Annotated in this window: 429 protein-coding genes, 3 tRNA genes, 2 other RNA genes and 3 riboswitches (2 of these 437 only partly in view); of the genes, 235 read left to right on the top strand and 199 right to left on the bottom strand. The window is 61.4% G+C overall.

All coding sequences use genetic code 11. The features are described from left to right. Positions 1-654, top strand: the 3' portion of a protein-coding gene (locus LG281_RS15580) for an alpha/beta fold hydrolase (RefSeq protein ID WP_404402282.1). It extends 321 nt beyond the left edge of the window; only the last 654 of its 975 coding nucleotides appear in the window; its start codon lies beyond the left edge, outside the window; its stop codon occupies positions 652-654. A 2-nt stretch (positions 655-656) separates the two neighbouring features. On the opposite strand, the gene hisN is transcribed toward LG281_RS15580, so the two are convergent. Together hisN and LG281_RS15590 are read right to left on the bottom strand one after the other, a co-directional pair. Then, on the bottom strand, positions 657-1,472 hold the full coding sequence (gene hisN / locus LG281_RS15585; RefSeq protein ID WP_404402284.1) for a histidinol-phosphatase: 816 nt from the start codon (positions 1,470-1,472) through the stop codon (positions 657-659). A gap of 326 nt (positions 1,473-1,798) precedes the next feature. After that, a complete protein-coding gene (locus LG281_RS15590; protein WP_404402286.1) occupies positions 1,799-2,680 on the bottom strand; it encodes an N-formylglutamate amidohydrolase in 882 nt (293 codons plus the stop codon). Between the two features lie 217 nt (positions 2,681-2,897). On the opposite strand from LG281_RS15590, the gene cpdR reads away from it, so the two are divergent. The 3 genes from cpdR to LG281_RS15605 all read left to right on the top strand — a co-directional run bounded on the left by cpdR (position 2,898) and on the right by LG281_RS15605 (position 3,567). Beyond that, positions 2,898-3,257, top strand: coding sequence for a cell cycle two-component system response regulator CpdR (gene cpdR, locus LG281_RS15595; protein ID WP_304622653.1), 360 nt, complete (start codon positions 2,898-2,900; stop codon positions 3,255-3,257). Positions 3,258-3,361: 104 nt separating this feature from the next. Beyond that, positions 3,362-3,436 (top strand) — tRNA-Val (locus LG281_RS15600). 56 nt (positions 3,437-3,492) lie between these two features. Continuing rightward, a tRNA-Val gene (locus tag LG281_RS15605) sits at positions 3,493-3,567 on the top strand. A 5-nt stretch (positions 3,568-3,572) separates the two neighbouring features. On the opposite strand, the gene LG281_RS15610 is transcribed toward LG281_RS15605, so the two are convergent. Continuing rightward, on the bottom strand, positions 3,573-4,208 hold the full coding sequence (locus LG281_RS15610; RefSeq protein ID WP_404402288.1) for a hypothetical protein: 636 nt from the start codon (positions 4,206-4,208) through the stop codon (positions 3,573-3,575). Between the two features lie 117 nt (positions 4,209-4,325). Here LG281_RS15610 and LG281_RS15615 point away from each other — a divergent pair, with 117 nt between their 5' ends. Together LG281_RS15615 and LG281_RS15620 are read left to right on the top strand one after the other, a co-directional pair. Further along, the gene (locus LG281_RS15615; protein ID WP_404406788.1) at positions 4,326-5,822 is read left to right on the top strand and encodes an aldehyde dehydrogenase family protein; all 1,497 of its coding nucleotides are present in this window, start codon (positions 4,326-4,328) and stop codon (positions 5,820-5,822) included. A 151-nt stretch (positions 5,823-5,973) separates the two neighbouring features. Next, positions 5,974-8,187 carry an EAL domain-containing protein gene (locus LG281_RS15620; RefSeq protein WP_404402290.1) on the top strand — a complete coding sequence of 738 codons (2,214 nt, stop codon included), beginning with the start codon at positions 5,974-5,976 and terminating at the stop codon, positions 8,185-8,187. Between the two features lie 3 nt (positions 8,188-8,190). Here LG281_RS15620 and LG281_RS15625 read toward each other — a convergent pair whose 3' ends face one another. Beyond that, positions 8,191-8,589, bottom strand: coding sequence for a MerR family DNA-binding transcriptional regulator (locus tag LG281_RS15625; protein ID WP_404402292.1), 399 nt, complete (start codon positions 8,587-8,589; stop codon positions 8,191-8,193). A gap of 13 nt (positions 8,590-8,602) precedes the next feature. Beyond that, positions 8,603-10,312, bottom strand: a complete 1,710-nt coding sequence (locus LG281_RS15630) for an AMP-binding protein (protein ID WP_404402294.1) — start codon at positions 10,310-10,312, stop codon at positions 8,603-8,605. Positions 10,313-10,662: 350 nt separating this feature from the next. Between LG281_RS15630 and LG281_RS15635 the strand changes: the two genes are divergently transcribed. The 8 genes from LG281_RS15635 to LG281_RS15670 all read left to right on the top strand — a co-directional run bounded on the left by LG281_RS15635 (position 10,663) and on the right by LG281_RS15670 (position 22,156). Then, complete coding sequence (locus LG281_RS15635; protein WP_404402296.1) at positions 10,663-13,146, top strand: acyl-CoA dehydrogenase; 2,484 nt, start codon at positions 10,663-10,665, stop codon at positions 13,144-13,146. A 62-nt stretch (positions 13,147-13,208) separates the two neighbouring features. After that, a complete protein-coding gene (locus LG281_RS15640) occupies positions 13,209-15,185 on the top strand; it encodes a 3-hydroxyacyl-CoA dehydrogenase NAD-binding domain-containing protein (RefSeq protein WP_404402298.1) in 1,977 nt (658 codons plus the stop codon). Between the two features lies 1 nt (position 15,186). Further along, positions 15,187-16,467: an acetyl-CoA C-acetyltransferase gene (locus LG281_RS15645; protein WP_404402300.1), complete on the top strand. Its 1,281-nt coding sequence runs from the start codon at positions 15,187-15,189 to the stop codon at positions 16,465-16,467. A 169-nt stretch (positions 16,468-16,636) separates the two neighbouring features. Beyond that, entirely contained in the window at positions 16,637-18,229 is a 1,593-nt protein-coding gene (locus tag LG281_RS15650) for a peptide ABC transporter substrate-binding protein (RefSeq protein WP_404402302.1), read from the top strand. Positions 18,230-18,331: 102 nt separating this feature from the next. Then, the gene (locus tag LG281_RS15655; RefSeq protein WP_404402304.1) at positions 18,332-19,255 is read left to right on the top strand and encodes an ABC transporter permease subunit; all 924 of its coding nucleotides are present in this window, start codon (positions 18,332-18,334) and stop codon (positions 19,253-19,255) included. Beyond that, a complete protein-coding gene (locus LG281_RS15660; RefSeq protein WP_404402306.1) occupies positions 19,255-20,175 on the top strand; it encodes an ABC transporter permease in 921 nt (306 codons plus the stop codon). The genes LG281_RS15655 and LG281_RS15660 overlap by 1 nt, the downstream gene beginning before the upstream one ends. 2 nt (positions 20,176-20,177) lie before the next feature. Next, positions 20,178-21,167, top strand: coding sequence for an ABC transporter ATP-binding protein (locus LG281_RS15665; RefSeq protein ID WP_404402308.1), 990 nt, complete (start codon positions 20,178-20,180; stop codon positions 21,165-21,167). Then, positions 21,167-22,156, top strand: coding sequence for an ABC transporter ATP-binding protein (locus tag LG281_RS15670; protein WP_404402310.1), 990 nt, complete (start codon positions 21,167-21,169; stop codon positions 22,154-22,156). The genes LG281_RS15665 and LG281_RS15670 overlap by 1 nt, the downstream gene beginning before the upstream one ends. Before the next feature lie 10 nt (positions 22,157-22,166). Here the strand turns inward: LG281_RS15670 and LG281_RS15675 are convergent, their stop codons facing one another. Beyond that, on the bottom strand, positions 22,167-22,634 hold the full coding sequence (locus LG281_RS15675; protein ID WP_404402312.1) for a response regulator: 468 nt from the start codon (positions 22,632-22,634) through the stop codon (positions 22,167-22,169). A gap of 258 nt (positions 22,635-22,892) precedes the next feature. Here LG281_RS15675 and ykgO point away from each other — a divergent pair, with 258 nt between their 5' ends. Next, the gene (ykgO, locus tag LG281_RS15680) at positions 22,893-23,018 is read left to right on the top strand and encodes a type B 50S ribosomal protein L36 (protein WP_231804201.1); all 126 of its coding nucleotides are present in this window, start codon (positions 22,893-22,895) and stop codon (positions 23,016-23,018) included. 183 nt (positions 23,019-23,201) lie between these two features. On the opposite strand, the gene pyk is transcribed toward ykgO, so the two are convergent. Both pyk and LG281_RS15690 read right to left on the bottom strand, forming a co-directional pair. Further along, positions 23,202-24,638 (bottom strand): pyruvate kinase, encoded by a 1,437-nt coding sequence (gene pyk / locus LG281_RS15685; RefSeq protein ID WP_404402315.1) that lies wholly within the window; start codon positions 24,636-24,638, stop codon positions 23,202-23,204. After that, positions 24,635-25,108, bottom strand: coding sequence for a DUF1036 domain-containing protein (locus LG281_RS15690; RefSeq protein ID WP_404402316.1), 474 nt, complete (start codon positions 25,106-25,108; stop codon positions 24,635-24,637). The genes pyk and LG281_RS15690 overlap by 4 nt, the downstream gene beginning before the upstream one ends. A 209-nt stretch (positions 25,109-25,317) precedes the next feature. Between LG281_RS15690 and LG281_RS15695 the strand changes: the two genes are divergently transcribed. Further along, positions 25,318-25,602: a DUF2312 domain-containing protein gene (locus LG281_RS15695; RefSeq protein WP_404406790.1), complete on the top strand. Its 285-nt coding sequence runs from the start codon at positions 25,318-25,320 to the stop codon at positions 25,600-25,602. A 233-nt stretch (positions 25,603-25,835) separates the two neighbouring features. Further along, positions 25,836-26,987: a hypothetical protein gene (locus LG281_RS15700; RefSeq protein WP_404402318.1), complete on the top strand. Its 1,152-nt coding sequence runs from the start codon at positions 25,836-25,838 to the stop codon at positions 26,985-26,987. Positions 26,988-26,995: 8 nt separating this feature from the next. Here LG281_RS15700 and LG281_RS15705 read toward each other — a convergent pair whose 3' ends face one another. The 5 genes from LG281_RS15705 to LG281_RS15725 all read right to left on the bottom strand — a co-directional run bounded on the left by LG281_RS15705 (position 26,996) and on the right by LG281_RS15725 (position 35,457). Further along, entirely contained in the window at positions 26,996-27,880 is an 885-nt protein-coding gene (locus LG281_RS15705; RefSeq protein ID WP_404402320.1) for an alpha/beta hydrolase family protein, read from the bottom strand. 83 nt (positions 27,881-27,963) lie between these two features. Continuing rightward, positions 27,964-29,904 carry a 1-deoxy-D-xylulose-5-phosphate synthase gene (gene dxs / locus LG281_RS15710; protein WP_404402322.1) on the bottom strand — a complete coding sequence of 647 codons (1,941 nt, stop codon included), beginning with the start codon at positions 29,902-29,904 and terminating at the stop codon, positions 27,964-27,966. A gap of 289 nt (positions 29,905-30,193) precedes the next feature. Beyond that, complete coding sequence (locus tag LG281_RS15715) at positions 30,194-31,921, bottom strand: DUF882 domain-containing protein (RefSeq protein ID WP_404402324.1); 1,728 nt, start codon at positions 31,919-31,921, stop codon at positions 30,194-30,196. Between the two features lie 208 nt (positions 31,922-32,129). Beyond that, positions 32,130-33,788: a murein L,D-transpeptidase gene (locus tag LG281_RS15720; RefSeq protein WP_404402326.1), complete on the bottom strand. Its 1,659-nt coding sequence runs from the start codon at positions 33,786-33,788 to the stop codon at positions 32,130-32,132. Positions 33,789-33,969: 181 nt separating this feature from the next. Further along, positions 33,970-35,457, bottom strand: a complete 1,488-nt coding sequence (locus tag LG281_RS15725) for a sigma-54-dependent transcriptional regulator (RefSeq protein WP_404402328.1) — start codon at positions 35,455-35,457, stop codon at positions 33,970-33,972. Between the two features lie 203 nt (positions 35,458-35,660). Between LG281_RS15725 and LG281_RS15730 the strand changes: the two genes are divergently transcribed. The 8 genes from LG281_RS15730 (at position 35,661) to LG281_RS15765 (ending at position 43,060) form a co-directional block, all read left to right on the top strand. Next, entirely contained in the window at positions 35,661-37,475 is a 1,815-nt protein-coding gene (locus tag LG281_RS15730) for a M3 family oligoendopeptidase (protein ID WP_404402330.1), read from the top strand. A 23-nt stretch (positions 37,476-37,498) separates the two neighbouring features. Next, entirely contained in the window at positions 37,499-37,672 is a 174-nt protein-coding gene (locus LG281_RS15735; protein WP_404402332.1) for an aa3-type cytochrome c oxidase subunit IV, read from the top strand. Positions 37,673-37,795: 123 nt separating this feature from the next. Beyond that, on the top strand, positions 37,796-39,229 hold the full coding sequence (locus LG281_RS15740) for a Re/Si-specific NAD(P)(+) transhydrogenase subunit alpha (RefSeq protein ID WP_404402334.1): 1,434 nt from the start codon (positions 37,796-37,798) through the stop codon (positions 39,227-39,229). Further along, on the top strand, positions 39,229-39,531 hold the full coding sequence (locus LG281_RS15745) for a proton-translocating transhydrogenase family protein (RefSeq protein WP_231804681.1): 303 nt from the start codon (positions 39,229-39,231) through the stop codon (positions 39,529-39,531). The genes LG281_RS15740 and LG281_RS15745 overlap by 1 nt, the downstream gene beginning before the upstream one ends. Before the next feature lie 6 nt (positions 39,532-39,537). Then, positions 39,538-40,944: an NAD(P)(+) transhydrogenase (Re/Si-specific) subunit beta gene (locus LG281_RS15750; RefSeq protein WP_404402336.1), complete on the top strand. Its 1,407-nt coding sequence runs from the start codon at positions 39,538-39,540 to the stop codon at positions 40,942-40,944. Positions 40,945-41,073: 129 nt separating this feature from the next. Beyond that, positions 41,074-41,724, top strand: a complete 651-nt coding sequence (locus LG281_RS15755) for a DsbA family oxidoreductase (protein WP_404402338.1) — start codon at positions 41,074-41,076, stop codon at positions 41,722-41,724. Next, positions 41,721-42,203: a hypothetical protein gene (locus LG281_RS15760; protein ID WP_404402340.1), complete on the top strand. Its 483-nt coding sequence runs from the start codon at positions 41,721-41,723 to the stop codon at positions 42,201-42,203. The genes LG281_RS15755 and LG281_RS15760 overlap by 4 nt, the downstream gene beginning before the upstream one ends. Positions 42,204-42,262: 59 nt before the next feature. Further along, positions 42,263-43,060, top strand: coding sequence for an alpha/beta hydrolase (locus LG281_RS15765; protein ID WP_404402342.1), 798 nt, complete (start codon positions 42,263-42,265; stop codon positions 43,058-43,060). A gap of 163 nt (positions 43,061-43,223) precedes the next feature. Here LG281_RS15765 and rpsU read toward each other — a convergent pair whose 3' ends face one another. The 4 genes from rpsU to LG281_RS15785 form a co-directional block, all read right to left on the bottom strand. Then, a complete protein-coding gene (gene rpsU / locus LG281_RS15770; protein ID WP_404406792.1) occupies positions 43,224-43,505 on the bottom strand; it encodes a 30S ribosomal protein S21 in 282 nt (93 codons plus the stop codon). Positions 43,506-43,598: 93 nt separating this feature from the next. Further along, positions 43,599-44,684, bottom strand: coding sequence for a 5-(carboxyamino)imidazole ribonucleotide synthase (locus LG281_RS15775; protein WP_404402344.1), 1,086 nt, complete (start codon positions 44,682-44,684; stop codon positions 43,599-43,601). Then, positions 44,677-45,141, bottom strand: a complete 465-nt coding sequence (gene purE, locus LG281_RS15780; protein ID WP_404406794.1) for a 5-(carboxyamino)imidazole ribonucleotide mutase — start codon at positions 45,139-45,141, stop codon at positions 44,677-44,679. Before purE ends, LG281_RS15775 begins: the two co-directional genes overlap by 8 nt. Before the next feature lie 114 nt (positions 45,142-45,255). Continuing rightward, positions 45,256-45,471, bottom strand: coding sequence for a YdcH family protein (locus LG281_RS15785; protein ID WP_404402346.1), 216 nt, complete (start codon positions 45,469-45,471; stop codon positions 45,256-45,258). Between the two features lie 144 nt (positions 45,472-45,615). Here LG281_RS15785 and LG281_RS15790 point away from each other — a divergent pair, with 144 nt between their 5' ends. Next, positions 45,616-45,795 carry a YdcH family protein gene (locus tag LG281_RS15790; protein ID WP_404402348.1) on the top strand — a complete coding sequence of 60 codons (180 nt, stop codon included), beginning with the start codon at positions 45,616-45,618 and terminating at the stop codon, positions 45,793-45,795. Between the two features lie 78 nt (positions 45,796-45,873). On the opposite strand, the gene LG281_RS15795 is transcribed toward LG281_RS15790, so the two are convergent. The 3 genes from LG281_RS15795 to LG281_RS15805 all read right to left on the bottom strand — a co-directional run bounded on the left by LG281_RS15795 (position 45,874) and on the right by LG281_RS15805 (position 48,623). After that, positions 45,874-46,632: a sulfite exporter TauE/SafE family protein gene (locus tag LG281_RS15795; RefSeq protein ID WP_404402350.1), complete on the bottom strand. Its 759-nt coding sequence runs from the start codon at positions 46,630-46,632 to the stop codon at positions 45,874-45,876. A 135-nt stretch (positions 46,633-46,767) separates the two neighbouring features. Beyond that, a complete protein-coding gene (locus LG281_RS15800) occupies positions 46,768-47,508 on the bottom strand; it encodes a DUF1013 domain-containing protein (RefSeq protein WP_404402352.1) in 741 nt (246 codons plus the stop codon). Between the two features lie 119 nt (positions 47,509-47,627). After that, the gene (locus LG281_RS15805; RefSeq protein ID WP_404402354.1) at positions 47,628-48,623 is read right to left on the bottom strand and encodes an NAD(P)H-quinone oxidoreductase; all 996 of its coding nucleotides are present in this window, start codon (positions 48,621-48,623) and stop codon (positions 47,628-47,630) included. 84 nt (positions 48,624-48,707) lie between these two features. On the opposite strand from LG281_RS15805, the gene LG281_RS15810 reads away from it, so the two are divergent. After that, the gene (locus LG281_RS15810) at positions 48,708-48,890 is read left to right on the top strand and encodes a DUF1192 domain-containing protein (RefSeq protein WP_404402356.1); all 183 of its coding nucleotides are present in this window, start codon (positions 48,708-48,710) and stop codon (positions 48,888-48,890) included. Between the two features lie 372 nt (positions 48,891-49,262). Then, positions 49,263-49,733, top strand: a complete 471-nt coding sequence (locus tag LG281_RS15815) for a DUF1465 family protein (RefSeq protein ID WP_404406796.1) — start codon at positions 49,263-49,265, stop codon at positions 49,731-49,733. 73 nt (positions 49,734-49,806) lie between these two features. Here LG281_RS15815 and rpmE read toward each other — a convergent pair whose 3' ends face one another. Beyond that, on the bottom strand, positions 49,807-50,031 hold the full coding sequence (gene rpmE, locus LG281_RS15820) for a 50S ribosomal protein L31 (RefSeq protein ID WP_231804147.1): 225 nt from the start codon (positions 50,029-50,031) through the stop codon (positions 49,807-49,809). 199 nt (positions 50,032-50,230) lie between these two features. On the opposite strand from rpmE, the gene LG281_RS15825 reads away from it, so the two are divergent. Continuing rightward, positions 50,231-52,069 carry an ABC transporter transmembrane domain-containing protein gene (locus LG281_RS15825; RefSeq protein ID WP_404402359.1) on the top strand — a complete coding sequence of 613 codons (1,839 nt, stop codon included), beginning with the start codon at positions 50,231-50,233 and terminating at the stop codon, positions 52,067-52,069. 19 nt (positions 52,070-52,088) lie between these two features. Here the strand turns inward: LG281_RS15825 and LG281_RS15830 are convergent, their stop codons facing one another. The 11 genes from LG281_RS15830 to tkt form a co-directional block, all read right to left on the bottom strand. Continuing rightward, complete coding sequence (locus tag LG281_RS15830; RefSeq protein ID WP_404402361.1) at positions 52,089-53,111, bottom strand: peptidoglycan -binding protein; 1,023 nt, start codon at positions 53,109-53,111, stop codon at positions 52,089-52,091. A gap of 12 nt (positions 53,112-53,123) precedes the next feature. Next, on the bottom strand, positions 53,124-54,125 hold the full coding sequence (locus LG281_RS15835) for a flagellar motor protein MotA (RefSeq protein WP_404402363.1): 1,002 nt from the start codon (positions 54,123-54,125) through the stop codon (positions 53,124-53,126). Between the two features lie 123 nt (positions 54,126-54,248). Next, positions 54,249-55,040 carry an inositol monophosphatase family protein gene (locus LG281_RS15840; RefSeq protein WP_404402365.1) on the bottom strand — a complete coding sequence of 264 codons (792 nt, stop codon included), beginning with the start codon at positions 55,038-55,040 and terminating at the stop codon, positions 54,249-54,251. Positions 55,041-55,078: 38 nt separating this feature from the next. After that, positions 55,079-55,642, bottom strand: a complete 564-nt coding sequence (gene efp, locus LG281_RS15845; RefSeq protein WP_404402367.1) for an elongation factor P — start codon at positions 55,640-55,642, stop codon at positions 55,079-55,081. Positions 55,643-55,791: 149 nt separating this feature from the next. After that, positions 55,792-56,832, bottom strand: a complete 1,041-nt coding sequence (locus LG281_RS15850) for a tetratricopeptide repeat protein (RefSeq protein ID WP_404402369.1) — start codon at positions 56,830-56,832, stop codon at positions 55,792-55,794. 247 nt (positions 56,833-57,079) lie between these two features. Continuing rightward, the gene (locus LG281_RS15855) at positions 57,080-57,670 is read right to left on the bottom strand and encodes a thiamine phosphate synthase (RefSeq protein ID WP_404402371.1); all 591 of its coding nucleotides are present in this window, start codon (positions 57,668-57,670) and stop codon (positions 57,080-57,082) included. A 106-nt stretch (positions 57,671-57,776) separates the two neighbouring features. Next, positions 57,777-58,799 carry a class I fructose-bisphosphate aldolase gene (locus LG281_RS15860; protein WP_404402373.1) on the bottom strand — a complete coding sequence of 341 codons (1,023 nt, stop codon included), beginning with the start codon at positions 58,797-58,799 and terminating at the stop codon, positions 57,777-57,779. A 123-nt stretch (positions 58,800-58,922) separates the two neighbouring features. Continuing rightward, positions 58,923-59,468 carry a GNAT family N-acetyltransferase gene (locus LG281_RS15865; protein WP_404402375.1) on the bottom strand — a complete coding sequence of 182 codons (546 nt, stop codon included), beginning with the start codon at positions 59,466-59,468 and terminating at the stop codon, positions 58,923-58,925. A 4-nt stretch (positions 59,469-59,472) separates the two neighbouring features. Then, positions 59,473-60,675 (bottom strand): phosphoglycerate kinase, encoded by a 1,203-nt coding sequence (locus tag LG281_RS15870; RefSeq protein WP_404402377.1) that lies wholly within the window; start codon positions 60,673-60,675, stop codon positions 59,473-59,475. A gap of 154 nt (positions 60,676-60,829) precedes the next feature. Next, complete coding sequence (gene gap / locus LG281_RS15875) at positions 60,830-61,837, bottom strand: type I glyceraldehyde-3-phosphate dehydrogenase (RefSeq protein ID WP_404402379.1); 1,008 nt, start codon at positions 61,835-61,837, stop codon at positions 60,830-60,832. Between the two features lie 49 nt (positions 61,838-61,886). Further along, complete coding sequence (gene tkt / locus LG281_RS15880; protein ID WP_404402381.1) at positions 61,887-63,866, bottom strand: transketolase; 1,980 nt, start codon at positions 63,864-63,866, stop codon at positions 61,887-61,889. A 208-nt stretch (positions 63,867-64,074) separates the two neighbouring features. On the opposite strand from tkt, the gene LG281_RS15885 reads away from it, so the two are divergent. The 4 genes from LG281_RS15885 (at position 64,075) to LG281_RS15900 (ending at position 66,303) form a co-directional block, all read left to right on the top strand. After that, positions 64,075-64,356, top strand: a complete 282-nt coding sequence (locus LG281_RS15885) for a DUF4164 family protein (protein ID WP_404402383.1) — start codon at positions 64,075-64,077, stop codon at positions 64,354-64,356. Between the two features lie 25 nt (positions 64,357-64,381). Continuing rightward, entirely contained in the window at positions 64,382-64,762 is a 381-nt protein-coding gene (locus LG281_RS15890) for a cell division protein ZapA (protein WP_404402385.1), read from the top strand. Further along, positions 64,759-65,298, top strand: coding sequence for an MOSC domain-containing protein (locus LG281_RS15895; RefSeq protein WP_404402387.1), 540 nt, complete (start codon positions 64,759-64,761; stop codon positions 65,296-65,298). The genes LG281_RS15890 and LG281_RS15895 overlap by 4 nt, the downstream gene beginning before the upstream one ends. Before the next feature lie 84 nt (positions 65,299-65,382). Then, the gene (locus tag LG281_RS15900; protein WP_404402389.1) at positions 65,383-66,303 is read left to right on the top strand and encodes a leucyl/phenylalanyl-tRNA--protein transferase; all 921 of its coding nucleotides are present in this window, start codon (positions 65,383-65,385) and stop codon (positions 66,301-66,303) included. Between the two features lie 17 nt (positions 66,304-66,320). Here LG281_RS15900 and LG281_RS15905 read toward each other — a convergent pair whose 3' ends face one another. The 4 genes from LG281_RS15905 to LG281_RS15920 all read right to left on the bottom strand — a co-directional run bounded on the left by LG281_RS15905 (position 66,321) and on the right by LG281_RS15920 (position 68,652). Beyond that, complete coding sequence (locus tag LG281_RS15905) at positions 66,321-66,797, bottom strand: GNAT family N-acetyltransferase (RefSeq protein ID WP_404402391.1); 477 nt, start codon at positions 66,795-66,797, stop codon at positions 66,321-66,323. 39 nt (positions 66,798-66,836) lie between these two features. Next, positions 66,837-67,253, bottom strand: coding sequence for a DUF1284 domain-containing protein (locus LG281_RS15910; protein ID WP_404402393.1), 417 nt, complete (start codon positions 67,251-67,253; stop codon positions 66,837-66,839). Then, positions 67,250-67,834, bottom strand: a complete 585-nt coding sequence (locus tag LG281_RS15915; RefSeq protein ID WP_404402396.1) for a biotin transporter BioY — start codon at positions 67,832-67,834, stop codon at positions 67,250-67,252. Before LG281_RS15915 ends, LG281_RS15910 begins: the two co-directional genes overlap by 4 nt. A gap of 149 nt (positions 67,835-67,983) precedes the next feature. Next, positions 67,984-68,652, bottom strand: coding sequence for a GntR family transcriptional regulator (locus tag LG281_RS15920; protein ID WP_404402398.1), 669 nt, complete (start codon positions 68,650-68,652; stop codon positions 67,984-67,986). 139 nt (positions 68,653-68,791) lie between these two features. Between LG281_RS15920 and LG281_RS15925 the strand changes: the two genes are divergently transcribed. After that, positions 68,792-69,559, top strand: coding sequence for a hypothetical protein (locus LG281_RS15925; RefSeq protein ID WP_404402400.1), 768 nt, complete (start codon positions 68,792-68,794; stop codon positions 69,557-69,559). Between the two features lie 12 nt (positions 69,560-69,571). Here LG281_RS15925 and LG281_RS15930 read toward each other — a convergent pair whose 3' ends face one another. After that, the gene (locus LG281_RS15930) at positions 69,572-70,177 is read right to left on the bottom strand and encodes a nucleotidyltransferase family protein (RefSeq protein WP_404402402.1); all 606 of its coding nucleotides are present in this window, start codon (positions 70,175-70,177) and stop codon (positions 69,572-69,574) included. A gap of 103 nt (positions 70,178-70,280) precedes the next feature. Between LG281_RS15930 and ssrS the strand changes: the two genes are divergently transcribed. The 4 genes from ssrS to LG281_RS15950 all read left to right on the top strand — a co-directional run bounded on the left by ssrS (position 70,281) and on the right by LG281_RS15950 (position 72,774). Beyond that, positions 70,281-70,440: non-coding RNA, 6S RNA (gene ssrS / locus LG281_RS15935), on the top strand. 99 nt (positions 70,441-70,539) lie between these two features. Beyond that, positions 70,540-71,118: a 5-formyltetrahydrofolate cyclo-ligase gene (locus LG281_RS15940; RefSeq protein ID WP_404402404.1), complete on the top strand. Its 579-nt coding sequence runs from the start codon at positions 70,540-70,542 to the stop codon at positions 71,116-71,118. Next, the gene (locus LG281_RS15945) at positions 71,115-71,939 is read left to right on the top strand and encodes a TIGR00282 family metallophosphoesterase (RefSeq protein WP_404402406.1); all 825 of its coding nucleotides are present in this window, start codon (positions 71,115-71,117) and stop codon (positions 71,937-71,939) included. The genes LG281_RS15940 and LG281_RS15945 overlap by 4 nt, the downstream gene beginning before the upstream one ends. Before the next feature lie 88 nt (positions 71,940-72,027). Continuing rightward, positions 72,028-72,774 carry a YebC/PmpR family DNA-binding transcriptional regulator gene (locus LG281_RS15950; RefSeq protein WP_404402408.1) on the top strand — a complete coding sequence of 249 codons (747 nt, stop codon included), beginning with the start codon at positions 72,028-72,030 and terminating at the stop codon, positions 72,772-72,774. Positions 72,775-72,827: 53 nt separating this feature from the next. Here the strand turns inward: LG281_RS15950 and LG281_RS15955 are convergent, their stop codons facing one another. Then, positions 72,828-73,595 (bottom strand): GGDEF domain-containing protein, encoded by a 768-nt coding sequence (locus LG281_RS15955; protein ID WP_404402410.1) that lies wholly within the window; start codon positions 73,593-73,595, stop codon positions 72,828-72,830. 228 nt (positions 73,596-73,823) lie between these two features. On the opposite strand from LG281_RS15955, the gene ruvC reads away from it, so the two are divergent. From ruvC to LG281_RS16045, 18 genes are all read left to right on the top strand, one after another. Continuing rightward, entirely contained in the window at positions 73,824-74,330 is a 507-nt protein-coding gene (gene ruvC, locus LG281_RS15960) for a crossover junction endodeoxyribonuclease RuvC (RefSeq protein WP_404402412.1), read from the top strand. Between the two features lie 258 nt (positions 74,331-74,588). Continuing rightward, entirely contained in the window at positions 74,589-75,206 is a 618-nt protein-coding gene (ruvA, locus tag LG281_RS15965; RefSeq protein WP_404402414.1) for a Holliday junction branch migration protein RuvA, read from the top strand. Between the two features lie 65 nt (positions 75,207-75,271). Continuing rightward, on the top strand, positions 75,272-75,532 hold the full coding sequence (locus LG281_RS15970) for an AbrB/MazE/SpoVT family DNA-binding domain-containing protein (RefSeq protein WP_404402416.1): 261 nt from the start codon (positions 75,272-75,274) through the stop codon (positions 75,530-75,532). Then, complete coding sequence (locus LG281_RS15975) at positions 75,529-75,927, top strand: PIN domain-containing protein (RefSeq protein ID WP_404402418.1); 399 nt, start codon at positions 75,529-75,531, stop codon at positions 75,925-75,927. Before LG281_RS15970 ends, LG281_RS15975 begins: the two co-directional genes overlap by 4 nt. Then, positions 75,924-76,970: a Holliday junction branch migration DNA helicase RuvB gene (gene ruvB, locus LG281_RS15980; protein ID WP_404402420.1), complete on the top strand. Its 1,047-nt coding sequence runs from the start codon at positions 75,924-75,926 to the stop codon at positions 76,968-76,970. The genes LG281_RS15975 and ruvB overlap by 4 nt, the downstream gene beginning before the upstream one ends. Further along, positions 76,967-77,392, top strand: a complete 426-nt coding sequence (locus tag LG281_RS15985; RefSeq protein WP_404402422.1) for a YbgC/FadM family acyl-CoA thioesterase — start codon at positions 76,967-76,969, stop codon at positions 77,390-77,392. Before ruvB ends, LG281_RS15985 begins: the two co-directional genes overlap by 4 nt. A 186-nt stretch (positions 77,393-77,578) precedes the next feature. Continuing rightward, positions 77,579-78,289 (top strand): protein TolQ, encoded by a 711-nt coding sequence (gene tolQ, locus LG281_RS15990; protein ID WP_404402424.1) that lies wholly within the window; start codon positions 77,579-77,581, stop codon positions 78,287-78,289. Continuing rightward, positions 78,289-78,744: a protein TolR gene (gene tolR / locus LG281_RS15995; protein ID WP_404402426.1), complete on the top strand. Its 456-nt coding sequence runs from the start codon at positions 78,289-78,291 to the stop codon at positions 78,742-78,744. Before tolQ ends, tolR begins: the two co-directional genes overlap by 1 nt. Before the next feature lie 5 nt (positions 78,745-78,749). Continuing rightward, positions 78,750-79,814: a hypothetical protein gene (locus tag LG281_RS16000; RefSeq protein WP_404402428.1), complete on the top strand. Its 1,065-nt coding sequence runs from the start codon at positions 78,750-78,752 to the stop codon at positions 79,812-79,814. 165 nt (positions 79,815-79,979) lie between these two features. Next, entirely contained in the window at positions 79,980-81,296 is a 1,317-nt protein-coding gene (gene tolB / locus LG281_RS16005) for a Tol-Pal system beta propeller repeat protein TolB (protein WP_404402430.1), read from the top strand. Positions 81,297-81,784: 488 nt separating this feature from the next. After that, positions 81,785-82,951, top strand: a complete 1,167-nt coding sequence (locus LG281_RS16010; RefSeq protein ID WP_404402432.1) for a winged helix-turn-helix domain-containing protein — start codon at positions 81,785-81,787, stop codon at positions 82,949-82,951. Between the two features lie 177 nt (positions 82,952-83,128). After that, positions 83,129-83,623: a peptidoglycan-associated lipoprotein Pal gene (gene pal, locus LG281_RS16015; protein ID WP_404402434.1), complete on the top strand. Its 495-nt coding sequence runs from the start codon at positions 83,129-83,131 to the stop codon at positions 83,621-83,623. A 156-nt stretch (positions 83,624-83,779) separates the two neighbouring features. After that, the gene (gene ybgF / locus LG281_RS16020) at positions 83,780-84,751 is read left to right on the top strand and encodes a tol-pal system protein YbgF (RefSeq protein WP_404402436.1); all 972 of its coding nucleotides are present in this window, start codon (positions 83,780-83,782) and stop codon (positions 84,749-84,751) included. Continuing rightward, positions 84,745-86,007 (top strand): tRNA lysidine(34) synthetase TilS, encoded by a 1,263-nt coding sequence (tilS, locus tag LG281_RS16025; protein WP_404402438.1) that lies wholly within the window; start codon positions 84,745-84,747, stop codon positions 86,005-86,007. The genes ybgF and tilS overlap by 7 nt, the downstream gene beginning before the upstream one ends. A 127-nt stretch (positions 86,008-86,134) precedes the next feature. After that, positions 86,135-88,072, top strand: coding sequence for an ATP-dependent zinc metalloprotease FtsH (gene ftsH, locus LG281_RS16030; protein ID WP_404402440.1), 1,938 nt, complete (start codon positions 86,135-86,137; stop codon positions 88,070-88,072). A gap of 736 nt (positions 88,073-88,808) precedes the next feature. Beyond that, positions 88,809-89,669, top strand: coding sequence for an SAM-dependent methyltransferase (locus tag LG281_RS16035; protein WP_404402442.1), 861 nt, complete (start codon positions 88,809-88,811; stop codon positions 89,667-89,669). Between the two features lie 199 nt (positions 89,670-89,868). Next, a complete protein-coding gene (glmM, locus tag LG281_RS16040; RefSeq protein ID WP_404402444.1) occupies positions 89,869-91,212 on the top strand; it encodes a phosphoglucosamine mutase in 1,344 nt (447 codons plus the stop codon). Positions 91,213-91,392: 180 nt separating this feature from the next. Continuing rightward, positions 91,393-92,166: an outer membrane protein gene (locus LG281_RS16045; protein WP_404402446.1), complete on the top strand. Its 774-nt coding sequence runs from the start codon at positions 91,393-91,395 to the stop codon at positions 92,164-92,166. A gap of 48 nt (positions 92,167-92,214) precedes the next feature. Here the strand turns inward: LG281_RS16045 and LG281_RS16050 are convergent, their stop codons facing one another. Both LG281_RS16050 and LG281_RS16055 read right to left on the bottom strand, forming a co-directional pair. Continuing rightward, positions 92,215-93,408, bottom strand: a complete 1,194-nt coding sequence (locus tag LG281_RS16050; protein ID WP_404402448.1) for a benzoate/H(+) symporter BenE family transporter — start codon at positions 93,406-93,408, stop codon at positions 92,215-92,217. A gap of 12 nt (positions 93,409-93,420) precedes the next feature. Next, positions 93,421-94,494: an A/G-specific adenine glycosylase gene (locus LG281_RS16055; protein WP_404402450.1), complete on the bottom strand. Its 1,074-nt coding sequence runs from the start codon at positions 94,492-94,494 to the stop codon at positions 93,421-93,423. A gap of 41 nt (positions 94,495-94,535) precedes the next feature. Here LG281_RS16055 and LG281_RS16060 point away from each other — a divergent pair, with 41 nt between their 5' ends. The 3 genes from LG281_RS16060 to LG281_RS16070 all read left to right on the top strand — a co-directional run bounded on the left by LG281_RS16060 (position 94,536) and on the right by LG281_RS16070 (position 99,355). Then, on the top strand, positions 94,536-95,042 hold the full coding sequence (locus LG281_RS16060; protein WP_404402452.1) for a DUF721 domain-containing protein: 507 nt from the start codon (positions 94,536-94,538) through the stop codon (positions 95,040-95,042). 107 nt (positions 95,043-95,149) lie between these two features. Continuing rightward, complete coding sequence (locus LG281_RS16065; protein WP_404402454.1) at positions 95,150-95,869, top strand: DsbA family protein; 720 nt, start codon at positions 95,150-95,152, stop codon at positions 95,867-95,869. Between the two features lie 27 nt (positions 95,870-95,896). Further along, entirely contained in the window at positions 95,897-99,355 is a 3,459-nt protein-coding gene (locus LG281_RS16070; RefSeq protein WP_404402456.1) for an AAA family ATPase, read from the top strand. Here the strand turns inward: LG281_RS16070 and LG281_RS16075 are convergent. Next, entirely contained in the window at positions 99,352-100,908 is a 1,557-nt protein-coding gene (locus LG281_RS16075) for a cation:proton antiporter (protein ID WP_404402458.1), read from the bottom strand. The two genes, LG281_RS16070 and LG281_RS16075, sit on opposite strands and share 4 nt — an antisense overlap. A gap of 177 nt (positions 100,909-101,085) precedes the next feature. Between LG281_RS16075 and LG281_RS16080 the strand changes: the two genes are divergently transcribed. The 5 genes from LG281_RS16080 (at position 101,086) to serA (ending at position 107,083) form a co-directional block, all read left to right on the top strand. Further along, positions 101,086-102,525: a TrkH family potassium uptake protein gene (locus LG281_RS16080; protein WP_404402460.1), complete on the top strand. Its 1,440-nt coding sequence runs from the start codon at positions 101,086-101,088 to the stop codon at positions 102,523-102,525. Between the two features lie 87 nt (positions 102,526-102,612). Beyond that, positions 102,613-102,780 (top strand): hypothetical protein, encoded by a 168-nt coding sequence (locus tag LG281_RS16085; RefSeq protein ID WP_404402462.1) that lies wholly within the window; start codon positions 102,613-102,615, stop codon positions 102,778-102,780. Between the two features lie 562 nt (positions 102,781-103,342). Further along, positions 103,343-104,020 carry an SDR family oxidoreductase gene (locus tag LG281_RS16090; RefSeq protein ID WP_404402464.1) on the top strand — a complete coding sequence of 226 codons (678 nt, stop codon included), beginning with the start codon at positions 103,343-103,345 and terminating at the stop codon, positions 104,018-104,020. A gap of 205 nt (positions 104,021-104,225) precedes the next feature. Beyond that, positions 104,226-105,413, top strand: a complete 1,188-nt coding sequence (locus LG281_RS16095) for a phosphoserine transaminase (protein WP_404402466.1) — start codon at positions 104,226-104,228, stop codon at positions 105,411-105,413. Between the two features lie 80 nt (positions 105,414-105,493). After that, entirely contained in the window at positions 105,494-107,083 is a 1,590-nt protein-coding gene (gene serA, locus LG281_RS16100; protein WP_404402468.1) for a phosphoglycerate dehydrogenase, read from the top strand. Positions 107,084-107,138: 55 nt separating this feature from the next. On the opposite strand, the gene LG281_RS16105 is transcribed toward serA, so the two are convergent. Continuing rightward, positions 107,139-108,116, bottom strand: a complete 978-nt coding sequence (locus tag LG281_RS16105; protein WP_404402470.1) for a DMT family transporter — start codon at positions 108,114-108,116, stop codon at positions 107,139-107,141. Positions 108,117-108,313: 197 nt separating this feature from the next. Between LG281_RS16105 and LG281_RS16110 the strand changes: the two genes are divergently transcribed. Both LG281_RS16110 and LG281_RS16115 read left to right on the top strand, forming a co-directional pair. After that, on the top strand, positions 108,314-109,603 hold the full coding sequence (locus tag LG281_RS16110; RefSeq protein WP_404402472.1) for an adenylosuccinate synthase: 1,290 nt from the start codon (positions 108,314-108,316) through the stop codon (positions 109,601-109,603). A 47-nt stretch (positions 109,604-109,650) separates the two neighbouring features. Further along, the gene (locus tag LG281_RS16115) at positions 109,651-112,068 is read left to right on the top strand and encodes a hypothetical protein (protein WP_404402474.1); all 2,418 of its coding nucleotides are present in this window, start codon (positions 109,651-109,653) and stop codon (positions 112,066-112,068) included. Between the two features lie 3 nt (positions 112,069-112,071). Here LG281_RS16115 and LG281_RS16120 read toward each other — a convergent pair whose 3' ends face one another. Genes LG281_RS16120 through thiB form a run of 3 tightly spaced genes read right to left on the bottom strand, consistent with a single transcriptional unit; the run spans position 112,072 to position 115,319 of the window. Continuing rightward, positions 112,072-112,704, bottom strand: coding sequence for an ATP-binding cassette domain-containing protein (locus LG281_RS16120; protein ID WP_404402476.1), 633 nt, complete (start codon positions 112,702-112,704; stop codon positions 112,072-112,074). Next, positions 112,691-114,346, bottom strand: coding sequence for a hypothetical protein (locus tag LG281_RS16125; protein ID WP_404402478.1), 1,656 nt, complete (start codon positions 114,344-114,346; stop codon positions 112,691-112,693). Before LG281_RS16125 ends, LG281_RS16120 begins: the two co-directional genes overlap by 14 nt. Further along, a complete protein-coding gene (thiB, locus tag LG281_RS16130) occupies positions 114,318-115,319 on the bottom strand; it encodes a thiamine ABC transporter substrate binding subunit (RefSeq protein ID WP_404402480.1) in 1,002 nt (333 codons plus the stop codon). Before thiB ends, LG281_RS16125 begins: the two co-directional genes overlap by 29 nt. Before the next feature lie 108 nt (positions 115,320-115,427). Continuing rightward, positions 115,428-115,526: riboswitch (TPP riboswitch) on the bottom strand. A 53-nt stretch (positions 115,527-115,579) separates the two neighbouring features. On the opposite strand from thiB, the gene LG281_RS16135 reads away from it, so the two are divergent. Further along, on the top strand, positions 115,580-116,230 hold the full coding sequence (locus LG281_RS16135; protein ID WP_404402482.1) for a thiamine diphosphokinase: 651 nt from the start codon (positions 115,580-115,582) through the stop codon (positions 116,228-116,230). Here LG281_RS16135 and LG281_RS16140 read toward each other — a convergent pair. From LG281_RS16140 to LG281_RS16160, 5 genes are all read right to left on the bottom strand, one after another. Then, positions 116,227-116,532, bottom strand: coding sequence for a zinc ribbon domain-containing protein YjdM (locus LG281_RS16140; protein WP_404402484.1), 306 nt, complete (start codon positions 116,530-116,532; stop codon positions 116,227-116,229). The genes LG281_RS16135 and LG281_RS16140 overlap by 4 nt on opposite strands. 97 nt (positions 116,533-116,629) lie before the next feature. After that, entirely contained in the window at positions 116,630-117,586 is a 957-nt protein-coding gene (locus tag LG281_RS16145) for a YHYH protein (protein WP_404402486.1), read from the bottom strand. A 109-nt stretch (positions 117,587-117,695) separates the two neighbouring features. Further along, complete coding sequence (locus tag LG281_RS16150) at positions 117,696-118,979, bottom strand: hemolysin family protein (RefSeq protein ID WP_404402488.1); 1,284 nt, start codon at positions 118,977-118,979, stop codon at positions 117,696-117,698. A gap of 59 nt (positions 118,980-119,038) precedes the next feature. Continuing rightward, positions 119,039-119,914 carry an RNA polymerase sigma factor RpoH gene (gene rpoH, locus LG281_RS16155; RefSeq protein ID WP_404402490.1) on the bottom strand — a complete coding sequence of 292 codons (876 nt, stop codon included), beginning with the start codon at positions 119,912-119,914 and terminating at the stop codon, positions 119,039-119,041. Between the two features lie 185 nt (positions 119,915-120,099). Beyond that, positions 120,100-121,104 carry an RluA family pseudouridine synthase gene (locus tag LG281_RS16160; RefSeq protein ID WP_404402492.1) on the bottom strand — a complete coding sequence of 335 codons (1,005 nt, stop codon included), beginning with the start codon at positions 121,102-121,104 and terminating at the stop codon, positions 120,100-120,102. Here LG281_RS16160 and LG281_RS16165 point away from each other — a divergent pair. Beyond that, positions 121,103-121,453 (top strand): DUF6476 family protein, encoded by a 351-nt coding sequence (locus LG281_RS16165; protein ID WP_404402494.1) that lies wholly within the window; start codon positions 121,103-121,105, stop codon positions 121,451-121,453. The genes LG281_RS16160 and LG281_RS16165 overlap by 2 nt on opposite strands. Positions 121,454-121,517: 64 nt before the next feature. Here the strand turns inward: LG281_RS16165 and LG281_RS16170 are convergent, their stop codons facing one another. Genes LG281_RS16170 through fliI form a run of 3 tightly spaced genes read right to left on the bottom strand, consistent with a single transcriptional unit; the run spans position 121,518 to position 123,642 of the window. Next, on the bottom strand, positions 121,518-121,862 hold the full coding sequence (locus tag LG281_RS16170; RefSeq protein WP_404402496.1) for an MmcQ/YjbR family DNA-binding protein: 345 nt from the start codon (positions 121,860-121,862) through the stop codon (positions 121,518-121,520). A 12-nt stretch (positions 121,863-121,874) separates the two neighbouring features. Then, positions 121,875-122,285, bottom strand: a complete 411-nt coding sequence (fliJ, locus tag LG281_RS16175) for a flagellar export protein FliJ (protein WP_404402498.1) — start codon at positions 122,283-122,285, stop codon at positions 121,875-121,877. 19 nt (positions 122,286-122,304) lie between these two features. Continuing rightward, positions 122,305-123,642, bottom strand: a complete 1,338-nt coding sequence (gene fliI, locus LG281_RS16180; RefSeq protein WP_404402500.1) for a flagellar protein export ATPase FliI — start codon at positions 123,640-123,642, stop codon at positions 122,305-122,307. 417 nt (positions 123,643-124,059) lie between these two features. On the opposite strand from fliI, the gene ctrA reads away from it, so the two are divergent. Further along, positions 124,060-124,761, top strand: coding sequence for a response regulator transcription factor CtrA (gene ctrA, locus LG281_RS16185; RefSeq protein ID WP_231804010.1), 702 nt, complete (start codon positions 124,060-124,062; stop codon positions 124,759-124,761). Positions 124,762-124,842: 81 nt separating this feature from the next. Here the strand turns inward: ctrA and LG281_RS16190 are convergent, their stop codons facing one another. Further along, positions 124,843-125,646: a DUF2189 domain-containing protein gene (locus tag LG281_RS16190; RefSeq protein WP_404402503.1), complete on the bottom strand. Its 804-nt coding sequence runs from the start codon at positions 125,644-125,646 to the stop codon at positions 124,843-124,845. Positions 125,647-125,961: 315 nt separating this feature from the next. On the opposite strand from LG281_RS16190, the gene LG281_RS16195 reads away from it, so the two are divergent. Beyond that, positions 125,962-126,477: a DUF2867 domain-containing protein gene (locus tag LG281_RS16195; protein WP_404402505.1), complete on the top strand. Its 516-nt coding sequence runs from the start codon at positions 125,962-125,964 to the stop codon at positions 126,475-126,477. Here LG281_RS16195 and LG281_RS16200 read toward each other — a convergent pair. The 3 genes from LG281_RS16200 to LG281_RS16210 all read right to left on the bottom strand — a co-directional run bounded on the left by LG281_RS16200 (position 126,474) and on the right by LG281_RS16210 (position 128,133). Beyond that, the gene (locus LG281_RS16200) at positions 126,474-126,833 is read right to left on the bottom strand and encodes a response regulator (protein ID WP_404402507.1); all 360 of its coding nucleotides are present in this window, start codon (positions 126,831-126,833) and stop codon (positions 126,474-126,476) included. The two genes, LG281_RS16195 and LG281_RS16200, sit on opposite strands and share 4 nt — an antisense overlap. Positions 126,834-126,938: 105 nt before the next feature. Further along, positions 126,939-127,598, bottom strand: a complete 660-nt coding sequence (chpT, locus tag LG281_RS16205) for a histidine phosphotransferase ChpT (protein ID WP_404402509.1) — start codon at positions 127,596-127,598, stop codon at positions 126,939-126,941. 109 nt (positions 127,599-127,707) lie between these two features. Beyond that, positions 127,708-128,133, bottom strand: coding sequence for a YHS domain-containing (seleno)protein (locus LG281_RS16210; RefSeq protein WP_404402511.1), 426 nt, complete (start codon positions 128,131-128,133; stop codon positions 127,708-127,710). Positions 128,134-128,378: 245 nt separating this feature from the next. On the opposite strand from LG281_RS16210, the gene LG281_RS16215 reads away from it, so the two are divergent. Both LG281_RS16215 and LG281_RS16220 read left to right on the top strand, forming a co-directional pair. After that, positions 128,379-128,960, top strand: coding sequence for a DUF1134 domain-containing protein (locus tag LG281_RS16215; RefSeq protein WP_404402513.1), 582 nt, complete (start codon positions 128,379-128,381; stop codon positions 128,958-128,960). Between the two features lie 177 nt (positions 128,961-129,137). Continuing rightward, entirely contained in the window at positions 129,138-130,292 is a 1,155-nt protein-coding gene (locus tag LG281_RS16220; protein WP_404402515.1) for a hypothetical protein, read from the top strand. 335 nt (positions 130,293-130,627) lie between these two features. Here the strand turns inward: LG281_RS16220 and LG281_RS16225 are convergent, their stop codons facing one another. Next, positions 130,628-131,284 (bottom strand): pyridoxamine 5'-phosphate oxidase family protein, encoded by a 657-nt coding sequence (locus LG281_RS16225; protein ID WP_404402517.1) that lies wholly within the window; start codon positions 131,282-131,284, stop codon positions 130,628-130,630. Positions 131,285-131,368: 84 nt separating this feature from the next. Here LG281_RS16225 and LG281_RS16230 point away from each other — a divergent pair, with 84 nt between their 5' ends. After that, on the top strand, positions 131,369-132,805 hold the full coding sequence (locus tag LG281_RS16230) for a PLP-dependent aminotransferase family protein (protein WP_404402519.1): 1,437 nt from the start codon (positions 131,369-131,371) through the stop codon (positions 132,803-132,805). Here LG281_RS16230 and LG281_RS16235 read toward each other — a convergent pair. The 5 genes from LG281_RS16235 to LG281_RS16255 form a co-directional block, all read right to left on the bottom strand. Then, positions 132,802-133,458: a DUF2461 domain-containing protein gene (locus LG281_RS16235; RefSeq protein WP_404402521.1), complete on the bottom strand. Its 657-nt coding sequence runs from the start codon at positions 133,456-133,458 to the stop codon at positions 132,802-132,804. The genes LG281_RS16230 and LG281_RS16235 overlap by 4 nt on opposite strands. A 2-nt stretch (positions 133,459-133,460) precedes the next feature. Further along, positions 133,461-133,802: a TfoX/Sxy family protein gene (locus LG281_RS16240; protein ID WP_404402523.1), complete on the bottom strand. Its 342-nt coding sequence runs from the start codon at positions 133,800-133,802 to the stop codon at positions 133,461-133,463. Between the two features lie 51 nt (positions 133,803-133,853). After that, a complete protein-coding gene (locus LG281_RS16245) occupies positions 133,854-134,231 on the bottom strand; it encodes a VOC family protein (RefSeq protein ID WP_404402525.1) in 378 nt (125 codons plus the stop codon). Positions 134,232-134,310: 79 nt separating this feature from the next. Beyond that, the gene (locus LG281_RS16250) at positions 134,311-135,564 is read right to left on the bottom strand and encodes an RNA polymerase sigma factor (RefSeq protein ID WP_404402527.1); all 1,254 of its coding nucleotides are present in this window, start codon (positions 135,562-135,564) and stop codon (positions 134,311-134,313) included. A gap of 3 nt (positions 135,565-135,567) precedes the next feature. Next, a complete protein-coding gene (locus tag LG281_RS16255) occupies positions 135,568-135,921 on the bottom strand; it encodes a YciI family protein (protein WP_404402529.1) in 354 nt (117 codons plus the stop codon). 272 nt (positions 135,922-136,193) lie between these two features. On the opposite strand from LG281_RS16255, the gene metH reads away from it, so the two are divergent. The 6 genes from metH (at position 136,194) to LG281_RS16285 (ending at position 144,142) form a co-directional block, all read left to right on the top strand. Then, positions 136,194-139,919, top strand: a complete 3,726-nt coding sequence (metH, locus tag LG281_RS16260) for a methionine synthase (RefSeq protein WP_404402531.1) — start codon at positions 136,194-136,196, stop codon at positions 139,917-139,919. A gap of 18 nt (positions 139,920-139,937) precedes the next feature. Beyond that, positions 139,938-140,150: a hypothetical protein gene (locus LG281_RS16265; RefSeq protein ID WP_404402533.1), complete on the top strand. Its 213-nt coding sequence runs from the start codon at positions 139,938-139,940 to the stop codon at positions 140,148-140,150. Between the two features lie 156 nt (positions 140,151-140,306). Beyond that, positions 140,307-141,170 (top strand): ABC transporter substrate-binding protein, encoded by an 864-nt coding sequence (locus tag LG281_RS16270; protein ID WP_404406798.1) that lies wholly within the window; start codon positions 140,307-140,309, stop codon positions 141,168-141,170. A 97-nt stretch (positions 141,171-141,267) separates the two neighbouring features. Continuing rightward, complete coding sequence (locus LG281_RS16275) at positions 141,268-142,461, top strand: ABC transporter permease (protein WP_404406800.1); 1,194 nt, start codon at positions 141,268-141,270, stop codon at positions 142,459-142,461. Beyond that, the gene (locus tag LG281_RS16280) at positions 142,458-143,393 is read left to right on the top strand and encodes an ABC transporter ATP-binding protein (RefSeq protein ID WP_404402535.1); all 936 of its coding nucleotides are present in this window, start codon (positions 142,458-142,460) and stop codon (positions 143,391-143,393) included. The genes LG281_RS16275 and LG281_RS16280 overlap by 4 nt, the downstream gene beginning before the upstream one ends. Beyond that, positions 143,390-144,142 carry an ABC transporter permease gene (locus LG281_RS16285; RefSeq protein WP_404402537.1) on the top strand — a complete coding sequence of 251 codons (753 nt, stop codon included), beginning with the start codon at positions 143,390-143,392 and terminating at the stop codon, positions 144,140-144,142. Before LG281_RS16280 ends, LG281_RS16285 begins: the two co-directional genes overlap by 4 nt. Positions 144,143-144,267: 125 nt before the next feature. On the opposite strand, the gene LG281_RS16290 is transcribed toward LG281_RS16285, so the two are convergent. The 8 genes from LG281_RS16290 to LG281_RS16325 all read right to left on the bottom strand — a co-directional run bounded on the left by LG281_RS16290 (position 144,268) and on the right by LG281_RS16325 (position 155,335). Next, positions 144,268-145,146: a transglutaminase N-terminal domain-containing protein gene (locus LG281_RS16290; protein ID WP_404402539.1), complete on the bottom strand. Its 879-nt coding sequence runs from the start codon at positions 145,144-145,146 to the stop codon at positions 144,268-144,270. An 11-nt stretch (positions 145,147-145,157) separates the two neighbouring features. After that, the gene (locus LG281_RS16295) at positions 145,158-147,569 is read right to left on the bottom strand and encodes a circularly permuted type 2 ATP-grasp protein (RefSeq protein WP_404402541.1); all 2,412 of its coding nucleotides are present in this window, start codon (positions 147,567-147,569) and stop codon (positions 145,158-145,160) included. Then, positions 147,570-150,908, bottom strand: coding sequence for a DUF2126 domain-containing protein (locus tag LG281_RS16300; protein WP_404402543.1), 3,339 nt, complete (start codon positions 150,906-150,908; stop codon positions 147,570-147,572). 68 nt (positions 150,909-150,976) lie between these two features. Continuing rightward, entirely contained in the window at positions 150,977-152,116 is a 1,140-nt protein-coding gene (locus tag LG281_RS16305) for a succinylglutamate desuccinylase/aspartoacylase family protein (protein ID WP_404402545.1), read from the bottom strand. Positions 152,117-152,118: 2 nt separating this feature from the next. Then, complete coding sequence (locus LG281_RS16310; RefSeq protein ID WP_404402547.1) at positions 152,119-152,877, bottom strand: ABC transporter permease; 759 nt, start codon at positions 152,875-152,877, stop codon at positions 152,119-152,121. A 3-nt stretch (positions 152,878-152,880) separates the two neighbouring features. Beyond that, positions 152,881-153,681, bottom strand: coding sequence for an ABC transporter permease (locus LG281_RS16315; protein ID WP_404402549.1), 801 nt, complete (start codon positions 153,679-153,681; stop codon positions 152,881-152,883). 63 nt (positions 153,682-153,744) lie between these two features. Then, a complete protein-coding gene (locus tag LG281_RS16320; protein ID WP_404402551.1) occupies positions 153,745-154,497 on the bottom strand; it encodes a transporter substrate-binding domain-containing protein in 753 nt (250 codons plus the stop codon). Between the two features lie 70 nt (positions 154,498-154,567). After that, positions 154,568-155,335 carry an ABC transporter ATP-binding protein gene (locus tag LG281_RS16325; protein WP_404402553.1) on the bottom strand — a complete coding sequence of 256 codons (768 nt, stop codon included), beginning with the start codon at positions 155,333-155,335 and terminating at the stop codon, positions 154,568-154,570. Positions 155,336-155,777: 442 nt separating this feature from the next. On the opposite strand from LG281_RS16325, the gene LG281_RS16330 reads away from it, so the two are divergent. Beyond that, the gene (locus LG281_RS16330) at positions 155,778-156,929 is read left to right on the top strand and encodes a diguanylate cyclase (RefSeq protein WP_404402555.1); all 1,152 of its coding nucleotides are present in this window, start codon (positions 155,778-155,780) and stop codon (positions 156,927-156,929) included. Here LG281_RS16330 and sseA read toward each other — a convergent pair. After that, the gene (gene sseA / locus LG281_RS16335; RefSeq protein ID WP_404402557.1) at positions 156,926-157,768 is read right to left on the bottom strand and encodes a 3-mercaptopyruvate sulfurtransferase; all 843 of its coding nucleotides are present in this window, start codon (positions 157,766-157,768) and stop codon (positions 156,926-156,928) included. The two genes, LG281_RS16330 and sseA, sit on opposite strands and share 4 nt — an antisense overlap. A 10-nt stretch (positions 157,769-157,778) precedes the next feature. Continuing rightward, the gene (locus LG281_RS16340; RefSeq protein ID WP_404402559.1) at positions 157,779-158,720 is read right to left on the bottom strand and encodes a nucleoside hydrolase; all 942 of its coding nucleotides are present in this window, start codon (positions 158,718-158,720) and stop codon (positions 157,779-157,781) included. A 231-nt stretch (positions 158,721-158,951) separates the two neighbouring features. Here LG281_RS16340 and rirA point away from each other — a divergent pair, with 231 nt between their 5' ends. The 6 genes from rirA to LG281_RS16370 all read left to right on the top strand — a co-directional run bounded on the left by rirA (position 158,952) and on the right by LG281_RS16370 (position 164,486). Then, a complete protein-coding gene (rirA, locus tag LG281_RS16345) occupies positions 158,952-159,410 on the top strand; it encodes an iron-responsive transcriptional regulator RirA (RefSeq protein ID WP_404402561.1) in 459 nt (152 codons plus the stop codon). Positions 159,411-159,705: 295 nt separating this feature from the next. Next, positions 159,706-160,731, top strand: coding sequence for a sodium:calcium antiporter (locus LG281_RS16350; RefSeq protein WP_404402563.1), 1,026 nt, complete (start codon positions 159,706-159,708; stop codon positions 160,729-160,731). A gap of 82 nt (positions 160,732-160,813) precedes the next feature. Then, entirely contained in the window at positions 160,814-162,160 is a 1,347-nt protein-coding gene (locus LG281_RS16355; RefSeq protein WP_404402565.1) for an NAD(P)-dependent oxidoreductase, read from the top strand. A 9-nt stretch (positions 162,161-162,169) separates the two neighbouring features. Then, on the top strand, positions 162,170-163,489 hold the full coding sequence (gene preA, locus LG281_RS16360; protein ID WP_404402567.1) for an NAD-dependent dihydropyrimidine dehydrogenase subunit PreA: 1,320 nt from the start codon (positions 162,170-162,172) through the stop codon (positions 163,487-163,489). A gap of 90 nt (positions 163,490-163,579) precedes the next feature. Then, complete coding sequence (locus LG281_RS16365; protein WP_404402569.1) at positions 163,580-164,008, top strand: DUF1353 domain-containing protein; 429 nt, start codon at positions 163,580-163,582, stop codon at positions 164,006-164,008. A 106-nt stretch (positions 164,009-164,114) separates the two neighbouring features. After that, positions 164,115-164,486 carry a DoxX family protein gene (locus LG281_RS16370; protein ID WP_404402571.1) on the top strand — a complete coding sequence of 124 codons (372 nt, stop codon included), beginning with the start codon at positions 164,115-164,117 and terminating at the stop codon, positions 164,484-164,486. Here the strand turns inward: LG281_RS16370 and LG281_RS16375 are convergent, their stop codons facing one another. After that, positions 164,487-165,125, bottom strand: a complete 639-nt coding sequence (locus LG281_RS16375) for a TetR family transcriptional regulator C-terminal domain-containing protein (RefSeq protein ID WP_404402573.1) — start codon at positions 165,123-165,125, stop codon at positions 164,487-164,489. A gap of 208 nt (positions 165,126-165,333) precedes the next feature. On the opposite strand from LG281_RS16375, the gene LG281_RS16380 reads away from it, so the two are divergent. The 10 genes from LG281_RS16380 (at position 165,334) to LG281_RS16425 (ending at position 176,833) form a co-directional block, all read left to right on the top strand. Then, positions 165,334-166,662, top strand: coding sequence for an aspartate aminotransferase family protein (locus LG281_RS16380; RefSeq protein ID WP_404402575.1), 1,329 nt, complete (start codon positions 165,334-165,336; stop codon positions 166,660-166,662). 2 nt (positions 166,663-166,664) lie between these two features. Further along, the gene (locus tag LG281_RS16385; protein WP_404402577.1) at positions 166,665-168,158 is read left to right on the top strand and encodes a CoA-acylating methylmalonate-semialdehyde dehydrogenase; all 1,494 of its coding nucleotides are present in this window, start codon (positions 166,665-166,667) and stop codon (positions 168,156-168,158) included. 30 nt (positions 168,159-168,188) lie between these two features. Continuing rightward, on the top strand, positions 168,189-169,439 hold the full coding sequence (locus LG281_RS16390) for a Zn-dependent hydrolase (RefSeq protein WP_404402579.1): 1,251 nt from the start codon (positions 168,189-168,191) through the stop codon (positions 169,437-169,439). A gap of 53 nt (positions 169,440-169,492) precedes the next feature. After that, a complete protein-coding gene (hydA, locus tag LG281_RS16395; RefSeq protein ID WP_404402581.1) occupies positions 169,493-170,944 on the top strand; it encodes a dihydropyrimidinase in 1,452 nt (483 codons plus the stop codon). 49 nt (positions 170,945-170,993) lie between these two features. Further along, complete coding sequence (locus LG281_RS16400) at positions 170,994-171,785, top strand: ABC transporter ATP-binding protein (RefSeq protein ID WP_404402583.1); 792 nt, start codon at positions 170,994-170,996, stop codon at positions 171,783-171,785. 4 nt (positions 171,786-171,789) lie between these two features. Continuing rightward, entirely contained in the window at positions 171,790-172,671 is an 882-nt protein-coding gene (locus LG281_RS16405; protein WP_404402585.1) for an ABC transporter permease, read from the top strand. Further along, positions 172,668-173,543 carry an ABC transporter permease gene (locus tag LG281_RS16410; RefSeq protein WP_404402587.1) on the top strand — a complete coding sequence of 292 codons (876 nt, stop codon included), beginning with the start codon at positions 172,668-172,670 and terminating at the stop codon, positions 173,541-173,543. The genes LG281_RS16405 and LG281_RS16410 overlap by 4 nt, the downstream gene beginning before the upstream one ends. An 84-nt stretch (positions 173,544-173,627) precedes the next feature. Beyond that, positions 173,628-174,620, top strand: a complete 993-nt coding sequence (locus LG281_RS16415; protein ID WP_404402589.1) for an ABC transporter substrate-binding protein — start codon at positions 173,628-173,630, stop codon at positions 174,618-174,620. A 271-nt stretch (positions 174,621-174,891) separates the two neighbouring features. Further along, positions 174,892-175,677, top strand: coding sequence for a ThuA domain-containing protein (locus LG281_RS16420; RefSeq protein WP_404402591.1), 786 nt, complete (start codon positions 174,892-174,894; stop codon positions 175,675-175,677). A 55-nt stretch (positions 175,678-175,732) separates the two neighbouring features. After that, positions 175,733-176,833, top strand: coding sequence for a Gfo/Idh/MocA family protein (locus LG281_RS16425; RefSeq protein ID WP_404402593.1), 1,101 nt, complete (start codon positions 175,733-175,735; stop codon positions 176,831-176,833). Positions 176,834-176,885: 52 nt separating this feature from the next. Here the strand turns inward: LG281_RS16425 and LG281_RS16430 are convergent, their stop codons facing one another. Next, positions 176,886-178,508: a bifunctional metallophosphatase/5'-nucleotidase gene (locus LG281_RS16430; protein ID WP_404402595.1), complete on the bottom strand. Its 1,623-nt coding sequence runs from the start codon at positions 178,506-178,508 to the stop codon at positions 176,886-176,888. Between the two features lie 266 nt (positions 178,509-178,774). Between LG281_RS16430 and LG281_RS16435 the strand changes: the two genes are divergently transcribed. The 3 genes from LG281_RS16435 to LG281_RS16445 all read left to right on the top strand — a co-directional run bounded on the left by LG281_RS16435 (position 178,775) and on the right by LG281_RS16445 (position 181,155). Further along, positions 178,775-179,416 carry a ThuA domain-containing protein gene (locus tag LG281_RS16435; protein ID WP_404402597.1) on the top strand — a complete coding sequence of 214 codons (642 nt, stop codon included), beginning with the start codon at positions 178,775-178,777 and terminating at the stop codon, positions 179,414-179,416. 96 nt (positions 179,417-179,512) lie between these two features. Continuing rightward, the gene (locus tag LG281_RS16440; RefSeq protein ID WP_404402599.1) at positions 179,513-180,370 is read left to right on the top strand and encodes a cytochrome b/b6 domain-containing protein; all 858 of its coding nucleotides are present in this window, start codon (positions 179,513-179,515) and stop codon (positions 180,368-180,370) included. Continuing rightward, positions 180,367-181,155 carry a molybdopterin-dependent oxidoreductase gene (locus LG281_RS16445; RefSeq protein ID WP_404402601.1) on the top strand — a complete coding sequence of 263 codons (789 nt, stop codon included), beginning with the start codon at positions 180,367-180,369 and terminating at the stop codon, positions 181,153-181,155. Before LG281_RS16440 ends, LG281_RS16445 begins: the two co-directional genes overlap by 4 nt. Here LG281_RS16445 and LG281_RS16450 read toward each other — a convergent pair. From LG281_RS16450 to LG281_RS16460, 3 genes are all read right to left on the bottom strand, one after another. Next, positions 181,152-181,652 (bottom strand): ureidoglycolate lyase, encoded by a 501-nt coding sequence (locus LG281_RS16450; protein ID WP_404402603.1) that lies wholly within the window; start codon positions 181,650-181,652, stop codon positions 181,152-181,154. The genes LG281_RS16445 and LG281_RS16450 overlap by 4 nt on opposite strands. Then, a complete protein-coding gene (locus tag LG281_RS16455) occupies positions 181,649-182,479 on the bottom strand; it encodes a bifunctional allantoicase/(S)-ureidoglycine aminohydrolase (RefSeq protein ID WP_404402605.1) in 831 nt (276 codons plus the stop codon). The genes LG281_RS16450 and LG281_RS16455 overlap by 4 nt, the downstream gene beginning before the upstream one ends. 464 nt (positions 182,480-182,943) lie before the next feature. Continuing rightward, positions 182,944-183,267 (bottom strand): ArsR/SmtB family transcription factor, encoded by a 324-nt coding sequence (locus tag LG281_RS16460; RefSeq protein WP_404402607.1) that lies wholly within the window; start codon positions 183,265-183,267, stop codon positions 182,944-182,946. Positions 183,268-183,316: 49 nt separating this feature from the next. Here LG281_RS16460 and LG281_RS16465 point away from each other — a divergent pair, with 49 nt between their 5' ends. Then, positions 183,317-183,757 (top strand): SRPBCC family protein, encoded by a 441-nt coding sequence (locus LG281_RS16465; protein WP_404402609.1) that lies wholly within the window; start codon positions 183,317-183,319, stop codon positions 183,755-183,757. 49 nt (positions 183,758-183,806) lie between these two features. Next, on the top strand, positions 183,807-184,268 hold the full coding sequence (locus tag LG281_RS16470) for an SRPBCC domain-containing protein (RefSeq protein ID WP_404402611.1): 462 nt from the start codon (positions 183,807-183,809) through the stop codon (positions 184,266-184,268). Positions 184,269-184,275: 7 nt separating this feature from the next. On the opposite strand, the gene puuE is transcribed toward LG281_RS16470, so the two are convergent. Beyond that, on the bottom strand, positions 184,276-185,694 hold the full coding sequence (gene puuE / locus LG281_RS16475; RefSeq protein ID WP_404402613.1) for an allantoinase PuuE: 1,419 nt from the start codon (positions 185,692-185,694) through the stop codon (positions 184,276-184,278). Positions 185,695-185,906: 212 nt separating this feature from the next. Between puuE and uraH the strand changes: the two genes are divergently transcribed. The 7 genes from uraH to LG281_RS16510 all read left to right on the top strand — a co-directional run bounded on the left by uraH (position 185,907) and on the right by LG281_RS16510 (position 196,540). Continuing rightward, the gene (uraH, locus tag LG281_RS16480; protein ID WP_404402615.1) at positions 185,907-186,251 is read left to right on the top strand and encodes a hydroxyisourate hydrolase; all 345 of its coding nucleotides are present in this window, start codon (positions 185,907-185,909) and stop codon (positions 186,249-186,251) included. Between the two features lie 270 nt (positions 186,252-186,521). Next, positions 186,522-187,991 carry a xanthine dehydrogenase small subunit gene (xdhA, locus tag LG281_RS16485; RefSeq protein WP_404402617.1) on the top strand — a complete coding sequence of 490 codons (1,470 nt, stop codon included), beginning with the start codon at positions 186,522-186,524 and terminating at the stop codon, positions 187,989-187,991. Between the two features lie 170 nt (positions 187,992-188,161). After that, entirely contained in the window at positions 188,162-190,501 is a 2,340-nt protein-coding gene (gene xdhB / locus LG281_RS16490; protein WP_404402619.1) for a xanthine dehydrogenase molybdopterin binding subunit, read from the top strand. Continuing rightward, positions 190,498-191,322 (top strand): xanthine dehydrogenase accessory protein XdhC, encoded by an 825-nt coding sequence (gene xdhC, locus LG281_RS16495; protein WP_404402621.1) that lies wholly within the window; start codon positions 190,498-190,500, stop codon positions 191,320-191,322. The genes xdhB and xdhC overlap by 4 nt, the downstream gene beginning before the upstream one ends. Positions 191,323-191,616: 294 nt before the next feature. Beyond that, entirely contained in the window at positions 191,617-192,846 is a 1,230-nt protein-coding gene (locus LG281_RS16500; protein WP_404402623.1) for a urate hydroxylase PuuD, read from the top strand. Beyond that, positions 192,843-194,156, top strand: coding sequence for a guanine deaminase (guaD, locus tag LG281_RS16505; protein ID WP_404402626.1), 1,314 nt, complete (start codon positions 192,843-192,845; stop codon positions 194,154-194,156). Before LG281_RS16500 ends, guaD begins: the two co-directional genes overlap by 4 nt. A 215-nt stretch (positions 194,157-194,371) precedes the next feature. Beyond that, positions 194,372-196,540 carry a malate synthase G gene (locus LG281_RS16510; protein ID WP_404402628.1) on the top strand — a complete coding sequence of 723 codons (2,169 nt, stop codon included), beginning with the start codon at positions 194,372-194,374 and terminating at the stop codon, positions 196,538-196,540. Between the two features lie 41 nt (positions 196,541-196,581). Here the strand turns inward: LG281_RS16510 and LG281_RS16515 are convergent, their stop codons facing one another. From LG281_RS16515 to LG281_RS16550, 8 genes are all read right to left on the bottom strand, one after another. Beyond that, positions 196,582-198,237, bottom strand: a complete 1,656-nt coding sequence (locus LG281_RS16515) for a tannase/feruloyl esterase family alpha/beta hydrolase (RefSeq protein ID WP_404402630.1) — start codon at positions 198,235-198,237, stop codon at positions 196,582-196,584. Positions 198,238-198,327: 90 nt separating this feature from the next. Further along, entirely contained in the window at positions 198,328-199,149 is an 822-nt protein-coding gene (locus LG281_RS16520) for a methyl-accepting chemotaxis protein (RefSeq protein WP_404402632.1), read from the bottom strand. Between the two features lie 160 nt (positions 199,150-199,309). Continuing rightward, positions 199,310-199,618, bottom strand: a complete 309-nt coding sequence (locus tag LG281_RS16525; protein WP_404402634.1) for a hypothetical protein — start codon at positions 199,616-199,618, stop codon at positions 199,310-199,312. Between the two features lie 30 nt (positions 199,619-199,648). Continuing rightward, complete coding sequence (ade, locus tag LG281_RS16530; protein ID WP_404402636.1) at positions 199,649-201,361, bottom strand: adenine deaminase; 1,713 nt, start codon at positions 201,359-201,361, stop codon at positions 199,649-199,651. 113 nt (positions 201,362-201,474) lie between these two features. Next, a complete protein-coding gene (locus LG281_RS16535) occupies positions 201,475-202,551 on the bottom strand; it encodes a BMP family ABC transporter substrate-binding protein (protein ID WP_404402638.1) in 1,077 nt (358 codons plus the stop codon). Positions 202,552-202,608: 57 nt separating this feature from the next. Then, the gene (locus LG281_RS16540) at positions 202,609-203,523 is read right to left on the bottom strand and encodes an ABC transporter permease (RefSeq protein ID WP_404402640.1); all 915 of its coding nucleotides are present in this window, start codon (positions 203,521-203,523) and stop codon (positions 202,609-202,611) included. Continuing rightward, entirely contained in the window at positions 203,520-204,611 is a 1,092-nt protein-coding gene (locus LG281_RS16545) for an ABC transporter permease (protein WP_404402642.1), read from the bottom strand. Before LG281_RS16545 ends, LG281_RS16540 begins: the two co-directional genes overlap by 4 nt. Then, positions 204,608-206,152, bottom strand: coding sequence for an ABC transporter ATP-binding protein (locus tag LG281_RS16550; protein ID WP_404406802.1), 1,545 nt, complete (start codon positions 206,150-206,152; stop codon positions 204,608-204,610). The genes LG281_RS16545 and LG281_RS16550 overlap by 4 nt, the downstream gene beginning before the upstream one ends. Positions 206,153-206,351: 199 nt before the next feature. On the opposite strand from LG281_RS16550, the gene LG281_RS16555 reads away from it, so the two are divergent. Together LG281_RS16555 and LG281_RS16560 are read left to right on the top strand one after the other, a co-directional pair. Continuing rightward, positions 206,352-206,663, top strand: a complete 312-nt coding sequence (locus LG281_RS16555; RefSeq protein WP_404402644.1) for a hypothetical protein — start codon at positions 206,352-206,354, stop codon at positions 206,661-206,663. 23 nt (positions 206,664-206,686) lie between these two features. Next, on the top strand, positions 206,687-207,232 hold the full coding sequence (locus LG281_RS16560; protein WP_404402646.1) for a GNAT family N-acetyltransferase: 546 nt from the start codon (positions 206,687-206,689) through the stop codon (positions 207,230-207,232). 24 nt (positions 207,233-207,256) lie between these two features. Here LG281_RS16560 and LG281_RS16565 read toward each other — a convergent pair whose 3' ends face one another. Next, the gene (locus LG281_RS16565; protein ID WP_404402648.1) at positions 207,257-208,279 is read right to left on the bottom strand and encodes a LacI family DNA-binding transcriptional regulator; all 1,023 of its coding nucleotides are present in this window, start codon (positions 208,277-208,279) and stop codon (positions 207,257-207,259) included. Between the two features lie 218 nt (positions 208,280-208,497). Here LG281_RS16565 and LG281_RS16570 point away from each other — a divergent pair, with 218 nt between their 5' ends. Genes LG281_RS16570 through LG281_RS16580 form a run of 3 tightly spaced genes read left to right on the top strand, consistent with a single transcriptional unit; the run spans position 208,498 to position 212,053 of the window. Next, entirely contained in the window at positions 208,498-210,039 is a 1,542-nt protein-coding gene (locus LG281_RS16570) for a sugar ABC transporter ATP-binding protein (RefSeq protein WP_404402650.1), read from the top strand. Continuing rightward, positions 210,020-211,054 (top strand): ABC transporter permease, encoded by a 1,035-nt coding sequence (locus LG281_RS16575; RefSeq protein WP_404402652.1) that lies wholly within the window; start codon positions 210,020-210,022, stop codon positions 211,052-211,054. Before LG281_RS16570 ends, LG281_RS16575 begins: the two co-directional genes overlap by 20 nt. A gap of 51 nt (positions 211,055-211,105) precedes the next feature. Beyond that, positions 211,106-212,053: a substrate-binding domain-containing protein gene (locus LG281_RS16580; protein ID WP_404402654.1), complete on the top strand. Its 948-nt coding sequence runs from the start codon at positions 211,106-211,108 to the stop codon at positions 212,051-212,053. A 60-nt stretch (positions 212,054-212,113) separates the two neighbouring features. Here LG281_RS16580 and LG281_RS16585 read toward each other — a convergent pair whose 3' ends face one another. The 4 genes from LG281_RS16585 to LG281_RS16600 form a co-directional block, all read right to left on the bottom strand. Beyond that, a complete protein-coding gene (locus LG281_RS16585; protein WP_404402656.1) occupies positions 212,114-213,625 on the bottom strand; it encodes a trehalose-6-phosphate synthase in 1,512 nt (503 codons plus the stop codon). Beyond that, complete coding sequence (otsB, locus tag LG281_RS16590; protein WP_404402658.1) at positions 213,618-214,439, bottom strand: trehalose-phosphatase; 822 nt, start codon at positions 214,437-214,439, stop codon at positions 213,618-213,620. The genes LG281_RS16585 and otsB overlap by 8 nt, the downstream gene beginning before the upstream one ends. Before the next feature lie 265 nt (positions 214,440-214,704). After that, positions 214,705-214,881 (bottom strand): hypothetical protein, encoded by a 177-nt coding sequence (locus LG281_RS16595; protein WP_404402660.1) that lies wholly within the window; start codon positions 214,879-214,881, stop codon positions 214,705-214,707. Positions 214,882-215,366: 485 nt separating this feature from the next. Continuing rightward, a complete protein-coding gene (locus LG281_RS16600) occupies positions 215,367-215,825 on the bottom strand; it encodes a hypothetical protein (RefSeq protein ID WP_404402662.1) in 459 nt (152 codons plus the stop codon). 267 nt (positions 215,826-216,092) lie between these two features. Here LG281_RS16600 and LG281_RS16605 point away from each other — a divergent pair, with 267 nt between their 5' ends. From LG281_RS16605 to LG281_RS16645, 9 genes are all read left to right on the top strand, one after another. Further along, positions 216,093-217,871: a hypothetical protein gene (locus LG281_RS16605; RefSeq protein WP_404402664.1), complete on the top strand. Its 1,779-nt coding sequence runs from the start codon at positions 216,093-216,095 to the stop codon at positions 217,869-217,871. Positions 217,872-217,955: 84 nt separating this feature from the next. After that, on the top strand, positions 217,956-218,945 hold the full coding sequence (locus tag LG281_RS16610; protein WP_404402666.1) for an MDR family oxidoreductase: 990 nt from the start codon (positions 217,956-217,958) through the stop codon (positions 218,943-218,945). Positions 218,946-219,111: 166 nt separating this feature from the next. Beyond that, entirely contained in the window at positions 219,112-220,644 is a 1,533-nt protein-coding gene (locus LG281_RS16615; protein WP_404402668.1) for an acyl-CoA carboxylase subunit beta, read from the top strand. A 15-nt stretch (positions 220,645-220,659) separates the two neighbouring features. Next, the gene (locus LG281_RS16620) at positions 220,660-221,130 is read left to right on the top strand and encodes an MAPEG family protein (protein ID WP_404402670.1); all 471 of its coding nucleotides are present in this window, start codon (positions 220,660-220,662) and stop codon (positions 221,128-221,130) included. A gap of 15 nt (positions 221,131-221,145) precedes the next feature. After that, positions 221,146-223,146, top strand: a complete 2,001-nt coding sequence (gene accC, locus LG281_RS16625) for an acetyl-CoA carboxylase biotin carboxylase subunit (RefSeq protein WP_404402672.1) — start codon at positions 221,146-221,148, stop codon at positions 223,144-223,146. Continuing rightward, on the top strand, positions 223,146-225,269 hold the full coding sequence (gene scpA / locus LG281_RS16630) for a methylmalonyl-CoA mutase (RefSeq protein WP_404402674.1): 2,124 nt from the start codon (positions 223,146-223,148) through the stop codon (positions 225,267-225,269). Before accC ends, scpA begins: the two co-directional genes overlap by 1 nt. Next, positions 225,266-225,679: a methylmalonyl-CoA epimerase gene (mce, locus tag LG281_RS16635; RefSeq protein ID WP_404402676.1), complete on the top strand. Its 414-nt coding sequence runs from the start codon at positions 225,266-225,268 to the stop codon at positions 225,677-225,679. The genes scpA and mce overlap by 4 nt, the downstream gene beginning before the upstream one ends. Positions 225,680-225,899: 220 nt before the next feature. Next, complete coding sequence (locus LG281_RS16640) at positions 225,900-227,015, top strand: glycosyltransferase family 4 protein (RefSeq protein WP_404402678.1); 1,116 nt, start codon at positions 225,900-225,902, stop codon at positions 227,013-227,015. 24 nt (positions 227,016-227,039) lie between these two features. Next, positions 227,040-227,321: a hypothetical protein gene (locus LG281_RS16645; RefSeq protein WP_404402680.1), complete on the top strand. Its 282-nt coding sequence runs from the start codon at positions 227,040-227,042 to the stop codon at positions 227,319-227,321. Between the two features lie 150 nt (positions 227,322-227,471). Here LG281_RS16645 and LG281_RS16650 read toward each other — a convergent pair whose 3' ends face one another. Genes LG281_RS16650 through LG281_RS16665 form a run of 4 tightly spaced genes read right to left on the bottom strand, consistent with a single transcriptional unit; the run spans position 227,472 to position 231,307 of the window. Further along, positions 227,472-227,798: a DMT family transporter gene (locus LG281_RS16650; RefSeq protein WP_404402682.1), complete on the bottom strand. Its 327-nt coding sequence runs from the start codon at positions 227,796-227,798 to the stop codon at positions 227,472-227,474. Then, positions 227,795-229,087 carry a UDP-N-acetylmuramoyl-L-alanine--D-glutamate ligase gene (gene murD / locus LG281_RS16655; RefSeq protein WP_404402684.1) on the bottom strand — a complete coding sequence of 431 codons (1,293 nt, stop codon included), beginning with the start codon at positions 229,085-229,087 and terminating at the stop codon, positions 227,795-227,797. The genes LG281_RS16650 and murD overlap by 4 nt, the downstream gene beginning before the upstream one ends. After that, complete coding sequence (locus tag LG281_RS16660; protein WP_404402686.1) at positions 229,077-230,408, bottom strand: hypothetical protein; 1,332 nt, start codon at positions 230,406-230,408, stop codon at positions 229,077-229,079. The genes murD and LG281_RS16660 overlap by 11 nt, the downstream gene beginning before the upstream one ends. A gap of 8 nt (positions 230,409-230,416) precedes the next feature. Continuing rightward, a complete protein-coding gene (locus tag LG281_RS16665) occupies positions 230,417-231,307 on the bottom strand; it encodes a metallophosphoesterase family protein (protein ID WP_404402688.1) in 891 nt (296 codons plus the stop codon). Positions 231,308-231,556: 249 nt separating this feature from the next. Between LG281_RS16665 and LG281_RS16670 the strand changes: the two genes are divergently transcribed. Next, positions 231,557-232,189 carry an NUDIX domain-containing protein gene (locus LG281_RS16670; RefSeq protein ID WP_404402690.1) on the top strand — a complete coding sequence of 211 codons (633 nt, stop codon included), beginning with the start codon at positions 231,557-231,559 and terminating at the stop codon, positions 232,187-232,189. A 3-nt stretch (positions 232,190-232,192) separates the two neighbouring features. Here LG281_RS16670 and LG281_RS16675 read toward each other — a convergent pair whose 3' ends face one another. Further along, complete coding sequence (locus LG281_RS16675; protein WP_404402692.1) at positions 232,193-233,152, bottom strand: glutathione S-transferase family protein; 960 nt, start codon at positions 233,150-233,152, stop codon at positions 232,193-232,195. Positions 233,153-233,421: 269 nt separating this feature from the next. Between LG281_RS16675 and LG281_RS16680 the strand changes: the two genes are divergently transcribed. From LG281_RS16680 to LG281_RS16690, 3 genes are read left to right on the top strand one after another with little or no spacing between them, the layout of a single operon-like run. Next, complete coding sequence (locus tag LG281_RS16680) at positions 233,422-233,967, top strand: GNAT family N-acetyltransferase (protein WP_404402694.1); 546 nt, start codon at positions 233,422-233,424, stop codon at positions 233,965-233,967. A 9-nt stretch (positions 233,968-233,976) separates the two neighbouring features. After that, positions 233,977-234,603, top strand: a complete 627-nt coding sequence (locus tag LG281_RS16685) for a CoA pyrophosphatase (RefSeq protein ID WP_404402696.1) — start codon at positions 233,977-233,979, stop codon at positions 234,601-234,603. After that, on the top strand, positions 234,600-235,817 hold the full coding sequence (locus tag LG281_RS16690; protein WP_404402698.1) for a CCA tRNA nucleotidyltransferase: 1,218 nt from the start codon (positions 234,600-234,602) through the stop codon (positions 235,815-235,817). Before LG281_RS16685 ends, LG281_RS16690 begins: the two co-directional genes overlap by 4 nt. Here LG281_RS16690 and LG281_RS16695 read toward each other — a convergent pair. From LG281_RS16695 to LG281_RS16705, 3 genes are all read right to left on the bottom strand, one after another. After that, on the bottom strand, positions 235,814-236,008 hold the full coding sequence (locus LG281_RS16695; protein WP_404402700.1) for a DUF1059 domain-containing protein: 195 nt from the start codon (positions 236,006-236,008) through the stop codon (positions 235,814-235,816). The two genes, LG281_RS16690 and LG281_RS16695, sit on opposite strands and share 4 nt — an antisense overlap. 76 nt (positions 236,009-236,084) lie before the next feature. Next, complete coding sequence (gene hemF / locus LG281_RS16700) at positions 236,085-236,972, bottom strand: oxygen-dependent coproporphyrinogen oxidase (protein ID WP_404402702.1); 888 nt, start codon at positions 236,970-236,972, stop codon at positions 236,085-236,087. Further along, positions 236,969-237,445, bottom strand: coding sequence for a tRNA (cytidine(34)-2'-O)-methyltransferase (locus tag LG281_RS16705; protein WP_404402704.1), 477 nt, complete (start codon positions 237,443-237,445; stop codon positions 236,969-236,971). Before LG281_RS16705 ends, hemF begins: the two co-directional genes overlap by 4 nt. A gap of 224 nt (positions 237,446-237,669) precedes the next feature. On the opposite strand from LG281_RS16705, the gene petA reads away from it, so the two are divergent. The 6 genes from petA (at position 237,670) to apt (ending at position 242,413) form a co-directional block, all read left to right on the top strand. Next, entirely contained in the window at positions 237,670-238,194 is a 525-nt protein-coding gene (gene petA / locus LG281_RS16710) for a ubiquinol-cytochrome c reductase iron-sulfur subunit (protein WP_404402706.1), read from the top strand. Positions 238,195-238,208: 14 nt separating this feature from the next. Continuing rightward, entirely contained in the window at positions 238,209-239,471 is a 1,263-nt protein-coding gene (locus tag LG281_RS16715; RefSeq protein WP_404402708.1) for a cytochrome bc complex cytochrome b subunit, read from the top strand. 19 nt (positions 239,472-239,490) lie between these two features. Beyond that, a complete protein-coding gene (locus LG281_RS16720) occupies positions 239,491-240,324 on the top strand; it encodes a cytochrome c1 (RefSeq protein ID WP_404402710.1) in 834 nt (277 codons plus the stop codon). Between the two features lie 130 nt (positions 240,325-240,454). Then, the gene (locus LG281_RS16725; protein ID WP_404402712.1) at positions 240,455-240,670 is read left to right on the top strand and encodes a hypothetical protein; all 216 of its coding nucleotides are present in this window, start codon (positions 240,455-240,457) and stop codon (positions 240,668-240,670) included. 3 nt (positions 240,671-240,673) lie between these two features. After that, positions 240,674-241,540, top strand: a complete 867-nt coding sequence (locus LG281_RS16730) for an S-methyl-5'-thioadenosine phosphorylase (RefSeq protein WP_404402714.1) — start codon at positions 240,674-240,676, stop codon at positions 241,538-241,540. Positions 241,541-241,879: 339 nt separating this feature from the next. Further along, on the top strand, positions 241,880-242,413 hold the full coding sequence (gene apt, locus LG281_RS16735) for an adenine phosphoribosyltransferase (RefSeq protein ID WP_404402716.1): 534 nt from the start codon (positions 241,880-241,882) through the stop codon (positions 242,411-242,413). Positions 242,414-242,478: 65 nt separating this feature from the next. Here the strand turns inward: apt and LG281_RS16740 are convergent, their stop codons facing one another. Together LG281_RS16740 and LG281_RS16745 are read right to left on the bottom strand one after the other, a co-directional pair. Further along, positions 242,479-242,943, bottom strand: a complete 465-nt coding sequence (locus tag LG281_RS16740) for a nuclear transport factor 2 family protein (protein WP_404402718.1) — start codon at positions 242,941-242,943, stop codon at positions 242,479-242,481. 13 nt (positions 242,944-242,956) lie between these two features. Then, on the bottom strand, positions 242,957-243,802 hold the full coding sequence (locus LG281_RS16745) for an SDR family oxidoreductase (RefSeq protein WP_404402720.1): 846 nt from the start codon (positions 243,800-243,802) through the stop codon (positions 242,957-242,959). 90 nt (positions 243,803-243,892) lie between these two features. Between LG281_RS16745 and LG281_RS16750 the strand changes: the two genes are divergently transcribed. Further along, positions 243,893-244,288 carry a winged helix-turn-helix transcriptional regulator gene (locus tag LG281_RS16750; protein ID WP_404402722.1) on the top strand — a complete coding sequence of 132 codons (396 nt, stop codon included), beginning with the start codon at positions 243,893-243,895 and terminating at the stop codon, positions 244,286-244,288. Positions 244,289-244,455: 167 nt separating this feature from the next. Here the strand turns inward: LG281_RS16750 and LG281_RS16755 are convergent, their stop codons facing one another. The 4 genes from LG281_RS16755 to LG281_RS16770 all read right to left on the bottom strand — a co-directional run bounded on the left by LG281_RS16755 (position 244,456) and on the right by LG281_RS16770 (position 246,581). Next, complete coding sequence (locus LG281_RS16755) at positions 244,456-244,809, bottom strand: DUF423 domain-containing protein (protein WP_404402724.1); 354 nt, start codon at positions 244,807-244,809, stop codon at positions 244,456-244,458. After that, the gene (locus tag LG281_RS16760) at positions 244,806-245,357 is read right to left on the bottom strand and encodes a MaoC/PaaZ C-terminal domain-containing protein (protein ID WP_404402726.1); all 552 of its coding nucleotides are present in this window, start codon (positions 245,355-245,357) and stop codon (positions 244,806-244,808) included. The genes LG281_RS16755 and LG281_RS16760 overlap by 4 nt, the downstream gene beginning before the upstream one ends. Beyond that, entirely contained in the window at positions 245,354-245,863 is a 510-nt protein-coding gene (locus LG281_RS16765; RefSeq protein ID WP_404402728.1) for a MaoC family dehydratase, read from the bottom strand. The genes LG281_RS16760 and LG281_RS16765 overlap by 4 nt, the downstream gene beginning before the upstream one ends. Before the next feature lie 61 nt (positions 245,864-245,924). Then, a complete protein-coding gene (locus LG281_RS16770) occupies positions 245,925-246,581 on the bottom strand; it encodes a hypothetical protein (RefSeq protein ID WP_404402731.1) in 657 nt (218 codons plus the stop codon). 155 nt (positions 246,582-246,736) lie between these two features. Between LG281_RS16770 and LG281_RS16775 the strand changes: the two genes are divergently transcribed. Continuing rightward, a complete protein-coding gene (locus LG281_RS16775; protein WP_404402733.1) occupies positions 246,737-246,928 on the top strand; it encodes a hypothetical protein in 192 nt (63 codons plus the stop codon). A 16-nt stretch (positions 246,929-246,944) separates the two neighbouring features. Here LG281_RS16775 and LG281_RS16780 read toward each other — a convergent pair whose 3' ends face one another. From LG281_RS16780 to lgt, 9 genes are all read right to left on the bottom strand, one after another. Then, positions 246,945-247,841: a PAS domain-containing protein gene (locus LG281_RS16780; RefSeq protein ID WP_404402736.1), complete on the bottom strand. Its 897-nt coding sequence runs from the start codon at positions 247,839-247,841 to the stop codon at positions 246,945-246,947. A gap of 257 nt (positions 247,842-248,098) precedes the next feature. Continuing rightward, entirely contained in the window at positions 248,099-249,196 is a 1,098-nt protein-coding gene (gene ychF / locus LG281_RS16785; RefSeq protein WP_404402738.1) for a redox-regulated ATPase YchF, read from the bottom strand. Positions 249,197-249,272: 76 nt separating this feature from the next. Then, positions 249,273-249,983, bottom strand: coding sequence for an aminoacyl-tRNA hydrolase (gene pth, locus LG281_RS16790; protein WP_404402740.1), 711 nt, complete (start codon positions 249,981-249,983; stop codon positions 249,273-249,275). 62 nt (positions 249,984-250,045) lie between these two features. Then, positions 250,046-250,684, bottom strand: coding sequence for a 50S ribosomal protein L25/general stress protein Ctc (locus tag LG281_RS16795; protein WP_404402742.1), 639 nt, complete (start codon positions 250,682-250,684; stop codon positions 250,046-250,048). A 110-nt stretch (positions 250,685-250,794) separates the two neighbouring features. Further along, positions 250,795-251,010 carry a hypothetical protein gene (locus tag LG281_RS16800; RefSeq protein ID WP_404402744.1) on the bottom strand — a complete coding sequence of 72 codons (216 nt, stop codon included), beginning with the start codon at positions 251,008-251,010 and terminating at the stop codon, positions 250,795-250,797. Positions 251,011-251,293: 283 nt separating this feature from the next. Continuing rightward, positions 251,294-252,226, bottom strand: a complete 933-nt coding sequence (locus LG281_RS16805; RefSeq protein ID WP_404402746.1) for a ribose-phosphate pyrophosphokinase — start codon at positions 252,224-252,226, stop codon at positions 251,294-251,296. Between the two features lie 330 nt (positions 252,227-252,556). Beyond that, positions 252,557-253,327 (bottom strand): peptidoglycan editing factor PgeF, encoded by a 771-nt coding sequence (gene pgeF / locus LG281_RS16810; RefSeq protein WP_404402748.1) that lies wholly within the window; start codon positions 253,325-253,327, stop codon positions 252,557-252,559. Positions 253,328-253,337: 10 nt separating this feature from the next. Continuing rightward, positions 253,338-254,423, bottom strand: a complete 1,086-nt coding sequence (locus tag LG281_RS16815) for a class I SAM-dependent methyltransferase (RefSeq protein WP_404402750.1) — start codon at positions 254,421-254,423, stop codon at positions 253,338-253,340. Next, positions 254,416-255,222, bottom strand: coding sequence for a prolipoprotein diacylglyceryl transferase (gene lgt, locus LG281_RS16820; RefSeq protein WP_404402752.1), 807 nt, complete (start codon positions 255,220-255,222; stop codon positions 254,416-254,418). The genes LG281_RS16815 and lgt overlap by 8 nt, the downstream gene beginning before the upstream one ends. Positions 255,223-255,347: 125 nt before the next feature. Here lgt and LG281_RS16825 point away from each other — a divergent pair, with 125 nt between their 5' ends. The 5 genes from LG281_RS16825 (at position 255,348) to LG281_RS16845 (ending at position 258,261) form a co-directional block, all read left to right on the top strand. After that, complete coding sequence (locus LG281_RS16825; RefSeq protein ID WP_404402754.1) at positions 255,348-255,599, top strand: accessory factor UbiK family protein; 252 nt, start codon at positions 255,348-255,350, stop codon at positions 255,597-255,599. 11 nt (positions 255,600-255,610) lie between these two features. Further along, positions 255,611-256,345 carry a metallophosphoesterase family protein gene (locus LG281_RS16830; RefSeq protein WP_404402756.1) on the top strand — a complete coding sequence of 245 codons (735 nt, stop codon included), beginning with the start codon at positions 255,611-255,613 and terminating at the stop codon, positions 256,343-256,345. A 268-nt stretch (positions 256,346-256,613) separates the two neighbouring features. After that, positions 256,614-257,114, top strand: coding sequence for a YbjN domain-containing protein (locus LG281_RS16835; RefSeq protein WP_404402758.1), 501 nt, complete (start codon positions 256,614-256,616; stop codon positions 257,112-257,114). Then, positions 257,111-257,926, top strand: coding sequence for a pyrroline-5-carboxylate reductase (gene proC, locus LG281_RS16840; protein ID WP_404402760.1), 816 nt, complete (start codon positions 257,111-257,113; stop codon positions 257,924-257,926). Before LG281_RS16835 ends, proC begins: the two co-directional genes overlap by 4 nt. Further along, a complete protein-coding gene (locus LG281_RS16845; RefSeq protein ID WP_404402762.1) occupies positions 257,923-258,261 on the top strand; it encodes a tRNA-binding protein in 339 nt (112 codons plus the stop codon). Before proC ends, LG281_RS16845 begins: the two co-directional genes overlap by 4 nt. A gap of 30 nt (positions 258,262-258,291) precedes the next feature. On the opposite strand, the gene LG281_RS16850 is transcribed toward LG281_RS16845, so the two are convergent. Both LG281_RS16850 and LG281_RS16855 read right to left on the bottom strand, forming a co-directional pair. Continuing rightward, the gene (locus LG281_RS16850; protein ID WP_404402764.1) at positions 258,292-259,119 is read right to left on the bottom strand and encodes an undecaprenyl-diphosphate phosphatase; all 828 of its coding nucleotides are present in this window, start codon (positions 259,117-259,119) and stop codon (positions 258,292-258,294) included. A 14-nt stretch (positions 259,120-259,133) separates the two neighbouring features. After that, on the bottom strand, positions 259,134-259,655 hold the full coding sequence (locus LG281_RS16855; RefSeq protein WP_404402767.1) for a MarR family winged helix-turn-helix transcriptional regulator: 522 nt from the start codon (positions 259,653-259,655) through the stop codon (positions 259,134-259,136). A 141-nt stretch (positions 259,656-259,796) separates the two neighbouring features. Here LG281_RS16855 and LG281_RS16860 point away from each other — a divergent pair, with 141 nt between their 5' ends. Beyond that, positions 259,797-260,687, top strand: coding sequence for a branched-chain amino acid aminotransferase (locus LG281_RS16860; protein WP_404402769.1), 891 nt, complete (start codon positions 259,797-259,799; stop codon positions 260,685-260,687). A gap of 51 nt (positions 260,688-260,738) precedes the next feature. Here LG281_RS16860 and LG281_RS16865 read toward each other — a convergent pair whose 3' ends face one another. The 7 genes from LG281_RS16865 to LG281_RS16895 form a co-directional block, all read right to left on the bottom strand. Then, a complete protein-coding gene (locus LG281_RS16865; RefSeq protein WP_404402771.1) occupies positions 260,739-261,185 on the bottom strand; it encodes a molybdenum cofactor biosynthesis protein MoaE in 447 nt (148 codons plus the stop codon). Between the two features lie 5 nt (positions 261,186-261,190). Beyond that, the gene (gene moaD, locus LG281_RS16870) at positions 261,191-261,442 is read right to left on the bottom strand and encodes a molybdopterin converting factor subunit 1 (RefSeq protein WP_404402773.1); all 252 of its coding nucleotides are present in this window, start codon (positions 261,440-261,442) and stop codon (positions 261,191-261,193) included. After that, complete coding sequence (gene pgsA / locus LG281_RS16875) at positions 261,439-262,020, bottom strand: CDP-diacylglycerol--glycerol-3-phosphate 3-phosphatidyltransferase (protein WP_404402775.1); 582 nt, start codon at positions 262,018-262,020, stop codon at positions 261,439-261,441. Before pgsA ends, moaD begins: the two co-directional genes overlap by 4 nt. Positions 262,021-262,036: 16 nt before the next feature. After that, positions 262,037-262,222, bottom strand: coding sequence for a hypothetical protein (locus tag LG281_RS16880; RefSeq protein WP_404402777.1), 186 nt, complete (start codon positions 262,220-262,222; stop codon positions 262,037-262,039). A 158-nt stretch (positions 262,223-262,380) separates the two neighbouring features. After that, a complete protein-coding gene (gene uvrC, locus LG281_RS16885) occupies positions 262,381-264,258 on the bottom strand; it encodes an excinuclease ABC subunit UvrC (RefSeq protein ID WP_404402779.1) in 1,878 nt (625 codons plus the stop codon). After that, complete coding sequence (locus LG281_RS16890; protein ID WP_404402781.1) at positions 264,255-265,013, bottom strand: SDR family oxidoreductase; 759 nt, start codon at positions 265,011-265,013, stop codon at positions 264,255-264,257. The genes uvrC and LG281_RS16890 overlap by 4 nt, the downstream gene beginning before the upstream one ends. Before the next feature lie 67 nt (positions 265,014-265,080). After that, positions 265,081-265,290 (bottom strand): hypothetical protein, encoded by a 210-nt coding sequence (locus tag LG281_RS16895; RefSeq protein WP_404402783.1) that lies wholly within the window; start codon positions 265,288-265,290, stop codon positions 265,081-265,083. A gap of 174 nt (positions 265,291-265,464) precedes the next feature. On the opposite strand from LG281_RS16895, the gene LG281_RS16900 reads away from it, so the two are divergent. Beyond that, entirely contained in the window at positions 265,465-265,908 is a 444-nt protein-coding gene (locus tag LG281_RS16900; protein WP_404402785.1) for a hypothetical protein, read from the top strand. On the opposite strand, the gene LG281_RS16905 is transcribed toward LG281_RS16900, so the two are convergent. From LG281_RS16905 to LG281_RS16915, 3 genes are all read right to left on the bottom strand, one after another. Continuing rightward, entirely contained in the window at positions 265,909-266,124 is a 216-nt protein-coding gene (locus LG281_RS16905) for a hypothetical protein (protein ID WP_404402787.1), read from the bottom strand. It abuts the gene before it with no gap. A gap of 136 nt (positions 266,125-266,260) precedes the next feature. Continuing rightward, on the bottom strand, positions 266,261-266,731 hold the full coding sequence (locus LG281_RS16910; protein ID WP_404402789.1) for an SH3 domain-containing protein: 471 nt from the start codon (positions 266,729-266,731) through the stop codon (positions 266,261-266,263). 648 nt (positions 266,732-267,379) lie between these two features. Then, on the bottom strand, positions 267,380-267,949 hold the full coding sequence (locus tag LG281_RS16915) for a hypothetical protein (protein ID WP_404402791.1): 570 nt from the start codon (positions 267,947-267,949) through the stop codon (positions 267,380-267,382). A 191-nt stretch (positions 267,950-268,140) separates the two neighbouring features. Here LG281_RS16915 and LG281_RS16920 point away from each other — a divergent pair, with 191 nt between their 5' ends. Continuing rightward, the gene (locus tag LG281_RS16920) at positions 268,141-270,318 is read left to right on the top strand and encodes a phage infection protein (protein ID WP_404402793.1); all 2,178 of its coding nucleotides are present in this window, start codon (positions 268,141-268,143) and stop codon (positions 270,316-270,318) included. Positions 270,319-270,369: 51 nt separating this feature from the next. On the opposite strand, the gene uvrB is transcribed toward LG281_RS16920, so the two are convergent. Then, positions 270,370-272,850, bottom strand: coding sequence for an excinuclease ABC subunit UvrB (uvrB, locus tag LG281_RS16925; RefSeq protein ID WP_404402795.1), 2,481 nt, complete (start codon positions 272,848-272,850; stop codon positions 270,370-270,372). A 165-nt stretch (positions 272,851-273,015) separates the two neighbouring features. Here uvrB and LG281_RS16930 point away from each other — a divergent pair, with 165 nt between their 5' ends. The 3 genes from LG281_RS16930 to LG281_RS16940 all read left to right on the top strand — a co-directional run bounded on the left by LG281_RS16930 (position 273,016) and on the right by LG281_RS16940 (position 275,633). Next, positions 273,016-273,243: a YrhK family protein gene (locus tag LG281_RS16930; protein ID WP_404402797.1), complete on the top strand. Its 228-nt coding sequence runs from the start codon at positions 273,016-273,018 to the stop codon at positions 273,241-273,243. A gap of 307 nt (positions 273,244-273,550) precedes the next feature. After that, positions 273,551-273,952, top strand: a complete 402-nt coding sequence (locus LG281_RS16935; protein ID WP_404406804.1) for a VOC family protein — start codon at positions 273,551-273,553, stop codon at positions 273,950-273,952. A 376-nt stretch (positions 273,953-274,328) separates the two neighbouring features. Further along, on the top strand, positions 274,329-275,633 hold the full coding sequence (locus tag LG281_RS16940) for a diguanylate cyclase (RefSeq protein ID WP_404402799.1): 1,305 nt from the start codon (positions 274,329-274,331) through the stop codon (positions 275,631-275,633). A 158-nt stretch (positions 275,634-275,791) separates the two neighbouring features. Here the strand turns inward: LG281_RS16940 and LG281_RS16945 are convergent, their stop codons facing one another. Then, a complete protein-coding gene (locus LG281_RS16945) occupies positions 275,792-276,415 on the bottom strand; it encodes an NADPH-dependent F420 reductase (RefSeq protein WP_404402801.1) in 624 nt (207 codons plus the stop codon). A gap of 105 nt (positions 276,416-276,520) precedes the next feature. On the opposite strand from LG281_RS16945, the gene LG281_RS16950 reads away from it, so the two are divergent. Continuing rightward, positions 276,521-277,411: a LysR family transcriptional regulator gene (locus tag LG281_RS16950; protein WP_404402803.1), complete on the top strand. Its 891-nt coding sequence runs from the start codon at positions 276,521-276,523 to the stop codon at positions 277,409-277,411. A gap of 42 nt (positions 277,412-277,453) precedes the next feature. Here LG281_RS16950 and LG281_RS16955 read toward each other — a convergent pair whose 3' ends face one another. Then, on the bottom strand, positions 277,454-278,641 hold the full coding sequence (locus LG281_RS16955; RefSeq protein ID WP_404402805.1) for an MFS transporter: 1,188 nt from the start codon (positions 278,639-278,641) through the stop codon (positions 277,454-277,456). Positions 278,642-279,025: 384 nt separating this feature from the next. Here LG281_RS16955 and LG281_RS16960 point away from each other — a divergent pair, with 384 nt between their 5' ends. Beyond that, positions 279,026-279,979, top strand: coding sequence for an AraC family transcriptional regulator (locus LG281_RS16960; RefSeq protein ID WP_404402807.1), 954 nt, complete (start codon positions 279,026-279,028; stop codon positions 279,977-279,979). A 25-nt stretch (positions 279,980-280,004) separates the two neighbouring features. Here LG281_RS16960 and LG281_RS16965 read toward each other — a convergent pair whose 3' ends face one another. Then, positions 280,005-281,087, bottom strand: coding sequence for a class I SAM-dependent methyltransferase (locus LG281_RS16965; protein WP_404402809.1), 1,083 nt, complete (start codon positions 281,085-281,087; stop codon positions 280,005-280,007). 105 nt (positions 281,088-281,192) lie between these two features. On the opposite strand from LG281_RS16965, the gene LG281_RS16970 reads away from it, so the two are divergent. After that, positions 281,193-282,230: a GlxA family transcriptional regulator gene (locus LG281_RS16970; protein WP_404402811.1), complete on the top strand. Its 1,038-nt coding sequence runs from the start codon at positions 281,193-281,195 to the stop codon at positions 282,228-282,230. A gap of 10 nt (positions 282,231-282,240) precedes the next feature. Here LG281_RS16970 and LG281_RS16975 read toward each other — a convergent pair whose 3' ends face one another. After that, positions 282,241-285,024, bottom strand: a complete 2,784-nt coding sequence (locus tag LG281_RS16975) for an EAL domain-containing protein (RefSeq protein ID WP_404402813.1) — start codon at positions 285,022-285,024, stop codon at positions 282,241-282,243. Between the two features lie 233 nt (positions 285,025-285,257). Continuing rightward, complete coding sequence (locus tag LG281_RS16980) at positions 285,258-286,121, bottom strand: FecR domain-containing protein (protein ID WP_404402815.1); 864 nt, start codon at positions 286,119-286,121, stop codon at positions 285,258-285,260. Between the two features lie 462 nt (positions 286,122-286,583). Here LG281_RS16980 and LG281_RS16985 point away from each other — a divergent pair, with 462 nt between their 5' ends. Continuing rightward, on the top strand, positions 286,584-287,138 hold the full coding sequence (locus LG281_RS16985) for a thioredoxin family protein (protein ID WP_404402817.1): 555 nt from the start codon (positions 286,584-286,586) through the stop codon (positions 287,136-287,138). Positions 287,139-287,144: 6 nt separating this feature from the next. On the opposite strand, the gene LG281_RS16990 is transcribed toward LG281_RS16985, so the two are convergent. Together LG281_RS16990 and LG281_RS16995 are read right to left on the bottom strand one after the other, a co-directional pair. After that, the gene (locus tag LG281_RS16990) at positions 287,145-287,267 is read right to left on the bottom strand and encodes a hypothetical protein (protein WP_404402819.1); all 123 of its coding nucleotides are present in this window, start codon (positions 287,265-287,267) and stop codon (positions 287,145-287,147) included. 245 nt (positions 287,268-287,512) lie between these two features. After that, the gene (locus tag LG281_RS16995; RefSeq protein WP_404402821.1) at positions 287,513-288,418 is read right to left on the bottom strand and encodes a LysR family transcriptional regulator; all 906 of its coding nucleotides are present in this window, start codon (positions 288,416-288,418) and stop codon (positions 287,513-287,515) included. 88 nt (positions 288,419-288,506) lie between these two features. On the opposite strand from LG281_RS16995, the gene LG281_RS17000 reads away from it, so the two are divergent. After that, positions 288,507-289,502, top strand: coding sequence for an NAD(P)-dependent alcohol dehydrogenase (locus tag LG281_RS17000; RefSeq protein WP_404402823.1), 996 nt, complete (start codon positions 288,507-288,509; stop codon positions 289,500-289,502). A gap of 93 nt (positions 289,503-289,595) precedes the next feature. On the opposite strand, the gene LG281_RS17005 is transcribed toward LG281_RS17000, so the two are convergent. Next, a complete protein-coding gene (locus LG281_RS17005) occupies positions 289,596-290,501 on the bottom strand; it encodes an aminoglycoside phosphotransferase family protein (protein ID WP_404402825.1) in 906 nt (301 codons plus the stop codon). Between the two features lie 101 nt (positions 290,502-290,602). Here LG281_RS17005 and LG281_RS17010 point away from each other — a divergent pair, with 101 nt between their 5' ends. Together LG281_RS17010 and LG281_RS17015 are read left to right on the top strand one after the other, a co-directional pair. Beyond that, the gene (locus tag LG281_RS17010; protein ID WP_404402827.1) at positions 290,603-291,049 is read left to right on the top strand and encodes an Rrf2 family transcriptional regulator; all 447 of its coding nucleotides are present in this window, start codon (positions 290,603-290,605) and stop codon (positions 291,047-291,049) included. A gap of 4 nt (positions 291,050-291,053) precedes the next feature. Further along, positions 291,054-291,950, top strand: coding sequence for an NAD(P)/FAD-dependent oxidoreductase (locus LG281_RS17015; RefSeq protein WP_404402829.1), 897 nt, complete (start codon positions 291,054-291,056; stop codon positions 291,948-291,950). A gap of 29 nt (positions 291,951-291,979) precedes the next feature. Here LG281_RS17015 and cueR read toward each other — a convergent pair whose 3' ends face one another. From cueR to LG281_RS17035, 4 genes are all read right to left on the bottom strand, one after another. Beyond that, complete coding sequence (gene cueR / locus LG281_RS17020; RefSeq protein WP_404402831.1) at positions 291,980-292,387, bottom strand: Cu(I)-responsive transcriptional regulator; 408 nt, start codon at positions 292,385-292,387, stop codon at positions 291,980-291,982. Positions 292,388-292,577: 190 nt separating this feature from the next. Then, the gene (locus tag LG281_RS17025; protein ID WP_404402833.1) at positions 292,578-292,850 is read right to left on the bottom strand and encodes a hypothetical protein; all 273 of its coding nucleotides are present in this window, start codon (positions 292,848-292,850) and stop codon (positions 292,578-292,580) included. Positions 292,851-293,046: 196 nt separating this feature from the next. Further along, positions 293,047-293,679: an SH3 domain-containing protein gene (locus LG281_RS17030; protein ID WP_404402835.1), complete on the bottom strand. Its 633-nt coding sequence runs from the start codon at positions 293,677-293,679 to the stop codon at positions 293,047-293,049. 205 nt (positions 293,680-293,884) lie between these two features. Further along, positions 293,885-294,322: a VOC family protein gene (locus LG281_RS17035; protein WP_404402837.1), complete on the bottom strand. Its 438-nt coding sequence runs from the start codon at positions 294,320-294,322 to the stop codon at positions 293,885-293,887. 143 nt (positions 294,323-294,465) lie between these two features. On the opposite strand from LG281_RS17035, the gene LG281_RS17040 reads away from it, so the two are divergent. Further along, positions 294,466-295,119 (top strand): MOSC domain-containing protein, encoded by a 654-nt coding sequence (locus LG281_RS17040; RefSeq protein ID WP_404402839.1) that lies wholly within the window; start codon positions 294,466-294,468, stop codon positions 295,117-295,119. A gap of 45 nt (positions 295,120-295,164) precedes the next feature. Here LG281_RS17040 and LG281_RS17045 read toward each other — a convergent pair whose 3' ends face one another. From LG281_RS17045 to LG281_RS17055, 3 genes are all read right to left on the bottom strand, one after another. Further along, the gene (locus LG281_RS17045) at positions 295,165-295,575 is read right to left on the bottom strand and encodes an acyl-CoA thioesterase (protein ID WP_404402841.1); all 411 of its coding nucleotides are present in this window, start codon (positions 295,573-295,575) and stop codon (positions 295,165-295,167) included. Beyond that, positions 295,576-296,169, bottom strand: a complete 594-nt coding sequence (locus tag LG281_RS17050) for a thymidine kinase (RefSeq protein WP_404402843.1) — start codon at positions 296,167-296,169, stop codon at positions 295,576-295,578. Between the two features lie 112 nt (positions 296,170-296,281). Then, entirely contained in the window at positions 296,282-296,860 is a 579-nt protein-coding gene (locus LG281_RS17055) for an alpha/beta hydrolase (RefSeq protein ID WP_404402845.1), read from the bottom strand. A 347-nt stretch (positions 296,861-297,207) separates the two neighbouring features. Between LG281_RS17055 and LG281_RS17060 the strand changes: the two genes are divergently transcribed. Next, positions 297,208-297,618, top strand: coding sequence for a hypothetical protein (locus LG281_RS17060; RefSeq protein WP_404402847.1), 411 nt, complete (start codon positions 297,208-297,210; stop codon positions 297,616-297,618). Here LG281_RS17060 and LG281_RS17065 read toward each other — a convergent pair. The 3 genes from LG281_RS17065 to LG281_RS17075 form a co-directional block, all read right to left on the bottom strand. Continuing rightward, entirely contained in the window at positions 297,608-298,528 is a 921-nt protein-coding gene (locus LG281_RS17065; RefSeq protein ID WP_404402849.1) for a DMT family transporter, read from the bottom strand. The two genes, LG281_RS17060 and LG281_RS17065, sit on opposite strands and share 11 nt — an antisense overlap. Then, positions 298,525-298,809 (bottom strand): hypothetical protein, encoded by a 285-nt coding sequence (locus LG281_RS17070; RefSeq protein WP_404402851.1) that lies wholly within the window; start codon positions 298,807-298,809, stop codon positions 298,525-298,527. The genes LG281_RS17065 and LG281_RS17070 overlap by 4 nt, the downstream gene beginning before the upstream one ends. A 64-nt stretch (positions 298,810-298,873) precedes the next feature. After that, positions 298,874-299,302, bottom strand: coding sequence for a CBS domain-containing protein (locus tag LG281_RS17075; RefSeq protein WP_404402853.1), 429 nt, complete (start codon positions 299,300-299,302; stop codon positions 298,874-298,876). A gap of 150 nt (positions 299,303-299,452) precedes the next feature. Between LG281_RS17075 and LG281_RS17080 the strand changes: the two genes are divergently transcribed. Then, on the top strand, positions 299,453-300,655 hold the full coding sequence (locus LG281_RS17080; protein WP_404406806.1) for a pyridoxal phosphate-dependent aminotransferase: 1,203 nt from the start codon (positions 299,453-299,455) through the stop codon (positions 300,653-300,655). A 116-nt stretch (positions 300,656-300,771) separates the two neighbouring features. Here the strand turns inward: LG281_RS17080 and LG281_RS17085 are convergent, their stop codons facing one another. The 3 genes from LG281_RS17085 to LG281_RS17095 all read right to left on the bottom strand — a co-directional run bounded on the left by LG281_RS17085 (position 300,772) and on the right by LG281_RS17095 (position 306,519). After that, on the bottom strand, positions 300,772-303,786 hold the full coding sequence (locus tag LG281_RS17085; protein ID WP_404402855.1) for an FG-GAP-like repeat-containing protein: 3,015 nt from the start codon (positions 303,784-303,786) through the stop codon (positions 300,772-300,774). 202 nt (positions 303,787-303,988) lie between these two features. Then, entirely contained in the window at positions 303,989-305,023 is a 1,035-nt protein-coding gene (locus LG281_RS17090) for an NAD(P)-dependent alcohol dehydrogenase (RefSeq protein ID WP_404402857.1), read from the bottom strand. A gap of 1,058 nt (positions 305,024-306,081) precedes the next feature. Next, the gene (locus tag LG281_RS17095) at positions 306,082-306,519 is read right to left on the bottom strand and encodes a helix-turn-helix domain-containing protein (RefSeq protein WP_404402859.1); all 438 of its coding nucleotides are present in this window, start codon (positions 306,517-306,519) and stop codon (positions 306,082-306,084) included. Positions 306,520-306,590: 71 nt separating this feature from the next. On the opposite strand from LG281_RS17095, the gene LG281_RS17100 reads away from it, so the two are divergent. Then, complete coding sequence (locus LG281_RS17100; protein ID WP_404402861.1) at positions 306,591-307,994, top strand: MFS transporter; 1,404 nt, start codon at positions 306,591-306,593, stop codon at positions 307,992-307,994. Between the two features lie 61 nt (positions 307,995-308,055). Here the strand turns inward: LG281_RS17100 and LG281_RS17105 are convergent, their stop codons facing one another. From LG281_RS17105 to LG281_RS17120, 4 genes are all read right to left on the bottom strand, one after another. Next, the gene (locus LG281_RS17105; protein ID WP_404402863.1) at positions 308,056-308,949 is read right to left on the bottom strand and encodes a LysR family transcriptional regulator; all 894 of its coding nucleotides are present in this window, start codon (positions 308,947-308,949) and stop codon (positions 308,056-308,058) included. Positions 308,950-309,165: 216 nt separating this feature from the next. Further along, positions 309,166-310,116: a thioredoxin-disulfide reductase gene (gene trxB, locus LG281_RS17110; protein WP_404402865.1), complete on the bottom strand. Its 951-nt coding sequence runs from the start codon at positions 310,114-310,116 to the stop codon at positions 309,166-309,168. Positions 310,117-310,275: 159 nt separating this feature from the next. Then, positions 310,276-310,749: a transcription elongation factor GreA gene (greA, locus tag LG281_RS17115; RefSeq protein WP_404402867.1), complete on the bottom strand. Its 474-nt coding sequence runs from the start codon at positions 310,747-310,749 to the stop codon at positions 310,276-310,278. Positions 310,750-311,404: 655 nt separating this feature from the next. Beyond that, positions 311,405-311,617, bottom strand: coding sequence for a cold-shock protein (locus tag LG281_RS17120; RefSeq protein WP_231803682.1), 213 nt, complete (start codon positions 311,615-311,617; stop codon positions 311,405-311,407). Between the two features lie 436 nt (positions 311,618-312,053). Between LG281_RS17120 and ltaE the strand changes: the two genes are divergently transcribed. Together ltaE and LG281_RS17130 are read left to right on the top strand one after the other, a co-directional pair. Then, positions 312,054-313,073: a low-specificity L-threonine aldolase gene (gene ltaE, locus LG281_RS17125; RefSeq protein ID WP_404402869.1), complete on the top strand. Its 1,020-nt coding sequence runs from the start codon at positions 312,054-312,056 to the stop codon at positions 313,071-313,073. Positions 313,074-313,315: 242 nt separating this feature from the next. Beyond that, entirely contained in the window at positions 313,316-314,302 is a 987-nt protein-coding gene (locus tag LG281_RS17130; RefSeq protein ID WP_404402871.1) for a class I SAM-dependent DNA methyltransferase, read from the top strand. A 37-nt stretch (positions 314,303-314,339) separates the two neighbouring features. On the opposite strand, the gene LG281_RS17135 is transcribed toward LG281_RS17130, so the two are convergent. Continuing rightward, on the bottom strand, positions 314,340-315,128 hold the full coding sequence (locus LG281_RS17135; RefSeq protein WP_404402873.1) for a phytanoyl-CoA dioxygenase: 789 nt from the start codon (positions 315,126-315,128) through the stop codon (positions 314,340-314,342). Positions 315,129-315,453: 325 nt separating this feature from the next. Between LG281_RS17135 and LG281_RS17140 the strand changes: the two genes are divergently transcribed. The 3 genes from LG281_RS17140 (at position 315,454) to LG281_RS17150 (ending at position 317,565) form a co-directional block, all read left to right on the top strand. Beyond that, positions 315,454-316,272 carry an SDR family NAD(P)-dependent oxidoreductase gene (locus tag LG281_RS17140; protein ID WP_404402875.1) on the top strand — a complete coding sequence of 273 codons (819 nt, stop codon included), beginning with the start codon at positions 315,454-315,456 and terminating at the stop codon, positions 316,270-316,272. A gap of 9 nt (positions 316,273-316,281) precedes the next feature. After that, a complete protein-coding gene (locus LG281_RS17145) occupies positions 316,282-316,857 on the top strand; it encodes a TetR/AcrR family transcriptional regulator (RefSeq protein ID WP_404402877.1) in 576 nt (191 codons plus the stop codon). Between the two features lie 87 nt (positions 316,858-316,944). Beyond that, complete coding sequence (locus LG281_RS17150) at positions 316,945-317,565, top strand: histidine phosphatase family protein (protein WP_404402879.1); 621 nt, start codon at positions 316,945-316,947, stop codon at positions 317,563-317,565. A 174-nt stretch (positions 317,566-317,739) separates the two neighbouring features. On the opposite strand, the gene carB is transcribed toward LG281_RS17150, so the two are convergent. Further along, a complete protein-coding gene (gene carB / locus LG281_RS17155) occupies positions 317,740-321,051 on the bottom strand; it encodes a carbamoyl-phosphate synthase large subunit (RefSeq protein WP_404402881.1) in 3,312 nt (1,103 codons plus the stop codon). Between the two features lie 298 nt (positions 321,052-321,349). Between carB and LG281_RS17160 the strand changes: the two genes are divergently transcribed. The 4 genes from LG281_RS17160 to LG281_RS17175 all read left to right on the top strand — a co-directional run bounded on the left by LG281_RS17160 (position 321,350) and on the right by LG281_RS17175 (position 323,763). Continuing rightward, positions 321,350-321,637, top strand: coding sequence for a hypothetical protein (locus LG281_RS17160; RefSeq protein WP_404402883.1), 288 nt, complete (start codon positions 321,350-321,352; stop codon positions 321,635-321,637). A gap of 55 nt (positions 321,638-321,692) precedes the next feature. After that, positions 321,693-321,908, top strand: coding sequence for a hypothetical protein (locus tag LG281_RS17165; protein ID WP_404402885.1), 216 nt, complete (start codon positions 321,693-321,695; stop codon positions 321,906-321,908). A gap of 138 nt (positions 321,909-322,046) precedes the next feature. Continuing rightward, complete coding sequence (locus LG281_RS17170) at positions 322,047-322,883, top strand: aldo/keto reductase (protein ID WP_404402887.1); 837 nt, start codon at positions 322,047-322,049, stop codon at positions 322,881-322,883. A 46-nt stretch (positions 322,884-322,929) separates the two neighbouring features. Further along, positions 322,930-323,763: an aldo/keto reductase gene (locus LG281_RS17175; protein WP_404402889.1), complete on the top strand. Its 834-nt coding sequence runs from the start codon at positions 322,930-322,932 to the stop codon at positions 323,761-323,763. An 11-nt stretch (positions 323,764-323,774) separates the two neighbouring features. On the opposite strand, the gene LG281_RS17180 is transcribed toward LG281_RS17175, so the two are convergent. Continuing rightward, positions 323,775-324,239, bottom strand: coding sequence for a GNAT family N-acetyltransferase (locus tag LG281_RS17180; protein ID WP_404402891.1), 465 nt, complete (start codon positions 324,237-324,239; stop codon positions 323,775-323,777). A 110-nt stretch (positions 324,240-324,349) separates the two neighbouring features. Here LG281_RS17180 and LG281_RS17185 point away from each other — a divergent pair, with 110 nt between their 5' ends. Continuing rightward, on the top strand, positions 324,350-325,210 hold the full coding sequence (locus LG281_RS17185) for a neutral zinc metallopeptidase (RefSeq protein WP_404402893.1): 861 nt from the start codon (positions 324,350-324,352) through the stop codon (positions 325,208-325,210). A gap of 69 nt (positions 325,211-325,279) precedes the next feature. Here the strand turns inward: LG281_RS17185 and LG281_RS17190 are convergent, their stop codons facing one another. Continuing rightward, a complete protein-coding gene (locus tag LG281_RS17190) occupies positions 325,280-326,914 on the bottom strand; it encodes an acyl-CoA dehydrogenase family protein (protein ID WP_404402895.1) in 1,635 nt (544 codons plus the stop codon). Positions 326,915-327,034: 120 nt separating this feature from the next. Between LG281_RS17190 and LG281_RS17195 the strand changes: the two genes are divergently transcribed. Further along, entirely contained in the window at positions 327,035-327,925 is an 891-nt protein-coding gene (locus LG281_RS17195; RefSeq protein WP_404402897.1) for an alpha/beta fold hydrolase, read from the top strand. Between the two features lie 55 nt (positions 327,926-327,980). On the opposite strand, the gene LG281_RS17200 is transcribed toward LG281_RS17195, so the two are convergent. Then, positions 327,981-329,969, bottom strand: a complete 1,989-nt coding sequence (locus tag LG281_RS17200; protein WP_404402899.1) for a bifunctional 2',3'-cyclic-nucleotide 2'-phosphodiesterase/3'-nucleotidase — start codon at positions 329,967-329,969, stop codon at positions 327,981-327,983. A gap of 301 nt (positions 329,970-330,270) precedes the next feature. On the opposite strand from LG281_RS17200, the gene LG281_RS17205 reads away from it, so the two are divergent. Next, positions 330,271-330,783: a cupin domain-containing protein gene (locus LG281_RS17205; protein ID WP_404402901.1), complete on the top strand. Its 513-nt coding sequence runs from the start codon at positions 330,271-330,273 to the stop codon at positions 330,781-330,783. 123 nt (positions 330,784-330,906) lie between these two features. On the opposite strand, the gene LG281_RS17210 is transcribed toward LG281_RS17205, so the two are convergent. Next, entirely contained in the window at positions 330,907-332,022 is a 1,116-nt protein-coding gene (locus tag LG281_RS17210) for a serine hydrolase domain-containing protein (protein WP_404402903.1), read from the bottom strand. Between the two features lie 150 nt (positions 332,023-332,172). Continuing rightward, positions 332,173-333,360: a glutamine-hydrolyzing carbamoyl-phosphate synthase small subunit gene (gene carA, locus LG281_RS17215; RefSeq protein ID WP_404402905.1), complete on the bottom strand. Its 1,188-nt coding sequence runs from the start codon at positions 333,358-333,360 to the stop codon at positions 332,173-332,175. Positions 333,361-333,640: 280 nt separating this feature from the next. Between carA and LG281_RS17220 the strand changes: the two genes are divergently transcribed. Beyond that, positions 333,641-334,093, top strand: coding sequence for a GatB/YqeY domain-containing protein (locus LG281_RS17220; RefSeq protein WP_404402907.1), 453 nt, complete (start codon positions 333,641-333,643; stop codon positions 334,091-334,093). A gap of 352 nt (positions 334,094-334,445) precedes the next feature. Then, positions 334,446-335,003 carry an HdeD family acid-resistance protein gene (locus LG281_RS17225; protein ID WP_404402909.1) on the top strand — a complete coding sequence of 186 codons (558 nt, stop codon included), beginning with the start codon at positions 334,446-334,448 and terminating at the stop codon, positions 335,001-335,003. 16 nt (positions 335,004-335,019) lie between these two features. Here the strand turns inward: LG281_RS17225 and LG281_RS17230 are convergent. Further along, positions 335,020-335,774, bottom strand: a protein-coding gene (locus tag LG281_RS17230; RefSeq protein WP_404400528.1) for an IS5 family transposase whose coding sequence is annotated in 2 segments (ribosomal slippage) — positions 335,020-335,441 and positions 335,441-335,774 — 756 coding nt in all. Because the reading frame shifts where the segments join, the coding sequence is not laid out codon by codon here. Positions 335,775-336,085: 311 nt separating this feature from the next. Here LG281_RS17230 and dnaG point away from each other — a divergent pair. The 3 genes from dnaG (at position 336,086) to LG281_RS17245 (ending at position 340,743) form a co-directional block, all read left to right on the top strand. Then, positions 336,086-338,002 (top strand): DNA primase, encoded by a 1,917-nt coding sequence (gene dnaG, locus LG281_RS17235; RefSeq protein WP_404402911.1) that lies wholly within the window; start codon positions 336,086-336,088, stop codon positions 338,000-338,002. A 210-nt stretch (positions 338,003-338,212) separates the two neighbouring features. Further along, a complete protein-coding gene (gene rpoD, locus LG281_RS17240) occupies positions 338,213-340,264 on the top strand; it encodes an RNA polymerase sigma factor RpoD (RefSeq protein ID WP_404402913.1) in 2,052 nt (683 codons plus the stop codon). A gap of 194 nt (positions 340,265-340,458) precedes the next feature. After that, complete coding sequence (locus LG281_RS17245) at positions 340,459-340,743, top strand: HlyU family transcriptional regulator (RefSeq protein WP_404402915.1); 285 nt, start codon at positions 340,459-340,461, stop codon at positions 340,741-340,743. Here LG281_RS17245 and LG281_RS17250 read toward each other — a convergent pair. Both LG281_RS17250 and LG281_RS17255 read right to left on the bottom strand, forming a co-directional pair. After that, positions 340,732-340,947 (bottom strand): hypothetical protein, encoded by a 216-nt coding sequence (locus tag LG281_RS17250; RefSeq protein ID WP_404402917.1) that lies wholly within the window; start codon positions 340,945-340,947, stop codon positions 340,732-340,734. The two genes, LG281_RS17245 and LG281_RS17250, sit on opposite strands and share 12 nt — an antisense overlap. A 74-nt stretch (positions 340,948-341,021) precedes the next feature. Then, complete coding sequence (locus LG281_RS17255; RefSeq protein WP_404402919.1) at positions 341,022-341,642, bottom strand: tellurite resistance TerB family protein; 621 nt, start codon at positions 341,640-341,642, stop codon at positions 341,022-341,024. Between the two features lie 129 nt (positions 341,643-341,771). Here LG281_RS17255 and LG281_RS17260 point away from each other — a divergent pair, with 129 nt between their 5' ends. Beyond that, the gene (locus LG281_RS17260; RefSeq protein WP_404402921.1) at positions 341,772-342,386 is read left to right on the top strand and encodes a GyrI-like domain-containing protein; all 615 of its coding nucleotides are present in this window, start codon (positions 341,772-341,774) and stop codon (positions 342,384-342,386) included. A gap of 32 nt (positions 342,387-342,418) precedes the next feature. Here the strand turns inward: LG281_RS17260 and LG281_RS17265 are convergent, their stop codons facing one another. Next, on the bottom strand, positions 342,419-344,620 hold the full coding sequence (locus tag LG281_RS17265; RefSeq protein WP_404402923.1) for an OmpA family protein: 2,202 nt from the start codon (positions 344,618-344,620) through the stop codon (positions 342,419-342,421). Positions 344,621-344,751: 131 nt separating this feature from the next. Then, positions 344,752-345,096 (bottom strand): hypothetical protein, encoded by a 345-nt coding sequence (locus tag LG281_RS17270; protein ID WP_404402925.1) that lies wholly within the window; start codon positions 345,094-345,096, stop codon positions 344,752-344,754. 245 nt (positions 345,097-345,341) lie between these two features. On the opposite strand from LG281_RS17270, the gene LG281_RS17275 reads away from it, so the two are divergent. The 3 genes from LG281_RS17275 (at position 345,342) to LG281_RS17285 (ending at position 347,227) form a co-directional block, all read left to right on the top strand. Beyond that, positions 345,342-345,764 (top strand): secondary thiamine-phosphate synthase enzyme YjbQ, encoded by a 423-nt coding sequence (locus tag LG281_RS17275; RefSeq protein WP_404402927.1) that lies wholly within the window; start codon positions 345,342-345,344, stop codon positions 345,762-345,764. A gap of 2 nt (positions 345,765-345,766) precedes the next feature. Beyond that, positions 345,767-346,222: an ankyrin repeat domain-containing protein gene (locus tag LG281_RS17280; protein ID WP_404402929.1), complete on the top strand. Its 456-nt coding sequence runs from the start codon at positions 345,767-345,769 to the stop codon at positions 346,220-346,222. Positions 346,223-346,399: 177 nt separating this feature from the next. Further along, positions 346,400-347,227 carry a sulfite exporter TauE/SafE family protein gene (locus LG281_RS17285; RefSeq protein ID WP_404402931.1) on the top strand — a complete coding sequence of 276 codons (828 nt, stop codon included), beginning with the start codon at positions 346,400-346,402 and terminating at the stop codon, positions 347,225-347,227. A 56-nt stretch (positions 347,228-347,283) separates the two neighbouring features. Here LG281_RS17285 and LG281_RS17290 read toward each other — a convergent pair whose 3' ends face one another. Continuing rightward, positions 347,284-348,000, bottom strand: coding sequence for an SIMPL domain-containing protein (locus LG281_RS17290; RefSeq protein ID WP_404402933.1), 717 nt, complete (start codon positions 347,998-348,000; stop codon positions 347,284-347,286). Between the two features lie 149 nt (positions 348,001-348,149). Between LG281_RS17290 and LG281_RS17295 the strand changes: the two genes are divergently transcribed. The 4 genes from LG281_RS17295 (at position 348,150) to LG281_RS17310 (ending at position 350,373) form a co-directional block, all read left to right on the top strand. Beyond that, positions 348,150-348,226 (top strand) — tRNA-Ile (locus LG281_RS17295). 138 nt (positions 348,227-348,364) lie between these two features. Next, positions 348,365-348,724, top strand: a complete 360-nt coding sequence (locus tag LG281_RS17300; protein WP_404402935.1) for a hypothetical protein — start codon at positions 348,365-348,367, stop codon at positions 348,722-348,724. Positions 348,725-348,787: 63 nt separating this feature from the next. Further along, entirely contained in the window at positions 348,788-349,768 is a 981-nt protein-coding gene (locus tag LG281_RS17305; RefSeq protein WP_404402937.1) for a copper chaperone PCu(A)C, read from the top strand. Then, entirely contained in the window at positions 349,765-350,373 is a 609-nt protein-coding gene (locus LG281_RS17310; RefSeq protein ID WP_404402939.1) for an SCO family protein, read from the top strand. Before LG281_RS17305 ends, LG281_RS17310 begins: the two co-directional genes overlap by 4 nt. 42 nt (positions 350,374-350,415) lie before the next feature. On the opposite strand, the gene metE is transcribed toward LG281_RS17310, so the two are convergent. Beyond that, positions 350,416-352,689 (bottom strand): 5-methyltetrahydropteroyltriglutamate--homocysteine S-methyltransferase, encoded by a 2,274-nt coding sequence (gene metE, locus LG281_RS17315; protein WP_404402941.1) that lies wholly within the window; start codon positions 352,687-352,689, stop codon positions 350,416-350,418. Between the two features lie 202 nt (positions 352,690-352,891). Further along, positions 352,892-353,076: riboswitch (cobalamin riboswitch) on the bottom strand. Positions 353,077-353,226: 150 nt separating this feature from the next. Further along, positions 353,227-353,428, top strand: a riboswitch (cobalamin riboswitch). 180 nt (positions 353,429-353,608) lie between these two features. On the opposite strand from metE, the gene LG281_RS17320 reads away from it, so the two are divergent. Further along, complete coding sequence (locus LG281_RS17320) at positions 353,609-356,392, top strand: ribonucleoside-diphosphate reductase subunit alpha (RefSeq protein WP_404406808.1); 2,784 nt, start codon at positions 353,609-353,611, stop codon at positions 356,390-356,392. A 25-nt stretch (positions 356,393-356,417) separates the two neighbouring features. Beyond that, positions 356,418-357,536 carry a ribonucleotide-diphosphate reductase subunit beta gene (locus LG281_RS17325; protein ID WP_404402943.1) on the top strand — a complete coding sequence of 373 codons (1,119 nt, stop codon included), beginning with the start codon at positions 356,418-356,420 and terminating at the stop codon, positions 357,534-357,536. Between the two features lie 29 nt (positions 357,537-357,565). Here the strand turns inward: LG281_RS17325 and LG281_RS17330 are convergent, their stop codons facing one another. The 4 genes from LG281_RS17330 to LG281_RS17345 are packed head-to-tail and all read right to left on the bottom strand — an operon-like array spanning position 357,566 to position 362,569. Next, positions 357,566-358,675: a DUF1513 domain-containing protein gene (locus LG281_RS17330; protein WP_404402945.1), complete on the bottom strand. Its 1,110-nt coding sequence runs from the start codon at positions 358,673-358,675 to the stop codon at positions 357,566-357,568. Continuing rightward, a complete protein-coding gene (locus LG281_RS17335; RefSeq protein ID WP_404402947.1) occupies positions 358,656-359,735 on the bottom strand; it encodes an imelysin family protein in 1,080 nt (359 codons plus the stop codon). Before LG281_RS17335 ends, LG281_RS17330 begins: the two co-directional genes overlap by 20 nt. Continuing rightward, positions 359,735-361,243 carry a di-heme oxidoredictase family protein gene (locus LG281_RS17340; protein ID WP_404402949.1) on the bottom strand — a complete coding sequence of 503 codons (1,509 nt, stop codon included), beginning with the start codon at positions 361,241-361,243 and terminating at the stop codon, positions 359,735-359,737. The genes LG281_RS17335 and LG281_RS17340 overlap by 1 nt, the downstream gene beginning before the upstream one ends. Positions 361,244-361,300: 57 nt before the next feature. Further along, positions 361,301-362,569: an imelysin family protein gene (locus LG281_RS17345; RefSeq protein ID WP_404402951.1), complete on the bottom strand. Its 1,269-nt coding sequence runs from the start codon at positions 362,567-362,569 to the stop codon at positions 361,301-361,303. 253 nt (positions 362,570-362,822) lie between these two features. On the opposite strand from LG281_RS17345, the gene purU reads away from it, so the two are divergent. Both purU and folD read left to right on the top strand, forming a co-directional pair. Further along, the gene (purU, locus tag LG281_RS17350) at positions 362,823-363,671 is read left to right on the top strand and encodes a formyltetrahydrofolate deformylase (RefSeq protein WP_404402953.1); all 849 of its coding nucleotides are present in this window, start codon (positions 362,823-362,825) and stop codon (positions 363,669-363,671) included. A gap of 29 nt (positions 363,672-363,700) precedes the next feature. Next, complete coding sequence (gene folD, locus LG281_RS17355; RefSeq protein ID WP_404402955.1) at positions 363,701-364,585, top strand: bifunctional methylenetetrahydrofolate dehydrogenase/methenyltetrahydrofolate cyclohydrolase FolD; 885 nt, start codon at positions 363,701-363,703, stop codon at positions 364,583-364,585. Positions 364,586-364,619: 34 nt separating this feature from the next. On the opposite strand, the gene iolB is transcribed toward folD, so the two are convergent. The 6 genes from iolB to LG281_RS17385 form a co-directional block, all read right to left on the bottom strand. After that, entirely contained in the window at positions 364,620-365,420 is an 801-nt protein-coding gene (gene iolB, locus LG281_RS17360) for a 5-deoxy-glucuronate isomerase (RefSeq protein WP_404402957.1), read from the bottom strand. Between the two features lie 11 nt (positions 365,421-365,431). Beyond that, a complete protein-coding gene (gene iolE, locus LG281_RS17365; RefSeq protein ID WP_404402959.1) occupies positions 365,432-366,325 on the bottom strand; it encodes a myo-inosose-2 dehydratase in 894 nt (297 codons plus the stop codon). Between the two features lie 32 nt (positions 366,326-366,357). After that, positions 366,358-368,214: a 3D-(3,5/4)-trihydroxycyclohexane-1,2-dione acylhydrolase (decyclizing) gene (iolD, locus tag LG281_RS17370; RefSeq protein ID WP_404402961.1), complete on the bottom strand. Its 1,857-nt coding sequence runs from the start codon at positions 368,212-368,214 to the stop codon at positions 366,358-366,360. A gap of 36 nt (positions 368,215-368,250) precedes the next feature. After that, positions 368,251-370,173, bottom strand: coding sequence for a 5-dehydro-2-deoxygluconokinase (iolC, locus tag LG281_RS17375; RefSeq protein ID WP_404402963.1), 1,923 nt, complete (start codon positions 370,171-370,173; stop codon positions 368,251-368,253). 111 nt (positions 370,174-370,284) lie between these two features. Further along, positions 370,285-371,163, bottom strand: a complete 879-nt coding sequence (locus LG281_RS17380) for a MurR/RpiR family transcriptional regulator (RefSeq protein WP_404402965.1) — start codon at positions 371,161-371,163, stop codon at positions 370,285-370,287. Further along, the gene (locus LG281_RS17385; RefSeq protein WP_404402967.1) at positions 371,160-372,068 is read right to left on the bottom strand and encodes a LysR family transcriptional regulator; all 909 of its coding nucleotides are present in this window, start codon (positions 372,066-372,068) and stop codon (positions 371,160-371,162) included. Before LG281_RS17385 ends, LG281_RS17380 begins: the two co-directional genes overlap by 4 nt. 108 nt (positions 372,069-372,176) lie before the next feature. On the opposite strand from LG281_RS17385, the gene LG281_RS17390 reads away from it, so the two are divergent. Continuing rightward, positions 372,177-373,673: a CoA-acylating methylmalonate-semialdehyde dehydrogenase gene (locus tag LG281_RS17390; RefSeq protein WP_404402969.1), complete on the top strand. Its 1,497-nt coding sequence runs from the start codon at positions 372,177-372,179 to the stop codon at positions 373,671-373,673. 155 nt (positions 373,674-373,828) lie between these two features. Here the strand turns inward: LG281_RS17390 and LG281_RS17395 are convergent, their stop codons facing one another. The 4 genes from LG281_RS17395 to LG281_RS17410 form a co-directional block, all read right to left on the bottom strand. Next, positions 373,829-374,950, bottom strand: coding sequence for a Gfo/Idh/MocA family protein (locus LG281_RS17395; RefSeq protein WP_404402971.1), 1,122 nt, complete (start codon positions 374,948-374,950; stop codon positions 373,829-373,831). A 133-nt stretch (positions 374,951-375,083) separates the two neighbouring features. Beyond that, positions 375,084-375,878, bottom strand: a complete 795-nt coding sequence (locus LG281_RS17400) for an ATP-binding cassette domain-containing protein (protein WP_404402973.1) — start codon at positions 375,876-375,878, stop codon at positions 375,084-375,086. After that, positions 375,875-376,948, bottom strand: coding sequence for an ABC transporter permease (locus LG281_RS17405; protein ID WP_404402975.1), 1,074 nt, complete (start codon positions 376,946-376,948; stop codon positions 375,875-375,877). The genes LG281_RS17400 and LG281_RS17405 overlap by 4 nt, the downstream gene beginning before the upstream one ends. Positions 376,949-377,029: 81 nt before the next feature. Then, positions 377,030-378,058: a sugar ABC transporter substrate-binding protein gene (locus LG281_RS17410; RefSeq protein WP_404402977.1), complete on the bottom strand. Its 1,029-nt coding sequence runs from the start codon at positions 378,056-378,058 to the stop codon at positions 377,030-377,032. Between the two features lie 305 nt (positions 378,059-378,363). Here LG281_RS17410 and LG281_RS17415 point away from each other — a divergent pair, with 305 nt between their 5' ends. Then, positions 378,364-379,611, top strand: coding sequence for an ROK family protein (locus LG281_RS17415; RefSeq protein WP_404402979.1), 1,248 nt, complete (start codon positions 378,364-378,366; stop codon positions 379,609-379,611). Here LG281_RS17415 and LG281_RS17420 read toward each other — a convergent pair. Beyond that, a complete protein-coding gene (locus LG281_RS17420) occupies positions 379,608-380,237 on the bottom strand; it encodes a nucleoside triphosphate hydrolase (RefSeq protein ID WP_404402981.1) in 630 nt (209 codons plus the stop codon). The two genes, LG281_RS17415 and LG281_RS17420, sit on opposite strands and share 4 nt — an antisense overlap. A gap of 212 nt (positions 380,238-380,449) precedes the next feature. Here LG281_RS17420 and LG281_RS17425 point away from each other — a divergent pair, with 212 nt between their 5' ends. Further along, positions 380,450-381,205, top strand: a complete 756-nt coding sequence (locus tag LG281_RS17425) for an endonuclease/exonuclease/phosphatase family protein (RefSeq protein WP_404402983.1) — start codon at positions 380,450-380,452, stop codon at positions 381,203-381,205. 47 nt (positions 381,206-381,252) lie between these two features. Here the strand turns inward: LG281_RS17425 and LG281_RS17430 are convergent, their stop codons facing one another. The 3 genes from LG281_RS17430 to LG281_RS17440 form a co-directional block, all read right to left on the bottom strand. Next, positions 381,253-382,485 (bottom strand): RNA polymerase sigma factor, encoded by a 1,233-nt coding sequence (locus LG281_RS17430; protein WP_404402985.1) that lies wholly within the window; start codon positions 382,483-382,485, stop codon positions 381,253-381,255. After that, positions 382,482-382,868, bottom strand: coding sequence for a YciI family protein (locus LG281_RS17435; protein ID WP_404402988.1), 387 nt, complete (start codon positions 382,866-382,868; stop codon positions 382,482-382,484). Before LG281_RS17435 ends, LG281_RS17430 begins: the two co-directional genes overlap by 4 nt. Positions 382,869-382,946: 78 nt before the next feature. Beyond that, entirely contained in the window at positions 382,947-383,471 is a 525-nt protein-coding gene (locus LG281_RS17440; RefSeq protein WP_404402990.1) for a TlpA family protein disulfide reductase, read from the bottom strand. A gap of 189 nt (positions 383,472-383,660) precedes the next feature. On the opposite strand from LG281_RS17440, the gene LG281_RS17445 reads away from it, so the two are divergent. The 3 genes from LG281_RS17445 to LG281_RS17455 all read left to right on the top strand — a co-directional run bounded on the left by LG281_RS17445 (position 383,661) and on the right by LG281_RS17455 (position 387,726). Then, positions 383,661-385,469, top strand: a complete 1,809-nt coding sequence (locus LG281_RS17445) for an ABC-F family ATP-binding cassette domain-containing protein (protein WP_404402992.1) — start codon at positions 383,661-383,663, stop codon at positions 385,467-385,469. Positions 385,470-385,785: 316 nt separating this feature from the next. Then, positions 385,786-386,454, top strand: coding sequence for a L,D-transpeptidase (locus LG281_RS17450; protein ID WP_404402994.1), 669 nt, complete (start codon positions 385,786-385,788; stop codon positions 386,452-386,454). A 66-nt stretch (positions 386,455-386,520) separates the two neighbouring features. Further along, on the top strand, positions 386,521-387,726 hold the full coding sequence (locus LG281_RS17455; protein ID WP_404402996.1) for an NAD(P)/FAD-dependent oxidoreductase: 1,206 nt from the start codon (positions 386,521-386,523) through the stop codon (positions 387,724-387,726). Here LG281_RS17455 and LG281_RS17460 read toward each other — a convergent pair. After that, on the bottom strand, positions 387,692-388,174 hold the full coding sequence (locus LG281_RS17460; RefSeq protein WP_404402998.1) for a DUF805 domain-containing protein: 483 nt from the start codon (positions 388,172-388,174) through the stop codon (positions 387,692-387,694). The two genes, LG281_RS17455 and LG281_RS17460, sit on opposite strands and share 35 nt — an antisense overlap. Before the next feature lie 638 nt (positions 388,175-388,812). Here LG281_RS17460 and LG281_RS17465 point away from each other — a divergent pair. Further along, complete coding sequence (locus LG281_RS17465) at positions 388,813-389,448, top strand: PRC-barrel domain-containing protein (RefSeq protein ID WP_404403000.1); 636 nt, start codon at positions 388,813-388,815, stop codon at positions 389,446-389,448. A gap of 154 nt (positions 389,449-389,602) precedes the next feature. Beyond that, on the top strand, positions 389,603-389,812 hold the full coding sequence (locus LG281_RS17470; protein ID WP_404403002.1) for a hypothetical protein: 210 nt from the start codon (positions 389,603-389,605) through the stop codon (positions 389,810-389,812). 28 nt (positions 389,813-389,840) lie between these two features. Here the strand turns inward: LG281_RS17470 and LG281_RS17475 are convergent, their stop codons facing one another. After that, positions 389,841-390,392: a sigma-70 family RNA polymerase sigma factor gene (locus LG281_RS17475; RefSeq protein ID WP_404403004.1), complete on the bottom strand. Its 552-nt coding sequence runs from the start codon at positions 390,390-390,392 to the stop codon at positions 389,841-389,843. A gap of 10 nt (positions 390,393-390,402) precedes the next feature. Continuing rightward, positions 390,403-390,609, bottom strand: coding sequence for a NepR family anti-sigma factor (locus LG281_RS17480; RefSeq protein WP_404403006.1), 207 nt, complete (start codon positions 390,607-390,609; stop codon positions 390,403-390,405). A gap of 161 nt (positions 390,610-390,770) precedes the next feature. Between LG281_RS17480 and LG281_RS17485 the strand changes: the two genes are divergently transcribed. The 9 genes from LG281_RS17485 to LG281_RS17525 all read left to right on the top strand — a co-directional run bounded on the left by LG281_RS17485 (position 390,771) and on the right by LG281_RS17525 (position 406,205). Beyond that, positions 390,771-391,568, top strand: coding sequence for a response regulator (locus tag LG281_RS17485; protein ID WP_404403008.1), 798 nt, complete (start codon positions 390,771-390,773; stop codon positions 391,566-391,568). Between the two features lie 74 nt (positions 391,569-391,642). Further along, positions 391,643-392,734, top strand: coding sequence for a sensor histidine kinase (locus LG281_RS17490; RefSeq protein ID WP_404403010.1), 1,092 nt, complete (start codon positions 391,643-391,645; stop codon positions 392,732-392,734). A 399-nt stretch (positions 392,735-393,133) separates the two neighbouring features. Continuing rightward, positions 393,134-395,593, top strand: a complete 2,460-nt coding sequence (locus tag LG281_RS17495) for a glycogen/starch/alpha-glucan phosphorylase (RefSeq protein WP_404403012.1) — start codon at positions 393,134-393,136, stop codon at positions 395,591-395,593. A 121-nt stretch (positions 395,594-395,714) separates the two neighbouring features. Continuing rightward, positions 395,715-397,940, top strand: a complete 2,226-nt coding sequence (gene glgB, locus LG281_RS17500; RefSeq protein ID WP_404403014.1) for a 1,4-alpha-glucan branching protein GlgB — start codon at positions 395,715-395,717, stop codon at positions 397,938-397,940. 84 nt (positions 397,941-398,024) lie between these two features. Then, positions 398,025-399,296, top strand: a complete 1,272-nt coding sequence (gene glgC, locus LG281_RS17505) for a glucose-1-phosphate adenylyltransferase (RefSeq protein ID WP_404403017.1) — start codon at positions 398,025-398,027, stop codon at positions 399,294-399,296. Beyond that, positions 399,296-400,729: a glycogen synthase GlgA gene (glgA, locus tag LG281_RS17510; protein WP_404406810.1), complete on the top strand. Its 1,434-nt coding sequence runs from the start codon at positions 399,296-399,298 to the stop codon at positions 400,727-400,729. Before glgC ends, glgA begins: the two co-directional genes overlap by 1 nt. 273 nt (positions 400,730-401,002) lie before the next feature. Then, positions 401,003-402,634, top strand: coding sequence for an alpha-D-glucose phosphate-specific phosphoglucomutase (locus tag LG281_RS17515; protein ID WP_404403019.1), 1,632 nt, complete (start codon positions 401,003-401,005; stop codon positions 402,632-402,634). Between the two features lie 291 nt (positions 402,635-402,925). Beyond that, positions 402,926-404,908, top strand: a complete 1,983-nt coding sequence (gene glgX, locus LG281_RS17520; protein WP_404403021.1) for a glycogen debranching protein GlgX — start codon at positions 402,926-402,928, stop codon at positions 404,906-404,908. Positions 404,909-405,374: 466 nt separating this feature from the next. Further along, entirely contained in the window at positions 405,375-406,205 is an 831-nt protein-coding gene (locus LG281_RS17525) for a hypothetical protein (protein WP_404403023.1), read from the top strand. 59 nt (positions 406,206-406,264) lie between these two features. On the opposite strand, the gene ald is transcribed toward LG281_RS17525, so the two are convergent. Next, the gene (gene ald, locus LG281_RS17530) at positions 406,265-407,383 is read right to left on the bottom strand and encodes an alanine dehydrogenase (RefSeq protein ID WP_404403025.1); all 1,119 of its coding nucleotides are present in this window, start codon (positions 407,381-407,383) and stop codon (positions 406,265-406,267) included. A 128-nt stretch (positions 407,384-407,511) separates the two neighbouring features. On the opposite strand from ald, the gene LG281_RS17535 reads away from it, so the two are divergent. Then, complete coding sequence (locus LG281_RS17535) at positions 407,512-407,976, top strand: Lrp/AsnC family transcriptional regulator (protein WP_404403027.1); 465 nt, start codon at positions 407,512-407,514, stop codon at positions 407,974-407,976. On the opposite strand, the gene LG281_RS17540 is transcribed toward LG281_RS17535, so the two are convergent. From LG281_RS17540 to LG281_RS17550, 3 genes are all read right to left on the bottom strand, one after another. Continuing rightward, on the bottom strand, positions 407,973-408,791 hold the full coding sequence (locus LG281_RS17540) for an ABC transporter permease (RefSeq protein ID WP_404403029.1): 819 nt from the start codon (positions 408,789-408,791) through the stop codon (positions 407,973-407,975). The two genes, LG281_RS17535 and LG281_RS17540, sit on opposite strands and share 4 nt — an antisense overlap. Next, complete coding sequence (locus LG281_RS17545; RefSeq protein ID WP_404406812.1) at positions 408,788-409,543, bottom strand: ABC transporter ATP-binding protein; 756 nt, start codon at positions 409,541-409,543, stop codon at positions 408,788-408,790. Before LG281_RS17545 ends, LG281_RS17540 begins: the two co-directional genes overlap by 4 nt. A 109-nt stretch (positions 409,544-409,652) precedes the next feature. Next, positions 409,653-410,681, bottom strand: a complete 1,029-nt coding sequence (locus LG281_RS17550; protein ID WP_404403031.1) for an ABC transporter substrate-binding protein — start codon at positions 410,679-410,681, stop codon at positions 409,653-409,655. A gap of 438 nt (positions 410,682-411,119) precedes the next feature. On the opposite strand from LG281_RS17550, the gene LG281_RS17555 reads away from it, so the two are divergent. Beyond that, positions 411,120-413,300, top strand: a complete 2,181-nt coding sequence (locus LG281_RS17555) for an FdhF/YdeP family oxidoreductase (protein ID WP_404403033.1) — start codon at positions 411,120-411,122, stop codon at positions 413,298-413,300. 5 nt (positions 413,301-413,305) lie between these two features. Here the strand turns inward: LG281_RS17555 and LG281_RS17560 are convergent, their stop codons facing one another. Continuing rightward, on the bottom strand, positions 413,306-414,601 hold the full coding sequence (locus tag LG281_RS17560) for an alginate lyase family protein (protein WP_404403035.1): 1,296 nt from the start codon (positions 414,599-414,601) through the stop codon (positions 413,306-413,308). A gap of 244 nt (positions 414,602-414,845) precedes the next feature. Then, entirely contained in the window at positions 414,846-415,754 is a 909-nt protein-coding gene (locus LG281_RS17565; RefSeq protein ID WP_404403037.1) for a TolB family protein, read from the bottom strand. A 168-nt stretch (positions 415,755-415,922) separates the two neighbouring features. Here LG281_RS17565 and ettA point away from each other — a divergent pair, with 168 nt between their 5' ends. The 3 genes from ettA (at position 415,923) to rarD (ending at position 419,562) form a co-directional block, all read left to right on the top strand. Continuing rightward, positions 415,923-417,578: an energy-dependent translational throttle protein EttA gene (gene ettA / locus LG281_RS17570; protein WP_404406814.1), complete on the top strand. Its 1,656-nt coding sequence runs from the start codon at positions 415,923-415,925 to the stop codon at positions 417,576-417,578. A 105-nt stretch (positions 417,579-417,683) separates the two neighbouring features. Then, entirely contained in the window at positions 417,684-418,517 is an 834-nt protein-coding gene (locus tag LG281_RS17575) for an alpha/beta fold hydrolase (RefSeq protein WP_404403039.1), read from the top strand. Between the two features lie 85 nt (positions 418,518-418,602). Further along, on the top strand, positions 418,603-419,562 hold the full coding sequence (gene rarD / locus LG281_RS17580; RefSeq protein ID WP_404403041.1) for an EamA family transporter RarD: 960 nt from the start codon (positions 418,603-418,605) through the stop codon (positions 419,560-419,562). On the opposite strand, the gene LG281_RS17585 is transcribed toward rarD, so the two are convergent. Further along, a complete protein-coding gene (locus LG281_RS17585) occupies positions 419,559-420,473 on the bottom strand; it encodes a hydrogen peroxide-inducible genes activator (protein WP_404403043.1) in 915 nt (304 codons plus the stop codon). The genes rarD and LG281_RS17585 overlap by 4 nt on opposite strands. A 150-nt stretch (positions 420,474-420,623) precedes the next feature. Between LG281_RS17585 and katA the strand changes: the two genes are divergently transcribed. Together katA and LG281_RS17595 are read left to right on the top strand one after the other, a co-directional pair. After that, entirely contained in the window at positions 420,624-422,093 is a 1,470-nt protein-coding gene (gene katA / locus LG281_RS17590; RefSeq protein ID WP_404403045.1) for a catalase KatA, read from the top strand. A gap of 172 nt (positions 422,094-422,265) precedes the next feature. After that, positions 422,266-423,384, top strand: coding sequence for a DUF2336 domain-containing protein (locus tag LG281_RS17595; protein WP_404403047.1), 1,119 nt, complete (start codon positions 422,266-422,268; stop codon positions 423,382-423,384). An 18-nt stretch (positions 423,385-423,402) separates the two neighbouring features. On the opposite strand, the gene LG281_RS17600 is transcribed toward LG281_RS17595, so the two are convergent. Continuing rightward, on the bottom strand, positions 423,403-423,723 hold the full coding sequence (locus tag LG281_RS17600) for an ArsR/SmtB family transcription factor (protein ID WP_404403049.1): 321 nt from the start codon (positions 423,721-423,723) through the stop codon (positions 423,403-423,405). A 247-nt stretch (positions 423,724-423,970) separates the two neighbouring features. Between LG281_RS17600 and LG281_RS17605 the strand changes: the two genes are divergently transcribed. The 21 genes from LG281_RS17605 (at position 423,971) to LG281_RS17705 (ending at position 446,613) form a co-directional block, all read left to right on the top strand. Beyond that, positions 423,971-424,930, top strand: coding sequence for an ArsR/SmtB family transcription factor (locus LG281_RS17605; RefSeq protein ID WP_404403051.1), 960 nt, complete (start codon positions 423,971-423,973; stop codon positions 424,928-424,930). Positions 424,931-424,932: 2 nt separating this feature from the next. Beyond that, positions 424,933-425,853, top strand: a complete 921-nt coding sequence (metF, locus tag LG281_RS17610) for a methylenetetrahydrofolate reductase [NAD(P)H] (RefSeq protein ID WP_404403053.1) — start codon at positions 424,933-424,935, stop codon at positions 425,851-425,853. Between the two features lie 101 nt (positions 425,854-425,954). After that, a complete protein-coding gene (locus tag LG281_RS17615) occupies positions 425,955-426,659 on the top strand; it encodes a hypothetical protein (RefSeq protein ID WP_404403055.1) in 705 nt (234 codons plus the stop codon). Positions 426,660-426,911: 252 nt separating this feature from the next. Then, on the top strand, positions 426,912-427,634 hold the full coding sequence (locus LG281_RS17620; RefSeq protein WP_404403057.1) for a TerB family tellurite resistance protein: 723 nt from the start codon (positions 426,912-426,914) through the stop codon (positions 427,632-427,634). Between the two features lie 67 nt (positions 427,635-427,701). Beyond that, positions 427,702-428,097, top strand: an RNA gene (rnpB, locus tag LG281_RS17625) — RNase P RNA component class A. Further along, positions 428,093-428,320 (top strand): hypothetical protein, encoded by a 228-nt coding sequence (locus tag LG281_RS17630; protein ID WP_404403059.1) that lies wholly within the window; start codon positions 428,093-428,095, stop codon positions 428,318-428,320. The genes rnpB and LG281_RS17630 overlap by 5 nt, the downstream gene beginning before the upstream one ends. 124 nt (positions 428,321-428,444) lie before the next feature. After that, positions 428,445-429,827: an MATE family efflux transporter gene (locus LG281_RS17635; protein ID WP_404403061.1), complete on the top strand. Its 1,383-nt coding sequence runs from the start codon at positions 428,445-428,447 to the stop codon at positions 429,825-429,827. 166 nt (positions 429,828-429,993) lie between these two features. Continuing rightward, positions 429,994-430,980: a 16S rRNA (cytosine(1402)-N(4))-methyltransferase RsmH gene (gene rsmH, locus LG281_RS17640; RefSeq protein WP_404403063.1), complete on the top strand. Its 987-nt coding sequence runs from the start codon at positions 429,994-429,996 to the stop codon at positions 430,978-430,980. Beyond that, positions 430,977-431,366, top strand: a complete 390-nt coding sequence (locus LG281_RS17645) for a hypothetical protein (protein ID WP_404403065.1) — start codon at positions 430,977-430,979, stop codon at positions 431,364-431,366. Before rsmH ends, LG281_RS17645 begins: the two co-directional genes overlap by 4 nt. Then, positions 431,363-433,075: a peptidoglycan D,D-transpeptidase FtsI family protein gene (locus LG281_RS17650; RefSeq protein ID WP_404403067.1), complete on the top strand. Its 1,713-nt coding sequence runs from the start codon at positions 431,363-431,365 to the stop codon at positions 433,073-433,075. Before LG281_RS17645 ends, LG281_RS17650 begins: the two co-directional genes overlap by 4 nt. A gap of 6 nt (positions 433,076-433,081) precedes the next feature. Next, positions 433,082-434,533, top strand: coding sequence for a UDP-N-acetylmuramoyl-L-alanyl-D-glutamate--2,6-diaminopimelate ligase (locus tag LG281_RS17655; protein WP_404403069.1), 1,452 nt, complete (start codon positions 433,082-433,084; stop codon positions 434,531-434,533). A 9-nt stretch (positions 434,534-434,542) separates the two neighbouring features. Further along, complete coding sequence (murF, locus tag LG281_RS17660; RefSeq protein WP_404403071.1) at positions 434,543-435,952, top strand: UDP-N-acetylmuramoyl-tripeptide--D-alanyl-D-alanine ligase; 1,410 nt, start codon at positions 434,543-434,545, stop codon at positions 435,950-435,952. A gap of 2 nt (positions 435,953-435,954) precedes the next feature. Then, positions 435,955-437,040 carry a phospho-N-acetylmuramoyl-pentapeptide-transferase gene (gene mraY, locus LG281_RS17665; RefSeq protein ID WP_404403073.1) on the top strand — a complete coding sequence of 362 codons (1,086 nt, stop codon included), beginning with the start codon at positions 435,955-435,957 and terminating at the stop codon, positions 437,038-437,040. Positions 437,041-437,504: 464 nt separating this feature from the next. Beyond that, positions 437,505-438,689: an FtsW/RodA/SpoVE family cell cycle protein gene (locus LG281_RS17670; RefSeq protein WP_404403075.1), complete on the top strand. Its 1,185-nt coding sequence runs from the start codon at positions 437,505-437,507 to the stop codon at positions 438,687-438,689. Positions 438,690-438,740: 51 nt separating this feature from the next. Then, positions 438,741-439,844, top strand: coding sequence for an undecaprenyldiphospho-muramoylpentapeptide beta-N-acetylglucosaminyltransferase (murG, locus tag LG281_RS17675; protein ID WP_404403077.1), 1,104 nt, complete (start codon positions 438,741-438,743; stop codon positions 439,842-439,844). A gap of 305 nt (positions 439,845-440,149) precedes the next feature. Next, the gene (gene murC, locus LG281_RS17680; protein WP_404403079.1) at positions 440,150-441,574 is read left to right on the top strand and encodes a UDP-N-acetylmuramate--L-alanine ligase; all 1,425 of its coding nucleotides are present in this window, start codon (positions 440,150-440,152) and stop codon (positions 441,572-441,574) included. Then, positions 441,571-442,560: a UDP-N-acetylmuramate dehydrogenase gene (murB, locus tag LG281_RS17685; RefSeq protein ID WP_404403081.1), complete on the top strand. Its 990-nt coding sequence runs from the start codon at positions 441,571-441,573 to the stop codon at positions 442,558-442,560. Before murC ends, murB begins: the two co-directional genes overlap by 4 nt. A 239-nt stretch (positions 442,561-442,799) precedes the next feature. Continuing rightward, entirely contained in the window at positions 442,800-443,720 is a 921-nt protein-coding gene (locus LG281_RS17690; protein WP_404403083.1) for a D-alanine--D-alanine ligase, read from the top strand. A 32-nt stretch (positions 443,721-443,752) separates the two neighbouring features. Next, positions 443,753-444,688 (top strand): cell division protein FtsQ/DivIB, encoded by a 936-nt coding sequence (locus tag LG281_RS17695; protein WP_404403085.1) that lies wholly within the window; start codon positions 443,753-443,755, stop codon positions 444,686-444,688. Beyond that, the gene (gene ftsA / locus LG281_RS17700; RefSeq protein WP_404403087.1) at positions 444,685-446,001 is read left to right on the top strand and encodes a cell division protein FtsA; all 1,317 of its coding nucleotides are present in this window, start codon (positions 444,685-444,687) and stop codon (positions 445,999-446,001) included. Before LG281_RS17695 ends, ftsA begins: the two co-directional genes overlap by 4 nt. A 105-nt stretch (positions 446,002-446,106) precedes the next feature. Continuing rightward, positions 446,107-446,613, top strand: a complete 507-nt coding sequence (locus tag LG281_RS17705) for a hypothetical protein (RefSeq protein WP_404403089.1) — start codon at positions 446,107-446,109, stop codon at positions 446,611-446,613. Between the two features lie 173 nt (positions 446,614-446,786). Here LG281_RS17705 and LG281_RS17710 read toward each other — a convergent pair whose 3' ends face one another. Further along, complete coding sequence (locus LG281_RS17710) at positions 446,787-448,019, bottom strand: MFS transporter (protein WP_404403091.1); 1,233 nt, start codon at positions 448,017-448,019, stop codon at positions 446,787-446,789. A 6-nt stretch (positions 448,020-448,025) separates the two neighbouring features. After that, on the bottom strand, positions 448,026-448,754 hold the full coding sequence (locus LG281_RS17715) for an MBL fold metallo-hydrolase (RefSeq protein ID WP_404403094.1): 729 nt from the start codon (positions 448,752-448,754) through the stop codon (positions 448,026-448,028). A gap of 78 nt (positions 448,755-448,832) precedes the next feature. Here LG281_RS17715 and LG281_RS17720 point away from each other — a divergent pair, with 78 nt between their 5' ends. After that, on the top strand, positions 448,833-449,507 hold the full coding sequence (locus LG281_RS17720) for an ArsR/SmtB family transcription factor (RefSeq protein ID WP_404403096.1): 675 nt from the start codon (positions 448,833-448,835) through the stop codon (positions 449,505-449,507). A gap of 144 nt (positions 449,508-449,651) precedes the next feature. Here LG281_RS17720 and LG281_RS17725 read toward each other — a convergent pair whose 3' ends face one another. After that, positions 449,652-450,131 (bottom strand): VOC family protein, encoded by a 480-nt coding sequence (locus LG281_RS17725; protein WP_404403098.1) that lies wholly within the window; start codon positions 450,129-450,131, stop codon positions 449,652-449,654. A 466-nt stretch (positions 450,132-450,597) separates the two neighbouring features. Here LG281_RS17725 and ftsZ point away from each other — a divergent pair, with 466 nt between their 5' ends. The 4 genes from ftsZ to recN form a co-directional block, all read left to right on the top strand. Further along, positions 450,598-452,262 carry a cell division protein FtsZ gene (ftsZ, locus tag LG281_RS17730; protein WP_404403100.1) on the top strand — a complete coding sequence of 555 codons (1,665 nt, stop codon included), beginning with the start codon at positions 450,598-450,600 and terminating at the stop codon, positions 452,260-452,262. Positions 452,263-452,669: 407 nt separating this feature from the next. Next, the gene (gene lpxC / locus LG281_RS17735; RefSeq protein WP_404403102.1) at positions 452,670-453,626 is read left to right on the top strand and encodes a UDP-3-O-acyl-N-acetylglucosamine deacetylase; all 957 of its coding nucleotides are present in this window, start codon (positions 452,670-452,672) and stop codon (positions 453,624-453,626) included. Positions 453,627-453,739: 113 nt separating this feature from the next. Then, on the top strand, positions 453,740-454,567 hold the full coding sequence (locus tag LG281_RS17740; protein WP_404403104.1) for an outer membrane protein assembly factor BamD: 828 nt from the start codon (positions 453,740-453,742) through the stop codon (positions 454,565-454,567). A gap of 683 nt (positions 454,568-455,250) precedes the next feature. Next, on the top strand, positions 455,251-456,179 hold the 5' portion of the coding sequence (gene recN, locus LG281_RS17745; protein ID WP_404403106.1) for a DNA repair protein RecN. It continues 745 nt past the right edge of the window; only the first 929 of its 1,674 coding nucleotides appear in the window; its start codon is at positions 455,251-455,253; the stop codon falls past the right edge of the window.

A 456,179-nucleotide genomic window follows, 5' to 3' on the forward strand; every position in this document is an offset into this window, starting at 1 on the left:
GACTATTGGACGGACCTGACGAGTTTCCATAGCCAAATTCTTCTGCCCGACTGTCCGCCACCCTATTTCCTCGTCGGACATTCGACCGGCGGGCTGGTGGCGTTGCTGGCAGCGGCGCGGGACCGAATCATGTTCGACAGGGCGTTCCTGTCATCGCCCATGATTGGGCTCGAAGGACTGCCCTTCGGGATGACATGGACGCGGCGAGTGCTCAACGTGGCGCGGTTTTTGGGCTTTGGGCGGATGCCGTTGGGGCGCAAGGAAGATCGGGCGATGAGTGCCGATACGTTTGAAGGGAACCCGCTGACCGGGGACCGGGCGCGGTATATGCGGGGTGTCGAGACGCTTGCTGTAGCGCCGGAGCTTGCTGTCGGTGCGCCGACGGTGTCCTGGATCGCGTCGGCACTGACCGCAATGGAAGAGGTCGATGCGTATGGCTTTCCCGCCAGCCTCAAGATACCCGTTTTTATTGCAGCAGCGGCATGCGACCGGGTGGTTTCGACGGCGGCGACGGAGATGCTGGGATTGCGGATGCGGACGGGGCATCATGTCGTGCTTCCCGGGGCACGGCATGAATTGTTCATGGAGACCGACGCGATCCGGGCGCAGCTTTTCGCGGCGTTCGATGCGTTTGTGACCGAGCAGAGCGCGTAGCGTCAGGCGAGCATGGCCTCGCGCAGGACTTCCATCGCTTCCTCGTGCAACTCCGGCGTTGCCGCCGCGATGCAGGTGCCGCCTTTTTCGGCGCGGCCGCCGTCCCAGGTGGTGACGATGCCGCCAGCGCCCTCCATGATGGGGACTAAGGGAGCGATGTCGACGTCTTTTAGACGGGCTTCTATGACAAGATCGATGTGGCCGGAGGCCAACAGGCAGTAGCCGTAGCAATCGAGCCCATAGCGCATCTGCAGTACACGTTCGTGGATGGCCTGCCAGCCCGCGGCATAGGGGCCGGTGAACATCTCGGGCGTTGTCGTGGTGGCACGGGCGGTCGCGAGGCTTTTCGCGGAGCTGGTCTTGAGCTGGATTTCGGTCTCGCCCCGTCGGTAGGTGGATGTGCCGTCGATACCGGTCCAGGTTTCACCGGTGAAGGGTTGTTCCATCATTCCGGCAATGGCGCGGCCGTCTTGGGTGAGACCGATCAGCGTGCCCCAAACGGGGACGCCGGAGATGAAGGCGCGGGTGCCGTCGATAGGGTCGATGATCCAGGTGAAGGCACTGCCGGTGGTCTTGTCCTCCCACTCCTCGCCGATGATGGCGTGATCGGGGAAGTGGCGGTGGATGACCTCGCGAATCGCGGTTTCGGCGCCGCGGTCGGCCTCCGTGACGGGGTCGAAGCCGGTGCTCAATTTGTTGTCCACAGACAATTGCGTACGGAAGTGGGAGAGCGTGAGCGCGCGGGCGGCGGCGGCGGCTTCCATCATGGTGGCCCGGATCGAATCGGGGCCCGGCGCTGCGTCGTGTGAAATTTTCATGAACTGCCAGACGGTTGAAAAAACGGGCTGAAACGAGTGGAATCCGGCGTGATTGCCTCAGAGGTAAACAAAAAGTTCACAAAAGTGATTCCTTTTTGCAACACGAGTCGCGGATTGCATACACATTCGTGCCAAGCGGCTTGCGCTTTTTACCAAAAAGGTTCAAGCACGATATTGCATGATGGTTTGGCAATTCGTCGAGTCTTCTCTCGAAGGTGAGAATTGCCAACGTTTCCTCCCTTGACTGGGGCCGCTCTGAGCGGCCCACTCTTTTTCCTATCAAAAGAATTGTCGTTTGGAATCCGATCGAATATTGGATCAGGCTCTTATTCCGCCGCGGCTTGCGTGCGGGCGACGGACGTATAGTCGAAGCCGGCCAGCGCGGAAACGAGGCTGGTGGCGAGCTTCTGCATGGGCGAGAAGCCCGAATGGCGTACAAGTGTCAGCTCGTGCATGTAGAGATGACGGCTGATCTCGATTTGCAGGCAGTGCATACCGTATTGCGGCCGGCCATAGGTGCGGGTGGTATGTCCGCCGGCATAGGGGCGGTTGCGGGCGACCTTCAGTCCGGCGCTTGAAAAGACGGTTTCAACGAGGTCCATGATCGCTGGGGCGCAGGTGGTGCCGTAGCGGTCTCCCAAGACGATGTCGGGGGCCGTGCGGTCGTTGCCCCGATGCAGGCGCGGCATGGAGTGGCAGTCGATCAGGACCGCGACGCCGAAGCGGTTCATGGTTTCGGTCAGTAGGCCTTGCAGGGTCTTGTGGTAGGGCCGGTAGATGCCCTCGATGCGCATCGCGGCGTCTTCGAGGGTCAAAAGTTCGCGATAGATGGGGCGGTTTTCCGAGACGATGCGCGCTATGGTGCCCAGTCCCGCGGCGATGCGCGGGGAGGTCGTGTTGAAATGCTCGGGGAGCTTGTCGCGGAACATGCGCGGGTCGAGCTCGTAGGGCTCGCGGTTGATATCGAGATAGGCGCGCGGGAAATGCGCGCGAAGCATGGGGATGCCCATATGCGGCGCGCGGGCGAAGAGCTCGTCGACATACGCGTCTTCGGACTGGCGGATTGTGGTCTCATCGAGCTTTGAAAGCGCGAGGAAGCGCGCCGGATAATCGCGGCCCGAATGCGAGGAGTTGAGAACGAGCGGCGCGATCTGGCGGCGGGGTCGGATGGTTTCGAAAGCCGGCCTATCGTGAAAATCGCTACGCACACCCAGTCCTTTTGGTTCGAATCCGTCCCGCACCCCTCGCTGGCAAGTTTGCCCGTTGGCCGGGGAATTGTCCACCATTACACGTGTGCGGGTAACCATCTGCAGTAACCAACGGAACGGTGAATCCCTATGCGGCCGATATTGTCTTGGGTATAGGTTCCGGCCAACATGCGAATCATCAGGGCGAACATCCCGAAGGGAAGCTCCAGTAATGACGATGCACCGGATCCTCTTGGCCGAAGACGACTCCGACATGCGGCGGTTTTTGACCCGCGCGCTCAAGAACGCAGGGTATGACGTGGTTGCCTTCGACAACGGGAAGTCGGCCTATGAGCGTTTGCGCGAGGAGCCGTTCACATTATTGTTGTCCGACATTGTGATGCCGGAGATGGACGGGATCGAACTGGCGCGGCGCGCGACGGAACTCGATCCCGATCTCAAGGTGATGTTCATCACCGGGTTCGCCGCGGTCGCGCTCAACCCCGACAGTGAAGCGCCCAAGGGGGCTTCTGTGCTCTCGAAACCCTTCCATCTGCGCGATCTGGTGGGCGAGGTCGAGCGGCTTCTCGCGGCTTGAACGCTGGACCGCTATTTTCGATTTTTGAGGCTTGACCGGGGCGCGTTTTTTGTGGTCTATCCCCGATCACCGCGCGGGTCCAACGGGCCGGCGTTCAAAGGAACGGGCGTGTAGCTCAGCGGGAGAGCACTACGTTGACATCGTAGGGGTCACTGGTTCAATCCCAGTCACGCCCACCATTCCTTTTCCGTTCCTTCGACCGCACTTTTCTTTATCCGTATCGGGTGCGGCAGGCGGGTGTGTAGCTCAGCGGGAGAGCACTGCCTTCACACGGCAGGGGTCACTGGTTCAATCCCAGTCACACCCACCATTTCTTCACTCCCTGGATACAGAAAAGCCTGTTCCTAAGAGCTCTCCGAAGCACGTCATCTCTAGAGTTGCGCTCCACCCGGACTCGTCGTGTCGCCAGAACCGCGTTTCGAGCAAGAACATCCGATCCAGTTCCCTGAGCGCTTCGATTTCCGTTACACCGGATATTGTACGTTGGAAACCGATGTGCCCGAAGAACTCTGCAAATTCGGAATATTCCATCCCGTTAACAAGGTTCCCCTCGAAAACAAGAGCTTCTGATCGCAACGATTGCGTCCATGAACGGCAATTCTCTTCCAAATCTGTCTGATCGCTATTGTCGAGTACGAGAACACGAGAGATGACGACGCGATTTCGGTCCCAGCTATAGTGAACGGCAATCTCCTCAAATCCATCGATATCCTGAAGGTAGTTCTCCAATCGCAATGCGCCGAAATCCATCATAGATGGCGTGTCATTCAAGAAGCGATTGGCGGTAGCATCCGGCCCTGCAACCGCCTCGCCCGCGAGCCACGCAGCAACAAAGATCGTAAATGCGATGGTTTTTCTCATAGTTCCCCCTTCATTTGGAGCAATAGATAACACCATGCGCTCTGCGGCTACCGCTTGCCAACCGTAGAGGGCAGCTAGAATAGTTGTCATCTTCGCTGATCCCTCCTTCACCAAACATCGTTTGGCCACGCGCTTCTGCTCGCATAGTCTCGTGATTCAATAAGCCGCAACAAAGCGGCGGGATGAACGATGCGAGGACATATCATCATGGCGCATGCCGATATTCTCAAAGCTGCTTTTCTGACCGAGGCCGAGCTTTCCGGGGGAACGCTCGCGGTTACGTCTCCGATCGATGGGGGGCATCTGGCGGATGTGAAGGTGCATTCGGCCGGAGAGGTCGAGGCGATGATCGGGAAGGCGAAGGCCGCCTTTGCGGATTGGCGTCGGGTGCCCGCGCCGCGGCGGGGGGAACTTATTCGGCTCTTTGGCGAGGAATTGCGGGCGGCCAAGGAGGCGCTCGGGGCGCTGGTGACGGTCGAGAACGGGAAAATCCTGCAGGAAGGCCTGGGCGAAGTTCAGGAGATGATCGATATCTGCGATCTCGCCGTGGGACAGTCGCGGCAGCTTTATGGGTTGACGATTGCGTCCGAGCGGCCGGGGCATGCGATGCGCGAGAGCTGGCATCCGCTCGGGGTGACCGGGGTTATTTCGGCGTTCAATTTCCCCGTCGCCGTGTTCGCGTGGAATTTCGCGCTTGCGACGGTGTGCGGGAACACAACGATTTGGAAGCCGTCGGAAAAGACCCCCCTGACCGCGCTGGCGGTGGAAAAGATCTTCCAAAAGGCGCTCGAGCGGTTCGGGGCGGATGCGCCCGAGGGGCTTCTGCAGGTCGCCGTCGGGGGCGCGGAGGTCGGGGAGGCGCTGACCGGATCGCAGGACGTGCCGCTGATTTCCGCGACCGGGTCGACGCGCATGGGACGGATTGTCGGGCCCAGGGTCGCCGAGCGCTTCGGCAAGGCGATCCTTGAGTTGGGTGGCAACAACGCCATGATCGTGGCGCCATCGGCGGATATCGAGAACGCGACGCGCGCAATCGTCTTTTCCGCGGTCGGAACGTGCGGTCAGCGTTGCACGAGTTTGCGGCGGCTGATCGTGCATGAGGATATTGCCGAGGACCTCGTTGGGCGGCTTAAAAAGGTCTATGCGGGGCTGCCGATCGGCAATCCGCTTGAAAAGGGCGTGCTGGTCGGGCCGCTGATCGATGTGCACGCATTCGAGATGATGGAAAAGGCGCTCGCGGCTGCCAGGGCGCAGGGCGGGACAGTGAGCGGTGGCGGCAAGGCCGACGGCGTTGACGGCGGGGTCTATGTGCATCCGGCGATTGTCGAGATGCCGGGGCAGACCGAGATCGTCAAGGCCGAGACCTTTGCGCCGATCCTTTATGTGATGACCTACAAGACGCTCGAAGAGGCGATTGCGCTGCATAACGATGTGCCGCAGGGGCTTTCAAGCTGCATCTTTTCGACGGACGTGCGCGAGACCGAGACGTTTCTTTCCGCCATCGGGTCCGATTGCGGGATCGCCAATGTCAATATCGGGCCTTCGGGCGCGGAAATCGGCGGAGCGTTCGGCGGGGAGAAGGAGACCGGCGGCGGGCGCGAGAGCGGATCGGATGCCTGGAAGGCCTATATGCGGCGGCAGACCAACACGGTCAATTACTCGTCCGAACTGCCGTTGGCACAGGGGATCAAGTTCGAAATCTAGCCGCTCCGGTCAAGCGGGCGTTAACCGCAATCCCAGTCTTTTGAACCTGCGCGCGCGGCGTCAGGACTCCCTTAAGTGTCACCTCGCAAGACTGGCATGAGGGCAAGTCCGTCATGCCGACTTGCAGGCAAAAAGACCGGGAACCGGGTGCATGCGCAAAACCCCAGCACGGGATTTCGGCGGCAGGAGCCGCTCGGAGGTGGCCGAATTTTTCGAAATGGCGATGGTGCGTACTGATCGCGCCATCCTGGTTTCCGACGTCAGACGCCATGTGCGCTTCGTCAATCCCGCCTTTACGCAACTTTTCGGCTATTCGATCGAGGACGTCAAAACCACCAATCCATGGGTGCTGCTTGCCGGTCCCAAAACCGAGGCACGCCTGCATGAGCGGGCCGAGCGCGGCACGTCCTCATTCTCGGACGATTTTCTGCTTCACACCAAAAGCGGTGCAACCGTTTGGGTGTCGGCCAAGATCGATGCGATCTACGACGAGGATGGCACGTTCCGGTATCTGATGGCGATGCTCACGGATATTACCGAGAGCAAGCGGCTTCAGCAGTTGCAACGCTCGGTGCTCGAAGGGATGGCGAGGGACGTGCCGCTCGAAACGCTGATGAATATGTTGTGTTCACAGGTCGAGGAGCTGGTGCCGGACGTCATCAGTTCGGTCATCGCGGTGGATGACGAGAAGCGTCTGCGTGTTCTGGCGGCGCCAAGCATGCCACCGCATATCGCACGGATTATCAACGGCGCAGCCGCAGGGCCGAATGCGGGGTCTTGTGGTACGGCCGCGTGGCGGGGGGAGCCGGTTACGGTGACCGACATCGCAACCGACCCGCTATGGGCCGATTATAAGGAGGCTTTCCTGCCGCTCGGGTATAAGGCGTGCTGGTCTTCACCCATGGTCATGCGCGACGGACGCGTTGCGGGGACGTTTGCTTTCTATTTCAAGGAAAAGCGCGAGCCATCCGAATGGCACCGGGCGATCGTTGAGACGTGCGTGCACCTGTGTTCCATGGCAATCGAACGCCATGACGCGCGCTCGCAGATCAACAAGCTCTCCTATTACGATACGCTGACGGGGCTGCCAAACCGGCAGCTGATGCGCGAGCGGATCGCACGGTCGCTTGCGGCGGACCCGCTCGGGCAGCACCGGTTTGCGTTTCTGTGCATCGATATCGACCGGTTCAAGGACATCAATGACAATTTCGGACACGAGGCTGGCGACATCGCGCTGTCGGAGGTGGGGCAGAGGTTGCTTGCGCTCGCCGGTAGCGCTGACATGGTGTGCCGGCTCGACGGCGACACATTCCTTCTCGTTCTCAACAACGCCAATGCAGAAGCGGCGAGCCGAACGGCGCGGGAGGTCATCGACAGGCTTTTGAAGCCGGTTTCAATTTCGGGGCACGCGGTGGCGCTTTCGTCGAGCGTCGGAATTGCGTTTTATCCCGAGGACGGTGGAGACGTCGACACGCTGCAAAAGAACTGGGACACGGCGATGCGCGAGGCCAAGGCGGCCGGGCGGGCGACCTATCAGTTCTTTTCTCCGGCAATGAACACGATGACACAGGACCGGCTGGTGCTGGGCAACGCGCTGCGCGCGGCACTGGCCGAGGACCGGTTGACGATGGCTTATCAGCCGCAGTTCGATGCGTCGGGCTCGCGGCTTTACGGGATCGAGGCGCTGGCGCGCTGGACGGATCCAGTGCACGGCACTGTTGGGCCCGACCGGTTCATCGCAATCGCTGAAGAGATCGGGGTGATCGAAACACTGGGGCGGTGGGCGCTCAGAACCGCCTGTGCGCAATTGGCCCGGTGGCGGAGCGAGGGGTTTGCGGTGCCGATGGTCTCGGTCAACATTTCCCCCTTACAGTTCCGCAATCCTACGTTCTCAGGGCAGGTCGCCGAATGCCTCGCCGAATTCGGGCTAGAACCGGGAGACCTGACGCTTGAGATTACCGAAGGCCTGATGCTCGACCGGACCCCTAGCGTGATGACCAACACCGAGAGTCTCACGGAAATGGGCGTTCATCTTTCAATGGACGATTTCGGTACGGGTTATTCGAGCCTTTCGTTCCTGGCGCGGCTGCCGGTCGACGAACTCAAGATCGACCGCGGGTTCATGGACCTGTTGGAGGACGACGCGAACGCCCAGGCGGTGGTGACCGCGGTGGTGCGCATCGGGCAAAGTCTCGGTATGGCGGTGGTCGCCGAAGGGATAGAGACCGACGCGCAGCGACGGTTCCTCGAGGCGCTGGGGTGTACGGTCCATCAAGGGTATCTTTATGCCAAGCCGATGGCTGGCGCGGCGCTTTCGAAATGGCTGGCCGCGCGCCCGGATTGCCGGCCGCGGAAGCGGGCTTAGCGGCTACTTCCCGCTCTTCAGCCGCTCATCGGCAAGCTCCCGGATTTCCGTAAGCTCGGCGATTGTCGTGTCGAGATCGGTGCGCTGCTGGCGTAAGGAAGCCAGCCGCTCATCGACTTTTTCGATGAGCAGTTGAACCTGTGCAGTGCGGGTTTCGTCGACGTCATAGAGGCTCAGATATTCGGAGATATCGCGCAGCGAGAACCCTAGGCGCTTGCCTCGCAGGATGAGGATCAGGCGAGCGCGGTCGCGGCGGCGGAAGACGCGGGTGCCGCCAACACGTTCCGGCTGCAGGAGGCCTTTGGATTCGTAGAACCGGATCGTGCGCGTGGAGATCGAGAACTCCTTGGCGAGATCGGCAATGGCGAACAGATCCCGCTTTTCCGCGTCCACGCGATTCATGCTTTTGGTCTCCCTATTGATGGTGTTTGTCATAGTCCGCGCGCAGGTCGTTCTTCGAGAGCTTGCCAACCATCGTCTTGGGGAGCTCGTCCCTGAAGATGATCTCGCGCGGCATCTCGATTTTCGACAAACGGTCCTTGAGGTACGCCATCAGAGTCTGTTCGTCCAGCGTGCTCCCTTCTTTGAGTTTGACGTAGGCAATCGGCGCCTCGCCACGATAGTCGTCCTTTACGCCGATGACCGAGGTTTCATCGACGGCGTTATGGGTATAAATCGCATCTTCGATGGAACGCGGATAGACGTTGAAGCCCGAGCACAGGATCAGGTCCTTGATGCGGTCAACGAGGAAGACGTAGCCGTCCTCATCGAGGTAGCCGACATCGGCGGTGCGCAAGAATCCGTCAGGCGTCATGACGGCGCGCGTCGCCTCCTCATTATCGAAATATCCCAGCATGACCTGCGGACCCTTGACGCAGAGCTCGCCGCGCTCGCCATAGGGCAGTACCTTGTCGGGATCGTCGAGGTCCCGAAATTGCAGGTCTGTGCCGGGCAAAGGGAGGCCGATCGAGCCGCGCTTTGAGGGCAAGCGCAGTGCGGCGCAGGTGACCACCGGGGAGGCTTCGGTCAGCCCATAACCCTCGGCCAGGATGGCGTCGGACTTTTTGGCAAAGGCGTCGCGGGTTGCGCTGTCGAGCGCCGCACCGCCGGAAATCGCGACCTCGAGCGGAGCGAGAACGTCCGGCGTAACTTCCGGCTTGACGGCGAGTGCGTGCAGGAGCGTGGGCACCGCGGGCAGCACGTTGGGTCGCGTGCGTTTCATGAGCGACATGAAATTCTTGAGGTCGAAGCGCGGGAGCATGACAACCTGGGCGCCCGAGCAGAGCGGTACGTTCATGCATACCGTCATTGCGAAGATATGGAAGAACGGCAGGATGGCAACGATCTTGGAGGGGGGGTAGAAAAGCCCGCACCCCCATTTGTCGATCTGATCCATATTGGCGGCAACGTTGGCGTGGCTGAGCATCGCACCTTTGGGAATGCCAGTCGTGCCGCCGGTATATTGCTGCACGGCGACGTCTTTGTGAGGATCGATGGCAGCGGGCTCGGGCTTGCGCCCAAGCGCTATGAGTTCGGCGAAGTCGATAACGCTGCCGGAGGCGCTCGATTTCTTTGGCGAAGCAAGGTCGCCGCGCTTGAAGAGCGAGAACAGAATACGCTTCAGCCCCGGCAGTGCATCCGGGAAATGGGCGACGACGAGCGTCTTGATGTGCCCTGCCTCGACCATTTTCCGGGCGTTTGAGAACGTAAGTTCGAGGTCGAGCGTGATCATGATCTCGGCACCGGCATTGCCAACGATATGACCGATCTCGGAAGAGGAGTAGAGCGGGTTACAGTTGACGACGGTTCCACCCACCAGAAGGACGGCATAATAGGAAATGACGTAGTTTGGGCAGTTCGGCATCAAGAGCGCGACCCGGTCGCCTTTTTTGACGCCGAGCTCGCTTTGCAGTGCTCCGGCGAATGCCTCGATCTGTCTCCAAAGGGAGGAAAAGCTGGTTGTCGCTCCCAGAAAGTCGATCGCGGTCGCATCCCCCATGCGAGCGCAGGATGCCTGTAATTGCATGTGCACCGGCTCGGTAGCGATCTCTACGTCCCATTTGATGTCTTCGGGGTAGGACTTCTCCCAAGGGCGGGGCAGGTCATGCGGTACAGCCTGGGTCATGTCGATGTTCTCCTCCGGGGCCTTTGGCCCATTTGGGGATCGATTTTCGCACAGCATGACGTAAGCGTCAATTAATTGACGAGCTGCCTTTATGGCGATTTGGCGCCATGAGGCGCCGCTTTGCTTCATGACGTTGCCTATTGAGCCCATTCATCCAAAATGGAAGCGGGACACTATGATGCAACGGATGGGTATGGCGCAGCGTTGCACTTCGGCCGGCGGTTTACAATTTGGCAATCATCTGATGTCGCATAGGGTAACAGGTTGACGTTAACGTCCTTAGGTGTATTCTGGCGGTATTAGCGGCGTGGGACGGCGCGCGCCGGCATAGCGATTGAGGAGACCTCATCATGGCCTGGATCCTTGTTGCACTGGGCGTTGCCCTGTTCTTCGTGCTTGCAATCCGGCAAGCAGCGCTTTGGCAATGGGCGTTGGCAGCGCTCGCGATCGGGGTTCTGGCGATGCTGCGGCCCGAAACCGGGCTGGCGTTTTCAAGCAACATCGCAGGCTGGGTGTTTGCGCTGCTGCCGGCGGTTGCCCTGGGACTTCTGGCTCTGCCACCGATACGGCGGTTTGTTCTGACCGGCCCCGCCTATGGGATGGTCAAGAAGATCCTGCCGAAGATTTCGCGCACGGAACAAGAAGCGCTCGATGCGGGGACTGTTGGGTGGGACGCTGAGATTTTCTCGGGACAGCCGGATTGGGACAAGCTTTTCGACATCCGCAAGCCGGTTCTGACCGAAGAGGAGCAGGCATTCCTCGACGGACCGTGCGAGGAAGTCTGCACGATGATCGACGACTGGGATACGCGCCACAACCGCATGGATATGCCCCCCGAGGTCTGGCAGTTCCTCAAGGACAAGGGGTTCCTCGGGATGCTCATCGGCAAGGAGCATGGCGGGCTAGGGTTTTCGGCGCAGGCGCAATCCCAGGTTGTTTCCAAGATTGCGTCACGCTCCATAGCGGCGGGAATTACCGTGATGGTGCCCAATTCGCTGGGGCCGGGCGAACTCCTGGAGAAATACGGCACGCCGGAGCAGCAGGAGAAATATCTGGGGCGGCTGGCGCGCGGGCAGGAAGTCCCGTGCTTTGCGCTGACCGGGCCGCATGCGGGGTCCGATGCCGCCGGGATGCGGGACGTAGGTGTGGTCTGCTACGGTACCTATGAGGGCAAGGAAGTGCTGGGCGTCCGGCTCTCGTGGGACAAGCGGTACATTACGCTCGCGCCGGTGGCGACGCTTCTGGGGTTGGCGTTCAACCTGCACGACCCGGACAATCACCTGGGCAAGGGCGAGGACGTGGGGATCACGCTGGCGCTCGTGCCGGCGGATTATCCCGGGGTCGAGATCGGGCGGCGGCATTTGCCGGCGCGCGCGGCCTTCATGAACGGGCCGACCTCGGGCAAGGATGTGTTCGTGCCGATGGATTTCCTCATCGGTGGCCCCGAATATGCCGGGCAGGGCTGGCGGATGCTGATGGAATGCCTCTCGACGGGGCGGGCGATTTCGCTGCCAGCAATCGGGACGGTTTCGATCAAGGGTGCGCTACGGACCACTTCGGCCTATGCGCGCATCCGGCGGCAGTTCGGCATTTCCATCGGGATGATGGAAGGCGTCGCTGAAGGAATGGCGCGGCTGGTCAAATCCGCCTACCAGTTCGAAGCGAGCCGGGCGATGACTGCGGCGATGGTCGACGATGGACAGAAGCCCGCAGTGATTTCCGCGGCGCTCAAATATCGCACGACCGATGAGATGCGGCACCGGGTGGACGACGCGATGGATATCCATGGCGGGCGCGCGGTGCAGGATGGGCCGTCGAACTATCTGTTCTCTGGTTATCAGACCATCCCGGTGGCGATCACCGTGGAGGGGGCGAACATCCTCACCCGGACGCTGATCACGTTCGCGCAAGGGGCGCTTCGCGCGCATCCTTACCTTCTCGCTGAAGTGCGTGCTGCACAAGATAGCGACAGGCAGCGTGGCCTCAAGGCGTTCGACAGGGCGTTTGCCGGCCATGTCGGGTTCATGCTGCGGAACAAGACCGCGACGTTCTTCCACAACGTCACGGGCGGCCGGTTTGCGTCTTCGCCGGTCCGGCACGAACTCAAGCGCTGGTATCGGCAGGTACACCGGTACGCGCAAAGCTTTGCGTTGGCTGCGGACTGGACGGTCATCTTTCTGGGTGGGGATCTCAAGCGCAAGCAGATGCTGTCGGGCCGGATGGCGGACGCCTTTTCCGAGCTGTACCTCTTGTCGACGGCCTTGAAGCGCTTTGAGGACGATGGGCGTATGCCGGAGGACATTGCGATTGTCGACGCAATTGCCCGCGACCGGATCGCCGGGATCGAGGAGGCGCTGGGCGGGGTGATCGACAATTTCCCCAACCCTCTGTTCCGGTTTGCGCTTTCGGTACTGATCTTCCCCTTCGGACGGCGTGCGCGGCCTTCGCGGGACCGGGAGAATTTCCGGCTGGCGCGGTCGGTGCTAGGGCAGTCGGCGCTTCGCGACCGGTTGACACGCGGGGTCTACGTCTCGTTCGACCCCGACGACCGGACGGGGCTTCTCGAAGATGCGCTCGCCAAGGTTGAAGCGGCTGCGGAGATCGAAAAGAAGTTCTTCCGCGCGCTCAAGAAAGGTGAGATCGACCGGCGGCTCGACCGCGATGCGATTGCGGATGCTGTCGAAAAGGGCATTCTGACGCCCGAGGAGGCCGAAATCATGCGGATTGCGGACGAAGCGACCGACCGCGTGATCCGGGTCGACGATTTCGACTTCGATGCGCTCGCGAGACCGCAAGCCGGTCATCAAACTGAAATCACAACGGCTGCCCAATAGGCAGCCGTTACGCCGCCCATTCCGGCGAGCCACAGCAAAAACAATTGATGGAGGATCGTGCCTTGGCGCAATCGGATAGCTCCAAATCGCCACCGGCTACCAAGCACTGGCACTTTGAAACCGATGTCGAAGGGATCGGGTGGCTGACGCTCGATGTCGAGGGCAATTCGGTCAATGTCCTGAGTCGCGAAGTGATCGCCGAGCTTGAGGAGATTGTTGGACATATCGAGGGGCTCGCCAGTTCCGGCGACATTGCCGGAGTGGCGCTGCTTTCGGGCAAGCCGGGCGGATTCGTCGCCGGGGCGGACATTTCCGAGTTCGACCAGATGAGCGATCCTGCGATCCTGCCCGAAGCGCTCAAGCGTACGCATGCGGTGTTCCAGCGGATCGAGGATTTGAAGGTGCCGTTCGTTACCGGGATCAATGGGTTCTGCGTAGGCGGCGGGCTGGAATTGGCGCTGGCGTGCCACTACCGGATCGCGGTGAACTCCGAAGCAACCAAGATTGGTTTCCCCGAGGTGAAGCTGGGGATTTTTCCAGGGTTCGGCGGGACGGGGCGTTCGATCCGGCAGGCTGGGCCTATCGATGCGATGCAATTGATGCTGACCGGGCGGAATTTGCGGGCGAGCCAAGCCAAAAGGATGAACCTCGTCGACAAGCTCGTACGGCATCCGGACAATCTGCGCTGGGAGGCGCGTAAGGCGATCTTGCAGAAGCGCAAGGCGTCCCCGGCACCGTTTTCTAAACGCGCCATGGCGATGGGGCCGTTGAAGGGCCGGGTCGCCGACAAGATGCGCGATGAGACGGCCAAGAAGGTCAACAAGAGCCATTATCCGGCACCGTTCACGCTGATCGATCTTTTCGAGAAACACGGGGACAATCCCAAGGCGATGATCAGGGCGGAAATCGATGCCTTTGTGCCGCTGATGGGCTCGGATACGGCGCAGAATTTGCGGCGCGTGTTTTTCCTCTCCGAAGCGCTCAAGAAGCAGGGCGCCAAGCCCAAGCCGCAGTTCTCGCGCGTGCATGTCGTGGGCGCGGGCGTGATGGGGGGCGATATCGCCGCCTGGTGCGCGCTGCGCGGGCTGGCGGTGACGCTGCAGGACATGGATATGGACCGGATCAAGCCGGCGCTCGATCGGGCCAAGACGCTCTTTAAGAAGCGGCTCAAGGCCAAGCAGGCGGTCGACGCGGCGATGAGCCGGCTGGAGGCGGATGTCGAGGGCAAGGGCATTCCGCGCTGCGATGTGCTGATCGAGGCGGTTGTCGAAAAGCTCGAGGTCAAGCGCGAGATTTTCGAGACAGCCGAGAAGCGCTTGAAGCCCGGCGCGATCATGGCGACGAATACCTCGTCCATCGAACTTGAGCGGATCGCCGAGGGGTTGGAGAACCCGGCGAGATTGATCGGGCTGCACTTCTTCAACCCGGTGGCGCAACTGCCGCTTGTCGAGGTGATTCAATCCAAGCTCAATGACGAGGCGTCGATCCGGGTGGGGTGCTCGTTCGTGCTCGCCATCGGCAAGAGCCCGGTGGTCGTCAAGTCCGCGCCTGGCTTCCTCGTCAATCGGGCGTTGATGCCCTATATGCTCGCCGCCGTCGAGCGGGTCGAGAAGGGGGAAAGCCCAGAGCAGCTCGATGCTGCAGCCGTGGCGTTCGGGATGCCGATGGGGCCGATTGAACTGATGGATACCGTCGGGCTCGACGTCGGCGCTTCGGTGGCGCGCGAGCTGGGGCAGGAGGTCTCCGAAGAGAGCCGGTTCGCCAGGCTCGTCGCCGAAGGCAAGCTCGGGCGCAAGACGGGGCAGGGCTTCTACCGCTGGGAGAACGGCAAGGCGCAGAAGGCGAAAGCGCCGCCGCACGGCAATCTCGCCGGGCTGGGACGCGATCTGGTCCAGCCGCTGGTCGATACAACCGAAATTATCGTCTCCGAAGGCGTCGTGGCCGATGCGGATCATGCGGATATCGGCATGATCTTGGGGACGGGGTTCGCTCCGTTCCTCGGAGGTCCGCTCAAGGCACGTCAGGACGGAAAGGCTTAGAATGACCCAGGAATTGCGTAGAGTCGCCATCGTCGGCAGTGCCCGCATCCCGTTCTGCCGGGCGTATACAGGTTATGAGAACGAGACGAACCTCTCCATGCTTTCGGCGGCCATCGGCGGGCTGGCGGATAAATATGGGCTCAAGGGTGAGCGTGTCGGCGAGGTGATGGCCGGGGCGGTCATCTCGCATTCGAAGGACTTCAACCTTGCACGCGAAGCCTTGCTCGATGCGGGGTTGTCGCCGTTTACGCCGGGCACGACGATGCAGATCGCGTGTGGCACCTCATTGCAGGCGGCGCTGACGCTCGGGGCCAAGATCGCCACGGGCGAGATCGACAGCGGCATCGCAGCGGGGTCGGATACGGTTTCGGATAGCCCTGTAGTGCTCGGGCCGAAGATGCAGAAGCGCATGATCGCGCTGTCGCGAGCCAGGACGACGGGCGAGAAATTCGCGGCGTTCAAGGGGTTCAATTTCGGCGAGATCACGCCGATTGCGCCTTCGACGCAGGAGCCGCGCACGGGGCTCTCGATGGGCGAGCACTGCGAATTGATGGCCAAGGAATGGGGGCTTTCCCGCGAGGAGCAGGACGAGGTGGCGCTTCGAAGCCACCACAACGCTGCACGGGCGTATGAGGAAGGGTTCCATGACGATCTTCTGGTGCCGTGCGCGGGGATCGTCAAGGACAACAACGTGCGGCCCGATACGAGCCTCGAGAAGATGGCCACGATGAAGCCGGCGTTCGACAAGCGCTCGGGCAAGGGCACGTTGACGGCGGCCAACTCGACGCCACTGACCGATGGGGCGGCATCAGTGTTGCTGGCCAGTGAGGACTGGGCGAAAGAACGAGGACTTCCCATCCTCGCCTATCTCACCATGGGGGCGGTTTCGGCCAATGATTTCGCGCATGGCGACGGGCTTTTGATGGCACCGACCATCGCGGTATCGGACCTTCTACGCCGGGCGGGAATCGGGTTTTCCGACATCGACCTGTTCGAGCTTCATGAAGCGTTCGCCGCGCAAGTCTTATGCTCGCTCAGAGCATGGGAAGACCCTGAGTACAACCGGACCGTGCTGGATCGCGACGAACCGCTGGGTCATATTCCTGTGGACAAAATCAACGTCAACGGGTCTTCTCTGGCCTATGGACACCCCTTCGCGGCAACCGGTGCCCGCATTCTCGGGATGACCGCTAAGCTACTCAACATAAAAGAGAAAAACCGCGCGCTGATCTCTGTCTGCACCGCCGGCGGGATGGGGGTGACGGCACTGGTTGAACGATAACGTCAATCAGTGCTTGTCAAAGCCGTTTGAGCAAGGATAGGCTCCCGATCCTAGGGAATGGGGGAATGATATTCTCCCTTCCTGCACTTTTGAGCTGCTCCATTTCATCAAAAACAGAGAGCGGCCAGGGCTGGAAACATCATTCGTCCACAATAAGGAGATGATCATCATGTATCTTACGAACGTCCTAAAAGGGGGCGTCCTCGCCGGGCTTATGGCTGTCGCCATGGCCGGTACCGCTTCGGCGGAAACCCTGCACATGTTCAATGGTGGCGAGCCCGCTTCGCTCGACCCGCACCGGGTTTCCGGCGACTGGGAAAACCGGATCGTAGGCGACTACCTCGAAGGCCTGATGACTGAGGACATCGGTGCCGAACCGATCCTGGGCCAGGCAGAATCCTACGAAATTTCCGAAGACGGTCTGACCTACACCTTCACGATCCGCGACGATGCGGTGTGGAGCGATGGCGAGCCGGTGACGGCGCAGGACTTCGAATACGCCTTCAAGCGTCTGCTTTCGCCCGAAATGGCGGCGGACTATGCCTATCTGCAGTATCCGATCAAGAACGCAGAAGCGGTCAACGCCGGTGAGATGGATGTCGACGAACTTGGCATCGAAGTGATCGACGACAAGACGATCGCGTTCACGCTCGAAGCGCCGACCCCGTATTTCCTCGACGCGCTGACGCACTACACCGCCTATCCGGTGCCGATGCATCTGGTCGAAGAACTGGGCGAGGATTGGATCCAGCCTGAAAATATTGTCGGCAACGGCGCATACAGCATTACCGAATGGGTGCCCAATAGCCACATCAAGGCGGTCAAGAGCGAAACGTTCCACGACGCCGACAACGTCGATATCGAAGAAGTCATGTACTATTCGATGGACGATATTTCGGCCGCACTGCAGCGCTACCGCGCCGGGGAATTCGATATCCTTACGGACTTCCCGACCGACCAGTACCAGCTCCTGCAGGATCAGTATCCGGGCGAGGCCCATGTGGCTCCGTTCCTTGGGCTCTACTACTACGTGATCAACCACAACAAGGAAGAGCTTGCCGATCCGAATGTGCGTGAAGCCATGTCCATGGCGATCAACCGCGAAGTGATCGGTCCGGATATCCTGGGCACCGGCGAATTGCCGGCCTATGGCTGGGTGCCGCCGGGGACCGCGAATTACGACTTCGACGAATATCAGCCCGAATGGGCGGACATGGACTATGGCGAGCGCGTCGCGCAGGCTGTCCAGATGATGGAAGAGGCCGGTTATTCGGAAGATAATCCGCTCAACCTGCAGCTCAAGTACAACACCAACGAAAACCACCAGCGTATCGCTGTGGCTATCGCTGCGATGTGGGAGCCGTTGCACATCAATGTCGAACTGTTCAACTCCGAAGTCGCCGTGCACTACGACGCGCTTCAGAATAACGACTTCGACGGTGTGGGCCGCGCGGGCTGGCTGATGGACTATAACGACCCCATCAACATGCTCGAACTGCTGCGTTCGGACATCATCTACAACTACGGCCGCTACAACAACGCAGAGTTCGACCAACTCCTCCGCGACAGTGCCACCATCCTCGACATGGATGAGCGCGCCGAAGTGCTGCGTGAGGCCGAAGAGATCGCGATGGACGAAACCGCGGCCTTCCCGATCTACTATTATGTCTCCAAGAACGTCGTCTCCCCCGATATCGAAGGGTTCGAAGACAACGCCAAGGACATCCACCGTACGCGCTGGCTGTCCATGTCGGAAGACTAAGAGCAAACCCAGCCGGGGCCGCGGATACTCTCCGCGGCCCCCGCGCCTTAACGGACAGCGGCAGGGGCCCGCGCCGTTACGTGAGAAGATCGGTACCTCACCATGATCAACTATGTGCTGCGCCGGATCCTGTCGGCGCTCCCTATCGCGTTTATCGCGATTACGCTCTGTTTTATCGTCATGCGCGCCGCACCGGGCGGGCCGTTCGACCGCGAACGACCTCTACCGCCGGCCGTGCTGCAGAACGTGCTGGCGCATTACAACCTCGATAAGCCGCTTTGGGAGCAATACTGGATTTACGTCTCCGGTGTCCTGCAGGGCGATTTTGGCCCGTCGATGTCGTCGTACGACTTCTCGGTCAGCCAGCTTCTGGCCATCGGTCTACCGTTTACGCTCATGCTGGGCATGACCGCGTTCGTGCTGGCCACGGCAGTCGGGATCATTGCGGGCATCGTTGCGGCGGTTAAACAGAACCAGTGGCCGGATTATGTCCTCGTTTTTGCCGTCATGATCGGCGTGATCATTCCCAACTTCCTGATGGCAGCACTCTTGCAGCTTGGGGTTGGGGTGCATCTGGGCTGGTTGCCGGCGGGCGGTTGGCCGGGCTTTTCGATTCCGCATCTCATCATGCCCGTCCTTGTGCTCTCGTGGCCGCACGCGGCGCGTATTTCGCGCCTGATGCGCGGCTCGATGATCGAGGTGTTGGGCACCAATTATATCCGGACGGCCAAGTCCAAGGGTATTGGCGAGAGGCTCATTCTCGCGCGGCATGCGATCAAGCCCGCGCTTATTCCGGTGGTGTCCTATCTCGGGCCGGGATTGAGCTATCTGCTTACCGGTTCGCTGGTGGTCGAACAGGTCTTCGGCCTGCCGGGTATCGGGCGTTACTTTATCAACGCAGCACTCAACCGTGACTACGGGCTCGTGCTCGGCACGACGATTTTCTATGTGGTTCTCATCCTCATTCTCAATCTTCTGGTCGATATCGTCTACGCGTGGATCGATCCCAAAGTGAGGTACCGCTGATGCCCGGACTGACTGGTAAAGACACCACGCTGTCCGCATATGCGGACAAGCTTGAGCAGCTCGACGCGCCCAAGGGGCGGTCGCTCACCCAAGACGCGCTGCGCCGGCTTTCCAAGAACAAGGCTGCGATGGTTTCGATCTTCGTTCTGGCCGCGATCATTCTTATCGCGTTCGTCGGACCCTATTTCGTGCCCTGGGGCGTCGGGGAGGTCGATTGGACCGCGATCCGCAAGCCGCCCGATTTTGCCAAAGGCCATTTCCTGGGGACGGACCAGAACGGGCGCGATCTTCTTGCGCGCCTGCTGCAAGGCACGCAGATGAGTCTGACCGTTGCCGCGGTCGCGACCGTGGTTTCGGTCTTCATCGGCGTCGTCTATGGCGCGGTGGCCGGGTATTTCGGTGGTCGGGTGGATTCGGTCATGATGCGCTTCGTCGACATCATGTACGCGTTGCCCTATATCCTGTTCGTCATCATCCTCGTTGTGATCTTCGGGCGCTCGCCGATCCTTTTGTTCATCGGCATTGGTGCACTCGAATGGCTCACGATGGCGCGGATCGTGCGCGGGCAGACGCTGTCGCTCAAGGAACGCGAGTTCATCGAAGCGGCGCGAGCGGGGGGTGCCAAGCCGTTCGCCATCATCATGCGTCATATCGTGCCCAACCTCACCGGTCCGGTGGTGATTTACGCGACGCTGACTGTTCCTGAAATCATTCTGACCGAGAGTTTCCTTTCATATATCGGGCTCGGTGTACAGGAGCCGCTCACTTCGCTCGGTACGCTGATTTCCAATGGCGGACCGGTGGCCGAGGTGATGCCGTGGCTATTGATTTTCCCGGCAATCGTTCTGGTCACGATGCTCTTGTGCCTCACCTATATCGGTGACGGCCTGCGTGACGCACTCGATCCAAAGGACCGCTAACGATGGCAGAGACAGTACTCGATGTTAAAGGCCTTACGGTCACTTTCGAGTTGCATGACCGCGAAGTTCATGCGGTAACCGACATGAACTTCTCGCTCAAGGCGGGGGAAACGCTTGCGGTCGTGGGCGAGAGCGGGTCCGGCAAGAGCCAGGCTTTCCTTTCGATCATGGGGCTTCTTGCGCGCAACGGACGCGCCACTGGCAGTGCCAAGCTGGCGGGTACCGAGCTTGTGGGGATGAACCCACGTCAGCTCGACGAAATCCGCGGCAAGGACATCGCCATGATCTTCCAGGATCCGATGACCTCGCTCAATCCCTATATGCGGATTTCCGAGCAGATGGTCGAAGTGCTTGAGCGGCACAAGCGGATGAAACCCGCCGAAGCGCTCGAACGCGCCAGGACCATGCTGGAAACCGTGCGCCTGCCGGACGCCAAGCGCGTTATCCGCGCCTATCCGCACGAGCTTTCGGGTGGGCAGCGTCAGCGGGTGATGATCGCCATGGCGCTTTTGTGCGAGCCCAAGGTGCTGATCGCGGACGAGCCGACGACGGCGCTCGACGTGACAGTGCAGGCTCAGATGCTCAAGCTTTTCGAGGAGCTGACCGATACCTTCGATACAGCCCTCGTGATGATCACGCACGATCTGGGTGTCGTCGCGGGGCTCGCGGACCAGATGATGGTCATGTATGCCGGGCGCGCCGTCGAAAAAGGCACCGTGGACGAATTGTTCTACAGCCCCCGGCATCCCTATACGCTTGGGCTTCTGCATTCGACACCTCGTGTGGAAGCGAAGTTGGGACGGCTCGATCCGGTCAAGGGGTTGCCGCCCAACCTCACGCACCTGCCGCCCGGCTGCGCGTTCAACCCGCGCTGTGCCTTCAAGACCGAGCAGTGTCTCAAGGAACGGCCCGCGCTCATTCCGCGTGCGGATGGGCGTGTAACCGCCTGCTTCCACGATGACGCCGTCAAAGAAAGAGAAAAGGTGGCCTGATGCAGCAGGATACAGGCGTGCTTTTGAACGTCGAAAACCTTACCAAGACCTTCGCGATCCATGCCGGTCTGTTCCGTCCGCCGCTGACGCTGACGGCTGTCGACAATGTGAGCTTTACCGTCGGGCGCGGCGAAACGCTCGGCATTGTCGGGGAATCCGGGTGCGGGAAATCCACATTGGGGCGCTGCATTCTGCAGCTCATCGAGCCCGATGAGGGCAAGGTTGTGTGGCTGGGCGAGGATCTGACCGCGCTGAGTAAGGACGAGATGCGCCGGACACGGCAGGATTTGCAGATCATCTTTCAGGATCCGCTCGCTTCGCTCAACCCGCGCATGACCGTGGGCGAGATCATCGCCGATCCCTTGAAGACGCTGCGGCCCGACATGAAAGGCAAGCAGCGCATGGCGCGGGTGATGGAGGTGATGGAAGCGGTTGGGCTTCTGCCAGAGATGATCAATCGCTATCCGCACGAATTCTCCGGTGGACAGGCACAGCGGATCGGCATCGCGCGGGCGCTGGTGACCGAACCCAAGCTGATCGTTTGCGATGAGCCTGTCTCCGCGCTCGACGTGTCGATCCAGGCGCAGATCCTTAATCTGCTCGCGGATCTCAAGGAGCAGTTCGGGCTGACGCTGGTCTTCATCAGCCACGACCTTTCGGTGGTGCGGCACGTTTCGGATCGAATCATGGTGCTTTACCTCGGGCGCATCGCCGAGCTGGCGACGGGCGAGGACCTCTACACCGATCCCAAACATCCTTATACCCGGGCGCTTCTTACCGCCGTGCCCATTGCTGACCCTAAACGCGCGCGCGAGCGCACGATCGAGGGGCTGAAAGGCGAAATTCCTTCGCCGATCAATCCACCCTCGGGGTGCTATTTCCGTACGCGGTGTCCGCACGCGCAGGAGCGATGTGCGCAGGTGACACCGCCGCTCGAGCATGTTGGGGGCGGGCGCTACGTCTCCTGCATCCGGTGGCAGGAGATTTAGGCTCTACCGCTTACCGGTTTGTGCGGCGCTCGGCGCCGCGATAGGCGTTCCGCCGGCGCCGGCGATCCGGGCCTGCGTATTCGGGCGCGGAGACGAAGGCGCGCGGGTTGGCGGTGGCGGCGGCGAGCCGTACGCGCAGAACCTCCGCGCTGATCGGTAGGCGTAAGAATTCGTGAATACCAGCGTCGCGGGCGCTTTCGATGTGCCTGCGGTCGGCGCCGCTTGAGATCATGATGACGGGAACGGTTTTATTGGGACCGTTCGTTATGCGCAGGTGGCGCGTGAGCTTGATGCCGCCCTCTGGGCCGATGTCGTTGTCAAGAACCACCGCGTCGAAGGCGCGCTCGGAGAGAAGCCTGGCTGTAAAGGCGCTGTCATGTGTCTCGCTGATCCATTTGACGCCAATGCCGCGCAGCAGTCCCGCGATGACAGACGCGAGGGCCTTGTGAGGAACCGCGACAAGAACGCGCGCCGGCATTGCTTGTCCTTCTCCAGGGAGATTTGGGGACATCCTATGGTTTCCGGCGGTTGAACCTCGCTTAGACAGGTATCCTAGGGAGCTACGCGTAAAGGGTTGATTAAGCTGGAAAGTTCGGGACGGAAAAATGATCGGAAATCCTCTCTGGTGGATCTGTCGTGCGCGTTGACAGATACGGGCTTTGCCCCTATGTTCCGGCCAACTTTTCTCGCGGTGCCTTGAGCCCGCGCCGTTCCCTTATTGTCCGAGGCAGTAGAAATGAAAGTCCGTAATTCGCTCAAGGCGCTGATGACCCGGCACCGCGACAACAAGCTGGTCCGTCGTCGTGGCCGCGTCTACATCATCAACAAGGTCAACAAGCGCATGAAAGTCCGCCAGGGCTGATTGTAGCGTTCGACCGTTTGAATTGAAAAAGCCCGCTTCGAAAGAGGCGGGCTTTTTCTTTGATCGTTTTCGGAGCGACCGTGATGGTGCCGTGCTGAATTGGATCCAGCACGGCACCATCACGGACTTGGCTTGGCGCGTGTCCGAACCGAAAAAGTGGCTCCCACTTTTTCTGGACACGCTCTAAGACCCGCCAGCGCCATCCTGCCCGACAAAGGCGATGCGGAGCATATTGGTGGCGCCGGGAGTGCCGAGCGGCACGCCGGCGGTGATCGCGACGCGGTCCCCCGGACGGGCGATGCCTTCGAGATAGGCGATGGCGCAGGCGCGGTCGACCATGTCGTCGAGCGAGATCGCATCCTCGGTCTGCACGCAGTGCAGGCCCCACACCAGCGATAGCCGGCGGACCGTCGATATCTTGGGCGAAAGCGCGATGATCGGCTTGGCGGGACGCTCGCGTGAGGCGCGGATCCCGGTCGAACCTGAGGATGTATAGGTGACGATGGCTGCGAGATCGAGCGTTTCGGCGACCTGCCGGGTGGCGGCGGAAATTGCGTCGGCGGCGGTAGCTTCCGGCTGGGTCGCCTGGGCGCGGATGATAGCCTGGAAATTGCTGTCCTGTTCAACCGCTACGGCGATCTTGTTCATGGTTGCGACAGCCTGGACCGGGTAGGATCCCGATGCGCTTTCGGCGGACAGCATGATGGCGTCGGCGCCCTCGAAGACGGCGATGGAGACGTCGGAGACCTCGGCGCGGGTCGGCACGGGCGAGGTGATCATGGATTCGAGCATCTGGGTGGCGACGACCACAGGCTTGCCCATGCGGCGGCACATACGGATCATGCGCTTTTGCAAGCCCGGAACCGCTTCGAGCGGCATTTCCACGCCAAGGTCACCGCGGGCGATCATGATGGCATCCGAGAGTTTGATGATTTCGTCCAATTGGTCGATCGCCTGGGGTTTTTCGATCTTGGCGAGCACGCCGGCACGGCCCTGGACGATCTTGCGTACGTCGATAATGTCTTCGGGGCGCTGGACGAAGGAAAGTGCGATCCAATCGGCTTCGACTTCGAGACCAGCCTGAAGGTCGGCGCGGTCTTTTTCCGTGAGTGCGCCCATTCCCAGGAGGGTGTCGGGCAGGGAGACGCCCTTACGGTCCGAGAGTTTGCCGCCGTAAACGATAGAGCAGTTGATCGCTTCGGCGGATTTGGCGGCAACCTTCAATTCGAGCTTGCCGTCGTCGAGCAGGAGCCTGTCACCGACCTTGACCGAAGAGAAAATCTCCGGGTGCGGAAGATAGACACGGGTCTTGTCGCCTGGCATTTCGGAGGTGTCGAGCGTGAAGGTCTCGCCCGGGGTGAGCATCACCGAACCTTCTGCGAATTTGCCGACGCGTAGCTTGGGCCCCTGAAGATCGACCAGAATGCCGATCGGGTAGCGGATGGTTTTCTCGACCGCCCGTATTTTGGCGACAGTCTCCCGCAGCACATCGTGGCTGGCGTGGCTCATGTTGATCCGGAAAACGTCGGCGCCCGCGCGAACCAGTTCTTCGATGATCTTCTGGTCGTTGGATGCCGGGCCGAGGGTGGCGAGAATCTTGACGCTGCGGGATCTTCTCATTGGGGCTCCTGGGTAATTGCATTGGCCTCTGTCAATTGCAGCGTCCAATCGGTTTTGTCTTCGGTATCGAGCTCGAAGAAACCGGTGCGCTCATAGCCGCGCGCCAGGCAGTCTTCGACGCCGAAAATGGTGAAAGGGGAATCCTGGGTGCACATGAACACCGAGCCGTCCCAAGCGCCGCCACCAATGTCGTCGACGGCGTATAGATAGTAATACCGTGCGTTGAGCGGTCCCTGATAAACGATGGCACAGGCATCGGGGTTTGCTACCCACCAACCTTCGGACTGCCACCCGGCCTCGGCGCGATAGCCGAGTGCGATGGATACCTTGTTCTGGGTTTCGTTGCACACGCGCAGGTCTGCCCGGGCCTGATCGGGAAAGAGCGTCATACCCCCGAGAGCGGCGGTAAGCGCGAAGAGAATTGCGGGCAAGGTATTGCGGAGCAATGACGGCAAGGTGACAGTTCGCATGGCTGGTTCGAACGCTGGATGGTTTGAGCAAAAGAGGGGTGCATCTGTCAATTGCTAAGGCCATGTTTTGGCCGAATTAGGTTGCTGCCCACATTATGGGCAGGATCGCGGAAAGGTGAGGAGGGATTGGGTTGTGAGTAAGTGGAGCGGGCACTTGCACACACTGCGCGGTTGGGATTGATAAAGGTCCAAACGAAAGGAGTCCCATGATGGCCGACCACGGAATTGCACGCGATCAGCTCCGCGCCTTCATCGAGCGCATCGAGCGGTTGGAGGAAGAGAAAAAGGCGATCCAGGACGATATCAAGGAAGTCTACGCCGAAGCCAAGGGCAGCGGGTTCGATACTAAGGTCATGCGGCAGATCGTGCGCATCCGCAAGCAGGACCGTAACGAGCGGGCCGAGCAGGAAGCGATCCTCGATCTTTACATGCATGCGCTCGGGATGGTTTTCGATGCTCCGGAAGGATACGCGGAAGCCGACGCGGCGGAATAAGGCCGCATCTGACGCCATCCGCTTCCGAAATTTGACACGATCTGCTGCTGAATTGCGCTCGCGGGGCGTAAGGATTTCGAAAACAGGGGACGATGATGTGGAGACGTGATCGATGGCAGCTGTTGATGCTTGCGGCCGTCGTGGCAAGTGCGTCCGGTCTTGCCGCATGCGGCAGCCGGAATGAACCTCAAGCGGATCAGAGCGCGCAGCCGGTGCCAACGGAAACATCCGGTATGGGTGCGGTCGCTGCTACGGATGAGACGACCACCATGGTGGGGGAGGCCGTTACGGCGCCAGGTTCCGGCGCCGAATCGCTTGAGCGTGCAGGCAGCATGACGATCGCCATCGGTGCCGATCCGGCCGAGACGGCGCGGGCGTTTCTGGTGCCCGGCTATGTGTTCCCTCCGGATGGAGGTGGCGCGCTCGAGGCTCCGGAGGGCAGTGCCCTTGCGACCTATGCCCCCGTTTTCCGCAAGGACGGAGGGCAGTCCGGCTATTATGCGCTTTTGAGCGCGGACGGCGAAATCCTCGTTTTTGACGATCCCAGCAGCGCGCCTGACGAAGGGTTCGTGTTTATACCCTACTATGCGAACACTGGCGGTTCCGGCACGATGCTGACGCTCGGTTATTTCCAGCTCGTCAACGGGGCGCTGGTTCAGCGCAGTTCGATTTTCGTCGACGACCGGGCCGACTGGAAGGGGCTCGACTATCTCGGGGAAGGTCAGTTCGTCATTAGAGCGCTCACGCATGGGGCGGATCAGCCCATGGCCGACGCGCCCGATACGCCGCTGAGCATCATGATCGAGCGCGTTGGCGATACGGTCGTGGAAACCGGGCGCGGCGGGGAAACGGAGATGTCTCCTGAGGGGAGCGACGAGGCTGGCGTGCTTTGGATTACGCCGGATGGCCTCGGCCCGATTACAGCGCAAAGCACATATTCCGATGTAAACCTGTCCGGTTTCCTCCCAAGTGCCGCGCTTATCCGCACGGATGAAGTCATGGGGGAAGCCGGAATGTATTCGACGCTCGCTTTCGACACCGAGAGTGGCATTGTAAGGGTGGACTATCTGCTCGACGGGCCGCTTGTTTCGATCTCCTCGACCGATCCCGGCATTGGCAGCGAACTGGGCATTTGGCCGGGAGACAAGATGGTGGACCACTGGGAGGGCATGGAATGCGCGCCGGGGCTCGAGGTCTTTGCGGCGGGCATGATCTGTTCGAAGCCTGGCACACCGCATCTGGCGGTCTATTTCTCCGGCCCGACGCCGGGCAACGTGCCGGACGGTTGGATGCCCGCGGCAGACGATCCGCTCGCCCGGAAATGGATCGCTGAACAGGTACTGTGGCTCGACGATGTCGACATGGCGCGGGAATACCGCCCGTAGGCGCCCGTTCAGCCCAGATACCTGGCGAAAAAATCGAGGACCGCCCGCCGCATGGCGGGCGTTTCTTCGTGGCCTGCATCCGGTTCGAGAATGCGTACGAGCTTCTCTGGAGCACCGGCATAGGCAGGTTCGAGATCGGCCCAGGCGCGTTCGATTGCGGGCATGGGCGTTAACGCGTCCGAACCGCCGAGGCAGACAAGTTGCGGTCGCGGCGCGATGAGGGCGGCGATATCCCCGGCGTCGGTTTCCGCCAAGAGGCCCGGAACAGTCATATAGATGCCGTGGCCGTCATGAGCGCCCAGTGCGATCATGGTGCGCTGATCAGCGAAGCAGTTGAGGTGGGCGACGGCCTTGATCCGGTCGTCGAGCGCGGCGAGCCAGTAGCTCAACGTGGAGCCCATGGACATGCCATAGGCGCCGATGCGGCCGGCATCGACGTCGGTACGGCTTGCGAGATAGGTGAGCGCGGCGGCCTGCTCGGAAAGCATCTGACTCATCATGCACTTGCCGTACCATAGCAGCGCCTTTGAGGCGGCGGATTCGCTGACCGTGTTCCGTTCGCCAAAGAGTGGCATGTCGATGGCCAGTGCCACATAACCGAGGCACGCGAGGACGGGGCCGAGGGGGTCTTGGAGATATTCCCGGCCGTCGAGCATTTCGCGGGCGCCGATGTCGTATCCGCCACCGTGGGAGTGGGCGTACAGGATTGCCGGACGTGGGGCGTCGATGTCTGTCGGGCGCGTGAGAAAGGCACGAATTTCGGTTTCACCGATGCGCAGGCGGAGGGCTTCGAGGGTGTAGCCGCCGTTCTGCTCGGTGTGTGCCGACACCAGTTTTATTGCAGGTTCCTCAAATCCCAGAATTTGAGCGAACCGGGCGCGGGTAATCGTCATCCTTGCCCTCCTCTTGCAAGTGACGTCTTAGCAAGAGCGCGAGGAAAAGGAACCTGCCGTCGAAAATTCCGTAATCGGGGGATTTATGCGCCCTCATGCCCCGCAGCGTGCAGCGCCCTCAAGGCATCCGCTTCATCGCCGAACGCGCGCAACGCGGTTTCGACGATTGCGGCGCGGTCGAGGCCGGCCTGGGCGTACATATCGGTCTGGCTCGCCTGGTCGATATAGCGGTCGGGCATCATCAGGGGGCGGAATTTTAGGCCGTAGTCGAGCAGGCCAAGCTGGGCGAGCCGAGTGGCAACGTGGGAGCCGAAGCCGCCGATGGCACCTTCTTCGACCGTCAGGAGCACCGCATGGTTGCGGGCGAGGTCGGCGAGGAGCTTTTCGTCGAGGGGCTTGGCGAAACGCGCGTCGGCGACGGTCGTGGGGAAGCCGTGGGCATTTAGCGTTTCGGCGGCGGCACGGCATTCGGCGAGGCGCGTGCCGAAGGAGAGGAGGGCGACCTTGGTGCCCTCGGTCAGGATGCGGCCCTTGCCGATCTCGAGGATGTGCCCGCGCTCGGGCATTTCGACACCGACGCCTTCACCACGGGGATAGCGGAAAGCGATAGGGCCTTCGTTGTAGGCGGCGGCGGTCGTGACCATGTGGCGCAGCTCCGCCTCGTCGCCGGCGGCCATAACAACGAAGTCGGGCAGCGTGGCGAGATAGGCGATGTCGAAGGACCCCGCGTGGGTGGGGCCGTCGGCGCCAACGAAGCCGGCGCGGTCGATGGGGAAGCGCACCGGCAGCTTCTGGATGGCGACGTCGTGGACGACCTGGTCGTAGGCGCGCTGGAGGAAGGTTGAATAGATCGTGCAGAAGGGTTTGAGCCCCTCCGTTGCGAGCCCGGCGGCGAAGGTGACCGCGTGTTGCTCGGCGATTCCGACATCGAAGGTACGGGTAGGGAAGGCTTTAGCGAACTTATCGAGCCCCGTGCCACCGGGCATGGCCGCAGTGATCGCGACGATGGATTCGTCGCGTTCGGCTTCGGCGATCAGGCTTTGCGCAAAGACCGAGGTATAGGACGGGGCATTGGAGGGCGCCTTGGACTGGGCGCCCGTGATGACGTTGAATTTCGAAACCCCGTGATATTTGTCGGCGGCTTCCTCGGCGGGGGCATAGCCCTTGCCTTTCTGGGTCACGACGTGCACGAGGATCGGGCCGTTTTCGGCGTCGCGGACGTTCTTCAAGACCGGCAGCAAGTGGTCGAGATTGTGCCCGTCTATAGGGCCGACATAGTAAAAGCCCAATTCTTCGAACAATGTGCCGCCAGTCCAGAAGCCACGGGCATATTCCTCGGTCTTTTTAGCCTTGTCCTTGAAAAAGGGAGGCAGGATCTGGCTCATGTGCTTGGCCGCATCGCGAAGGCCACGATAGGTGGGGCCGGAGACGAGTCGGGCGAGATAGGCGCTCATCGCGCCGGTGGGGGGGGCAATCGACATGTCGTTGTCGTTGAGGATGACGATCAACCGGGCATCCATGGCGCCAGCGTTGTTCATGGCTTCGTAGGCCATGCCCGCAGAAATCGCGCCGTCGCCGATGACGGCAATGACGTTGCGCTGTTCCCCTTTCAAGTCCGAACCAACCTTCATGCCGAGCCCGGCGGAGATCGAAGTTGAGGAATGGCCGGCGCCGAATGGGTCGTACTCGCTTTCCTTGCGTTTGGTGAAGCCAGAGAGACCGTCTTTTTGCCGTAGTGTGCGGATGCGGTCGCGGCGCCCGGTCAACACCTTGTGCGGGTAGGCCTGGTGGCCGACATCCCAAATGACGCGGTCGTTCGGGGTATCGAAAATATGGTGAAGCGCGACGGTCAGTTCGACCACGCCGAGGCCTGCGCCAAGGTGTCCGCCGGTCACCGAGACCGCGTCGATCACTTCGCTGCGCAGCTCGTCGGCGAGCTGACGCAACTCTTCGTGTCTCAAGCCCCTGAGGTCGGCAGGGGACGAAATGGTATCGAGCAGCGGGGTGGACGGCTTTTCGGGCACTGATTTGACCTTAACTATGAGGCTGATGCGCTCGCATCAGAGTTGCCCCAAGATGTAGTCAGATCAGCGCCTTTTGGCAACCAAACAGGGTTAGGGCGCGTTAACACTTATAGACAGGACCATGACCCGCCCGGAGGGTTTTGCATAAATCGTCCACTGCCAGCGCGTTTCCCGCAGCACGGGGGACAACCCCGCATTGCGAGAAACGCTTGGCATTGAACGATTTATGCAAAATCAAACCCCCGTCTATAAGTGTTAGCAGGCCCTAAGTGCGACAGTGAGCCCCAGCTTATCTTGGCAGCGTCACAAGGATCGAGGGCATCGTGCCGAAGCTCGACATGCCGACGCCAAGGGCAGTGGTGGGGCTGAAACCTGTGTCGAGCGCGGTATTGCCCGGCTGCGTCGAAGGATCGAAATCGGCGTTATCAGGCTCGGTCATGAACCCATAGTGGGCGCTTGCGACGGCGACTGGCGTCAAAAGCGTCTCGGTGACGTGTCCGATGTCGGGGGCGTAGAGTTCGCCGGGACGGGTCGTGAGGCTGGCAAGCGCGTTGGCGGTAGCTTCGTCCGGCTTGCCGTCAATCGGAAGGATCGGCCCTTCGAAAAGGTCGGCGAAGCTCTCAAGGCCCATTTGGGGATTGATGCCGGCGGTCTCGATGCGGTCGGGCGTGAGGATGTCTTGGGGCAGTGGCGTTTCGGAGAGTGCAGGGCGCATGATCGGCGCCGGCGCGGATTGCGCCCGCTCGCCATCCACAAGGTTGGTGGTTGCGCTGGCGGTGGGCGCATAAGCCGACGCGACGACGGCGGGTGCAAAGTCCGGCCGCGGCTGCGGTTCGGGGGCATTGGCTTCAAGCGCGGCGATAGCGAGCGTGCCTTCATTCCCGCCTTCGACGGCTGAAGGCGTGGCAGTGCGCAATTGGGCGAGATCGCGTGAAAGCGAGGGCGGAACAGGCGCCTGGGCTTCGGTGATGAGCTCAGCGACCTGGGTGGCGCCGGCGGCGGTGCCTTCGCGCACTTCGAAGGGGATGTTCTGCGGGGCGGCTTCGGCAGCCGCCGTTGCGGTGCTTAGAGCCGCCGGCCTTTCGGGCGGCAGGCTTGCGAGCGCGATGGGCGCGGAAGATGCAGGAGGGGGAGCCGGCGTTACGGGAACCGAGTTGACGCTGCGCTGGGTGGGTGCGCTCGCGACTTGTGTCGGCTGGCTTGCTTGCTGTTCGTTCGAATTCCCTTCCCCGGTGAACAGGTCCATGAGCGTGCGCGTGGGCCGGTTATCGGCTACTTGCGTATCGGAACCGCTGCCGCCCGTCAGGTTCGAACCGGAACCGCATGGTACACGGTGACACTGGCTATATTGCGCTTGCGCCCAGGCGCGCCCTTCCTGGCTCAGAACATTGCCATTCGAGGGAACGTGCAGGGTGCGGCCGTCGGGAAAGATCTGACGCAATTGCGCCGTGGTCATACGCGGCCAGGCTCGGACCGAGCCGGTATCGAGATGCACAAACGGGCTGTTGGAATTTGGATAATAGCCCACGCCGCCGCCCTGGATGCGGAAACCGAGTTCGCGGATTTTCGAGACCGGAACGCCGGGAATGTAGAAATCCATGGCCATGCCGCGCATGTGATTGGAGTTCTTAGCGACAGCCGAAGAGCGTGCGGCGAGCATGGCGTTGGTTTCGGGAGCCCGATAGGCCGAGACCACGTGAACAGGCTGATCGGAGCCGGTAGCCTGATAAACTTCCCAAATGATGTCGAACAGCGCAGGGTCCATCTCGGTGGGTTCGTTGCGGCGCCAGTCGCGCAGGAACCAGTTGAGCTGGTCGAGGCCCGACTGCACGTAGCGGCCGTTGCGCTTGAAGGTGATGCGCGCGGTTTCTTTCGTGTGGGTGTAGTAAAGATAGAGTGTCCGCTCGCTTGCCGCGTTGGCGGGCACCGTGGTCGGAAGAATGGCCGTCAGCGCCAAAAGGCAAGCCAACACCATGCGCATCATGCGTTCGTAAAACTCGATACCCCTATACGCCACGCCCGGACCGCCCGTAATTTGTGTCAAATGCTACGAAAACGCTAACACAAACTCCATCTAGAGACTGTTAACGCTAACGGGAGCCCAATGCCACCCCTGCCTGCTCCGGTGAGCCTATAAGAGCACAACACGGCGCGGGTGGGGCGAAAATGTTACCGGGTGCTTAAAAGGTCCCTGCTTGCTGAATAGGGGATTCTACGGCGGTCGGTCAGCGCTCCATTCCGAGCATTTCGATGACGCGGGCGTTGTGACCGTAGATATCGCCATAGGATCGCACCGTTGCGTCCTCGCCCACACGCAGAGTGAAATAGGCGAGGTGGACGGGCACCTGGCGTTCCATGTTGAACCAGCGCTCGCTGCCGCCCAAGGTGTTCTGGAGCGCGGCAACAGTGAGGTCCGGCTCGTGCTCCAGCAGGGCTTCGGCGAAGGCGAAAGGGTCCTGCACGCGGACGCAGCCATGGCTCAATGCGCGCATGGAGCGGGCAAACAGGCCACGGGCGTTGGTATCGTGCAGGTAGACGTCGTGGGAATTGGGGAAAAGGAATTTGACCTGTCCCAACGCATTCGATCTTCCCGGGCGTTGACGGACGCGGAATTGATTGGGGTTGGCCTCGGTCCAGTCCACGCTCCAAGGATCGACTGCACGGCCGCCGTAGAGCAGTTCCATGTTTTGACTGGCAATATAACCGGGGTTCGAAAGGACGCGCGGTATCACCTCGTTGCGGAGGATTGAGGAGGGGACGTTCCAGTAAGGGTTGGTGACGACGTGCCGGATCATATCCGAGAAGATCGGTGTCTGGTTGCGCGCAGTGCCGACGATAACGCGGGTGTTCCAGGCCGATTGCCCGTCGCGCATGACGTCCAGACGGAATTCGGGAACGTTGACGAGGACATTGAAGGTACCCAGGTCCTCAGGCATCCAGCGCCAGCGTTCCATATTGGCGACGATATCGGCGATGGTTGCGCCGTTGGCGCCATTGAGCGCGGCTACAGTCGCCGGTCCCACGACGCCGTCGACATTCAAACCGATTTCGCCCTGGAAGGCTTCTACCGCGGCAACGAGGGTCTCGTCGTAGAGGTCCGGCGGGAGGGTTTCGTCCTCGGGGGGCGCAATGCCGAGGCGCTCACGAAGCGCCGGGACGCGCAGGTCGGTCATACCCGGGCGCAGCAGCTTGCCGTCGTCGATCACCACTGGCGCTTCGATTTCGCCGGCATAGTGTTTCGCCAAAAGTTCGCGCAGGGCTACGAATTCACGGTGGGTGGGGTGGTACCCCATGAGGATCGCGGCGGGGTCGTCCGACGCTGCGAGCGCGTCGAACAGGGTGGTCTCGTCGATCCTTTTCGGAGCGATGTCGATGTAACCGGACACGGTGCGCGGATCGAGGCGACCGGAATGGGCATCCTGAGCGTAGCGGAGCATCGCGGCGGAAAAAGCCCCTTCGAGCGCGGCCAGCGCTTGAGGGTCGCCGGCGGCGGCTTTGACGTCCAGATCTTCGGTCAGGTAGTCCTTGGGGTCCAGGCCTTGGAGATAGGCATTTTCGAACAGATCCATGACGTCCTGGGCCTGGGCCGAGAACGCAATCGTGCCGTTTTCATCCTCGGTCAGCCAGAGGGGCTCGAAATGGCGCGCGCCATAGAAATAGTAAAGCTGCCGAGCATCGGTTTCGGCCCTGCTGCCCTCTGGCGCCGCTTCAATGGCGTCGCGCAGGCCCTGGCGTATCGTGGTCGCCAGCGGATTTTGCGGCGGTGCGATAACGATGCGCGAAGCCTCGACGCCGCCGATGACGACCGATTCGAGTGCAATTGCGTTCGATGTCAGTGCCAGCATGGAAAGGCCGGCGAACGCCCCTAGATAAAATTTCTTCATCAAATGCCCGGTTTCAAACGGTTTTTGCCCATTGCCCAAAACGCGCATCAAGCCCCATCGGCGCGGCGAAGCCGCCTTTGATTTCGGCGAAACTCCTTGATGTTCAAATTTACCGGAGGGCGGTGAAGGCGCCAACACACTGTCGGGTTTGTGAACAGTGTTTGCCGGGGATCTGCGGCTTTCACGCAACATTGGAACCCTCGGAGCCGTCGAGCCCGTATTCCTTGAGCTTGCGGTAAAGGGTGGATCGTCCGATGCCCAACTGCCGCGCGACTTGGGCCATGCGACCGGCGTTGAAATCGATCGCGAAGGCGATGAGATCCTTTTCGATCTCGGCGAGCGGCAGGAGGTTGCCATCATCGTCGAGGAAGCGGTCGGGAATGGTCGTGGGGTTGATAACGGGCAGCCGGGGGAGCGGAGGGGCGTTGTCGATATGGATCGGTGCTACAGGGGCCGCTATCTGGGCCGCTTCGTTCCTGGCGGTTTCGGTTCCGCGCTGAGCGGCGAGGATCTGCGGGAAGTCGCCCGTTCGAAGTGTCATGGTTTCCGCGAGAACGACGGCGCGGAAGATGGCGTTCTCAAGCTGGCGGATATTCCCCGGCCAATTGTGGGCCTTGAGCATGTCGAGCGCGTCGGGGCCGATGGCGCTGACCCGACGGCCTTCCTCGGCGGCAAAGCGGGCGATGAAATGCTCGACAAGGGCAGGGATATCCTCTCGCCGGTCCCGCAGGGGCGGCATGTAGATGGGGAACACGTTGAGACGATAGTATAGATCCTCTCGGAAATGGCCGTCCCTGGCGAGATTCAATAGCCGCCGGTTGGTCGCCGAAATGACGCGGACGTTGACCTTGACCGGCTTGGACGCGCCCACGGGTTCGATTTCGCCTTCCTGCAGCGCGCGCAGGAGCTTCACCTGGGTTTCGAGAGGCAATTCGCCCACTTCGTCAAGGAACAAAGTGCCGTTGTGGGCTTCGCGGAACTTCCCCGGCGCGTCGGCCACAGCGCCGGTGAAGGCACCTTTGACGTGGCCGAAGAGCGTGGATTCGACGAGGTTGGGCGGGATGGCGCCGCAATTGATGGTAATGAAGGGTTTTCCCGAGCGCTCGCCGGAGCCCTGTATGGCGCGGGCGAGGACTTCCTTGCCGGTGCCCGATTCCCCCTCGATGAGAACCGGAATGGTGCTCGCCGCTGCTTTTTTGCCCAGTGCGATGGCGCGGTTGATTGCGGGGCTGGTGCCGATGATGTGGGCGAAGCCGAAGGTGCGGGCGCGCTTGTTGCGCTCAGCGCGTAACGTTGTTTCGAGCGTGCCCATTTTCATGGCGTTGCGCAGCGAGATAGTAATGCGCTCGGGGGCCACGGGTTTGACGAAGAAGTCGGTCGCCCCGAGCCGCATCGCCGATACGACGGTATCGAGCGAAGACTGCGCGGTCTGGACGATGACGGGGACAACGATCCCTTCACGCTTCATGGCCTCAAGCACGGCCATGCCATCCATATCGGGCATGACCAGATCGAGAATCACCGCCCCGATGCCCGTCCGTTTGCGCAGGACGCTCATTGCCTCGTGACCAGACTCGACGGCAATGGGATCAAAGCCCGCCCTGGAGACGGTTTCACTGGTGAGACGGCATTGGATGGGGTCGTCATCGACGATCAGGACTTTGTGCATACTTGCCCGCGACTGGATACGCATATTCTGGCGGCACCACGCGAATCGCATGTGTGCCGATATGGGGCAGGCTATGCCTGATCGCTTAACAGGGTTTTAAGCACCGAGCGCGGCTCGAACGGCCCTTGGCACCTTGGGGCGGGCTGGATAAGGTGCGCGCCGGGAAATCTCCCGATCTGCCGCCTTTATTCCGGAGTCGACCGATGTCCGCAGCCCAGCCTCAGCCCCATTCAGGCCCGTTAGGGAACCTGCCCGAGTGGGACCTTTCCGATCTTTATCCTGGCGTCGACTCGAAGGAACTCAAGAACGATCTTGCGCATCTCGAGACCGAGACCAAAGCGTTCGAGGCCGACTACAAAGGCCGGCTCGAAGTGCTGGTGGGCGAGGATAAGCTTGCCGATGCGGTCAAACGCTATGAGGCGCTCGAAGGCGTAATGGGGCGGATCGGCTCGTTTTCCTATCTCCACTACGCGCAGAATACCGGGGATCCCGACCGCGTGAAGTTCCTGGGCGACATGCAGGAAAAGCTCACGAGCCTTTCGACGCGCCTAATCTTCTTCACACTCGAAATCAACCGCATTCCCGATGTGACGCTCGATGCCGCGTTCGAGCGGGATGCGGCGTTGGCGTATTACAAGCCGTGGTTCACCGAATTGCGCAAGGCGCGGCCCCATCAGCTCGAGAACCGGGTGGAAGAGCTCTTCCACGACAAGTATGTCACTGGCCACGCTGCATGGAACCGGCTCTATGACGAAACCGTCGCGGCGCTCAAATTCGATGTGGACGGGGAGACGTTGGGGATCGAGCAGACGCTGAGCTTGATGTCGGACCCCAAGGAGGAAAAGCGCAAATCCGCGTTTGGCGCGCTGACCAAGACGCTCTCGGCGAACATCCGGCTTTTCACCCACATTACCAACGTGCTCGCCAAGGATAAGGAAATCTCCGACCGCTGGCGGGGATATAAGGACATCGCCGACAGTCAGCACCTCGCCAATTCTGTGGAACGCGAAGTTGTCGACGCGCTGGAAAAGGCGGTGATCGAGGCTTATCCACGGCTTTCGCATCGATACTATCAGATGAAGGCCAAGTGGTTCGGCAAGGACAAACTGGACGCCTGGGACCGCAATGCGCCGTTGCCGGACAGCGACAATAGGGTGTTCGACTGGGAGAGCGCGAAGACAACCGTGCTCGACGCCTATGGGCGGTTTTCGCCTAAGCTCGTGGAGATTGCGGAGCCGTTCTTTACGAAGGGCTGGATCGATGCGCCGGTGCGCGAAGGCAAGGCGAGTGGAGCGTTCGCTCATCCGACGGTTACCAAGGTGCACCCGTATCTGATGCTCAACTACATGGGCAAAACGCGGGACATCATGACCCTCGCGCATGAACTCGGGCACGGCGTGCATCAGCGGCTGGCCGCCGGGCAGGGTGAGCTGATGGCGTCGACGCCGCTTACGCTGGCGGAGACGGCGAGCGTTTTCGGCGAGATGCTGACCTTCCGCGCGATCCTCGAAAAGACCGCGGACCCGAGGCAGCGGAGCGCGCTTCTGGCGTCGAAGATCGAGGATATGCTCAACACCGTCGTGCGGCAAATCTCGTTCTATTCGTTCGAGCGCAAGGTGCATACCGCACGCCGGCAGGGGGAACTGCGGACTGAGGAGATCGAGGCGTTCTGGATGGAGGTATCATCCGAAAGTCTAGGTCCGGGAATTCGCCTCAACGATGGATATCAAGTCCTATGGTCGTATATAGGACATTTCATACACGTGCCCTTTTACGTCTATGCCTATGCGTTTGGCGACTGCCTTGTTAACTCGCTTTACGCGCAGTATGAAAAGGCTTCCGAGGGGTTTGCCGAGCGGTATTTCGAACTGCTCAGGGCCGGGGGGTCGAAACACCATTCCGAGCTTCTGGCGCCGTTCGGTCTTGATGCCCGCGATCCGGATTTCTGGTCGCTCGGGCTTTCGATGATCGAAAAGCTTATCGACGAGCTCGAAGCTGCACAGTCCGCAAAGGGCTGAATACACTAGGGGAAAGAAAGACTATGGCAGAACAGCAAAGCGTGACCATCTCGAACAAACCGGTCAGTGCCAAACAGAAAGAAATCGATTTTGCCGAGCATGCGCGTACCTACGGGGCGTTCCTTCGGCTTGCCAAATGGGGCGTCATCGCCGTCTCGGCGTTGCTCGTCATCCTCTATCTCACTCTCGTCTACTAAGGTCGTACCCCGGTAGCGTGAAGCCAGGGGGAAAGCCGGCCACCCGTTTGCGGATGTAAGCCCGGAAGCGATGGAATCAAGGCACCTGCCGCAAGCGGCGGGTCGTGCCGGAAGGGACACTTCATGAAAATAGCCATATTGCGGGAGCGCGCCGAGGGGGAGACCCGTGTTGCCGCGACGCCCGAGACGATCGCGAAATTCATCGGGCTGGGCGCAAGCGTCAGTGTCGAAAAGGGCGCGGGCGAGGCCTCGCGCATCCTCGATAGCCATTACACCGATGCCGGCGCCAAGGTTGAGGCGACCGCAGCGGCGGCGCTCAAGGACGCCGATATCGTCCTGACCGTGCGGCGGCCGGCGGCAAGCGCACTCAAAGGGGCGAAAAAAGATGCGCTGGTGATCGGCGCGCTTGACCCCTACGGGCATGAAAGCGACATCGCCGCACTGGCCAAGGCCGGGTTCTCGGCATTCACCATGGAGTTCATGCCGCGCATCACCCGCGCGCAGGTGATGGACATCCTTTCGAGCCAGGCGAACCTGGCGGGTTATCAGGCGGTAATCGAAGCCGCGCACGCATACGGACGCGCGCTGCCGATGATGATGACGGCGGCGGGCACGGTGCGCGCGGCGAAGGTCTTTGTCATGGGCGCGGGCGTTGCCGGACTGCAGGCGATCGCGACGGCCAAGCGGCTGGGCGGCGCGGTCTCGGCGACCGACGTGCGTGCCGCTGCCGGCGAGCAGGTGGAATCGCTGGGCGCAAAGTTCATCATGACCGAGGCGCTCAAGGACGCCTCGGGCGAGGGCGGGTATGCGCGTGAGTTGACGAAAGAAGAGCAGGCTGCGCAGGCCGAGCTCGTCGCTTCGCACATCGCCAAGCAGGACATCGTCATCACGACCGCGCTCATTCCAGGCCGGCCGGCACCCAAGCTCGTCACCAAGGCGATGGTGGAATCGATGGCTCCGGGTTCGGTGATCGTCGATCTTGCCGCCGAGCGCGGCGGGAACGTCGAATTGACCAAGCCGGGTGAGACGATCGTCCACAAGGACGTGACGATTATCGGGATCACCAATCTGCAGGGCAGGATTCCGGCCACGGCATCGCAGCTTTATGCCAAGAACCTTCTGGCGTTCCTCGAGACCATGGTCGACAAGGAGGCCAAGGCGCTCAAGGTCAATTGGGACGATGAGCTGGTGAAGGCAACGCTTTTGACCCGCGACGGGGCCGTGGTGCATCCGAATTTCGCAGATGCTGCGCCGAAACCTGCGGCGAAGAAAACGGCCGCCAAGTCGACGGCTTCCAAGGCAAACACGTCCAGGACCGCAGGCGCCAAGGCAAGCGCTGCCAAGACGGCCAGCGCGTCCAAGCCCGCGGCTGCAGACAAGCCTGCCGCGAAGCCTGCTGCCAAGAAGGCGACAGCGGCGAAGTCGGGCACGGTCTCCAAACCGGCGGCTGCCAAATCCGCTGCGGCTAAATCTACGGCCAAACCGGCTGCCAGCAAATCCACGACACGCAAGACCACCGCGCGCAAGCCGGCGGCGAAAAAAGACGGAGACGCATGATGGGTGGGGTTGTCGATCCTTTCTTCTTTTTCCTCTCGATTTTCGTTCTGGCGATCTTCGTCGGCTATTACGTCGTCTGGAGCGTGACGCCAGCCCTTCACACCCCGTTGATGGCGGTGACCAACGCGATCTCTTCGGTGATCGTGGTGGGCGCGCTGCTCGCTGTGGGGGTGAACCTTGTCGACAATGGCGGACCGGCGCGCTGGTTCGGCTTTCTCGCGCTCATCATGGCGAGCGTGAATATTTTCGGCGGGTTCCTCGTCACCCAGCGCATGCTGGCGATGTACAAGAAGAAGGGCTAAGAAACGATGATTTCAGCAAATATCGCGGCCCTGCTCTATCTTGTTGCAGGGATCCTGTTCATTCTGGCCCTTCGCGGGCTGTCCTCCCCGACGCTTGCCCGCCAGGGCAATATGTTCGGCATGATCGGCATGGGGATTGCGATCCTCACGACGCTGGCGATTGCCGCGCCGACCGATCCGTTCGCCTGGGCGCTGATCGTTCTCGGGCTTGCCATCGGCGGCGGTATCGGTGCCTATATCGCGCGCGGTGTGCCGATGACGGCGATGCCGCAGCTCGTTGCGGCGTTCCACTCGCTGGTCGGCCTTGCCGCCGTGTTCGTGGCGGCGGCGGCGCTTTATGCGCCGGTGGCGTTCGGCATCGGCGAGCCGGGGCATATCCATGCGCAGGCGCTCGTTGAAATGAGCATCGGCACCGCAATCGGCGCCTTTACCTTCACCGGGTCGGTGATTGCGTTCGCCAAGCTCGACGGCCGTATGTCGGGCAAGCCGATCCTGCTACCGAACCGGCACATGATTCACCTTGCTATTGGTGCTGCGCTGATCGTGCTGGTGATCGCTTTCGCGATGACGGCCAATCCGTGGCTCTTCTGGCTCGTCGCCATCCTCGCGCTGGTTCTCGGCGGGTTGATGATCATCCCGATCGGGGGCGCGGACATGCCGGTGGTGGTTTCGATGCTCAACTCCTATTCGGGGTGGGCGGCCGCCGGTATCGGGTTCACGCTGGGCAATACCGCGCTCATCATCACCGGCGCGTTGGTTGGCTCCTCGGGTGCAATCCTTTCCTATATCATGTGCCGGGCGATGAACCGCAGCTTCATCTCTGTGATCCTCGGGGGCTTCGGCGGCGACGATGCCGCGGCGGCAGCCGGGGAAGAGGAAGATCGCCCGGTCAAGCAGGGCTCGGCGGAAGACGCGGCCTTCCTTATGCAGAACGCGTCCAAAGTCATCATTGTGCCGGGTTATGGCATGGCGGTGGCGCAGGCACAGCACTCGCTGCGGGAAATGGCCGACGCGCTCAAGGAGGCCGGGGTCGAGGTCAAATATGCGATCCATCCGGTGGCAGGCCGTATGCCGGGGCACATGAACGTGCTCTTGGCGGAGGCCAACGTGCCGTATGACGAGGTGTTCGAGCTCGAGGATATCAACTCGGAATTCCGCGAGGCGGATGTCGCGTTCGTCATCGGTGCGAACGATGTCACCAATCCTTCGGCCAAGACCGACAAGACCTCGCCGATCTACGGCATGCCGGTTCTGAACGTCGAGGACGCCGGTACGGTGCTGTTCCTGAAGCGCGGTATGAGCGCGGGCTACGCGGGCGTGCAGAACGAACTGTTCTTCCGCGACAACACCATGATGCTCTTCGGCGACGCCAAGAAGATGACAGAGGCCATCGTCAAGACGCTCGAGCATTAAGCCGAGAACAGGAACATGTGATCGAGGCCCGCCATTGGCGGGCCTCTTTTTTGTTTAACTTACATCGGGGTTCGTACTTGTCCGGTCAGTGCCGGATCGCGATATTGGGCGCGAACGAAAGGATTTTTCATGACCGAGACCATCCGTATCGACCTTTTCACCGACGTCATCTGCCCCTGGTGCCTCGTGGGCACGGCGCGGCTCGATCAGGCGATTGCTGCGCTTGGCGATGACGTCAAGGTCGAGGTCACGCATCATCCCTTCCTGCTCGATCCCGATCTTCCCGAGGAAGGCGAGAACACCAAGGAACGGCTGCGCGCGAAATACGGCAGCGATCCGGAGCCGATGCAGGCGCGGGTCGAGGCTATGGCGCGGGAGGCGGGCGTGCCTCTGGATATCTCGGTACAACCGATGAGCTATCCCACAATCGCTTGCCACACGCTCATCCGCGCGGCGGCGCCGGAGCATCAGTATCCGCTCGCCAAGGCGTTTGCAGCGGTCTATTTCCTTGAAGGCAAGAACATTACCGACAAGGGTCTGCTTGCCGATATTGCGGCGGAGCACGGATATACGCGCGAGGCGGCGCTGGCTCTGCTTGACGATGAAAGCGAAGCCCGAACTACCCAGGCCATGGCGCTATCGGCCAGCCAACAGGGGATCAACGGGGTGCCGTTTTTCATCTTCAATAATAAATTCGCGCTTTCGGGCGGGCAGCCTGCGGACGTGTTCGCGCGGGCGTTCCGGATCGCGATGGGCGAGGAGGCATTGCCGCAGCAATGAGTTTTTCGATCTGGCAAGTCGATCTCGCCAACGGCGGTTGCGTCGGTATGTGCCGCCTCCCAGGGGTAACCGGCGCTTTGGATGCAGATCTCGACGTGGTTTTCGACTGGCGGCCCGATATCGTCGTGTCGTTAACGGGCGAGAATGAAATGGCCGCCACGGGAGCCGATGGGCTCGGCGCGCGCCTGATCGCCGGCGGTGTCGAGTGGATCCATCTGCCCATTGCCGACTATGGCGGGCCATCCGGGGAGAGTGCGAAACGCTGGCCTGCCATACGCGACCGACTGCTCGAACAGCTTGAAGATGGTAAGGCCGTGCTCGTCCATTGCCGGGGCGGGCAGGGACGGTCCGGCATGCTGGCCTTGCGCCTGCTCGTCGAGATGGGCTGGGCGCCAGGAGATGCGCTTGCCGCACTGCGCGAGGGCGTGCCAGGAGCAGTCGAGAGCAATGAGCAGATGCGGTGGGCGACGGAGCTGTAGCCGTCCGACGCGCGACGCGATACAAACGGCGCAATCAATAATAAGGAGGTCGGCCGCTCATGCTCAAGAAGATCGTCATCGTTCTGGTCGTTGTCATTGCCGTCGTCTATGGCGCCTTGCTCGGGTATCTCTATCTCAATCAGCGGGCGTTTTTCTTTTTCCCGGACGGTGAGGTCACCGAGATTGCCGAGACGGCGTTTCCCGGCGACGTCGTCAGCATTCCGACCGAGGACGGACAGAACCTGACGGGCTGGTATTTCGCCGGTGCTGACGGGATGCCAACGATCCTTTATTACAAGGGCAACTCGGGCAGCTTCACCTCCGAACACGAACGCTACGAGACATTTGCCGAGGCAGGCTATGGGGTCCTGGCATTCGACTATCGCGGGTTCCCGACCTCGCCCGGGGAGATCACGCAGGACAACATGTTGGCCGATGCCGTTGCGGCGTTCGACTGGGTGGATGAACGCGCCGAGGATATCCTGATCTGGGGCCGTTCGCTGGGCGCCTCTCCCGCGGTCTGGGTCGCGAGCCAGCGGGATGCGGAAGCGGTGCTTTTGGAGACGCCGTTCTATTCGGCGGTCAATGTCGCCTCCGAGCGCTATCCGTATGTGCCGGTTGGACTTTTGATGTTCGACCCGTTCCCGTCCAATGAATGGATCGGAGATGTCGAGGAGCCGGTTTTCGTTGCGCACGGGACGGCGGATACGACCATCTCGGTTTCGAACGCCGAGCGGCTTTACGCCGATGTACCCAACCCGGCCGACCTGTGGATCGAGGAGGGCGCGGGTCATTCGGATTTGTGGCGACGGGGCATCTGGGACCGGGCGCAGGCGTTTTTCAACGGTGCGGGTTAGGAGCCTGCCGATGTCGAAGGCCCAATGCAAAACGCCGTCCGGTTAGGGACGGCGTTTCGAGCAATAAGCGTTCTTATCTGTCGAAAAGAAGCTTCCTGGCGAGAAATTTTTCTGTGGCGCTGTGGAACCGCAAAAGTGGTGTCCACTTTTGCTGACAGGGCTCTTAGCGACGGCCAGCCGTAAGACCAGCTTCGCGCTGCGCGCGCTTACGGGCCAGTTTGCGGGCCCGGCGGATAGCCTCGGCCTTCTGGCGCGCCTTCTTTTCGGAAGGCTTCTCGTAATAGTTGCGCAGCTTCATCTCGCGGAAGACGCCTTCGCGCTGCAACTTCTTCTTGAGCGCCCGAAGCGCCTGATCGACATTGTTATCGCGAACGACTACTTGCACGCGGAACACCGCCCTTTCAAATAATCTACTGTTAATTGAAAAACGTCGGGACGAAACAATCCCGGCGCCGACCAGCACATGCCAGTCACCGTGGAGGCGGTTACTATCAGATGAGTCGGGTGTTGTCCACTGGTTTGCCGCAAAATGCCTGTGTCAGCGTCGTTTTTGGAGCTTCACGCGGTTGATATGGCCCATCTTGCGGCCCGCGCGGGCTTCGGTCTTGCCGTAGACGTGCGGCTGGACGCCAGGAGTTAGGTTTTCGGCGATGCCGTGGATTTCGTCACCGATGAGATTTTCCATGACCACATCGGCCATCCGCGTCGTGTCTCCCAAAGGCCAACCGAGGATTGCGCGCATATGGTTTTCGAACTGGTCGGTGACGCAGACGGCCTGTGTCCAATGCCCGGAATTGTGGACGCGCGGGGCGATTTCGTTGACCAGGAGGCCGGCGTTGCCGCTCTCGGCAACGAAGAATTCGATGCCCATGACTCCGACATAACCGAGCGCGGTGGCGATGATTTTCGCGGCCTTCGCGGCGGCTTCTGCTGTGGCGGTGTCGATATCGGCTGGCAGGGTGCTCGTTTTCAGGATGTGGTTCTTGTGGACGTTTTCAGCGACGTCATAGGTGACGGTCGCGCCGTCCCGTCCCCGTGCGACGATAACGGAGATTTCGCGCTCGAACCGAACGAACGCCTCAAGGACGAGATCGACCCCGCCGATTTCGTCGAAAGCCTTGTCTGCGTCTTCCTGCGTGTGGAGTGTGCGTTGGCCCTTGCCATCATAGCCTAGACGCGTGGTCTTGAGCACGGCGGGAAGGCCGATTTCCGCGATGGCGGCGTCGAGGCTTTCGCGAGTGGTCACAGCGCGGTAAGGCGCTACGGTCACACCGGCTTCGGTCAGAAAGGCTTTCTCGGCGAGGCGGTCCTGGGAGACTTCAAGAGCCTTTGGGCCAGGCAAGATGGGGACATGCTTTTCGAGAATTGTCGCGGTTTCAAGCGGGACGTTCTCGAACTCATAGGTGACAATATCCACCTGCCGCGCGAAGGCTTCGAGCGCGGTTGTGTCATTATAGGCGGCGACGGTTTTGCAGGGAGTGACTTCGAAGGCCGGGCTTTCCGCGTCAGGGCAGAAGATATGCGTGCGCATACCCAACTGGCTTGCGGCGAGAGAGAGCATGCGACCGAGTTGGCCGCCGCCGAGAATGCCGATGCGGGTGCCGAGAGGAGAGGGATCAGGCATCGTCTTTGGGGAACTCCGGGACGGCGTCGGACTGCGTTTGGCGCCAGTCGGCGAGGCGGTCGGCGAGGGCATCGTCCGAGAGCGACAGGACCGACGCGGCCAGAAGCGCCGCGTTGATGGCGCCGGCCTTACCGATGGCGAGCGTTCCGACGGGAACGCCGCCGGGCATCTGGACGATCGAAAGGAGGCTGTCCTCGCCGCGCAGCGCCTTGCTTTCGACCGGGACGCCGAAGACAGGCAGCGTCGTCATCGACGCGATCATGCCCGGCAGATGCGCAGCGCCACCGGCGCCGGCAATAATCACCTTGAACCCGTCTTCGCGCGCGGCGGTGGCGAAATCGACCATGCGCATGGGGGTTCTGTGGGCCGAGACGATGCGTGCCTCATAGTCGATTTTGAGCGCATCGAGCGTTTCGGCAGCGAAGCGCATTGTGGGCCAGTCGGACTGGCTGCCCATGACGATGGCGATCGGCGGCGATAGCGGCACGGCCTCTTCCCCTATAAAGCCTAAAGCGTGGCTGTAGCCGATACGGTTGAAAGCATCAAGCACGCGGCCATTGTGAGATCGACTTCACGCGATGATGTCGGGTAACAGTATGCGTTCGAGTTGGGTGATGCGGTCCTTTAGCGCAAGCTTGCGCTTCTTGAGTCGCTGGATCAGCGTGACATCGGCAAGGCCTGATGCCTGGAGGGTATGAATGGCCGCATCGAGATCGGCGTGTTCCTGGCGCTTGGTTGCAAGCTCCAGGCCCAGGCGTGCCTGCTGTTCCTTGTCGATCGGCAGCATTTTTCCCTGGCAAGCCTCCGTTTTAAGGCCGGATTAACCTTCCGGCGCGGCACAATTCACAGTTCTTATTGCCACAGATTTGCCAATGGACAAAGGCGCGAAAGTTTGTGACGATATTGTCGTCCAATGATGAAAGGAGTGACAATGACCTCACAGACTTACATCACGTCCCTGGAGCGGCGGCATCAGGATTTGGAACGCAAGATCGAGCAGGAAATGCGCCATCCGGCGCGTGACGCGCTGCTCATCGCCGCTCTCAAGCGTAAGAAGCTCGAAGTCAAGGATCAGATGGCCCGAGCGCAGCAGGGGGAAACCACCCACTGATCCGGCTTTTGCGTTTATAAGCAAGTCTCTGTGAGGCCACGGCGCGAGCTGCGGCCTTTTTTATTGCGCGTTTTTGAGTCAGGCAAAAAAGCTTCCCGAGATCCCGTCATAGATGAGCTTCAGCGAAAGCAGAAAGATCAGGATGTACGCGATCCGGTAAAAGAGGGTCGTATCGATCCGGCGGACGAGAAAGACGCCCAGCAGCATGCCGCCGATGGCAACGGGGATCAGTACCGCCGAAGTTTGCATATTGGTCGCGGACAATTGTCCGAGCGTGAAATAAGGGATCAGCTTGAGCGTATTGACCACCGCGAAGAATACGGCATTCGTGCCCGCGAAAATTGCGGGTGGCAGCCGCAGGGGCAGCATGTAGATCTGGACCGGTGGACCGCCAGTATGGCTCACGAAGCTTGTGAAGCCGGCGACTGCGCCCCAGAACGTGCCCCAACCACGCGAAGGTGGCAGGCCTTCGAGTTTTTTGCGCAATGGCAGCCAAGCATCGAGCACGAACAAGAGCGCGATAATACCGATCACCAACCGTACGGCAGCCTCAGTCACGACTGCCGAGAGCGCCCAGGCGACGCCCGTGCCAACCAGCGCGCCAGGGAGGAGGATCCAGAAGATCTTCCAGTCAACATCGCGGCGGTAGACGAAAACCGCTATGGCGTCCATCACGAGGAGCAAGGGCAGCATCATGCCGGCGGCATCGCGGGCGGGCATGACCAGGGTCAGAAGTGGAACCCCGACGACGCCGATGCTCGCCAGAAGACCGGACTTGGCAAGGCCGACAAGGAAAACGGCCAGCATGGCAACGCTGAGGAAGACGGGATCGAACATCGGGCTCGGGGCTAAAATGTTTGGGCGGGTGGCGCCATAGCGCAATTTTGGCCGGGCAAAGTCAATGCCCTTGGACACAAAAAGGCCCGACTGCGTTCGGCAGCCGGGCTTATCGCATGATCTTGCTGCGGGAGGTCAGTCCTGATCGTCTTCGTCGGTGCGTTCGCCCTTCAAGGACTTCAGTTTTGCAAAGACCGATTCCGCCTCATATTCGGTGTCGTCCTCGGTGCTCATAGCGACGCCTTCCTGAGCGGCGGATTCATCGTCCTCATAGCCTTCGACCTGCGCGCGTGAGAGCGCTTCCTCGGCGGTCAAAAGGCGAGTGCCCTCCGGCTCGACCTCGGCGATGCCGGCGCTGCGAGCGGCCTTGCGGACTTCCATATCGAGCTCGACCTGGCCACACAGCCCAAGCGTCACCGGATCCATTGCGGTCAAATTGGCGGAATTCCAGTGGGTGCCTTCACGCACGGCCTCGATGGTCGACTTGGTGGTGCCGACGAGCCGCATGATCTGCGCGTCCTTAAGTTCAGGATGGTTCCGCACCAGCCATTTGATCGCGTTGGGGCGCTCATGCCGACGCGAGGTCGGGGTGTAGCGCGGGCCACGGCGCTTGGGGGCGGCGACCTTCACTTTAGGTTCGGAAATCCTGAGCTTGTAGCTTTCGTCGGCCTCGCCCCTGGCGATTTCCTCGCGGGTCAGCTGACCGTTCTGGATCGGGCTCACACCCTTAATGCCGGCGGCGACGTCGCCATCGGCAATGCCTTGGACCTCGAGCGGGTGCAGGGTGCAGAAATCGGCGATCTGCTTGAAGGTCAGCGCGGTGTTCTCGACGAGCCAGACGGCGGTCGCCTTGGGCATCAGCAATTGAGGGGCCATGATAAATTTCTCCTGAGCCGCGGCCCGGTCTTTCAGGGCCGCCCGCTTTGTCCAACTGACGAAATGCGGGGAAGTTTAGGGCACCTTATAGTCGGGGGATGGGCTTGATGCAATGTTAATCATAAGCTGACGCCGAATTCGGTAACGAGGACAATCTTGCCGTAGTGATCGGGCGCTTCCATGGCACGATGCGCGTCAGCGGCTGCCGCGAGGGGGAAGGTGCGGATACGGGGTGGGCGAATGCGGCGGTTGGCTATGGCGGGCCATACGATCTGCTTGAGCGCGCTGGCATAGCGGGTCTTGTCGGCGGCAGATTTGGGGCGGAGCGTCGAGCCTGAGATCGTCAGGGCTTTCATGAGAATCAGTCCCATGTTGATTTCCGACTTCGCGCCTTCGCGGATGGCGAGCTGGAGAATGTGGCCTCCTGGGGCGGCGGCTTTGAGGTTCCGGTTGGCGTAGCTGCCCGCGATGATGTCGACGATGATATCGGCACCTTTGCCGTTCGTGAGCGCGAGCGTGCGTTCGACGAAATCCTCCTCCCGGTAGTTTATGGCCGCATCTGCGCCCATTTGCCTGGCGTAAGCGGCCTTCTCTTCGGTTGAGACCGTGGCGATCGCCGTACCGCCGAAAAGCTTTGTCATCTGGATCGCGGTGGTGCCGAGACCTCCCGAGCCGCCATGGATGAGAACGGTCTTGTCAGCGGCGAGGCCGGCGCGTTCGACGAGGGTCTGCTGAATGGTGAAGAAGGTCTCGGGGATCGTGGCGGCTTCGATCCAGCTCCAGCTTTCGGGCTTCGGCAGGACCTGGCCGGCGGGCGCGGTGACGTATTCGGCGTAGCCGCCGCCGTTGGTGAGGGCAACGACGGCATCGCCGGGGCCGAAGGCGGCAACATTGCTGCCGACGACTTCGACGATGCCCGAGACCTCCAGGCCGGGCAGCGGCGAGGCGTCTCGCGGAGGGGCGTAGCGGCCTTCGCGCTGGGAGATATCGGGGCCGTTGACACCTGCTGCGGCGACCTTGACCAGTACCTCACCAGAGGCGGGAACGGGCTTTTCGGTTTCGATTGGTGTCAGTACGTTAGGACCACCCGAACCATTGATGGCGATTGCAAGCATTTGATCGTGATTTGTCATGGACCGAGAGAAGGTTGGGCGGCAGAATAACGCAAGTGGGAAGAATGTCAGGTGCGGAGATACGCCATGGACGAAGAGGACAAGCCAAAGCCGCAGGCACATGAAGTGGGGATGGTGCTCGATTCGCTTTCGGTCGACGAGTTGCATGAGCGCATCGCGATCCTCAAAGCGGAAATCGAGCGCCTGGAAAAAGCGATTGAAAACAAGACGCAAAGCCGGTCAGAAGCCGATGCAGTGTTCAAGTTCTGAACACGCGTCGACGTTCATAAAGTGTCAGGGTTAAAAATTTTATGCGTATTAATGCTAAATTAACCGGGCCGGTTTAGGGTTTGCTTATTCCAGTTTTCGAACTGGGTCCTTCAGAGCGGTTCCTTCCCTCTGTTTGACGCCTCCCTGTTAACTTTCGAGAGCCGTTCATCTGACGGCTCTTTTTTCTTTTTTGGGGGCGCGTTGGGGATATTAAGCCTAATCGCAAACCGGATTGGGCGCGTTAATGACCTCTTTCCCCATTTGTGCCTAAGATAGCGCCCAGTTTTAAGTGTATTGCGTAGAACAAAGGACGCGAACGGCGTGGATGAGAAAAACGCTCCCAAGCGTGAGGCGGTATCGCTCGCCGCGCGCATGATGAGTTCGGGCGGGTTCGACCTGCTTTACCGCGAGGGCATGAGTCTCATCGAAGAGGTCGCGGCCTATCTCGATGGCGACGGGCGGGCGGAGTCCGCGGGGCTCGATCGCGACGCTTCGTTCCTTTATGCAACCGAAAGCATGCGGCTCACGACGCGGCTGATGCAGTTGGCGTCCTGGCTTTTGCTGCATCGTGCGGTCAGCGAGGGTGAGATCAGCTTCGAACAGGCGCGCGCGGAAAAGGCAAAGGTGAAGTTTTCCGCGCTGCCGTCCGAGCGCGGTGGGCCGGGCTGGGACGATCTGCCGGAGCGCATGCGCGGCTATATCCAGAAGGGCGATCGGCTGTTCGCGCGCGTGGTCAAGTTCGACAGGATCGAGCGCGGTGAGGAAGAGTTGCCGCCAGCCAATCCGGAGAACGGGGTTTCGGCGCAGCTCGACAGGCTCAAACAGGCATTCGGGCGGTCATAAGAGCCTACTACGGTTCGAACAAAAAAAGCCCGGCGCAATTGGCCGGGCTTTTTTGCTTTCAAGAGCGCAGAGCTTACGAGCCCAGAATGCCCTTGAACTTTTCCTTGAAGCGCGAGACGCGGCCGCCGCGGTCAACCAGGCGACCCGAGCCACCGGTCCAGGCCGGGTGCGTCTTGGGGTCGATGTCGAGCCGAAGCGTGTCACCCTCGCTGCCATAGGTCGAGCGGGTCTTGTATTCGGTGCCATCGGTCATCACGACGGTGATGAAGTGATAGTCGGGGTGCAGATCTTTCTTCATGGTCGTTCGGCCCTAAATCAAACGGGCGCGCGCGGCGCCCGGACATAGCATGTCTCAAAAAGCTGTTGGCCGGGCTTTTACCCAAAGATGCGGCAAAGTGCAAGGGCGGCATTTACGCTCATTTGGCTCTCTTTGGTTGCTCACACGGTCGTGACGCCCTATCTAGGCTCGGCATCGAAGATGAAAAGTATCAAAGTCCATGCCGGATATGACTGAGCAGGCGGAAAGCAGCACCGCCACGGAACCTCCTCGTCTCAAGACCAGCGCGAAGGCAACGTCTTTCGCCGCGCTGGGCCGGCTGGTGCCGTTTGTCATGCGCTATCCGGTGCGTGTGTTCTGGACGCTGGTGTTTCTGCTCGTCGCGGCCATTGCCTCTTTGTCGATTCCCGCGCTTGCGGGCAACTTCATCGACGAGGGGTTTATCACCCGGAATATCGAGGTGGTTTCGGGCTATGCTTGGGTGATCGTCATCATCGCTGCCGTGATGGCGGTATCGGCGGGCGCGCGGTATTATTTCATTTCCGTTGTCGGCGAACGGGTCATTACCGATTTGCGCAAGGCGGTCTTCGAGCACCTTCTGACGCTCGATGCGACGTTTTTTGACGTCAATCGCGTTGGCGAACTGACATCGCGGCTCAACGCGGACGTGACTGTTATCCGAAATGCCATCGGGTCATCGGCGTCCCTGTTCTTGCGGTCGGCGATCCTGATGGTCGGCGCGGTGGGTATGATGTTCCTCACCAGCTTCCAGCTCGCGCTTGGCGTTATCGTCATCATACCGATCGTCGTGCTGCCGTTGGTCTATTTCGGCCGGCGCATGCGTAAGGCCTCGCGCAAGACGCAGTCGACCTTGGCGGATATCTCGGCGATGGCCACCGAGACACTTTCGTCGGTCAAGACCATCAAGTCCTTCGTGCAGGAGAGCGAGCAGAAACGCCTGTTCGGCACGTATTCCGAAGCGAGCTTCCGAGCCGAACTGACACGGCTTCTGACGCGCTCCCTCCTCATCGGCGCGGTGATGTTCGTTGGCACCACGGCCATGGTGGCGCTCGTCTGGCTGGGCAGCCAGGCGGTGTTTTCAGGAGCGGTGACCACAGGAGAACTCGCCCAATTCGGCATCTACGCCGTCGTTGCGACCAGTTCGCTCACCAATATGAGCGAGGTGTTCGGCACGCTCCAGCATGTGGCCGGGGCGACCGAGCGGCTTTTCGAGCTGCTCGACACCGAACCGGGATTGCCCGTCCGGCCCGATCCAGTTGCGCTTCCCGAGCCGCCCGAGGGCACGGTAGCATTCGAGGATGTGAGTTTCACCTATATCACGCGCGACGATGCGCCGATCCTGCGCAATCTGAGCTTTGCCGTCGCGCCGGGACAGACGGTCGCGCTGGTAGGCGCGTCGGGGGCGGGCAAGACAACCGTCTTTGCCTTGCTGCAGCGGTTCTACGATGTGCGCTCGGGCCGTGTGACCGTCGATGGCGTGGATGTGCGCGATGCGGATCCTGCGCAGCTGCGCATGCGGCTCGCTTCGGTGGATCAGGAGCCGGTAATCTTTGCGGGAACGGTTGCCGAAAACATCCGGTTGGGCAGGCTGGACGCGACGGATGCCGAGATCGAAGCGGCGGCGAAGGCCGCGCTCGTGCATGATTTCGTATCCGAGCTTGAGGCCGGGTACGACACCGTGGTCGGCGAGCGTGGCGTGATGCTTTCGGGTGGGCAAAAGCAGCGCATTGCGATTGCACGCGCGCTATTGAAGGACGCGCCAATCCTGCTACTCGACGAGGCCACAAGCGCGCTCGACGCACAAAGCGAGCATCTTGTGCAGAAGGCGTTGGAGCGATTGATGGAAGGCCGAACGACGCTGGTCATCGCACACCGGCTGGCGACGATCCGCAATGCCGACCGCATCCTTGTGCTCGAAAAGGGCGCGCTCATCGATGAGGGCACGCATGACGAGCTGGTTGCAAAGGGCGGGCGGTATGCGGAACTGGCCAAGCTGCAGTTCCGGTTGGCGGAGGGGGAGGCTGCTGCGGCTGGGTAAGTATCCCACACCCGGCGGCTCATCCCTCAGTCAGCTTGAACTCGATCCGCCTGTTGCGCCGATAAGCCTCCTCGGTATCCGCCGGGTCGAGCGGTGCGAATTCGCCGAAGCCGGCGGCGACGAGGCGGTTGGGGGGGACACCCTCTGCCACCAATTGCTTGGCCACGGAAATGGCGCGCGCTGCCGATAGCTCCCAGTTCGATGGAAATTGCGGGGTCGAGATGGGACGCCGGTCGGTGTGACCGTCGATACGCAGCACCCAGGGGATGTCGGGCGGGATTTGCTCTTCGAGTTCGAGAATGGCGTCGGCGAGCGCAGAAATCTGGTCGCTGCCTTCCGCGGAGATCTGCGCTTGGCCGGCATCGAATAGCACCTCGGATTGGAAGACGAAGCGGTCGCCGACGATTTCGACGTCGGAGCGGCCTTCGAGTGCCTCGCGCATGCGGCCGAAGAAGTCCGACCGATAGCGGGAAAGGTCCTGCACGCGCTGGGCGAGCGCAAGGTTCAGGCGGCGGCCGAGATCGGCGATCTGGGTGCGGCTTTCCACGTCGCGCTGTTCGGCGGCGTCGAGTGCGGCTTCGAGCGCGCCGATCTGCTGGCGGAGCGCGGCGAGCTGCTGGTTGAGGAGCGCGACCTGGGCTTCAGCCTCGCGGCTGAGTTCCTCTTCGGCGGCAAGTTCGGCTTCAAGGCCCGAAATTCGGTCCTGCGCATCGCCGAAGCCCGCGCCGATGCCGGAGAGTTGCTGTTCGAGGCTGTCGCGTTCTTCGCGGGTATTTTCAAGCGTTGCCGAGAGCGAGGCGATGGTCAGTTCGAGATCGTCGGCGTTGGCGCGCTCGAGTTGGAGCAATTCCGTCAGTTCCGCGATCTGGGCGTTGAGCCGCTGCATGGCCGTATCCTGTCCCAGGATTTCCTGGTTGAGGAAGAACTGGGCGATCATGAAGATCGACAATAGGAAGATAATGACCAGCAACAGGCTCGACAGCGCGTCGACGTAACCCGGCCAGAAGCTGGGGCGCTCGGATGTGCGACGGGCGAGGGCCATCGGTTACGGTTCCTAATGTTGTCCGCCGCCGGGGCGGTCGGTGTCCTGCAAGAGCGTGTCGATCAGTGCCGAGAGGCGTTTGTTTACCTCAGCCTGTTCGGCGATATGGGTGCGCAAATCCTCCTGTTCGGCGCGGATATGCTTGACCAAGCCGTCGATGCCCTTGGCGAGCTCAGCCATGGCGCGGATGGCGTTCTGGGATGAGCTCTGGGACTGCATAGACGCACCTAAACGTTCGAACATCTGCTGCATTTCGTTGCCCGAGACGCCAAAATTGCTGGCTTGCATCGCAGTCATGGGGTGGTCGAGCTCTGTCATTGAGCTCATCCAGTCTTCGAGATCGGTATAAAAGGCGTTCTGCGCCTGGCTCGCCTGGAGATCGAGAAAGCCTAGGATCAGGGAGCCCGAGAGGCCGAAAAGCGAGGACGCGAAGGCGATTGACATGCCGCCGAGCGGGGCTTCGAGGCCTTCTTTCAAATTGCCGAAGATATTGGCGGTGTCCCCCGAAGTGACGTCCAGCCCCTGGATGACTCCAGAGACCGCGGCAACGGTCTGTAGGAGCCCGTAGAAGGTGCCCAAGAGACCGAGGAAAACCAGGAGGCCGGTGAGGTAGCGCGAAGTGTCCTTGGCTTCGTCAAGCCTGATGCCGACCGAATCGAGGATCGAGCGCATCGATGCCGGGGTGATAACGGTTTCGCCCAGCCGGTCGCGCATGATGCCCGCGACGGGCGCGAGCAGCACCGGGTTCCGGCGCGCTGGTCCCTGACCATCCTGGAGGGAATTGACCCAGTTGACCTCGGGGAAAAGCCGCACAACCTGCCGGAATGAAAGCACGATGCCCACAGCCAGGACGAACAGGATCATACCGTTGATGAAAGGGTTGGCCCAGAACGCATCGAGCAGTTGCGGCAAGATAATCACCGCCACCAACGCCACCAGAACGAGGAAGATGGTCATCTTGATCAGATAGACCGCCGGATTGGCGAGGTGGTAGGGATCGTAGGTCTGGCTCATTGCACCTTGCCTGAATTGTAGTGGACGCACGCCAAGACAGCCGGCGCGCATTTCAGCGCCAGCTTAGTCAGAGCATAGTGGCCTGACAATGGACTTGGTTAACTGATTTCTACGGACAGGGGTTCAGCGAACCGATTGAATCGTCTTCAAAAGTGCAGCGTGGAGCGCTTCGTTGCCTGCGACGATCTCGCCCTTGTCGACCATGTCTGCGCCGCCTGAATAGTCGGAGGCGAAGCCGCCGGCTTCTTTGACCATCAGGAGGCCCGGAGCGACGTCCCAGGGGGCGAGGCGGTCTTCCCAGAGCGCGTCGAAACGGCCCGCGGCGAGCCAGGCGAGATCGACGGAGATCGAGCCCGAGCGCCGGACGCCGGCAACCGCAGGCGTAACCGACGCGACCTGCCGGAGAGCAATTGCATCGGTGGACTTGCCGGTCAGTTTGATGCCGGTGGAAACGACAGCCTCGGCAAGGTGCCTGCGCGACGCGACGCGCAGGCGGCGGTTGTTGTGCCAGGCACCGTTGCCCTTTTCGGCGGTGTAAAGCTCGTCCATCACCGGGTTGTAGATGACCGACGCGACAATCTCGCCATTGCGTTCTAGTGCGATGGCCGTGCAAAAGAGCGGGATGGCGTGCAGAAAATTCGTCGTGCCGTCCAGAGGATCGATGATCCAGCGATGCATGCCGTCGGTGCCCTTGACCTCTCCGCCCTCTTCCATGAGCAGCGAATAGGTGGGGCGGGCCTTCATCAACTCGTCCATGACGATCTTTTCGGCACGCTTGTCGGCGACGGAGACGAAATCCGCGGGACCCTTGCGGGACACCTGCAGGTTCTCGACCTCGCCGAAATCGCGGATGAGGCCCTTGCCGGCTTTGAGTGCGGCATTGACCATGATGTTCAAGAGCGCCGAGCGGGCCATGGGTATTGTCCTTCGATTGTCGGCGGGATGCCGTCAGGTCAGTCCGCGCGGCGGATATACGTCACTTCGTTGGTGTCGACGACGATCTTCTGGCCGGTCGAGACGAAGGGCGGGACCATGGTCTTGACGCCATTCTCAAGGATCGCGGGCTTGAAGGAGTTCGCTGCCGTTTGGCCTTTGACGACGGGCTCGGTCTCGGTGACTTCCAGGGTCACTTGGGCTGGAAGCTGAATACCGAGTGGCTTGTCCTCGTACATTTCGACCGTGACCATCATGCCGTCCTGAAGGAAGGCGGCACGATCGCCGACGAAATCGACGTCGAGCTCGATCTGGTCGTAGGTGTCGGTGTTCATGAACACGAGCGCATCGCCCTGCTGGTAGAGGTACTGGAAGTCCCGCTGCTCGAGGGTAACGCGCTCGACGGTTTCTGCGGAGCGGAAGCGTTCGTTCAATTTGGTGCCTTCGACGATGGCCTTGAGTTCCACCTGGGCGTAGGCGCCGCCTTTGCCGGGCTTAACGTGGTCCACCTTGACCGCGACCCAGAGCTTGTCCTGGTGCATGATCACGTTGCCCGGACGGATTTCGTTGCCGTTGATCTTCATATCTGACTGCGACTTTTGCTGGTCCGACCCGAGAGCGTTGTCAGGGGCCGGAGATGGAGAATTGTCTATGCGCTGGCTTTTGCCCCAGATTGCGGGGATGTTCAAGTGTGCTTGACGCGAGGATGACGGCGGAGGGGGCGGCACCACCACTAGCCGTTTGCTGCGTCAAGGCCCTGGGTCTGGCCCTCGAAGCTTGGCGGTGCGCTAACGGCTGAGCTTGCCGGTGGACGGCCGGGCCAGAAGCGGGCACGTTCCTCGCCCGCAGCGATGATGTCAGGGCTGATCCCGGCGATCATCTGTTCGAGTTGGGGCAGCGAGTGGCCCTGGGTACGCGCCAGGGCACGCCACATGGCGGCTTCTTCGGGATTGGCGCGTGGCACGCCTTCGCCGGCAAGCAGCAGGATGGCGTAGCGTACCTGGGCGACAGGGTTGCCCAGTTCAGCCGCCGACCGGTACCAGTCGGCGGCTGCCGCGACATCGCGGGTGCCTCCAGCACCAGTGTAGTAGAGCGTTGCGAGCTCGACCTGCGCGGCAATGTGGCCGTTTTCAGCCGCCATGGTGAGCAGATCCATAGCGCGGGCGGTATCGGGGGCGACGCCGGCACCTTCGAGCAGCATGACGGCAAAATCGTATTGTGCGTCGGGGTAACCCGCCTCGGCGGCTTCTCCGATGAGCTCGGCTGCTCGGGTGAGATTCGGTTCGAGGTACTCGCCTTCGACGTAGAGCAGGCCGAGATTGTATTTGGCCGCGATGTGGCCGCCGTCGGCGGCGGTCTTGAAGAGCTCGGCGGCTTTGGCGCGGTCTCGCTCCACCCCGTCGCCGAACTGGTAGATCGTCGCCAGCTGAAAGCTGGCCTGGATGTCACCGTTCTCGTGAGCCTTGGTGTACCATTCGATGGCCTTGGGGATATCGCGGCCGACGCCGAGGCCGTTGGCGTAGATCTCGGCGATGAGCGTTTGCGCTGCGGCATCGCCAGCCTCCGCGCGGGGCATGGCGAGTTCGAGAGCCGTGAGGTAGTAGCCGCGCTGATAGGCGCCATAGGCTGCATCGACGCCTTCGGGAGCTGCGAGCAGCATGCGCGAGATTTCCAACGCTTCGTCCATCTGCGTCTTTTGCTGCGCCAGCGCCGGGGCGAGCGGTAGCGCGAGGAGAACCAGACATGCGACGGCGGTGCGGCGCATAGGTGTCATGCTGTAGGGCCTGTTAACACTTATGGATAGGGGGGTGACGCGCCATAGTCCGAGCAACTTTTGTGGAAAATCCCACGCCGTAGGCTGTTGCCTGCAAGCGGGATTTTTCGCGACAAGGGGCCGGACTATGGCCCGCCCGAAGGATTTTGCATAAATCGCCCACTGACGGCGCGTTTCTCGCGGCACGGGGATTATCCCGCGCCACGAAAAACGCTTGTCATTGAACGATTTATGCAAAATCAAACCCCTATCCATAAGTGTTAACAGGCCCTCGTCCCTTGATCGCTTTGAGCTTGGCCGGATCCTCCCAGTCAGGGCCGGAAAGTGCGATAAATTCGGTACGGATATCCGCGAGTGCAGGGTCTCCCGGGCTGGCGGCACGATAGACACTGGGAATTTCGAAGGTTTCCGCCCACCAGTTTGCCATCGCGGCGCCGTCGGTATCGTCGCGGTCACCGAACATCAGATAATCGATGTCCATTTCCCCGCGTACCATAGCTTCGTGGCGTGTGCCGATATCGCCGGTACCGACGATGAAGTCGGGCTTGAGATCGCCGACCGCTTCGGCGAGAGCCTTGATGCCGCCGGTCATGTGTACGCCGTCGGCGCCAAGCGTGCGGACGAGTTCGGGGCGGTTGTCGAGTAGAACTGCGCAGCCGGCGCGCTGGGCGTAGGGGAGGATGGTTTCGACATGGTTGGCATAGGTGTCGTCATCGCGATCACCAGTGGGGATCAGGAGTACGGACGGCGCCGCCGTGGCGAGCACGTTTGTGAGCCGAGCGATCGTCGTCGTGGCGTCCGTATCCGCTGCCGCAATCAAAAAGAGTTCGTATGCCATGACGCCCCACTATAGTTCGCTGTCCCATGCCTGCCAAAGGTGACAAAAAAGGGACGCTGTTTCGATACAGCGCCCCTTTATACATGGGAAGACTGAATATAACGGGCTAGGCCGCGTGGTCGAGATCCGCCGCCCATTTGCCGATGGAGGCAAGGGAGTTCATTCTCGCGCGGTGGATGAAAGCCTTGCGCGCGGTTTCCACGTTCTCTGGTTTGCCGCCCCATGCGGCAAGTGCTTCGGCCTGAAGTGCGCGGCCATAGGAGAAGGTGAGACCCCAGGGCAGGTCGCCCAGGTTGTGCATGGCCGAGAGATTGGCGCTGGCCTGTTCACATGTCTGACCGCCCGACAGAAACGCGATACCCGGAACGATGGCGGGGACAGTGGCCTTGAGCGTGCGAATGGTACGCTCGGCGACTTCCTCGACGCTAACTTTTTCGCCGTTGATGCCGGGGACGACCATGTTGGGTTTCAAAATCATGCCGTCGAGTGCGACACCGGCAATCCGGAGTTGCTCGAAGACTTCCGCCAGCGTTTCGGTCGTTACCTTTTCGCAGGTTGCGATGGAATGATCGCCCGGGGCGCCGTCGGCGAGGACTTCGGGCTCGACGATTGGCACGATGCCCGCTTCCTGGCACAGCGCCGCGTAGCGCGCCAATGCGTGAGCGTTGGCCACGATGGCAGCGTGGCTGGGTTTGTTTTCCCCAATGGCGATGACGCCGCGCCATTTGGCGAAGGCGGCACCGATCTGTGCGTATTCGGCGAGGCGCTCGCGCAAGCCATCGAGCCCCTCAGTCACCGTTTCGCCTTCGAAACCGGCAAGCGGTTTGGCGCCCTTGTCGACCTTGATGCCTGGCAGGCATTTGGCGGATTTGAGCATCTCGACGAATGGCGTGCCGTCGGCGGCGGACTGGCGGATGGTTTCGTCAAAGAGGATGACGCCGGAAATGTACTGGCTCATTGCCTCGGTGGCGCCGAAGAGCATTTCGCGATAGTCGCGGCGCGTCGTTTCGGTCGATTCAAGCCCGATGGTGTCGAAGCGCTTCTTGATGGTGCCGGTGGATTCGTCGGCGGCGAGGATGCCCTTGCCGGGGGCTACAAGTTGGCGTGCTACGTCGCTGAGGCGAGACATGTCCTGATGGTTCCCCGTTGCCTGGAATGGGATGCAGCAAGGGAACCAAAAAGCGCGGGAAAAATCGATTAGACGTTCGGTTATTGAACGAACGGCGGAGGAACGAAACGGGGCCGTTATGCATTATTTCGCACTTGCGGCCTCAGATTTTGCATAGCGGAAAACGTGCGTAGGATCGCCGTTTGGCGTCGGAGCGCTTGCGTCGTACACGCCACCCAGCTTCTCCGCCAGGCGCCGGGAGGGGGCGTTGTCTGGATCGATGTAAGACACGAGCGTTTCAAGGCCGAGTTCGTCAAATGCGAATTCTTGCGCCTCTTTCGCCGCTTCGAACGCATATCCGTGTCCCTCATAGCCCTCGAACAGCAGCCAGCCGAGCTCTATTTCAGGAAAGTGCGCGGGCTTGGATACCGCCACCTCGCCGATACATTCGCCGGTTTCGGCTAGATCCACCGCCCATCCGCCGAAGCCCATGATCGGCCAATGTCCGACCGTATTCATAAAGCCGAGCCAAACCTGCTCCCGCCCCAGTGGCCCGCCGATATAGCGGGAGCGGTCCGTGGAATAGAGTTGGGCGAGTTGCTCGAAATCGGCGTAACGATAGGCCCGCAGCACGAGGCGCTCGGTGTAGAGCGTGGGGGCGACTGGAAAACGCGGCGGTTCGGCTATCAAGTTGCTACGTCGTCAGCGCATCGACACCCGGCAGCGGTTTGCCTTCCATCCATTCGAGGAAGGCCCCACCGGCGGTCGAGACGTAGGTGAATTTCTCCTTCACGCCCGCATGGGCAAGTGCGGCGACAGTGTCGCCGCCGCCGGCGATCGAGACGAGTTGGCCCTTGCGGGTGCGTTCGGCGGCGTATTGGGCAACTTCAACCGTGGCCTTGTCGAAGGGCGGAATCTCGAAGGCGCCGAGGGGACCGTTCCAGACGATGGTTCTGGCTTCGTTGATCGCCGTCTTGATCTTGTCGACCGATTGCGGGCCCGCGTCGAGCACCATGCCGTCCTTGTCGATGGAATCGAGCCCGTAAGTGCGTGAGGGTGTGTTGGCCTCGAAATGCCAGCCCACCACGCCGTCGATGGGCAGGATGATGGCGCAGTGGCTCTCTTCGGCCTTGTCCATGATCCGCAGCGCGGTGTCTTTCAAGTCGCGCTCGCACAGCGATTTGCCGACGTCGTAGCCGAGCGCGTAGATGAAAGTGTTGGCCATGCCGCCGCCGATCACCAGCGCCTCGACCTTTTCGACGAGGTTCTCGAGCAGATCGATCTTGGTCGAGACCTTGGCGCCGCCGACGATCGCGATCACCGGCTTTTGCGGCTTGCCCAGCCCAGCTTCGAGCGCGTCGAGTTCGGCCTGCATGGCGCGTCCGGCGGCAGAGGGGAGCTTATGGGCAATACCGGTGGTGGAAGCATGGGCGCGGTGGGCGGCGGAGAAGGCATCGTTGACATAGATGTCGCCTAGCGACGCCATGCGGTCGATCAACTCGGGGTCATTACCTTCCTCGCCGGGATGGAAGCGGGTGTTTTCAACGAGCACGACGGAACCAGGTTCGGCTTTTTCGATCACGGCTGCGGCGCCCGAAACGTCCGTCCAGTCGGTATCGGCGAAATGAACCGTCTTTCCCATGACCTTTTCAAGCGCCGGAACGACAACCTTGAGGCTCATCTCGGGATTGACCTTGCCCTTGGGGCGTCCGAAATGCGCGAGCAGGATCGGCAGACCGCCTTTGTCGGAGACCTCCCGTATCGTGCGCGCGATGCGCTCGATGCGCGTAGTATCGGTGACCTTGCCATCGTTCACCGGCACGTTGAGATCGACACGCAGGAGAACCCGTTTACCGGTAAGGTCGAAATCGTCGAGGGTTTTGAAGCCTTTGGTCATCGCTCGTTCTCGTTCTTGTTTGCGGGTCGCACCGTCCGGCTTTTCGGGTAGCAGAAGCGGAGGGGAAGGAAAAGGGCGTCGCGCACTGCGGCAAAGAAAAAGGCCGCCTGTCCGAGGCGGCCTTCTCGATACATTTTTGAGCCTTAGCGACGCCCTACAGCGTCTTACCCAGCGCAACGGCGGTGTCCGCCATGCGGTTGGAGAAGCCCCATTCGTTGTCGTACCAGGACAGAACCGAGACGAAATTGCCGTCCATCACCTTGGTCTGATCGAAAGCGACCGTCGAGGAATGCGGATCGTGGTTCAGGTCGATCGAGACGTTGGGGTGCAGCGTGTAGTTGAGAACGCCCTTGAGCTTGCCTTCGGCATAGGTCTTGACGATCTCGTTGATCTCCTGGGGCGTGGTGTCGCGTTTGGCGATGAACTTGAAGTCTACAAGCGACACGTTCGGGGTCGGCACGCGGATGGAGATACCGTCGAGCTTGCCCTTCAATTCAGGCAGCACCAGGCCGATAGCGCGGGCGGCGCCGGTCGAGGTCGGGATCTGGCTCATCGCCGCCGCGCGAGCGCGGTAGAGATCCTTGTGCATGGTGTCGAGGGTCGGCTGATCACCCGTATAGGAGTGGATGGTGGTCATCATCCCGCGCTCGATGCCGAGTTCGTTATTGAACACATAGGCGAGCGGCGCCAGGCAATTGGTTGTGCACGAGGCGTTGGAGATGACCACGTGGTCCTTGGTGAGCTGGTCGTGGTTGATGCCGTAGACGACGGTCAGGTCCGCGCCGTCGCCCGGAGCCGAGATGATCACCTTCTTCGCGCCGGCCTTGAGGTGTGCCGAGGCCTTTTCCTTGGACGTGAAGATACCCGTGCATTCGAGCACGATATCGACGCCCATTTCGGCGTGGGGCAGTTCCTCGGGGTTGCGGACGGCGGTTACCTTGATCGGACCGGTGCCTACATCGATCGTGTCGCCCTCGACCGTGACGGTGCCGGGGAACTTGCCGTGCACGCTGTCGAAGCGGATGAGGTGCGCATTGGTCTCGACGGGGCCGAGATCGTTGATGGCCACCACTTCGATGTCGGTGCGGCCCGACTCGACGATGGCGCGCAGAATGTTCCGGCCAATGCGGCCAAATCCGTTGATGGCGACGCGAACTGCCATATGACGCTCCTGTGATCTAAAAAGGGGAAGGCGCAGAGGATGCGCCTTCTTACAATTGTGCCTTGGCCGCTTCAATAACGGCTTGTGTCGTAATACCGAAGTGGGGGTAGAGGTCCTCGATCTTGCCCGAGGCGCCGAAGCCGCTCATGCCGACAAATTTGCCGGTGGGGCCGAGGAATTTGTCCCAGCCCTGTTCCACGGCAGCTTCGATGGCAACGCGCGCCTTGGCGTTGCCGAAGATCGAGCGCTTGTAGTCGTCGGGTTGCTCGGCGAACAATTCGAAGCTCGGCACAGAGACGGCGCGGGCGGAAATGCCCTCATTGGTCAACTGCTTGGCCGCTTCGAGCGCAAACTGGGTTTCCGAGCCGGTGCCGAAGATCACGACCTGTGCGTCCTTTTCGCCCCAAAGGGTGTAGGCGCCACGGGCGCAGAGGTTCTCTGCGGAATATTCGGTGCGGACTGCAGGCAGGCCCTGACGCGAAAGTGCCAGCAGGGAGGGACCGCTCTGGTGTTCGAGCGCCAGTTCCCAGCATTCGGCGGCTTCCATCGCGTCGGCAGGGCGGAAAACCCGAAGGTTCGGGATGGCCCTCAGCGCGGCGAGGTGTTCAACCGGCTGGTGGGTGGGGCCATCTTCGCCAAGGCCGATGGAGTCGTGTGTCATCACAAGGCCGATACGGATGCCCATGAGTGCTGCAAGGCGGATCGAGGGGCGGCAGTAGTCGGTAAAGCAGAGGAACGAGCCGCCATAGGGGTAGAGTCCGCCATGGAGTGCGATACCGTTCATGGCCGCCACCATGCCGTGCTCGCGGATGCCGTAGTGGATGTAGCGGCCGGTACGGTCTTCGGCGGTGAAAGAGTTGGTCTGGCTCGTCTTGGTGTTGTTCGAGCCGGTGAGGTCAGCCGAGCCACCGAGGGTTTCAGGGACGACACCATTGATCACTTCGAGCGCGTTCTGGGAGGATGCGCGTGTCGCGAGCTTGGGCTTTTCTTCAGCGAGCTGCTTTTTGTATTTCTCAAGTGCCGGCTTGAATTCGGCGGGCAGCGCACCGCGCTGGCGCCGTTCGAACTCGGACTTCACCTCAGCGTCCGCGGCGTTGAGCCGGTCGGTCCAGGCCGAGCGCTCCTTGGTGCCGCGATTGCCGGCAAGCCGCCAGGCATCCATGATGTCTTCAGGAATTTCGAAAGGCGGATGGTCCCATCCCAACTGCTTGCGGGCAAGCGCGATTTCCTCGTCACCGAGCGGGGAGCCGTGAGCCTTGTTGGTGCCGCCCTTGTTGGGTGCACCGAAACCGATGGTGGTCTTGGCGTCGATCAGGGTCGGCTTGTCGGACTTCTGAGCCTCGGCAAGCGCCTTTTCGATTTCGTCAGGGTTGTGGCCGTCGATCCCAATGGTATGCCAGCCCGATGCCTCGAAGCGCTTGCGCTGATCGGTGGAGTCCGCGAGGCCGACTTTGCCGTCGATGGTGATATCGTTGTTGTCCCAGATGACGATGAGCTTCTTGAGCTTCAAGTGCCCGGCAAGCGCGATGGCTTCCTGGGAGATGCCTTCCATAAGGCACCCGTCACCGGCATAGACATAGGTGTAGTGATTGACGAGGTCGGGGCCGAACTCGGCGCGCAGCTTGGCTTCGGCGATGGCCATGCCGACGGAATTGCCGAGGCCTTGGCCGAGGGGCCCGGTGGTGGTTTCGATGCCCTCGGCGTGGCCGTACTCGGGGTGACCGGCGGTCTTGTGGCCGAGCTGGCGGAAGTTCTTGAGGTCGTCGAGGCTCATATCCTCATAGCCGAGGAGGTAGAGCAGCGAATAGAGCAGCATCGAGCCGTGGCCTGCCGACAGGACAAAGCGGTCCCGATCCGGCCAGTGTGGGGCCTTGGGGTCGAATTTCAAGAACTTGGTAAAGAGCACGGTGGCGATGTCGGCGCCGCCCATGGGCAGGCCCGGATGGCCCGAATTGGCAGCTTGCACCGCGTCCATCGAAAGGGCGCGAATGGCATTGGCCATTGCGTCGTGTTTGGCTCTGTCTGTCATTAGGGATTCCCAGAATTTGACCTAGAAGAGAACGTCCACGCGCGAGCCGCCTGCCTCGGCCATTTTGCGCTGGCGAGACACATAGCAGACCCTTTTTGCGAGTCAATGTCGTGGGAAAGTGTGACAAACCGTGTGGCCTTGCCAATTCCGCCATTTTTTAGGTTATTGTGGACAAATCGATCACACGGGATTCGAAGGGCGATTTCGCTTGGCGGGGACAGAGGCAGGAAAAAGCTTTGAGGACGCAGCGGCCGATCTTGACCGCGCACTGGATATGCTCGAAGCCAGCGTCAAGACCCTCGCGGAGCGCATGCGGGTCCTCAGCCGCGCCCAAGACGATGTCGAGCGGCTTTCCACGGACCGTGCGCGGTTCGCGAGCGAACTCGACCGTGTGAGCGCCAAGGCCGAGAGGCTCGACGAGGTGGCGGGGGAGGTTTCCCAGCGGCTTGTCGACGCCATGGAAAACGTCCGGTCCGTGCTCGAACAGTAATTCCCACCTCTTAGAGGAGGCACGTTTGGCTGAAGTCAGTGTCGAAATCAACGGCCGCAAGTTTCGTATGGCCTGCGAGGATGGGCAGGAGACCCACCTTTCCGGGCTGGCGGCGCGGTTCAACGGCTATATCGACGAGTATAAGGGCGCGTTCGGCGAGATCGGTGATACGCGGCTGACTGTGATGGCCGGCATCGCGGTTGTCGATGAGCTCTCCGAGGCGGAAAAAAAGCTCGCCGCGCTCAAAGCCGAGCTCGACGCGGTGACCAAGGCGGGCAACGATGTAGCAGCGGAAGCCGAAGGCATGGAGGCGAAATTCGCGGCCAAGCTCGGCGATGTCGCACGTCGGATCGAATCCATAGCCACGGCGATCGATGCGGCGGGGCAGGATACGCAGACGCAATGAAGGCCGAGATTGTCGCCGTCCATGCCAGTCCTGCACACGGGTTTTCCAAGCAGAGGCGCGACGCGATTACGCTGATCGAAGGGCTGGGTGTGGAAGGCGATGCGCATGCGGGCGTGACGGTCAAGCACCGCAGCCGGGTCGCGGCAGACCCTTCGCAGCCCAATCTGCGCCAAGTCCATTTCATCGCGTCCGAACTGCTCGACGAGGTCAATGCGCTGGGGTTCGACGTGGGTTTCGGCGCGCTCGGGGAGAATGTCACGACGCGGGGGATCGACCTGATTTCCCTTCCGCGCGGGACACGGTTCGCAATCGGGGAGGCGGAGGTGGAGATCACCGGGCTCCGCAACCCCTGCAGCCAGATCGAAGCCTATCGTCCCGGGCTCTTGAAGCATATGATCGGCAAGCGCACGGACGGTAAGCCGCTCTTGCGGACGGGGGTCATGGGCATCGTTCTCAAGGGCGGTATCGTGCGGGCGAACGATGCGATTGCCGTGACCCTGCCGGAGGCTCCTCTGGTTCAATTGGAACGCGTTTAGGCAGGGCTTTTTAAGGTTTGGCGGTTAGGTGTTCGAGCGATCACCCGGAGGGTTGCTCCGACGTGGGCGAAAGGACGCGTCTATATGCTTTCATTGAAATACCCCCCTCGGACATTCGCCGGTCTGCGCGACGATGTGCGCAGGGTGGTTCTGGGGACGGCCTACGCCCTGCGGCCTAAACGCGTTGCCGTGTTGCCAGCGGTGCTGCTTGCCTGGATCAAGGCCAAACTCGGCTTCGAACGGTATGACGCCTGCCTTGAAGACGATGCGCTGGCGCTGCGGCACCCGCTTGGATTTGCAGGTATTTGCGGGGATATGACGCCCGATGTGTTGATGCGGGGGTTTGCCAAGGGGCTTTACCCATTCAGCCATGTGGGACGCAAGAAGTGGTGGATGAACCCCGAGCGCATGGTGATTGCGCCACATAGGATCGTCCGTGACAAGGACGTCAGGCGCATGGTGCGCAACAAGCGCTTCAAAGTGACATTCGATACGTGCTTTGAAGACGTCATGCGTGCCTGTGCCCAGCCGCGGGACGGCAAGACGCCGCTCACCTGGATCACCGAGGATATCATCGCCGCCTATAGCGAGCTGCACCGGGCGGGTCATGCTCATTCTTTCGAGGCCTGGGCGGAGGACGGTACGCTCGCCGGTGGCGGTTTCGGGATCGCTTCGGGCCCTGTTTTCATCATCGAATCTCAGTTCACGGTAAAGCGGAACGCGTCCAAGGTAGCGATGGTGACGCTGATGCGGCACCTGAGCGCCTGGGGATTTCTTCTGGCCGACGGCAAGGCGTTTACACCCTATCTCGACTCGGTGGGGTTCCGGCTGATCCCGCACGCCGACTATGTCGCAGTGCTCAATGGTCCGGCCCCGACAGCACCGGTAGGCCCGTGGCAGGTCGACGAAACGCTCGACGCTTCAGTGGACTGGGAGGCCAGTGTTCCAGCGGAGGAGTTGACGTGGATCGATGGTCGCAATCTTGCAGACGAAAAAGCAGGCTGACCGGCAGCGCAGAGGTTTCAAATCGCAATCGGTCGCTTCAATGAGAATACGTTGAGGCCGGATACGTCCTCTTCAATCATCTGCCACCCCAACTTTTCATAGAATGGGGACTTGTCTTCCGCGGCGCACAGATAAACCGTATCCGATCCCAACGCGAACGCGGTTTGCGCGGCGGAGGAAACCAGCGCGGAGCCGATACCGATCTTTCGATACTCCGGTTCCACCCAGATTGCGGCAACCCAGGGCGTGTATTGCGGGCGCGCTTCCATGTCACTTTCAATAACTAAGGCATTTCCCAGAAAAGCTTCGCCGTTATGTGCAACCAAGGTCAGCGGCACGCCGCCGGTATGGAGCATTTCATCGATTTGTTCGGATATGAAGCGCAGTGGGTAATTATTGTCGCGCCACCAAGCCGTCCAAATGCGATCTGCGACAACGCCTGCAAATTGGCGGCACGCTCTCAAGTGGGAAATCGTGTATGCCTGCCGATCCAATGGTATGCCTCCTGCCTAAAGCCGCTGCGCTATCCTGTATCACAACCGAGCGCCCCGAAAGCCGTTTTCGGCAATCCCGTCGCAAAGCTCGGCCCAGTTACATCCTGCACAGGCTGCGCGGGTTTGGCCTTGCGCGAAGGCCCAGCGCAGGTTTCGGAGCGTTTTTGGAGGCAGCGTGAGCGTCGCACCTTCGGCAATCCTCGTGCCTAACAGCGTGCCGACCTCTTCAGTAGCGCGGGCATCGCGCTCGATGACGCTTTCGCGCAGGCAGTGGGGTTCGGTTTCGTCCATCAGCGGTGTGCAGATGTCGTCCGGGCCGGCGACGATTTCAATGTCCTCGCCCCCGCCGATCCGTTCGGCAATCCTGTCGTAGTTGGCTGTAAAGGCCGGGCTGTAGCCCTTACCGACATAGGTCAGGATGCAGAGCAGGTGGTGGGGGCGAAGACGGATGGTCAAGCGTTGCCGCCCTTGGTCTTGCGTGCAAGCAGCATCAGCGTTGCCGCGCCGAGGGCCGCTTTGAGGACGTCACCGGGGATGAACGGCAGGAAACCGGCCTCGACGGCCTTATCCATGCCGATAAAGCCCGAGAGCCAAGCGGTACCCATGACAAGGCAGAAGGTGCCCGCGAGCAGCATGCTCGTAAATGCCAGGAGCGGCCGATGTCCGTTCCAGCCGCGTTCTGCGAGCCAACCGACAAAGGCGGTGATCAGCGGCCAGGAGAAGATATAGCCCGCCGTGGGGCCGGCGAATACGGGCAGGCCGCCGGAGCCACCGGCGAGAACGGGCAGGCCTAGCGCGGCTTCGCCCAGCCAGGCAAGCACGGTAAGCGTGCCCAGCCTCCAGCCATAGAGCGCGGCAACCATCAGAATGGCGTAGGTCTGCATCGTCACCGGAACCGGATACATCGGGACCGAGATATAGGACGAAAGCGTCAGCACCAACGTGCCGGCGAAAACAGCGGCGATCTGCCAGACGAGCGGCCGGCTTTCAAGCGCCAGCGGGCTGTATGTGGTGGTCTGGGCGGTGGTTTGGGACATGTCTTGCGATGCTCCTCATTGGCATGTCTGGACCGGTGGAAGGGCTGTTGCATCCTTCCAAGCGTGTCACTATCAAAAATTATAGATAATTTATGATAATGATCTATTATTGAGTCCATAAATGCGCGGCAAACGCAAGCCCCTATCGTTTATCCCACGATAGCGAAGGCGTCGCGGGTCTTGCCGGACGCGGTTTTGACAGGTTTCTGGCCGATCCAGCGGACATGTTTTGCGAGGATCGCGGCAGCAGCGTCGATATCGGCCTTGCGCAGCGCCGCGAGGATGGCGCGGTGGTCGTGGTCGGTGCGCGTTTCCCAGTCCGACTGCCAGGCGGCAAAGAGGAATCGGGCGCTTGCCGCGTGCAGATCGTCGATGGCCGCGATAAGACGGGGCATGCCGCAGGGAGCAAGGATCAACCGGTGAAAGCGCCGGTTGGAGTCTTCCCAGGACCGCACGTCGCGAGAGACGTCGCCGGCCTTGGTTGCTTCTTCGGCTTCATCGAGGATGGCGGAGGTGAGGTGGGGCGCCGCGTGGCTCAGCGCGAGGACCTCCAGCGCTGCCCGCATTTCGGCGACTTCGCGGACCTCGGACAGGTCGAACGCGGCCACGCGGACACCGCGGCGCGGCTCGCTTCTTGCCAATCCTTGCGCTTCGAGCCGGCGGAAGGCTTCGCGTACAGGAACGTGGCTGGTGCCGAATTCCTCGGCGATATGATCCTGCCGCAGCCGGGCGCCGGGTTCGATTTCCCCTGCGATGATACGATCGGCAAGAACACGGCTGATACGGACGGCGATGGTCTCTGATTTGGCTTGAGTCATTGATTATAGATAATTTGGCGAAGTGAGGCTGTCCAGAATGGTGTAGCCCGTTTACCTAATGGGAACATAAGATTTGAGGGGACGGGGGCTGTCATTTAAATGTCATAAATCGAGGCGCGGTTTTATATTTGAGGGATTTATGGCAAACGCTCATGGAGCCGATCGGGGGATTGGGCTCGATCTTTCAAGACTTGTCGCTATTGTGGTTTTCGCGAGTGCTGTCGTTATCGCACTCGGTGTTCTACGGGAGATCGTGATCTGGCAGATCGGGCTGGACACGCCGCTGATGGACTTGCGTCACTTTGCACTCGATACCGAACTGGCGATGCCGTCCTGGTATTCGACGATCTTGCTGTTTATCTGCGCGGCGCTGCTTTATCTCATTGCCCGCGCCACCCGCGCCGATGATGGCCGGGATTGGGTGCGTTGGATGACGCTTTCGGCGATCTTCCTGCTCATGTCGCTCGATGAGGCCGCGAGCTTCCATGAGGCGCTGATGCGGCCATTGCGCGGCGCTTTCGATGCGACCGGGATTTTCTATTACGCATGGGTCGTTCCAGGTGCGATCGGTGTTTTCGCGCTCGGACTTTATTTCCTGCCCTTCGTGTTGCGCTTGCCGCGCAGAACGGCTGCATGGATTATTGCCGCGGGGGTGCTTTACGTGGGCGGTGCGCTTGGGATGGAATTCCTCGGCGGCGCATTCGATGAAGCCTGGAGTACGTCCAGCCTGCCCTATATTTTTATCTCGGTGCTCGAGGAGAGCCTGGAGATCGCGGGGCTATCTGTGTTCGTCATCGCCCTTTGCACGCATATCGGCACGCAATGGGGCGCACTCGATGTCAGGGTGCTGGCGGAAGCGCGGGTGCCGAAGCGGGAGCAAGCCGGCCGACGTGCGGATGCGGCCTAGCATATTTTCGACTCACCACGGCACGACTTCGATCTCCGGCCAGATCGTCTTGGCGCGGGCACCCTTTTCGTGGTGGGTGTATTTGTTGTCGAGCGCGTGGTTGGGCGTGATGCGGAAGGCGAACATGTCTTCGAGGCCGAACGGCGCCTCGATGGTAAGGCTGTCGTCCGTCTCGAGCCTGACGGCAACAGCGTGGGTCTTGGAGGCGTAACGGAGTAGGGCGTCCTTTGTCCGCGCAAGCGGCGGGACCGCGAAGCCGAAGCGGTCGGGGAACCAGAGGTGGACGCGGGCCTGATTCCGCACCTCGACAGGTACGGAGAGATCAGCGAACCGGTTTTCCACGGTCCGGATCACACGGTCCTCGGCTTCGTAGGAAAGGTCGGATCCGTCGAAATAAATGACGTCTATGTCCTTTGTGCCCGTGAGCAGCGGCTTGCCGGTCAAATGGCTCCAGACGGCGTTGTAGATCGCGCCCGAGCCGATGAGGTGGTCGGGCAGGTCCATCTCGCGCAGACCCACGAGAACGTCCATCAGCACGTCATGTCCGCGTACGATAGATTCCAGCGCCGCGCGCTGAACCGTGTCGGATTTGCCTGCCCATTTGAGATGTCCGTCCATGACGTTGAGCCTACCGCGATTCCCCTATGCGCGTAGAAGGAAGAAATGCGTCGCGTCAGTGCTTTTGCCCCCTTTGCCCGGAGCTCAAGAAGGCCTATATGATCGAATGCTGCCCGGTGCGTGTGGATACTTGCATCCCCGGGGCCTTATCGATCCTAAAGGGAGCTGTCCCTGACCGGGCCCGTGGGCTCGGATACACGGCGCCCACCTACTTATGTAGGTTCCCGGGATCGAAAACATCCCACGGCCAGGGCGGCACATAGGAGCGTTTTCAGTAAAAGTGGGTACCACTTTTGCGGTTCGAAAACGTGACAGAATAAAGGTTTCCAGGGCGAGGACACGCGCGCGTTTTGACACAAGGCTTGACCCAGTTCGAGGAGCAGAAGGCGGCGCTGCGCCAGGAGGCCTTCGCCAAGCGTGCGAAAATCCCCGCCGCAGACCGTGCCGATGCCGCCAATATCGCCGCCACGCTGTTTTTCGAAAGCGTGCCTCTCGAGCCCGGGCAGGTCGTTGCCGCATATTGGCCAATCCGCGACGAGATCGATTGCAAGCCGATCCTCACGCGGTTGATGGATTCTGGCCAGCAGGTCTGCCTGCCGGTGGTCATGGGCGACGGCATACCGCTCGAATTGCGGCTGTGGGAAGCTGGCCAGCCACTTTATCCCTCCGGTTTCGGTACGCTGGCGCCACCCGAGACGGCGCCGCTGGCCGCTCCGGACGTCGTCATCATCCCGCTTCTGGCGTTTGACAGGCTGGGTACCCGGTTAGGCTATGGCAAAGGGTATTATGACCGTACGCTCGATGCGTTGGAAACCAAGCCACTGATTGTCGGGATCGCCTTTGCCGCGCAGGAACTCGATTTCATCCCGCGCGAACCTCACGATTTGCCCCTCGACATTCTTGTCACCGAGGCCGGGGTGCACAGGTTCGAGCCCGCATGAGGCTTCTGTTTCTCGGAGACGTTATGGGCAAGGCTGGCCGCCGCGCGGTCGCTGAGCGCCTGCCGGAGCTTATCGGGACCTACGGGTTCGATTTCGTTGTCGTCAATGGCGAGAACGCCAGTCATGGCAAGGGAATTACCGAAGCGCATTATGAAGCGTTGCGGGATGCGGGTGCCGATGTCGTGACGCTGGGCGACCATGCGTTCGATCAGCGCGAGATGATGACCGCCATCGCACGGCATGAGACGCTCGTTCGTCCGGTCAATTTTCCGCCCGGCGCGCCGGGCCGGGGGGCGGCGTTCGTTACTGGACGCAACGGGCATCAGGTGCTCGTCGTCAATGTGCTTGGGCGCGTGTTCATGCCACCGATGGACGACCCGTTCCGCGCAGTGGAGTCGGCCATTGCCGCCTGTCCGCTGGGTGAGCAGGCGGATGCCATCGTCGTCGATTTTCACGCCGAGGCGACCTCGGAAATGCAGGCTATGGGACATTATCTCGATGGCCGCGTTTCGCTCGTCGTGGGCACGCATACGCACATCCCGACATCCGATCATCGCGTCCTCAAGGGGGGCACGGCTCTGATGAGCGATGCGGGCATGTGTGGAGACTATGAAAGTATCATCGGCATGGAATCCGAAGAGCCGCTCAACCGGTTCCTGACCGGGCTTCAAACTGCGCGGTTCACGCCGGCCGAGGGCGAAGCGACGCTTAGCGGTGTGGCGATCGAGACCGATCCGAAGACGGGGCTTTGCACCGAGGTTTTGCCGGTCCGGATCGGCGGAAGCCTGGCGCAGGCATATCCGGAGTTTGCAACGCGTTGATCGGACGCCCTCTTTATTTCTCTTTTTCCCGGGACTATAAACCGGCACCGATCAGCCACATTGAGTAAAGACGGGGAACTGACCGCTTATGGCCGGCCATTCACAGTTCAAGAACATCATGCACCGCAAGGGCCGTCAGGACGCGGTGCGCTCGAAGATTTTTTCCAAACTGGCGCGAGAGATCACCGTCGCGGCGAAGTCGGGCATGCCCGATCCTGCCATGAACCCACGTCTGCGCCTGGCCGTCAACAACGCCAAGGCCCAGTCCATGCCAAAGGATAATATCGAGCGGGCGATCAAGAAGGCCGTCGGTGGCGAGGGCGATAACTATGAGGAAGTGCGCTACGAGGGCTACGGGCCCGGTGGCGTCGCCGTGATCGTGGAAGCGCTGACCGACAACCGCAACCGCACGGCTTCAACCGTGCGTTCGACGTTTTCGAAGGCGGGTGGCGCGCTGGGGGAAACAGGTTCGGTCGCGTTCATGTTCGACCGCGTGGGTGAGATTTACTACCCTGCATCGGCTGGTGATGCCGACACGGTGATGGAAGCGGCGATCGAAGCGGGCGCCGACGACGTCCAGAGCGACGAAGATGGGCACACCATTTATTGCGCCTTTGAAGATATAGGCGATGTCAGCACCGCGCTCGAAGCCGCACTGGGTGAGGCCGAGCGGGTCAAGCCGATCTTCAGGCCCCAGACGCTGACGCCGATCGACGCGGACAAGGGTGAGAGCCTGATGCGGCTTATCAACAATCTCGAAGACGATGACGACGTGCAGAACGTCTATGCCAATTTCGAGATGAGCGATGAGGACATGGCCAAGCTTTCGGCCTGATCTTCGCACATTAACCTCAGAAAGGCGCTCCACTCGGGGCGCCTTTTGTGTTTTCAGGAGTTAACCACTCTCTGGCCCCGATACATCAGCGTGGGGGCATTGGCCGCAGCCGGCAGCGTCGGGCTGGCCGGAAAGGTCATGACTTCGACATTGTCACGCCCGGCATTCTTGACCGCATAAAGCTGCGCGTCGGCGTAGCGGAACAGGTCGCCGAATGCGGCCGGGCCTTCACTGACTGCGCCGCCTATACTAACCGAAAGCGAACAGGTCTCGCCGCCGATGTCGAAGGTGATTGCACGGATACGAAGGCGCAGGTCCTGGGCGACGATCCTTGTTACGGCTTCGCCCGCACCGGGCAGGAAGATGCCGAATTCCTCACCGCCCAACCGGCCGACGATATCGGTTTCGCGGACGACTGAGCGGATTGTTGCGGCGATCATCTTGAGCGCGGTGTCCCCGCATGCGTGGCCGAAGCGGTCGTTGATCGATTTGAAATGATCCGCGTCGATGACAAGCAGCCCGCCGCCCTTGCCTTGAGCCTCCGCAAGCAAGGTGCTCACTTCAGTGACGAAGGCTCCGTGGTTGAGGCATTGGGTGAGGCTGTCACGGGCCGCTGCGGCTTCGAGCCGTTCATAAGCGATCTCAAGCTGCTTGTGCTTGAGCGCCATGAAGAACACCATCGGTCCGGCAAGCCCGAGTGGCGCGACGATGGCGGCGACAAGGCCGACCATTCCAAGTCCATTCGAGAAGGTTTCGAGGATCGCGTAGCTGACGATGACAGAGGCAAGGACCGCAAAAGCAAGATGGCGCAAGGTGCGCATAACGACTTGACCCCAGGCATGCCTGGGTAGGGAATTGGTTTGCGGCATCGGTAGGTGCGTCCCGGTGTTCTCGCGTCGGGGCGGACACTAGGTCGGAATCCTTAAATGAGTCCTTGCAGCCGTCCGGAAAATGCGAGCCTTCGGATTGGCTGTGCACAAAATAGGTTTGTTTCTGATTTGTTCACTTTGTGCTTGGTAGGGTTGGAGCGCTGACATACACTGCCGGACATGGAGAATCTGGTGCGAATCATGGGCATCGATCCGGGGCTGCGGCGCACCGGGTGGGGTATTATCGAAGCCGAGGGCACGCGGCTGCGCTTCGTCGCCTGCGGCGTTTTGACACCGGCTGTCGATCAGGAACTCGCCTTGCGGCTCGTGCATCTGCATGAGGGGTTGATGCGGCTGATTGCGGAGCACCATCCGCACGAGGCGGCGGTGGAGGAAACCTTCGTCAATGCGGGCGCGCGCTCGACATTGCTGCTCGGTCAGGCCCGCGGCATCGCTGTCATGACGCCGGCCTCCATGGGGCTTCCGGTCGGTGAATATTCGGCCAACCTCGTCAAGAAGTCCGTGGTGGGCACGGGCCATGCGGAGAAAAAGCAGATCGAACTGATGGTCAGAACCCTGCTCCCTGCCGCCAAATTCAAATCCACCGACGCTGCCGATGCGCTCGCCATAGCGATCTGCCATGCGCATCATCGGCAACATCGCAAACTGGCGGTGGGGGCCTGTTAACACTTATGGATAGGGGTTTGATTTTGCATAAATCGTTCAATGGCAAGTGTTTTCCCGCAGCCAAAGGGCTCCCCTTGGCAAGGGGAAACGCGCCGGCAGTGGACGATTTATGCAAAACCCTCCGGGCGGGTCATGGTCCGGCCCCTTGTCGCGAAAAATCCCACTCGTGGACATTTGTCCACCACGCGCAATTTTCCACGAAAGGTTCTCGGACCATGGCCCGTCAAACCCCTATCCATAAGTGTTAATAGGCCCAACATGATCGGCAAGCTCAAGGGGTTGGTGGAAACCATCGGCGAGGATATCGCGCTCATCGACGTCAACGGTGTGTGCTACGAGGCGCATTGCTCGGGCCGGACACTGCAGGCTCTACCGCGCGTGGGCGAGGCGGCGGTTGTGTTCATCGAGATGATCGTGCGCGAGGACATGATCCGGCTCTATGGTTTTGCCACCGAGGCGGAAAAGAACTGGTTCAGGCTTTTGCTGAGTGTCCAGGGCGTGGGGTCGCGTGTGGCGCTGGGCATTCTCTCAACGCTTTCACCGTCCGATCTTTCCTCGGCCATTGCACTGCAGGACAAGGCGATGGTGGGCCGCGCGCCGGGCGTGGGGCCGAAGCTGGCGCAACGCATCGTTTCCGAACTCAAAGGCAAGGTTCCGGCGCTCGGGGCGATTGATGCCGGGGTTGCGGGCCTGCAGACTGCCCTTGGGGAGGGTGTGGCGCCTGGGGCGGTATCCGATGCGGTTTCGGCGCTGGTCAATCTGGGCTATGCGCAGGCGCAGGCATCCGGCGCGGTGGCACGGATCGTCGCAAAGGAGGGCGAGGATACGCCAACCGAGAAGCTCATTCGGTTGGGGCTGAAGGAGTTGAGTTCGTGATGCGCTCCTTGATTATTGGCGTATTCCTTACTATTTATTGAAAGTAAGGAATTTGGAAGATGGTAATGTCAGTCGCAACGCTTACGTCAAAAGGGCAGATGACCTTGCCCAAGGATGTCAGGGACGATCTGAACCTCAAGCCTGGGGATAAGATCGAGTTTGTGAAAATCCACGGGCATTATGAGTTGCGGGCCAAGACCCGCAATATCGCGGATTTTGCCGGCCTATTGGGTGAGCCGCCCAATGGTAGGCGCCTCTCTGTCGAGGATATCGATGATACCGTGGCCGACGCGGTTGTCGAAGAATACAGGCGCTCGGTTTCTTGATAGGGGTCGACACGAACGTACTGGTTCGGCTTTTTGTGCTCGATAACGCGGAGCAGGCCGCCAAGGCCAAGGAATTTCTCGCGCGGCGAACGGTAGAAGATCCCGTGTTCGTCTCGATCGTAACGCTTATGGAGGTGATGTGGGTTCTCAAACGCGGCTACGGATACAAACGAGATGGGCAATTGGCGGTTTTGCGGGCCTTTCTGGAAAGCGCGAACGTCGTGCTCGAGCATGAGGACGCGGTGCGTGTAATCGTGGAGCAGTATGCCAATACCCGAGCGGATCTTGCCGACATCCTGATCGCAGAGACCAGCAGGGAAGCTGGCTGCACGTCCGTGGTTACGTTCGACAAGCCAGCATTCAAGGTCGTCGATGGCATGGACCTTTTGACGTGACCGATCTCACCAACGCCACAGCCGAACGCGACGGCAGCCTCGATGTCTCCCTGCGCCCCTTGGGCTTCAACGAGTTCATCGGGCAGGAAGACGCACGGGCCAATTTGCAGGTCTTCATCGAGGCGGCCAAGCAGCGGCAGGCGGCGCTCGATCATGTACTCTTCGTCGGCCCGCCGGGGCTGGGCAAGACGACGCTGGCGCAAATCCTTTCGCGCGAATTGGGCGTAGGGTTCCGGGCGACTTCCGGGCCGGTGATCGCCAAGGCGGGCGATCTCGCAGCGCTCTTGACCAATCTTGAAGAGCGCGACGTGCTCTTTATCGACGAGATTCACCGGCTCAATCCAGCGGTTGAAGAAATTCTCTATCCCGCGATGGAGGATTTCCAGCTCGATCTCATCATCGGGGAAGGGCCTGCGGCGCGGTCGGTGCGGATCGATCTGGCGAAGTTCACGCTTGTAGGGGCGACGACCCGCGCGGGGCTCTTGACGACGCCGCTGCGCGACCGGTTCGGCATCCCCGTGCGGCTCAACTTCTATACGCCCGAGGAACTGGTCAAAATCGTCGAGCGCGGCTCGCGCATGATGGGCATGGAGATGACGCCTGATGGCGCGCTCGAAGTCGCTCGGCGCTCGCGCGGTACGCCGCGTATCGCGGGGCGACTCTTGCGTCGGGTAACGGATTTCGCGCTGGTCGAGGGCTCCGGCAAGGTGACGCGGGAGGTCGCGGATCGTGCGCTCTTGCGTCTGGACGTCGACGCCCGTGGGCTCGATACGCTCGACCGGCGATATCTCAAGACCATCGCCGAGTTCTACGGTGGCGGGCCTGTGGGGATTGAAACCATCGCCGCGGCGCTCTCTGAACCCCGAGACGCGATCGAGGAGATCGTCGAGCCCTATCTCATCCAGCAGGGGTTCATCCAGCGCACGCCGCGCGGGCGGATGATGACGGCGCTTTCGTTCCAGCACATGGGCTACGCGGTGCCGCAAGGGTTTATCGGCAATCAGGCGAGCTTGTTCGAAGATAGCGAAGGCGAGGACCTGTGATCGCGTTCGGTGGGGCCCTCAATCCGGACGGTTCACACGTGTTTCCCGTCCGGGTCTATTTCGAGGACACGGATTTTTCTACCAATGTCTACCACGCGGCGTATTTGAAATTCTTCGAGCGCGCGCGGACGGAATTCCTGCGTGCGCACGGCATCCATCACGCCGAACTTGCCCGCGACGGCTTGGCCTTTGCGGTGCGGCACCTCGAGATCTCCTATGATCGTGCCGCGCATATCGACGACCTCCTGGAGGTCGAAACCCGGCTTCTGGAGATGTCCGGTGCGCGGTTCATTCTTGCGCAGATCATGCGCCGGGAAGGTGAGATCGTCTGCTCGGCGAAAGTCACAGCGGTGCTGATCAATGCGGTGGGCCGGCCCGTACGGCTGCCCGAAGCGCTGAGAGCCCGGTTTCGCTCACATTGAACGGTTATTAACCATTCATTGACCATAAATGTGGCCAACGAACCCGATGACGTCCTATTGATGCGCTCCCTGCGCTCGAACGGGCGGAAAAGCTCTAATTTTGACAAAATTGGCACTCATCGGATCGCAATATCCAAGATGGTCGCGGGTTGCGACGCATTCCTCGACGTAAAGGTACACGCGCTTATGGAAGCAATCGAAGCAGTGGGCACGGTCGCCACTCACGACTTTTCGCCGATCGGCCTCTTTCTGGCCGCCGACATCGTCGTCAAATTCGTCATGCTCGGACTTCTCGCCGCATCGATCTGGTGCTGGGCCATCATCATCGACAAGTCGATGATGTTCACCCGCGTGCGGCGCGAGATGAACCGGTTCGAAAAGACTTTCTGGTCCGGCCAGTCGCTCGAAGAACTCTATCAGACGCTCTCCCAACGCCCCACCACCGGGCTCGCCTCGGTGTTCGTTGCGGCGATGAAGGAGTGGAAGAGATCCCACGAGCAGAACGCATCGAGCTATGTCGGCGTGCAAGCACGGCTGGACAAAGTGCTCGACGTTGCCATCGCGCGTGAGAGCGAAGAACTCGAAAAGCGCCTGCCGTTCCTCGCGACGGTGGGCAGCGCTGCGCCATTCATTGGCCTTTTTGGTACGGTATGGGGCATCATGAACGCGTTCTCCTCGATCGCCGCCTCGCAGAGCGCGAGCCTCGGGGTCGTCGCCGGGCCCATCGCCGAAGCGCTGTTTGCGACCGCTATCGGTCTCGTTGCGGCCATTCCGGCGGTGATCGCGTTCAACAAGCTTTCCGGGGACGCGGGTAAGCTGATCGGCCGGCTCGAAGGGTTCGCCGATGAATTCGCGGCAATTCTGGGCCGCCAGCTCGAGGCAAGGAGCCGCCGCTAATGGGCATGGCCGTCAATGGCGGCGGACGCGGGGGCGGAAGACGCCGCCGCGGTCGCGCCAACCTGATGAGCGAGATCAACGTCACGCCGTTCGTGGATGTGATGCTCGTTTTGCTGATCATCTTCATGGTTGCCGCGCCGATGATGGCGGTCGGCGTACCTATCGACTTGCCCGAAACCCAGGCGAGCGAGATGGAATCCCAGCGCGATCCGGTCACGGTTTCGGTGACCCCGGAGGGGCAAGTCTTCGTTGGTGAGGATCCCGTCGCGCTCGAGGGGCTCATCGCAGCGGTGCGTGCGGTATCCGAGGACACCGAAGCGCGCCTGTATGTACGCGGCGATGCCAGCGTCAATTACGGTACGGTCATGCAGGTGATGGGTATGCTTTCGGGCGCGGGGTATTCGCGCATCGGGCTCGTCACCGATCAGGCCGGCGCAAGCGAGGCAGGCCGGTAAAGGGTATGCGTCTTGGCACCATCATATCGGTCAGCGTTCATGCTTTGTTGATCGCCCTCGGGCTGATCAATCTGAGTTTCGTCGAGCGGCTGGATACCAATATGGTGGAGTCGATTTCCGTCGATATAGTGCCGATTGATAGCGTTTCCAATCTGCGCGTCGGGGTTGAGGACAGTCAGGTCGTCGAGACCGAAACACCCTCCGCGGTCGAAAGCGAGCAAGAAGCCGAGATTGCCCAGCGCACCGGTAATACCGAAGAGGACCAGCCTGTCCCGGAGGCAACGCCCGAGCCTTCACCGGCGCCGACGGTGCAGACGGCGCCCGCTCCACAGCCGCGCCCGGAACCTGAACCGGTGCCTGAGCCGGAACCCGAACCTGCAGCGCCGCCAGCGCCGCGCCCTGAGCCGGAACCTGAACCCGAGCCCGAACCTGCCCCCGCACCGGAACCCGAACCGGAGCCTGTTCCCACGCCTGAGCCAGAACTGACGACGGAGCCCGATCCCGAACCCGAGCCGGTCGCACCCGTGCCGCCGAGCCCGACGAATGTCGCGCAACTGCGTGAAGACTTCGCGCGCCAGCAGGAAGCGCAACGCCAGGCTCAGGCCGAAGCACAGGCGCAGCAGCAGGCCGAGCAGCAACAACAGTCTGAGCAGGAGATTGCCGACATCGCTGACCGGATCGAGGATATCATCAATCAGGAGGAGTCCCGGGGCGGCATAACGGGGGCGGGGGGTGACGAAGCGCTTGGACGTCCCACAGGGCAGGCTGCGCTTTTGACGCAGTCCGAACAGGATGCGCTCGCCTCGGCCATGCGCCGGTGCTGGAGTCCGCCGATAGGGGCGAAGGCTGAGCCGGGGCTGACGGTGCGGCTTCTGGTGTCGCTCAATCCGGACGGGACGGTGTCCGGCACGCCGGAAATCCGCACGCCGTTCACGAGCGATCTGGTGCGGACCACGGCATTGGCGGCACAGCGCGCCGTGCAGCAGTGCGGGCCCTATACAATGCTTCCCTCGGAAAAATACGAAACCTGGCGGCAGGTGGATGTGACGTTCGATCCGAGGGACCTTTAGGGGTGCCAAGTGTGGCGCTGGCGCAACGGATGATAACGAGAATGCATACAATCGATTTTCGGACACGATTGGTGCGTAAAGAAGGCAACAAAACGGGCTGAAGCGGCATGACCGCTGCCTTCGGCCGGCCCAAAAGGGCACAATTGTTATGGAGACGATGCGACGATGACTCTTATGACCCGCAGGTCCGCGCTCAAGCTCGGTCTTTCCGGCGCCGCGATGATGGCGATGGCCGGGCCGGCGAGTGCGCTCGTGCAGATCACCGTTACGGGCGGCAACTTCACGCCGCTGCCCATCGCCATCCCCAATTTCGCTTCGGCGGATCCGAATTTCGGCGCCGAGGTTGCGCAGATCGTGCGCAACAACCTCGTCGGGTCGGGGTTGTTCCGCCTCGTCGACCCGGCGGGTTACCCGAGCCAGGTCGGCGATCCCAATGCGACGCCGGATTTCAACGCCTGGCGCGCGACGGGCGCCGATGCCGTAGTCATGGCGGATGCGAACAACGCCGGTGGGCAGATCCAATCCAGCCTGCGGCTTTGGGACACGACGGCGGCCCAGCAGGTCACCGGCAAGGCCTATGGCGCGCCCGCCGACAGCTGGCGGCGCATCGCGCATATCGCCTCGGATGCGATCTATTCCGGGCTTACCGGGGAATCGGGATATTTCGACACGCGCATCGTTTATGTTGCGGAAAGCGGGCCCAAGGGCAATCGCGTCAAGCAACTGGCGATCATGGATCAGGATGGTGCGAACAGCCGTATCCTGACCGATGGCCGCCTCGCAACCATCACGCCGCGCATTTCTCCCGATGGGACCCGTGTCGCCTATATGACGTTCAACGGGCCGAACGCATCGGGCATTTTCGTCCTCAACCTTGCTACGGGCCAGACCCAGTCCATCGGGCAATATGGCCAGATGAGCTTTGCGCCGCGGTTTTCGCCCGATGGGCAGCGGCTCGCCTTTTCGGTGACGCAAGGGGCGGCGACCAATCTTTATATGTTGCCGCTCACCGGCGGCCAGCCAACTGCGCTCACGAGCGGGTCGGCGATTGATACCTCGCCATCCTTCTCTCCGGACGGTCAGCGTATCTGTTTCGAATCCGACCGCGGCGGGCGTCCGCAGATCTATGTGATGAGCGCGGCCGGTGGCGGTGCGGAGCGGATTTCCTATGGCGACGGAGCCTATTCGACGCCGGTCTGGTCGCCCAAGGGCGACCTCATTGCGTTTACGCGCCAGTCGGCTGGGCAGTTTTCCATCGGCACCATGCGGCCGGATGGCTCGGGCGAGCGCATTCTGGCGACGAGTTTCCACGCCGAAGGCCCGACCTGGGCGCCCAATGGCCGGGTGCTGATGTTCTTCCGCGATCCGGGTGGAAACGACGGCCCGCGGCTTTACTCCATCGACGTGTGGGGTCGGAACGAGCAACGGGTGCCGACGCAAGGGTTCGCTTCGGACCCTGCGTGGTCGCCGCTTCTGTCGTAATCGCCAATCCGCCACACCGGGCAATACGAGGCTGCTGGACAAGCAGCCAAGGGCGATCGCTTGACGGGACGTTTTGTCTGCCTGGATGAAGGTATGCTCTGGCGCCTCCACCATCCCCTCGCTGCCCCCGACTTGATCGGGGGCCCATCAGCGTTTGCGCGCCCGAATTGGACGTGCGATGCAGAGCGCTACCTGGAACCGGGTACGTACCGGATGGTGAGACCGCGAGGGGCGTGTTGCCCGTCCAATGCACCCGATGCCCTCACCATCCGGCACGGCAAAGGTCGGTGGCGCCGCCGTGCATCGCGCGACGATCCCGGGTCGGCAAGGCGCTGATGGGCCCCCGATCAAGTCGGGGGCGGCGAGGGGGTGGTGGAGAGGTTGGTTTCAAGCGATTGGCCTGACAAACAGCCTCGACCGGCTTGATTTGCGATGAGAACATATATAGAACAAAGTGCTTTAGGGCATAGATCTCGAAAGCGGATCCGATGGGCAGAGCATTTTCACACCTGCGGCGTTTGGCGTTATCCCGGCAGGGGTTAGCGTCACAGCGGCGTTTCGGGGTGGGGCTGGCCGGAACGAAAAAGGCGATCGAGCATCTTGGCTATGTGCAGATCGACACGCTCGCCGTGGTCGAGCGCGCGCATCACCACGTCTTGTGGAATCGGGTGCCCGGATACGACACCGCTCACCTGAACCGGCTGACCGCGGAAAAGTGCATATTTGAATACTGGTTTCACGCCGCGTCGTATTTGCCGATGCGCGACTACCGTTTTGCGTTACCCCGTATGGCATCGATCCGAAACGGGGAAAGCCGCTATCTGAACGATGTCGACACGGGCCTGATGGACGAAATCCTGGCGCGCGTGCGGTCGGAGGGGGCGTTGCGGGTACGCGACATCGATACGGGCACCAAGAGCCAGAACGGGAGCTGGTGGAACTGGGGCCCGGGGCGGCGCGCGCTCGACAAACTGTTCATGCAGGGCGATCTCATGGTGTGCGAACGCAATGGCATGGAGAAGGTCTATGACCTTGCCGAGCGCTGCTTGCCCGAGGGTATCGATCTAAGCATGCCCACGATGGAGGAATATGCCGCCTACCTGTTCGACACCACGCGCAGGGCACACGGTGTTTTCACGCTCAAGCAATTGTTGCATCTCAGACCGGGCAGGCCGATCCGCGACGCCATGCGCGCAATTGTCGACGACCGGATCGCGGCGGGGGTGGTGAAGCCGCTCGATCCGGTTGGCGGTTCACCAGCCTATGTCGATGTTGAGGCGCTTGAGAATGTATCGCGCATGCGAAAGCGCGTGCAGATCGTGTCCCCGTTCGACAACGTTCTCATCCACCGCGACCGTTTGAGTGCATTGTTCGGCTTCGAGTATCGTCTGGAATGCTATGTTCCGGCGCCCAAGCGCGTTTTCGGTTATTTTTGCCTGCCCATCCTTTTCGGCAATGCGTTCGTTGGCCGGATCGATTGCAAGGCACGCCGCGCCGAACGTCGGTTCGAGGTCCTGAGCCTGCATCTTGAGGATCGTTCGCTCGACATGGACCGGTTCCTCCCGGCGTTCACCGCCGAATTGCAGCGCTTTGCCGAATTCAACGCTTGCCCGCAGCTCGATCTCGCCGCCATACAAGGCAGGCTTTTCCACTGATCCGGTGCACGCGCGCAACAGTCGCAGTGTCCCGATGCTGGACGCGGCGAACGTGCTGGATGGTGCCCAATTTGTGCCCGATTATGCGCAGATTAACCTTAAGTGGACACCAGCGGTTAAGGTAACGCAGTGTAAAACCGTTCACTACAATTTTCCTTGTTTGGAGCAGAATTCGCTATGGGTTCGACGTTGCCCCTACTTCGCCTTGGCAAAGGCTTTCTCATGGTGACGCTGCTGGCGGTAGTGGCCGCTTGTGCGCGCACCCCCGATACCGGCGTTGGCAACCTCGGCCCCGGCCAGGGCGGCGGCGCGCCGGGCAGCCAGCAGGAATTCCTCGTTTCGGTCGGCGACCGCGTCTTTTTCGAGACCGATTCGTCGGTTCTGACCGCCGATGCGCAGGCGACGCTCGATAAGCAGGCCCAGTGGCTGGCGCAATATCCACAGTATCGTATCGTCATCGAAGGCCATGCGGATGAACGCGGCACGCGCGAATACAATATCGCGTTGGGTGCCCGCCGTGCGACCGCCGTGGTCAACTACCTGGTGTCCAAGGGCATTCCGGCGAGCCGCATTTCCTCGGTGTCCTATGGTAAGGAACGGCCGGTCGCCGTTTGTAACGACATCTCATGCTGGTCGCAAAACCGCCGCGCGGTCACAGTCCTGACAAACTAGGGCTGCACAGAGCATCCCGTACTGGAGGCATAGCGCCGGGACCTTGCGTATTTTGGTCCCGGCGCTTCTTTTTTGCCAAAATGCTCCTTTACCTCGCGGCCATTCCAAGGTGATCTTGCGCGCGCAATTTTATCTTGCCGCCTTTTGGGGAGTGTCATGACGGTCTTTCGTTCTATTTCCGGTCCGGCCAGCGGATGGCGGCGTCTTGCCGCCGGTCTGGGGCTTGCCGGTCTTTTGTCCTTTGGCGCGGCCGCGCCGGGGTTCGCGCAGAACCAGGATATCGCCGCGCTGCAGGTGCGGATTTCGCAGCTTGAAGAGCAGGTTCGTACCTATTCGGGGCAGATCGAGGGGCTGCAGTTTCAGCTCACCCAGCTTCAGACGCTTATTGAGCGCATGCAGGAGGACAATGAGTTCCGTTTCCAGCAGCTCGAAGGCGGTGGCTCGGGGGAATCTGAGGCGGTAACCACCCCCGGCGGCGCGACGCCGTCCGAAGCGTTACCGCCGTCCTCCAGCATCGAAGCCCTGCCCGGCGCTCCTGTGGAAGAAACGCTCGTCGGCGACGAGGATCTCGGTGAACTCGATCCCGATTTCGGTGACGATGACCGGCTTTACGCGAGCGATGTCTTCGAAGGTCAGGACGGCGACGTCACAGGACCACCCGAAGCACCGCTCGGGCAAACGCCGCCCTCGGCTCCGCTCGATCTGAGCTTGGATCTCAATCAGACCGACGTCGAGGTTAATGACGGGGATGCCAACGCTCAGTATCAGGCTGGTTACGACGCCATCGTACGGGGAGAGACCGCTTTTGCCGAAGAGCAGTTCCGGCAGTTCCTCGAACTGTTCCCGGACAATCCGCAGGCGCCGGACGCAACCTACTGGCTGGGTGAAACGCTCATTCAGCGCGGCGCGTATCACGACGCGGCGAACGTCCTGATCAATGGCTTCGAGGCCTACCCGACCTCCACGCGCGCGCAGGATATCCTCCTCAAGCTCGGTGTGGCGCTCCACGGCGCTGGCGAGTTCGATACCGCGTGCCGGACCTATTCCGAGGTACTCCGGCGCTATCCCGAGGCGACCGACGCGTTCAAGGAGCGCGTGGTCGCCGAGCAGGCGCGAGCCGGGTGCTGAGCAGCGAAACGGAGCGGCTTTCGGGCCTCGAGCCTGAGGCGCTGTTCGCGCCCGTTGGGCAGGAGAAAACCATCGGTCTCGCCGTCTCGGGTGGGACCGATTCTCTGGCGCTGATGCTCCTTGCGGCGGATTGGGCGAGCGAGTCCAGCCGGCCAAAGGTTATCGTCTATACGCTCGACCATGGCCTGCGCCCCGAAGCGGCTGCGGAAACTGAAATGGTAGCCCGGGTCGCCGACGATCTCGGGTTCGCCTGCCGCACCCTGCGCTGGGACGAACCCAAGCCCGAAACCGGCCTGCAGGCGGCGGCGCGCGAAGCACGCTATCGTCTCATCGGTGCGGCGATGGCACGAGATGGCGCCTCCGTCCTTCTCACCGCGCATCAGCAGGACGACCAGGCAGAAACCGTTCTGATGCGCCTCGCCCATGGCAGCGGCGTTTCCGGGCTCAAGGGCATGGAGACATTTTCTACCGTTGGGGGCGTCCGCGTTTTCCGCCCGCTGCTTGAGGTATCGCGCGTGGCCCTAGAGCAGGTTGTCGCCGCAGCCGGGCTGGAACCGGTGGAAGATCCTTCCAACGACGATCCCCGGTACGAGCGCGTCCGCTGGCGCAAGGCAATGCCGCTGCTCGGTGATCTGGGGCTTTCCGCCCCACAGCTGGCGGGACTGGCCAAACGGTTGCGGCGGATCGATGCAATGGCCGAGACCGTTTGCGCGGCGTTCGTGAGTGCCCATGTCCGCGTCGACGAATACGGTGTTGTCCATATCGACCGTCAGGCGCTTTCCGATGCGCCCGAGGAAATCCGGATCCGGGCGTTGCGGCGCGCCGTGGCCATTGCCGGCGGCCTGTCCGAGGCGCCGCTTGCGCCCGTCGAAGCGGTCGCCGGGGCGCTGACCGCCGATGGGGCATTCAGCCGTACGGTCGCCGGTGCTGTCGTCGACGCGCGGGCGCACGCGATCGTGATTTATCGTCAGGCTGGACGGATCGCGCCTGAGCCGGTGTCCGTTCCGGTCGATAGGCCGCTCGTCTGGGATGGTCGGTTTTCCATCGCCGCGCGTGGGCCGGGGGTCCGCGTGGCACCGGCGCTTGCAATGACGAGAGCCCGCTATCGCGCCCTGTTTGGCGGATATCCCGTGGTTCCTGTTGCGGCTTTGCGGGGCGCGCCGATTGTCGAGGCGGAAGACGGCACCGTTATTGCGCTCGGCACGCGCATCCGGACACCCGGCGTGGAGATTTCGCATATTGCATTAACCGGATAGGCAAAAAGCCTTGGGGCGCGGCGTTTCGACCCCAGGGCCGCCCTTGTAACGCCCCGTTGGTGGCCTTACATTCGAAACCAAGATCGGCGGGAAAAGTGTGTTCCCGCACCCCCAGGACACAGGATTGATGAACCAAAACTTTCGCAACTTCGCCATATGGCTTGTGATCCTCTTTATGCTGATGGGCCTTTTTCAGGTCTTTCAGTCATCGACGCGATCGGTCGCAACCTCCGAGCGTACCTATAGCCAGTTCGTAGAAGACGTGGATCAGGGCCGTGTTGCGGAAGTGACCATTGTCGAGAACAAGGTCACGGGCCGGCTCAACGACGGCACGCGATTTGAAACCACGATTCCCCAGGGTGCTGACGTCGTCAGCCGCATGGAAAATCATGGCGTCCAGATCACCGCGCGCGAGCCGGAATCGAGCCCGTTCTGGTCGATCCTGCTCTCAAGCTGGCTGCCGTTCATCGTCATTATCGCAGTGTGGTTCTTCTTCATCCGCCAGATGCAGGGCGGCGGACGCGGTGGCGCGATGGGCTTTGGCAAATCGCGCGCCAAGATGCTTACCGAGGCTCAGGGCAAGGTGACGTTCGAGGATGTCGCGGGTGTCGAAGAAGCCAAGCAGGATCTCGAGGAAATTGTTGAATTCCTGAAGGACCCCGGCAAGTTCCAGCGGCTGGGCGGGCGCATCCCGCGTGGCGTTCTGCTGGTAGGCCCCCCGGGTACCGGTAAGACGCTTCTGGCGCGCTCGGTTGCGGGAGAGGCCAATGTGCCGTTCTTCACCATCTCGGGTTCCGACTTCGTTGAAATGTTCGTCGGTGTCGGCGCGTCACGTGTCCGCGACATGTTCGAGCAGGCCAAGAAGAACGCCCCGTGTATCATCTTCATCGACGAAATCGACGCGGTTGGCCGTCAGCGTGGTGCGGGTCTGGGCGGCGGTAACGACGAGCGCGAACAGACGCTCAATCAGTTGCTCGTCGAGATGGACGGCTTCGAGGCCAATGAGGGCATCATCCTGATTGCCGCGACCAACCGTCCTGACGTGCTCGATCCTGCGCTTCTACGTCCGGGCCGTTTCGACCGTCAGGTGGTCGTACCGAATCCGGACGTCGCGGGCCGCGAGCGCATCCTGAAGGTGCACGTGCGCAAGGTGCCGCTGGCGCCGGACGTCGACCTGCGCGTGCTCGCACGCGGGACGCCGGGCTTTTCGGGCGCGGATCTGATGAACCTCGTCAACGAGGCGGCGCTTCTGGCGGCGCGACGGAACAAGCGGTTCGTCACCCATGCCGAGTTCGAGGACGCCAAGGACAAGATTCTGATGGGTGCCGAACGGCGCACCATGGCGATGACCGACGACGAAAAGAAACTCACCGCCTATCATGAAGCCGGCCATGCGCTCATCAACCTCAAAATGGCAGGCAAGCTCGATCCGATTCACAAGGCGACCATCATTCCACGCGGGCGCGCGCTGGGGATGGTGATGACGTTGCCCGAGAAGGACAATTATTCGTTCAGCCGCGAAAAGGCGGTAGCACGCTTGGCCATGCTGTTCGGTGGGCGCGAGGCGGAGATTTACAAGTTCGGTCCTGAAAAGGTCACCTCGGGTGCCTCGGGCGACATCCAGATGGCGACCGATCTGGCGCGTTCGATGGTGATGGAATGGGGCATGAGCGAAAAGCTCGGCCGTGTCCGGTACAAGTCGAACGATCAGGAAGTGTTCCTCGGCCATTCGGTTACACAGTCCCAGCACATGTCGGACGAAACAGCCAAGCTGATCGACGATGAGGTGCGCAAGCTTGTCGAGGACGCCGAAACCGCGGCGCGCACGACGATCATGGACAATCTCGACCAGTTCGAGGCCATTGCGCAGGCGCTTCTGGAATTCGAAACGCTGACTGGCGATGAGTTGCGCGATCTCATGGATGGCAAGCCGCCGGTGCGCGACATTGACAACGACAACACGCCCAAGGGTACCGGCGTGCCCAAGGCCGGCAAGACCCTCAAGAAAAAGGGCGGCGAATCCGGTGAGCCGGACGGCGGCGGCATGGAGCCGCAGCCGAGCTGACCGGGCCGGCATGGACGTTGAGAAAGGCCGCTCCAGTTCTGGGGTGGCCTTTTTGCTATGGGCAATCGCTTGAAGCCAACATCTCCACCACCCCACCGCTGCCCCCGACTTGATCCTGCGAGATTCACACATCTTCGGTGCCACCATGAGCCAGCGCAAAGGGGCTCGCATATAGATGTGTGAGTATCGTAGCCCCTCATTCCGGGACGTGTTCCCGGAATCCAGCCACGCGCTGTCCCGCGCGTGAAAGGGCTCGTTGCCCCACCCGCATCGACCACATCGAGACGCTAGCCCCCTCATCCGCCCCAAAAACTTATCCCCGCCCCCCAAAACCGCGCTTATGATGCGCCTTACGGACCCGCTTGATGGGCGCAGGCGCAACGCACGTTTGGGCGGGACCGGTCCGGGTCCGATGGGAGTCGTCCCAGCGGAGGTCCGAACGTCACCAGAGCCAGTCGCGGCAGCACCGCGGCATACCGGGGAAACCCGGAGGGGATTGGCCCTAGCCTGTTGCGGACGCCAAGCCAAAAATCCCGGGCGTATGCGGCGAGGCTCGCCTCGCATTTATATAATCAGTATGAGGCGCGTCTCGCCGCATACCGTCCACGCTATTTGAAACCGGGGCTCGAGGGTCGCCGGACAAAACGTCGTGTGTCGACCAGGTCGCGCTGCCTGGCCCTTGCCACAATTGCCCGGCTTGGGTACCGAGGGGTAGACAATCGGGAGATCGCCAGCATTGGCCAAGAAAATCGATACGAAGACCGAAAGCCTCGACGTTTATGTGTATGTTGCCAAGACCTTCGCCGACAGCCCGTGGCTGCATTACGGGCTTTGGGAGTCGGGTGAACGTCCGACCGTGCCGAAACTGCGTGAAGCGCAGGAGCGTTATGTCGAAAAGCTGCTTTCGCTGATTCCTCCAGCCCCTCGGAAAATCTTCGATATTGGCGGCGGGACCGGGGAGATGGCCAAGGTTCTGATCGATAAAGGCTATGGTGTCGACATGCTGACCCCGAGCCATGTTCAGGCCGAGATCGCGCGGGAAAAGCTTGGCCCCGATGTCCATGTCTACGAATCGAAATTCGAGGATTTCGAGGGTGAGGGGCCGTATGATGTGTGTCTGTTCTCGGAGAGCTTCCAGTACGTCGATCTCGACAAGAGCTTGCCGCTGCTCGAAAAAATCCTCGCGTCCAATGGCAGGATCGTCATTGCCGACTGTTTCCGCGGTCCGAACTACAAGGGCGATCGCCAACCCGGCGGCGGGCACCGATTTTCCCACTTCCTCGAAAAGATCGCCAAACATGGCTTCGAAATCGCCGAGGACCACGACGTCACCGAGGCCGCCGCGCAATCCATGGCGATCGACCAGAATTTCTATCGCGGCTTTGCCGCCCCGGCCGTCGAGCAGATACGCGGGTTGATGGAGACCAAAAAGCCCATTCTTTATTGGTTCGCCCGGCAGGCTTACAAACTGTTCGTGCCGAAAGCGGAGCGCGAAAACATCGTTATGCGGCTCAAGGCAGATTATCGCTCGCCCGAGGCATTTGCGGCGGTCAATACCTATCGGTTCCTGTCCCTCAAACGCCACAATCAGCCGTGACAACGTATCGCGAAGGGCATTTACTGCTCCATAAGGTCGATCTGTTTATGCTGGAGCGGGATGCGAAAAAAGAAGCCTGTCCCGGACGTGATCCGGGATGGAAACCGGCTTTTCGCGATAAATCCCGCGGCCACAAAGGATTAGTGCGCCGCAGCTATTATGCTGCGGATTAGGCGGCAGCCGGGTAGGGATGAAAGATATGGCGCGCAAATATTTCGGCACGGACGGCATTCGCGGTCTCGCCAACGGATCCAAGCTCACCCCGGAACTGGCCTTGAGGGTGGGTATGGCCACCGGTCTGGCGTTCAAACGCGGCGACTATACGCATCGTGTGGTGATCGGCAAGGATACGCGGCGCTCGGGCTATATGATCGAGAATGCACTCACTGCCGGCTTTACCGCGGTCGGTATGGACGTGCTGTTGCTGGGCCCGATGCCGACGCCGGCGGTTGCGATGCTGACGCGGTCGCTGCGTGCGGACATCGGGGTGATGATCTCGGCGTCGCACAACCCGTTCGACGATAACGGCATCAAGCTCTTCCGTCCCGATGGGTACAAGCTTTCCGACAGCTTCGAACTTGAGATCGAAAAGCTGATCGACGCCGATCTCGGTCCCCGCCTGGCGCGTGGGCGCAATATAGGCAAGGCGCGCCGGATCGATGAGGCACGCACGCGCTATGTCGAATACGCAAAGCGCACGCTGCCGCGCGACATCGATTTCAACGGCCTGCGGATCGTTGTCGACTGTGCAAACGGTGCCGCTTACAAGGTGGCGCCGGAGGTGCTCTGGGAACTGGGCGCCGAGGTGATCGCAGTCGGCGTGTCTCCGGATGGCTATAATATCAATGACGGGTGCGGTTCGACAGCGCCCAAGGCCTTGATCGACAAGGTCAAGGAGTTGCGCGCCGATATCGGTATCGCTCTCGACGGCGACGCGGATCGCGTTCTGATCGTCGATGAGAAAGGCGAGGTCGTCGACGGCGACCAGTTGATGGCGGTGATCGCCTCGTCCTGGCACAATCGCGGGCAGCTTCAGGGGGGCGGTCTGGTTGCGACCATCATGTCCAATCTGGGATTGCAGCGCTATCTCGCCGGTATGGGACTGACGCTCGAACGGACGCAGGTTGGCGACCGCTATGTGCTTGAAGCCATGCGCGGCAAGGGCTTCAACGTGGGCGGCGAGCAATCGGGCCACATTATTCTTTCTGACTTCACGACCACCGGCGACGGGCTTGTCGCGGCACTGCAGTTGCTCTCCGTGGTCAGGGAGGAAGGCCGTCCGGTTTCCGAGGTTTGTCACCGCTTCGAACGCGTGCCGCAGCTTCTCCAGAACGTACGCTTCCAGCGCGGCAAGCCGCTCGAGGATAAGACGATCAAGAAGCTCATCGCCGATTCGCAGGCGCGGCTGGGCGACGGCGGAAGGCTCATCATTCGGGAGTCCGGCACCGAGCCGGTCATTCGCGTGATGGGCGAAGGTGACGATGAATTGCTGGTCAATCAGGTGGTTAACGAGATCGTAACGGCGATTGGCCAGGTCGCATAACTCCTTATTCTCATGTCAATACTTGTGGCTGGCGTTCGGGTTTCCGATGCCAGTCCTATCGTCCAGCACCCCCGGCCGCGCACCGGACTACGGTTAAAACATACGGTTAAGCGCGCTTTAAGAAAATTGTTCTAATTTGTGCATCACAACTTTCGGTATGCGCGGTGTAGGGGATATTCAATGAAGCGTAATTTGATCGCTCTAGTTATGCTGGGCGGCGCCGTATTTATTGCCGCTCCGGCAATTGCGGCGGATCCAGTCGTATTCGATGATCCGGTCTATAAAGATTATATTCCACCATATGTTCCCGAAGTAGACGATGGCCTTGAGGGGGCATTCTACTTGCGCGGCAGTGTCTCGGGTGATGCCGGGTTGGCACATATCGTGAACCACCCCAATTTTTCTCCGCAAACCCAGTATGGGGTCGAAGACTGGGGCTTTGGTTATAGTGCCGGTATCGGTGCCGGGTATGAGACGGGAACGGGGCTCCGTTTCGACGTCACTGTCGACTATTTGAGCAATGAAGGCATGTCGATCACGGTCCCGCCGGGAACGACTGGCGCAAATGGCGACCCGGATCCGGGAAAATATACCCTGAACCTGCGTTCGACCATCGCCCTCGCCAATGCCTATTATGACTTCGGATTGGGAAATCAGGGGCTTTCGGCCGCTGGTGGAGCATTCGGTTACGTCGGCGCAGGCGCGGGCGTTGCCTTTAACAGCAACACGGCCAACTGGCCGGGTGGTGAAATCGGCGCACGGGATGACAATACCAGCTTCGCGGCGGCGCTCATGACGGGTATCGGATATGATTTCGGCGATATCGTCGCCGATCTGGGATATCGTGCATTGTATATCAATCGCATCGAAAACAATGCGACACCCAATCCCTATAGTATTGACGACACATTGATCCACGAAATCCGGGCTTCGCTGCGCTACCGCTTCAACTAAGCGAGGCATTGGAAGCAATATTGGGGGCGCCCGGGAGATCGGGCGCCCTTATTCCTGGGCCTGGCTCCTGCCGAATCCATCGAGCGCCATCAACGCCCCACCAGCAACGAGCCCCCAGAAGGCGGCACCGACGCCGGCAACCGACAGGCCGGAGGCGGCAGTGACGAAGGTCACGACGGCGGGAAGTCGGGTTTTCTCCTCGGACATGGCTGCGACCAGCGCTGCGGCGAGCGAACTGAGCAGCGCAAGCCCGGCAACGGCCTCGATCAGGATCGGTGGTGCAGCCGCAACGAAAGCGGCGGCAAAGCCCGCGCCGATGGCAATGAAAATATATGCGATACCCGTCGTCAGCGATGCCACATAGCGCCTTGCGGGGTCCGGGTGCGCCTCCGGCCCGGCGCAGAGCGCGGCTGTGATGGCTGCAAGGTTGACGACATGGCCACCGAAGAACGCGGCAAAGCCGCTGACGATGCCGGTCGAAACGAAGAGTGGTGATACGGCCGGGTTGTATCCGTTTGAGCGCAGGACGGTAAGCCCGGGAATGTTCTGGGACGCCATCGTGACGATAAAGAGCGGCAGTGCGATACCGACAACGGCGTCGAGGGTGAAAACCGGCATCACGAATGTCGGCGCCGGCCAAATGTCCCCGAGCGCCCAATCGGGGAGGGGTGTTGCGACCGCGATAATGATCCCCGCGACCACAACCGCGACGGGCACGGCCCACAGCCGGGCAATGCGTAGGGTAACCGCCCAGGCGAGGACAATCGGCAGGGCTAGCAGCGGCATTTCCGCCATGGCCCTCACCGGAGCAAGACAGAGATTGAAGAGGATGCCAGCGAGCATCGCGCTAGCCAGCGGCATCGGGATTGCGGCAACCGCCCGGCCGAATGGCCGCCAAAGCCCGGCAACGACAATGAGTGCCGCGGAGACGAGGAAGGCACCGACCGCCGCGGGGAAGCCGCCTTCTATGGCGCCGGTCGCGATCAGGAGCGCGGCACCGGGTGTTGACCATGCGACGGCGACCGGCATGCGCGTTATAAGGCTCAGCCCGATGCCGACAACGGCGATGCCGAGGCACAGCGCAAACAGGCCGGACGCAGCCTGTCCGGGCGTTGCACCCACGGTGTTCAAACCCTGCAGGACGATTGCAAATGAGCTCGCAAATCCAACGAGTGCCGCAAGAATGCCGGCGAAGATGGGTTGGGCGAGTGTTGCGCGTTCGGAACTCGCTGTTGTCGTCATGAGGAACTCAAATCACGGTTTGGGCAGGACGCCGGCGGTTGCGAGGACCTTGCGGAAAAGGCTCGGGAAGGCTTCACCGGTCAGGGCATCCGGTGCGCTCCACCAGCCTTCGTCGAGAGGGATCGGGGTTGTGGCGGTCCACACGGTCAGCGTCAGCCGGAAATGGGTGAAAGTGTGGACCACCGTTCCGGCGCTGGTCCAGTGCGCGTCCAAGGGAAAATCGGGGGCTTGTTCGGATACGGTCCAGTCCGAGCCAGGCACTTCGGTCATTTTCGCGAGCAAACCCTTGGGGCCGCGCTGGCGGACGAAGACCGAGCCATTCGGATGCCGCATCACATAGGCATGGCCCGAACGCTCGGGTTTGGCTTTCTTTTCCGGCGGCACGGGGTAGGCGAGCGGGTTGCCAATGCGTGTGCCAAGGCATTGCGGTTCGAATGGGCACAACAGGCAATTGGCCCGCCGCGGCGCGCAAATCGTGGCACCGAGATCCATCATCGCTTGCGCGAAATCGCCGGCGCGTTGGGGCACGGCTTCCTGGACCCTCGCGCGGATGAGCGGCTTTTCATCCCGCACGGGCTTTTCGAGCGCAAGGAAGCGCGCCATGACGCGGTCGACATTGCCGTCGACCACGGCGACGGGCTCGTCGTGGCAGATCGCGGCGATGGCGGCGCTCGTATAGTCCCCGATGCCGGGAAGACCTCGCAGTTGCGCAGCGCTTGCGGGAAAGACGCCGCCATGATCCGTAACCACCACCTGGGCGCAAGCATGGAGGTTACGGGCGCGAGCGTAGTAGCCTAGGCCCGCCCATTGGGCGAGCACATCGTCGAGCGGCGCGGCGGCGAGATCGTGAACGGTCGGCCAAAGCCGCGTGAATTTGGCGAAATAGTCCCGCACGGCGGCGATGGTCGTCTGCTGGAGCATGATTTCGCTCAGCCACACCGCGTAAGGGTCCGGCCTCACGCCTTTCGCCCGCTCCTTCGGTCCGACGCGCCACGGCAAGTTCCGGGCATGCCTGTCGTACCAGTCAAGTACGGCCTTGGCGTCGAGAATCGATTGTGGATGTTGCGCGGGAGCTGGATGAGCCATTATGGATCGATAGAAACCTGATCGGGAGCCGCGAGGCAAGCATGGCGAAATCATCTCCACCGCCAAAACGCAAGAACCGCGCTGTCCCGCTGGGCGAGATGATAGGGAACACGCTCGATCCAGCCCTCAAACGGCGCGGTTTTGCCAGCCGCGATCTCATTGCCAATTGGGCCGCGATCGCGCCGGTGCCTTACGACAAAGTCGCTATTCCCGACCGGCTGGCGTGGCCGCGCCGGGACAAGCCCGATCCCGAAGGCGCGGTACTTTATCTGCGTTGCGTCGAAGGACACGGGCTGGCGATCGCCCACGAAGGCCCGGCCATCGCGGCTGCTGTCAATCGCTATTTCGGCTATCTTGTCGTCTCGTCGGTGCGGTTGTCGGCAACGCCGTTTGCGCCACACGAGCGCAAAAATGACGCCCCTGAAACGCCGCTGCCCGCCGAAAAGCGAGCACAATTGGACGCTACGGTTGCTCCGGTCGAAGACGAGAATCTCAAATCGGCCCTTGAGCGGCTGGGGCGCGGCATTCTGTCAAAAAAGAGAAAATAGTCTGGGTTCACCGCGAGTTGAACGTTGTGCCCCCTTGCCGCCCTTTTCGGTCCGTGTAGTGTCGCCGCACGTATTACCGCCATAGTCCAGGAGACGACGCTTTGCTTTTGAACCGTAGAAACCTGCTCATCGCCGGAACCGCCGTCGGCGCCAGCGCGCTGCTTTATGGATGTGGTTCGGACTCGGACGATCCAGAGACCGAAGCCGTCGGTCAGGCCGATGTTAGCGCAGATGTGCCCGCTGAAAACGGCGATGTCGCGCTCTACGACGGTTCTGAAATCGAGCCCATCGACGATCAGCCGATCAACAATCCCGACGGCTGGGTAGATCGTGCGCTGGGCGGCGTCGATGCGGATGTAACCATTATCGAATACCTCTCGCCGACTTGTCCGCATTGCGCTGCCTTCCATGCCAGCGCCTATCCGGAGATCAAGGAAACCTACATCGATACGGGCCGGATTCGGTTCATCGGGCGCCCGTTCCGCCGCAATGTGCTCGATCTCGCCGTCTTCATGGTCGCCGCAGCCGGGGGCAATGCCTATTACGACATTCTCGGCGCCTATATGGCGTCGCAGAACGAATGGATGACCGCCGAGAACCCGCGTCAGGCGATCTTCGCTGTGGCCCAGCAGTTCGGGTTTACACAGGAAAGGTTCGAGGAAATCTTGACCGATCAGGAATTGTTCGATGGATTGGAAGCCACGCGGGAACAGGCGTTGAACGAATTCGGGCTCACCGGCACGCCGACCTTCTATATCAACGGTGATAAATACGAAGGCACGTACGATTTTGAGGGGCTATCTGCGGCGATCGAGGAACGGGCATAGCCGCTTTTTCGTCCCTGGGGGCGCGGAATGAAGTTTTCGCGCCTCAAGCTTGTCGGCTTCAAATCCTTTACCGATCCGGTCGAACTGGTCATGGAGCCGGGGCTCACCGGTGTCGTCGGCCCCAATGGGTGCGGCAAATCCAACCTCGTCGAGGCGTTGCGCTGGGTCATGGGCGAAAGCTCATACAAGGCCATGCGTGCTTCGGGTATGGACGAGGTCATCTTTTCGGGCTCGGGCAATCGTCCGGCCCGGAATTCGGCCGAAGTCACCGTCGTTCTCGATAATTCGGACAAGACTGCGCCACAGCAGTTCAATTCCGCCGATACTCTCGAAATCTCCCGCCGCATCGAACGCGAGCAGGGCTCTGTCTACCGCATCAACGGTCGCGATGTGCGGGCACGCGATGTGCAATTGCTGTTTGCCGATGCGTCGACCGGTGCGCATTCGCCGGCGCTCGTGCGGCAGGGGCAGATTGGGGAATTGATCGCTGCCAAGCCCACCCAACGCCGCGCGTTGCTTGAAGAGGCAGCTGGGATTTCCGGGCTTCACTCCCGCAGGCACGAGGCGGAGCTGCGACTACGCGCTGCCGAACAGAACCTCGAGCGCGTCGACGATATCATCGCCCAGGTCGAGGTGCAGCTCGATACGCTCAAGCGGCAGGCGCGGCAGGCCACCCGCTATCGGGCGATTTCCGGCGATATTCGCCGGGCCGAGGCGACGCTTTATCATATACGCTGGGCCAAGGCGCGATATGCTGAGAAGGAGACCGAAGCCGAGCAGGGACGGCTGATCGCGCAGCTTGCAGAGGCCACGCATATCGACCATGAGGCGCGCAAAGTCTACGAGGCCGCTGACGAGGCGATCCAGCCCTTGCGCGATGCCGATGCGGCAGCCAACGCCGCATTGCAGCGGCTCACCATACTGCGTGGGCAGCTCGACGAGGAGTTGCGGCGCGCCAATCAGCGGCAGGGCGAACTCGAAGACCGGCTCAAGCAGATTGAGACCGACAGCGCGCGCGAGGCGGCGCTGATCGAGGAGAGCCAGGGGCTGATCGAAGGGCTCAGGGGTGAGCAGGAAGACCTTGCCGAAGCCGCTGAGGCCGAGCGCGAGGAAAGCGAGATGGCGCGGGTGCAGGCCGAGGAGGCCCGCGCGGCTCTCGAGGAGGCCGAGTCTCTGGCGCGGCAGGCCGCCGATGCCGTGGCTCAAATCCGTGCCCAGCGGGCACAGGCCAGGCGGAATGCCGAGGAAGCTGCGCAGCGGGTCGAGCGGCTGAAATCCCAAATTGCGGATGTGGCGCGCGATGCCGAGGCGGTCCAGGCGAGCCTCGACGCCGACCACACAGTTGCGGAGCGTCGGGCCACTCTTGAGGCCGCGCAGGAAGCCGTAGCGATCGCCGAAGAGCAAGCCGAGACGGCCGAGAGCGCGGCTGCGGATGCCCGGGTTGCGTTCGAGGAGGCGCAACCGGCGCTTACCGAGATGGAGGGCAAGCTCAATCGGCTGGAGTCGGAGGCCGATACGCTCTCGCGCGTGCTCAATGTCGAGGGCGGATCGCTGTGGCCGGCGGTCGTCGATGCACTCCATGTGGAGAGCGGCTTTGAAACGGCGCTTGGCGCTGCGTTGGGCGATGACCTTGAGGCGTCGGACGATAGTGCCGCGCCGATTCATTGGGTTGATGCCGGTGATAGTGTGGACGACGCCGCATTGCCCGAGGGGGCGGAGCCGCTGTCACGTTACGTTTCGGGTACGCCGCTTCTGGCGCGTCGGCTTGGGCAGATTGGCGTCGTTTCCGCAGCAGACGGTCCGCGCCTCATGGCGGCGTTGAAGCCGGGCCAGCGGCTTGTGACTGTCGATGGTGCACTCTGGCGCTGGGATGGACTCGTTGCCGCTGCCGATGCGCCGACCGCCGCCGCACAGCGGTTGGCTCAGCGCAACCGACTTCGCGAGCTCGACGAGGAAATCGCGCGGACGCGGGCCGAGCGCAACAGGGCGCGGGAAACGCTTGAAGAGCTTAAACGGAGGCTCGATCTGGCCCGGCAGGCGGAAGTCGACACCCGCAATGCCTGGCGCGAGGCGCAGCGCGGGATTTCGGCGGCGCAGGCGGGGCTCGATGCAGCGCAGAAGAACCTTTCGGACCTGACCGCACGCCAGACCGCGTTGCAGGAGACGCGCGCGCGGCTTGAAGAAAACCTTGCGGATGCCGAGGCGCATTTCGAAGCCGCCGCCGAGGCGCTCGAAGAGGCCGGAGATGAGGGGGGCGCAATTGCCGAGGCTGAGAACCGGCAGCGGGCGCTCTCGGGCCTGCGCGAAGCCGCCGAGCAGGCGCGCGTGCGGCTGGCCGGGTTCGACAGCGCGGCGCAGATGCGCCAGAGCCGGCTGAACCGGATCGCGCAGGAGCTCGAAAGCTGGGAACGCCGGCGCGCGAGCGCGCAATCCCAGGTCGATACGCTGGCGAAGCGCCGTTCGGAGATCGAGGCGCAATTGGGTGAGCTCAATGCGACACCCGATGCGTTCAACCAGCGCCGGGCCGCGCTGGACGATCAGATCGAGGATGCCGAGGCAGAACGCAAGAAGGCGTCCGACAGGCTTACTGAGGCGCAGACCGGGTTCCGCGAAGCCGATAAAGCGGCGCGGCTGGCGGCGGAGGCGCTTGCCAACACGCGTGCGGAAATGGCGCGGGTCGAAGAGCGGCTCAAGGGCAACATCGTTCAGCGTCAACAGATCGAGCGGCAAATTGCCGAAACGCTGAATATTCCGGCGGACAAGACCGCTGAAGCTGCGGGTATCAAGCCCGAGCAGGCCTTGCCAGACGAAAAGCAGACCGAGGCACGGGTCGATCGGCTCAAGGCGGAGCGTGAGCGGCTGGGTGGGGTCAACCTCATGGCCGAAGAGGAAGCCGCCGAGGTTCAGGAAAAGCTCGACCAGATGGTCGCGGACCGTGAAGATCTGATTGCTGCAATCGCGAAGCTGCGGACCGGAATTTCCAACCTCAACCGCGAAGGGCGGGCGCGGCTTACCGAGGCGTTCGACAGGGTCAATGCGCACTTCCGCGATCTCTTTACGACGCTTTTCGGCGGCGGTACGGCGGAGTTGACATTTGTCGAAAGCGACGATCCGCTCGAAGCCGGGCTTGAGATCATCGCCAAGCCGCCGGGAAAGAAGCCGCAGACGATGACGCTCTTGTCGGGCGGTGAGCAGGCGCTGACGGCGATGAGTCTGATTTTTGCTGTGTTCCTGACCAACCCCGCGCCGATCTGCGTGCTCGACGAGGTTGATGCGCCGCTCGACGATGCCAATGTGGAGCGGTTTTGCGACTTGCTCGATTCGATGCGGGGGCGCACCGAAACGCGGTTCGTCGTCATTACGCACAACCCGATCACCATGGCGCGGATGGACCGGCTTTTCGGTGTCACCATGCCCGAGCGTGGCGTGTCGCAGCTCGTTTCGGTCGATCTGCGGACGGCTGAAACTTTCCTTGAGGCGAGCTAGGCATCTTCGCCTTCTTCTATTTCCGTCCAGGCGCGCTGGCCTAGGCTCATGCCGGCTTCCTGCATGGTCAAATAGGTATGGTTGGCGCCAGCGGCCATGATCCGCTCGACATGGTCTTCGTAAAGCGCGTGGGCGATGATCGGACCGGTGAAACCCAGCGCGCGGAGCTGACGGGCGGCGTTCAATTTGGCTTCGATGTCGTCCATGGCGAGGACTACGGCCTCGATACCGCCGATGTCGACGCCGCGCCAGAAATTGGCGTCTTCGGCGTCGGTAAGCGCCACATTTCGGCCGGCTGCTCTGAGCGTTTGTACGCGATAAGTATCCGCGTCGAGCCCGATGAGCTTGTCGGTGTGTTCTCTCAAGGTGTCATAAGCCGCGAGGCCTGTGCGGCCCATGCCGAAGATTATTACCCGCGCATCACCCATAGCGACAGGGATTTCGTCAGGGTGCCGTCGCTTGAACTCGAAACGGGTGAGAAACGTCTCGAAGCGCTGGAAGATCGGATGTGCAAGCCGGTTGAGCGGCGCGGCGACGACGAAAGACAGCGATACGGCGATGGCGAGCGGGACGAGCCAGTCGGGCAGGACGCCGGCGGCGACGATCAGGCCGAATTCCGAATAGGCCGTAAGGCTCAGTCCCGCGAGGAAGGCGTTGCGGGCACGCAGGCGGAAGGCGATGAGGAGGACGAAGAACAAGACGCCCTTGAGCGGCAGAACGAGAACCATCGCGAGCGCGAAGAGGATCGCGTTCATATCGGGCAGACCGGACATGCCGATCTCGAGGAAAAAGCCGACGAGGAAGATTTCCTTGAGACCCCAGAGCGAATCCGAAAGCTCTTGCGCGCGCTTGTGGCCCGATAGCAAAACACCCATCAGCAGCGCACCAAGCTCGGAACTCAGTCCGACGGCTTCGAACCCCATTCCGCCAACGACAAGAGCGAGGAGCATGCCCATCAGAATCAGCAATTCGTCGTGGCCGGTAAAATCGAGAAGCCAGTATGCCACCGGGCGCAGCAGCGGCAGCGCAAGGACCAGAAGCGCCCAGAACGAGGGGATTTCTCCACTCCACGCGCTGAGGACGACAAGCGCAACCAGGTCCTGGATGACCAGGATACCGATGGCGATACGGCCATGGAAGGCCGCGAGTTCCCGCTTGGTCTCGAGGAGCTTTGCCGACAGCACGGTTGAAGAAAACCCGAGCGCCATGGCAAGGAGCAAGGCGGTTGTCCAGTCGAGTCCCAGAAAGACGGCGAGGCCGGGCGTGAAGATCGCCGTTGAGATGGCGAAGTGCAGCAGCGTCGTGCCAACGACATGGGGCTGGACCAGTTGGCCGAGCTTGAGTTTGAGCCCGACGGCGAACAGGAGCAGCAGCACGCCCAGATGCGCGATGTAGTCCAAAATCGCGCCGGTTTCGGTGGGTAGCCCCAACGGCTCTCGGAAGGCATTAATGGCGAAGCCGGCGGTAAGGAAGCCGACAAGGGGTGGCAGGCCGATCTGACGTACGGCGAGGCCGAAGAAAAAGGCGAAAGTGATGCAGATGACTTCGAACACTTACGCCCACCCCGGACACGAATCCCCAACATCGCCATGGTTCGAGGCGCCGGTTGCGGTGTCAACCGGTTCGTTGTGGTGATTGGGCATTGGACCTTGTGATGAATTGGGCGTAAAAGCGCTCGCCGAGCGGTCCAATCCGGGGCGCAAAGTTACGAAACTCCGAGTGTCCGCTCCATGATCCTGGCGACGGCCCACATTTGCGGCGTTTTCAATCTCATCCTCGCCGCAGCCATGCTGATCCCGATGATGGCAGATCTTTTTGCCGACAATCCGGATTGGCAGGCTTTTCTCAGCGCTGCATTGCTTGTCGGGTTGCCATCGCTTTTGCTGGTGATCAGCACGCAAAAACGGATGCCGCCGTTTTCGCTGCGTTTCGGGTTTCTGTTGGTCAATGCGGTGTGGCTTTCGACATCCATCGTTTCGGCGGTGCCGTTCGTGATGAGCGGGCAGGGGCTTTCCTTCGCCGATGCCGTCTTCGAGGCGACCTCCGGAATCACTACGACGGGGTCGACCGTGCTTGTCGGGCTCGACACTCTGCCGCCGGGCATATTGCTGTGGCGGTCGCTTATCCAATGGTTCGGCGGGCTCGGAATCATCGCGATGGGGCTTTTGCTTTTGCCCTTCCTCAGGGTCGGAGGGATGCAGGTCTATAAGATGGAATCGTCGATCCAATCCGACAGCCCCTATACGCGGTTCGCACAGTTTTCCGCCGCGCTGGTCTGGCTTTATCTGGTGCTTACAATCGCCTGTGCGCTGGGCTATTGGGTTACCGGCATGACGGTATTCGACGCGGTCAACCACGCGATGACGACGGTTTCGACCGGCGGGTATTCGACGCACGATGCCTCGATGGGCCATTTCGGGGCCGGGACATTGGTTGTCGGTATCATCTTCATGGTCGCCGGTGCGCTGCCCTTCGTTGCCATTTTGAAAGCGCTGGTGACGGGCAAGGTACGCGATGCGTGGGAATTCCAGATCCCGGTGCTCCTGTCGATCCTCGCCGTTTTGACGCTCGTCGTGACGTTGGCGGGTCTTTTCGAGACGGAGCGGGAGAGCTACGACATCCTTGTTCACGCGGCGTTCAACATCGTCTCTGTCGTGACGACAACGGGGTTCGCTTCGACAGACTACACGCTTTGGGGCCCGTTTGTGGTTTCGGTCATGTTGGCCGCGACGTTTCTCGGTGGCGCGGCGGGATCGACCTCTGGCGGTTTCAAGACCTACAGGCTGATCGTGCTTTATCAGAACCTGCGGTTGGGGCTCAAAGAGCTCATCTATCCCAATGGCGTGTTCATCATGCGCTATGGCCGGGCCGAAATGCCCCCGCATGCAGCGCGGTCTGTGAGCCTTTATACCGCAGCGTTTCTTGCCACGCTGCTTTTGGCCATGATGGGGCTGGGCGCTACGGGTCTCGATCCGTTGACTGCATTTTCCGGGGCGCTGACGGCGCTGACCAATGTGGGGCCGGGCGTGGGCGAGATCATCGGCCCCGCGGGTAATTTCGCCCCACTCGATGATATGGCCAAATGGATTCTCGTTGCCGCGATGCTGTTGGGACGGCTCGAAATCCTCACTGTGCTGGTACTGCTCACCCCCGCATTCTGGCGGATTTGAGCGGCGGTTGACTTTGATCAAGACTGTACGGCCGGGGCGAGCGCATCGTTCGCGGCCAGAGGCACATCCATTAATGGAGGCAAGAGCATGGACAGACGCATCAATATCGAGCAGCATTCTTCGCTGGGCATACTCTGGTTCATCGGATGGCTGTTCACCATCGGCTATTTGAAACTGGGGTTCTGGATGGGTGTGCTTGCGCTTATCGTCTGGCCCTATTTTCTCGGCGCGCATTTCGCCGGCCCGACCGGTTAGAGGCGTACTTATGCGTCCGACGGCGCGTGCGCCTCGGATGCTGAATGACGTGAGCGGTATGCGGCGAGACGCGCCTCATACTGATTATATAGATGCGAGACGAGCCTCGCCGCATACGTCCGGGATTTTTGGCTTGGCGTCCGCTCGGGCTGGGGCCAATCCCCGCCAGGTTTCCCCGGTGACCACAGGATCGCTGTGGCTGGCCACGGTGACGTTTGGGCCTCCGCTGGGACGACTCCCATCGGACCCGGACCGGTCCCGCCCAAACGTTCGTTGCGCCTGCGCCCATCAAAAGCGGGTCCGTGAGAAGCATCATACTTGACGTTTGTGGGGCGGGGATAAGTTTCGCCGAAGAACTGTGGCTTGCCGTTTTTCACCGCCTGGACAGTTTGACGTCTGACACGGCACGGCATGAATGCTATCCTAAAGAGATAGTGGATCTGCTGGAGCATTTCCACGATTCTTCGAATCGCGAAAATTCTCGAAGTCCTTATGTGTCGCGCTTCCGAGCCGCAAACGTGGTGCCCAATTTTCTGGAAGCGCTCTAATGGGAGGAGTGGTGATGAAGCGGGCAATCGTGACCGGCGGGGCCGGGTTGATCGGCCGGGGGATTTGCGCGGCGCTTGCGGATGCGGGCTGGGTGGTGGCCTCGTTCGACCTCGCCGACGGGCCCGAAGGCGGGCGGCATATCCATTGCGACGTGACAGACGAGGTCTCCATCACCGCGGCCTTTGCGCTGCTCGAATGGGACCGCGTGGACCTGCTGGTCAACAATGCCGGGATCGCGGCGCCCGAAGGCGCGCCGATTGCCGAGCTTTCGACATGGGACTGGCGGCGGGTGATCGACAGCCACCTCACAGGCGCGTTCCTGATGACGCGGGCGGCCGTGCCGCGCATGGATGCGGGCAGCGCGATCGTCAACATGGCCTCGACCCGTGCCTTCATGTCCGAACCCAACACCGAAGCTTACGCGGCGGCCAAGGGTGGGCTCGTGGCGCTAACCCACGCTTTGGCAGTGAGCCTGGGGCCGGACATTCGCGTGAACGCGATTGCGCCGGGGTGGATTTCGGAGGCAAGCGATTTGCGGGAGGCCGATCACGCGCAGCACCCCGCAGGGCGCGTGGGGCGACCGGAGGATATTGCACAGGCGGTGGTTTATTTGACCGAGGCGGCGTTCATGACCGGGCAGGTGCTGACTGTGGATGGAGGGATGACGCGGAAGATGGTTTATGTGGAGTGAGCTGGGGCAGGCGTCCGTTTGGCCGCGCAGCCGCCTACGCATAGCCGCGCTTGCGGGATGATACCGGGGAGGCGAGAGGTTGGTGTGAAGAGCACAAGCGCTCTCGGAAGAAACTTCCCCTTGCCAACACCCCCATCCTCCCCTATACGGGCTGCGGGCCATCCCTCCCCAACGAGGGACGACCCATCTGGAAGGATGGAGTGACATGACAGAACCCCAAGCGGCCACCGCCGCCCAGCCGGACGTGCGTCCGGCCAATCCTAATTTTTCTTCAGGTCCCTGCGCAAAGCGTCCCGGTTGGACGGTTGAAGCGCTCGCTGGCGCGCTTACCGGGCGCTCGCATCGCGCCAAGCCCGCCAAGGCGCGGATCAAGCGGGCGATCGATCTCACCCGTGAGCTTCTCGAAGTGCCCGCCGACTATCTCATCGGCATCGTTCCCGCGTCCGATACCGGCGCGGTGGAGATGGCGCTTTGGGGGATGCTCGGCGCACGCGGGGTGGATATGCTCGCGTGGGAGAGCTTCGGTGCCGGGTGGGTGACCGACGTTCAAAAGCAGCTGAAACTTGAGGACGTACGGGTTCTCAAGGCCGACTATGGCGAACTTCCGGACCTCTCCAAGGTCGATTTCAACAACGATGTGGTCTTCACCTGGAACGGCACGACTTCGGGCGTGCGGGTTGCCGATGGCGACTGGATCCCGGCGGATCGCAAAGGGCTGACCATTTGCGACGCGACCTCGGCGGCGTTCGCGCAGAATCTCGATTTTACCAAGCTCGATGTGGTGACCTTCTCCTGGCAGAAGGCGCTGGGAGGGGAGGCCGCGCATGGCATCCTCATCCTTTCTCCGCGCGCGGTCGAGCGGCTGGAGACGTTTACGCCGAAAAACCGGCCTTTGCCCAAGATCTTCCGGCTTACCAAGGGCGGGAAGCTGATGGTGGACGTCTTTGAGGGCGCGACCATCAACACCGTTTCGATGCTCTGCGTCGAAGACGCCATCGATGCGATGGAATGGGGGCTTTCGGTAGGCGGCCTCAAGGGCCTGCAGGCTCGCGCCGACGCCAATGCCAAGGCGATTGCCGATTGGGTCGCAAAGACCGAATGGGTCGATTTCCTCGCGGTCGATCCCAAGACGCGGTCGAACACTTCGGTATGCTTGAAGATCGTCGATCCATCGGTCGCCAAACTGTCCGGCGAGGACCAGGCCAAGCTCGCCAAAGCGGTGGTCACCAAGCTCGATAAGGCCGGTGTCGCCTACGACATCGGGGCCTATCGCGATGCACCGACGGGTTTCCGCATCTGGTGCGGCTCGACGGTCGAGACCGCCGACCTCGAAAAGCTGACGCCGTGGCTCGACTGGGCGTTTGCCATCGAGAAAAAGGCGCTCGGCGCTTAAGATTCACGGACCGGTGGCTGGCTGCGAACGACGCGCGCCGCCGGATCTTTTCCCAATCTCGCTATTGATGGAGGGCACAGATGCCCAAGGTTCTCGTATCGGACAAACTTTCGCCGACCGCCGTTCAGATATTCAAGGATAACGGGGTCGAGGTCGACTATCTGCCGGATGTCGGCAAGGACAAGGAGAAACTCCTCGAAATCATTGGGGAGTATGACGGGTTGGCGATCCGTTCGGCGACCAAGGTGACCGAGAAGGTGATCGCGGCGGCGACGAAATTGAAGGTGATCGGACGCGCCGGGATCGGGGTCGACAATGTCGATATCCCGGCGGCGACGGCCAAGGGGATCATCGTGATGAACACGCCTTTCGGCAACTCGATCACGACCGCCGAGCACGCGATTTCGATGATGCTGGCACTGGCGCGGCAGATCCCTGAGGCGGATGCCTCCACACGGGCGTCCAAGTGGGAAAAGAACCGCTTCATGGGCGTCGAGGTGACCAACAAGACGCTGGGGCTCATCGGCGCGGGCAATATCGGGTCGATCGTCGCGGATCGTGCGCAGGGGCTGAAGATGAAGGTCATTGCGTATGATCCGTTCCTTACCGCTGATCGCGCGATCGATCTCGGTGTCGAGAAGGTGGAGCTCGACGATCTGCTCGCGCGGGCGGACTTCATCACCCTCCACACGCCGCTGATCGATGCGACGCGAAATATTATCGACGGCGCTGCGATTTCGAAGATGAAGGATGGTGTGCGCATCATCAACTGCGCGCGGGGCGGGCTCATCGACGAGGTGGCGCTCAAGGAAGGGCTGGAGAACGGCAAGGTTGCCGGCGCGGCGCTCGACGTGTTCCTCGAGGAGCCGGCTAAAGGCAATCCGCTGTTCGATATGCCGAACGTCATCTGCACCCCGCATCTGGGTGCGTCGACGACCGAGGCGCAGGAGAATGTGGCGCTGCAGGTAGCCGAGCAGATATCGGCGTACCTCAATACCGGCGAAGTGATCAACGCGCTCAACTTCCCGTCGATTTCGGCGGAAGAGGCGCCCATTCTGACGCCGTTCGTCAAGCTCGCGGAGCTTTTGGGTTCGTTTGCGGGACAGTTGACCGAAACCGCGATCAGTGGCGTGCGGATCACGTTCGAGGGTGAGGTCGCCGCGCTCAACACCAAGCCGATGGTGGCTGCGGCGCTCAACGGCGTTCTCAAGCCGCTTCTGGGTGATGTGAATATGGTTTCCGCGCCGGTTCTGGCGAAAGACCGTGGCATTGCGGTTGAGACTGTGAGCCGGGAAGAGCAGACGATCTACGACAATCTTATCCGCCTCACGGTGATAACCGAGCGTCAGGAGCGGAGCGTCGCAGGGACGGTCTTCGGCGGGGGCAGCCCGCGTATCGTCGGGATCAAGGGGATCACGATGGAGGCTGAGCTGACCCCGAACATGCTTTACGTCACCAATGAGGACAAGCCAGGGTTCATTGGCCGGCTGGGTACGCTTTTGGGGCAGCTCGACATCAACATCGCCAACTTCAACCTCGGCCGGCTCGAACAGGGCAAGGATGCGATCGCGCTTCTGGCTATCGATCAGATGCTGGACGATAGCCAGATCGAGCAGATTGCGCGGCTCGAGGGCGTGGTGCAGGCCAAGGCGCTCAAGTTCACGGTGTAGCGTTTGGCAATTACGATTACGGAAAAGGCCGGTGCACTTGCGCCGGCCTTTTTGTTCATACCGGCGGCTTGAGGCTGCGGTTTTGCCGGGTGCGGGCGGCGTATTCGGAAAGGACGATGCCGCCGATGATGAAGACCGCTGCGATGAAGTGGTAGAGCGACAGCCCTTCGCCCACAAGGATCACCGACAGGATGGCGCCCAGGACCGGCAGGAGGTTGATGAAGATCGAGGCGCGGTTGGGGCCGATCAGTTCGACGCCGCGCGCGTAGCAGAGCTGGGCGACGATGGTGGGGAAAATCGCGACATAAAGCACGATGAACCAGCCGGCGGGCGGGGTCGAGACGAAGGCTTCGGCGATGGCCGGAATGCCGGCGCCGAAGAGCGTGACGTAGACAAGCGCCGTGAGGGCCGCGAAGGCGGTGGAGGCAAAGAGGAAGCTCAGCCAGTGAACGGCGGGGCGGAACTTCAACGTCAGCGAATAGATCGTGTAGCAAAGGCACGCGCCGATCACCATGCCATCGCCGATATTGACGTCGAGAAAGAGGATGCGCGTGGGGTCGCCGTGGGTCGCTACATGGAGGACACCATAGATGGTGAGGGCGACGCCGACGATGTGCAGCAGTGTGGCACGGACTTTGAAGACGAGGAAGTTTCCGATCATCACGAGGACCGGGATGGCGGCCTGTTCCATCGAGATGTTGACGGCCGTGGTGAAGAGCGCGGCGCCGTACATGAGAGTGTTGAACGTGGCGAAGCCCAGCGCGCCGTATGCGGCGAACCAGTACCACTTCCGCATGATTTCGGCCCGGTCCCGGCGCACATGGGGGAGGGCGAACCATGCGAGAATGATCAGTGCAAACAGCCAGCGCAGCGCCGAAAGGACGAGCGGATCGATCTGTCCGACGGCAAGCTTGCTGGCGACGATATTCCCGGCCCACGAGAGTGGGGCGAGGAACAACAGCAGGTAGGCCTGACCCCAGATCGCATCAAACAGGTTGATTGTACCTCTCTCGGGCGCGTTGTGCTTTGTCATAATCAGCCTTGTGCTTTATAGAACACGCGGTCTAGCGCGGGTTTAACTCCCGCTCTAGACCACAGGGCGTCCCTTGTGTAGGCAAAAATATTAGGGGCGCACAACGCGACCAAGGTATGCGCGCGGCGGGGCAGCTATTTCGGCAGTTCCGGATATTCGCGCGTGAACTGCAAAGCAAAAGGACACGCGGAGCGCAAATGGCGAATGTAGTGGTGGTCGGCTCGCAATGGGGCGACGAGGGCAAGGGCAAGATCGTCGACTGGCTTTCCGAGCGCGCGGATGTGGTGGTGCGCTATCAGGGCGGTCACAATGCCGGTCATACGCTCGTCATCGACGGGGTGAGCTATAAGCTCTCGCTACTGCCCTCTGGGCTGGTGCGCGGCAAGTTCTCGGTGATCGGGAACGGGGTCGTGGTCGATCCGCATCATTTCGTCGCCGAGATCGAGAAACTCGGAAGCCAGGGGATTTCGATCACCCCGGAGATTCTAAGGGTGGCTGAGAACGCGCCGTTGATCCTGTCGCTGCACCGCGAGCTCGATGCGCTGCGCGAGGATTCCAATTCCGGGCTCAAGATCGGCACCACGCGGCGCGGCATAGGGCCCGCTTACGAAGACAAGGTGGGACGCCGGGCGATCCGGGTGTGCGACCTTGCCGAACCCGATACGCTGATGGCGAAGATCGAACGGCTTTTGACGCACCACAACGCGCTGCGGCGTGGCATGGGCGCGGCGGAGATCGACGGGCAGGCGATCTATGATGAACTGATGGCGGTTGCCGACCAGATGCTGCCGTTCATCGATCGGGTCTGGGAAGTGCTCGACGATCGGCGCAAGAAGGGTGAGCGCATCCTTTTCGAGGGCGCACAGGGTGCGCTGCTCGACAACGATCACGGGACCTATCCGTTCGTGACGTCGTCCAATACTGTCGCCGGACAAGCTGCCCCGGGTTCGGGACTCGGGCCCACGGCTGTCGACTATGTGCTTGGGATCACCAAGGCCTATACGACGCGCGTGGGCGAGGGGCCATTCCCAACCGAGCAGGACAACGACGTCGGACAGTTCCTGGGTGAGCGCGGGAATGAGTTTGGCGTGGTGACCGGGCGAAAGCGGCGCTGCGGGTGGTTCGATGCCGTGATCGTCAGGCAGACCGTGCGGACATCCGGGATTCACGGGATTGCGCTCACCAAGCTCGACGTGCTCGATGGGCTCGATGAGATCAAGGTGTGCGTGGGTTACGAACTCGATGGCAAGCGCATAGACTACCTGCCTGCCTCAATGGGGGCACAAAGTCGAGTCAAGCCGATCTATGAATCGCTCGAAGGCTGGAAAGACACGACGGCCGGTGCGCGCAGTTGGGCCGATCTGCCCGCGCAGGCCGTCAAGTATGTGCGCCATATCGAAGAACTGATCGGTGCGCCGGTCGCGCTTTTGTCGACCAGCCCGGAACGGGAAGACACGATTTTGGTTCAGGACCCGTTCCAAGACTGAGAAATTTTGCTAGAAAACGTCGGCAGAAAGTGAATGTTGAGTAGATAATGGCCGATTATCGTGAACTGCTGCGCAGGGCGATCGACGCCCTGCCGGAAAATACCGGTGCCAACCGCCGCGCGGTTTATGAGAAAGCGCGGAGCGCGCTGGTTGCGCAGCTCAGGGCCATCGAGCCGCCTTTGCCGGCGCGTGAAATCACCCAGCACCGGCTCAACCTCGAGGATTGTATCCGCGAAGTCGAGCAGGAAGCGACCGACAAGCTTCTGGGCCGGTATCGGGAGGAGGAGCCCGAAGCCGGGATTGCTGTTGCCGAAGCGCCGGAGACGGAAGCTGAGGCTCCCACTGCACCTCTCGAGGAGGTGCCGGAGGAGGTCGAGCCGGAGGCGTCAGCGGTTGAGGCTGAAGCCGAAATGGTTGAGCCCGAACCCGAGGAACGAGAGCCTGTTGTCGAGACGGAAGCAGTTCCTGAGGATGAACAGCCCGCGCCCGAGGAGCCGGACGCGATGGACGAGCCTCCTGCTCTGACCGAAGAGCCGTCCGAAGCCGAAGCCGAAGCCGAAGCCGAAGCTGAAACTGAAGCCGAAGCCGAAGCCGAAGCTGAACTCGGGCCAGAGCAGCTCGAGGAGGAGCCGGGTGAGGAGGAGGAAGAAGAAGCCGTTCTTGCTGTGGAGACCGAGGTCGAGCAGGAAGAGGCCATAGCGGAAGCAGGCACTGAGCCTGCCACCGAAGAACCCGAGGCTGAAGCGGAGCCGGTTGCTGCGCATTCCGAACCTGCGGAAGAACAAGCCGAACCCTTTATGCCGGCAGAGCCGGTTACTTCCAGCGAGCCGATTACCGCTAGCGCCGCTCCCGAGCCGCAGCTCGATAACGTCGTGCCGATCGGACATGCGCCGGAAAGCAAGGGACCGGCGTCCATTGAGGATATCATTGCGCAGGCGAGCGCCGAGAGCGAAGCCGCTTCGCGGCGTGCTGCCGAGGACGATGTCGGGACCGGCGACAGCCCGGCTGGAGAAGCGCCGGATCTGGTCGCACTCAGGGACGATGCGCCGCGCAGCGAAAAGCATTTCATTACCAGTCCATATGAAGGCGAGGTCAGATCAAGCGCCGGACTTGTGGATACGCATGGTGTGCCGATCGGGCGCAGCGTGCCGATCGCGCCGCTTTCAGCAACCGGCGTTGGCGAAGCGATGTCGAGCGTGCGCGAGGTCGAGATCGAGGCCAATGCGCCTGAAAATTCCGACCCGCAAAGCACCATCGACAGGGCGATTGCTGCGCTCGACCGCGAGGCACGCGGGGAAAGCGAGCCAGAGGCTGAACAACAAACAGCCGAGGCGGCAATCGCGACGGAGCCCGCCGCCAGCCTCGAAATATCCGAGGAGGAAGCCGCGCCGGCGACCGAAGATACGGAGAAATCCGGCGGATTTGGAGCGCTCACAGTATTTCTCGTTATTGCCATCGTCCTTTTAGCCGGCGGCGGCGCGGGCGGATATTGGGCCTGGCGCGAGGGCTATATCGATCTCGACACGATCTTTGCACAATCAGGCGGGGATGCCACGACACCCGCCGAAGTTGCGCAATCCGACGATACGCTCGAGCCTGTGAACGAACCGGCTAGCACCACCGGAACGGCACCGGACGCCGCAACGGAAGCGGTATCCGAAGCGGACCCCCCGAGTCCGAACGGGCCGGTCAATACCACCGATACGCCTGAGCAACCGGCGACCGAAACCATCGAGAACGGCGAGGCCGGGCAACCCTTTGCCGAAACCGAAACGCCGGCCAATGGCGACAATGGGCCCGCGCTGTCCTTCGAGGACCGGCTGCCTTCTGAAGCCGGGACGCCCACGCTCGATGCGCCTGCGGAAGCCACAGGCGATGAACCCGCGGTTGCAGTTGCCGAGGGGCCGCAATCGCTGTTGCTCGAGGAGCAGCCCGGCGGCAATGCCGGTGCCGTGCCCTATTCAGGCAGCGTGACCTGGAGCCGCGGGAGCGATGAGCTCGGCCAGCCGACGATTCAAGCCAATGCGAGCATTCCGGCGCGCAATCTCGATGTCGAAGTGCTGTTGCGCCGGAACGCGGATGCAACTTTGCCGGCCAGCCATCTGATGGAAGTCAATTTCAACGTTGCCGAGACCTTTATCGGCGGGTCTATCGCCAATCTGCCCGGCGTGCTGCTCAAGGATGAGGAACTCGTGCAAGGTCAACCTTTGACGGGCGCCTCGGCGCGAATCGTGGGCAATTCGTTCCTCTTTGCGCTCTCGAGCGCGAGCGATCAGGACGCTGCGAACAATGTGCAATTGCTGCGCGACCGCGCCTGGCTCGACCTCGCCATGGTTTATGGCACGGGGCGGCGAGCGATCCTGACGCTTGAAAAGGGCGAAGATGGCGACGCGATCTTCCAGGAGGTTCTGGACGCCTGGGCTGCCGAGGACACTGCAGCCGCAGATGGCGACGCCGCACAGTAAGGATTAGACGGGGCGGGTCTGGCCGTCCCGGATCTCATAGCGGCGCGCGGCGAGAGCCGCGACGTCCTCTTTCTGATGCGACACCAGGATAGCGTGCCAGTCGTTCCGGGCGACAAGGTCGGCAATGGATTTGCGGATGGGTACCGCCGTCGCTTCGTCGAGGCCCGTGAACGGTTCATCGAGCAGCAGGACCGGCTTGTTGCGCAGAAGCGTCCGGGCGAGCGCGACACGTTGCTTCTGGCCGCCCGAAAGATCGGCGGCGCGGCGGGAGGCGAAACTTTTCAATCCCATCTGGTCGAGCGCGGCTTCCACCGCTGGGTCGTGTGCCTTGGCGCGGCTGGACAGCCCCAGCGCAACATTGGCACCGGCAGAGAGGTGCTCGAAGAGGTTATCGGTCTGAAAGAGGATAGAGACCGGGCGGGTTTCGGGGGGCTGACCGAGGAGAGAAGCGCCTTCGAGCGTGATGTTGCCTGAAAGCGGGGCGAGGAATCCTGCGACGAGGTCGAGCAGGGTGGATTTGCCCGAGCCCGAAGGACCGGTCAGCCCGACGATCTCTCCGGGGGCAACCTCCATGTCGAAGCAAAAGAGTGGGCCGTCGGCGGTGTGGCGGAAGGAGACGGCCTCAATCGCGAGCATTGGTGACGACCTCGAAGAGCTTGGGGATGGCGATAAAGGCTGAAAGGCTCAGTATGAGCAGGATCGCACCGATGGCCTCGGCGTCGGCGCTCCGGTAGGCACCGAGCGCACGGTACATCAGCCAGGGCAGGGTGGAGAATTCGGACGTGCCAAAGAGCGAGATGACCCCCAGATCGCCTAGGGAAAAAACGAAAGCGACCGCGAGAGCATAGCCGATGGGGCGGCCCAGGAGCGGCCATTCGATGCGGCGCCATTGGGCGGTGCTGGACAGTCCCAGCGCGCGGATGAGCTTCTTGTTGCGCCGGGCGATGGCTTCGAGCGGCGGGTTGAGGGTGGCGAAGGCAAAGGGCAGCGCGAGGAGTGCGTTGGCGATGACGAGCACCACCGGCGCGGCGCCTCCCGTGGGCACGCCGATAAAGCGCGCAAGGAGGAAAAAGCCCAGCGAAAGGACGACGGCAGGAACCGCGAGATAGGTGAAGACAGGAACACCGAGCGCGGTACGCAAGGCGCTCTGGCGCGGTTCAAGGGCGCGGGCCATACCCAGCGCGAGGGCGAGCGCAAGGGTGAGGAGTGCGGACAGGGACCCAATCGTGAGGCTGGTCCAGAGCGCGCGCCAGAAATTGGCTTGTCCGAGGACACTGAGGAGAGCCGGACCCAGACCCCGCGCGAGGACAGCCAGAAGAGGTGTGAGGAAGCCCAGGAGCAGAACGGTCAGGATGAGTGTCTGCGCCACCGTGACGGGCCGGCTTTCGGGCCAGTGGTAACGGGACCGGCGGCCGAAGAGGGCGGCGGCGGGGGAGAGGCTCGACGCGGGTATGATGATCGCAGCACAGACAACGAGCTGCACGATTGCGAGGCGGACTGCGGCGCCGAGGTCGAAATCGAGCCGGACCGCCTGGAAAATTGCCACTTCAAGCGTCTGGTTTGCGGGGCCTCCGCCCAGAACCAGAACGATGGGGAAGCTCGTAAAACACAAAAGGAAGATTGTTGCGCCAACGCCGGGCACCGAGCCGGCGAGGGCGGGGATGTCGATCACGGTGAAGCGGCGCCATGCGGACAGTCCGAGGCTGCGGCCGAGCTTGAGCTTTTCGGGTGGGATGGCTTCGAGGCGGTCGAGATAGATGCGGGCTGAAAACGCGCCGTTCAAAAGCGTGTGCGCCGCGAGAATACCGCCGAGGCCGAAGATTGAGGGGGCGCTGAGGCCGAGTGGGTCGATCAGCGCGTTGATCCAGCCGTTGCGGCCCCAGACCGCAACGAGGCCCGAGACGATGACGAGTGCGGGCAGGACGAGCGCGGTGGACAAGAGGCCCACGACGAAGCCGCGTCCTCGAAAACGCAGACGGTCGAGTGACCAGGCGAGGGCGACGCCGGTTATGAGCGAGAGCAGCGTCGAAAGCGCGGCCTGTATCCCGGACATGACGACGAGACGCGCAATGCCGGTGACCGTCGAACCCGTGGTGGGGATGGTCCGCCCGGCAACCGAGAGCGCGATGAGCAATGCCGCGATGAGCGCCGCAATGGCGAGGGCGATCGCGATGCCGGTGAACGCGCGGAGGGGGCGCCAACGACCGAGGAGGCCCTCCCCGGCGAGGGGAGGGCCTATGTGTGGCAGCTTACCGAAGCTCAGCGAAGGCTTCTTCAATCCAGGCTCGCGTGTTTTCTGTGACGGTTTCGCTATCGAGGAGCAGGGCCGGGGCGGGGTCGATCATCTGCTCGAAGCCAGGCTCCAGGCCCCCTTCGGGCTCGGTGACCGGGTACATCCAGTTGGTCGTGGGGATTATCGCCTGGGCCTCGGGAGAAATGAGGTAGGACAGGAATTCGCGGGCGAGATCCTTGTTCGGGCTCGAAGCAAGGATGCCGGCGGCCTCGATCTGGGTGTAATGGCCTTCCTCGAACTTCGCGGCGGCATAGCGGTCTTCGCCTTCGGCGATGAGGTGATAGGCCGGGGAGGTGGTGTAGGAGAGTACCATGTCGGCTTCACCGGCGAGGAAGAGATCGTAGGATTCCGACCAGGAATTGGTGACGGTCAGAACGTGTGGGGCGAGTTCGGCCCAGGCTTCGTTGGCGTCGTCGCCATAGGCGGCCTTGATCCAGAGGACGAGGCCAAGACCCGGGGTCGAAGCGCGCGGGTCCTGGATGACGATCTTGAAATCGTCGGGGCGCGCGGCGAGTTCCTGGAAACTCGCAGGCGGGTTCTCGACATTCTCGCTGTCGTAGACGAAGGCGAAATAGCCGTAGTCGAAGGGCACGAAGATCTCGTCGGACCAGTCGAGGGGGATGTCGAGGTTGGGCAGGTCCAGGTTGTGTTCGGTGAATAGCCCGGTCGCCTTGCCTTCGCCGATGGTCGCAGTGTCGAGGCCGAGGATGATGTCGGCATCGGTTTCCGCGCCTTCGAGCTGGGCACGGCGAAGCGCGCCGATCGAGGAGTCCGCGGCGATGAATTCGAGATCGCAGCCGCATTGGGCCTCGAAGCCTTCCTCGAGCGCCGGGGCGGGGCCCCAATCGGCGGCGAAGGCATCGTATGTGTAGATGGTGAGGGTTTCCTGCGCTTGGGCCGCGGATGCGATGCATCCGAAGGCAACCGCGCACAGGCTCGTGGAGATCAAGCGAGTCATGGTTTTTTCCTTTCGCTTGGGCAACGCATTGCATCGGGTGTGCGTTGCCGGGCCGGTGGTGCGGTCATGAAAGGATGAAGAGTCGTGACAAATGGCATCGGCGGCTATATGCCTTGCCATCTCGAACTTCCTCCGCCAGCATGACCTGGTTCAGGTTCAATGGGTCTTTCTCAGCCCCCGAAATCGGGAGCACCCCAGCGAGACGAGGCGACACTATAACCGGGCCTTCCTCAGCGCAAGAGCATGATTTTTCTGGCGAGTTGCCGCTCGTTTTCGACGGCACGCTCATTGTTGTGGGCGGTGGGACAGTGGAGCCAGAGCTGTTGCGCACGCTGGCGCAGGGCGCTGCGGGAATCATCGGGGCGGACAGCGGCGGGGATACGATCCTCAAGGCCGGCCTGGTCCCCGACGCGGTGATCGGGGATATGGACTCGGTGGACGACCTTTCGGGTTTCCCGGATACGACGCGGGTCATCAGGATCGCCGAGCAGGACAGCACCGATTTCGGCAAGTGTCTCTATTCCAGCCGCGCACCGCTAACGCTGGGGCTTGGGATGACCGGCGGGCGCTTCGATCACACGCTGGCCGCGCTCAACGCGGTTGCGAAGATGGCGCATGAGCGCAAGATTATTCTTGTCGACGAGCACGATCTGGCGCTGGGGGTTTCGGGGTCGATCAGTGTTGAGGTGGGCAAAGGCTCACGGGTTTCGGTCTACCCGTTGGGCCGGACGGCATTTGCCGGGTCCGAGGGGCTGCTCTATCCGCTCGATGGGCTCGTCATGGAGCAGGGCGGGCGGATCGGAACATCGAACGAAGCGACGGCGGATGTCGTTTCGATCACGGTCGCGGAGGGGGAGCAGAGCCCGTGGCTTTTGATCCTCGACCGAACGCTTTTGCCCGCTGTCGGCTAACGCTTGCGGACAAATTCCGTTCGCAGGACGAGCCCCTTTATACCGTCATGGCGACAGTCGATTTCCTCGGGGTTGTCGGTGAGCCGGATCGTTTTGATGACGGTGCCCTGCTTGATCGTCTGGCTGGTGCCCTTGACCTTGAGGTCCTTGATGAGCGTCACCGAATCTCCATCAGCAAGGACGTTGCCGGATGCATCGACGACGACGATCTGATTGGCCTCTGCGGACGCCACCATCTCTGAAGCCGGGCGCCATTCGCCGGTCGCTTCGTCGTAAACATAGTCGTCATTGCCGTCGGTCATGTCGTGCTCTCACAGGGAATGTCGGCTGGTGCGCCAGAGTACTCCGCTTATACGACGCGGACGGATGGCGCAATCGCGATGCGGCTCGCCATACCGATCAGTTCCGGCGCGGTGGAGGCGGCTGGCGGTTGCCGCCCGGAGCGTTGCCCTGTCCGTCGCCTGCGCCGCCACCCCGCGAAAGTGACACCACATCCTGCCCAGCGAAGCATCCCACTGTGTAGGGATAATCTTCGGTGAAGTGATAGTGGTAGATTTCGACCGCCACGCCATCCCACATCACCGGGCCGACATGACCATGGCATTCGTCGAGGCCGCTGCTGTAGAGCATGGCGCTCCCTTCGTCATACATGCCGTAAATTCCGAACCCGTCGAGCGCATAACCGAGCAGGTCGCTGTGCCCGTTCGGCCCTGAGCGGGTGTCCGTCAGGCAGGGCGAGAGATTGTGGTAGTGATATTCCCCGGTCGCCTCGGGATGACCGTTGCAAGCGTCCTGGATTTCATAAGCCGGTGCATCGTCGCCTCTTGCGTCGAGCGCGTTGAAGATTGCCGTGCCGTTCAAGGCAAACCCCACCATGCCCAGCGGCAGGCAGCTTGGCGAACTCGTCAGTTGCGGGTTCGCGCTCAGCGACAAAAGAACGTCCTGCCCGCTGATCGCGTTTGGATTGCGGTCGTATTGATAGGCGTCGTCGGACGAGCTGATCGGATAAACCCCGGTCGGGTGATCGGGAAGCCCGTTCGCTCTTACAACCCGCTTATCGCCGTCCACCGTGATCGAAATCTGGGACGGCCAATTGACGGAGCCATCGACGACCGGCTTGAGATCGGGGTCCCAGGTGCCCGCGGCCTCATCGATCCAATCACCGGTGGCGTGCGCACCGGCGTTCGAGCTGAACTGCTGGACGCAGGAAAAAACGTAGCCCGTGCGCGGCGAGGTGGCGATTTTGCCGTCGCCTATGACGATCGGGTGGGCAAAGGCCGATGATATGGCAGCTAAAGATGCGGAAAGTGCAAAGGTGACAATAGTGAGAGTTTTTGTGTGAAAAAGAGTCTGCATTATGCTTCGGTGCCCCCAATGTTTTGAAAAACGGAGGAACAATACAATTTTATTGAAATAAGTCCACCTGAGTTGATCGGGTAACTCGCCGATATTTTCGGCTGGGCTCTCAGGCTTCCAACCGTTGTGCCAGAACCTTGTCGATGCGGTTTCCGTCCATATCGACAATTTCGAAGCGCCATCCATGGACCTCGATTTCGTCCCCGGTTTTCGGAACGTGTTCGCTTTCGCTGATAAAGAAGCCAGCGACAGTCTGATAGGCCGTTTTGGAGGGCAACACGATGCTAAGCGTTTCAGCCATCGCATCGGCAGACAAAGAACCCGAAAAGAGCCAAGAGCCATCGGCACGGCGAACGATATCTTCTTCCTCAGCGACATCGAGATCGGAGCGGAAGACGCCGGCGATCGCTTCGAGCAGGTTGGCCGATGTGACGATGCCTTCGAAATGGCCGTATTCGTCGAAAACCAGCACCATGGGATGGTCGGCGTCCCGCAGGCGGTCGAGAACGTCGAGCGCGCCCAGGGTGTCGGGAACGATCGGGATTTCACGCACCAGCGCTTCGAGATCGCTTCGGGTTTCCGGCAGGCCGCCGACGAGCGCGTCGCGGACATAGACCACGCCGACGACATCGTCTTCGCCCTTGTTGCTGACCGGCAACCGGGAATGGCGGGTCGTGGTGAATATCTTGCGCATCGCGTCGGCGCTCGCGCCGAGCGCAATGGTTTCGACATCGACGCGAGGGGTCATCACCGCGCGGGCTGTTTTGTCCGAAAGGCGCAGCACGCCGGCAATCATGCGCTTTTCGTCGGTTTCAATCACGCCATGCTCGGCGGCTTCGGAAACGAGCGATTTGATCTCCTCCTCGGTCACCATGTTCTCAGCGACCTCGGATTGGCCAGTGAGACGAAAGACGGTCTGCGTCGACGCATCGAGCAGCCAGACAGCAGGCCCGGCGATCATAGATATCCCACGCATCAGCGGAGCTACCGCGCAGGCGATAGCTTCGGCATGGCGCAGCGCGAGCTGTTTGGGCACGAGCTCGCCGACGACCACTGAAAGATAGGTGACGATGACGACGATGCCGCCATAGCCCAGAGGCGCTGCAGCGGTGTCTGGAATACCCAATCCGATGAGAGCGTCGGCGGTGCGCCCGCCCAGAGTCGCGCCGGAAAACGCGCCGGCAACGATACCGATGAGCGTGATACCCACCTGGACCGTGGACAGGAACCGTCCAGGGTTTTCAGCGAGCGCAAGCGCGGTCGCCGCACCGCGTCGGCCTCCAGCGGCAAGCGTTTTGAGGCGAGGTTTGCGGGCGGCAACGACAGCGAGCTCGGAGAGTGCGAACAGGCCGTTCAAAAGAATGAGCGCGGCGAGGATGATGGGCTCAAGCATGGGCCGCGCGCGGTCTGGTTGCGTTCATGCCCATGCTGTCATCCACCCGCCGGCGCCCGTCAGCTTGCCTGCGCGCGGGCGGCTTCCTTCACCGCATCCTGCACCTTTTCGAAGGCGCGGACCTCGATCTGGCGGATACGCTCGCGGGAAACTTCGTATTCTTGCGCCAACTCTTCGAGCGTCGAGGGATTTTCCTGCAGGCGCCGGGCGCGGAAGATCGCGCGCTCGCGGTCGTTGAGGACCTCCATAGCGCCGTTCAGCAGTTCCATGCGCTCATCGAACTCCTGGCTTTCGCCAAGGATTTCTTCCTGGTCGGGCGCTTCGTCGATGAGCCAATCCTGCCACTGGCTGGTGCCCTCGTCCGCGCGCATGGGTGCGTTGAGTGAAGCATCGCCGGAGAGGCGCTGGTTCATCGAAACGACGTCATCCTCCGAGACGTTCAAGGTCGTAGCGATCTGCTTGACCTGGTCGGGATGCAGACTGCCTTCCTCGAGCGCTGCGATCTGCCCCTTGATGCGGCGCAGATTGAAGAACAGGCGCTTTTGCGCCGCCGTCGTGCCGATCTTGACCAGCGACCACGAGCGCAGGACGTATTCCTGGATCGAGGCGCGGATCCACCACATGGCGTAAGTGGCAAGACGGAAGCCCTTGTCGGGCTCGAAGCGCTTGACGGCCTGCATCAGGCCGACATTGCCCTCCGAGATCACCTCGGAAATGGGCAAGCCATAGCCGCGATAGCCCATGGCGATTTTCGCCACGAGCCGCAGATGGGACGTGATGAGTTTCTGGGCGGACTCTGGGTCGCCATGCTTTTTATACCGCTTGGCGAGCATGAATTCCTCGTCGGCATCCAGCATCGGGAACCGGCGGATTTCCTGCAGATAGCGGTTCAGCCCGTCTTCTGACGACAGGACTGGAAGATTTGATTGGGCCATATCAGCACCCCCTTAAAGGACTAGCCCCCGGAGCCTCCCGGCAGGCCAAGCCTCGCTCGCGCCCACACTTGCCGTTGGCGCGCGAGAAGGCACATTCGCGCTCAATATAGGTCGGAATTTGGCGAATACATCCCTCGGCCAGCGAAAATCCGATTTTCGCTGGGCGCATGTCTTTCTCACGTCTGTTACAACGCGTAAGGCGACAGCGTAGTTGCAAGCTCTTGCATATCTTGCGGCAGATCGGTCGAAAAGCGCAAGGTTTTTCCGCTCACGGGGTGGGCAAATCCGAGCACGGCGGCGTGAAGGGCCTGGCGGTCAAGGGCCTTGAGCGCCGCAGCGGCAGGAGCAGGCAATTTGTTGATTTTGGTGGCGAAACCGGCGCCATAGAGCGCGTCGCCCAGAAGCGGATGGCCGATATGGGCCATGTGGACGCGAATCTGATGCGTGCGTCCGGTTTCGAGCGTGCAGGTGACCTGAGCAACGGACCAAGTCTCCGCCTCGAAGCGTTCCGCAACGCTATAGTGGGTGATCGCGTCGCGTCCATCGCGCGGGTGGACGGACTGTTTGAGCCGGTTGTGCGGATCGCGGCCGATCTGGGTTTCTATCGTGCCCTTTAGTGGGTTCGGTGTGCCCCAAACGAAGGCGATGTAGGCGCGTTCGAGCGGGCCGGAACGGCCATGGTCCGCGAATTGGGCCGCGAGCCCGTTGTGGGCCGTTTCGGTCTTGGCGGCGACCATGACGCCGGAGGTGTCCTTGTCGAGCCGGTGCACGATGCCGGGCCGCTTCACGCCGCCGATGCCGCGCAGGCTTTCGCCGCAATGGTGGATCAGCGCATTGACGAGCGTTCCGTCCTCATTGCCGGGGGCGGGATGCACCACCATGCCGGCGGGCTTGTTGATGACAATGAGGGCGTCGTCTTCATAGAGGATATCGAGCGCGATCTGTTGCGGCTCGGGTTGGGCTTCGACCGGTTCGGGGGCAGTAAGCGTTATGGACTCTCCGGCCTTCACGCGATATTTGGGCGTCTCGTTCGCCGTTCCGTCGATGGTCACTGCGCCTGAAAGGATCAGATCCTTGATCCGGTTGCGCGAGAAGACAGGGAAACGGGCTGCGAGAAATGCGTCGAGCCGCGTGCCTGCCTCTTCTTGGGCAACGGTCGCGTCGTGCCCATCAATTTGCGGATCGTTCATGCGTAACCCTGAAGTCGAAGACGAAGATGATAAGCCCTTGAGCCCCGAAGGTGAGGCGATCATGGCCAAGGCGCGCCGCCGGGCGGCGTTCTCCATGCTCATCATGCTGATCGGCTTTATGGCGATTGCCGGGGTCGTTGTCTATCGGCTGGCGGCAATGAGTGTCGATCCGGCTGCAGAATACGTTCTGGACGCCGTGCCGGTGCCGGCGGACGCAGAGGTGGTTTCAAGCGCAGTGCAGGACGGGCTTGTGGTGGTCACCTATGTGCGCAACGGGGCCACGATGATCCGGCTCTATGATGGGGAGACCGGCGACATCGTGCGCGAGATCGCGGTGGTCTCCGAGTAGGTCGGCTCGCCGGCGTGAGGACATGGCGGCATGCGAGGCCGCATGTGAGCGCCAGAAATGCCGGCTAGCTGCCTCTGGTGTCTTCGTATGCTTTGAGATGCTTTTGGAGCGCCTTTTGCCGCCAGATCGCCTCAAATAAAAACGTAAAGCGCGCAGGATCGAGTGTTTCGAGCCGGATGAGAACGTAGGGGTAATCCCTATAGTGATCGGTGATGAAGAAGGCGTCTTCCCCGGTTTCGATGAGCAAGTCACGATCATCGATTGAGGCGCAGCGCATGGCGACGATGCCGGGATCTCGCTCGCGCAGGAGAAATTGCGTACCAACCTTGATGGCAGGCGTATCGTAGCTCGTTGCATCGACGACGCCAGGGAATTTGAGAGCAATGCGGCGGATGTCATCGAAGGTCATCCGCTCCTCCGCTTACCGCCTATGCCGGATGCGGCCGATTTCGTCGTATTCCGCCTGTTCGCGTTTGAGGGCCTCAGCGTTTTCGCGAGCATTCTCCCGCTGGTCGAGCAGTTCCACCTTTTTGAGGTCCTCGATGGCTTCGGCGAGATCGTCCTGGGCCGCTTCGAGTTTTTCGCGCATGTCGTTGGCCGAAACCAGAAGGTTGTCGCGGCGCGTCATGGCGGCCTTGGCGAAGGTGGAATAGGCGAAATGCGCAGTATCGGTTATGCCGGTCTTCTGGTGCTCGATCTCGATCTGCTGATCGAGTTCGGCGGCCATGCGTTCGAAATCGCCAATCATCGTCTCGATCTGAAGGACCTGACGGCGCTTCTCGTCGACCTGGAACTTCTTAAGCCGGATCAAGCTTGCGCTCTTCGACTTCATGACTTGTACTCCTTACACATCAAGCCGCCTGATCGCCCCCGCCACCGGTTTCCAGGATCGCCGCGAGCAAATTGTACCCGTCGGCAATCGAGGTGCGTTCGTCCCCTCTCTGGCTCAAAAACGCTTCCAGAGCGGGGTTGAGCGCGATGGCGCGGTCAACCGTGGGATCCGATCCTTTCCGGTAAGCGCCCAGCCGGATCAGTTCCTCCATATCGGCAAATACCGACATCAATTCCCTTGCCTTGCCGAGCGTCGGCCTGAAATCCTCAGGCACGCAGCCCGGCATGGTTCGCGATACGGAGCGCAATACATTGACCGCCGGAAACCGGCCGCGTTCGGCAATGGAGCGCTCCATGACAATGTGGCCATCGAGAATGCCGCGTACGGCGTCCGCAATGGGTTCATTGTGATCATCACCTTCCACCAAAACGGTAAACAGACCGGTAACGGAGCCAGACTCTTTGAGTCCAGGCCCGGCGCGTTCGAGCAGCCGGGGCAGTTCGGTGAAGACGGTCGGCGGGTAACCTTTGGCGGTCGGCGGCTCGCCGATGGCCAGCCCGATCTCGCGCTGGGCCATGGCGAAGCGGGTGAGGCTGTCCATCATGCACAAGACGCGCTGGCCGTGATCGCGGAAATATTCCGAGAGCGTCATGGTGAGGTAAGCAGCCTGACGGCGCATGAGCGCGGACTCGTCGGAGGTCGCGACGATGACGATGGCCTTCTTCATACCCTCTTCGCCGAGATATTCGGAGATAAACTCCTGAACTTCGCGGCCGCGCTCGCCGATCAGCCCGATGACGGCGACGTCGACGTCGGTATTGCGCGCGAGCATGCTCATCAGCACAGACTTGCCGACGCCTGAACCGGCGAAGATGCCCATACGCTGGCCTTCGCAGCATGTGGTGAAGGTGTTGAGAACTCTGACCCCCAGATCGATCGGTTCACCAACGCGAGCGCGTTCGTGGGCCGGCAGGGGTGTGTTGCGCAGCCCATAGGGCTCTGCACCGCGCAACAGCGGCGGGCCACCGTCTATCGGCTGGGCATCGGCATTAATCGTGCGCCCGAGCCAGGTCCGGTCGGGGTAGACCGCACCGTCATGGCCGGCGAAGATCGCCTTGCAGCCGAGCCGGACGCCTTCGACCGGGCCGAAGGGCAGGCAAAGCGCAAGCCCGTCGCGGAAGCCGATGATTTCGCACGGCAGCGTGGCGCCGGACTGGGTTTCAATGAAGACCCGGCCGCCCACACGCAGTTCGCGTACAGGGCCGACGACCTCGATCAGCAGGCCCTGGACAGTCTTGACGCGCCCGAACACCTCGATCTCGTCGATAGCCTCGATGTCTGAGATGAGCGACTGCACGGCTGTGACTTTCCTCGTGGCGGCTGCGGCCGATTGTGAATGATTCGGGCCAAGCCTGTCGCCTTGGTAACGCAACCTTAATTCCGATGCGATAGAGGGAGGTGTTGAGCAAAATTTTCTCTTCTGGGCGGCGTGCGCCCGTTTCCCCGACATGGCTGGCAATTCACCGAGTCCCAAGAGTCATTTGAAGGGCTTTCTTAACGTAAAGAATTAAGAAAAATTTCCCGAAAATTTTAAGAAAAAACAATAACTTAAAAAGCTTCTGGGTTAATCCGGATTGCATATTGCCCAACCGAATTAAACTTTGTTAACTAATTGCCGGTAGGTTCGAATCGTACCCAGTAGGGTTTGGTTAAGGTTGACGGGAAAGATCGCGTCTTCCCGGTTCCAGTAGGAACCTAAGGTAAGGGGATAGGCATGCGTGTACTCTTGATTGAGGACGATAGCGCGACAGCGCAGAGCATTGAGCTGATGCTCAAGTCGGAAAGTTTCAACGCGTACACCACCGACCTCGGTGAGGAAGGTGTCGATCTGGGCAAGCTTTATGATTACGACATCATTCTGCTTGATCTCAATCTGCCCGATATGAGTGGCTATGAAGTACTGCGCACGCTCCGCGTTGCGAAGGTTCAAACGCCGATCCTCATCCTCTCGGGTCTGGCGGGCATCGAAGACAAGGTCCGGGGTCTCGGGTTCGGTGCCGACGACTATATGACCAAGCCCTTCCACAAAGACGAATTGGTAGCGCGCATTCATGCGATCGTGCGGCGCTCCAAGGGTCACGCCCAGTCGGTCATCAACACCGGCGATCTAAGCGTCAACCTCGACACCAAGACCGTGGAAGTCGGCGGCCAGCGGGTACACCTCACTGGCAAGGAATACCAGATGCTGGAGCTTCTCTCGCTCCGCAAGGGCACCACCCTCACCAAGGAAATGTTCCTCAACCACCTCTATGGCGGGATGGACGAGCCCGAACTCAAGATTATCGACGTCTTCATCTGCAAGCTTCGCAAGAAGCTCTCGGTGGCGACGGCGGGCAAGAATTACATCGAAACCGTCTGGGGCCGCGGCTATGTGCTGCGCGAGCCGGACGAAGCCGAGTTTTCCGAAAGCGCGTAACCCCCCTTCCGCGCTTTGCTGGAGGCGATAGAAGAGGCCCTGCATCCTTCGATGCGGGGCCTTTCTTATTGGTTTTGCTCGTTATTCGACAACGGCGCGATAGAGGTGCCAGGTCGCGTGGCCAAGGATCGGGAGCACGATGGCAAGTCCGACGAAGAGCGGCAGCGACCCGATAAAAAGCAGCACCGCCACGATCAGACCCCAGGCGAGCATGGGGACGAGATTATGGGTCACGGCGCGAACCGACAGCGCAACGGCATCCGCTGCGCTTCCTCCATGGTCGAGCAGTCTTGGGAAGGCGACAACGGTGGTCGCCAGAACTACGAAGGCGAAAACGAGGCCGACGAGATTGCCCCAGATGAGCAGACCCCAGCCCTCGGAGGTCGTGAACACTGCCGCGAGCAGGTCGGGCAGGTTGGTTGGGCCGTTCTCGCCGAAAAAGAAGACGTAGATCGAGTTGGCCGCAAAAAGCCAAAGTCCGAATATGATCGCCAGCACCAGTCCCAGCGCGAGGATGGCGCCGATGGCCGGCGAGCGCAGGACCATGAAGGCATAGACGGGGTGGTCGTCCAGGCCCTGCTCGCGCCTTCGGCTGATCTCGTAAAGTCCGATCCCGGCGATCGGGCCGACAAGCGCAAAGCCGGTCGCTATTGGATAGAGCAGAGAGAAAGTCTCCCCGCCGGCGGTCCAGACGGCCAGAATGAAGCCGACGACCGGATAGATGATGACGAGGAAAATATAATGGGACGGCCGTTCCCAGAAATCGGATGCGCCCTTTTTGAGAGCGGCGAAGACATCGGAGAGCGTAATGGAACGGATATTGTCGACCTGACCGTCGGGTTTGCTCCGGGTATTGCGGATATGTTTTGCCTCAACTGCCGGCATGTCCGCCTCCTTTGAGGGTTGGGCAGGCACAGCAGTACCCACCATTCGCGCCGGAGCCGGACCATCCAGGCTCCAGCTAGGCCCAAGAATAACGCGAAATGGACAAATTGTCGCGGGGCACTCACGCCAACGTGCAGCTGCATAAGGCAGCACGGTTCGGTTGCGACGATTCCGCGCACGATCACGAAAAAGATAAACAAGACAATAGCTTATTGGGTTTTGTAGTCGGTGCGCCTGGGCGTGCGACATCGGTGCAGGGTGAACTGCGCGTGTGTGGCGTTAGGGTTGATGCACGTTCCTGCGGCGGAGAACCAATTGCCCAAAGCGTTTCGCTACCCTCAGACCGGCGCCCTGATGCGTCACTACACCGAGGGGGACTTTCTCGATTGCCAGATCGCGCGCGTGCCCGAGCCGAGCCTCTCGGCTGCGGACCTGGCGTTGATGACGGTTTTTGCCATGCCGCGCTGGGTGATGGTGCTGCTCGCGATCCGGAATGCACTCGTCAAGCCGTTCGGCCTCAAGACCGGGACAGAGCAGGGCTACGCGCCGCCGACGCGCGACGATATTCTCGAGCGGCGCTATACGGGGGCGTTTGCGGTCGATCATGTCAGTTCCGAAGAAGTCACGTTCGGGTCGGACGACAGGCATATGGACTTCCGGATTTCCGTCATCAAGACGCGCGCGCCCATGGGCTATGTCGCGCTCGCGACCTGGGTGCATCCGCACAATATCTGGGGGCGGCTCTATCTCTGGGGCGTGCTGCCGTTCCACAAACTCATCGTCTGGCGCATGCTGGCCAATCTCAGGGACGATGTGGAGCGGGGACGCTAAACGAACGGCTGGAACTTGGCCTCGAGCGATGCCCTATCAAAGGGCTTGAGCATATGGTCGTTGGCACCCGCCTTGCGGGCCATGGCGATCTGGCCGATATCGCGCTCGGTGGTGCAGTAAACGACCTTGGGCTTGTCACCGCCGTTATAGCCCCGCAGAGCCTTGAGGAATTCCAGCCCGTTCATGATCGGCATCTGCCAGTCGAGCAGGATGACGTCCGGCATCTCCCGCCCGCATTTTTCGTAGGCTTCCTGGCCGTCCTCGGCTTCATCGACGATGAAGTCCATATTTTCGAGAATGCGGCGCGCGACCTTGCGGATAACACTTGAGTCATCAACGATCAGGCACGATTTCATGATGCGTACTCCCCAACGGGCTCGTTGCCAGCTAGACGCCCGCCAAGGCGCTTCGGCACTCTAGACCGCAATGGTTAGCGAACGCTTATCCGTACCCGCCGCGCTTTAATCGATATCGTGGGGCAGAGGGTCGGCTGTGAAGCGCAGTTCCTCGTTCTCGACGCCGATATTGAGGCCCATATGGCACAGCCGGGCCAGGAGGCCGGTGTAATAGGGCTGGATGCCGCGTGCGTCGACATTGCCATCTTCGGGAGTGGCCGCGAGAAGACCGGGAATGCCGCTGGGTACCAGCGTTTTGGGGCCGGTGGCGGTGATGGAGAAATTCTCGGTTCCCGGCTCGCCGCCGATCTCAACCGTGATCTGGCCGCCGCGCGGCACACCGCCAATGACGATCAGCAGCATGTTGAGCAGAAGCTTGACCTTGTTTTTCGGGATGATGAGCGGGGGGATCTGCCAATCGAGATCGGCCTTCTCGCCCGCGATCAGAAGCTTGGCGACGCGTTCGGCCTCGCGGGTATCGATATCCGTCCCCGCGGTCGAGGAGGCGCCGAAGGCGAGACGCGCGTATTCGAGCTTGGCGCGCGCCTGCTTTGTCGAATTCTCGATCAGTTCCCTTGCGAAATCGGCCATTTCGGTCTGGGTGGGATCGGACAGGACTTCGAGTCCGTTGCCGATGGCGCCGACCGGGTTAATCAGATCGTGGCACACGCGCGAGCACAGCAATGCCGCGAGATCCGCCGCTTCGAGTTCGACCGTGCTCGTCATGGCTTTGGTCCCATCCTGGAATTGAGAATCACTTGTTCGCACTTTACAGGCCAGACTCATGGCGGCAACGTTTTGTGCCCGCTGGGCGAAGACTTTGCCCAATATTGCATTATCGTGGCGGAGCGTCACCGGCCCCAATCGGTGGCACAAACGGCTCTTGTCCGCGCGCGGGCGGGAGCGCCTCCCAATTGCCGAGTGCCTGGGCAAGCGCGGCTGCGCCTGCCAGTTCGAAGGCCTCGCGATTGCCGACCGAGAAAAAGAGAAACAGCCGGTCGCCAATGATGCGGTAGATTTGCGGATTACCGTCCGAGAGGTAGCCGCGTGCCATGGCCATGGCGCCGTGGCCGCCGAATTGCGGGGCGTAGATTTCGGGCGCGCGGGCGAAGACGTCGCGATTGGCGGCGGACGCGAAATACCAGGGCACACCGGCCCATTCATGGACGTATTGCGGGGAGCCGCGAAGGGGTTCCGGGTTCGTGAAATAAGAGACCGGATCGTATCCGTCGATGGCGACACCGGTTAAGACGTTGGTCACGATGGACTGTTCCTGCGCAGCCACGGCTGTAGGGGCAAAAAGGCACGCAAGCACAATCAACACGCTTTGGTAAGACTTTGTAAGGGTTAAGATTTGTTTACTTCTTTGCCGCATGATCGCCCTAGATTTCCGCTATTGGAGTGAAATAGCGGGTAAGCCCGATACTAACAGCTGGCCGTATGGGCTTGGTTAACCGGCGGGGGGTTCGGCCGGGGTGTAAAACGCGAGTTGGGAGCACGAATTTGATGTTCAAACGCCTCATCGGGACCCTGGGTCTGGTGCTGTGCCTCTTGAGTCTGCCGGCCGCCGCGCAGACGCAGGCCCAGCCGCAAGGCTCGCTTTCGGAGACCTATTCAGCCAATGAGCTGGTTGACGCCGGGCACCAGTTTTTCGGATCGGTGGCCGAGGGCCTCGCCTCGCTGATCGAGCGGGCCGTAGGTCAATACGGGCAGCCGAACGCCTATATTCTGGGGCAGGAGGGTTCGGGCGCGCTGTTTGTCGGTGCCCGGTACGGCGAGGGGGTGATGTATACCCGCAATGCCGGCAACCATAACGTCTTCTGGCAGGGGCCTAGCCTCGGGCTCAATTTCGGCGCGGACGGCAGCCGGGTGATGATGCTGGTTTATAACCTGCCCACGATTGACGCGATCTATGACCGGTATCCGGGCGTGGACGGGTCGATTTACGCCATCGGCGGGCTGGGCATGACGGCGCTCAAGCGCCAGAATGTGGTGATTGTGCCGATCAGCGCAGGTATCGGCGTGCGTGCAGGCATCTCGGTGGGATATCTCAATTTCACGCGTGAGCCGACCTGGAACCCGTTCTAGGGCGCGCCGGTTAGCCCGATAAAGCAGAAGTGATGCCGCATCCGGGCGCCGGGTGCGGCATTGTTGCGGATGATGCCTGCGGCGCGGTAAGGTTAAGCACACGTCAATCTGGCCGGCATTTCAGGGCCGTGCCAGAATGTCCGGGGATGCGCAAAGCCCCTTTTGGGGACGAGGTTTATGGGAATCGGTATCGAGCATATCATGTATGCCGCGCTGGGATTTCTGGCTGCAGGACTTTTGGCCGTCGCAATCGTGCCGGCCATCTGGAACCGTGCCGTGCGTCTCACCAAGCGCCGTATCGAGGCGGTGACGCCCGTAACGCTCAATGAATTCCGTGCTGACAAGGACAAGCTGCGCGCCGAGTTCGCCATCGCGACGCGGCGGCTCGAGATGCGTATCGAGCGGCTGCGTAATAAGCTGGTGGATGCCAGTGTCGCGATTGACAGCCAAGTTCAGGAAATCGCGGCGCTCAAGGCCGAACGCGACGAGCAATATGACGCGATTAGCGCGCTCAAGGTGCGCGAACAGGAATTGGTTGCGCAAATCCGCAATCTCGAACGCGATGCCGCCTCGCTCGCGGCCATGGTGGACAGGCAAGCGCCCGCAGGCCCGGCAGGGCGGCTGCTGGCGCCGGATGAGGAGGACGGCGCGGATGTCAGCGGCGATCAGCTCACGGGCGATTACCGGTCCGATGTCGAGGATCTCCTGATCGCGCTTTCGCTCGAGCGGCAGCGCAATGCCTTCCTCGAAGAGCAGGCCGAAATTCTGCTGGCGCGGCTCGACAAAAAGAAAAAGCGCGATGCGGCAAGCGACGAGGCCATCGCGCTCTTGCGCGATACGCTGGCCAAGGGCGATCCGTCGAGCGCCGCGCGGCTTGCGTTGCACGATGCCGAAGCGCGGATCGCCAATGCCGAGGCGCGGTTGAGCGCGTTGCTCTCGGACTCGGAGGAAACCGCTGCAGATACGAACGGGCACGCGGTGCTGTCGCTTGCTGACGAACTCGGTCAGGCCGAACGGCTCGATAAGCTTAAGGACGCGGTGCTTTCGCTTGAAAAGGACGCGGCGCGTGGCTGGGGCACGAAGCGATATGATCCCGCTGCGCTCCGCGAGCGGCTCAAAGAGATCGCGAACGAAACCGCGCGTCTCGTCTATTCCGAGGACGCGCGCGAGATCGAAGCGGAGGAGACCGAAAGCCTCTTCGACCGCGTCCGGAAATTTGCCGGCGACGGCGTCGAATTTGAGGACCTGCCGCTTGAAAACGAGCAGACACCGGCCGCGCGCGGGGCGGTTGCCGATCGGTTGGCCGCGCTGCGGAACCTGCAGGAGCGGTAGGAGTTCTGCACTGTGATTATGGCGGGTTGGCACGCCTCTTTGCGACACAACCCATGCCGCGCGCACGGTTCCCCTTCTCCCCTTGAGGGAGAAGGTGGCCGCGAAGCGGTCGGATGAGGGGTGCCTGCGGCGTTGCGAACAGCGCAGAGTCTATGCGTTTTCGCAGGCGCGCACCCCTTCGCGAGGCCCACCTTCTCCCTCAAGGGGAGAAGGGGAACCGTGCGTGTGGTCGGCCCCTCCGCTACGATCACCGTATGAACCCGTCAAATCCACTGTGCGGGACCATCAGGTGCGCGCCATCGAGCAAATACCGCCCAATTAGAATTGCTGCCGCGCTACGCAAATTTCTCCCGGGCCAGCGCCGCTGACGGCGGCGGCGGCAGCTCTCCTGGATACAGCCCGTCGCCGACAGGGCGTCCCAATCCGGTGACGATGGGAATGACCCCCGCCCAGATCGGTAACGCATGATCCTCCTCGTCATCGACAGGTGGGCCTTGCCGGATCTTGGCGGACGTTGCCTCGATTTCGAGCGCAAGGACACCGGTAGCCTTGCGCTCCTTGGGCAGCATCGGGCGCACTTCGGCCCAGCGGCCGGGCAGAAGGTGCTCGGTGATGAGCTTGAGCGCCAGTTCGGATTCATCGATATCGGTCACGAGCCGGGTGTGGCCATGCACGACGGCGGAGCGGTAATTCATCGAGTGATGCATGCCCGACCGCGCGGCGACGATGCCGTCGAGATGGGTCACGGTCATGGTGATCGGCTCGCCGTCCTTGTGCATGGCGACGATGCGGGTTTTTGAGGCGCCGTGCAGATAGATCGTGTCGCCGTGCCGGGCGTAGGCCATGGGCATCACCATGGGCCGGCCGTCGGCGATGAAGCCCACATGGCCGACAAGGCCGGTGTCCAGAATGGCGTTGACCGTCTCCGCGTCGTAATGCGCGCGGCGGGGCTGGCGCGCCCGGGCGTAGTCGGGAGGTGTGTGGGCGTTCATAACTGGTTCTTTCAGGTGAAAATAATATAGCCTTGATCGCGGACCAGTTAGCGCTTTAAACTGGCCTCATTGAAGGGCCAGTAGATGGAAATTTCAAAGAACCAGTTTGTCGCCGACCTTATTGCGTTCGACCGGAATGGTGGAGCACTGCCCGAGCAGATCTATCACGCCGTGGGCGATGCGGTGCGGGCGGGGCGCATTCCACCGGAGCGTGCATTGCCCAGTTCGCGCACGCTTGCGCGGGAGTTGGGTGTTTCGCGCAATACCGTCAACGCGGCGTATGAGTTGTTGCGCGCGGACGGGATCATTTCGGTCCGGCAAGGCGCCGCACCGCGTATTGGAACGGGCCCAGAGCTGGAGCGGGGACGCGCTGCGCTGCGGGTGCAGCCGCCGCACCTTTCCACGCGTGGGGAGCACCTTGCCAAGCAGCGACGGCATCGGATGCTGGATGTCGGGCTGCTCGAACCCGGAGCGCCGGTCGAAGACCTCTTCCCCGCCGACGAATGGGCGCGCTGCCTGCGGCGGGTGGCGCGGCGGCAGTATGGCGCGGAGGCGATGTACGCCAACGTCACCGGGCTGGAACGGCTGCAGGTGGCGCTTGCCGGTCATCTCGAGCGCTGGCGCGGCGTTGTGGCCAAGCCGGAGCAGTTGCTCATCGTGCCCTCGACGCAGGCTTCACTTACGCTTGCGGGGCTGTGTCTCGCCGATCCGGGCGATACGGCGCTTGTCGAGTCTCCGGGTTATTGGGGCGCACGCATCGCGTTTGCCCAGACACAATTGGAGGTGAGGGCACTCGAAGTCGATGCCGACGGCGCCGATCCGGACAGCGCTGGAGACGTCAATGCACGGCTTATCTACGTGACGCCTTCGCACCAGTTCCCCACCGGTACCCGCATGCCGCTCACTCGGCGCATGGCACTGCTTGAGCGGGCGCGCACAAGCGGCGCTGTCATCCTCGAGGACGATTACGACAGCGCCTTCCTCTGGCGCGGCCGGACGATTGCGGCGATGCAGGGGATCAGCGCGGGTGCGGAAGTCATCTATCTCGGAACCGCCTCCAAGAGCCTGCTGCCGGGGCTGCGGCTGGCCTATATGGTCGTGCCCGAACCGCTCGTTCCCGCCTTCTCGCAGGTGCAGCGCGATATGGGATTGCGCGTCAATATCCATGCGCAGGCGGCGCTTGCCGAATTCATCGAGAGCGGGGCCCTGACGACGCATTTGCGGCGTATAACGCGGATATACGAGGCGCGCGGGCGCCTCTTGATCGATACGCTCCGAACGGTCTTGGGTGACCGGATCGAAGCCGACATGCCCATGGGCGGTGTTCAGACGGTTATATCGTTCCGGGGCCCGGTAGATGACGAGGCCGTATCGCAACGCATGCAGGCGACGGGGTTCAATACGCCTGCGCTTTCCGGTTACTGCATCGGCAAACCCCGGTCGGGGCTGATCGTCGGGTTCGCCGAAGCGACGCCGGATATTGCACAGAGATTCGCACGCACGCTTTCGACTGCGTTTTAGTCGTCGGCATCCGCAAAATCCGCCAGCCAGTCGAAGACGGGCTTAAGCCGCAGCAATTCGCGGGTGCAGGCATCGGGTCCGGTTTCGCCATAGGCAAGCGCGGGATCCCGGCAGTCGATCCAGACCGCGAGGCTTTTGCGGCGCAGGAGATCGGCATTCGGATGGTCCGCCGGGTAGGGCGCGGGCACGCGCTTGAGCTCGGGATCATTGATGCGGATACCGTCCTTGATCAGGGCAGAAAGCACGGACGCAAGATCGTTGCCTTCGGGCCCGGACACGGCTTCGCGCCAGCGCGTCAGCCCATCGGGGGAGAAGGCGAACAACCCCGTGCCGACAACCAACCGGTCCGGTTCGAGACCAAGCATCCAGGCGGGCATGTCGGGGCTGGAGGGGCTGGGGCGGAAACCGATATGCAGGTGCGCGTTATAGGGTGTCTTGTCTTTCGAAAAGCGGACATCGCGGTAGATGCGGAAGATGCGCGGCGTTTGCGGCATGCCCGTGGCGGCTTCCAGTGCCAGCGCCATTGCTTGAGCGAAATGCTCTGCGGGCTCTTTGAGTGCCGTGCGATAGCGTTCCTTGTTGGCCTCGAACCACTCGCGGTTGTTGTTCGCCTTGAGGTCGGCGAGGAAGGCGCGGGTTTGTTCGGACAGCATCGTCATTTCTCCGGAAGGGACAGGGCATTCTCGATGGCGAGCGAGAGCCATTGGGTGAATATTGCGTCGGAAAGCCCATCCGCGTCGACGAAATAAAACCCGGTCATTTTCCGTCCGCCCTGGATTAGAGCCTCACCGCCGGGAAGCGCCTCGGCGGCCTGTTCATTGTCCTTGCCAACACGGAACATGAAGCGCCGTTCGCCGGTTTTTGCCTTGTCCGCGCCGCCGATCATGTGGCCGTTGAGGAAAAAGCAGATGCCGCCCATCATGCGTTTTTCCGAAATGCCGGCAAGGCCATCGATCTTGTCGCGGAAGCGGGCGGTGAGGTCTTCGTCATAGGCCATGAGAATTCTCCAGGAGTGTGCCGCCGCATCCTGGATGCGGCGGCAGATATCTCACGCTTTCGAATAATCGATCAGCGAAAGCCGGGCGCCGAACGGGTCGGTGATCGTCGCCATGCGGCCGACGCCGGGGACGGTTGTCGCGTCCGAAGCGATCTTGGCACCGGCGGCGTGCGCCTTTTCGAGCCGTGCATCGACGTCGTCGACGGTGACGTATACGGTCCAGCCATTGTTGCCCGGCATCGGCGAGAAGCCGCCGACCGGAGCTTCGCCGACGACAATGGCGTTGTAGGACGAACCGTCCTGCATCGGCATGTCGTTGACGGTCCAGCCCAGCGTGTCCTCGTAGAACTTGCGGGCAGCGGCTGGGTCGGAGCCCGAATGTTCGAGCCAGCTCGGCGCGCCGTGGGTTTTCATCGGGTCGTGTGTCATGGTCGTCTCCTTGTTGCGCGGGCGCTGTCGTCCCGCATGTGGCCAAGGACGCAGAACCGGCCGGGAAACGGACACAGGGTCAGATCAAGGCGCGCAACGTCGCGATCTTGTCTTCGAGATATGCCTTTTCAGGGCGGGTTGGCGATAGCGCAAGCGCAGCGCCGCACGCGGCAATGGCGCCGGAAAAATCCCCCGCCTGTTCGAGCAATCCGGCCCTGACCGCGTGGTACGGACGGTATTTCGCGAGGTCCTCGGCCACGGGGTCGAGCATGGCGAGCCCAGCGGCGGGGCCATCGACTTTGGCCCGCGCTACGGCGTGGTTGAGCGCAACGATTGCGCTCGGGGCAATGAGCGTGAGGGCGGCGTAAAGCGCGTCGATCTCGCGCCAGTCGGTGTCTTCCGCACGCGCAGCTTTGCAATGGACCGCGGCAATGGCGGCCTGCACCTGCAATGGGCCGGGCTTGCCCTTCCGCAGCGCCTTTTCAACCAGCGCACGGCCCTCGGCGATCATGATCGCGTTCCAAAGCGACCGGTCCTGATCCTCGAGCATGACGAGCCTGCCGTCCGGGCCGATACGCGCCGGCGTACGGGCGTGCTGGAGGAGGCAAAGCGCCAAAAGGCCCATCAATTCGCCCTGCGCGGGGAAAAGGCGCAGAAGCAGCCGCGCGAGGCGTATGGCCTCGTCGCAGAGCGTCCGGCGGATGTGGTCCTCGCCGCCACTGGCGGCATAGCCTTCGTTGAACATGAGGTAGATCATGGTCTGGACGGCGTCGAGGCGCGCGGCGCGTTCGGTGCGCGAAGGCGGTTCGAGCCGTGCCGCGACCGCGGCGGCCTTGCGCTTGGCCCGCGAGATGCGGCGCTGCATGGTGTCGGGCGTCACAACGAAGGCGCGGGCGATTTCCTCGAGCGAGAAGCCCGCGACCACCTTGAGCGCGAGGGCAAGCTGTTCATGCGGCCTGAGGTCCGCGTGGCAGCACATGAACATCAGTTGCAGCACGTCGTCGCGATATTGCGCGCGGTCGATGGCTTCGGCCATCTCGGCTTCGTGGTGACCGTCGGGCTTTTGTGCGTCAAGCGCGTCTTCGGCGCTGACGGGCGCTATGCGGCGGGTTCGGCGGTGCCGGTCGATGCCCGCATTGCGCGCCACGCGGATGAGCCAGGCCAACGGATCGGCGGGCTGGCCGTCGTGTTCCCAGCGCTCGGCGGCCTTGAGGCATGCGTCCTGATAGAGGTCTTCGGCCAGGTCGAGATCGCGGAAGCTCCGCATGAGCGCGGCGAGGGCCTGTGGCCGGCAGTCAGTGAAAATCGCGGCTGTGATACCTCGCGGGTGCATGGATCAGAGCCCGCCGGACCATTTGACCGGACGGACTTCCATAAAGGCAATGCCCTGGGGCAGGGCCTTGGCGGCATCGAGAGCATCGTCCATGGTTTCGCATTCGACGAGGTAAAAGCCGAGGAACTGCTCCTTGGATTCGGCGAAGGGGCCGTCGAGCAGCATGGTGCCCGCGCCCCTGTCGGCAACGGTCATCGCTGTCGAGGGCGGCATGAGCTGGATAGCGCCGCGATACATGCCTTTCGCTTCGAGGTCCGCCTGAAGCGTGCTGTGGACGTCGAGAATGGCGTCGCGCTCGGCCTCGGGCAGCCGCTCGACGACGCCTTCGGCACCGAAAATCATTATGGCGTAAAGCATGTCTCTCCTTCCTGGCTCCACCTTTGCAAGGACGTTTCGCGCAGGGGAAAACGGACACTCTTGCGCGCGGCGCTCGCGAGCCAGCGAGCATAACATCGTAGAAGGCCGCCGCCAGCGGCAAGTCAGCGCGTTTGTTGACATAAAGATTTCTTTATGTCTTTGTGCCGGCCTGATGATCACCTAAATAGGGCGCTCATGCGGATCGCGCATAGCCGGAGCTTAACCTTCGGTAGGGTATGCAATGCGCGGACGGATTTTTCGGAGAGAGAACCATGGCAGACACGCGTACGGCGCAGGAGTACGAGGAGATCCTTGCGAGCCTCCAGAAGGCCGCTTCGGAGCGCATCCTGATGCTCGATGGCGCCATGGGGACGATGATCCAGCGGCTCAAGCTGGGCGAAGAGGATTTCCGGGGCGACAGGTTCCAGGATTGGGACAAGCCGCTCCAGGGCAATAACGACCTCCTCTGCATCACCCAGGCCAAGGCCATCGAGGATATCCATTTTGCCTACGCGATGGCGGGGGCGGATATTCTCGAAACCAACACGTTTTCGGGCACGACCATCGCGCAGGCCGACTATGCCGCCGAGGCGCTTGCCTATGAGATCAACGTCGCGGGTGCCCAAGCCGCGCGTAAGGCAGCGATCCGCGCCGAGGCGGCGGATGGGCGGCGGCGCTATGTCGCCGGTGCGGTGGGACCGACCAACCGGACGGCTTCGATTTCGCCCGACGTCAACAATCCGGGCTTCCGCGCGGTGACCTTCGACCAACTCCGCATCGCCTATGCCGAGCAGATCGAGGGGCTGATCGATGGTGGGTCGGACCTTCTGCTCATCGAGACGATCTTCGATACGCTCAACGCCAAAGCGGCGGTCTTTGCGGCCGAGGAGGTGTTCCATAAGCGCGGTATCCGTCTGCCGCTGATGATCTCGGGGACGATCACCGACCTTTCGGGGCGTACGCTTTCGGGGCAGACGCCGACGGCATTCTGGTATTCGCTAAAGCACGCCAGGCCCTTCACCTTCGGGCTCAACTGTGCGCTCGGGGCCAATGCGATGCGGGCGCATGTTTCCGAGATTTCGGAGATCGCAGATGCGCTCATCTGCACCTATCCCAATGCCGGGCTGCCCAACGAATTCGGGGAATACGACGAGAGCCCGGAGTTCATGGCCCGCCAGATCGAGGGCTTTGCGCAAGAGGGTTTGCTGAACGTGGTCGGTGGATGCTGCGGCACGACGCCCGACCATATCGCGGCGATTGCCGAGGCGGTGTCGATATATCCCCCGCGCGTGCCGCCCAAGCCCGAACCGCGCCTGCGGCTTTCCGGGCTCGAGCCGTTCACGCTCACCGACGACATTCCCTTCGTCAATGTGGGCGAGCGGACGAACGTCACCGGCTCTGCGAAGTTCCGCAAGCTGATCACGGCTGGCGATTATACGACGGCGCTCGAAGTGGCGCTCGCGCAGGTCGAGAACGGCGCGCAGGTCATCGACATCAATATGGACGAGGGCCTGATCGACTCCGAAAAGGTGATGGTCGAATACCTCAATTTGATCGCGTCCGAACCCGACATCGCCAAGGTACCGGTCATGGTCGACTCCTCGAAATGGGAGGTGATCGAAGCCGGGCTCAAATGCATCCAGGGCAAGGCGATCGTCAATTCGATCTCCATGAAGGAGGGCGAGGAGAAGTTCCGCGAGCAGGCGCGGCTGTGCAAGCTCTATGGCGCGGCGGTCGTGGTCATGGCGTTCGACGAGACCGGGCAGGCCGATACCAAGGAGCGCAAGGTCGAGATCTGTACGCGGGCCTATCGCATTCTCGTCGATGAGGTCGGGTTTCCGCCCGAGGACATCATTTTCGATCCCAACATCTTCGCTGTCGCCACGGGCATCGAGGAGCACGACAATTACGGTGTCGACTTCATCGAAGCGACCCGCGAGATCACCGAAACGCTGCCCTATGTGCATGTTTCGGGCGGTGTCTCGAACCTCTCCTTCTCGTTCCGCGGCAACGAGACCGTGCGCGAGGCGATGCATGCGGTGTTCCTCTACCACGCCATCAAGGCGGGGATGGATATGGGCATCGTCAATGCCGGGCAACTCGCGGTCTACGAATCCATCGACCCCGAATTGCGCGAGGCGTGCGAGGATGTCGTTCTCAACCGCCGGTCCGATGCGACCGAGCGGATGCTGGACCTCGCCGAGCGCTATAAGGGGCAGACGCGCGAAGCCAAGGCGAAAGACCTTTCCTGGCGCGAAAAACCGGTCAACGAACGGATTTCGCACGCGCTCGTCAACGGCATCACCGAATATATCGAAGAGGATACCGAAGAGGCGCGCCAGCAGGCCGAAAAGCCGCTGCATGTGATCGAAGGCCCACTGATGGACGGGATGAACATCGTCGGTGAGCTCTTCGGGGCAGGCAAGATGTTTCTGCCGCAGGTGGTGAAATCCGCGCGCGTGATGAAGCAGGCGGTGGCCTATCTTTTGCCTTTCATGGAGCAGGAGGCCGACGGCAAGCAGCGCAGCGCCGGCAAGGTGCTAATGGCCACGGTCAAGGGCGACGTGCACGATATCGGCAAGAACATCGTGGGCGTCGTTTTGGCGTGCAACAATTACGAGATCATCGATCTGGGCGTCATGGTGCCGACCCAGAAGATTTTGGAGACCGCGCGCGAGCAGAACGTCGACGTGATCGGGCTTTCCGGGCTCATCACGCCCTCGCTCGATGAGATGGTGCACGTGGCGGCCGAAATGGAGCGCGAAGGCTTCGACATTCCGCTCCTGATCGGCGGGGCGACGACGAGCCGCGTTCATACGGCGGTGAAGATCCACCCGAAATATTCGCGAGGTGCGACGATCCACGTCAAGGATGCGTCGCTGGCGGTGAACGTCGTTTCCAAGCTCCTCTCGAAAGAGGCGGCGAACGACTACGTCAAGACGATTGCGCAGGAATATGAAGGGGTCGCGGCCAAGCACCGGAAGTCCGAGGCCGACAAGACGCGCATGCCGCTTTCGGTCGCGCGCGCGAATGCGTTCAAGGCCGATTTTTCGTCGTACGCGCCCAAGGCGCCGTCCTTCCTCGGCACCAGGGTGTTCGACGACTGGGACCTTGGCGAGTTGGCGCACTATATCGACTGGACGCCGTTCTTCCAGGCCTGGGAGTTCAAGGGTGTTTATCCGAAGATTCTCGAAGACGAAAAACAGGGCGAGGCCGCGCGGCAGCTTTTCGCCGATGCCAAGGCGATGCTCGATCGAATCATTGCCGAAAAATGGTTCACCCCCAAGGCGGTCGTCGGGTTCTGGCCGGCCAATCGCGACGGGGATGACGTGAAGCTCTTTACCGGCGAGGACCGGAGCGCGGAGCTGGCGCGGTTCTTTACCCTGCGCCAGCAGCTGACGAAGTCCGGCGACAAGCCCAATATTGCGCTTGCGGACTTCATGGCGCCGGAGGGCACGCCCGATTACGTCGGAGGCTTCTGCGTCACCGCCGGGTTCGAGGAGATCGAAATCGCCGACAGGTTCGACGAGGAGAACGACAACTATTCCTCAATCCTCGTTAAGGCATTGGCCGACCGGTTCGCTGAGGCGCTGGCCGAGAGGATGCACGAGAAGGTGCGCAAGGAACTCTGGGGCTATGCTGCGGACGAAACCTTCGCTCCCGACGAGTTGATCGCGGAACCCTATAAGGGGATCCGTCCCGCGCCCGGCTACCCCGCCCAGCCGGATCATACCGAAAAGACGACGCTCTTCGCGCTGCTCGAAGCCGAGGAGAAGATCGGCGTCAAGCTTACCGAGAGCTACGCCATGTGGCCGGGCTCGTCGGTCTCCGGGCTCTACTTCGCGCATCCCGAGAGCTATTATTTCGGCGTCGCGAAGGTCGAGCGGGACCAGGTCGAGGATTATGCCCGGCGCAAGGGTATGGCCGTCGCGGAGGTTGAGCGGTGGCTGGGGCCCGTGCTCAACTACGTGCCGGGCGACGAAAAGGCCGCTGGGTAACAAACGGAAGCCAAGTCATTGATTTGGATCAAAGACTTGGTGGCCCGGCGCAGCGACAATCACGGCGAACCTATAAAAAGGAGCCGTGAAGTGCCTGCTGATTCTGTTTGGATTGTTATTGGTATTGTTGCCGCTTTCGGTGCGCTGGGCCTGGCTTTGGCCTTTGTCGACCTGACCGCGAGCGCCAAAGCGATAACCTATGAGGAAGAGCAAAGCCGGCGGAAGCGGTAAAGGCGCTGGTCCATTCCAGCTTTGATCACTTTTTGTTCTTTTTGGGGTAGCCATTCGCGCTGCAATCTGTAGGCTGTGAGGAACGCAATGACTTGAACTGGGAGAAACATCATGCGTTCCACGATTGCAGTTCTGGGCGCCGCGGCGCTTGTGGGGATGACGGCGACGGCGAGCTTCGGGCAGGTCGTGGTATCCTCGAAGATCGATACCGAGGGCGGGGTCCTCGGCAACATCATCTATCAGATGCTCGAGGCCAACGAGATTCCCGTCGAGGACCGCATACAGCTTGGCGGGACACCCATCGTGCGCGAGGCAATCACCTCGGGGCAGATCGACATCTATCCCGAATATACCGGGAATGCCGCGTTCTTTTTCAATCAGGCCGACGAGCCGATCTGGAACGATGCGAACGCCGGTTATGAGCGCGCGGCCGAACTCGATTACGAGGCCAACAACATCGTCTGGCTGACACCTGCACCGGCCAACAACACATGGGCGATTGCCGTGCGCTCGGAAGTCGCTGAGGAAAACGGACTCGAAACGCTCTCGGATTTCGGCGAATACATTGCAGGCGGCGGGGAGATCATCCTTGCGGCGTCGAGCGAGTTCGTGACCTCGCCGGCGGCACTTCCCGCGTTCCAGGACGCATATGGGTTCGAGCTTGCGTCCGATCAGCTCATCACGCTTTCCGGCGGCGACACCGCGGCGACGATTGCGGCCGCGGCACGGCAGACCTCTGGTGCCAACGCGGCCATGGTCTACGGCACCGACGGCGGTATTGCGCCGTCCGGCTTGGTCGTGATGGAAGACGACAAGGGCGTACAGCCGGTTTATCTGCCCGCGCCGATCATCCGCGAAGAAGTGCTTAGCGAATACCCTGCCATCGAAGAAATTCTCGCACCGGTTTTCGAGTCCCTCTCGCTTGAAACGCTGCAGGAGCTCAACGGTCGCGTGCAGGTCGGAGGCGAGCCTGCCGGTGTGGTAGCGGAGGATTACCTCACCTCCAACGGGTTCCTCTAAGGGTCCGGATCGGTACGATCTTACTTGAGCATAAGCTTTAACAGGCCCTAGGCTCAGCGCATTTGATCGATTCGGGGACGTCTCAGCCATGAGCCTTATGACCGGACACGCCGGACGGTTTCCCGTTTCGATGATCACGCTCGACAAGCTCGGTGTCGTTACGACGCTCATCGCGCTTGCCGGGCTGTTTTTCCAACCTTTCATGATTTTCCGAGCTAACCGGATCGTTCTGGGCGATCCGTTGATGCTTTGGCAGGCATTGCCGTCGGTTCTCTGGGGAGCGACGCTCGCGGTCATCCTTGCGGGCGTCGTGGTGACGCTGGTGCGGACGCCGCGCGTGCTTCGGCTCGCCACGGGTATCGCGGTTCTGGCATTGCTTGCGGTGGTGGTGGGGTTTTCGGCGTCCCATCTCACCCCTGAGCAGGATAGATTCGCGCGTGTTTCTCCCGGTGGCGGGTTCTGGATCCTTATTTTCGCGTTCGCGCTTTCGGTTACCGACAGCGTGGCGCGGCTCAAGCTTGGGCCGTTGCCGCGTGTCCTTGCGCTGATCGCTGTCGGGCTGGCGCTCGCGGCGATTCTTTATTCCGGGCTTTGGAACGACTTGTCCATTCTCAAGGAATATGCCGGCCGCGCCGACAGCTTCTGGCAGCAGGTCGAGGTGCACTTGTTGCTCGCGCTGGGTTCGATGGCCACTGCCGCGCTTGTCGGCATTCCGCTGGGGATCGCGTGCTACCGCGTTCCGCCCGTCCGCGCAGCGATCCTCAACGTTCTTAACATCGTTCAGACGATCCCTTCGATGGCCATGTTCGGGCTTTTGATCGCACCAATGGCCTGGGTGGGGGCGCATATCCCCGGCGCGGCGGAGCTCGGGATTGGCGGCATCGGTGTGGCGCCGGCCTTTCTGGCGCTCTTTGCCTATTCGCTGTTGCCGGTGGTCTCGAACACCGTGGTGGGGCTCGATACGGTTCCGCGCGAACCCAACGACGCGGCGCGCGGCATGGGGATGACGGATCTGCAGCGCATGGTGCGGATCGAAATGCCGCTGGCGTTCCCGGTCATCCTCACCGGTATCCGTATCGTGCTCGTCCAGAATATCGGGCTCACCGTGATTGCCGGACTGATCGGCGGTGGCGGGCTCGGCACATTCGTTTTTCAGGGCATCAGCCAAACGGCGATGGACCTCGTTCTGCTCGGGGCCATCCCGGCGGTCGCGATGGCGTTCGCGGCTGCCATCATCCTCGATGCGGGCGTCGAGTTGAGCCGTCCCAATGGGACAGGAGCGCAAAGATGATCGAGATTGAAGGTCTCACCAAGGTCTATGACGCCACGACCGTCGTGGATAGCGTTTCGCTTTCAATCGAAGCGGGGGAAGTTGCCGCTGTCGTCGGCACCTCGGGGTCTGGCAAGACGACCCTTCTGCGCATGATCAACCGGCTGGTCGAGCCAACCTCGGGCACCGTGAGGATAGAGGGCCGTGACAATCGCGAGGTCGCGCCTTACGAGTTGCGCCGCCATATTGGCTACGCCATTCAGGGGCACGGGCTGTTTCCGCATCATACGGTCGCGCGCAATATCGGCACGGTGCCCAAGCTGCTCGGCTGGGACAAGCAGCGGATCTCGGCGCGGGTCGACGAGCTGCTCGAACTCTTCCAGCTCGATCCCGCGCATTTCCGGGACCGTATGCCGCACGAACTCTCGGGCGGACAGAAGCAGCGCGTGGGTGTTGCACGCGCGTTGGCGGCCGGGCCGTCGCTGCTTCTGATGGACGAACCTTTCGGCGCGCTCGATCCGATCATCCGCGCCAAGGCGCAGGACGATCTTCTCGACATCCAGCGCCGATTGGGGACCACCATCGTGCTCGTCACGCACGACATGGATGAAGCGATCAAGTTGGGGAACCGGATCGCGGTGATGGATGAGGGTAAGCTGCTCCAGTACGCGCGGCCGCAAGATATCATCGCCGAACCTGCCACAGATTTCGTTGAGGCGCTCCTGGCGAGCGGCGAGCGCGCGTTCCGTATGCTCTCGCTCACCAAGGTCGGCAAGCTCGTCGAACCGGGCGCGGCCGAGGGCGAGCCGATCGCGGATACAGCCTCGTTGCGCGAAGCCTATGCGCTGCTCCTCTGGACGCGGCGCGATGCGTTGCCCGTAACGCGGGATGGCGCAGTGATCGGCAGGGTCACGCGCGCGGCGCTCGACGACCAAGCGGCGGCGCCGCAATGAGGTGGGCGCTCGTTATCCGGCTCGTCGTTCTGGCGCTTCTGGTCACGTTCATCATGGCGCCGGAAACGTTCGCGCCGGTTTTTGCGCCGCTCACGCAGTTCGATGCGCCGCCGATCTATACCCAAAGCGCAATCCTCGACCTGACGATCAGCCATCTCGCGCTTGTCGGTGCGGCGACATTGGCGGCGACCGTCCTCGCGGTCGGGCTGGCCATTCTGGTGACGCGGCCGCTGGGCGCGGAATTCCTGCCGCTCTCGCGCTCGCTCGCCAATATCGGGCAAACCTTCCCGCCGGTTGCCGTCCTCGCGCTGGCGGTCCCGGCAATGGGCTTTGGCGCCGGGCCGACGCTTGTCGCGCTCTTCCTCTATGGCCTTCTGCCGATTTTCGAGAACGCGCTGACGGGGCTCGAAAGCCTTTCGCCTTCGGTCCGCGAGGCGGCGCGCGGAAGCGGGATGACGGGGCTGCAGCGGCTCGTGCGGGTCGAGTTGCCGCTGGCTTTTCCGGTCATTCTCGCTGGGATACGGCTTTCCGTCGTCATTTCGCTTTCGACTGCCACCATCGGTTCGACGGTCGCGGCGAAGACGCTGGGCGAGGTGATTATCGCGGGGCTCTTGTCCAACAACACGGCGTTCGTGCTGCAAGGCGGACTCGTCGTCGGCGCGCTCGCGGTGCTGATCTATGACGGGTTCGTCGCGATTGAAAAAGTCGCCGCACGGCGGATGGGGCAGAGCGTGCCGGGTGCGGCATAGAGCGCTTTTCGACACAGCCGAATCCTTGGCACTTCCTGTCCCGTCATCCGCGCGCTGCTGGATCACCCGAATAAATCGGGTGATGACGGGGTGGAGAGGGACGCGCGGCGGGAACAGATGGCGCTCTAAGCGACTTCCAGAACGTCCACGGCCTGGGAGGTCTCGTGTCCACCGGCGCTGCGCAATACGCCGACGATGGGGCTCACATCGGCATAGTCCCGGCCATAGCCGATGACGATGTGGTCCTGACCTGCGCGCATGGCGTTGGTGGGGTCGAACTCGATCCAGCCGGCCTCGCGTCCGCACCAGACGGCCACCCACGCGTGCATGGCGTCCGCGCCCTCGAGCCTGGGCCGGCCCTTGGGCGGAATGGTGCGCAAGAAGCCCGAGACGTAACCTGCGGGAACGCCCAATCCGCGCAGTCCCGCGATCATGATATGCGCGAAGTCCTGGCACACGCCCCGGCGCAACTCGAACGCTTCGGAAAGCGCGGTATCGACCCTGGTCGCGTTGTCATCATAGGCGAAATCGGCATGGATGCGCAGGCAGAGGTCCATGGCGATCTCGCGCACGGTGCGCGCCGTGTGGAGGCTCTGCCGCGCGTATGCGGTGACGCTGGGCTCCAGAGCAATTCGCGGGCTCGCGGCCAGGAAATGATGGGGTGAGGTTGCACCCATATGCCGGCATTGCGCGATGTCCGAATTGAGCGTTCCCAGATCCGGCGTGAGGTCGATGTCGTCATCCGTCCGCTCGACATCGACGCGTGCGGTCATGGTGATCTCGAGATCGTCATGCGCAGCGCGGTAAGCGAGCGCGGTGACACGGGTGCCGAAGAAATCGGTGAACTCGGTATGCTCGGAGGGCGATGGCGTCACCTTGAGCGAAGAGGCGATGACGCGCTGGATACCCGGCAGCGTGCGCGGGAAAACGCGCACATGGTGCCGCCCGCCGGAGACCGGCGCATCGTACTGATAATCGAGGGTCAGCTTGACGTCGTAGAGCATATCGTCTTGCCTCAACCGAAATAGGCTTGCGCGATGGAATCGGAGACTTGCGCGAGCCCGTTCGCAACCGCGATGAGGCGTTCCGGGGTCACCTCTGCGCTATCGATCACCGCAAGCTCGGTGTGGAGCTTGAGCGCCAGCTTGGCGGTTTGCGAAAGCTGCCCTTCGACGACGCCGTGAGGGAGCGCCTTGAGCTGTTCGAGCAACTCGCTGATCTGGAAGATCACAGAACGCGGGTTGAGCGGGTCGGTGATGAGCAATTCGATCGCGCCGAGCCCGCCGAGGCTATAGCCGTAGCGCCGCCGGTGGGTCATGACGCTGTCGCCGATCTCGAGCAGCATGTCGATGGCCCCGTCCGGCGCGTCGTCGCGGCCGAACCAGGCTGTCGCGTCGGCGATCTGGATGCCGCGCTCGAGGCGGCGGCCGATTTCGAGAAAGCGCCAGCCGGCGAACCGGTACATGTTTTCGTGCACCAGGCCGGAAAAACCCGCGAGCTTGCGCAGCAACACGGTCATCGCCCGCGTGGCGTCGTCGCCGGGCTTTACGGTTTTCGCAAAGCGGCGTGCGGTCTTTTGCAGGTCGGTCAGCGCCAGCCAGCCGTCGGGCGAGAACCGGTCGCGGATCTGGCTCGCCGAGCGTACGGCGCCGTCGAAGGTCGAGAGCAAGCCTTGCGGCACGGGCTCGGCGGCGTCGAGCCCGAGCGCGTCGAGGTATTCGGTGGTTGCCACCAAAAGCGGATGGGTTTCCGATCCGGTCTCGGCAAGCCGCAAATGGTAGGCGCGCAGGATCCGCACCATCGCCTCGCAGCGCTCGGCATAACGTCCTAGCCAGATCAGGTTGTCGCCCGCGCGCGAGGGAAGGCTGCCCGACGGGCTGCGCTCGACAGTGGTATTGGCCCCGGCAAGCAGCGATACTTGCTCGACGGGGGTTTCGCTCACCACCCAGACGTCGGCGGCCTGCCCGCCGCGTTGCATGGCGATGGCCGCGGTATCGAGCGAATAGCCCACCCTGGCGAAGCCGCCGGGCATGATCGACCAGCCGGTTTCCGTGCGCGCGGCGTAGACCCGCAGCGTCACCGGGCGGGGTTCGAGCCGGCCGCCGATATAGACCGGCGCTGTCGAGAGCGTCACGGCCTCCTGAGCGGCGAAGGCCTTGGGATTGGCTTCGATCTTGTCGAGGAGCGCCCTTTGTCCAGCGGGATCCATGCTGGCCGCCGCCTGCGTTCCACCCTCGTCGTCGATGGAGAGGAGTGTCGAGAAAGCCGGGCCGACCAGCATATCGCCCAGATGCTCGCGGACATAGTTGCGGGCTTCCGGCCCGCCGCACCACCAGGTCGCGATGTTGGGCAGCAGCAGGTCCGTGCCGAGCCGCGCCTGGGCAATTGCGGGCAGGAACGCCCCGAGCGCGCGGGTTTCGAGAATGCCGGCGCCCAGCGCATTGACGAAATTGATCGTGCCGCGCCGGACCGCTTCGGCCATGCCGGGTGTGCCGATCCGGCTGTCCTGCCGCAGCTCCAGCGGGTCGGTAAACTCGCCGTCGAGGCGGCGCCAGAGGACGGATACCGGTTTGAGGCCCGAGACCGTGCGCACCATCACCTCGCCATCCACGACGACGAGGTCTTCCCCCTGCACGAGCAGGAAGCCGAGATAGCGTGCGATATAGGCGTGCTCGAAATAGGTTTCGTTCAAGGGGCCGGGCGTCAGGATGCCGATCCGGCCCGATCCGTCGCCGGAAAGGCGCGCCAGATTGTTGCGGAAATCGCGGAAGAAACCGGCGAGGCGCCGGACGTGCAAGGAACCGTAGACGTCCGAAAGCGCGCGCGTGGTCGCGACGCGGTTTTCGAGCGCAAAGCCGGCGCCTGAAGGAGCCTGCGTTCGGTCGCCCAGAACCCACCAGCGGCCATCCGGACCACGGCCCAGTTCGAAGGCGCAGAAATGAAGGTGATAGCCCGAGGCTGGCGTGACGCCGACCATGGGCCGGAGGAAGGCGGGGTTCTGCGCGACAAGTTCAGGCGGCAGCAGACCCTCTTCGATCAGATCGTTATTGCCATAAATGTCGGCGATAACGGTTTCGAGCAGATCGGCGCGCTGGGTCAGCCCCGCCGCAATCTGCTGCCATTCGCTGTCGGCGATCAGGAGCGGGATATGTGCGAGCGGCCACTCGCGCTCGCCCTGTTCGGAACCCTCATACATGCGGTAGAAGACGCCGGCATCGCGCAGATATTGGTCGGCGCGCTGGAAGCGGGCGGTGAGTTCGTCGGCGCCCAGCCGGTCAAGCGTATGCATCAGGTCCAGCCAGCCCGGCATGACCGTGCCGTCGGCCGCGACCATTTCGTCGGGCACGCCGGAGATCGGGCGATAGCTCGCGATCAGGTCAGGCATCTTGCGTGCCCTCTTGCGCGAGGAGGCTGGCGTTCGGATCATCTACTGCCACTGGTGAGGCCGCCTCAGGTCCAGCGTCAGAGGAAACTCGGGCGCGGGCGCTTCGTCCGGCAAATCGTATGCGCCCGCACTATGTCCGGCAGGAACAAAGCGCGCAAGCCGTCTTGCTTCGGCCTCGTTGGCGTTCACAGGAAAGGTCTCGTAATTCCGGCCCGCCGGGTGGGCGACGTGATAGACGCAGCCACCGACGGCGCGGCGGGTCCAGGTGTCGTAAACATCGAATGTCAGCGGTGCGTTCGCGGGCAGGGCGGGATGCAGGCCCGACGTAGACTGCCAGGCTTTGTAGCGTATGCCGGCAACCGAAGTGCCTTGCGTCTCGGTCTGTGTGAGTGGCAGGGGACGGCGGTTGCACGCCACCGTGTAGCGGTCCGGGTTGGGGCCCGTGAGCTTGGCCTGCAGCCGTTCGACCGAAGAATCGACATAGCGCACGGTGCCGCCGATGGCGCCGGTTTCGCCCATGACGTGCCAAGGTTCGAGCGCTTGACGGATCTCGAGCGTATGGCCCTCAACGTCGATCTCGCCGCAGAACGGGAAGCGGAATTCGAGTTGGGCTGCGAACCATTCGGGTTTGAGGTCGAAGCCTTGGGCGCGCAAATCGTCGAGCACGTCGAGAAAATCCGCCCAGACGTAATGAGGCAACATGAACCGGTCGTGGAGCGTCGTGCCCCAGCGGGTGAACTTGCCCGTGACCGGGGTTTTCCAGAAGCGCGCGATAAGGGCGCGGATGAGGAGTTGTTGGGCGAGGCTCATGCGCGCATTGGGCGGCATTTCAAAGCCGCGGAACTCGACGAGTCCGAGTCGGCCGGTTGGGCCGTCGGGGGAAAACAGCTTGTCGATGCAGATTTCCGCGCGGTGGGTGTTGCCGGTCACATCGACGAGGAGGTTGCGGAACAGCCGGTCGACGAGCCAGGGCAGAGGTGCATTCCCTTCGTGGGGCATGGGGATTTGTGCGAGCGCGATTTCGAGCTCGTAGAGACTATCGTGCCGCGCCTCGTCGATGCGCGGGGCCTGGCTCGTGGGGCCGATGAAAAGGCCTGAGAAGAGGTAGGAGAGCGAGGGGTGGCGCTGCCAGTGGAGGACAAGGGATTTCAGGAGATCGGGGCGCCTGAGGAACGGACTGTCATTGGGCGTCGCGCCGCCGACAACCACGTGATTGCCGCCACCCGTGCCCGTATGCTTGCCGTCGATCATGAACTTGTCGGCGCCCAGCCGGGCGAGCCGGGCTTCCTCGTAGACCGCTTCGGTGGTCGCCTTGGTTTCTTCCCAGTTGGCGGAGGGATGGATGTTGACCTCGATGACACCCGGATCGGGCGCGACGCGGATGACGTTCAATCGCGGATCGTGAGGCGGCGCATAGCCTTCGATATGCACCGGCAGGCCGAGCTTTTCGGCGGCCGCTTCGGCGGCGGCGACAAGTTCGAGATAATCCTCGAGCCGCTCGGTGGGCGGCAGAAAGACCGTCAGCCGGCCATTACGCGGCTCGACGGTCAGTGCGGTGCGCACCTTGCCCTCGATGTCGGAAATGACCTGCTCGATCCGCGTCTGCGCGATGGTTTCGTCAGCGGAAAAGCGCGCCTCGGGCAGGTCGCGGGCATCGGGATTGGGCAGCATCAGTTCACGCGGCGGCAGGGCCTCGCGCGGGACCGCTGGATCCTCGGGAATGACATGTGGAAACTGCGTCGCGGGGACGTAGGGCAACGATCCGAGCGGCAGGCGATAGCCCACGGGCGAATCCCCCGCCGCGAGAAAGAGCTTGCCCCGCCGGGTCTTCCAGACTTCGGTGAGCCAGCGCGATTTTTGCGCGGGCGCATTCCACCGCTGGATGGGGAGCACATAGCCCGTCGGTTCCGTCAGCCCGCGCGCGAACACCTGTACCATCCTCAGGCGCTCTTCAGGGTCCTTGAGTTCCGGGTTCGACGGATCGACGTTCTCGGGCAGCTTTCCTTCCTTCAGCACCCAGTCGGCGGGATCCTCATAGGCCGCCGCGATGGTTGAACCGTCGAGCCCGAGCGCATGCGCCATTTCGGTGATAAAGGCTTCGGCCTTTTCGGGCTCGGGATTTTCGGTGCCGGTCTCGGGGGCGATCAGGTCCGGGTTCTTCCAGACCGGCTCGCCGTCCTTGCGCCAATAGAGCGAGAAGGTCCAGCGCGGCAGGGTTTCACCAGGATACCATTTGCCCTGCCCATAGTGGAGCAGTCCGCCCGGCGCGAAGCGCTGCTGCAGGCGCTTGATCAGGACGTCGGCTTTCTGCCGTTTGGTCGGCCCCACGGCATCGGCATTCCATTCGCCGCCTTCGAAATCGTCGATCGAAACGAAGGTCGGCTCGCCGCCCATGGTGAGCCGGACATCCATCTCTTCAAGCGTTTCGTCCACCTGCTGCCCCAACGCATCGAGCGCCTGCCAGCTTTCCTCGGAAAAGGGCTTGGTGATGCGTGGGTGCTCGGCGATCCGGGTGACCTGCATGTCGAAGGCGAAGTCGACATTGGCGAAACTCGCCATCCCCGAGATCGGCGCGGCGTTGGCATAATGCGGGGTGGCCGCGAGTGGAATATGGCTCTCGCCGGTCAGCAATCCCGATGTCGGATCGAGGCCCACCCAGCCTGCGCCGGGCAGGTAGACCTCGGCCCAGGCGTGCAGGTCGGTGAAATCGTGATCGGTGCCGGACGGGCCATCGAGCGCCTTGAGGTCCGGCTTGAGCTGAATGAGGTAACCCGAAACGAACCGCGCCGCGAAGCCGAGGTGCCGCAGCGTTTCGACGAGCAGCCAGCCGGTATCCCGGCACGAGCCTTTGGCGCGTTCCAGCGTTTCTTCGGGCGTCTGGACGCCCGGCTCCATGCGCACGATATAGCCGATCTCACGCTGCAGCCCTGCGTTGAGATCGACGACGAAATTGACGGTGTTCTTGGGCGTCCGGTCGATGGAGGCGAGGAAATCTTTGAAGCGTGGGCCCACAACCGGATCGGGTTTGCGGTAGATCTCGAGGTCCGGTGCAAGCGCTTCGGGATAGGCGAACGGCCAGGTCTCGGCCTCCGGTTCGACGAAGAAGTCGAACGGGTTGTAGACCGTCATGTCGGCGACAAGGTCAACTTCGATCTTGAGCTCGGTCACCGGCTCGGGGAAGACGTAGCGCGCCTGGAAATTCCCGTAGGGGTCCTGCTGGATGTTCGCGAAGTGCTTGTCCGGCGCCACCTTGAGCGCGTGGCTCAGCACCTTGGTGCGGGAATGCGGGGCAGGCTGGAGGCGGATGATCTGGGGGCCGAGGGTGACCGGACGGTCGTATTTGTAATGCGTGAGATGATAGATCGCGGCCTTGATCGCCATCGTTGTACTCCCGAACCTATCCACGCCTCGCAAGAGGAACGATAGCGGGAAAGCGCAAGCGGTGGCAATCAGTCTTCGAGCAGATACTCTCCGCGCTCGTCGAGCGGTTCGGTGCCCACGATCTTGGCGACGGAATCTCCCGGCACGACGTATTTGGTGAGTTTGCGCGAGAGCACGCGGCCCGACGTGCCCGCGAGGATCGGTGTGCGGGCGGTGAAGGCGTCGGGGCCGTCGAGTGCGATCAGGTCCGCAATGGGTTGGCCCTTTTCCACCGTGTCGCCGAGCGCAACGCGATAGGCGAGGAGACCGGGTCGGGTTGCGCGGACGATCTGGGTCGCGTTGAGCGGCGTCGGCTCTGGCGCCTTCTCCGGCGTGCGGGCAGGCGTGCCGGCGATCAGGCCTTTGGACTGGAAAAAGCCAACGAGATTTTCCGCATCCCGTTGGCCCAGATCGTCGAAGACGTCGGCGCTGCCGCGATATTCGAGCGTCGCCGCCACTGCCGAAAACGGTATGGGCTTATCCGGGTGGGCCGCGCGCAGCCGCGTCCAGAGTGAGGGCCAGACCTCGTCAAACGACCCTCCGCCGGAGTCCTCGGCGGTCAGTTGCGCCGCCGAACCCATCCAGTCGGCGAGTTCCGTCAGCTCGGCCATGGAATCCGGCGTGACGAACATATGGTTGAGCGCCTCGTTGTCGCAGTGCAGGTCGAGCACATAATCCGCGTCATACGCTTCGGTCATCACGAAGTGCCGCAACTTATGCAGCGCCGGGCCCGGGTCGAGGCTGTCGAGCCAGGACTTTACCGTCTCACGGATGATCCGGACGTTCTCCTCCGCATCGTCGGTCAGCTTGGGCGCGATGCGCTTGCCGGTTTCTTTGTAGAGATCCGGCCATTTGCGGTTGAAATTGGTGCCCGAGCGGTCGTCATAGCGCCCACCATGGACCTGGAAATGGATCTGGTCCATGCCCAGCGGATTGACCATGGGGAAGATGACGAAGCGCGCGTTGAGCGCGCCATCCGCGTCCGCCTTCTGCAAGAGCGGCAGGAGGTGATGGATCACCATGATGCCCGGCTGCTCGTCCGCGTGCAGTGCGGCCTGAAGATAGACCTTTTTCTTCGCATCGGCGGGTCCGGCGCGGAAGAAGACAAGGTCTGTAACGGTGCCGGGGGCATCGTGCGGGATACGGTGAGCGAAGCGTTCGAAAGCCATGTTTACCGGAAGTATTTGGGGCCGAATCGCAGCCGCGGCCGGCCGGCATATTGCTCTTTCGGCATGTGCCGCATCATGCGTTCGTAGACAAGGCCGAAGACGAAAAAGATCGCCATGGTGATGACGAGGAAATAGAGCCCGGCGACCGAGAAGTGCAGGAATACGTTGAAATCGCGCTCAAACAGTTCGGTCGCCTTGTTCATGATGTCTTTCTGATTGCCGATCACCGGAAGCGTGAAATAGACGAGCGCTGTGGCGTGGAAGAGGAAGGTCACCTCGTTGGTATAGGCGGGCCAGGCGAGGCGGATCATGTTGGGCCAGGTCACCGTGCGGAACACTTGCACGCGCGACATTCCGAAGGCCCGCGCGGCTTCGAGTTCGCCCTTGGGGACGGTTCGTAGCGCGCCATAGAAAATTTCGGCGGTATAGGCGGTGGTGTTCATCACCAGCGCCAGCGGACCGATAAAGAGCGGGCTCATAGCGAACCATGCGATCCCCATGGGGCGCCACCAGATGGGGTTGAGCGCCAGCATGATCGAATAGAACATAAAGAACTGGATGAAGAGCGGCGAGCCCCGGAAGGCATAGATATAGGCCGAAGAGAGGCGTGAGACGATCGGGTTTTTGGAGTTCTTGCCCAGCGCGAGAAGCACCGCGAGCCCGAAGCCGATCGGCAGCGAGGACGCAGCGAAATAGATGTTGAAGAGCGCCGGATAGGCGAGGAGCTGGATGTCCGTCCAGACGGCTTCAAGCAAACCCATCGCTCAAGCCTCCAGCGGCATGCCGCGCCGCGCCCAGGCGGTGAGGCGTCTGAAGACCTGCTCGGAGGCGAGCGTTACGAGGATGTAGAAGACGAAAAGCAGTGTGTAATACGCCCATCGCCAGTCCCCGTGCACAAGCCCGGCCTGCGGCAGGAAATTGGGCGAGCCCAATTGTCCTGCCCACCAGACGATGTCGTTGATCTGCAGAAGCGAGAGCAGCGAGGTCGCCTTGATCAGCAGCAGCCAGACGTTCGAAAGCCCCGGCAGCGCGTAGATCCACATCTGGCGGATATGGATGCGCGTCAGGACCTGGAAATCGCTCATCCCATAGGCGCGCGCTGCTTCGAGCTGGCCGCGCGGGACCGCGCGCATGGCGCCATGGATGACGTTGGCGGTAAACGCTCCGAAGATGATGCCCAGCGAGACGCAGGCGAGGATCAGGTATTCGGTCGTCGAGAGGAACCAGTTCGCCGCCGCGCAGGGCGGCCAGCCGGTCCCCGTGCGAGCGTCGGCAGGGCAAGCCGACAGCGCCCATGTCCATTCGACCGCCTGCTCGAAGGCCAGCGGGAAGAACAGGAAAAAGAGCACGTCAGGGATGCCCCGGACCATCAGGGTGTATATGGCGCCGAGCCAGCGCAACGGGGCGAAGCGCGAATTGCGGGCCATCGCGCCTAAAAGCCCGAAGACGAGCGCCAGGAGCGCGCCGAAGACGGCGGCGAGAATGGTGAACCGGAAGCTCGCATAAAAGGCGAGGTGCTTGCCATTGGTCAGATAGGCAAGCCAGAAGGCGAGGTCTTCACCCATACAAAACGGCCTGTCGGTCGATGACGCCCCGGAGCTTGGTTCTCCGGGGCGTCTGTTTGGTCTTTACTCGCTGTAGTACGGACCCTGGCCGTCGAACCACTCGGCGATGAGCGCATCGACCGTTCCGTCCGCCTTGAGCGCGTCGAGCGCAGCGTTGAAGCTCGCTTCGAGGTCGTCGTCGTCCTCGCGCAGGCCGGCGCCCACGCCACCGCCGATCAGGATGTCGGGGCCGATGAATTCAAGCGCGCCGCTCGAATTGGCAATGACCGGGTCGAGCGAGGAGCCGTCGGCGAGGACCACGTCGACATTGCCCGCCGCAAGGTCGGCGACCGACTGATCGAAGGTCGAGAATGCGACGATCGTGTTGTCAGCGCCGAAGTTCTCCTCGGCATAGGCGGCCTGAATGGTGTTGCCCTGAACACCGATGCGCAGCCCCGAAAGATTCTCGAAGTCATAGGTCATGCCGGCCGGAGCGGCGAAATTGGACGGGTCGGGCGGGAAATAGTCCTGGGTGAAGTCGATCGTCTCGTCACGCTCGGGCGTGATCGACATGCCAGCCATGATCACGTCGTAGTTGCCCGCCAGCAAGTTGGGGATGATCGAATCCCATTCGTTCTGGACGAACTCGCACGTGAGGCCGGCCTCTTCGCAGATGGCCGCGCCAAGATCGAGTTCGAACCCGGCGAGTTCGCCATCGTCATTGACGAAGTTCCAGGGCGCATAGGCGCCTTCGGTGCCGATGCGGACGGTTTCCTGCGCCGATACGGCAGTTGTGAGCGCTGCCAGGGCGGCAGCGGCGATGATCACCTTCTTCATTTTTTGCTCCCTTTGGTAAGCACTTTTGGTGAATAGACCGGGTTGCCTTTTTGCATGATGGTCGTCCCGGTCAGGCGTGACCGGCGGCGCCCAGGAATTGGCGCAGCCGATCGGATTTGGTGGCCCCAAAGACCTCGTCGACGGTGCCTTCCTCCTCGATCTTGCCGAGATGCAGGAAGACGACCTTGTCGGAGACTTCGCGGGCGAATTTCATGTCGTGGGTAACGAGGATCATGGTGCGGCCCTCGTCGGCGAGCATTTTGATGACCCGCAGCACTTCGGCCTCCAGCTCGGGGTCGAGCGCCGATGTGGGCTCGTCAAAGAGCATGATCTTGGGATTGATGCACAGCGCGCGGGCGATGGCGGCGCGCTGCTGCTGACCGCCGGAAAGCTGCGCGGGGAAGGCGTCGGCTTTGTCTCCGATCCCGACCTTGTCGAGCAGTTCGAGCGCCTGGGTTCTCACCTCGTCGGGCTTGCGCTTTTGCACCTTGAGCGGGGCTTCCATGACGTTTTCGAGAATCGTCATGTGCGACCAGAGATTGAACTGTTGAAAGACCATACCGAGTTCGGACCGGATATGGCGCAATTGATGACTGTCGAGAGGGTGCCGGTCCGGGCCTTCGGGAGACAGCGCTATTTCTTCGCCGTCGATGGCGACGGCGCCCTGGGTTGGCACTTCGAGCATATTGATGCAGCGCAGCAGGGTCGATTTTCCCGATCCGGACGAACCGATCAGGGTGACGACGTCGCCACGCTTGGCTTCGAGCGTGACACCTTTTAAAACTTCGAGCGCGCCGAAGGACTTATGGACGTTCCTCAGCTCCAGAATCGGCACCATGCGCGCGGGTTTTCCCCTTGTTGTTGCACCACGGCCTCCGGCCAATGCCGATGGTCGGGATGTACACCTTCCCTGCTGCTGCGCGAGGTTAAATCCGACGCACGCAGCGATACTCTCGCCCGGTTGGGGGCGCACCGCAACGGTTCGACCCCCGCCATGAGAATGTTCCCTCGGCCATGCTTGCCCATGGCCACCGTTTCCAACTCGTCATGAGCGTTGCCACGAAACGGCTAAGGATTAAGCAAATCAGACTTTTGGCTATTCACAAAGCGAAAAAGAAAGCTGCGCCGGAAAACCGGATGAACAAGGGTATAATTTTTCGTCTCCGGGGCGACGAACGGCCATCGAAAGGATTTGGATACCAGCGTTGGTCCTATATCGGGACGATAGGGCGCGCGCACTATATGGTTTGTCCTGGACGCGAAACATTTCCGGCAGTTGGATGGTTTTTGATTATATTTCAGTGCTGATCGCGGTCGGCGCGGCGGGTGCTGCGTTATGCGTCACACTGGCCATGAGCTGGATTCGGCAGCGCAGCTCCGGGTTTCTCGCGAGCTGGGCGGTTTCGATCGGGATTGTCGTTGCGGCGATTGCGAGCTTTGCGGTTTACGATTCGGGCGCTTCGGATGCGTGGATGCTGGCAGGGTGCCTGTTGATGACGACGGGTTTCATCATGAGCTATGGCGGTCTGGTTCAGTTTCGTGACGGCGGTTTTCCCGTCCGCCTGGTCTGGCTTTCCGCCATCGGTGCGACCGCACCAATGCTTGCGGCGTTTGTGCTGGGGTACACCGGGGTGGTCATCTGGCTCGTCAACTTAATCGCGTCCGGCGTGCTGGGCTTTATCGGCTGGCAGTACTGGCGCATGCGCACCGAATCGATCGCGACGATCTCGTTGATCGCGGCGCTCCATTTTGCCGTCGCAGTTTCGTTTTTCTTGTGCTTCGTCATGGCGGTAATTGAGGCACCGCTCTATCTGCCCGGAGGAATGCCCGACAACTGGGCGGAAAAGGTGAACCTCGTTTGCGCGATCATTGCCATTACCGGCATTGGTGGGCTTTTGATCACCGTCCACCAGGAGCGGATCGCGGGATTGCATCGTGCTGAAGCGCTCACCGACCCGCTCACCGGCCTCAACAATCGCCGGGCCTTGTTCGAACGGTTCGGGGATGATGCTGTTCCGGAGGGCACAGCACTGGCCATTTTCGATCTCGATGATTTCAAGGCCCTCAACGATCGGTACGGCCACAACTTCGGCGATACGGTCCTCGAGCGTTTCGCGGAGTTAATCTTGGCTAACGCCCGCACCAACGATGTTGCAGTGCGCCTCGGAGGGGAGGAGTTCGCGTTGATTCTTCCCGGAACGAGCCCGGCGGATGCCTTATCGGTCGCGGAACGAATCCGGAGCGCGATGGCGCGGACCTCTCACGTGATTGGCAACGAAGATGTGTTCTGTACGGTAAGCGCAGGCGTCGCTGCGGCACAGAAGCCCGGTATCAGCCTCGACACGCTGATGCGCAAGGCCGACAACGCGCTTTATCATTCCAAGCGCAATGGCCGGAACAAGGTGACACCGCTCAAGGCGAGCGCGGCTTAGGGCGCCGTACCTTTCTGCACCGGCGCGTCCTCGCGGGCGCCCCATTCCGCCCAGGCGCCATCGTAGAGCGAAACCTTTGGCGCCCCGACCATATCGAGGGCCAGTGCCAGAACGGCAGCGGTCACGCCGGATCCACACGATGTTATCACCGGCTTTTCGGGATCGACGCCCGCGTCGGCGATGAGCGCGCGCAGGTCGGTTTCGGATTTGATATGACCGTCCGCGATCACGTCCATGAAGGGCAGGCTGCGGCTGCCCGGAATATGCCCGGAAGCGAGTCCGGGGCGAGGTTCGGGCGCTTCGCCGGCGAAGCGCGCGGCGGGGCGGGCATCGAGGATCTGCGCGGTGCCGGCGCGGGATGCTTCGAGGACCGCGGAAAAATCGGCGATGGCGTCGTCGGCGAGATGTGCGTTGAAGGTCGTTGCGGGAGCACGGGACCAACCGGATTCAAGCGGACGTCCCTCATTGCGCCACTTGGGGGCGCCGCCATCGAGAATCGTCACCTCGCGCGCGCCCATCACTTTGAATGTCCACCACACACGCGGAGCTGAGAAAAGGCCGTATTCATCGTAGACCACAATCGTCGCGTTCGATGAAATCCCCAGCGCGCCGGCCATGGCCCCGAATGTCGCCGCATCCGGCAGCATGTGGGGCAGGTCCCGCGACGTATCGGCCACGGCGTCTATGTCGAAATGAACCGCACCCGGGATATGGCTCTCTTCGAACTCCGAACGGGCGTCGCGTCCGGCGTTCGGCAGGTGCCAGGTTCCGTCCACGATTGTTACATTGTCGTCATCGAGATGATCGGCCAGCCATTGGGTGGAAACGAAATGGGGCATCGCTGAAATCCTAGGGAAGCCGGGCGAGTCGCTCGGTTAGAAGGGCGTAGAAGGCGTCCGAATCACCTGAGCGGACGAAGAACGCGTTCTTCGGCCTGTCGGTGACGTGCCAATAGTCCGTGACGGTCATCCCGCGTGTCAATTCGCTCGAGGTTTCAATCTCCACATTGCACTGTCGGCCTTCGAATATTCCGGGTTCGATCAGATAGGCGGTGACGCAGGGATCGTGCAGCGGGGCGCCCTTCCAGTTATACTTTTCGAGGTCGAAACGCTCGGAAAACCCGAGCATTGCGGCCACCGCGGCGCCGGTCTTGTTGCCGATGCCATCGAAGGTTTCGATGCGCTCATGGGTCGAGAGCATCTGGTGGGTGACGTCGAGCGGCATCATCACGATCGGAACGCCAGAGGAGAAAACGATATCGGCAGCTTCGGGGTCGACATAGATGTTGAATTCGGCTGCCGGAGTAATGTTCCCGACTTCGAAATAAGCCCCGCCCATGAGGACGATCTGCTTGATTTTTCCTGCAATTTCGGGCGCCTTGACGAGCGCCATTGCAAGGTTCGTGAGCGGGCCGAGCGCACATAACGTCACCGTGCCTGCGGGTTCGCGCAGTACCGTTTCGACGATGAAATCGACACCGTGCATCTCCTCCAGTTGCTTTTGCGGTTCGGGCAGGTCCGGTCCGTCCAGTCCGGTCTGTCCGTGCACGTGTTCGGCGGTCACGAGCGGACGGCGCAGCGGTCGCGCGCAGCCGGCGTAGACCGGAACATCAGTGCGCCCGGAGAGTTCGACGACCTTGAGCGCGTTCTTTGCGTTCTGCGCGAGGCTTACATTTCCCGCGACGGCGACGATGCCAAGCACATCGATATCCCCGGGGGAGGCAAGTGCGAGTAGAATAGCAACTGCGTCGTCCTGGCCGGGGTCGGTGTCGATGATGATTTTTTCGGGCACGGGAGTCTCTTTATTCGTTTCAAGCACAGAGCGGCGCGATCCTACCGGTGGAGGATTAAAAAGAAAGAGGAGACGGACATATGAACAGGCATTTAAACATGATGCCTACCATCAGCTTTTCTTGACACAGTTTAGAATTGTTATAATCTATGAGCTCGATGGTTCGGTTCATAGTGTCGAATCAGGTCCGCGCATTGTGCGCCGGGCGACATAAAAAACGGGGCTTATCCAATGAGACTCACGCGCCAATCGAGCTACGCGGTCCGGACGCTGATGTATTGTGCCATCAATACGCCGGAACTGTCGCGTGTGAGCGATATCGCCAAAGCCTACGGCATTTCCGAACTCTTCCTTTTCAAGCTGATCAAGCCGTTGGTGGAAAACCAGATGCTCGAAACCGTGCGCGGGCGCCATGGCGGCATTCGCCTTGCGCGGCCGGCTTCGGAAATCACTCTTTTGGACGTCATCAAGCTCACTGAAGAGAATTTCGCGCTTGCCGAATGCTTCGAAGGCGGGGAAACCATATGTCCCTTGGTCGGGGGCTGCGAATTCAATGGAGCGCTTACGGAGGCTCTGGAAGCGTTCTTCTCGGTATTGAGGTCATATACAATTGCCGACCTTACGGACAAACGCCGCGCCATGCGGTCGCGGCTGGGCATCGAAATGCTCAGCGGAATGGAACTGAACTAGCTCACGCTTGTTGATGAAGCCTCGCCGAAGCTGCGGGGCTTTTGTTTTCTCAAAATATGATCTTTACAGTCATATTTAAGGGTGCTACACACGGTCTTGCAGGAGTGAGGCCTGCCCCTTGGCCCTGTATGCGGAGCGCCAAAGCCGTATACAGGGTCATTTTTGTTTGCCTTTTTCTCGGCCAGCCAGCAGCAGGACCTCATCGAAATCCCGTGATTTTGCGCTATGAATGTTAAGGGTGCCTGCCGGACTATGGCTACCCGCGCAATAGGGGAGAGGCGAGATGTGGAGCGCTATGCCCATCTGGGCTTTGCTGGCCGTTTTCATGGGTGCAGCGGCGGTTATCCTATTCTCGGGAATCCGGATGGTCGGGCTTGCTGACCGGCTCGCGGATCGCACCGGGCTTGGCGAGGCGCTCGTAGGGTCGGTGCTCCTGGGCGCAGCCACATCGATCAGCGGCACCATCGTTTCTGTCACCGCCGCGCTTGACGGGCGCGCTTCGCTTGCCTTTTCAAACAGTGTTGGCGGCGTTGCCGCACAAACCGTGTTCCTTGCTGTCGCCGATACGTTCTACCGCAAAGCGAATCTCGAGCATGCGGCCGCCGATCTTGCCAATATATTCCAGGGGTTGGTGCTCATTGTTTTGTTGGCGGTTCCCTTCCTCGCCTATACCGGACCGGACGTTTCGATCCTGACGGTTCATCCCGCGTCCCTTGTCATTCCGGTGGTCTACGTGTTCGGACTTGCGGGGAGCCGTTCGGTGCGTGAGGCGCCGATGTGGAGGCCCGTTCAGACCCGCGAAACGCGACATGACGAGCCGGACGATGCGGATATGAATGCCCCGCGCATGAGCACGCAGCATCTCTTCGCGGTGTTTATCGGGCTGGTTGTGATCATGGGCGGCGCGGGGTGGGCCATCGCGAAGTCGGCGTCGGCGTTCATCGAGAGGGTTGGTGTTTCCGAGAGTCTCGTCGGCGCGTTGGCGACCGCCGTGGTCACGTCGATGCCCGAACTCGTGACGACTGTCGCGGCGGTGCAGCGCGGCGCACTTCAGCTTGCGGTCGGAGGCATCATTGGCGGCAACATGTTCGATATGCTGTTCCTGCCGCTATCGGATGTCTTTTACAGCACGGGCTCACTCTACCACGCAATCGGCATAAGGGACCTCTTCTGGGCCGCGCTCGGCATCGCGATGACAGGTATCCTGCTTGGCGGACTCGTCCTCAGGCAGCGCCGTGGTCCCGGTCGGATCGGCGCGGAAAGCCTTGCACTGATTGTCATTTATGCCGGAGCCGTTGCCCTGCAGAGCCTCATGGGCTGACAGTCTCAAAATTTTACCGATTGATAAAAAATTGGTTCCGCGCTAGCGTCACCTGCAGTGGAATATCTGAGGGGGTATTGGCATGGCTATTGGCCAGTTCACCAAAGGCGTTGCGGCAGGACGGCTCGATCCGGAGCAGTACGCCGAAAATTTCTCCGACCTGCACGAACCCTTCACCGAGCATGAAGCGCGTGTCGAGGCCGACCGGTGCTATTTCTGCTACGATGCGCCTTGCATGACGGCGTGCCCGACCGCGATCGACATTCCCATGTTCATCCGCCAGATCGCGACGGAGAACCCCTTGGGTTCGGCCAAGACGATCTTCGATCAGAACATTCTGGGGGGTATGTGCGCGCGGGTGTGTCCTACAGAAACGCTGTGCGAGGAGGCTTGCGTACGCGAGGCCGCCGAGGGCAAGCCGGTGCAGATCGGGCGCCTCCAGCGCTATGCGACCGATGTTGCGATCGCCCGGAACGTGCAATTTTACCAGCGCGCACCGAAGACGGGAAAGCGCGTTGCTGTCGTGGGCGCTGGGCCCGCGGGTCTTGCCTGCGCGCACCGGCTCGCGATGTACGGGCATGACGTGACCGTTTTCGATGCGCGCGAGAAGGCCGGCGGGCTCAACGAATACGGCATCGCCGCCTATAAGGCCGTTGACGGGTTTGCCCAGGTCGAGGTCGACTACCTCATCGAAATCGGCGGTATCGCGATTGAAAACGGCAAGGCCCTGGGCAGAGACATCGCACTTTCCGGGCTCGTTGCCGACTACGATGCGGTGTTCCTCGGCATGGGACTTGGCGGGGTCAACGGCCTTCACGCCGAAGGCGAGGATGCAGCGGTCAACGCGGTGGATTTCATCGCCGAGTTGCGCCAGGCCTCCGATCTTTCAACATTGCCCGTGGGGCGGCGGGTCGTGGTCATTGGCGGCGGCATGACCGCAATCGACGTGGCTGTCCAAGCCAAGCTTTTAGGGGCGGAGGACGTTACCGTCTGCTACCGGCGCGGCAAAGAGAACATGAACGCTTCAGTCTTCGAGCAGGACCTGGCGGCGGCGAACGGCGTCACAATCCGGCACTGGCTCGCGCCCAAGCGGGTTCTCACCCAGGATGGCAAGACCACAGGGATAGAGCTCGAATATACGACCATCGAAGGCGGCAAGCTCGTCGGCACGGGTGAAATCCTGACGCTGCCCGCCGATCAGGTGTTCAAGGCTATCGGGCAAACCTTTGCGTCTTCCGCGCTCAATGGGAGCGGGCCTGCCATCGCACTCGAGAACGGCCGTATTCGGGTGGACGGCGAGGGCAGGACCTCACTCGATCGTGTGTGGGCGGGCGGCGATTGCGTTGCCGGGGGCGAAGACCTGACCGTGTCGGCTGTCGCGGCGGGGCGCGACGCAGCAGAGAGCATCAACCGCGCCCTCGGCGCGTAGGAGGGGAAAATGGCAGACCTCACGACCACTTTCGCCGGCATCAAATCACCCAATCCATTCTGGCTGGCCTCGGCGCCGCCGACGGATAAGGCCTATAACGTTGTACGCGCCTTTGAAGCCGGGTGGGGTGGCGTTGTCTGGAAAACTTTGGGGGAAGAGGGGCCGCCGGTCGTCAATGTCAACGGGCCGCGCTACGGCGCGATCTGGGGCGCGGACCGGCGACTCCTCGGATTGAACAACATCGAGCTCATTACGGACCGGGACCTGCAGACCAATCTGCGCGAGATCAAGCAGGTCAAGCGCGACTGGCCGGATCGGGCGCTCGTCGTCTCGATCATGGTTCCGTGCGAGGAGGAAAGCTGGAAGGCGATCTTGCCGCTGGTCGAGGAGACCGAAGCAGACGGGATCGAGCTCAACTTCGGCTGCCCGCACGGGATGAGCGAGCGCGGCATGGGCTCGGCGGTCGGTCAGGTGCCCGAATATGTCGAGATGGTGGTGCGCTGGTGCAAGCAGTATACGCGCATGCCGGTCATCACAAAGCTCACGCCGAACATCACCGATGTCCGCAAACCCGCGCGCGCCGCGTTTAATGGCGGTAGCGATGCGGTATCGCTGATCAACACGATCAATTCGATCACTGCGGTCAATCTTGACAGCTTTGCGCCCGAACCAACGATCGACGGCAAGGGAACCCACGGCGGCTATTGCGGACCGGCAGTCAAACCCATCGCGCTCTCGATGGTCTCGGAGATCGCGCGCGACCCGGAGATGCGTGGCAAGCTGATTTCGGGGATCGGCGGGATTACAACCTGGCGCGATGCGGCGGAATTCATGGCGCTCGGTGCGGGCACGGTTCAAGTGTGCACGGCGGCGATGACCTATGGGTTCAAAATCGTCCAGGAGATGATCACGGGCCTCTCGAATTATATGGACGAAAAGGGGTTTGCGTCGGTCGACGATCTCGTCGGGCGCGCCGTGCCCAACGTTACGGACTGGCAGTATCTCAACCTCAACTACGTCACCAAGGCGCGGATCAATCAGGACCTCTGCATTTCCTGTGGGCGCTGCCACATCGCGTGCGAGGATACCTCGCATCAGGCGATCTTCAACGAGGTCGATGGAAAGCGCATGTTCGTGGTCAATGACGAAGAGTGCGTCGGCTGCAATCTGTGTGTCAATGTCTGCCCGGTCGAGGACTGCATCACGATGGAGCCGCTCGAACCCGGGCAGGTCGATGAGCGCACCGGCAGCCGCGTTTCAGATCAGTATGCGAACTGGACGACGCACCCGAACAATCCGATGGCGAAGGTCGGCGAGCCGGCGGAATAGGCTACACGTCAAAGTGGGCCGTGCAGGGTTGCGTTGACGGGGCGCGTCGAACGCGGGCACTCTTCTTACTCGGAGTAGGGAGGGAAGACGATGCGCTTTACAGATCCTGTCCACCTCATGCCGGCGCCCGGGACGGGCAAATACGTGCTGGTGCAGCCGGTGCGCTATCAGGTCGGGTTCATGGGGTCCAAAGTCACCATCACGGTGCCGGACGGGTTCATGACCGATCTTGCGTCCATTCCCCGGCTGCTATGGAGCCTCCTGCCGCCGCACGATCCAGACTATGCCGCGGCGGCGGTGCTGCACGACTACCTCTATGTCTGGAAAGACGGCGCGTTTACCCGCGTCGTTGCAGACGCGATCTTTTACGAAGCGATGCGCATACTTGGTGTTCCTGCTTGGAAGGCAGTCATCATGTATCTCGCGGTACGGTTTGCCAATAACTGGACCGTCAGCACCACGGAGCCGGAGACGGTGGCTCGTGTGCCGACGCCGGGTGTGCCGCCCGCGATGGAATAGGCTTTCGACGTCCGAAGCTTAAATTTTATCCGAATGCATGTCGCAATCGGGGAAATTCGATCGTCTTGAGGTGGAGACATACGGCTATCAAGAACAGGAGACCTCGATGCCAGCTGATTTGACTTCAATTCTCATTATCATCGCCCGGGTGTTGCTTGGGGGCGCATTTGTCGTGGCCGGGGTGCGCAATACGCGCAGCATCGATATGCTGACAGCGGTGATGGAGGCGCATGGCGTTCCGTTTGCACGATTATGCGTCATCATCGGCGTTGCGACGCAGATTATCGGCGGAGCCTCGCTGGCGGTGGGGCTCTTCGCTTCCTATGCGGCTGCCGGGCTAGCGCTTTTCGTACTTCTGGCCACGCTGATCGTACACCGGTACTGGAATTATGAAGGCGAGGAGCGTTTTGCCCACGTCAACGCCTTCATTTCCAATACCGCACTTTTCGGTGCCTTTCTTCTGGCAATGGGCACCTAGCTATTTCTTCGGGCTCAGCCCATGCAGATAAAGCTGATCGAGAAAACGGGCGGCATCCTCGAACCGGCCTTCGCCGCCCCGTTCTTTACCCAGGACGGCGCGCACCTGAATGTCGAAATCGGCATAGTGCTGTGTGGTTGCCCAGATCGAAAAAATGAGGTGATAGGGATCGCAGTTGGCGATCTTGCCTTTGGCCATCCAGCCCTTGATGATCTCGGCCTTCTCGTCGACCAGGTTCTTCAAATCGGTATGAAGAACGTCCGAAAATCCGGGCGCGCCGCGCAGCATCTCGTTGGCGAACAACCGGCTTTCACGCGGGTAGTCGCGGCTCATTTCGAGCTTGCGGCGGATGTAGGACTGGATCTCGGCCAGCGGGTCGCCCTCATCGTTCAATTCGCGCAAGGGTTCAAGCCAGGTACCAAGTATCCGCGCCAGAATTGGCGCAAGGATATCTTCTTTGGACTTGAAGTAGTAAAGCAGGTTGGGCTTGGACATGCCGGCCGCCTCGGCGATCTGGTCAATCGTCGAGCCTCGGAACCCGTATTGGGAAAAGATTTCGAGGGCGGCCTCGAGAATCACTTCCTGCTTCTCACGCTGAATACGGGTGGTTGGGCGGCTGGTGTCTGTATCTGCGCTCATGAAAACTCAAATGACTCCAAATCGGCGTCGCGTCAAACCTCATATCGAACCGCGCGCGAGGTATTCCGCTAGTCGGAGCGCAGCGGCAAAATTATTGCCTTGAACCTTGCATTCAGAGTGCTAGAATTTTTCCAATCGGTCAAAAAATTTCCGGCCACCGCGCGGTTTTTTGACGTTTTACACAGCGCGGGTCTTGCATGAGGGGCATATGACAGAGGGCGCCACGTCCATTCCGAATGATCTTTCCGCCTTCTGGATGCCGTTTACGGCCAACAGGCAATTCAAATCCGCACCGCGCATGTTTGTGGGCGCTAAGGATATGCATTACACGACCGCCGACGGTCGGCAGGTGCTCGACGGCACGGCGGGGCTCTGGTGCGTCAACGCAGGGCACTGCCGGCCGCTGATCACTGAGGCGATTCAGAAACAAGCTGCCGAACTCGATTATGCGCCGGCTTTCCAGATGGGTCACCCCAAGGCGTTCGAATTGGCGAATCGGCTGGTCGATATCGCGCCCAAGGGGCTCGACCATGTGTTCTTCACCAATTCAGGTTCGGAGTCGGTCGATACGGCCTTGAAGATCGCGCTCGCTTATCACCGAGTCAAAGGCGAGGGCGCGCGAACGCGGCTGATTGGGCGCGAGCGGGCGTATCATGGAGTCAATTTCGGCGGCATTTCGGTGGGAGGGATCGTCGCCAACCGCAAGATGTTCGGCACCATGATCGGCGGTGTCGATCACATGCCGCATACGCATAATCTTGAGAAGAATGCATTCTCGCGCGGCGAGCCTCAGCATGGGGCGGAGCTGGCGGACGCGCTTGAGCGCATTGTTGCGCTGCACGACGCCTCGACCATCGCCGCCGTCATCGTAGAACCGGTTGCGGGATCGACGGGCGTGCTCATTCCGCCGCCGGGATATCTCAAGCGCCTGCGTGAGATTTGCGACAAGCACGGTATCCTCTTGATCTTCGATGAGGTCATTACCGGATACGGCCGGCTCGGCACGCCGTTCGGCGCAGATTATTTCGGGGTGACGCCGGATATCATGATCACGGCCAAAGGACTGACCAACGGTGTTATTCCCATGGGTGCGGTGTTCACGAGTTCGAAGATTCACGACGCCTTCATGACCGGACCCGAGCACCTGATCGAGTTCTTCCACGGCTACACATATTCGGGCAATCCGATCGCGGCAGCGGCGGGGCTTGCGACTCTTGAGACCTACAAGCAGGAAGGGCTCCTAACCCGCGGTGCGGAGTTGGGGCCGTACTGGGAGGATGCGCTGCATTCACTCAGGGATGCACCCAATGTGATCGATATCCGCAATATCGGACTTGTCGGCGCTATCGAACTCGAGCCGATTTCGGGCCAGCCGACCAAGCGGGCGTTTTCGGCGTTCGTCAAGGCCTATGAAAAAGGCGTCCTGATCCGCACGACGGGCGATATCATCGCGCTTTCGCCACCGCTGATCGTGCAGAAAGAGCACATCGACACCATCGTTGAGACGATCCGTACGGTCCTCGGGGAGGTGGACTGACGATGCAAACGATCCAGAACGCCATTGGCGGCAAGAAGGTTACCTCGAGCTCGACGCGTCAGAGTGCGGTTTATAATCCGGCTACCGGCGAACAGACCGCGGAGCTGCCGCTTTCGACTGCGGCCGAGATTGACGCGGCGGTCGCCAGCGCCAAGGCGGCGCAGCCGGCGTGGGGGAATACGCCGCCACTTAAGCGCGCGCGGGTGATGTTCAAATTCAAGGAATTGTTGGACAGGCATGCCGCCGACCTCGCCCGGGCGATTTCCGCCGAGCATGGCAAGACACATGACGATGCCCTCGGTGAAGTGCAACGCGGTATCGAATGCGTTGAGTACGCCTGCGGTATTCCTGAGCTGTTGAAGGGCAGCTTCACCCGCAATGTCGGTCCGGCCATCGACGCTTATGCCGACCGTCAGCCGCTTGGCGTGGTCGCGGGGATAACGCCGTTCAATTTCCCGGCCATGGTGCCGATGTGGATGTATCCGGCCGCGATTGCGTGCGGGAACACATTCATCCTCAAGCCGTCCGAGCGCGATCCATCCGCGCCGATGCTGGCCTGGGAGCTTCTGATGGAGGCGGGGTTGCCCGACGGGGTTCTCAATGTCGTCCATGGCGACAAGGAAGCCGTCGACCACATTCTCGACCACCCGGACATCAAGGCGGTGAGTTTTGTCGGCTCCACGCCGATTGCAGAATATGTCTATCAGCGCGGCACCAAGGCGGGCAAACGAGTCCAGGCCCTGGGTGGCGCAAAAAACCACATGGTGATCCTCCCCGACGCCGACCTGGACCAGGCAGCCGATGCGCTGATGGGGGCTGGTTACGGGTCGGCTGGGGAGCGCTGCATGGCCATTTCTGTCGCCGTGCCGGTGGGTGAGAAGACAGCCGACGCGCTGGTCGAAAAACTCAAGCCACGGGTTGAGAGCCTCAAGATTGGTCCTGCGGCGGATTCGGACTCCGAGATGGGGCCGCTCGTCACCGCGCAGCATCGGGACAAGGTGCTGGGCTATATCGACAAAGGCGTTGAGGAGGGCGCGGAGCTCGTCGTCGACGGGCGCGGCTTTTCGCTTCAGGGTTACGAGGGCGGCTACTATGTTGGCGGCACGCTGTTCGACCGCGTGACGCCGGAGATGACGATATACAAGGAAGAAATCTTCGGCCCGGTGCTTTCGGTCGTGCGTGCCGGCGATTACGCCGATGCGGTCAAGATGATCAACCAGCACGAATACGGCAACGGCACTGCGATCTTCACTCGCGACGGCGATGCGGCGCGCGATTTCGCGGATAGGATCGAGGTCGGTATGGTGGGGGTTAACGTGCCGATTCCCGTGCCGGTGGCTTATCACAGCTTTGGCGGCTGGAAGCGCTCACTGTTTGGGGATCACTCGATCTATGGGCCCGAGGGCGTGCATTTCTATACGCGGCTCAAAACCGTCACGACGCGCTGGCCGGCGGGGATCAAATCCGGCGCCCAGTTCACATTCCCAACCCTATAAGACCTCTCAAACCAAGGAGTGCGAAAGAGCATGGCGATACTCGGTGATAACCTCAAGATCAACGGCGACCGGCTCTGGGACTCCTTGATGGAAATGGCCAAGATCGGGCCGGGCGTTGCGGGCGGCAACAACCGTCAGACGCTGACGGACGAAGACGGCGAGGGTAGGCACCTTTTCAAGAAATGGTGCGACGAAGCCGGACTCACTATGGGTATCGACAAGATGGGGACCATGTTCGCGCGTCGTGAGGGCACGGACCCGGATGCGCTGCCGGTTTATGTCGGTTCGCACCTCGATACCCAGCCCACGGGCGGGAAGTATGACGGTGTGCTCGGCGTGCTGGGGGCGTTGGAGTTGGTCCGCACGCTCAACGATCTCGACATCAAGACCAAGCATCCGATCGTCGTCACCAACTGGACCAACGAGGAAGGTACCCGCTTCGCACCGGCGATGCTGGCGTCGGGTGTTTTCGCTGGAATGCATGAGCTTGATTGGGCCTATGACCGCACCGACGCCAAGGGGCTGAAATTCGGCGATGAGCTCAAGCGCATCGGCTGGATGGGCGATGAGGACGTCGGCGCGCGCAAGATGAAGGCGTTCTTCGAGCTTCATATCGAGCAGGGGCCAATCCTCGAGGCGGAGGGCAAGGACATCGGCGTCGTCACTCACGGACAAGGACTCTGGTGGCTGCAGGTGACGGTGACCGGTAAAGAGAGCCATACCGGCTCGACGCCGATGCCGATGCGCAAGAATGCCGGGCTGGGCATGGCGCGGATGACTGAACTCGTGCACGAAATTGCGATGAGTCACCAGCCGCAGGCGGTTGGCGCGATCGGGCATTGCGACGTCTATCCCAATTCGCGCAACGTCATTCCGGGCAAGGTGGTCTTCACCATCGACTTCCGGTCGCCCAATCAGGAGATTCTCGATGGGATGAAGGCGCGGTTCGAGGCAGAGGCGCCGAAGATTGCCGAGGAGTTGGGACTGGCAGTGGATATCGAGGTCTCGGGGCATTTCGATCCGGTGACGTTCGATCCCGGTTGCGTCGCCGCCGTGCGCAACGCGGCTGAGCGGTTGGGTTACTCGCACCGGGATATCGTTTCGGGCGCCGGGCATGACGCGTGCTGGATCAACCGCGTGGCGCCGACGGCGATGGTGATGTGTCCCTGCGTGGACGGGCTGAGCCACAACGAGGCGGAGGAGATCTCCAAGGAATGGGCGACTGCGGGCGCGGACGTGCTGATGCATGCGGTGCTGGAGACGGCGGAGATCGTGGAGTGAGGGGCGGAGATTGCCGCTTACACCTGTAAAGACTCGAATTAGAGGGGAACATCATGAGCACAGTCATCAAGGGTGGCACCGTCGTCACCGCCGATCTCACCTACACCGCCGATGTCAAAATCGAAGGCGATACCATCGTCGAGATCGGCCCGAACCTTTCGGGCGACGAAACGCTCGATGCGACCGGCTGCTACGTGATGCCCGGCGGGATTGACCCGCATACACATCTCGAAATGCCATTCATGGGCACCTATTCGACCGATGATTTCGAGAGCGGCACGCGCGCGGCGCTTTCGGGCGGGACGACGATGGTGGTCGATTTTTGCCTGCCGAGTCCCAACCAGTCGCTGCTCGAAGCGATTTCGATGTGGGACAACAAGGTCGGCAAGGCATCTTGCGACTACTCCTACCATATGGCGATCACCTGGTGGGGCGAGCAGGTGTTCAACGAGATGGAAGAAGTGGTCAAACGCGGGATTACGACCTTCAAGCATTTCATGGCCTATAAGGGCGCGCTCATGGTCGAGGACGACGAGATGTACGCCTCGTTCCAGCGCTGCGCCGAACTCGGGGCGCTGCCGCTTGTGCATGCGGAGAACGGCGACGTCGTGGCTTCGCTGCAGCAATCGCTGATGGCGGCGGGCAATAACGGACCGGAGGCGCATGCCTATTCGCGGCCGCCCGAGGTCGAAGGCGAGGCGACGAACCGGGCGATCATGATTGCCGATATGGCGGGCGTGCCGCTTTACGTGGTGCATACGAGCAGCGAGCAGGCCCATGAGGCGATCCGGCGGGCGCGGGCGAAGGGGATGCGCGTGTTTGGTGAGCCGCTGATCCAGCATCTGGTGCTCGATGATAGCGAATACGCGAACTCCGATTGGGACCACGCCGCGCGGCGGGTGATGAGCCCGCCCTTCCGCAACAAGGCGCATCAGGATTCGCTCTGGGCGGGACTGGCATCGGGCTCGTTGCAGGTGGTAGCGACGGACCATTGCGCGTTCACGACCGAGCAGAAGCGCTACGGCGTGGGTGACTTCACGAAGATTCCCAATGGCACGGGCGGACTAGAGGACCGGATGCCGGTCTTGTGGACGCGCGGGGTCAATACCGGGCGGTTGACGATGAATGAGTTCGTCGCCGTCACGTCGACCAACATCGCCAAGATCCTCAACTGCTATCCCAAGAAGGGTGCGATCCTCGTTGGGGCGGATGCCGATATCGTTGTTTGGGATCCCAAGCGCGAGAAGACGATCTCGGCGGAGAGCCAACAATCGGCGATCGACTATAATGTCTTCGAAGGCATTGCGGTCAAAGGGTTGCCGCGTTTCGTTCTGACGCGCGGGAAGGTCTCGGTCGAAGAGGCGACGATGAAGCATGAGCCGGGACACGGAAAATTCGTGCCGCGCGAGGCGAATATGCCTGTCAATAAAGCGCTTTCGCAATGGAAGGAGTTGACCGCGCCGCGTAAGGTTGAACGCACGGGTATTCCCGCAAGTGGGGTCTGATCTCCACAATCATCCTATATCATCCGGCAAGCTGAGGGGCGTTACGGATTTGGCAGATAGTACGCGTGTGGTTTCGGCCAAGGGGCTGGGACTGACTTTCGAGACCGGGGATGGTGCGGTTGAGGCGCTTTCCAATGTCGATCTCGATATCGAAAAAGGCGAGTTTGTTTCGTTTATCGGGCCTTCGGGGTGCGGAAAGACCACATTTTTGCGGGTGGTTGCCGATCTCGAACAGCCGACGGCGGGCACGATCACCGTCAATGGCACGACGCCGGAGAAGGCGCGCAAGGACCGGGCCTATGGCTATGTTTTCCAGGCTGCCGCGCTCTATCCGTGGCGTACGATTGCGCGGAACGTGGCGCTGCCGCTTGAGATCATGGGGTATTCGAAAGCCGAGCAGGGGAGGCGGATTGCTGCGACCCTTGAGATGGTCAATCTCACCGGGTTCGAGAACAAATACCCTTGGCAGCTTTCGGGCGGGATGCAGCAGCGGGCGTCGATTGCGCGCGCGTTGGCGTTCGATGCAGACCTTCTCTTGATGGACGAACCGTTCGGGGCGCTCGATGAGATCGTGCGGGACCATTTGAACGAACAGCTTCTGGATCTTTGGGCCAAAACCGAGAAGACCATTTGTTTTGTCACCCACTCGATCCCGGAGGCGGTTTATCTCTCCACCAAGATCGTGGTGATGAGCCCGCGTCCAGGACGGGTGACCGATGTGATCGAGAGCACCCTGCCAAAAGAACGTCCGCTCGACATTCGCGAGACGCCGGAATTTCTCGAAATCGCTGCCCGGGTCCGCGAGGGGCTTCGGGCCGGGCATTCCTACGAGGAGGCGTGAGGTGATGGGGCGGTTGGCAGAGGGCAAGATCGTTCCCGTTCTCACCGTCGTCCTGGCGATCATCGTCATTTGGTACGGGTTTTCCATCGTTCTCAATGCGCCCTGGCAGCAGGGCGTTTACACGCGGGCCGACCAGACCGATGTCGGGCTGTTTCAGTATCTTGCCGATGTCTATTCGCAGCAGCGTCCCGTTCTGCCGGCGCCGCATCAGGTGGCGGTGGAGTTCTGGAATTCGGTGGTCAATGCCAACCCCGCGACGCCGCGCAGCCTGATTTTCCACGCCTGGATCACGATTTCCGCAACGGGGCTGGGCTTTGTGTTCGGCACGGCGCTGGGGATCGTGCTTGCCGTGCTGATCGTTCATAACCGCGCGGTCGATCGCTCGCTGATGCCGTGGGTGATTGCGAGCCAGACGATCCCCATTCTCGCCATCGCGCCGATGATCGTGGTTGTCCTCAATTCGGTCGGGCTGACCGGGTTGATCCCCAAGGCACTGATTTCGACCTATCTCTCGTTCTTCCCGGTGGTTGTCGGGATGGTGAAGGGGTTCCGGTCGCCCGATGCGCTGCAGCTCGATCTGATGCGGACGTACAACGCCACGGGTGCGCAGCTGTTCTGGAAGCTTCGATGGCCTTCGGCGGTGCCATATCTTTTCACCTCGATGAAGGTGGGGGTTGCGGCTTCGCTGGTGGGCGCGATTGTTGGTGAACTGCCGACCGGTGCTGCTGGCGGGCTGGGCTCGCGCCTCTTGGCGGGCTCCTATTACGGGCAGACGACGCAGATCTGGGCGGCGCTCTTGATGGCGGCTGCGCTTTCAGCGGGGCTGATCGTGCTGATCGGTGCTGCGCAGGCGATGACGCAACGGGCCATGGGGGCGCAGGGATGAATATTGGCTGGATCCTGTTCGCGCTTTTGTTCTGGTTTGCTGCGTGGGGGCTCAATGCGTTCCTCGTGCGGGTGACGGTTCGGGGGCGCGCGCGGCGCATGGCAATTGATCTCGTCGTTCCGGTGATCTTCGGCGTCACGCTTCTGGTGCTGTGGGAGGCGCTGGTGCGAGGGCTCAATGTACCGCCGGTCCTGTTGCCGCCGCCGAGCCTGATTTGGGAGCGTATTCTGCTTTCCATTCCCAATCCCCTTTGGCCGGATTTCCAGCAGACTTTTCTGAAATCGGTGCTGATCGGGTACGCGATTGGCTGCTCGGTGGCGTTCGTCACGGCGATTGCCATCGACCGGTCGCCATTTTTGAAGCGTGGCCTCTTGCCAGTTGGCAATTTTGTCTCGGCGCTGCCGCTCGTGGGCATCGCGCCGATCATGGTGATGTGGTTCGGGTTCGACTGGCCGTCGAAAGCCGCTGTCGTCGTCGTGATGACCTTCTTCCCGATGCTGGTGAACACCGTCGCGGGGCTCAACGCGACCGGGCAGATGGAAAAGGACCTCATGCGGACCTATGCGGCTGGGTATTGGCAGACGCTCTTTAAATTGCGCTTGCCGATGGCATGGCCGTTCATCTTCAATGCGCTCAAGATCAATTCGACGCTTGCGCTGATTGGCGCGATCGTCGCCGAGTTTTTCGGGACGCCAGTGGTGGGAATGGGGTTCCGGATATCCGCGGCCATCGGACGGCTGAATGTCGATATGGTCTGGGCCGAGATCGCGCTTGCGGCGGTTGCCGGCTCGCTTTTCTATGGGGTGATCGCGCTCATCGAACGGGCCATCACCTTCTGGCATCCGTCCATACGCTCGGGACGGACGAGGTAGGGTGGGTCGGCAAACCTGCCTCGCTTCGGCGATAATCAGGCGCCCTCGAAAAGGACGCCGCTTCAACAAAGGGGAAACGGCATAATGAAATCACTTCTCACGACCGCGCTTGCAGGTGCCCTAATGGCCTCGGCGGCGCCGGTATTCGCGCAGGACCTCGATCCGCTCACCTTTCAGCTCAAATGGGTCAATCAGGGCCAGTTTGCGGGTTATCTCGTAGCGAAGGATCTTGGCTACTACGAGGAAGCCGGGCTGGACGTCACCATCAATCCCGGCGGGCCGGATATTGCCCCCGAACAGGTGATTGCCGGCGGCGGCGCCGACATCATCACGACCTGGATGGCTGCGGGGCTGGCCGCGCGCGAACGTGGCGTGCCGCTCGTTAACGTCGCGCAGCCGTTCGCAGGCACGGCGCTTGAAATGGTCTGCTCGGAGGAAAGCGGGGTCGAGACGACGGCCGACTTCCCGGGCAAGACGCTCGGGGTCTGGTTCTTCGGTAATGAGTATCCCTTTTATGCCTGGATGGCCAAGCTCGGGTTGCCCACGGATGGCAGCGAGGGTGGCGTAGAGGTTCTGCGCCAGGCGTTCTCGGCCGATCCTCTGCTGCAAGGCCAGGCGGATTGTATTTCGGTGATGCGGTATAACGAATATAAGCAGGTGCTCGATGCAGGCATTCCCGAAGACAGCCTGACCCTCTTCAACTTCTCCGATGAGGGTGTCGGCATGCTCGAAGACGGGCTTTACGTCATGGAAGACCGGCTCGAGGATCCTGAATTCGTTGACCAGATCACGCGGTTCGTCGAAGCCTCGATGCGCGGTTGGCAATACGCCATCGATAATCCGGAAGATGCGGCCCAGATCGTTATCGACAACGATATGTCCGGCGCGCTGAGCCTCGATAGCCAAATTTACCAGGTCGGCGTCGTCGGTGAGATGGTCGGCGGACCAGCGCTCGATATGGACGCCTATCAGCAGACGGTCGATACGCTGCTTTCTGCAGTATCTCCGGACAATCCGGCGATCACCAAGGAGCCCGAAGGCGCTTATACGACGGTTGTCACCGACGCGCTGCAATAAGCGCGCGAACAGTTGCGCATTTGCAAAGAGGCGGAGCAATCCGCCTCTTTTTTCATTTTACGCGCAATTACCCCCTCCAAATCTATCGCAAAACGCGATAGAGCGAGTCCTGAACGTTGAACGGAGCGGGCCATGCAAGCTTTCGGGGGTTCAACGGAATTTCCAGGTTATCAGTGGCGAATGAGAGAGCGCCGCTGGGTCGAGACTTAGTTTCCAAAGCGCTTTGGCTGGTGGCTGCCGTATGCTGCCGGTTGGGACAGAAAGGTGTGCCATGACGATCAACGCTCTCGTTTGGGGCGAGAATATTCACGAGAACAAGAATGCCGAGGTGGGTAAGCTCTATCCCAAAGGCATGCACGAGGCGATTGCCGACCTCTTGCGCGAGGACAGCGGGATTTCCGCGTCCACTGTCGTGCTGCAAGACCCCGAGCACGGGTTGACCGAGGAGAAGCTGGCGCAGACCGACGTGCTGTTGTGGTGGGGCCATGCGGACCATGGCGCGGTTGCCGACGAAATCGTCGAGCGTGTCGCCAAGCGGGTCTATGAAGGTATGGGCTTCATTGCACTGCATTCCTCGCATTTTTCCAAGCCGTTCAAACGGCTGATGGGCACGCCTTGTGCACTCAAATGGCGCGAAGCCGGTGAGCGGGAGCGGCTCTGGGTAGTTAATCCGGGGCACAGAATCGCGCAGGGGCTGGGTGACTATTTCGAACTCGAGAACGAGGAGATGTACGGCGAGCCGTTCTCGGTGCCCGAGCCGCTCGAGACGGTTTTCCTCTCCTGGTTTCAGGGCGGTGAGGTGTTCCGTTCGGGGCTGACCTATCGTCGCGGTGCGGGGAATATTTTCTATTTCCGGCCCGGACACGAGACCTATCCGACCTATTTCGACAAAACGGTCGGGCAGGTGCTGCGTAATGCGGTCAACTGGGCCTACAATCCGCAACCGGCGTACAAGGCGATCCACGATGCGCCGAATGTCCCTGTCGAAAAGGCGCTCGAGCCGATCGAAGAACGCGGACTGAAACTGCACAAGGCCGGGGAAGAAGGGTTCCGCTAGGGTGTTGCGCGCCGTCGGGCGCGGGTTCAATCAATATATATTGGGGGAGAAGCCCATGAGGCTTGTCATTCTCGGCACCGGCAAGATGGCCACGCACCATGCAGCACATTTCGCCGCCATCGATGGTGTGAAACTCGTTGGGGCGGTGGACGTCAACTATGAACGGGTCACGGCATTTGCCGCCGAATATGGCATTACGCACGCGTTCACGTCGCTCGAAGACGCGCTCAATTGGGGGCAGTTCGATGCGGTCGCGAACGTAACGCCGGACCGCTTCCATTACGCCACGACCATGCAGGCGCTCAAAGCTGGCAAACACGTCCTGTGTGAGAAGCCACTGGCGACACATTACGAGCATGCCCGGGAGATGGCCGATGCCACCGAGGCGGCGGGTCTTGTCGGCATGGTCAATCTCACCTATCGCAACACCCCCGAACTCCAGCGCTTCCGCGACATGGTGGATGCGGGGGAGATCGGTGCGGTCAAGCATGTGGAGGCCAGTTATCTGCAAAGCTGGCTCGTTTCCAAGGCTTGGGGCGATTGGCGCACGGATCCGACGTGGCTGTGGCGGCTTTCCACCCAGCACGGCTCGAATGGTACCCTTGGGGATATCGGCATCCACATCCTCGATTTCGCCTGGTACGGGATTGGATCGGCGGTGGAAAAGGCGTTTTGCCGTTTGAAGGCGTTCGACAAGGATCCCGATGGGCGGATCGGCGACTATGTTCTCGATGCGAATGACAGCTTCACCATGTCGCTCGAATTCGAGAACGGAGCACTCGGGGTGGTGCATGCGACCCGTTGGGCGCCGGGCTATCACAACGCGCTGCGTTTGCGTGCCTATGGCGACAAGGGCGGGCTCGAAATCCATCACGGCTTCGAGGGCACGACGCTGCGGGCCTGCACCGGTGACGGGATCGATCAGGCGCAATGGGTCGACGTGCCGGTGGAACCGGTGCCGACCAATTATCACCGGTTCGTCGAGGCTGTGAATACGGGTGTGCCGCAGAAGCCAACCTTCCGGCATGCAGCTAATCTTCAGCGTGTGCTGGATCTAGGAATGGTCTCGGATGCAGACCGGCGGGAGGTGACGGTAAGTCTCGGTGACGAAGGCAAGGACATAGACCAGGCCTTGGCGCCATTGCGGTCGGTATAATTCAGAGGCGCGCTCTGCGAGCGCGCCTCTTCCTAGTTCGATTGCATCAGACCTATTCGACTTCGGAAATCCGGCCGTCGAGGTAAGGCGTGTACTCGCCGCCGAGATCGGCGATGTAATCGGCGAGGACGATTTCGAGGCCGGGGCCATAGTCGTAGGCGTTCTTGTCGTCGCCTTCGAACATGGCGTAGCCGTCGCCGCCGCCGCGCATGTAGTTGTTGGTCGCGACCTTGTAGACGGTGTCGTCTTCAAGCGGCGCCCATTCGCCGTTCTGCATCACCTCGACCGAGACGATGCGTTCGCCTACCGGAGCGTTGCGGTCCCAAGTGTAGCGGAGCCCGGCGACCTGCGGGAAGCGGCCTGCGCCGTTCTCCCAATCGCTGACGCCGTTTTCGAGCGCTTCGCGGATGCCCGCGCCATTGAGTTCGAAGGTCGCCAGCGTGTTCTGGAACGGCAGAACCGTGATGACTTCACCCATCGTGATTTCGCCCTCGTCGATGGACGCGCGCAGGCCGCCGCCGTTCTGGATCACGAGTTGGACGCCCTGATCGGCGACGCGGTCGAGGATGGCGTCGGCAACGAGATTGCCCATTTCGCATTCCTGGATCCGGCAGGTGTCGCGGCTACCGTCGATTTCCTCCGTGGCGGTGCCGACGACCTGCTGCATCAACTCCTCGAGCGGAGCCTTGAGTTCGGCCACACGCGCGGCGGCTTCGGCGTCTGGCTCGATGGACGCATCGAGCAGGAGCGGATCTCCGGTTGCCGAGACGACGTTGCCATCGGCATCGAAGGTCACTTCGAGTTCACCGAGATATTTCGAATAGGCGTAGGCCTGAACGATCGGCACTTCCGCCCCTTCGGGATTTTCGACCATGAAGGGATAGGAGTATTCCGCGTCCTCGGTATTCGAGAACAGCGTGTGCGAATGACCACCCACTATGACGTCGATGCCGGGAACCGCCGAGGCGATGTCGATGTCGCGCGTAACGCCCATGTGGGTCAGAGCGATGATCTTGTTGATGCCAGCGGCTTCTAGACCCTCGACGGCGCCCTTCAAGTAATCTTCGGCCTGGATGAAGCGCACGCCATCGCCCGGCGAGGAGGTTTCGTCGGTGTCTTCGGCGAGAACGGAGACGATGCCGACCTGTTCACCGCCGATTTCCAGCACCAGCGCTCCGGGTACGCGACCGGCAAGCACCTCATCCTCGGTCACATCGATGTTGCCCGAAATGATCGGGAAGTCGAGACCGTCGAGCAATACGGCGAGGCCTTCCGGACCGTCGTCGAATTCGTGGTTGCCCACGGCCATGGCATCGAAGCCGATCATGTTCATGAACTCGACGACTTCTTCGCCCTTGTAGGTCGTATAAAAGAGCGAGCCCTGATACTGGTCGCCTGCGTCGAGGACGATGACGTTTTCGCCCGCTTCGGTCAGCGCGTCGCGGCGCGTGTCGATGGCGGTCTTGACGCGCGCGATGCCGCCGAAGCACTCGCCGGCCGCTTCGTCCTCTTCGCCGCAGGTGGAGTCGTAAGCATTGATCGACTCGATGCGCGAATGCAGGTCGTTGATGTGCAGGATATTGAGCGTGAATTCACCCTCGGATTGGGCGGCGGCGGTGCTCGCCATGCCCAAGGTCAGCGCCAGCGCGGAGGCGCTCAGCAGCAGATGTTTCATGTCCCTTGTTCCCTTTGTTATGAAAGGCATACGGTGCCTTCTATTCCATGCATTTGCGACGCTTGGATTACAGCGCAACACCGGGCGCGCCGCTGTTGAAAACCGCAAAGCACTTGCATGAAGTAAACAGCAGAATGCGGAGTGCGAAAAGCATAAATTTTGACCATGCGGTCAATTTGTGACGTTCTTGTCATGTCCTGCCGGTGCCTTGTCACAAACGCTTTCCCGGTGCAGGTTGCTGCGGAATTGAGGGAGGAATCATACTTATGCGCAAGGCACTGATCGCTTGGGGCGGCTGGGAAGGGCATGAGCCCAGGCAGTGCGCCGAGATTGTCGCGGGCATGCTCTCGGACGACGGATTTGCTGTCGAGGTCGTCGAAGGTACGGCGGCGTTTGCCGATGCGGGGCTGTCGGAGCTTTCGCTGATCGTGCCGGTGATCACGCAGGCCAAAATCGAGAAGGCCGAGCTCGACAATTTGTGCGCGGCCGTCGAGGGCGGTATCGGGCTTGGCGGGTTTCATGGCGGGATGGGAGATTCGTTCCGCGATCAGATCGCCTACCATTTCATGGTGGGTGGGCAATGGGTCGCGCATCCGGGGGATATCATCGACTATCGCGTCGAGGTGACGGCGCCCGACGATCCGATCATGGAAGGGGTTGGGAGCTTCGAGTATCGCTCCGAGCAGTATTTCATGCATGTGGATCCGGGCAATGAGGTGCTGGCGACGACCACGTTCGATGGTACCCACGCGCCGTGGCTCAAGGGCACGGTGATGCCGGTGGTGTGGAAGCGGCGGCATGGCGCGGGCCGGGTGTTCTATTCGGCGCTCGGGCATGTTGCCGCGGAATTCGAGGTGCCAGAAATGGCGACGGTCCTGCGGCGCGGGTTGAACTGGGCCGCACGATGACGTGAACGGCGTTGCCCGGCCTGTAACAATTGCTGAAACTCCCGCGAAGTGATGACCGTAGGTTACGGACATGAACGACAGGGAGATCGGCCGCCGATGAGTGCGACGACCGGGGAAGGCGAGGATACCAAGCCGCGCCGCAGAAAGGGACCGCTGGTTTACCGCCAGTCGGTTTGGACACGGGTGACCCATTGGGTGTGGGTGATCTGCCTGTTCTTTCTGCTGTTTTCCGGGCTGCAGATCTTCAATGCGCATCCGACGCTTTATATCGGGCAGGAATCGGGGTTCGGATACGATAACTCCGTGCTTTCGATGCATGCTGAGCGGCGTGCCGAAGGGGGATATGCGGGGTATACGACGATCTTTGGCAACAGGATCGATACTTCGGGTGTATTCGGGTATTCCGGCACCGAGGCCAATCCGCAGTTTCGCGGATTTCCGAGTTGGCTGACCATTCCGTCCTATCGCGATCTCGCCACTGGCCGTGTGGTGCATTTCTTCTTTGCGTGGATCTTGGTGAGCACGCTGTTCGTCTGGGCGGTGGCGAGCTTTTTCAACGGGCATTTGCGGCGGGATATCGTGCCCAAGGGGAGCGACCTCAAAGCGCTGCCGGGGGATGTCGCGGACCACGCGCGGCTCCGGTTCCACCATCGCAAGGGATATAATGCGCTCCAGAAATTCTCCTATGCCGTGATTTTCTTTGTCGTTTTCCCGGTGATCATCCTCACGGGGCTGTCCATGTCGCCGGGGATGAACACGGCCTGGCCGTGGCTCATCGAGATTTTCGGCGGACGGCAGACGGCGCGGACGATCCATTTCGCCGCGATGGTCGTGCTGGTTCTGTTTTTCATCGTTCATATCGTGATGGTCGTGCTGGCCGGGCCGATCAACGAGCTGCGCTCGATGATCACAGGGTGGTATCGCGTCGATGCGGACAAGGAGGAGCGCTCATGAGCCGTTTTATTCTTTCGCGCCGGACATTCCTCACCACATCGGCGGCGGGGATCGCGGGGGTAGCGCTTTCGGGGTGCGACCAGTTCGACTCGGTTCTGCGGACCGGCCATCCGGTGCGTGATTTCATGATGGGCGCCAATGACGTGACGATGGGCGCGCAGCGGGCGCTTCTGGGCCGCGAGGCGCTGGCCAAGGAATTTTCCGAAAGCGAAATCCGGCAGGGGCAGCGGCCGAACGGATCGACCGATCCCAACTCCGAGGAATATCTGGCGCTCAGGGCGAACGATTTTGCCGATTACGCGTTGCTGGTGGACGGGCTTGTCGAGGTGCCGGCGCGGTATTCGCTCGCCGAACTGCGCAACATGCCGTCGCGAACGCAGATTACGCGGCACGATTGCGTGGAAGGCTGGAGCTGTATCGCCAAGTGGACCGGGGTGCCTCTGGCGCATATTCTCGATGAAGTCGGTGTGCGGTCGAACGCGCGGTATTGCGTCTTTCACTGCTTCGACAGTCTCGGGGGCGGGTTCAGCCGGGGGCCGTATTACGAGAGTGTCGACATGCTCGATGCGCGGCATCCGCAGACCATCCTTGCTTATGGCCTCAACGATGAGGCCCTGCCCGTTGCCAATGGTGCGCCGCTCCGGGTGCGGATCGAGCGCCAGCTTGGCTACAAGATGGCCAAGTATATCCGCAGGATTGAAGTGGTGGATAACTTTGCCCAGATCCATGGCGGAAACGGCGGGTATTGGGAAGATCGCGGTTATGAGTGGTATGCGGGGATTTAGGGCATCCTGACCGTATAGTGTTCCTTGAAAAAATGCTCTTCGAGATTGTTGCCGTCGCCGCCGCGATCAACGACGAGGAAATCGCTTTCCGCGTCCAGCGCCGTCAGAACGCCGTGCCAAACGTTGATGCCGATGTTGATGCCGATGCCCGATGGGACGAGGAAGGCGCGCGGGCGTTGAGGCGTGCCGCCTGCGTCGGGGGCGACGATGGCGAGGAACGGGCGGGCGGAAAGCGGCATGAAGGCCTGCGAGCCTAGCGGATGGCGCTCGACCATTTTGAGGGTCAGCGGCAGGGCGTAAGGCTGGCCGCGGAAGATCGAGATCAGCGGGCGCGCGTTTTCTCCGGCGAGCGCGACGTCTGCGAGGTCGTGATAGCGCTCGGTCATCCCGCCGTTGATGGGGTAGTGGTGCGCGCCTTCGACGGTCAGGACCTGGCCGAAGGGGGCGAAGCCGGATTTGGTCAGCGGCTCAATGACGATCGTGCGGTTTTCGGTCATTGGCCGATGCGCAATCTGGGGTGGCGGTTGACGTCTTTATAGAGCAGGTAACGGAAGGGGCCCGGACCGCCGGCGTAGCAGGCCTGGGGGCAGAAGGCCCTGAGCCACATGTAGTCGCCGGCCTCGACTTCGACCCAGTCCTGATTGAGCCGGTAGACCGCCTTGCCCTCGAGGACGTAGAGGCCGTGTTCCATCACGTGGGTTTCGGCGAAGGGGATGACGGCGCCGGGCTGGATCGTGACGATGTTGACGTGCATATCGTGGCGGATGTCGGCAGGGTCGACGAAGCGGGTCGTGGCCCAGGCGCCGTCGGTATCGGGCATGGGGACGGGGGCGATGTCGGCTTCGTTGGCGACGAAAGGCTCGGGTTTTTCGATGCCGTCGACGGCTTCGTAGGCCTTGCGGATCCAGTGGAATTTTGCGGGTGCGCTGGCGGTGTTGTGGAGGGTCCAGGGCGTGCCGGCGGGAATATAGGCGTAGCCACCCGCGGTCATGTCGTGGCGCGTGCCGGCGAGGGTCACCGTCATCGCACCTTCGGTCATGAAAAGGACGCCTTCGGCACCGGGGTCGAGCTCGGGCTTTTCGCTGCCACCGCCGGGGGCGACTTCCATGATGTATTGCGAAAAGGTCTCGGCGAAACCCGAGAGGGGGCGGGCGATGATCCAGAGGCGGGTTTTGTCCCAGAACGGCAAAGCGCTCGTGACGATGTCGGTCATGACGCCTTTGGGGATGACGGCATAGCTTGCGGTAAAGGCCGCGCGGCCTGTGAGGAGCTGGCTTTGGGGGGGGAGACCGCCGGCCGGCGTGGCGTAAGTGCGTTCGGGCATTTGCTCTTTTGTCTTTGTCGGTGGTGACGCTCGCCTTCTTGATAGCGCAGAACGGCGCGAGCCGGAACAGCGGTTGCGTTTCTTTGGGCATAGCTGTGTGTCCGACGGCCTTTTGGCCTCGGATGTCAAACAACGTGGACGGTATGCGGCGAGACGCGCCTCATACTGATTATAGATGCGAGGCACGCCTCGCCGCATACGCCCGGGATTTTTGGCTTGGCGTCTGCTCGGGCTGGGGCCAATCCCCGCCAGGTTTCCCCGGTGACCACAGGATCGCTGTGGCTGGCCACGGTGACGTTTGGGCCTCCGCTGGGACGACTCCCATCGGACCGGTCCCGCCCAAACGTTCGTTGCGCCTGCGCCCATCAAGCGGGTCCGTGGAAAGCATCATACTCGACGTTTGCGGGGCGGGGATAAGTTTGGCGCAAAAAGGGTTGGTTGTCTGGGAGTGCCGCTCCCAAAGCCTATTCCTCCAGATCCGTCTTGAGCTTCGAGATCAGACTCACTGCGTTCTGCGCATAGTCGCCGATCCAGCGGTCGTGGATCTCTTTGATCGGCATGGCGTTCAGATGGTTCCAGCGCTCGCGGCCACGGCGTTCGGGGATGATGAGGTCGGCGGCTTCGAGGACGCGCATATGCTGGAGGACAGTGGTGCGGTCGATTTCGGGGAACATCTCGCACAAGGCGCCGGTGGTTTTGGGCGCGTCTTTCAAAGCATCGAGGATAGCGCGGCGGCGATGGTCCGCCAAGGCTTTGAAAATCCTGTCCGAATCAGTTGCTGTTGACATGTTATATTTTTATAACATAATAACCATATCGACAAGGAGGAACGTTCACATGGAACTCAAATTCACGGTATCGGGCCGGATATCCAAACCGGTGCACGAGGTGTTCGAAGCGGTCGCGGACCCCAAGGAACTTTCGGGGTATTTCACAACCGGCGGCGCCAAGGGGCGGCTGGAGACCGGGGCGACGGTGACTTGGGATTTCCACGATTTTCCCGGCGCGTTTCCGGTCAATGTGGTGGAGGTCGAAAAGGATAAGAAGATCGTTTTGACCTGGGATGCGGACGAAGGCAGACCGACCACGGTCACGATGGGCTTCGAGGGGCTGAGTGACGGGCGCACGCTGGTGACGATCACAGAGGAAGGCTGGCGCGAGAATGCCGACGGCCTCAAGGCGTCCTATGGCAATTGCGAAGGGTGGACCGGTATGCTGTGTGCGATGAAGGCTTATGTTGAGCACGGCATCAATCTGCGCGAGGGGTTTTATAAGTGAGATGAACCTTCCGGGCGGCCTGTGTCGAGGTTGCAGAAAGGAGAGACTGATGACCGAACTGGTGACTGCCGCGGTTGAGCACCGTTTTCCGGCGATGGATCCCGATGCTGTTTTCGATGCCTGGGTAAATCCTGAAAAAATCCGGCGCTGGCTTGCGCGAAACAACGAGAATATTGGACGCGACGGCGAGGTGACGGTCGTCGAGGTGGACCCGCGGGAGGGTGGTGCCTATCGGTTTGTCGATGTCGCGGACGGCGAGGAGGGGCCGGCCTGGGGGCGCTATCTCGCGTTCGAGCGCCCCTCGCGACTGGACTTCACATTCTTCGTCGAGGAGGAGGAAGAGCGGGAAGCCACGTCGATCGTTCGGATCAGGTTGGAGCCGGACGGGGCGGGATGCCGGGCGACGCTGGCGCACGACATGAATGCGGAATACGCCGAATATATCGAGCGCACCAAAAAGGCCTGGGCGGGGATGCTCAGGGCGATTGAGGAGACGCACGACGCAGGATGAGCCCTATCTAACCCTCAAAAAGCGCTCTGATCCGCAGTTCCGCGATGCGCTCGACCTGGCGGCAAGCGGTTTCGAATTCGGCTTCGCGGGTGTTTTCGAGCCGTGCCTTGAACGCCTCGAGGATCGAGGCCTTGGTGTTGTCGCGGACGGCGATGATGAAGGGGAAGCCGAATTTTTCGACGTAAGCGGTGTTGAGCGCGGTGAAGGTTTCGCGCTCGTCGTCGGTCAGGACGTCGAGGCCGGCGGAGGCCTGTTCGGCGGTGGAGGCGTCGGTCAGGCGCTTGGCGGTGGCGAGTTTGCCGGCAAGGTCGGGATGGGCCGTGAGGACGCCGAGGCGTTCGGTTTCGGTAGCCATGCGGAATTGGGCCTGGAGCGCGAAATGGATGCCGGTGGCGGTGTCGTTCCCGGGGCTCAACTCTGCTTCGAAGGCGCGTTCTGCGATCCAGGGGGAGTGCTCGAAGACCCCGCCGAAAGTGGTGAGGAAGGTCTCGCGATCCATGGTTGAGGGCTGGAGCTTTGGCGGCTGGTAGGGGTGCTGTTCGGCCCAATGTTCGGCGATGGCTAGACGGGTGGGCACCCAGACTTTGTCGAAGCCTGTGATGTAGTCGACGAATTTCTTTAACCCTTGGAAGCGGCCGGGCTGTCCGGCGAGGCGGCAGTGCAGCCCGATGGTCATCATCTTGGGCGCACCGGCTTCGCCCTCGGCGTAGAGACAGTCGAAGCTGTCCTTCAAGAATTGGAAGTACTCTTCGCCATTGGCAAAACCCGAGGCGGTGACGAAGCGCATGTCGTTTGCCGAGAGGGTGTAGGGGATGATGAGCTGGGGCTTGCCGTTGTGGACGCGCCAGTAAGGGAGGTCATCGTCGTAGGTGTCGGAGATGTAGGCGAAGCCGCCTTCTTCGGAGACAAGATCGACCGTGTTGATCGAGCAGCGGCCCGTATACCAGCCTTTCGGGCGTGAGCCGGTGGCGACGGTATGGAGGCGTACCGCTTCGGCAATCTGTTTGCGCTCTTCGTCCGCAGGCATGTCCTTGTGCTCGACCCATTTCAATCCGTGGGATGCAATTTCCCACTCGGCATCGAGCATGGCTTTGACCTGCTCGGGTGCGCGCATCAATGCGGTGGCGACGCCATAGACGGTGATCGGGAGATCGCGCTCCGTGAACAGGCGATGGAGGCGCCAGAAGCCGGCACGGCCGCCATATTCGTACATGGATTCGATATTCCAATGGCGCTGGCCGGGCCATGGGGCGGCGCCGACGACGTCCGCCAAGAAGGCTTCGGAGGCGGCGTCGCCATGGAGGATGTTGTTTTCTCCACCTTCCTCGTAATTGAGGACAAACTGTACCGCGATATTGGCGCCGCCGGGCCAGTTGGCCTGGGGAGGGGTGGGGCCGTAGCCGAGGAAATCGCGGGGATAGCGCATGAGGGACCTGTGGAATGTGGTTGCGGTTGGAAGCGGGGCACCCCTTACCCCAACCCTCTCCCCAAGGGGGCGAGGGAGTCAGGCTGTGCCGGGGTGGTATCAGCTTAGCGCCAAAAAATGGACCATGTGGTAAAAAATTTGGAGAGCCCTCTTTCACGGGCCGATTTTTAGGTTGATACTCGATAGGTTTGATTTGCGGCGAAAGGATCATCATGAGCGCGGGACGGCTGACCACACACGTATTGGATACGGCCAACGGACATCCGGCGCGGGACATGACGATAGAGCTTCTTTCAGGCACAGGCGAAGCGATCAAGAGTGTCGTGACAAATTCCGATGGACGGTGCGACGGACCGTTGCTCGAGGGGGCGGCGCTCGCGGTGGGAGCTTATGAGCTGCGGTTTCATGTGGGGGATTATTTCGCTGGGCTCGACGGGACGCCGGCGGCGTTTCTCGATGTGGTGCCGGTGCGGTTCATCGTTTCAGATCCGGAAGCTCACTATCATGTGCCGTTGCTGGTGTCGCCGTTTGGCTATTCGACCTATCGCGGGAGCTAGGGCCTGTTAACACTTATGGATAGGGGCTTGATTTTGCATAAATCGTTCAATGCCAAGTGTTTTCCGCAGGGCGGGGTTGTCCTCGTACGCCAGGAAATGCGCGGTCAGCGGGCGATTTATGCAAAACCCTTCGGGCGTGCCATAGTCCGGCCCCTCGTCGCGAAAAATCCCGCTTGTGGACATGGGGCCACGGCGCGGGATTTTCCACGAAAGTTGCTCGGACTATGGCACGTCAAACCCCTATCCATAAGTGTAAACAGGTCCTAGGACATGAATGTGCGCAACGCGATCCGGTTTTATCTCAATGACCGGCTGGTCGAGCTTTCTGATGTCGAGCCCGACCGGACGCTGCTGGATTTTCTGCGGCTCGACCGGATGTTGCGCGGTACTAAGGAAGGGTGTGCCGAGGGGGATTGCGGGGCGTGCACCGTGCTGGTGGGGCGGCTCAAAGCCGATGGAACGCTCGCCTATGAGGGCGTGAATGCGTGCATCCGGTTCGTCGGCTCGCTCGACGGGACGCATGTGGTGACCGTGGAGCATCTTCGCGGCGCCGATGGCGGGCTGCATCCGGTGCAGCGGGCGATGGTGGACTATCACGGGAGCCAGTGCGGGTTCTGCACGCCGGGGATCGTGATGTCGCTTTATGGGCTGTGGCTGGAAAATCCGACGCCCAGTGTGGCGGAGGTCGAGACGGCGCTGCAGGGGAATTTGTGCCGGTGCACAGGCTACGCGCCGATTGTGAGGGCGGCGCGGGCGGTTTCGACCTATGGCGCGGCGGTGGAGGATGCGCTCAATCGTGAGCGGGCGGATATCGTCGCGCGGCTGAAGGCGCTCAAGGACGGGCAGCGGGTTGTCGTTTCGGCGGTGGGTGGGGATTTGATCGTGCCGGCGAGTGTAGACGATCTTGCTGCCGTGCTTAAAGAGCGGCCCGAGGCGACGATTGTCGCGGGGGCGACCGATGTCGGGCTGTGGGTGACCAAGTTCATGCGCGAGATCGCGCCGGTGGTGTTTATCGGGCATTTGACGGGATTGCAGGGCATCGAGATTGCCGAGGATGCGATCACGTTCGGGGCGGGGGTGAGCTATCGGGATGCGCTCGCGGTGATTGCAGAGCACATTCCGCAATTGCGGGAGCTCTGGCTGCGGATCGGAGGTGCGCAGGTGCGCAATATGGGGACGCTTGGCGGTAATATCGCCAACGGGTCGCCGATCGGGGATACGCCGCCGCCGCTGATTGCGCTGGGGACGACGATTGTGCTGCGCAAGGGGGATGCGCGGCGGGAGATCAAGCTCGAGGATTTCTTTATCCGCTACGGCAAGCAGGACAGGGCGGCGGGCGAGTTCGTCGAGAGCATTCGCGTGCCGCGGCCGGCGGCGGATGAGTTCTTCGCAGCTTATAAGGTGACCAAGCGGCGGGATGAGGATATCACCGCGACGCTCGGGGCGTTCCGGGTGCGGGTGGTCGAGGGGGTCGTCGCCGAGGCGGTCGTTGCCTATGGCGGGATGGCGGGAACGCCGATGCGGGCGCGGGCGGTTGAGGCAGCGCTCGTGGGCAAGCCGTGGACGATGGAGAGCGTCGAGGCGGTGCTGCCGGCCTATGCCGAGGACTTTACGCCTTTGACCGACTGGCGGGCGAGCGCGGAATACCGGATGCTGGCGGCGCGGAACTTGTTGCGGCGGTTTTATCTTGAGATGAGTGGCGAGGCCGGGACGCGGATTGTCCGGCATGAGGTGGCGTGATGCGTGGCGTGCATGTTTGGCAGGTGCTGCTTACCCCTCTCCCATCCTCCTCCGCAAGGGGAGGTGCCGGTCAGTGCCACCGGCGATGGAGAGCCCCAAAACACCCTCCCCTCGACGGGGAGGGATGGGGAGGGGTGGAGCCGGATACACTGCCTTGATGGAGGGCCATGATGAGCGCGCTTTCTGACGACCGCAAGGACATTTCCGGCGGGGTGCACGCTGCCCAGAGACACGATTCCGCGCACAAGCATGTGGCGGGATGGGCGGAATATATCGACGACATCATCGAGCCGACGGGGACGCTGCATGCCTATCTGGGGCTTTCGACCTGCGCCAATGGGGCGATTACGGCGATGGACCTCGACGCCGTGCGGGTTGCGCCGGGGGTGGTGGGGGTTCTGACGGCTGCGGATGTGCCGGGGGTGAACGATATCAGTCCCGGCCATAAGGATGACGAGCCGATTTTTGCCGAGGGGCGGAGCGTTTTTTACGGGCAGCCGTTGTTTGCGGTCGTAGCCGAAACGCGGGAGGCGGCGCGGCGGGCGGCGCATCTGGCGAAGATCACCTATGCCGAAGAGCCGTTCGACGTGGATGTTGCAGCGGCGCGAGCGTCCGGCGGCAGGGTTGTCACCGAGGGGATGACGATGCGGCGGGGCGATGTGCCCGGCGCGCTCGCCGCGGCAGAGCATCGGGTGAAGGGTTCCGTGACCATCGGCGGGCAGGATCACTTCTACCTCGAAGGGCAGATCGCGATGGCGACGCCGGGCGAGGATGATGAGGTGACCGTATATTCCTCGACCCAGCATCCGAGCGAAATCCAGCATATGGTGGGGCACGCGCTCGGGGTGCCGTCCAATGCCGTCAATGTGATCGTACGGCGGATGGGCGGCGGGTTCGGCGGCAAGGAGACGCAAGGGAACATCTTTGCCTGCGTGGCGGCGATTGCGGCGAAACGGTTCGGGCGGACGGTGAAGATCCGGCCGGACCGGGATGACGATATGATCGCAACCGGCAAGCGGCACGATTTCGTGGTGGACTATGAGGTCGGGTTCGACGGTGCGGGGCGGATATCGGCGGTCGACGCGGTTTATGCGGCGCGGTGCGGGTATTCGGCGGACCTTTCGGGACCGGTGACGGACCGGGCGCTGTTTCATGCGGATAACGCCTATTACTATCCCAATGTGCATCTGAAATCCGAGCCGCTCAGGACCAATACGGTGTCGAATACCGCGTTTCGCGGGTTCGGCGGGCCGCAGGGGATGGTGGCGTGCGAGCGATGGATCGAGGATATCGCCTATACGCTGGGGATGGACCCGCTCGACGTGCGCAAGGCCAATTTCTATGGCGATGGCGGGCGCGATGTGACGCCGTATTATCAGACGGTCGAGGACAATATCATTGGCCGGGTGGTGGAGGAGTTGGAGGCGTCGTCGGACTACCGCAAGCGGCGGGACGAGGTCGTCTCCTTCAATAGATCCTCGAAGGTTTTGAAGCGGGGGATTGCGCTGACGCCGGTCAAGTTCGGCATCAGCTTTACGATGACGGCGTTCAACCAGGCCGGGGCGCTGGTGCATGTCTATAAGGACGGGTCGGTGCACCTCAACCACGGCGGCACCGAGATGGGGCAGGGGGTTTACGTCAAGGTCGCGCAGGTGCTGGCCGATGAGTTTCAGATCGATCTTGGCAAGGTGAAGATCACCGCGACGACGACGGGGAAGGTGCCCAACACCTCGGCGACGGCGGCGTCTTCGGGGTCGGATTTGAACGGTATGGCAGCGGCCAATGCGGCGGGGCAGATCAAGGCGCGGCTCGTGGCGTTTGCGGCCGAGAAATATGGCGTGCCCGAGGATGCGGTGGTGTTCGAGCCCAATTGCGTGCTCGTCGGCAATCAGCGGTTCGATTGGGCGGAGTTCATCAACGAGGCATATCTGGCGCGCGTGCAGCTTTCGGCGGCGGGGTTCTATAAGACGCCGGATATTCACTGGGATCGTGCGGCGGGGAAGGGCAAGCCGTTCTTTTACTTCGCTTATGGCGCGGCGTGCTCGGAGGTCGTTGTCGATACGCTGACGGGCGAATATATGGTGGAACGGGTGGATATTCTCCACGATGTGGGCAGGTCGCTCAATCCGGCCATCGATATGGGGCAGATCGAGGGCGGGTTCATCCAGGGGATGGGATGGCTCACCACCGAGGAATTGTGGTGGGATGAGAAGGGGCAGCTCCGTACGCACGCGCCTTCGACCTATAAGATTCCGCTCGCTTCGGATGTGCCGAAGGTTTTCAAGGTCAAGCTTGCCGAATGGTCGGAGAATAAGGCGCCGACGATAAGGCGATCCAAGGCGGTGGGCGAGCCGCCGTTCATGCTGGCGATATCGGTGCTCGAAGCGCTCTCGATGGCGGCGGCGAGCGTCGCGGACTATAAAGTCCCGCCACGCATGGATGCGCCGGCGACGCCGGAGCGGGTGCTGATGACGATTGAACGGCTCAAGCGCGAGGCCGCGGGGCAATGACACCGACACCGCGACAGGTGCGGGCGTTTCTCGATGCGGCGGAGACGGCTGTGCTGGTCGAGGTGACCCGCACGCAAGGGTCGACGCCGCGCGAGGCGGGGACCTGGATGGTGGTGACGGCGACAGGGCTGTTGGGCACCATCGGCGGCGGGCAGCTTGAATTTCGTGCGATCGACCGGGCGCGGGCGATGATCATGGAGGGCATGCCAGCCGACGTGATCGATTTGCCGCTGGGGCCGGAGATCGGGCAGTGTTGCGGTGGACGGGTCGAGATTTCGCTGCAGACGATCGATGCACCGATTGCACAGGATTTGCGGGCACGGGCGGAGGCGGACTACGCACTGAGGCCGCATGTTTATATTTTCGGGGCGGGGCATGTGGGAAAGGCGCTGGCGCAAGCGCTGATGCCGCTCCCCTATCGCACGCTTCTGGTGGATAATCGCGCAGCGGAAATCCAGGGGGCGCCGGAAGGCGTCGAGGCGCGGCATGTACCGGTGGCCGAAGCGCTGGTGCGCGAGGCGCCCGAGGGGAGTGCGTTCGTCATCCTGACCCATGATCATGGGCTCGATTTCCTGATCGCAAAAGAAGCGCTGGAGCGGACCGATACTGCGTATGTCGGGATGATCGGGTCGAAGACCAAGCGGGCGACGTTCAGGAGTTGGCTTGTCGATATGGGCGTGGCGCCGGGGCTGGCCGAGGGGCTGGTTATGCCGATTGGCGGGCGTGACGTGAACGACAAGCGGCCCGAGGTGATTGCGGCGTTGACGGCGGCGGAGGTTGTGCGGGCGATTGCGCGGTATCGTGGGGGTGCGGATGGGTGAAGGAGTGTTTGCTGCTATTGCGCGAGACGTACGCGATTGGCGAATTTATCATGGTGCACAGCGTTGCCGCACGCTCCCTTTCCTTCTCCCCTTGAGGGAGAAGGTGGGCTTTCGCGCCAGCGAAAGGTCGGATGGGGTGCGCGTCCGCGGTAATACGAGGACGTGGTGCACTTTTCGGACTCAGCAGGCACCCCTCATCCGCCCCTTCGGGGCACCTTCGTGCTGCTGTTGAGATCGTGCCCCGCAAAGAGATGCGGCGGAGCGGCGCTTAATATTGTTGAGGCAAAAACAATAATGACAGACTTTGCGATTTTTTCCGAATGGCTGGCGTTCGCCGTGCGCTGGACGCATGTGATTGTGGGGATCGCGTGGATCGGATCTTCATTCTATTTCATCGCGCTCGATCTGGGATTGCGCAAACATGCGGGACTCCCCAGGGGCGTGCTTGGCGAGGAATGGCAGGTGCATGGGGGCGGGTTTTATCACATCAACAAATATGTGGTGGCGCCGCCCAATCTGCCCGAGCATCTCATCTGGTTCAAATGGGAGAGCTATACGACCTGGCTGACCGGGTTCGCGATGCTCGCCATCGTCTATTACGCCGGGGCAGATTTGTTCCTCATCGACCGGTCGGTGATGGATCTGCCCGTTTGGGGGGCGATCGGGCTTTCGATGGCGTCGCTGGCGGTCGGGTGGCTGGTTTACGATGCGCTCTGCAAATCGCCGCTGGGCAAGAGCCAGAACGGGCTGATGGTGGTGCTGTTCGGCATATTGGTGGCGATGGCGTGGGGATATACGCAGGTTTTTACCGGGCGGGCCGCGATGCTGCATATGGGGGCGTTCACCGCAACGATCATGTCGGCGAACGTCTTTTTCATCATCATTCCCAACCAGAAGAAGATCGTCGCGAGTTTGAAGGCCGGGGAGACGGCGGACCCGGCGCTCGGGGCACAGTCCAAGCAGCGCTCGGTGCACAACAACTACCTGACGCTGCCGGTTCTGTTCTTCATGCTCTCGAACCATTATCCGCTTGCGTTCGCGACGGAATACAACTGGGTGATCGCCGGCCTGATTTTTCTGATCGGGGTGCTGATCCGGCATTATTTCAATACCTTTCACGCGACGGGCAAGCACGCGCACTGGACGTGGGGGCTCGCGGCGATCCTGTTTGTCGGGATCATGTGGTTGTCTTCAGCGCCCAAGGTGGGGGGCGAAATGGCTCAGCCGAGCGAGACGGCGCGGGTGTTCATGGAGGATGCGCATTTCGCAGAGGTTTCGAACGTCATCCAGGGGCGGTGCGCGATGTGCCATGCGGCGGAGCCGTTCTGGGAGGGCATCCATGAAGCGCCCAAGAATGTGATGCTGGAGACGCCCGAACAGATCGCGGCGCGGGCGCGGGAGATCTATATCCAGGCCGGGCGCAGCCATGCGATGCCGCCGGGGAACGTTTCGATGATGACCGAAGAGGAGCGCAATCTGGTGGTGGTCTGGTATCAGTCGGTCGCGGGCGGGGGATTGCTGTGAGTTCGAAGATTCTGCGCGGGCGGGTGCTGACCTTTGTCGACGAGCCGCAGGGGGCGGACGATCATTCCGCCTATCGGTACTTTGAGGATGGCGCGGTGGCCATCGATGGCGGGAAGATCGTCGCTGTGGGGGATTTCAATGAGGCATTGAAATTGGCTCTGCCCAAGGCTGAGGTGATGGATCACCGGCCGCATCTGATCATGCCCGGGTTCATCGATACGCATATTCACTATCCGCAGATGCAGGTGGTGGGGTCGTATGCGAAGGACCTCCTGGAGTGGCTCAATACATATACCTTTGTCGAAGAGCAGCGGTTTGCCGATGAGGCGCATGCGGCGCGGATCGCTTCGGTGTTTTTCGATGAGCTCGTGCGCTATGGGACGACGACGGCGGCGGTCTATTGTACGGTGCATCCGCAATCGGCCGAAGCGTTCTTTACCGAAGCGGACAGGCGCAAATTGCGGATGATCGCCGGCAAGGTGATGATGGACCGCAATGCGCCTGAAGCACTGCTCGATACGCCGCAATCATCTTATGAAGACACCAAGCACCTAATGGAGAAATGGAACGGGGTAGGGCGGCTCAACGTGGCGATCACGCCTCGGTTTGCGTTGACCTCGACGCCTGAACAGCTCGAGATGTGCCAGGATTTGGCGCGGCTGTTTCCGGACGCGTATATCCAGACACATGTGAACGAGAGCCTTGGTGAGATCGCGTTTGCCAGGGAGTTGTTTCCGAACCTGCCTGACTATGTGGGGGTCTATGAGCATTACGGGCTTTTGGGGCCGAAGACGCTTCTGGGGCACTGCATTCATATGCAGGAGCGGGAAATCGAGATCCTGTACGAGACCGGATCGGTGGCGGTGTTCTGTCCGACCTCGAACCTCTTTATCGGCTCGGGGCTTTTCGACCGGCAGCGGATGAGGGACGCGAATGTGCGGATTGCGGTGGCGACCGATATCGGTGGGGGGACGAGCTATTCCATGCTGCGGACGCTCGATGAGGGGTACAAGGTGCTGCAATTGCGCGGGCAGCGCCTGTCGCCGCTTGAGAGCTTTTATATGATGACGCTGGGGAATGCGCGGGCGCTCTCACTTGAACACACCATCGGGACGCTGGAGGCGGGGGCGGATGCGGATGTCGTGGTGCTCGATGCACGGGCGGTTCCAGCGATGGCGGTGAAGATGGAGCGGGTGGAGACGCTCTCTGAGGAGTTGTTTTTGCTGCAGACCTGCGGAGACGATCGGGTGGTGGTGGAAACGTATGTGGCCGGGGAGGCTGCGAAGGCGGGGCTTTCGGGCGTGGCATAGTCGGTGGATCTGCGGCGTGAAGAATGGTGCACTTTCCTTCTCCCCTTGCGGGGAGAAGGAAAGATGCTGCGAAGCCGAGCACTGAACAGAAGTGCGAATGCAGCGCGGACAGGGGTAAGATCGTTTCCGCATCGTGGAAGTCTTTTGCGAAATGGCTTGGCGGTGCGGTGGTGTCCGTGTAGGCGGAACGGAACGAGGTTGATTGGAGAAGACCCATGGGCAATTACGTCGATCGTGCCGGGCTGAAGGTTGATGCGGAGCTTGCTGCTTTTGTCGAGGACGAGGCGCTTAATGGACTCGCGGTGGCATCCGATACCTTCTGGTCGGGGTTCGCCGGGATGGTCGAGGCCTATATGCCGGGCAATCGCGAACTACTCGATATCCGCGACCGGATGCAGCAGCAGATCGACGATTGGCACCGGGAGCATGGGCCGGTCGCGGTGGACCCTGAGGGGTATATCGCGTTTCTCAAATCCATCGGGTACATCGAGGACGAGCCTGCGGATTTTTCCATTGAGACCGAAAACCTAGACCCTGAGATCGCGACGATCTGCGGGCCGCAGCTTGTGGTGCCCGTGTCGAATGCCCGCTACGCGCTCAACGCGGCCAATGCGCGGTGGGGCAGTCTCTATGATGCGCTTTATGGCACTGATGCTATCTCTCAGGAGGGGGCGTTGGCGCCGGGGAAGGCGTATAATCCCAAGCGCGGCGCGGAAGTGTTCGCGCGCGCGGCGGCGTTTCTTGATGAGGCATTTCCGCTTCTGGGGGTAAAGCATTCGGAAGTTACGAAGTATGGGGTCGCCAAGGACGGCAACGCGGCGCGGCTGGTGATCGACGGCCCGGATGGACCGGCGAAGCTGGCCGATCCGGAGGCTTTTGCGGGGTATGCCGAGGCGGATGGCGTGACGCGGATTTTGCTGCGGCATCATGGGCTGCACGCGGAGCTGGTTGTCGATCCAGAGAACGCCATTGGCAAGACGCATGCGGCGGGGCTGGCCGATGTCATCCTCGAAAGCGCGATGAGCACGATCCAGGATTGCGAGGATTCGGTCGCGGCGGTTGACGCTGCGGACAAGGTTGGGGTCTATCGCAATTGGCTCGGGCTGATGACCGGGATGCTGGAGGACACGTTCGAAAAGAACGGGAAGACGATGACCCGGCGGCTCAATGCGGACCGGACGTATACAGGGCCGGACGGGTCGGCGGTGACGGTCAAGGGGCGGGCGCTCTTGCTTGTGCGCAATGTCGGGCATCTGATGACGACCAACGCGATCCTCGATGCGGAGGGTGCGCCCATCGGCGAGGGGCTGATGGATGCAGCGGTGACGACGCTCTGCGCGATGCATGATCTGAAGCGCAGGGCGAACTCGAAGACCGGGTCGATCTATATCGTCAAACCCAAGATGCACGGGCCGACGGAGGTGCTGTTCGCGTGCAATGTCTTTGGTGAGGTGGAGAAGATCCTGGGGCTGCCGCTCAACACGATCAAGATCGGGATCATGGACGAGGAGCGGCGGACCTCGGCTAATCTCAAGGCTTGCATCTACGCGGCGCGGGAGCGGGTGTTCTTTATCAATACAGGGTTCCTGGATCGGACGGGGGATGAAATCCATACCTCGATGGAGGCCGGGCCCGTTCTGCCCAAAGAGCAGATCAAGGCCGAGAAATGGATCCAGTCCTATGAGGACCGGAACGTCCTGATCGGGATCGCTTGCGGGCTTTCTGGGAAAGCGCAGATCGGTAAGGGCATGTGGGCCAAGCCCGATGCTATGGCGGATATGCTCACCCAGAAGATCGGGCATCCGAATGCGGGCGCCAATTGTGCCTGGGTGCCCTCGCCGACGGCGGCGACGTTGCATGCGATCCATTACCATCAGGTCGACGTGTTCGCGGCGCAGAAGCGGCGGCACAATGAGGCGACGCCGGGGCTCGATGTGTTGTTCTCGATGCCGGTGCTCGATCCTTCATCGCTCTCGAAGGCGGATATTCAGCGCGAGCTTGAGAACAATGCGCAGGGGATTCTGGGCTATGTGGTGCGGTGGATCGATGCTGGCGTTGGGTGCTCGAAGGTGCCGGACATCAACGATGTGGGGCTGATGGAGGATCGGGCGACCTGCCGGATTTCAAGCCAGGCGATTGCCAACTGGCTCTGGCACGGGGTGGTGACGCAGGACGAGGTGGTGGCGACGTTTACGCGGATGGCGAGTGTCGTTGACGGGCAGAATGAGGGCGATCCAAGTTACGAGCGGATGAGCGACGACCCCGAGCATTCGATCGCGTTCCAGGCGGCGCTGTCGTTGGCCCTCGAGGGGACGTCACAGCCTTCAGGGTATACCGAGCCGATCCTGCACGCGAAGCGTGCGGAGAAGAAGGCGCGGGGCTAGATTTTGATGCCCTCCGATAAACTACCGGAGGGGATTGCTCTTTACTCGCAGATGAAGCTTTCGTGACTGGCCTCGTCGCCGCCGGTGTAGCGCGGGACAGCGGGGTAAGCGCAGAGCTTGCGGGTGACGCCTGCGAGTTCGGGTACCAAGGCGTTGTCCGGCGTGGCGCTCGCGACCAGCGGGCCGGGTTCGGCGTCATCTTCGACCCAAGCGGTGAGCGCGGAGAACGCGTCGAAGCTGTCGGTCGCGGTGCCGCCGTGGCCGTGGCCCATGCCGGGAACACGGTAGAATTTGACGAAATCGTCCGCATTGCCGCCGTTGTTGGCGTTAAGGGCGTCATACCAATCGGTGGTGTCGAGCACAGAAAAGACCGGATCGCTGACGCCGTGATAGACGATCATCTTGCCGCCGGCATCGCGAAAGGCTGCGAGTTCGGGGTCGTCGGCGCCTGGCGGCGTCATGAAGTCCATTGCGGATTCGGGGAAGTCCTCTGTAGTGGCGTAGATCGCCTCGGAATCGGTGTCGAAGTCGTATTCGAGCAGGAAGGTTTCGAGCGCTTCGGGGGAGCCATCGACTTCGACGGGCGGGGTCGAGAAGATTTGGGCGAGAGAGGCCGAGCCCATGACCGCGATAATGGGCATGTTGTCCCAGGGCGGCACGGTGCTTTCGAGCTTCCAGAAGCGCCAATTGGGCGACGCGATGCCGCGGTCCCAGGCCCATTCGGCATAGAGTTGCTCGCCGGCGGAATTGGTGGGGCCGGCGTGGATGGTCCTCAAGGCTTCGAGCTGGATAGGTGAGAGGCATTGCGCGTTCTGGCCCTCGGCGCATTGGAGCGTATCGATGTCGAAGGTGACCTGGCAGGCGTCGGTATCGGCGATGATACCGTCTTCCAGCCCGTCGAGGCCGTCGCATGCCGAAAGAACCGCATTGGCGACGAGGTCGAGATCGGCCTGGCTGAAGGCCGTGCGAATGTCATCCGAGACGGATTTGAATGCCTGTACGTCCCACGCGTGCTGGATCGCGGCCTTGGGCAGGTTGAAGCCGGGGAAACCGACGAGCAAGCCATCGAAGGCTTCGGGCATGCGGGCGGCGGCAACCATGGCATGGCGGCCGCCATTGGAGCGGCCGACGCCATAGGTGTGGGCGATGTCGTCGCCATAGTAGGTTTCGACCATCGCCGTGGCGACTGGGTTCAATTTGGCGACGGCGGAGTAGCCGTAGTCGCTGCGGGCTTCGGGGTCGAAACCGAAGCGGGCGCCGCCGGCAAGGCCGGCATCGGGATGCGCGTCACCCATGTGCCCGGCATTGCTGGAGACGACAGCGTAGCCCTGGGACAATGCGGTGAGGCTGCCCGGAAGCTCGCCGAGGGCGGGGACGATGGCGCCGTCATTGCCGCCGTTGAACTGGTGTACGAAATTGCCGTTCCAGTCGTCGGGCAGGCGCAGTTCGAAGCCGATGGCGTAGGACATGCCGTCGATGCCCTGCCGTTGGTCAATCTGCCCTACGATGCGGCAGTGGGCGATTGGGGCTTCTTCGTCCGGTTCGACGTGTTCGGTGGTGTCGATGACAAGACCTTCGATTGCGAAGGCGTCGGTGGTGAAGTCGGTGCAGTCGAGAGATTGTGCGGATGCCGTTCCCGCGTAGAGCACTGCGGCACCGGCTAGACCACCAAGCGTAGCGATGGTTCTGACGAGCATATCCAGGGTCCTCCTCCCATTTGCTATGCATCATAATTGTTATGATACATATCAATTTGACGCAAGGCGTGTGGTGGGCAGGACTCTGGTCTAACTTTTAAGGCTCGCCACGAGGCGTTCGCTGAAAAGGTTTGCTTCGTCGCTCAGGGTTCGGATTTCTGTGGCAATGACGCCGAAGCTCCGTCCAAATTGGCCCGCTCGCGCCGCTTCTATGGTCGCGTTGAGCGAGATGAGTTTCACTTTTCGACTGACATCGGAAATGGAATTGGCGGCGTTGACCAGAATGGCATGATTCTGGCGCTCCACGCGCCGCGTCTCGAGAATGAGGTCGTCGAGCACCGAGGCGATGGCTTCAGTCAAGCCGTTGAGGGCTTCGAGCAGGTCCGTAGCGACGAACTTGGAGAAGGCGAGCACGTCCGCCGAGTGTAGCGTTTCGGTCGAGAGCGTTGTCCGCATTGTCTTGGCGCGGGCGGCAAATTCCCCAATTGTAGCCATCGCTTCGTTGGGCAGGGCGCCCTCGCGTATGAGCAACTCTATCGCCTCTCTGGGGATTCGGTCTTCCTTGCCCTGGCGCAAGATGGCCTGAATTTGCACGAATTCATCCAATGCGGCGTCCAGCATTGCGAGCGTTTCGGTGCGCTGGGATGGATCCAGTTCGATCAGGAGCATGCTCATGGCTACCCGGTGAGAGAGCATGCGCATCTTTCCAGAAAGATTGATCAGCGTGCTTAGGGCACCCTCAAGAACAACAGCGCCGCCTCGCTTGTCTTTTTCCCGCCCGGCGGCGTTGCGCGAAGCCCTGCATATCTCGCTATGCGAGGCTTCGCGCGTCTTGCCGGACAAGAAAAATCCCGCGCGATCCGACGCAGTTATTCTTGAGGGTGTCCTTAGGGGAGCCTGGATGTCGGTCATTGTGCGAGTCCCGAATATGCTTGAGCGGTCGTATTCACGTCCGATCGGGGAGCACGTTGGCAATTGCACGTTAATTGTATGTAAAAGGAAGGACTAGAATCGCCCGAAAATTGATCGGTATATGCATTTGCCTAAAAAATATGCAATTTGCACCTGGCCCTCAGGCGATCTTTCTGCGCGCGCGGCGCCAGCGGCGGTAGCGGCGTTCGGATTGGACGACGACAGCGTTAAGGGGATGGCGCAGGAAGGGGAGGTCGACGGCGAGGAGGAGCAGGCCCAAAGGGAGCATCCAGATGCCGAGGACGGGGAGGAAACTAAGGATGCCGCCCAAGATAAGCAGGGCGCCCAGCGGGATGCGGATCAGAATGGCCCAGGGTTGGCGGATAACCCAGATCGCCCGGCCAAATCGCGGAAATTTCGCCTCAAGGCGCAGGAACAGGCGTTCAAGCCGGGTGCGGTCTTTGCTCATTGCCATCACGTAGTCGACAGACGTGGCAAATCAAGGGCCGACGAAATCGAACTTATCGACGTCGAACAGGCCCTTGTCGGTCATTTTGAGGTGGGGGATGACCGGCAAGGCAAGGAAGGCGACCTGGAGAAACGGTTCGGGGAGTGCGCACCCGATGGCTCTTGCAGCCTCGCGCAGGTGTTCGAGGTGCTCGGTGACGCGCTCAAAAGGGTCGAGGCTCATCAGACCGGCAAGCGGCAGGGCGAGGTCGGCCAGGATTTCACCCTCGTCGGCGACCGCGAAGCCGCCGCCGATCTCGATGAGGCGATTGACCGCGAGCGCCATGTCGTCATCGGTGACCCCAACGACCGTGATGTTGTGGCTGTCGTGCCCGACCGAAGAGGCGATGGCGCCGCGCTTGAGGCCGAAACCCTTGACGAAGCTGCGGCCGATATTGCCGTTGATGCCGTGGCGCTCGACGACAGCGACCTTGATGACGTCTGCATCGGTATCGGGTCTGAGGCCCAACTCTCCGGTTTCGAGGCTCGCGCTCTCGCGGAACGTGAGGATGAGGCCGGGTTTGACGCCGATTACGGGGACCTCGTTGCGATTGGGGTCGGGCTGGGTGATGAAGGCTTCCGGATCGACGGGCCTTGCCTTCATGGATGTCATGCCGACGGGCTCGACAGGAGTGCGCGTATCCCAGATTTCAGGCGTAACGAGCCTGCCGGCGGTTAGGACGTCGGAAACTGCGCAGGTTTCGAGGTCGTCGAGCAGTGCGATATCGGCACGCCAGCCCGATGCGAGCAGGCCGCGGTCCTTGAGCCCGAAAATGCGGGCCGCCGAATGGGAGGCGGCGCGGTAGACGTGGTGGAGCGGACGGCCATGGGCGATGAGGCGCCGGATCGAAGAGTCGAGGTGGCCTTCTTCGTGGATATCGAGCGGATTGCGGTCGTCGGTGCAGAGCGCGACATAGGCGGATGTGTTTTCGTCCAGAATTTCGGCGAGGGCGTCGAGGTCTTTGGAGACCGAACCCTCGCGGATGAGGATCGCCATGCCCTTGGCGAGTTTCTCGCGGGCCTCGGCGGCGCTGGTGGCTTCGTGGTCGGTGCGGATGCCCGTGGCGAGGTAGCCGTTGAGGTTCTTGCCCAAAAGGAGCGGTGCATGACCGTCCATGTGTCCGTCCTGGAAGGCTTCGAGCTTTTTGAGAATGCCCGGATCGCCGTTGAGGACGCCGGGGAAATTCATCATCTCCGCGAGACCGATGACCTTGGGGTGATCGCGGAAGGGCAGAAGGTCTTCGATTTCGAGCGTGGCGCCGGCGGTTTCGAAAGGGGTGGCGGGGACGCAGGAGGAGAGATTGACCCTCACGTCCATGATGGTGCGCTCGGCACAATCGAGGAAATAGCGGATGCCTTCGGCGCCCAAGACGTTGGCGATCTCGTGTGGGTCGCAGATGACGGTGGTGACGCCATGGGGGAGGACGCAGCGGTCGAATTCGAAGGGGGTGACGAGCGAGGATTCGATATGCAGGTGCGTATCGATGAAGCCCGGAACGGCGAAACGGCCGCAGCCGTCGATCTCGGTCTTGCCGTTGTATTCGGCGTGGGTGCCGACGATTCGGTCACCGACAATGGCGATGTCGGTCGGCGTGATGGCGCCGGTGATGACGTCGAGAAGCCGCACGTTCTTGATGACGATGTCGGCGGGTGCCAGCCCGCGTCCGGCTTTGATCATCGTTTCGAGCTGCGCGGCTGTGATCATGGGTTCACCTTGTTTTTGTCGGTTATTCAGTTTGCCGGGCTCAGCGGGGCCGTCAAGGACAGAAAAAGCGGCGGCATCGCTGCCGCCGCTTTCTCATTCGGGATGCTCCGCGCTTACTGCGGAAGCTGGTCGTCCACGCCTTCGACGTAGAAGTTGAGGCCGAGCAGGGTGCCGTCGTCGGCAACTTCGCCGTCTTCGAGCCAGACGCTGCCGTCCTGCTTGTTGATCGGGCCCGTGAAGACGACGAGTTCGCCGGATTTGATGGCTGCCTCGGTTTCCTCGGCCATGGCCGCGACTTCGTCGGGCATGTTGGTGTACGGCGCCATGGTCAGGATGCCCTCGGCAAGGCCGTCCCAGTTGCTCTCGGATTCCCAGGTACCATCGAGAACAGCCTGTACGCGCTCGATATAGTAGGGCGCCCAGGTGTCCATGATGGCGGTGAGCTGTGCATTCGGGCCGGCTTCGATCATGTCGGACGCCTGGCCGAAGGCTTTGATGCCGCGGGCTTCAGCTTCCTGCACCGGTGCGGTGGAATCGGTGTGCTGGGTGATGACGTCGACGCCCTGGTCGATCAGCACCTTGGCGGCGTCGGCTTCAGCGCCCGGATCGTACCAGGAGTTGACCCACACGACCTTGAGAGAGAACTCCGGATCGACCGATTGTGCGCCCAAGAGGAAGGCATTGATGCCCTGGACGACTTCGGGGATCGGGAACGAGGCGATATAGCCCGCCGTGCCGGTTTCGGAGACCGAAGCGGCGATCTGACCCTGGATGTAGCGGCCCTGATAGAAGCGGGAATTGTAGACCGAGACGTTCTCAGCAGTCTTGTAGCCCGTTGCGTGCTCGAACTTCACATCCGGAAAGCGTTCGGCGACGGCGATGGTGGGATCCATGAAGCCGAAGGAGGTGGTGAAGATGATGTCGCAGCCCGAGCGCGCAAGGCGCTCGATGGTGCCTTCGGAGTTGGCTTCGGGCACGGATTCCACATAGCGGGTGGTGACCGCGTCGCCGAAGTGCTCGTCGACCGCCTGGCGGGCCATATCGTGGGCCTGGCTCCAGCCGCCGTCAGTGGCCGAGCCGACATAGACGAAGCAGGCTTCGGCGGTGTCCTGCTGCGCGAAGGCGGCAGGGGTCATGGTGAGCGACAGCGCGGTGGCCGTGGCGAGGGTTGTGAGGAGTGTTGTCTTCATGATGGTCCTTCCTTTCATGGCGGCGGGGTTAGTCCGCCGATTGTTATGGGCTTCGCGCTAGCGGTCCGGCACGAAGCTTTTGCCCAGCGAGGCCGGGGTGTTGATCATGGTCAGGCGCCGGTTCTGCGAGATAATCACGAGAACGACGATGGTGGCCAGATAGGGGAGCGCGGTGAGGAGCTGCGACGGGATTGCAATGCCCAGCGCCTGGGCGTGCAATTGTCCAATCGAAACCGCGCCGAAAAGATACGCACCCGCGAGCACACGTGCAGGGCGCCATGAGGCGAAGACGACCAGTGCGAGCGCAATCCAGCCGCGGCCGGCGGTCATGTTCTCGGCCCATTGCGGGGTGTAGACGAGCGAGAGATAGGCGCCCGCGAGGCCCGCGCATCCGCCACCGAAGAGGACAGCGAGATAGCGGTAGCGGATGACCTTGATGCCGAGCGCGTGGGCGGAAGCATGGTTGTCGCCGATGGCGCGGAGCGTCAGGCCCTGTTTGGTGGCAAAGAGGAACCAGGCGACGCCGATAACGAGCGCAATCGAGACATAGAAGATGAGATCCTGGCCGAAGACCAGCCTGCCGATGATGGGCAGGTCGGTGAGGATGGGAATGTCGAGCGTGGGCATGCGGATGGCGGAGCGGCCGACATAGGCTTCGCCGAGGAGACCGGAAAGGCCCAGGCCGAGTATGGTGAGGGCAAGGCCGGTGGCATACTGGTTGGTCGCCAGCGAGAGAACCAGGAAGCCGAACAGCGCCGAGAGGGCCATGCCGAAGAGGATGCCGACGATGGCGCCAATGAAGGGATTGCCGGTCCAGAGCATGCCGAGGAAACCGCCGACAGCGCCCATGACCATCATGCCTTCGACGCCGAGATTGAGGACGCCGGAGCGTTCGACGACGAGTTCGCCGATGGCGGCGAGGAGCAGCGGGGTGGACGCTGTGATGATGGTGAGGAGGATCGCTTCGATCATTCTGCCGGCTCCATCGTTGCGCGCGGGGTTCGCGCGAGGCGGATGCGGTAGAGGATGAGCGTGTCGCAGGCGAGGACGTAGAGCAGCAATGCGCCCTGGAAGACGCGGGTGGCCTTGTCGGAGATCTGGAGGGAGATCTGTGCGGCCTCGCCGCCCAGATAGGTGAGGGCGAGCACGAGGCCGGCGATGATGGCGCCGATGGGGTTGAGGCGGCCCAGGAAGGCCACGATGATGGCCGTGAAGCCGTAGCCGGGAGAGATGATCGGGCGCAATTGTCCTGATGCGCCAGCGACTTCGATGATGCCGGCGAGGCCAGCGCAGGCGCCCGCGAGCATGAAAGAAAAGAAGATCATGTTGGTTGCGGAAAAGCCCGCGAAGCGGCCGGCGCGGGGGCTTGTGCCGATGACTTTCACCTCAAAGCCCTTGAGCGTGCGGCTTAGCATGACCCAGATTGCGATGGCGACAATGACAGAAGCGATGAATCCCCAGTTGGCGCGGCCATCGGCGGGTATGAGCTGGGGGATGCGGGCGAATTCGGGGAAGCGGACAGACTCGGGGAAATTCATGCCGCCGGGGTTGCGCCAGGGCCCGCGCACCAGCCAGTCCAGAAGCCTTTCGGCCACATAGACGAGCATCAAACTGGTGAGGATTTCGTTGGTGTTGAACTTCGCTTTGAGGAGCGCCGGAATGCCCGCGTAAAGGGCGCCGCCGAGCATCGCGAAGATGACCATGCTGGGGAGTACGATGACACTGTCGAAATCGGTGAAAAGCACCGGGAAAATGGAGCCCGCGAGCGCGCCGACGATGAACTGGCCCTCGGCGCCGATATTCCAATTGTTCGAGAGATAACAGACAGATAAGCCCGCACCCATGAGGATCAGGGGCGCGGCCTTGATCAGGAGCTCGTGGACCGACCAGGCCTCGGTCAGCGGCTCGATGAAATAGACGTAGAGCGCGGTGGCGGGGTCCTTGCCCATTATAGCGAACATAATGGCCCCGGTGATAACTGCGAGGGTGAGGCCGATCACGGGGGAGAGGTAGCGCATGGCCGCCGAGGGCGTGCCCCGTTTGATGAGTTCGATTCTCATTGCGCTGCCTCCTCGTCGCCGGCGAAGATGCCGGACATTTTAAGGCCGATGGCGTTGCGGTTGGTCTTGGCGACGGGCTCGAATTCGGAAAGCCGGCCCTCGGCGATGGCGGCGAGGCGGTCGGTGAATTCGAAGAGCTCGTCGAGGTCCTGGCTGATCACGAGGACTGCGGCGCCGTTCTCCGCAAGGTCGATCAGCGTCTGGCGGATCCGGGCGGCTGAACCCGCGTCGACACCCCAGGTGGGCTGGTTGACGACGATCACCTTGGGGTCTTCGAGCACCTCGCGGCCGACGATGAATTTCTGGAGATTGCCACCCGAGAGCGCCTGCGCGGCGGGATCGGGCGCGCTTTTGCGGACGTCAAGGGTAGTGGTGATGGTTTCGAGAAGGGATCTGGCTTTGCCGCGGTTGAGGAAGGGGCCGGATTTGAGGCCGGCGTTGACCCGGTAGCGCGTGAGGATGACGTTTTCCGAGAGCGTGAGGGTCGGGACCGTGGCGTGGCCGAGGCGCTCTTCGGAAATGAAGACAGCGCCCATGGCGCGGCGTCCGGAGATGTCGGTATGGCCGACGGGACGGCCCAGGAGCATCACCTGCTCGGGACGGCCAGCGAGGCGCTCGCCGGAGATGACGTCGAAAAGTTCGGTTTGGCCGTTGCCAGCGATCCCGGCAATGCCCGCGATCTCGCCGGCGTAGAGTTCGAGCGTGACGTCCTTGAGGGCGGTGCCGAAGGTGTCGCGGGCGTCCATGGTGACGCCGTCGAGGCGCAGGAGCGGTGTTGTGCGGTCGACATCGTGTTTGGCCGGGCGGACTTCGTGGATGTCGGCACCGACCATCATGCGGGCGATCGAAGCGGCGGTTTCGGCGTTCGGGATGCAATCGGCGACGCGCTTGCCGTGGCGCAGGATCGTGGCGCGCTCGCAGAGGGCGCGAACTTCCTCGAGCTTGTGGGAAATATAGAGTATCGCCTTGCCTTCGGCGGAGAGCTGGCGGAGGACCTTGAAGAGCTGGTCGACCTCCTGCGGGGTGAGCACGGATGTCGGCTCGTCCATGATGATGAGATCGGGCTGCTGGAGGAGGCAGCGGACGATCTCGATGCGCTGGCGCTCCCCGACCGAGAGGTCGTAAACGCGGGCATTGGCCTTCAAGGGCAAGCCATATTCTTTCGAGACGCGCTCGAGGTCGGCGGCGATCTTTTTGAGCGGGATGTCGCCGGGGAGCGCGGCGGCGATGTTTTCAGCGACCGTGAGCGCTTCAAAGAGCGAAAAATGCTGGAAAACCATGCCGATGCCCAGATGCCGGGCGAAGGCCGGGTTGGGGACGGTAACTTCTTCGCCGCGCCAATGGATCGTGCCGGCGTCCGGCTGAAGCGCGCCATAGAGCATTTTGACAAGGGTGGATTTGCCGGCGCCATTCTCGCCCAAAAGCGCGTGGATTTCCCCGGGGCGGATGTCGAGATCGACGGCATCGTTGGCCTTGAAGGTGCCGAAAGTCTTGGTCAGCCCCCTAAGGGAAAGCAGCGTTTCAGGGGCTGGTGCGTTCATCATGCGCCGAAAATTTAGACCAATTGGACAAATCGCACTATGTCGACTTGGTCCCCAGCGTGCAAGCCGGTTGCACAGTCAATTGACGGTTTTTTGGCCAGCCTGGGGGTGTGCATGTTTTGGTGGCAATGTGGAACGCATGTGGCGGCGGGCCGTTGGCTATATGGCAGGTCAGCGCGCATTGCGAAAGCCGATATCCATGGCCGACAAAGAACCCCATCTCACAACCACGCAAGTCCGTCAGGGCGATCGCCGTTTGATGAATCTGCGCGTGCTCATTCTCAGTATGGTGGTCCTTGCCATCGGGTTCGCGCTGGGCGTGTGGTGGAGTTCGGCGACTTACGACGAGACGGCGACGACGACCGATACCGGCCAAGCGGCGGAAGCGGGCGTTCCCGAAACCGAACAGGCGCCGTTACCGGTGCCCGAAGGTCAGGAAGAGGTCGTGCCGCCCGCCGACGCGCCGCCGGCGATCGAGGCGGCGCCGCAGAACGTACCGGCTGAAGGATAGGCCGAGCTTGGGGGCTAGGCAGGATGGAAGCGCTCAGGATCAAGGCAATCGACGCCGAAAGCTGGGACGATTTCGAGCGGCTGTTCCAATCCCGTGGCGGGCCGAAATATTGCTGGTGTATGGCATGGCGCGCATCTGCCGAGGAGGTCAAGGCGGGCGGTGGCGTTGTACGTCGGTCCATGATCAAGGCCCGCGTCAAAAATGGTATACCCATCGGGATCGTCGGTTTGCTCGAAGGCGAGCCGGTGGCGTGGTGCTCCATCGCGCCGCGCGAGACGTTTCGCGGGTTGGGCGGCCCGGAGGATGATCCACCGGATACGGCGATATGGTCCATCACCTGCTTTTTCATAATGCGTGCGTATCGCGGTAAAGGCTATTCCCGGCAACTGCTCGATGCGGCCATCGCCTATGCGCGAGAGAACGGCGCCGCTGTGGTTGAAGCCTATCCGGTCGATCCAGAGTCGCCGAGCTATCGGCACATGGGGTTTCTAGGCCTGTTCAACTCGGCAGGCTTCAAGGAGTTGGGGCGGGTCGGCAAGCGCCGGCATGTAATGCGCCTTGCGCTTTGAGGCTGCTTGAAACCGAGCGACGGGTTAGCGTCTGTGCAGCGCAACGGAATTGCGCAGGATCAGTTCGGCGCGCAGCAGGATTTCGCGCTTTTCGACGTCTTCCCCCTCAAGCATGGCCAATAGCAATTCCATGCTCGCCTCGCCGATCTGCAGGCGGGGCTGCTTCATGGTGGTGAGCGAGGGAGTGACGAAGCTCGCGTAGGAGATGTCGTCGAAACCCATGACGGAGAAATCTTGCGGGAGTGCGTAGCCGCGAGCGGTCAGGGCGATGATGACGCCCAATGCGGTAGCGTCGTTTACGCAGAAAAAGGCGGTGGGGAGCTGGTCGCGGACAAACATGCGTTCGGTTGCGCCGCGACCGCTTTCGGTGGTGCCGTCGGCTTCGAGAACGAAGCGTGGGTCGACGAAGAGCCCGGCGCCGGTCATCGCGCGGCGATAGCCTTCCTCGCGATAGGAGGCGACGGCGCTGCGGGTCGATTGGCCGATGAAGGCGATGCGGGTATGGCCCTGAGAGATCAAGTGATCGGTGGCCGTGCGCGCGCCTTCGATATTGTCCACGCCGACAAACGGGATGGTGGCATTGGGGACAGGTTCGTTGACCGCGACCATGGGCGGGAGCCTGACATTGGGTCCGGCCTGGGCGAGGCCGAAGGGCAGGTGCCCGGTCAAAAGAATGATGCCATCGGCCTGGTTGGAGCTGAGAAAGCGCAGATAATCGGTTTCGCGGGCGGGGTCGTTCTGGGTGTTGCCAATCAGGACGCCGTAACCGCGCTTGCTGGCTTCGGTTTCAAGGCCGATGAGGATGTTGGAGAAGTTCGGGTCGCCGACGTCAGGGGCAAGGATGAGGATCATGTTGGACTTGCGCATGCGCAAGTTCCGGGCCATCGCGTTGGTCGTGTAACCGGTCTGTGCTACGGCCTCGATGACCTTGCGGCGTGTGGAATCGGCGACCTTGCCCGGCTCGTTGAGCGCGCGCGAGACCGTGGCGATGGAGACGCCGGCGATCAGCGCCACATCTTCGATCGTTGCTGGTTTGACCGCGCTCAATGCACCCCCATAGCCCCGGCTCGGTTCCTCATACTGGCCGGTTGGCCGGGAACGGGATCATTCCCATTCCTGCGCGCGGCGCCAGTCCCGGATCCATGATTTATACACATTGCCCATTGTGTAAACCTTTACATGACGAATGAAAAGGTTTACACCGGCTCAAATGTGAACGGCTCAGGCAAATATACCGGGCCGGGTTCAGGGGGAGGATTTGCGTTATGGCCGATGCCAGCGCGCAGGATGCAGCGCCGATTCTGGCTGCCAGCCGGGTATCCAAAAGCTTCGGCGAGGTGCCTGTGCTGTTCTCTGTCGACTTCGATATTCGCGAAGGCGAAGTTCACGCGCTGATCGGTGAGAATGGCGCGGGTAAATCCACACTCATCAAAATTCTTTCGGGGCTCGAAGAGCCGACATCGGGCACCGTGATGCTCGACGGCACGCCGACCCGGTTGCCCGGCAATGGAGAAGCCGAGGCGCTGGGGATCGTCGTCATCCATCAGGAACTGAACCTTGCCGAGCACTTGACGGTGGCCGAGAGCATCTTCCTCGGGCGTGAGTGGAAGCGGTTCGGGTTTTTGCGGCGGTCCGACATGCAAGCCGAAGCGCGCCGTATCCTCGATGCGCTGCACGTTCATATCGACGTCAACGCGCGGATCAACACGCTTTCAGTGGCCGACAAACAGATGGTGGAGATCGCCAAGGCAATCAGCCGGGACGCGCGGGTTCTCATTATGGATGAGCCCACAGCGGTGCTTTCGGGTGCGGAGATCGACTCGTTTTTCGAACAGGTCGCGCGTTTGAAGGCCAAGGGCGTCGCCATCGTTTTCGTCTCCCATAAACTCGGCGAAGTGATGGCGATTTCGGATCGTGTGACGGTGCTGCGCGACGGGCAATTGATCGCGACCGTCGAGACACGTGATCTGACGCCGGATTCAATCGCCGAGATGATGGTAGGGCGTGAGCTTTCCAATCTCTATCCGCCAAAGACTGAGCCCGATGTCGACGCTCCGGTGGTGCTCGATGTCCGGAATCTCGTCGCTCCCGGGGTACGCAATGTCAGCTTTTCCTTGCGGAAAGGCGAGATTCTGGGTTTTGCCGGGTTGATCGGGTCGGGGCGGACGGCCGTGATGGAGGCAGTCGCCGGGCTTGCGCCGCGCGAGGGCGGTACGGTGACACTCAAGGGCGAGCTGGTCGCCTTCCCGTCCATCGCCGAGGCGGTGAAGGCGGGGCTGGTTTATATGACCAAGGACCGCAAGGGGCGCGGGCTGCTGCTCAATGTCGGCCTGCAGCCGAACCTGACACTGCTGACGCTTCGCCGGCATCTTCGGAGCGGGTTTCTCAACGAGGCGAGCGAAGTCGAAGCCATGGAGCGGGCGACGCGGCGGTTCGACATCCGCGCGCGGGACGCTTCGGTGAAGGTCGGGCAGCTTTCGGGCGGAAACCAGCAAAAACTCATGCTGGGCAAGGCGATGGAGGCCGAGCCCGAGATCGTCATCATCGACGAGCCGACGCGCGGGATCGATGTGGGGACCAAGCAGCAGATTTATCACATCATCGCGGCGCTCGCGAAAGAGGGCAAGTCGATCATCGTCGTCTCCTCGGAGATGCAGGAGGTGATCGGGTTGTCGCACCGTGTCGTCGTGATGCGGGAGGGGCGCAAGATGGGCACCCTCGAGGGCAGTGAAATCACAGAAGGGGAAATCATGCGCTATGCCGCAGGACTGAAGGGAGAAAGCGAAGATGACCGTGCAAGCGCATGAGGGCGTGAAGCCCGCCAAAAGGCGGTTTTCGATCGACTACCATACGATGGGGCCGCTTTTGGCGCTGATCGTTTTGTGCTTGATCGGCTTCGTTCTCAATCCGGCGTTTCTCTCCGAGGGCAACGTTACCAATCTGCTTACGCGCTCGGCTTTTATCGGGATCATCGCGGTGGGCGGAACATTCGTGATTACTGCGGGTGGCATCGACCTTTCGGTGGGGTCGATGGCAGCGGTGATCTCGGGGATCATGATTATCGTCATGAACGGGGCCATCGATACGATGGGCGTCGGGGTGCAGACGGTTTTGTTCGGGTGTCTGGTTTCGGCGGTGCTGGGTCTTGCCGCGGGGTTCCTCAATGGCTTCATGACGACCAAGGGCAAGATCGAGGCGTTTATCGTGACGCTCGGGACCATGGGGATTTATCGCTCGCTGGTGACGTATTTCGCCGACGGGGGTACGCTGTCGCTCGATTTCGATATCCGCGATATCTATCGGCCGGTTTACTACGACGCGGTGCTGGGCGTGCCGATCCCGGTGCTGGTCTTCGCGCTGGTTGCCATCGTGGGGTGGGTGTTGCTCAACCGGACGGCATTCGGGCGCTATTGCATGGCCATCGGGTCGAACGAGACGGTGGCGCGGTATTCGGCGATCAAGGTCGACCGGGTCAAGACGCTCACCTACGTGATCCAGGGGCTCTGCGTTTCGGTCGCGACGATCATTTACGTGCCCCGGCTCGGCTCGGCGTCCTCGTCGACGGGCGTTCTGTGGGAGCTCGAGGCGATTGCCGCGGTGATTATCGGCGGGACGATGCTCAAGGGCGGCTATGGGCGGATCGGGGGCACGGTGGTTGGTGCGATCATGCTCACGACGATCGGCAATATCCTCAATCTCACGGACATCATCTCGAATTACCTCAACGGCGCGGTGCAAGGCGTGATCATCATCGCCGCGGTGTGGCTCCAGCGCGGAAATCTGGGGCATCTCAATATCTTCAGGCGCAAGCCATCGGCCTGACGATTGGGCCGGTCCACTGACCGGCCGTTCATAACAACCAAGGAGGAGCACATGCAGATATTAAAGACGTTCGCCGTCGCGGCGCTGGGGGCAACCGCCCTTGCCGGCACCGCAATGGCACAAGAGGTGACCATCGGGGTCTCCATTCCCGCGGCAACGCATGGCTGGACCGGCGGGCTCAACTGGCACGCCGAGCAGGCCGAAATGCGGCTTGAGGAACAGTATCCCGAGATCGACATCGTGCTGGTGGCCGCAGACGGGCCATCGCAGCAGGCCAACGATCTCGAGGATCTCGTGGCGATCCACAATATCGACGCGCTCGTGGTGCTGCCGTTCGAATCCGAGCCGCTGACCGGCCCGGTGCGGAACGTCAAGGAGCAGGGCGTGTTCGTGACCGTGGTCGACCGCGGGCTCTCGCAGGAGGGCATCGAGGACGTCTATGTGGCGGGCAACAACACGGCGCTCGGCGCGGTTTCGGCCGAATACTTCCTGTCGCGGCTGGGGGATGGCGACAACATCGTTATTCTGCGCGGCATTCCAACGGTGATCGACGACGAGCGTTTCAATGCCTTTATGGAAGGCATCGAGGGCTCGGGCATCAATGTGCTCGACCACGAATACGCCAACTGGAACCGCGATGACGGGTTCGAGGTGATGCAGGACTTCCTGTCGCGCTTCCCGGATATCGACGGGGTCTGGGCACAGGATGACGATATCGCGCTCGGCGTGATCGAGGCCGTGCGCCAGGCGGGCCGCGAGGATGAGATGTTCATTGTCGGCGGCGCGGGGATGAAGGAAGTCATCCAGATGGTGATGGATGGCTCGGAGCTCATTCCGGTGGACGTTCTCTATCCGCCCGCAATGATCGCGACGGCGATGGATGTGACGGTTGCGCATTTCACGTCCAACGGTCCGGTTTCCGGGGAGTACATTCTCGGTGCGCCGCTGATTACGCCCGAGAATGCGGAAGATTTCTATTTCCCGGATTCACCGTTCTGATCGGTTATCTCCCCCAGAGCGCAAAAAGGAAAGGCGGCCTTCGGGCCGCCTTTTCGCGTTTTATGAGGAGAAGACCGAGCGTAGCCAGGGGAAGAAGGGCATGCGAGAGCCGAACGGGGCGCGGCCTGCGGGCGGGCGTTCGGCGGTGCGGTGGGCCGGCGTGCGCGGATGGGGCCGGCCGGGGAGGTCCTCATCTCCAGGTGCGGCTGCGTGGCTGTGCATGAGCGCGTCGAGATAGCTTTCGGCCCAGTTGTCGACGCTGTGCTTGAGAGCTGCATCCATCAGGCTTCGCCAGCGCTGCTTGCGCTCTTTGAGCGGCATGACGAGCGCCTTGCGCATGGCTTCGGCGGTTTCGTCGGTATCGAAGGGGTTGATGATCAGCGCGTCGTGGAAGATTTCAGCAGCGCCGGCGAAGCGCGAGAGGACCAGTACGCCGGGGTCCTCGGGATCCTGCGATCCGACATATTCGTGGGCGACAAGGTTCATGCCGTCGCGCAATGGCGTGACGAGGCCGACACGGGCAAGGCGGTAGAGACCGGCAAGCGAGGCTTGGCCGTAAGCGCGCTTGACATAGGTCAGCGGCAGCCAATCGGGTTCGGAGAACTTGCCGATGACACGGCCGACGGCGCTGTCGAGCTCGTCGGAGATGACCTGGTATTCCTTGATCGTGTCGCGCGAGGGGGGCGCGATCTGGATCATGTGGACGGTGCGGCGCAGGTTGGCGTTGTTTTCGAGGAGCTTTTCGTAAGCGGAGATGCGCTGGGGCAGGCCCTTGGAGTAATCGAGCCGGTCAACGCCGAGGATGAGCGCGCGCCCGTTGAGACCACGAGCGACCCGGTTGTACATCTTCTGCGCGGCGGGGCTTTTGCCGAGTTTGGCGAACGCGCCTGGATCGGAGCCGATGGGGAAAACGTCGAGTACAGTACTGCTGGGATCGACAACAAACGGCTGACCACCGGTTTCCTTGACCATGAGCTCGTGCGCGATGAATTCGTTGAAGGCGACGAGGTCGCGCTGGGCCTGGAAGCCGACGAGGTCGTAGGCGGTAAGGTCCTTCAGAAGGTCCTCGTGGTGTGGGATCGCGTTCAAGGCATCGGGCGTGGGGAAGGGAATGTGCAGGTAGAACCCGATGCGGTTGCGGATATTGCGGCGGCGCAATTCGGTCGCCAGCGGGATCAGGTGGTAGTCGTGCACCCAGATGACGTCGCCGGGTTCGATCTCCGCGACGAGGGCGTCGGCGAACTGGGCGTTGACGCGGCGGTAGCCTTCATACCAGTGCGACTGGATGTCCGTGAGATCGAGCCGCAGGTGAAAGGCCGGCCAAAGGATGGAATTGGAAAAGCCCGCGTAATAGGCGGCGTGGTCGGCGCGGGTGAGGTCGATCTGACCGATCTTCAGGCCGTCTATGGTCTCGAAGCGCGCTTTTTTCTCCGGATTTTCGGAAAAGGAACCCGACCAGCCGAACCAGAAGCCGTCGCGCGTCGAAAGAGCTTTCTTGAGCGCGACGGCCAAGCCGCCGGCGGCGGGGGATTTCCCGGGAGTGCGGTTGGATACGATGATGAGTCTACTCATTTTCGCTGGCCTCTTGCATGGCGCTGCGCGGGAACGCCCCGGCGCGCCCTTCCTGAGTCATTGCGTGTGCCTTGCGCACGACAACGTCAAACAGATGGTAAACGGTTGCGACGTCGGCAATACGAAAGCGTGCATCGGTCTCGCCTTCGCCGACCTTGATGCCGATGCCCCCCATGGATTGGACCGCGCGGAAGGCGTCCTCGTCCGTTATATCGTCACCGATGAAGACCGGGATGCGACCGGCAAAGGGGGGATGCCGCATCCATCGCGTGACGGCGCGGCCCTTGTCGGCGCCTTTCCTGCGGGCTTCGAAGACCTTCTTGCCGTGGATGATGTGGAAGTCCGGCCTGTCCGAGATCGCGGCTTTGAGGGCTGCAAGCGCATCCTCCCGGCTTTCGGGCGCGGCGCGGTAATGGACGGCGACGCCCGCGGGCTTGGGTTCAATGAGAATGCCCGGGATGTCTTGCAACGCGGTTTCGGCTTGCCTCGCGATCTGTCGCGCGGCGGCGGTCAGTTCGGGGGGGATGGGGTCGATGGCACCGTCGCGGCGGGTTTCGGCGCCGTGGCTGCCGGATATGGCGACGGGAAACGATAGGGAGAGCAGGGTATCGACTTCGGCGACGGGGCGTCCGGTGATCACCGCGAAAGCGCCGTCTAGTGCATCGTTAAGGGCTTCGAGCCGTTGGGGCAGTTCGGGCGGAACCGCAACAGCGTCGGGCGTTGGGGCGATTTCGACGAGCACGCCATCAAAATCGGTGAAAAGCGCCACCGGATCCTCAAGCGTGGACAGGATGGCGTTAAGAGTGTCGGTCATGACCTCGGATCGGGCGAAAGTTGCCAAATGCTCCTTGTTGAGAAAATGCCCGGCATGTTGGCCCGGTTCCACGCAACCGGTGCCGGGGCTATCGCTTAAGCTTTCAGCGTGGCGAATCTCGTGCCTAAAAGCATGGCAGACATCGCCCTGGGGACCAAGCCACGCTGACGCATACCGGCTTTTCGCCCGGCGCAAGCGCGGGGGTCATAACAGCAAGGATAACGCTTTATGTCCCCAAACAGGGGTGTTGCCGCCTGGCCTTGGGCTAACGCATCAGTGATGCGCTTGTGCAGAACTCAGCGTTGCCGCCAACATCACAAAACGCCTGAAGTCCCGCCCCGTCGTTCGGGACGGTCAAACCATTGGCCTGCGTTATGGTGAGGACGATAAACAGCAAACTTGCCGCCAAGGCAGCAAGGCTGACAATGCGTGGCGTAGTCATCGTGGTGGCCTCCCTGCACGTGGTTTGCAACTTTTTAAGACATGTTGCGAAACCATTAACGCCGCAGGTGGGGAGAATGCGCCAAGACGCGCCGGTATGCAAGTCCGGGCCGCACCGTATGTCGAGTCTGGGGAAAACGGGATGGGGAGAGAGGTTGGACGTAGATGCCGTGTCGGCAAACTAAACCTCTCTCCCCGAAGCGGAAAACAGGACCGAGAACGCTAAAGGCCGCTGTTTTCCATATCGCAGTTCGGGAGGAACAAACCGCGATACGTTTCGGATCATACGCCTCTCGTCTGGCGGCTGCTCAAATTGAAGAAATTCAACCTGTGCCTGCGTCCGGCGCCGATCGATCAACCGTTTTGGGAGGAGGTCAGCGCCGAATGCGGCTGAAAAAGGCGGGAGGAATGGATGCAAACACGACCTTTGGGGGACGTATTCAGGAGCTCATTCCTCCCTATCGGACGTAACCGGGGACGCGGTGGTTACGCCCGAATTGGCCAGGTTGCGGTTTCCCGCACCCAAAACCGTGTCAATTGGGCCATTTCGCGACGATACGCATCCAAATCGGCGTGGTGTTCGAAAACAGCACTCGCCCCGGCGGCAAGTAGCGTGTTCCGCGTTGATGCGTCCAGTGTCGACGCCAAAGCCACGATAGGAATGTCTGCATTGTGCACGAGCTTTTCAATATCGGCAATGAACTCTGCGCTTGCTGACGAATAGCCTTTCAAATTCACAATGACCATGTCCGGGGTTCGTTCCGGGCGGGCCGTAAAAATTTCCATCAAGATACGCTTGCCACGGTTCGCCCCTCCCAGCCAGACAAGGAAGGCCGGCTCCGGCGCTGCGCTCAGCGTGCGGCTAAGCTGCCGCGCGGAATGAACATGGTCGTCGACAAGCGCGAAAACCGGCTTGTTCTCAACATATTGCGTCATCAGCCCCAACTCGGCGCGATAGCGCTCCTTCTGAGGGGAACGGCGTGTCATACCCCGCATCGCGTATCGCAGCTGCCATCAAAGTAAAAACCGAGCCCCATCCGAGGTCAGCATTTATAGTCCGGAAGCAGAAATGCTCCGGCGTTTCAGTTGCGGGCCGTATGCGGGAGAAACGGTGCGCCAGGCACGTTAGTTGATGTAAACTCAGGTAAAATTACCGGTCGATTTACATGTAAAATCAAGGCGCGTAAGATCATCCCAAGGCAGGAGGAATCCGTGCCAAGGGGTGAACCATTCAGCGCCGGACAGGAGGAGGCAATTCGCGCTGCCTTGCGCGAATTGCTCGAATGGGAGGTGTTGTGCCGTTCGCCGCAGCTTGCGGCGTTTCTCTCGTATATCGTCGAGGCGCGTTTGCGGGGCGACGAAGCCTCGATCAAGGCATATTCGATCGCCGTTGACGTTTTCGGACGAGAGGAAGACTTCGATCCGCAAGCCGATCCTATCGTAAGGGTTCAGGCGCGGCGGCTCCGGTCTCTGCTTGCGGAATATTATGCGATCAAGGGCCAGGCGCGCGCCGTCCGGATTGCGCTGCCGAGGGGCCGCTATGTGCCGGAGTTCGTTTTCGAAGCCGACCTGCCGATTGAAGCCGCGCTTCCGAGCGAAGTGCAGGCCGAAACAATGCCGCCCGACCTCGGGAGGGCGCAGCCGCCGCGCAAACACCGCCCTCTTTTTGAGACTCTGCTGCTCGTGGGTGGGCTTGGTGCGCTGTTCATCGGTCTGAGCCTTATTCTCTGGCCCAACATCACGCGACACGATGTGGTGGTACCGTCCGACGGGCAGCCACAGGTGCCGCTCGTGATCGTCGAGGAATTCGAGAACCTCACAAACGATACCCTGGGCGCGCCGCTCGTTGCGGGATTGGCGGTCGAACTCGTTACCGACCTCGATCAATTCCCTTATATCGAAGCGCGGTATGGCGGAACACAGGCCGATGCCGCTGAAGCCGAACTTGCTAGCGGCCGGCCCGTCTTCGTGCTTTCAGGCGTCGTGCGGCGCACCGGTGGCGGTGTGCAGTATGGCGCGCTGCTCTCTCGCACCGACGTCGAAGCGCAGCCGGTCTCGTTCGATATCAATGCGCCTGCGGTCGGGGGACAAGTGACGTTGTCGCTAGACGATATTTCCCGGCACTTCGTCATGCGATTGGCGAGTCCGAGGGGCGTTTTGCACGCGCCCGCGCGGCGGTGGCTCGAAGAGGAAAACGGGACTGAAATCGTACTGGCGCCCTATCCGTGCATGGTTGCGTTCAGGCAATATCAGGAAGTCTTTGACCGTGCGCTGGCGATCCGCATCAAGGCGTGCGCAAGTGCGCATGCCCAGTCGGAAGCGGGGGCGGGGGAAGCCGGCGCGATGCTCGCGAGCATCGCCGCAGATGAAGCGTTCGCAGTCGGAATCGATCTGTTGGGGGCTCAGAATCTGCTCGCCCAGGCCGGGAGACAATCGGCGCTGGCGGCCGAGCTGGCTCCGACGAGCGCCTTTGTCTGGGCGCAGCATGCCCACGTCGCCGCGGTCACGAGCGATCATCTTTCGGCGCGGGACCGATACAATGCTGCGCTCCAACTCAATCCGGCCGACGTCGATGTGCTTGCGCACTTCGCTACGGTGCTTGCGCAGACGAATAATTGGGCACTGGCGCTCGAGCGGTCGGATGTGGCGTTGAGCGCCGACCCGGATCCGCCGCCGCGCTTCCACTTCGTTCCCGCGCTCTGGGCTTTACGCAACGGTGAGTACGATACTGCGCTGGACCATGCCCATGAGATGATCCGTGCCTATCCCCGCTTCGGCACCGCGGTGATGGTCGCGATCGGGGGGCAGACGCGGAATTCGGAGATCATCGATACGTATCTCCCGCGCCTTCTGGCGGTCGAGAGTTACCGGCGACTGGGGATTATGCCGGCCCTGCGGCAGGTGACGGGCGATCCGGCGGTTCTGCTCGAATTGAGCAACGGAATTTCGCAAGCCGGGGTGCCGCTCGATCGGTTGGCCAATCCGTTTTGAACCAATTGCACTTTGGCTTCTTGTTCATCTGGACGCGATCCACCAATCGCGTTCAGATGGGGAAACTGCGAGGAGGGCAAAGCGATGGTATTCAGAGCACTGGTGACGCACAAAGATGCGAGTGGCAACGTCGCCTCGGCGATCGAGGAAATGCGCGAAACCAGCTTGCCGGAGGGCGACGTTCTGGTCGGGGTCGAGTGGGCCGGGTTCAATTACAAGGATGGATTGGTGCTGACCGGGCAGGGCGGACTGGTGCGCGATTATCCGCATGTCGGCGGGGTCGATTTCGCGGGACGGGTAATCGAGAGCCGGGATGGACGCTATCATCCCGGGCAGGCGGTGATCCTTACAGGCTGGCGGGTGGGCGAAATCCACTGGGGCGGCTTTGCGACCCGGGCTCGCGTCAAGGGCGACTGGCTGGTGCCATTGCCCCGGAAACTTTCGACGCGCGATGCGATGGTGCTTGGCACCGCCGGGCTGACGGCGATGCTGGCGGTCAACCGGCTCAAGGCCGAAGGTGTCAAACCCGGCGACGGGGATATCCTCGTTACAGGGGCCGGCGGTGGGGTCGGCTCGATTGCAACGCATTTGCTCGGACGGCTTGGCTACAAAGTGTACGCGATGACGGGCCGGCCCGAACTCGCCGAGCCTCTGATGCGGCTCGGGGCCGCGGAGGTCGTCGGCCGGGACGTACTCGAAGGGACCGGGAAGAAACTGGTCTCGCCGCGCTGGGCGAGCGCGGTCGATACGGTGGGCGGGGCGCCGCTGGGCGAGTTGCTCAAGCAGATCAAGCCTGGTGGTGCCGTCGCGGCGATCGGGCTGGCCGCGGGCGACAGCTGGAACGCGACCGTTATCCCCTTCATCCTGAGAGGAATCACGCTTGCGGGAATCGATAGCGTGATGCAACCCATCGCCGCGCGGGTGGGGGCCTGGGAGCGGCTGACGTCGCTATTTTCGTCCAAGGTCTATGAGGAGATGACGCAGGAGGCGCGGCTTGAGGATCTGCCGCGGCTTGCCGGGGACATTCTGGCCGGGCAGGTGCGCGGCAAGGTGGTTGTAAAGCTGGCTGCGTAGCCCGCATTTCATCTGGCTTTAACCACGATGCGGGTTAAAGTTAAGAACCCAACCGAAAATTCGGACGGGTCGGCCTGGCGGGTCTTGTCCTGAACAAAAATCCCTCGCCAGTCCTCAACCGCCGAATTATCGGTTGGGTTCTAAGGGAAACGGCAGAGGGGCAGCCATGCAGGACGTCATCAATGCGCTTGAGGCACGGCGGGAGCAGGCCCGGCAGGGCGGTGGGCAGCGCCGGATCGACGCACAACACGCCAAGGGCAAGCTGACCGCGCGCGAGCGGATCGACGTGCTGCTCGATCCGGGTAGCTTTGAAGAATACGACATGTTCGTCGCGCACCGGGCTACCGATTTCGGCATGGCCGAGCAGGTGATCCCCGGGGATGGGGTGGTGACCGGCTGGGGTACGATCAACGGGCGGCTCGCTTACGTCTTTTCGCAGGATTTTACCGTTTTCGGCGGGTCACTCTCGGAAACGCATGCGCAGAAGATCTGCAAGATCATGGATCTGGCGGTGCAGAACGGGGCGCCGGTGATCGGGCTCAACGATTCCGGGGGCGCGCGGATACAGGAGGGCGTGGCGTCGCTCGGGGGGTATGCCGAGGTCTTCTGGCGCAATGTGCAGGCTTCGGGCGCGGTGCCGCAGATCTCGGTGATCATGGGGCCGTGCGCGGGCGGGGCGGTCTATTCGCCGGCGATGACGGATTTCATCTATATGGTGCGGGATACGAGCTACATGTTCGTGACCGGGCCGGACGTGGTCAAGACCGTCACCAACGAGGCGGTGACGCATGAGGAACTGGGCGGGGCCTCGACGCATACGAAGATTTCCTCTGTCGCGGATGCGGCGTTTGAGAACGACATCGAGACGCTTTTGGAGGTGCGGCGGCTCTTCGATTATCTGCCGCTTTCGGCGCGGGAGAAGGCGCCAAAGGTTGAGACCAACGACCAGATCGACCGGCGCGAAGACAGCCTCGATACGCTGGTGCCCGAGAACGCCAATGTGCCCTACGACATGCGCGAGGTGATCGAGAAAATTGCCGACGAGGGGGAGTTTCTGGAGCTCCAGAAGGATCACGCGGGCAATATTCTCGTGGGGTTCATCCGGCTCGACGGGCAGACGGTGGGGGTGATCGCCAATCAGCCGCTGGTGCTGGCGGGGTGTCTCGATATTGCGGCGAGCAAGAAGGCGGCGCGGTTCATCCGGTTTTGCGACTGCTTCGATATTCCGGTTTTGACGTTTGTGGACGTGCCGGGGTTCTTGCCCGGGGTGGCGCAGGAATATGGCGGGATCATCAAGCATGGGGCTAAGCTCTTGTTCGCCTACGCAGAGGCGACGGTGCCCAAGGTGACGGTGATTACGCGCAAGGCTTATGGCGGGGCGTATGACGTTATGGCCTCAAAGCATATCCGGGCGGATGTGAACTATGCCTGGCCGAGCGCGGAAATCGCGGTGATGGGGGCCAAGGGGGCGACGGAGATTTTGTATCGCTCGGAGCTGGGCGATGCGGAGAAAATCGCGGCGCGGACGGCGGAATATGAGGCGCGGTTCGCCAATCCGTTCGTGGCGGCGGAGCGGGGGTTCATCGACGATGTGATCATGCCGCATTCGACACGGCGGCGGGTGGCGCGGGCATTCGAGACGCTGCGGCACAAGAAGGTGGATGTGCCGGTGAAGAAGCACGGGAATATTCCGTTGTGAGGGGGTATAGGTAACGTGACGTTGGATAATCCGGTTTTCGCGACCTTCGCGATCTCAGCCGCACTGATGGTTATCAAACTTATGGGCCAAGGATGGATAACGGTCTATCGGATGATGAAGATCAGGTCTGGCTTCGCCAGCCCTGAAGATGCAAAGGCTGGCCCTTTCAATCCGGACCCCAAGCCCGGCCAAACCGACTATAACGATTACGTCGACCGATCACGGCGCATGCATCGCAACGATATCGAGAATATTCCAGCCTTCCTGGCCATTGGGCTGCTGTTCGTATTCGTCGCACCACCACTTATTCTTGCACAATTGCTCATGTATGGTTTCGTTGTCGCTCGGATCCTGCACACGCTCGCTTACGCCACCGCGCAATCGCATGAAGTGCGATCTGTGCCGTACACGGTGGGTTCTCTCATCGTTATCTACATGGCCGTGCACGTTCTGGTGGTGGCCATTGCCACTCATGGACCGCTATAGCGCGAGGCTGCACGCATGTTCCCCAAAATCCTCATAGCCAATCGCGGTGAAATCGCCTGCCGGATCATCAAGACCGCGCGGAAAATGGGCGTCGAGACTGTGGCGGTCTTCTCGGATGCCGATAAGGATGCGTTGCACGTCAAGATGGCCGATGAGGCCGTGCATATCGGGGCGGCGCCGGCGGGGCAGTCTTATCTCGATATCGATAAAATCGTCGCCGCGTGCCGGGAGACCGGCGCGGTGGCGGTGCATCCGGGGTATGGGTTTTTGTCGGAAAATGCCGCGTTTGCCGAACGGCTGCGGCAGGAGGGGATTTATTTTATCGGGCCACCGGTCAAGGCCATCGAGGCGATGGGGGATAAGATTACCTCCAAGACAATCGCCGCCGAGGCCGGGGTTTCGACCGTTCCGGGGCATATGGAGGTGATCGCCGATGCCGCCGAGGCGGTGAAGATCGCCAAGAAGATCGGGTATCCCGTGATGATCAAGGCGTCCGCCGGGGGCGGGGGCAAGGGGATGCGGGTGGCGCGGTCCGACAAAGAGGTCAAGGAGGGCTTCGAGCGGGCGAAATCGGAGGCCGCGTCGTCGTTTGGGGACGACCGGATCTTCATCGAGAAGTTTATCGAGGAGCCGCGGCATATCGAAATTCAAGTGCTGGCTGACGGGCAGGGGAACTGCATTTCGTTGGGCGAACGCGAGTGTTCGATCCAGCGGCGCAATCAGAAGGTGATCGAGGAGGCGCCATCGCCGTTTCTTGACGCCGAGACGCGCGCGAAGATGGGCGAACAGGCCGTCGCGCTGGCCAAGGCGGTCAATTATGTGAGCGCGGGGACGGTGGAGTTCATCGTCGACAAGGAGAAGAATTTCTACTTTCTCGAGATGAACACGCGGCTGCAGGTGGAGCATCCGGTGACCGAGCTGGTGACAGGGATCGACCTTGTCGAGGAGATGCTCAAGATCGCCGACGGGCAGGCGCTTTCGATCAAGCAGGAAGAGGTGACGCTCAATGGCTGGGCCGTTGAGGCGCGGATTTATGCGGAGGATCCCTATCGGAATTTCCTGCCCTCGACGGGGCGGTTGAGGCGCTATCGGCCGCCGACCGAGGAGGCGTCGGCGCAGCTTGTGGTGCGCAACGATACCGGGGTTTTCGAGGGGGCGGAGATTTCGCCGTACTACGATCCGATGATCGCCAAGCTTATCACCTGGGCGCCGTCGCGGCTTGAGGCGATTGACGGACTGGCGGTGTCGCTCGACCAGTTCGATATCGACGGGGTAGGGAACAACGTTCCGTTCCTCGCCACCGTGATGCAGCAGGAGCGGTTCCGGGACGGGCACCTTACGACGAACTACATTGCCGAGGAATTTCCCGAGGGCTTTACGGGCGCGCGGCTCGATGAGGATACGATGCTGACCATGGCGGCGTTGGCGTGCCGGGCGGCGTTTCAGCTTGAAACGCGCGGGTTCGCAGATCCCGGCGCGATGACGCAGCAGCATATGACAACGGAACGGTCGGTGCTGATCGGGGATCGGCGGTGGGACTTTTCGATCCCTAAATCCGATGAATCCTTCGTGCTGATGACGAGCGACGGACAGCCGCTTCTGATCGAGGACGGGTGGCAGCCGGGCGCGTCGGTGGCGGCGACGGAGATCGACGGGAAGACACTTTACGTGCGAATGGATAGGATCACATCGGGGTTCCGGATGCGGTATCGGGGGGCGGATTTGACCGCCAAGGTGGTGCTGCCGCATGTGGCCGATCTGATGCGGCACATGCCGAAAAAATCGCCGCCGGATATGAGCAAGTTTTTGCTGTGTCCGATGCCGGGGCAGGTGATCCGGCTCGATGTGGCCGAGGGCGATATCGTCGAGGACGGGCAGCCGCTCGCGATTGTCGAGGCGATGAAGATGGAGAACGTCCTGCGCGCCGAGCGGCGGGCGAAGGTGGCGAAGGTCAATGCGGTCGCTGGGGATGTGCTCGCGGTCGATGCGGTGATCATGGAGTTCGAGGCGGTGTGATGGCCGACGACCCCCGCAATATCTGGCGCAAGCTGGCCGAGCAGGAGCTTAACGGCAAGGGTGTCGATGCGCTTTCGCGGGACTATGGGGGGCTACCTGTCGAGCCGGTTTATTTCGGGGATGACCCGGCGCAGGCGATCCCGGGCGTGGAGCCGTTTACGCGGGGGATCCGGGCGACGATGTATGCCAACCGGCCCTGGACGATCCGGCAGTATGCGGGGTTTTCGACCGCCGAGGAGAGCAACCGGTTCTATCGGCAGGCGCTCGAGCGGGGACAGAAGGGGCTTTCGGTGGCGTTCGATCTGGCGACGCATCGGGGGTACGATTCGGATCATCCGCGGGTGGTGGGCGACGTCGGGAAAGCCGGGGTGGCCATCGACAGCGTCGAGGACATGAAGATCCTTTTTGACGGTATTCCGCTCGATGAGATGAGCGTTTCGATGACGATGAACGGGGCGGTGCTGCCCGTGCTTGCGATGTTCATCGTTGCGGCGGAAGAACAGGGTGTGGCCGAGGCGCAGCTTTCGGGGACCATTCAGAACGATATTCTCAAAGAGTTCATGGTCCGCAACACCTACATCTATCCGCCGGAACCCTCGATGCGGATTGTGGGCGATATTATCGCGCATACGGCGGAATACATGCCGAAATTCAACTCGATATCGATTTCGGGCTACCATATGCACGAGGCCGGTGCGACGGCGGTGCAGGAGCTGGCCTATACGCTGGCGGACGGGATGGAATACGTCCGGGCGGCGGTTGGACGCGGGCTCGATATCGACGCATTCGCGCCGCGGCTCTCGTTCTTTTTCGGGATCGGGATGAACTTCTTCGTCGAGGTGGCGAAGCTGCGCGCTGCGCGGACGCTCTGGGCGAAGATCATGACGGATCTGGGCGCGAAGGATCCGCGTTCGAAGATGTTGCGGACGCATTGCCAGACGTCCGGCGTATCGTTGACCGAGCAGGACCCTTACAACAATGTCGTGCGCACGGCGTATGAGGCGCTGGCGGCGGTGCTCGGGGGGACGCAATCGCTGCATACCAATTCGTTCGACGAGGCAATTGCGCTGCCGACCGAGACATCCTCGCGGATCGCGCGGAACACGCAGCTCATCCTGCAGCATGAGACGAAGGTGACTGACGTGGTCGATCCGCTGGGCGGGTCGTATTATGTGGAGGCGCTGACAGACGAGCTGGTTGCTCAGGCACAGGCGCTCATTGCCGAGGTCGAGGCTGCGGGCGGGATGACCCAAGCGGTGCAATCAGGGGCACCCAAGCTCAGGATCGAGGAGGCGGCGGCGATCCGGCAGGCGAAGGTTGACCGGGGCGAGGAAGTGATCGTTGGGGTCAACCGGTATCGGCTCGAAGCTGAGGATCCAATCGAGACACTCGATATCGACAATGCCAGGGTGCGGGCGGCGCAGATTGCGCGACTCAAGCACGTCAAGGAGAGCCGGGACGAGACAGCTTGCCAGTCGGCGCTGGCGGCGCTCAAGGAATATGCGGCAATGAACGAGGGGAACCTGCTTTATGCCGCCATCGACGCGGCGCGAAAGCGGGCGACGTTGGGGGAGATTTCGCAGGCACTCGAGGACGTTTATGGGCGGTACGATGCGGTAACGCGGGTGCTTTCGGGGGTTTATGCGGAGGCTTATAAGGGCGACCCGCAATTTGCCGAGGCCAGGCGGCGGGTCGATGCGTTCAAGGGACTGCACACCCGCGCGCCGGCGATTTATATCGCGAAGATGGGGCAGGATGGGCACGACCGGGGCGCCAAGGTGATCGCCACGGCGTTCGCCGATATGGGGTTTACGGTGCATATGGGTGCGCTGTTCGAGACGCCACCGGAAGTTGCGGCACATGCGGACGATTTCAATGTGGATGCGGTCGGTGTGTCCTCGCTGGCGGCGGGGCATAAGACGCTGGTGCCTGAATTGATGCGCGCGCTTTCGGACCGCGATTTGGAGGACGTCACGGTGTTCGTGGGCGGGGTCGTTCCCAGCGCGGATTATGACTTCCTGCGGGAGGTGGGTGTGAGCGATATCTTCGGGCCGGGGACGAATGTGCTCGACGCGGCTTTCGCGGTTATCGACCGGATCGAAGGGAAGCTCTCGAACCGATGATCGGCTGGCTTAACCATATTGCGATTGCCGTCCCGGACCTTGCTGCCGCTACAGCGAAATATCGTGACCTGCTGGGAGCGATGGTGTCCGAGCCGCAGGCATTGCCGGAGCATGGGGTGACAGTGGTTTTCGTCGATACGGGCAACAGCAAGGTGGAACTGCTCGAACCGCTGGGAGCGGATTCTCCGATTGCCAGATTCCTCGATAACAACCCCGAGGGGGGAATGCATCACATTTGCTTCGAGGTTGCGGATATCCATGCGGCGGCGCGGAGGCTCGTTTCGGCGGGCGCGCGGATTCTGGGGGACGGGCTACCCAAGATCGGCGCGCATGGCCGGCCGGTGCTGTTTTTGCATCCCAAGGATTTCAACGGTACGCTGATCGAGCTTGAGGAAGTTACCGAGGCTTAGAGCCCGATTTAAAAGTCGGCGGCTGAGGGTCGGCGACTTATAAATCAGGCTCTTAGAGTATTCTCTAATCGGGCTCTTGCCGCAGAAAAACGTGCGCCCCCTGACGGCGGGCTTATTTTGGGCTTGACCCGGTGATGTTAAAGCGCGGATGTGGACCCTGCGCGGGGCGCTCGTGCAAGGAAATGGGGTTTTGGGCGGCGAGGGAAGAGCGGAGCCGGTATTGGTTCACGAAGTCGAGAGCGATCGGACAGTTGTGAGCGCCGGCCGCGCGCCGTGGCAGGCGATCCAATCTGTGCTGCTCGTGACGGACGCCTGGCATCCTCAGGTCAACGGCGTGGTGCGCTCGCTCGAACGGCTGCGCGAGGACCTGTGGGCCCGCGGGCTGACGGTCAATGTGCTGTCGCCGGAGGGGTTCTGGACGGTGCCGATGCCGAGCTACGGCGAAATCCGGCTGTGCCTCGTCAATCCCCGGAATGTCCGCAAGACGATCAGGGCGCTGAAGCCCGATACGATCCATATTGCCACCGAAGGGCCGCTCGGCGCGCACGTCCGCCGGTTCTGCATCAAGAACGGGCTACCGTTTTCGACCTGCTATCATACGCAGTTTCCCGAATATATCCGGGCACGGCTGCCGGTGCCGCTGGGGTGGTCCTATGGCTATATGCGCTGGTTCCATGAGGCCGCCGACGTGTGTCTCGTGCCGACCCGGACGATGGCCGACCGGCTGGCGGCGCGGGGGATCGCCAATACGGTGATCTGGTCGCGCGGGGTGGATGCGCAGCTTTTCAATCCCGACAAGAGAACCGATCTGGGGCTCAAGGGACCGGTGTTCCTTTATGTCGGGCGTGTCGCGGTGGAAAAGAGCGTTGAGGATTTCCTTGCGCTCGATTTGCCGGGCACCAAGGTCGTGGTGGGAGACGGGCCTTCGCGCAGCCGGCTCGAACGGGACTATCCCGGCGCCGTTTTCACAGGGCATCTTCAGGGGACCGAGCTGGCGACCTATTTTGCGTCGGCGGACGTTTTCGTCTTCCCCAGCCGGACCGACACGTTCGGGCTGGTATTGCTCGAGGCGCTGGCATCGGGGACGCCTGTGGCGGCTTATCCCGTGCCGGGGCCGCTGGACGTGGTCGGGGATTCGGGGCTCGGGGTGCTCGATACCGATCTGCGCCGGGCGGCGCTCGACGCGCTCGCGATAGACCGCGATGCGTGCCGTGACTATGCAAGCGGGTTTTCGTGGGAGGAAAGTTCGGCACAATTCCTGGCCCAGATGCCGGTCATAGACTGGCGCCTTGCGGGCGCGCAGGACCAAGAGGCAAAATTGCTAACCGGGCGTTAACGTGCCGCCCGTATCATTGCCTCTATGAGCAGTGTGGGCGGTTACTACAAGAAGATGAACTGGTTTCCCAAGCCGTCTGCGTGGGACCAGATGGAAGCTGCCCGTCTCAAGCGTAAAGAGATGATCGCCGATTTTCAGGCGCAATCCCAGGCGCTCATGTCCGGGTTTCAGGCCGCTGCCAATATCCAGATCCAGGGGATCGGCGAGTTGGCGGCGCAGGGCGCGCAAACGCGCCTGCAGGCCGAAGTCGATGCGCGGCGGAAGGAGCTTGAAAAGCAGTACGCCAAGTTCGACGGGCTTTTTTAGGGCTGAGTGGGCGAACTGGCCCCATCTGACTCCAAGATGGCAATTACCGTTTGGAGGAACGGATGGTTGGCTGGCGGTGCTTCTTGAAATGGCAAGGACGACCGATCGAGCCAAGCATCTGGCGTTTCCGGTCAAGCCATAGAGCCCGCCCTAATGCCCCACATGCGAGAACAGGTTGAGGACCAATACCCCAGCAATGATCAGCGTCATGCCGATGATCGCGGGTGGGTCGAGGGTCTGGCCGTATAGCGCCCAGCCGGCGAGCGCGATCAGGACGACGCCGAGGCCGGACCAGATGGCGTAGGCTATGCCGACGGGCAGGGTTTTCAGCGTCAGGGAGAGAAAGAAGAAGGCGCCGGCATAGCCGATCGCGACAACGAGGCTCGGTAGTGGTCGGGTGAAGCCTTCAGCAGCTTTGAGCGCCGTGGTGCCGATGACCTCGCACACGATGGCGATAAGCAGGTAAAGATAAATCATGGCCGCTCCCCACCAGGGAAATAAGCCCTCGCCAGCATCTTGAACGCCTCGCCGCGCTCCTCGAAATTGGTGAACTGGTTATAGCTCGGGGCGCCGGGGGAGAGGATGACGGCGTCGAACAGGGTGCCAGTGCCCGCGAGCATCTGGACGGCGCTTTCGAGCGAACGGCATTCGGCGACGGGGATGTGCGGAGCGGCAGCGCGGACGGCTTTGGCGAGCCGAGTGCCTGTGACGGGCAGGCAGCACAGCATGACGACGCCAGCATCTGCCAGCAGACCGGCAAGCTCGGTGTAGTCCTGCTGGCGCTCGTGACCACCGGCGATCAGGGCGATGCGCTTGCCCTTGTAGGCGGCGAGGGCGGCCTTCGTGGCTTCGGGGGTGGTCGAGATGGAATCATCGATGAACACGAGGTTACCGAGGGTGAGTTCTTCGAGCCGGTGGGGCAGAGGCTTGAAGGCGGCGATGCCGGCGAGAATACCTCGCCGGGTCGCGCCGGCTGCCAGCGCGATCATGGCGGCAAGGCGGGCGTTTTCGTGATTGTGCGCGCCTTTAAGGCGGGAGGTCGCGGCGGCGTTTTCGATCTCGGTTTCGAAATCCGCGGAGAGCGGGGAGACCGGTTCGCTGCCTTTGGCGATGGCCGTGCTCACCGGCGCGGCTGCTGCGGCCTGTTTGCCGAGCGCGATTTTTGCCGGGCTGCGGGCGAAGAGATTGAGCTTGTCGGCGTAGTAGCGCTCGACGCTTCCGTGCCAGTCGACGTGTTCAGGATAAAGGTTGGTGAGCGCGGCGATATCGGGGGCGAAGGCGATATCGGCGGTCTGGTAGGAGGAGAGCTCGAAGACGATCACTTTCGCCTTGTCGGCGGCGTCGAGCGGAGGAATGCCAACATTGCCCGCGAGGATGGCATCGACGCCCGAATGGATCAGCATCAGATGGACGAGCGTCGCGGTGGTCGATTTGCCCTTGGTGCCGGTGATAGCGACGACCGTGCGGTCTTCGCGGAAATGGGTGGCCCAGAGGTTGAGGTTGGAGGTGATCGGTATGCCGGCGGCGCGGACGGTGTCGAAGAAGGGCTTGTAGAGCGAGACGCCGGGGCTTTTGACGATCAGACCGAAACGCGTCACGTCTCGGGCTTCACGGGGCGAGATGAAGGTGGCGCCGGGGAGTTCTGCGACGCCATCATCGGTGGTGACGAAAAGGTCCAGCGCCGGGTAGCGCTTTTTGAGGAAAGCTGCGGTGGAGCGCGCTTCCCGGCCAGCGCCGTAGATGAGGACAGGGCCGTTAATGCGCATGAGGGGCGACCTTGTCGAAGATGTGAGCCGGAATGAGGTGTTCGGTGCTGTCGGTCATGGCTTCGGCGTAGGCCGATATGAGGCGGTCCGGGCCGTAGAAGGCCTCGAGGTCGGGCTTGAGTGTTTTGACGACTGACGTTTCGCGCCAGTCGGGGTGGACGGCGATAGCCCAGAGGCAGGCGGCGGCCTCGAGGATTTCACCAACGCATTCCCAGGGTTTGTGGCCGGAAAGGCCGGTCAGTTCGCGGTAGGCGGGAATGTTGTCGGGATTATCCAGGACGTTTTGGCCAAAGATCGTCTCGAGGCGGGTGCGGTTCATCTGCGGGGCGAAGATGAGGAAGACGAAATGACATTTGGGGCATGCACCGCACCAGAGCGGACCGTCATGGCCGGAGAGGCGGAAATTGCGGTTGCAACTTGAGAAGACGTCGTCGAAGCGGGTGGTGCGGGCGAAAAGCTGCGCGATGCGGGCTTCGGAATATGGGCGCAGAAGCGAGTAGTAATCGAGTGCGCCGCCGGTCACGCTTGCGAGCATCGTCTTGATGCGACCCTCGAAGGCGAGGGATTTGGAATACTGATGGTTCGCCTCGCGGCCATCGAAGACGACGTTGCCCTCGCTCGCGGAGCGCTCGTTGGAGAGGACGATGGCATTGTAGCCGTAGAGGATTGCGGCGAGGCTGGCGATCATGGAATTGATCGCGGTCGAGGGGACGTGGCCGTTGTAATAGCCCGGCGCGTTGCCCAGGCGGATCATTTCCGGGTCGAGCGTACGGCGGACGGCGATGAGGTCGTGTCCGGCCCGCTCGGCGGAGGTGGCGATGGGACCCTTGGGGTTGACGGCGAAGAGTGTCATGTCGGCGCCGGCGCGTTCGAGAAGGTCGACGCTGACGAGGGAATCCTTGCCGCCGCCGACGAGAACCAGGGCGCGGTCCGGGAGGTTGGGGCGTACCAAGTCGTGGGTGACGACTTCTCCGATGAAATCGAGCTTGCCGTAGCGGCTGAGCGCGTTGCGGGCGAAGAATTCACCGAGGCCGTTTTCGTAGACGTCGAGGAGGAAATCCTTCGCGCTTGGGGGGAGCGCGAGAGCGGAAATATCGATCTCGAAGGGTGCCTTGAGCTTGTAATAGCTCACGCCGAGGACGGCTGCGGTGAGTGCGAGGAGCTGAGTGAAAGCCGGGGTCGCGGACGCGCCGGTATCGAGGCCGGCATGGGGGAATTCGAGACGCTCGGCGAAGTGAAGATCGTCCAGACGATAGGAAAAGACGGCCTCGCCTGTGGCGGGATCGAAGTGTGGCGCGTCGATGGTGAAGGTTTCGGTCACGTCAGGCCCTAACAAATACGCATTTGCAGACGCAGGGCGATTTCGTCGCCGATACGCTGGTAGCCGAATTCGCGCATGGTGCAAGTCCATATCGAACCGACCTTTTCGATCTCGAAGAGATTGTATCGTCCTGGCGCGCCATGATCTTCCGGTGGTGCGGAGGCCGAGGCGACACCGACGACGGGCACCTCGCCTGCCGGGGCCGGAATCGCGCCAACCGAAGATATGTGGGTGTGGCCGTGCAAAATCAATTCGGCGCCATGCCTGGCGATGGCGGAGCGGAACGCGGGAGCATCCCATAAGCCCTTGCGCTTCTGCCGACCAAGAGCCTCGCTGGGCGGGTGATGGATCATGACGACGCGGAAGAAGTTCGCTTCGCCCAAAAGCTCCAGAAGCCGCGACAAACGCCCGATCTGACCGTGGCCGACCTGGCCGGCGGCGATCAGGGGAGGCGTGGTTATGGCACTCGACACGCCGATCAGGGCGACGTTGCCAATGCGGCGGACATAAGGGAATGGGCTTTCGTCCAGCCGTTCGCCGGACATATAGCGATTATAACGTTTGAGCGCCGTATCGAGGGCGCCCTTGACGTAGGCATCGTGATTACCGGGGATGGCACAGACGCAATCCGGGCTGCCGAGCGCGGCGAGCCAGTTGGCAGCGCGGTCGATTTCGTCATCGAGCGCGAGGTTTACGAGGTCGCCGGTCACTGCGATGATATCGGGTGCCTGGTTCTTCATGTGCCCAACGAGTGCCGAGAGCGTATCGCGGCGCATGTGTTTGCCGCGTCTGAGTTTCCAGTTGAGGTAGCCGGTGATCCGCTTGGACATCAACTCGCGCGGATGCACCCTGGGCAGGGGCGACAGATGGACGTCGGAAATATGGGCGAGCGTGATCATGGGGCCAGCTAGCGCCTGTGGACATGGGCCGGATTATGACCCACGCGAAGGGTTTTGCGTGAATCGTCCACTGTCTTCAGCTTTCCCTTTGCGAAGGGGCGCCTATGGGCGGCCGGGAAACCCTCGACATTGAACGATTTATGCAAAATCAACCCCTATCCATGAGCGTTACTGGCCCGGGCAGTAATGCCACTTTGCTTATGGCAAGAAAATGGTTTAGCGGCCTAAGAACCTGATTTAAAGGTCGGGTTGATCTGGTGGGCCTTGTTCGCCTGTGAACAGTGGACGATCGAAGCCGATACGGCCAATATCGTCACGGATTCTCCACTGTTCATGGCCAAGATCCCTCGTCAGCCCGCAACCGCCGATATTTTAATCGGCCTCCAATTGTCCCAATTCGTGGCGGGAAGCTTAATGGGCGCCAGCCGATTTCAAAAGTTGAGATTTTCCCTGATGCTGCGGGCGGTCGGCATTGCGCGGCATTTGACGCTCGGCGTGCGGTGCGCGGTGATCGTGGGCGACAAGGTGCTCATGGTGCGGCATGGCTATGTTGCGGGGTGGCATCTGCCAGGGGGCGGGGTCGATCCGGGAGAGACGGCCGAGGCGGCGGCGCGGCGCGAGGTGCGCGAGGAAACGGGGCACACGGTGCGCGGGCCGCTGAAGCTCTTTGGGCTTTACCACAGCACGCTCTATACCAATCGCGATCACGTTGCGCTTTATGCCGGTGCGGATGCGGAGGCCGTCGAGACGTTCAGACCCAATGCGGAAATCCGGGAAATCGGGTGGTTTGCACTCGACGATCTGCCCGAAGCGACCAGCGCCGGGACCCGGCGGAGGTTGGCGGAGATCACTGGAGAGGCGGCACCGGACGGGGTTTGGTAGTAACTATTCGAGCCAGTCGAGCGCCGGACCGGTGGGGACGATCCGGTGCGGATTGATAGTGGTATGGCTCCAATAATAGTGCGTTTTGATGTGGTCCATGTGGACCGTTCCGGCGATTCCCGGCCAGTCGTAGAGCGTTTTGAGATAGGCAGAGAGCGCCGGGTAATCCGCGATGCGGCGGATGTTGCATTTGAAGTGACCGACATAGACAGCGTCGAAGCGGAAGAGGGTGGTTACGAGCCGCCAATCGGCTTCGGTGGGCGCGTCGCCCACGAGGAATTCGGACTTTTGAAGAATGGCTTCAACCCAGTCCAGCGCGTCAAAAAGGGCGGTGACAGCTTCCTCATAGGCTTCCTGCGTGGTGGCGAAGCCGGTTTTGTAAACGCCGTTGTTGATGTCGTCGTATATGCGGGCGTTGATCCTGTCGATCTCCTCGCGCTTGGCTTCTGGGTAGAAGTCGAGGGTGTTACCGGTCAGCCCGTTGAAAGCGGAGTTGAACATGCGGATGATTTCCGCGCTTTCGTTCGAGACGATGGTGCTGGTCTTTTTGTCCCAGAGCGCGGGGACGGTGACGCGGCCGGAATAGTTGGGCATGGCCTTGGTGTAGACCTGCCAGAGATAGTCGGCACCAAAGAGCGGGTCCGTGTCCGAGCCCAATTCTCCGGTGAAGGCCCAGCCAGTTTCATCGGGCATTTTGGGGGAGACGACGGAAACGGTGATGTGGTCTTCGAGGCCTTTGAGGGCGCGGAAGATCAGGGTGCGGTGGGCCCAGGGGCAGGCGTAGGAAACATAGAGATGATAGCGCCCGCTTTCGGCGGCAAAGCCGCCGTCGCCCGTGGGGCCGGGCGATCCGTCGGCGGTGATCCAGTTGCGGAAGGCGGATTCCGAGCGCTTGAATTTACCGCCAGTCGATTTGGTGTCGTACCACTGCGTTGACCATTTGCCGTCGATCAGACGTCCCATCTGCGCTTTCCTTCACCTTGTGCCATTCCGTCTTATTTAGGCGGATTGTTCGAAAAGATTAGCCCCATTGCGGTGAACGCCCTGTTTCTTTTGCAGTGATCCCGCATTTTTCGTGGACGCTCCCGCGCGCTGATGGTATTTGCGAAATTTCAATATGGAGCTCGCTCGAAATGTACGCCTTTGCGCAGGATATCCGACGACTTTAGTTTACCGCGCCTCTGCGCGGACCGACGTCGCCATACCTTCCTCCGCATTGGACATTTTCGATCATGACCATTTCCACGCCGCACGCCGCGGACTTCGTGGCCAAGCCCGAAGCGCTGACCATCCGGCTTGAGACCCCATTCGACGACGCCTGGATCGAGGAACTACACGAGATTTCGTTTGGCCCGGGCCGTTTTGCACGCGCAGCGTTCCGGGTACGAGAGCGGTTTGCTGTCGATCCCAGTCTGTGCTGGATCGCCGAACTCGGCGGGCAGCGCGCGGCGTCGGTACGGATGACGCCCATCAGCGTCGGGGGGATCAATGGCTACCTGCTGGGACCGCTGATGACCGATCCGGCGTTCCGCAAGCAGGGGGCGGGGCGGACGCTGGTCAAGCATGTGTGCGATCTCGCGCTTGAGCGGGACGGAGTTGAATTCGTTCTTCTGGTGGGGGATCTGGCGTATTACCGCCCGCTCGGGTTCGCTCCGACGATACCTAATGCGATCCGCTTCCCCGGTCCGGTTGATCCGGCGCGCGTCCTCGTTCATTCTGCCGATGCGGAAATGGGCGCCAAGCTTTCAGGGCCTGTTTCGCGGTTCATTTCGCGATAGGAATATATCTTGCTGGCGGATCGGGATATTGCGCGGGTGCGCGCGCGGCTCTTGTCTTCGCCCCAGCCTATGCCGGACGCAGAAGATCTCGTCGCGGACATCATTCTTCCTGATGCGTTCGACGGTCCGCCGGTGCCCGCTGCGGTTCTCATCGCACTCGTTCGGCGGGGCGACGATTTTTCCGTGCTTTATACCGAACGGTCGGCCGGCTTGCGGCGGCATTCGGGGCAGGTGGCGTTTCCCGGTGGGCGGATCGATCCCGAGGATCCTGACGCAGCCTATGCCGCGCTGCGAGAGGCCAATGAGGAAGTAGCGCTCGACCCGGCGGATGCCGACGTGCTGGGCTACATGCCGTATTTTTTCACCGGGACAAATTACTTCATTACGCCGGTCGTCGCGGTCGTGGAGCCGCGTGCGCCGTTCGTGGCTAATCCAGGCGAAGTGGAGGACGTTTTCGAGGTTCCACTCGAGAGGCTGATCGATCCCAAATCTTACGGCGTTTTTCGCGTGATGCATTTGGGGAGGGAGCGGCGAGGCTGGCAGATCGATCATGAGGGGCATAGGATTTGGGGGATTACGGCGGAGCTGACGCGCCGGTTTTGCGATCAGGTCATACTTGGCGAGGCGCCGGTATGAGGCGGGCAGAGGCCCTCGCGCGGCTGGAGAAAGCCGAATGGCTGGCGCGCGCCGCGCCGTTTTTCGCGTGCCTTGACGGGGCATCGGGCGCGACGCGCGCGGTCGGGGGAATCGTGCGCGATACGCTTTTGGGGATCGAGCGGACGCAGACCGATCTCGATCTTGCGACGACGCTTTTGCCCAACGACGTGATGGCGCGCGCGACGGCAGCGGGGTTGGGCGCACATCCGACCGGAATCGACCACGGCACGGTGACACTGGTGCATGGAGGCATGACGGCGGAAGTGACGACCCTGCGGCAGGATGTCGAGACTTATGGCCGACATGCGCGGGTGGTGTTCGGTTCCGATTGGGAGGCGGATGCCGCGCGCCGGGATTTTACGATGAACGCGCTTTACGCCGGCGGCGACGGGACGCTGTTCGATCCGCTCGGCGGGCTCGAGGATTGTCTTGCGCGGCGGGTGCGCTTTATCGGCGATCCGGCACAGCGGTTGGCGGAGGACCGCTTGCGTGTCTACCGGTACTTCCGGTTTTGTGCCAGTCATGGGGAGCAGCGGTTCGATCCCGATGCGCTGGCGGCTTGCGCCGCGGCGGCCCATGATTTGTCCAGGCTTTCGGCAGAACGGGTAGGGCAGGAGATGACGCGGCTTCTTGCGCTGCCGCGGATCGGAAACACGCTTTCGGCGATGATCGGGATCGGGCTTCTGGCCGAAGGAATGGATGTCGCCGGGGCGATGGGCGTTTTTGAACGCTATGAACACATCGATCCCGAGCCGGCACTTGCGGCGCGATTGGGGATTATTCTCAAGAATGGGCTTTCCGCGGACGATCTCAAGACGCGCTGGCGGTTGTCTTCACGTCTGATGCGGGAGGCGGAGGCGATTCTGGAGGCCGCGCGCTGCCTGCTTGCGGACAGGGTGAACGAAGTGGCCTATCGCTGGCCGGAGATAAAGCTGCACGCGGTTTATCTCGGCGCTGCGCTGGGCGGCAAACCGGATGCGTGGGTGGAACGGCATGTCGAGATTCTAACGCAGATCGATCCGCCGCCCTTTCCGCTGGATGGGCGGGATCTCAAGGCTTTGGGATATGCCCCGGGGGAGGCCCTGGGCGCAGAGCTTGCGCGGCTCAAGGGTATGTGGATCGAACGCGGATTCGTGCCGGACAGGGCGGCGCTGCTCGCACTCGCTGCGCCGCCTCAATCCAATAACAGTTAGTGCCGGGTTCCGTTGTCGCTGACGTCGACGATGCGCTCCTTGATGCGCTCGACCATATCCGGACGGATGTCGGTTTCGCCGTGCTCGGTGCGCATGCGTTCGATCACCTTGCGGACCACTTCGGCTTCGGACTCGGCCTGAAGGTGCCAGTTGGCGCCGGGGATCAACGAGCCGCCATCAAAGCGTTTCATGGTATTTCCTCCGTTCCTTTCGGTTTGGGACGCGAGTATAGCACAGAACTTCAGGTGGTGTGTGAAGGTTGCCGGGTCAAGGCCAGCGCACCTCGGGCGGCATTGAGGAGAGAATGGAGTCGACATTGCCGCCGGTCTTGAGCCCGAAGGTCGTGCCACGGTCGTAGAGAAGGTTGAACTCGACGTAGCGGCCGCGGCGGATGAGTTGCTCTTCGCGCTGGGCCTCGGTCCAGGGGGTGTTGAAGTTGCGGCGGACGAGTTCCGGGTAAACCTCGACGAAGGCGCGGCCGACGTCCTGGGTGAAGGCGAAATCGGCGTCCCAATCGCCCGAATTGTGGCGGTCGTAGAAAATGCCACCGATGCCGCGTGGTTCGTTGCGGTGGGGCAGGAAGAAGTATTCGTCACACCAGTCCTTGTAGCGTTGGTAATCGGCTACAGGATGGGGATCGCAGGCAGCTTTCATCGCATCGTGGAAGGCGCGCGAATCAGGGTCGTCCTGGGTGCGGCGGGCGTCGAGGACGGGGGTCAGATCGCCGCCGCCGCCGAACCAGCAATCGGTGGTCACCAGCATGCGGGTGTTCATGTGTGCCGCTGGAACGTTTGGATTCCACGGATGGGCGATGACCGAGACGCCGGAGGCCCAGAAGTCGGTGTCCTCGTCCGCGCCGGGAATCTGTTTGGCAAATTCGGGGGAGAAGCGGCCATAAACGGTGGAGATGTGGACGCCCATCTTTTCGAAGACGCGACCTTTGATGATGGACATTTCCCCGCCACCACCTTCGGTGCCTGTGTGGTCGGTGCGGTGCCAGGTCTCGCGCTCGAAGCGGCCAGGAGCGCGGTCCGCTTGCGGTCCGGTCAACTCAGCTTCGACGGCTTCGATGGCGGCGCAGAGATCGTCGCGCACTTTTCTGAACCAGGCGCTGGCTTTGGCTTTCTTCGCTTCGATATCGGCAGGAAGGGTCATGAAAGACTCGTAAAATAGTTGGTCTGGCGCAAGGCTTCCCCTAGCACGATGGAGGCGGAAATGGCGACGTTGAGAGAACGCATGGATTGTCGCATGGGGATGCGCAGACGCAGATCGGCGCATTCGGCGACGGGTGCGGGCACGCCAGCACTTTCGCGGCCCATCATGAGAATGTCGCCGGGGGAGAAACGGGTCTCGTAGACGGAGGTTTCGGCCTTGGTGCTCAGGAGCGCGAGGCGGCGGTTTTCGTTGCGGCGCCAGGCGTCGAAGCGCGCGAAGCTGTCGTGTTCGATAAGCTGGACGTGGTCAAGATAGTCGAGGCCGGAGCGCTTGAGCGTGGTGCGGGAGAAGGGAAAGCCGGTGGGGTGAATCACATGCACTGGCACATCAAGACACGCACCGAGGCGCAGAAGCGTGCCGGTATTGAGCGCGATATCGGGCTGATAGAGCGCAAGCGCGATTGCAGCGGCCAAAATCGTGGCTCCATTTGGTCGAAAGTTAGGTGGGTATAGTGTCGCAGATGGGGCAAGTCACGTCCCCGATGTCTGGACAAGCGGCTAAGACAGTGCAAAAAGAACCCAAAAATCCGCGCCGCCTACCGGTGGTCCGGGCCGAGTCGTGTACGCGAAAGGGCGGGCATTTCTCGGGGCCGGAAGCGGATTGAATTGTTTTGTACAGGCCTTACGGGGATCTAGCTTTGGCGACAGCGAGCGAAACAAAAGCGACACGGCGCGATTTTCTCTATATCGCAACCGGCGCTGCAGGGGCAGTGGCCCTGGGCGGCATAGCCTGGCCACTTATCCATCAACTCAATCCCGATGCGTCCGTTCTGGCGCTGGCCTCGATTCAGTACGACCTGTCTCCGGTCGAGGAGGGATCGACCGTCACCATCATGTGGCGCGGTCTGCCGGTCTTCGTGCGGCACCGCACGCCTGAGGAAATCGAGGAAGCGCGGGCGACGCCGCTTTCCGAACTCAAGGACCCTGAGCCCGATGAGGCACGCGTCAAGGAGGGTCATTCCGAATGGCTCATCATGATCGCGAACTGCACACATCTGGGCTGTGTTCCGGTCGGTGAGGCGGGCGCCTATGACGGATGGTTCTGTCCATGCCACGGGTCGGTCTACGACACTTCCGGGCGTATCCGTAGCGGCCCGGCACCTCTGAACCTGGTGGTTCCACCCTACGAGTTCATTTCCGACACTGTTGTCCAGATCGGCTAAGGGGAATCTGAGGCATGGCCAATCACGCTGGTAGTTATACGCCGGGCAACGGATTCGAGCGCTGGCTCGACGAACGTCTGCCCATCGTCAGGTTCTCCAAAGAACACCTGATGGACTTTCCAACCCCGAAGAATCTCAACTATTGGTGGACCTTCGGCGGTATTCTCGCTTTCATGCTCGTGGTGCAGATCGTCACCGGTATCATTCTGGTGATGCATTATACGCCGCATGTGGATCTGGCGTTTGCGTCGATCCAGCACATCCAGCGCGACGTTAATTACGGCCGCATCATCCAGGGGACCCACGCGGTGGGCGCCTCGATGTTCTTTGCGGCGGTCTATATCCACATCTTCCGCGGGCTTTATTACGGCTCTTACAAGTCGCCGCGTGAAGTGCTTTGGATGCTCGGCGTCATCATCTTCATTCTGATGATGGCAACTGCGTTCATGGGTTACGTGTTGCCATGGGGGCAGATGAGCCTCTGGGGCGCGACCGTGATCACCGGGATCTTCTCGGCGCTGCCGATTATCGGCGAGCCGATCCAGACGCTGCTATTAGGCGGGTTCTCGGTCGCCAATCCGACGCTCAACCGGTTCTTCTCGCTGCACTACCTCTTGCCGTTCATCATTGCGGCGGTAGTGGTGCTGCACATCTGGGCGTTGCACGTGCCGGGCAACAATAATCCCACGGGCGTTGACGTGAAGGAAAGCCGCGATACGCTGCCGTTCCATCCGTATTTCACGATGAAAGACTTGTTCGCGATCATCGTGTTCCTGATCCCGTTTGCCTGGTTCGTGTTCTTCGCACCTGATATTCTGGGGCACCCGGACAACTATATTCCGGGCAATCCGCAGGTGACCCCGGCACATATCGTGCCCGAATGGTACCTGCTGCCGTACTACGCGATGCTGCGTGCGATCGACTTCAACGTCTTGTTCATCAACTCCAAGCTCGGCGGCGTTATCGTCATGGGCGGCTCGCTGCTCATTCTGTTCGCGCTGCCATGGCTCGATGGTTCGAAAGTGCGTTCGGGTACGTTCCGGCCGCTGTTCAAGCCGTTCTATTGGCTGTTCGTGGTGAATTTCATTGCGCTCGCTTATCTCGGTGCGCAGCCGGCCGAGGGTGTGTATGTCGTCATCGCCAAATTGTGCACGGCTTACTATTTCGCTTATTTCCTGATCATCCTGCCGCTGCTCTCGCGGATCGAAACGCCGGCGCCGTTGCCGGCGAGCATTTCGGAAAGCGTTCTGGGCTCGGACAAGAAGGCTACGGCCTGATCGGGCCAGGGGAAAGATAATGACTGAGAAAAAGACACTCCTCGGCGCCCTCATCCTCACGCTGTCCCTTGCTTTCTCGACGGCCCCCGGGGCCGCGGCAGAAGGGGAAGCGGCGCATGCCGAGCAGCAGAACTGGTCATTCGCCGGCGTATTCGGCACCTATGACCAAAACCAGCTTCGGCGCGGTTTCCAGATTTTCAGCCAGAGCTGCTCAAGCTGCCATGGCCTTGAGTATATCGCCTTCCGCAATCTCTCCGAGCCCGGCGGGCCGGAATATTCGGAAGAACAGGTGCGGGCGCTCGCCGAGCAGTTCACCATTGCTGACCCGGAGGCCGAAGGTGGCGAGCGCGAGGGCATTCCTGCCGACCGGTGGCCGGATCCGTTCCCGTCCGATCAAATCGCGCGGGATGCCAATGGCGGTGCTCTGCCGCCCGACCTTTCGCTGATGGCGAAGGCGCGGTCGATCCATCTGGAATTCCCGTGGTGGATCTTCACCTATTTCACCGCGTATCAGGAAGGCGGGGCTGACTATATCTATAATCTGCTCACGAGCTATGAAGAGGCGCCCGAGGGTGTCGAAATGCAGCCGGGGCAGTATTACAACGCCTTCTTCGATGGCCATTCCATAGCCATGCCGCCACCGCTGGCGGACGGCATGATCGACTATGAGGGTGAAGGAACGCCCGAGACGGTGGATCAATATGCACGTGACATTGCTGCGTTCCTGCAGTGGACAGCCGATCCGCACATGGTGCACCGTAAGGAACTCGGATTCCGGGTTATCATCTTCCTCATCGGCTTTGCCATCCTGATGTATCTGGTCAAGCGCCGCATCTGGCGGGACGCGCATTAGGCACAGATTGCAGGAAACCTTCGAAAGGGCCCATTTACGGGCCCTTTCTTTTTGCGCCGTTTGGACTTGATTGCGGCGCCGACGTTGCCCATTGTTACACACACGCATTCGATCGCGACCGGAGGAGGTTATGTCCGCATTCAACGTTGCCCGTAACGCCTTTTTCGTCGCGTTGAGCGCCAGCCGGCATCCGATGGTGCGCAACGCGATCCGGAATGCGCCGCGCATTGCCGGGGAATTGGTGAGTGAAGACAACAAGCGTGCGGCCCTAGAGGCAACGAAACGGGCAGCGCGGAAAGCTGGCGAGCTGAGCGCGAAGGTCGTGCCGCCCAACCGGTATTTTTAAGGCGTGACAGCGCCGGTTCTCGGTATCATCGGCGGATCCGGGGTCTACGATCTGCCCGGGCTCGAGGCTCCGGAATGGCGGGTTGTGGAGAGCCCTTGGGGCGAACCGTCGGATGCCATTCTCCATGCGCAGTTCGGCGGATTGGAGTTGCGTTTTCTGCCCCGGCATGAGCGGGGGCATCGGCTATCGCCTTCGGGGATCAACTATCGCGCCAATATCGATGCACTCAAGCGTGCGGGGGTCACCGATCTCTACAGCGTTTCGGCGGTCGGTTCGTTGCGCGAGGACATGGCGCCGGGGGATTTCGTTTTCGTCGATCAGTACATTGACCGGACGTTCGCGCGGGAGACGAGCTATTTCGGTAATGGCTGCGTTGCGCATGTGGGATTTGGTCATCCGGTCTCTCCACATCTGGCAACGCATGCCCAGAAGGCAGCGGTAACGTGCGGCATTCCGCACCATATGGGCGGTACGCTGGTTGTGATGGAAGGGCCGCAGTTTTCAACGCGTGCCGAAAGCGAGGGCTATCGCGCGATGGGGGCGCATTTGATCGGCATGACGGCGTTGCCCGAAGCCAAGTTGGCGCGTGAGGCGGAATTGCCCTATGCAACCATCGCGATGGTCACCGATTACGATTGCTGGCATCCTGACCACGATCATGTGGACGTCGCAACGGTCATCGCGACACTCAAGGCCAATACAGCTAATGCCCAGGCGCTCATCGCCGAAATCGCACGCAGTTTTCCGCGCGGGGTCGTGCCCGACGCGGCGCGGGTGGCGCTCGACGGGGCGATCATGACAGCGCCAGCCAAGCGCGATCCGGTGCTTGTTGCGAAACTCGGCGCTGTGGCGGGGCGGGTTCTGGGGTAAGGACACTCGCAAGAATAACTGCAACGCCTCGCTTGGTCTTTTCGTTCCTGGCGGTGTCGCGGCCGAGCCGGAAATATCCCGATATTCCCGGCTGATCGCTCCTTGCCAGGACCAAAAATCCCGGCGCGATCCGACGCAGTTATTCTCGCTCGTGTCCTAAGTCTCTTAAAGACCTTTTCCCTTTGTCTGAATCGTGATTGGATCGCGCACGCCTAACCATTCAAAGCCCAAATTTGATAGAATCAAAATTGGGCGCTGAATTCTTGTTTTGTCGCGTTCCCGAACCGCAAAAGTGGTGCCCACTTTTGCTGGAAACGCTCCAGCCAGGCGGACCCGTTTATGCCCACCGACATCAAATCTCTCATCCGATCGATCCCCGATTACCCCAAGAAGGGGATCATATTCCGCGACATCACATCGCTTATCGAGGATTCGGATGGGTTTCGCGCGAGCATCGAACAGATTGCGATGCGGTTCCGGGGCAAGGGCATAACCAAGGTCGCGGGGATCGAGGCGCGCGGGTTCATTTTCGGTGCAGGGGTCGCCATCGCGCTTGAGGCCGGGTTCGTGCCCGTGCGCAAGGCGGGCAAGCTGCCTGGCGAGACGATCGGGCAGAACTACGCGCTCGAATATGGTGTCGATACGATCGAAATCCATGCCGATGCGGTGGGCAAGGACGATAACGTGTTGCTTATCGACGACCTGATCGCCACCGGAGGCACGGCGGTTGCTGCCGTCTCGCTGCTGCGCCGGACGGGCGCGACGGTGGAAAATGCAGGCTTCGTGATCGATTTGCCCGAAATCGGCGGGGCGGAGAAAGTGCGCGCGCTCGGTGTCGATGTCGAGGCGCTTGTTGCGTTCGAAGGGCATTAGGAGAACCCAATGCGCGGCGGAGGGGGCCGAAGCACCCTCCGTCGGCAAAAGCGGCCAGCGGTTTTCTAGAACATCGTATTGTCGTTGGCGGCTTCGGCTGGGACCGGCTGAACAGCATCCCAATGCTCGACGATTTTGCCGTCTTCGATCCTGAAAATGTCCATCGCGGCCATGCCCAGGTCGTCGGGTCCCTGGCGCAGATGTGCGTGGGTCACGACGAGATCGCCTTCGGCAATGACGCGTTTGATATCGAGATGGATGTCGGGCGCGGCTGCGGTCCAACCCTCGAAGGCGGCGATGAACGCCTCCGGGCCGTCGGCAGCCAAGGGATTGTGCTGGATGTACTCATCGCCAACATAGCAGGCGACAGCGCCAGCGGGATCTTTTTCGTTGACGGCGGTTTCGTAGAAGGCCGTGACGACGGCTTTGTTGTATTCAAGTCCAGTGAGGCCTTCGCCGACACAATCAGCGGCAAGGGCCGGCGCCGCGACCATGATCGCCGTTGCGGCGAGAATTGCGGTTCTCAGCATGATGAGTCCTGCCTTATGCCGCGAGCGCGTCGGCGACGGCTGTGGAGAGCGGCGTCGTCGGGCGGCCTATGAGTTTGCTGAGGGTTTTGCTCTCTTCATGGAGCGCACCACGCGAGGCGGCATCGTCGGAGGCGGCGATCGCTTGCGCGTAGCCTTCGGGCAGACCGATCTGGGTAAGTACCGCTGCGTATTCGGCTGGAGGGAGGTAGGTATAGGGGAGTGGTTTACCGGTCTGGCGCGAGACTTCGGCGGCGAGGTCGGCGGCGGTCACCGCTTCATCACCGGCCAGTTCGTAGATATTGCCTTCGTGGCCTTCACCGGAAAGGACCGCCGCCGCCGCTTCGGCGTAGTCGGCGCGGGTGGCGAGGCTGAGCTTGCCGTCGGCAGAAGAGCCAATCAGTGCACCGCTCGCAATGGCGCCGCCGAGAGCGCCCGTATAATTCTCGGTGTACCAGCCGTTGCGCAGGAACACGTAGGGGATGCCGGACGCCTTGATCGCGGCCTCGGTGGGACGGTGTTCGTCCGCAAGCGGAATTTCCGTCGTGTCGGCACGCAGGATGCTCGTATAGACGATCTGCCCAACGCCGGTGGCCTTGGCGGCTTCGATGACGGCTTCGTGCTGGGGGACACGCTTACCGACCTCACTTGAAGAAATCAGCAAAAGCTTGTCGACGCCTTCAAGCGCAGGGGCGAGAGTTTCGGGCTTGTCGTAGTCTGCCTGACGGACGGCAACGCCGAGATCGGTGGCCTTGGCGGGGTCGCGGACGAGTGCGACGACCTGATCGGCGAGACCTTTTTCGTTGAGTGACTGGATGACGAAGCGGCCTAGTTGGCCGGTTGCACCTGTGACAGCGAGCATTTTTGAAACTCCTTGTTGGGTTTGAGGAGTTCCCATATAAATATGTCAATTACTTTTCGTAAGTACGCACATAAAGGTAAGTTTGGAAAAATGTCGGAAACCATCAAAGGCCGGCGGGTACCGCTCTCTGAAGCGATGGCGCGCGGGCATATTTTCGCCGAAGCCTGTCCTTCGCGTGAAGTTCTCAAGCATGTGACCAGCCGATGGGGCGTTCTGGTACTGGTGGCGCTGCAGGCGGGAACGCACCGGTTCAGCGAACTGCGCCGCAAGATCGGCGGGGTGTCGGAGCGGATGCTTGCACAAACGTTGCAATGGCTTGAGGAGGACGGGTTCGTGAACCGGGTCTCCTATCCGGTCGTACCGCCGCATGTGGAATACAGCTTGACGCCCATGGGCGAGGAAGTGGCCGAGAAGGTGCGCGGGCTTGTGGATTGGATCGAGATCAATATGTACCGGATCGGCGCCGGGAACGAGGTGGTGGATTGACGCGCCGCGCGCGTCAGGCGGCCAAGACTGCATTGCCTGAGTTCGAGGGCAACGACCCGGCAAGGCGCTACCTGGCTATCACCCCGAGCTAGCGACAGATCTCAAGCACAAAATATCCGGCAGTTCCAGGCCAACCCCTTCCTCGACTCATTGGGGCAATTGTCCTGTCAAGGGCGTGTCCGGAGAAACCCGAAAAGCCCGACCGACAGCCAGCCGGCGATCATCATGATGCCGCCCAGTGGCGCGGCGAAGGTGAAGAGAGGGGAGCCGAGGAATTGTCGCGCTGCGAGATCGGCGCAGAAGACCAGTGCGCCGAGCGCGAGGACGAGCGCTGCAATGGACATGCGGCGCTCGGCGGGACGGAAGAGTGAGAGCGCGAGAAGCGCGGGCGCGTGCGTCAGGGCGATCAGAGAGAGCGGGCCGAGCAGCGCGCTGCCGGTATGGTTCGATCCGGCTGCCGCGGCGACGCCGGCTGCGCCCAGGAGACCGGCAAGGGCGGCAAGAAGGCGGGAAGCTGTCATTTGCGGATCAGCCTGCCGATACCGGGCAATTGGCTCAGCGCCATAAGGGCCTTGAGCCGGAGGGGCATCTTGTAGTCGCGGAGCTTGGAGAAGCCGACGATGTCGGCGCTGTAGACGAGCTGATCGTTCTGGTTGTGCGCTTCGAGGAGGTTGAAGAGGAGGCCCCAGCCGGGGATCGAGTTCGAATGACGCTTGCCGGTGACGGTCAGTGTGTAGCGCACGGTATCGCCGGGACGGACAGGGGCGTGGAAATCCATGCGGTTGACGCCGGGGGAGGGGCCGGAAACGCCAGGTTCGCCGCCTTCCTCGCGCACGATATCGGCTTCGGCAAAGAGCCGGTCGACCATTTTGCGGTGCCCGACGCTCACCGTGTGCCAACCCGACGCGACGAGGCCACCGAAATGGGAGTGCTTGGCCGCTTCGGGGTCGGTGTGGAAATATTGCGGGTCGTAAAGCGTGCCGAAGCGGATGATCTCCTCGGTGGTGAAGGTGTGGGTGCCGAGATCGTAGGCGGTGTCGAGCGCGACCTCTTCGTACCAACGTGTCATAGCGCGAGTTCCTCGTGGGCGTCCTCAGGGATCGGAGCGCCGGGATTGCGGACCTCGACGAGGTTGGCGAGGTTAAGCGTCATCACCTGCTGACCTTTCTGGTTGCGCATATCGAGGGCGATGGTGATGATTGCCATTTCGGGGTGGGTTTTCGAGCGGCGCAGGGAGGTGATCGTGGCGGTGCCCGAGATGGTATCGTTCTTCATCACCGGCTTTTTCCATTTGAGATTGGTGAAGCCCAACCCGCCCATGGAGGCGATTTTCGAGAGGAATTCGTCGACCAGCATACGCAGCGAGAGCGCACCGGTCTGCCAGCCGCTGGCGGCGAGCCCGCCCAAAAGGCTCTGCTTTGCGGCCTTCTCGTCGAGGTGGAACGGGAAGGGATCGAACTCGGAGGCGAAGGCGATGATGTCGCGCTTGGTGATCTTGCGCGGGCCAAGGGCGATGCTTTCGCCGATGGAGATATCCTCGTAATGGCGCCGATCAGCGGTTATCGGATTGGGCATTTTGTTATCCTATACGTCAATCCGTAATTTGAACCATGTCGCCCGTCGAAGCAAGGGGCAGTCATTGGGAGATACGTTCGCGGATGGTCTCGAAATCCTTGCCTAGGCTCGTGCGCACCAGCGCGGTCAGGAGCCGGGGATAGTCGGCTTTGGAGACGTGTTTGGCCAGCGTTTCTGCGTCGCTGCCCAGGTTGAGTTCCTTTGCAGCGGCGAGGCTCTTTTTGTCGGCGAAAGGGTAGAGTTCGGGCCAGGGCGACTGGACTTCGCGGAAGAAGATGTCGACCCCGACATCGCCCAGGCCCTTGAATTGCTTGAGCGCGTTGCGCATGGCTTTCGGGTCTCGCTCAGCTTTGTCGCGCAGCTTGCGCAGGTCGCCGCCATAGGTCTCGATGAGCATGTTCGAAGTGTCGCCGAGCATGCGCGAGGTGCTTTCGTCGTAGCGGGCGTAGCCGTTTTGGTTGAGGATGCGAACACGATGCTCCCAGGTGGCGTTGGCCATTTTCTTGGGTGTAGTCAGGCCGTTGTTTGCAAGGGCTTTTGCGGCTTTTGCCGCCTGTGCCGCACCGATGCGGGCGCTAAAGAGGATAGCAGCGCAGAGCCAACGGAAGAGGGGCGAAGGGGTATTCTTTTCGATGTCGATCCCGAGCTCGGCGCAATAGGTCCGGCCGTGAACCTCGAGCAAGGTCTTGACTATGGCGGACTGTGTCGGGTCGGACATGGTCATATGCCCATTGTCGATTGCTTTGGCGGGCAACGGAGATGGTCGCAAGACGTTCCCACTGCGGAAATTCCGGGCTGCATGTCGAAATGGGGCAAGTTCATGCGACATGGGGATGTACAACCGTGCGAAGAAACCAAAAGGAGGATTTCGCGATGCGGTACCTTTTGATGCTTCATGCCGATGAACAGGCTGGTGCGAGCATTCCGCCCGAGGAGATGGGTAAATTCATGGGGCAGATGGTGGCGACGAAGACGCGGCACGGCAATGGGCAGCGCGGTGTCCGGGAGCGACATGGGGCGCCGTGGAAGTGCGTTGGATCCGGGATGCGTCGGAAATATAGTTGATGGGAGATGGCCGGTTTTACCCAGCCATTACCTCTTCCAAAATACCGAGCAGCTCTCTTTTGGTCGGCAGGGCCGTCGTAGCCTTATCCTTGGGTAATGTGTTGGATTGATCGACTGTGCTGAGCATGAGCATCATACCGCCGACTTTTCCGCTGGCATCATACCAGGGCGCCATCACGCATGTCTGTTGGATGGGATGGCCGGCGGCGTTTTTGAGGTAAGCGCGCGGGCGCCTGAGTGTACTGCCAGCGAGAACGGAGCGGTGTTCGCGTTTGACCTCGTCGGAAAGATAGGGGTGCTCGACGTAGTGGTTGCGGCCGATCAGCTCTTGCGCACCAGACTTGCCGTGGCCGGCGGCCCAGTAGTCGCTCACCGCAATATAGTTCATGTCGCTGTCAAGAATGGCGATCGCGGCGGGCACGTTCTTCATGAGTGCGCGCAGGAGCAGGCTGCGGCCTACGATGGCACCGGCGGGGTGGTAAATGTCCGAGATATCCCGCGCTGTGCCGACGACAGCGACAACGTCGCCGGCTTTGTTGACCTCGACGTCGGCGGTGCATTCGACGATCCGGAGCTGGCCGGACGGGCCGTTGATCCTGAGGACATATTTATAGCCGCATTTTTGCTCGATGGCTTGACTGAGCAAGTCGACGGCTCGCCGGCGGTCCTCGCGCACCAGAATGTCGATAACGGTGCGCAGGGATACCGGCTCGCGGGTCGGCTCCAGCCCATAGATTTCGAAGGTGCGGTCCGAGGCAAAGATATGCCCGGCGGGAAGTTCAAGCCGCCACACGCCGACGCCGAGGTGATGCTCGAGCAACTGCAAGGTCGCCGCCGAGTAATAAGCGTGCTTGCCCCAGTCATTGTGGAGCACGCTTTTGTTGAGCTCTGCTGAAAGCGGAATGTTGGACATATGCCTTTCTCGCCGATGAGCGCTTTGCGAGCATTTTAGCCAGACAACCCTAAACGGCGCTTAATCCGATCCCGCAGAGATTTATAGGTCCAGACCCTAAAAGCCCAACCGCCGAGTTTTCGGTCGGGCTCCAAGCAGACATTCCTGGGTTTCCCCACAAATGTCTGCTTAGATTCGTTTGTTTGTCGCGGGCTCTTGTCGCAAAACCATGGGCCACCCTCGGGTCAAGCCCGAGGGCATGCTCTTGCGGAACCTGCTTAGGTATTGAACTTGAAAAGCATCACGTCGCCGTCCTTGACGACGTACTCCTTGCCTTCATCGCGCGCCTTGCCGGCTTCCTTTGCTGCGACTTCGCCGCCCAAAGCGACGAAATCGTCATAGGCGATGGTCTGGGCGCGGATGAAGCCGCGTTCGAAGTCGGTATGGATGACGCCGGCGGCCTGCGGCGCCTTGGTACCCACGGGGATGGTCCAGGCACGGGCCTCTTTGGGGCCGACGGTGAAATAGGTCTGCAAGTGCAGGAGCTTGTAGCCCTCGCGGATCAGGCGGTTGAGACCTGGCTCCTTGAGGCCGAGGGATTCGAGATAGTCGGCGCGGTCAGCAGGGTCGAGGCTGGCGAGTTCGGCTTCGATCTCGGCTGAAATGATCACCATGCGGGCATCCTGGCCCTTGGCGTATTCGGCGACCTTTTCGGTCAATGCGTTGCCTTCGGCAGCAGCGGCTTCATCGACATTGCAGACGTAGAGGACCGGCTTGGCGGTCAGAAGCTGGAGTTCCTTGAAGGCCTTTTCTTCCTCTGCGGAGCGCTCGGTAAGACGTGCAGGCTTGCCGTCCTCGAGAATGGCCTTGGCACGGTTGACCAATTCAAGGGTAAGTTTGGCTTCCTTGTCCTGGCCCTTGGCCTTCTTTTCGAGAGCGGGAATGCGCTTTTCGAGGCTTTCGAGATCGGCAAGCATCAGCTCGGTTTCGACCACCTCGGCGTCGGTGAGCGGGTCAACCTTGCCGGCGACATGGACAATGTCATCGTTTTCGAAGCAGCGCAGCACATAGGCTATGGCGTCGCATTCGCGGATATTGGCGAGGAACTGGTTGCCAAGACCTTCACCCTTGGACGCGCCTTTAACGAGCCCGGCAATGTCGACAAAGGAGAGGCGGGCGGGGATTTTGGTCTGCGATTTGCCGATCTCGACCAGCTTGTCGAGGCGTTCGTCGGGCACCGAGACCTCACCGATATTCGGTTCGATGGTGCAGAACGGAAAGTTTGCCGCCTGCGCGGCGGCGGTCTGCGTGAGTGCGTTAAAGAGCGTGGACTTGCCCACATTGGGCAGGCCGACGATGCCGCATTTAAAACCCATCGGGAATTACCTTCGGAAAGAAATTTGCTGCCCGTAAGTCGGTGAGACGCGGGGCAATGTCAATATGGGGTGAGCGTCAGCCTTTATCGCCGAAGAGCTTCTTGAGCATCCCGGCCATCGGGCCGGTTTCCGGAGCCTTGGAGGCGGGCTTGGGGCGGGCCTGTCGGACATGGCTCTGGGCCTTGGACTTTTCGGTCTTTTCAGACTTGGGTTTGTCCGTGCCGTTGACCGCGAGCGCAAGCTTGTTCATCAGTCCCGAAGCATCGCCCTTGGCGAGCATTCCGGCATTTTTCGCAAGCGCATCGAGCAGGGGCTCAAGCCATTCGGCGTCGACCTTGTGGAAGTTCGAGAGCACATGGGCGTGCACGCGGTCCTTGTGGCCGGGATGGCCGATGCCGAGCCGGACGCGGATGAAGGGGTTGCCGATGTGGGCGTCTATCGACTTGAGCCCGTTGTGCCCACCATTACCACCACCGGTCTTGATCCGAACCTTACCCGGGGCAAGATCTAGTTCGTCGTGAATGACCGAGATGTCGGCAGGGGTGAGCCTATAGAATTTGGCGGCCTGCCCGACCGAATCGCCCGAAAGGTTCATATAGGTCTGCGGCTTTAAGAGCATGACCTTCTCGCCGTCGATGACGGCTTCGCTCACGAGCGCGGAGAATTTCTGGCGGAAGGGCGGGAAATTGTGCTGGCGCGCGATCTCATCCACGGCCATGAAGCCGATATTGTGCCGGTGACCGGCGTATTCGGCACCGGGATTGCCGAGCCCTACAATGAGGTGCATCGCGTGTCTCCGGTTGGGCAGAGAAGATGGACCGGCAGCACGGCCGCCGGTCCGGATGACGATTATTCTTCGCCGCCGTTTTCGGCTTCTTCTTCGCTGGCCTCTTCCTCGGCGCTGCCTTCAGAGCGCAGAGCCGACGGTGCGGCGAGGGTGGCGATGGTGAAATCGCGGTCGGTAATCGTGGGCTTGACGTTCGCAGGCAGCGGAACGGCCGAGATATGGATCGAGTCGCCGACTTCAAAGCCGGTGAGATCGATCGTCAGAGCCTCGGGGATCGAATCCGCGGGGCAGGTGACTTCGACCGTGTGGCGCACGACGTTGAGAACGCCACCCTTCTTGAGGCCCGGGGACTTCTCTTCGTTCTCGAAATGGACGGGAACTTCGACCGTCAGGGTCGCATTCTTGCCCACGCGCAGGAAGTCCACATGCACGAGGAAGTCTCGCACGGGTTCAAGCTGGTAATCCTTCGGGATCACGCGATGCTTTTCGCCGTCCACATCGATCTCGATGACGTGCGAAAGGAAACCGCCTTCATGGATCTTGCGGAAGGTGTCCTTGTAGGACACGGCGATGGACAGAGGGGCTTTCTTGTCGCCGTAGATAACGGCAGGAACCAGACCATTACGGCGCAGTTCACGAGCGGCCCCCTTGCCCACCCGATCCCGCACCGAAGCCTTAAGCTCGACGCTCATGGAAATCATCCATTGGTTGGGTGCGTTTCTCGACAAAAAGAAACGCGCGCCCGTCCTCCAGGGGTGACGAGCGCTTCATGGCGGCGTTCTATACTGTAAGGCCCCATCAAGGGCAAGGGTTATGACTCAGGTGCGTCCGACAGGATTTCCGGTATAGGGAGACCCCGTTCGGCGAGTTCAGCGCCGGCGCGGGCCAGGAGCGTACGGGCGCAGTCGGTCAGGTCGCCATCGGGCTTGTGATAGACGCGGAAAAGGCGACTTGTGGCAAAGCGCATGTACATGTGCGCCAGCATGTGGTCGTCCCAGGTGGGAATCTCCGCCAACAAAGAAGCCATTTCGGTTTCGGCGCCCGGGCGTGGCGGAATGTGAGAATTGTTCGATGCCATTATCTATGCGTTGTGGTTCCACGTAAGCCAGAGCACGGCGCCTGCCGCGCCACGCACGCGGTCTAACGGTCGGGCTGGGACGAGGTTCCGCTCGTGAGATGGATTGCGCCGAGCAAGACACGTTCTTGATCAGACCAGAGCTTTCTGACCGATCTGAGGCAAGCTGATGGCAGAGTCGCTTTGGGCGGTCAAAGGCGCAAAGCGTTGCAAAGGAATGGCACGAGGGTTGCAATCAGTCGAAAAGGCTTGAGACCGATTGCTCGGATGCGGTGCGGGCGATGGCTTCGCCCAGAAGGTCGGCAATGGTGATGTGCCTGATTTTGGATACCTTTTTGACCGCTTCGGTCTTTTCGATCGAATTGGTGGTGACGACTTCTTTTAGCCGCGATTTGGCAATGCGTTCGGGGGCGTCGCCAGAGAGCACGCCGTGGGTGATATAGGCAGAGACTTCCTTGGCGCCGGCATTCATGAGCGCTTCAGCGGCGTTGATCAGTGTGCCGCCGGAATCGATGATGTCGTCGATCAGGATGCAGGACTGGCCTTCGACATCGCCGATGATATTCATCACTTCCGATACGCCCGCGCGTGGGCGGCGCTTGTCGACGATGGCGAGTTGGGCGCCGATGCGGTTGGCCACGTTACGGGCGCGCAGGACGCCGCCGACGTCTGGGGAGACGATCATCACCTTGGAGGTATCGTAGTTTTTGCGGATATCGCGGGTGAGGACCGGTGCGGCATAGAGGTTGTCGGTAGGGATATCGAAAAAACCCTGGATTTGCGGTGCGTGCAGATCCAGGGTCAGAATGCGGTTGGCGCCGGCTTGGGTTATGAGATTGGCCACGAGTTTGGCCGAAATCGGGGTTCGCGGCGCGGATTTGCGATCCTGGCGCGCGTAGCCGTAATAGGGCAGTACGGCGGTGACGCGGCGGGCCGAGGAACGGCGCAGCGCGTCGATCAGGATCAGGAGCTCCATCAAGTGATCGTTGGCCGGGTAGGACGTGGACTGGAGCACGAAGACATCTTCGCCACGCACATTCTCGTGGATTTCGACGAAGATTTCCTTGTCTGCGAAACGCTTGACCGAGCAGTCGGTCAGGGGAATTTCAAGATATTCGGAAACGGCATTGGCCACGGTGAGGTTTGAGTTGCCCGTCACCAGCTTCATGGTCAGCCCCTAATTTCGTGCCTTACGCCCTTGCTCGAAAGGCAGAGCGAACGTTGGCGGCACGTTTAGACTCGCCGCCTCCGAACTGCAATATGACTTTTGCATGAAGGATGAACGGAGTGAACGGAATGTTGCCGATTTATCCCTCAAGCTTTTGTTTGCCCCCGTGTCACTGAAATTGAAGGATTGCCAGCCCACTCCGCCGTTATCACCCGGCTTGTCCGGGTGATAACGGCGCAGCATCTGCGCCAAGCGCGGCGTCGTGAAGAGTCCTCCGCGCGCCAGACGGCGCGGGCAATCTCAAACCGTCAAATCTTCGGTGCACCACCACTAGCCGCAGGCGATGAGGGCGATCTGTCGGCCCGCGCGGGTGCCGTTATGCGTTGCGTAGCGGTGGGAGAAATAGATGTCGGGATTAGCGTAGGTGCACGCACCGACCATGGAGACGGACTTCAGGCCCAAGGTTTTGGTTTGGGCCGCGAGCAGGCCGGTGACGTCGAAATGAGGTCGGTCTCTGCCCGTTGTCACGAGAGAACCGGCGGCATCGGGAAATTGATCGCGGATCATGGCAGCGAAATCGTCGCCGACTTCGTAATTGTCCGCTGAAATTGTGGGGCCGATCGCGACGGCGATGCGCTCGGGGGCGGCGCCCAGCGCTGTCATGGCTTCGACCGTATTGGCCAGGATCCCGTTGACCGCGCTGCGCCAGCCGGCATGGGCGGCGCCGATGACGCCAGCAGTTTCATCGGCCAGAAGGATCGGGGCGCAGTCGGCGGTGAGGATGCCAAGGGCAATGCCGGGCGCGTTTGTTACCATGGCGTCGGCCTCTGGGCGCCGGGTGAGATCCATATCTCCGGTGACGGTGTGGACGTCGGCGCCATGGATTTGTTTGACCAGCGCGACCGGCAGAGGCCCGGCCTTGAGCGCCATTACGGCGCGGTGGACGTTCTCGGTGACGTTGGCGAGGTCGTCGCCGACAGAGTGGGAGACATTGAGCGCACTGAATTCGCCTTCGGATACGCCGCCTCGCCGTCCGAAAAAGCCGTGCCGAATGCCGGAGATGGCAGTGAAGGTAGGGCTTTTTTCGACAGGTGGATGCATAAAGCGGAACTTATCGGATTGTGAAGCCGGGCGGATGCAGGCCCGGGCTTGCTGCGCAGAAGGCTTTGAACGTCGACCCCATCTGCGCGGGGTTTGTGAGGCGATCGAGCGCTGCGTCGAACTCTGCAGCTCTCTCAGGGTTTGCGGCGGCCAAAGCCTTGTGCCGCTCCGCCAGCCCCAAGGATGCAAGAAAATGCCCTTGTGTCACAAGGGGGTGCGTCGTCAACCCTGCTATGCGCGCAGCGTATTCCAGCGCCTCGAAATCCACATGAGTGGTGAGATCGGCATCGCCGGGGGCGGCTAGTGGATCGGTGTAAGTGTGGCGACTGACCGCTTGCAGGGTCTCGCCGGGCTGGGTTTTTTCGTAACCGTAATCAATGGTGAGGATGGCGCCGCCACGCGGGGCGACGAGGCGGGCGACTTGCTCCATCATTTGCCGGGCGGCAAGGCTGATTTCGGCGACTTCGCCCTCACGGGCGTTTGCAAAAGCATCGCCGAGCAGGTCGCCGTCGTAGGGGGTGGGGGAGAGGCCGAATGCCCGCTTGCCGTCGATGAGGCCGACAACCCGCTCATACCATTTGCCCCTGCGCAGGACGAACTGGCGAACGGGCAGGGCGTCGAAGAACTCGTTGGCGATGACGATAAGCGGGGTATCGGGCAGGGTGTCGAGGGTTTCGATCCATTTTGGATCGTTCGAGGCAAGCGTTTCGCGCTGGATGTCGATGAGGACGGGATTCGTCTCGTAAAGAAGCAGGTCGACGGCGTCCTGGAGGCCAGGGAGACGCGCCGCAACACGCAAGGCATCGGCAGCGAGCGTGCCGCGGCCGGGGCCGAGTTCGAGCAGCGTAAAGCGCTCAGGGCTGCCCATCTGTTGATAGATCGAGGCGATCCAGGCGCCGATCATTTCGCCGAAGGTCTGGCTGATCTCCGGCGCCGTGACGAAATCGCCGCCGGCGCCCAGGGGATCGGCCTTGCGGTAGTAGCCGCGCGCGGGGTGCGTGAGGCACAGGCCCATATAGGCGGCGAGCGACATGGGGCCGTTCTGGCGGATCTGCATATCGATCAGATCGCCGAGGCTGTAGGCGTCGTTAGGCATGGCGGGTCTGCGCCCAAACGATCAGCGCGATGCCGGCGAGGAGAACCGGGAGGGTCAACACCATTCCCATGGTGAGCCAGCCGAATGCGAGATAGCCAATATGGGCGTCAGGCAGGCGGAAGAATTCCGCGAAGATACGCGAGAGCGCGTAGCCGATGCCGAAGATACCCGCCGCTGTTCCGGGGCGTCTGAGGACGAGTTTGACGTGCGTGAAATAGCGGATGACGAGGAAGAGGACGAGGCCCTCCAGGAGACCTTCGTAAAGCTGGCTGGGGTGGCGCGGCAGGTCGCCGGCGCCGGGGAAAACTATGCCCCATGGCATTGTCGTCGTCGAACCGTAGAGTTCGCCGTTGATGAAGTTGGCGACACGGCCAAGGAAAAGCCCGATGGTCGAGCAACAGGCGAGAAGGTCGAGGCCAGAAAGGATATTGGCCTTTTTGATGTACAGATAGACCGACATGGCGGTGACGAGTCCCAAAAGCCCGCCATGAAAGCTCATGCCGCCATCCCAGATCGCAAAAGCTTCGAGCGGGTTCTGGGCGAAATAGACCGGATTGTAGAAAAGCACATAGCCGATCCGGCCGCCGACCACGATGCCGATGACGATCCAGAACGCGAAGTCGAAGAGTTCCTCGGGCGTCATGGGCGGGGTATTATTGGCCCAGAGCGACTTGCGCCGGAGAATGAGCATGCCATAGCCCACGCCAAGGAAGATGCCGGCGAGGTAGGCCAGCGCATACCAGCGGATCGCAAACGGGCCGATGGCAAAGGCAACGGGATCTATCTGGGGAAAGGGCAAGGTTCTTTCTCTTGGTTTTTCCGCAATCGGCGGACCATGCCGCCGGCATTTGGACTGGTCAAGGTGGCTCCGAGCGCCTACATATTCGGCAATTGGCGAACGGACCAGTAAAAGGATTTTGTACCATGTCGCAATCGAGCAAGATTTTCGACGATCTGGGCCGGCTCATGAACGATGCCGCGTCGGTCGCAGACGGCGTGCGTCGCGAGGTGGAAACAGCGGTCAAAGGGCAGATGGAACGGGTCGTCAACGATCTCGACCTGGTCAAGCGCGAGGATTACGACGCGCTGCGCGAACTGGTTACCATCCAGGGCGAGGAAATCGAAGCGCTGCGCAAGGAACTTGATGCGTTCAAGCGGCGCAAGAAGACGAGCTAAATCCCGATCCTATGCGTGTTGCCGTCCTTTCAGACATACACGGCAATGCTCTCGCGCTCGAAGCGGTGCTGGCGGATATCGCGCGGCAGGACGTCGAAAAGATCCTCAACCTCGGGGATCATTTTGCCGGACCGCTTGAGCCGGTGAGGACCGCGCGGATGCTTGCGGATCTCGACGTCGTGGCGATCCGGGGCAATACAGACCGTTATCTGATAGATGCCGACCCTGACTATTTGGAGGGTTGGGAGATGGCGACCGTTGCAGCGCTTGAGGGTGCTCCGATGGAATGGCTCAAATCGCTGCCCGAAACGGCAGTCTACCAGGACGCGATTTTTATGAGCCACGGCTCGCCACGATCCGACGAGACCTATTGGCTGGATCGTAAGGAGAAGGGGCGGGGGTTTCGGGTTGCAACGCAGGACGAAATCAGGGCCGAACTGACAGAGAGAGAATATCCCATCTCCTGTTGTGGACACACCCATGTCGCCCGCGTCGTCACGCTTGACGATGGCCGGATCGTTTTCAATCCGGGGAGCGTTGGACGCCCGTCCTTCAATATGAACGATCCGGAGTCCGCCACGCGGATCTCCCCGGCGGCAGCTTATGCGATCGTTGAGCGAACCGCCGGACGCTGGCGCGTCGATCTCCGGCAGATCGCCTACGATCATGAGGCGGCTTCGGCGATGGCGCGCGAACGCGGGTTCAAGGGCTGGGCACGTGATCTTGCGTACGGGCGCAAGCGCTAGAAAAACGTTCCCGTTTCGGGACAGAAAAGCCTTTGGATGTGAAGGTCTTGTTAAGACCCCGTTAACCACGGCGCTGGGATCATCCACAAGAGAATTGGACAATTGGACCTGCGTTTCTGGGTCCGGTGCCAGGGGCCGGTGTAGATTGCAATCAAAGGACGATTCGTACACCCAACCCCGCCAAGGCCAGTTCGGTTGTGCCGCGTAGGACTTGCGACATCCGGTCGCCGGTTCATCCTCATTCATGCTCAAGCGTGCGGAGCCAGCCATGTCTCTCCTCGAATTGGAACTCGACAGGACCATCCATCCGGTGGACATTATCGAGCACATTGCCGCGATCAACGATTGGTCGTTCGAGCGGCAGGACGCCGATGAGATCGCGATTTCGGTCAAAGGCGGCTGGAGCGACTACCACGTCTCGTTCAACTGGATGGAGGAGATGGAGTCGCTGCACCTGGCGTGCGCGTTCGATCTCAAGGTTCCGGATTCCCGTCGTGGCGAAGTCAAGCAGCTCATCACGCTGATCAACGAGCAGCTCTGGATCGGGCACTTCGATATCTGGAGCAAGGAGGGCGTGGTGCTGTTCCGCAATTCGCACCTTCTCTCGGGCGGGGCCGACGTTTCGCCACAGCAATGCGAAGCGCTGTTGCGTTCGGCTACCGAAAGCTGCGATCTTTACTATCAGGCATTTCAGTTCGTTGTCTGGGCTGGAAAATCGGCGCAGGAGGCGCTTGCCGAGGTGATGTTCGAAACCGTTGGGGAAGCATGAGTTTAGCCGATGCCGGGCCCGTTCTGCTTGTCGGGGCGGGCAAGATGGGAATGGCGATGGCCCAAGGCTGGGTCAAGGCAGGGCTGCCTGGGGCGGCCCTGACGCTCGTCGATCCGCAACCGCATGAAAGCGTTAAGGTGTTCGCCGAAACAGCCGGGGCGGCGGTACGCACCGATTTGCCCGGGGAGACGCCGCGCGTTGTTGTGCTTGCCGTCAAGCCACAGGTTATGGGATCGGTGCTCGGCGAACTCAAGCCGATTATCGGAGACGAAACGCTCGTGATTTCGATCGCGGCGGGGATTTCCATTGCGAAGATCGTTGACGGGCTCGGCACAGAGCGTGTGGTGCGGACTATGCCCAACACGCCGGCGCAGCTTGGCAAGGGGATCACTGGCGCAGCGGCAGCGCCTGCCGTTACCGGCAAGGATCGCGAGATCGCCGATGCAATGCTCGCCGCTGCGGGAGAGATCGTCTGGGTTGAAGCGGAACAGCTTCTCGATGCTGTGACTGCGGTTTCGGGTTCCGGACCGGCTTACGTCTTCTATCTGGTCGAAGCGCTTGCCGCAGCGGGTGTGGCGCAAGGTCTTTCGGACGAACAAGCGATGAAATTGGCCCGCCAGACGGTCGTCGGCGCAGCAGCGCTGCTCGAGGCCGATGCGAGCGAAGCGGCGCAGTTGCGCAAGAACGTGACATCCCCGGCAGGCACGACGGAAGCGGCGCTTAACGTGCTCATGGCCGAGGATGGACTTGCGCCGCTCATCTCCAGGACTGTAGCAGCGGCACGGGCGCGTAGCGAAGAACTTGGGCAATGAATCAGATCAGTTTTGACGACTTCCTGAAGGTGGACATCCGTGTCGGCACGATTGTCGAAGCGCGGGCTTTTCCAGAGGCGCGCAAGCCGGCGATTATTATGGTCATCGACTTCGGGCCCGAGCTTGGGATCAAGAAATCCTCTGCGCAGATCACGGCGCACTATAAGCCCGAGGATTTGCCTGGGCGGCAAGTGATGGCCGTGGTCAACTTTCCGCCGCGTCAGATCGGGCCGCTTCGCTCCGAGGTGCTGACGCTCGGCTATGAGGACGCGGACGGCGCGATCGTTCTGGCGAAGGTGGACAAACCCGTGCCGAACGGCGCGCGGCTGATGTAGGCCGCCGCCGCATTCCAAATCAAGCTCTGATTAAAACAAGCCGCCATAGACGAGGCTCAGGAGTATAACACCGAGCACCAGCCGGTAGATGACGAAGGGCAGGTAGGTCTGGCGTTCGAGCCAGCGCATCAAAAGCGCGATTGTGGCCAGCGCGGCGAAGAAGGCGAGGATGCCGCCGAAGATGGCGTTGTTCGTTATTTGCGCATTGCCGGCCCTGTAGAGATCGTAGCCTGCGAGTACGCCTGCGCCCAGAATTGTCGGAATTGAGAGCAGCATAGCCAGACGCGCTGAAAGTGGGCGATCGATCCCAATGGCGCGGGCGGCGGTCATGCAGATGCCCGAGCGTGAGACGCCGGGGATAATGGCGAGGCACTGGGCAAACCCCACGATCATCGCGTCGCGCCAGGAGAGGTTCTCAATCTCTGTTTTGGTTGCGGTCGTGCGGTCGGAAAACCACAGTGCGACGCCGAAGAGGATTGTCGTCCAGGCGATAATTGTAATCGAGCGCGCGAATTCAGTTACTAGGTCCTTGGCGGCGAAGCCGATTATGATGATGGGGATGGACGCGGTGATGACGACGAGCAGAAGGCGGAAGCGCTTGCCGCCCTTACCGGTTACGCCGTCGAAAAATCCCTGCAAAAGCATCCAGACGTCTCGCCAGAAATAGACGATAACGGCGCCAAGCGATCCGACGTGCAGCGCGATATCTATTGAGAGCTCTTCGGCGGTGGTGAGCGACTCGACGCCGAAGGCGGACAGAATCGCATGCCCCAGAATGAGGTGCGCCGAGGAACTGATCGGTAGGAATTCGCTGATGCCCTGAACGAGGGCAAGATAGACGGTGTTAAGAGAGTCCAAGGCGGGAGCTACCCCTAGGGAAGTTGTTCAGTCAGCCGAAGCGTTGCGAGCATGTCCTTATCATCTTTTTCCGTCATCTCGATGAAAAAGCGGGCGACGCATTCGCGCGAGCCGGCAGGCAATGCGGCGAAGGCATTGTCAATACGCCGCGCCTGCGTCGCGCTTAACGTCTCAAAGAATTCACGCCCCTGCTCGGTAGGATAAAGCAGGCGTTGGCGCCGATCCGTATCGCCATGGTGCTGAATGATATAACCGCTGTCGATCAATTGGCGCAGGACGCGTGCGAGGCTCTGCTTAGTGATGCGCAGGATATCGAGCAACTCGGCGACGGTCATGCCCGGCCGCAGATTGACGAAGTAGATGACGCGATGGTGCGCGCGGCCAAAGCCCTTGGTTTCCAAAAGCGCATCGGCATCGCGGACGAAGTCCCGATAGGCGAAGAAAAACAGCCCCATAATGTCGATTGGCATTTCGGGGAAGTCGTGGATCGCGGAATTTATGTCAGCCTTGTTGACATTTATTTTGGAAGCTGGCATATGTCCTTCCGTACTCTTTGTCGCTTAATGACTTATCACAAACCCGCTTTGGTTTGCCAAGTGGTCTAAGAATGCTGCATTATGAGGCAAAGTGCATGAAGGATATGCACGTTTTCACAGTTGAATACCCGGGAGACACATATGGCCGGCGTGCCGATGGATCAGCGAGATGGATGGATCTGGTACAACGGGGAGATGGTTCCCTGGCGGGATGCCAAGCTGCACGTACTGACGCACGGGTTGCATTACGCGAGCAGCGTTTTTGAAGGTCAGCGCGCCTATGGCGGCGAGGTCTTCAAGCTCCGCGAGCACACCGAACGGCTGATCGCCTCAGGGAAGATCCTCGATTTCGACATCCCCTTTACTGCAGACCAGATCGATGAAGCGTGCCGCCAGGTGCTCGCCAAGAACGAATTGGAAGACGCCTATATGCGGCCTATTGCGTGGCGCGGCTCGGAGACGATTTCGGTGCCAGCGCGCGAGAACAAGGTGCATCTGGCCATCGCTGCGTGGCAGTGGCCGAGCTATTTCTCGCCCGAGGAACGGCTCAAGGGCATCCGCCTGACCTGGTCGCAATGGAAGCGGCCTTCGCCGGAGACGATTCCGTGCAAGGCCAAGGCCGCCGGGCTCTATATGATCTGCACGTTGTCCAAGCATGCGGCGATGGATGCGGGCTATGCCGACGCACTGATGCTCGATTATCGCGGCTATGTGGCCGAGGCAACCGGAGCGAACGTGTTTTTCGTCAAGGGCAAGGAGATCACCACGCCGACGCCGGACTGTTTCCTCGACGGCATTACGCGGCGCACGGTGATCGGGCTTGCCAAGGCGGCGGGGTATTCGGTGACAGAGCGGCACATCAAACCTGAGGAACTTTCCGAGTTCGACGAGTGCTTCCTGACAGGCACGGCGGCGGAAGTTACCCCCGTCGCGGAGGTTTCGGAGTATAAGTTTACGCCGGGTGAAGCGTGCCGGACGCTGGTCGAGGCCTACATGACCGAGGTTCAGCCCAACAAAGCAGCTGCGGAATAAAAGCCGCAATATACAGCAGGTTCGAGGGCCGGGGATAAGTCTCCGGCCTTTTTATTGCCAACGGGCTGCGGCCTTGTCGTCGCTCTCGCGCGCCTCGACCCATTTGCTTCCCGCCGGGCCGTCTTCCTTTTTCCAGAAGGGAGCATTGGTTTTAAGTGTGTCCATCAGGAAATTGGCGGCATCGAAGGCGGCTTGGCGGTGGTTTGAGAGCGTCATGACTTGGACGATGGGCTCTCCGGGGTAGAGCGTGCCGTGCCGGTGGATGATTTCGGCGTCGATAAGGTCGAAGCGTTCGAGGGCCCTTTCGCGCAGATCTTCGAGTTGGCGTTGTGCGAGCGCGGGGTAGTGTTCGAGCGTCATCGATGTAATCGGGTGGTGGGGTGTCGAGCGGACGAGGCCGGTGAAGGTTACCGCGGCGCCACCGCCGCTGGTGCGCTGCAAAAAGGCGTTGGTTTCGGCGCCGGGGTCGAAGGTTTCGGTTTGAAGGCGAACCGACATAAGCGTCAGCCTCCCGTCATGGGCGGAAAGAGAGCGACGGTTTGGGCATTGGCGATGAGGGCCGTGTGGTCGACGAGTTCATCATCGATGGCGGCGCGGATGAGCTGGCGATTTTCCGTTGCCAGGGCAAAAGCCTCATCGCGGTCGGCCAGCCAGTTCATGAGGTCGGCGACTGTTTTGACGGATGCAGGCGGGTCGATGGTCTCGCTATCGCGGTTGAGGCGCTCGCGCAGCCAGGCAAAATAGAGGATCTTCATTCGCCCTCGCTTTCGCGCGCGGCGAGGTGGCTCGATACGCCCTGGAAATATTGCCAGCCGGTGAAGGCGGTGAGGGCTGCGGCGAGCCAAAGGAGGATGTCGGAGACCTCGCGCGTGCCGTAGATGAGCGGTTCGGCGATCAGCATACCAATGGCGACGAGTTGTACCGTTGTCTTATATTTGGCGAGCATCGAGACGGGGACGACGATCTTTTCGTTGCCCATGAATTCCCGCAGGCCGGAAACGAAGATTTCGCGCAGGAGAATGATTGTCGCGGGGATCAGGTCCCAGATGCCGAAAGTGCCGTCGAAGCAGAAGACGAGCAGGAGGGCACCGACGAGGAGTTTGTCCGCGATCGGATCGAGCATGCGTCCGATGGGCGAGACCGACCCGTATTTACGGGCGAGGTAGCCGTCGAAGAAGTCGGTCACTGCCGCGGCGATATAGAGGATGAGCGCGAACCATCGTAGCGCCGGGTGCCCGCCGAGAATGAACAGTATGATGATCGGGATGGCCGCGATGCGGCCGTAGGTGAGCCAGTTGGGCAGTTTTGCCATGTCGAAGTTGGTGTCGGTCATGGGCTGTTCCGTCCTCTTATTGATCGGCATATTCGCAGTAATAGGATGCGGAAGGAAACTGCAGCATTAAGCCATTGGCAATATCTAGGCAGGCAGCAAAATCATCGAGATAGCCGAAAACCAAACCAACAGGGTCCCGTGCGCCGATGGTTCCCTTGACGAGCCAGACGTCATTGCCTGTGCCGACTTTCGTTCCGTTCACAAATTCATCCAGCCCTCGTATGCGATACTCGTATGAGTCTGTCCCTTGCCACGCGGCAATCGTCTCCCATGGGTCTCCGAGTACAAACCACGCCCCAACGACTATAACTAGACCTAGTCCAAACACTTCCCGCACGGTTTGTTCCTTTTGGCGGTTATTCAGCTACGATTGAAGTGATCGTATATCTGTTGGGCCATCGCCGTCGAGATGCCGGGGATGGCGGCGAGGTCCGAAAGGGCTGCGCGGGAAACGGCTTTGGCGGAGCCGAAATGCTGTAGGAGCGCGCGCTTGCGGGTGGGGCCGATGCCTTCGATCTCGTCGAGCGGGTTCTTGACCATCTCCTTCTTGCGCCGCGCACGGTGGGTGCCGATGGCAAAGCGGTGGGCTTCGTCGCGCAGGCGCTGGACATAGTAGAGCACGGGATCGCGTGCGGGGAGCATGAAGGGTTCGCGGCCCTCCATGAAAAAGGTCTCGCGCCCGGCATTGCGCTCCTCGCCTTTGGCAATGCCGATGACGGTGACGTCGCGCGGGAGGTTCATTTCCGCGAGGACGGCTTTAACCGCGTTGGTCTGGCCAGCGCCGCCGTCGATGAGGAGCACGTCGGGCCAGTCGGGCATGCCGGTAGCGTCGTCCTCGGCGTCTACCTCGCTTTCGTTGGCGAGACGCGTAAATCGGCGGGTGAGGACCTCGCGCATCATGCCAAAATCGTCGCCGGGGGTGAGATCCTTACTTTTAATATTGAAGGTGCGGTAGTGCGTTTTCGAAAGACCTTCGACGCCTGCGACGATCATCCCGCCGACGGCATTGGTGCCCTGGATGTGGGAGTTGTCGTAGACTTCGATGCGGCGCGGGGGCTCCTCGAGGCCGAAGGTGTCGGCCATGGATTCGAGGAGCTTGCGCTGGCTTGCGGAGTCCGAGAGGTGGCGACCGAGGGCTTCTTTCGCGTTGGTGAGTGCATGTTCCACCAGCGCGCGTTTTTCGCCGCGCTTGGGCGTCTCGATTTTGACGTTGTGGCCAGCGCGGGTCGAGAGCGCTTCCTTGAGAATTTCCGCTTCGGCGAGTTCGGTCGAGAGCAGTACCAGCTTGGGCGGAGTGCGGTTTTCGTAGAACTGCGCCATGAAGGCTTCGAGCACTTCGGCTTCGGTCATGTTTTCGTCGGCGCGAGGGTAAAACGCGTAATTGCCCCAGTTTTGGTGCGCTCGGTAGAAAAAGACCTGGACGCAGAAATTGCCCGCTTCGTGGTGGATGGCGAAAACGTCGGCCTCGGCAACCGATTGCGCATTGGTACCGCCGCCGCCCTGGATCAGCGCGAGGGCGGAGAGGCGGTCGCGCAGGCGGGCGGCGCGTTCGAAATCGAGCGCTTCGGCGGCTTCGTTCATTTCGCGCTGGAGCTGGTCCTGCACGGCCTTCGACTTGCCCGAGAGGAAGTCGCGGGCTTCGCCCACGAGTTTCTGGTAATCCGGGATCGAGATTTCGCCTGTGCAGGGGGCAGCGCAGCGTTTGATCTGGAATTGCAGGCAGGGGCGCGTGCGGCCGGCGTAGAAGCTGTCCGAGCAGTTGCGCAGGAGGAATGCCTTTTGCAGAGCGGCAACGGTGCGGTTGACGGCGACGGCGGAAGCGAAGGGGCCGAAATAGTGGCCCTTGCGGCGGCGGGTGCCGCGGTGTTTGGCGAGCTCGGGGGCTTCGTGCTCGGTGGCGATGACGATGTAGGGAAACGTCTTGTCGTCGCGCAATAGGACGTTGAAGCGCGGGCGGAGGCGCTTGATGAGGTTGGCTTCGAGGAGGAGCGCGGCGCTTTCGGTTTCGGTGCGCACAAACTCCATGGAGCGGGTTGCCGAAATCATGCGGCCGATGCGGACCGAATTGCCTTCGTAGCGCGTGTAGTTGGTGACACGGGCCTTTAGGTTCCTCGCCTTGCCGACGTAGATCACCGTGCCGGCTTCATCGAGCATGCGGTAGACGCCCGGGCCGGTGGGGAGCGTTTTGACGAAACGCTTGATGGTGTCGATGCCGGTGGTGGAGAGGTCTTCGGTCATTGCGTGCGCGGAGTGGGGGCGTTCTTAGGCGGCCAGGCGAGGTGTTCGCCGCCGTCCAGGGTGAGCATCTGGCCGGTCATTGAGGGGAGGGTCATGATGGACACTACACCTTCGGCAATCTCTTCGGGAGTGGGGCCGGCCTTGAGCGGGAGCTTGGCGGTTAGGGCTTGGAAATCCTCCTCGGTCTGGTGGATGCTCTTTATCGTTGGACCGGGGCCTATGGCGTTGACGCGGATCTTCGGGGCCAGGGATTGGGCGAGGGTGCGGGTGGCGGTCCAGAGGATGCTTTTGGAGAGCGTGTAGGAGAAAAAGTCCGGTGTGGGGTGGAGGACGCGCTCGTCTATTATGTTGATGATGTTGCCCCCTACGTCCTCGGGGAGTTGGGCGGCGAAGTCTCTTGCCAGGAAGAGCGGGGCTTCGGCGTGGAGGGCCATGTGGAGGTCCCAGAGGTCCTCGTGGAGAGTGTCGACGCTGTCGGGTTGGAAGAGGCTGGCGTTGTTGACCAAGACCGTCAGCGGGCCGAAGGGTTCGGCGGCGGCGGCGATCAGGCCCATGCGGTCCTCGCGCCTGGCGAGGTCGGCGTGGACCACGTCGGCCTGGCCGCCATCGGCGCGGATGGCGTCGGCGAGGAGGTCGGCTTTTTCGCCCGAGGAGCGGTAGTGGATGACGACCGGGTGGCCCTCGGCGGCGAGGCGCGCGGCGATGGCGGCGCCGATGCGGTCGGCCGCGCCGGTGATCAATGCCGTGCCCTGCATGAGTCGCCTCTCTGCCTAGATTATCTCCTTGAGAGATAGGCAGATTGCGGGTCCGGCGCAACTGCGGTCAGCGCTTGAGGAGCGCCACGATCCACATGATTGCGCCCACGGCCAGCACCGCGACGCCCAGGGGGGCGACGGTGAGGCTCAAAAGCGCCGGCACGAGCGCGTTGGCGCTCGGGGCGAATATGCCCATGGCGACGGCAGGAAGGGCGCCGACCGCCAGGAGAAGCAGGCCAAGCTGGAGGAAGGCTATGGCCCAGCGGCCCAAGGTCATGGTTTCCCCCTTTCTTCGGAGCGGAACGGATAAACCTACCGCACCGAATATGACCACAGGCTGAACGCGATACTAGCACGTGATTTGCGGGCGGGGATAAGTCCGCCGGGGCTTGCACCGCCCATCCCGCGTACGCATGTTGAAGACGCTGAACACATTATGCGGGAGAGCGGCGTGATCATCTTGCTTTATGCGGCACTGGCGCTGGCTGCGGTGACCGTTATCGGCAATCTGATGCTGGCGAAATGGAACGCCGAGCGGCGGGAGAAGCGGATCGCGGCGCGGGTGGATGCGTATCTCCAGAGCCTCGAACGCGAGGGGATGCCCGAACCGCTCGAACCCATGAGCGCGGCGGAGCGGCGCGATACGCTGATGAACGCGGGGCACCGCGTGCGCGCCGAGAGCGACAAGCGGTTCTATATCGTGACGATCGGGGCGATTTTGGCGTTTTTCGTCGGGCTCGGCTTCGCCATCGAGGGGGCGGGGACGCGGGATTTCGTCATCACGCTGGCGGTGGCCGGGGTGGCGCTCTACGGGGTGCAAACCTTCCTCTACCGGACCTTCCGCGCGAAAATGGCGGCGCAGGGGATCGATATCGAGCGGCTGAAGACAGAGTAGCTATTTAAGCCCCAGAATCGCCCCTCCGAGATAGACGAGGACGCCTGCGCCGATCAAAACGAGCGGGACGGCGATCATGGCGGAAACCAGGAGGTCCGAGCCCCCGGGAAGCTGGAGATGCGCCTGGTTGAGGCCCGTTGCGGTCATGCGTTCCAGGGCGGCGAGGCCGGCGCCGGAGACGATCAATCCGGAAGCGAGTTTGACGTAGGATTTCATGGGCTCCCGACCCTCTTTCAACGCGAAGAGATTAGCATGTCGGGCCGGGGCGGGGATAAATCAACATCCGCACTCCAAGAAAAAACCCCACGCCGAAGCGTGGGGGGTGGAGGTCAGTGAGGTCTTCTAGAGGGCGTCAGCGGCTCGAACCGCCGACGCAGAAGCGGCCGTTGGGGCCATTGAAGCAGACCGTGCCCGAGATGTCGGAGTCGTCATTCCAGTTCCAGTGCGGGGGCCGGTCGGGGAGCCGGTGCCACCAATGCGGCGGGCGCGGGTTCCAGTGCGGCGGGCGCACGACGACGGGCGGGCGGATCACGATCGGGGGCTGCGGGCGGTAATAGCCGCCTTCGCGCAGATAATTGGCCGAAACCCAGCCCGAGGGGTCATAATCGTACTGATGGATGAAGCACCAGCCGCCGCGACAATATTCGACGTCGACGCGTTCACCCGCATAGAGGGCGTCGAGCACGCGGAACTGCGTGCCGGGGCCCGAGCGGACGTTGAGCGAGGTCACCGCGCTTGCCTGCCAGGCGAAGGCGCCGGCGGTCATCGCCAGCATCATCATGGCGGCCAGCCCGCTCCGTATTGCAGTCTTGCGAAAAGCCATTTCGCTTCTCCCTGGTGTGTTGCGGGGCGGCGGTTTCCTGCCGTCCTTGAAGGTAATAAAGCGGATTGTGGCTGAACCGTTGCTGAACGGGGCGTTTAGGGGGTGTTGGGGGTGCGCACTGCGCATCCCCCACTCCCTCGTCATCCCCGGGTGTGACCCGGGGACCTCGCCGCGGGCGCGGGTGTTGGGGAGAGGCACAGAGGCCCCCGGGTCGCGCCCGGGGGTGACGATGGAGAGGGGAGGGGCCGCGGTGCGCATGCGAAATCCTCCGACGGCCATTGGCCTCGGGTTTTGGGGTGTGGACGGCATGCGGCGAGACGGGCCTCATTCCGTTTGGTTGTGTATGCGAGGCTCGCCTCGCCGCATGCATCCGGGGTTTTTGGCTTGGCGTCCGCTCGGGCTAGGGCCAATCCCTGCCGGGTTTCCCCGGTTACCACAGCTCGGCCGTGGCTGGCCTCGGTGACGTTTGGGCCTCCGCTGGGGCGCCCCCCATCGGACCCGGATCGGTCACGAAACCGGCAACGCGGCAGAGCCGCCCCGCCGGTCTCCCGCCAAGCGTACGTAGCGCTTGCGTCCATCTCAGCGGAACCGTGCGAATAGCATAACCGGGCCCGCGAGGGCGGGAATAAGTTTCCCGCAAGCCATTGATCAGGCTCCGATTTCTTCATCGTCTGCGCCGCGCGGAAGGCGGGGCGCTTCCTCGTGCATGCCCTCGGCTAGCGCCGGGTTGCTTTCGAGAATCATCTTGTAGAACGCCGTGTGGGCGATGGAGTAGGCCTCTTCGGGGTCTTCGCCCCTGGCGATGGCCGCCATGCGGGCCTCGACGCCCTCTTCGATGCCCATCATGGTGAGTTGCGCAAGGCGGTAGAGCACGCTTTGCTGCTGTTCGCGGGTAATCTCGTCCTGCGCCGGTGGCTTGTCGTGGCCGCGATTCCCGGCATACGCCTCAAGCACGGATCGGGCTTCGCTGAGGGTCAGCGCGAGATCGGACGCGGTGACGGGGCCGTTTTTGGGGAGGAAGGGGAGCGCATGGGCCTCGACGGCGGCGCCGATGTGACGCCGCGTGTCGGCCAGAAGCGTGCGGACGAGCCTGACGGCCTGAGCCGGCGCCTCACCCGCGTTGCGGGCCTTGGCCTGCGCGGTGAGGTCGGCGTGGAGCGCGGTGTAGCGCGCGATGAGGTTCTGGAAGGTGATCCTTGGATCGGTTCTGCCGGGCATGGTGCCCTCCTGTCGATGGGGCGCGGTTGGCGCCGGTTAGGGACGACAGGAGAGGATACGGGAGGTTGGAGGGGCGGGGATAAGTTGGGGCCTAGGCTGGCTCGCTAAATGCCCTGCGCAAAAAACTTATTCCCCCTGCCAGAAACCCGCATTACGCTACCTTTAGGCAATTATCAGTGGGGGGAATCATCATGTCTCAGTTTAGTTTAGATGTAGTCCTGCAAAACTGCTACGGAATTGGCAGTCTTGCGACGAGTTTCGACTTCTCCAACAGCCGCGCTACCGTAGTTTATGCGCCAAACGGCGCAATGAAAACATCCTTCGCTAAAACCTTTATCGACATCGCGGAGGGTAGGGAAAGCGGTGACAGGATTTTCCCTGATCGCGAGGTGAAGCGCGAGGTGCGTTTTGGAGATGAAGGGGAAATATCTCCAGACGATATTGTTGTAATTGAACCTTTTAACGCAAACTTTGAATCGAGAAGTATTAGTAAACTACTCGTCAATGAGAGCCTTCGAAAAGAATATGATTCTATATATGATGTAATAGGTCGAAAACTTGATAATCTTCTTTCGTTGCTTTCTAAGGCGTCTGGTATAAAAAAGGAAGTTCTGGCTGATAAGTTTGTCGCGGATACAACTATATCCAAGACGGATATATATACGGCTCTCGCACGCCTGGAGCGTCAGGTAAAGGATCTAAGTGAGCCGACATTTGAAGTCAGATATAGCGAAGTTTTAAATCCAAAAATTGCAGAACTTATTGAGCAAGATGACATAAAGGAAAAAATTGACCTTTATGCAGAGAAATACGACGAGCTTCTGAAGAAGTCTAGATTCTTCCGTGCAGGAAAGTTCAATCACTACAATGCCTCCACCATCGCCAAAATTCTGAAAGACAATGGGTGGTTCGCAGGAGGACACACAGTTACTCTGCGTGACGCGAGTTCCTTTGTTGAGATCGATAACGAGAAAGACCTTGAGCGGCTGATCCAGGAGGAGATGGACGCGATCCTGAACGATGTGGAGCTCAAGAAGACATTTACTGAGCTGGATAAGCTACTCAACAAAAATGCAGAGCTTCGAGGATACCGTGAATTTCTTAGCGAGAACAACGCGATAATAGCAGAATTATCTGATGTATCTTCGTTTAAGGAGCGGCTTTGGATATCCTATCTGTGTAGCGCAAAAACTGAATACCTTGATCTCATTCAGGAGTACGATGCTGCGAGGAAGGAGTTGGAGCGCATACGTACTGTTGCGAGAGACGAGGCATCCAGATGGCACGAGGTGATCTCGATATTTAACGAACGGTTCTCGGTTCCGTTTCGTGTTTATGTAGACAATCAAGAAGACGTAATACTCCAAAGTGTTGCACCAAGTTTGGAGTTTTCCTATTTCGACGCTCAATCTAATAGCGAGAAGAGTGTAACTACCGATGTTCTAGATGGAACGCTTAGCCAAGGCGAGCGTCGGGCAAAATATCTTTTGAATGTTATATTCGAAATGGAAGGTCGGCGCTCGGATAGTAAGGCTATATTTATAATTGATGATATTGCCGATTCGTTCGACTACAAAAATAAATATGCAATCATAGAGTATCTAAAAGATATTTCAGAGCACGCGACATTTTTTCAGATAATACTTACACATAACTACGATTTTTTTAGGACGGTGGTGAGTAGGCTTGAGCTATACCAGCCTAATCGGTTGCATGCTGTAAAAAATGGTGGAAATATTGTTGTTCAACCAACGCCAAAAGAACAGAATCCGTTTATTAATTGGAAGAAAAATCTAGATAGGCGTGAAAACGTTGTGGCGTGCGTCCCGTTTATCCGAAATATAGCAGAGTATTGCGGTTACGATGGTTGTTACTTGCGATTGACGAGTGCATTGCATTGGAAAGAGGAGACAAAGACCATTACCCTAAAAGATATAGAAGCGGCATTCTCAGAGGTGATAGGTGATGGTAGTGCTAGAATCCCGAATAATGAAGTTAATTATTTGAATGTATTATTCGATTGCTGTGATGAGTTGTCGAGGGAAAGTATAGAAGAATTTTCTTTAGAGAAGAAGATAGTTCTGTCTATTGGGACCAGACTGTTAGCAGAAAGATATATGGTAAAGAAGATCGCTGATGACGCATGGGTTAATAATTTAAAGTCTTCACAGACCGGGAAATTAAGCAAAAAATACTTCGAAATATGCGGCGGAGATGTGGATGAATCGTCTGCGTTCAGGGTAATTCGGAAGGTGAACTTAATTACGCCGGAAAACATCCACGTTAACTCATTTATGTATGAGCCTATATTGGATATATCTCCGGCAACACTCCGCGACCTTTATTTGGAAGCAAAGAGCGTTTTCTGATCTGAAGAAACCTGCGGTGGGGCAGCCACACCAGTAATGTTTCCTGGCTTCCTACCCCCCAGGCCCCTCCAACACCTCCATTTCCATCTCCCGCAACTTCTTGATCTCATCCCGCAGCCGCGCCGCCTCCTCGAACTCAAGGTTCGTCGCGGCCTCGCGCATCCGGGCTTCCATATCCTTGATCGTCGCGGCCAGATTCGCGCCCACCGGGATCGTATCCTTGCCGTCCTTGCCCGCGCGGATCTTCACCGAGACGTGGTCGCGCTCGTAGACCGAATCCACGATGTCGTTGATGCGGGCCTTGACGCTTTGGGGCGTGATGCCGTGCGCCTCGTTATACGCAAGCTGCTTTTCGCGGCGGCGGTTGGTTTCCGAGAGGGCGCGGTCCATGGAGCCGGTCATATTATCGGCGTAGAGGATGACGCGGCCGTCGACGTTGCGGGCGGCGCGGCCGATGGTCTGGATCAGGGAGGTTTCCGAGCGGAGGAAGCCTTCCTTGTCGGCGTCGAGGATGGCCACGAGGCCGCATTCGGGGATGTCGAGGCCTTCGCGTAACAGGTTGATGCCGACGAGGACGTCGAAGGCGCCCAGCCGCAGGTCGCGGATGATCTCGATGCGCTCGATGGTGTCGATGTCCGAGTGCATGTAGCGCACGCGCAGGCCCTGCTCGTGGAGGTATTCGGTCAAATCCTCGGCCATCTTCTTGGTGAGGACCGTCAGGAGCGTGCGGTAGCCGGCCTCGGTGGTCTTGCGGATTTCGTCGGTGACGTCGTCGACCTGGGTTTTCGCGGGGCGGATTTCGACGACGGGGTCGATCAGGCCCGTGGGGCGGATGACCTGTTCGGCGAAGACGCCGCCGGTCTGCTCCAGTTCCCACTGGCCGGGGGTGGCCGAGACGTAGACCGTCTGCGGGCGCATGGCGTTCCATTCCTCGAAGCGCAGGGGGCGGTTGTCCATGCAGGAGGGGAGGCGGAAGCCGTATTCGGCGAGGGTGGCCTTGCGGCGGAGGTCGCCGCGGTACATGGCGCCCAATTGTCCGATGGTGACGTGGCTTTCGTCGACGAAGACGAGCGCGTTATCGGGGAGGTATTCGAAGAGCGTGGGGGGCGGCTCGCCGGGCTTGCGGCCCGAGAAGTAGCGCGAATAGTTCTCGATGCCGGCGCAGGAGCCGGTGGCTTCCATCATCTCGAGGTCGAAGCGGGTGCGCTGTTCGAGGCGCTGGGCTTCGAGGTAGCGGCCCATGCCGTTGAGTTCCTGAAGGCGGGCGGCGAGCTCCTTCTTGATCTCCTTGATGGCGGCGTTGAGCGTGGTGCGCGTGGTGACGTGGTGGGAGTTGGCGAAAACGCGGATGTGGGTGAGCTCGGCGGCTTTCTTGCCCGTCAGGGGATCGAATTCGGCGATGGATTCGATCTCGTCGCCGAAGAGCGAGATGCGCCAGGCGGCGTCCTCGTAGTGGGCGGGGAAGATTTCCACCGTGTCGCCGCGCACGCGGAAGGTGCCGCGCACGAAGCCGAGGTCGCCGCGCTTGTATTGCAGGGCGACGAGTTCGTTGAGGAGGGCGCGCTGGTCGATCTTCTGGCCCTTGGCGAGCGGGATGGTCATGGTGGTGTAGTCTTCCACCGAGCCGATGCCGTAGATGCAGCTGACCGAGGCGATGATGACGACGTCGTCGCGTTCGAGGATCGCGCGGGTGGCCGAGTGGCGCATCCGGTCGATCTGCTCGTTGATGGTGGATTCTTTTTCGATATAGGTGTCGGTGCGCGGGACGTAGGCTTCGGGCTGGTAGTAGTCGTAGTAGGAGACGAAGTATTCGACGGCGTTTTCGGGGAAGAAGTTCTTGAATTCGCCGTAGAGCTGGGCGGCGAGGGTCTTGTTGTGGGCGAGGATGAGGGCCGGGCGGTTGGTCTTCGCGATCACCTGCGCCATGGTGTAGGTCTTGCCCGAGCCGGTGACGCCCAAAAGGACCTGGTCGGTCTCGCCGGCGTTGGCGCCCTCGACGAGCTCGGCGATGGCCGTGGGCTGGTCGCCGGCGGGCTCGTATTCGGTCTTGAGCTTGAAGGGGATGCCGCCCTGATCCTTGGGGGGACGCACCGGGCGGGGGGGCAGCCAGGGACCGGAGCCCTCGACCTCCTTGCGGCCCTCCGAGATGATCTTTTCGAGCGCCTGCACGGTCGCGGTGACGCCGGCGGAGGAGTTGGAGACGGTCGCGGGGGTGTGGAAGCCAGCCTGCGGGGCTTCGGCGAAGCCGTCGAGGTTCGTCGGGCGCTCGACGGCGTTGGCCTTGGATTTGGGGGCCTTGAGGCTCATGCCGGTGGCTTCGGAGCGTTTGCCCTTCGCGGGCTTTTTCTCGGCCTTTTCGGCGGCCTTGGCGGCTTCGCGGTCGAGGCGGCGCTTGTTGCGCAGGCGCTCTTGAGGGAGCGGCTTTGCGATCTTGGCGTCCTCGGCCTTTTCGATCTCCTTGATGAAATCGTCGATGGAGAAATCAGCTTTGCCGGGACGCCCGGAAGGCGTCTTGCTGTTGTCCGAACTCATGGGAGCACCGTCGCTGTCGTCTGGAGTCGGTATATAGGTAACATCTCGGGAACGGAAAGGGAACGGGGGCTGCTGACAGATCGTGTCAGCAGTGGTGTGGGTTGACACGCGCGGGCGCGGGCGGGCTTTTGGGGGCCGTTATGATGTCGTTGAGGGAGACGCGGGATGCTCGTCCGGATCGCCAAGGATTTTCCGATTATTCATTCGGTCATCGGACTTGTGGGGAATTTGCTGTTCTTTGTCGGCTCGATCCTGTTCTTCAGGATGTTCGAGGCGTTCTATACGCTGGCGGTGTGGCTTTTTGTGATCGGATCGCTGTTCATGCTGATCGGGTCGATCGGCGAGGTGACGCGGAAGTTCGTGCAGGTCGAAGAGGGTGAGATCACGCTGTAGCGACAAACAAACGGCGCGCCGGGAGGACGGGCGCGCCGGTCAGTGGAGAAACGGGCTCTGGAGGGGTTACGCGAAGGCGCCGGCGAATGCCATGACGATGGTGATCATCGAGAGCATAACCGCGCCAGCCGCGCCGGCGATGGTCATTTGGATCAATTTGCGGGCCATTGTCGCCTCCATACCCTGTTTCTTTCTTAAATGGTCAGCGCGGAACCGCTCGAAAAGGTTTTGCGCGATGACGTTTGCGTGTTTGTAAGTTTACTTATGGGGGCGGGCGGCTGAATGCTGGCTGAACGGGGAGTTCATGATGAAACAGAGCATCGCGCATGTGGCGCTGGTGGTGCGCGACTATGACGAGGCGCTCGACTTTTTTGTCGGGATGCTGGGGTTCGATCTCGTCGAGGACACGTATCAGCCCGAACAGGATAAGCGCTGGGTGGTGGTGCGCCCCAAGGGGAGCGACGGGGTGTCGGTGCTGTTGGCAAGGGCGTCCAAGCCCGAGCAGGAGGCGTTTATCGGCAACCAGGCCGGGGGGCGGGTGTTCCTGTTCTTGCAGACGGACGATTTCTGGCGGGATTACAACGCGATGGTGGCGAAGGGGATTACCTTCGTGCGTGACCCGAAGGCGGCGCCATACGGGACCGTGGCGGTGTTCGAGGACCTTTACGGGAATTATTGGGATCTGGTGGAGTTTTCGGACGGGCGGTGAGGCGCAATTGCGGTGACGAAATGTACACTTAATGGCGGATAGTCTGCCGCGCACTTGAACCTGATCAATCTTTTGCCTGACGGAGGTCAAGTTGGAATTTGCCGCTGAATGCCTCCGCGATGCTTGGAAAGATTGCGGCACAGGCGATGCAGTCCGGGCGCTGGAGCGGTTGAGGGCGATAGATCGGGCTAACAAGCAGTTCGAAAGTTCCGAATTTTCGTGTGACTATGAATGGCTCACAAGCTGGGCCCTCCTCCAGGCAGGCCAACTGGAGGATGCGTTTGAGCACGCGAGGGAAGCGCGGACGCTCTCGGCCCAGCTCGACGCCGGAGCTCAGTCGAGGACTTATGCCCTATGCGGTTGGGTGCTCTCGGATTTGGGACTGCAAGATGAGAGCTACGATTGCGCCTCGCAAGCCGTCGAGTTGGCGGAGGCCGGGAATGACGATTGGTGTCTGGCCTTCGCCCTGTATGTGCAGGCTGTAACCATCGGGTTGGGCGGCGATACCGACACCGCATTGGCGATCACCGAGCGAAGCGCCGATATCGCGCGCGTCCTTCAGGACAGCCACTTGTTGTCCTGGATCCTTCTGGGGCAGGGTTATCAGGTTGCCGATCTCGCCGATGCCAATGAGCACACCGACTCCGAGCAGGCTTTCTTGCAGCGCTACGAGGAGGCGATTGCGCTTACATTGGAGGCTCAAAACCTGGCGCTGGACAATGGCGACACATGGACCCTGCGCAAGACGCTGGTCAATTGCGCGGATCTATACAGTCATCTGGGACGATATGCGGATGCGCATGCTCAGCTTGACACCTGGCTCCAGGTTCAGGGCCAGCCTACCTCGCGCGAGCGGCGACAATATCTGGCCAACCTGGCAGAAACGCTTCTTCACGAAGGCAAGCTGGCAGAGGCCCGTGAGCGTTGCAGCGAAGCTCTAGAGCAGGCCGAGGTCGCGTCCGACGTGGGACAGATTGCGCAATATGCCAAGCTCCTCGGGCAAATTGAGGAAGAGTCCGGCAATCTGGGCGAAGCACTCAGGCTATACAAATATTTCTACCGGCAGGAGAAGCGATACGAAGGGGAGTTGGTGAAACAGCGGGCGCGCGTTGCCACAGTCTATTATGACACGAAAAGCCTGCATAAGCAGGTGGAAGAGGCCCGGACCATGATGCTTCTCACCGAGCGGCAGGCCTTCACCGACGAACTCACCGGCATTGCCAACCGCCGTGCCCTTCATAACGCCCTGGAGGCGCTTGGTGACGGCAACGCCCGAAATTATGCGCTGATTTACGCCGACATCGACCATTTCAAATCGATAAACGACCGCTTTTCTCACCAAACCGGCGACCTGGTCATCAAGACTTTTGCTGACATTCTCTCTCGCGTCTGTCGACAGAGCGATATGGTCGCCCGTCAAGGCGGCGAAGAATTCGTGATCCTGCTCAACCGGGCAAACACGGAACATGCTATTGTCGTCTGCAACCGCATCATGGACTGCCTGCACGAATATAACTGGTCGGCCATCGCACCCGGACTGAAGGTAACAGCAAGCTTCGGCCTTGCAATGGACTTTGAAGCGGCGAACTGGAACTCGGTTCTCGCGCTGGCCGATGCGCGTCTTTACCTGGCCAAGGCGAGCGGCCGCAATCGCCTTGTGACGGCGGGTGGCGTGACCTGACCTGACCTGACCTGACCTGACCTGACCTGACCTGACCTGACCCTAGGGACGCTCATCTGATTTACGGGCGACTCCCAGGATTGGGAATTACTGGGATCCGGCGGAGTTTTTCCGACGGGCGGTGAGGCGCGGGCGGACAGCCGCCCGCGCTTGCCGTGTCAGGCTGCGATGCTGAGCCAGTTGGGTGCGATCGCCGTGCCCCGGCCCAGGCCGTAGCCGAAGCGGATGTTGAGCATGCCGAGCGGTTCGAGAAGGCGTGCGGCGTCGAGTCCACCGGCGCTTTCGGGGGCAAAGCCTGCCTTGCGGACAAGGTCCGCCACGGCTTTCACTGCCTCTTCGTCGTCACCGGCAATATAAACGGGCACATCTGCTGTCGCTACAGCCGGTATATCGAAGAGTTGCGCAAAGATCGTGTTGAAGGCCTTCACGACGCGTGCACCCGATGCGGCGGCCTGGATTTCCTCGGCGGCGGAGGTTGAGTGACCGAAGAGCAGGCCGGAGAAGTCCGGCTTGATCGGATTGGTGATATCGACAAGGATCTTGCCGTCGAGCGCAGCGCCGGCGGCGAGGTCGCGGGCATCGCCATAATGCGTGGCGATAACGACGATCTCGGACTGTGCGATGGCGTCTTCGACGGATGCTGCCCTGGTATTGGGCAGGGCATTTGCGAGGGCAGAGGCCGTTTCGGTGTTGCGGGCCGCGACCACGAGGTCCGTCTTGCCGGCGAGGCGCCGTGCAAGGCCCTTGCCCATATTGCCAAGTCCGATGATTGCAGTGGTCATGTGTAAAGCTCCTTGGTGTGCGATTGCGATGACACCAAGATAGGGCTTTGCTATTCGTGCGATAATTGCTTTGATGCGTGCAACATAATTGCAGAAAACGTTTAAATGACCGATCTGACCGATTTGCGGACCTTTGTCGCCGTGGCCACGTCCGGGAGCTTCACAGCGGTTGCCAAACGGCTGTCGGTTTCCCCGGCGACCGTGGGCCGGCGGATCAGCGCGCTCGAAGCGCTCTACGCTACCAAACTGATCGAGCGCACGACCCGGTCGCACAGGCTGACCGAGATGGGGCAGGCGTTTCTCGAAAAGGCGATTGCCGTTGTCGAGGCGGCCGATGAACTGGAGGATATGTCGCGGGCTGAGGGCGCTGCGCTGACCGGCAGGGTGCGGGTGAGCGGTCCGACGACGCTGGGGATCAAGCGGCTTGGGGCGCTGGTGGTGGCGTTTTCCGAGGCGCAGCCCGGCGTGTCGGTGGAGCTGAGCCTGAGCGACCGCCATGTGGATCTGGTGCGCGAGGGGTTCGATTTTGCCGTGCGGATCGGAGAGCTGAAATCGGCGTCGCTGGTCGCGCGCCGAGTCGGTACGTACCGGTTCGTCTGTTGCGCATCGCCGGACTACATTGCACGCCATGGTGCGCCTGAAACGCCCGACGCCCTCGCGGCGGCGCGGTGTGTCCTCAATCTCAACCTTGTGCCGCGCAATCGCTGGCCGTTTGTAGGAGCGGACGGCAAGCCGTTTTCGGTGGAAGCCTCAGGAACGGTCGAGATCGACAATGGGGAAGCGCAGCGTGCCGCTGCATTGGCGGGTGGGGGGATAATTTATGCGCCGCGCGATCTTGTTGCAGATGACCTTGCGTCCGGTGCGCTCTTGCCGGTTCTACCGGATTGGGAGACGCTCAGCCTGCCCATTCAAATCGTTTATCCGTCCCGCCGTTTCGTGTCCCGGCGTGTGCGGGCGCTTGCCGATGCCCTGGCTGTGGGGCTGAGAGAACGGTAGGCAGGCCGCCGCGCGATGGCACGGCGGCCTTGAGGTCTGGTTCTACGCCGTTGCCATCGTCCGGCGCGGGCGGCGGACGGCGAGGAGGATGAGGGCGGTTGCGGCGAGCAGGGTTATGCTGCTGGCCATGAAAACGCTCGTCGCGCCTGCCGCATCGAAGATGGCGCCCCCGGCGGCCGCACCGGTCGCGATGGCGAGGTTGATGCCGGCGACGAGGAGGCCGCCGGCGGTTTCGGCCTGGTCGGGGGTTGTGCGGGTGAGCCAGGTCGACCATGCGACCGGCACGATGCCGAATGCGAAGCCCCAGATGGCGACCATGGCGGCGGTGGGGGCGGTGACCGTGCCCGAAAGGACGAGCCCGGTGCCCAGAAGACCCATCAGGAGCGGTGAGGCGATCATCGTCAAACGCAGGCTGCGGGCGACAAGCGGGCCGGCGAGGAAGGTGCCGGCGAAGTTGGCGATGCCGAAACCCAGGAGGATGATCGAGACGGTGCCGATATCGACCTGCGTCACGGTTTCGAGGAAGGGCCGGATGTAGGTGAAGAAGGCGAAATGGCCGGTGAACACGAAGGTCACCGCGATCATGCCGAGCCCAACGCTGGGACGGGTCAGGACGTCACCGATGGTCTTGAGGCTCGAGCGGCCGGTCGCGGCCAGTTTGGGCACGGTGGCGAACTGGACGATCAATGCCAGCAGGCCGAGTGCCGCCGCGATGAGAAAAACGCTGCGCCAGCCGATGACCTCTCCGAGGAAACTGCCCACCGGGGCGGCGAGAACGGTCGCGCCGGATACGCCGGCGAAAATGATCGACAGCGCGCGGGGTACGCTTTTTTCGGGAACCAGCCGCATGGCGAGCGCCGTGGACATGGTCCAGAAGCCGCCCAGGGCGATGCCCAGCAGTACGCGCCCGAGAAGCAGGAGCGGCAGGTTTGGCGCGAAGGCGACGAGAAGGTTCGATGCGATCAGGAACGTCGAGAGCACCAGCAACACGTTGCGGCGGTCGGCGTTGCGAATGACGGTGGAAAGCAGGAGGCTCGTCAGCAGGCCGAAGATCGCGGTGGCGGTGACGGCCTGACCGGCCATGCCTTCGGTGATGCCGAGATCGGCGGCCATGGGCGTCAGGAGGCTGGCGGGGAGGAATTCCGACGTGACCAAGCCGAAAACGCCCAGCCCCATGGAAATGACAGCGCCCCATTCGGCCCGGGGATCGCTGGAGTGTGGCTCATTCATCGGGAGAATCCTTAATCGGGGTGGATTGAGTACCTAGCCCGCATTTCTCACACTCCTTGTGCCCTGCGCCGGTCCAAAATGGCGAGAGGGCAGGAAGAGAGCGCAGTGCGATGCGGGACATCGTGCAAGCTCTCTGACGCTCCCTGTCGCCATTTTGGACCGGCCCTTCGGGTCGGATTTTGGCGGCCGCCTCCGGGCACGGCGCGAGAAAAGCATATGTTGAATACGCTTTTTCGCTCCGCACCCGTATGCGACTCGCCAAAATCCGACGCAGGGCACAAGGAGTGCGAGAAATGCGGGCTAAACTTAGGCTGGACCTTCCGGACGTTCTATGTCAGTAATTCCGAAATGCATGATCGATCGTCCGGAATACAATCGACGCCTATGAAACCGCGCATCCCGATGGATGTCGTGAGCGAACTGCTCATGGGCATGCGCCTGCTCGGGGTGCACTACCGGCGCGTTCTGGCCGCGCCGCCGTTCGGTCTGCGGTTTGCCACCGAGCCGGGGCGGGCACAGTTCCATTTCGTGGCGCGGGGGCCGGTGTATCTGCGCAACGCTACTGGGGATGTGCGGGAGATGCGGAGCGGAGATGCCGTGCTGATGCCGCGCGGCGGGGTTCATGCGCTCGTCTCCGATCCCAAGGCGCCCGATGCCGACATTGCGCTGTTCAAGACCGCTCCGCTTTGCGGGAACATCAGCGGGGTCAACACCTGCGCGATGGCGGAGGATGTCGACGGCAGTGCGCTGATTTTCAGCGGGTGTATGGAGTTCGACCTGGGCGGCATGCATCCGCTCGTCTCGCTGATGCCCGAAGCGATGTTCGTTGGGACGCTTCTGGAGCGGTATCCGGAGCTTCTGCCCATGCTCGAGGCGATGGCACGGGAGGCGGAAGCGGAGCGGGCGGGCTATGCCGGCATTCTGGCGCGGCTGGCGGATGTGGTTTCGGCCTCCATCGTCCGGGCTTGGGTCGAGTGTGGGTGCGGGGACGCGAGCGGCTGGGTGGAGGCGTTGCGGGATCCGCGATTGGGTCGCGTGATCGCGGCGCTGCATCGCGATCCGGGGCGGGACTGGACGCTTGCCGAACTGGCAGCGGAGATGGGCAGCTCGCGCTCGGTCTTTGCCGAACGGTTCATGGCGGTGACCGGGACGACGCCGGTGCGCTATCTCACCGAATTGCGGATGCAACTGGCCACGCAGTGGATCGCGCGCGATCACGTGCCAATCGACCGGGTGGCGCAGAAGCTAGGGTACAATTCGCAGGCGGCATTCAGCCGGGCGTTCAAGCGGGTGGTTGGCGTGCCGCCAAGCGCGGTGCGTGCGCAGACCGGCGGGTAGGGCGCGGTCCGCGAACGCGTTGCGGTTACGCCCGGGAGACGAACCAGACGTTCATCGGGTCGTGCGGCAGGACGTGGCGCTCGACCGTGCTGAACCCGGCATTTTCGAGCATGGCCTGCGCGGTTTCCCAGCCCCACATGGTGCCCAGCCCCTCGCCGCCCTGACCGAGCGAGACCGGCGTGCAATGCACGCAGGAGACCGCGTAAAGCAGGGAGGCCATGGGGAAGTCCATGTTGTTTTCGAGCTTCGCCGAGCCGCCGATATCCTGCATCAGGTAGACGCCGCCGGGCTTGAGCGCGCCGCGTAGGCTCTTGAGCAGGGCTTGCGGGTCCTTCTGGTCGTGGACCGCGTCGAAGGAGGTGATGAAGTCGAAACGCGCTTTTTCGTCATAGCCGGTGAGGTCGCGGGTTTCGAAGTGGACGTTCTGCAAACCTTTGACCCGGACCTGATCGTTGGCATAGGCAATGGCGTCGGCGCACAGATCGTAGCCGAGGAACCGGCTTTTGGGGAAGCGCTCGGCCATGGCAAGCAGCGCCGAGCCGCGGGCGCAGCCGGCATCGAGGACGTCTATGCCCATCTCGAGGCGTTCGATAATACCTTCGGCGAGCGGCAGGATCACGTCGAAGAGTTGCGCGGTGACGGTCTGTCCGCTGTCCTCGGCCATGATCTCGTGGAAGCACGGGTAGTCGCCGTATGCCATGCCCTCGCCGGTGCGGAAGGCGGACAGGACGCGGTCCTGAATTTGCCCGATCAGCGCGACGTGCTGGGCATAGACCGCAAGGTTACCCAGCGGCGCGTCGCTTGTGAGGCAGGCGGCGTGGGTGGCGGGCAGGCGGTAGGTCCGGTCGGCTGGATCGTAGAAGACGATGCCGCCGGTGACCATGACGGCGAGCCATTCGCGGACATAGCGTTCGGCGAGGCCGGCTTTGTCCGCGATTGCGGTGCTGGTGGCGCGGGGCATTCCAGCCAGTGTGTCGTAAAGCCCGAGGCGGTGTCCGATGGCCATCATGGTGGCGACGGCGCCGGAATTGAGCGTGTCCGCGACGGTCTCGGCGAAGGCTTCCGCCGCGTTCATATCGAGTTCGGTTGCTTGTGCAGCCAGTGACATTGGTCTCTCCGTAATCTGGTGATGACGGGGGACGTAGCGGCTCGATTGGGTGTGCTGAAGTAACGAAATGGACAAAAACGGGGCTTTTGTGCCATTCTGGCGTCTATGAACGCACCTTTTGAGACGAAACCGCTTCGCATTGCGCTGCTGGCGCTGCCGGAAACGGCGCCGGCGGCGATCTATGGGCTTTATGAGATTTTCGCGTCGGTCGGCACGGTCTGGCACGAGATGACGGGCGAAATGGCCGAGACGCGGCCGGTGGAGGTCCGGATCGTCGCTCGGGAGGCGGTGCCCATCGCGACGTCGTTCGGGCTTGAGATCACGCCAAACGCCGCGCTCGCGGATGTTGAGGCGCCGGATATCGTCATTGCCGCGGACCTGTCGCTGGCGATGACGGAATCCCCGCGGGGGCGGTGGGGTGACGAGGCCGCGTGGGCGCAGGCGCAGTTCGCGCGGGGGGCGACGGTGTGCTCGATCTGCACGGGGTCGGTGTTCGTCGCGGAGGCGGGGCTTCTGGACGGCATCGAGGCGACGACGCATTGGAGCGCGGTGCGGTTTTTCGCGGACCATTATCCGACGGTCAAGTTGCGGCCCGAGCGTATCCTGTGCCCTGCGGGCCCCGAGCATCGGATCGTCACGGGCGGTGGTGCCGGTGCGTGGACGGATCTTGCGATCTATCTGATCGCGCGGTTCTGCGGCCCGGCGGAGGCGGTGCGGATCGCCAAGATTTTCGTTCTGGGGGACCGCAGCGAGGGACAGTTGCCGTTCGCGGCGATGGGGAAGGTTTCCGGCGGAGACGATCCGGTGCTCGCAAGGTGCCGGGAATGGCTGGCCGACCATTATGCCGAGCCCAATCCGGTGGCGCGGATGGCGGCGCTTTCGGGACTGCCGGAGCGGACGTTCAAGCGGCGGTTCAAGGCGGGGACGGGGTATACGCCGATCGACTATGTGCAGGCGCTGCGGGTCGAGGAGGCCAAGCAGATTCTCGAAACCACGGACGAGCCGACGGACATGGTGGCGCATATGGTGGGGTATGACGATCCGGCGTTTTTCCGCCGGTTGTTCAAGCGCACGACCGGCGTGACGCCGGCGCGGTACCGCAAACGGTTCCAAGCGATCCGGAGCTTGCCACAGGGCGTGTGAGACATGCGGGTTAACCCGCAGCTTGTGCCCGCTCGGCTTCGGGGCCTGCGCTGTCATCGTCGGCAAGATGCGCGATGAGGTCGTCGATCTCATGCGCGGGGACCGGGCGGCTGTAGAGATATCCCTGGCCGGCATCGCAGCCGGATTTCGCGAGAAGGCGGACTTGGTCGGCTGTCTCGATGCCTTCGGCGAGGACGGTCTTGCCGAGCTTCTTGCCCAGCGCGACGATGGATTCGACGACGCTGCGCGCCGAAGGGCTCTCGTGCATGGCGTCGACGAAGCTTTTGTCGATCTTGAGGACATCGAAGGGCAGTTCGGAGAGATAGGCGAGGGAGGAAAAGCCGGTGCCGAAATCGTCGATGGCGATTTTGACGCCGATGGCGGAAAGCGTCTCAAGGGTCTTGATGGCCGAGCCTTTATGCGTGAGCAGGACGCCTTCGGTAATTTCGATTTCCAGCCTCTCGGGGGCGAGCCCGCTTTTGCGCAGCGCGGTACGGACATCGGCGACGACGTCGGACAATTCGAACTGGACAGGGGAAACGTTGACGGCAACCGAAAGCGTGTCGGACCAAGCCGTCGCCTGGCGACACGCGGTTTCGAGCGCAAAGCGGCCGATATCGGCGATGAGGCCGGTTTCCTCGGCGACGGGAATGAAGTGGTCGGGGCGGACGAGGCCCTTTTGCGGGTGGTGCCATCTGATGAGCGCTTCGGCACCGACGGGGTGTTTGTCGCCCAGACGGAACTGGGGCTGATAGTGGAGGGTGAACTGGCCCAGATGCAGCGCGGTGCGCATTTCCTGCTCGATGCCGCGACGGATGGAAATGTCCTCGTCCATGCGCGCGTCGAATATGGCCATCTGGTCGCCGGGACGGGCTGAGGCGGCTGTGAGCGCCATGTCGGCGTGGCGCAGGAGGACTTCCCCGCCCTCTCCGGCATCTCCGGCAAAGGCCCAGCCGCCGGAAACGCCGATGACCGCATGGTGGCCGGAGAGGTTGAACGGCGCACCCAGAAGGCCGACGATTTCGGCAAAAACGGTCGTGGCGTTGGCACGGGCGTCAGAGCCGGAAAGCGCTATGGCGAAGCGGTCGCCGCCCAACCGGGCGACGGTTTTGTGCCCGGCGGCGCCAAGGCGCTTGACGACCTGGCGGAGCATCATGTCGCCGAACTGATGGCCCAGCGTGGCGTTGACCGACTTGAACCGGCGCAGGTCGATGACAAGTACGCCGAGCTCGGTATCCGGTGGGAGGCCGTGCATTTTTTGCTCAAGCAGCTTGACGAAGCTCGGGCGGGAAAGTGCGCCGGTCAGGGCGTCATGGTCCGCGAGATAACGTAATTCGGTTTCATGCGCTCGGCGTGCCGTCACATCCCTGAAGGTCAGCGTGGCGAAGGTGCGATCGCCGGCCCGGGCATGGGGCACCTGCGAAACGGTTATGACGTATTCGATCGTGAAGGTGCCATTGGGCATCCTGATATCGCGCTCGCGGGCGATGCTTGCGTTCGCGGCGGTTTGCGGAGTTTGTTCGAAGGTCTTGCGCAGGTCGTCGAGGAACGGGCGGGGCAGGACGTCGGCGGCGCGGGTACCGACGAGGTTCTGGCCGAGCCATGATTTTGCGAAGCTGCTCGCGGCGACGATGCGGTGGTTGTTGTCGACGACGATGACGCCATCGAAATTGTCATCGACGACACGGCCGAGCACCTCGCGCATCTGATTGCGCTCGCCTCTCAGTCTTTCGATGACGAACTGGCGGATGTGGGCTTCCGAGAGCACGCGCCAGAGCGCGTAGACGGCAAGTCCCGCCATGAGCGGCCCGGTTTCGACCATGACCGCCGAGAGCTGATAGGCGATATGGGCGGATACCTCCACCCCGATGGCCGTGCCGATGGTCATTGCGAGGGCGCGCCAGAGATCGAGCCGGTGGTGGGTGAAGAGCATGAGGGCCAGAAAGACCGCCATGATCGCGAGGGCCGGGGCGGGGCCGGTGGAGGAGAGCTGCCGGTTCTGCGCGACGCTTTCGGCCGCGAGTGCCTGGATCACGGCGCCGGGCAAGGCGCCTTGTCCGGGTGTGAAGAAGAAATCCTGAAGTTCGAGGGCACTCGCGCCGACGATCACCGACTTACCCAGGAAGATATCCGGCGAGGCGGTGCCATCGAGGATGTCGGTGGCCGAGATGGTGGGAATGGATGCCGCGGCAATGCCGAAATCGATATCGATAGCCGGGGCGAGCGCCTTTGCCGGATGGAGCGTTGCGGCGAGCGAACGGACGGTCGTGTCGCCGATCCGGACGGCGCCCGGGACTTGCCGGGCCATACCGGCAGCATCGACGATGATGTTGACCGAAAAGGGATCGACATGGGCCAGGAAGCGCGGCAGGGGCAGGGTGTCGTGCCGTTCGCCGTTGCGCGCTTGCTGGCCGAACGCGGCGAGATAGGCATAGCCGCCCGACGCCTCGAGCGCCGCTTCGAGGCGTGCGTCCTGCGGCTCGGTGCTCTTGGCGCTGAAATCGACGTCGATGAAGACATCGCGGGCGCCGCTTGTGAGGAGGGCGTCAATCAGTTGTCCGTAGAGGCTGCGCGGCCATGGCCAGACGCCGACAGTTTCAAGGCTTTTCGTATCCAGGGCGACGAAGACCAGATTGCCGGTGGCAGGCTGATCGCGCAAGGCGAAACGGGCATCGGCGAGGGGGCGGCCGAGCGGATTCCACAACGACGCGATAAGCGCTGCGAGCATGATCGCCAGGCCAGCCAGTACGAGCCGGACGGTTTCAGCTTGCGATGTATCGGGCGCGCGGAACACGGTCAGGAGCCGGTCTTGCGGGCTAGTTGTTCTGCACAGTGATTTTGACAGGTTGGCACTGTATCTGTCTCCCCCACCATCGTCATCCTCGCGCTTGACGCACTGGTATCCGGTTCATGGCAAAGCTGCGCCTCCCCCACCACCGTGTTGCTCCTGGAACAAGTCCCGGAATGACGGCGGGGGGCAGGCACGGTGCCAACGAAATGCGGGCTAGAGCCCAGGAGTGAGCCGTCCTATGGCCTGCCATGACCGTTTCCGTTGCCCCCGGCATTGCTATTGAAGTTTGCGGCGGCATTGCCATTGCCATTTCCACCGGAGTTGCCGCCGCTATTGGCATTGGTGCTGGCGGGGGTATTACCGCTGTTGCCGGGGCGGTTGCCGGTTGCGGCAGGCGTATTGCCACTATTGCCGTGCCCCGTTTCGTTCGCAGCAGGTGTGTTCCCACTGTTGCCGCGTGCCGCTCCGTTCCCGCCGGCCGCTTGCACTGCCGCGGCGGCGATGGGGTTGCCCGAGGCGTCCATGACGACCGGGAGCACGCCGGAGCCCGCGACCGCCAGGGTTCCGGCGGGATCGCCGGAGACGCGCTGTCCGGCGGTGAGGGTGACGTGGCTGTCGGTGCTGGTTTCGCGCACGGCGACAACACCCCTTTTGACCTCGACCTCGGCACCATCATCATCGCTCGACACGCTGAATGCCGTACCCTTGACGACGGCAACCATATAGGGAGTCTGGACAGCGAAATGTTCGACGTTGCGCACCTCGACTTCGACGTCCACCTCACCGAACCACAATTGGACCCAGTTCTGGCCCTGGGCCGCGCGTTCGATGAACTTCACCTGCGTTTCCGGGGTCAGCGAGACGAGGTTTTCGCCACTTCGGAAATCGACATAACCATTGCGCGTGGTCCAGACGATGGTGCCCGTGGGAACGACGTCGCCCCGGAGTACGGGTACCCATTCCGCGTTTTCGACGCGATAGACGTCTCCCCTGAGGCGTTCGGCGAGCCAGTCCATAGCGTGGGCCGGGCCGGTGATTGCCGCAAGCGTGAGACCGATTGCGGCGAGATACAGCAAGCGTACGAGCGCCTTCGAAATCATGCCGGTTTATCCTCCCTTATCCTTCTGGATATCTCCGGACATCTAGCCTTGAACGCCGTTTCCCAAGCCTTAAAACGGCGGGGTATTTTCTCCGATGGTTAAGGAGCGCTTTTCCATTACGTGGAGAAATGCCGACAAACTGTACCGATTGGAGCGGCCAATTGAAGCAATTCTAACTGGGCGGAGCTTGCCCCCGATCGCTCCCCAGTGCCACGCTCCGACATTTACACATCCTGGTTTGAAACCACAGGGCTTGTCCCGGGCACGGCTTCCCTTTTCCCTCAAGGGGAGAAGGGAAGCCGTGCGAATGGCAAGGACTGGGCCTCAAACACAGATGTGTGAATCTCGAATGTACACGCTGCCCAGTTAGAATTGCTGGGCCAATTGACTGCGCCTTGATGAGCCCGGGCCGGTTATGCATGCTGTAAGACAGAGCATTTTCTTATCCGAGGAGTACCGGTTATGGCGGTTAAGCCCGAACAGCCAAAGCTCAATGTTCCCGCTCCCGACTTTTCCCTTCCCGCAACCGACGGCAAGACCTATCGGCTCGCCGACATTTTGGGAGAAAAGGGAGCCGTGATCGTCTTCATCTGCAACCATTGCCCTTACGTCAAAGCGGTGACCGACAGGTTGGTCGCGGCGGCGGAAACGCTTGGCGCCGAGGGGATCGGGTTTGCGGCGATCTGCGCGAACGATGCGACCTCGCACCCCGAGGACTCATTCGAGAATATGGGGAAGTTCGCACGCGAACGCGGGTTTACCTTCCCCTATCTGCACGACGAAAGCCAGGATGTGGCGCGCGCCTATGAGGCGGTGTGCACGCCGGATTTCTATGGGCTCGATGCGGATGGGATCATCAAATATCGTGGGCGGCTGGATGAGGGGCGCACAGAGCCTCCGCCGCCAGGCGCGAAAGCCGAACTCGTCGAGGCGATGCGGATGATCGCGGCGACCGGGGAGGCACCCAAAGAGCAGATGCCCTCGATGGGCTGTTCAATCAAATGGAAGGCTGCCTGAGGCGCCCTATGCGGCCGCAAGCGCTCCGGTGACCATCAGGACGGCGGCGAACAGCCCGCACATTCCCGCGCCGGCGAGCGCGGCGATGGTCATCGAGACGGCTTTCTGCGTCGAGAGTTTATGTGACATGGTGGCACCCTAAGCCGGGAGTTCCCGGCCCTTACAACGTTACGCACTTGCCCCCAAATGCCCGGCGGCACCTCGCGGGAGGGATTGCCGGAATTCCAGTATGCGCGCTTAACGGAGCGTTGTGGAGGAAACTAAAATTGAAGGTAAATTGTTGGTTACTAGAGCGTGTCCGAACCGACCCGAAGGGCCGCGCAAGCGAATAAGTGGTAACCACTTTTTCTGGACACGCTCTAACGCCCCGGAGGCTAGAATAATCGGCCCAGTTCCTCGGCGATGACATCGAAAACGAGGCGGACCCGGCGGGAGGTGTTGAGCTCGCGGTGAGCGGTAAGCCAGACCGGGACGGGGATGAGGTCGAAATCGGGCAGCACGCGGCGGACGGCGGGCTCCGCATCGCCGATCCATTCGGGCACGACGCCGATGGCGACGCCCTGCTTGACCAGTTGCCAATGCGTGAAGTGGCTGCCGGTCGTAATGGGGAAATTGTCCCGGGTGAGCTTGAGGCCCATGCGATTGAAGGCGTCGATCATCATGTCGCCGATATCGAAGGCGATGAATTCGGCGTTGCTGAGGTCATCGGGCGTTTTGGGATTGCCGATGCGCTCGATATAGGCGGGCGTGGCGTAGAAGCGCCCATGATCGTCGCCGATTTTTCTTGCGATGAGATCGGGCTGGGTGGGCTGGAAGCTGCGGATGGCAATATCGGCCTCGCGGCGCCTTAAGTCGATCGCGGCGTTGGTGGCGACAATTTCGATGGCCAGACCCGGAACCTCGCGGCGCAGGCGTTCGATGATCGGGGGCAGGAGGTAGGCGGAATAGATCTCGCTCGCGGTGATGCAGATGCTGCCGTCTATCGATTGAGCGTTGCCAGAGGCGGCGAGTGACATGCGGTTGGCGGCCTCGCCCATGGCGCGAACGTGGTCGAGCAGGTCGAGGCCGGCGGGGGTGAGGATGAGGCCGCGCCCGGCACGCTCGAAAAGAACGACGCCGAGCTCTTGTTCCAGCGCGTCGACCTGGCGGCCGAGGGTTGGCTGGGCCATGCCGAGCGCGCGAGCGGCGGCTGAAAGCGAGCCCTCCTCGGCGGTGACGAGGAACGCCCGCGCACGGTTCCAGTCGAACTTTATCGCGCGCCAATCCATGCGTAATTGCATAGCAGAAGTAGGGGTTTCGTCAATTCCGTTGGGTTCGGCGTAGGCCTACAACAGTGGCGTGCGGTGTTCAGATGTGGAGACGAGACCGATGAAAGCAGCTGTTTATGAGACATACGGGCCGGCGGATGTGCTTGAGATCAAGGATGTGCCGCGTCCTGAGGCGAGCGAGACCGGCGTTCTGGTGCAGGTTCATGCGAGCGCCGTGACGAGCGCCGACTGGCGCATGCGCGCCTCGGCGTTTCCCGGCGGGCTGTGGCTTATAGGCCGTCTGATGACGGGGCTTTTCGCGCCACGGAAGAAGATACTCGGCGTCGCGTTTGCCGGGCGGGTGGTTTCGGTGGGCGCGAAGGCGGATGGATTCAAGCTCGGCGACCCGGTCTATGGATTTTCCGGGAGCGGCGGCCATGCAGAATATGTGGCGGTCGAGGCAGCCGGGCCCGTGGTCAGGATTCCCGAGGAGATCGGGTATGACGAAGCCGCCACGATTCCGTTCGGGGGCGTAAGCGCATTGGTTTTCCTGCGTGACTTCGGGAAGGTCGCAGCGGGTCAGAACGTGCTGATCCTTGGGGCATCCGGGGCGGTCGGCGCGTTTGCCGTGCAGATCGCCAAGCATTTCGGGGCCGAGGTAACCGGGGTTGCGAGCACGGCAAATGTCGATTTCGTGCGGTCGCTCGGGGCTGACCGGGTGATCGACTATACCCGGGAGGATTTTGCGGGCGGGGGTGCGCAGTATGACATCGTGCTCGATACCGCAGGCGTTGCGCGGTTTGCGCGGGCGAAGCGTGTTCTCAAGCCCGAGGGTGTCTATGTGCCGCTCGAATTCGGCTTGCCGACGGCGCTGCATGCTCTCTGGCGGTCGATTGCCGGGGGCCAGCGGATTGCCATCGGCGTATCCGGGGACAGCAAGGCCGATCTCCAGGTTCTGAACGGGCTCGTTGAGCAGGGGGCCTTGCGTGCGCCGGTGGCGGGGCAATACCGGCTTGACGCGATCGCCGACGCGCACCGGCAGGTCGAAAGCCGGCACAGCCGGGGGACGGTGGTGGTGACGCTCGACGCAATGAACGTGAACGGCGCTGCGGTCTAAGAGCCCAACCGAAAACTCGGGCGGGTCGGTCTGGCGGGTCTTGTTTGTTCAGGAAAAGTGGAAAATCCGAGCCAATATGGCTGATATTGCCTCCTATTTTTCACTTTTCCTGAACAAAAATCCCTCGCCAGCCCTCAATCGCCGAGTTTTCGGTTGGGCTCTAGCCCCGAGGTGGCCCGCTGCGGCGAGGAGGTTGGGCAGGATGGCGAGATTGGCGTCGATGGGCCGCGCCGTGGCAAGGGACCAAGCCATCGAAAGCGCGCAGTGGGCAACAGCCCAATCGAGAAGGCGCTGACGGTCGTAGCCGAGGATTTCGGCGAACGTATCGGCGCGTGCCGCGATGGTGGCGGGGGCTCTCGCGGTTTCCAGGGCGCCAATGGGGTTCTGGAAAGCGTTGGCGAGCTCGTAGGCGGGATCGCCGAGGACGCCCTTGGCGTCGATGACGCACCAGCCGCGCGAGCCTTTGAGGATATTGTCGTGGTGAAGGTCGCCGTGGAGCGGGATCGGCGGGGGCGACGAGGCGAGGAGGGACGCGGCGAGCGCCTTGGCCATTTCGATATTGGGGCGGTGCGGTTCGGGCCAGCAGGTGAGCGGAGTATCGCGCAAGGGGGCGCACCAGTCCGCCAGGGGCGTCAGGCCCTCCGGTGGGCGGGGGCGCGGCGTGTGCAGGTGTCTGGCGACATCGGCGAGGATGCGGGTGGCGGTCATGTCGTCACCAGCGCGCACGGTGGCGCCCAGTTCCGGGCCGTCGAGCCATTCCATCAAGACCATATTGTCCCGGCGCTCGAAGATGCGCACCGCGCCATCGCCATCGAGCCATTCGAGAAACGCGATGCCGGTCAACTCATCGATGCCGTAGGGTTTGAGCACTTTGAGGACGTAGTGATCGGCGCCCCGGCGCGCACGATAGACGTGGCTCGTGGCCGTTTCGGCGATGAGGGTGAGGCCGGTCAGAGCCCAGTGCGTGGCGGCATCGGTATGAGGTGCGGGGGCGGACATCGGAGGTTCTTCCTGCGGCAAGAGCGCGCGAGTTTACGCGAGCGAGTGCATGGATCAAGGGATGCTTGACCTTTGGCGTTAAATGTAACATAGAAAGTTACATGAAACGCGATGCGAGATTGTCGGCAGCGTTGCACGCGCTGCTGCATATGGCCGAACACGATGCGCCGATGACGTCGGCGGAGCTTGCCTTGTGCATGAGCACCAATCCCGTGGTCGTGCGGCGCACCATGGCCGGGTTGCGCGAGGCGGGGATCGTGCGGTCGACCAAGGGTGTTGGGGGCGGCTGGGAGATGGCGCGGGACCTTTCGGAGGTGACGCTTCTGGAGGTCTATGAGGCGCTCGGGGCGCCGCGGCTTTTGGCGCTGGGACTGGGGGCGGATAATCCGGACTGCCTTGTCGAGGCTGCGGTCAACGATGCGCTGGCCGATGCGTTCGCGGACGCAGAGGCGCAGCTCGTGGCGCGGTTCGGTACGGTGACGCTCGCCGCGCTTTCCAAGGATTTTCACGGGCGGCTCGACGCCCACTATGCGAACCACAAGAGGTAGGCACATGGCGTTCGATTGTATCGTGGTGGGCGGTAGCTATGCAGGGCTCGCCGCCGGATTGCAGCTTGCGCGCGCCCGGCGCAAGGTGCTCGTCATCGATGGCGGGCAGCGGCGGAACCGGTTTGCGTCGGAGTCGCACGGGTTTCTCGGGCAGGACGGGCGGGCACCCGGCGCGATCGTCAGTGATGGGCGGGCGCAGCTTCTGGCTTATCCGAATGTCAGCTGGATCGACGGGCAGGCCGTTTCGGCCGAGCGGGCCGGGGATGGTTTTGGCGTTACGACGGACGATGGCGCGGTGCACCGGGCGCGGCGGCTTGTGCTGGCAACGGGGGTTGTCGACCGGCTGCCCGAGGTGCCGGGGTTGGCCCAGCGCTGGGGGAAAAGCGTCTTTCACTGTCCTTATTGCCATGGCTACGAGCTTGGCGGTGGCGAGATCGGCGTGCTGGCGATTTCGGCGCTGTCGATGCATCACGCGCTGATGCTGCCCGATTGGGGGCGGACGACGTTTTTCCTCAACACAGCCTTTGAGCCGGATGCCGAGCAGCTTACGCAGCTCAAGCAGCGGGGTGTCGCGATCGAGCGGAGCCCGATTGTGGAGATCAGGGGCGAGAAGGCGGATGTGGTGCTGAGCGATGGGCGTGTCGTCGCGCTCGAAGGGCTTTTGACAGCGACGCGGGTCGAGATGGCGAGCCCTTTGGCCGAACAGCTCGGTTGCGCGTTCGAGGATACGCCGATGGGGGCCGTCGTCGCCACCGATATGACCAAGGAAACGAGCGTGCCGGGTGTCTTCGCGTGCGGGGATATGGCGCGGGCGGCAGGGTCGATTGCGCTGGCGGTGGGCGACGGGACGATGGCGGGTGCTGCTACACACCGCTCGATGTTCATGCGCGAGGCGGCTTAGAGCCCGCCCCGGCGTGCTTTTTTGAACCGTCAGGCGGCGGCTTGGGCGTCCATGCCCGCCAAATCCTCGAGGATTGGACAGTTGGGGCGACTGTCGCCCGAGCAGCAATGGACGAGGTGCTTCAATGTACCGGTCATGGCCTGGAGCTCGGCGATTTTCTGTTCGAGTTCTGCGATGTGAGCGTTTGCGATGCGTTTGACATCGGCGCTGGCGCGGGACTTGTCCTGCCAGAGGCCCAGAAGCGTGGCGGTTTCTTCCATGGAAAAACCCAGCGTCCGGGCGCGCTTGATGAAGCGAAGGGTGTGGACGTCGTCCGCACCGTAGACGCGGTAGTTGGATTCGGTGCGGTCGGCGGCGGTGATGAGGCCGATCGACTCGTAGTAGCGAATCATTTTGGCGGAAACGCCGGAGGATCTCGCGGCTTGCCCGATGTTCATGCGTTTGCCTCCTGGAAAGCGGGTGCGGACATTACCGGTATATAAAGATTCCAATGATGGGAAGGTCAAGGCGTGGAGATAGAAACGCCCTGCCGCCGGGGCGGCAGGGCGCATTTTGAGCTTCTACGCTGACGACGATGACTGCATCGTGCGTAGTGCTTGTGTTTCAGGTCCCGGTCTACCGGGTGCCTTAGGCCATCATCTTGTTTTTGATGAACCCGACGATGACCTGCAGCACGCCGCCGCCGACAGCGCCGCTGACCAACTGGCCGATGATGGCGCCGATATCGCCGCCACCCATGCCGGTCATGGACCCGAAAATCCAGCCGCCACCCAGCCCGCCGATGGCGCCGGCAATAACGTTGCCCGCGTTACCGAGGTCGGACTGTTTGACAGCCTTACCGGTGGCGGCACCGCCTGCGGCGCCGCCGATCAGTTGTGCTATGATTGCTACAATATCCATCCGTCTTCCCCTCCTCTTTTACAGCATCGTCCCCACAAACCCATTATAAATCATTGGAATTTTTCGACAAGCGTTTTGAATGCCGGCTAAACAACATTACGTCATTTGGGTTTAGTTATTTGTGAGGAGCCACGTAAATGTAAAACGCCCGTCCCTGGATCGGGACGGGCGTTTTCGTGCTGGCAATCGGGATGTTTTACCGGCGGTCGACGTAGTAGGACGAGACTTCGTCAGCAAGAAAGCCGACCGAGCGCACGGAGCGATCGATAACGGCGCACTGGCCGCTGAAGTTGTCGCCGGTGCAGATGGTGGCGGCGATTTCGCCTTCGACCTCGGCGGATCGGATGCGGTTGTTCCAGAAGGTGCTGAGCGAGCGATCGCTGTCGCCATAGCCGACGCAGAACCGGCGGCCGGAATAGTTATAGTTCTCGAAAAAGCAGATTCGGGCGGTTGCGGGGGGCGTGTAGCCGGGGCGCTGGCCCGATCCGATCGAGAAGCTGAAATTGGGCGTCTGCACCGAAATGCCGACATCGGGCCCGGACGGGCGCGATGGCGTACCGTCGGTGATCGGGCGCAGATAATTGGCCGAGGACCAGCCGCGGACGTTGGGGGCCTCAACGCGGCACCAACTGCCCGAGGTATTGCATTCGACGACTTCGACGACCTGATTGGCCGAGAGCGTGCCGACGACATTATAGCCGGTGCCCGGTCCGGAGCGGACGTTGAGCGCCGTGGTGGCATAGGCTTCATAGGCGAACGCCACCGAAGCGCTGGCAATCAGCCCGGCGATGGCAAGTGCGGCAGCGGCGGCAATTTTTTTTATCGACATAATGCTCTCCCTTAAAGGCAACGGCTTTATTCGGAAAGGCTGCAGTCGCCTTGTTGGTTCCTTGTCAGGGACGCACGACTATGGGCTTTTCCGGACGTTTCACAATACATTTGGCGTATTGCAGTTGAACCGGACATGAACATTGCGACCTCGGGCGCGCTCGCCGACATTGGTCACTCTTTTGCCATTTGTCTCCGTGTTGCGCTCAACTGAGTTCTTGGGCGAGTCCGATGAGAAGTCCTTCAGGCCCGCGGATGTAGCAGAGCCGATATGTTTCTTCATACTGCACGACTTCGCCTACGAGCTGCGCGCCGCGCGTGCGGAGCCTTTCAAGCGTCTCGTCGATGTCGTCCACGGTGAACATGACGCGGAGGTAACCCAGGGCGTTGACCGGGGCGTTCCGATGATCTGCGACGACAGGGGGCCTGAGGAAGCGGGAAAGCTCGAGCCGACTGTGGCCGTCCGGCGTGCGCATCATGGCAATCTCGACATGCTGGTCGCCCAGTCCGGTGACACGCCCTGCCCATTCTCCTTCGATCGTGGCCCGCCCTTCGAGCTCGAGGCCGAGTTCACGAAAGAAATCAATCGTCTCTCCGAGATCTTCGACGACGATTCCTACGTTGTCCATCCGCTTGAGCGCCATATTTCCAATCTCCAAGGTGTCGGTCCAATCTACAAGGTGCCGCCTGGTCGAACAACGGATGCTTGAGGTGCGCCAGGGGTTGCCGCGAAGGCTCGATCGGGGTGCAATGGCGACGAATTTTCACCGAGTCGGAATGCGTCGCCATGAAGATCGAGAGCATCAATATAGGACGCCCCGAGCCGATCGATCCCGGACGGCCGGAAAAACTGTCCGGCATTTTCAAGCGGCCGGTGACGGGGCCGGTTGTGGTTACGCGGCTCGGGATACCCGAGGACGCGGTTGTCAGTACGCGGCATCACGGCGGGCCGGGGCAGGCGCTCTACCTTTATTCGACCGAGGATTACCGCTGGTGGGCGGCGCAGGGCGTTACGACCGGGCCGGGGCAGTTCGGGGAGAATCTGACGGTTTCCGGGCTCGAATCGGCGGCGCTGTGCATCGGGGATCGATTCACAGCGGGTGCGGTCGAGATGGAAGTGACCGCGCCGCGGATTCCGTGCGCGAATTTTGCAGCCAAGATGGGGGATCCGGGGGTCGTGAAGCGGTTCCGGGATGCGGCGCGGCCGGGAGCGTATCTGAGGGTCATCGCCGAGGGGGAGCTTTGCGCAGGGCAGGAGATGCAGTTCGTCCCGTTCGAGGGCGACCGGCTGACGCTCGAGGAGCATTTCCGGCTGGCGTTTGTGGCGGCCAAGGCATTGCCCGGGCGCGATATGGTCGAGCGGCTGCTGGCGCTGCCGATCGCGGAGCGGGCGCGGGATGATGCGCTTGAGTGGCTGGCGGCGCATGAGGCGCGGGCGTGAACCGCCAGGGTTAGAGTCGACCCGTCAGACTTTTGGGGCAGGCTCTTACGCGATCACGCGCTTCTTGCCGTCGTCGTCCAGCGCGACGTAGATGAAATAGGCGTCGGAGACCTTGGTGCGTTTGGGGCTTTCGCGGTTCTTGGTCCAGCCTTCGAGGCCGATGGTGATCGAGGTCGTGCCGACTTTTTCGATCCAGGTGTAGATGCACAGAACGTCGCCGACCCTGACCGGGGCGATGAAGGTCATGCCTTTTACGGCGACGGTTGCGACCCGGCCGCCGACGCGCTCGACGGCGCAGATGGCGCCCGCGATGTCCATCTGGCTCATGACATAGCCGCCAAAGATATCGCCTGCCCCGTTGGTGTCGGCGGGCATGGGCATGGTACGGACGGTGAGTTCGCCCCTCGGCTCGGTCTGCGTGTCGATGGTGGCGGTCGTTTGCGTGAGGTCAGCCATTCATTGCGCTCCTGGATAGCGGCCGACCTTTTCTTCCCAGTGTCGGCGGCACAGGGAAATGTATTTATCGTTTCCGCCAATGTCGACTTGTTCGCCTTCAACGATCGGCTTGCCGTCGGCGCCCAGCCGGACGACCATCGTTGCCTTGGCGCCGCATTCGCAGATGGTGCGGATTTCGCGCAGGGTATCGGCGATGGCGAGAAGCTCCGCCGAACCGGGGAAGAGCTTGCCCTGGAAGTCGGTCCGCAGGCCGTAGCACATGACCGGGATTCGGAGCCTGTCAGCGGCGCGCGCGAGTTGCCAGACCTGTTCGGGGGTGAGGAACTGCGCTTCATCGACGAAAACGCAGCTCAGATGCCCGGCTTTATGGGCCGCTTCGATCTGGCCGAAGAGATCGTCCTCCTCGGAAAAGAGGCGCGCATCGTCGCGCAGGCCGATGCGGGAGGCGATGACGCCAGCGCCGGCACGGTCGTCGAGGGCGGCGGTGAACAGGAGTGTCGCCATGCCGCGCTCGCGGTAATTGTAGGATGCCTGCAAGAGGATGGTCGATTTGCCCGCGTTCATCGCGGCATAGGAGAAGTAGAGTTTGGCCACGCTCCGCGCCCTGCTTGTTGTGTGCTTGGGTCGGTTTTAGCGCGGGCAGCGGCGTGAGGGGCGTTCTCTTCGCGGGCGTCCACAGGTTCTTTGGATACGCCGTCTGCTCTTGTCAGGCACTAATTTCCACGACTTCGGCAAGGAGCTCAGGGAATTCTATCCGTCCCATGTGTTCCGGTATGAAATGGCCGTACCCGGGAAGAATTTCTATCCGCACCCCAGCTATCGCGTTTCGTAAGGCTTCCACGCTTCTAGAAATATTCTGGGAATCATTGTCGCTTGCCAATATCACGCATTCCTCGGTCCGCTCCCGAAGATGAGGATCAATATCAAAGTCGCAGAAGCCGGTTACCGACTCTTTGAACGGGTCGATGGACGGGGCAACAAGGACCAGTTTCCCAACACGGGCGTCTCTATTTTCCGATAGCCATCGGATCAGGAAACCGCCGCCGGCGCTATGACCGATCAGGGTCGTGAAAGATGTGATGTCGAAACGCTCGAATTCGGTGCGCCAGAGATCATAGTCCGGCTCGTATGCATGCGGCATCTCTGGTGCGTCCGCTTTCACGTCACGAACGATCAGCTGCTTTTGTATCCACGGTATCCAGGCAAAGTTGCTCGATGGCGGAAACTTGTCGGAATAGTAGATTTCCTTACTTGGCTTTCCGTGAATTATAATGGCGTTTTTCATGTGCGATGAAATCGGAGATCAATAGGACTGGTGGAAAATGCCCCTATTTCCGGTGATTGTCGAGTTTCAGTCGCACCTGACATTCGGGCGTTGCCTAACGCTTCCAAAAAAAACGGCCGCCGGGGCGGGCGACCGCGTGGAGGTGCCGATTGGGAGTCGGCGCGGGCCGGTGCGGGTGTGGCCCGTTTTGCGGGGCAGCGGCGGGGTAGGCCGTCTGCGGAATGCACGTTACGGGTGGCAGATGACATTGATGTGACGTAATTTTCCGCCATAAGCGGTTCATTGCGCGTTCAGGCGCCAACTTCGATCCTCGCGGCAATGTTCACCCTTCGCATGGAGCTTTTCGGATGATTGCTGGATTTGGTAGCGCGCTGGTGCGCCTGGTGGCCGTGGCCGGAATGACCCTGGGCGTCATGGCGCCAGCGATGGCGTTGGACCCGACGGGGGTCTGGGAGCCGGATAACAGGGAATCGCGGTATGAATTCACCTATTGCGGGGAGAATGGAGACCGGCTTTGCGCCGAACTCATCTGGATCCGCGAGGACGTTCAGGACGCGCGGAACACCAAATATCTCAATACCTACATCTTTTCGGATGCGCGGCAGATCGCGGGCAACCAGTGGAAAGGCAATGTGTCGCTCGAAGGGATCACTATCGGCGGCACGCTGACCCTGCACAATTCCAATGAGATGGCGCTCAACGCCTGTGCGTTGTTCGTCTTCTGCGAGAAGATCCACCTCAACAAGGTTACGGAATAGGCGTGGCCGGCCTTTTCCTCAGCGTGGGGATGACCTCCACCAGAACGATGGCCATGAAGATGCAGCCGGCGCCGATATAGCCCAGCGGCAGAAGGCGTTCGCCGAGGACGACTGCGCCGCCCAGCGCGGCAAAGAGGCTTTCGGCGGAGAGGATGATCGCGGCGTTGGCCGGGGGGACGTGCTGCTGGCCGATGGCCTGCAGCGTGAAGCCGACGGCGGTGGACAGGACCCCGGCATAGAGGATTTCGATCCAGCCCAGGCTCAGGGCCTCGACGGTCGGCGTTTCGATGGCGAAGGCGCCGGCGAGGCTCAGGAGCCCGGCGATCAGGAAGCTGGCCGATGAGATGAGGATCGGGCGGCCGGTTTCCTTTGCGAGAAAGCCCAGCAGCAGGACGTGCAGGGCCCAAAAGACGGCGCTGCCGATGACGAGGCCGTCGCCGGGGTTGAGGCCGTCGAGCCGCGCGCCGTTGAGGAGATAGAGCCCGATGAGGGCAACCGGCGCGCAGAGCCAGACGATCTTGTGGGGCGGGGTGCGGAAAATGATCAGCAGGATCAGCGGTACGAAGAAAACGTAGAGCCCGGTCAGGAACCCGCCATTGGTGACGGTGGTGTGCATGAGGCCCGCCTGTTGCAGCCACGAACCCATGAAGAAATTGAAGCTCAGAAACCCGATCAGCAGCCATTGGCGGCGGGTGAGGCGTTCGGGCTGGCGGCGGTCTTCGCGCAGTGCGAGCGGGACGATGAGCAGGCCGCCCAAAAGGTAGCGGGCGGCGAGGAAGGTTAGCGGTCCCATGACATCCATCGCGGACTTCTGCGCGATGAAGGCGAGGCCCCAGACGACGGTTGCGAGCAGGAGGCAGCCCAGAGCGACGGGGCGGGACATGGCGGCGGGAGCGGTTGCGGTGGTCATAGTTCGGCGTCCGGTGCGGCGATGAGGCGGTCGATTTCTTCGGGCGTCGTATAGTGCACAAAGCTCACGCGCAGGACACCGGTTTCGGAGGCCGGGCAGGGTGCGTAGGGCTGGACCTTGGTGCGGGTATAGAATGCGGCGAGCCGGTCGAGGATGGGCTTGGCCGTGTAGGAGCCGCCGGCGTTTTCGAAAAAGGCCCAGCCTTCGAGTTCGGGTACGGTGAAGGCGGGGAACAGGGCGTGGACGGCCCGTAGGTCGAGCGGCAGGTTTGCGGATGTCATGGAACACCGGCTGGAACGTTACCAGCCAGTATTATGCGTTCGTCCGATGCCGGGCAAGTGGGCTTTAGCTCGCGATGTATTCCCGCAGGGCGCCGGCTTCCTGTTCGGCTTCCTCGATCTTGCGCTTGACCACGTCGCCGATGGAAACGACGCCTATGAGCTTGCCGTTGTCCATCACCGGGAGGTGGCGGAAGCGGCCGCGGGTCATCTTGGACATCACGCTGTCGAGGGTATCGGTTGGCGCGCAGGTCTGGGGGTTCTTGGTCATGATCGCCGCAACGGGTTTGGCCATGAGTCCCTCCTCGCTTCGGGCAAGTTCGCGCACGACGTCGCGTTCGGAAATGATGCCCGAGAGCGCCCCCGAATCGTCAACCACAAGGACCGCGCCGATATTGTGCCTGGCGAGGGTCGCGACAAGCTCTCCGACTGTCGAACTGGCCTTTACCGTAATGGCGTCGTGGCCTTTTTGAGCGAGAATGCCTTCGACAAACATAGTCAACCTCCTCGTATATGGGTGCCAAGCTTGCCTTGGGACGCACAAATGCGCAAGCGCTACGAAAGTTCGGTTTTCCCGGTGGCGAGATCAAGGCGCTGGCGCTATAGCTTTGCGGTGGAGAGGCTTTTTGAAATGCGGGGCGACACGATGCAGCTTTTGTCCGACGCGCTGATGCGCGTCAAACCCTCGGCCACGGTCGGGATCAGCCAGCTCGCGCGGCAGATGGCGCAGGCAGGCCACGACGTCATCGCGCTTTCAGCCGGGGAGCCCGATTTCGATACGCCCGAGCACGTGCGGGCGGCAGCGGTGGCTGCGATCGGAGCGGGCAAGACGCGCTATACCAACGTTGATGGAATCGTTGAATTGAAGCGCGCGGTGGCGGCGAAATTCCGGCGCGACAACGGGCTGGATGTAACCGAGGAGGATTGCTTCGTCTCTTCGGGGGGGAAGCAGATCATTTTCAATGCGCTGATGGCGACGCTCAATCCGGGCGACGAAGTCGTGGTGCCGGTGCCCTATTGGGTGTCGTATCCCGAGATCGTGCGGTTGGCGGGGGCTGAGCCGGTGTTCGCGCAGGCGAGCCAGGAGACGGGGTTCAAGCTGACGCCGGAGGCGCTCGAGGCGGCGATTACCGAGCGGACCAAATGGGTGATGCTCAATACGCCGTCGAACCCGTCCGGGGCGGCGTATTCGGCGGACGAACTCAAGGGCTTGGCCGCGGTGCTGATGCGGCATCCTCATGTGCACATTCTTACCGACGATATTTACGAGGTCCTGGTTTACGACGGGCGAGAATTCGCGACGATCGCGCAGGCCGAGCCGCGGCTCGGGCACCGTACGCTGACGATGAACGGGGTTTCGAAATCGCACGCGATGACCGGCTGGCGGATCGGGTATTGCACGGGGCCGCGGGAAATCCTCAAGGCCATGACGAAGCTGCAGGGGCAATCGACCACCAATCCGTGCTCGATTTCGCAATGGGCGGCGGTTGAAGCGCTCAACGGGCCGCAGGGGTTCCTTGCGGACTGGCGCGAGGTGTTTCAGGAGCGGCGGGACATGGTTGTCGCGCGGCTGCGGGCGTGCCAGGGGCTCGAATGCCTCGTGCCGGAGGGGGCGTTCTATGCGTTTCCCTCGTGCAAGGCGTTGATCGGGAAAACGAGCGCGGGCGGCCGGGCGCTTGCGACGGACGAAGACGTGGTGATGGCGCTCCTGGAAGAGAACGGGGTGGCGCTGGTGCACGGGTCCGCGTTCGGACTGCCCGGGCACTTCCGGATTTCGTATGCGGCCTCGGACGCGGAGCTGATCGCGGCGATGGACCGGATCGCGGCGTTTTGCGCGGGGGTGGAGTGAGGGCGGCTGGTGCCGAATATCCCTCACCGGGCCTGCGCTTTGTAGGGCCGCCTTCACCCCGGCATGATCCATAGCGTAGCGCCCGGCGGGCCGAGAAGATCCGCCGGGCGGGATCGTTAGATAATCTCGACCTTGCCAAAGGGGTCGGACAGGTTTCCAGCAGCATCGACGCCATAGACATGATAATCGCCTAGCAGCAGGCCATCCGCGGAAACGCTCGTGGTAGTATCCGCAGTAGCTACCGTTACCGCGTTCCACAGATTGTCATCGGCATCGAGAATATCCTTTACGCTCGTGACCGGGACGCTGTCGCTGACCAGATAGAGCGTTCCAGTTTCCGAGCTTTTGACAGCAACGCTTTCGTTATTGTGGATCGGTAACGAGCTCTGGAGCCAGAGCTTGTTGTCTCCACTATTGGAGACGTAGACATCGAGATTCTTATCTCCGTCGAAATCGCCGACCACAGCACCATGGTTGCCTCCCGTACTACCGGGAACTGATCCGCCGGTGAAGCCACCTTTGCCGTCACCCAGCCAGAGCTGGTTTGGTTCTCCGGAATTGGCGACGTATATGTCCGGATTACCGTCATTGTTGAAATCGCCGACCACAGCACCCTGGCTATTGGTATCGTCACCCTGGATATCTGTACCGGGCTTGAATCCACCCTTGCCGTCGCCCAGCCAGAGCTTGTTTTGTCCGCCGTTGCCGTAGCCATCATTGACAACGTAGATATCGAGATTGTTGTCTCCGTCGAAATCGCCGACCACAGCGCCATTGCTATAAGTCTCGTCGCCCTGGATATCTGTGCCGGGCTTGAAACCACCCTTACCGTCGCCCAGCCAGAGCTTGTTTTGCGCAGGATGCGTACTGCCTCCAAAATATCTACTATACGCGACGGTGTAGATATCGAGATTGTTATCTCCGTCGAAATCGCCGACCACAGCACCCCGGCTACTGGTATCATCACCCTGGATATCTATACCGGGCTTGAAACCACCATTTCCGTCGCCCAGCCAGAGCTTGTTTTGCCCAGTATTGGCGACGTAGATATCGAGATTCCCATCGTCGTCGAAATCTCCGACCACAGCACCATGGCTATTAGTATCATCACCCTGGATATCTGTACCGGGGTTGAAGCCACCCTTACCGTCGCCCAGCCAGAGCTTGTTTTGTCCATAATTGGCGACGTAGATATCGAGATTTCCATCTTCGTCGAAATCCCCGACCACAGCACCCTGGCTATTAGCATCATCGCCCTGGATATCTGTACCGGGGTTGAAGCCACCCTTACCGTCGCCCAGCCAGAGCTTGTTTTGTCCGTTAAGAACGACGTAAATATCGAGATCCCCATCCTTGTCGAAATCCCCTACCACAGCGTCCTCAATGGTCCCCGTATCACCGAAGGTGTCATTGTTAGTAAAGGTTGCTGGACTTTGAACCACGAGCGTAGGCGCTGTGGTATCGACGGTGAGGTTAAAGTCAGCCGATGCGGGGCTCTCATTCCCAGACCCATCGGCGGCTGTCGCCGTGACAGTCGAAGCGCCATTTGGCAATTCCTTGCCCGATTGAACCGCAAACGTCCATTTGCCGTCGGAGTCCGCGGTTGTCGTCCCAAGAACCGTGGCGCCATCCTTGACGGTCACAAGCGACCCGGCTTCAGCTGTCCCCTTTAATGTCGGCGTCGTATCATTCGTAACCTTGCTTGGGATCGCGCTGCCAGCGTCGGTATAGAGACCTGTGATAACCGGCGCAGCAGGTGCCGTTGTGTCGGACGTCGTATTGCCGGTGCCGCCATTCGGATCGTAAACGAACGTCGTTTCACTGCTTGTGTTGCCTGACGCATCCGTCGCCGTCGCCGTGAGATCGCCAGCCGGCTGCGGTGTCTTCGATGTGAGCGTGGCAGTGCCGTCGGAACCAACGGTGACCGTGTCTTTCGTGCCATCCGGCCAGGTCACTTCCACCTTTGAGCCGGGCTCGTCCTTGATGGCAAGGGTGGCCGTGCCGTCATCCCCCGTACTGGCGGTGATTTCCGGCGCAGCAGGTGCCGTTGTGTCGGACGACGTGTTGCCGGACGTGTTCCCACTTGGATCGTAAGGGAAGGTGGTTTCACTACTTGTATTGCCCGACGCATCCGTCGCCGTCGCGTTGACGTCGCCATCAGGCTGCGGCGTCTTGGATGTGAGCGTGGCGGTCCCATCGGAACCAACGGTGACCGTATCCTTCGTGCCATCCGGCCAGGTCACTTCCACCTTTGAGCCGGGCTCGTCCTTGATGGCAAGGGTGGCCGTGCCGTCATCCCCCGTACTGGCGGTGATTTCCGGCGCAGCAGGTGCCGTCGTGTCGGACGTCGTGTTGCCCGGTGTGTTGCCACTTGGATCATATGGGAAGGTGGTTGTGCCACTCGTGGTGCCATCCGTGTCCGTCGCCGTCGCAGTAATGCTGCCATCCGGCTGCGGCGTCTTGGATGTGAGTGTGGCGGTCCCATCGGAACCAACGGTGACCGTGTCCTTGGTGCCGTCCGGCCAGGTGACGTTAACCGTCGATCCGGGTTTGTCCTTGATACTGAGCGTCACCTTGCCATCGGCGTCGGTATTGGCTGCGACTTCCGGGTCTATGAGCTTGTCGTTGCCGGTGCCGTTACTGCCACTGCCACTGCCGTCGGACGAGGATCCGCCGCCACTGGCCACCGCGACGACGCCGCCGACCGCCAGCGCCCCGAGACCGGCCACTCCGGCCATGCCCAGCCCGCCCAACGCGCCTGCCGCGCCGGCGGCACCGGCGGCTGCCGCTGCTCCCGCCGCCTCGCCGATGGACGGCGTCAGAACGCCCTCCACAGCCGCCGAGGTGCCGAAATCGACGGGCACATAGTCGCCCGCGCCGTTGAGCGTCTCGAGGGACGGCACGTTCTGGTCACCGTCGTCGAAATAGTCCGACAGTACGATCACCTCGCCGTTCCTGAGGTGAATCACCAGATCGTCGCCCTGGCGGACATAGCCCGCCACATCCCCGGCCGCGACATCGAGCTGCACATGCGCCGCGTCCGCGGTATCGACGGTCGCCCGCGCGCCCATCAGCGCCTGCGGCACGTTCTGCACGCCGTTTTCCATAGTGACTGTAGCTATATGAAGCATCGTTCAATTCTCCGATATGACCTCGATGAGAGCAGAAAGCATCAATCATCGCGGGCAGCGTGTCGTTGAACTGGTTGCAGCGCCGTGAATCGGGAGGTACGCGAGAACACGCACTCCGACGGCCTTTGGGAGCCTGTCTTGAAGGTCCGGCTGGTCTTGTTTGTTCAGGAAAGGGGGAACCAAGAACGCTGGCGGAGGCTTCCTATCCCACCTTGATCTGCAGCTTCACATCCCCCGGGCGCCCCTCGGCAGCGCGTTCGAAGGCCGTGATGGCGTCTTCGAAGGGGAAGGTTTCGGAGATCAGCGGCTTTAGGTCGATCTTGCCCGAGGCGATGAGGTCGAGGGCGCGGTCGAAGACGTGGGCGTAGCGGAAGACCGTTTCGATGCGGATTTCGCGGGCCTGGGCGCCGACGACGTCGATGGCGACGGGTTCGACGGGCATCCCAACGAGCACGACGGTGCCGGCGGGGCGAACGAGGGTGAAGAGGTTTTCGAAGGCCTTCGGGCTGCCGCTGGCTTCGAAGATGACGTCGAGGCCCCAGTCGCCGGTGGCCTCATCAATCGTTTTCTTGAGGTCCTGGGTCTTGATGTTGACCGGGATCATGCCGGGGTAGCGGCCGGCGATTTCGAGCTTTTCATCCTGCAGGTCGGAGATGAAGACTTTTGCGCAGCCGCCGGCGAGGGCCGCGAGCGCAGTCATGATGCCGATAGGACCGGCGCCGGTCACGAGGGCGGTATCTCCAGGGGTGATGCCCGCCTTGATGGCGGCCTGCATTCCGACGGCGAGCGGCTCGATCATCGCGCCTTCGGCGAAGGAAACGTTGTCAGGGAGTTTGAATGTGAAGGCGGCAGGGTGGACGACTTCGGGAGCAAGGCAGCCGTGGACCGGCGGCGTGGCCCAGAAGCTGACGGCGGGGTCGACGTTGTAGATGCCCAGCCGGGTGGCGCGGGAATTCGGATCGGGGATGCCCGGTTCCATGCAAACGCGGTCTCCGGGCTTCAATGTGGTCACGGCGCTGCCGGTTTCGATGATCGTGCCAGCGGCCTCGTGGCCGAGAACCATCGGTTCGTTGACGACATAGGGGCCGATGCGGCCATGGGTGAAATAATGCACGTCCGAGCCGCAGATGCCGACGGTGTCAATGGCGATACGAACATCGTCGGGGCCGAGCTCGGAGGGGATGTCGATATCGCGGAGCGAGAGTGCGCGCACACGTTCAAGAACGAGAGCCTTCATGGCCACGCCTTTCCTTTAGATCCACATCTGCCCTCAGGTGTGGCGGCGCCACACCCATTCGATTACGTCAGATTGGCGGTTCAGGAAAGGCGGTGGCGCAAAAAAAAGAGGCTCGGTCAAAAGACCGAGCCTTGATCGAGGGCTATGCCCTAATCTCACAGTTTACGATCGAGCCGAGGGAGGAGGAGACGGCTGCGATCGGGAGAGCGGGGTCCGTGGGAGGAGGATACGTCGCCCGCTCGGGTGTCAGGAGCGAGGGGCCTAGGGAGGAGGAAAAGGCGCGTCGCTCAGTGACAAGCTGAATATGCGCGATTGCAGCGTTGCGAACAATGCGCAATACCGCATAGCTGCTATGCAATAGGCAGTTAACCATTGTGCCCAGAAATTGGGCAAGAAAAAGGCTCCATCCGGGAGGAGGTCGGATGGAGCCTTGAACTGGCGGCCGATATCGAGGGAGGAGGATTCGATAGCCGGCCGTTGGAGCGGGTCAGGAGGGAGGAGGAGGAACCTTTCCCGCTCTTGGTGCCAACGTGCAGGGGGCTTAGGGAGGAGGAGGATAGCGCGCTGCGTCGTTGACCCGCCCTATATGCACCCCTAATCACGACTTGAAAAGTCGTGTTATAGCATGGCAGCTATGCGCTCAGTGCAAGATTGGACCGAATGGTCAAAAGCTCGGCAAACCTATGTCTTTGGGCACAACGCCTCCGGAATGCGCATTGCTTCCGGCTGGGCTCTTAACGGATTGCCGGTTGTGTGGTTCCCAGTAGGGCAAAAAAATAGCCCCGCTCGAGGGGAGAGCGGGGCCAAGCACAAGAGGACAAGCCTCTTGCAAGGAGGGAACATCAAACGCGCCCAAAGGGAGGAGGAGGAAAAGCGCGCAATGTCTGCCGGGTAAGTAGAGTTATGCCGGGACGGTTTCAACCCCGGTGGGGTCATGCCAGCCATGCGGTTTTTGCATGGCGTTGCCGACGGCGTGGGCAAAACGCCTGAAATTCATGCATTTTTTCGTATGCAATCGGGTGCCTGGAGGCGGTGAAATTTTCGGGTGCGACAGGTTGTCATGTCGGTTTTTCTGGCTTTTGGCGCCGTGCAGACGGCGAAAGGGCGCGTCGGCTCGCTATTTTCAGCAGGCGGCGGAAGGAATCGCATTCCATATGCGATGGTGCCGGACATTCGGCAACGTGCCGCATCATATTGCGCAGGGCCGTCAGTTCGCGGATCTGGCGGTCGAGGGCGTCCGCTTTTGCATGAAGGTCCGGGCGCGACAGGTCCGGCGTGCCGTCCTCGCCGAACATTTCCGATATTTCGGTGAGTGAGAAGCCGGCGGTTTTTCCAAGTGCGATCAGGGAGAGTCGCGGCAGCACATCCTTTTCGAACTGCCGCCGCAAGCCGTGCCGGCCAACCGAACTGAGCAGGCCGATTTCTTCATAGTAGCGCAGGGTCGATGGGGGAACGCCAGAGCGTTCCGACACCTCGCCGATATCGAGCATTTCCATGCTTGACCTCAAGTTGACTTGAATTCGTAGCATGGCCGCTTCCGAAACCAGAGGCAAGGGCATGGAGCGCAATGGAACGGCTTATCGAGGACCATACCGGCACGAAACACGGCCGCGGGGCGGTTGCGTCTCTTGCGCTTTCGACATTGCTCGCGGCGCTCGGGGTCAGTATTCCCAACGTCGCCTTACCCACGCTGGCGGAGGCGTTTTCGGCCACGTTTTCCGCCGTGCAATGGGTGGTCATTGCCTATCTGCTGGCGACGACGGTCGTCATTGTGGGAGCTGGGCGGCTCGGGGACGCGCTGGGATATCGCAAAGTGCTTCTGGCCGGGATTGCGATATTTGCGTTCGGCTCGCTCCTGTGCGGGGTCGCGCCTGCGCTTTGGATGCTCATTGCGGCGCGCGCGATACAAGGAGCCGGGGCGGCAATCATGATCGCGCTCTCGATGGCGCTCGTGCGTAAGACGGTTGCCGACGAACGCACCGGGCGCGCCATGGGGCTTCTGGGCTCGATGTCCGCAATCGGCACGGCGGCGGGGCCTGCCCTGGGCGGGGTTCTGATTAGCGGTCCGGGCTGGCGCGCAATCTTTCTTGTCATGATGCCATTGGCCCTGATTGCCCTGGTTTTAGCCTATCGTCACCTTCCACGCGGCGTTTCACCAGCACAGAGCGGCGCGCGGCCGGCGGATGTTCCAGGCGCGGTTCTTCTTGGCGCGACGCTTGCCGCCTATGCCCTTGCGGTCACACTGGGTGGTGGGGCGTTCGATGCGCTCAATTGGACCCTTTTGCTTGCAGCTATCGTGTTGGCGGCGATGTTCGTGCGTGTCGAAGCGATAGCTGTTGCGCCACTTGTCGATCCGGAAATGTTTCGCGATCCGGCGCTACGGGCCGGTCTGGCTATGAACGCGCTGGTCGCCACGGTGATGATGGCGACGCTGGTCGTCGGGCCGTTCTATCTTTCGAACACGCTGGGGCTGGACGCGGCGGCGGTGGGGCTGGTCATGTCCGTTGGTCCCTTCATTTCCGCCCTAAGCGGCGTTCCGGCGGGCAGGATCGTGGATCGGGCCGGGGCGGGACCAGCCGTTATTTGCGGGCTGGGTATCACGGTAGCGGGCAGTCTGGCCCTGGCGGTTCTGCCGTCTTTGCTGGGCGTTGCGGGTTACATCGTGGCGCTCGCTCTTCTAACGCCAGGCTATCAATTGTTTCTCGCGGCCAACAATACCGGGGTTATGAACACCGCACATGAGGCGCGGCGTGGCGTAATCTCGGGGATGCTGAACCTGTCGCGGAATCTGGGGCTCTTCACCGGAGCATCTGCCATGGGCGCGATGTTCGCCTATGCGGTGGGGACGCGCGATGTCGCTGCGGCATCGCCCGAGGCGGTCGCGGCGGGGATGCAAGTGACGTTTCTCATTGCGGGCGGGCTCACGGGATTGGCACTTGTGCTTGGGCTCGGCACGCGGTCCCGAACGTGATCGGTTCGCTATGTTTGGGCGCTTTCAGAAAATGTTGTCAGGCCTTTCCGGTTCGAAAGCCCTAATACTCCCAATCCCGCGCCTTGGAGACGAGGAAGTCGCGGAAGACGCCGACGCGTTTGGAGTTTTTGAGTGCGGGCGGGTAGACGAAATACGTATCGAAGGCCGGCAAGTCGATGTCGGGCAGGACGCGCTGGAGGGTTGGCTCCTCCTCGCTGATATAGTCCGGCAGCATGGCGATGCCGATGCCCTGCCGGCAGGCCTGCATCATGCCGTAGATAGCGTTGACCTTCAAAGCCGTGCGGCGCGGGTTGGAATCGGAGCGCCCGACGCGTTCGAGGAAGTTGACGTCGCCCAGATAGGACGGCGAGGGCTCGCCGAACGAAATGATCTGGTGGGCATCGAGGTCTTCGATCGATTTGGGCATGCCGAAGCGTTCGATATAGCTCGCGGCAGCGTAGATATGGAAGTGCACCGTGAAGAGCTTGCGCTGGATCATCTCGGACTGGTTGGGGCGGTGGAGGCGGATCGCGACGTCGGCCTCGCGCATGGCGAGGTCGAGCTCGGCGTCGTTCAGTTTGATTTCGAGCTGGATGGTGGGATAAAGCTCGACGAATTCGTGAATGCGCTTCGTGAGCCAGGTCGAGCCGAAGCCAACCGTCGTCGTGACGATCAGGGGGCCAGTGGGGACGTCCTGGCTTTCTGTCATCTGGGCCTGGACCGATTGTAGCTCCCAGGCCATGCGGTGGGCGGTGCGGAAGAGTTGCTCGCCCACCTCGGTCAATACGAGGCCGCGCGCGTGGCGGATGAAGAGCTTGAGCCCCAGATCCTCCTCGAGCGCGGAAATCTGCCGGGAAACGGCGGATTGCGACATACCCAGCTTTTCGGCTGAATGGGTGAAACTTCCCGATTCAGCAGCGACATGGAATATGCGCAGCTTGTCCCAATCCAACATTGGCCCGGTGTCCCTCTTTGATCCGGCCGGTTTGGAGCTCCTGGTTTGATAGAATCAAACCAGGAGCTCCAAGTCTTTGTTTTGTCGCGTTTCGCTTGCGCGGCCCTTCGGGGCCGAACCGAATAAGTGGTGCCCACTTATTCTGGAAACGCTCTAGAGGATGTTGCGACGAATTGCTTCATCGTAATATCCCCAAGTCTTTACGTGTAGCGCCCTCTATTCGGCGGCTTCGGCCATTTCGTGCTCGGCGAGGTAGCGCTCGGCCTCAAGCGCGGCCATGCAGCCCATGCCTGCCGCGGTGACGGCCTGACGGTAGATATCGTCGGTGACGTCACCGGCGGCGTAAACGCCGGGAATGTTGGTTGCCGTCGAATCCGGCGCGGTGACGATATAGCCGCCGTGCTTCATCTCGAGCTTACCCTTGAAGACCTCTGTGGCCGGAGCATGGCCAATGGCCACGAAAATGCCGTCGACGGTGAGTTCGTGCGTTTCGCCCGTCACCACGTCCTTGATCACGGCGGATTTGACCGAAGGCGGCATGTTGTCGCCCTTGACCTCTTCGAGCACGGTGTTCCAGCGCACCTCGATCTTGGGGTGCTTGAACAGCCGCTGCTGCAGGATCTTCTCGGCGCGGAACTCGTCGCGGCGGTGGATGACCGTAACCTTCGAGGCGAAATTGGTGAGGAACAGCGCTTCCTCGACCGCCGTGTTGCCGCCGCCGACGACCAGGACTTCCTTGTCGCGGTAGAAGAACCCGTCGCAGGTCGCGCAGGCGGAGACGCCAAAGCCCTTGAATTTTTCCTCGGAGGGCAGGTTGAGCCATTTGGCCTGGGCACCCGTCGCGATGACGACGCTATCGCAGGTATAGACCGTGCCGCTGTCGCCGGTGAGCTTGAAGGGCCGGGTGTTGAAATCGACGTCGACGATCACGTCGTTCTCGATCCGCGTCCCCATGTTTTCGGCCTGGGCACGCATTTGCTCGACGAGCCAAGGGCCCTGGATCGGGTCGGCAAAGCCCGGGTAGTTTTCGACGTCGGTGGTGATGGTGAGCTGACCGCCGGGCTCCGTGCCGGAAATGATGACCGGCTCGAGCATGGCGCGTGCGGCATAAATCGCCGCCGTGTATCCGGCCGGGCCGGATCCAATGATAATGACTTTCGCGTGCATCGGTTTTTGGGGCCGTTGAATATTGAAGTTCGACCAAATATGGCACGCGGGACGCATGTTACAAGCGCAGAACACCCATGCAGGGGCAAAAGCTGTGGGCGTTGGACTCTTATTTGCGGCAGGCGGCGGCCCTTTGGGAGGGCGGCCGCCTGCGGCGGATCATTTGAAGACGATTTTGAGGATTTCGTAGGCGCGTGCGCCGCCGGGGGCGGACACCTCGATAGAATCGCCTTCTTCCTTGCCGATGAGCGCACGCGCGATCGGCGAGGAGATGGAAATCTTGCCGTTGGTGGCGTCCGCCTCGGCGTCGCCCACGATCTGATAGGTTTTTTCCTCGTCGGTGTCCTCATCGACCATGGTCACGGTCGCGCCGAATTTCACCGTCGAGCCGGAGAGCTTGGAAACGTCGATGACATCCGCCTTGGCGAGCATGGTTTCGAGTTCCATGATGCGGCCCTCATTGTGGCTCTGCTGCTCCTTGGCGGCGTGATATTCGGCGTTCTCGGAAAGATCGCCATGCGCACGTGCCTCGGAGATCGCCTCGATGATGGTGCGGCGATCCTCGGACGTGCGGCGGCGCAATTCTTCCTGGAGGGCGGCGTGGCCTGCCACCGTCATCGGGACCTTGTCCATTCTCTCAATCCAATCCCTTCCAGAGCGTGCCGCTCTGAATTGCATTCAGCCGGCACCCTCAAGTTGTTGTTTGTCGCGCGTCCGAGCCGAAAAAGTGGGAGCCACTTTTTCTGGACACGCTCCATTAAGGTCCTACACAAATCACTCTCGCGCTGACGTTCATCAGCGTGAGCGATTCACGTAGTGGGGGGAAACATTGCGTTCAGGTTGCCTCGCCCCGCGCGCGCGGTCAAGGGGCAACCCGATCGCCCCGCCCGTGATATGGCCTCTCGTTTGTGGTGTGCAAGAGGCATAGCGGCCTAAATAACAAAAGCACGAACCGCAGGTTCCAGCGGTTCGTGCCCTGAGGACCTGTTAACACTTATGGACAGGAGTTTGATTTTGCATAAATCGTTCAATGCCAAGTGTTTCCTCGCCGCGCAGGGGCTTCCCTTCGCAAGGGGAAACGCGCCGTCAGTGGACGATTTATGCAAAACCCTTCGGGCGGATCATAGTCCGGCCCCCTGTCGCGAAAAATCCCGCTTGTGGACACGCGTCCACGGCGCAGGATTTTCCACGAAAGGTGCTCGGACTGTGGCCCGTCAAACCCCTATCCGTAAGTGTTAACAGGTCCTGGCCCGGCCAATTGAGCCGGGCACTCGCTCAATCGGCTGATCTAGTCGGCAGCGGCAAGGTTGCCGGCCGCAGATTTGCCGGTACGTTTGTCCTTGACGATTTCATAGGAAATCTTCTGGCCCTCATCGAGGCCCGCCATACCGGAATTCTGGACGGCGGAAATATGGACGAATACGTCCGCTCCACCTTCGTCCGGCTGAATGAAGCCGTAGCCCTTCTGCGTGTTGAACCATTTGACAGTGCCGGTAGCCATTGGCGTGTCCTTTCGCGTCATGCTGTCGTTCTTGGACCACTCTATTTTTCGCGGTCCGGGGTATATCGAGTATGGGTTCTAGACGTCAGCAGTCGCGAAAATTCGCTCGGCTAGATCAGTCGGCCGCACCTTCGATGCCCTTTTTTTAGAAGAAATGCGCGTTCTATTCAAGTGGAGACGAATTGACCGCAGACGGGAAAATTTTATCGAAGCCGAAAAACAATATACGAATTGGAAAATTCCATGTAGCGGCGGTAACATGTCAGTATTCGGCGTTGAGACGGATAGCGACCCAGGAATTTAGACAGTAATCATGACGTTCTGGGTCGGCGTCCGGGCCCGCCGAAGTGTCCGTGCGCGTGAGCAAAGGTGGTGGCCAGGGCGTGCGGCGCGGCGTAGAGAAGGGCTCGAACAGTCAATTTTCGAGTTTCTTGCCATGTCCGAGATTTCCATAGATTTCCGATCCGATACCGTTACCCGTCCGAGCGCCGGTATGCGCGAGGCGATGGCGCAGGCGGCGGTTGGCGACGACGTTTTCGGCGACGATCCCACGATTGCCGCGCTTGAGGCACGGGTTGCGGACCTGATGGGCAAGGCGGCGGGGCTTTACCTGCCTTCAGGCACGCAATCGAACCTTGCAGCGCTTTTGAGCCATTGCGCACGCGGGGAGGAGTATATCGCCGGGCAGCAGGCGCATTGCTACAAATACGAGGCCGGCGGTGCGGCGGTACTCGGGTCGATCCAGCCGCAACCGGTCGAGACCCTGCCGGACGGGACGATGGCGCTCGAAGCGATCCGCGCCGCGATCAAGCCCGATGACATGCATTTCGCCCGGACGCGGTTGCTGGCGCTGGAAAACACCATCGGCGGCAAGGTGTTGCCATCCGAGTTTGTCACCGCTGCGACGGGGCTGGTGCGCGAGCACGGGCTTTCGACGCATCTCGACGGGGCGCGGATATTCAATGCCGCCGTGGCGAGTGGGGTAGCGGCACGGGATCTGGCGGCGCCGTTCGACAGCGTGTCGGTGTGCCTCTCGAAGGGGCTGGGCGCGCCGGTGGGGTCGGTGCTCGCCGGGGCGCCGGAGTTCATTGCTCGGGCGCGGCGGTGGCGCAAGATGCTCGGCGGAGGGATGCGGCAGGCGGGGATCATCGCGGCGGCGGGGCTTTATGCGCTCGAACACAACGTCGCGCGGCTTGCGGACGATCATGCGCGGGCGCGGCGGCTGGCCGAAGGACTTGCGGCGTATCCGGCCATCGCGGTGGAGATGCCTCAGACAAATATCGTTTTCGTGCACGTCGATACGAGTGTTGCCGAGGCGTTTTCCGCGCATCTGGCGGCGGAGGGCATCATGATCACGGGGCGATATGGCGAGCAGCGCTGGGTGACGCATCTGGATATTTCGGATGCGGATATCGACCGGGCGCTCGCGGTGGTGGGTGCGTTCTTCGCGCGCTGATTTTTCCGCTTGCGTTTTCCGAGGAAAAGCGACATTTGCCGTCCGCTGGCAAATCGCCAGTTCTTTCGGACATAATTAGGGCCTGTTAACACTTATAGATGGGGGTTTGACGGGCCATGGTCCGGCCGCTTGTCGCGAAAAATGCCGCTTGTGGACATTTGTCCACGGCGCGGCATTTTCCACGAAAGTTGCTCGGATCCTGACCCGTCAAACCCCCATCTATAAGTGTTAACAGGCCCAAAGTGGATGCTGTCTTTCTTTCTTCGGGCGATCTGATTGCCGATCGCCGGTCTCAGTATGCGAAAATGCTGGCCGAGAGCGGCGATTTTGCCGCTGCCGCAGAGCTTATGGCGCAGGCGCTCGAAAGCGTGCCCGATTGGGCAGCCGGGTGGATGATGCTGGGCGGGTATTGGCACGAGGCCGGTGATACCGGTGCGGCGATTGCGGCCTGGCAGGAAGCGGCGGCGCGCGATCCGGAAGGGACGCTGGGGGCCCAGATGAGGCTGGCGGCGCATGGGGTGGGGGACTTGGCGCCCGAGGCGCAGGAGGCTTATGTCGAGGCGCTGTTCGACGCCTATGCCAAGAGCTTTGAAGAATCGCTTGTCGGCAAGCTCGACTATGTGGTGCCGGATTTGCTGTTCGGGCTGATCGGGGAGGCGATGGAGGCTGCGGGGGTGACCGGGTTTGCGCGGGCGCTCGATCTGGGGTGCGGGACCGGGCTGATGGGGGAGCGGGTGCGGGCGCTGGTTTCGCATCTCTCCGGGGTGGACCTGTCCGCCGGGATGGTGGCCGAGACGGCGCGCAAGGGCGTGTATGACGCGGTTGAGCAGGGCGATCTGCTGTCGTTTCTCGCCGGTTCCCAAGGGCAGGCGGATTTGATCACGGCGGCGGATGTCTTTTTGTATTGCGGGGAACTGCCACCGATTTTTGCGGCAGCGCACGATGCGTTGGTGCCGGGCGGATTGCTGGTGTTCTCGCTCGAAAAGCATGCGGGCGAGGAGGCGTGCGTGCTGCAGCCTTCGTTGCGGTATGCGCATGGACGGACGGCGGTCGAAGAGGCGCTCCGGGTGGCGGGGTTCGATATCGTCAGGATCGTGGAGGATACGATCCGGACGGATCGCGGGGTGCCGGTGACGGGGTTGCTGGTGGTCGCGCAGAGACCGGTGGTTGCGTCCGTTGCCTTCCTCGCGGATGGCGAGATCGCCGAGGAAGCACCGGCGCTGCACTGATCGCGGGGGCACTGTGGCCCCCGGGATCGAGTGGTGGTCAGATATCCAAGCCGCATGCCTGCCGGATGGCGATCTGGACTGGCGATGGTGGCTGCGCGGGGTCGAATTCGCCTCTGGGGACCAGAGGCGGTTGCGCCATGAAGCGCGGCTCGGTGCCCCGGTGCGGCTGGGCGGCGTGGACGAGGAAGGGATGGCACAGATAGACGGTGCCGGCAGGGCCGGTCGCCAAGGTTTCCTCGCAGTCGGCGGTGGAGGCAAAGCCGTCCGCCGAAAGCTGGCGGAGGGTCAGCCCTGCTTCGCCATGCGGCAGCAACTGCCGGGCGATGACCATGTGCGAGCCGATGCGGATGCGGGTGGGCGCATCGTTCGGGCCGACGTCCGAGAACAGGAACAGCATCAACAAGGCGCGTCCCGAGCTTTTGACGTTGACGCGCCATGCCATGAAATCGGGGTCGTCGAAACCGAAGCTGACATCGACGTGCCAGCCGGCGTCTCCGGGATCTTCGTCCGAGGGGAAGCGGACGGGGAAGGTGCCGAGGCCCTGGGGCGGTAGCCAGCGGCCTTCGCCGGCCAACTGATCGAAGGCGGCGTGGAGCACGGGCGTGTTGGCCGCCTCGCGGAAGGGGGCGTCGTGATAGCCGCCGAGCCTTACGACCGGGCGTGTCCATGTCGCGCGGTCGTTGGGGTGGCAGCCGGTATCGCGCCACAGGATGTCCCGGGCGGCAGCGGCGGTTTCGGCGGAAAAGGCGTTATCGATGCGGACGAAACCGTCGGCGATGAACGCACTGATTTGCGCTTCGGAGAGCGCATCGTGTGGATGGGGCATAAGATGAACCTTCGATAAGCGGGAATGCCGCACAGGCGACGCGCGCGCCCGTTATACGGGGCGCGGTGTTTCTCCTCGGGGCGAGGGAAGTCCGCTTATCGAATAATGGTCGTCATCATGATGAGGGCATGAATAGCCGGTTTGGGTTCGATGATGCAAGGCCGGACGTCCTTCCGGGGGCAATCGGGTGTGTCCATACCGCTGCGCATTCGGCGGCTGTAACCGGCGTGGGATGTCTTCCGGCACTGGCGGTGCCAGTTTCCCATTGCTCTGCATCCAGAAATAAGTTAGTTAACTAACTAATTTTGGTAAAGGAGCAATACTGATGAAGACGAAAGACAAGCGGTTTACGAAGCTCGATGCCCGCAGATTCGGTCCCTGGGCCGTCGTGACGGGGGCCTCCTCGGGCATCGGACGGGAGGCGGCGCACCAGGTTGCCGCGAACGGGCTCAATCTGGTGCTGGTTGCGCGGCGCGGTGAGGTTCTTACGCGTCTGGGCGAGGAGCTGACCGGGCGCTACGGGATCGCGTTCAGGGTCATCGAGGCCGATCTTTCGCAGGCCGGCGCCGAGGATGCCGTCATCGCGGGCACCGAGGATGTCGATGTGGGGCTGCTGTTTTCCTGTGCGGGGACCGGGCAACCGGGGGCGTTTCTTGCCTTCAAGAGCGAGCGGTTGCGTGAGATCGTGCAGCTCAACGGGCTGTCGCATTTGGTGCTGACCCATCATTTCAGCCAGAGATTCGCGCGGCGTGGCAGGGGCGGCACGTTGCTCGTTTCCGCGCTGGGCGCCGACAGCGGCATTCCCTTTCATGCGGTTCCGGCGGCAGCCAAGGGGCTCGTCAACACGCTTGGCCGCAGCTTGCATTCGGAGCTCAAGCGGTCGGGGGTGGGGATCAGCGTTCTGATCGTGACGCCGACCGACACGCCGCTGGTTGCCAAAATGGGGCTCGATGGGGCGGCCATGCCGATGAAACCGATGCCGGTCGAGCAATGCGTCCGTGAGGGGTTGGACGGGCTCAACCGCAACAGGATGATCGTCATGCCGGGGCTCATGTTCCGCGTTATGAACAGGCTCGTGCCGCATGGCTTGGTGCGGGCGATGACCGGGAATATGATGCGCAAGAGTACGAATTTCGTGAGTTAGGAGCGGCATTTGGCAAAAGACGGAAAGACGGCTGCTCGCGGCAAGCGCGAGCGGCTGGTATCGGCGGCTGTCGCGCTCGCCTACCGGCAGGGATTCGCCCGCACGACGCTGGCCGATATCGCCGCGGAATCGGGCGTGCCGCTTGGCAACGTCTATTATTATTTCAAGACACGGGAAGATATCGGCGCGGCGGTTCTGGATTATCGCAAGGATCAGTTCGCACAGGCGCGGGAGCGGTTTGCCGCGCTACCGTCGCCAAAAGAGCGGCTGAAGGCCTTTGTCGATATGACGGTGGGCAATGCGGACAATGTGGCGCAAAAAGGCTGTCCGATGGGCACGTTATGCGCGGAACTTCTCAAGATGCCGGACGCGTTTGCCGAGGGCGCTGGCGCATTGTTGACCGTGCCGATGGCGTGGATGGCCGAGCAGTTCGTCGAACTGGGGTATGACAGTGAGGCGAGCGATCTGGCGCTGAAGCTGCAAACGGGATTGCAGGGCGCGTCGATGATGACGCTGAGCGCTCGCGATCCTGCGCTGCTGGTGCGCGAGGGTGAGCGGCTGAAGGGGTGGATCGAGGGTTTGTAGTGTTGGGACAATTGCTTCATCCGATTGCCCTGATGTGGGCGTCATTTCGGCTTTTTACATCTTGAGCCATCGGTATAGAGTGATCGTATGTCTACGCTCCTTTTTGTCAGTCATCCCGAAGTGACCGTCGATTCCAACATGCCGGTTGAACAGTGGCAGTTGAGCGCGGTGGGCGTGGAGCGAATGCGAGCCTTCTCGCGATCTTCAATACCGTCGAAGGTTCGCGCAATTTGGTCGAGCACTGAGACAAAGGCGATTGAGGCCGCGGGTATTCTCGGCGGTGCGCTAGGACTCGGCATTCGCGTGTCGAAGGACCTTGGAGAGAATGATCGCAGCGCGACCGGTTTTCTTCCTCCTGCAGAGTTCGAAGCAGTGGCCGACGCCTTTTTCGCGTCACCTGCCACGAGCGTTCGTGGATGGGAACGAGCCATCGATGCCCAAACCCGTGTTCGAGAAGCCGTTACTCGAATCGTTTCCGAGCATACGGACGGTGACCTTGCAATTGTCGCACACGGGGCTGTCGGCACCCTCATGTATTGCGCCCTTTCAGGCAATGCCATCGCCAGATCCTTCGATCAACCGTTCCAAGGGCACTACTGGGCGGCCTCATTTTCAGACCTGGTGCCCAGGCACGGTTGGATACCTATCGCGCCACGCCCTCGCCCTTCGAGGCCCGCTTCGCGGGCACCTCAGGGTGAGGGCTACTGATAAATGTGCGCCATTTTCCCAGTAGCCTCATGGTGAGGTTTTTCGAATCAGGCCTCGAACCGTCCCGAGCTTGCCGAAGGGGGCACAGGGGCGCGATATAAAAGACGGGCACTGCTCAGTTGGAATTGCTGAAAACTCGCCACCTTGCGTACCGAATGCTTCGACGGCTCAGCCCTACACCGCAAAATACTCCTGTAGCGGTTTGACGGTCAGGTTGCCGCCCCTATAGGCCACGATACCCTCGACCGCGGCGGTGGCGCCGGGGATGGTCGTGTAATAGGGCACCTTGGAGAGCAGGGCGGCGCGGCGGATGTCGCGGCTGTCGGAGACAGCCTTGATGCCGTCGGTGGTGTTGATCACCAGTTGCACGTCACCGTTCTTGATGGCGTCGACGATGTGCGGGCGGCCTTCGAGGACCTTGTTGATCTTGGTGCACTCAATGCCCTTTTCGGCAAGGAAGCGCTGCGTGCCGCCGGTGGCGATGACCTTGAAGCCGGCCTGGGCGAGCTGCCGGACGGGCTCAATCATGCCAGGCTTGTCGTCGTCGCGGACCGAGACGAAGACTGTACCTTCCTTGGGGACCTTCTGTCCGGCGCCGAGCTGGGACTTGGCGAAGGCGATGGCGAAATCGGTATCGAGGCCGATGACTTCGCCGGTCGACTTCATTTCCGGGCCGAGGACGGTGTCGACGCCGGGGAAGCGCGAGAAGGGGAAGACGGCTTCCTTGATGCCGATGTGCTTGATCTCGCGCTCGACGAGGTTGAACGCGGCAAGCGGCTCCCCGGCCATGATGCGGGACGCGATCTTGGCGATGGGGTATCCGATGACCTTGGCGACGAAGGGAACCGTGCGCGAGGCGCGGGGGTTCACTTCGAGGACGTAGAGGGTTTCGTCCTTCAAGGCGAACTGCACGTTCATCAGGCCGCCGACATTGAGGCCGCGGGCGAGCGCCGCCGCCTGGCGCTTGAGCTCTTCGATGATCTTCGAACTCAGCGAGTGCGGAGGCAGCGAGCAGGCGCTATCGCCCGAATGGATGCCCGCCTCTTCGATATGCTCCATGATGCCAGCGACGAAGACGTCCTTGCCGTCCGAGAGGCAATCGACGTCGATTTCGACCGCGCCTTCGAGATAGCTGTCGAAGAGGAGCGGGTTGTTGGCGAGGACCGAGTTGATCTGGCCGGTCTTGTCGTTGGGGTATTTGAAGCGGATTTCGGGGGGGACGAGCTCGGTCAGTGTCGACTGGATATAGCGCTCGAATTCCTCGGCTGAGTTGCAGATGATCATGGCGCGGCCGCCCAGCACGTTGGAGGGGCGGATGACCAGCGGGAAGCCCAGTCCATCGGCCACCATGCGCGCCTGTTCGAGCGAATAGGCGATGCCGTTCTTCGGCTGGGTGAGATCGAGCCGGTTCAGGAGTTTCATGAACTGGTCGCGGTCTTCGGCCAGGTCAATCTTTTCGGGCTGGGTGCCGAGGATCGGGACGCCCGCGCGCTCGACGGCGCTGGCGAGCTTCAACGGCGTCTGGCCGCCGAACTGGACGATGACACCATGGAGCGTGCCATTTTCCTTTTCGGTGGTCAGGATTTCGATGACGTCTTCTTCCGTCAGCGGCTCGAAATAGAGGCGGTCGGAGGTGTCGTAGTCGGTCGAAACCGTTTCGGGATTGCAGTTGACCATGATGGTCTCATAGCCCGCGTCCGAGAGCGCGAAGGCGGCGTGACAGCAGCAATAGTCGAACTCGATGCCCTGGCCTATGCGGTTCGGGCCGCCGCCGAGGATCACGACCTTTTTCTTGTCCGAGGGCCGGGCTTCGTCGGCGGGGGTGCCGGCGAAGGGGGCTTCGTAGGTCGAGTACATGTAAGCGGTGGGTGAGGCGAATTCGGCGGCGCAAGTATCGATGCGCTTGTAGACGGGCCGGACGCCGAGATCGGTGCGGTGGTTGAGCACTTCCTTGGCGGTCTTGCCGGTCAACTCGGCGAGGCGGGCGTCGGAGAAGCCCATCGCCTTCAATTGCCGCATGGCGCCCGCGGTTTCAGGCAAGCCGAATTCGCGGACTTTCGCTTCCATGTCGACGATGGACTGGAACTGTTCGAGGAACCACGGATCGATGCGGCAGGCCTCGTGGATCATCTTATGGTCGTAGCCCAGCCGCATGGCTTCGGCGACCCAGAGCAGGCGGTCGGGCGTCGGCGTGCCGAGCGCGGCGCGGATGGCGTTCTTGTCGTCGCCTTCGCCGAGGCCGGGAATGCCGATTTCGTTGAGGCCCGTCAGGCCGGTTTCGAGCGAGCGCAGGGCCTTCTGGAAGGATTCGGGGAAGCTGCGGCCAATCGCCATGGCTTCGCCGACGGATTTCATCGACGTGGTGAGGCGGTTGTCGGCGCCGGGGAATTTCTCGAAGGCGAAGCGGGGGATCTTGGTGACGACATAGTCGATGGTCGGCTCGAACGACGCCGGGGTGGCGCCGCCGGTGATGTCGTTTTCGAGCTCGTCGAGGGTGTAGCCGACCGCCAGACGCGCGGCGACCTTGGCGATGGGGAAGCCGGTGGCCTTCGAGGCGAGGGCGGAGGAGCGGGAAACGCGCGGGTTCATCTCGATGACGATCATGCGGCCGTCTTCGGGATTGATGGCGAACTGGACGTTGGACCCGCCGGTTTCGACACCGATCTCGCGCAGGACGGCCAGCGAGGCGTCGCGCATGATCTGGTATTCCTTGTCGGTCAGGGTCAGCGCGGGGGCGACGGTGATCGAATCGCCGGTGTGGACGCCCATGGGGTCGACGTTCTCGATCGAGCAGACGATGATGCAGTTGTCCTTCTTGTCGCGGACAACCTCCATTTCATACTCTTTCCAGCCGAGGACGGATTCCTCGATCAGCACCTCGTTGGTTGGGGAGGCGTCGATGCCAGATTCGCAGATGGCGAGGTATTCCTCGCGGTTGTAGGCGATGCCGCCACCCGTTCCGCCAAGCGTGAAGCTGGGGCGGATGATTGCCGGCAGGCCGATATCCTCGAGCGCCTGGAGGGCCTCGATGGTGTTGTGGGCCAGGCGGGATTTGGGGGTGGAGAGGCCGATCTTGTCCATCGCGTCGCGGAACAGTTCGCGGTCCTCGGCCTTGTCGATGGCCTCGGCGTTGGCGCCGATCATCTCGACGCCATACTTTTCAAGCACGCCCATCTTGTTGAGCGAGAGGGCGCAGTTGAGCGCGGTCTGGCCGCCCATGGTGGGCAGGAGCGCGTCGGGGCGTTCCTTTTCGATGATCTTGGCGACGACCTCGGGGGTGATCGGCTCGACATAAGTCGCGTCCGCCATATCCGGGTCGGTCATGATGGTGGCCGGGTTCGAGTTGACCAGGATGATGCGGTAGCCTTCCTCACGCAGCGTCTTGCACGCTTGGGTCCCCGAATAGTCGAACTCGCAGGCCTGGCCGATAATAATCGGTCCAGCCCCGATGATGAGGATGGATTTGATATCTGTGCGTTTGGGCATTCTGGCTCTCGTGCAGCAAACCGGCGTCACGGAACGAAACCGTGCGCGAAGGCTTTGTGACTCTCTCGGCTAGGCGGTCTCCATAGACCAAGCAACCGGCGATTTCCAGCACCGAAAGGAGGATTCTTTCGGTCGATGTGCTGGCGCCGCCGGCTTTGCACATGGGGGTGGCATTTTTGAACGTATGCGATAGGTTAGTGATTTCAATTCGAAATCATTAAATTCCTAGAAGTGAGTGAATTGGGAAGTTGCTATCCTTGAGCCATAGTAGTAATCGCCTTCTAGGCAGGAGATCCCCATGACTGAGTGTTTGGCCAGTGTTCAGCGTGACGAATACGATAGGTTTCGACATATCGTTGGGGATGACCTCGACTGGCCAAAAACTTTTGATGAATTTGAGAAGTGCAACGCAGAGCGTTTGGCAAAGTTAAAGGCGCGGGGTGTCGATGTACAGACAGCACTTGTCACCTTTGACGAATTCGTTTCTTTCTGCCGTGATAGAGGAATGAAACAGGACGGATTTGCTTTTGGTGCTTTTGCTGTCTCTCAGGATTGGCCGATTTCGAGTTCTAAGAAGAAAAAGTGAGGTTCGAAGCCGATACCGTAAACTAATCAATAGACGTTGATATATAGGATATATTATGTCTAAGGATGGAAATATTTGGGCTGTCACTTTTGCGATCTGGATGGTGGGGGTTGGTATCCTTTATGTGTTTTGGAATTTCCATTTTCCAAATGACATGGTGGATCTCATCTGGGGGGGTGCGCTCTATATCATTGCTTTTTTCTACGTCTTGGCTCTTGGGCCGATTCGTGATTTTGTCGACTATCGGGTTTTTCGCGGTCGTCGGAATTGAATCGCTTAGATTTTCTGCCCTGTACGTTTTTGGCGGGGATTTGAATCTGCGCTGAAGAACGCCCTTACTCTTCAAGGGCGGTGCCTACCTTTCGGCGCGTCGGATTTTCATGACATTGCGGACAGACGGGAGGGCGGAATGGCGCAGCAACCGCTTATCGAACTCAATGACGGCAACACCATTCCCCAGATCGGGCTTGGGGTGTGGCGGCTGGAGGATGCCGACGCGCCAAGCGTGATCGCCGAGGCGATTGCGGCGGGCTATCGGCATATCGATACCGCGCAGGCCTATGGCAATGAGGCGGGCGTCGGGCGGGCGGTGCGCGAGGCTGCGGTGCCGCGTGAGGAGTTGTTCATCACCTCCAAGGAGCGCACCAGCCATCAGGGGTATGACAGCACCATGCGTTCGCTCGACGAATCGCTTGAGCGTATGGGGCTCGATTATCTGGACCTGTTTCTCATCCACTGGCCGGTGGCGATGCACGGACGGTTTGTCGATACGTGGCGGGCGTTCATCGATTTGCAGAAGCAGGGGCGGGTCCGGTCGATCGGGGTATCGAACTTCCTGCCCGAGCATATCGAGCAACTCGCCGAGGAAACCGGGGTGCTTCCGGCTGTCAACCAGCTTGAGCTGCATCCTTATTATCAGCAGCGCGACGTACGGGATTTCCACGAGCGGCATCATGTGGCGATCCAGAGCTATAGCCCACTCGGCAGCGGCGCCGTGCTTGCCGATGCGGAGATTGCCGGGATCGCTGCCGAACACGGCAAGTCGATCGCACAGGTCATCATCCGCTGGCATCTTCAGCAGGGGTTGATCGTGTTGCCCAAATCGGTGACGCCGTCGCGGATCCGGGAGAACATCGATGTCTTCGATTTCGACTTGAATTTGGACGACGTGACGCGGATCGATGCGCTCGATAGCCCGGATGGCAAAACGCTGCCCGAGCCGGCAGTGATGGATACGCTGTTTTGAGAATGGCTTCGAACATTTCGCATATCGCAATATCCAGGAGGGCATCATGACACAGCAACAGCTCGTGCGCCTCAACGACGGCGTTGACATCCCGCAACTTGGTTTGGGCGTTTTTCAGGTTCCGCCGGACGAAACCGAGTCGGTGGTCTCCGAGGCGCTGGCGGCCGGGTATCGGCATATCGATACGGCGGCAGCGTATCGCAATGAGGAAGGCGTTGGAGCGGCAATCGCCAATTCGGGGATCGCGCGCGACGAGATTTTCGTTACGACCAAGCTCTGGAACGCGCGCCACGGGTTTGACGAGACGCTCAGGGCGTTCGACGAGAGCATGAAGAAGCTGCGGCTCGATGTACTCGATCTCTATCTCATCCACTGGCCAATGCCGCACAAGGACCTCTACGTCGATACGTTCAAGGCGTTCATCAGACTCAAGGAACAGGGGCGCATCCGCTCCATCGGGGTTTCCAACTTTACCGAGGACCATCTGGCGCGGGTGATCGATGAAACCGGTGTGACGCCGTCGGTCAACCAGATCGAAGTGCACCCGGATTTCCAGCAGAGGGCTCTGCGTGCGTTTCAGGACGAGCGCGGGATCAAGACCGAGAGCTGGAGCCCGCTGGGACAAGGCAAACTGCTCGATCATCCGACGATCACCGCAATTGCGAAAAAGCATGGGAAGAGCCCGGCGCAGGCCATCATCCGCTGGCACCTCGATCTCGGGCTTATCGTGTTTCCCAAATCGGCGACGCCGTCGCGGATCCGGGAAAACCTCGATGTTTTCGATTTTCAGCTGGACGCGGACGATCTTGGCGCGATTGCGCAGATGGACGATCCGAACGGACGCGATGGGCCGGACCCGCGCGAGTTCCGGGTGGAATAGAGACTTCGGCGCTATAAATAGCGCTTGAAGCCCTCGTGGGACTGGGAAAAACCGATGCGGTTATAAAACCGGTGGGCGTCCTTGCGCAGCTTGTTGGAGGTGAGCTGCGCCATGCCGCAGCCGCGTGCCTTTGCCGTTTCCACGGCCCAATCCATCATGGCGGCGCCGATGCCCTTGCTGCGGTGGCCTGGCGCGACGTGGACCGCTTCGATGGTGCAGCGCCATTGACCCTGACGGGCGATACCCGGCGTGAAGGTCAACTGGAACGTGCCGACGGGGGTGCCGGCGATTTCGGCGATCATCAGCATCTGATTGGGATCGGCGTCGATGGCCGCGAAGGCGTCGCGATAGGGCGGTGCCAAAGGGTCGGGATCTTCACCTGAGTCGACGACGCTGTCTTCGTGAATGAGCCCGACGATGAAGGGCAGATCGTCCAGTGTGGCGGGGCGGAAGGTGAGATCAGGCTGGATCGGCATGGATGTGCTCAGGACAATGTGACGGGTTCTCCTAGCGCGGTTCGATGACTTTGGCGAGATCGGACGTTAGTATTGGAGCCCAAGCGCGGGCCGCAACGCTGGAGGAGAAGATGGCGGAGCCGGGCGAGAAAAGGGGGCTGTTGCTGACGATTACGGACGCGCTGCGCATTCCGCGCGCGGTGGTGCCGCATATCCGGCGGTTCGGGTTCAGTGGAGCACTGGTGGTTACGATCATCGTTCTGATGATTTTCGGGATCACGCCGATCACCATCATCACCAACAGCTACGATCCGCCACGGCCCTGGACCTCCAAGGACAATATACCAGCGGCGGACGCGCCTGCAGAAGATCTCGAGCGGTATATGGACGCGGTGTTCCGGGAGGCGCGGCGGGGGTGGATCAATATGTTCCTTGTCAACGGCATCGGGTATATCGCGCCTTCGCTCGATTTTATCTCGGAGGGCACCGAGGGCCCATGCGGGTATACGCGGCTGCCGTATGGACCGGCCTATTGCGCGGAGGAAAACGCGCTCGTGGTCGATCTGGACGCTTATGCGCGGCTGGCGCGGGCCAATGGCGAGGCGGGGCATATGGCGCAAGCCTACCTGCTGGCACATGCCTATGGCGTGCAAGTGCAAACGGTCCTGCAACGGCTTTCAAGCGTGGGACGCAGGCGTGAAGCGCTGACGGAGATGCAGCGGGACGTCTTCGATTATCAGTTGCAGTTGCAACCCCATTGCATGGCCGGGATCTGGGCGGCGTGGGCGGGGCTGCCCAACATCACCGAGAATCGGGAGATCATCGCATTGGTGGGGCAGGCCGAGGCTCTGCGCGACAGCGGGATCGACTTCGACCTTCGGCCTTCGATCAACGAGCAGACCGACTGGTTCACCGCAGGGTATGACCTGCCTGTACCGGGGGAATGCGATCCGTTCAACAACCTGCCGGATGCCAGCGCCGTCGTGGTTTAGGGGGCGAACGCTTATGGATGACGGGGTGGGGGAAAGTTCGTACGGCCAAATCTCCAGACTGAGTTTCCGCTAAATCATCGCCACCAGCCGCGCCGCATCCGTCCCGGCGGGCAGCGTGCCCAGGGTGTGGCCCCAGTCGTTGCCAAGGCGGGTGCGGGCGAAAATTTCGCCGGCGAAGGGGTCGGGCTGTTTGAGCAAAATAGCCGCCTGCAAGAGAAGCGCGAGGCGCTCGGTGATGCGGCGGGCGGCGGTTTCGGTGGCGGTTTTGAGTTCGGCATAGGTGCCGTCGAGCGCGGCGTCATAGGCGGGGCTCGCGCCGCGTGCGGCTTCAAGTTCGGTCCGCAAGGCCTCGAAGCTTTCGGGAGCCTTGGCGAGCGTGCGCAGGACATCGAGACAGATGATGTTGCCCGAGCCTTCCCAGATACCGTTCAAGGGCGCTTCACGGTAGAGGAAGGGCAAGGGTGTGTCCTCGATAAAGCCCATGCCGCCGATTATTTCCATCGCCTCGACGACGACCGGCGGGCAGCGCTTGTTGTTCCAGTATTTGGCAAGTGCGACCGTGAGCCGGGCGAAGGCGCGTTCGCTTTCGTCTGCATCGGAGCGGTCGAAAGCCCAGGCGGTGCGCATGGCAGCGGTCAGTGCGCCCAGCCATTCGAGCGTGAGGTCGGCGAGGAGCGCCTGCATAAGAGGTTGTTCGATCAGTGGTTTACCAAAGGCGGAGCGGTTTTCGGCCCAGTATTTGGCTTCCGATAACGCGCGGCGCATGAGGCCCGCAGGGGCGATGGCGGTATCCAATCGGGTGTGGTGAACCATTTCCAAAATGGTGCGGACGCCGTCTCCCGGCTCGCCGAGGATTTCGGCGTACGCGCCTGCGTATTCGATCTCGGCGGAGGCGTTGGCGCGGTTGCCGAGCTTGTTCTTCAACCGCATCAAATGGATGGCGTTGCGAGTGCCATCGGGGCGCCAGCGCGGAGCGATGAAGCAGGTGAGGCCTTCGGGAAGCTGCGCAAGGGTCAGGAAGGCGTCGGACATGGGGGCCGAGCAGAACCATTTGTGGCCGGTAAGCCGATAGGCGCCGTCGGCGGGCTCGGCGCGGGTTGTGTTGGCGCGGACGTCCGAGCCGCCCTGCTTTTCGGTCATCGCCATGCCGATGGTGGCGCCGTGCTTTTCCTCGAGCGGTTCGTCGGTGGGGTCGTAGGCGCGGTTGAGAGCCAGGGACCTGAGACTTGCTGCGAGTCCGTCGCCTTTCGAAAGGGCAGGGATGGCGGCATAGGTCATGGTCATGGGGCAGCAGACGCCTGGTTCTACCTGGGTCATGAGGTAGACCATTGCCGCATGGGCGGGATGGCCGCCGGGGGCGTTGGTGGTCCAGGGCAGGGCGGCGTAGCCTGCGCCGATCCCTTCGCGCATGAGGGCGTGATAGGCGTCGGGGTAGAGAACGGTATCGATGCGGCGGCCGGCGGTATCGAAGGGCTGGAAGTCCGGAGTTGGGCCGATGGCGAGGCGGTGGCCGGCGGCGACCATATCGGCCATGCCGATCACGCCGCCCAGCGATTCCGGAGCGAGGCCGGTTTCGGGCGCGGCGCCCTCAAGCGCGGCTCTTAAGGGCGCGTCGGCCTCCCAGAGCGGAAGGTCGCCGCGGGGCGCGGGCTGGTTTTCCACCGTATGGGTCGAAAGATCGGTCCGAGGGCGAAAGGCGCACATGGTTGATCCTCCCGGAGTTTGTCTCCGAGTGGACGCCCGCGAGGCGGGGGATGTCAATATCACGCTTGACAATAACTAATTTGTTATATAGCTATTTGGTTTATTAAATAGGAGGTGATCGTGCTCAAACAGATGATAGTCGCGTTTGCCGCTGTTGCGGCGCTCGCCATCACAGTCCCCGCAAATGCCCAGACCGAAGGAGCATCCGGCATGAATGCGCCCGCCAGCACAGGCCGCGTCCCCGTCAATGGCGTCGAGCTTTACTACGAAATCCACGGTAAGGGTTCGCCTTTGGTGATGCTGCACGGGGGCGTCAACCCATCCGAGCTGTTCGGCGCGCCGCTGGCCGAAATGGCCAAGGCCCATCAGGTGATCGCGGTCCATTTGCGCGGGCACGGTTTGAGTACCGATACCGACGCCCCTTGGCGTTACGAGCAAATGGCCGATGATGTTGCGGCGCTTCTGGACGCGTTGGATATCGAAACGGCCGATGTCATGGGCTGGTCGCTGGGAGGCGGTGTTGCCTTGCAGACAGCGATCCGTCATCCGGAGCGCGTGGGTAAGCTCGTCGTTGTTTCAAAGAATGTACGTCACGACGGCAATTTCCCTGAGATCCAGGCCCAGTTCGAGGCGATGCCGGGCATGGCGGCAGAGATCGCGCGCGGCGTTGCGCAGTCGCCGCTGGCGGAAATGTATCCCGAGATCGATTGGGAGGTGATGTTTCGCAAGACAGGCGAGATGAACGCCGCGCATTACGACTGGTCGGACGACGTTGCCGATATTGCCGCACCGACGCTGCTTGTCTTTGCGGACGCCGATATGATGCCGCCCGAGCATATGGCCGAGATGTACAGGCTTCTGGGCGGGGGGGCGCGCGACGCCGGACTTGACGGGTCGTTGCGTCCAACGCCCAATCAGCTCGCGATCATCCCGGGCACGACGCACTACAATCTGATGCAGGAAGCCACCACGACCGTCACCGATCACGCCAAGGCGTTTCTGGCCGATTAGGTGGTTCGATTGCAAGGCGGGGCGGGCCGGACGGCTCGCCCCGTTTTGCGTTGCGCTAGAGCGCGATGCGGTAGACGCCGAATCCGGTTTCGCTTGTCTCGCCGGTTGGCTCGATGGCGATGGCGGTGACGTCGGCAAGGTGCTGTTCGGCGGCGGGGCCGGTTTCGAACAGAACCGAAGTGTCACCGATTTCGGCGAGCGACCAATTGCTGTCGGCGGCGGGGTTGATGGTGCCCTGGTCGACGATATAGCGCACGATGATGTCGCGGTTGGTGTCCGGGCCGATGAAGACGACCTTGTCCGGGCCTATGCCGGGGAAGTGCCCGCCGCCGCCGGCGCGGTAGTTGTTGGTGGCGACGAGGAACTCCTGATCCGGGTCGATGGGCGCGCCCTCGAACATCAGATCGACGATCCGGTTGGCATCGGGATTGAGCACTTCCTTGCCGTCCGAGGAATATCTGGAGGGCTGGGTCAGGTCGATCTTGTAGGTCACCCCGTCGATCACGTCGAAATTGTAGGACGGGAATTCAGGGTTGATGAGCGGCGCATCGGTCGCGCCCGGTTCGATCTGGTTGAAGATGCCCGCGGAGCGTTCGAGCCAGTTCTTGACGTCGGCGCCGGTGATCTTCACCGCCTGGATGGTGTTGGGATAGAGGTAGAGATCCGCAACGTTCTTGATGGCGACCGGGCCGACGGGGACGTCGGTATAATAGGTCGGGCCGCCACGGCCGCCGGCCTTGAAGGGCGCGGCAGCGGAAAGGATCGGCAGGCCTTCCATCTCGGTGCCCGGAGCCATCTGCTCCATGTACCATTTCTGCGCGATGTTGACGATCTGGACGGACGGATCGTCGGCCACAAGCGCGAAATAGGAGTGGAGCGGCGCAGCGGTTTCGCCAACGGCGCGGCGGATATAGTCGAGGGTTTCCTGGTGCGCGGTTTCGACCGAGGCGACGACGTCAGCGTCGGATTCCACCAGCGGGGTCACCGTGCGGTCGACGCGTTCGAAGATCGGGCGGGCTTCGGAGGTGTGCGAGAGGACTGACCAGGTGTCGTCGTCGCCTTTTTCGAGCAGCAGGTCGATCAGCCCCATATGGCTGCCCCAGAAGCCGGCCATGACGGCAGGGGTGCCCATGAGGGTGCCGTTTTCAATGTCGGCGCCTTCGACGTCGGCGTAGTCGGGGCCGGGGAAGACGAGGTGGTGGTGACCGGTCAGGATCGCGTCGATGCCATCAACGCCGCCGAGGTAGAGCGAGGCGTTTTCCATGCCTGGCACGTAGCCTTCACCGTTGATACCCGAGTGCGACAGCGCGACGATGATGTCGGCGCCTTCTGCCTTCATTTTCGGGACATAGGCTTCGGCCGTTTCCACGATGTCGCGTACGACGACCTTGCCGTTGAGGTGCGCGCCGTCCCAGGTCAGGATCTGGGGCGGGGTGAAGCCGATGACGCCGATTTTGATGGGGTGGGTTTCGCCCGCGCCGTCGGTGAGTTCCTGATCGAGAATGACATACGGGGTATAGAGCGTGTCGTCGGCGAGCGGATCGTCGCCGAGTTCGGTGCCCTTGACCACGTTGGCGAGGACGACCGGGAACTGGGCTCCGGCCATCGAGGCTTCGAGGAATTCGAGGCCGTAGTTGAATTCGTGGTTGCCGATGGTGCCCGCCGCGTAGCCGAGGGTGTTCATGGCCGCGATGGTGGGATGCAGATCGGCGCCGTCGACGCCGCGTTCATAGGCAACATAGTCGCCCAGCGGGTTGCCCTGGATGGTATCGCCATTGTCGAAGAGAATGGCGTTGCCGGCTTCGGCGCGAATGGATTCGATAATCGAAGCGGTACGGGCGAGGCCCAAGGTATCGTTGGGGCCGTCGGCATAGTAGTCGTAGGGCATGATGGCGACGTGGATGTCCGTCGTTTCCATGATGCGCAGGTGAGCCTGACGCGATTGCGCCATGGCCGCGAACGGGTGCATGACGACGGCGGCGGCGCCCATGCTGGCGCTGCCGGCGAGGAATGCCCGGCGTGAAATGGAGGAAAAGAAGTTCATGATGTCCCTCCTGGTGGACGTTTTTTGTTTTACGAGAATCCTGACGCGCAGCAGTCCGGCGCGAATACGCTCCCCTTGCCGCAGTTGCGTGACGGCTGCATGACGCGCCGGGCGAAAGTAAGCGCCTTTTTTATCGGTTGGTCAAATTTTCAAAAGGGACATGACCCGAGTGTGGAAAAGGAACGTGTCGTGAGGCGGACCGTTGCCTATGCTGAGAGCCCAACCGAAAACTCGCCAGTCCTCAACCGCCGAGTTTTCAGTTGGGCTCTGACATCGGGTGTCGAAGACGGGGGGCAATGCCATGCCGGGAAATATCGCGGACGTAACGGAGATCGGACTTGCCGATGACGGGCGGTTTCCTAATAGCCGGTTTCCGCTTATCGTTTATCGCAAGGTGCTGGCGGAGGGCGCTGTCTCGCCCGAGGCGTTCGAGCATCTTTTTGGCGAAAATGGATGGCCGCCGCAGTGGCGCGCGTCGGTTTTCACCTACCATCATTATCATTCGACGGCGCATGAAGTGCTGGGCGTAGCCTCGGGTAGCGCACGGGTGACGTTCGGTGGGCCGAAGGGGGAAACGCTGGCGCTCGAGACGGGCGACGTCGTGATCATTCCCGCAGGTGTCGCGCACAAGCGCGAGGAATCGAGTGACGATTTCCTCGTGGTCGGTGCATATCCGCCTGGGCAGCAATGGGACATGATGCGCGGGGAGGAAGGCGAGCGACCGGCGGCGGATGCGCGGATTGCCGAGGTCGCTACGCCGATCACCGATCCGGTTTCAGGGGAAAACGGACCGATGGTGGACGCTTGGCGTTGAGCGCTGTGTTTGTTTTGTCGGTCAGGCTCTAACCGAAAAAGTCCGTCAATTTTTCTGAAAACGCTTCTGTTTTCTGAAGGCGCTCTTGGAAGTTCGCTAACCCGGATTCCTCACGCTTTGCGTTCATTCGCTCCGCAATGCGGCGAGGAGCTGTTGGACCTGCGGCAAGGAACGAACGAACCGGAAGTATTCATTTTCCGGCGCCACCGCTTGCATTAGAGTTAGCCATACACCCATGCCATTGCCGCCATTGACGAAAATGACCCAGCCATCGTGGCTCGTGAGGTCATAAATCGCGATGGCATTTTCGCCCCAATCCGAGCCGCCGTGAAACACATAACGCGACTTTTCAAAGCCGGCGACGCTCCAACCGAGAGACTGTCCCGCTTCAATCGGGCATTGCGAGGTATCGTCCATAGTGCAGGGGGCGTGATCGGAGGTGTCGAGTACTGAGGTGGAGCGGGCATCGGCTGCTTCGCCCGTCAGCGGGGTCTCTTCCATCATCGCGATAAGCAACCGGGCATAGGCGGGTGCTGTAACAAACAGATTGTCCGCCGCGCTTGGCGGCATTTCTGCATCCCCGATGGGTTCATACACCGCCTCTCCGCGCTGCATGGGCATCGCAAGGCGGTCTGCGGGCGCACCAGCGGCACCGAGACTGACGTCGTTTTCGACGCCAGCAGGTCGGAGAACCCAGTCTTCAACGAGTTCGGCGAAGTCGGCATTCATGCGCCGCGCTGCGAATTCGGCGAGAATCTCATATCCGGCGCCGGAATAGGTAAACCCTGTCCCTGGATCCTGAATGAAGGCCAGACGACCGTCTTCATAGTTGTACGGCCAGTTCTTCAAACCCGCCTGATGGGAGAGCAATATCGCGGGCGTAAGCAATTCGTAGCGCGGATCGTCCGCCAGATCCGGATGAACATACTCACTCGCAACCGGTTCATGGAGCGAGAGTTTTCCGGCCTCCGCAAGACGCAGAACGAGTTCGGCCGTCACCGTCTTGGCGATAGAGGCCGTGTTGAAAAGGGTCGAGGCACTGGCAGGAACACCCGGTGCCTGTTCACCGGCATAGCCGCTCCACGCAACCTCGCCATTCTCGATACGGACTACGGCAAGGCCGGCCGACGGATAGGCCTTCAATGCGGAAGCCGCAGCGTCCGCGAACCCGGAAGGCGTATCTTGAGCCAAAGCACCCGTGCCAAAAAAGACGGCCAGAAGTATCGCGACTAAACGCATTTTTATACCCATTTCCAAGACGTGGCTGTTGAGATGAACTGTTTTCAGCAAGCCAATTGCCCTCCATCCGCTGCGGCAATGAAGGTGACTTTTTGAAGGTAACTTTGGTTGAGGGACACTATTGTGTCCGGTGGTGCGTTCGGGCGCCGCCTATTCCGCCAGTTCCGGAATGCCCTTTTGCTCACGTACGAGGTTCAAGAACCGCTTGAACAGGTAGTGTGCGTCATGCGGGCCGGGGCTGGCTTCGGGGTGGTACTGAACCGAGAAGATCGGCTTGCCTTCGACCGCGAGGCCGGCGTTCGAGCCGTCAAAGAGCGAGATATGGGTCTCGGTGACGCCAGCAGGCAGGCTATCGCGGTCGACGGCGAAGCCGTGGTTCATCGAGGTGATCTCGACCTTTCCGGTGGTCAGGTCCTTGACCGGATGATTCGCGCCGTGGTGGCCCTGGTGCATCTTGGCGGTCTTGGCGCCCAGCGCGAGGCCGAGAAGCTGGTGACCCAGACAGATGCCGAAGACCGGTTTACCCGTCTCGATGAGCGTCTTGATCGTCGGGACGGCATATTCGCCCGTCGCGGCGGGGTCGCCAGGGCCGTTGGAGAGGAAGATGCCGTCAGGGTTGTGTGCGAGGACGTCCTCAGCGGTTGCGGTAGCCGGAACTACAGTGACGCGGACGCCCTGGTCGGCGATGCAACGCAGGATATTGCGCTTTGCACCGAAATCGATGGCGACGACGTGGAACTGCGGATCTTCGACGCGGCCATAGCCTTCGCCCCAGCGCCAGCGGGTTTCGTCCCACTTATAGGTCTGGGTGGTCGAAACCTCCCTGGCGAGATCGAGACCTTCGAGACCGGGGAAGGCGCCGAGTTCGGCCTTGAGGGCCGTTTCATCGAATTTACCATCGGGGGCATGGGCGATCACGGCGTCGGCCATGCCCTTTTCACGGATAAGTGTGGTCAGCGCGCGGGTGTCCAGTCCCGCTATGCCGATGATGCCGCGCTTTTTGAGCCAGGCGTCGAGCTTTTCGGCGGCGCGGTAATTGGACGGGTTGGTGATATCGGTCTTGAGGACTGCGCCGCGCACGCCCGATGCGCCAGCCATGTTGACGGTTTCGATATCCTCGTCATTGGCGCCGACATTGCCGATATGGGGGAAAGTGAAGGTGATGATCTGGCCGGCATAGGAGGGGTCTGTCAGGATTTCCTGATAACCCGTCATCGCCGTGTTGAAGCAGACCTCTCCAGCCGCCGCGCCCACGGCACCGATACCGCGGCCCTCCAGGCGCGTTCCATCGCGCAGGATCAGGACGGCGGTGGGAGGTGTTTCTTGCCAGCCGGACACGGGTGTTCTCCTTTTGATGTAAGGTACGCTACGGGCGTCGAGCGCGCGGGCGCAAACGACCGGTCACATTGTACCCATCGCGCGCGTTTTCAACCCAGTCAACGTAAGTCGGGCGGAAACTAAGGGAAGGCCGGGGATCGGTCAACCGGCTCCGTGAAATTGAAATCGAAGCTTTTTCAATAGCTTATAGAAATTCGTATCGTGGTAATGCGGAGGTTGGCATCGGCAGCGCGCTTGGGTATATGCTCGCGCGACAAAATTCACGCGGAAGGATACGAGCATGCGCGAGAAGATCAACGCAGCCATGAAGGATGCGATCAAGGCCCGCGATGCGCGCCGGACGACGACGCTTCGCCTTATCAATGCGGCTATCAAGGACCGCGAAATCGCCGCGCGCGGGGAGGGCAAGGAGGGAATCTCCGACGAGGAGGTCATGGCGCTTCTGCAGAAAATGGTGAAGCAGCGTGAGGAATCCGCCGGCATATACGCGGACGCCGGGCGTGCTGAGCTCGAGGCGCAGGAACGCGAGGAAATGGAGATCATCAAGGAGTTCCTGCCCAAGCCCTTGAGCGACGAGGACGTCGAGGCGGCCATCAAGGCGGCGATTTCCGAAACCGGGGCCGAGGGGTTGCGGGATATGGGCAAGGTCGTGGGCGTGCTCAAGGCCAAATATCCCGGGCAGATCGACTTCGGGAAGGCGTCCAAAGAGGTGAAGGCGCAGTTGGGCGGCTAGTGGTGCTGCACAGAGATTATGACAGGTTGCACGAACTCGCCCCCACCCCACCGTCATCCTCGCGCTTGACGCGAGGACCCGCTGCGCTGCCACGTCCGGAGCAGGCGTCGGGTGCATACCGCGTGCCGCAAGCGCGAAGCCTCCAACCCCTGCTCGGGGCGTAGAGAGCTTGCGGGTCCTCGCGTCAAGCGCGAGGATGACGGTGGAGGGGGCGGGAAGCGCTCGCGCAACCGGTCATAATCATTGTGCAGCAGAACTAATCCTCTGATAATCGGATACAATTCGGCGTTGGCGGACGCTGCGTGCTGACGTATGATGGCCCGGCTGTTGTCATAAAATTCGGGGACACTCCATGCCGGATACCAAATCCTCCTCGCGTATGCCGTCGATCCTGACCGGTTTGCGCGGCGTTCTCATGCTGCTTGCCGGGCTTTATGCCCTGTTCTTCCCGGGTATGGCGCTCTTGGTGCTGACGACCGTTGCCGCCGCGCTGTTCGTTGTCGACGGCGTTCTAGGGCTCTGGTCGATTACCTTTGGCGGCGGCAAGACCGGGAATTTCTGGTTCGACGTTATTCGCAACGCGCTCTCGATCATCGTCGGCGCGCTCATCCTGATCAGCCCGTTTCTGGGTACGCTGATCGCTGCAACTTTCCTCGTCTACCTCGTCGCCATTCAGGCGATCTTCGTGGGGGCGATGGAAATCACGGTTATTCTTCGCGAGCGTGAGCATTACGCCAAGATCTGGCCGGTGCTGCTGTCGGGCGCGCTTTATGTGATCTTCGGCGCGGTGCTGATTTTCATGCCGCTTATCGCTGCTGAAGTACTTGTGATGCTGGGCGGGATTTTGATCGCCATTTTTTCGCTGGGGCTGTTTGGGCTGGCGTGGCGGCTTTACAAGGCCGGGCACTAGGCTCAGGACTCATTGATCAGAGCCAGAAGATGACGGCTGCTGCGATGCAGATGGCCGAGAAGAAGGTGTGGGCGCATCGGTCGTAGCGGGTTGCGATGCGCCTCCAGTCCTTGAGCTTTGCGAAAAGGTTCTCGACCTTGTGGCGCTGACGGTAGAGCGCCTTGTTGTAGTCATACGGGACCTTGCGGTTGCGGCTCGAGGGAATACAGGGCTCGATGCCTCGTGCTTGAAGTTCCTGGCGGAACCAGGCGCTGTCGTAGCCGCGATCGGCGATCAGATGGGAGGCCGGCGGCAAGGCGTCGAGCACGAGGCGGGCGCCCGTGTGATCGCTCATCTGGCCTTCCGACAGGAGCAGGATGATCGGCCGACCTTCACCGTCGCAAACGGTGTGGAGCTTCGAGTTCAGTCCGCCCTTTGTTCGCCCGATGCGACGGGGAACAGCCCCTTTTTGAGCAGGCTCGCCGCGGTGCGGTGAGCCTTGAGATGCGTCGCGTCGATCATGATGCGCTCGGGTTTTGGCCCTTTGCCGGCGAGCCCGGCGAAGATGCGGTCGAAGACACCCATCCGGCTCCAGCGGATGAAACGGTTGTAGAGCGTCTTGTGCGGCCCGTAGCCGGCCGGCGCATCCTTCCACTGCAAACCGTTGCGGATCACATAGACGATGCCGCTCACAACCCGTCGGTCATCGACCCGCGGCACCCCATGCGACAGCGGAAAGAACGGAGATATCCGCGCCATCTGGCGCTCGCTCAGCAAAAACAAATCACCCATCAAGGCCTCCTGTTGGAAGCCGTGAATCACATCTCAAACGAAATTAATAGGTCCTGAGCCTAGCGGTTCTACACCCTCTCCATCGTCATCCGCGGGCTTGACCCGCGGACCTCACAGCGTTTTTGCTAACGCAGGAAGGGCTACAAGGTCGCCGGGTCAAGCCCGGCGATGACGAGGGTGGGGGAACGCTCTGCCCACAGAACAAGCGTAAGCAAGCATTTTCTTTTCATAGCGTCACTCACTACAGTGGAAAAGCTGTGAACAACGGATCGGCGCGTGACAAAATGTAGGGCAGTTCCTACTTAAAGGTCATGCGCTTTTCCGACACCTTCCTCGATGAGATTCGCAACCGCCTGCCGATTACGCAGGTGGTGGGCGAGCATGTGGTGTGGGACAAGCGCAAATCCCAGCCCGGCAGGGGCGATATGTGGGCGTGTTGCCCGTTTCATGGCGAGAAGAGCCCGAGCTTTCATGCCGACGACCGGCGCGGGCGGTATCACTGTTTCGGGTGCGGGGCGAGCGGGGACCATTTCCGGTTTCTGACCGAAAAGACGGGGATGAGCTTTCCCGAGGCTGTCGAGTTTCTCGCCGGGCGCGCTGGCGTGCCGATGCCGGAGCGGGATGCGCGGGCGGAAAAGCGGGATGCGGAGCGGCGGTCGCTCTACGATGTCATGGATATGGCCGCGACCTATTTCACCGAGGCGTTGGCGCATAATGTCGGTGCGCGGGCGCGTGGATATCTGATGGAGCGCGGGGTCTCCGGAGCGATGCAGCAGCGGTTCCGGATCGGGTTTGCGCCCGACAGCCGGAACGGGCTCAAGGAATTTCTGGCCGCGAACGGTGTGACGCTCGAGCAGATGACCGCTACGGGGCTTCTCGTGCATGGCGAGGATATCGCGGTGCCCTATGACCGGTTCCGCAACCGGCTGATGTTTCCGATTACCGATTTCAAAGGGCGCGTGATCGCGTTCGGCGGGCGGGCGCTTTCGGCGGATGTGGCGGCGAAATATCTCAATTCGCCGGAAACCGAGCTCTTTCACAAGCGCCAGACGCTTTATAACGGGCAGGCCGCGCGGCAAGCGGGGTATGACGGCAAGCCGATCGTGGTGGTCGAGGGGTATCTCGACGTGATCGCGGCGGTCGCGGCGGGGTTCGAGGGCGCCGTGGCGCCGCTCGGGACGGCGCTCACTGAGGATCATCTGACGCTTTTGTGGCGGATGACGGATATTCCCGTCTTGTGCTTTGACGGCGACAGCGCCGGGATACGGGCGGCGGAGCGATCCGCCGATATCGCGCTGCCAATGCTCAAGCCGGGGAAATCGGTGGCAATCTGTACGTTGCCGGACGGGCTCGATCCGGACGATCTGATCAAGCAGCGCGGGCGGCAGGCGTTCGAGGAGCTTATTTCCGGCGCGCGGCCCTTGGCGGATGCGGTCTGGGGCTTTGAGACGGCCGGGGGGATTCCCGAAGCGCCGGAAGCACGGGCGGCGCTCGAAGCACGGTTGCGCGAGCGGGCGGGGCGGATCGGGGACGTTTCGGTGCGCCGGCACTATCAACAGGCGTTCGACGAAAAGCTCTCGGCGCTGTTTTCGCATCAGCGCGGCCCTTATCAAGGGCGCGGGCGGGGGGGCAATTACGAGCGGCGGGGCGGGCAGCGTGGGTCGCCACGGACGCTTGTGAGCGAATCTTTGCGCAAGAGGTTACAGCAATCGGCGACCTCCCCGGACATCATGCCGCGCGAGGCGGTGATCGTGATGAGTCTCGTCAATCACCCCGAGCTGGCGCAGGCCCGGTTCGAGGCGCTGGCGGAGATCGAGTTTCAGTCGCTACCGGTGCGGCAGGTGATGGCGGCCTTTCTCGATCTGATCATGGTGCAGCCCGATCTGGGGCCGAATGCCGTGCACGAGGCGCTGATTGCGCGTGGTTTCGGGCCGGTTCTGGAGAAAATGCGGATGATCCTGGCACGCCAGGGGGTGTGGCAGATCGAGGCGGACAGTGCACAAAGTGACGCAGAGACCGGATTAAAACACGCGCTGGCCTTGCATTACAAATCGGTTCAACTAAATAGGGAGCTCAAAGCAGCCGAATTGGCGCTAGGCGAAGACCTGAGCGAAAACGCATTCGAACGGCTGCGGGACATCCAGAATCAGATTTCCAGTGTCGATGGTACAGAGGCATTGATCGAGGGATTTGGTTCGTTATCCGGGCGTGTGACGCGGAGCCTTTAGAAAAGAGGCGATTCGTGTCCGCGCGTTTTTGCGTGTTGGCATTGCGGGGCCGGCATGGGGAAAACCGGATGCGGGCCGGAACGGTGCAAAAGGTCGTGACCGCAACATCTTTTGTTAACTGTAATCGATTCCCTTGGAGCGCAAAGCCCAAAGCACCATCTTGGGGTGACGATACCGGTGCCGCACGCGGCACGGCTCAGGAGAGCATACATGGCCATTAAGGCAGCAGCCAACCAGACCAAACCAGACGCCGATACCAAGACCGAAGCCAGTACCGAAGGACCCGACGGTCCTCTTCTCGACCTTTCCGATGCCGCGGTCAAGAAGCTCATCAAGACCGCCAAGAAGCGCGGTTATGTGACCTATGAAGAGATCAATTCCGTGTTGCCTTCGGAAGAAGTCAGCTCGGAGCAGATCGAGGATATCATGTCGATGTTCTCGGACATGGGCATCAATGTGATCGACGAGGACGAGGTCGAAGAGGCCGAGGCCGATACCAGTAGCGACGATGAAGGCGGCGAAATCGCGACGACGACCGGCACCGCGGTCGCGAATACGTCGAACGCCAAATCCGGCTCGGACCGGACCGACGACCCAGTGCGCATGTATCTGCGCGAGATGGGTTCGGTCGAACTTCTGAGCCGCGAGGGCGAAATCGCCATCGCCAAGCGCATCGAAGCGGGTCGCGAGACCATGATCGCCGGGCTTTGCGAAAGCCCTCTGACGTTCCAGGCCATCATCATCTGGCGCGACCAGCTCGCCGAGGGCGAAATTCTCCTGCGCGACATCATCGATCTCGAAGCGACCTATGCCGGTCCCGACGCCAAGATGGCCGAACCGGCGGGGGATTCGGACGAGGATGAGGATGAAGCCGAGGAGCGCCCGACGCCTGCCTCCGGCCGTGCTGAACCCGTAGCCAAGACCGGCGAAGAGGGCGCCGAAGGCGAAGGCGGTTCTGGCGAAGAAGATGACGACGAGGACGAATACGAGAACAATCTTTCGCTTTCGGCCATGGAAGCGGAGCTCAAGCCTCAGGTTGTAGAGACCTTCGACCGCATCGCCGAGACCTATGGCAAGATGCGCAAGCTGCAGGATCAGCACGTCGAAGAGCAGCTTGCGGCCAAGTCGCTCGATTCGAAAGAAGTCAAGCAGCTCGAGGGCTGGCGCAATGAGGTGATCGCGGACGTCAAGTCGTTGGCGCTCAACAATTCGCGTATCGAAAGCCTTGTCGAGCAGCTTTACGACATCAACAAGCGCCTCGTCCGCAACGAAGGCCGTTTGCTGCGGCTTGCCGAGAGTTACAAGGTCAGGCGCGACGAGTTCCTCAACGCCTATTACGGTTCGGAGCTCGATCCGGACTGGACCGACAAGGTCATCCAGCGGCCTGAAAAGGGCTGGTCGGATTTCGTCGCCAAGGAACGCGCGACGATCGATGACCTGCGCAGCGAAATTCAGACGCTGGCCACCGAGACCGGCCTCGATATCGCGGAATTCCGCCGCATCGTGCACAAGGTGCAGAAGGGCGAAAGGGAAGCCGCCATCGCCAAGAAGGAGATGGTGGAAGCGAACCTGCGGCTCGTGATCTCGATTGCGAAAAAGTATACGAATCGCGGGCTGCAGTTCCTGGATCTCATCCAGGAGGGTAATATCGGGCTGATGAAGGCGGTCGACAAGTTCGAATACCGCCGGGGCTACAAATTCTCGACCTACGCCACGTGGTGGATCCGGCAGGCGATCACGCGCTCGATCGCCGATCAGGCGCGCACGATCCGTATTCCGGTGCACATGATCGAGACGATCAACAAGATCGTCCGCACCTCGCGCCAGATGCTGCATGAGATCGGCCGCGAGCCGACACCCGAAGAGCTCAGCGAAAAGCTGCAGATGCCGCTCGACAAGGTGCGTAAGGTCCTCAAGATCGCCAAGGAGCCGATTTCGCTCGAAACGCCGATTGGCGACGAGGAAGATTCGAACCTTGGGGATTTCATCCCGGATTCGAACGCGGTGCAGCCGATCGATGCGGCGATCCAGTCGAACCTGCGCGAGACGACGACCCGCGTGCTCGCCTCGCTCACCCCGCGCGAAGAACGCGTGCTGCGCATGCGCTTCGGTATTGGGATGAACACCGATCATACGCTCGAAGAGGTGGGGCAACAGTTCTCGGTGACCCGCGAACGTATCCGTCAGATCGAGGCCAAGGCGCTGCGGAAGCTCAAGCACCCGAGCCGCAGCCGGAAGCTGCGGAGCTTCCTGGATAATTAGTAGACCGTGATTTCACATGGAAGCCGGCCTGAAAGGGCCGGCTTTTCTTTGCGCGGTTCGGGGAATGGTTTCCAACGGGGCAAAAAAATCGCCGCCCCTATCGGATCGCGGCCAAAGTCTTTATCGTTATGTCAAAATTCCTCTCCAAGCCGAGGGGGGCTTGGCGTGAACAAAATTCAAAAAGGAGGCGCGCGATGTCGTTTCTCAAATCGTTATTCGGGGGTGGGGAAAAGAAGCCCGCGATGCCGAAGGTCGACGCGCATGAAGAGTACGAAGGGTATACCATCAAGGCCGTGCTGATGCAGGCCGGTGGCGAGTACCAGATTGCCGGGACCATCGAAAAAGAGATCGATGGCGAACTCAAGATCTACAAGTTCATCCGTGCCGACAAGTTCACGTCCAAGGAAGACGCAATCGTCGCAACGCTCGGTAAGGGCCGTCAGCTCATCAAGGAGCAGGGAACGAGCCTATTCCGCTAGGGGCGGTGCATCCACGAGCGGAGATTCGGTCGACTGCACGTCACCCGGTTCCGACACCATGTCCGGCCGACCGTGACGGTCCGTTCCAACGGTGAGCGCATACCAGCCCAGAAGGACGATGATGAGTCCTGTGAGAATGCGCATAACCCATTTGCCGATGTCGCTCCGCTCGGCGGAGGCCCGATTGGGATCGAGGAAGGTCATTCTCGCAAATCCTGATTCCGGCGATGCCCTGGTAATCGACAAGGACGGGGTCAGGTTCCTTCGAAACGTTGAGATCAGGACACCTTCGTTTCCGCGTCGGCTGCGGCATGGATTTCCGCAACCAGTGCCGCGGGCAGGTGGAGCCGGCTGGCCAGCGTTTCGAGGTAGGCGCGTTCAGTGGCCGTGTCGGCGGTGATCGCAACCAGAGAAGCCGCATAGATTTCGGCGGCGTGTTCGGGCGTATCAGCGCTTCTCACGACGGCATTGAGGTCGAGCGGGGCGGCCAGTTCATCGAAGACGAAGGCTTTTTCCTCTGCGGAAAGGTCCATGGTCTCCAGGCGTTGGAAAATGCGTTCCTTTTCGTCCGCGTCGATCCGGTTGTCGGCTTTCGCGGCGGCGATCATGGCGCGGACCAGGGATTTGCCGAGGGCTTCACGTTCATTTTCGGCCTGCGGGATGAAGCGTTCATCGGCAGGCGGGATGTCGCCGTCCGGAGCCTTGTTCTGCTGGCTTTTCTGCCACGCATTATAGGCCAACCCGCCAACTGCGGCGAGGGCGCCATATTTGGCGAGCTTGCCAACGCCGCCTCCGCCCAGAAGCAAGCCGGCGGCAAGGCCGACAGCGCCGGCCCCGGCCGTACGCTGCATGTTGGGATCCGTCTTGAGTGCCGTCACGATCTTGTCGAAGTCGAACATTGTTGTCTTGGGCTCCGGAGGATTGGCAGTCGTCATTCGCAGATAGGAAATGCGGGGACGGGCCGCAACGCACCTTTCGAAGATTTAGGGCGGCTCGTAAAATCGATGCCGCGCGTATCGGAGTCGCTTATGGACAAGATCGATTTCAAAAAGAGTTTGAAAGCCCTCTATGGCCCGACAAAGGCCAGGGGCATCCATCTGGTAGACGTACCGCCGATGCGGTTCCTGATGGTCGATGGAACGGGCGATCCCAATACAGCAAAGCGCTATACCGAGGCGGTAGAGACATTGTACGCGGTCGCCTATGCGCTCAAATTCGCCAGCAAGAAGCAACTCGAAAAGGACTATGCCGTACCGCCACTCGAGGGGCTGTGGTGGAGCAAGGATATGGCGGCCTTCACCGCACGAGAGAAGGACAAGTGGTCGTGGACCATGATGCTGATGGTGCCCGACTGGGTCGGGCCACGGATGATCGACGATGCCATCACGCGGACCCGGAAGAAAAAGGCGCCGCCGGCGCTCGACAGGCTCAGAGTTGAAGTTTTCGAGGAGGGGCAGGCGATCCAGGTGCTTCATGTCGGAAGCTATGACGATGAAGGGCCGCTGATCGCGAAAATGCATGAGGAGGCGACGGGTGCACACGGACTATCGCTTACGGGAAAGCATCACGAAATCTATCTCTCCGATCCGCGCAGGGTGGCGCCGGAAAAGCTCAAGACGATCATCCGCCAGCCGGTGAAATGAAAAGGGCGGGCTAGCCCGCCCTTCTCAGGTGGTCAGCCCGCCGGGGCACCTGCTACTGGCGTGATCAGCGGGGTGATCCGGCGGATCGTCACGCGGCGGTTGACGCGTTCGGCAAACGGAGTCACCACCTTGAGGTAGCGCTCGCCATAGCCTTGGGTTGCAAGGTTTTCGGCGGGAATACCGTAGACGCGGGTCAGTGCGTAGGCGACGGATTCGGCGCGGCGGTCCGACAGTTCGAGATTGTAGAGATCGCTGCCCACGGCGTCGGTGTGTCCTTCGATGAGGAAGGTCTCCGCCGGGTTCTGCGCCAAAAGGTCGAGCATGGCGTTGGCGACCTCCGAGAGCGCCTGGAGCTGGTCGGGCGGGATCGCGGCGCTGTTGGTCTCGAAGGTCAGGTCGCCGACCTCGAGCCGCCGCACCATGTCGCGGATGCGGGCGGACCGCTTGACCTCATCGAGCGTATAGTAACGTTGAATCTGCTCGACAGGTGGTTGGTAGAGGAACGTTTCGATGCGCTCGGCATTTGCCGCGCTCGCATCGAGCACGTATTCCTGCGGTGGGATGGTGAGCCGGAGCGGTGGCAGTTGGCTGCCCGGGTCGATCCAGCGGCCCTGTTCGTCATAGCGGTTGTAACGCTCATCGACATAGACCAGCAGGATTTCGGTGCCATCGGGCTCGATACGCGAGCGGCGGACGATCTCGCCATACCGGTCGCGGATGGTGACGATCCGGCTGCCGTCGGCGCGCAGGATAACCTCACGGGTGCGGCCGCCGGGCAGATCTTCGATGTAATAATCCTCATCATTCTCGTAGTAGAGCCGGTCGGTGTCCGGCGTATCTATATAGAGGTGGTTGTTGAACTCGAAGACGAGCGAGAGCCCAAGCTGTTCGATGACGTTTAGGTTCTGGGGGCGCTCGCTTTCGACGCGCCCGACGACGACCGCCTCATCTCCGTTGTCCTCTTCGACTACGACAGGCGCCTCGCGGCGTGTGCCTTCCTCGGTTGTGATCGGCTCGATATCGACGGCTTCGAGGGTCGACTGTGCTTCGGCGTCCGATTGTGGCGGGGGCGCCGGTTCTTCGGCTTCTTCTTGCTGTTCGGCCTCTTCTGCCTCGGGAGTAGGCTCGTCCGTTCCGGTCAGCGCGTCCTTGGCGCTATCAAGGAGCGGTGCAACTGCATCCGATTCGACACCTTCGGGCAGGATTTCGCCGAGCGTGTCTTCATCGAGAGGCGCGGCTTGGGGTTCTTCGGCTGTCTCGGCTTCCACTTCACCGTCCGCGTCGACAGTGCCAGCTGCCTCTATCTCGTCGGGGGAAATGATGTCGGCGCGAATCCCGAAGGTTGCGAGGCAGACTTCAAGGTCTTCCATTCCGATCGCGGCACAGACGGATTTGAGTTCGGCGTGTGCGGCCAACAGGTTTTCGCGCGCACCGGCAACGTCGCCTCCGCTTTCGACAGCGGAGCGGAATTCGGCTGCCGCTGCGTCATAGTTGCCGGCGGCGGTGGACAGGCCCTCGGGCACCTCACTCTGTGCAGGTGTTTCCGCTTCGGCTTCGGGCTCTTCCATCGCGTCGGGCTGTACTTCTTCCTCAACTGGTGCTTCGAGGACTTCGGGGCGCTCTTGGGGGACAGGTGCCTGTTCCTCGGGCGCTTCCTCGATAGTCTCTTCTACTGGAGCTTCGCCTTGAGGTTCGACGGGCTCCTCAGGCAGAACTTCGGGCTCAGTCTCGGGGAGGGGGGCAACGTTCTGCTGTTCGCGTTGCAGGCTTTCGAGACAGGCCTGAACCTCGTCGGGAGCAACGTCCTGACATGGCTCGGGCAACAGGAATTGTTCGACCGGGCCGGTTTCGGGCGCAACCTCCGTCCCCGCTTCGGGTTCTGGTTCTGGCTCGGGCTCGGGCTCGGGTTGAGGTGCCGGGGTAATCTCTTGTTCGGTTGGCGCTTCCTCCACTATCTCTGGAGTCTCAGTCGTCTCACCGTCCTCAGGGGTAGGCTCGGCTTCCTCTGGAGCGGTTTCTTCCTGTTCACCGTCAGGCATTGTCAGTCCAAGCTCGGCAAGACAGGCTTCGAGTTCTTCGAGTTCGAGACCCTGACATTGCTCGGGGAGCACCAATTGCGTGTTCTCAAGCGGCATACCACTCTGGGACTCTCCCGATTGGGCGTGCGCAAACGTTGCCGGCGCGGCAATGACGGTTGCCGCTGTGCCGGCCAACAGCAAGTTCCGGATGTTCATCTTAATATCTCCTTAGCCCCCCGGCCTTCGGATCGTGCCGGGTTTCCGTGCACCCGGTCTTAGCGGTGAGCGCATGAGCGCAAAATGAACGCGCGGTTCAGGTTCGAGCCGCGCGTCATCGTGACGGTATTTTACTGCGCGGGAACCGCCTCTTCTGTCGCCGGGGCTGTCGAGCTTTCGGCAGGTGCGGTTTCGGCAGGCGCAGGTTCCGCCGGCGCGGTTTGGGCCGGTGCGGTATCAGCAGGTGCCGCGTCAGTCATGGGTGCAGGTTCGGTTATAGGCGCCGTACCCGTTGCCGGGTTTGTAGTTCCCTCGACGGGCGCCGGATTCCCGCCGCTCAATGCGATGAACCCGATGATGAGTACTGCAAGGGCAAGAATGCCCGCGATCCACCATCCCGCGGCGCTACCGCCGGCAGAATAGATGCGTTGCTCATCATGGCGGCGATCATGCAGATCGCGATCGATATCAGCCATTCATGGTCTCCTCGTGGTTAGCCGAGGCCTTTCGTGTGGTTTCGAAGGGTAGTGATTGCTTCGACTTTCGGGGGCCGACCGGGTAACCGGCCGGGCCGACCGCTTGCGTCTGGCCACGTCTGACCTCAAAACGTTGGCTGTGGCTTTGGGTTCCCGTCGGGGAAGTGCAATAATCTCTGCTAGCCCGGACTTCTCACGCTGGCAGGGCATAGCCAGCGTGAGAAGTCCGAGTTAGAATGAAGGATATGCAGCAGACACAGCATCGGATCAGCATCGAAACGCGGGGGCAGGGATTTTATGAGTTCACGCGCGAAGCAGCGCGTATCGTCGCCGATAGCGCCATCGCTACAGGGTTGCTGACGATATTCGTGCGGCATACCTCGGCATCACTTCTCATCCAGGAAAACGCCGATCCGGACGTGCAAACCGATCTCAGCGGCTTTTTCAAGCGCCTCGTGCCCGAAGGTATGGACTGGCTGGTTCACACAACCGAAGGGCCGGACGATATGCCCGCGCATATCAAGGCGGCGTTGACCCAGACCTCGATTGGTGTGCCGGTGAGCGACGGACGCATGGTTCTGGGCACCTGGCAAGGGCTCTACCTTTTCGAGCATCGTCGCGCGCCCCACAGCCGGTCGATCGTGCTGCATGTCCTGGGGGAGGATTGAACATGGGGCTTGCGCGTGTTGCTGCCATGGGGCTGGCTGTCGCGACGCTTGCAGGATGCCAGCCGCGCGACGGTCAGGATATCGAGATTGCCGCCGCAGTGCGGAGCGACGATGGCGCGGCCGTCCAGCGCTATCTCGATGCGGGGGGTGATCCCGATGCCGTGACTCGTGACGGGCAACCACTCGTCTATCTTGCCACAGGGCCACGTGGCGGGATGGACGTGCTGAGTGTCCTGATCGCCGGAGGTGCCGCTCTCGACAAGCCGGCGAAGAACGGTCGAACGGCGCTAATGAATGCAGCGGGATGGTGCGATGCGTCCATGGTGGCCGTACTGATCGCCGCGGGCGCCGATCCCCGCCATGTGACGCCGGGCGGCGAAACCGTGCGCGATGCGGTGTGTGCGGGACCTTTGGACCGGCGCGCCGAGGTCCTCAACATCATCGATGCGGCGCTATAGTGTGGGGTTGACAGTTCGGGGGGTGCACCTCACAAACGGAACACATTTCCGTCCTCTCCTGCTTGGGGTCTGTTAGGGCCTGTCATCAATTGTAGACGGGATTTTCCACGAAAGTTGCTCGGACTATCGCCCGTCAAACTCCTGTCTATAAGTGTTAACAGACCCAGAGCTTCCATATTGTCCGAAACGATCGCGCTTTATCTTCCCTTTGCCGTGGGGCTTGCCCTGACCGGGGCCGCATCCGGTATCATGGCGGGGCTGTTGGGGATCGGCGGCGGGATCATCATGGTCCCGGCCATGGTGCTCGCCTATCAGCTCCTCGGCTACAACCCAGAGATCATAATGCATGTGGCGGTCGGCACCTCGCTCGCCGTGATCGTGCCCACAGGGTTGCGCAGTGCGCTGGCCCATCATCGGCGCGGCGCGGTAGAGACCGCGGTGCTGCGGCTATGGGGCCCATGGATCGTCGCTGCATCGCTGATCGGCGGGCTGATGGCAGGGCTCTATTCTGCCGCTACGCTCAAGATTATTTTCGGTGTGATGGCGTTGTTCATTGCACTCAACATGGCGTTGCCGGTGCAGCGGCGGCTCATGGAAAAGCTCGCAGGTGTACCCTTGGTCAACCGGATCGCGGCGGCGGTGATCGGTTATATCTCCGCTCTTATGGGAGTCGGAGGCGGATCTTTGAGCGTGCCGACGCTGGTGGCGTTCGGCACGCCGGTGCACAAGGCGGTGGGCACGAGCTCGGCGCTCGGGGTCATGTTGGCGGTTCCCGCGGTCATCGGCTTTATCATTTCGGGCTGGACGGCAAGCGGAACCCCGCCACTGAGCCTCGGGTTCATCAATATCCCGTCCCTCGTGCTCATCGGTGGGCTCGCGACGCTGACGGCGCCTTTGGGGGTCGCGATCGCGCACAGGCTCAACGGGCAGGCGCTCCGCATCGTGTTCGCGGCGTTCCTTATTATCGTCGGGGGACGGATGCTGATTCAGGCAATCTGGGGCTGAGAGCCTGACCCGTCAGACTTTTGAGTCAGGCTCTGAGAGCGTCGGCCGCTTTTGACCTATTCGCCGTCTTTGATTTCCCAGGTGATCGTGGCGGTGACCTCATAGCTCATCTCGCCAGCCTCGACGGGGACGGCGCTGTCAAAGGCCATCTCGGCACGGGCCATGAGCGGCCGGGGCGGCGTGCCTTGGGTTTGCTCGGTAATCGAAACGATGCCGCCGAGGGAAACGCCAGCGGCATCGGCGTAAATACTGGCCTTTTTCATCGCGTCCTCGACGGCGCGGCGGCGGGCTTCGGCCATGATATCCGCAGTATCGGACACCGAAAACGCGATACCGTTGATGGTGTTGGCGCCGACGGTGACGGCCTGGTCGAGCACAGAGCCCAGCGAATCGAGATCGCGCACGGTTATGGTGACCGCGTTGGAAACCCGATAGCCGGCGATCTCGGGCGGTGGGGTGAAGCCGTTTTCATCTCGACGGTCGGAATAGACGTATTGCGGGGATACCGAGAAGTCCGAGGTCTGGATATCGCGGGGCGCGAGGCCGGCATTTTCGAGAACGTCAATCAACTCGTCCATCGCAGCCGTATTCGCGTCGAGCGCGGCGCGGGCGGTATCGGCCTGGGTGGTGACGCCCGTGGTGATGGTGGCCATGTCGGGGGAAGCCAAAACGGTTCCCGTGCCCGACAGAACCATCTGCGGGTCGGCGGCAAGGACGGGCACGGCGGAAGCCAGGGCCAAGCCGGTGGCGGCGAACAGGCTCAAAATGCGCATTGGAGCATCTCCTCGATCGGTATTCAAAGTTGTTTTCTCCATGGCCATTGCGACGGTTTTACGGCGACCTCAAAGGAGCCCGGCTGTGTGCATCGCGACCAAAAAGCCAATGGACCTCGACGCATAAAGCGGTTAGGAAGTCCCCGCGTGGGCCTGTAGCTCAACTGGTTAGAGCCGACCGCTCATAACGGTCTGGTTGGGGGTTCGAGTCCCTCCGGGCCCACCACTCTTCAGGCAGTTGTCAGAGGCATGAAGGCCTGGCTTTCAAACCACTACCCCGGCGTTCAAATTGCCGCATTGGCAAGGGTCGGGTTTGGGATATGCTGAGCAGCCGGAAGTGGAGCGCAGGTCTTTATCCGCGGTGATGATAGCACGGCAAATCGGAGCGGACGTCGTCAAGGCGCTGGCAGTGCTGGCGGTCTTTTTTCTGTCGTTCGGCTATGGACAAGCTCAGGCGCCGGTATTTGCGGATGATTCCGTTTCCGCCCAATCCGTCTATTCGACGGTGAGCTATTGCGGGCAAGGACCGGGCGAGCATGGACCGGCCTGCGGCCCGTGCCATGCCTGCCGTGTCACCATCGCCGATCTGCCGCCGCCTCCGTCGATTGCCGAACCCGCCTATCTCGGGTTTTCCCGGATCGTTTATATCGTCGAGGACGTCGAGCCTGCGCATAATTTCGGGCACAGGCCCGCCAATCCACGCGCGCCGCCAGCACTGGTCTGAGAGCCCAACCGAACGCCTGATGGCGTTTATCCAAAGACCAATTCCTTTTGCTGGAGACAAATCATGATCCGCACTCATCTGTGCGCGGCCGCTGCTGCCGCAACCCTGGGGCTATCCGCCCCCGCTTTCGCACACGCCAGTTTTGAAGTTCAGGAGGCTGTGCTGGGGCAATCGTTCAAGGCCGTTCTGCGCGTGCCTCATGGCTGCGACGGAGAGGCCACCCATACTGTCCGCATCGCAATCCCTGAGGGGATGTTCAGTGTCAAGCCGATGCCCAAGGCGGGGTGGACGCTTCAGACGGTAACGGGAGCTTACGAAAATACTTACATCAATCATGGGGCGGAAGTCACCGAGGGCGTTAAGGAAATCGTCTGGTCGGGTGGCGAACTGCCCGACGATTGGTACGACGAGTTCGTCTTCCGGGGGACCTTCGCAGACACGCTCGCGCCCGGCGCGTTCCATGTTCCCGTGGTACAGGAATGCGCCAACGGCGTTGCCGCGTGGACGAGCAGGCCCGGCGCCGAGACCGAGGACGGGCCAGCGCCAAGTGTGACTCTCGTCGTTAGCGACGCGACCGGTGGACACGAACATGGGGCAATGGCGATGGGGGACACCGCCAGCGCCGTGAACGCGGGCGATTTAACGATTTCAGGCGCCTTTACCCGCGCGATGCTGCCCAACGCTCCGGTGGGCGGCGGTTATTTCACGGTCACCAATTCAGGGGACAGCGCGGACCGGCTGATCGGTGCCTCTTCGCCGGTGGCCGGGGACGTGCAAATCCATGAGATGATGATGTCCGGCGATGTGATGGAAATGCGCAAGCTTGACAACGGTGTCGAAATTCCCGCCGGTGGCGAGGTCAGTTTCGCTCCGGGAAGGTTGCACTTGATGTTCATGCAGCTTAGCGAGCCGTTTAAAGAGGGCACGCAGGTGCCAGTGACGCTGACGTTTGAACGTGCCGGCGACGTTTCGGTTCTGCTCGACGTCGGCGGGATTGGAGCAACGACAGCCCCACATGCCGGTCACGGCCAGGACGGGGAATGATGGCTGGTTCTGCGTTGTCCGCCATCCGCTGGATGCTTTGGGGCATCTTGGGCGTACTCCTGGTTGCCCTGGCGGCGGTCTATGTCCCGGGTGGTGCTACACCGGGACCCAGCGCCGAGCGCTACGGCGCGGGCGACTATGAGCTCGTCACCGACGAGGGGGAAACGGTCAACGATACGATTTTCGTCGGCCAGCCTTCAGCGGTCTTTTTCGGGTTCACCCACTGCCCGGACGTGTGCCCCACGACGGTTGCCGAGATGGCGCACTGGTTTGAGCAGCTTGGGCCCGACGCTGGCGGCCTGCGGGCGTTCTTCATCACCGTTGATCCCGAGCGCGACACGCCCGAGATGTTGAACGATTATGTGGGATGGGCGTCGAACCGGATCACCGGCCTTACCGGAACGCCCGAAAACGTCGATAAGGTCATCGATGCGTGGGGTGCCCATGCGGAACGGGTGCCGCTCGAGGGTGGCGGGTATACGATGAACCACACTGCCTCGGTTCTCTTGCTCAACGCGCGTGGCGAATTCGAGGGAACGATCGCCTACGGCGAAAACAGCGAAACGGCCATCGGCAAGCTCCGCCAGCTCGTCGGCGCGTCCTGAGAGAAGGACGGCCGGGGACGGTATGGTCCCCAGCCGTCCTCATCATACTGCTGCTCTGAGCGTTCTCGCCGCGTCGACCAGGTGTTCGAGCGACGCCTTGACCTCCGGCCAATCGCGGGTCTTGAGGCCGCAATCGGGGTTGACCCAGAGCCGGCGGGCGGGGACTGCCGTCAACGCCTTTTCAAGCAACGCCTGCATATCGGCCCGATCGGGCACACGGGGGGAATGGATGTCCCAGACACCCGGGCCGATCTCGTTGGGGTAGGAGAAGGCGCGGAAGGCGTCGAGGAGTTCCATGTCCGAACGCGAGGTTTCGATCGAGATCACGTCCGCGTCGAGGGCGGCGATTGCGTCCATGATGTCGTTGAATTCGGCGTAGCACATATGGGTGTGAATCTGGGTTTCGTCGGCGACGCCGGAGGCCGATAGCCGGAAGCAGTCGATGGCCCAGTCGAAATAGGCCTGCCAATCCTTGCGCCTTAGCGGCAAGCCCTCGCGGAGGGCAGGTTCGTCGATCTGGATCATGCCGATGCCCGCCTTTTCGAGATCCAGAACTTCATCGCGGATCGCGAGGGCGATCTGGCGGCAGGTGTCGGCGCGCGGTTGATCGTCGCGCACGAAGCTCCATTGCAGGATGGTCACAGGGCCGGTGAGCATGCCTTTCAAAGGTCTGTCGGTAAGCGATTGGGCGTAGGCAGACCATTCGACGGTCATGGCGCCGGGGCGGGAGACATCACCATAGATCACGGGCGGTTTGACGCAACGTGAGCCGTAGGACTGAACCCAGCCGTTCCTGGTAAAGGCGAAGCCCGAGAGCTGTTCGCCGAAATATTCCACCATATCGTTGCGTTCGAATTCGCCATGGACGAGGACGTCGAGACCGAGCTCTTCCTGGATACGTATGCTGCGCTCGGTTTCGGCCTTCAGAAAGGCGTTATAGGCGGCGGCATCGAGTTCGCCGCGTTTGTGCGCAGCCCGGGCCTGCCGGACGTCTTTTGTCTGGGGGAAAGAGCCGATTGTGGTTGTCGGGAAGAGGGGGAGCTTGAAGCGGTCGGTCTGCTTTTGCTGGCGGACGGCGTAGGGGCTTTCGCGCGCCAAATCCTCTGAACGGATTGCCGCAGCGCGCTTGCGGACGGTGGGGTTCGTCGTGCGCGGGGATGCGGTGCGGCTCGCGACAGCCGTCTTGCTTGCCGAAAAGGCTTCGCGAGCCGCGCTCTCACCACGCTTTATGGCAAGAGTGAGGGCCTGGATCTCGCCGAGCTTTTGCCTGGCGAAGGCGAGCCAGGATTTGAGTTCGTCATCGAGCGCGGTTTCGAGGTCGAGATCGACCGGGGAATGCAGGAGCGAGCACGACGGCGCGATCTGCAGCCGGTCGGGGCCGAGAAGGTCCCAGGCGCGGCGGACGCGCTTGAATTTTTCGTCGAGATCGGCGCGCCAGATGTTGCGGCCATCGATGAGGCCGAGCGAGAGGACCGTGTCTTTGGTCCGCGTGACAGCCAATACATCCTCGAGCTGCCCGGATGCTCGGGCGAGGTCGATGTGGAGACCCGCTACGGGCAGGTTCGCTGCGAGCGGCAGGTTATCGCCCAGGGCGCCGAAATAGCTTGCGAGCATGATCTTCGGTGCGGCGGTACGCAGGACATCATAGGCCCGGACGAAGGCGGCGCGCTGCTTGTCGGAGAGGTCGAGGGTGAGCATCGGTTCGTCGATCTGAACCCATTGCGTGCCGGCGGCCTTGAGCGCGGAGAGCAGTTCGGCATAGGCAGGCAGGACTTTGTCGATAAGGTCGATAGGCTCGAGATCGTCGTCCCTGGATTTGCCCAGCGAAAGCCATGTCACCGGGCCGAGGACGACTGGCCGGGTTTCAATGCCCTGAGCCTTGGCTTCGAGGTACTCATCGATCGGTTTGCGCGAGGAAAGCGCAAATTCCTGGTCGTGCGTGAACTCAGGGACGATGTAGTGGTAGTTGGTGTCGAACCACTTGGTCATTTCCATAGCCGGCGCATCGGCTGTGCCGCGAGCGCAGGCGAAGTAGAGCGGGTGCGGGGTATCGCTTTCGAGCACTTCGAAGCGGCTGGGGATCGCGCCGAAGGTGATCGTTGTGTCGAGCACGTGGTCATAGAGCGAAAAATCGTTTGAAGGGATGACATCGATCCCGGCATCTTTTTGCAATTGCCAGTGGCGCACGCGCAGCTTGGCTGCAGTTGCCAAAAGATCGGTGATATCGGTTTCGGCCTTCCAGTAGGATTCGAGGGCTTTCTTGAGTTCACGGTGCGCGCCGATGCGCGGGAAACCGAGATTGGCTGAGAGGGTCATGGGGTTGCCTTTGCAATAGAAGCCATTGCCCGGCGCGGCGCGCCAGGTTGCGGTGTTCCTGGATTCTGGTGACTGGATCTGCCCGAGGCGGGGGCTCCTCAGGCGGTGCGCATTCGTTGCGCGCTCGCTCCTGTCCGTGCAAAGGCCATAAAACGCTTGGTCATCGGTCTATCCTCCGCCGATCCGCCCGATCGGTTTTTCGTTTGGAACCAAAGTCCGCGGTAGGTCTCCTGGCTTGCGGCTTTTCGGGATGTCCGCCTTCCCAGGGGCAAGCCCCAGTGGCTTTCGTTCGGACATCCAACACCGCTTACAGTTGCGGGGGCAGCTTCGGACTTGCACCGAATTCCCTGTTATCCCCTCGCGGGGACCGCGGACAGGCTGGACGATGCCGCAAATGCGGGATGGAGTCAACTAGACATAAAGATATCTTTATATCCGTGTTGCGACGGCAGTTGCAAGGCGTGGCGCATGGGCTGTCGAGGTTTCATTTCCTATATCGGTAAAAATTGCCGGTTGACGCGACTCTGCCGAGTCACACAATATCTTGTGTGTCACGGTTCCTCTAATCGCAAGATCGGGGGCTAAGACGGGAAGCCGGTGAAAATCCGGCGCTGTCCCCGCAACTGTAAGCGGTGAGCCGATTCCCAGTTGTGCCACTGGCGCCAGAAGGCGTTGGGAAGGCGGGAATCGGCGCTTCATCCCGCAAGCCAGGAGACCTGCCGTGGCGGAAACCTATTTTTGACGAGCGGGGTGTCTCGTTGGGTTCGCATTGCGCGCGGCAGGCCGTTTGGGCTGCCAAACGTCGTGCGTGCCTTCATGTGCCCCGTACATAACATCCGGGGTACCGATGTCTGAATTTCTCTCTACCGATCCAACCTATGCCGTTGTGCCGGGCGTTGCGGAACGGCCCGTTGCCGCCATGTCCGAGCCGGGCTTTCATGTCATTCGCAGAAACGGCACAGTGACACCGTTCGACTCGACCAAGATTTCTGTCGCACTCACCAAGGCATTCCTCGCTGTTGAGGGCAACACAGCGGCGGCGTCGCGGCGTATTCATGAAATCGTCGAGGGGCTGACCGAGGAAATCGAAGCCGCACTGACGCGTCGGCCTGGCGAGGGGCGGACGCTTCATATCGAGGATATTCAGGATCAGGTGGAACTGGCGCTGATGCGCGGTGGGCACCACAAGGTGGCACGCGCTTATGTGCTCTATCGCGAGCGCCATGCCGCCGAGCGCGCGGAGACCGAGGCGAAAAACCCCAAGCATGTTGCCGAAGAACCCGGGCTCAACATGCGCGATGCCGAGGGCAATCTGGTGCCGCTCGATTTCGTGCGGCTGGAAAGGGTCGTCATCGAAGCCTGTGAGGGGTTGGAGGGCGTTTCGGCTGAGGCTGTTCTGGCTGAAGCGCAGCGCAACCTTTACGACGGCATTGCGCTTGACGAGTTGGCGCTGGCGCCGATTCTCGCGGCACGTACGCTTGTTGAAAGCGAGCCCGACTATGCGCAGGTGAGCGCGCGGCTCCTGCTCGACAAGCTACGGCGCGAAGCATTGAGTTTTGTGTTCGACCGGCCTGAGCAGGCGACGCAGGCGGATATGGCGACGCGCTATGCGGAGTATTTTCCGGCCTATGTGAAAGCGGGGATCGAGGCGGAAATGCTCGATCCGGAGTTGGCGCGGTTCGATCTTGAGAGGATTGCCGCGGCGATCAAGCCTGAGCGGGATATGCAGTTCCAGTATCTGGGGTTGCAAACGCTTTACGACCGGTACTTCCTTCACGTTTCGGGCACGCGCTACGAGCTGCCGCAGGCATTCTTCATGCGCGTAGCGATGGGCCTCGCTCTGCGCGAAGTGGAGCGCGAGGCGCGGGCGATCGCGTTCTATAATCTGCTCTCAAGCTTCGACTTCATGGCGTCGACACCGACGCTGTTCAACGCCGGTACGCGTCGGCCGCAACTTTCCTCGTGCTTTTTGACAACGATCGGGGACGATCTCGACGGGATCTTCAAGGGCATCAGAGACAACGCTCTGCTGGCCAAATATTCCGGCGGGCTCGGCAATGACTGGACGCCGGTGCGGGGGCTCGGGGCGCATATCAAGGGGACCAATGGCGAGAGCCAGGGGGTCGTGCCGTTTCTGAAGGTCGCCAACGATACGGCGATTGCGGTCAATCAGGGCGGCAAGCGCAAGGGAGCGGTCTGCGCCTATCTCGAGACCTGGCATATCGACATCGAGGAATTCCTCGATCTTCGGAAAAACACCGGTGACGACCGACGGCGCACGCACGATATGAACACGGCCAATTGGGTGCCGGACCTCTTCATGCAGCGGGTCGCCGAGGACGGGAAGTGGACGCTGTTCTCGCCAGATGAGGTGCCGGGGCTGCACGATCTTTACGGCGCGGCATTCAAGGCGGCTTATGAGCAAGCGGAGGCCGATGCCGAAGCGGGGCGGATCAAGGTCCATAAGACCATCCGCGCCGTCGATCTCTGGCGCAAGATGCTCACCATGCTGTTCGAGACGGGGCATCCGTGGATCACGTTCAAGGACCCGTGCAATCTGCGCTCGCCCCAGCAGCATGTCGGGGTGGTGCATTCTTCCAACCTTTGTACCGAAATCACGCTCAACACCTCGGCGGATGAGGTGGCGGTGTGCAATCTCGGATCGGTGAACCTCGTTGCGCATATCGATGACGCGGGGCTCGACCGAGACAAGCTCGCCAAAACGGTCAAGACGGCGATGCGGATGTTGGACAATGTGGTCGATATCAATTTTTACACGATTCCGGAGGCGCGGCGGTCGAATTTGAAGCATCGACCGGTTGGGCTAGGGCTGATGGGGTTTCAGGATGCGCTTCAGATGCAGGGCATCGCCTATGCGAGCGACGCGGCGGTGGAATTTGCCGACGAGAGCATGGAGGTGATTTCCTACCATGCGATCTCGGCTTCGGCCGATCTGGCTGAGGAACGCGGGCGCTATCAGAGTTTTGAGGGCTCGCTGTGGGCGCAAGGGATTTTGCCCATCGACTCGGTCGAGCGCGTCGCCGATGCGCGGGGCGAGGTCGATATGGATCGCACCCAACGGCTCGATTGGGAAACGCTGCGGGCGCGGGTGAAATCGGCCGGGATGCGCAATTCCAACTGCCTTGCGATTGCCCCGACGGCGACGATTTCGAACATTTGTGGCGTTAGCCAGTCCATTGAGCCAGCGTATCAAAACCTCTACGTCAAAACCAATATGAGCGGCGATTTCACCGTGGTGAATGCGCTGCTCGTCAAGGAACTCAAGGCCCGCAGGCTTTGGGACGAGGTTATGATCGCCGATCTGAAGTATTTCGATGGCAGCGTCGGGCAGATCGACCGGATACCTGACGATTTGAAGGCACGCTTTGCGACGGCGTTCGAAATCGAGGCCAGCTGGCTCATCAAGGCGGCTTCACGCCGGCAGAAGTGGATCGATCAGGCGCAGTCTCTCAACCTCTATGTCGCCAACCCGTCAGGCAAGGCGCTCGATGCGACCTATCGGCTGGCGTGGGAGATGGGGCTCAAGACGACCTACTATTTGCGCGCACGTTCGGCGACGCATGTGGAAAAGTCGACGCTCAAGGGGACGGACGGGAAGCTCAATGCCGTCTCGCCGGTCATTGTACCCGAGGCCGTAAATGCCTGTGCAATCGACGACCCCGATTGCGAAGCCTGCCAGTAATCTCCGCGAATTTAAGGATACACCAATGTCTACCCTTTCCTGGGGCGATGCCCCCAGCCATGCCCCGCATGTCGACCCGAATGCCCAGGCGGATGCGACGGGCCTTGGCGAAATCGAGCGCGGCGGCGCTCGTGTGTCGGTCTCCGACAAGGCGATGATCAACGCCCGCGCGGACGTCAACCAGCTCCTGCCTTTGAAATACAAATGGGCGTGGGAGAAATATCTTTCAGGCTGTAACAACCATTGGATGCCGACCGAGGTTTCCATGCAGGCTGATATCGCGCTCTGGAAGTCGCGCGACGGGCTGACCGACGACGAGCGGCGGATGCTCAAGCGCAACCTCGGGTTCTTTGCGGCATCGGAAAGCCTTGTGGCGAACAATATCGTTCTGGCGATCTACCGGCATCTCACCAATCCCGAATGCCGGCAGTATTTGCTGCGGCAGGCGTTCGAGGAGGCGGTGCATACCCACACCTTCCAGTACATCGTCGAGAGCCTGGGGCTCGATGAGGGGGAACTCTTCAACATGTATCGTGAGGTGCCCTCGATCACCGACAAGGCGGCATGGGCGCTCACCTATACGCAAAGCCTCGACGATCCGAACTTTGCCACCGGGACGCCGGAGGCCGATCAGGCGTTCCTGCGCGATCTCGTGGCGTTCTATGTCATTTTCGAGGGGATGTGGTTTTATACCGGCTTCGCACAGATTCTGTCGCTCGGGCGCCGCAACAAGATGGTGGGGATTGCCGAGCAATATCAGTACATCCTGCGCGACGAGAGCATCCACCTCAATTTCGGGATCGACGTGATCAACCAGATCAAGATCGAGAACCCGCATTTGTGGACCAAGCCGTTTCAGGAGGAAATCCGGGGTATGCTCAAACGGGCGGCGGAACTCGAGGCGGCGTATGGACGCGATACGATGCCCAACGGATTTCTGGGGCTCAATGCGGCGCTGTGCGAGCAATACATGCACTTTATCGCCAATCGCCGGTGCGCGCAGTTGGGGCTCGAGCCGGTATTCCCGGCGGCGGACAACCCGTTCCCGTGGATGAGCGAGGTGATGGATTTGAAGAAGGAGAAGAACTTCTTCGAGAGCCGGGTGATCGAGTATCAGACCGGTGGTTCGCTGAACTGGGATTGACGCAGGATCGGGCCGGTTTTCCGGCCCGATTACAGGGCCCGACGCAGGTGATTGTCCCAGGCAGGCGCCTGCGGGTCCGCTTCGCGGATCGTGTGGAACGTCCGCGGTCCGGTTTCGGCAATTGCCCCACGACCACTGGTCGAGAGCACTACGCCAGGGCCTTGCGGGGCGATGCCGCAGCCGTCGGCGAGGTCCTGCGTGCCCAAATAGGCGCCGGTCGCCGTATCCCAATAGGCGATGAGCCCGCCATGGGGCGACGAGGTTGCGAGAATGGTGCCGGAGCGGTCGACAGCGACGGATCCGACGTAATTGTCCATGCGCCGCAGTACACCATCGGGCGGCGAGAATAGTTCGATCTCCTTGCCCCGGCGGTGGCGTCCTACGAGGGGTGGGCGGTCGGACGGATTGCCCTGATATTGGCAGCCGAACCAGACGACGCCTGCGCCGTCGATGGCCATGTGCCGGATCGAGAGCTGATGCAGGGCTGGGGGAAGCTCGACCTTTTCGGTGATCTCTCCGGTCGTGATGTCGCTATAAACGAGGCTCGGCTTCATCTCGGGGATGTTGAGGTCGATGCCGTCATAATCGGGATGGGTGAGGATGCCGCCATTTGCGGTGACCAACGTCTTGCCGTCTGGCATCAGGAGGGTTTCGTGCGGACCGATGCCGCCGGTCGCAAACTCGCCGATACGGGCGGAGCTGCCCGAAACGTCGTAGACGCCGACCACACCGCGTTCGCCGTCGTAGTCGTTCTCGGTGGCGAACAGCAGATGGCCGTCTGCGGTGAACGCGCCGTGGCCGAAATAGTGCCGGTCCGGGTCGGCGGGCAGGACGACCGGCTCGGCGTTGCCGTCAAGTGAGAACAGTATGGCGAACCGGCCGGGCGCCCGCGCAAAGGCGACGGCACGTCGGCGTTCGGCGTCGATGGCGAAGGAGTGCCCACGCGCCTCCAGGGGGAGGACAAGTCTGTCCCTACCTTCCGCGTCAATCACGGCGGCCTCGTAGCCACCGCTGGCAAGGCGCGCGCCGATGAACAATGCCTCGTCTGCGGCGTCCTGAGCGAGGGCCATCCGGGCCGGTGCCAGGGTCGCACCGGTCAGGGCAAGGAAGGTGCGTCTGTCAATCGCCGTCGAGTGCATTGAACCCCATCACAAGTCCAATGGCACCGGTCAGCATATCGTTGACGGTGTCGTTGGCTAGGCCAAGAGCCACGGTAACGTAGCGCAGGTGTTCCCAGGCGTCGGGATCGTAGAACGCGGTCTCGACCGGCATATCGATTTCCTCAAGCCGTTCGCGGATCATGCGCAGGTCGAAACGGATTGAGGATATGACGGTCGATTGATTGACGGGTAGCTCGTCTTCGAAGTCCGTGGAGGCGATCAGTGCGTCGAGACCGCGGGCCTGGGCTGCGAGGAAGGTGAAGGTCAGATCGCTACGCCAAAAGGGAGCGCGGCGGGGGTTGGCCGCGCTTTCGTCTTTGCCGACGGCGGGGCCGAGTTCAGCGCTTGCCATGAATTGGAGTGCTGTCGAAAGCGCTTTGACGAACTCATTGGCAACCTCCCGCTTGTCGCGGTAGAGATCGACTGCGGGGCCCGGTGCGGTGAACGCGGTGTGGTACGCGGCGCCCGATTGCCATTCAGCCTCGACCTCGTGAGCGATAGCGCCGAGGTTGCCGGCGACGGCGTGTGCGTAGGCGCAGCGGTAGGGAACGGTATCGTTCGTCAGCGTTTCGGCGCCCGAGCCCCAGAGCAGGTATTCCAGTGCGGGCAGGCCCTGCATGGCGACGCTTTTTTCCGCGAGCGTTGTCGGGTCGGTCGCGGTGATATCTTTCCCGGCGAGAAGCTCCTGAACCTGCCGCAGGATGACGCCGCGTGCGTCGGGCCAGAAGAATATCCGCTCGAAACGATTTTCGGTGGCCAATGGACCGAAGCGGAGGGTTGAGAGCGTACCCCACGATTGCACGGTGTGCGCGAAGGCATCGCGGCTTTGGGCAAGGGCGTCAGGCGACGGCGTTTCGCAAAGCATTGCAACGCTTTGCTCAAGGGCCGCCGCAGCTTCGGTGAATGCCGCCGTCGCTGGGGCCGCGAAATGCTCGGCTATGCGCAGGCCGACCGCATCGGGAATCGGGTCATCCTGCGCGGATGCAGCACCGGACATCAGTGCAAGGGCAGCAATTGCCATGGCGAACCTTGCCAGCATCAGAGCGACTCCAGAAATGCTATGAGGGATTGGCGGTCTTGGGGCGGCATGGCGACAACCGCATCGCGTGCGGCTTGCGCCTCGCCGCCGTGCCAGAGGATGGCTTCGAGCAGGGTGCGCGCGCGACCGTCATGGAGGTAGGCGGCTTCGTCATTGACCGTGGCGGTGAGGCCGATGCCCCAAAGCGGCGGCGTGCGCCATTCATAGCCGTTGGCCGTGCCTTCCGACCGATAGTCGGCAAGACCTTCGCCCATGTCATGCAGCAGCATGTCGGTGTAAGGCCAGATGAGCTGGAATTGCTGGGCGGGATGGTCCGCGTCGCGGCGGGTGACGAATTTGGGCGTGTGGCAGCTTGTGCAGCCGGTTTCGTAAAAGATCTCCTTGCCGCGCAGAACTGCGGGGTCATCGACATCCCGCCGCGCGGGCACGCCAAGATTTTGCGAATAGAAGGTGACGAGCGCGAAGAGGTCGGCGGGCACTTCATGCTCGCCCAGATGCGCCTGCGCGCCGTGGGGCAGGGCGCGGCACTCGGGCTGGCCGTTTGTGCATTCGCCCCAGTGGCTCGGGACGAGCGGGGTCGAAAGTCCCATATCGCCCGAAAATGCGTGGGCCGATTGCATGGCGACGCTCGGTTGGGCGGCTTTCCAGCCGAAGCGGCCGAGAACGCGTTCCCCGTTTTCGTCGAGCGTCCAGCTTGGCCGGCCGGAAATACCGTCGCCGTCAGCGTCTTCGGGATCGGCAAGTGCGAGGATGTCGGCCTCGTGGATAGCCTCCAAAAGACCGAGGCCGATCATGGGCTGGGCGACGCGGGCGGAGAGCATGATATCGTCACCCAGTGGGCCATAGCCGGGATTGCCGATGGACAGGGTTGGCGCGCGCAGCGTTGCAGTTTCGCCGCCGGAGAGTTCGACGGGGACATCGTCGTATGTGATTTGCACCTGGCCTTCGGCGGGCAGGCCGGCGGCGGCGAAATCCTGAAGCTGCAAACCGTAAATCGGGTGCGGCGCGGCGGGGATCTGCCCAGCGTCGATCATTGCCTGCTGTTCGGCAGTCGCGGGCACGGACAGACGGACGAGGAGCGAGACTGCCGGGTCATCGAGCGATGCGGGGGCGTGTCCGCGTCCGTCCTTGATATGGCAGGACTGGCAGGAGCGCGCGTTAAAAAGAGGGCCCAGCCCGTCCGAGGCGAGGGTCGAGGAGGGGGCGGTTGCCCAATCCTTGCGGAACAACCCGTTGCCGAGCAGAAAGGTTTCCTGATCCTCGAAAGAGAGATTACCCGAGGGGTTGGAAAAGGCGTTGGCGTTGACAGGCTTGGTCGAGGTCGCCGCGCCGGCCTGCATGGCTTCGTAGGTTTCAGCGGCGTCGAAGGCAGTGGTCGGTTCGGTTACGCGCGCGACGCGGGCCAAGTCTTCGGCCGAAAGGTCGTCGCGGCGATACGCGTCCGATCCCCACGCGACCGCACCGACAAGGCAAATGACAAGGGTTGAAACAAGCGAAGTGAGGCGCAAAAGTCTGGTCCTGCAAAAAGAAAGGGCCGCCACTCCCGCGCCGGCCCTTTATTGATATTAGCCGAAGACGGCGTCGGGGTTGTCGAGACTGTCGGAGCCTTCGAGTTCGATACCCGAAATGTTGAGCGCGTCAATGATGCGCTCGATCGTGCGGGTCTGGTCCACGAGCCCGTCGATTGCGGCCTGAACAACCGCATTACCCTCGGCGTTGCCCTCGCCGATCATCTGGTCGTAGGCTTCAATCGTGTCGCCGCGGGTCTTGAGGGTTTCGAAGGCTGCGATGGTCGTATCGAGCTTCACGTTCATCTCTTCCGCGAGGGCAGAGTCGGTTTCGGCAACCAGTTCGGCGAGGCTTGGGCCTTCGACCAGCGAACCGTCCACACGCTCATAGGTGCCGTTCCAGACGTTAACGATGCCCTGTACGTCGTAGTAGTGCGAGTTGTGGGTATTGTCCGAAAAACAGTCGTGCTCTTCTTCGGGATCGTTGAGCAAGAGCCCCAGTTTCATGCGCTCGCCTGCGAGCTCGCCGTAAGAGAGCGAGCCAAGGCCCGTCAGCATGGCTGCGACGCCTGCTTCCGGATCGGCTGAAAGCTCGGCGCGCGCGGCGCCATCCGCCTGCCAGTTGGCAACCATTTCTTCGAGATCGGAAATCAGGAGATCCGTCGCGGCGACGAGATAGTCGATACGGCGCTCGCAATTGCCGCCGGTACAGTTGGCGGGGTCGAAGTCTGTCGCGGGACGCGTGCCGGCACCTTCTCCCGTACCGTTGAGATCCTGGCCCCAGAGCAGGAACTCGATGGCATGATAGCCGGTCGCGACATTGGCTTCGACACCACCGACCTCATGGAGTTCCTGGAGAACCTCGGGCGTGATTTCGCTCACATCGACTTCGGCGCCACCGGCGGAAACGGTATCGTTCGCGATGACGTTGACCGCGTAAAAGGCGTTGACGTCCGATTCGGTGCCATAGGAAGCATCCACATAGTCGATGAGGCCTTCATCGAGCGGCCAGGCGTTCACCTTGCCTTCCCAATCGTCCACGATAGCGTTGCCGAAGCGGTAGGCTTCGGTCTGCTGGTAGGGTGCGCGGGCGGCGAGCCAGGCTTCTCGCGCGGTGGTCAAGGTTTCCGCAGTCGGGTCCGCGACTAGTGCATCGATGGCGGATTTAAGTGCCTGGGCTGTGGTCAGGCTGTCCTCGTAGGCCGCCAGCGCGACGTTGGCATACGTGTCGACGACGGCCGAGGCTTCGACGGCGTTGGCGTTCTGGGCCAGCGCAGCGACGGCGACGCCTGCCAGAAGGCTGCTTGCGGTGAATTTCTTGATCATTTAGGTCCCCCAATGGCCGGGTTATTGAGCCCGGAGCTGAGCTGCGAAATATCATGAGTATGATACTCATGTTTTAACTAACCCAAGCCATCCTGTTTGGCAACAGCAAGCGGATCATAATCGCTCTATGCTTTACCTTCGGCGTGGGACCGAATATGACCTGCCCGTCCGAGTTCCCCTTCCCGTCATCACCCGGACAACTGGGTGATGACGGGAAGGGGAAACCTTATCCTCAAGTGTTAACGGGCCTATCATGAGCGATTTCATCCTCACCCTTTCGTGCACCGACCGGCCGGGTATCGTCGCGGGGGTTACGACCGAGCTTTTCGGGCTCGGCGCCAACATTGCCGAAAGCAATCAATTCTGGGACCGGGATACGGGCAAGTTCTTCATGCGTATTGCCTTTACCGCGCCGGACGCGGTGGGCAAGGAGGCCGTCGAGCGGGCGCTGACGCCGGTCGTCGAGCGGTACGAGATGAAGACCATGATCGCCGATACCGCGCGCGTACCCCGCGTGGTCATAATGGTCTCGAAGTTCGATCATGCGCTGTTACACCTACTTTATCAGATCAAGGTGGGCTGGCTGCGAGCCGAGGTCGCGGCGATCATCTCCAATCATGAAGATGCGCGCAGCATTGCGGAGGCCGAAGGCGTTCCTTTTTACATCTTCCCTGTTGAGAAGGAGCAGAAGGCCGAGCAGGAGGAAAAGGTCCTCGCGGTGGTCAAGGAAACCGGGGCGGATCTCGTCGTCCTGGCGCGGTATATGCAGATCCTTTCCGATACGCTCGCCACGCGGCTTTATGGCAAGGCGATCAATATCCACCATTCGTTCCTGCCCTCGTTCAAGGGCGCGAGACCCTATCATCAGGCGCATGAGCGCGGCGTGAAGATCATTGGCGCGACGGCACACTACGTGACGCCCGACCTTGACGAAGGTCCGATCATCGAACAGGAGACGGCGCGGGTGACTCATGCGATGAGCCCCGACGATCTTATCGCGGTGGGCCGGGATATCGAAAGCCGGGTGCTGGCGCGAGCGGTGAAATCGCACCTTGAAAGCCGGGTGATGCTCAACGGGCACAAGACGGTCGTTTTTGGCTAGGGCAAAGCAGCGGATTGGATAACTGGAATATGAGCGCACAGATCATCGACGGGAAAGCCGTCGCACAGGATGCTATTGCCAAGGTCCAGTCCGGGACCAGGGCGCTATCGGGGACGCATGGCGTGACGCCGGGGTTGGCCGTGGTTCTGGTTGGTGAAGATCCGGCGAGCCAGGTCTATGTCGCTTCCAAGAGCCGGATGGCGAAGGAATGCGGGTTTCACTCGGTCCAGCATACGCTGCCGGCAGAAACGACGCAGGATGAGCTTCTTGCTCTGATTGAGTCGCTCAACGCCGACCCGAAGATTCACGGCATTCTCGTGCAATTGCCGCTGCCGGGAGGGCTCGACGAGCGTACGACCATCGGTGCGATCGATCCGGCCAAGGATGTGGACGGCCTGCACGATATCAGCATCGGCCGGCTTGCTTCGGGACAAATGGAGAAGACGCTCGTGCCGTGTACGCCCAAGGGGTGCATGGTGCTGCTCGACAGTGTTTATCCCGAGGGGATTTCAGGTTTCGACGCGGTCGTCGTCGGGCGTTCGAATCTCGTGGGGCGACCCGTCGCGGCGCTCTTGCAGCATGCCAACGCCACGGTGACGATTGCACATTCGCGGACGCGTAATCTTCCCGAGCTTTGCCAGCGGGCAGACATTCTCGTTGCGGCAATCGGGCGGCCCGTGTTCATCAAGGGCGACTGGGTCAAGCCTGGCGCGACGGTGATCGATGTGGGGATCAACCGCATTCCGGCGCCCGAGAGGGGCGAGGGGAAGACGCGTCTTGTCGGCGATGTGGAATTCGCGGCGGCGAAAGACCGTGCTGCGGCGATCACGCCGGTGCCCGGAGGGGTCGGGCCAATGACCATCGCCATGCTGATGGCCAATACGTTGAGCGCGGCAGAGCGGAGCGTGGGGTAAAGAGAAAGGCCGCCCGGGAGGCGGCCTTTTTCGTTCAGGCGTTAAGCAGCCACTCGTGCTCTTTCTGGTTGTGAAACCGCCAGATGCGTTTGGGGCCGGCCATGACATTCAGATAATAAAGGTCGTATCCATGGATCGCCGCGCAGGGGTGGTACCCCTTGGGCACGAGCGTTGTGACGCCGTCTTCGACAAGCATCGTTTCATCGAGTGACCGGTCGTCGGTATAGACCCGCTGGAAGGCGTAGCCCTGGGGCGGATTGAGGCGGTGGTAATAGGTCTCTTCGAGCGCCGATTCGGCAGGCAGGTTATCCTGGTCGTGCTTGTGGGGTGGATAGGATGACGTATGCCCGCCCGGTGTGATGACTTCGACGACCAGAAGGGAATCCGCGGTGTCATCGGTTTCGGGCAGGATATTGGTGACGTAGCGGACGTTGGTGCCCTTGCCGCGCGTCTCCTGGCCCAGCCCGTCGGGTGCGATAACACGGACCTGTTTCGATCCGGTCGTATCGGGTGCCGAACAGGCGGCGAGTTCCAGGTCGGTTGTTGCCTCGACGCTCCAGCTGCTGTTGCCCGGCAGGTAGACCGAATAAGGCTTGCCGTCGAACGGGCTCATCCGTTCGCCCAGCTCGCCCAACGCTTCGCCATTGGCAACGACTTTACCCTTGCCCGCGACAAAAACGAGGCAGACTTCCCTGTCGCCGGTCTCTCCGCTTGCCACCGAACCGGGGGTGAGCTTATGGACATCGAAGCCAACATAGGTCCAGCCCGCGCTTTGCGGGGTGACCGCGATCACCTTGCCGGTTTCACCAACGGGTTTAACGAGAAGATCGGCCATTGCTGCCTCCCTTATTTCTGAATGGAAAACCCCGCGTTTTTAAGCGTCTTTTCCAGATAGTCGTAGCCGAGCTTGGCGTATTTCGCGGGCTCGGCCTTTTCAGGATCCTGCTCGGCTTCAACCACGACCCAGCCGGTATATCCACCCAGTTCGGCGAAGACGCGCGGGAAGTCGATGAGGCCGTCGCCTGGCACAGTATAGATGCCCGCAAGGACGGATTTCAAAAAGCTCCAGTCCTCCTTATGGGCTTGCCACATCACATCCTCGCGCACGTCCTTGGTGTGGACATGGGTGATACGGTCCTTGTAGTGCCGCGCAACGCGCGCGGGATCGCCGCCGCCCCAGGTCACGTGACCGGTATCGAGCAGGAGCTTGACCGCGTCGCCAGTCGACGCCATCAGGCGGTCGATTTCGGCCTCGGTCTGACAAATCGTGCCCATGTGGTGGTGGTAGACGACCTCTAGGCCATATTCCTGCATCATCTTCTGCGCGAAGGCGGTCAGGCGCATGCCGAATTGGGCCCAAACGTTATGGGGCAGGACCGGACGCGCGGAGAGCGGCGTGTCGATCTGGCCCTGGATGGTGTTTGAGGTCTCGCAGGTGACCATCACCTTGCAGCCCATGTCGCGCAGGAGCGTGGCGTGGTCCTTCACCGCTTCCATTTCCGCGTCGACATCGCGCACAAGCAGTTCGCAGCTATACCAGCCCGAGACGAGATCGTGGCCGTAGGTGCTCAGCACGGGGCGCAGGGCGTCTGCCTTGCGGGGGAATTTGTTGCCCAGCTCCATGCCGGTGAACCCGGCGGTCTGGGCTTCGGAAAGGCATTGTTCGAGCGGGATGTGGCCGCCCACTTCCAGCATGTCGTCGTTGGACCAGCCGATTGGATTGGCGCCAATGCGGATCATAGGGGATAGCTCCAGATGATGTGCGCGCCGGACTAGCCGATGCGCTGGTGTTTCAGGTGTTCTTCATACGCCTTGCGAGCGTCCTGGACCTCTTTGCGGTCGCTGACTTCCGGCACCGCCACGTCCCACCAGTGGCCGCCAGCTTCGGTGGCGATCAACGGGTGGGTGTCGATGACGATGACGGTCGTGCGGTCGTTGGTCTTGGCCTTTTCGAGTTCGGCTTCAAGATCGGCGATCGAGGAGACTTTGGTCGTGATCGCTCCCATGGAGCGGGCATGCGCGGCGAAGTCGATATTGGGGAAGACCTCGTATTTGCTGTCTTCGAGCAGGTTGTTGAAATTGGCGCCGCCGGTTTCCATCTGCAGGCGGTTGATGCAGCCATAGCCCCGGTTGTCGAGCAAGACGACGGTGATCCGGGCGTCCTTGCCGAGCATGACGGAGGTCGCCAGCTCGGAATTGAGCATCATGTAGGACCCGTCTCCCACCATGACGACCACCTCTTCGTCCGGCTTTGCGAGCTTGACGCCAAGGCCGCCGGCGACCTCGTACCCCATGCACGAGAAGCCGTATTCGAGATGATATGAGCCGGGCGCGCCGGACTCCCAGAGCTTGTGCAGTTCGCCAGGCAGTCCGCCTGCGGCGCAAACGACGGTGGCGGCGCTGGTCAAGGTCCGCTGCACCGCACCGATCACCTGAGCATCCGAGGGCAGCTCGGTATTGCTCGGTGCCCGCACCGCATCGGACGCCTCCTGCCATTTGGCCTTGCCGGCCTTGGCTTCCTCGGTCCACGCGCTCGGCGCCGACCAGCCGGAAAGCTGCGCGTCTATATCAGCCAGCCCGATCTTGGCGTCGCCCACGACAGGGACGGCATTGTGCTTACCCGCATCGAAGGCTTGGGTATTGAGCGCGACGATCTTCATTTCGGGATTGCGGAACAAGGCCCAGGAACCGGTGGTGAAATCCTGCATGCGGGTGCCGACGGCGAAGACGACGTCGGTCTGCATGGCGAGGTCGTTGGACGCCGAGGTGCCGGTGACGCCGACCGAGCCCATCGCGAGCGGATGGGTATGGGGCAGGGTGGATTTCCCCGCCTGGGTTTCCAGCACCGGGACGCCGTATTTCTCCGCGAACGCCTTGAGGTCCTCGGTCGCCTGCGAATAGAGCACGCCGCCACCGGCGATGATGACGGGCTTTTTCGCGGCCTTGAGCGTTTCGACAGCTGCTGCGATTTCATCGACATCGGCGCGCGGACGACGGAAGGTCCAGACTTTTTCCTCAAAGAAGCTTTCGGGATAGTCGTAGGCTTCGGCTTGCACGTCCTGGCAGAGCGCGAGCGTCACCGGGCCGCATTCGGCGGGGTCGGTCAGGACCTGCATGGCACGGCGGAGCGCTGGGATGATCTGCTCGGGACGGGTGATCCTGTCGAAATAGCGCGAGACGGATTTGAACGCGTCGTTGGCCGAAATGGTGCCGTCGCCGAAATCCTCGACCTGTTGGAGCACCGGGTCGGGCAGCCGGTTGGCGAAGACGTCGCCGGGCAGCAGCAGCAAAGGCAGGCGGTTGACATGCGCGACGGCGGCGGCAGTCACCATGTTGAGCGCGCCAGGACCGATGGAGGTGGTGCAGGCCATCATGCGGCGGCGAAACATTGCCTTGGCGTAGGCGATGGCGGCGTGGGTCATGCCCTGCTCGTTGTGGGCGCGGTAGGTCGGCAGTTCGTCGCGCACGCCATAGAGCGCCTCGCCCATGCCGGAGACGTTGCCGTGACCAAAGATGGCCCACACCCCGGCAAAAATCGGTAGCTTTTCGCCGTCGATGACGGTCATCTGGCGCGACAGGAAACGCGCTACCGCCTGGGCCATGGTCAGCCGAACAGTTTTCACGCTCATGAAATCTCTTCCCTTAATATTGCGGGCGGGCGGCAATCATGCTGCCTTGGCGCCGCGGATACGCTGCCAGCTTTCGGTCAGCGTTCCAAATCGTTGTGCCATATCGGCGATAGCGGTTTCATCATCGATTTTGCCCGAAAGCCACTTTGCCGCCGCGTCGGCGAAAATCGTCCGGCCGACGGCAAAGCCTTTGACCGTGCGTGATTGTGCGGTCGCTGCAAATGCCCGTTCGAGCTCTTCGGCTGGCGCTTCGAGTCCGAGCAGCACCACACCCCGGCAATAGGGGTCTTCGCGTTCGATCACAGCGTCTATGTTGGCCCATGCCGCGCTAGAGGCCTGCGGTTCGAGCTTCCACCAATCGGGCTTGATGCCGCGTGCGTAGAGGTCTTCGAGTGCACGAGCGATCGTCTTGTCGTCGAGCGTGCCATTTTTGCCCGCGATGATTTCGATCAGCAGTTCGCGCCCGACCTTGCGCGCGGCCTGGTAGAGCGTATCGAGCTTTTGTGCCTGGGTTTCCTTGAGTTCCGGATCGTCATCAGGGTGATAGAAGCACAAGCATTTGATGCAGTGGTCGACCGGCCATTCGATCAACCGGCTCCCCAGATCCTGCGAAAACTCGAACTGCAGCGGGCGCGAGCCGGGCAGTTCCACAGGCTTGCCGATCCAGAACTTGTCCTTCCTGGACGCATCGAAGATTGCCTCGCGGCCATATTTGTCGTCGAGCAGCATGCCATAACCATCGGCATCGCCCGCGATGCGAATGGCCGCCTGGACGGCGAGTTGCTTGAACGCGCCGATCTTTTCGAGCGGCGCACCGACCCGCTCGGCCATGTCTTCGAGCTGCGAGCGATGGTCGATGGCGAGCGCCATCAGCGAGGGGTATTCACGGCGGCGCGTCGTCGCCCAATGGATGTGGTTGAGCGCTTCGTCTTTGCGCAGCGCTTTATGGCTCGACCCGTTCTTGAGGAAGTATTCGAGCTCGGCGAAGGTGGGGATTTCGGGCGAACACAGAAGCCTTGAAACGGCGAAGGCACCGCAGGCGTTGGCCCAAGTCGCGCAGGTTTCCAGCGGCTCTCCGCGCAGATAGCCGCGCAGGAAGCCCGACATGAAGGCATCGCCTGCCCCGAGCGTATTGTAGACCTCGACCGAAAAGCCTTTGCCCACGATTCCGTCTTCGAGGTCGTCGCTGATCTCGCCCTCATAAACGATACATCCCTGGGGGCCGCGCTTCAGGACGATCGTCGCGGAGGATAGACGACGGATCGTCCTGAGCGCGGAAAGGAGATCGGTTTCACCCGAGGCAATGAGGACCTCTTCCTCGGTACCCACGATCAAATCGCAATGGGGGAGAACCTTCATCATGCGGCTCGAGACGATATCGGAGGCGATATAGCGCTCTTCGCCTTGGGCGTGCCCGGCAAGGCCCCAGAGATTGGGGCGGTAGTCGATATCGAAGATGACCTTCTTGCTTCCTGCCTTTGCAAGAGCCATCGCCTTTTCCTGGGCCGCGTCGGTGTTGGGCTTGGAAAAATGCGTGCCCGACACCAGCACTGCCTTGGCGCGGGCGACGAGGTCTTCGGAAATGTCCTCAGGGGAGAGCGCCATATCGGCGCAGTTTTCCCGGTAGAAGAGCAGGGGGAAGGTCTTGTCGTCCTCGATCCCGAGGATCGCCAGCGCCGTGAGCCGGTCGGGGTCGGTGACGATGCCGGAGGTCTCGACGCCTTCGCGGGTCATCTGCTCAAGGATGAACCGGCCGAACTGCTCGTCGCCGACGCGGGTGAAGATCGCCGATTTCAAACCCAGCCGCGCGGTGCCAATGGCGATGTTGGCCGGGCAGCCGCCAACGGATTTGGCGAAGCCGGCAGTGTCTTCGAGGCGCGCACCGATCTGCTGGCCGTAAAGATCGATGGATGAGCGGCCAATGGTGATGACGTCGAGTTCAGCGGCCGACGGCGCCATGGTCGTGTCCTCCCGATTCGGCGCACGATGCGCCCTACTGTCGATGGGCGCTTTTTAGACCGTAACGAATGAAACGTCAATTCCGGCCTAATTCAAATCAGAACATTTGTTCTATTCTATGATCCTCTGTTCCATTTGTGACTGCCCCTTGTGTTTCTCGGCTACAGCCACTGCAAGGGTCATGGCGAGGATCATGGTCGCTCCCAGGGTCCGGAAGCCTTCGAAATCGGATTCGGCAACCTCGAACCACGCATCGGCCATGGTGGCGATGGGCGAGAGGACGGAATCGGTGATCGAGACGATCTTCGCGCCCTTTTCACGGGCAAGATGGGCGAGAGAGACTGTTTCGCTGGCGTAGGGCGTGAAGCTGACCACCAGCGCAGCGTCGCGGGGCGAAATGAAGGCTGTCTGCTCAGGTGCGAGCCCGGCAACGGCGTTGATCAACACATTGGGTACGCCCAGTTTTCCGAGCGCGTAGGCCATGTAGGAGGTGACGGGGAACGAGCGGCGCAGGCCGATCAGGTAGATCGTTTCGGCGTCCGCCAGCAGCGAGACCGCATGGTCGAGCGTCTCGGGGTCGAGCTTGGCCTTCAGCTGAACGAGCGAACGCTCCGCGGCGTTGGCGAAGCCTTCCATGATCATATTTGCGCTCGAGGCCGTGAGACCGTGCTCGCGCAACTGGGCGAGGCGTTGGTCGTAATTGGGTACCGGATCGCGCAGGCGGGCGCGGAACACGTCCTGCATTTGGGAAAAGCCCTGGTAACCGAGGGCTTGGGAAAAACGCACCAGCGTTGAGGGTTGCACATTGGCATGGGCCGCTATCGAGGCGGCGGTGCCGAAGGCGATTTCGTCGGGATTGGCGAGCGCGAATTCTGCAACCTGGGCGAGGCGCTTGGGCAGAGCGGGGCGCCGCTCGACGATAAGCTGTTGAAGGCCGTCGAAGTCGCGCGGTGGGGCGTCTTGTTCCTGACGTGTGGTATCTTCGGTCAAACCTCTGATTCTCCTTCCAGGGCCTGCGCGAAGATCGCGTTAGCCTGCCGGACCTGATGAAAAATGAAATCGGCGACCTGGCCGACGCGCCGAATGGCGCGCAAGTCTTCATGGACCACGAGCCAATAGGACCGCCCTATGGTCGCGCGCGGCAGAACTGGGATCAGCTCGGGGTATTGGCGCGCGATGAAGCTGTGCAAGATGCCGATGCCGGCGCCCGCGCGCACGGCTTCTGTCTGACCGATGGCGCTTGAGACTTCGAAATGCGAGCGCCAATCGGGATAAATTTCGCGGGTGAAGTTGAGTGAGGGCGTGAAGATGAGGTCTTCGACATACCCCACAAGCTGGTGATCCTTGAGATCGGCGATTGAAGAGGGTGTGCCATGGCCGTCGAGATAAGCCTGCGACGCATAGAGCGCGAGGCTATAATCGACGAGCTTGCGGGCGACGAGGCGGCCTTGTGTGGGGCGTTCGAGCGTGATGGCGATATCGGCTTCCCGGCGTGAGAGGGAGAAGCTGCGCGGCACCGGCACGAGCTGGATCGTGAGGTCAGGATGGCGCTCGGTCAGCTGCCCGAGCCTTGGCGCTAGGAAGGCCACGCCGAAGCCATCCGGGGCACCGACGCGTACCGTGCCCGAAAGTGTTTCATCGGTGCGGCCGGTTTCCGCGCGGGCGGCGAATATGGCGCTTTCGACGGTCTCGGCGTGGCTGAGCATCGCTTCACCCTCCGCCGTCAAGTCGCAACCGTTGGTACGGCGGATGAAAAGCCTGGATCCCAGTGCGGTCTCAAGCGCTGTGAGCCGCCGTGCCACTGTCGCATGATTGAGCCCGAGGCTCCGCGCCGCAGCCAGAATCTGCCCCGTGCGGGCGATGGCAAGGAAGATGCGGATGTCGTCCCAGTTCATCTCTATCCTGAGCGGCTTTAATTTTTGCACAACAGATGCGGAAACTATCGCATTGAATGTTGTTTTTTGAAAGGGCAATCTCCCTCCAACGCAACATGGGAGGTTACCGTGGATACCATCGGACATTTCATCGGCGGCAAACGCGTCGCCGGGCAGTCGGGCCGGACGGCGGATGTGTTCAACCCGGCGACGGGCGAAGCGAGCTCTACGGTCGCGTTGGCGAATGGCGCAGACCTTCAGGCCGCCGTCGACGCAGCGCGGGAGGCGCAGCCCAAATGGGCGGCCACCAATCCACAGCGGCGCGCGCGGGTGTTCTTCAAGTTCGTTGAACTGATCAACACGCATATGGATGAGCTGGCGGCGTTGCTTTCGTCCGAGCACGGCAAGACGATCGAAGACTCCAAGGGCGATATCGTGCGCGGTATGGAAGTCGCCGAATTCGTCTGCGGCATTCCACATTTGCAGAAGGGCGAGTTTACCGAGGGCGCGGGTCCGGGCATCGATATGTATTCGATGCGCCAGCCGTTGGGTATCGGTGCGGGTATCACGCCATTCAATTTTCCGGCCATGATCCCGATGTGGATGTTTGCTCCGGCAATTGCAGCGGGCAACGCCTTCATCCTCAAGCCGTCGGAGCGCGATCCGTCCGTGCCGATGCGGCTGGCCGAGTTGATGATGGAAGCCGGGCTGCCCGCCGGTATCCTCAATGTCATCAACGGCGACAAGGAAGCCGTGGACGGTATTCTGGACCATCCGGACATCTCCGGCGTCTCGTTCGTGGGTTCGACGCCGATCGCGCGCTACGTCTATGGCCGCGCGGCCAATAACGGTAAGCGCGTGCAGACCTTCGGTGGCGCCAAGAACCACATGATCGTCATGCCTGACGCCGACATGGCGAAGGCCGCCGACGCGCTGATGGGCGCGGGCTACGGTTCGGCTGGCGAGCGCTGCATGGCGATTTCGGTGGCTGTGCCGGTGGGTGAGGAGACGGCGGATCGTCTGGTTGCGGCGCTTGCTCCGAAGATCGAAAGCCTCAAGATCGGGCCTTATACAGACCCGGCAACCGACATGGGCCCTGTCGTCACCAAGGCGGCGCAGGAGCGGATCAACGCACTGGTTGAAAAGGGCATCGAACAGGGCGCCGAGCTGGTCATCGACGGGCGCGGGTTCAAGCTGCAGGGCTATGAGAACGGGTATTTCGTCGGCGGCACGCTGTTCGATCGCGTGACCCCCGATATGGACATCTATCGCGAGGAAATTTTCGGTCCGGTGCTTTCGGTGGTCCGTGCGAAAACGTATGAAGATGCCATCGACCTGCCGATGAAGCACGAATACGGCAATGGCGTTGCGATCTTCACGCGCGACGGCGATGCGGCGCGGGATTTCGCGAGTCGGATCAATGTTGGCATGGTCGGCATTAACGTGCCGATCCCGACACCGCTGGCCTATCACAGCTTCGGCGGCTGGAAGGCATCGAGCTTTGGTGACCTCAATCAGCACGGCACGGACTCGATCAAGTTCTGGACCCGCACGAAGACGGTCACCTCGCGCTGGCCGTCGGGGATCAAGGACGGCGCCGAATTCTCGATGCCCACTATGAAGTAAGGGTCTCACGCCCCTTTTCTCCTCCCGCGAGGTCGGTGCGCTCCTGAGCCCACTCACCCAAAATGAGTGGGCTCACTCGCTTTTTGCCTGCGTGGTCCCGTTACCTCCTTCCAAATCGACAGGTCGCTGCCTGTCGATTTGGATGAAGCGGGACACTATTGCGTGCCGACCTCGATCCATTTTTGCTGCTCGTGCGATGCTGCCATGGCATGCACGGCGCGCTCGATCTCCAGTCCCCGCTCGAAATCGATCACGCGGGCGGGCGCACCGGCAATGGCGTTAAGAAGCTCGCGGCATTCGATCGTCTTGAGGTCGTTAAAGCCGAGCCCATGCCCAGGCGCCGGGATGAAGCGGTCATAGGGCGCGTGCTGTGGCGCAGCGAGAATTGTGCGGAAGCCCTGGTTGGCGCTCTCGTCGGTCGTCGTATAGAGTTGCGCTTCGTTCATCCGTTCCTGGTCGAAAAGGATCGAACCCAGTGATCCGAAGATCTGGATCGCGATGCGGCCCTTGCGGCCCCATGATGCGCGGCTAACCGCGAGCGTGCCCGATATACCGGAAGCCAACTCGAACAGAACGCTGGCAATATCGAAATTCTCCACCTCACGCGGCACACCGTCATAAGTCGGGCGATTGGGGTAGGGCTTGCTCATATGTGTGAAGACGCGGCCGACCGGGCCGAAGAGTGTCATGAGCAGCGACAGGGGATGAACCGCGAAGTCGTCGAGGGCACCATAACCGGCAGCGGCTTCGTTTTTCCATGAGAATGGCGTCTTTGCAGAGGCCATGAAATCTTCGTCCATCTCCAGACGAATGTGATAGACCGTGCCGATGGCGCCAAGGGTGAGCAGGGATTCGATGTGGCGGATGATCGGGTTCTGGATGTAGTTATACCCCAGAACAGCAACCCGCCCCGAGGTCTTTGCCGATTTCGCCATCGCTTCTGCGTCGGCGAAAGCCGGAGCCATGGGTTTTTCGCACCAGACATGCTTGCCCGCTTCGAGCGCGGCAACGGCCATTTCGGGATGGAAGGCGTTGGGCGTGGTGATCGAGACGACATCGACGTCAGGGTCGGCAATCAGCTCACGCCAGTCACCGGTGGCTTTCTCGAAGCCCAGCGCCTTGGCGCGCGCTCCGGCAAGGTCGGCATTGGCCTCCGCCAAATGCACCAGCCGCGGTAAGGGGCCTTCGCCGAAGACCGGCAGGACGTTGGTCCAGGCCAGCGCGTGGCACTTGCCCATATAGCCTGTGCCGATCAGGCCGACGCCGATATGCTCCATTGCCACCCTCCTCCCAACGGCACTTTTTTCAGTGTAGAACATTTATTCTATCGGCATGCAATTCTGAAACGCATATAAAAATGGCGCGCATGGATTGCCATGCGCGCCGGAGCATTCCGTCGAAATGAAGTGGCTAGGCGGCCTCTCCAGCACCCTCCGGCGGGGCCATGGCGCCGGTCATGATCGCAACCGCATCGGACATTGAATAGTCCTTGGGATTGACCAGCGCAACACGCCGGCCCAGCCGATGGATGTGGATGCGGTCTGCGACCTCGAAAACGTGCGGCATGTTGTGGCTGATGAGCACGATCGGCAAGCCACGTCCACGCAACTCGAGGATCAGGTCGAGCACCTTACGCGACTCCTTCACCCCCAGCGCCGCGGTGGGCTCGTCGAGGATGACGACGCGTGAGCCGAACGCTGCCGCCCGGGCCACCGCAACGCCCTGGCGTTGACCGCCCGAAAGCGTTTCCACGGGCTGCTTTATGTTCTGGATCGTCAGGAGCCCCAGGTCGGAAAGCTTCTGGCGGGCGAAGTCCTCCATCGCTTTCTTGTCGAGCGCGCGGAAGTATTTGCCGAGGAGCCCGGCCCGCCGCCGCTCGCGGCCCATGAACATGTTGTCCGCGATGGAGAGGGCAGGGGACAGCGCCAGCGTCTGATAGACCGTTTCAATCCCTGCAGCCCTTGCCGCCATAGGCGAATGGAAATGTACGGACTGGCCTTCGAGCGTGATTTCACCGGCATCAGGGGTCATGGCGCCTGAAAGCGTCTTGATCAGAGTGGATTTGCCCGCGCCATTGTCGCCGATCACGGCGAGGATTTCGCCGGGATTGAGTTCGAAATCGGCATGGTCGAGCGCAACGACACGGCCGAAGCGCTTGACGAGGCCCTTCGCGGCAAGGATTGGGGTAACGGTTGAAGTGCTCATGCTGAAACCCTCCGGATCCACTGGTCGAGCGCAACTGCACCGATGATGAGAACGCCGATGAGCAGGTAGGTCCATTGCGGATCGGTTCCGATCAGGCGCAGGCCGAGGCCGAAGACGCCGACGATCAGCGCACCGAACAGCGCTCCGAGAATGGAACCACGGCCGCCGAAGAGCGAAATGCCGCCGATCACCACGGCTGTGATGGATTCGATGTTGGTGAACTGGCCCGCTGTTGGGGAGACCGATCCGATCCGGCCGATCAGGACCCAGCCCGCGAGCGCGCAGATCAAGCCGCCCAGTGTGTAGACCGAGACCTGCATCTTCCGCACCCGCACGCCCGAAAGCTTAGCCGCTTCGGCATCATCGCCAATAGCGTAGACATGGCGACCCCACGCCGTGTTGTTGAGAACGTAGTTGAGGATGAACACCAGCGCGACCATGGCGATAACGCCGTAGGTAAAAACCGCGCCGCCGAAGCGGATGCTTTCACCGAAGAACTGCAGAATCGGCGCCTCGGCCTCGATATCTTGAGAACGTATGGTTTCGTTGGCTGAATAAAGGAAGTTCGTCGCCAGAACGATCTGCCACATGCCAAGTGTGACGATGAAGGGCGGCAGACGTACGAAGGCCACGAGCACACCGTTGATCATGCCGCACAGCCCGCCAACTATGAAGCCGCACAGCACCGCGATTTCCGGCGGCAGACCGTAACGGAACGCGAACTGGCCCATGACGACCGAACTCAAAACCATGATCGCGCCGACTGAAAGGTCGATGCCGGCGGTCAGAATTATGAGCGTCTGCGCCGCAGCTACGATGCCAACGATGGACACCTGCTGCAGGATCAGCGTCAGCGAGAAGGGCGAAAAGAACCGGTCGCCCAGGATGACGCCGAAGATGGCGACTGAAAGCAGCAGGATGATCAGCGGGATCAGCGCCGGGTTGACGTGCAGCGCGTGCTGGATGCGCTTGAGCAGCGAGCGGTCCGTGTCCTCGAAGGACGCAACCTCCGCGTGGCTGCCCTTTAGCCCGCTTTCGAAATCCTGGGATGGGGTAGTGTTATCGCTCATGAACGGCGACTCCTCCTCGACTTTCGAAACCAGGGCGTGGCTGTGCACGCCCTGGCTCGAATTGTGTCATGGTCTACCGGGTTAGCCCCAGCACAGATCCATGCCTTCCTCGGTGCCGATCGAGGGCACACCCGGGGCCGGATTATCGGTCACCAGCTGAACGCCGGTGTCGAAGAAGTCCTTGCCAGGCGTGGGCTCGGGCAACGTCCCGTCCTCAGCGTATGCCGCAATGGCCTCAATGCCAAGCGCCGCCATCTGAAGGGGGTATTGCTGAGAGGTGGCGCCGATCACGCCTTCGGCGACGTTCTGAACACCCGGGCAGCCGCCGTCGACAGAGACGATGAGCACATCGTTTTCGCGTCCGACGGCCTTGAGCGCCTCATAGGCGCCCGCTGCCGCAGGCTCGTTGATCGTGTGCACGACGTTGATCGTCGGGTCGCGCTGGAGGAGGTTCTCCATTGCCGTGCGTCCGCCTTCTTCATTGCCGTTGGTCACGTCGTGACCGACGATGCGCGGGTCTTCCTCGTCACCGATGACGTCGGGGTTGTTGAGGTCGATCCCGAAGCCGCTCATGAAGCCCTGGTTACGCAGAACGTCCACGGTCGGCTGGGCGGGGGTGAGGTTGAGGAAAGCGATGCGGGCATCGTCCGCATTGTCGCCGAGTTGGGCGCGCGCCCAAGTGCCAATCAATTCACCGGCCAGGAAGTTGTCGGTGGCGAAGGTGGCATCGGCTGCATCGATAGGATCGAGTGGGGTATCGAGCGCGATCACCAGAATGCCGGCGTCACGGGCCTGCTGCACCGAAGAGACGATGGACGAGGTGTCCGAGGCCGTCAGCAGAATGCCGCTTGCGCCGTCGGCGATGCAGGTTTCGATGGCCTGGACCTGACTTTCGTGGTCGCCGTCAATGCGGCCAGCGTAAGATTTCAGCTCGACACCGAGCTCGGCCGCCTTGGCTTCAGCGCCTTCCTTCATCTTGACGAAGAAAGGGTTGGTGTCGGTCTTGGTGATCAGGCAGGCCAGCGGGGCGTCCTGTGCCGCCGCCGGGGTGGTTGCGCAGATCGCAGCAATAAGCGCGCCGCAAGCGGGCGCCAAAAGGCTCTTTTTCATAAATTTCCTCCCGGGCGCGCTCGGCGCCCAATACGCAGTGGTGGTGGCTGGCGATGTCCGGTCCTCCAACCGAAGCGGCATCGCCTGACCCTATCCAAAACCTACAATGCCCCGTCTGTCAATAAGTTTATCCAGTGGATTTATTTATTGACAGAATTGTTGATGCGCGGTTTTCTGGTTCGCAGGAGGAACCCGTGTGCCGACGAGATCGGAGTGCAAGACCTTGGTTCTTGCACTTCCCTTGGAAGTAACTATGCGTTTACAACGGCGCCTGGGCAGAGTTGGGATTGGAAACGAGAATGGCAATGACCGGGAACGGCGGCGCGCGCGGAGACGAGCCCGCCCGGTCCAGCGCAGGACACACCGGGCTGAGCCGTGGCACCAATCAGGCTGGGGTTCGGCTTTATAATGAGCGGCTCGTCCTGTCGCTGATCCGGCGTAACGGCGCGCTGCCCAAAGCGGAAATCGCCCGGCAGACCGGGCTTTCGCCGCAGACGATCACCATCATCGTCAACCAGCTTGAAGGCGATGGGCTTCTCCGGCGCGAAGCGCCACAGCGCGGACGGGTCGGCCAGCCTTCGGTGCCCTATTCGCTCTCGCCCGAAGGCGCGCTTTCGTTCGGGCTCAAGATCGGACGGCGGAGCGTCGATCTCGTTCTGATGGATCTTCTGGGCCGTGTGCGCGGCAAGCTGCACCGTACATATCGTTATCCCGAACCGAGCGACATCCTGGCGTTCCTTGAAGCAGGGCTCGCCGAACTGACAGCCGGGCTTACAGAACAACAGAAGATGAGGGTCGCGGGGATCGGGATCGCGTCACCATTCGAACTCTGGAACTGGGAGCATCAGATCGGTGCGCCGAGGAGCGTACTCGATGTCTGGCGCGATATCGATATCCAGGCCGAGGTTGCGCGCAGGACGGCGTGGCCGGTCTATTTCTACAACGACGCAACATCGGCCTGCGCGGCCGAGTTGATGCTGGGCAATGCCAACCATTACCTCGACTTTCTCTACATTTTTGTTGGGTCGTTCCTGGGCGGTGGGGTGGTGCTCAATGGCAGCCTTTTCCCTGGCCGCACGGGATATGCCGGTGCAATCGCACCCATGCCGATTGGCCGCGGGGGCAAGGAGCGCAGCTACGAGCAAATCTTAAAGCACGCCTCGCTTTACGTTTTGGCCGAACGCATGGAGCAGGCCGGACAGAACCCCGAGATGTTGTGGCGTGAACCGGACAATTGGGGCGCGATCGGCCCGTTGCTCGACGACTGGATCTCGGAGCTCTGCCACAGCCTCGCGGTCGTCATCCTTTCGGCCACGTCGATTATCGATTTCGAGGCCGTGATCATCGATGGAGGTTTTCCTCCCGATATCCGAGCGCGAATCGTTGCAGGGGTCACCAATAACCTGGAAAACTTCGACCAGCAGGGTCTCGTTCCGGTGCATCTGGCCGAGGGGCAATTCGGGTCGGATGCGCGTGCCATGGGGGGCGCATGCCTGCCGCTTCTCGCTAGCTTTACACTCGACCGCGAAGTGCTGTTCAAGGACGTGCGTTAATTTTCGATCTCAATGTCTGCCTTGACGCTCTCATTGAGCACGAGCCGCACGTTAGGCATGTCGTTGCCCTCTACCTTGGCGGAGATCACGTCCGTTGAAAGCCCTAATCCCTGCCAGCGCCGGACAAGTCTGTGCTGCAACGTCAACTCATCAGTCTTGATCATGACCGTGACGTCGAACAGACTACGCAGATCGCGCCATCCTGGATGATCGAGCAGCAGATAGTTGCCCTCGACAAGGACAATGCGGCAGGTCCTGGGTACCGAAGCCCCGGCTGCGCGGGAGAGTTCGATCCTGCGGTCGAAAACGGGGATGAAAATCTCGTCTTCGATGTCGGCCTTCAGGCGCTCCAGCAAATGGGCGAGGCCGGCAAGGTCGAAGGTCCCGGGAGCGCCTTTTCGAGGCAGGAGCCCCTTTTGCTTCAGCACCGCGTCGTCGAGGTGAAAGCCGTCCATGGGGACGATTTGTGCTGTGCCCGGCCTTTGGGCATTGAGCGCGTCGCGCAATGTCTCCACAAGCGTGGACTTGCCCGCCCCCGGAGGTCCGGCCAGCGCGACCAGCGTACGCGGCCCGGCTGGGCGGGCGAGCAGCATTTCGACCAGCGACGTGAGTTGATCCTTGCTCATGGCACCTCGCGCATTCCGGCTCCGGCATTTGCGCCGGAGCCTTCGTCAAGTGCCATTCCCTGCATCGAAAGTACAGAGCCTTGTTAGTCGAGATAAGCGTTGGTGTAGTAGGTGGAAAGGTCAGGCGCCGCCTCGAGCGGATTCCCATTCGCATCACGCAAAAGCCCGGCCTTTTTATTGACCTGTCATTATGGGCGGACAATGATACGGGTATGATCAGCGTCGCTTCGTATAACATCCGTAAAAGCGTGGGGCTCGACTGGCGCCGGGACCCCCAACGCATTCTCGAAATCATCACAGAAGTCGATGCTGACATCGTCGCGGTCCAGGAGGTGGATCGGCGGTTCGGCAACCGGGAAACGTCGCTCTCGCCGGAAATGATCCGGGAGATGACGGACTACGAGCCGATCTCCTTTGGCGTGCGTCACCAAAGCCTCGGCTGGCACGGCAACACGATCCTCGTGCGCCAGGGGATCGAGGTCCTCGACCAATCGACGCTCACCCTGCCGGCGCTCGAGCCGCGCGGCGCAGTCATGGCGGACCTGCAGGTTGGCGCGGTTAAACTCCGGGTGATCGGTCTGCATCTGGGGCTTGTCGACCTCTGGCGGAGACGGCAGGCGCAATCTGTGCTCCATCATCTTGATGTTCTCGATGAGAGCTTGCCGACGGTTATCATGGGCGACCTCAATGAGTGGACGACCGAGGGTGGGTGCCTCGCGCATTTCGCGGAGCACCACAAGGTCGTTGCACCCGGCCCGAGTTTCCACTCTTCACGGCCCGTGGTCGCGTTCGACAGGATCATCACAACAACCGATATCGACGTGGAGGACTCCGGTGTGCATATGTCGGAGTTGGCGCGCAAAGGCTCGGACCACCTGCCGATCTGGGCCCGGCTGACGGTCGGCGCGCACGGACGGCCAGAACGAGAGCAGCCGACGGCCCGAGATGCCACGGAGCCAGCTGGGTAGCGTTTCCTACGGCCTGTCAAACCCCTATCTACAATTGATGACAGGCCCTAGACCGTAAGCAGCCGCCGTTCGAGCAATGCCCTGATTGCCGGGGTAGGAGCCAGTTCCAGTGCTTGCTCGCGATAATGGCGCGCTGGCGCAGTGTTTCTGCATCGGCGGTGCAGATCGGCCAAAACGGCAGCCCAGAGATAAGATCCTGATAGCCAGGTTGGAGGCGCAAAACCTTGAAGTAGGGCCAGTCCGGCCTCCGGACCCTGCCATTCGGCGACCGCGACGGCGCGGTTGAGCCGATGCATGGCGGACGGCGCCACCGCTTCGAGTTGGGCATAGCATTCAGCAACGCGGTCCCAGCGGGTTTCTTCGAATGAGGGCGCGAGGCAGTGTTCGGCCGCAATTCCGGCCTCGGCATGATAGCGCGAGAACCGATCTCCTTGGGCGGATCGCGAGAGCCATTCCAACCCAATGGCTATCGCTTGCTGGTCCCATTGCGCGCGCTCCTGTTCTTCCAGGAGCAGTAATCCGCCAAGGCCATCCTCACGCCCGGCGATCCTTGCGGCATGAAGGTGCATCAGGGCAAGAAGCGCGTATGTTTCAGGAGTTTGACCGACCCGATGTGACGCCAGAAATGCCGTGAGCCGAATCGCTTCCTTGCAGAGATCGGCACGGATAGGCATATCGGCTTGCGAAGAAAGATGGCCTTCGGTGAAGAGCGCATAGAGGGCCGTATGAACGTCCGAAAGCCGCTCGGCGTAATCCACCGATGAAAGGTTTTCGAAGCGATCCGAAAGTGTCTGGAGACCAGCCCGGGCACGACCGAGGCGCTTATAGACGTTGGCTTCGCTAACGAACAGCCTCTGGGCGATCTCTTCGACGCTCAAGCCACACAGGATTTTCAGTACGAATACGAGCTGGGAGTCCACCGGGATAGCGGGATCGCAGCAGAAGAACAGCATGTGCAGCATGCTCTCGTTCGGATCGGCGGGATCGGACATCTCCGGGATCATGGCCGGATCGTCGGCGGCCTGTTCGAGCAGCCGCCGGCGCCTGGATCGAGCGCGGAAATCGCTCACCAGCGCATTCTGGGCGACGCGGAACAGCCATGCGGTGGGGTTGTCCGGTGGCGCGCCGGGCGGCCATGTCTCCAGCGCTTTGAGGAGGGCGAACTGGACGGCGTCTTCGACGGCCCCGATGTTCGAAATTCCCGCTCGCCGCGACAGTGTCGCGACGAGCTTGCCGTATTCGTGCCGAAAGAAGTGCTCGGCGAGACGTCCGGATGTCACGGGGTGACGATCTCGCGGACTTCGACGCTATAGCCGGGACCGGCGGTGCCCGGCGATTGTTGCGCGATCTCGGCGGCCTGCTCGATCGTTTCGGCGGCAATCAGCATGTAGCCGCCGACGAGCTCCTTGGCCTCCACAAACGGGCCGTCCTTCGTGCCATCGGCGGTAACGACCATTGCCGCGCCGCCCAATTTGCCGCCGAGATCGACGATATTGTCTTTGAATTTCTCCCGCCACGCAGTGAACCGGGCGTACATTTCTTCCATTTTTCCGGGCGAAGGCGCCTCGGTCGGAGTGTGCGGACGTTGTGGGCTGCGTTGGATGCAAAGATAGGTTTTTTGGGTCACGGATTTCTCCCTCTGCGTGTTGGCCGGCTTGAACATGCCGACGTTCAACGACGCCCGGCGGTGCCGTCATTGGACACCTGATGGGTGTCTTTCTGCAAGGGGTACTCGGTCGAGCTAATCGACATGCGCGAATAGACGTGCCGATATATCTGGCGCGGTCCATTCGATGGCACCGGGGAAACGTTCGACAATCGTGCCATCGGCGTCGAGCAGCAGAGTATAAGGATAGCCGAAAAGTCCGAATATCGCGCCTGGATTGCCGTCGGTCACCAGCAAGGTTTCCAGGCCGATGGCCAAGTCGTCTTCAATGAACGTGGCGACTTGAGCAAACTCCAGCTTATCGACCGACACGACGATGAGATGATCCGACAGTCCATCTTGCGCGAGCACCCGGCGGAAAGCATCGACTTGCGGCAGTTCCTCGCGGCAAGGAATACACCATGTCGCCCAGAAATGCAGAATGATTGGGCCATCCGGGAGGTAAGCCGCGAGGCGCGCCTGGGTGCCGCTGGAGTTGACGACAGAGAGCGCATCGAGGTTGGGACGGTCCTGCGCAATCGCGGTTGCCGACAGCAGCGCTATAAACAGCACTGCGAAGACCTGTAATCGCTTATTCTGTGCGGTCCGCCGATAAACCATTTTGCAACTGCTCTTGTGTTCGCGCCGTCCCCGTCATATCTCGCGGGCGGACATGTCACCTTGATGACCGGCCAAATCGTGCCGGTCCCAGATTTTTCTTTGACGTGGCCTTGTTATCCTCTCCTTGAATGACGGGTTGAACCCGTCATTCAAGGAGAGGCAAGGCACTGGAAAGCGCTCTCGAAACCTATGGCTCCACCGCTTCTCGCCCTGCAATCGATCCGTCTCGTTCTCGGTAGCACCGAACTGCTTACCGGCGCGGACCTCTCTGTCCTGCCCGGCGACAAGATCGCGCTCGTAGGGCGGAACGGGTCGGGCAAATCGACGCTTTTGAAAATCGCTGCGGGCGAGATCGAACCGGATGGCGGCGAGCGCTTCTTTCAGCCGGGGACGACCGTGCGGTATTTGGCGCAGGAGCCCGATCTTTCCGGATATGAGACGACGCTTGCTTATGTCGAGGATGGGCTGGAGGGTGCCGACAACCCATTCCGCGCACAATATCTTCTCGAACAATTGGGGCTGACCGGCAGCGAAGATCCAAAATCGCTCTCGGGCGGGGAGGCGCGTCGGGCGGCTTTGGCGCGGGTGCTGGCGCCGGAGCCGGACATTCTGTTGCTCGATGAACCGACCAACCACCTCGACCTGCCGGCGATCGAGTGGCTTGAAAGCGAACTCAAGTCGATGAAATCGGCCCTTGTCCTCATCAGCCACGACCGGCGGTTCCTTTCCGATCTCACGCGGGTCACCGTGTGGATCGACCGAGGCGAGACGCGGCGGATCGATCGGGGGTTCGCGGGATTCGAGGCGTGGCGCGACGATTTCCTTGAGCAGGAGGAAAAAGAGCAGCACAAGCTGGCGCGCAAGATTGTCGCCGAAGAGCATTGGGTGCGCTACGGCGTCACTGCGCGGCGCAAGCGCAATGTGCGACGCATGCATGAGCTGTCCGATCTGCGCAAAAAGGTGCGCGAGTATCGCGGTCCGCAGGGTAATGTGAAGATGACCGTCTCGGAGGGACAGAGTTCCGGCGCGCTGGTGGTTGAAGCTGACGAGATATCCAAATCCTTTGGCGATCGTTTGGTGGTCGACACGTTCTCGACGCGGATCATGCGCGGCGCGCGTGTTGGCATTGTCGGGCCTAACGGTGCGGGCAAGACGACACTCATCCGTATGCTCATAGGCGATCTTGCGCCCGATAGCGGTTCCGTCCGGCTCGGCACGCGGTTGGAGCTCGCGGTGCTCGACCAGCGCCGCGCCACGCTCGATCCCGATATGCCGCTTAAAGACGTCCTAACCGGTGGGGGCAGCGATACGCTCACCATCAACGGCGAGAGCAAACATGTCATCGGCTATATGAAGGAGTTCCTCTTCCCCCCCGAGCAGGCGCGCACCGCGGTAGGAAAGCTCTCGGGCGGCGAGCGGAACCGGGTGACGCTGGCGCGGGCGCTTGCTCTGCCGTCCAATGTGCTCGTGCTCGACGAGCCGACCAACGATCTTGATCTCGAAACGCTCGATCTGCTCGAAGAGACGATCGCCGACTACAAGGGGACGGTGATTGTCGTGAGCCACGACCGCGACTTCCTCGACAAGGTCGCCTCGTCTGTAATTGTCGCGGAAGGTGACGGGCGCTGGGCGGAATATGCAGGTGGGTATTCGGATATGGTCGCGCAGCGCGGGGAGGGTGTTAAGGCGCGGGCTGTCGATAAACTGCAGGCCGTACCGACGCCCAAACAGACCCCAAAATCCACGCCGACGTCGCAAAAACGCAAGCTGAGCTTCAAGGAAAAGCACGCGCTCGAAACGCTGCCCAAGCAGATGGACGCGCTCAAGGCGGAGATGGACGGCCTCCAGAAAACGCTCGACGACCCGGCTCTCTACAACCGCGATCCGGCACTTTTCGAGAGGACGACTGAGGCCTTTGTCGCAGCGCAGGACAAGCTGACTGAATATGAGGATCAGTGGCTCGAACTCGAATTGCTGCGCGAGGAGCTTGAAGGTTAGCTCAAGGGGGCAATCCCGGTCACATATTCGCGAGCCGGGCCAAGGTTGCCACAAAATAAACCATTTCCCGATCAGTGTGGCACAAGCGTGCGCAATGACTCGTAAGTCATTGGTTGGACGCTGTTAATTATTATCGCATATTCCGTGTTCCGGAGGGCCGGGTATCAATATTTGCAGGCACGAAGAGTGTTGTTGAGGTTCGCGGCACCTTGCCCCTCTTTCCGATTGCTGCGGAGGTTGCCTCCTCGGTCACGCCTTGTGGCGATTGCATTACCTCGCCGGGCTTTCCCGCGGCATCCAATAGAAAAAGTGAGTTATGACAAAGAGCCATACGATCCTCCGCCGGAACTTTCTTTTGGGCGCAGGCAGCCTGTCGGCGCTTGCTCTGGCGGGATGCACGACGACACAGTCTCCGCAGCCCAGCCCGGCCGTGCCGCAATTCGACCCATTCTATCTCAACATGTATGGGCCGATCTACAGCGAGCCCTATCCGATTCCGGCAGTCGATTTGCGTTATGTCGATCCTGCCTATTATCGCCGCGTTGTTGATTATCCTACCACCGAACGCCCGGGCACGATCGTCGTCGATACCGCTCAGCGGTATCTTTATCTTGTGCGCGACGGTGGTCAGGCCGTCCGCTATGGCGTCGGTATTGGTCGTGCGGGGTTCGCGTGGTCGGGAGGCGGTTACGTCAATCACAAGAAGCGGTGGCCGACATGGACGCCGCCGGCGGAGATGATCGCGCGCGAACCTGAACTCGAGAAATGGCGTAATGGTCAACCTCCGGGGCTCGACAATCCGCTCGGCGCTAGGGCGCTTTATATCTTCCAGGACGGGCGCGATACGCTCTATCGTCTGCACGGGACACCGGAACCCTGGACCATTGGCAAGGCCGTATCGTCGGGCTGCATACGGCTTATGAATCAGGACGTCATCGATCTTTACGACCGAGTCACGCCCGGGGCACCGATACGGGTGATCTGACTTTTCCTTTTCGTTGCCGAACGTGTAGAAGGCCCTGCCGTGCGGGGCCTTTTTCGTGGAGAGATTATGCGAGAGTTCGACGTTGTCGTGATCGGGGCCGGGGCGGCGGGGATGATGTGCGCAGCGGTTGCCGGACAGCGTGGGCGCAGCGTGCTCCTTACCGATCACGCGGATGCACCGGGCAAGAAAATCAGGATCTCGGGCGGCGGGCGGTGCAATTTCACCAATATCCATACAGCGCCCGAGAGGTTCCTTTCAGCCAATCCACGCTTTGTAATTTCCGCGCTCAAACGCTACGCGGCCGCAGATTTCATCGGTCTGGTCGAGCGCTACGGCATCACGTACCACGAAAAGACACTCGGCCAGCTATTTTGCGATGGGTCGTCCCAACAGATCATCGACATGCTGCTCGCCGAGATGAATGCCGGCGGTGCGGTTCTGGAACTCGAAACGGAAACGGTCTCCATCACGCGTGAAGAGAATGGGTTTCTGGTTGGGCTCAGCAGCGGTCAGGTGCGATGCGCTTCACTGGTCATCGCCACAGGCGGTAAGTCGATTCCCAAAATGGGTGCGACGGGCTTTGCCTATAGGATTGCCGAACAGTTCGGAGTTCCGGTCGTCGAAACGCGCCCGGCATTGGTTCCGCTAACGTTCGAAACGGGTCTGCTCGAGACGATCAAGCCCCTTGCCGGCGTCGCGGTCGATACACGGGTAGCGCACGGCAAGACGCGGTTCGACGAGGCGATGCTCTTCACCCATCGCGGATTGAGCGGCCCGGCTATCCTGCAGATCTCGTCCTACTGGCGAGCGGGCGACGAAATCTCGGTGAACATGCTTCCGGGCCGCCACGTGGCGGATTGGTTGAAGGTTGCGCGCGCCGCGAACGGCAAGCAATCTGTCCTCAACGCATTGGCCGAAGTCTTGCCGCGCCGGCTCGCGCAGAAGATCGTCGAGGATTGCGGAATTGCAGGTAATCTCGCCGACCTCTCCAAGCCTCAGTTCGCACGCCTTGTTGCGGCGGTCGCGGACTGGCGGGTCAAGCCGGTTGGGTCGGAGGGCTACCGCACGGCGGAAGTCACGCTTGGCGGCATCGATACGAATGCGCTGGACGCCAGAACCATGGCGGTCAAGGCCGTGCCGGGGCTCTATTTCATCGGCGAAGCGGTCGACGTGACCGGCTGGCTTGGCGGCTACAATTTCCAATGGGCCTGGGCATCCGCATGGAGCGCGGGGCAGGCTATTGCTGATAAGGATCGGGGCCGAAGCGATTAGGGCCGGTGGTTCCTTTGAGGAAGCCAAGCTCAACGATCATCCAAAGTCCGATGACAAAGGCAATCACAGAATAGATTATCCCGGGTAAGTTCGGCACCATTTGTGTTCTGCTCAGAGTGACGGCACTCAGATTGAACCCCAAGAACTGGGCAATCTGGCCGACGATTCCTGGCCCCCAAAAAATCGGCAACCAGATTATGGCGGGCTTGTTGCGGTCGTGAAGGCGCTTAACGAATATTGCAAGTATGGGGTAAATGGCCACCACAGATAGTGCCGTCAGAACGATCCTGGATGTTTCAAAGTCTATCATTCCAGTATTAGTTTTGAAGGAAATTAATACTATAGAAAACAGGAAGGCCAACGACAAACCCCAGATGGTCAAAAGTCCGATCCAGAAGCGCGTTAAAGGAATTCGTCCGTCTAATGACGTAAAAAGTTTTATGTTCATCTAAGTCCAAAATCTATATGCTCACTTGGGCTATTTGTTTGGCCCGAACAGTCATAAAAACACCACCATCGCTGGTGGCGTGCGCAATGTTCTGCCGGGAAGTTTAGCCTTTCCAGCGATTCGCGGCAAATGCCGGACGATTTGGAACTCGGGCGCTAGCCCCTCGATGCTTTGGGCTGTGTCACATAAGTGCTGTCGGCAAGCCTTGCCGTCTCGTGAGAATGCCGCATCGGCAGGGAAGCAAGCGCAAAGGCGATGGCGCCAACGGCCACAATCGCGATCCATCCGATGGCGAAGCCCTTACGGGAATGAGTTCTTATGGGAGTGTCTGTCACGTCGCGGCTCACTTTGGGAACGCAAGTGGCAAAGATAGCCCGCAATTGTGGGGGCGCTGGGGCGAAGACGTGCCGAACTCGGGATGTTTTTGCCTTTGTTGAGCCATAAATTCCGCTGGCTCAACCATTTCCAACGCGCGCGCTTGGACGCAGGTTCCCGGGCCACGCAAAGTGCAGAAAGTTGGCTGATTTTGCGGAACTCGCAATGCTGTCCTCCGTTGGCTAGTAGCAGGTTCTGCCCGAGCATGTGCAATGTTTGAAGCAGGGCCCGACGTTGCGATCTAGCGACAAAGGAGAACAAAGATGTACATCAAGCTTCTTGCCTCCAGTGCTCTCGCACTTGGCGTAGTGGGTGGTGCCCTTGCCCAGGATACGGTGGCCCCCGCGCCGCTGGAACCGGGCGCGGAAGCACCTCAAGAATTACAGCCCGAGCCACCTCAGGAGCCGCTTGTTGAAGCAGAGGAAGCCGGAATCAATGCCGATGGCTGGCTTGCGACCGAGATCATCGGAGCCGACATCTTCACCGGTGTTGGCGAAGAGTCTGAGACCATCGGCGAGGTGAACGACTTCGTGCTCGGTGAAAACGGACAGATTGCGGCCGTTGTTGTCGGCGTCGGCGGCTTTCTCGGCATCGGTCAGAAAGATGTCGCCATCAAGTGGGCCGACCTTGAACTCGGCATGGATCCAAACGGCGAGCAGCGGCTCGTGTCTTCGATGACGCGCGAGCAGCTTGAAAACGCTGCGGAATTTAACCGTGCCGAATGGCTCGCAAGTGAACAGGGCGGCGCGGCTGCCCCGATGGACGGCGACCCGATGGCACCGGCGCCCGAAGGCGGTGACGCAATGGCACCCGAAGGGGGAGCGATGGCACCTGAAGGTGGCGACGCAATGCTTCCCGAGGGGGACGCCGGAGCCGAAGGTGAAATGACCCAGCAATAGCAGCGCGATTTCAATGCCATAATAGAAAGGGGCCGGTTTCGGCCGGCCTTTGACGCTGTTTTCCTATTATTTGCGCAGGATCAATGTTCTTGTCATGGGGAACCGATAGGCTTTCAATATCTTTCCCAGTGTGAGGAAGGGAGGCCTCTCAAAAATGACTCAGAACGCACATTTTACGTCCCGGCCAACGCATTCGCGCCGGACGCCGATGGATATTGCGCGCGATCCTATACTCTCGAACGCACGCAAGATCGAACTTCTGAAAAGCATCAAGGAGCATAATGCCGGCGCAAAGGATCCGGCGATCATCCGCGACGCCGACCTTGCGCTCGAAGAGATGCTTCGGTTCACCCGGCAACACTAATAAATAAGGGCCGGATAACGACCCGCAGTCACGCCGCAGGCGAATTGAGATTCATAACCCCCACTGCGACGGCGTCCGGACCATATTCGCCGTCGCCCTCGAGTTTCAGGATTTTGGAAAGTTGGCTGCGCGCGCGGCTGACACGGCTTTTGATTGTGCCGACGGCGCAGCCGCAGATTTCCGCTGCTTCCTCATACGAAAAGCCCGAGGCGCCAACTAGGATGAGCGCTTCGCGCTGGTCATCTGGCAGCGTGCGGATGGCCTTTTTGAAGTCGTCCATGTCGAGGCGCCCGACCTGCTCTGGATGCACCGATAGTTTTTCGGCGAGGGCGCCTTCGGGATCGGATACCTCGCGCTTGCGCTTGCGCATCTGGCTGTAGAATTCGTTGCGCAAAATGGTGAAGAGCCAGCCCTTGAGATTCGTGCCGGGGGTAAAGCTGTCGCGTTTGTCCCAGGCGCGCACGAGTGTTTCCTGCACGAGGTCGTCGGCCTTGTCAGCGGTCCCCACCAGAGATATGGCGAAGGCGCGGAGATTGGGTATTACGGCGAGCAGCTCACTACGGAAATCGTAGCTGGGCATGACGGGCCTCCTATTCGGACGCTTTTTCGTCGTCTCCGAGCTTCTTGAGCAGCTCGACGAAACGATCCGGCACGGGCTCGGCGACGACATCGTCGTAAAGCTCACGCAGTTTGGAGCCGATAAAGGCCTGAGAATCGCTACCGAGCCGGGGCTTTTCGCGCTTAGGCTCCTCAAGAGGCGCGTGCTCCGGCTTTTTGCTCTGATTGGCTTGCGTCACTTAGTTACCCCGTTTGCGGTACCGTTTCGTGGGGCTCTAACGAGGTCAATAGAAAAAAGTTCCCATATGAGGCTGGAACTTTCGGGTTCCCGCGCCGTTAATGGTCAACCGTAGCCCGCCCGGCGCAAGGCGGGCGCGATGTTTGCGAGGGAGCTCCTTAAATGAAACTTGCGGAAGTGATTGCACCCCATGTTCCCTATCTACGCCGGTTCGCCCGTTCGCTGACGGGTACCCAGGCGGGAGGAGACGCCTACGTCGGTGCTACTTTAGAGGCGCTGGTGGCCGATAGATCGCTTTTTCCCGCGCATCTCGATCCCAAGGTTGGGCTCTATAAGGTTTTTGCGCAGCTCTGGCAGTCCGTCGACATCAATGTTTCCGATTTCCCCGCAGCAGTAGACAGCTGGGAAGAACAGGCCCGCCGGAGCCTGACGGCGATCGCGCCATTGCCGCGGCAGGCGTTCCTGCTCCTCGCCGTCGAGCGGTTCTCACATGCGGAGGGCGCCGAAATTCTCGGCGTGAGCGAGGAAGAGTTTACCGCGCTGATCGATGAGGCGGCGGTCGAAATGGCCGAACAGGTCGCCACCGACGTTATGATCATAGAAGACGAACCGTTGATTGCGATGGATATCGAGCAGATGGTGGAAACGCTCGGCCACACCGTCACCGGCGTTGCCCGTACCCATGCAGAGGCGGTCAAACTTTTTAATGAGCGGCGTCCGGGGCTCGTGCTTGCCGATATCCAGCTTGCCGATGGGTCTTCGGGCATCGATGCAGTTAACGATATTCTCAAGAGTGTCAGCGTGCCGGTCATTTTCATTACGGCCTTCCCCGAGCGGCTTCTGACCGGCGAGCGGCCGGAGCCGGCCTTCCTTGTCACCAAGCCGTTCCAACCCGATATGGTCAAGGCACTGATCAGTCAGGTGCTTTTCTTCTCCGAGCAGATCGAGCAAGCAGCTTGAGCATACGTTTTGGGGATGACCGGTTGAGTTTTTGTCTGGGGCGGCGGACGCAGGAAAATGGATGCTAGCGAGCAATGCACGCTGAGGTTTGGAACGAGGGGGCGCCAGAAGAGCGTCCCAAAGTAAAGCCTGATGGCCAGAACGAACGTAAGCCTGCGCAACGCGGAACCCGCCCGGATAGTGCGGCGACCGGTGGCGACGAGCTTGATCGTTCCCGCCGCTTCGCTTTCGTCATGCGCGCGCTCGGGCGCACGCCGGTTTCAGTCTTCTACCAATCCACCAGTCTCATCTATCAATGGGCCGAAAACCTGCCGCGCGGGCTTGAGGATACGCAGGTACTGGGACACACGGATAGCGATTTTCTGCCAAGACTCGCTTCGGACCGGCTGACGACAGTCAAGAACAGGGTGCTCGAAACAGCCGAGCCGCAGCGGTTCGAGTTGCCGGTAAACCTCAGTGGCGAGGTGCGCTGGTTCGACGTCTGGATCGATCCTGACCGTAGCGCCGACGGTGCGGTGATCGGCATCTTTTCGACGCTCATCGAGATAACCGATCAGAAGCGCCGCGAGGTGCAACTCAAGAGCCTGTTGCGTGAGGTCAGCCATCGCTCCAAGAATCTTCTCGCGATCATTTTGAGCCTGGCCTCGCAGACCGCGCGTAGCGCGACGAGCCTGCCGGGCTTCGTGACTGCGTTTTCAGGACGTCTGCAGGCGATCGCGCGGGCGCAGGACCTTGTAACGGACCGCGACTGGCACGGCGCTCTTTTGAGCGATCTCGTGGCGCGACAGATTGCGCTTTTCCGTGGCGATAAGGCTCTGCCTGTCACCTTGTCGGGAGACGACATCGTGATCACGCCCAACGCCGCGCTCTATGTCGGGCTCGCAATCCATGAACTCGCCGCCAATGCGGTCAAGCATGGCCAACTCGTTTCCGTGAAGGGGCATATCGACATCGAGGCGCGGCTTATGACGGATACCGAAGGCATGCGCAGTCTTATGCTCGAGTGGATCGAAAGCGACGGTAAGGACGGAACTGACCTTGAACCGCTCACTTTGGCGTTCCTGGAGAATGTCGTGCCGCTGGCGGTCGAGGGAACCGGCAGAGTCATGCGCAATGAGGGCGCGCTACGCTATAGCCTCCGGATCGATGGCGCGCATCTGGCGTGATCGTGACTCCCTGTCCGGACAGAAAGCGAAAGGCCGGTTACCTTCGGGCAACCGGCCTTTCTGACGACGAAGGGTTTGGGGGAAACACCTCCGTTCGCCTGAATAAATGCAATCTCCCGCAATGGGTTCCATGCCGGCGAAAAAAAAGAGGATCACCTTGGTGGCAATCCTCTAGCTAGGGCTTGGGCACGATGAAGATAGGGGCGCCTTCATCGGCATTTTCAAAACGCAGAGCATGCCTTTCGGGTTCCCACAGGACTGCAAATTTTCGATCGCAGCCCATAGTGCGGCGTTCGCAATGGGGAAGACTGCGACAAAAGGTGCTGGAAAGTCTTTTTCTCTCGTGCAATGCTAACTGTCTCTGAGGGGAGGATTAAGACATGAACCACGGGTTGCGACATGCCGCAAAAGCCTATCGTCTACGATGCTCCCACGCCTCAGCCGCGCACCAATGACGCTCAAAGTCTCCGGAACGAAATCCTTGAGAAGCTGACTTATTCGGTCGGCAAGGATCCTATCGTTGCGCGCCGTACTGATTGGCTGACGGCGACCATTCTTACGATCCGGGACCGCATCATCGATCAGTGGATGGAATCGACGCGCGATACATGGCGGAATTCCAAAAAGCGTGTCTACTACCTCAGCCTCGAATTCCTGATTGGCCGGTTGATGCGGGATGCCGTCTCCAACCTCAACCTGATGGATGAAATGCGCGAAGCGCTCGCGTCCTTCGACGTCGATATGGACGAGTTGATCGAGCGCGAGCCCGATGCGGCGCTCGGCAATGGCGGCCTCGGGCGTCTTGCAGCGTGTTTTCTTGAATCCATGTCCTCGATCAAGGTTCCGGCTTACGGCTACGGGATCCGTTATGTGCACGGGCTTTTCCGGCAGGAAATGTCGGACGGCTGGCAGGTCGAAATCCCCGAGGAATGGCTGGCTCACGGCAACCCTTGGGAATTCGAGCGCCGCGAAAGCGCGTACGAGATCGGCTTCGGCGGTCATGTCGAACCGGTCCAGCAGCCGGATGGCTCAGTACGGCAAGTCTGGCATCCAGAGGAGCATGTTCTGGCGGTCGCGTACGATACGCCGGTTGTCGGGTGGCGCGGTGCGCGGGTCAATACTCTGCGGCTTTGGAGCGCGCAACCGATAGACCCCATCCTCCTGGATCGCTTCAACGCGGGCGACCACGTTGGGGCACTTGAGGAAAGCGCCAAGGCAGAGGCGATTACCCAGGTGCTCTATCCGGCGGACTCCAATCCCGCTGGGCAGGAATTGCGGTTGCGCCAGGAATTCTTCTTCTCTTCGGCCTCGCTGCAGGACATCATCCGTCGCCATTTGCAGCAATATGGCGATCTGGGCACGATCCCGGACAAGGTCGCGATTCAACTCAACGATACGCACCCTGCGATTTCCATCGCCGAAATGATGCGGCTTTTGATGGATGTTCAGGGTCTTGGTTGGAACGAAGCCTGGCGGATCACCAAGAACACCTTCGCCTACACCAACCACACGCTTCTGCCCGAAGCGCTCGAAACATGGCCGGTGGCGCTTCTTGAACGGCTCCTGCCACGGCAGATGCAGATTGCTTACGCAATCAACGCCATGGTCCTCGAGGAAGCGCGCGACAAGGGCATCAACGGCGACCGGATCGCGTCGATATCGCTCATCGATGAGAACGGTACGCGGCGCCTACGTATGGGGCAGTTGGCCTTTGTCGGTTCGCATTCGATCAACGGCGTTTCGGCACTTCATACCGATCTTATGAAAAAGACGGTCTTTGCAGACCTGCATGCGCTTTATCCGGATCGCATCAACAACAAGACCAATGGCGTCACGCCTCGCCGCTGGCTCATGCAGTGCAATCCAGAGCTGACAAAGCTTGTCTCGGAGCGCATCGGGCCGGAGTTCAAGGACGATATCGAGCAGATCATCAAGCTCGACTCCCACGCCGAAGACAAGGGTTTCCAGGAACAGTTCGGTGCGGTCAAGCGCAAGAACAAGGAACGGCTGGCCGCGGTGATCAAGGAGCGGTTGGGCATTTCTGTTTCCCCCGATGCGCTCTTTGACGTGCAGATCAAGCGCATACACGAATACAAGCGTCAGCTTCTCAACATCATGGAGACAGTGGCCCAGTACAACATGATGCGCGCGCATCCGGAAAAGAACTGGGTGCCGCGCGTCAAGATTTTCGCGGGCAAAGCGGCGCCGAGCTATTGGAACGCCAAGCTCATCATCAAGCTCATCAACGACGTCGCCAAGGTGATCAATCACGACCCGGCGGTGCGCGGGCTTTTGAAGGTCGTTTATCTGCCCAACTACAATGTGAGCCTCGCCGAGACCATCATCCCGGCAGCGGACCTCTCCGAGCAGATTTCGACCGCCGGAATGGAAGCATCGGGTACCGGCAATATGAAGTTCGCGCTCAACGGCGCGCTGACAATCGGTACGCTCGACGGTGCCAATGTCGAGATGCGCGAGCGGTTGGGGCCAGAAAACATCATCATCTTCGGCAAGACTGCTGAGGAAGTTGCCGAGGTGCGCGCGCGAAACCGTTCGCCGCGCGAGGTGATCGATCAGTGTCAGCGATTGCGTGAGGTTCTCGAAGCGATTTCAGGCGGCGTCTTTTCGCCGGACGACCGGAGCCGTTACCGTGCGCTCATGGATGGGCTCTACGATCACGACTGGTTCATGGTTGCGCGCGATTTCGACGCCTATCTCAATGCACAGCGCGACGTGGACGCGATCTGGGAGGATCGCAGGCGGTGGAACGCGATGGCGATCCGCAATACGGCGCGGATGGCATGGTTCTCGTCGGATCGCACGATCAGGGAATATACGCAGGATATCTGGAGGGCTTAGCGAAAAGGAGATTGCGGTACAGCGCTGGGCGGTGGGGCACATTCTCACTCTGACATAATCCGACGAGTGGAGCCGGATACCGGCACTCCACATCGCCCGTTTTCAATCACGCATGAGGACGATGGAACGGCATCGGAGGGGGAGAGAAGAATTGGCCAAAGCGCAAACAGACTGGCAGACAGACGACACCGCAATCTCACGGATCGTGGCAGGCCAGCATGGCGATCCCTTTTCCGTTCTCGGACTCCATGAGATCGGCAGGGACTGGGTCGCACGGGCCTATGTTCCCGGTGCAGAAACCCTTGAGGTGCGCGATCTTTCGGGGAAGGCGCTGGGCACTCTCGACCGGCGTCATGCGGATGGTTTTTTCGAGGGTAAGGTGGCGCTTAAGGCGCGCCGGCCTATCGCGCTCCACGCCGCCAATGCCGGCGGGGAATGGGACGTCATAGATCCCTATTCATTCGGTCCTGTCCTCGGGCCGATGGATGATTATTATATCGGCGAAGGTTCGCACCTGCGGCTTTTCGACAAGCTCGGTTCTCATTTCATGACCTTTGAGGATGTCGAGGGGACGCACTTCGCGGTCTGGGCACCCAATGCGCAGAGGGTGAGCGTCATCGGCTCGTTCAACTCGTGGGACGGGCGGCGGCATCCCATGCGCAACCGCAACGGGATCTGGGAGATCTTCGTTCCCGGCGTGTTCCCCGGCGCCGAGTATAAATACGAGATCATCGGCTACAGGGGAGAAAGGCTGCCGCTTAAAGCCGACCCTCTTGCCCAGCAGTCGGAGCTACGGCCCCATACGGCATCGGTCGTCAAGGATCCTACGCCCCATAACTGGGGCGACGAGCGCTATATGGCCGAGCGGCACAAGCGGGATTACCGCCGTGAGCCGATGTCGGTCTACGAAGTGCATCTGGGCTCCTGGCGGCGCAAGCCGGATGGCACTTACCTCTCTTACGATCAATTGGCCGAGCAGTTGGTGCCCTATGTCATCGATATGGGGTTCACCCATATCGAGTTGCTGCCGATTACCGAGCATCCCTACGATCCGAGCTGGGGCTATCAGCCCACCGGGCTATTCTCACCCACAGCGCGGTTTGGCGATCCGGCAGGGTTTGCCCGCTTCGTCGATGCGGCGCACGCTGCTGGGCTTGGGGTCATCCTGGACTGGGTGCCGGCGCATTTCCCCACAGACGAACACGGTCTTGCGCGCTTCGATGGCACGGCGCTTTACGAGCATGAAGACCCGCGCGTCGGTTATCATCCGGACTGGAACACGGCGATATACAATTTTGGCCGTAGCGAGGTCTCGGCCTTTCTCACCAACAGCGCGCTTTATTGGCTGGAAAATTTCCACATCGACGGCCTGCGTGTCGATGCGGTGGCGTCGATGCTCTATCGTGACTATTCGCGCCAACCGGGGCAGTGGATTCCCAACCAGTATGGCGGCAACGAGAACATCGAAGCCGTCGCTTTCCTAAAGCGCGTGAACGCCGAGACTTATGGCCAGCATCCGGGAAGCTTCACGGTTGCCGAGGAATCGACAAGCTGGCCGGGGGTTACCGCGCCGACTTATGCGGACGGCCTCGGGTTCGGGTTCAAGTGGAACATGGGCTTCATGAACGACACGCTGCGCTACATGCAGCGCGATGCCATCCACCGGCGATACCACCACAGCGACATGACCTTCGGGCTGCTTTATGCGTTCTCGGAGAATTTCATCCTGCCGCTGAGCCATGATGAAGTGGTGCATGGCAAGGGTTCGCTTCTTTCCAAGATGTCGGGCGACGACTGGCAGAAATTTGCGAACCTGCGGGCCTATTACGCCTTTATGTGGGGGCATCCGGGCAAGAAGCTTCTGTTCATGGGGCAGGAATTCGCCCAGCGCGATGAATGGACCGAGGACAAGGCGCTCGACTGGTGGCTCCTCGATGCGCCCGCGCATGAGGGCGTGCGGCGATTGATTGGCGATCTCAACACTGTCTATCGCGAGCTCCCGGCGCTTCATGCGCGCGATTGCGAGCCGGAGGGCTTTGAGTGGATCGTTGCGAACGATCACGCCAATTCGGTCATTTCCTGGGTACGCAAGGCGCCGGACAGTCCTCCGGTCGTTGTCGTTTCCAATTTCACACCCGTCCCGCGCGAGCCCTATCGCATGCCGATGCCGGCGGCGGGGCGCTGGATCGAGCGGATCAACACCGACGCTGGATGGTATCACGGCTCGAACATGGGCAATCAGGGGCTCGTGACCGCGACCGAAGGGAATGACTATGGCTTTCCCGCCACGGCGGACATCGTGCTGCCACCGCTTTCGACGCTGATCCTGCAGCACGATCCGGGTTAGGAGCCGGCGGAAATAACAAACCAAGAATGCCCGGAACGAAGGCACGGGGAACGCCTTTGAAGGGCGCATACAAAGGAGAGGAACATGGTGCAAAAGAGTAATCCGGCCCCACTGGCGCGCGACGCTATGGCCTATGTGCTCGCGGGAGGGCGTGGCACGCGGCTTATGGAGTTGACCGACCGGCGCGCGAAACCGGCGGTTTATTTCGGGGGGAAATCGCGCATTATCGATTTCGCGCTCAGTAATGCCATCAATTCGGGCATCCGGCGCATTTCCGTGGCGACACAATATCAGGCCCATAGCCTGATCCGCCACTTGCAACGGGGCTGGAATTTTCTGCGCACCGAGCGGAACGAGAGCTTCGATATCCTGCCCGCCAGCCAGCGGGTGGCCGAAGACCTTTGGTATGCGGGAACCGCCGATGCGGTCTATCAGAACATCGACATCATCGAGGACTACAACGCCAAGTACATCGTGGTGCTCGCTGGCGATCACGTCTACAAGATGGACTACGAAATCATGTTGCGCCAGCACGTCGATACCGGCGCGGATGTCACTGTTGGCTGCCTTGAAGTGCCGACATCCGAAGCCTCGGCCTTCGGTGTCATGCATGTGGACGGGCGCGACCGGATCATCGATTTTGTCGAAAAACCCAAGGATCCGCCCTCGATCCCGGACAAACCTGGCATCTCGCTCGCCTCGATGGGCATCTACGTCTTCGAGACCAGCTTTTTGATGGACCAGCTTCGCCGTGACGCCGCGACCGAAGGGTCCAACCGCGATTTCGGGAAAGACATCATCCCTCATATCGTCAAGAACGGTTCGGCCTGGGCGCACCGGTTCCCCCGCTCCTGTGTGCGATCCGAGAACGAGCCGGTTTCCTACTGGAAGGATGTGGGCACCATCGATGCCTATTGGGAGGCCAATGTCGATCTTACCGACGTCGAACCCCAGCTCGATCTTTACGACCGCGACTGGCCGATCTGGACCCATGCCGAAATTACGCCGCCGGCCAAGTTCGTGCACGACATCGAGGGCCGGCGCGGGCAGGCGATTTCCTCTCTGGTTTCCGGCGATTGCATCGTTTCGGGCGCGCAGCTCAAGCGCACACTTTTGTCCACCGGTGCGCGGGTCAACTCCTATTCCGAACTCACCGACAGCGTGGTCCTGCCGCGTTGTACGGTCAATCGCGGCGTGCGGCTCACCAAGGTCGTGGTCGATGCGCGCGTCGAGCTCCCTGAAGGGCTCGTCGTGGGCGAAGATCCCGAGTTCGACGCCAAATGGTTCCGGCGCACCGAAAACGGCGTCGTGCTCATTACCCAACCTATGATCAACCGCTATCTGGCCAGTCAATGATGGACGTTCTTTCGGTCGCTTCGGAGGTCTATCCGCTCGTCAAGACCGGAGGGCTTGCAGATGTCGCCGGCGCTCTGCCCGGAGCGCTGGCTGCTCACGATGTTTCCATGCGCACGCTGGTACCGGGCTATCCGCAAGTACTGTCGGCGCTCAAGCGTGGCCGCAAGGTCGCCGAGTTCGACAACCTGTTCGGCGGGCCGGCGCAACTGCTCGCGGGCCGGGCCGAGGGGCTCGACCTCATCGTCATTGCGGCCCCGCATCTTTATGAACGCGCCGGCGGCATTTACGTCGACGAGTTCGGGAAGGACTGGTCCGACAACTGGGCCCGCTTCGCAGCGCTCGGTTGGGTTGCCGCCGAACTCGCCAAGGGGCTTGTCGAAGGCTACGCACCCGAAATCGTGCATGCTCATGACTGGCAGGGCGCTATGGCTGCGGCCTATGTCGCCTTTGGCGGGGATACCGAGACCCAAGTCGTGGTCACCATCCACAACCTTGCCTTCCAAGGCCAGTTCGGAGCCGAGATCTTCCCGCATCTCAAACTGCCGGATGCTGCCTTCACTGTGCATGGGGTGGAGTATTACGGTGGGGTCGGATTCCTAAAAGGCGGGCTCCAATGCGCGCATGCGATCACCACGGTTTCGCCTACCTATGCCCGCGAAATCCGGACCCCGGAATACGGCATGGGGCTCGAGGGACTCCTCAACCAGCGCGGCTATGACCTGCATGGCATTCTCAACGGCATCAATACCGATGCCTGGAACCCGCAGACCGACCCGGCTCTCGCCAAACCTTATGGCGCGAGCACTATATCCAAGCGCAGCGCCAACAAGCTCGCGCTCGCCCAGCGCTTCGGGCTCGATCAATCCGATGGCCCGCTGTTTGGCATAGTGAGCCGGTTGACCTGGCAGAAGGGCATCGATCTCGTTGCGGCGAATATCGATTGGCTCGTTACGCTCGGGGGCCAGTTGGCGGTACTCGGCTCAGGTGAACCGCAGCTTGAGGCTGCGCTCGCGGAGGCCGCGGCGCGTCATCCGGGACGGGTCGGGTTCGTTTCGGCCTATGACGAAGCGCTGTCGCATCTTATTCAGGGCGGCGCCGATGTGATGTTCGTACCCTCGCGCTTCGAGCCGTGCGGACTCACCCAGCTTTACGGCCTGCGCTATGGCGCCGTCCCTCTGGTTTCGCGTGTGGGTGGGCTCGCCGACACCATCATCGACGCCAACGCCGCCGCCGTCGAAGCGGGCGTTGCGACCGGCGTTCAATTCTCGCCGGTCGAATCGGACGCGCTGGGCGAAGCCATCCTGCGCACGATGAACCTGTACGGCCAGCCTGCCGCATGGAGCCGCATGCAACGCAAGGGCATGAAGACTGACGTTTCGTGGAACAAGAGCGCCGAGAAGTACGCTGCGCTTTACACTTCGCTTTTGAGGTGAGGGCCTGCTAACACGGATGGACAGGGGTTTGATTTTGCATAAAACGTTCAATGCCAAGTGTTTTCCCGCAGCCAAGGGGCTCCCCTTGGCAAGGGGAAACGCGCCGGCAGTGGACGATTTATGCAAAACCCTTCGGGCGGGTCATGGTCCAGCCCCTTGTCGCGAAAAATTCCGCTTGCAGGCGTCAGCCTGCGGCGCGAAATTTTCCACGAAAGGCTCTCGGACCATGACCCGTCAAACCCCTGTCCATCCGTGTTAGCAGGCCCTAGCTAAATGACGATCAAGACCATCGCCACCACACCCTATGACGACCAGAAGCCCGGTACATCAGGTCTTCGCAAACGCGTTACGCATTTCCAGCAGCCCAATTACGTCGAGAACTTTGTTCAGGCGTTGTTCGACAGTCTGCCCGGGCATGAAGGCCAGACGCTCGTCATTGGCGGCGATGGGCGCTATTTCAACGATGCCGTGATCCAGATTGCCATCCGTATGGCGGCGGCCAACGGGTTCGGCAAGGTGATGGTCGGACAGGGCGGTATCCTCTCGACCCCCGGCGCGTCGCACATCATCCGGCATTACAAGGCGTTCGGCGGCATTGTCTTGTCGGCAAGCCACAATCCCGGCGGGCCGGAGGGCGATTTCGGGATCAAATATAATGCTTCAAACGGCGGTCCGGCACCTGAGAAGATCACCGACGCGGTCTACGAGCGGACCAAACAGATCACCGAATACAAGAGCGTCGACACCTCCGATGTCGATCTCTCCACCCTCGGCGTGCACGAGGTTGCGGGCATGGCGGTCGAGGTCATCGATCCGGTGGCCGATTATGCCGCGCTCATGGAGACGCTTTTCGATTTCGACGCGATCGCAGCCATGTTCGCATCGGGCTTCCGCATGCGGTTCGACGCCATGCACGCGGTCACCGGCCCCTATGCCAAGGCGATTATCGAGGGCCGGCTGGGGGCGCCGGAGGGCACAGTGGTGAACGCCGTGCCACTGCCCGATTTCGGCGGCGGTCACCCGGACCCCAATCTCGTTTACGCCAAGGAGCTCTACGATCTCCTGATGGGTCCCGACGCTCCCGACTTCGGCGCCGCCTCGGACGGGGACGGAGACCGCAACCTCATCATTGGCCGCAATCGCTTCGTTACGCCCTCGGACTCGCTTGCGCTGTTGGCGGCCAACGCGCATCTTGCGCCGGGCTACGCCAAGGGCATTGCGGGTATCGCGCGTTCGATGCCCACCAGCGCGGCAGCGGACCGAGTGGCCGAAAAGCTCGGTATCGAAATGCACGAGACGCCCACGGGCTGGAAGTTCTTCGGCAATTTGCTCGATGCCGGCCGGGTGACGATCTGCGGTGAGGAAAGCGCGGGTACCGGTTCGGACCATGTTCGCGAAAAGGACGGCCTTTGGGCCGTGCTGTTGTGGCTCAACATCCTGGCGGCGCGCAAGCAGAGCGTCGACGAGATCGTCCGAGAGCACTGGACTACCTACGGCAGGAACTATTATTCCCGGCATGACTACGAGGAGGTCGACGCCGGCGCTGCCAACCAACTCATGGACGATCTGCGTGCCCGTTTGCCGCAATTGCGCGAGGCCGGTCTGGATGGCCGCGACGTGGTCCTGGCGGATGATTTCTCCTATCTCGATCCGGTCGATGGGTCGACGGCAACGAAGCAGGGTGTGCGCATCGGCTTTGCTGACGGCTCGCGCATCGTTTTCCGCCTCTCAGGCACCGGTACCGTCGGCGCGACGTTGCGCGTCTATATCGAGCGCTACGAACCTGCTGCAGGTGCGCACGACCGGGACACCCAGGAGGCGCTCGCCGACCTGATCGCGCTGGCGGACAGTGTCGCTCAGATCAAGGCGCGCACTGGCCGCGATGGGCCGACAGTGATCACCTAGAACCTGACTCAAAAGTCTGACGGGTCGGTTTGGCGACGCATTTTCTTCAAGCTCTAAGGTCGATTTTTTCGTCCACGATAACCTTGTGCCTCCGCAAAAGCGGGGGAGAACTGCTTACGGCGCTTGAGATGGCGTGGAAATGCCGCTCATACCTTGTTCAGCTTGCCGCAAGCCTACATATGGCGTGAGTCGCGCGCAGCGTGACGTTGTCGATGGAGCACGAAGGAAAAGACGTTGGAGGGGAGCAGGACGCACCCGCAAAATTCAGCTCTGGGGTTGGCCGATACCCACATGTCCCTCGGTGCCACCGTGACCGAGACAGGCGTCAATTTCGCCGTTTATAGCGAAACGGCGGAAAAGATCTGGGTGTGCCTCTTCAACGAACTCGACGTTGAAACCGATCGCATTGAACTGACGCGTCGGGACGACGCGGTTTGGCACGGTCATATCCACGGGCTTCGCGCCGGTGTCCGGTACGGCCTGCGCGCCGACGGACGGTTCGATCCCGCACAGGGCTACCATTTCGATCCCAACAAGCTCCTCGTCGACCCTTATGCGCGCCGTATCGACCGGACATTCCTGCTCAGTCCCAAATTGAGCCTGCCGCGTTCGCAAAGCGTGGATACAGCGCCGATCATGCCCAAGGCGATTGTCACGGGTGCGCAGCGCGAGCCGGTGGAGATCCACGACACCTCCCGGCCCAACCTCATTTACGAACTGAACGTCCGTCCTTTTTCCATGCGGCATCCGGCCGTGCAAGGCCCCCTGCGCGGGACGGTCGGCGGGCTGATGTCGCGCGAAGTCATCGACCATCTCAAGCATATTGGGGTGGATGTCGTCGAATTGATGCCGGTGGCCGGGTGGGTGGACGATGGGCACCTGCCGGCCCTCGGGCTCACCAATGTTTGGGGCTATAACCCGGTCACCTATTTCGCTCCCGATCCGCGTATCATGCCGCGCGGGCCTCAGGAGTTGCGGGCTCTCACAGATCGCTACCGCGAGCATGGCATCCGCGTTGTGCTCGATGTCGTCTACAACCACACCGGCGAAGGTGCGAAGGATGGCCCGGTTCTCTCGATGCGCGGGCTCGACGCGCGCACCTATTACCGCCATGTGGAAGAGGACGGACGGCTGCGGTTGGTCAACGATACGGGTACAGGCAACACGCTCCAATGCGATCATCCCGCGGTGCAGGACCTCATCGTGGACAGCCTCAAATACTGGGTCCGCGACCTCGGCATTGCGGGCTTCCGCTTCGACCTCGCGACGATATTGGGACGCTCCCTCAACGGGTTCTCGACGGATGCGGAACTGCTCGAGCGCATCCGAACCGATGATGTCCTGAGCGAATGCCTGTTGATTGCCGAGCCCTGGGACCCCGGTCCGGGCGGCTATCAGGTCGGTCAGTTCGGCGAGCCGTTCCTCGAATGGAACGACAAATATCGCGACAAGGTGCGCCGGTTCTGGAAGGGCGAGGCTCACACGCTCAACGGGCTTGCCACGCGCCTTGCGGGGTCGGCGGACCAGTTCAACCACGACGACCGCAAGCCCTCGGCCAGCGTCAATTTCCTCGCGGCGCATGACGGGTTCACGTTACGCGATCTGGTCTCCTATGCGCAAAAGCACAACATGGCCAATGGCGAAGAAAACCGGGACGGGCATAGCGCCAATTATTCATGGAACAACGGCGTCGAAGGACCAACCGACGACCCGGACGTTCTGGCCGCCCGCGAACGGGACGTTCGCGCGCTATTGACGACGCTCTTTGTCTCCCACGGCACGCCGATGCTGACTGCCGGCGACGAATTTGGCCGTACACAGGGTGGCAACAACAACGCCTATGCCCAGGATGACGAGACGACGTGGCTCGATTGGACCACAGCTGACCGCGATCTTGTCGACTACGTGGCCGCGCTGTCGCGGTTCCGGCGGGATCACCCGGCGCTTAACGCCGATACCTTCCTGACCGGAGAGGTCCACGACGGGCACAAGGATGTCGCCTGGCTCCATCCGGACGGAGGGGAAATGGACGAGGCAGACTGGAACGCGCCGGACGCCTCCGTGCTTGGCATGTTTATGCATGAGGCAGGCGAGACCATGCTCGTCTGGTTCAACCGGCGCACCGAGCCGGTTGAAGCGGTCATGCCTCATGAAAGCGGCATCGCGTTCGAGGTTGTGCTTGTTTCGGACAAACATGCCCGGGCGGTCGTCGCGGAAGATCGGATAACGCTACCGCCGCGCTCAGTGGTGGTCATGACCGGCACTGTTGCTTAGTGCGTTCCCGACGCCGGGACGGCTTAGGGCAGGACCTTGGGGTGAGGCGCCGCGTTGCGCTGGCTAGCACGCCGGGTCCTCGGACCGATGACGACAATTCTGCCCCAAAGCAGAACAGCATTGCCTAATGGTCTTCACCGTCCCTTGTCGGAACCGTGACAGGCAGTCGCAGTTGTGCCGCTTTGCGCAGAACGCGTTAACGTTTCCTCACAGTTCTGGAGGAATTGTTTTTCTCGTGAGGTTGGTCCGAGCTTTTCAAATAGCCGCTAATCGTGCGGCTTTATCTATCTCACTAATAGTTATTTTAAATGCCTGAAAATTTCGTGATATTAATAGTCAATGTTGAGTTCGGTGGTTAATACGTAACGAACTAGCAATCCAATTCCTCCTTACGGGTTTTGTTTACTCAAATTAGAACATGTTCGGCTCTCGCGTTTGAGGGCAGCTTGAGTAACTGGAGGCCAAGATGAAACGGACGCTAGGAATTGCGGCTGCGGCGCTGCTTATGGGAAGTGCGCTGACTACGCCAGTATCCGCCCAATTGCTGGGTGGGGCACTTGACGGCATTGTCGATATCGACGCCGATGACGGAGTGAGCATCGGTGTCCTGGACGATACGGCGAATGTCACCATCGGCGGTGGTGGTGTGGACGCCAATATTTTGGACAACACGGCCACAGCCAGTGTCGGTGTCGGCGGCGATAACGGTCTTGTGGATGCCGATGCCGGCGTTCTAGACGATACGGTTACCGCCAGGGTCGGTGTCGGGGGTGACGACGATATTCTCGACGTCGGTGTCGACATCGGCGGCGGTGGCGCCGACGATGATGACGATAATGGGGGCGGTTCTGGTGGCGGAGGCGGCGGTTCCGGCGGCGGTGGCTCTGGCGGCGATGGCTCCGGCGGGGGCGGTTCGGGCGGTGGTGGCTCCGGCGGGGGCGGTGGTTCCGGCTTCGGCATTGCCGGCGGGGGCGGTTCCCAGGTGCCTGTCGGATACTCCGCATCCTGCGCAAACCAGGATGCCGGTCCTGTCCTCAATATGATCGCCCAGACACGCTCATACGAGAACCTGATCGGGAACTGGTCCAGTGCCGTCGACGTGACCATTATCGGGCTGTGTGAGGACTTGCGAAACCAGGCGATGGGTCTGGCTCAGGCCAATGGCGTCGGAGCGGCCCAGGGGGCAGCGGCTCGCAATCCGGTCGTCAATGCCGCGCTTGCGCAGAGCGGACGTTCGGCCAACGACATCCTCGCCTTCGGCGTGGACGGACGGACGCTGCGAATCTATACGCGCTAAGCCCGTATGTTGCAGATAACAGGAAAAGGCGCGCCAGTCCGGCGCGCCTTTTTCGGGCCTTACGCCGCGATCATGGTTTCGGCGGGCACATAGTCGTAACCGAGCACTTGCGCTACCGGTGCGCAGGTGATCTTGCCGGCAGAAACGTTTAACCCGTTGCGCAGGTGCATGTCGTCCGCGAGCGCTTGCTTCCACCCCTTGTTGGCGAGTGCCAGCGCGAAGGGAAGAGTGACGTTGTTGAGCGCATAGGTCGAGGTGCGCGCGACGGCGCCGGGCATGTTGGCCACGCAATAATGCACGATGCCATCGACGATATAGGTCGGATCGGCATGGGTGGTGGGCTTGGACGTCTCGAAGCATCCGCCCTGGTCGATTGCAACGTCGACCAGTACCGCGCCCTGCTGCATGGTGCCGAGCATGTCACGGGTTACGAGCTTGGGTGCGGCCGCACCTGGCACGAGGACGGCGCCGATCACGAGGTCCGCCTCCGCGACGCTTGCCGCGATGGCGGCGCTGTTGGCGTAGAGCACACGGGCCTGGGCACCGAAATGGCCCGAAAGCCGCTCGAGCGCCGCCGGGCTTTTGTCGAGAATGGTGACGTCCGCCTGCATGCCAACGGCCATTTGTGCGGCATGGAAGCCAACGACACCGCCTCCGATGATCGTGACCTTGCCCGGATGCACGCCCGGCACGCCACCGAGCAGCACGCCGCGGCCCCCATGTGCCTTTTCCAGCGCATTGGCACCCGCGTGCACGGACATCCGGCCCGCCACCTGGCTCATCGGCTTGAGAAGTGGCAGCGCGCCGGAGGGGTCGGTCACGGTTTCATAGGCTATGCAGATCGCGCCGGACTTGACGAGGTCGCGTGTCTGGTCGGGATCGGGCGCGAGGTGGAGGTAGGTGAACAGAATCTGTCCCTCGCGGAGCATTGCGCGCTCGACCGCCTGTGGTTCCTTGACCTTGACGATCATGTCCGCGGTCGAAAACACGGCTTTAGCGTCCGGCGCGATCTTCGCTCCCGCAGCCTCATAGGCTGCGTCGGCCGCCCCGATGCCGTCGCCGGCGCCGGTTTCGATTAGAAGCTCATGGCCATGTGCAACCAGCTCGGCAACGCTTTCGGGGGTCAGCCCGACCCGATATTCGTGATTCTTGATTTCCCTGGGTACGCCGATGCGCATCGTAAAACCTCCCCTCGGTGTTGGTGAAAGCAAAAGTCTAACGCCTGTCGTGCGCATATAGGTTGCATTCTCTATGCGAAATCGGGCAAACTTCGTGATGACATTCGAAAAGTTTGGGCATTTCGCGGATGAAATTGCATATTGCCGATATAGACCGCAAAATCCTCCGGACCATTCAGCGAGACTCCAGCCTCTCCATGGCTGAACTCGGCGCACAGGTGGGCTTGAGTGCATCGGCCTGCCACCGGCGTCTCAAAACGCTGGAGGAGCGGGGCGTGGTCGCGGGGTACCGGGCTGCGCTTGATCGCAACCAGCTTGGCTTCGCGATGCAATTTTTCATCGAGGTTTCGCTGGTCAGCCAGAGCGAAAAAGTGCTCGAAGCGTTCGAGACGGCGGTGCGCGCGATCCCCGAAATCCTGGAATGCCATCTGATGGCAGGTCAGTCCGACTATATATTGCGGATCGTCTGTGAGGACGCTGCGGCATTCGAAAGCCTGCACCGGGAGCTGGTTGCCAAGCTCCCCGGCGTGGCCCGTGTGCACTCGAACATGTGTATCCGCGAGGTTAAGGCGCTGGCAGGGCTACCGGTTTAGCCCGCCATGGTCGTCGAACGATGGGCCCAGCCCGTTGTACGTTTTTCAACCCACGCCATGAGCGCATACATCGCAATGCCTTCCACAGCGAGCATGACGAGCCCGGCAAAAACCAGGGGAACGTTGAACTGGCTCTGGGCAGCGCTCATCATGTAACCAAGCCCGGAATTTGCGGCGACGGTCTCCGAAATAACCGAACCGACGAAGGCCAGCGTGATGGCAACTTTGAGTGATCCGAAGAAATAGGGCATCGAGCGGGGAATGCCAACTTTGAGCATGATGTCCATCTTCTTCGCCCCAAGCGCGCGCAAAACGTCCTCGGTTTCCGGGTCGATGGTGGCGAGTCCTGTCGCCACGTTCACCACAATGGGGAAGAACGCGATCAGGAACGCCGTGAGGATGGCCGGTATCGTCCCGATGCCGAACCAGATGACCATCACCGGTACCACGGCGACCTTGGGAATGGCGTTGAATCCGACCATGATTGGGTAAAGCCCTGCATAGATCGCGCGCGACCAGCCAATCAGAAGCCCCAGCGCCATGCCGCCGGCGACTGCCATCAGAAACCCGACGCTTGTGGTGTAGAGCGTCTGGATCGAATGGCGCTGGATCGCGCCCCAATATTGCACGATGGCCTCGAAGATGCGGCTGGGCGCCGGTAGGATGGTATGCGGCACGCCGCTGATCCGGACGGCCGCCTCCCAGATTGCAAACAGGGCGATGGTGTAGATCCATGGCATCAGCGGCAGCCAGTTGAACGGCTTGCGTTCGACGGGAAGGTCATCGGCCGGCGTTGCAGTTTCGCTCGTGCTCATGCAGCCTCCCGCGCGTCTGCTATTTCGCCGCGCAGCGTGTGCACGACATCGTTGAAGCTGTTTTCGTACATAAGCCCGATATCGCGCGGCCGCGCGAAGCCGACTTGGTGCACCTTGAGCACGCGGCCTGGGCGGGCGCTCATGACGTGCACGGTATCGGCGAGAAACACAGCCTCGCGCAGGTCATGCGTGACGAGCACGATGGTGACGTCAGTGCTGGCATGCAGATCGCGGATCACCTGCCAGAGTTCTTCGCGCGTGAAAGCGTCCAGTGCACCGAACGGCTCGTCCAGCATCAGCAGTTCGGGCTCGTGGATGAGCGCGCGGCAGAGATTGGCGCGCTGCTGCATGCCGCCCGAAAGCTGCCATGGATATTTCGAGCCGAAGCCTTTAAGGCCGACGGTCTCCAGCAGATGCTCCGCCTTTTCGACATATTCTTTCTTATGCGCTCGCAATCGCTTGCGGTGCTTTTCGACGATCTCGAGTGGCAGGAGCACATTGTCGAGCGTCGTGCGCCAGGGCAGCATTGTCGGGTTCTGGAACGCCATGCCCACGATCGAGACGGGCTTGGTGACCTCCATGCCCGACACCGTCACGACGCCCTGCTGGGGGATATGAAGCCCCGTTACCAACTTCATCAGCGTCGACTTTCCGCACCCGGACGGCCCGACGACCGCGGCGAATTCCCCCCGCTTTACCCTCATATTGAGCCCTGACACTGCCAACGTGCCGCCCGGCCCGCCATAGCGCATGTCGACATTTTCGATTGTTACAAGATCGCTGCTGCTCATCGCATTGTCCTGTTGAAAAAAGGAGGCCGGGCACCCCTCGTGCCCGGCCCCACCGGCTGCACGCCTCCCCTTAGGGCAACATACGCTCTTCCTGAGGCGGCAGGTAACTTGCGTCGAAGACCTGTTCGGCGGTGATGTCGTCCGAAAGGCCGATGGAGAGCTTGAGGAACTCGATCGACCGGGCGAGACGCTCCATGTCTACATCGCCGAAGCCGTTCTCTTGAACGTAGGGCGTGTCGATGTTCATCGCATTCGCCATTTCTAGGCGCTCGGTCTCGACGTCGACGTCAAGGATGTCATTCCACGCGACCACCGCCGCAGCTCCGGCGGCGGGGTCTGCGACCGCATCGGCGAAGCCTTTGGTGAGCGCACGTAGCATGCCCTCAACCACTTCGGGGTTGGCTTCCGCAAAGTCGGTGTTGACCAGGATGGCGTTGCCGTAAAGGTCGAGCCCGTGTTCGGCCATGAGGATTGTTGCAATGTCCTCGTCGGGTACGCCTTGGGCTTTGAGGTTGAGGATCACCGAGAAGGCGAAGCCGAAGACCGCATCGACCTCTCCCTGGGCAAGCATGGGCTCGCGTACCGGAAAGCCGATTGATTCAATGGTGATATCCGAGGTGTCGATTCCTGCGACCTCGACAAAGGCCGGCCATTGCGCGAAAGCGCCATCTGGCGGCGGCGCGCCGAGGGTCTTGCCTTCGAGGGATGCAGGATCCTCTGTGACCCCGAGCGACTTGCGCCCGACCACTGCGAAGGTTGGGGTCTCGTAAATCATCATGACCGCTTTGACCGGTTGGCTGGGATCTTCGTCGAGGAACTTGATCAGCGAGTTGATGTCGCCGAAGCCCATGTCGTAAGTGCCGGTTGCAACGCGCGGGATGGCTTCGACCGAGCCGTTGCCGGTATCGATGGTGACGTCTAGCCCCTCTTGCGCGAAATAGCCGTTTTCTTCAGCCAGGACAAACCCTGCTGCCGGGCCTTCGAACCGCCAGTCGAGCGTGAAGCGCACGGGCGTGGTCTGCGCGAAGGCAGGCGCGGCGAGGCTTGCGCTGAAAAGGGTGATGCCGGCTGCTGCGATGAACAGTCTGCGGTTGAGCATGATTGGTTCCCCTTGATTGTCTCGGGACCAATATGAACGTCTGGATTTTTGACTGTAAAGTCAAAAATTGTGCACTTCTGCATTTTGCATAATCTCTGGGCATGATGTGTGTGCGCTTCAAGCGGCGAACGGCCGGCCGCAAATGGCTTCGGCGCCGCACGGTTCCAGCATCCGTCCCCATGACAAGGAGGTGAGCCGGAAACGCCCGCAAAGCGTTCGCGCTTCAAAAAGCTGCTGGTGTTTTTGCTTCGCCGATGTCGCAAAGGTGCAATCGTCCTGCCTTCGGCGCTGATAAGATCGCAGCGTTCAGGGAGGACGGTACTGAGCACCCACAGCCAAAGTGCTATTATCGTTTCACCCTAATGTTGTCCTGTCAGTACACGTCCGCCGCTTGCCAGCGCGACCACTCCGGTGGCAAATGGGGCGAGGAGGAATGCCATGAGTCAGCGTCAGATCGTCGGGGGCGGACCCAAGAAGGTTCTTTATACGCTGCAGACCGTCGGACGCATGGGCGTCGGGAAGGCGGCGAAGGCGCTTACGGCTAAGAACGCCTGCAAGGCTTGTGCTTACGGCATGGGCGGCCAGATGGGCGGGATGACCAACGAATTGGGCGAATTCCCCTCGGTCTGCAACAAGTCCGTGCAGGCTCAGTCAACCGATATCCAGCCGGCCATCCCGCACGCGATCTTCCAACACTCCATCGCTGAGCTTCAGGAACTGACCGGGCGGGAGATGGAACATCTGGGGCGGCTTGGCGATCCGGTCTACAAGGCCGCCGGCGAGGACAGATACAAAGTCGTTAGTTGGGATTGGGCGATGGCCCATGCGGCCGACCGGCTGAAAGCCACCGATCCCAGGCGCAGTTTTTTCTATTCCTCGGGCCGCTCATCGAACGAAGCAGGATTCATCTTTCAGCTTTTTGCGCGCGCCTATGGCACCAACAACGTCAACAATTGCTCGTATTACTGCCATCAGGCGACGAGCGAAGGTCTGGCGACGACCATCGGCAAGGGCACTGCGACGGTGGAACTTGCTGATCTCAAAGGTGCGGACCTGATTTTCGTTATCGGTGCCAACCCCTCTTCGAACCATCCGCGCTTCATCCATATGCTCAAGGCCAGCCGCGACAGGGGCGGGCAGGTGATTGTCATCAATCCGGCGAAAGAACCCGGGCTCGTCAAATTCGCCGTTCCCAAATCGCCCTCGTCCATGCTCAAGGGCGGAGACGAGATCGCCTCGGACTATCTCCAGCCGCGCATCGGCTCGGATATCGCGCTGATGAAGGGGATCGCCAAGGCGGTGCTCGAAGCGGGCAAGGCCGATGCCGAGTTCATCGCGGCATATGGTGCTGGCTTTGAGGCCTTCCGCGCCGATATCGAAGCCTGCGACTGGGCCACGATCACTGACGCCACCGGCGTCGCGAAATCCGATATAGAGCGCGTGGCGGCGACGTACGGGCGTGCGCAGAACGCCGTCTTCGCCTGGGGCATGGGCATGACGCACCATGTCCACGGTGTCGAAAACGTTGAAATGATCGCCAACCTCGCGCTGCTGCGCGGCATGGTCGGGCGCCGGTTCGCCGGGCTATTGCCGTTGCGCGGGCACTCGAACGTTCAGGGCATCGGCACGATTGGCGTGAAGCCGATGGTTGCCGAAGACGTCTTCGCCGGAATGGAACGGGCCTTTGGCGTTACGCTCGGTCGTGACAAGGGCTTGGACACAATGGCGTGCCTGGAAGCTGCGCACCGGGGCGAAATGGACGCAGCGGTGGTGATGGGCGGCAACCTCTACGGCGCGTCGCCGGATACCGCATGGGCGCGCGACGCACTCGATCGGATCGGGTTCAAGGTCTATCTTACGACGACGCTCAATCTGGGGCATGTGCATGGGCATGACCGCTCCGAGAGCCTCATCCTACCGGTTACCGCGCGCGATGAGGAATGGGAGCCCACGACCCAGGAATCCATGTTCAATTTCGTCCGGCTCTCAGACGGTGGCATTAACCGGCTTGCCAATGTGCGGCCTGAAAGCGTGATCCTGTCCGATCTGGCCCAGTCGGTTCTGCCTGACAGCCCTATCGACTTCGGCACCTTCAAGCAGCATACGCGCGTGCGCGAGGCGATTTCGAAGATCGTACCCGGCCTTGAGGATCTTGCGGATATCGACGTCGCCAAGCGTGAATTCCACATCCGTAACCGGGTCCTTCACGCACCGCAATTTGGCACACCGGATGGGAAAGCGCGGTTCCGTACGGTTCCCATGCCCGCGCCCAAGCCGGCCTCAAACGGACGGAAAGCGCTGACACTGGCAACGATCCGTAGCGAGGGGCAGTTCAATACCATCGTTTATGAAGACAAGGACAGTTACCGCAACAATGCCCCGCGCTGGAGCGTGCTGCTCAACCGCGACGACATGGCCGAGATGGGTATCCCGGAGGGCGGCAGGATTGATCTGGCCTCGGAGCGGGGCACGATGAAGCAGGTTATCGCGTTGGGCTATGATGTGCCGCGCGGCTCGGCGTTGGCCTATTACCCGGAAGCCAATGTGCTGGTTGGCACGGAGGTCGACCCGCGCTCGAAGACACCGGCGTTTAAGTCGGTGGGAGTGTGGATCGGCTGATCGCACTATGAGCTTTGGTCAAGCGCGAAGGCGATGCATGTCGTATTGAAGCTTTCCGAGTAGAGTGTGTCCCAGGGATGCAGCGCTCGAACTTCCTGCAGTGCCGGAACCGAAGCATGATCGGGACTGAGTGCGAAGAACATATCGAGCCCCGGCGTGACGTCGAGCTTGTCTTGCTCGCGATAGTCGGCATTAGCGAAAGTGGCATTGTTCTCGCGTGCGTAGGGCCAGAGGACTGAGTTGTCCTGCCACGCATCGGCGAGATATCCTGCCATGCGACCAATGGTTGGCGCGAGGATTTCGCGGGCGGGAAGATCCTGGCTTTCCAGAATAAGAAGATCCTCGAGGGCGGCGGTGAGAGCTACGCCCTGGTACCACAGGGCCCTGTTTCCCCTCGATGCACCAAACCGGTGCGACCCGTCCTCGCGCGTAAACGATATGGCGCGCACCACGAGATCGGCGCCGGTATTAAAGCGCTCGACATTCCCGGTAAGCAAGGCGTTTGCCATATAGGCGCGGCCTATGAGCTCGACGGCACGTGCATCGCGAACGGCGCCGGATTGATGCCGGGCAAAATAGCTGTCGGCGTACAACTCGAACAGCCGCGTCAGCCACGTCTCGATTGCCTCCATTTCGTCCGGCGTCAGGTCCAGTTGGTCCTCGACGAGCAAATAACTCAGCGTCACGCCCGTGGTCGCCTGGATGGCAACGGCCATGTCCGGGCTAAAGATGACTTTGCCGTCCTGTCCGAGAAGCGCTGACCCGTCAAGCGCTGCGCCGGCGTCGGCAAATTCGAGAAGTGCCTCCTTGAATTCCTGCGCGACCGCCAACGATCTGTTCGCCGCGACGTGGGCAGCGGCGCGGGCAGAGTAGAACTGCATGTCTTCAAACCAGCGATTGTCGGGATGAGGGCTGTGGCGGCCGGCAGTTCGTGCCTGCTGGTAACTTGAAAAGCTGGCAAGCGCGGATTCCGGGCTGGGAAAAGACTCTGAATTGACCCAGTTGCAGACCCGGTAGCGATCGGAAGAACCGATGTTGGCCCGAATGCGTTCGGCAACCACAGAGAAGGGCTGGAGGGTGGATACCTCCGGAAAATCCTGCCTCAAGTCCACCGGGGGGAGAAAATCGAAGGCCGCGTTATAGCTGGTGCGGCCGGATGCGGGATCCAGCAGGTCATCGAGCTGAGCGCCGTTAAAGGGAACATCGTCCAGTGCCTCGAAAAGTGCGGTCACATCGTTCTCAGTCAATGCACCGTCGAACGCTTGACCTTGTGCTTCGAGGAAGGCTTCCATCGCGCCCATGGTTCGGTTGCCCCAGGCGCCGTCCACCGGACCCGGCTGGTACCCGAGCAGGTCAAGAGCCCATTGCGCTTGTGCTGTCGTGCTGTCGGCGAGGACCTGTGCCGGCGCGAAAGTGATTGCGGCCCAGAACAGGGCACCTTTTATGAAGTGCCTCATGTCACAGCTCCCCCAAAGTCGATCTGGAAAGAACGATAAAGTATCATAGTAGTGCCGTCGTGACCCAAATGGATCACGAACCCTGCTTCTAGCCAACCGGATAGGCGATATAGGCAAAATGTCGGCTGTCGGGCGCCCATGAATTGACGTTGATGGTTCCTTGGCCGCCGAAGAACGCCGTGATGTCGGCCTTCTCCGATCCGTCCGGCCGCATCCGGCGCAGGATGATTTCCTTATCCGGTGGGTGTCCTTCGGTACCGTTGGGATAACTGAGATAGACCAACCAGGTATTGTCCGGCGATATGTGCGGGAACCAGTTGACGCGCTGATCGTCGGTCAGTTGCTCTATGTCCGAGCCGTCGAGCCGCATTCGGAATATCTGTGCGTGCCCCGGCTTTTGCGCCCCGCGCTCGGAATTGAAATAGATCCATTCGCCATCGGGTGAGAACTCCGGCCCGTCATTGGGCTCGGCAATATCGGAGAGCCGTGTGTCGGGCCCGCCCTCGGCGGGGATGGTGAAGATATTGATCCGCCGATCCCGACCGAGGCCTTCGATGGCGACATAGGACAGCGTCCGGCCGTCCGGGGATACGCCGTGCAAGTAGTAGGAAAAGGGCGTGTCGTGCTCGTTCGAGACCTTGCGCGGCGTCCCGCCTTCGATAGGTACGGCATAGATATGCCCGTCGCCATTACTCATATATATGATCCGGCCATCGGGGGAGAGGATATGGTCGTTGTTGAGCCTTCGGATATCGCCGGTGTCGATCCGCTCAGGTTCCGCACCGCCATCCGCCGGCATGTGCCAGAGCGCTCCACCAGCGTTGAAGATCAGCGCACGGCCATCCGGTGTCCAGTTGGGGGCTTCGATGACCTGGTCGGCGACAAGCAGTGTGGTCTCGCCGCTGCCGTCGATCGCAATGGTGCGCAACTCGGCGCGCTGACCGGTCGCAAGCGTTCTGTCACTCGGAGTAAAATAGCCCTTCAATTCAATCGGCATTCAATAGCTCTCCCATTTGCGCGCGAATTTTGAAATTGGCTCATTTTTCTGAGCAAGCTCTTGTCAGGTTCGCATAAAACGGCAATTGCCGTTGGCGCCGCCTTGCCCTACATACGGGGCACGTTGCATCCCGCAAAACTCCAGACGATCCAGAGGTAAGTGACCTTAATGGCCCGCCAGTTCATCTACCACATGCACGGAATGTCCAAGGCCTATGCCGGGGGCAAGAAGGTGCTCGACAACATCAACCTCTCATTTTACCCGGATGCCAAAATCGGCATCCTCGGGCCGAATGGCGCAGGTAAATCAACGCTTTTGAAGATTATGGCGGGGATCGACACCGAGTTCACCGGCGAAGCCTGGGCCGCCGACGGCGCCACGGTCGGCTACCTGCCGCAAGAGCCGCAGCTCGACGAACAGCTCGACGTCAAGGGTAACGTCATGGTCGGCGTCAGGGACAAGCAGGCGATCCTCGACCGCTACAACGAACTCATGATGGACTATTCCGACGAGACTGCGGACGAGGCCGCGAAGCTCCAGGATCAGATCGACGCCGATGATCTCTGGGACCTTGATTCCAAAGTGGAAATGGCGATGGAGGCTTTGGGCTGCCCGCCCTCGCATGCCGGCGTCACCACCCTTTCGGGCGGCGAAAAGCGTAGGGTGGCACTGTGCCAATTGCTCCTGAGTCAACCGGACCTTCTGCTGCTCGACGAACCGACCAACCACTTGGACGCCGAAACTACGGCATGGCTCGAAAAGCACCTGCGCGAATATCCCGGGGCGGTCCTGATCATCACTCACGACCGCTATTTCCTCGATAACGTTACGGGTTGGATTCTCGAACTCGACCGGGGTCGGGGGATTCCGTATGAGGGCAACTATTCGGCCTATCTCGAAAAGAAGACCAAGCGCATGGCGCAAGAGTCTCGGGAGGACGAGGCCCGCTCGAAGGTGCTCGAGCGCGAGAAGGAATGGCTGGGCCAGTCGCCGCAGGCGCGTCAGACCAAGTCCAAGGCGCGTATCCGGGCCTATGACGAACTCGTCAAAGTCAACGAAGCGCGTACGCAGTCCTCGACCGCGCAGATTATCATCCCGCCCGGTGAGCGGCTGGGGCAGAACGTCATCGATGTCGAAGGACTTTCCAAGGGCTTCGACGGGCAGCTTTTGATCGACAACCTTTCTTTCAAACTGCCTCCCGGCGGCATTGTCGGTGTCATCGGACCGAATGGCGCGGGTAAGTCCACACTTTTCAAGATGTTGACCGGTCAGGAACAACCCGACAGTGGCTCGATCACCGTCGGCGAGACCGTGCATCTGGGGTATGTCGACCAGAGCCGCGACGCGCTCGACCCCAAAAAGACTGTCTGGGAAGAGATTTCGGACGGCAACGATATTATCAAGCTTGGCAAGCGTGAGGTGAATTCGCGTGCCTATACGTCGTCGTTCAACTTCAAGGGCGGCGACCAGCAACAACCCGTCGGCACGCTCTCGGGCGGCCAGCGGAACCGCGTGCACCTGGCCAAGATGCTCAAGTCCGGTGCCAATGTCCTCTTGCTCGACGAACCGACTAACGACCTTGACACCGAAACCCTCGCGGCGCTCGAAGAAGCGCTCGAAGAGTTCGCCGGCTGCGCCGTGATCATCAGCCACGACCGCATGTTCCTCGACCGCCTTGCCACCCACATCCTCGCCTTTGAGGGCGATAGCCATGTCGAGTGGTTCGAGGGGAACTTCGAGGACTACGAGGCCGATAAGGTACGCCGGCTCGGCCCCGATGCGGTTAATCCCAGGCGCGTGACGTACAAGCCGTTGACGCGGTAGAATTCATTCTTGCGGAAGCGAAGCACGCCGCTGCCAATATGACGGCGGCGTGTTTGATATTTGGGCCGGTTAGGGCCTGTCATCGATTGTAGATAGGGGTTTGATTTGGCAGAGCCTTTTACCCTCGACATCGACGATGTCACCTTCGCTGGTCTCGAAGCCGGCGAGGGCATTCCGGTTGTCTTTCTGCACGCGGGGGTCTGCGATAGCCGGATGTGGCAGAGCCAACTCGAGGCTGTAGCCGACGCCGGGTATTGGGGTGTCGCCTATGACCGGAGGGGATTCGGGCAGACCGTTACGCCAGACGAGGGTTTCTCGCACCTTGAAGACCTCGAAGCGGTGCTCGAGGCGTTGGGGATTCACGCCGCGGTCGTCGTGGGAGCATCCCGCGGCGGTGCTCTGGCGATCGATTTTACGCTGGCGTCGCCTGAGCGCGTCGCTGGGCTCGTGCTCATCGGCACCTCGGTTACCGGCGCCAAGGCGCCGCATTTTTCTCCCGACATCATGCGGATCGTCAACGCGATGGAGGCTGTCGAAGAAAGCGGGGACATCGATGCTATCAACGCAGTGGAAGCGCATGCCTGGCTCGATGGTCCGCTTTCGGACAGCGGTCGAGTCAAGGGCGATGTACGGACGCTCTTTTACGCGATGAACGGCGCCATCCTGCGCAAGCCGCCGCTCACGCGCGAGGAATCGGCAGAGTCGGCGATTGAGGAGGTGGGGAACATCGATACGCCGACACTGTTGGTCGCCGGCGATCTCGACTTCCCACACATTATCCACCGGCACGACGATCTTTCCGAAGAGATGGAAAATGCCTTCGCCGCCGTGATCGAAGGCACCGCGCACCTCCCGAGTCTTGAGCGACCGGACCTTTTCAATCCGCTTCTGCTTGAATTTCTCGCCGCCCTCGTGGGGGAAGAAACCAACCCGGATTGATCGCGTCGATCACAAACTGTGGTTGGCGCAGGTGCTATCACGCAGCTATTCTGGCTGAAGCGACCGACTACACAAGGCCTCTCCCATGACATCGATCGAAGGCGCGCCCGTTGCTCGCGGCGCGACCCCTGTTCGTCCGGCAGCGCCCGAGCCCAATGTTCGAGCCGGCGTGTTCGCGGCGCTGGGCGCCTATGGCATGTGGGGCGGGTTTCCACTGTTCTTCAAGCTACTCGAAGGCGTCGATTCGGCGTCGATCGTTGCGCATCGAACGGTGTTTGCGCTTATCTTCGTGGGCATCGTCCTTGGTTTCCGCAAGCGATTCACTGAGGTCTTTGCAGCGCTCCGGGACCGTCGGACGGTTCTTGTCATGGCCGCATCCACGGTTCTGCTTGCGATCAACTGGCTCGTGTTCGTCTGGGCGGTGGAAACCGCGCAGGTGCTGCAGATCAGCTTTGGGTATTTCATCAATCCGCTGGTGAGCATCGCCATTGGCATGGTGTTTCTCGGCGAGCGGCAAAACCGGATGCAGACGCTTGCCATCGCGATCGCCATCGTGGCGGTCATCGTGCAATCGTTTGGATTGGGGATGATCCCCTATGTCGCGCTTACCCTTGCATGCTCATTCGGGCTTTACGGCTACTGCCGCAAGACCGTTTCCGTCGGCTCTGCGCCCGGGTTGTTCGTCGAGACGCTTCTGATGACGCCGGTCGCGTTGGCCTATATCGGGTGGGTGCTGGTGTCTTCCGGGCCGGTCTACTACGGCAATCCGCTCGACGTCGGAGCGCTGGTCATATCCGGCCCGCTAACGGCCATGGCATTGATTTTCTTTGCTTATGCGGCGCGACAATTGCGGCTGACGACAATCGGTATGTTCCAGTATCTTGCTCCGTCGCTGCATTTCTTGAGCGCCGTGTTCATTCTCGGTGAGCCGCTCAATCCCATAAGTCTTTTGAGTTTCGTGCTGATTTGGTGCTCGCTTGGCGTGTTCACTTGGGATTCCTGGCAGCAGCGCCGGAAGCGGATCGCGACGCGCGCCGTGGGTTAGGCAGCGATTTCGGAGGCGAGGTGGCGTTCACCGGTTCGGGCGATTGTCATAGCGATCGTTTTGAACAGCGTGTCGTGCGGCGACCCCTTACGCCAGACCAGCCGCAAGGTGCGGGCGGCGCCGGGTGCCGCAAGGCTCAGGGTTTTGATGCGGGTGTTGGTCTGCTCGCGTTTAAGGCTGATCGTGGGTAACAGGGTGACACCATAGCCGTTGGCGACGAGTTCGAGAATGGTTGCCAGAGACGTCGCTGCGAAAGTCCTGCCTTGGAGTTCGGGCTTGAGGGCGCAGGCGTCTACCATCTGGTCCCGCAGGCAATGGCCCTCTTCGAGCAGCAGGAAGGTTTCGCGCGGCAAGCGGGTGAGGTCGACGGGATCGGACAGGGGGCTGTCGCAATGGGCTGCGAGCACGAACGGATCTGCGAACAAGTCGGCCTCAGCGAGACCGGGATGCGGGTTTTCAGTCGCGATCAACGCCATATCGATATCGCCATCGATCAATGCGGCCACGAGGCGGTCGGTCTTGCCTTCGCTCACTGCGAACTGGATATCTGGCAACTCGGTTGCGAGCGCCGGCAGCATATCGGGCAGAAGGTAGGGCGCAACGGTGGGGATCAGGCCAAAGCGCAGCGGCCGTCCTGGATGGCCGGCCGACATATCGGCGAGGGTTTCGAGGTCCTGAGCGGCGCTCAAGACTCGCGCCGCCTGTGTTAGAAAGTCGCGCCCGAACGGTGTCAGGCGTACCGATTTGCCCAAGCGATCGAAAATCGGTGCGTCGCAGCGCTCTTCGAGCAGGCGGATCTGCTGGCTGAGGGCAGGCTGGGTCACATGGCATCGCGCCGCGGCGCGGCCGAAATGTCCCTCTTCGGCGATGATTTGGGCGTAGTGAAGTTGTCGCAGCGATATGGTGAACATTGGGACCTTGGGCGCAAAAAGCAAAAGATTGGCTTTCACGCAGAATGATTAGCATATCTTATTGAATTTGTCAGTTATATCAATTTGCATGATCAAGTTTCGCGCGATAGAACGTGGACAGTTTAGAATCTCTACAAACTACGAGGCCTCATGTCCGACAAACCGACATTGACCACCAGTGGCGGCGCACCGGTCGGTGACAACCAGAATTCGATCACTGCCGGACCGCGCGGTCCGGTCCTGATGCAGGATTATCAGCTGGTTGAAAAGCTGGCGCATCAGAACCGCGAACGTATCCCCGAGCGCGTCGTGCATGCGAAGGGCTGGGGTGCCTACGGCACTTTGAAGATCACGGGCGATATTTCCAAGTATACCCGCGCCAAAGCACTGCGGCCGGGCGCGGAAACGCCGTTGATTCTGCGCTTTTCAACTGTTGCAGGCGAGCTCGGCGCGGCGGATGCCGAGCGCGATGTGCGCGGCTTTGCCATCAAGTTCTATACCGAAGAGGGTAACTGGGATCTTGTCGGCAACAACACTCCGGTGTTCTTCGTGCGCGATCCGTTGAAGTTCCCGGATTTCATCCATACCCAGAAACGGCATCCCAAGACCAACCTGCGGTCGGCGACGGCGATGTGGGATTTCTGGTCGCTTTCGCCTGAAAGCCTGCACCAGGTCACGATTCTGATGAGTGACCGCGGTCTTCCGGTCGCGCCGATGTACATGAACGGCTACGGTTCACACACCTATTCGTTCTGGAACGATAATGGCGAGCGGTTCTGGGTAAAATTCCACTTCAAGACCCGGCAGGGCCATAAGTTCTATACGAACGAAGAGGCTGCGGAGGTTATCGGCAGGTCCCGCGAGAGCTATCAAGAAGAGCTCTTTGGCGCGATCGAGCGAGGCGAATTCCCCAAGTGGACCGTCCAGGTTCAGATCATGCCCGAGGCCGATGCGGAAAAGACGCCGTACAATCCGTTCGATCTCACCAAAGTGTGGCCGCACGCGGACTATCCGCCGATCGAGATCGGTGTGCTCGAACTCAACCGGAACCCTGAGAATTACTTCGCCGAGATCGAGCAAGTCGCTTTTTCGCCGTCGAATATCGTTCCGGGTATCGGGCATTCGCCTGACAAGATGTTGCAGGCTCGCGTCTTTTCTTATGCCGATGCGCACCGCTATCGCCTTGGTACGCATTACGAGGCCTTGCCGGTCAACGCACCCAAATGCCCCACCCACCACTATCACAAGGACGGGCAGATGAACTTCTTTGGTAGCAAGACAGGCAATCCGGATGCGTATTATGAGCCCAATTCGATGAACGGCCCGGCTGAGGATCCCTCGGTCAAGGAACCGCCGCTCAAGATTTCAGGCGATGCCGACCGGTACAATCACCGCGATGGAAATGATGATTTCGGTCAGCCGCGGGCGCTCTTCTGCCTGTTCGACGATACGCAGAAGAAGAGGTTGTTCTCCAACATCGCGGCTGCGATGAGAGGTGTACCCGACGCGATCGTTGAGCGTCAGTGCAAGCTGTTCGATCAGGTGCACCCCGATTACGGTGGCGGTGTGCGCGCTGCAATTGCTGCGAGCAAGCAGGTGCAGCAAGCCGCCGCCGAATAGGCCGGCTTCTCCTTTGGCGCAAGGCCCGGTTCGCAAGAGCCGGGCCTTTTCGTTGCGCGAAATCCCGAATGCATAGCATTTTAGTAAAATGCTGTTTGCTCCATTCAGCGGGCCGAAAATCCCTTGGGTGCAGTGTACGGCGAACATGCGGCATTGGGCCGGGGAGAGTGACATGAATGAGGCGACCGAAAGCGTTCGCGCGTTCGCAAATTTCAGAGTACTTAACGGCGAGGCCGACGCTGCCGAGCGGGACCACCTCATCCGCAATCTGGCACAATTGTTTTCGTACGTATCGGACCGGTGCGACGATGAGCAGGTTGCGCAGTATGATGAGGTGCTGTGCCAACTTGCCGATATCGTCGAAGTCGAGGCACGTGCACATGTTGCAAAACTCCTTGCGCCGCTGGATCGGGCACCTGGCACTGCGGTTGTCCGGCTTGCCAATGACGTCATTGAGGTCGCCGCGCCGCTTCTTGAGTTTTCCAATGTTCTTTCCGACGACGATCTGATCGAGATTGTCGAGCACCAAAGCGAGGCGCATCGCGTTGCCATTGCCGGCCGCAAGGGGCTCAAGGGACGTGTTAGCGATGCGATCGCAACCTTTGGTGGGGAGCCTTCGGTTACGCGGCTCCTGCGCAACATGGAAGCCGAACTGAGCAATGAGGCGCTTGAGAAAGTTGCTGTACGGGCAACGCACAACGCTTCGCTTGCAGAGGATTTGCGAGGCCGGGCGGACATCGACTGGGCGCGTGTGCGGGCCGAGGTATCGGCTGCCGGCGCCAAGGCGCTCGAGCGGCTCGGGCTCGTCAGCGAAAGCCCCAACCGCGAGACGGCCAACAGGGTTCAGGCCGTCGTCTACAACCGGATTAAAAATCGTGCCGGGTTCTCCTCGCAGGAATGGAAGCTCGCCTGGAACCAGGTCAAGGCGCTTGCCGATCGCCGGCGGTTCGACCTCAAAGCCCTGCATCGTTTTACGCGCTTCGGCTATGGCCACCATACCGCCGCCGGGTTGACGATGCTTTTGCAGGTGCGGCCCGAGATCATGGTCAAATGGTTGGCACTTCAGGATTATGTCGCGCTTACTGTCGCCGCTCGCGCCGCCAAGATTCCGCCCGAGCTTTTCGGGATGATTATTGCCGTCCTGCCTTGGCGGGATCTGCCATCACAGGCGGATGTCGAGAATGTCCGTAAGCGCTACGAGGCGCTGAGCGAGGATGAGGCGGCCGGAATTTTCGAGCTTTGGCGTACGCACTCCTTTCGCCGGCGTGCTGCCGAGGACGAAGTCGCCTGAATGAGAAAGGCGGGAGCGTCAGCTTCCCGCCTGAACGACACGGTCGAGCCACGCCTGGGCGGTCTTGAGATTGTCGAGCTCTAGCGTGCAGATACGCCATTGCCGATCCACAGACCGCGTCACAAGCCCAGCCATTTCGAGAACGCGTAGATGGCGTGAAATCGCCGGAGCGCTGACGTCGAACGGTTCACTCAACCGTCCGACCGTCATGGGGCCGTTGGCCGCCAACCGTTCTACGATCGCGCGGCGTGTCGCATCGGACAGTGCGGTAAAGACCAAAGATTGTGCTTCGACCGCGATGGAAGGCGGCCTTGCTTCGATAGCACCTACGGCTGTCATTCTTTCTTCGTCCCCGGAAATAACGAGTCTTGCCGTCTATTTCCAGAAAGTGGATTGCACGAGCGCGGGCGGTTTTCAACCCTGAGCGCGGCTGTTGTCCAAATTTGAACCGTTTGCACGCGGTATCACGCCGTTTTCCCACAGGGTGGACCATATGGGACGTCCCCTTGACAGGGGTGATATAAAGATATCTTTATGTCAATAGTTGAAGACAGCCTGTCGCGAATCGAAAGTCGAGGGAAGTCGGGTGTATCAGCCGGACGATATCGTCAATATGCTCAAAGCCGCCGGCGAAACCACCCGGTTGCGGCTTCTTGCGTTGTTGGTGGAAGGTGAACTCAGCGTCAAGGACTTTACCGAGATCCTCGACCAGAGCCAGCCAAGAATCTCCCGGCATCTCAAGCTTCTTGCGGATGCCAATCTCGTCAGCCGCTACGCGGAAGGCGCGTGGGCTTACTACCGTTTGTGCGAGACTGGCCCAGGGAGCGCTTTTGCGGCCTGGCTCAAAGTCCAGATCGACCGGAACGCGCCGCAATTGCAGCAGGATCGCGAAAAACTCGCCGCCGTACGTAAGGCCCGGCGTGAGGAGGCAGAAGAGTTTTTTGCCACAATCGCCGAAAGCTGGGACAAGCTGCGCAGCCTGCATGCTCCCGACTCGGCCGTCGAGGCGGAAATCCTGTCGCTGTTCGATGGCATCAAGGTCGATACGCTTCTCGATCTGGGGACGGGTACGGGGCGCATGCTGGAGCTTCTGGCAGGGCACTACAAGCAGGGTACGGGGATCGATTCCAGCCGTGAGATGCTGCGTGTGGCACGGGCCAAGCTTGAAGCCGAGGGGATATCCAACGGGCAGGTGCGGCTTGGTGATATCGGTGCGCTCGAGGACTTTGCGGGCGCGGCTGACCGCGTGGTGGTCCACCAAGTGTTGCACTATTTCGACGATCCGGGTGCGGCGATATCGAATGCCGCCCGATGCCTCAGGCCGGATGGCGAGATGATCGTTGTCGATTTTGCGCCCCATGAGATGGAATTTCTGCGTGACGAGCAGGCCCATCGTCGGCTGGGGTTGTCCGACGCGCAGATGGACAACTGGGCGCAATCGGCCGGACTCGATGTTGCCAGCCGCAAGGCGATCCCGCCACAAACCGAAATCGGCCTCACCGTTTGCCTTTGGGTGCTCAAGCGCACCGGCATAGAGGACGGATAGCCATGAAAGAGGAACGAGACGACGTGCTGCAGACCGAAGGCATCACCCGACCCAGCCGCCAACCTGGGACCGTGCGTCCCGACATCAAGGTGAGTTTTGAGTTTTTCCCGCCCAAGACGGACGCGATGGAGGCGCGGTTCTGGAACTCGATTTCGCGTCTTGCGCCGCTCAAACCGCGCTTCGTATCGGTGACCTACGGCGCAGGTGGGTCGACGCGCGAGCGTACTCTGCGGATGGTTTCGCAGATCACAAAGGATACCGGCGTCCCTGCCGCAGCTCACCTGACATGCGTGAGTGCAAGCAAACGCGATGTCGATGAAGTGATCAGGGGCTATGCTCAGGCGGGCATCAGCCGTATCGTTGCCCTGCGCGGTGACCCGCCCGAAGGCGTCGGACAGCCGTTTACGCCTCATCCTGAAGGCTATCAGAATGCCGCCGATCTCGTTGCGGGCATCCGCAAGCTGGGCAATTTTGACATTTCGGTTGCCGCCTATCCCGAAAAGCATCCGCAGAGCCCGGATTGGGATGCCGATATCGACAATCTCAAGCGCAAGCTCGATGCTGGTGCCGACCGGGCTATCACGCAGATGTTCTTCGAGAACGCGGACTATTGGCGCTTCGTCGAGCGCGCCAGAAAAGCAGGGATCGAGGCACCGATCGTGCCGGGAATCCAGCCGATCCATAGCTTCAAGCAGATATCCGGATTCGCCGGAAAATGCGGGGCGTCGATCCCGCATTGGCTGACTGAACGGTTCGACGGACTGGACGAGGATCCGGAAACTCACGCGTTGGTTGCCGCTGCGGTCGCCGCCGAGCAGGTGACCGAACTGCTGGATTCCGGGGTGACGGAATTCCACTTCTATACGCTTAACCGGTCCAGTCTGGTGCTTGCGCTCGCGCGGCTATTGGGTATTCGTCCATAAGGTCGCGAGGGGGATCACAATCGGTTCATCCTCGATTCATCATACTCGTGCCATGATCGCGCATTCTCTTTTGCGTCATGCGGGGCAGTCAGGACGGATCGATGATGCTCTCTCAACCCAAAACCATGGGCGTGTTTGTTTTGGCGACTGCCGTTGCCTTTGCTGGCGGGTGGATGCAGCGCGACGCGTTTGGTTTGCTCACGGCCGGTCCAGCTATCCAAGATAAAGAAGGTACGGAGCGCCAGGGCATTCCAGAGGTCCCTGATGCCGAACGGACAGCCTCAGCGCCAGCGCGCGTTGTCGATGGGCCGGAACCGATCGTGACCGTTAACGGGCGGCCACTCGATAGCGGCTCGAACCTAGCCGCGACCGAAACCGCCGCAGTCGAGCCGAAACCGGCATCCACGGTTGCGCCCGCGAGGGAGGCCGAGCCTGCCGCAGTCGCGGCGATCGAACCACCCAAGCCGATGCCGCGCCCGGAAGGATTGAGCCTTCCGGCGAGCCAAGCCATCGATTACGGGACCGTTACGGCATCCACCGGCAGCGCGGCGGCACGACCGGGTCCGGAAGCGGGGTTCATGAGCTATGAGGAGCGGATTGCGCTTGCGCCGCTTACCGGCGAGTCCCAGCCCATGCCGGGCCGGCGGGGGCGGGATGAACTGGTGGCCGTCGTTGGTGCCAATGGCGAAGTCATCTGGGTCTATGAAGAGCAGACACGTGGCGCCACGACCTTTCCCGTCCGTCCTGTCGTCAAGTCCGGCAATCCCTATGGTTTCGTCTACGACGACTATGATTTCCGCTGGTAGGCGTGCTCAGTAGACATATTTTACCTAGCTAGGGCTTGGATATCGTCGAATATCGGTCATAATAGCGCCTGCGGCTGAGCAATAGTTCAGTCCGTTGCGCTTTTGCTGGAGAGGAAAGGCAAGCCATTCATGACATGCATGTGCCCTTGCGCGGCGCCCATGCCGGGCTGTCCGCAGCTCTCACTGCGGCCCGATGTCCTGTTCCAATCTCTCGTATGCCGCGTAATGTCCTGGGCTAGGCGGAGTCGAACCATGTCCATCTGGCAGCGCATTGCAGCATTTCTCGGATCATTTTCTGAAGGCACGGGGCTTGCCGGCGGAATTGCGTCGATATTCGACCCGGATAACTGGATGCCGGGCGGGCGCGATGCGGCCTTCACCATGTCGATCATTGCGCTGTCGGCCAAGATGGCCAAAGCCGATGGCATCGTGAGCCTGAGGGAAATTTCGACCTTCCATAAGCTCGTTGACATTCCGCAGGGCGCGGATGCACACGTTGACAGGTTTTTCGCGCTTGCGCAGCAGGATGTCGCGGGATTCGACACTTATGCGCGCAAGGTGCGGAAGCTTTTTCTCGATAGCCCCGCAACGCTCGAGCATGTACTCGATGCACTCTTCGAGATCGCAACGGCCGACGGGCTCGTGCATGAGGATGAGTTGAGCTATCTGCAGTCGATCAGCGACATCTTCGGGTTCGATTCAGTGCGTTTTGAGCAGATCGCATCTCAGCATGTGTTGATGCCGAACGGACGGCGAGACCCTTATGCGGTTCTCGGGTTGGTCCCCGATGCGACGGATGCCGAGCTTAAGCGCACTTACCGTCAACTCGTTGCCGAACATCATCCGGACAGAATGGTCGCCAAGGGTGTGCCCGAGGAATTGCTGGGCTTAGCTTCAGCAAAAATGGCGTCGATCAACACCGCCTACAGGGAAATCCAACAGGCACGCGGTTTGAAACCTGCCCTGATCGGCTGATCGACGGTCGGTTTCTTGTCTGAAGGCTTGACGCGTCTCCCTCGCGCACCCTATCTGACGGACGTCACCAGTTGACCGGGCGACCGCTGCGCGAGATTTCGCGGGGAGGAAAGTCCGGGCTCCATGGAAACACGGTGCCGGGTAACGCCCGGCGGGGGCGACCCCAGGGAAAGTGCCACAGAAAGCAAACCGCCCTCCTTCGCCACGGCTTCGGAGGGTAAGGGTGAAAGGGTGCGGTAAGAGCGCACCGCGGACCCGGCAACGGGGACGGCACGGTAAACCCCACCGGGAGCAAAACCGAATAGGGACGATGGGAGCTTCGGCTCCGGCCGCGTTTTCACGGCTCGTCGTCCGGGTTGGTTGCATGAGAGGTCTGGCAACAGGCCTCCTAGATGAATGGTCGCCGCGCGGTGTCCTTCGGGGCATCGCCCTACAGAACCCGGCTTACAGGTCAACTGGTGACCTTGACGCTCACGCATGATTACCCTACGATAATCTTCGGTTCCGGACGCCTGCCGCCCGCCGACGATTCTCGTCGTGGTGAAGTTCCGGTTTTACGCATCCAGATCACGCTTTTTGATGTGTTCGGTGCGATGGCAATGCGGGCCCCATCCTTGCCTTCCGAACCAGCCGAGCGGGAGATGGCGGATGCCAAACCTTTCCTCTTCAGTATAGAGAACGCCTGAGCGCGCGAAGTGCGTGCCAGGTCTGCGGCCGGTATCGACCGGTCTTTCTATTATTCGAACGCTCCTGCAACTGCCGCGCATCACGCGGCGGGCGGATGCGCTCGTGCGTGAGGAACGCGAAATCATGACTTTACGAGATTCAGACCACAATCCTTATACCAACGGCCCGATCGGTCGGATTTACGCCATGACAGCCCTTCCGATTATCGCTGTCATGGCCACCAACGGGCTTCTGACGATAGCGGACGCGATCTTTTTGGGGGTGTTTGTCGGGCCGGCGGCACTCAGCGCCGTCACCGTTATTTTTCCAATCGTCATGCTTCTGGTGGCACTGGCGACAATGGTTTCCGCCGGTATGGCGAGCGAACTGGCGCGTCAATTCGGCGGCGGGTGGATCGAGGAGGCGCGGGCGACCTTTTGGGGCGCTCATGGCCTGGGACTTGCCGTCTGCGCGCTTGTGATCGTCGCTTTCATCGTTTTCGGGCGGTCGGTCATTCTCTCGGCTGCTAACGGGCAGGCGGACCTCGCGAAGATGGCGAACGTCTATCTTGCGATAACAATTGCTTTTTCGCCTGTGGCGATGATGCTGAGCCTCAATTCGGATGCGTTGCGCGTCGAAGGCCGGGTCGGGCTTATGGCAGGGCTAAGCCTTATGGTGTCGCTAGCCAATATCGGCTTCAACTATGTGCTCATCGGCGTATTCGGACTCGGGGTCGCCGGTTCGGCGCTTGGAACGGTTGCGGCGCAGGCGTGTGCGCTCGTTGCCGTGCTCGGGTTCCGTATTGCCGGACGGACGCGCTTGCGGCTCGATACGTTCAGCGTGGACAGTCTTGGCGTGGGGTGGCTGCGGTATCTCTCTTTGGGCGCACCGCCGAGTCTAACGTTTGTCGGGCTGGCGTTGGGCAGCGGCCTCGTCATCGCGATGGTCCAGCAGTTCGGGGCGGAGCATTACGAAACGACCGTTGCAGCCTATGGTGTTATCAACCGTATCCTGTCGCTAACCTTTCTTGTTCTGCTCGGTCTGAGCCAGGCGTTGCAGGCGATTGTCGGCAATAATTATGGCGCAGGGCTTTTCGAGCGTTCGGATGCGACGCTGCGCTTGTCGATCGGTGTTGCGCTGGCGTTCTCGTTGACGGCCCAGACGGTATTGTTCGTTTTCAGGGACAGTTGGGGCTATCTCTTCGTCGACGATCCGTTGGTTGCGGCGGAGGTCGGGCGAATCCTACCGGTGATGACGGCCGTTTACCTGCTTGTTGGGCCGCAGGTCATGATCGTGGGATACTTCCAGGCGATCGGAGACGCGCGGCGAACGGCGGTGCTTGGCTTGACGCGAACCTACGCGTTGATGCTCCCGCTCACGCTGTTTTTGCCTTGGATTTTCGGCGAAACCGGAATTTGGATAGCGGGTCCGGTTGCCGAGACTGTGCTGGCGGCGCTGACGGCGGCGGTTCTGGCACATGCCGCCAGAGGAGGAGGACCGCGTTTGGGGCTCTTCATGGCGCGATAGAACCCAATGGGGCCGGGCGTAAGGGGTCGGCCCCACGCTGTTTGGGAAACAGAATCTTAAAGTCTCCCGTGCAATCTGAGGCAAAGTGTAGATTTGCCACTTTTGTCGCGTAACGCATGAGTATCGGTTTGGCCGCGCGGCTAAACCTGTCGAGTATCAAGAGGCTATGGGCGAGCTTTCGGGTCCGGAATCATCCCATGAATCGGTTTTACTGACCGAGGTGCTCGAAGCGCTTGGGCCGCTCGATGGTGCACGTGTTGTCGATGGTACTTTTGGCGCTGGCGGTTACTCTCGTGCTCTGCTCAAGGCTGGTGCTTCGGTCGTCGGGATCGATCGGGATCCGGGCGTGAAAGCATTCGCCGACGCCGTTTCCGCTGAATTTCCAGACCGGTTCACGTTCGTTGCGGGCCGGTTCGCTGAACTGGACACGCTCGTTTCCGGCGCGCCGGTCGATGCCGTTGTGCTCGATATAGGCGTTTCCTCGATGCAGCTCGATCAGGCCGGGCGCGGGTTCTCGTTCCAGAAGGCAGGGCCGCTCGATATGCGGATGAGCCAGGACGGCACGAGCGCTGCGGATCTTATCAACGATCTCGATGAAAAGGCGCTCGCGAACCTCATCTTTGCCTATGGGGAAGAGCGTGCGTCGCGGAGGATCGCCAAAGCAATCGTTGAGGCGCGGACCGGAGAAAAGATCGAGGACACGCTGCGGCTGGCACAGGTAATCGAGAAAACAATCGGGCGCAAGCCGGGCGCGCAACATCCCGCGACGCGGACATTTCAGGCATTGCGCATTGCGGTCAACCGGGAGTTCGATGAACTCGTCGGTGGGCTTTTCGCTGCCGAGCGCACCTTGTCCGAAGGCGGGCGGTTGGCGGTGGTGACGTTTCATTCGCTTGAAGACCGTATCGTCAAGCGGTTCTTCGATGCGCAAAAGACGGCCGGGCTGCAGTCGCGGCACATGCCCGCTACGAGCCAGGCCGAACCAAGCTGGAGACCGATCCGCAAGCCCGTTAAGGCCGGTACTGTCGAGCTTGAACGCAACCCACGGGCGCGGTCGGCGACGTTGCGGAGCGCGGTGCGAACAGGTGCGCCAGCGCGTCCGAGAAGTCCAGAAGGCCTGGGTGTTCCAGGGTTTGTGCGGGGTGCCGCATGATCCGACGTCTGCGCAACATCAACATCGTTCTGGCGTTCATGGCCACGCTCATGCTCGTGGGGGTCTATGCGCAAAAACATATGGCCGAAACGACAGCGGATGAGGTTCGCTCGATTGAGGATGACATCGCGCGGCAGAGGGCCGCATTGTCGATCCTCAAGGCAGACTGGGCGTACCTCAACCAACCGACACAGCTGCAGGCGATCGTCGATCGGCACAATGAGACGCTCAACCTGCACGTGCCCGAGATCGAGCAGTTTGGAACGTTTGCCGAACTGCCTATGAGGCCTGAAATGCGACTCGACACCCAATCGCTCGACGCGCTGTTCGAGTCTATCGAAACCGAATCTGACCCTATCGGCTCTCTTCTGGAGGGTATCCTATGAGCGCGATCTCGTCCAAACAGCCGACGATTGCGCTCGATGGCACGCGGAAGGCACGAGGCAATCTCACGAGTGCGCGTATCCGCTGGGCGATGGCCTTTGTGCTGGCGGTATTTCTGGTTATGGGCGGCCGGCTGGTCTGGTTGGGCAATATGGACCTCGATACCGCCGTTGAGGGGCAGGCGCGCGCGGCTATCATGGCGTCGCGGCCACCCATTCTCGACCGCAACGGGATCGAGATGGCGGTGGATATTCAGGTGCCGTCGCTTTACGCCGAACCACGCCGCATTCTCGACGTTGACGAGGCCGCCGACGCGTTGCGTACAGTGTTGCCAGACCTCGATCCGGCATGGTTGCGCGACCGGCTGACGGGAGATCAGGGCTTCGTTTGGATTGCCCGGGAATTAACCCCTGCCCAGCGCGATCGGGTTATGCATCTTGGTATTCCGGGGATTGGATTTTTGACCGAAACCAAGCGGTTCTATCCCGGTGGGCCGGTAGCGGCGCATGTGATGGGGGCGGTCAATATCGACAATGTCGGCATTGCCGGGATGGAAATGTATCTCGACGACAGCACCGATTTGGGGCTCCTGCAGGAGCTTGGGCTGGCGCGCGACAGCGCGCTCAACCCAGTCAACCTTTCGATCGATCTTCGTGTGCAGCATGTGGTCTATGATCAGCTTGTCGACGCGATGGAGCGCTATCAGGCGATTGCCGCGGCCGGCGCGATTATGGATGTCCATACCGGCGAGATCGTCGCGCTGGTCTCTCTGCCCGATTTCGACCCGAACACTCCCTCCGGGATGCTCGAAGAGGGGCGGTATAATCGGATCACCGGAGCGAAATACGAGCTTGGTTCGACCTTCAAGACGATCACGTTTGCTGCGACGCTCGATAGCGGCGCGGTTCGGATCACCGATCAGATCGATGCCCGGTTCGGCGTGCGCTTCGGGCGCTATACGATCGAGGATTTCCACGGCAAATACCGGATTCTCTCGGTGCCCGAGGTCTACAAATATTCATCCAACATCGGCACGATCAAAATGATGCAGGCGATGGGCAAGGATAATTTCAGGGCCTTTCTTACCCGGCTTGGCTTTGAGGACACACCCGTGGTGGAGTTGCCTGAGGTCACGGCATCGTCCATTCCCTCGACTTTCTCCGAAGTCGGGGCGGCGACGGCATCGTTCGGTCATGGGTTGAGCGTGACGCCGATGCATATGCTTCGCGCGGTGAGTGCGCTCGTCAATGGCGGGAAGCTCATTGAACCAACCTTGCTCACGCGGACCGAAGCGGAAGCGAATGCCTTGGCAACGCAGGTCGTTTCGCGCGAGACAAGCGACTATATCCGCTACCTGATGCGCCTCAATGCACTTGAGGGGTCTGGGAGCCGTGGTAACGCGATTGCGGAAGGCTATCGCTGGGGCGGCAAGACCGGTACGGCGGAAAAGGTTGTCGACGGGCGTTATTCGAGCGAAAAGAGTCTTGCGGTTTTCGCATCCGCATTCCCGTTGGACAATCCGCAATATGCCATGATCATTCTTGTCGACGAACCCAAGCCGGAAAACGAACAAACGGGCCGCACCGCGGGCTGGAACGCTGGCGAGGTTTCCGGTCGTATTGTCGCGAGGATTGCGCCGATGCTCGGGATTCAGCCCAACACCGATCCTGCTATCGACGACAATCTCGTACCCGTCCAACTGCGATTCTGAGGACAAATGACCTTGCCCTATTCAATCGCCGACCTGCTCGGCCCCGCGGCCAAAGGCCAGGTCGAACCAGCCCTCGAGGTGAACGGTATCAATGCGGACAGCCGCCTGATCGGAGAAGGCGATTTGTTCTTTGCCTTACCCGGTTCGCGCAGTCATGGCGCGGTATACGCGCGCGACGCGATCGGTCGGGGGGCGAAGGCGCTGGTGAGCGACGCTGTGCCCGAAGGCAACCCGGGCGTGCCGGTTGTGGTCGTTGAGGACGTGCGGGCGGCCTATGCCAAGGCGGCGGCGCGCATTGCCGGGCCGCAGCCGGACCATTGCGTGGCGGTAACGGGTACCAACGGCAAGACGTCGGTCGTCTCCTTCTTGCGCCAGATTTGGGAACACGCCGGCATCAAGGGTGCGAGCCTTGGTACGCTGGGGCTGACCGTGGGCGATACGCATGTGCCCGGAGAACTGACCACGCCGGACGCGCTCTCGCTGCACAGGACGCTTGCCGATCTCAAGAAGCAGGGCGTTGAGCATGTTGCGCTCGAGGCTTCGAGTCACGGGATCGACCAGCGCAGGCTTGATGGCATCCGGTTTTCGGCGGTCGCGTTCACCAATCTTTATCGCGACCATCTCGACTATCACAACGACATCGAAACCTATCGCGATGCGAAGCTGAGGCTGTTCCGCGAGTTGATCGACAAGGAGGCGACGGCGGTCGTCAATTCCGACAGCGACGAGGGCATGGCGTTCATGTTTGCGGCGCTCGATCACGGTTCGACGGTGTTCACGGTGGGCGAGGGTGGGGCGCACATCGCTGTCGAGGAGGTCATCACCGAGGGCCGTGGGCAGCGGATCACGGGCAAGCTCGTGGGCGAGCCGTTCGACGTTTTCCTGCCGCTTGTGGGGCGGTTTCAGGTGTCCAATGCCGTTGTGGCGGCGGGGCTCGCAATGGCCACTGGGGTTGATCCGAAGATTGCGATGGCGGCAATTGAGCATCTTGAGGGCGCCAAGGGGCGGCTGGAATTTGCGGGCTCTCGCAATGGCGGGAACGTCTTTATCGATTATTCGCACAAGCCCGAAGCGTTACGGGTGGTGCTTGAAACGCTGCGGCCGGTGGCGGAGAACCGGCTGATCGTGGTCTTCGGTTGCGGTGGGGACCGGGACAAGGGCAAGCGGCCGGAAATGGGCAAGATCGCGACTGATCTGGCTGACGTTGTCATCGTTACCGACGATAACCCGCGGACCGAGGACGCAATGACCATCCGTGCTGAAATCCTGGCTGCCGCACCGGGGGGCAGGGAAATCGGGAGTCGGGCCGAAGCCATCGCTGAAGCCGTCGGTATGATGGAGAAGGGCGACGTGGTCCTTGTCGCGGGCAAGGGGCACGAGGACTACCAGATCATCGGCAGGACCAAGCATCACTTCTCTGATCACGAGGCTGTCGCCGAGGCGATTGCGAAGGGTTAGGACGGCGCTTTGGCTGCGCTTCATACCATTGCCGAAATCCTCGAAGCAACCGGCGGACGGGCGGAGAATATCGCTGCGCACGGGGTGAATTCGATCTCTATCGACTCCCGCGAGATTGCGTCCGGTGCGTTGTTCGTCGCGATCAAGGGCGAAAATTTCGATGGGCACGATTTCGTTACCAAGGCGATTGAGGCCGGCGCGTCCGCCGCACTGGTGAGCGAGGAGAAGGCGGGCGGCATGCATGGGCTGCCGTTGATCGTTGTGCCCAAGGCGCTTGACGGGCTTTATGGGTTGGCGCATTTCGCGCGGGAGCGCAGCGGGGCCAGAATTGCAGCGGTGACCGGGAGCGTGGGGAAGACCTCGACCAAGGAGGCGATCCGGGCGGTTTTAAGCGCTGCCGGGCCGACGCATGCGTCCATCAAGAGCTTCAACAATCACTGGGGCGTGCCGCTGATGCTGGCGCGGATGGATCAGGATGCCGAATACGGCGTCTTCGAGATCGGGATGAATCATGCCGGTGAGATCACGCCGCTTTCCCGGCTGGTGCGCCCGCATGTGGCGGTGATTACATCGGTTGCGGCGGCGCATCTGGAGTTCTTTGATTCCGTTGAGCAAATTGCTGACGCCAAGGCCGAGATCCTTGCGGGGCTGGAGCCAGGCGGACTGGCGCTTTTGAGCCATGACCATGCATATGTACGCAGGCTCATACGACATGCGGACGACGCGGAAGTCGCCGTTCTGACGTATGGATTCGATGAGGCATCGGATGTGAGGATCGAGGACTATGCATGGGATGGCGTGGCCGGGCACGGCCGGGTTGTCGGGGATGGGCTCGACCTCGAATTGGCAGTGCCGACGCCGGGACGGCATACGCTTTCCAACGGGCTTGCGGCGTTGCTTGTAGCGCGGGAATTCGGTGTCGATCCGGCAGTTGCTGTCGCGGCGCTGGCGGCGCATGGGGCGCCCGAAGGGCGGGGGGCGGCGTATGCGTTCGGGCCATCCGAGAACCCGCTTAGGCTGATCGATGAGAGCTATAACGCCAATCCCGTTTCGATGCGGGCGGCGCTCGAAGTGTTCGGGCAGATGCCCAAGGGCGCCGGGCGGAAGGTTCTGGTGCTTGGAGATATGCGGGAACTGGGGAGCACCTCGGGTGCGCTCCATGCGGAGTTGGCGCTCGATGTCGAGGCCGCAGGACCTGACGCTGTGTTCCTTGTCGGGGATCATATGCGGGCGCTGGCGCGGGAACTTCCCAATGGGCTTGTTGCGGGCTGGGCACAGGGGGTCGACGAGATTGCAGAAGCCGTGATCGCGAGCCTTGCGCCGGGCGACTCAGTTATGCTCAAAGGGTCCAATGGCGTCCGGCTGGGGGCCTTGGTTGCCCGGATTCGCGGGGCTTTCGGCCCAGAAAACGAGAGATAAGAATGCTGTATTTCCTGGAACAGTTTGCGGACACCTATCAGGTGTTCAACGTGTTCCGTTACCTGTCCTTCCGCACCGGCGGCGCCATCATCACGGCGCTGTTTTTCGTCTTTCTGTTCGGCCCCGGTATGGTGAATTCGCTGCGCGTGCGGCAGGGCAAAGGCCAGCCGATCCGGGAGGATGGGCCGGCGGGCCATCTCATCACCAAGAAGGGCAAACCCACCATGGGCGGGCTGATGATCCTGTCCGGGGCGCTGGTTTCGATTTTGCTTTGGGCGGACCTTACGAACGTCTATGTCTGGGCCGTTCTGCTGGTCACCACGGGCTTTGGACTGGTCGGGTTTTACGACGACTATCTCAAGGTTAAGCATCAGAATCATAAGGGTTTTGGCGGGCGGCAGCGGTTGGCGATCGAGGCGGTGATTGCGGTTGTGGCGTGCATTATGATCGCGGGGCAGACGGGGCAGACCTATGGAACCTCGCTGCTGTTTCCGTTCTTCAAGGATCTCGCGCTCGATCTTGGGATTTTCTTCTTTGTTTTCGGGGCCTTCGTCATTGTCGGCGCGGGCAATGCGGTCAATCTGACCGACGGGCTCGACGGGCTCGCCATCGTGCCGGTGATGATCGCCGCGTCGGCGTTCGGGCTTATCGCTTACGTGGTCGGGAACACTGTCTATTCTGAATATCTTCTTTTGAATCAAGTGCCTGGGACGGGCGAGCTGTCGATCGTGTGCGGTGCGCTGATCGGGGCGGGGCTTGGGTTCCTGTGGTTCAATGCGCCGCCGGCGCAGATCATCATGGGCGATACCGGTTCGCTCTCGCTGGGCGGGGCTTTGGGGACCATTGCGGTGGCGACCAAGCATGAGATCGTGATGGCCATTGTCGGCGGGCTTTTCGTGCTCGAGGCGGTGTCGGTGATCGTGCAGGTGACCTCGTATCGCCTTACGGGCAAACGCGTTTTCAAGATGGCGCCGATCCATCACCACTTCGAACATCTCGGTTGGACCGAAAGCCAGATCGTGATCCGGTTCTGGATCATTGCGATGGTTCTGGCGCTGATCGGGCTTTCGTCGCTCAAGCTGCGCTAGGCATTTTCATCGATCGCGACGATGGAACAATCGATGACGCCATAGCGGCCTACGATGACCACAATGAAACCATCGTGAAGCCCGGAATCGGCAAGATTCCGGGCTTTTCCGCTTCTGGATTCATCGTGGGGCGGTTTTTGGTTTCCCCGATTGAGGGGCCGGTCGGAATCATAGCCCCGTTGTGAGGCGCGGGGATAAGAGCCTGCCCCAAAAGTCCGACGGGTCGGCTTGGCGGGTCTTTGTTGGCCGGAATTGAAGGGGAATTTTAGCCAATATGTCCAATATTGCCCAAAATTCCCCTTCAATTCCAACCAAAAATCCCTCGCCAATCCTCAGCCGCGGACTTTTGGGGCAGGCTCTAAGTCCGGATGGTTGCGAAATGGTAACCCATTTTGGGTAAGTTTTGCATTCTGCAACGGTCGCGCCGTTGCCGCCTGTACCCTCGCGTATCCGGAGTGTCCCCCTTGACCGCGATCAATGCCTGGTTTTCCCGCGATCGAAAGACGCCGATTGCCGAATGGTGGTGGACGATCGATCGCGAGCTTCTGTTCGCGCTCATTGCACTGATGGCGTTCGGGATGCTCTTGAGCTTTGCGGCTTCTCCGCCGGTGGCCGAACGGCTGGGGCTCGGGGCATGGCACTTCGTGGCGCGGCATGCGCTGTTCACGATCCCTGCGCTTGCAGTCATGATCGGTGCGTCGTTCCTGCCAGTCAAATGGATCCGGATCAGCGCGCTCGTTTCGCTTGTGGGCGGGATCGTGCTCCTGGGGCTGGTGCTGCGCTACGGTACGGAAGTGAAAGGCGCGCACCGGTGGATTTCTATTTTCGGGCAGACGATCCAGCCTTCGGAATTCGTCAAACCGGCTTTCGCGGTGATCGCTTCGTGGTTCCTTGCCGAAAAGATGAAACGCGGCGACGTGCCGGGGCAGACGCTGACGCTGGCGTTCTTTCTCGTCATCGTAGCGCTTTTGCTCCTGCAGCCGGATGTCGGGCAGACCGCATTGATGGTTGCGACCTATGGTGCGCTTTTGTTCCTCACGGGGATTTCGTGGTGGCTGATCGGCATCCTCGGCGCGGGCGCGATGGGGCTCGTGGGTATCGCCTATCTCGTCTTCCCGCACGTGGCGGGGCGCATCGACGCGTTCATCAATCCCGAAACCGGCGACAACTACCAGGCCGAACGCGCGCTTGAATCGCTGCTCGAGGGCGGGTGGTTCGGCAAGGGGCCGGGCGAGGGCGTCGCCAAGCGGTATTTGCCGGACGCCCATGCGGACTTCGTGTTCGCCGCGGGGGCGAGTGAGTTCGGAATCCTGTTCTGCCTGATGCTGGTGGGGCTGATCTGCTTTATCGTCATCCGCGCGCTCATTCTGGCGCAGAGCCAGCATTCGCTCTTCAACCGGCTGGCCGCGAGTGCGCTCGCGATTCAGTTCGGCGTGCAGTCGGCGATCAATCTGACGGTGAACCTCAATCTCATTCCGCCCAAGGGCATGACGCTGCCTTTTGTCTCCTATGGCGGCACATCGATGATTGCGATTGCTTTCGGGATGGGTTTATTGCTCGCGCTCACGCGGCGTAAGCCCGAGGAAACCTTCGCGACCGGCTTGCCTATCCGCAGTGCGGTCAAGCGAGATGCGACTAGAGGAATTTAACGGCTTGAGTTTGAGCGCATCGCATCCCGTGTGCAGAGGTATTGCCCCGCTATGAGCACAATCGCTTTGATGGCAGGCGGCACCGGCGGGCATCTGTTTCCCGCCCTCGCGCTGGCGCAGGAATTGCGGCGGCGGGGTCATGAGGTCCATCTTCTTACGGACAAGCGCGCGACGCAGCATGGGGGTACGTTTCCGGCGCGGGAAATCCATGTCGTGCCTGCGGCAACCCCGTCGATCCGCAACCCCTTGAAGTTCATCCGGGCGGGGCTGACGATCAGCCGCGGGATCGGTGCGTCGTGGCGGATTTTGCGCAGGATCGACGCGGATGTCGCGGTCGGGTTCGGCGGATATCCGTGCTTTCCGCCTTTCGTGGCGGCGTCGCTCATGGGCATTCCGGGAATTCTGCACGAGCAGAACGCCGTGCTCGGACGCGCGAACCGTGCATTGACCCGGTTCGCCGACGCGCTGGCGATGAGCTTTGCCGATACGGCCCATGCCGAAAAATTCAGCGGCGTGCGGCGGCTGACAGGCAACCCGGTGCGCGACCGGGTGCGCGAGGTTGCGGAAATCCCCTATCCTGACATGACCGAGGCCGGTCCGGTCCGGCTGCTTGTGTTCGGCGGGAGCCAGGGCGCGCGGGCGTTTTCCGATCTCGTGCCGCCGGCAATCGCTTTGCTCGAAGATCGATTGAAGCGCCGGCTGGAGGTGGTCCAGCAGTGCCGCGAGGAAGACCTGGAACGTGTGACCGAGGCGTATCGGGCGGCGCGGGTCAATGTGGAACTCTCAACCTTTTTCGAGGATATGCCCGAACGGATCGCCAACGCGCATCTGGTGATCGGGCGGGCGGGTGCTTCCACCGTCACGGAACTGGGGGTGATCGGTCGGCCCGCGCTCCTTGTGCCGTTGCCGGGATCGCTCGACCAGGACCAGCGGGCCAATGGGCTGGTGATGGAAAAAGCGGGTGGAGCCTGGGTGGTGGATCAGGCCACGCTTTCACCGCAATCTCTTGCGACCCAGCTTCACGATCTTTTTTCTCACCCGAGCCGGCTCGAAGCCGCCGCAATCGCGGCGCGGGGCGTGGGGCATGCGGACGCCGTCGAGCGGCTTGCGGACCTCGTGGAAGAGGCTGCGGCGGGGAAGTTGAGGGGGGCTTGAGCATGGGTATGTGGGCTGCAACGTGCGTGCGAGGCACGGTCTCCCTTCTCCCCTTGAGGGAGAAGGTGGGCTTTCGCGTCAGCGAAAGGTCGGATGAGGGGTGCTCTTTGCTGAGGCCGCAGGCACCCCTCATCCGCCCCTTCGGGGCACTTTCGTCGTTCAAATCGCTCCACCGGAGCGATTTGGCCTTTGGCACACTCCTCAATCCCTCAAGGGGAGAAGGGAAGAGTGCTCCTGGCGGGCCCGGTGACCACGATCAGCGCCGTGTGTGCTAGCAATCAGAACATTAGGGGTAAACCAGTTTCATGAAAATGCCACGCGAAATCGGGCCGGTGCATTTTGTTGGGATCGGCGGGATCGGGATGAGCGGGATTGCAGAAGTGCTGCATACCCAAGGCTATCCCGTGCGCGGATCCGATATGGCCGCCAATCCGAACGTGCAGCGGCTGCAGGAGATGGGGATACCGGTTGCGATCGGGCAGAAGGCCGAGAATCTGGACGATGCGGCGGTGGTGGTGATCTCATCGGCGATCAAGAAGGGCAATCCCGAGCTCGACGAGGCGCGGGCGCGGGGGCTGCCGGTGGTGCGGCGTGCCGAGATGCTGGCCGAGATCATGCGGTTCAAGAATGCCATCGCTATCGGCGGCACGCATGGGAAGACGACGACAACGTCTATGGTTGCGGCGCTGCTCGATGCCGGGGACATGGACCCGACCGTCATCAATGGCGGGATCATCAATGCCTATGGCACCAATGCCCGGCTGGGGCAGGGTGAGTGGATGGTGGTCGAGGCGGACGAAAGCGACGGGACGTTCGTGAAGCTTCCGGCCGATGTGGCGGTGGTGACGAATATCGATCCGGAGCATTTGGACCATTACAAGGATTTCGAGGGGGTCAAGAAGGCCTTCGCGCAATTTGTCGAGAACGTGCCGTTTTACGGTTTTGCCGTGATGTGCCTCGATCATCAGACGGTGCAATCGCTCGTGGGCCAGATCGAGGACCGGAGGGTGATCACCTATGGGCAGAATCCGCAATCGGATGTGCGGCTTCTCGATATTGAGACTGTTGACGGGGTTTCGCGGTTTTCGGTGGCGTTGCGCGACAAGGTGACGGGCGTGGGGCGGCTGGTCGAGGGCCTGGAGCTGCCCATGCCGGGGCTGCACAACGCGCTCAACGCGACCGCGGCGATTGCGGTGGCGGATCAGCTCGGAGTGTCGGTCGAGGCGATCCGCAAGGGGCTGAGGGCTTTTGGCGGGGTTAAGCGGCGATTTACCGTGACCGGTGTTGTCGACGGGATCACGGTTGTTGACGACTATGGGCATCATCCGGTCGAGATCACCTCGGTACTGCGGGCGGCGCGGCAATCGACCAAGCGCGATGTGATCGCGGTGGTGCAACCGCACCGGTATTCGCGGTTGCATGACCTCTTTGAGGAATTTGCCGGTTGCTTCAACGATGCCGACACGGTGCTGGTGGCACCGGTTTATGCGGCGGGCGAGCAGCCGATGGACGGCGTTTCCGCCGAGGAACTCGTTTACCGCATGCGGGCGCGGGGGCATCGCGATGCGCGGGTGATCGCCGGGCCGGAGGGGCTCGCGGAGATCGTCGCGGAGCGGGCGGCCGAGGGCGACTATGTGGTGTGCCTGGGGGCCGGAAATATCACGCAGTGGGCAGCAGCGCTGCCGCGCGAGCTTGAAGCCGCGCTGGGGGACAAGAAGGTCCAGGCATGAGTTTTCCCGATCTTTTGCCGCGGCTTGCGCCGTGGGTTTCAGAGGTTCGAGGATCGCTGACGCCGAACCAGGAGCTTGCCAAGGTGAGCTGGTTCCGCGTGGGCGGGCCGGCGCAGCTTTATTTCCAGCCGGCGGATGAAGACGATCTCGTTTTCTTTTTGAAGAATTTGCCCGAGGAGATTCGGGTCACCGTGATCGGGTCGGGGTCGAACCTGCTCATTCGGGACGGGGGGATAGATGGAGTTGTCATCCGGCTGCCGTCGAAAGGGTTCGGCGAGATCGAGGTTTTTGACGGGACCAAGCTGCGCGTAGGGGCAGGGCTTCCGGACGTAAAGGTCGCGACGGCGGCGGCGCAGGCGGGGATCGACGGACTGAGCTTTTATCGCGGCATCCCCGGGGCGATCGGCGGGGCGCTTTATATGAACGCCGGGTGTTATGGGACTGAGACGAACGAGCGTGTCGTTACATTGCGCGGGGTGACGCGGGCCGGGGAGGTGGTGACGCTTTCCAATGCCGAGATGGGATACAAGTACCGCAAGTCGAACGGGCCCAAGGGAGTGATTTTCACTTCGGCGGTTTATGAGGGCGTGCCGGGGGACAAGGACGCGATCTTAGCGCGGATGCGCGAGATTACCGAAATGCGGGAAGCGAGCCAGCCGACGCGAGGGCGGACGGGCGGGTCGACGTTCAAGAACCCCGAGGGGCATTCGGCGTGGAAGCTGGTGGACGCGGCCGGGTGCCGGGGCTTGCGGATCGGGGATGCGCAGGTTTCTCAATTGCATACGAATTTTTTGCTGAACCTCGATGCGGCCTCGGCGCACGATATCGAGACGCTCGGGGAGACCGTGCGGAAGCGGGTGCGGGAGACTTCGGGGATTTCGCTTTCCTGGGAGATCCGGCGGATGGGGTATTTCGTGCCGGGGCAGGAGGTGCGGGAGTTTCTGGACGGCGAGGTTTTTGCGGCGGCGGAATACCCCCACCCCTAACCCTTTCCCACAAGGGGGAGGGGAGTGCGGAGGCTCGCGCGGAGCACGGATACCCTTCTCCCCTTGAGGGAGAAGGTGCCCCGAAGGGGCGGATGAGGGGGGCTTGCGGCCTCAGCAAAGAGCACCCCTCATCCGACCTTTCGCTGTCGCGAAAGCCCACCTTCTCCCTCAAGGGGAGAAGGGGAGCCGCGCGTGTTTATGCCGTTGTGGCAAACGAACGAGAACAGGACGAACAGCGCATGACCAAGCACGTAGCCGTACTCAAAGGCGGATGGTCGCATGAGCGGGAGGTTTCGCTCAATTCCGGGGCGGCGTGTGCGCAGGCCTTGCGCAATGGCGGGTATGAGGTCACCGAGATCGATGTAGGGCGCGATATCGGGCAGGTGTTGCGGGAGCTCAATCCCGACGTGGTCTTCAACGCGCTGCATGGGCGGTTCGGGGAAGACGGGACGATCCAGGGGATGCTGGAGATCCTCGGGATCCCCTATACGCATTCGGGCGTGCTCGCCTCGGCGCTGGCGATGGACAAGCATCAGGCCAAGGTGATGTTCAAGGCAGCGGGGGTGATGGTGACGGACCATGTGATCGCGTCGCGGGCCGAGATCGCCAAGGCGCATGTGATGATGCCGCCTTATGTGGTCAAACCCTATAATGACGGGTCGAGCGTCAATGTCTTCATCGTCAAGGAGGGGCAGGAGCATCCGCCGCAGGAGATCTTGCGGAACGATTGGGACGGCGATGAAGAGCTGATGGTGGAGCGGTTCATCCCCGGCAAGGAATTGACCTGCGCGGTGATGGGGGATGTGGCGCTGGGGGTCACCGAGATCGTCACAGATATCGCGTTTTACAATTACGAGGCGAAATACGCCGAGGGTGGGTCGCAGCACATTCTTCCGGCGCCGGTTTCATCGAAAATTTACGAAAAAGTACAGAAAATGGCGCTTAATGCGCATGCTGCGCTCGGCTGCCGGGGGGTAACGCGAAGCGACTTCCGTTACGACCCGCGCGGCGGTGACGACGGTGAACTGGTGTGCCTGGAAATCAATACCCAACCGGGCATGACAAAAACGTCCCTGGTCCCCGAGCTGGCGGCGCATGCAGGGCATAGTTTCGAAGAGCTGGTCAGCTGGATCGTGGAGGACGCGAGTTGCAATCGATAAGGCGCGCTTACGTCCCTGACGATGCGCCAGACATGACGACCGCGCCGCGCGCGCCTTCGCCCGCGCCCAAAGTCAGCCGGCCCACGATCAAGCCTGTCGCGCCCATGGTGCCGCTTGCGCGGGACCGGTCGCCGGTCGTTGCGCGCAAGAATTTGCCCGTCGTGCTCAAGCGGCGGCGGGGGATATTGGTGGGGCTGGGGCATCTTTGGGTGCTGCACCGGAAACTGGTGCTGCGGGTGGTGGCGCTGATCGTTGCCGTGGTGGTGGTGCTTGGCGCGTATGTGTTCCGCGACGAGATCGGGCAGGGCGTGCTTTATGGCGCGGATGTCGTTTCGGGGCGGGCGGCGCAGGCGGGGCTGGGTGTCGCGCAGATCTCGATGACCGGGCAGGCGCTGACGCGGGAGGCCGATATCATCGCGGCGCTCGATGTCAACGATTTCACGACGACGTTTACGTTCGATGCGGAGGCGGCGCGGCAGCGGATCGAGGATATTCCCTCGGTTGCGAGCGCGACGATCCGGAAGGTTTATCCCGATACGCTCAATGTGACGATCACCGAGAAGACGCCGGTGGCGCGGTGGCGGATGGATGGGGAGACGTATCTGATCGACGCGACGGGGGCGCCGATTGCGCGGGCGCGGTTCGAGAACGGGGATCTGCCGTTGGTGATCGGCGCGGGGGCGGGGGACGACGCGCTGGCGATGGTCAATCTCATCGAGCGGTTCCCGCAAGTGACGCCGGATCTTGCAGCGCTGGTGCGGATTGCGGACCGGCGGTGGGATTTGATCTATTACACGGGGTTGCGGGTGCAATTGCCGGAGACCGGGGTCGTGCCGGCGCTTGAGCGGCTGGGGGCGTATCAGGCCGAGTATCAGCTTTTGGACCGCGATCTCGATCTTATCGATATGCGGGTGCCCGAATATGTCGCGGTGCGGCCCACTCAACGAGAAGAAGAGCCATCCTCATGATGACCGATGCCATGACTTCGCGGCTCAAACCTGTCCAGCCGGGGCGTTCCTCGCTCGTGACCGTGCTCGATATCGGCTCGACGAAGATCTGCTGCGTGATTGCGCGGCTGGTGCCTCGGGGCGAGGGGCGCTCCTTGCGCGGGCGCACGCATATGGCGGAGATCATCGGGTTCGGATACGGGCCCTCGGCGGGGATCAAGAGCGGGGTCGTGACGGACCTCGACAAGGCGGAATTCGCGATCCGGTCGGTGGTGGGGATGGCCGAGCGGGCGGCGGGGATCACCGTGCAATCGGTGATCGTCAACGTCACCGCCGGGCGGCTGGGGTCCGAGACGTTTTCCGCGAGCGTGTCGCTGGACGGGCACGAGGTCGAGGCGGCGGATATTTCGCGGGTGCTGATCGCGGTCAATGAGCGGAGCGTACGGGACGAGCGCTCGATTATCCACGCGCTGCCGATCGGGTATGCGCTCGACGGCGCCAAGGGTGTCCGCGATCCGCGCGGGATGGTGGGGGAGACGCTGGGCGTCGACGTTGCTGTGGTGAGCGCGGAGACGTTCGCGATGCGCAATATCGAACTGGCGCTCAACAAATGCCATCTCGAGGTCGAGGCGCTGATGGCGACGCCTTACGCGAGCGGGCTGGCGACACTCGTCGACGACGAGGCGGAACTGGGGGTCGCGTGCGTCGATATGGGCGGGGCGACGACATCGGTTTCGGTCTTTAACGGGGGGCATCTGGTTTATGCCGATGCGCTGGCGATCGGGGGGCACCACATCACGCTCGATATCGCGCGGCAGCTTTCGATTTCGGTGGCCGATGCGGAGCGGCTCAAGACGCTTTACGGCTCGGCGCTGCCGGGGCAGGGGGACGAGAGCGACGTCATCACCATCATGCCCATCGGCGCGAGCTCACACGAGACGCCCAATTCGATCCCGCGCGAGGTGCTGACGCGGATCATCCGGCCACGGGTGGAGGAAATCCTCACTGCGATCAAGGACCGGATGCAGGCGACGGGGATGATGGACGTTTCGGGGCGGCGGTTCGTTCTGACCGGCGGGGCTTCGGATTTGACCGGCCTGCCCGAACTGGCGCGGCGGATGCTGGCGCGCAATGTGCGCAACGGGCGGCCCCTAGGGATTTCGGGGCTGCCGGAGATGGCCAAGGGGCCGGGGTTCGCCACCGTTGCGGGGATGCTGGTCTATCCGCAGGTGTGTGGGAGCGAATATGTGCAGCCCAAGCCGGCGCGGAAGCTCACGGGGAGCGACGGGTATTTCGCGCGGGTGGGGAGCTGGTTGAAGTCGGGGTTTGTTTGAGAGCCTGATTTAAAAGTCGGCCGGGTCGGTCTGGCGGGTCTTGTTTGCCAGCCCTCCGCCGCCGACTTTTAAATCAGGCTCCAAGGGCGCGCTCGGGAGGCGGGGATGAGACCGATGCGGGTTACGGTGAACGACCGGATGCAGACGGGCTACAGCTATGTCCTCACCGAGCCCGCCGGCGAGAATTTCCATCCCGATTTCAAGCCGGACCTGACACCGGCGGAGATGCTTGCGCTGGGGGTCTTTGGCGGGAAATACATGACCGACTGCCGGAGCGAATTTCCCCAGGATTGGTTCACGCACGCCAAACTCTCGGATACGCGCGATGTGCGGCTCAACTTTTTCGGGGTCGACGCCAGCCAGCCGCTCAGCGTGTGGCGGGAAAAGGGTTGGATCCACCCCGACGATCCGCGCGGCTGGTTCCAGTGGTATTGCCGCTATTTTCTGGGGCGGCGCATGCCGGAAGAGGATGCGCGGCAGATCGGGCGCTGGAAGGCCATAGTGCGGCACGTGGCCCAGCTTCGCCGCAATTGTGAGCCGCGCGATTGGACGTGCCGGCCAAGGCAGCGGCAGGCGTTGTTGCATTGGGCGTATGATAGCCGGGGGATTTGAGGGGGGCCGGTCGCTGTACGTACAGAGAACTCCTGGGGCCGCTTTGAGATTGATGGTTTTGGCCCGCAAATGCCTGCTTCCGACGCCATTTCGGACGTTCGTTATTGTCGCCAGCAAACCCGAAAGCTGTCTGTCCCGGGGCGCTCGAACAACGCACCATTTCGCCGCACGTTTCAATGCGGTCGCGTCTCTTCGCCCCAGATGAGTAGCACTATGCCCGAAGCCAGCATTGCAACGGCTACAAACCAGAAGGCTACCTCGATCTGACCGGAGAGGTTTGCGGCCAGCGCGAAGCCAAAGGCGCCGATGGCATAGCCGAGGTCGCGCCAGAAGCGGTATATGCCAATGGCCGAGCCGCGCCAGATCGGGGCAGCGATATCGGCCACGGCGGCTGAAAGATTGGGATAGAGAAGCGCCATACCCAGGCCCGAAACAGCCGCCGACAGGGACCACCAGATGAAGCCTTCTCCAAGGACCATCATGGCCACACCTGCACCGCATATCCACATGCCCGAAACATTGGGCCAGTGACGGCCGACCTTGTCCGATAGAGGGCCGGTGACCAGTTGCGAGCCGCCCCAGACAACACCGTATATACCCACGACCCAGCCGATTTCCGGCAGGCTCAAGCCGCGCGAGAACAGAAAGACGGGGTAGATGACCCAGACAAGCGCATCGACGAACTTTTCGACAAGGCCTGCTTGGGAAATCGCCGCCAACCTGCGGTCGCGCCAGGACATCAATGTGAAAACCTCCCAGGTGGAAAGAGGCGCAGCCGCAGCAGATTTGGCCTCGGAATGCGCCCATGGGAGGGTGTCGCGAACGAAAAGGGCGGACAAGGCCAGTCCAAACCCGACAACGATCAGGCCGAAGGCGAGCAGCCCTTCACGCGGCCCAATCAGTGTTGCCGCATATCCGGTGATTATACCCGCCAGTGCAACGCCCACATAGCCGGCGAATTCATTTAGTCCGATGACGACGCCCCGTTGGTTGGGTCGGGTAAGGTCAAGTTTGGACGTTTGCGCCATGGACCAGCAAAGGCCCTGATTGATGCCAAGCAAAACCGTCGCGGCGACGATCCAGTTCCAGTCGGGCGCAAAGGCGATCATGAACGGGATAGGAAGCGCGACGAGCCAACCGAGCACAAGAACCTTCTTGCGCCCGATCCGCTCCGACAGGCGACCTGCAACGAAGTTGAGCACGCCTTTGACCACGCCGAAAGCGATAACGAAGGCCGACAGCAGCACAAAGGAACCACGCTCCAATCCGAACTCGCTTTCGGCCAACGCGGGAACGACCGTTCGCGTCATTCCGATCGCGAAGCCGACGAGCAGAACCTGCACGAGTTGATGGACAAACTGGGTGCGGTTCTCGGCAATGCCGAACTGGGGCACGATTGCTGTCATGGAGGATCAACCGCGCCCGGCATTGAGGGCGCGGGTGTGCGCCGCACCGGGCGGGGGCGACGGGATGTCGGCAACCATTGCGGCAATAAAATCGGATTCGCCCTCAATGGCGAAGGCTGTGTTGAAACGGCGCTCAAACCCGATTGTCGATGTGGGCTTGCCGGACAATTTGCGTCCGCAGACCGACCCGGAAAATGCACCGGGAAGCACTTCGATATGATCGGGAAGGGTCTTGAGCCGCTGGGCGCTGGCGAACAGGCTGCGCGCACCGTCCTCGGCGCTGCTGGCCAGTTCGGTGCGGCCAAGGTCGCCGACCATGAGCGTGTGGCCTGTCACGACGAACCAGGGTTCGCTCGCGCGTGTGCGGTCTGTGACGAGCAGGGAAATATGCTCGGGCGTGTGGCCCGGCGTATGCATGACCTGCAGCGTCACGTTGCCGAGCTCGAGCACATCGCCTTCGGCAACTTTGTGAAAGTCGAACGCCACATCAGCACGTTCGTGCAGCACATATTTACCGCCCGACGCCTCGGCCAACTGGCGGCCCGGCGAGATATGATCGGCGTGGACGTGGGTGTCGATGACATAGAGGACTTTCATACCGGTGTGTTCGGCCGCCTTGAGATAGGGTTCGATCGGGCCGATAGGGTCGACGACAGCACCCGATGCCTTTCCGCCGCAGCCGAGAAGATAGGATGCGCCGACAGGATCGGTATGCAGGAACTGGCGGACGATCATGGCGTGGTCACTCCTTGACAAGAACGTCGACTTAATACATTCAGTAATTCCGTTGAATGTGATAATGTGAATCGAAGCATGATGTCAACCGCCTCCCCCAAGCGCGCTGTCTTTGAGCAGTTTGCCCAGACCGCCAAAACCCTAGGCCATGCTGGCAGGATCGAAATCATCGAGTTGCTGGCGCAAGGAGAACGCAGCGTCGAAGCCGTGGCCGAACGCACCGGGATGACGGTTGCAGCCACCTCCCAGCATTTGCAGACGCTCAAGCGCGCCGGGCTGGTGAGCGCACGGCGGGACGGAAAGTTCATCCTCTATTCAGTTTCCGGGGACGAGGTGATCGCGCTGATCTCGGCACTAAGAGTGGTGACCGAACAGCATGCGGCGGAAATGGACCGCATCGTTCGGGGCTATTTTGACAAGCGCGACGGGATGGAACCGGTATCACGCGAGGAACTGCTCGAACGCGCTCGGGCGGGCCTCGTGACAGTGCTGGACGTTCGGCCAGCCGACGAGTACGCGGCAGGCCATATTCCGGGGGCTACCAACATTCCGTTGGCGGAACTCGAGCAGCGCCTCGGCGACCTGACAAAGGATCGTGAAATCATTGCCTATTGCCGTGGCCCCTACTGCGTCTACGCCTTCGAGGCGGTAGCCGCGCTGCGCAAGGCCGGGTTCGAGGCACGTCGGTTGGAAGGCGGCCTGCCGCAATGGCGCTTGGCTGGACTGGAAATTTCACAGGACGTCATTCGATAGCACCAATGGCTGATTTCCGGACAATGGAGCCAAAAGCCGACGGTCCCCTCTCAGCCCTATTCTCGACGTGGATACTCGGTTAGCGGTCTGATTGCATTCGGGGTTTCGAGCATGATCTGATCGAACCGACAGCCCGGTCCTGCATCAGCCCCGTCCCTCATACGCCGCCTCAAGTTCCGCCACGATCAACTTCTTCATCTTGAGCATTACCTGGGTCGCCCGCTTTGCACCCTCCGGATCGCTGCCCGTTACCGTGCGGTAGAGGGCGCGGGGGACGATTTGCCAGCAGATGCCGAATTTGTCCCGGACCCAGCCGCACTGGATTTCGGTGCCGCCATCGGCGGGGAGCTTTTCCCAGTAGTGGTCGACTTCGGCCTGGTCCTTGCAGTCGACGATGAAGGAGATGGCCTCGTTGAATTTGTAGTTGGGGCCGCCGTTGATGGCGTTGAAGCGCTGGCCGAGGAGTTCGAAATCGCCCGTCATCACCGCGCCCGGCTCGCCCATGCCGCCTTCGGGGTAACGGGTCATGCCGTGGATCTTGGTGTCGGGGAAGATCGCGGCGTAAAAGTCCATCGCTTCTTCGAGGTTGTTGTCGAACCAGAGGCTCGGGGTGATGCGGGACATAAGGGATGCTCCTTGGGGTTTAAATATCTTGGAGGTTATATAATGAAATGGTTTTGTTCTTGAGTCAAGAATGGCCGGGGTGCGTCCTTTCGTGCGCTGGATGGCCCTTCGGGACAGTCCTTCACCCTTGTCCGGGGATAAATCCGGGATGACGGGATGGTGCGATGCCCGAAACCGGACGCCAGCGGGCTCGTCCCAGCGGCCGCGCAGCCTCACCTTGGCGATAGCGCTTGAGGCACCGGTGCGAGGTCCGCGGGTCAAGCCCGCGGAAGACGACCGAGGGGTAGGGGCGACGTAACGATTGCGGGGTGGGGCGGCGAGAACAAATCAGGGTTAACCGATGGTGACTTTGCGGCTGTCAAGCCTCGCAAATTGCAGTTTGGTTAATGGAATCGGTAGAGTTGTTAGGGCCCGGTTAACGAATTGAGCGGTACATCTTGGTTACACAGCCACTATGGGGCCAGAGATGACTATCAACCTTCAGATCCCGGGAATTCAGGAACTCAAGCCGAGAATTACGGTGTTCGGCGTGGGCGGCGCGGGCGGTAACGCTGTCAACAACATGATTAATTCCGGGCTCGAGGGGGTCGAGTTCGTTGTTGCCAATACAGACGCGCAGGCGCTGGCGCTTTCGCGCGCGCAACGCGTCATTCAGCTTGGCGTCGGGGTGACCGAGGGGCTGGGTGCGGGGTCGCATCCGGAAGTCGGGCGCGCGGCGGCCGAGGAGAGTTTCGACGAACTCAACGACCACCTTTCGGGCTCGCATATGGTGTTCATCACCGCGGGCATGGGCGGCGGCACCGGTACGGGCGCGGCGCCTGTCGTCGCGCGTGCGGCGCGGGAACAGGGCATTCTGACCGTCGGTGTGGTGACCAAGCCGTTCCAGTTCGAGGGTAACCGGCGACTGAAGTTGGCCGAAGAGGGGATCGACGAGCTCCATCGGCATGTCGATACGCTGATCGTCATTCCGAACCAGAACCTCTTCCGGGTCGCCAACGAGAAGACGACGTTCGCCGATGCGTTCGCGATGGCGGACGAGGTGTTGTTCTCGGGCGTTGCGTGCATCACCGACCTGATGGTCAAGGAAGGGCTGATCAATCTCGACTTTGCCGACGTGCGCGCCGTGATGCGCGGCATGGGCAAGGCGATGATGGGCACGGGCGAGGCCGAGGGCGAGGATCGCGCGCGGCACGCGGCGGAGGCGGCGATCGCCAATCCGCTCTTGGACGATGTGTCGATGCAGGGTGCGCGCGGGCTTTTGATCTCGATCACCGGCGGCAAGGATATGACGCTTTACGAGGTCGACGAGGCGGCGAGCCGGATCCGCGAGGAAGTGGATTCGGATGCCAATATCATCCTCGGGGCGACCTTCGACGATACACTCGAGGGCAAGATCAGGGTTTCGGTGGTGGCAACGGGGACCGATGCGCTGATGGTGCAGGCGCTCGATCCGATCAAGCCGAACGCCAATCGCGCAGCGCTTCAGGCGCGCCGCCCGGCCGCCGAAGCTGCTCCGCAGCAGGCCGAACCTCAGCAGGCGCAGCGTGCGGACGTTGCCGCGCATATGAGCGACGAGCAGTTCGAGGCCGCTGTTGCAAGCGCCATTCGCGAGGGCCGGGCCGCGCCCAAGGTGCAGGCCGGAGAGGACAGCGGGGTCACGATCGAGCCTTACGTTCCGAGCGCTCCGGCGCCGCAGCCGGTCGAAGAAGCGCCGCGTGCGCCCGAAGCCGAGGCGCCCAAGCCTTATGTGCCTTCCGGGGCGGAACGCCCGGCCTTGCAGCGGCGCATGCCGCGGGCCGATGAGATGCCCGCCGTCGCGCGGCAGCAGATGGAGCAGCCGAAGGCTGAAGAGCCGCGCAATGCGCGGGCGCTATTCCGCCGGCTGGCCTCCAATGTGGGGCTCAACCTCGGCGGTGACGGCGAGCATGAGCACGAAATCGACCGGCGGCAGTCCGAATTCGACGATGCGGCGGCGCGCAGCGCCATCGAAGCCGCGCCGTCGCGCCCTGCGGCACCGCGTCACACCGAAGGCGCTTCGGGGCAGGCGGATGCCCATGGACGGCAGAACCCCGCGCGGCCGGCAGCGTCCGAACAGCTTGAAATCCCGGCGTTTTTGCGGCGCCACGGTTAAGAGCCTGACCGAAAATTCGGGCGGGTCGGTCCGGCGGGTCTTTTTGCCCGGAAAAAGCGGGAAATCGAAGCCAATATGCCTGATATTGCCCCCGATTTCCCGCTTTTTCCGAACAAAAATCCCTCGCCGGCCCTCAGCCACCGAATTCCCGGTCAGGCTCTAAGCGATATTCAATATTTATCAGGTTACAGCGATCCGGCGGGTTTCCCGTCGGATCGTTTTTCGTTAAAGAGCGTTTGCTAGAGCATGTTGCGCCGAACTGCATTCGCCACGATATGCTCTGGTTCTTGAGTGGTTGCGTGTTCGAGACGAAAAAGCGATGCCCTTACCGGATCAGGTCCGAGAGGGTGCTTTTTTAGGACACGCTCCAGCATGCGGGCGGCTCCACCCATTGCCCGGGAGTTTGTATGAAAAATTATGTCGTGCGGCAAAGCACGCTCACTGTACCCGTAGAGTTCGCCGGCATTGGCGTTCACAATGGCAAGCCCGCCAAACTGATACTCTCCCCGGCAGCCGCCGATAGCGGTTACCAGATCGAGCGTGTGCTCGAGGACGGGCGGAAGGTCGGACCGGTTCAGGTGGGGCATTCGCGTGTGACGCGGACGTCGCTGTGCACTGTCGTGGACCTGGGCGATTCCGCATCGGTTGCGACTGTCGAGCACGTGCTCGCTGCACTCAACGGGCTGGGGATCGATAATGCGCTGATTACGGTCGAGGGGGAGGAATGCCCGATCCTCGACGGCAGCGCGGAGCCTTTTGCGACCGCCATCATGGAGGCAGGCATCTCGGTGCAGCCGGCGCGCAAGAGCTTTATCCGGATTTTGCGGACCGTGACGGTCCGGCAGAACGATGCGTTCGCGACGCTCGAGCCCTATAACGGGCGCGCCTTCGACGTCGAGATCGATTTCAATTCCAACGTGATCGGGCGGCAGCGGATGATCCTCGACTGGTCGCCGCGTCAGTTCATCGAGACCGTCGCCGCAGCGCGGACGTTCGGGTTCGTCGCGCAGGCCAAGGTGCTGCGGCAGGCGGGGTATGCGCTTGGGTCGAGCATGGAGAATTCCATCGCGATCGAGGATGAGCGGATCGTCAATCCCGACGGGCTGCGGTTCGAGGACGAATTCGTGCGCCACAAGCTGCTCGATGCGATCGGGGATCTCGCCCTGGCGGGCAGGCCGATTTACGGGCGGTTCCGGTCATATAAGGGCGGGCATGGGCTTAACGCGCTGGTCTTGCAGTCGCTTTTCGCCAGCGAGCAGAATTTCGAGGTGGTGGAAGCGGATGCGCTGCCGCTCGAAATGGAAGCGCTCGAGGACCTGCCCGAAGCGATGGTTTTGAAGCCTTACTTGCGTTCGATCGGCTGAATGGGCCATAACCCGTCACAGTTTTGAACAGATCGCGTTTTAGCCAAGGTCAATGATGGGGCGGCGCAACGCTTGGCATCATTGTTTGTGACGCATTGAGGACGGAGCGTTTCGTGAGCACTTCAGCTAGCCCGAGGACTTTGGGAACCGGAATTCGTCTCGCCCTGGCGGCGTTATTGGTGACGTTGGTCGCCGCATGCTCAGGCGGCGGGTTTTTCAGCAAGCCCGTGGAGCCGATCATCCCGGCGGACGAGCTTTACGACGACGCCGTGGGGCATATGGAGGCCAACCGGTACGTGTCGGCGATCGAGGACCTCGAAAAACTCGAGCGGCAGCATCCTTATTCCGACTATAACGAGCGCGCCAAGGTGATGATCACCTTCGCCAATTTCCGGATCGGACGGTTCGAGGAGGCGGCGCTGGCGGCGGACCGGTTCCTGGCGCTCTATCCGCAGTCCTCCGAAGCGCCGTATATCCTGTTTTTGAAGGGCAGTTCGTATTTCCAGCAGATCCCCGACGCAACGCGTGACCAGACCTTCGCCGCCGATACGATCGATACGTTCGAGCTCCTGATTTCGAGCTATCCCAACAGCCGGTACGCCGAAGAGGCCAAGCCGATGATGGTGATCGCGCGCGACCAGCTTGCTGCCAAGGAGATGTCGGTGGGCCGGTACTATCTGGGCCACGGAGATTATGCCGCAGCGATCAACCGGTTCCGCGCGGTGGTCGAAGACCATCAGCAATCCACCCATGTGGAAGAGGCGCTGTACCGGCTGGTCGAGGCGTATCTGTCGCTGGGGCTGATCGGCGAGGCGCAGACCGCGGCAGCGGTGCTAGGCACCAATTATCCCTCGGGCGAGTGGTATGGACGCGCCTTCACTCTCTTGCAGGAGAAGGGGTTGAGCCCGCAGATGGTGGAGGGGAACTGGCTGTCCAGCTAGTGGTCCTGCGCGACGGGTTGCGCAGCATGTCCTCCGACCGTCGTCATCCTCGCGCTTGATGTACTGGTGTCCGGTTCATGGCAAAGCCTCGCCTCCCCCACCATCGTGTCACCCCGGGACGTGTTCCCGGGGGCCAGCACCAGGTGCACAGGACTTTGTGCGTGCGAACCGGGCCCTGATCACCCGGCTCGTTCGAACGCAAGGACGAATCCCTTTCGCGCGCTGGACAGCGCGTGGCCGGATTCCGGGAACAAGCCCCGGAAAGACGGCGGTCGGGGCAGGGAGTGTGAGGCTCGAAGGGCCGTGCCAACGAAATGCGGGCTAGCCGGGCACGCTGCGTTTTCCACAAGATCAAGCCCCGATGCGCGTGACTCGGGGCTTTTGTGCGTCCCGACGGCTTGACGGATCGGGATAAATGTTCTTGTTTTATTCTCGTTGTGGCGAAAGGCGTGGAAGAGGCGCTCGGACGTTTGCCGGGCGGGGGACGAAAAGGCTATGACTGACCCATCCGTGAAAGAAGGCCAAGGCGTGTTGAGAATCGGACCATGGTGGCCTGCAAATGGCAGTTTTCTGCGCTTCCGGTGCTCACGTACATTAAGTACGCTCCGCTCCGGTTCTCGAAAACCACCATTTTCGGCTCACCCTGATCCGATTCTCAACACTCTGTAGGGAGCCGGCCGGCGATGCTGAGCACGCTTTCGGTTCGCAATATCGTTCTGATCGACCAGCTCGATTTATCCTTCGAGCAGGGCATGACCGTTTTGACCGGCGAGACCGGCGCGGGCAAATCGATCCTGCTCGATGCGCTAACGCTGGCGCTGGGCGGACGCGGGGACGCGGCGTTGGTGCGCGAGGGGGCCGATAGCGGGCAGGTGGTCGCGGTGCTGGCGCTCGATCACGATCATCCGGCGCGCGTACTGTTGCGCGAGAACGAGATCGCGGACGACGCGGATATCATCCTGCGGCGCGTGCAGCATGCGGATGGGCGTACGCGGGCGTTCGTCAACGATCAGCCGGTTTCCGCGGGGCTGTTGCGATCGGTCGGGGCGCTGCTTGTGGAGGTGCACGGGCAGCATGACGACCGGGCGCTGGTGGACGCGGCGACGCATCGGGCGTTGCTCGATGCGTTCGGCGGGCTGGGCAAGGAACGTGAGGCGGTGCGAGCGGCGCATGGGGCATTCGTAGAGGCCCAGCGCGCGGTGGACGCGCAGCGCGCGCGGGTGGCGAAAGCGGCGCAGGAGGAAGATTACGCGCGACATGTCGTCGAGGAGCTCAGTGCGCTCAAGCCAGAGCCTGGGGAAGAGGAGACCTTGTCGGAGCGCCGGGGCTGGTTGATGGGGCTCGAAAAGGCTGCCGGCGAGGTCAATGACGCGGATGAGATTCTGAACGGAGCCAACGCGCCGGGTCCGGCGTTGGCGATGCTTTTACGGCGGCTGACGCGCAAGGGAGAGGCCGAGGCGAAACTGTTCGAGCCGATGGCCGAGGCGCTCGATGCCGCGCTGGTGGCGCTCGATGGGGCCAACGAGGCGCTTGACGAGATTCGCCGGGAGATGGCGTTCGATCCGCGTGAACTCGAGCAGGTCGAGGAGCGGTTGTTCGCGCTCCGGGCCGC

Source organism: Pelagibacterium halotolerans (assembly GCF_044811015.1).
Lineage (GTDB): Bacteria > Pseudomonadota > Alphaproteobacteria > Rhizobiales > Devosiaceae > Pelagibacterium > Pelagibacterium halotolerans_A.

Bases quoted from the DNA above. Each gene is read 5' to 3' on its own strand.
- LG281_RS17320 (WP_404406808.1), top strand. From the start codon at position 353,609: ATGTCCGAGCCGGGCTTTCATGTCATTCGCAGAAACGGCACAGTGACA.
- LG281_RS17305 (WP_404402937.1), top strand. From the start codon at position 348,788: ATGATCCGCACTCATCTGTGCGCGGCCGCTGCTGCCGCAACCCTGGGG.
- LG281_RS16350 (WP_404402563.1), top strand. From the start codon at position 159,706: ATGCCCATCTGGGCTTTGCTGGCCGTTTTCATGGGTGCAGCGGCGGTT.
- LG281_RS17120 (WP_231803682.1), bottom strand. From the start codon at position 311,617: ATGGCTACCGGCACTGTCAAATGGTTCAACACGCAGAAGGGCTACGGC.
- LG281_RS17330 (WP_404402945.1), bottom strand. From the start codon at position 358,675: ATGCACTCGACGGCGATTGACAGACGCACCTTCCTTGCCCTGACCGGT.
- LG281_RS17645 (WP_404403065.1), top strand. From the start codon at position 430,977: ATGATCCGACGTCTGCGCAACATCAACATCGTTCTGGCGTTCATGGCC.
- LG281_RS16570 (WP_404402650.1), top strand. From the start codon at position 208,498: ATGGCCGATGCCAGCGCGCAGGATGCAGCGCCGATTCTGGCTGCCAGC.
- LG281_RS16550 (WP_404406802.1), bottom strand. From the start codon at position 206,152: ATGAACGCACCAGCCCCTGAAACGCTGCTTTCCCTTAGGGGGCTGACC.
- cueR (WP_404402831.1), bottom strand. From the start codon at position 292,387: ATGAACATCGGGCAAGCCGCGAGATCCTCCGGCGTTTCCGCCAAAATG.
- LG281_RS17025 (WP_404402833.1), bottom strand. From the start codon at position 292,850: ATGGATATTGTAGCAATCATAGCACAACTGATCGGCGGCGCCGCAGGC.
- LG281_RS16825 (WP_404402754.1), top strand. From the start codon at position 255,348: ATGTCGCAATCGAGCAAGATTTTCGACGATCTGGGCCGGCTCATGAAC.
- LG281_RS16680 (WP_404402694.1), top strand. From the start codon at position 233,422: ATGACCATTTCCACGCCGCACGCCGCGGACTTCGTGGCCAAGCCCGAA.
- LG281_RS17200 (WP_404402899.1), bottom strand. From the start codon at position 329,969: ATGAACTTCTTTTCCTCCATTTCACGCCGGGCATTCCTCGCCGGCAGC.
- LG281_RS15755 (WP_404402338.1), top strand. From the start codon at position 41,074: ATGACCGAGACCATCCGTATCGACCTTTTCACCGACGTCATCTGCCCC.
- LG281_RS16865 (WP_404402771.1), bottom strand. From the start codon at position 261,185: ATGTCGGTTCGCCTTCAAACCGAAACCTTCGACCCCGGCGCCGAAACC.
- LG281_RS16780 (WP_404402736.1), bottom strand. From the start codon at position 247,841: ATGTCCAACATTCCGCTTTCAGCAGAGCTCAACAAAAGCGTGCTCCAC.
- LG281_RS17485 (WP_404403008.1), top strand. From the start codon at position 390,771: ATGAAACTTGCGGAAGTGATTGCACCCCATGTTCCCTATCTACGCCGG.
- xdhA (WP_404402617.1), top strand. From the start codon at position 186,522: ATGAATGTGCGCAACGCGATCCGGTTTTATCTCAATGACCGGCTGGTC.
- LG281_RS16970 (WP_404402811.1), top strand. From the start codon at position 281,193: ATGAACGCACCTTTTGAGACGAAACCGCTTCGCATTGCGCTGCTGGCG.
- LG281_RS17140 (WP_404402875.1), top strand. From the start codon at position 315,454: ATGAAGACGAAAGACAAGCGGTTTACGAAGCTCGATGCCCGCAGATTC.
- LG281_RS16510 (WP_404402628.1), top strand. From the start codon at position 194,372: ATGGGCAATTACGTCGATCGTGCCGGGCTGAAGGTTGATGCGGAGCTT.
- LG281_RS16320 (WP_404402551.1), bottom strand. From the start codon at position 154,497: ATGAAGAAGGTGATCATCGCCGCTGCCGCCCTGGCAGCGCTCACAACT.
- LG281_RS16215 (WP_404402513.1), top strand. From the start codon at position 128,379: ATGTTCAAACGCCTCATCGGGACCCTGGGTCTGGTGCTGTGCCTCTTG.
- LG281_RS16240 (WP_404402523.1), bottom strand. From the start codon at position 133,802: ATGGCCTATGACGAAGACCTCACCGCCCGCTTCCGCGACAAGATCGAT.
- LG281_RS17070 (WP_404402851.1), bottom strand. From the start codon at position 298,809: ATGACATCCGCAAACCTGCCGCTCGACCTACGGGCCGTCCACGCCCTG.
- pgeF (WP_404402748.1), bottom strand. From the start codon at position 253,327: ATGCATCCACCTGTCGAAAAAAGCCCTACCTTCACTGCCATCTCCGGC.
- LG281_RS16960 (WP_404402807.1), top strand. From the start codon at position 279,026: ATGAAACCGCGCATCCCGATGGATGTCGTGAGCGAACTGCTCATGGGC.
- tolB (WP_404402430.1), top strand. From the start codon at position 79,980: ATGACTCTTATGACCCGCAGGTCCGCGCTCAAGCTCGGTCTTTCCGGC.
- ettA (WP_404406814.1), top strand. From the start codon at position 415,923: ATGGCCCGCCAGTTCATCTACCACATGCACGGAATGTCCAAGGCCTAT.
- LG281_RS16055 (WP_404402450.1), bottom strand. From the start codon at position 94,494: ATGGCTCATCCAGCTCCCGCGCAACATCCACAATCGATTCTCGACGCC.
- LG281_RS15750 (WP_404402336.1), top strand. From the start codon at position 39,538: ATGATTTCAGCAAATATCGCGGCCCTGCTCTATCTTGTTGCAGGGATC.
- LG281_RS17650 (WP_404403067.1), top strand. From the start codon at position 431,363: ATGAGCGCGATCTCGTCCAAACAGCCGACGATTGCGCTCGATGGCACG.
- LG281_RS15775 (WP_404402344.1), bottom strand. From the start codon at position 44,684: ATGCCTGATCCCTCTCCTCTCGGCACCCGCATCGGCATTCTCGGCGGC.
- rpoH (WP_404402490.1), bottom strand. From the start codon at position 119,914: ATGGCCCAATCAAATCTTCCAGTCCTGTCGTCAGAAGACGGGCTGAAC.
- LG281_RS16695 (WP_404402700.1), bottom strand. From the start codon at position 236,008: ATGAAACGCTTTGATGGCGGCTCGTTGATCCCCGGCGCCAACTGGCAC.
- LG281_RS16310 (WP_404402547.1), bottom strand. From the start codon at position 152,877: ATGGGTTTGCTTGAAGCCGTCTGGACGGACATCCAGCTCCTCGCCTAT.
- LG281_RS16160 (WP_404402492.1), bottom strand. From the start codon at position 121,104: ATGAACGATCCGCAAATTGATGGGCACGACGCGACCGTTGCCCAAGAA.
- hydA (WP_404402581.1), top strand. From the start codon at position 169,493: ATGAGCACAGTCATCAAGGGTGGCACCGTCGTCACCGCCGATCTCACC.
- LG281_RS16905 (WP_404402787.1), bottom strand. From the start codon at position 266,124: ATGAAATCCTACGTCAAACTCGCTTCCGGATTGATCGTCTCCGGCGCC.
- LG281_RS16560 (WP_404402646.1), top strand. From the start codon at position 206,687: ATGGAAGCGCTCAGGATCAAGGCAATCGACGCCGAAAGCTGGGACGAT.
- LG281_RS16895 (WP_404402783.1), bottom strand. From the start codon at position 265,290: ATGACCTTGGGCCGCTGGGCCATAGCCTTCCTCCAGCTTGGCCTGCTT.
- LG281_RS17030 (WP_404402835.1), bottom strand. From the start codon at position 293,679: ATGTCGATAAAAAAAATTGCCGCCGCTGCCGCACTTGCCATCGCCGGG.
- LG281_RS16415 (WP_404402589.1), top strand. From the start codon at position 173,628: ATGAAATCACTTCTCACGACCGCGCTTGCAGGTGCCCTAATGGCCTCG.
- LG281_RS16980 (WP_404402815.1), bottom strand. From the start codon at position 286,121: ATGATTTCGAAGGCGCTCGTACGCTTGCTGTATCTCGCCGCAATCGGT.
- LG281_RS16830 (WP_404402756.1), top strand. From the start codon at position 255,611: ATGCGTGTTGCCGTCCTTTCAGACATACACGGCAATGCTCTCGCGCTC.
- LG281_RS17440 (WP_404402990.1), bottom strand. From the start codon at position 383,471: ATGGTTTATCGGCGGACCGCACAGAATAAGCGATTACAGGTCTTCGCA.
- ychF (WP_404402738.1), bottom strand. From the start codon at position 249,196: ATGGGTTTTAAATGCGGCATCGTCGGCCTGCCCAATGTGGGCAAGTCC.
- LG281_RS17655 (WP_404403069.1), top strand. From the start codon at position 433,082: ATGACCTTGCCCTATTCAATCGCCGACCTGCTCGGCCCCGCGGCCAAA.
- LG281_RS17585 (WP_404403043.1), bottom strand. From the start codon at position 420,473: ATGTTCACCATATCGCTGCGACAACTTCACTACGCCCAAATCATCGCC.
- LG281_RS16610 (WP_404402666.1), top strand. From the start codon at position 217,956: ATGGTATTCAGAGCACTGGTGACGCACAAAGATGCGAGTGGCAACGTC.
- puuE (WP_404402613.1), bottom strand. From the start codon at position 185,694: ATGCGCTATCCCCGCGATTTCCTCGGCTACGGCCCCACCCCTCCCCAG.
- LG281_RS16460 (WP_404402607.1), bottom strand. From the start codon at position 183,267: ATGTCAACAGCAACTGATTCGGACAGGATTTTCAAAGCCTTGGCGGAC.
- LG281_RS16890 (WP_404402781.1), bottom strand. From the start codon at position 265,013: ATGCAGGGCACGGCATTGATCACCGGCGCGGCCGACCGCATCGGCGCC.
- LG281_RS16615 (WP_404402668.1), top strand. From the start codon at position 219,112: ATGCAGGACGTCATCAATGCGCTTGAGGCACGGCGGGAGCAGGCCCGG.
- LG281_RS17495 (WP_404403012.1), top strand. From the start codon at position 393,134: ATGCCGCAAAAGCCTATCGTCTACGATGCTCCCACGCCTCAGCCGCGC.
- uvrC (WP_404402779.1), bottom strand. From the start codon at position 264,258: ATGACCGAAGACCTCTCCACCACCGGCATCGACACCATCAAGCGTTTC.
- LG281_RS15675 (WP_404402312.1), bottom strand. From the start codon at position 22,634: ATGCCGGCGCGCGTTCTTGTCGCGGTTCCTCACAAGGCCCTCGCGTCT.
- LG281_RS16270 (WP_404406798.1), top strand. From the start codon at position 140,307: ATGACGGCGACGGCGAGCTTCGGGCAGGTCGTGGTATCCTCGAAGATC.
- LG281_RS17550 (WP_404403031.1), bottom strand. From the start codon at position 410,681: ATGCTCAACCGCAGACTGTTCATCGCAGCAGCCGGCATCACCCTTTTC.
- apt (WP_404402716.1), top strand. From the start codon at position 241,880: ATGCCCACCGACATCAAATCTCTCATCCGATCGATCCCCGATTACCCC.
- metH (WP_404402531.1), top strand. From the start codon at position 136,194: ATGGCAGACACGCGTACGGCGCAGGAGTACGAGGAGATCCTTGCGAGC.
- LG281_RS16230 (WP_404402519.1), top strand. From the start codon at position 131,369: ATGGAAATTTCAAAGAACCAGTTTGTCGCCGACCTTATTGCGTTCGAC.
- LG281_RS17105 (WP_404402863.1), bottom strand. From the start codon at position 308,949: ATGTTGGATTGGGACAAGCTGCGCATATTCCATGTCGCTGCTGAATCG.
- LG281_RS17540 (WP_404403029.1), bottom strand. From the start codon at position 408,791: ATGAGCACGAGCGAAACTGCAACGCCGGCCGATGACCTTCCCGTCGAA.
- xdhC (WP_404402621.1), top strand. From the start codon at position 190,498: ATGACACCGACACCGCGACAGGTGCGGGCGTTTCTCGATGCGGCGGAG.
- LG281_RS17615 (WP_404403055.1), top strand. From the start codon at position 425,955: ATGATGCTCTCTCAACCCAAAACCATGGGCGTGTTTGTTTTGGCGACT.
- LG281_RS16855 (WP_404402767.1), bottom strand. From the start codon at position 259,655: ATGCCAGCTTCCAAAATAAATGTCAACAAGGCTGACATAAATTCCGCG.
- LG281_RS16250 (WP_404402527.1), bottom strand. From the start codon at position 135,564: ATGCACCCGCGAGGTATCACAGCCGCGATTTTCACTGACTGCCGGCCA.
- LG281_RS17345 (WP_404402951.1), bottom strand. From the start codon at position 362,569: ATGATCAAGAAATTCACCGCAAGCAGCCTTCTGGCAGGCGTCGCCGTC.
- purU (WP_404402953.1), top strand. From the start codon at position 362,823: ATGAGCGATTTCATCCTCACCCTTTCGTGCACCGACCGGCCGGGTATC.
- preA (WP_404402567.1), top strand. From the start codon at position 162,170: ATGGCAGACCTCACGACCACTTTCGCCGGCATCAAATCACCCAATCCA.
- LG281_RS17450 (WP_404402994.1), top strand. From the start codon at position 385,786: ATGACAAAGAGCCATACGATCCTCCGCCGGAACTTTCTTTTGGGCGCA.
- fliJ (WP_404402498.1), bottom strand. From the start codon at position 122,285: ATGAAGTCGAAGAGCGCAAGCTTGATCCGGCTTAAGAAGTTCCAGGTC.
- LG281_RS17270 (WP_404402925.1), bottom strand. From the start codon at position 345,096: ATGGCTGATATCGATCGCGATCTGCATGATCGCCGCCATGATGAGCAA.
- LG281_RS16985 (WP_404402817.1), top strand. From the start codon at position 286,584: ATGGCGGTTAAGCCCGAACAGCCAAAGCTCAATGTTCCCGCTCCCGAC.
- LG281_RS17255 (WP_404402919.1), bottom strand. From the start codon at position 341,642: ATGTTCGACTTCGACAAGATCGTGACGGCACTCAAGACGGATCCCAAC.
- LG281_RS16540 (WP_404402640.1), bottom strand. From the start codon at position 203,523: ATGATCGAAGCGATCCTCCTCACCATCATCACAGCGTCCACCCCGCTG.
- hisN (WP_404402284.1), bottom strand. From the start codon at position 1,472: ATGAAAATTTCACACGACGCAGCGCCGGGCCCCGATTCGATCCGGGCC.
- LG281_RS16380 (WP_404402575.1), top strand. From the start codon at position 165,334: ATGACAGAGGGCGCCACGTCCATTCCGAATGATCTTTCCGCCTTCTGG.
- LG281_RS16745 (WP_404402720.1), bottom strand. From the start codon at position 243,802: ATGCTCGCTGTCACAGGTGCAACCGGCCAACTAGGCCGCTTCGTCATC.
- LG281_RS17720 (WP_404403096.1), top strand. From the start codon at position 448,833: ATGATGTCAACCGCCTCCCCCAAGCGCGCTGTCTTTGAGCAGTTTGCC.
- iolD (WP_404402961.1), bottom strand. From the start codon at position 368,214: ATGAGCGTGAAAACTGTTCGGCTGACCATGGCCCAGGCGGTAGCGCGT.
- LG281_RS16330 (WP_404402555.1), top strand. From the start codon at position 155,778: ATGGTTTTTGATTATATTTCAGTGCTGATCGCGGTCGGCGCGGCGGGT.
- LG281_RS17245 (WP_404402915.1), top strand. From the start codon at position 340,459: ATGTCGTTTCTCAAATCGTTATTCGGGGGTGGGGAAAAGAAGCCCGCG.
- LG281_RS16375 (WP_404402573.1), bottom strand. From the start codon at position 165,125: ATGAGCGCAGATACAGACACCAGCCGCCCAACCACCCGTATTCAGCGT.
- LG281_RS16715 (WP_404402708.1), top strand. From the start codon at position 238,209: ATGGCCAATCACGCTGGTAGTTATACGCCGGGCAACGGATTCGAGCGC.
- LG281_RS16725 (WP_404402712.1), top strand. From the start codon at position 240,455: ATGTCCGCATTCAACGTTGCCCGTAACGCCTTTTTCGTCGCGTTGAGC.
- LG281_RS17545 (WP_404406812.1), bottom strand. From the start codon at position 409,543: ATGCGCTATGGCGGGCCGGGCGGCACGTTGGCAGTGTCAGGGCTCAAT.
- LG281_RS17175 (WP_404402889.1), top strand. From the start codon at position 322,930: ATGACACAGCAACAGCTCGTGCGCCTCAACGACGGCGTTGACATCCCG.
- LG281_RS15745 (WP_231804681.1), top strand. From the start codon at position 39,229: ATGGGTGGGGTTGTCGATCCTTTCTTCTTTTTCCTCTCGATTTTCGTT.
- glgA (WP_404406810.1), top strand. From the start codon at position 399,296: ATGGACGTTCTTTCGGTCGCTTCGGAGGTCTATCCGCTCGTCAAGACC.
- iolE (WP_404402959.1), bottom strand. From the start codon at position 366,325: ATGATCCGCATTGGCGCCAATCCAATCGGCTGGTCCAACGACGACATG.
- LG281_RS17250 (WP_404402917.1), bottom strand. From the start codon at position 340,947: ATGACCTTCCTCGATCCCAATCGGGCCTCCGCCGAGCGGAGCGACATC.
- LG281_RS15610 (WP_404402288.1), bottom strand. From the start codon at position 4,208: ATGACAACTATTCTAGCTGCCCTCTACGGTTGGCAAGCGGTAGCCGCA.
- LG281_RS17490 (WP_404403010.1), top strand. From the start codon at position 391,643: ATGCACGCTGAGGTTTGGAACGAGGGGGCGCCAGAAGAGCGTCCCAAA.
- LG281_RS17690 (WP_404403083.1), top strand. From the start codon at position 442,800: ATGACCAAGCACGTAGCCGTACTCAAAGGCGGATGGTCGCATGAGCGG.
- LG281_RS17405 (WP_404402975.1), bottom strand. From the start codon at position 376,948: ATGAGCGATAACACTACCCCATCCCAGGATTTCGAAAGCGGGCTAAAG.
- glmM (WP_404402444.1), top strand. From the start codon at position 89,869: ATGGCGCGCAAATATTTCGGCACGGACGGCATTCGCGGTCTCGCCAAC.
- ftsA (WP_404403087.1), top strand. From the start codon at position 444,685: ATGATGACCGATGCCATGACTTCGCGGCTCAAACCTGTCCAGCCGGGG.
- uraH (WP_404402615.1), top strand. From the start codon at position 185,907: ATGAGCGCGGGACGGCTGACCACACACGTATTGGATACGGCCAACGGA.
- LG281_RS16525 (WP_404402634.1), bottom strand. From the start codon at position 199,618: ATGAGCAAAGACCGCACCCGGCTTGAACGCCTGTTCCTGCGCCTTGAG.
- ade (WP_404402636.1), bottom strand. From the start codon at position 201,361: ATGATCACAGCCGCGCAGCTCGAAACGATGATCAAAGCCGGACGCGGG.
- LG281_RS16120 (WP_404402476.1), bottom strand. From the start codon at position 112,704: ATGCTCGCGATTGAGGCCGTCTCCTTCCGCCACACCGCCGACGGCCCA.
- LG281_RS16515 (WP_404402630.1), bottom strand. From the start codon at position 198,237: ATGCTCGTCAGAACCATCGCTACGCTTGGTGGTCTAGCCGGTGCCGCA.
- pal (WP_404402434.1), top strand. From the start codon at position 83,129: ATGGGTTCGACGTTGCCCCTACTTCGCCTTGGCAAAGGCTTTCTCATG.
- LG281_RS16385 (WP_404402577.1), top strand. From the start codon at position 166,665: ATGCAAACGATCCAGAACGCCATTGGCGGCAAGAAGGTTACCTCGAGC.
- LG281_RS16930 (WP_404402797.1), top strand. From the start codon at position 273,016: ATGCTCGTCCGGATCGCCAAGGATTTTCCGATTATTCATTCGGTCATC.
- tolR (WP_404402426.1), top strand. From the start codon at position 78,289: ATGGGCATGGCCGTCAATGGCGGCGGACGCGGGGGCGGAAGACGCCGC.
- LG281_RS17515 (WP_404403019.1), top strand. From the start codon at position 401,003: ATGACGATCAAGACCATCGCCACCACACCCTATGACGACCAGAAGCCC.
- LG281_RS16080 (WP_404402460.1), top strand. From the start codon at position 101,086: ATGATCCTGGCGACGGCCCACATTTGCGGCGTTTTCAATCTCATCCTC.
- LG281_RS17400 (WP_404402973.1), bottom strand. From the start codon at position 375,878: ATGAGCACTTCAACCGTTACCCCAATCCTTGCCGCGAAGGGCCTCGTC.
- LG281_RS15970 (WP_404402416.1), top strand. From the start codon at position 75,272: ATGTCAGTCGCAACGCTTACGTCAAAAGGGCAGATGACCTTGCCCAAG.
- LG281_RS16720 (WP_404402710.1), top strand. From the start codon at position 239,491: ATGACTGAGAAAAAGACACTCCTCGGCGCCCTCATCCTCACGCTGTCC.
- LG281_RS16535 (WP_404402638.1), bottom strand. From the start codon at position 202,551: ATGAAGACAACACTCCTCACAACCCTCGCCACGGCCACCGCGCTGTCG.
- LG281_RS17275 (WP_404402927.1), top strand. From the start codon at position 345,342: ATGCAGCAGACACAGCATCGGATCAGCATCGAAACGCGGGGGCAGGGA.
- LG281_RS15635 (WP_404402296.1), top strand. From the start codon at position 10,663: ATGGCCTGGATCCTTGTTGCACTGGGCGTTGCCCTGTTCTTCGTGCTT.
- LG281_RS15655 (WP_404402304.1), top strand. From the start codon at position 18,332: ATGATCAACTATGTGCTGCGCCGGATCCTGTCGGCGCTCCCTATCGCG.
- LG281_RS17555 (WP_404403033.1), top strand. From the start codon at position 411,120: ATGAGTCAGCGTCAGATCGTCGGGGGCGGACCCAAGAAGGTTCTTTAT.
- LG281_RS17045 (WP_404402841.1), bottom strand. From the start codon at position 295,575: ATGGCTGACCTCACGCAAACGACCGCCACCATCGACACGCAGACCGAG.
- serA (WP_404402468.1), top strand. From the start codon at position 105,494: ATGCCCAAGGTTCTCGTATCGGACAAACTTTCGCCGACCGCCGTTCAG.
- LG281_RS16165 (WP_404402494.1), top strand. From the start codon at position 121,103: ATGCGTAACCCTGAAGTCGAAGACGAAGATGATAAGCCCTTGAGCCCC.
- LG281_RS16690 (WP_404402698.1), top strand. From the start codon at position 234,600: ATGAGGCGGGCAGAGGCCCTCGCGCGGCTGGAGAAAGCCGAATGGCTG.
- LG281_RS15810 (WP_404402356.1), top strand. From the start codon at position 48,708: ATGGACGAAGAGGACAAGCCAAAGCCGCAGGCACATGAAGTGGGGATG.
- LG281_RS17190 (WP_404402895.1), bottom strand. From the start codon at position 326,914: ATGTGCGCCTTTCGCCCTCGGACCGATCTTTCGACCCATACGGTGGAA.
- LG281_RS16150 (WP_404402488.1), bottom strand. From the start codon at position 118,979: ATGCTTGAGCCCATCATCCTCGCCGCGCTCATTCTTTTGAACGGCCTG.
- LG281_RS16675 (WP_404402692.1), bottom strand. From the start codon at position 233,152: ATGGGACGTCTGATCGACGGCAAATGGTCAACGCAGTGGTACGACACC.
- LG281_RS16105 (WP_404402470.1), bottom strand. From the start codon at position 108,116: ATGACAAAGCACAACGCGCCCGAGAGAGGTACAATCAACCTGTTTGAT.
- LG281_RS16220 (WP_404402515.1), top strand. From the start codon at position 129,138: ATGGGAATCGGTATCGAGCATATCATGTATGCCGCGCTGGGATTTCTG.
- pyk (WP_404402315.1), bottom strand. From the start codon at position 24,638: ATGAGAAGATCCCGCAGCGTCAAGATTCTCGCCACCCTCGGCCCGGCA.
- LG281_RS16110 (WP_404402472.1), top strand. From the start codon at position 108,314: ATGGCGAATGTAGTGGTGGTCGGCTCGCAATGGGGCGACGAGGGCAAG.
- LG281_RS16440 (WP_404402599.1), top strand. From the start codon at position 179,513: ATGAGTGCGACGACCGGGGAAGGCGAGGATACCAAGCCGCGCCGCAGA.
- LG281_RS17210 (WP_404402903.1), bottom strand. From the start codon at position 332,022: ATGCGTTTAGTCGCGATACTTCTGGCCGTCTTTTTTGGCACGGGTGCT.
- LG281_RS16285 (WP_404402537.1), top strand. From the start codon at position 143,390: ATGAGGTGGGCGCTCGTTATCCGGCTCGTCGTTCTGGCGCTTCTGGTC.
- LG281_RS16365 (WP_404402569.1), top strand. From the start codon at position 163,580: ATGCGCTTTACAGATCCTGTCCACCTCATGCCGGCGCCCGGGACGGGC.
- LG281_RS15625 (WP_404402292.1), bottom strand. From the start codon at position 8,589: ATGAATCGCGTGGACGCGGAAAAGCGGGATCTGTTCGCCATTGCCGAT.
- LG281_RS16370 (WP_404402571.1), top strand. From the start codon at position 164,115: ATGCCAGCTGATTTGACTTCAATTCTCATTATCATCGCCCGGGTGTTG.
- LG281_RS17220 (WP_404402907.1), top strand. From the start codon at position 333,641: ATGCGCGAGAAGATCAACGCAGCCATGAAGGATGCGATCAAGGCCCGC.
- LG281_RS16435 (WP_404402597.1), top strand. From the start codon at position 178,775: ATGCGCAAGGCACTGATCGCTTGGGGCGGCTGGGAAGGGCATGAGCCC.
- LG281_RS15945 (WP_404402406.1), top strand. From the start codon at position 71,115: ATGAGGCTTCTGTTTCTCGGAGACGTTATGGGCAAGGCTGGCCGCCGC.
- dnaG (WP_404402911.1), top strand. From the start codon at position 336,086: ATGCGCTTTTCCGACACCTTCCTCGATGAGATTCGCAACCGCCTGCCG.
- ftsZ (WP_404403100.1), top strand. From the start codon at position 450,598: ATGACTATCAACCTTCAGATCCCGGGAATTCAGGAACTCAAGCCGAGA.
- LG281_RS16225 (WP_404402517.1), bottom strand. From the start codon at position 131,284: ATGAACGCCCACACACCTCCCGACTACGCCCGGGCGCGCCAGCCCCGC.
- LG281_RS17225 (WP_404402909.1), top strand. From the start codon at position 334,446: ATGCCGGATACCAAATCCTCCTCGCGTATGCCGTCGATCCTGACCGGT.
- LG281_RS15650 (WP_404402302.1), top strand. From the start codon at position 16,637: ATGTATCTTACGAACGTCCTAAAAGGGGGCGTCCTCGCCGGGCTTATG.
- LG281_RS16000 (WP_404402428.1), top strand. From the start codon at position 78,750: ATGCGTCTTGGCACCATCATATCGGTCAGCGTTCATGCTTTGTTGATC.
- LG281_RS17180 (WP_404402891.1), bottom strand. From the start codon at position 324,239: ATGCCGATCCAGCCTGATCTCACCTTCCGCCCCGCCACACTGGACGAT.
- LG281_RS17465 (WP_404403000.1), top strand. From the start codon at position 388,813: ATGTACATCAAGCTTCTTGCCTCCAGTGCTCTCGCACTTGGCGTAGTG.
- LG281_RS16585 (WP_404402656.1), bottom strand. From the start codon at position 213,625: ATGAGTAGACTCATCATCGTATCCAACCGCACTCCCGGGAAATCCCCC.
- hemF (WP_404402702.1), bottom strand. From the start codon at position 236,972: ATGACCCTTCCTGCCGATATCGAAGCGAAGAAAGCCAAAGCCAGCGCC.
- LG281_RS16580 (WP_404402654.1), top strand. From the start codon at position 211,106: ATGCAGATATTAAAGACGTTCGCCGTCGCGGCGCTGGGGGCAACCGCC.
- LG281_RS17420 (WP_404402981.1), bottom strand. From the start codon at position 380,237: ATGAGCAAGGATCAACTCACGTCGCTGGTCGAAATGCTGCTCGCCCGC.
- sseA (WP_404402557.1), bottom strand. From the start codon at position 157,768: ATGCCCCATTTCGTTTCCACCCAATGGCTGGCCGATCATCTCGATGAC.
- LG281_RS17165 (WP_404402885.1), top strand. From the start codon at position 321,693: ATGTCTAAGGATGGAAATATTTGGGCTGTCACTTTTGCGATCTGGATG.
- LG281_RS15860 (WP_404402373.1), bottom strand. From the start codon at position 58,799: ATGTCTCGCCTCAGCGACGTAGCACGCCAACTTGTAGCCCCCGGCAAG.
- LG281_RS17135 (WP_404402873.1), bottom strand. From the start codon at position 315,128: ATGCCCCATCCACACGATGCGCTCTCCGAAGCGCAAATCAGTGCGTTC.
- LG281_RS16990 (WP_404402819.1), bottom strand. From the start codon at position 287,267: ATGTCACATAAACTCTCGACGCAGAAAGCCGTCTCGATGACCATCGCC.
- LG281_RS16300 (WP_404402543.1), bottom strand. From the start codon at position 150,908: ATGGCGATCAAGGCCGCGATCTATCATCTCACGCATTACAAATACGAC.
- LG281_RS17040 (WP_404402839.1), top strand. From the start codon at position 294,466: ATGAAGATCGAGAGCATCAATATAGGACGCCCCGAGCCGATCGATCCC.
- LG281_RS17290 (WP_404402933.1), bottom strand. From the start codon at position 348,000: ATGCGCATTTTGAGCCTGTTCGCCGCCACCGGCTTGGCCCTGGCTTCC.
- LG281_RS15850 (WP_404402369.1), bottom strand. From the start codon at position 56,832: ATGACACCTATGCGCCGCACCGCCGTCGCATGTCTGGTTCTCCTCGCG.
- LG281_RS16945 (WP_404402801.1), bottom strand. From the start codon at position 276,415: ATGACCACTGCAATCATCGGACTTGGCAATATGGGCAAGGGCCTTGCA.
- LG281_RS16845 (WP_404402762.1), top strand. From the start codon at position 257,923: ATGAATCAGATCAGTTTTGACGACTTCCTGAAGGTGGACATCCGTGTC.
- LG281_RS17475 (WP_404403004.1), bottom strand. From the start codon at position 390,392: ATGCCCAGCTACGATTTCCGTAGTGAGCTGCTCGCCGTAATACCCAAT.
- LG281_RS15665 (WP_404402308.1), top strand. From the start codon at position 20,178: ATGGCAGAGACAGTACTCGATGTTAAAGGCCTTACGGTCACTTTCGAG.
- LG281_RS17080 (WP_404406806.1), top strand. From the start codon at position 299,453: ATGCAGCTTTTGTCCGACGCGCTGATGCGCGTCAAACCCTCGGCCACG.
- LG281_RS15930 (WP_404402402.1), bottom strand. From the start codon at position 70,177: ATGGACGGACATCTCAAATGGGCAGGCAAATCCGACACGGTTCAGCGC.
- LG281_RS16410 (WP_404402587.1), top strand. From the start codon at position 172,668: ATGAATATTGGCTGGATCCTGTTCGCGCTTTTGTTCTGGTTTGCTGCG.
- LG281_RS16645 (WP_404402680.1), top strand. From the start codon at position 227,040: ATGAGCAGTGTGGGCGGTTACTACAAGAAGATGAACTGGTTTCCCAAG.
- LG281_RS15645 (WP_404402300.1), top strand. From the start codon at position 15,187: ATGACCCAGGAATTGCGTAGAGTCGCCATCGTCGGCAGTGCCCGCATC.
- LG281_RS16070 (WP_404402456.1), top strand. From the start codon at position 95,897: ATGAAGTTTTCGCGCCTCAAGCTTGTCGGCTTCAAATCCTTTACCGAT.
- LG281_RS15800 (WP_404402352.1), bottom strand. From the start codon at position 47,508: ATGGCCCCTCAATTGCTGATGCCCAAGGCGACCGCCGTCTGGCTCGTC.
- LG281_RS15720 (WP_404402326.1), bottom strand. From the start codon at position 33,788: ATGAAGAAATTTTATCTAGGGGCGTTCGCCGGCCTTTCCATGCTGGCA.
- LG281_RS17470 (WP_404403002.1), top strand. From the start codon at position 389,603: ATGACTCAGAACGCACATTTTACGTCCCGGCCAACGCATTCGCGCCGG.
- tolQ (WP_404402424.1), top strand. From the start codon at position 77,579: ATGGAAGCAATCGAAGCAGTGGGCACGGTCGCCACTCACGACTTTTCG.
- LG281_RS16465 (WP_404402609.1), top strand. From the start codon at position 183,317: ATGGAACTCAAATTCACGGTATCGGGCCGGATATCCAAACCGGTGCAC.
- LG281_RS17160 (WP_404402883.1), top strand. From the start codon at position 321,350: ATGACTGAGTGTTTGGCCAGTGTTCAGCGTGACGAATACGATAGGTTT.
- rirA (WP_404402561.1), top strand. From the start codon at position 158,952: ATGAGACTCACGCGCCAATCGAGCTACGCGGTCCGGACGCTGATGTAT.
- LG281_RS16665 (WP_404402688.1), bottom strand. From the start codon at position 231,307: ATGATCACGCTCGCCCATATTTCCGACGTCCATCTGTCGCCCCTGCCC.
- LG281_RS17600 (WP_404403049.1), bottom strand. From the start codon at position 423,723: ATGACAGCCGTAGGTGCTATCGAAGCAAGGCCGCCTTCCATCGCGGTC.
- LG281_RS17710 (WP_404403091.1), bottom strand. From the start codon at position 448,019: ATGACAGCAATCGTGCCCCAGTTCGGCATTGCCGAGAACCGCACCCAG.
- ruvC (WP_404402412.1), top strand. From the start codon at position 73,824: ATGGAGAATCTGGTGCGAATCATGGGCATCGATCCGGGGCTGCGGCGC.
- LG281_RS16430 (WP_404402595.1), bottom strand. From the start codon at position 178,508: ATGAAACATCTGCTGCTGAGCGCCTCCGCGCTGGCGCTGACCTTGGGC.
- mraY (WP_404403073.1), top strand. From the start codon at position 435,955: ATGCTGTATTTCCTGGAACAGTTTGCGGACACCTATCAGGTGTTCAAC.
- LG281_RS15700 (WP_404402318.1), top strand. From the start codon at position 25,836: ATGGGTGCGGTCGCTGCTACGGATGAGACGACCACCATGGTGGGGGAG.
- LG281_RS17100 (WP_404402861.1), top strand. From the start codon at position 306,591: ATGGAACGGCTTATCGAGGACCATACCGGCACGAAACACGGCCGCGGG.
- LG281_RS16760 (WP_404402726.1), bottom strand. From the start codon at position 245,357: ATGACACGTTGGTACGAAGAGGTCGCGCTCGACACCGCCTACGATCTC.
- LG281_RS15705 (WP_404402320.1), bottom strand. From the start codon at position 27,880: ATGACGATTACCCGCGCCCGGTTCGCTCAAATTCTGGGATTTGAGGAA.
- LG281_RS15735 (WP_404402332.1), top strand. From the start codon at position 37,499: ATGGCAGAACAGCAAAGCGTGACCATCTCGAACAAACCGGTCAGTGCC.
- LG281_RS17435 (WP_404402988.1), bottom strand. From the start codon at position 382,868: ATGTTCAAGCCGGCCAACACGCAGAGGGAGAAATCCGTGACCCAAAAA.
- folD (WP_404402955.1), top strand. From the start codon at position 363,701: ATGAGCGCACAGATCATCGACGGGAAAGCCGTCGCACAGGATGCTATT.
- LG281_RS17445 (WP_404402992.1), top strand. From the start codon at position 383,661: ATGGCTCCACCGCTTCTCGCCCTGCAATCGATCCGTCTCGTTCTCGGT.
- LG281_RS16315 (WP_404402549.1), bottom strand. From the start codon at position 153,681: ATGGGTGAAGACCTCGCCTTCTGGCTTGCCTATCTGACCAATGGCAAG.
- LG281_RS17075 (WP_404402853.1), bottom strand. From the start codon at position 299,302: ATGTTTGTCGAAGGCATTCTCGCTCAAAAAGGCCACGACGCCATTACG.
- LG281_RS15920 (WP_404402398.1), bottom strand. From the start codon at position 68,652: ATGACTCAAGCCAAATCAGAGACCATCGCCGTCCGTATCAGCCGTGTT.
- rpoD (WP_404402913.1), top strand. From the start codon at position 338,213: ATGGCCATTAAGGCAGCAGCCAACCAGACCAAACCAGACGCCGATACC.
- LG281_RS16095 (WP_404402466.1), top strand. From the start codon at position 104,226: ATGACAGAACCCCAAGCGGCCACCGCCGCCCAGCCGGACGTGCGTCCG.
- LG281_RS17090 (WP_404402857.1), bottom strand. From the start codon at position 305,023: ATGAAGGCTCTCGTTCTTGAACGTGTGCGCGCACTCTCGCTCCGCGAT.
- LG281_RS15805 (WP_404402354.1), bottom strand. From the start codon at position 48,623: ATGCTTGCAATCGCCATCAATGGTTCGGGTGGTCCTAACGTACTGACA.
- LG281_RS17185 (WP_404402893.1), top strand. From the start codon at position 324,350: ATGGCGGAGCCGGGCGAGAAAAGGGGGCTGTTGCTGACGATTACGGAC.
- LG281_RS16145 (WP_404402486.1), bottom strand. From the start codon at position 117,586: ATGCAGACTCTTTTTCACACAAAAACTCTCACTATTGTCACCTTTGCA.
- LG281_RS16555 (WP_404402644.1), top strand. From the start codon at position 206,352: ATGGCCGACAAAGAACCCCATCTCACAACCACGCAAGTCCGTCAGGGC.
- LG281_RS16575 (WP_404402652.1), top strand. From the start codon at position 210,020: ATGACCGTGCAAGCGCATGAGGGCGTGAAGCCCGCCAAAAGGCGGTTT.
- LG281_RS16115 (WP_404402474.1), top strand. From the start codon at position 109,651: ATGGCCGATTATCGTGAACTGCTGCGCAGGGCGATCGACGCCCTGCCG.
- LG281_RS15950 (WP_404402408.1), top strand. From the start codon at position 72,028: ATGGCCGGCCATTCACAGTTCAAGAACATCATGCACCGCAAGGGCCGT.
- LG281_RS17595 (WP_404403047.1), top strand. From the start codon at position 422,266: ATGAATGAGGCGACCGAAAGCGTTCGCGCGTTCGCAAATTTCAGAGTA.
- LG281_RS17415 (WP_404402979.1), top strand. From the start codon at position 378,364: ATGACCGGGAACGGCGGCGCGCGCGGAGACGAGCCCGCCCGGTCCAGC.
- LG281_RS16420 (WP_404402591.1), top strand. From the start codon at position 174,892: ATGACGATCAACGCTCTCGTTTGGGGCGAGAATATTCACGAGAACAAG.
- LG281_RS15900 (WP_404402389.1), top strand. From the start codon at position 65,383: ATGCTTTCATTGAAATACCCCCCTCGGACATTCGCCGGTCTGCGCGAC.
- LG281_RS16170 (WP_404402496.1), bottom strand. From the start codon at position 121,862: ATGACCTTCGATGACATCCGCCGCATTGCTCTCAAATTCCCTGGCGTC.
- LG281_RS16290 (WP_404402539.1), bottom strand. From the start codon at position 145,146: ATGCTCTACGACGTCAAGCTGACCCTCGATTATCAGTACGATGCGCCG.
- LG281_RS17015 (WP_404402829.1), top strand. From the start codon at position 291,054: ATGGCGTTCGATTGTATCGTGGTGGGCGGTAGCTATGCAGGGCTCGCC.
- LG281_RS15690 (WP_404402316.1), bottom strand. From the start codon at position 25,108: ATGCGAACTGTCACCTTGCCGTCATTGCTCCGCAATACCTTGCCCGCA.
- ald (WP_404403025.1), bottom strand. From the start codon at position 407,383: ATGCGCATCGGCGTACCCAGGGAAATCAAGAATCACGAATATCGGGTC.
- ykgO (WP_231804201.1), top strand. From the start codon at position 22,893: ATGAAAGTCCGTAATTCGCTCAAGGCGCTGATGACCCGGCACCGCGAC.
- LG281_RS16090 (WP_404402464.1), top strand. From the start codon at position 103,343: ATGAAGCGGGCAATCGTGACCGGCGGGGCCGGGTTGATCGGCCGGGGG.
- LG281_RS16815 (WP_404402750.1), bottom strand. From the start codon at position 254,423: ATGCCTAACGACGCCTACAGCCTCGGCGATCTGATCGATATGCAGATC.
- LG281_RS17060 (WP_404402847.1), top strand. From the start codon at position 297,208: ATGATTGCTGGATTTGGTAGCGCGCTGGTGCGCCTGGTGGCCGTGGCC.
- LG281_RS17565 (WP_404403037.1), bottom strand. From the start codon at position 415,754: ATGCCGATTGAATTGAAGGGCTATTTTACTCCGAGTGACAGAACGCTT.
- LG281_RS17705 (WP_404403089.1), top strand. From the start codon at position 446,107: ATGAGACCGATGCGGGTTACGGTGAACGACCGGATGCAGACGGGCTAC.
- murC (WP_404403079.1), top strand. From the start codon at position 440,150: ATGAAAATGCCACGCGAAATCGGGCCGGTGCATTTTGTTGGGATCGGC.
- murG (WP_404403077.1), top strand. From the start codon at position 438,741: ATGAGCACAATCGCTTTGATGGCAGGCGGCACCGGCGGGCATCTGTTT.
- LG281_RS16275 (WP_404406800.1), top strand. From the start codon at position 141,268: ATGACCGGACACGCCGGACGGTTTCCCGTTTCGATGATCACGCTCGAC.
- LG281_RS16295 (WP_404402541.1), bottom strand. From the start codon at position 147,569: ATGATCCGAACGCCAGCCTCCTCGCGCAAGAGGGCACGCAAGATGCCT.
- LG281_RS15830 (WP_404402361.1), bottom strand. From the start codon at position 53,111: ATGGCCCTCGCCCGTCGCACATCCGAGCGCCCCAGCTTCTGGCCGGGT.
- LG281_RS17325 (WP_404402943.1), top strand. From the start codon at position 356,418: ATGTCTACCCTTTCCTGGGGCGATGCCCCCAGCCATGCCCCGCATGTC.
- LG281_RS17205 (WP_404402901.1), top strand. From the start codon at position 330,271: ATGCCGGGAAATATCGCGGACGTAACGGAGATCGGACTTGCCGATGAC.
- LG281_RS16085 (WP_404402462.1), top strand. From the start codon at position 102,613: ATGGACAGACGCATCAATATCGAGCAGCATTCTTCGCTGGGCATACTC.
- LG281_RS17395 (WP_404402971.1), bottom strand. From the start codon at position 374,950: ATGGAGCATATCGGCGTCGGCCTGATCGGCACAGGCTATATGGGCAAG.
- LG281_RS16355 (WP_404402565.1), top strand. From the start codon at position 160,814: ATGGCTATTGGCCAGTTCACCAAAGGCGTTGCGGCAGGACGGCTCGAT.
- LG281_RS17460 (WP_404402998.1), bottom strand. From the start codon at position 388,174: ATGAACATAAAACTTTTTACGTCATTAGACGGACGAATTCCTTTAACG.
- purE (WP_404406794.1), bottom strand. From the start codon at position 45,141: ATGGGCAGCCAGTCCGACTGGCCCACAATGCGCTTCGCTGCCGAAACG.
- LG281_RS17085 (WP_404402855.1), bottom strand. From the start codon at position 303,786: ATGCTTCATATAGCTACAGTCACTATGGAAAACGGCGTGCAGAACGTG.
- LG281_RS16995 (WP_404402821.1), bottom strand. From the start codon at position 288,418: ATGCAATTACGCATGGATTGGCGCGCGATAAAGTTCGACTGGAACCGT.
- LG281_RS15815 (WP_404406796.1), top strand. From the start codon at position 49,263: ATGATGAGTTCGGGCGGGTTCGACCTGCTTTACCGCGAGGGCATGAGT.
- LG281_RS17695 (WP_404403085.1), top strand. From the start codon at position 443,753: ATGACGACCGCGCCGCGCGCGCCTTCGCCCGCGCCCAAAGTCAGCCGG.
- LG281_RS16805 (WP_404402746.1), bottom strand. From the start codon at position 252,226: ATGAAGCTGGTGACGGGCAACTCAAACCTCACCGTGGCCAATGCCGTT.
- LG281_RS15790 (WP_404402348.1), top strand. From the start codon at position 45,616: ATGACCTCACAGACTTACATCACGTCCCTGGAGCGGCGGCATCAGGAT.
- LG281_RS16545 (WP_404402642.1), bottom strand. From the start codon at position 204,611: ATGAGAATCGAACTCATCAAACGGGGCACGCCCTCGGCGGCCATGCGC.
- LG281_RS16140 (WP_404402484.1), bottom strand. From the start codon at position 116,532: ATGACCGACGGCAATGACGACTATGTTTACGACGAAGCGACCGGCGAA.
- katA (WP_404403045.1), top strand. From the start codon at position 420,624: ATGTCCGACAAACCGACATTGACCACCAGTGGCGGCGCACCGGTCGGT.
- LG281_RS15620 (WP_404402290.1), top strand. From the start codon at position 5,974: ATGCGCAAAACCCCAGCACGGGATTTCGGCGGCAGGAGCCGCTCGGAG.
- LG281_RS16450 (WP_404402603.1), bottom strand. From the start codon at position 181,652: ATGACCGAAAACCGCACGATCGTCATTGAGCCGCTGACCAAATCCGGC.
- LG281_RS16950 (WP_404402803.1), top strand. From the start codon at position 276,521: ATGACCGATCTGACCGATTTGCGGACCTTTGTCGCCGTGGCCACGTCC.
- LG281_RS16425 (WP_404402593.1), top strand. From the start codon at position 175,733: ATGAGGCTTGTCATTCTCGGCACCGGCAAGATGGCCACGCACCATGCA.
- LG281_RS16835 (WP_404402758.1), top strand. From the start codon at position 256,614: ATGTCTCTCCTCGAATTGGAACTCGACAGGACCATCCATCCGGTGGAC.
- LG281_RS17010 (WP_404402827.1), top strand. From the start codon at position 290,603: ATGAAACGCGATGCGAGATTGTCGGCAGCGTTGCACGCGCTGCTGCAT.
- mce (WP_404402676.1), top strand. From the start codon at position 225,266: ATGATCGGCTGGCTTAACCATATTGCGATTGCCGTCCCGGACCTTGCT.
- murD (WP_404402684.1), bottom strand. From the start codon at position 229,087: ATGCGCATTAACGGCCCTGTCCTCATCTACGGCGCTGGCCGGGAAGCG.
- LG281_RS15660 (WP_404402306.1), top strand. From the start codon at position 19,255: ATGCCCGGACTGACTGGTAAAGACACCACGCTGTCCGCATATGCGGAC.
- LG281_RS16050 (WP_404402448.1), bottom strand. From the start codon at position 93,408: ATGACGACAACAGCGAGTTCCGAACGCGCAACACTCGCCCAACCCATC.
- LG281_RS16190 (WP_404402503.1), bottom strand. From the start codon at position 125,646: ATGCCGGCAGTTGAGGCAAAACATATCCGCAATACCCGGAGCAAACCC.
- trxB (WP_404402865.1), bottom strand. From the start codon at position 310,116: ATGCACGCGAAAGTCATTATCATTGGATCCGGCCCGGCCGGATACACG.
- cpdR (WP_304622653.1), top strand. From the start codon at position 2,898: ATGCACCGGATCCTCTTGGCCGAAGACGACTCCGACATGCGGCGGTTT.
- LG281_RS17150 (WP_404402879.1), top strand. From the start codon at position 316,945: ATGTCTACGCTCCTTTTTGTCAGTCATCCCGAAGTGACCGTCGATTCC.
- LG281_RS16955 (WP_404402805.1), bottom strand. From the start codon at position 278,641: ATGAATGAGCCACACTCCAGCGATCCCCGGGCCGAATGGGGCGCTGTC.
- LG281_RS16010 (WP_404402432.1), top strand. From the start codon at position 81,785: ATGGGCAGAGCATTTTCACACCTGCGGCGTTTGGCGTTATCCCGGCAG.
- LG281_RS15840 (WP_404402365.1), bottom strand. From the start codon at position 55,040: ATGGCCCGCTCGGCGCTCTTGAACATCATGGTCAATGCCGCACTCAAA.
- LG281_RS17335 (WP_404402947.1), bottom strand. From the start codon at position 359,735: ATGCTGGCAAGGTTCGCCATGGCAATTGCTGCCCTTGCACTGATGTCC.
- rarD (WP_404403041.1), top strand. From the start codon at position 418,603: ATGACATCGATCGAAGGCGCGCCCGTTGCTCGCGGCGCGACCCCTGTT.
- LG281_RS16235 (WP_404402521.1), bottom strand. From the start codon at position 133,458: ATGCTGTCCGAACAAACCCGCGCCTTCCTCGCCGACCTCAAGGCGAAC.
- LG281_RS16650 (WP_404402682.1), bottom strand. From the start codon at position 227,798: ATGATTTATCTTTACCTGCTTATCGCCATCGTGTGCGAGGTCATCGGC.
- LG281_RS16305 (WP_404402545.1), bottom strand. From the start codon at position 152,116: ATGGCTTTCGAACGCTTCGCTCACCGTATCCCGCACGATGCCCCCGGC.
- LG281_RS16795 (WP_404402742.1), bottom strand. From the start codon at position 250,684: ATGATTTCCATGAGCGTCGAGCTTAAGGCTTCGGTGCGGGATCGGGTG.
- LG281_RS17455 (WP_404402996.1), top strand. From the start codon at position 386,521: ATGCGAGAGTTCGACGTTGTCGTGATCGGGGCCGGGGCGGCGGGGATG.
- murB (WP_404403081.1), top strand. From the start codon at position 441,571: ATGAGTTTTCCCGATCTTTTGCCGCGGCTTGCGCCGTGGGTTTCAGAG.
- metF (WP_404403053.1), top strand. From the start codon at position 424,933: ATGAAAGAGGAACGAGACGACGTGCTGCAGACCGAAGGCATCACCCGA.
- LG281_RS16390 (WP_404402579.1), top strand. From the start codon at position 168,189: ATGGCGATACTCGGTGATAACCTCAAGATCAACGGCGACCGGCTCTGG.
- LG281_RS15765 (WP_404402342.1), top strand. From the start codon at position 42,263: ATGCTCAAGAAGATCGTCATCGTTCTGGTCGTTGTCATTGCCGTCGTC.
- gap (WP_404402379.1), bottom strand. From the start codon at position 61,837: ATGGCAGTTCGCGTCGCCATCAACGGATTTGGCCGCATTGGCCGGAAC.
- LG281_RS16765 (WP_404402728.1), bottom strand. From the start codon at position 245,863: ATGCCCAATCCGATAACCGCTGATCGGCGCCATTACGAGGATATCTCC.
- thiB (WP_404402480.1), bottom strand. From the start codon at position 115,319: ATGACTCGCTTGATCTCCACGAGCCTGTGCGCGGTTGCCTTCGGATGC.
- LG281_RS15825 (WP_404402359.1), top strand. From the start codon at position 50,231: ATGCCGGATATGACTGAGCAGGCGGAAAGCAGCACCGCCACGGAACCT.
- scpA (WP_404402674.1), top strand. From the start codon at position 223,146: ATGGCCGACGACCCCCGCAATATCTGGCGCAAGCTGGCCGAGCAGGAG.
- chpT (WP_404402509.1), bottom strand. From the start codon at position 127,598: ATGACGAGCACGGTCGAACTCGAAGCGGCGGATCTCGCGGCATTGCTG.
- LG281_RS16325 (WP_404402553.1), bottom strand. From the start codon at position 155,335: ATGGTGCCGATTCTGGAGCTGAGGAACGTCCATAAGTCCTTCGGCGCG.
- LG281_RS17265 (WP_404402923.1), bottom strand. From the start codon at position 344,620: ATGAACATCCGGAACTTGCTGTTGGCCGGCACAGCGGCAACCGTCATT.
- LG281_RS17095 (WP_404402859.1), bottom strand. From the start codon at position 306,519: ATGGAAATGCTCGATATCGGCGAGGTGTCGGAACGCTCTGGCGTTCCC.
- LG281_RS15785 (WP_404402346.1), bottom strand. From the start codon at position 45,471: ATGCTGCCGATCGACAAGGAACAGCAGGCACGCCTGGGCCTGGAGCTT.
- xdhB (WP_404402619.1), top strand. From the start codon at position 188,162: ATGAGCGCGCTTTCTGACGACCGCAAGGACATTTCCGGCGGGGTGCAC.
- ftsH (WP_404402440.1), top strand. From the start codon at position 86,135: ATGAACCAAAACTTTCGCAACTTCGCCATATGGCTTGTGATCCTCTTT.
- LG281_RS17000 (WP_404402823.1), top strand. From the start codon at position 288,507: ATGAAAGCAGCTGTTTATGAGACATACGGGCCGGCGGATGTGCTTGAG.
- LG281_RS17280 (WP_404402929.1), top strand. From the start codon at position 345,767: ATGGGGCTTGCGCGTGTTGCTGCCATGGGGCTGGCTGTCGCGACGCTT.
- LG281_RS15835 (WP_404402363.1), bottom strand. From the start codon at position 54,125: ATGAGCCAGACCTACGATCCCTACCACCTCGCCAATCCGGCGGTCTAT.
- LG281_RS15855 (WP_404402371.1), bottom strand. From the start codon at position 57,670: ATGGCATACGAACTCTTTTTGATTGCGGCAGCGGATACGGACGCCACG.
- LG281_RS16060 (WP_404402452.1), top strand. From the start codon at position 94,536: ATGGCGAAATCATCTCCACCGCCAAAACGCAAGAACCGCGCTGTCCCG.
- LG281_RS17425 (WP_404402983.1), top strand. From the start codon at position 380,450: ATGATCAGCGTCGCTTCGTATAACATCCGTAAAAGCGTGGGGCTCGAC.
- LG281_RS16740 (WP_404402718.1), bottom strand. From the start codon at position 242,943: ATGCTGAGAACCGCAATTCTCGCCGCAACGGCGATCATGGTCGCGGCG.
- LG281_RS15730 (WP_404402330.1), top strand. From the start codon at position 35,661: ATGTCCGCAGCCCAGCCTCAGCCCCATTCAGGCCCGTTAGGGAACCTG.
- uvrB (WP_404402795.1), bottom strand. From the start codon at position 272,850: ATGAGTTCGGACAACAGCAAGACGCCTTCCGGGCGTCCCGGCAAAGCT.
- LG281_RS15615 (WP_404406788.1), top strand. From the start codon at position 4,326: ATGGCGCATGCCGATATTCTCAAAGCTGCTTTTCTGACCGAGGCCGAG.
- LG281_RS15915 (WP_404402396.1), bottom strand. From the start codon at position 67,834: ATGTCCCAAACCACCGCCCAGACCACCACATACAGCCCGCTGGCGCTT.
- LG281_RS16520 (WP_404402632.1), bottom strand. From the start codon at position 199,149: ATGACCGACATCCAGGCTCCCCTAAGGACACCCTCAAGAATAACTGCG.
- glgX (WP_404403021.1), top strand. From the start codon at position 402,926: ATGTCCCTCGGTGCCACCGTGACCGAGACAGGCGTCAATTTCGCCGTT.
- LG281_RS17535 (WP_404403027.1), top strand. From the start codon at position 407,512: ATGAAATTGCATATTGCCGATATAGACCGCAAAATCCTCCGGACCATT.
- LG281_RS15955 (WP_404402410.1), bottom strand. From the start codon at position 73,595: ATGCGCACCTTGCGCCATCTTGCTTTTGCGGTCCTTGCCTCTGTCATC.
- LG281_RS16965 (WP_404402809.1), bottom strand. From the start codon at position 281,087: ATGTCACTGGCTGCACAAGCAACCGAACTCGATATGAACGCGGCGGAA.
- LG281_RS16750 (WP_404402722.1), top strand. From the start codon at position 243,893: ATGTCGGAAACCATCAAAGGCCGGCGGGTACCGCTCTCTGAAGCGATG.
- ctrA (WP_231804010.1), top strand. From the start codon at position 124,060: ATGCGTGTACTCTTGATTGAGGACGATAGCGCGACAGCGCAGAGCATT.
- iolB (WP_404402957.1), bottom strand. From the start codon at position 365,420: ATGGCCGATCTTCTCGTTAAACCCGTTGGTGAAACCGGCAAGGTGATC.
- LG281_RS17620 (WP_404403057.1), top strand. From the start codon at position 426,912: ATGTCCATCTGGCAGCGCATTGCAGCATTTCTCGGATCATTTTCTGAA.
- lpxC (WP_404403102.1), top strand. From the start codon at position 452,670: ATGAAAAATTATGTCGTGCGGCAAAGCACGCTCACTGTACCCGTAGAG.
- LG281_RS16910 (WP_404402789.1), bottom strand. From the start codon at position 266,731: ATGGCTTTTCGCAAGACTGCAATACGGAGCGGGCTGGCCGCCATGATG.
- accC (WP_404402672.1), top strand. From the start codon at position 221,146: ATGTTCCCCAAAATCCTCATAGCCAATCGCGGTGAAATCGCCTGCCGG.
- LG281_RS16445 (WP_404402601.1), top strand. From the start codon at position 180,367: ATGAGCCGTTTTATTCTTTCGCGCCGGACATTCCTCACCACATCGGCG.
- moaD (WP_404402773.1), bottom strand. From the start codon at position 261,442: ATGAAGATCCTCTATTTTGCCTGGCTGCGCGAGCGCCTCAACCGCGAT.
- LG281_RS17035 (WP_404402837.1), bottom strand. From the start codon at position 294,322: ATGGCGCTCAAGCGGATGGACAACGTAGGAATCGTCGTCGAAGATCTC.
- LG281_RS17310 (WP_404402939.1), top strand. From the start codon at position 349,765: ATGATGGCTGGTTCTGCGTTGTCCGCCATCCGCTGGATGCTTTGGGGC.
- LG281_RS16500 (WP_404402623.1), top strand. From the start codon at position 191,617: ATGACAGACTTTGCGATTTTTTCCGAATGGCTGGCGTTCGCCGTGCGC.
- LG281_RS17410 (WP_404402977.1), bottom strand. From the start codon at position 378,058: ATGAAAAAGAGCCTTTTGGCGCCCGCTTGCGGCGCGCTTATTGCTGCG.
- LG281_RS16255 (WP_404402529.1), bottom strand. From the start codon at position 135,921: ATGCTTTACGCCATAATGATTTTCGGTGCCGAAGGCGTCGTCGAGCGG.
- LG281_RS16920 (WP_404402793.1), top strand. From the start codon at position 268,141: ATGTCTCAGTTTAGTTTAGATGTAGTCCTGCAAAACTGCTACGGAATT.
- LG281_RS16800 (WP_404402744.1), bottom strand. From the start codon at position 251,010: ATGGCTTCTTTGTTGGCGGAGATTCCCACCTGGGACGACCACATGCTG.
- efp (WP_404402367.1), bottom strand. From the start codon at position 55,642: ATGAAGATCAACGGCAACGAAATCCGTCCGGGCAACGTGATCATGCAC.
- pth (WP_404402740.1), bottom strand. From the start codon at position 249,983: ATGCACCTCATTGTAGGGCTCGGCAATCCCGGTGCCGAATACGCCGGT.
- LG281_RS15925 (WP_404402400.1), top strand. From the start codon at position 68,792: ATGGCAAACGCTCATGGAGCCGATCGGGGGATTGGGCTCGATCTTTCA.
- LG281_RS16200 (WP_404402507.1), bottom strand. From the start codon at position 126,833: ATGAAATCGTGCCTGATCGTTGATGACTCAAGTGTTATCCGCAAGGTC.
- LG281_RS16860 (WP_404402769.1), top strand. From the start codon at position 259,797: ATGGCCGGCGTGCCGATGGATCAGCGAGATGGATGGATCTGGTACAAC.
- LG281_RS15870 (WP_404402377.1), bottom strand. From the start codon at position 60,675: ATGACCAAAGGCTTCAAAACCCTCGACGATTTCGACCTTACCGGTAAA.
- LG281_RS15630 (WP_404402294.1), bottom strand. From the start codon at position 10,312: ATGACCCAGGCTGTACCGCATGACCTGCCCCGCCCTTGGGAGAAGTCC.
- ybgF (WP_404402436.1), top strand. From the start codon at position 83,780: ATGACGGTCTTTCGTTCTATTTCCGGTCCGGCCAGCGGATGGCGGCGT.
- pgsA (WP_404402775.1), bottom strand. From the start codon at position 262,020: ATGACCGACACCAACTTCGACATGGCAAAACTGCCCAACTGGCTCACC.
- rpmE (WP_231804147.1), bottom strand. From the start codon at position 50,031: ATGAAGAAAGATCTGCACCCCGACTATCACTTCATCACCGTCGTGATG.
- greA (WP_404402867.1), bottom strand. From the start codon at position 310,749: ATGGACAAGGTCCCGATGACGGTGGCAGGCCACGCCGCCCTCCAGGAA.
- otsB (WP_404402658.1), bottom strand. From the start codon at position 214,439: ATGACCGACACTCTTAACGCCATCCTGTCCACGCTTGAGGATCCGGTG.
- LG281_RS17635 (WP_404403061.1), top strand. From the start codon at position 428,445: ATGACTTTACGAGATTCAGACCACAATCCTTATACCAACGGCCCGATC.
- tkt (WP_404402381.1), bottom strand. From the start codon at position 63,866: ATGACAGACAGAGCCAAACACGACGCAATGGCCAATGCCATTCGCGCC.
- LG281_RS17005 (WP_404402825.1), bottom strand. From the start codon at position 290,501: ATGTCCGCCCCCGCACCTCATACCGATGCCGCCACGCACTGGGCTCTG.
- LG281_RS15895 (WP_404402387.1), top strand. From the start codon at position 64,759: ATGAAGGCCGAGATTGTCGCCGTCCATGCCAGTCCTGCACACGGGTTT.
- LG281_RS17525 (WP_404403023.1), top strand. From the start codon at position 405,375: ATGAAACGGACGCTAGGAATTGCGGCTGCGGCGCTGCTTATGGGAAGT.
- ruvA (WP_404402414.1), top strand. From the start codon at position 74,589: ATGATCGGCAAGCTCAAGGGGTTGGTGGAAACCATCGGCGAGGATATC.
- LG281_RS16770 (WP_404402731.1), bottom strand. From the start codon at position 246,581: ATGTCCGACCCGACACAGTCCGCCATAGTCAAGACCTTGCTCGAGGTT.
- LG281_RS17065 (WP_404402849.1), bottom strand. From the start codon at position 298,528: ATGACCACCGCAACCGCTCCCGCCGCCATGTCCCGCCCCGTCGCTCTG.
- LG281_RS15795 (WP_404402350.1), bottom strand. From the start codon at position 46,632: ATGTTCGATCCCGTCTTCCTCAGCGTTGCCATGCTGGCCGTTTTCCTT.
- proC (WP_404402760.1), top strand. From the start codon at position 257,111: ATGAGTTTAGCCGATGCCGGGCCCGTTCTGCTTGTCGGGGCGGGCAAG.
- carB (WP_404402881.1), bottom strand. From the start codon at position 321,051: ATGCCCAAACGCACAGATATCAAATCCATCCTCATCATCGGGGCTGGA.
- LG281_RS16245 (WP_404402525.1), bottom strand. From the start codon at position 134,231: ATGACACACGACCCGATGAAAACCCACGGCGCGCCGAGCTGGCTCGAA.
- LG281_RS16595 (WP_404402660.1), bottom strand. From the start codon at position 214,881: ATGACTACGCCACGCATTGTCAGCCTTGCTGCCTTGGCGGCAAGTTTG.
- LG281_RS17725 (WP_404403098.1), bottom strand. From the start codon at position 450,131: ATGTCCCGCATCACCCCGAGCCTCTGGTTCGACAACAACCTCGAAGAA.
- LG281_RS15760 (WP_404402340.1), top strand. From the start codon at position 41,721: ATGAGTTTTTCGATCTGGCAAGTCGATCTCGCCAACGGCGGTTGCGTC.
- glgB (WP_404403014.1), top strand. From the start codon at position 395,715: ATGGAACGGCATCGGAGGGGGAGAGAAGAATTGGCCAAAGCGCAAACA.
- LG281_RS16755 (WP_404402724.1), bottom strand. From the start codon at position 244,809: ATGACAGCTTCCCGCCTTCTTGCCGCCCTTGCCGGTCTCCTGGGCGCA.
- LG281_RS15670 (WP_404402310.1), top strand. From the start codon at position 21,167: ATGCAGCAGGATACAGGCGTGCTTTTGAACGTCGAAAACCTTACCAAG.
- LG281_RS16470 (WP_404402611.1), top strand. From the start codon at position 183,807: ATGACCGAACTGGTGACTGCCGCGGTTGAGCACCGTTTTCCGGCGATG.
- iolC (WP_404402963.1), bottom strand. From the start codon at position 370,173: ATGGCGCCGTCGGCCGCTGAACTCGACGTCATCACCATTGGCCGCTCA.
- LG281_RS17260 (WP_404402921.1), top strand. From the start codon at position 341,772: ATGGACAAGATCGATTTCAAAAAGAGTTTGAAAGCCCTCTATGGCCCG.
- LG281_RS16405 (WP_404402585.1), top strand. From the start codon at position 171,790: ATGGGGCGGTTGGCAGAGGGCAAGATCGTTCCCGTTCTCACCGTCGTC.
- rsmH (WP_404403063.1), top strand. From the start codon at position 429,994: ATGGGCGAGCTTTCGGGTCCGGAATCATCCCATGAATCGGTTTTACTG.
- LG281_RS16915 (WP_404402791.1), bottom strand. From the start codon at position 267,949: ATGCCCGGCAGAACCGATCCAAGGATCACCTTCCAGAACCTCATCGCG.
- glgC (WP_404403017.1), top strand. From the start codon at position 398,025: ATGGTGCAAAAGAGTAATCCGGCCCCACTGGCGCGCGACGCTATGGCC.
- LG281_RS16455 (WP_404402605.1), bottom strand. From the start codon at position 182,479: ATGCCCGAACGCACTTACGCCACGCCGGCCGGCGGTCTCCCCCCCCAA.
- LG281_RS16045 (WP_404402446.1), top strand. From the start codon at position 91,393: ATGAAGCGTAATTTGATCGCTCTAGTTATGCTGGGCGGCGCCGTATTT.
- LG281_RS15740 (WP_404402334.1), top strand. From the start codon at position 37,796: ATGAAAATAGCCATATTGCGGGAGCGCGCCGAGGGGGAGACCCGTGTT.
- LG281_RS17055 (WP_404402845.1), bottom strand. From the start codon at position 296,860: ATGAAAAACGCCATTATAATTCACGGAAAGCCAAGTAAGGAAATCTAC.
- LG281_RS16280 (WP_404402535.1), top strand. From the start codon at position 142,458: ATGATCGAGATTGAAGGTCTCACCAAGGTCTATGACGCCACGACCGTC.
- LG281_RS16775 (WP_404402733.1), top strand. From the start codon at position 246,737: ATGCGGTACCTTTTGATGCTTCATGCCGATGAACAGGCTGGTGCGAGC.
- metE (WP_404402941.1), bottom strand. From the start codon at position 352,689: ATGACCCTCTCAGCCAATCTCGGTTTCCCGCGCATCGGCGCGCACCGT.
- LG281_RS15695 (WP_404406790.1), top strand. From the start codon at position 25,318: ATGGCCGACCACGGAATTGCACGCGATCAGCTCCGCGCCTTCATCGAG.
- LG281_RS17385 (WP_404402967.1), bottom strand. From the start codon at position 372,068: ATGAACTGGGACGACATCCGCATCTTCCTTGCCATCGCCCGCACGGGG.
- LG281_RS15725 (WP_404402328.1), bottom strand. From the start codon at position 35,457: ATGCACAAAGTCCTGATCGTCGATGACGACCCCATCCAATGCCGTCTC.
- ltaE (WP_404402869.1), top strand. From the start codon at position 312,054: ATGTCCGAGATTTCCATAGATTTCCGATCCGATACCGTTACCCGTCCG.
- LG281_RS17170 (WP_404402887.1), top strand. From the start codon at position 322,047: ATGGCGCAGCAACCGCTTATCGAACTCAATGACGGCAACACCATTCCC.
- LG281_RS17715 (WP_404403094.1), bottom strand. From the start codon at position 448,754: ATGATCGTCCGCCAGTTCCTGCATACCGATCCTGTCGGCGCATCCTAT.
- LG281_RS17300 (WP_404402935.1), top strand. From the start codon at position 348,365: ATGATAGCACGGCAAATCGGAGCGGACGTCGTCAAGGCGCTGGCAGTG.
- LG281_RS17560 (WP_404403035.1), bottom strand. From the start codon at position 414,601: ATGGGCGCGATGGAAGCCTTCCTCGAAGCACAAGGTCAAGCGTTCGAC.
- LG281_RS16935 (WP_404406804.1), top strand. From the start codon at position 273,551: ATGAAACAGAGCATCGCGCATGTGGCGCTGGTGGTGCGCGACTATGAC.